This window comes from Pseudomonas putida (assembly GCA_029953615.1).
Taxonomy (GTDB): Bacteria; Pseudomonadota; Gammaproteobacteria; order Pseudomonadales; family Pseudomonadaceae; genus Aquipseudomonas.
This window is the reverse complement of record CP124529.1, coordinates 3656588-4117960: the sequence shown is the minus strand read 5'-3', so window position 1 is coordinate 4117960 and position 461373 is coordinate 3656588. Positions and strand designations below refer to the sequence as shown.

Here is a 461373-nt window from a genome sequence, read left to right as displayed (position 1 = left end):
TGACATTGGCGCTGGAGCGGCTTTTCACGGTCTCAGGGCGCGCCTGGACGATGTACAGCTTGCCGTCATCACCGTCCTTGGCCCATTCGATGTCCATAGGGCGCTGGTAGTGCTGCTCGATGATCATGGCCTGCTTGGCCAGCTCGCTGACCTCGGCATCGGTCAGGCAGAAGCGTGCGCGCTCGGCGCGGTCCACTTCGACGGTCTTGACCGAGCGGCCGGCCTTGGCTTCTTCACCGTAGACCATCTTGATCGCCTTGCTGCCCAGGTTGCGGCGCAGGATGGCCGGGCGGCCGGCCTGCAGGGTGTTCTTGTGCACGTAGAATTCGTCAGGGTTGACCGCACCCTGTACCACGGTTTCGCCCAGGCCGTAGGCGCCGGTGATGAACACCACGTCGCGGAAGCCCGACTCGGTGTCGAGGGTGAACATGACGCCGGCAGTGCCGGTTTCGGAACGGACCATGCGCTGCACGCCCGCGGACAGGGCTACCAGCTTGTGGTCAAAGCCCTGGTGTACGCGGTAGGCGATGGCGCGGTCGTTGAACAGCGAGGCGAACACTTCCTTGGCTGCGCGGATCACGTTGTCGACGCCGCGGATGTTGAGGAAGGTTTCCTGCTGGCCGGCGAACGAGGCGTCCGGCAAGTCTTCGGCGGTGGCAGAGGAACGCACGGCAACTGCCATATTGTCGTTGCCGTCAGCCATTGCGGCGAAGGCCGTACGGATTTCCGAATCCAGACGTGCCGGGAAGTCGGCTTCCATGACCCACTGGCGAATCTGCGCGCCGGTCTTGGTCAGGGCATTGATGTCATCCACGTCGAGTGCGTCGAGTGCGGCATGGATACGGTCGTTGAGACCACTCTGTTCGAGAAAATCGCGGTACGCCTGCGCCGTAGTGGCAAAGCCGCCCGGCACCGATACACCAGCACCTGCGAGGTTGCTGATCATCTCGCCCAGGGATGCGTTCTTGCCCCCCACATGCTCTACATCATGGACGCCGAGCTTATCGAGGGAAACTACGTACTCTACCAAGGTGATCTCTCCACTAACTGTATTGGAAAAGCTCAAGGGCGCCCGCCTGCCTTCATTGACTTGGCCGGACGCTTGTGGCCTGTACCTGGAAAATAAGTGAGAATGCCGACAGCCGCATTCGGCAAACCGAACTTATCATATCCAGAAAACGTCATCAGCTTAAGGCCCAGATCGCAAATGAAACGAACCGCGTTCTTCATCTCCGACGGCACCGGCATCACCGCCGAAACCCTGGGCCAGAGTCTGCTCGCTCAATTCGAGAGCATTCCCTTCAATAAATTCACCCGTCCCTACATCGATTCGCCGGAAAAGGCGCGAACCATGGTCCAGCAAATCAACGCTGCGGCCGAGCGCGATGGTGTACGTCCGATCATCTTCGACACCATCGTCAATCAGGACATCCGTGAGATCCTGGCGACCTCGAATGGCTTCATGATCGACATCTTTTCTTCGTTTTTATCCCCGCTTGAACAGGAATTGACCGCCCATTCGTCGTATTCCGTCGGCAAGTCGCACTCCATTGGCGGCAATTCCAACTACATGGAACGCATCGAGGCGGTGAATTTCGCCCTGGACAACGACGATGGCGCGCGCACCCACTACTACGACAAGGCCGACCTGATCCTGGTAGGCGTATCGCGCTGCGGCAAGACCCCCACCTGCCTGTACATGGCCATGCAATTCGGCATCCGCGCCGCCAACTACCCGCTGACCGAGGACGACATGGAGCGCCTGCAGCTGCCGGCGGTGCTGAAAAAGCACCACAACAAGCTGTTCGGCCTGACCATCGACCCCGACCGGCTGACCGCCATCCGCCATGAACGCAAGCCGAACAGCCGCTATTCCAGCTTTGCCCAGTGCGAGTTCGAAGTGCGCGAGGTGGAGAACCTGTTCCGCCGGGAGAACATTCCCAACATCAATTCCACGCATTTTTCGGTGGAAGAGATTTCGGCGAAGATCCTGGTGGAGAAAGGGGTGGAGCGCAGGTTCAAGTAAGCCTGCACCGGCCTCTTCGCGGGCGCGCCCGCTCCCACAGGGGACCTTACTGCACTCGAGCCTTGTGGTACTCCTGTGGGAGCGGGCAAGCCCGCGAAGAGGCCGACCCAGGAATACAAAAAAAAGCCCCGGTATCACTGCCGGGGCTTTTTTATTACTGCGTCACCAGACTCAGGACGGCACCACCGCCGCCTGCCCGCTAATGGCCAGGTCGACCAGCTCGCGGTTGGCCACCGCGTACATCGCATAGTCGGTGCCAGTGGCATTGCGCAGGTCGTCCAGCATGGCGCGCCAGCGCTCCACCATCACCCGGTGCTGCTCGGCCCACAGCGCCACGCGGGCGTCCATGTCTTCCGGCGCATCGGCCATCTGCAGTACCGAGATGGTGATCGCCCGCTGCTGCAGGTCGATGTCGTCGCGGAACGCCTCGCGGGCCAGCGCCTGCCAGTTGTTCTCCACCGGCAGGTTGCTGATTTCCTGCAGATACCAGGTCAGGTCCAGTGCGCTGCCCACGGCGAAGAACGCCTTGGCCACCTGCGCCGGGTCATGCCCGGTGACATCAGCCGCCTCGATGATCGGCAGCAGGGTATACAGATGGCTGGTGCCAGCCACCATGCGCGCCAGCAACTCCGGCACACCGGCCTCGACAAAGCCCTGGTAACGCACCATCCAGCGCTCGCGGGTCGGGCCTTCGAGCAACTCGTCGAGCTTGAGCCCCAGTTGCGCGATCTTCGGCCCGAAATGCGCGGTGTCACGCCCGGCGTCCTGCTCGTTGCGGCGGCTGCGCAGGAACCAGCGGGTGGCACGGCGGCCCAGGCGCATCAGCTCGTCCATCAGGATCAGCTGGATCTCCGCCGGCACCTGGTAGTCCAGTGCCTCGATCTGGCGGAACCAGTGCGGCAGGTGGAAGATGTCGCGCACGATCACGTAGGCACCGGCCACGTTGGCCGGGCTCATGCCTGTCGACTCCTTCAGGCGCTGGACGAAGGTGATACCCATGTTGTTGACCAGGTCGTTGGCGATCTGGGTGCTGACGATTTCGCGCTTCAGGCGGTGACGGCGCATGGACTCGGCGAACTTGCTGACCAGCGACGGCGGGAAGGCGGTTTCCATGTCGCGGGTCAGGTAGTCGTCGTCCGGCACCAGCGACTTGAGCAGCTGTTCCTTGAGGTCGATCTTGCTGTACGAGATCAGCACCGACAGCTCGGCGCGGGTCAGGCCCTGGCCGGCGGCCAGGCGCTCGGCCAACTGCTCTTCGGACGGCAGGAACTCGATGGCGCGGTCCAGCTTGCCACGGGCTTCCAGGTCAGCCATCAGGCGCTTGTACTCGGCAATCCGCTCGCGGGCGCGGCGGGCAGCCAGCGACAGCGCCTGGGTCTGCTTGTAGTTGTTGCCCAGCACCAGGCCGGCCACTTCGTCGGTCATGCTGCCCAGCAACTGGTTGCGCTGCTTCTCGGTCATGTCGCCACCCTGCACCACTTCGTTGAGCAGGATCTTGATGTTGACCTCGTGGTCGGAGCAGTCCACACCGCCGGCGTTGTCGATGAAGTCGGTGTTGGTGGCACCGCCGTGCAGGCCGAACTCGACCCGGCCAAGCTGGGTCATGCCCAGGTTGCCGCCCTCGCCCACCACCTTGCAGCGCAGTTCGTTGCCATTGACCCGCAGCGCGTCGTTGGCCTTGTCGCCGACATCGGCGTGGCTCTCGGTGCTGGCCTTGACGTAGGTACCGATGCCACCGTTCCATAGCAGGTCTACCGGTGCCTTGAGCAGTGCATTGAGCAGCTCGGTCGGGGTCAGGCGGTCGGCGTCGATGGCGAAGCGCTCTTTCATCTGCGGGCTGATGGCGATGCTCTTGGCACTGCGCGGGAAGATCCCGCCGCCTTCGGACATGATGCTGGTGTCGTAGTCGCTCCAGGCCGAACGTGGCAGGTCGAACAGGCGCTTGCGCTCGGCAAAGCTTGCGGCTGGCTCCGGGTTCGGGTCGATGAAGATGTGCAGGTGGTTGAACGCCGCCACCAGTTGCAGCTTGTCGGACATCAGCAGGCCGTTGCCGAACACGTCGCCGGCCATGTCGCCGACGCCAATGACGGTGATCGGGTCTTCCTGCACATTGATGCCGCGCTCGCGGAAGTGGCGCTGCACGCCCACCCAGGCGCCGCGCGCGGTAATGCCCATCTTCTTGTGGTCGTAACCGGCCGAGCCGCCCGAGGCGAAGGCATCGCCCAGCCAGAAGCCGTAGTCGATGGCAATGCCGTTGGCGATGTCGGAGAAGGTCGCGGTGCCCTTGTCGGCGGCCACCACCAGGTACGGGTCGTCATCGTCATGGCGCACCACGTTGGCCGGTGGCACCACACCACCGTCCTTGAGGTTGTCGGTGATGTCGAGCAGGCCGGAAATGAAGATGCGGTAGCACGCCACGCCTTCGGCAGCGATCTCGTCACGGCTGCCGCCCAGCGGCAGGCGGCGCGGCAGGAAGCCGCCCTTGGCGCCGACCGGCACGATGACCGAGTTCTTCACCTGCTGGGCTTTTACCAGGCCCAGCACCTCGGTGCGGAAGTCTTCCTCACGGTCGGACCAGCGCAGGCCGCCGCGGGCGACGTTGCCAAAGCGCAGGTGCACGCCCTCGACCCGTGGCGAGTAGACGAATATCTCGAACTTGGGCACCGGTTTAGGCAGTTCGGGGATCAGCTTGGGGTTGAACTTGAAGCTGAAGTACGACTTGTTCTGGCCGTTGGCGTCCGGTTGGTAGAAGTTGGTGCGCAGGGTGGCCTTGATCAGGTCCAGGTAGCGGCGCAGGATGCGGTCTTCGTTCAGCACCTGCACGTCATCCAGCGCGCTCAGGATGGCTTGCTCCAGGCGCAGCTGCTTGTCATCCAGGTCGTCCTGGGTGAGCTTGCGCGCCAGGTAGAAGCGGGTCTTGAACAACCGGGTCAGCTCACGGGCGATGTCGGTGTGGTTGTTCAGGGTGCTGGCGATGTAGCCCAGGTCGAAGCCCAGGCGGATCTGCTTCAGGTAGCGGGCATAGGCACGCAGCAGCGCCACGTCGCGCCATGGCAGGCCGGCGGTCAGCACCAGGCGGTTGAAGGCATCGTTCTCGGCATCGCCGCGAACAATGTGGATGAAGGCGTCCTGCAGCACATCGTTGAGCTGCTGGATGTCCAGGCTCAGGCCTTCGCTGTAGGTGAAGGCGAAGTCGTGGATCCAGTATTCGCGGCCACTGGCATGGCGCAGCCGGTACGGGAACTCGCCGAGCACGCGCAGGCCAAGGTTTTCCAGGATCGGCAGCACGTCGGACAGCGCCAGCGGCGTGTCGGCGTGGTAGAGCTTGCAGTGCAGGATGCGCTCGCCGACCTGGGTCAGCGGCTGGTAGAAGCTCATCGCCAGCGGCTTGCTTTCCGACAGGTTCAGCACGTGCTGCAGGTCGACTACCGCCGAGTGCGCGGCGAAGCGCTCGCGGTAGCCGGCCGGGAACCCTTTGGGGAAGTCGGCGAGGATGTTGGTGCCCTGGGCTTCGCCGAAGTTCTCGATCACCAGCGCCGAGTAGTCGTCATTCCACGAGCGGCAGGCCTGGATCACTTCGCGTTCCAGCTGCTGCGGGTCGATGTCGATGCGGTTTTTCGGGTCTACCCGCAGAATCAGTTGCACACGGGCCAGCACCGATTCGGAGAAGAAGGTCCAGAACTCGCAGTCGCTGGCCTTCAGGCGCTCCATCAGCACCTGCTGGATCTTCTGCCGCACTTCGGTGGAGTAGATTTCCCGTGGAACATAAGCCAGGCAGTAGCAGAAGCGGCCGTACGGGTCTTTGCGCAGGAACACGCGGATCTTGTTGCGCTCCTGGATTTGCACAATCGACATGACCGTGCTGAACAGCTCGTCGACCGGGGTCTGGAACAGGTCGTCGCGCGGCAGCACTTCCAATACCTGCGCCAGTTCCTTGCCCAGGTGGGCTTTGGGATCGAAGCCCGAGCGACGCTCTACTTCGGTGACCTTTTCACGGATATAAGGGATGGCATGCACGCTTTCGCCGTACACCGACGAGGTGTACAGGCCCATGAAGCGGTGCTCCTTGATCACCTTGCCGTCGGCATCCAGCTGGCGGATCGACACGTAGTCCGGGTAGGCGGGGCGGTGTACGCGGCTGGGCAGCGCGGCCTTGGCGAACGACAGCAGCAGCGGCTCGTTGAGGTAGGCCACGGCATAGTCTTCGATGCGCAGCTCGTCGCTGGTCAGGCCCACACGCAGGCGGCGCGGCAGGCCGAGGAACGACTGCTCGTCGTAGACCATCTGGCCGCCTTCGGCGCCGCCCTTGACGGTGAATTCTTCATAGCCCAGGAAGGTGAAGTGGTTGTCCAGCAGCCACTCGAGGAACGCCTTGACCTCGCCTTTTTCGTGGTGCGCCGGGCCAAAGGCGGTCTGTTCCACCTCCGCCACCACTTCACGCAGCTTGGCCTTCATCGGTTCGAAGTCGGCCACCACCACCCGCACCTCGGCCAGCACCTGCTCGATCTCGCGGGCCAGCACCGTCAGCTCGGCGGCGTTTGCGCAACGGTCGATCTCCAGGTACATCAGCGATTCATGGCGTACGCCCTCGCCCTGGGTGCCCTTGGGCAGCAGCTCCAGCAGCTCGCCCTTGGCGCCGCGGCGTACGCTGAGCACGGTGGTCTGCAGGGTGTGAATGCTGTAGCCGCGGCGGTTGAGCTCGGTACGTACCGAGTCGACCAGGAACGGCAGGTCGTGGTGCAGCACTTCGACCACGCTGTGGGTCGATTGCCAGCCATTGCGTTCGTAATCGGGGTTGTACACCCGTACTTGCGGGTATTCGGGGTCGAAACGCTCGATGATGCGCCAGGCTGACAGGGTGCAGCCGGCCAGGTCGGAAAGCCTGCGTTGGGTGAGTTCGTCCAGAGAGATGATGCCGAAGAACTGCTCGGCGAACAGCGCAACTTGTGGCAGGGACTGTTCGCTGATGTGCTGCGCCAGGGCCGCTTGCAGTTGATGCTGGAAGTCGGCTTTGCTGGCTGCGGTGAAGAACGCCATCTGTGGTACTCCGCTTGGGCTTTGTAATAGTTGAAGCGTCGCTGCGTGCGCCATGTACGGATCAACGATAGCCAACCCGTGGCAAAGCGGACGGTAAAACCAGGCGTTGAGCGTACACAGGCACGCCCAGGGCTCGCCGAAGCTTAACGACTGATCGGTCATCAAGGCTTGCAGCGCTGCGACAATTTCGGTCAAGGGGCGGTAACTTTACGTTTATGCCTGTCGGCAAGGCTGTCAGAATTGCCTTCCGTTTCCTTTGATCCGAGCCTTGTCCATGCAAATCAATACTGCCCTGCTGTTCGCCACCCCTTGCGATGACGAGGAAGACAACATGGCGACCCTGTGCTGCCACAGCGACAAGGGCCAGATGTTTCTGCTGACCCGCTATCCGGACGAAGACACCGTCGACCTGACCCTGGATGACGAGCCGTCGACGCTGGATGGGTTGAAAGTGACCCTGAGTGCCAAGCGCCTGCTGATCGAAGTGGCGGCCGGTGACCGCGATGCACTGAAGGGCGATGACGTGCTGGAGATCAACCTGACCAGCGAGTTGAGCGACATGGATGAAGTGAAGGAAACCCTGGAGAACATCCTGGCCGGGACCGGTACCTTCGTCTGCGAAATCTGAACACTTGCGCGGTCCCTGTGGGAGCGGGCGTGCCCGCGAAGCAGGCGACGCGGTGGCTGGCACCGGCTACGCCGGTGTTCGCGGCCACGGCCGCTCCCACAGGGACCGCATGAACCCGAAACCTGCGCGATCCCTGTGGGACCGGCTTTACCCGCGAAGCAGGCGACGCGGTGGCTCAGAGGGCTTCAGATCAGTGCCGCCTGCATCTCCCGGGCCTGCACCCGCAACGCCTCACAAAACGGCTCCACCGCCGCCGACGCCGGCCGGTGGTCCGGCCTGATCAGCATCACCTGGTATGGCACCGACACCCGCAACCGCCGGATCGGCAACCCGCCCTGCGCCGCCTCCAGTCCGCTCAGCGGGTTGATGATCGCCACCCCCAGGCCCTGCCTGACCATGGCACATACCGAGGCAGCACTGGTGGTCTCGATGACCGTGCGGCGGTTCACCCCCGCCGCACGGAAGTGCTGGTCCAGGCGCTGGCGGTAAGTGTCGAGGCTGGCCAGGTTGATGAAATCGACCTCGTGAAAATCGCTCAGCTCCAGCTCGGACCTGGCCTGCAACGGGTGCCCGTCAGGCAGCACGCATACCATGTTGGCGCTGAACAGCAATTCACCGTAGGCGCCACGCGGTATCTGCTCGACCTCGGTCAGGCCCAGGTCATGCTGCTGGGCCACCAGTGATTCTTCCAGCAACGGCGACTCCTGCGCCAGGATACTCACGCTCACCCCCCGGTGCTGCTGGTGAAAGCGCTGGCAAACCTTGGGCAGCAAGGTCTGGGAAAACAGCGGCAGGCAGGTAATGGCCAGCCGGCCCTGCTCGAAGTTGCGAATGGCCTGGGCAAAGCGGTCGATGCGCTCCAGTCCTACGTAGGCCCGCTCAACCTCCTCGATCAACAGCAGCGCCTGGGCCGTCGCCACCAGGCGGCCACCTTCGCGCTCGAACAGGTTCAGCCCGGTTACCTGCTCCAGCCGCGCCAGCTCACGGCTGACGGTGGGCTGCGAGGTAAACAGCAGGCGCGCCGCACCGGTAACGCTGCCAGCGGCCATGATGGCGCGGAACACTTCGATATGGCGGACGGACAGTTTCACGACAATACCTGGCAAGTCGGCGGATGTTCATATCAGATATGAATGGCTGACAGAAAAATAGCTATTTTTCTGAATTACTGCTTTGGCTCATTCTCGTGGCCTTCCTTATTATGAGTAACGCCACCATGACTGCACCCTTCCCGCTTCTGGCCGAGGCTGTCCGCCAGCACGGCTCGCCGCTGTGGGCCTACGACGCCGGCACCATCGCCGAGCGTGTCGAACAGCTGAAGGCATTCGACACCGTGCGCTTCGCCCAGAAGGCCAACCCCAACCTGCACGTGCTGCGCCTGATGCGCGCCCACGGCCTGGTGCTGGACGCGGTGTCGCTGGGCGAAATGGAACGGGCTTTTGCCGCGGGCGCAAGCGTGGATGGCGACCCTGCCGGCGTGGTGCTGACGTGCGATGCGCTGGATCGGCCTACCCTGGAGCGGGTAGTGGCCTCGAAGATCGAAGTCAACGCCGGCTCGATCGACATGCTGCGCCAGCTGGGCGAACGCTCGCCCGGCCACCGCGTGTGGATCCGCATCAACCCCGGCTTCGGCCACGGCCACAGCCGCAAGACCAACACCGGCGGCGAGAACAGCAAGCACGGTATCTGGCACGAAGAACTGGGCGAAGCGCTGACCTGCGTGAAAACCTACGGCCTGCACCTGGTGGGCGTGCACATGCACATCGGCTCCGGGGTGGATTACCAACATCTCGAGCAAGTGGCCCGCTCGATGATCGAGCTGATCGGCCGCCTGGGCGTGGACATCGAGGCGTTCTCCATTGGCGGCGGGCTTTCCACCCCGTACCGCAGCAGCGACACGCCGGTCGACCTGCAACGCTACGCCCGGACCTGGGCCGTGGCCCGCAAGGAAATCGAAGCGATGCTTGGCCACCCTGTGCGCATGGAGATAGAGCCAGGGCGCTTCCTGGTGGCGGAATCGGGCTACCTGGTGGCCGAGGTACGCGCCGTGAAGCAGGTCGGTCGCAATACCTTCGTCATGATCGACGCCGGCTTCAACGACCTGATGCGCCCGGCGATGTACGGCGCCTACCACCGCATGACCCTGCTCGACGCCAACGGCCAGCCGGTGGACCGCCCACGGCAGCCGACCGTGGTGGCCGGGCCGCTGTGCGAGTCGGGCGATGTATTTACCCAGGATGATCAGCAACTGGCCCCGCATGACCTGCCCCCAGGCGCAGGTGGGTGACCTGCTGGTGATCCACGACGCCGGGGCCTATGGCGCGTCGATGTCGTCGAACTACAACAGCCGGCCATTGCTGCCGGAGTTCCTGATCGAGGATGGCGCGCTGCGGATGATCCGCCGGCGGCAGACGGTGCAGGACCTGCTGAGCCTGGAGGCTGGCCTCTAAGCACGATCCACCCGGCACGGGCTTCGCCCGTGTTCGCGGGTAAACCCGCCCCCACAGGTACGACTCTGCCCTCCAGGCCGGCGCCGTACCTGTGGGAGCGGGTTTACCCGCGAAAGGGCCAGCCCAGGCAACGCATCAACTGATGCGCTACACACCATCCATTGCCCCACCCCACACAATCCGGGTACCCTTTTTCTTCCTCCCAGCCTTCCCGGCCATCCACCGCTCAGGCATGACCCCATGATCATTCGCCAAAGCATCGCTGCAGACCACCCGCAACTGCTCGATATCTGGCTGCGCGCCGTACGCGCCACACATCACTTTCTGCAAGCCTCCGACATCGACGCGCTGCTGCCGCAATTGCGCGACGTCTATTTTCAGGCCGTCGAACTCTGGGTTGCAGTTGACACCGAAGACCGCCCGCTGGGCTTTATCGGCTTCAATGGCGACCACGTGGAAATGCTCTTCGTCGACCCTGAGCGCCACGGCCAGGGCATAGGCCGCGCGCTGCTGGATTTCGGCCGCCAGTCGCGCAGCACGATGAGCGTCGATGTCAACGAGCAGAACCCGCAGGCAGTGGGCTTCTATCGGCATTACGGCTTCATCCAGACTGGCCGCTCACCGCTGGATGGCGAGGGGCGACCGTTCCCCTTGCTGCATATGAGCTTGCCCGCACAGGCTTGATTTCCGGGGCCGCTTTGCGCCCTGCCGCTGTTACACATTTGCGAGACAGACCAAAGGTATGAACCCGACGCGCTATTCCATCGTGGCAAAGGACCTGATGGAAGGCATCGCCAGCGGCCGCTACCCGGTGGGCAGCCTGCTGCCAACCGAGTTCGAGCTGTGCGAGCTGTACAATGTGAGCCGGCACACGGTGCGCGCAGCGATCAACCAGTTGCTCGACCAAGGGCTTGTATCGCGGCGCAAGCGCGTGGGCACCCGGGTCGAGGCCAGCACCCCGCGCGGTGGCTACTCGCAGTCATTGGCCAGCGTGGCGGAGCTGGCGCACCTGGCGCAAACCCAGCAACGGGAAATCCAGGACGTTCGCCACTTCGTCGCTGACCTGAACCAGGCGGCGCGGCTGGGGCTGGTACCGGGCGAGCATTACTTCTGCGTGTCCAGCATCCGCGTCGACCGCGCGCACAACGCAGCACCGCTGTGCTGGAGCGCTGTGTATGCGCAGCGCGATTATGCCGAAGTCATCGAGTTGGCCCGCGAGCACCCCGACCAGCTGATTGCCGGGCTGATCGAGCAGCGCTATGGCCGGTCGATCGCGGTGGTCGACCAGCAGGTGCGGGCAGTGTTGCTGAGCACGGAAATGGCCCGGGCGCTGAAGGCCGAGGCAGGCGCGCCGGGGCTGAAGATCATTCGCCATTACCGCGAGGAAAACGGCGACCTGATGGCGGTTGCCGAGACGGTGCACCCCGATGACCGCTTTACCCTGATTACCCAGATACGTCGGGATCGGTCGCCGTCCTGATCGGGCAATCGGGGCCGCTGTGCGGCCCATCGCCGGCAAGCCAGCTCCCACAAGGATCGCGCCAGCTTTTAGAAATTGAGCAAGACAGTTGCTCCCAGAAGTACTGCACAAGGCTTGAGGTCAATGCAGTCGAGGTGGGAGCTGGCTTGCCGGCGATGGGCTGCGCAGCAGCCCCAATGGCCCGGTTCCCCTTCACATACCCAGCACCCGCTCAGCCTCCGCCAACTGCTGCCCCCGCACCGTGGTCAGCCGATGGTCGCGCGCCAGCCAGGCATAGATCGTCGGCAGCACAAACAGGGTAAACAAGGTCCCCACCAGCATCCCGCACACGATCACCACGCCCAGGCCAAAGCGGCTGTTGGCCCCGGCGCCACTGGCGAACAGCAGCGGCAGCACGCCGAAAGTCATCGCCGCGGTGGTCATCAGCACCGGCCGCAGGCGTATCTGCGCGGCGCGAACAATGGCAGCGGCGCGGTCAAGGTTGTCACGCACCTGGATCTCGTTGGCAAACTCCACCATCAGGATGCCGTGCTTGCTGATCAGGCCGATCAGGGTCACCAGGCCGATCTGCGTATAGATATTCAGCGTGGCCCAGCCCAGCGCCAGCGGCAGCAGTGCACCACAGATCGAAAGCGGCACGGTCACCAGGATGATCAGCGGGTCCAGCAGGCTTTCGTACTGCGCGGCCAGCACCAGGTAGATCACCACCAGGGCGGCGAGAAACGCCCACATCAGGGCATAGCCCTCCTGTACGTACTGACGCGATTCCGATAGCCAGTCATGGCTGAAGCCAGGTGGCAGTTCAGCGGCAAGCTGTTCGAGAAATGCCACGGCATTGCCCATCGACACACCGGGCGCCGGGATCGCCTGCAGAGTACTGGCGTTCTGCTGGTCGAACTGCAGCAAGCGGTTGGGCGCCACTTCGATGTCCAGCTGCACCACTGTGGCCAGCGGCACCAGGCTGCCGTTTTCGGCGCGCACGTACTGGCGGTTCAGCGCCGCTGGCGTCAGGCGCTGGTCCTGGATGCTTTGCGGGATCACGTCGTAGGAGCGCCCGAACAGGGCGAAACGGTTGAGGTACTGCTCGCCCACCAGCACGCCCAGCGACTCGCCGATGGCCTGCATGCTGATGCCCAGGCTGGCCGCCTTGGCGCGATCGATGCGCACCTTGACCACCGGGTTGTTGTAGTCGAGGTCGCTGTCCACCACGCTGAACAGGCCGCTGTCGCGGGCGCGCTGCTTGATCATCTCCATGGTCTGGTACAGCTCGGGGTAGCCCTGTGCGCTGCGCAATACCATCTGCACCGGCAAGCCACCGCTGGAGCCCGGCAGCGAGGCTACCTGGAAGGCGAAGATGCTACTGCCCTCGATGTCCGCCACGGCCTGCTGCAACTGCGCCTGCACCTGCGCGGCGGAACGCTCGCGGGCCTGCCAGGCGCTGAGGTTGATGCCGCCGAAACTGGCGGACGGGCCGTCGGTGCCGTTGATGATCCAGGTGTCGGTGGTTTCGGCGAGGGACTTCATCACCTGGTCCAGCTTCAGGGCAAAGCGCTCCACATAATCCAGGCTGGCATGCTGCGGGGACTTGATGGCCGTCAGCACCGCCGCCTGGTCCTCGGGCGGGGCCAGCTCGCGCTGCGGCAGCAGGTACAGCCAAGGCAGGCTCAGGCACACCACAAGCGCCACACCACCACTGATCCAGCGATGCGACAGGGTGTAGGCGAGTATTCGCCCATAGGCCCCGGTCAGCATACCGAACAAGCGGTCCGCCATGTTGGCCATGGCACCATGCTGCTGGCCGGGTTGCAACAACAGCGAGCTCATTACCGGCGACAGGGTGAGCGCGACGATGCCGGACACGATCACCGCCCCCGCCAGGGTCAGGGCAAACTCACGGAACAGCGTGCCGGTCAGCCCGCCCATCAAGCCGATCGGCGCGTATACGGCGGCCAGGGTCAGGGTCATGGCGATCACCGGCCCGGCGATTTCCCGCGCCCCGGCCAGCGCCGCGGCAACCGGCGACTTGCCCTCTTCGATATGGCGGTGCACGTTCTCCACCACCACGATGGCATCGTCCACCACCAGGCCGATGGCCAGCACCATCGCCAGCAAGGTCAGCAGGTTCAGGCTGAAGCCGAACAGCAGCATCAGGCCCGCAGCCCCCAACATCGACAGCGGAATGGCCACCACCGCGATCACCACGCTGCGCAGCGAACCCAGGCACAGCCAGATGACCAGCACCACGATCAGCATGGCCTCCACCAGGGTGTGCAGCACCTCGTCGATCGAGGCGTCGATGAAGCGGGCGGTCTCGTAGGCCAGCGCCACCTCCACCCCGGGTGGCAGGGTCTGGCGGATCTGCGGCAGCAGCTGGCGAATACCCTCGACGATCACCAGCGGGTTGCCGGTAGGGGTGGGGAACAGCCCCAGGTGCACGGCGGGCTTGCCGTCCATGGTGGCGCTGGTCTGGGTGGCCGCCGCGCTCAGCTCGACGGTGCCGACATCGCGCAGGCGCACCAGGTCGGTGCCATCGTTGCGGATGATCAGCTCGCGGAAGTCCTCGACCCGGGTCAGGTCAGTGTCCACCTGGATGTCGGCCAGCACGTACTGCCCGCGCACCTGTCCCGGCGTTGCCTGGTAGTTGTTGGCACGCACCGCCTGTGCCACGTCGGCGGCTGTTACCCCACGCCCGGCCATCTGCTCGCTGTCCAGCCACAGGCGCATGGCCAGGCGCTGGCCGCCGAACGACTGCACCTTGGCCACACCATCGATGCCGGAGAACTGCGGCTCCACCACCCGCGACAGGTAATCGCTCAGCTCGGGTATCGACAAGGTTTCGCTGGCAAAGCCTACGTAGGCTACCGCGGTGGAGTCACCTGCCGATAGCTCCACTACCGGGTCGTAGGCCTTTTCCGGCAGGCGATAGCGCACCTGGTTGACCTTGGCCATGGTCTCGGCAAGTGCCTGGGTCGAGTCGCGGTTGAGCACCATGCGCAAGGTGATCAGGCTGCGCCCCTGCTGCGACGACGAGGACAGGTAGTCGATGCCCTCGACCGACGACACCGCCTGGGTGATCGGCTGGGTCACGAAGCCTTGCATCAGCTCGGCGGAGGCACCGGGGTACTCGGTGCTGATGCTGATGGTGGAGGTTTCCAGCAGCGGGTACTGGCGGATCGGCAGCTTGCCCAGGGCAAACAGCCCCAGCAGGATGATCAGGCTGCTGACTACCAGCGCCAGTACCGGGCGGCGGACAAAGAGGTCGGTGAACGTCACGATTGCCGCCCTCCCTGACTGGCCTGCAGGCTGTCCTGCGCCACGGGCTCGACCGGCATGCCGTCGCTCAGTTTCAACTGGCCGGAAACCACCACCTGGTCACCGGGCGCCAGGCCGGAAGTGATTTCCACCCGCCCCTGCCAGCGCTCACCGGTGGTCACCCGCACCCGGCTGACCCGGGTACCCTGTTGCGGGTCCCCGGTAGCGACGAACACCGTCTGCCCGTAGGCGGTATAGGTGATCGCGGTTTCCGGCACGGCCAGCACGCTTGACGGCTGCGCGGCATCCAGGCGCACGCCGGCGTACATGCCGGGCTGCAACTGCCCGTCCGGGTTCGGCAAGGCTGCCTGCACCTGCACCAGACGCGCCTTGCTGACCACCGGGTCCACCGCGACCACCCGGGCCTGGAAGTCCTGCCCGCGCACCGCATCCACCGTCAGCGCCAGCAGTTGCCCCACGTGCACTTCGGGGGCCGCTTGTTCGCCCAGGGAAAAATTGACGTGCAGCTGGCTGCTGTCGGCCAGGCTGGCGATGGTCTCACCGGCGCTCAGGTACTGGCCCTGATGCACCCGACGGATGCCGAGCCTGCCGGCAAACGGTGCGCGTATCGCCTTCTGCGCGATCAACGCCTCGACATGCTGCAGCTCGCCGCTGGCTACATCAACGGCGGTGGCGGCATTGTCGAGCAGCTCCTGTGACACGGCGTTAACCGCGCGCAGCTTGCGGCTGCGCTGCAGCACCACTTCGGCATTGCGCAGCCTGGCCCGCAACTGCACACGCTGGGCCTGCTCCGGGGCGTCGTTCAGTTGAACCAGCAACTGCCCTGCACTCACCAATTGCCCCGACTCGAAGGCGATGCGGGTGATGCGCCCCGCCGTCTCGGCCGCCACCTGCACCTGGTTGACCGCCTCCAGCTCTCCCGAGGCAAAATTCTGCCGTGCCAGCTGCACCTGCTCGGCCGTGGCCAGGGCCACCTTGGTCGCCGGCCATGCCGCCGCAGCCGGCGGCGCCGAACCGCTGCCGACCAATGCATAGGCAGCGGCCAGCGCACCTGCAACAGCGCCAGCACAGGCCAGTAACATCCTTTTGTTCATGCAGTGCTCCGATCATCAGGGAAAGCGGTTGCGGGGAAGACCGGACAGGACTATAAGAGCTCGACTTAACTTGAGGTCAACAGGCATGGCAGCGGACAACACACGGATGCTGACGGTAGGGGAAGTGGCCAAACGCAGCGGCGTGGCGGTGTCTGCGCTGCACTTCTACGAGACCAAGGGGCTGATCGCCAGTGTCCGTACGGCGGGTAACCAGCGTCGCTATCCTTCACTGGTGCTGCGCACGCTGGCCATCATCAAAGTGGCGCAGCGCACGGGTATTCCGCTTGAGGAGATCAGGCAGGCCTTCAGCCGCTATGCGCCCAACAGCAAGCTCACGGCAGCGCAGTGGGGCGAAATGTCGACCGCCTGGCGCGAAAACCTGAACGCCCGCATTCGCACCCTGGAAGCGTTGCGCGACAGCCTGGACAACTGCATTGGCTGCGGCTGCCTGTCGCTGGAGGACTGCCCGCTGCGCAACCCCGAGGATGTGCTGGGCAAGGAAGGTACCGGGCCGCGGATCCTGGAAAAGAAGGCCAGATAAGCCATGCACGGTCCTGTAGGAGCGGCCTTGTGTCGCGATGGGCTGCGAAGCGGCCCCAGGATTTCAGCAACAATGAACAAATTGCTGGGGCTGCTTCGCAGCCCATCGCGACACAAGGCCGCTCCTACAGAGACCGCGCACGAGCCGTCGTCAGTCGCCTTTGCCCAGCACATACCGGTCAAAATGCTCGATATGCTCGTCCAGGTTGTCCTCGAGCATCATCCGGTACTGCTCGCAGAAATACTTCAACAGCTCCTCCCGCGCGGCAGCCAGTTCCGCACCAGACTTGAAACTGCGGGCGCTCATCCAGGCATTGAAGCGTGAGGCGCCGAAGGTCAGTGAGGCGCTGACCTTGCCCAGGTCTTCGATTTTCTCGATCTGCTGGTTCGCCAGTTCGATATGCGCATCCGCGCGGTCATAAAAAGCCTGATCGGTAGTTTGGGGCATTGCGGTTTACCTTGTTGCTGCATTCAAGTTGAGTACCCGCGAAAAATTGTACCCCGTACACGTGAACCTGTATTGAGCCGCACAGTCTTAGGCGAGCCCTCAAATCGGCCTTGCCGTCGTTATCCACCAGAGCCATTCACCCCATGCGCCACGCAGTCCGTCGCTCCCCCTTCGTCTCGCTCTGCCTTATTCCTTTTTTCCACCTGTTCGCCAACCCCGCCCAAGCCAGCGGGGAAAGGCAACTGGTGGCAGCCATCAACGACTATCGCGCCCAGCCACAGCGCTGCGAGCGGCGCATTATCCGCGGCTCGACGCCGCTGGTGCTGAAGCCGAAACTGGCGTTGCCGGTCGGCTACGGCGGGGGGTTGCGGGAAGGATTGAAGGCTGCGGGTTATCAGGCGGTGAAGGTGCGCGCCATCCGCCTGGTCGGTGCACGAGATGCCGAGGAGGCCTTTGACATGCTCCGCAGCGACTACTGCACGGCCCTGCTCGATAGCCAATATGCCGATATCGGCGTAAGTCGCTCACGCAACGAGTGGCGGGTGCTGCTGGCTCGGCCCCTGCTCGATGCCCAGCTCGACGATAGGCGATCGGCAAGCAAAGCGTTGCTGGCACAGGTGAACGCCGCAAGGGCGAAACCACGCCTGTGTGGTCGCAAGCGCTTTGCCGCTGCACGCCCGCTGGCCTGGAACACCGCCCTGGGAACGGCGGCGCAGCGACACAGCCGCGCGATGGCCAACGATAATTTCTTCGCGCACCGCGACCTCGACGGTGATCTACCCGCGGATCGGGCATGGGATGCCGGCTACCGTGGGCGGCAGATCGGCGAGAACATTGCCGCAGGCCAAGGGTCACCGAGCAAGGCGATGGCAGGTTGGCTGGCCAGCCCCGGGCACTGCGCCAACCTGATGAACCCGATGTTTACCCAGGTGGGCGCGGCCTTTGCCGAGAACTCGCGTAGCGATAACGGCGTGTACTGGACGATGCTGTTCGGCGCGCCCTGACTGGCTCAGGCTGCAGCCAGCCGCCGAGGCCGGGGCTGGCCTGACGGATGCTCTACAGCACTTCGAACAGCCCTGCCGCGCCCATCCCGCCGCCAACGCACATGGTCACCACCACGTACTTCACCCCGCGCCGCCTGCCTTCCAGAAGCGCATGCCCGACCATCCGCGCCCCGCTCATGCCGTAGGGGTGGCCGATGGCAATGGCACCGCCATTGACGTTCAGTTTCGCAGGGTCTATCTGCAAACGCTGGGCACAGTACAGTACCTGGCAGGCGAACGCTTCGTTCAGCTCCCACAGACCGATGTCGTCCACCTTCAGGCCGTGCTGGTGCAGCAACCTGGGCACCGCCAGCACCGGGCCGATACCCATTTCTTCAGGAGCCAGGCCGGCCACGGCGATACCACGATACAGCCCCAGCGGGGCCTTGCCCGACCTTGCGGCCAGTGCGCCTTCCATCAGCACGCAGGCACTGGCGCCATCAGACAGCTGGCTGGCATTGCCGGCCGTCACGCAGCCGCCTTCGATAACGGGCTTCAGCCCTTGCAGGTCTGCCAGGGTGGTCGCCGGTCGGTTACCTTCGTCCTGGCTGAGGCAGACTTCCTCATGGCTCACCGCACCGGACAGCTTGTCGACCACCTTCCTGCGTGCCGAGACGGGCACGATTTCATCGGCAAACAACCCCGCCGCCTGCGCCGCTGCAGTGCGCTGCTGCGACTGCAAGGCGTAGGCGTCCTGCGCTTCCCGGCTGATGCCATAGCGGCGGGCGACAAACTCGGCGGTTTGCAGCATCGGCATGTAAGCATGTTCGCTCATCCGCAGCACAGCAGGGTCATAGGCCTCGCTGGCCAGCTGGTTGTGCACCTGCTGGACCAGGCTGATCTGCTCCTGGCCGGCGCCGATGGTCACCTGCATGCCATCGACAATGATCTGCTTGGCCGCTGTAGCGATGGCCATCAGGCCCGACGCACACTGGCGGGTCGAGGGTCTGCCCGCTGACCGATTGCGGCAAACCGGCGGCCAGCGCCGACAGTCGGCCAGGGTTGATCGCGGCAGTACCACTCTGCATGGCGGTACCCAGCACCAGATCCTCCACCTGCGCCGGCTCGATACCAGCCCGCTCGACGGCTGCCCGAATGGCGACGGCAGTCATGCTGGGGGTTTTCAGGTCGTTGAAGGCGCCACGCATGGCTTTGCCGATGGGTGTACGGGCAGTGGCTACGATCACGGCGTCTTTCATGGTCGAAATTCCTCAGGGGATAAAGGCTGCAGTTCGCTCAACACCTGCCGCAAGCGGGCAGGCACCGGGACCGGGCGTCGGCCCTCCCGGTCGACGAATACATGGACGAAGCGTCCGGTAGCGCAAGCCAGGGATTGGCCCTGGATGAATACGGCCAACTGGTACTGCACCGAGGTGTTGCCCAGCCGGCTTACCGCCAGGCCCACCTCGATGCCCTGCGGAAACGCTACAGGCGACTGGTAGTCGCAGGCCGAACTGACCACCAGCGCAATCGCCGCGCCATGGTGGATATCCAGTCCGCCCTGCTCGATCAGCAGGCGGTTCACGGCGCTGTCGAAAAAGCCGTAATAGACCACGTTGTTCACGTGCCCGTAGGCGTCATTGTCATGCCAACGGGTGGCGATTGGCGTGTAGTGCCGGTAGTAGTCACGTTGCCGATGCACACTCATCAGTAGGCAGCCTCGTAGATGGCCAGTGCATCGGCCTGGGTGACTTCACGCGGGTTGTTGATCAGCAGGCGCTGCTGTTGCATGGCATCTTCTGCCAGTTGCGGCAGGCGATGGCGCGGAACATCGGCATCACGCAGCCGCCCAGGCAAACCGCAGCGGGCGCCCAGCGCGGCCAGTTCCTCGACGAACTGATCAGCCTGCCGGTACAGGTCGCCAGGCTGCAACCGTGCGCCCAACAGGGGCACCGCCAGCTGGGCATAGTCCGTCACCGCCACGGGCAGGTTGAAACGCAGCACATGCGGCAACACCAATGCATTGGACAGGCCATGGGGAATGTGGAAGTGCCCACCCAATGGATATGCCAGCGCGTGCACGGCCGCCACCGGAGCATTGGCAAACGCCTGGCCGGCCAGGCAGGCGCCCAGCAGCATGGCCTGACGCGCGTCCAGATTGCCGCCGTTGTGCACGGCCTGATCCAGGTTTTCCGCCAGCAGCCGCAGGGCCTCGCGCGCCAGCAGGCTCGACAGCGGGTTGCGCTTGAGACGGCTGGTATAGGCTTCGATGGCATGCACCATGGCATCGATACCGGTTGCAGCGGTTACCGCCGGGGGCAGGCCGAGGGTGCACACGGCATCGAGTACCGCCAGGTCCGGCAGCAGCAGCGGCGAGACGATGCCCATCTTGCTGGTGGCGCCGGTGGTGACGATGGCGATCGGCGTCACCTCCGAACCGGTGCCGGCCGTGGTCGGCACCTGGATCAACGGCAGGCGTCGGCCCTTGGCCTTGTCCACGCCATAGAGCTCGGCAAGCGGCTGGTTGCAGTCGCGGTGGGCCAGCAGCGCGACCAGCTTGGCAACATCCATCGAACTGCCGCCGCCAAAACCTACCACCAGGTCGGCACCGATATGCCGGGCCCGCTGGGTGGCGGCCAGTACACAGGCTTCGCTGGGGTCGGCGGTAACCTCGCTGAAGATAGCCACGCCGACCTTGGCCGTCGTGAATCCCGGCAGCAGATCATCAAGCATACCCAGGCGGGCGATACCGGGGTCACTGACGATCAGCACGCGCCGTGCGCCGCGCTCGCGGCACAGAGTGGCAAGGCGCTGCACCGCGCCCGCTTCGCAGAGGATCTGCCCGGTAGTGGCAAAGCTGAAAGGCTGCATCTGGCTCTCCTTGTCGTCGTTGGCCCTGCGTCAGAAGGCAAAGTCGCTCGCTGGCAGTGCCATGAGGCAATCTGCACCGCCCAGCAGGGCTTCGCGGTGCGCGGTGGCGCGGGGCAGGACGCGTCGCCAGTAGAACTGCGCCGCGTGCAGCTTGGCCCGGTAGAAATCCGTTTCGGCACTGCCGCCAGCCAGCGCCGTCTCGGCGCGCACGGCCGCCTGCAGCCACAACGCGGCAAGCAGCACATAGGCCGAGTAGGCCAGGAAGTCCACCGAGACCGCGCCCATTTCCTGAGGGTCACGCTGGCAAGCCTCGACTACATGGCCTGCCAGCGCACGCCATTCCTCCAGGCGCTGCCCGACCGCTGTCGCCATGGCATGCAGACCACCTCCGACACCAGCCGCCTCGACATGCAGGGCCAGTTCATCGACCAGCAAGTTCAGCTCGGCCCCGCCGTCGCCCAGCAGCTTGCGGCGCACCAGGTCGAGAGCCTGGATGCCGTTGGTGCCTTCATAGAGCTGGGTGATACGGCTGTCGCGCATCAACTGCTCCATGCCCCACTCGCGGATATAGCCGTGTCCGCCATATAGCTGCACGCCAAGGCTGGCTACCTCCTGCCCGACATCGGTAAAAAACGCCTTGACGATCGGGATCAGCAGTGCTGCCCGCCGGGTTGCGCCCTCGCGCGCCTGATCGCTCGCCGCTGCGTGTTCCAGGTCGAGCTGCCGGGCGGTATAGATGGCCAGCATACGGCAGCCCTCGGTGAGGGTTTTCTGGGTCAGCAGCATGCGTCGCACATCCGGGTGGACAATGATCGGATCGGCCGGCTTGTTCGCTGCCGCCGGGCCGGTCAGAGCGCGCGATTGCAAGCGTTCGCGTGCATAGGCCAGGCCACCCTGGAAGGCCGCTTCGGCGATGCCCAGCCCCTGAAGGCCGACTTGGAAACGGGCGTCGTTCATCATGGTAAACATGCACGCCAGGCCTTGGTTGGCCTCGCCTACCAGCCATCCCTGGGCACCGTCGAAATTCATAACGCAAGTCGAGGCGCCCTTGATGCCCATCTTGTGCTCCAGCGCGCCACAGCCCAACGCGTTGCGTTCGCCGCCCGGCAGCAGCTTGGGCACCAGGAACAGGCTGATGCCCCGCACCCCGGCCGGCGCATCGGGCAGGCGTGCAAGTACCAGATGAACGATATTGTCGGTCAGGTCCTGTTCGCCGCCACTGATGAAGATCTTGCTGCCTGTGATGCGACAGGAACCGTCGACCTGCGGCTGGGCGCGGGTGCGCAGCAAGGCCAGGTCGGTGCCGGCCTGCGGCTCGGTGAGGCACATGGTGCCGGCCCACTCGCCACTGACCATGCGCGCCAGATAAGACTGCTGCAACGCCGGGCTTCCATGGCGATGCAGGGCCAGCACGGCACCCTCGGTGAGGCCGGAGTAGATGCGGAACGACAACGACGCGGCCATCAGCATCTCGTGGAAGCTGGCGGAGGCCATTTGCGGCAGCCCCTGCCCGCCGTAAGCCTGCGGCCCGGTCATGCTGGCCCAGCCATGGGCCACGTACTGCCGGTAGGCGTCGCGGAAACCATCGGGCGTGATGACCTCCCCCTCAACCAGCTGGCAGCCCTGCTCGTCACTGTTGCGGTTGAGCGGAGCGACTACCTCGCCGGTAAAGCGCGCGGCCTCTTCCAGTATGCCGTCGAGCGTGTCGCGGTCCAGTTCGATACCCAGCTGCTGACAATGGGCGGCAACGTCGAACAGCTCGTGCAGCACGAAGCGCATGTCGCGCAAGGGAGCCTGGTAGTTCATGCCTGAACCTCCGCCTGCTGCTCGAAACGCTTGCCGTTGGCCACCAGCGTGTAGAGCAGAGCGGCCGGGCGCCAGTGCTCGCCCAGTACACTTTGCAGGTATTCCAGCCGGGCCAGGACGAATGCTGCACCCTGGTCATCGGCCCAGCGCATCGGGCCGCCTTTGGCCGCAGGGAAGCCATAACCATTGAGCCACACCCGGTCGATGTCGGCGCTGCTGGCAGCGATGCCTTCCTGCAGAATCTTCGCGCCCTCGTTGACCAGCGCCAGCAGGCAGCGCTCGACGATTTCCTCGGCGCTGATGCCTCGGCGTCGGTAACCCAGGTCGTTGGAGATATTGAGCACCAGGGCGTCGACCTCGGGGTCATGCTCGGCCTGGCGGCTGCCAGGTGCATAACGGTAATAACCCTTCCCCGTCTTCTGACCCAGCCGGCCCAGATCACACAGCGCATTATCCACTTGCACCAGCGGATCGTGCATGCCCTGCCTGGCCAGCTGGCGGGCACGCCATTCCAGGTCGATGCCGACCACGTCGTACATGCGAAACGGGCCCATGGCAAAACCGAACTGTTGCAGCACCGCATCCACCTGGTGCGGCAGCGCGCCTTCGAGCAGCAACTTGCGCGCTTCGGCCACATAACTGCGCAGCATGCGATTGCCAATGAAACCGGGGCAGTTGCCGGCCACTACCGCCACCTTGCCCAGGCGCTCGCCCAGCGCCAGGGCGGTATGGAGCACAGCCTGGTCGGTGTGCGCGCCGCGCACTATTTCGAGCAGCTTCATGACATGCGCGGGGCTGAAGAAATGCAGGCCCAGAACGTGTGACGGTCGCCGGGTTACCGCCGCGATCGCGTCGATGTCCAGCGCCGAGGTATTACTGGCCAGGATCGCCTCCGGTTTGAGGTGCTGATCCAGGGCCCGGAAGATTTCCTGTTTGAGTTCAAGGCTTTCATACACTGCCTCGATCACCAGATCGGCCTGGGCCAGCGCGGCGTAGCCATCCACCGCCTGCACCCGCGCCTGGCAGGCTTCGGCCTCGGCCTGGGTGACACGCTGCTTCTCCACCTGCTGGGTCCAGGCCTGGCTGACCATGCTCAGGCCAGCGTCCAGGGCTGATGCGTTGCTGTCGAGCCACAGCACCGACAGCCCGGCACTGGCGAGGCTGATGACAATGCCGCGGCCCATCGTACCTGCGCCTATCACGGCCACCTGGTTGATCGGAAAGGGGGTATTCACGCGCAACGCTCCTGCTTGTTGTAGGTATGAGGACAGGCATCACCCTAAGCAGGCCGCAGGTATTTTTGAAATTTCAATTTCGTATGCCATATATTCTGCCCATGAATATTTCTAACTTCGATCTGAACCTGCTGCGGGTTTTCGACATGTTGCTGCGCGAGCAGAACGTCTCACGGGCGGCTGAACGCCTGGCCCTGACCCAGCCCACTGTCAGCAACGCCCTGGCGCGGCTGCGCGACCAGCTGGGCGACCCGCTGCTGGTTCGTGTGGGCCGGCGCATGCGCCCTACACCACGGGCGTTGGCACTGGAAGGGCCGATTCGAGCGGCGCTGCAACAAATCGAGCAGACCCTGGCCACTGGCGATGCCTTCGAGCCACAGCGCAGCCACCGTCAGCTGCGCATCGCCCTTACCGACTTCGTCGAACAGTTGTGCATGCCGCCGCTGCTAGGGCGCCTGCAGGTACTGGCCCCGCACTTGCGCATCGATGTGGTGCACCTGGCTCCCAACCTGCCGGCCGAAGCGCTGGACCGCGGCGACCTCGACCTGGTACTGGGGCGCTTCGATGAGGTACCGGCGCGCTTCAGCCGCCGCCCCTGGAGGCGTGAAACCCTGCAAGTCGCGTTGCGCCAGAAGCATCCGCAGCTGGCGCCGGACCAGGCACTGGATCTTCAGGCGTTTCTCGGTTTGCGGCACATCTGGGTACACGGTGGCCAGACCCGCGGCATGGTCGACCAATGGCTGGCAGAACAAGGCCTGACCCGGCAAATTGCCTACACCACCCCCAACTACCTTCAAGCAGCGCATCTGGCCGCCGCCACCGAAATGTGCGTGGTGCTGCCGCGGCAACTTGCGCAGCAGTTCGCGAAGTTGCTGCCCTTGGCGGTGCACGAACTGCCCTTCGCCCTGGAGCCCTTCGAGCTGGAACTGGTGCACCTGACCCATCGTCGGCACGACCCCGCCCTGGCCTGGCTGGTGGAGCAGATCCTGGAGCTTCCGTCTGCCTGAGGCCATCAGCAAATGCGATGGCAACCATGCCGCTCTGGTATTGGCTGGTGCCTGAACCCGTCCCCTACAGTGGTCCGCCACCATAACAACAAGGACACACCATGCGCTTCCCACTGTCGATGCTGGCGCTCGCCCTGCTGGCGCCCCTCCCGAGCCTGGCCACTACGGCGGCAAAGGACGCCACCCCGGCCACCCAGGCCAGCAACCAGCAATGGCTGCAACGCCTGCCTTTCGATGACCACGGGGATTTCGAAGCGGCCCGACGCGGGCTGCTCGAACGCTTCGACGGGCCGGTCGCGACGGCCGATGGCAAGACTGTGTGGGACCTGGGTCAGTATCGTTTTCTCGACCCGACGCAGGCCCCGGCCACGGTAAACCCCAGCCTGTGGCGCATCGCCCAGCTGAACACCATCGCCGGCCTGTTCAAGGTCACCGAAGGCATCTACCAGGTCCGCGGCCTGGACCTGGCCAACATGACCATCGTTGAAGGCCAGGACGGGCTGATCGTGCTCGATCCGCTGCTGGCCGTCGAAACCGCCAGGGCGGGCCTTGAACTGTATTTTCGGCACCGCCCGCGCATGTAGCCGGTGACCACGCTGATCTACACCCACCCGCACATCGACCATTTCGGCGGCGCGCGCGGGGTGATCGACGAGGCGGACGTAAAGGCCGGCAAGGTCCAGGTCATTGCACCCGAAGGCTTCTTCGAGCATGCCATCGGCGAAAACGTGCTGGCCGGCCCGGCCATGAAGCGCCGCGCCCAGTACATGTACGGCGCCCCCCTGCCCCGCGGGCCACGCGGCCAGGTGGATGCCGGTCTGGGCAAAGGGGTGCCGGCCAACGCCACCGTCAGCCTGATAGCGCCGACGCTGGAAATCAGCCAGCCGCTGCAACGCATGACCCTCAGCGGCGTGGAGGTAGAGTTCCAGTTGACCCCGGGCACCGAAGCGCCAGCGGAGATGAACATCTACTTCCCTGGGTTCAAGGCTCTGTGCATGGCCGAGAACGCCACCCACGTGCAGCACAATGTGCTGACCCTGCGCGGTGCGCTGGTACGCGACCCGAAAGTCTGGGCGCACTACCTGGACCAATCGCTGTTGCGTTACGGCGATCAGGCCGAGGTAGTGTTTGCCCAGCATCACTGGCCGACCTGGGGCGGGCCGTCAATCCGCGAGTACCTGGCCGACCAGCGCGACATGTATGCCTTCATCGATAGCCAGACCTTGCGCCTGATCAACCAGGGCCAGACACCAATGGAAATCGCCCAGAGCCTGGCCAACCTTCCGCCGCGCCTGGCCAGCAAGTGGTACAGCCGCGACTACTACGGCTCGCTTAGCCATAACGTACGTGCGGTCTACCAACGCTACATGGGCTTTTACGATGGCAACCCGGCCAACCTCGACCCACTACCGCCGCAAGCTGCCGGCAAGCGCTACGTGGCGGCAATGGGTGGCGCCGATCAGGTGCTGGCCCAGGCACGCCAAGCCTTTGCCGAAGGTGACTACCGCTGGGTCGCGCAGCTGGTGAACCATCTGGTATTCGCAGAACCGGGCAATACCGCAGCGCGCGAACTGCAGGCCGATGCGCTGGAACAGCTGGGTTACCAGAGCGAGAACGCTACCTGGCGCAACGCCTACCTTAGCGGCGCCCAGGAGCTGCGCGGTGGAGTAGCCGCCGCTACCGGCAGTGGCGGCAATGCCGACGACATGGTGCGGGCACTGACCCCAAGCCTGTTCTTCGATTACCTTGGGGTACGGGTGGATGCCTTCAAGGCGGCGGAGAGCGATCTGAGCATCAACTGGCGCTTCACCGACCTGGGCGAAGACTACGCCCTGACCCTGCGCAACGGCGTGCTCACCCATCGCGACCTGACTCGTCACGCCCAGGCCGATGTGCAGGTGAGCATGAGCAAACAGACGTTGGACCGCATTGCCCTGAAGCAGACCGGATTCCTCAAGGAAGCCACGCTGGGCGAGATCTCCATCGAAGGCGAGCGGGTGAAGTTCCTGCGTTTCATGGGCGGCCTGGAGAATGCCGATTCCCGTTTCAACATCGTGACCCCTTGAGCGCCGGCGTCTTCGCCGGCAAGCCCGCTCTCACAGGTACCGCAATCGCGTCTGGATTCACATCGTACCTGTGGGAGGGGTTTCAGCCCCCGTTCGCCAACCGGTACAACCCTGCCAGCGCCATCAGGCACACCGCGCTACCCAGCACCACTACCGGCAAAATCGCAGGCTGACCGCGCTCGGCCCGCAACATCGCCAGCCCCTCGCTGTAGCGCCGCCCCTGGCGGGCCAACAGCGTCAGCGTTGCGAAGCCGACCACTGCCGCCAGCGCCAGGTCGCCCTGTCGCAAAGCCAACCCCGCGACTGCCACCAGTGCCAGCCAGGTACGCCGCCAAGCCAGTTCGGTGCGTTCGGCCTGCAAGCCCGGATCAGACATGCCAGCGCGGCCACAACACGACAGCGGCCATCAACGCCGCGATCAGGCAACCCAGTGCCAACAGCGGCACCAGCGCCGGCAGCGGTAATGGCCGGCGCTGACGCAAGGCACGCTCCACACGCAGCCAGCGCAGGCAGGCGCCGGCGCTCAGCAACATGCTCAGCAACATCAGGCTGCCGACAAGCCAGAGCCGAAGCGGTGCCTGCAGGGCCTGGCCGGCAAAGGTCTCGATGGCAATGCCACCTCCCAGCAACGCCAGCGCGGTACGGATCCAGGCCAGGAAAGTGCGCTCGTTGGCCAAGGTGAAGCGAGGGTCGGGCGCTTCGCCCTGCCCCAGCAGACGCCGAGCCCAGCCCGGCCGTGGTTCAAACACGCCCATCAGCGCACGCCAAAGCTGCGCAGGGCGCCGGGAGAAAAATACGAAAGGCTGGTGCGAACATTGAAGTCGAACGGGCGACGCTGCTCGTTGATCAGCCCCGACGCATGGTAGCGGCCACTCTTGAGGTCATAGGTGACCTCCATTGCATTGACCGCCACCTCGCCGCTCGGGTGGTAGAAGCTGTGGGCCTGTGATGTACGCCACAGATGGCCGCCAGCATCGTAGCTGTCGGTTTCGAGAATGGCCCAGGTGTCTTCGTCCACATAGAAGCGTCGCTTGGCGTAGATGTGCTGGGCGCCGGGCTTCAGCGTCGCCTCCACCACCCACACCCGGTGAAGCTCGTAGCGTGTGGGCGCCGGATTGACATGACCAGGCCTGATCAGCTCGGCATAGCGCAGCTCGGGCGATGCCAGGCGGTAGCTGTTGTACGGCACGTGCAGGGCCTGCTTGCCCAGCAGCTTCCACTGGTAACGGTCGGGGGCGCCATTGAACATGTCGCGGCTGTCGGCAGTACGCAGGCCTGCGGTGCCTGGCCCCGTGGTGTCGTAGGCGATGTTCGGCGCGCGCCGCACACGCCGCTGACTGGCACTGTAGACCCAGGACAAGCGGGGCTCGGCTACCTGGTCAAGGGTTTCGTGAACCACCATGGCATCACCGGCAAGCCGTGATGGTGCCGTCATGCGGTAGGTGAAGTAATACAGCACATTGCTTGCACCCAGCCCGCCCAGGCCTTCCGGGCGGGCTACATCCTGGCGCGCGCTCATCAGCACGAAGCGGCCGTTCTTGAACGGTGTGACGCTGTCGGACATCTGAATGTAGCTGGCATTGCGGTGCCGGGTCAGATGGTTCCAGATCACTTCCAGGCCGTTGTCCGGCCGGGGAAACGCAATCACTCCATTGAACCTGCGCAGGCCGTTGCCCTGGTCATCCAGCTGTGCCTGCGCTGCGTTGCGGGCGACCGAGGCGGCGACGCCGGCAGGCACCGCGACACTGCGATGGGTGGGGTAGACCGGCAGTTCGAAGGTGTGCGGGAAGCGCTTGAGCAAGGCTACCTGGCCATCGGAAAGCTGGCCCTGGTAACGCTGATAATTGGCCGCCGTGATCCGGTAAAGCGGCTGCTCGGCGGCGTACGGATCCAGCGGCGTGCCGTTATCACCCAGACGCTGCTGGGCGACGCTCAACCCGCCTTGCCAGGCCGGGATACGGCCGTCCGGGCTGGCCGCGCGTTCGGCGCCCACAGGGGTCAGGTTGTCTGGCAGGCCTGTCGCAGCCAGCGCGCCGCTGGCCCAGAACAGGCCGATCATCACCATTCGCATATTCATCATCATGCCCTCAGAAGGTGACGCCCAGGCTCAGCGAGACAAAGTCCCGGTCACCACGGGTGCCGTAGTCGCCATCGATAAAGTCGGTGTACGAAAGGCTCAGGCTGTAGGTACTGGCAAGCGTCGCATCCAGCCCGACGCTCACGGCCTTGGAGCCTTCGCTGAAAGCCGAGCCTTCCACCGGGCCTGTACCGTGCACGTCGTGCGACCAGGACAGGTTCGGCCGCAGGTCGAAGCCGGCGATCACGTTGGGGTAGGTCAAAGTCGCGCGTAACCGGTAGCCCCAGGAGAACGGGGTCATGAAGCCTTGGTCGTTACAGTGCTCTGGCGTCTTGGAAATCGCCCGGCATACGCTGTTGTCTGCCAGCGCGCCACTGTTGAAGGTACCCGAGCGGCCGTAACGCGGGCCTCCGCCGCCCTCCAGCCCGCCGACGTAGGTGGCCCCGGCTTCGCCCACCAGTAGCATCTGGTTGGCCCCCAGTACCTGGCTGAAGGCATGTACGGCGGTCACCTGAAGCTGGGTCACCTCCTTGCGCCGGTAGCCGTCGAACAGGGTGCTGGCACTGTCTGGCCGCAGCCCGTCGCCCAGCAAAGGCGAACGCCCCTCGACGTTGAGCAGCGACTGGATGATGTCGGTACCGTTGAGTTGCATGGGCATATTCGGCCGGTAACTCAGCTCACCCTGCAGGGCCGTACCGCTGCGCAGGGTAGTGGCGAACGACAACCCGTACATGCGGATGTCCTCGGGGTACTGCACACGGTACTGGGAGGTACCCAGGCGCAATGCGCCGACCAGCGACTGACCGGCAGCGGAGCCGAGGAACCCGGCGCAGCCGGCCGGGCCGATGCCCAGGTTGGCGCACAACTGGGGGGCGAAGCGGCTGTTGTCGAAATAAGGGCTGCTGACCGTCCCCAGATAAGGCGTGCGGCTGTGATAGTTGGCTGCGTAGGCACCGAACTCGGTGTCCAGCGCCGCCACGTACCAGCGCAACGAAACACCCCACTGCCCGCCATCGCGGGCATCCTGGTCACTGCCCCGGGGTATGCGCACGCCTTCGCTGGTCAGGTTCACGCCAAAGGGTACAAGGCCGGCCACGGCAGCCGGGTTGCCAAGCAACCTGGCTCCCACGTCCAGGCCATCACAACCATCGGGCAGGAAGTCGTTGTTGGAGAAGAACGTGCCACAGTTGTCGAGCTGGGTCTGGTCCCAGTCCAACTGGTAGAAGCCATCGACCGACAACGCCTCGGTCAGGTTCTGCGTGAGATAGAACAGGTTCACCGGCACCAGCGCGTCCTTCACCTCGGAGCCTGGGCGGCGCAGCGCCGCCAGGTTGAAGGGATTGATGACGTTCAGCCCGCCCTGGATGAAGGTGCTCTCGCCCCAGTTCACTACCTGCTTGCCCAGCCTTGCCGAGCCTGGCTGGCCATCGATGTCGTAGAGGTAGTAGCCAAAGGCGTCGAGCAGCTGGGTACCTGCGGTCTTGGCCGAGCGCTTGCGGTTGTTGTCCTCGACCTGCTTGAAGCGCTGGTCATGGTCGCGCAGCGCCGTGTCGTACCAGTACGTGCCACGCAGGAACACACCCAGGTTGGCATGTTTGAGTTCCAGATCATGGGTACCTTTGAACACTGCCGAAAATACATCGCCCGAGGCAAAGTTCAGGCGGCCGTCATCACTGTTTGCACTATTGTGCAAAGCCGGGTCCGGGTTGGCAGTGGAAATGCTGGTACCCAATGAAAACGCTGAATCAAACTGTCCTTCTAACTCTCCCAGATTAAATTGAACAGCCAGGGCAGGTACAGAAAAAAGTACAGACGACGCAAGCAGCGACAACGGTCCCGAAAGACCAGAAGCACGAAATGCCATCACTCTTAACCTCTTATTGTGTTTATTCGAGAGTGAGTTGCGAGTTAGCGCAGAAACACGGCGCAAAGGCTTGTGTAAAAGGGGCTGGATAAATAAGTGAACGTTTCTGTTATCCTCGGTCCGGTGTTCCCCGATACTAAGTAGGCCACTAGAGCTGAACAAATAACGTCTCTCGATAGTTGCCATACCACTTCGGCATAGCCTGAGAATTGCCATGACTTTGAAACAGCTGCGTTACCTGATTGCCATTGTCGAAGCCGGCAGTTTCTCCAACGCCGCGCGGCACGCGTTCATTGCCCAGCCGGCATTGAGCCGTCAGATAGGACTGCTGGAAAGCGAACTGGAAATACAGTTGCTGGCGCGCCAGCATGACGGCATCGAGCTGACCGATGCAGGGCGCCAGCTGTACGAAGTGGCACGCTCGGTGATACAGAAGCTTGATTCGGTGAAGGACGAACTCAAGTCCAGCCGCGGCAACCCCAAGGGCCACGTGGCCATCTCGATTCCGGCCACGGCTTCGGCGCTGCTGTTGCCAGCCATCATCACCCAGGCGCAGGCGCGCTTTCCTGGTATCAAGCTCACCGTATGGGACGGCCTTAGCCGCGAAGGCGGCCAGGCGATCGAGCTGGGCAAGGTGGATTTCGGTGTGGTGCCCAATGCCGAGGAGCTGGCGAACGTTGTCGCCGAGCCCGTGTTCTCCGAAGACCTGTACTGGGTCGGCCTGCCTGCGCATGGTCCGGACGCTTCACCGATCACCCTGGCCGAGGCCGCGTCGAGCCGGCTGGTAATGCCGCCGCGCAGCCTGCACCTGCGCAGGCGCATCGAGCAGGCGGCCATGGAAACCGGCGTGGCCCTGGATTCAAGCTATGAACAGCAGTCTGCACCCGGCATAGCCAGCCTGGTGCGCGCCGGCCTGGCAGCGACTATCAGCAACTGGCCGCCATTGCTGGACCTGGCCGCCCCGGCCAGCGCGCGGCTGATCGTGGAACCGCGCATCACTCGTACCATTGCCCTGGCCCATTCGCAGCACAAGCCATTGTCGTTCGCCGCCGCCTGCATGCGCGACCTGGTGCGCGGGCTGCTCGTGGATGCGGTGCGCAGCGAGCGCTGGAAAGGCACCCTGATCGAGCGTGCCCCCCTCCCGTAGCAGAGCCTCTGAACGCAGCGCAGGTCAGGCCCGGGCCAGCGCAGCCGTGCCCACCTGCAGCAGCCGTTGGCGGGTTTTCTGAGGGTCCATCCATACCAACCCTGTCAACCCGGCAATGACCAGCACCGCCCCGCATACCAGGAAGCCCTGGCCATACCCCGCCGGGTGATCGGCTCCGGCGCCCTGCACCAGAAACCCCGTGACGATGGGTGCCGCCAGCCCGGCCAGCGAAGCGATACCATTGCCGATAGCAAGGATACCGCCACGCTGCCCGCTTGGCGTGAACTCCGCCAGCATGGCTGGCCCCACCGAGTACATGACCAGCGCCAGCCCGCCACTGAAAGTCAGGCTCATGATTCGCTCGACATTCCCCAGGCCCGGCAGGAACAATGCCGCCGACAGCAACCCGCTGGCAATCAGGCAGAGGGACACGAAGGCTCCGCGCGACCAGCGTGTCGCCACCCCGGCGCGCATCATGCGCTGCGACAGCCAGGCCATGAACAGGCTCAGCGGCGTGGTCACCACCACGAAAAGCACGAACACCCGACCGGTCATGATCGGGTCGATGCCCAACCCGGTCTCCAGATAACTTGGCACCCACGTCAAGGTCAGGGCCAGCGACCAATTGGCGGCGAAGTGGCACAGGTAATTGCCCAGCACGGTGCGGTCGCCGAGCAGACGGCGGTAGGCGATGTGCGCCTGTTCTTCCCTGGGCTGACCGGGGCGGCTGCGGTCAAGAGTACCCTCGCGCCCCAATACCCACCACAGCACGCACCACGCCGCACCGATCAAGGCCAGCACGATGAAGTTCATGCGCCAGCCATAGTGCACGCTGATCCATGGAATCATTGCGCCTGCCACCAGCAGCCCAAGTGCACTGCCGGTATGCAACAGCGCCACCGGCAAGTTGCGCCGGTCGTTGGGGAACCACTTGTACAAGGCATGGGTTGCCACCGGTGACGCCGGCCCTTCGCCGATGCCCAACAGCACCCGGCAAGCGACAATCGCCCACAGGGAGGTGACGAACAGCATGGGCAACTGGATCAGCGCCCAGAACGCACCCATGCCCAACAGCAGAGTGCGGGTCGGCCGGCGGTTGGCCATGAAGCCACCGACCACTGCAGAGATGGCGAAGAACCAGTGCAGCGCGCCGCCCACCAGGCCGAACTCGGCCGGGGACAAACCCAGTTCCCTGGACATGGGTACCGCTACAAGGCCGATGACCACCTTGTCCAGGAAGTTCACCAGCATAAGCAGTGCCAGCAGTACCGCAATCATCCAGGCCGTGCCTGCACGCGCGCGGGAGTCAGTATGAGTCATGTCGATCTCTCTTATTGTTCTTGTGGGAGAGCCCGGCCACTCGAGACCGGGCGTGCAGTTTCACTGCTCGGGCATGAGCACGCCCTTGGCAATGGTGTTGCGCTGGATTTCGCTGGTCCCGGTAAGAATGCGCATCATACGGGTCGCACGGAAGATCCACTCCACCGGGTTGCCCCGCAACAGCCCGGCCCCCCCATGAATCTGCACCGCGCGGTCGGCGATACGGAAGGCCGTTTCCGATACGAACAGCTTGCACATCGGCGCCTGGGTGCGGATATCGCCACCGGCGTCGTTCACCGCGGCAGTGGCATATACCATGCTGCGTGCCGCGTGCAGTTCGGTGGCCATGTCGGCGATCATGTGATTGATCGACTGGAACATCGCGATCGGCTGACCAAACTGCTTGCGTGTGCGGGCGTAGTCGACCGTCAGGTTCAGCGCCAGGCCCGCCAGGCCCAGCATGGTTGGGCAATGCAGCAGACGATTGAGAGTGATGCGCCCCATTGCCAGCTTGAAGCCCTGCCCCTCCTCGCCAATTCGGTTGGCCACCGGCACTCGCACCTCATCGAGAAGGATGTCGCCATGGGCGCCGCCACCGGACATGACCGAGTAATCGCTTTCCACCCGCACGCCCGGCGCATCCAGCTCGACAAAGAACGCCGAGATCCCCTGGGCGCCACGCCCGGGGCCGGTGACCGCGAGCAGTATTGCGATATCGGCATAAGGCGCCCCGGAAATGTAGCGCTTGGCCCCGCTCAGCACGTAATGCTCGCCGTCGCGCCGGGCGGTAGTCCTGATCGCCGTTGCATCGGACCCGGCTTCACTTTCGGTCAACGCGAAGCACACGGCCTTTTCGGCTCGGCACACCGGCTGCAGGAAAGCCTCGATCTGGCCCGGACTGGCCACCTTGAACAGGTGGCCGACTCGCGGCGGCCCGGAAAGCTCGCCGAGAATGTGCGGCGCCAGCATGGAGCCCGTCAGCACCGTGGCCTCCTTCACCGCACACAGGTCGGACACGCTCAAACCCGCACCGCCAATCGTTTCGGGCAGCATGATGTTGTAGAAGCCCTGCTCGCACGAGCGTTGCCACACCTGTTGCAGCACCTCACGCGGGTGCGGTTCGGCCCAGCTGAGGCCGGCGCGTTGTTCCAGGGGCAGGATTTCGTTGCGAACGAAGCCGCCGATGGCCTCGATGATCTGTTTGGCCTTTTCGCTTGGCTGATACATGGCAATTCCTCAGGTCAGATGCGGCGTTCGCTGTTTTGCCAGTAGGCGTCTCGAATCAGGCGGCGCACCACCTTGCCGTTGGGGTTCTTCGGCAGCTCGCTGACGAAATCCACCCCACGCGGTTTCTTGAACCCGGCAAGAGCCTGGGCGCAATGCTCGATCACCTCGTGCTCCTGTAACTGCATGCCAGGCTTGAGCACGATCACTGCCCGCACCGCTTCGCCCCACTGCTCGTCGGGCACGCCCACCACGGCAGCCTCGAACACTTGCGGCAGGCTGTAGAGCACCTGTTCGACTTCGCTGGGGTAGATGTTGAAGCCACCGGAAATGATCATTTCCTTCTTGCGGTCGACGATGAACACGTAACCCTGCTGGTCCACCGTGGCCAGGTCGCCGGTGAGGTAGTAGCCATCACGCATAACCTCGGCGGTGAGATGCGGTGCGCGCCAGTAGCCTTGCATGATGTCCGGTCCCTTGACCACGATCTCGCCCACCTCGCCTGGCTGGACATCGCGGAAATCGTCGTCCACTACACGCAGGTCGGTCTCGAAGTAGCATCGTCCGCACGAGGCCAGCCGGCGGTAGTCGCCGCCTTCGCACAGGTGGTCCTGCTCGGTCAGCACCGTCACCAGCGAGCAGGTTTCGCCAGCGCCGTAGCCCTGGGCCAGAATCGGCCCGAACACTTCGATAGCCCGCTTGACCAGCGCTGGCGCCATTGGCGCTGCGCCATACATCACCAAGCGCAGGCTGCTCAGGTCATAGCGCTCGACCCCGGGGAAATTGACCAGACGGTTGATCATGGCCGGCACCAGGAACAACCGGGTCACGCGCTCGCGCTGGATGGTCTCGAGCAGCAACTGGTCATCGTAGCGTTCCAGCAACAGACTGCAGGCACCCACCGCCAGCAGCGGCATCAGCTGCATGCCGCTGGCATGGGTGATGGGGCCGACGTGGGCCATGATGTCGCCTGGGCCGGCACGCCGGGTGGGGCTGGCGATGCTCTTGCGGATCAGCGCCTTGCGGTTGCCGACGCTGAGCATTGCTGCCTTGAGCACACCGGAGCTGCCCGAGGTGTAGTGCAATACAGCCAATGCATCGTCAGGCAGATCGCAACTGACCGGCTCGCTGCTGCCTTGGGCCAGCAACGCGCCGTAGCCAATGTCGCCGCCCTGCTCGCCGAGGGTAACGATCAGGCGTAGCGCAGGCACCTCCTGCCTGCGCGCCAGCAAAGCCTCGGCAGCTTGCGGGTCGGCGATCAGCGCGACGCTGCAGGCGTCGTTCAGTACCTGGATCACTTCATCCAGCGCCAGGCGTGCATTGACCGGGACCTTGACCAGGCCGGCCTTGTAGAAAGCCACCTCAGCCTCCACCAGCTCGACCCGGTTGGGAGCCAGGATCGCGACATGTTCGCCGCCGGCAATGCCATGGGCCAACAAGGCCGAGGCCAATTGATTGGTCCGCTGTTCAAGCTGGGCGAAGGTGAGGCGGGTGTGGCGGTCGATCACCGCCAAGCGCTCGGGCCAGTATCTTGCACTTCGACTGGTTAGGGTTGCGAGGTTCACGTTGTTGTTCTCGTCGCGGTTAAGACCCGGTCGATGCTAAACAGCGTGCGGTCCGAGCAAGTAATACCAGTTACGTATGCGGGCCATAACGGTTTGCACTGGACCACATCGCATGAACGGCAGTGGCGATGACACATCGCTTGCAAATGACACTTTGTGTCATTAATATCGATTTTGTGTCCTGATAGCGCTTCGCGCCAATCAGCCCGTATAGGCCCTTCATGCAGGTACAGCCCATGACGACCACCATGCAGACCCCCAAGGACCAGCTCGTCAAACTCGCCCAGCAGCAGATGCTGACGGCGCTGGCCGACAACACCTACACCCCTCGACAGAAACTCGCCCTCACCTGCCGCATTCTGTTCGACGGCGGCCACGATTCCGGCCTGGCCGGGCAGATCACCGCCCGCGCCGAGCAGCCTGGCACCTACTACACGCAACAACTTGGCCTGGGCTTCGACGAGATCGCCGCTTCCAACCTGCTGGTGGTCGACGAAGACCTCACCGTGCTGCAAGGCCGCGGCATGGCAAACCCGGCCAACCGCTTCCATAGCTGGCTGTACCGCGCACGCCCCGACGTCAATTGCATCATCCACACCCACCCACTGCACAGCGCCGCCCTGTCGATGCTGGAAGTGCCACTGGCAATCTCGCACATGGACCTTTGCCCACTGTTCGACGACTGCGCGTTCCTCAAGGAATGGCCTGGCGTACCTGTGGGCAACGAAGAAGGTGAAATCATCTCCAGGGCGATCGGCGACAAGCGCGCGATCCTGCTTTCCCACCACGGCTTGCTGATCGCCGGCCGCTCGATCGAGGAAGCCTGCGTCCTTGCCATGCTGTTCGAGCGCGCGGCAAAGATGCAGCTGCTGGCCATGGGCGCCGGTGAAATTCGCCCGATTCCGGATGCCCTGGGCAAGGAAGCCCACGACTGGATCTCCACCCCCAAACGTCATGGTGCCGCGTTCAGCTATTACGCGCGCCGTGCCTTGCGTGCCCATGGCGACTGCCTGGGCTGACTGAAGCTGTACTCTTTCCCCAACAACGGCAAAGGTGCCTGGTTATGTCTACACCTGTAATTCGCGGCGTTATCGGCTACACCATCACTCCCTTCACGGCAGACGGCGCGCTCGACCTGGATGCCCTGGGCCTGTCCATCGACCGCCTGATAGAAGACGGCGTGCACGCCATCGCACCGCTGGGCAGCACCGGCGAAGGCGCCTACCTGTCCGACAGCGAATGGGAAACCGTGGTGCGCTTCAGCCAGGCGCGCATTGCCGGCCGCGTGCCCAGCGTGGTCAGCGTCTCCGACCTGACCACCGCGCGCACCGTGCAACGCGCCCGCCTGGCACAGGCATGCGGTGCCACAGCGGTGATGGTGCTGCCCATCTCCTACTGGAAGCTCACCGAAGCCGAAGTGGTTGCCCATTACAAGGCGGTGGGTACGGCCATCGACATTCCGATCATGCTCTACAACAACCCGGGCACCAGCGGCACCGACCTCTCGGTGGAGCTGATCCTGCGCATCCTCGGCGAAGTGCCCAATGTGACCATGGTCAAGGAAAGCACCGGCGACATCCAGCGCATGCACCGTCTGTTCAAGGCCTCCGATGGCCAGGTGGCCTTCTACAACGGTTGCAATCCGCTCACACTGGAAGCCCTGGTAGCTGGCGCCACAGGCTGGTGCACCGCCGCGCCCAACCTGATCCCGGCGCTGAACCTGGGGCTGTGGGACGCAGTGCAGCAAGGCAACCTGGCCGAAGCCCGCGCGCTGTTCTACCGCCAGTACGAACTGCTGGAGTACATCACCCGCCGTGGCCTGCCCACCACCATCAAGGCCGGTTTGAACATGCTCGGCCACGCTGTCGGCGCTGCACGCCTGCCCCTGCAGCCGCTGGATGCGCAAGGCAGCGACCATCTGAAAAGCCTGCTGGTAGAACTGGCCAACTGACCGCGATAACTGCCCGGTGGCGTCCTGCTGCCGGGCCTCACCGCAACAGCCTTGCGCCGCCTTGGCTGGCCTCGACCTGGTGCAATACCTTCGCCAGTTTCGCCACGGCCAGCGCCAGCTCGCCCGGGGTATGCGCCGCAAACCCCATCAACACTCCCGCCTCCCCCCTCGACGACGCATACAGGGCACTGAGCCCCAACAGGTCGATGCCTGCTGCCTGCGCCGCCTTCACCACCTGTTCTTCAGGCATCGGCCTGGTGAATACACAGGGCATCTGCATGCCACCCGCCGGCACGCGGGCGACAACAAAGTCGGACAACTGCGCCTGCACCAGCGCCGCCAGGGCATCGCGGCGCTCGGCATAGATCGCCCGCATCAAACGCACATGGGCACCGAAGTGCCCACCTTCGATGAACCTGGCCAGGGTCAGTTGTGCCAACGATGCCGTATGCCCGTCCTGCAACGTCCGCGCTGCGGTCATCGGCCCGACCAGTTGCGGCGGCAGGACCATGTAGGCAATGCGCAAGCCGGCGAACAGCGACTTGGTGAACGTGCCGATGTAGACCGTCCGGTCGTGGGCATCCAGGCCTTGCACGCAGGCGGTGGGCTTGCCGGCATAGTGAAACTCGCTGTCGTAGTCGTCCTCGATGATCCAGGCGCGTTGTTGACGTGCCCACTCGATCACCGCCAGGCGCCGGTCCAGGGACAAGGTCACGCCGGTGGGGAACTGGTGCGAAGGGGTCAGGAAAACCGCCCTGGCATGGGCGGCCAAACGTGGGATCTGCGCCACCTGCATGCCATCCGGGTCCACGGCTATGGGGATGCACTGCAAGCCCGCAAGAGCTAGCGCCTTCCTGGCCCCGTGGTACGCCGGGTCTTCGATTACCACCTGGTCGCCGGCATCGGCCAGCACGTGGGCACACAGGCTGAACGCCTGTTGCGAACTGGTGAGGATGAGCACGCGATCGGCCGTGGCCTGTGCGCCACGCTCGAGATTGACGTAATCGGCAATCGCCCGCCGCAGTGGCTCGGTGCCTTGCGCGTTGCTGTGCAGCAGCGCCTGGGTGCCATGTTCCTTGAATACCTGCCGCTGCAGCTTTTCCCAGGTCTGCAAGGGGAAGTTGCGCGTTTCTGCCACACCCGGCGCAAACGGGCGCGGTGAGAAGAAGTTGCGCACCCCGCCATCCTGACACAGCGCCTGCCCCCGGCGGCTGAGCGCTGGCGGCTCGCCCAGGGCTTGTACCCGTCGGCTGCGGGCGCGCGCTGGCAGTTGCTGCGCACGGGGTGAAACGAAACTGCCGCTGCCTACCCGGCGCTCGATGAAGCCCTCGGCATGCAACTGGCCATAAGCGGCCTCCACCGTGTCGCGCGACACCGTCAGCGAGGTCGCCAACGCGCGCGAGGCAGGCAGGGCCTTCCCTACCGGCAACGCCCCTTCGAGAATCAGCTGGCGTATCGCCCGCTGGATCCGTACGTGCAAGGGCAGCGATCGGCGCGTCGGGTCGCTGATCCAGGCTTTCACTGATTCCAGCTGTGCATGCTTGAACATTGGTATGGCCAGATATGAAAAAGTGGCTGGGCTAATCCTCCATTCTAGCGCTATAAAAACCGGGCTTTCCAACCCTTGTGCCAGATCACCGGAGCCCCCCATGGACGCGCCTGCACATACCGCTTCAACCCCGCTACGGCTGACCGACATCCTTCACCCCGTGGTGGCGGGAATCGTTTCGGTCATTGTCAATTACGGCGGCACCTTCATCCTGGTGTTCCAGGCCGCCAGGCTGGCCGGGCTGAGCCCGGAACTGACCTCGTCATGGGTCTGGGCCGTGTCGATCGGCGTCGGCCTCAGTGGCCTGGCCCTGTCCTGGTACAGCCGCGAACCGGTGATCACCGCCTGGTCCACGCCGGCCGCGGCGTTCCTGGTCACGGCGTTGGCCAGCGTGCCCTACAGCGAGGCCATTGGTGCCTACCTGCTGTCGGCCGCCGGTTTCGTGATACTGGGGCTGACCGGTTGTTTCGAGCGTCTGGTGCGGGTCATTCCCGGCGGGATTGCCGCCGGATTGCTGGCAGGTATCCTGTTGCAGTTCGGTATCGGTGCATTCGGTGGCCTGTCGGTCGACCCCGCGCTGGCCGGGTTGCTGATTGCGGCCTATGTGGCGTTCAAACGTTTTACCGCCCGCTATGCCGTGCCAGGCATTCTGCTGCTGGGCCTGGGCTACCTGCTACTCCAGGGCCAGGTGGACCTGGCGACACTCAAGCTGGAATTCGCCTCGCCGGTGTTCACCGTGCCCACCTTCTCCGTAAACGCCGCCCTGAGTGTGGCCCTGCCATTGTTCCTGATCACCCTCACCGGCCAGTACATGCCCGGCATGCTGGTGCTGCGCAACGACGGTTTCAAGACCAGCGCCAACCCGATCGTGGCGGTCACCGGCCTGGGGTCTTTGCTGATGGCACCGTTCGGCTCCCACGCCTTCAACATCGCGGCCATCACCGCCGCCATCTGCACCGGCAAGGAAGCCCACGAAGACCCGGACAAACGCTGGGTCGCGGGTATCGCTGCCGGTGTCTGCTACATCCTCGTGGGGGTGTTCGGAGTCACCCTGGCCAGTGTGTTCATGGCCCTGCCGGCTACCTTCATCACCACGTTGGCCGGCCTTGCCCTGCTGGGCACCATCGGCACCAGCCTGGCCAGCGCAATGGTCGATGCCCGTTCGCGCGAAGCAGCACTGATCACTTTCCTGGCGGCGGCGGCCAACATCAGCCTGTTTGGCATAGGCGGGGCGTTCTGGGGGCTGGTCATAGGCTTGCTGGCCTATGCCGTACTGAACGGCCGATTCCCCGGTTTCAGCCACTCTCCCCGGTAAGCGGGGTTTCCCTTGCCCTGCCGTGCGCCAGGTGCGCACGCCCTGCAACAGGTATCGACATGCCCAAAGCTGGCCCCAAGCTTCTCACCCAGATTGCTGCCGTGCACTTCGTCAGCCATGTGCACATCATGCTGATCCCGGCGCTGCTACCCGTACTCCCCGGCTTGCTGGGGGTAGGGTTCGTCGAACTCGGCGTGGCCCTGGCCGTGTTCAACATCGTCTCCGCCCTGGTGCAGGCGCCGCTGGGCTATGCCGTCGACCACTACGGTGCGCGCAAGGTGCTCAAGGCAGGCTTGCTGCTAGGCAGCTTCAGCTTCCTGTTGGTTGCTGTCAGCCCCGGCTACACGCTGCTGTTGGTGGCGATGGCCCTGGCCGGCCTGGCCAATGGCGTGTACCACCCGGCCGACTATGCGCTGCTGGCCAACGGCATCGAACAAGGCCGCCTGGGGCGGTCGTTCTCGATCCATACTTTTGCCGGCTTCCTCGGCTCGGCGGTAACGCCAGCGGTGTTTCTCGGCATCGCCGCCGTATGCGGCACGCAGGCAGCCCTGGCTGCAGGCGCGGCAGTGGGGCTGGCCGCCTTGCTGTTGATATCGGTGCCAGGCAGTGGCGTCTATCAGGTCGCCAGGCCTGCAATCACAGCCAGCGCTGGCCCCGCAACAGCTCGTGTACGACTGTTCACCCCCATGCTCGGGGTACTGACGGTGCTGTTCATGTTGCTCAACCTGAGCACCAGTGCCATCGAGAAATTCTCCGTAGCCGCGCTCGTCCAGGGCCAAGGCCTGACCCTGGCCTGGGCCAACACGGCGCTCACGGCGTTTCTGCTCAGCAGTGCCGTGGGTGTGCTATGCGGCGGAGCACTGGCTGACCGGACCCGACGTCATGGCCTGGTGGCGGCATTGGCCTTTGCCCTGGCCGCGGCACTGACGGCGCTGGTGGCCCTGGGGCTACTTCGTGGCTGGGGGTTGGTGGTGGTTCTCGGTGCCATTGGCTTGCTGACCGGGATCATCGCCCCGTCGAGGGACATGCTGGTGAAGGCGGCGGCACCGAGCGGCGCCGAGGGCAAAGCGTTCGGGCTGGTCTCGACCGGCTTCAGCATCGGCGGTGCCCTCGGGCCAGTGGCGTTTGGCTGGATGCTCGACCAACGCCTGCCTCATGGCATCTTCATGGCATCGATCGTGTTCATGCTGCTGACGGTGCTGCTGACCTTGGCACAGGAAGCGTATTCGGCCAGGAAACGCCGATGCCCTGCATGAACCCTGGGCCCGGCGCAAATCCCTGTGGGAGCGGGCGCGCCCGCTCCCACAGGGAGAATTCGAGCAATCAAGACGCCGGGTTCGCATGCACCACCCGCCCACCTGCACCCGGCCGATTGACGAACAGCACATCCAGCACACTGCTGTGCAACCCTTTCAACGCATTCCAGTTCGCGGATGCATGCACGTACCTGTCCCGCAACAATCGCTGCTCATCCTCGGTCAGCCCGGGCTGTTCACATTCACCCAGGGCAAACGCATGCAACTTGCGGCTGATGCTCAGTAGTTCATCCGGCAGCCGATGCTCGGCCTGCCCGCCCAGTTGCGCAAACGGCACACCAGCACGCACCGCCAGCTCCCGCATGATGCTCAGGTACACCCGGGACAGCTGACCGGCCACTTCCCGTTCGCGGTATACCGCCGCATAGACCTGTTTTTGCGCCTCGCCAGGCAGGCCACCGGCAATCGGTACCTCCCAGGCCAGCACCCGCGGCCTGGGCGCGCCCATTTCACCAAACGACGACGCCAGCAACGCACTGACCGAGGCATGCACACGCGTATGCTCGGCGCGCATACCCACCGGCACCCGCTGAGACTGCGGTTTGCACAGTAGCACCTGCTCCTGCGTGATAGCTGGGTAACCACCACCGATGTTCGAGTGCACGCCCGGCAACACGATGTCATGGCCACTGCCAACCAGCGGGAAATTGTGCCGCTGCTCGTCGCCCGCCACCAGTTGCACCACTTGCCGGGCAATGCCCACGCCCAGTCCCAGGCGCAAGCCACCATGGCGGTCGTCGGCGGGGTCAAAATCGCCCTGCAGCGGCGCAATGATCGCCGCCACCGTGTCGAACAGGCCGATGAAGTTGATGCCAATGCCGCTGTGCACAGCCAAGCGCTCGCCGCCGCCATCGTGCAGGAGGTTGGCCAGATGCCGCACCGCCGCCGCGCCCCTGCTGAAACCGAACAGGTCGAACTCGACCCGCTCGAGCCTTGCCTGTGGGTGCGCCTGGCCCCACTCCCGCAGTTGCCCGGCAATCCCCGCCAAGGCCTCGTCGACCCGCGCCTCGGCCCCCCTGCGCCCACACCCGGTGGCCGAGGCATAGGCATGGTCCGCCTCCCCGGCCAGGGTGCCTACGCCCTCGACATAGCGCTTCAGAAAAGCCATGGTTCCGTCAGCATTGGCCCCCTGCGTCGGGTACAGCGCATGCAACAGGGCGACGTTGCTCAAGGCGTTGGCATAACTGGCCCCCTTGCTCCCCGGCGCATCCACCGGCATCACATTGTTCAGGTTGTTACCGGTGCCATCGAAGAACACGCCAAAACGCAGGGTGACCGGCGAGGTGCGTGCAGTGCTACAGCTGTTCAGGTCCATCCTCATGTCTCCTGCTTGTACAAAAAGCACAAGCAGGCGCCAGCACGCTGCTGCAGACCATCAGCCAATGGCCAGCCATATGCAGGACATTTCCGCAGCTGCATGGCCCCCGGCAAGGATAAATTTCCCTGCCGCCATTGGTCGCCACCCCCCCGGATGGATTAAAGTATCACCCCTTGCCAGGGCAGTTGCCTCCAGCCGCCTGCGGCCCCACACCAGGAAACCGTCACCGATGGAACACCGTGAAGCGCTGATCGCGCTGCGCACCTTTCTTTCTTCCCAGATCCTAGGCCAGGAGAAACTGGTCGAGCGGCTGTTGATCGTGCTCCTGGCCGACGGCCACATGCTGGTCGAAGGGGCGCCGGGCCTGGCCAAGACAAAAGCCATCAAAGAGCTCGCCGAGGGCATCGAGGCGCAGTTCCATCGCATCCAGTTCACCCCCGACCTGCTCCCGGCCGACATCACCGGCACCGAAATCTACCGCCCGGAAACCGGCAGCTTCGTGTTCCAGCAGGGGCCGATCTTCCACAACCTGGTGCTGGCAGACGAAATCAACCGCGCCCCGGCCAAGGTGCAGTCGGCGCTGCTCGAAGCCATGGCCGAACGCCAGGTCAGCGTGGGGCGCAGCACCTACGACCTGTCGCCGCTGTTCCTGGTCATGGCCACGCAGAACCCGATCGAGCAGGAAGGCACCTACCCGCTGCCCGAAGCCCAGCTCGACCGCTTCCTGATGCACGTGAAAATCGGTTTCCCCGACGCGGCGGTAGAGCGGCGCATCCTGTTGCAGGCCCGTGGCGAAGCGCTGGGCGGCGAGACCAAGCCCGAGCGCCGGGTCAGCCAGCAGGCCATCTTTGCTGCCCGCAAGGAAATCCTCGGCCTGTACATGGCCGACGCGGTGGAGGAATACCTGGTGCAACTGGTGATGGCCACCCGCACCCCGGCCAAGTTCGACGCCGAACTGGCCGACTGGATTGCCTATGGTGCCAGCCCGCGTGGTTCCATTTCGCTGGACCGTTGCGCGCGCGCCCACGCCTGGCTGGCGGGGCGCGATTTCGTCAGCCCCGAAGACATCCAGGCGGTGCTGTTCGACGTACTGCGCCACCGCATCATCCTCTCGTTCGAGGCCGAGGCGGCGGGGATCGACCAGGACCGCGTGGTCCAGCGCATCCTCGACGTCGTCGCCGTTGCCTGAGCCCATGCCCACTGCGTCGCTGGCCGAACCCGGCATCCGCATCGGCCTTGCCGAGCTGATCGACATGCGCCACCGAGTGCGCGAAATCCAGCTGTTTTCCCGGCCTGGCCAGCGCAGCCCGCTGGTGGGCCTGCACCACTCCAAGCTGCGCGGCCGCGGCGTGGATTTCGACCAGGTGCGCGTGTACCAGGCCGGCGACGATGTGCGCAACATCGACTGGCGGGTCACTGCGCGTACCCAGGAGCCGCACACCAAGCTGTTCCACGAAGAGCGCGAACGGCCCATCTTCATCCTCGTCGAGCAGAGCCAGCGGCTGTTCTTCGGCTCGGGGCTGATGTTCAAGTCGGTACTGGCGGCCCAGGCTGCGGCGCTGTTCGGCTGGGCCGCACTGGGCCACAACGACCGCATCGGCGGGTTGGTGTTCGGCGACAACGAACACCATGAAATCAAGCCCCGGCGCAGCAAGCAGAGCCTGCTGCAACTGCTCAACCGCCTGGCCAAGGTCAACCAGGCGCTGCACACCGAGGCCAACCCCGGCGCCGACAGCCTCGGCCTGGCCCTGCGCCGCGCCCGCGAAGTGCTGCGCCCTGGCAGCCTGGCCATCGTGATCTGCGATGAACGTTCGCTCAGCGCCCAGGTCGAGCAGCACCTGGCCATGCTCTCGCGCCATTGCGATTATGCTGCTGATGCCAGTGTCCGACCCACTCGACCACGCCCTGCCCGCCGCCGGCCTGCTGCGCTTCGCACAGCGCAGCGCGCAGCTGGAGCTCGACACCCTGGACGCCAACCTGCGCCAGGCCTACCGCCAGCAGGCCGAAGCGCGCATCGAGCGCTGGGAGCTGATGGCGCAAAAGCTGCGCGTGCTGCTGATGCCCCTGAGCACCCAAAGCGAAATGATCGAGCAACTGCGTGAATACCTGAACGCCCAGCGGCCACGGAGCGCGTCATGAAGAGCAGCGGCCAATGAACCCGCTTGATCAACTGCAGCCGCTGATTGCCCCCGCGCCGATCGGCCTGTGGCCACCGGCACCCGGCTGGTGGCTGCTGCTGGCCGTGCTGCCGCTGCTGGCCTGGGGCCTGTGGCGGGTGCGCCGCTGGCGCCCGGGCAAACGCCGCATCGTGCGTGCCGAACAACCCCTGGACCCGGTACGCGTAGAGGCGCTGGCCGAGCTGGCCCGCCTGCCGCGCCCCTACGACGGTGCCCCGGCCGGAGCCTGGCTGCAACAGATCAACGCCCTGCTCAAGCGCCTGTGCCGCAGCCACTACCCAGGCGCCAACAGCCATACCCTCAACGGTCGCCAGTGGCTGGCGTTTCTCGACAACCGCTGCCCGGCCGCCGGCCTGACCCGCTGGATGGTGCTGGTCGAAGGCGCCTACAAACCCGAGTGCAAGCTCGATGACAAGGCCATCGCCGGGCTCAGCCAGGCCGTCGAAACCTGGATCCGCAAGCATGTTTGAACTGGCCTGGCCGTGGGTATTCGCCCTGTTTCCGCTGCCGTGGCTGGCGCGCCTGGTACTGCCGGCCGCCGACAGCGGCGAACCGGTGCTCAAGGTGGGCTTCCTCGACGAGCTGGAGGGCCTGGCCGGCCGCCGCGCAAGGCTCAACCTGCCGACCTGGCGCCAGCAGGCGCCCTTTGTCGTCATCTGGCTGCTGCTGTTGTGCGCCGCCGCCCGCCCGCAATGGCTGGGCGAGCCGGTGCCAGTGGCCGCCAGCGGCCGCGACCTGCTGGTGGCGGTGGATGTGTCCGGGTCGATGGACTTCCCCGACATGCAGTGGCAGAACGAAGAGATCAGCCGCCTTGACCTGGTCAAAGCGTTGCTCGGCGACTTCCTGCAAGACCGCGAGGGCGACCGCGTGGGCCTGATCCTGTTCGGCAGCCAGGCCTACCTGCAGGCCCCGCTCACCTTCGACCGGCGTACCGTGCGTACCTTCCTCGACGAGGCGCAGATCGGCATCGCCGGCAAGAACACCGCCATCGGCGACGCCATTGGCCTGGCGGTCAAGCGCCTGCGCCAACGCCCGGCACAAAGCCGGGTGCTGGTGCTGATCACCGACGGCGCCAACAATGGCGGGCAGATCCACCCGCTGACCGCCGCCCGCCTGGCCGCCCAGGAAGGCGTGCGTATCTACACCATCGGCATCGGCGCCAACCCCGAAGCCAGCGGCACCCCTGGCCTGCTCGGCCTGAACCCGAGCCTGGACCTGGACGAAGCCTCGCTCAAGGAAATTGCCGAGATCACCCATGGCACCTACTTCCGCGCCCATGACGGCGCCGAACTGGACGCCATCGGCGACACCCTCGACCAGCTCGAACCCGTAGCCCAGCAACCGACCCAGGCGCGTACGGCCAAAGCCTTGTATGCCTGGCCCCTGGCCTTGGCCCTGCTGCTGAGCGTGCTGCTGGTGGTGGCCGTGCAATGGCCCGACAACCTGTTGCAGCGCCTGCTGCGCAAGCCGCGCTTCCTGCAACCGCACCCGGAGTGGCGCCAGCGCCTGAAGCGCTTGCGCCTGAGGAGGCGGCGATGATCGAACTGTGGCCCGAATGGTTGCGCCCGCTATGGCTGCTGGCCGTGCCCCTGCTTGGCTGGCTGCTGTACAAACTGTGGCACCGGCGCAAGCGCGCCGGGCGCTGGCAGATGATTCTGCCGCCAGCGTTCCATGGCGTACTGCTAGGCGGTGGCAGCGGCAGCACCAGTAAACTGCCGTGGGTGGCGCTGGGCCTGGCCTGGATGCTGGTGATCCTGGCCCTGCTCGGGCCCAGTTGGCAGCGCGTGGAAGAAAACCGCCAGCGCCCGGCCGACCCGCTGGTGATCCTGCTCGAACTGACCCCGCAGATGCTCGCCGAGGACAGCCCGCCCAACCGCCTGGAACAGGCGCGGCGCAAAATCCTCGACCTGCTGGAGCACCGCCGTGACAGCCAGACCGCGCTGGTGGTCTATGCCGGCTCCGCGCATACACTGGTGCCGCTGTCCGATGACCTGGCCACCACCCGCAACCTGCTCGAGGCGATCGATCCGTCGATCATGCCCAAACCTGGCCAGCGTGCCGACCTGGCCGTGCAAAAGGGCCTGGCCCTGCTGGCCCAGAGCGGCCTGGGCCAGGGCCGCCTGCTGCTGATCGGCTCGTCGCTCAGCGCCCCGGAGCGCCAAGGCATCGCCCAGGCCCTCGGCCGCCAGGGCCCGAGCCTGTTGATGCTGGGCATCGGCAGCCGCGAAGGCGCACCGGTGCGCCAGGCCAACGGCGAATACCTCAAGGACGACCAGGGCGGCATCCTGTTGCCGCGTCTGGACAGCGCCAGCCTCAAGAGCTTTATCAGCGGCACCGGCGGGCGCTACCGGCATGCCCGTATCGACGACCTTGACCTGCGCGGCCTGGGCCTGTTCGACAACCCGCGCGCCGGGCGCAGTGGCGGCCAGACCCTGCAACTGGACAGCTGGGCCGACCAAGGTTACTGGCTGCTGCTGCCGCTGTTGCTACTGGCCGCCTGTGCCGGCCGGCGCGGCTGGCTGTTCTGCCTGCCGCTGCTGCTGGCCCTGCCCCAGCCCAGCCAGGCCTTCGAATTCAACGACCTGTGGCTGCGCCCCGACCAGCAAGGTCAGCGCCTGCTGGAGCAAAACCGCCCGGCCAGTGCCGCGCGCCAGTTCCAGGACCCGCAATGGCGCGGCATGGCCCTGTACCAGGCGGGCGATTATTCTGGTGCCGCCGAAGCCTTTTCCCAAGGCGACACGGCCGCCGCCCACTACAATCGAGGCAATGCCCTGGCCCGCAGCGGTGACCTGGAAGCCGCGCTGGACGCCTACGAACAAGCCCTGGAGCGCCAGCCCGACCTGCAGGCGGCGCTGGACAACCAGGCGCTGGTGCAGCAACTGCTGCAACAGCGCGAGGCCAAGGCCGAGGAACAACCGGCCAGCAGCGATGCCCAAGGCACGCCCGGCAGCGAAACCGAAGGCAACAGCAGCTCGGCCAGCAGCCCGGCCCAAGGCACGGCCGGCGACGACGAACACGCCAACGCCGAACAGCCCGGCGAAGGCAGCAGCAACAGCCAGGCAGCACCCGGCAACCAGGCCGGCGCGGATGACAGCGTCATCCAGCCGCCGCAGCGCCCGGTATCGACCAGCCTCGATGCCGAACAGCGCCAGGCCCTGGAACAATGGCTGCGGGAGATCCCCGACAACCCGGCGGAGCTGCTGCGGCGCAAATTCTGGTATGAACAGCAATTGCATCAGGAAACCCCACGATGAGTCGCTTCGGCGTCTTTCTCCTCAGCCTGCTGTGGGCCGTGCTGGCCCAGGCCGAACCACTGCTGCAGGCCAGCGTTGACCGTACCCGCCTGGAAGCCGGCGAAAGCCTGGAGCTGACCCTGGAAAGCCAGGATGTCACCCAGTTCGGCAAGCCCGACCTGCGCGCGCTGGAGGGTGACTTCGAAGTGCGCGGCACGCGCCAGCTCAACAGCCTGCACAGCCTCGACGGCGAAACCCGCGCCAGCACCCGCTGGATCATTACCCTGCTGCCGCGGCGCAGCGGCAGCCTGCGCATCCCCGAGCTGCAACTGGGCCAGTCGCACAGTCAGGCCATCGAACTGCAAGTGCTGCAGGCCGACGCCAGCCGCCAGGACAGCGCCTCGCAGGTGTTCATCGAAGCCACGCTCGACAGCAACGAGGTCTACGTCCAGGCCCAGGCCGTGCTTACCCTGCGCATCTACCACTCGGTGGCGCTGTATGACGACAGCAACCTCAGCCCGCTGCAACTGGAGAACGCCAAAGTCGAACCGCTGGGTGAATCGCGCACCTATGAAAAGGAAATCAACGGCGTCCGCCATGGCGTGATCGAAACCCGCTATGCCGTGTATCCCCAGCAAAGCGGCACCCTCGACATCCCGCCGCTGGCCTTCACCGCCACCGCCGCCGCCAGCCCGGACGAAGCCCCGCAAGCCAACGGCACGGCCCGGACCGGCCGCCAGGTGCAGGTCAGCTCACTGCCATTGCGCCTGGCCGTACGGCCGATTCCGGCGGCCTGGCCGGCTGGTGTGCCGTGGCTACCTGCCCGCAGCCTGACCCTGGAAGAGCACTGGAACCCCGACCCTGGCAACCAGCAGGTGCAGATTGGCGACTCGCTGACCCGTAACATCACCTTGCGTGCCGAAGGCTTGTCCAGCACCCAGCTGCCACCGCTGCCAGCCACCGAAATCACCGGCCTGCGCCGCTACCCCGACCAGCCGTTGCTGCGCAACGAAATCAGCGACCGCGGCATGATCGCCAACCGCGAAGAGCGCGAAGCCCTGGTGCCGACCCACAGCGGCATGCTGGCCCTGCCGGTGCTGGAAGTGGCCTGGTGGAATACCCGCGAAGACCACCTGGAGCACAGCAGCCTGCCGGCGCGCACGCTGAACGTGCAGGACAACCCGGCGCTGAGCGCCGATACCCCGGTCGGCGACAACAGCAGTGCCAATAGCTTGCTGTGGCCCTGGCAGCTGGCCACTCTGGTGTTCGCCCTCACCACCGTGCTCGGCTTCGCCCTGTGGTGGCGAGCCCGTTCGCAACCGGCGGTGCTACGTGCCGCGCAGGCCGGGCCGAGCCCACGTACCCTGCTGGACGACCTCAAGCGCGCGTGCCAGGCCAACGACCCGCAGGCGACCCGCCAGGCGCTGGACGCCTGGGCCCGTCAGCAGCCGGAGACCCTGGCCGAGATGGCGGCGCGCTTTGTGCCACTGTCGGATGCGCTGGATGGCCTGAACGGGGCGTTGTACAGCGAGAGCGGGCAGTATTGGCAGGGTGAGGATTTGTGGCGGGCGATCGGTACGATTCCGCCGGCTGAGCAGGTACTGCTGCCGCCTGGCGAGAGCGGCAACCTGCCGCCGCTCTATCCCAAGTAATCGGCTGCCTGTGCGGGCCTTTTCGCGGGTTCACCCGCGAACACCGGCGCAGCCGGTGCCAGCCACCCCGGCAGACCGGCGATATCACCTGGCATTGAGATAAAGTCGACCGGCCTCATCGCCGGCAAGCCAGCTCCCACAGGCACTGCACAAAGCTCAAGGACAGTGCAGAACCTGTGCGAGCTGGCTTGCCGGCGATTGGGCCGCACAGCGGCCCCATGCTTGGGTTACCATACCGCCCTTTCCCCGCTTGCTCGACTCGACACCAACAGGTCATCCATGCGTCTGTTTCATACCTCCGACTGGCACCTGGGCCAAAGCCTGCACGGCCAGGAACGCGACTTCGAACACGCCTGCTTCCTCGACTGGCTGCTCGGCCAGCTGCGCCTGCGCCAGCCGGATGCGCTACTGATTGCCGGCGATATCTTCGACACGGTCAACCCGCCGGTCAAAGCCCAGGAACGCCTCTACGACTTCATCGTCCAGGCCCACGAGCAACAGCCCAAACTGGACATCGTGATGATCGCCGGCAACCACGACTCCGGCTCGCGCATCGAACTGCCGGCAGCGCTGATGCGTCGCCTGCGCACCCATGCCCTGGGCCGTGTGCACTGGCTGGACGAGGGCCAGCTGGACGCCGAGCGCCTGCTGATTCCGCTGACCAACGGCCGCGGGAAGGTCGCCGCCTGGTGCCTGGCCCTGCCCTTCCTGCGCCCGGCCGAAGTGACCGGCCCGCAACTGGGCGATGACTACCTGCAAGGCATCACCCAGGTACACCAGCAACTGATCGCCGCAGCGCAAAAGAAGCGCAAGAAGGACCAGGCGCTGATCGCCATCAGCCACGCGCACATGGCCGGTGGCGCAGTGTCGGAGGACTCCGAGCGCAGCCTGATCATTGGCAACGCCGAGGCGCTGCCGGCCAGGCTGTTCGACAAGGCCATCAGCTACGTCGCCCTGGGCCACCTGCACAAGCCGCAGAAGGTCAACCGCGAAGAACGCATCCGCTACAGCGGCTCGCCGATTCCGCTGTCGTTCGCCGAAATCAACTACCCGCACCAGGTACTGGAAGTGGAACTGGACGGCACCGGCCTGGTCAGCGTCGAACCACGCCCGGTTCCGCGCGCCGTCGCGCTGCAACGGGTCGGCCCGGCGCCATTGGGCGAACTGCTGGAACAACTGGCCGACCTGCCAGTGATCGACCTGCTCGAGGACCCCAACCGCCAGCCCTGGCTGGAAGTGCGGGTGATACTGGACGAACCGCAGCCCGACCTGCGCCAGCAGATCGAAACCGCCCTGCAAGGCAAGGCCGTGCGCTTGATCCGCATCAGCGCCGAATACGCCGGCCGCAACAACGCCGAAGACGATGACCTGGCCTTTGTCGAACTGGCTCAGATGACCCCGCAGGACCTGTTCAGCCGCGCCTGGGAGCAGGCCTATGGCAACCCCGCCGACGAGCAGGCGCTGGCCGACTTCGCCCTGCTGTTGCAGGACGTGCAGCAGGAAGAGGAGCAGCCATGAAGATTCTCGCCATCCGTCTGAAGAACCTGGCATCCCTGGCCGGCCCGGTCGATATCGATTTCACCGCCGAACCGCTGGCCAGCGCCGGTCTGTTCGCCATCACCGGACCTACCGGGGCGGGCAAAAGTACCCTGCTCGACGCCCTGTGCCTGGCGTTGTTCGGCACCGTGCCACGGCTGAACGACATTGGCCGCGAAGCCAAGGTGCCAGACGCCGACGGTGAAATCCCCACCTCCGACCCGCGCAACCTGCTGCGCCGCGGCACCGGCAGCGGCTTTGCCGAAGTCGATTTCGTCGGCATCGATGGCCGCCGCTACCGCGCCCGCTGGGAGGCCAACCGCGCCCGTGACAAAGCCAACGGCAAGCTGCAGCACAGCCGCCAGAGCTTCTACGACCTGGACAGCGAGCAGGTACTGGGCAGCGGCAAGAACGAATACAGACAACTGGTCGAAGCCCGCCTGGGCCTTAACTTCGAACAGTTCACCCGCGCGGTGATGCTGGCCCAGAGCGAATTTGGCGCCTTCCTCAAGGCCGACGACAAAGAACGCAGCGAGCTGCTGGAAAAGCTCACCAATACCGCCATCTACACCCGCCTGGGCCAGCGCGCCTTCAGCAAGGCTCGCGAAGCCGGCGAGGCCCACAATGCCCTGAAGGAGCGTGCCAGCCACCTGCTGCCAATGGCCGCCGAAGCCCGTGCCGAGCTCGACCAGCGCCTGGAGCAGGCGCAACAGCAGTTCAAGGCCGACCAGGCCAGTGAGCGCCAGCTGGAACAGCAACGCAACTGGCTGAACGAGCAGCGCCAGCTGCAAGCCCAGCACGCCGAAGCCGGCACCGCGCTGCGGGCTGCCGAACAGGACTGGCAACAACTGGCTGACCAGCGCCTGGACCTCGCGCGCCTGGAGCGCCTGGCCCCGCAGCGCCACCAGTTCCACCGCCAGCAGACACTGGCCGCGCAACTGGCACCGGTGGCAGCGAAGATCGCCGAGCAACAGCAGCAGCAAGCCGAACTGCACGTGCGCACCGGCGAGCTCGAACAGGCGCTGGACGCTGCGCGCCAGGCGCTTGCCGATAGCCAGGCGCAACACAGCGAGAACGCCCCTCGCCTGCGCCAGGCCTTTGCCGCCCAGGACAACCTGGCCCGCCTGGAGCAGGAGCTGGCAACACAGCGCAGCGCCAGCGAGCAGGCCGAGCAGCAGGTCGCCGAAGGCCAGCAGCACCTGCAGCAGCTGGAAGAGCACCAGCAGCGCAGCCTGCAGCAACTGGCGCAAATCGACGTCGCGCTTGCCGACAGCCAGCACCTTGCGGGCCTGGCCAATGCCTGGCAAGCCTACCTGCCGCAACTGAAGCAAGTGATGCTGATTGGTGGCCGCCTGGCCAAGGGCCGTGAGGAACTGCCCGGCCTGCAGGCCCAGGCCAGCCAGGCCAATGCGCACTTGCAGGCCGAGCGCGATGCATTCGAGCTGCTGTTCCGCGAAGCCAAGGCCGAACCCCAGGCCCTGGCAGAACAGATCGACCTGCTCGGTGGCATGCTGCAGGACAACCGCAAGCAGCAGCGCGCTGTAGAAGAACTGGCACGCCTGCATGGCCGAGAGCTGGAACTGCGCCAGCAGCTGGAGGCCGTGCGCGAGCGGCAGCAGCAAGCCATGCAGCAACGCCAGCAACTGATTGCCGAAGGCACCGCCGCCAAGGCCGAGCTGGAAAACGCCGAACAGGCACTCAACCTCACCCGCCAGTTGCTGGAACGCCAGCGCCTGGCACGCAATACCAGCGTCGAAGAGTTGCGTGGCCAATTGCGCGACGGCGAACCTTGCCCGGTGTGCGGCAGCGCCGAGCACCCGTTCCACCAGCCTGAAGCACTGCTGCAAAGCCTGGGTCGCCATGACCAGGCCGAGGAAGACGCCGCGCACAAGCAGGTCGAAACCCTGAACGGCAAGCTGGTGGAACTGCGCACCCAGCTGGGTGTGGTCAACGCCCAACTCAAGGACTACCAACAGCAACAGCAGCAACTCGGCGAGCAGTTGCAACCACTGGTGGCCCAGGTGCAAGCGCACAGCCTGTGGCCTGCCCTCGCCCCGCAGGACGACAGGGCCCGCAGTGCCTGGCTCGACAGCCAGCTGCGGCGCTTGGACGAAGAAATCAGCCAGGACGAGAAACGCCAGCGCGCCCTGCTCGCCTTGCAAAAAGATGCAGCCCGTCTCAACCAGCAACTGCAGGCCGCCGAGCAGGCGCAACAGCAGGCCCAGCGCCATCTGGAGCAACAACATCAGGCCCTGGCCAACGACCAGCAGCAGTTGCAGCAAGGCCTTGACGACTTGGCCAGCGTGTTGCCCCAAGAGGCCCTCAAGGCCTTGAACGACGACCCGGCCAATGCCTTCCTCGCCCTGGACCAGCAGATCGCCCAACGCCTGCAGCAACTGGAGCAGCGCAAGGACGAACAGCAGGAACAGCAAGCCCGCCAGGCCCAGCTGGACAAGCTGCGCGACCAGCAGCAGGCGCGCTTGCAGACCCAACAGCAACTGCAGCAGAAACTGGCCACCCTCGACGAGCAGCGCCAACAGGCCCAGGCTGCGCTCGGCGAACTGCTTGGCGGGCACGCCAGCGCCGAAGCCTGGCAACAGCACATGGACGCCGCGCTGGAGCAGGCCCGCGCCCTCGACGCCGAAACTGCCCAGCGCCTGCAGGACCTGCGTACCCAAGGCGTGCAACTGGCCAGCGAACTCAAGGCCAACACCCAGCAGCAACAAGCGCTGGACGCCGAGTGCCAGCAGCTGAAGGGCCAGATCGCCCAGTGGCGCGGTGAACACCCGGAGCTGGACGACGCCGGCCTGGATCGCCTGCTGGATATGGATGACGCGCAGGTCAATGAACTGCGCCAACGCCTGCAAGGCGCCGAAAAAGCCATCGAACAAGGCCGTGTGCTGTTGCAGGAACGTGAACAACGCCTGCAACAACATGCCGCGCAAATGACCGTGGACACCTCGGCCGATGCCTTGGAACAGGCCCTGACCGAACTGCGCGAGCGCCTGGCCGGCCATGAGCAGCAATGCGCCGAACTGCGTGCACAGCAGGCCGATGACCAGCGTCGCCAACAGGCGCACCAGGCGCTGGCGGCGGAAATCGAACAGGCCCACCAGCAGTGGCAACGCTGGGCTCGCCTGAACGCCCTGATCGGTTCGGCCTCGGGCGATGTGTTCCGCAAGATCGCCCAGGGCTACAACCTTGACCTGCTGTTGCACCACGCCAACACCCAACTGCGCCAGCTGGCCCGCCGTTACCGCCTCAAGCGCGGTGGCAGCGCCCTCGGCCTGCTGGTGCTGGACACCGAGATGGGTGACGAACTGCGTTCGGTACACTCGCTGTCCGGCGGGGAAACCTTCCTGGTGTCGCTTGCCCTGGCCCTGGGCCTGGCCTCGATGGCCTCCAGCACGCTGCGTATCGAATCGCTGTTCATCGACGAAGGCTTCGGCAGCCTCGACCCCGAGTCGCTGCAACTGGCCATGGATGCCCTCGACGGCTTGCAGGCTCAGGGCCGCAAGGTGGCGGTGATTTCCCACGTGCAGGAAATGCACGAACGCATCCCGGTGCAGATCCAGGTGCGCCGCCAAGGCAATGGCCTGAGTGACGTGGAGGTGTGCGGGTGATCCTCTACTCGTTCCGCCGCTGCCCCTGGGCCATGCGCGCTCGCCTGGCCCTGCGCTATGCGGGGTGCGAGGTGGAGATTCGCGAGGTAGCGATGAAAAACAAGCCGGCAGAACTGCTGGCCTTGTCACCCAAGGGCACCGTGCCGGTACTGGATACCGGCGCCGGGGTGCTCGAAGAAAGCCTGGACATCATGCGTTGGGCGCTGGCACAAAACGACCCGCAGGACTGGCGGCTGCAGGCCGACCCTGTGGCGGCGCAGCAGGCGCAAGCTCTGATTGCGCGCAACGACAGCACGTTCAAGGCGCAGGTCAACCTGTACAAGTATGCCGAGCGCTACCCCGAGCATACCCGCGAACATTACCGCCAGCAGGCCGAGACCTGGCTGGCGGAGCTTGAAGCCCTGCTGGCGGGCCGGCCCTACCTGCTGGCCGACCACCCAAGCATTGCCGATGCCGCGTTGCTGCCCCTGATGCGCCAGTTTGCCGGGGTCGAACCGCAGTGGTTCGCCGAGGCGGCTTATCCGCGGGTGCGGAGCTGGCTGGAGGGCTGGTTGGCTTCGGACCTGTTCAAGGCAGTGATGACCAAGTAAACAACTATAAGCACTACACGGCCCCCTGTGGGAGCGGGCGTGCCCGCGAAGCAGACAGCGCGGTGCATGGCACCGGCTTTGCCGGTGTTCGCGGGCACGCCCGCTCCCACAGGGTCCGTGTCAGGCTTGCGTCAGTGGTTGTGCTTGCCACTCAGGGCCGCATGGAAATTGGCACTCTGGCGCAGGTATTGCTCGGTATAACTATGCGTAGCGGACGCCTTGCCGCTGCTGTCGGCATGGGCATGGGTCGGCAACACGACCGAAGCGGAAATGGCGGATGCGGCAATGACCGGGAAGAGATTGAAGTTCATCTGGGCTGACCTCGACGGCGGTGGTTTGACATTGGCCCGTTCGGGCCTTGGGTCAAACTTACGCCGCCGAAGCCGCAGGCAAAAATTCATTGAGGCAGTATCGACTATCACGCCGATCGATATCACTCGATGAACTTCAGGTCCGACGGTGCCTCCTGCTTCAGCGTCTGCACCGTCTCCAGCAGCTTGCCGCTACGCGGATCGCGGCGTATCACCACGATCTGGTTGCTCTTCTGGTTGGCCACCAGCAGGAAGTTGTCACCTGGATCGAGGGCGAACTCGCGGGGGTGATCCCCCTCCACCGAGCGGCGCTGCAGGAATGCCAGCTGGCCATCCTGCTTGCCCACGCTGAACGCCACGATCTCGTTGGCCGTGCCGCGGTTGCTCACATACAGAAAGCGCCCGTCTGCCGACAGGTGCAAGCCACCTGCCGCTTTCGCCGCAGCTTCCTTGCTCTCGGTCAGGGGCAGGCGCTGGCGTTCGACCAGGTTGCCCTCCTGCACATCGAACATCACCACTTCGGCGCTCATCTCCAGGGTCAGGTAGGCATGTCGGCCCTTGGCGTCGAACAGCAGGTGGCGTGGCCCGCTGCCCGGCGGCAAATCCACTGACGCGGGGATCGCCGGCGTCAGCGGGTGGTCGGCGCTGGCACCGTCGTAACGGTAGATGAATACCTTGTCAGCCCCCAGGTCGCTGGCATACAGGTGCCGACCGTCCGGTGACAGCACCAGCGAATGCACGTGTGGCGCTGGCCTGGCGCTCGGGGTTGACCCCGCTCGCCTTGTGCCGGGCCTGCTGCACCACCGGCTTGAGCTTGCCGTCGCGGGCAACCGGCACCACCACCAGGCTGCCGCCGGGATCGGGCTTGACCGCGTAGTTGGCCACGAACAGATAACGCTGGTCCTGGCTGAGGCTGGCGTGGGTAGGCTCGTCACCTTGGCTGGGCACCTGGTTGAGTAGCTTGATCTCGCCTTTTGCACTGACGGCGAAACTGCTGACACCGCCCTTCGGCGTTTCGTTGACCGCAAAGAGCTGGCGTTGATCGGCCGACAGCACCAGCCATGAAGGGCTGACACTCTCCACCACCTGCTGCGGCGACGGGTCGATATGACCGGTCTTTTCGTCGAACCCGTAGCGGTAGATGCCCTGGCTGGCGCCATCGGTGTAACTGCCCACCAGCAAGGTGGCGGCGTGGGCGTGGAGTGTCAGGCTCATCAGGCTAGCGGTCAGCAGGCTCGTCCAGATCCGATTCATCTTCGTCATCATCCGGGGCGCGAAAGGCACTCATACAGACTAGCCGATGCGCGCCGTCGGCATCGTCGAGTTGCCACTCGTCACCCACGGCGATGGCAGCTGTGATCTGCTCGGGGGTGAAGGTCCAGCGGCGGAGCTGGCGGCCGTCCATGCATTCGATGGTGAGGCCGGATTCATCGGAGGTGAAGTCGAAGGCGTGCAGGCCGTCGATCAGGAGCATGTCGCAGGACTGCAGGGCGGTGGCGAGGGGGGACATGGGGGTACCTGTGAGGGATGTGGCGGTATTATAACCCTGGGGTTGCTTTGCAGCCCATCGCGACACAAGGCCGCTCCTACAGGGATCGCGTCAATCTGCGAATACGCGTTCCCTGTAGGAGCGGCCTTGTGTCGCGATGGGCCGCAAAGCGGCCCCCTGCAATTCAATGGGCGAAAATCGACCCACCCTCCTTGCCCACCATCTTTTCCGGCTTGATCAGGAACCGTGCCAACGCCGGCAACAACCACAGCGCCCCGAACATGTTCCACAACAGCATGAAGGTCAGCATCAGCCCCATGTCGGCCTGGAACTTGATCGCCGAGAAGATCCAGGTGCACACGCCGATGGCCAGGCACAACCCGGTGAACAGCACAGCCTTGCCGGTCGAGCGCAGGGTCTCGTAATACGCCTCCTGCAACGGCAACCCGGCACGCAGGAAGCTTTCCAGCCGGCTGTAGATGTAGATGCCGTAGTCCACACCAATACCCACGCCCAGCGCCACCACCGGCAAGGTCGCCACCTTGACCCCGATGCCCATGTAGGCCATCAGCGCGTTGCCCAGCACCGAGGTCAGCACCAGCGGCAGGACGATGCACAGGGTGGCGGCGAACGAGCGGAAGGTTATCAGGCACATCACCGCCACGCAGATATACACCAGGATCAGGATGGTCAGCTCGGCCGACTTGATTACCTCGTTGGTCGCTGCCTCGATCCCGGCGTTGCCCGCCGCCAGCAGGAACTGCAGGCCTTCCTTGTTGTGGCTGTCGGCAAACGCCTTGGCCACGGCAGTGACCCGTTCAAGGGTTTCGGCCTTGTGGTCGTTGAGGAACACCAGCACCGGCGCCAGCGAGCAGTCGCCGTTGTACAGGCCATCGGCGCGGGCGATCGAGTTGTTGAGGATGTCCGGGTTGCGCGACAGGGTTTCCCATTTCAGGCTGCCCTCGTTCATGCCCTTGATCACCTGCTTGGACACGGTCACGAGGGAAATGGCCGACTGCACGCCAGGGGTGTTCTGCATGGTCCACATCAGCTCGTCGATCGGCGCCATGGTCGAGTGGATCGAGCAGCTTTCCGGCGGGGTCTTGACCATGATCACCAGCACGTCGGAACTGGTCGAGTAGTTGCTGATGATGAAGTTGTTGTCCTGGTTGTAGCGCGAGTCGGGACGCAGCTCCGGCGCGCCCTGGTCGAGGTCGCCGATCTTCAGGTTCTGGCTGTACCACAGGCCACCGGCGAAGGCGACCAGCGCCAGCACCACCGACACCGGCGCCACCCTGGCACTGGCAAAGTTCGACAGCAGGCGCCAGAACGGGTGCTCGCGGGTAGCGTCCTGCTTGCTGCGCTCGACAGCCTTCTTGCTGATGCCGACGTAGGAGATGGCTACCGGCAGCAGGATGAGGTTGGTGAACACGATCACCGCCACACCGATGGAAGCACCGATGGCCAGTTCACGGATCACCCCGATATCGATGATCAGCAGGGTGATGAAGCCCACGGCGTCGGCGAGGATGGCGATCATCCCTGGCAGGAACAGCTGGCGGAACGTGCGCCGGGCGGCGGTCAGGGCGTTGTCGGCGTCACTCGACTGCAGGGCGATACCGTTGATCTTCTGGACTCCGTGGGAAATGCCGATGGCGAAGATCAGGAACGGCACCAGCATCGAGTACGGGTCCAGGCCAAAGCCCACCGCATGCATCAGGCCCAGCTGCCAGACCACAGCCACCAGGGTGGTGATGAGCACGGCGATGGTGCTGCGGATGCACCAGGTGAACCAGTACAACAACACCCAGGTGATGGCCAGGGCGACGCCGAAGAACATCGCCACCATCACCAGGCCGTCGATCAGGTCACCGACTTTCTTGGCGAAGCCGACGATGTGCACCTTCACGTTGGGGTTCTGCGCCTGGAACTTGTCGCGGATCTTCTCTTCCAGCTGGTGCGAAAACTGCTGGTAGTCCAGCTTTACCTGCTTGCCCGGGTCCTGCGGGTCGGGGTAGCTCTCCAGCAGTGGCACATCGACGATGCTGGACTTGAAGTTGTTGCCCACCAGGCGCCCTACCTGGCCTGACTTGAGCACGTTGTCGCGGAGTGTGTCGAGGCTGTCCTGCGAGCCATTGTAGGTGTTGGGGATCACCTCGCCACCAGAGAAGCCTTCTTCGGTGACCTCGCTCCAGCGCACGCTGGGGCTCCACAATGACTTCAGCCCGGCACGGTCGACGCCAGGGATGTAGAACACTTCGTCATGGACCTGCCGCAGGGTTTCCATGTAGTCCTTGTCGAAGATGTCGCCATTGACCGCCTCCACCGAGATGCGCACGGTGTTGCCGAGGTTGGCCAGGTCGTTGCGGTGCTCCATCATCTGCTCGATGAACGGGTGCTGCAGCGGGATCATCTTCTCGAAGCTGGTGGACGGGCGAATCTGCGTGGCCTGCCAGAACAGGAAGATGCTGACCAGCACGCACAGGGCGATAACCACGGGGCGGTTGTTGAAGATCAGGCGTTCGAGCAGCGTGGCCTTGTCCTGGTGATGCGGGTGCATGGTGATGCTCTCCCTGCTGGTCATGGACGCACCTCCTGGTCAGCACCCTGCGGGTCAGCCAGGTGCACGCCACCCTGCCCTACCAGCAGCAGGCCGCCATCGGCCCGGCCGCTGACGCCGGCCAGGGCGATGCGGTCGGCGCGGTTGTATACAGTGAAGGTCTGGCCATCATCGGTACTGCGCAGCACGCTGCCGCCATTGCCGACCAGCACCAGGCTACCGCCCTCGACAAGCGTAGCGCCTGCCAGGCCGAATTCGAGGGTGCCACGTGCGGCCTTGAGTTCGATCGGCTGCCAGCTGTCGCCGAAATCGGTCGAACGGAACAGGTTGCCGCGCAGGCCGTAGGCCAGCAGGGTGTGCGGCCGGGCAGTACCGATCACGCCGAACAGCGAACCCTCGTAGGGGCCCTGGACCTTGGTCCAGGTCTGGCCGTTGTCGGCGGAGCGGAACATGCCGCCTTGCTCGCCGACGATGAACAGGCCCGCGTCACGCACCTGGGCGATACCGTTCAGGTGCAGCTGGTCGGGGTTATCCAGGCGCTCGGCCACGTCCTGCCAGTGCTGGCCGCCATCGGTGGTTTCCAGCAAGGCGCCGTAGGCGCCTACGGCAAAGCCGTGCCGGGCGTCGAGGAAGGCGATATCGAGCAACGGCGCTTCACGGGCAAGGTCTTCGAACTGCTTGCTCCAGGTGGCACCGCCGTCGCTGCTGGTGAGGATCTGCGCATCATGGCCCACGGCCCAGCCGCGCTTGTCGTCGAGGAAGAAAACCGCGGTGAGCAGTTGCCGGGTGGGCACCCGCGCCTGGGTCCAGGTGCTGCCCTGGTCGTCCGAGAACAGGATATGACCGCGATCGCCCACCACTACCAGGCGCTTGCCGGCGTGGGTGGCGTCAATCAGCAGGCTCTGGCTGGCCTTGGCCGATTCGGTGGAGTATTCGTCGGCGGCAGCGGCTTGCACGCTGTCGGCCCATATGCCAAGTGCCAGTACCGCTGCGGCTGCCAATGGCCAGGCGAGGCGCCTGTTCTGTTCCCTCATGACTGTCCCCTGTTGTGTTCTTGTTAGGTGGGTCAAGGCATTGCAGGTCCTGCGAAAAGCCTGATCTAGAGGCCTGCAGTAGCTTGAAGGGATCGTAGCGGGGATGTTTGCGGGAATACAACGGGCGGGGTGTTATGTTTTGTTGTCGACTGGAAAAAGCCTGGGGCCGCTGTGCGGCCCATCGCGACACAAGGCCGCTCCTACAGGGGACCGCGAACGCCGGATTGACGCGGGTCCCTGTAGGAGCGGCCTTGTGTCGCGATGGGCTGCAAAGCAGCCCCTCTGGCCCTCAAGCCAGGCTCTTGCTCACAACCTCATACACATCACTGGACAGCTCGCCAGAAGCCAGAATCCGCTCCAGCTCGCCCTTCATCAGGGCCTGACGCGCAGCGTCATACTTGCGCCAGCGAGTCAGCGGTGCCAGCTGCCGCGAGGCGATCTGCGGGTTCAGCGCATTCAGCTCGATCACCAGGTCCGCCAGGAAGCGATACCCCGAGCCATCCGCCGCATGGAAGTTGACCAGGTTCTGCCCGGCAAAGGCGCCAATCAGCGCACGGACCTTGTTCGGGTTCTTCAGGGTGAACGCCGGGTGCTGCATCAGCGCCTTGACCCGCGCCAGCCCGCCCGGCAACGTGCTCGCCGCCTGCACGCTGAACCACTGGTCCATGACCAGCGGGTTGTCCTTGAAGTGCTCGGCAAAGGCCTCCAGGGCCTTGGCCCGTTCAGCCTCGAACGGCGAGTTGACCAGTACCGCCAGTGCGGTCAAACGCTCGGTCATGTTGTCGCACTGCTCGAACTGCTCCAGGGTCGCCTCTAGCACCTGCGGCTGGCCGCTCTGCATCAGATACGACAGCGCGATATTCTGCAGGCTGCGGCGGGCAAAGTGCTCGGCAGACGCCACATAGGCGGTGTTGCGCGACACTTCGCGGTTGGCCTGGTAGCGCGCCCACAGGGCGTCGAACAGCTGCTCGGCGATCTGCCGGCGGGCGAATTCGCGGGCGGCATGGATAGCGTCCACATCGGCCACCTGGCTGATTTCGGTAAGGTACGCCTCTCCTGGCAGCGAGAGCATTTCGGCAACCATGGCCGGGTCCAGCGACTCGTTGCCAAGTACAGTGCCAAGTGCGGTGATCAGACGCTGGTCCAGCTTCAGTGCTTCGCCGCGCTGATGCTGGCCGATCAGCTCCTGCAGCACCTGCACCGACAACTGCTGCCCCGCCTCCCAACGGTTGAAACCATCGCTGTCATGCTGCATCAGGAACATCAGCTGATCGCGGTCGTAGGGGAAGCTCAGCTTGACCGGTGCGCTGAAACCACGCAGCAGCGACGGCAGCGGCTTGGCCTGGATGCCCTGGAAGGTGAAGGTCTGCTCGGCTTCGGTCACCGACAGCACGCGGCTGGTGCCCTGCGCCGCAACTTCAGCGGCCAGTTGCAGCGGCAGGTCGTTGCCTGCGGCGTCCAGCAGGCCCAGTTCCACCGGGATCACGAACGGCAGTTTTTCGGCCTTGTCCGGGGTCTGCGGGCAGCTCTGGCGGAATGTCAGGCTGTAGGTCTGCGCGGCCGCATCATAGGCCTCGCTGACGTCCAGGCGCGGGGTGCCGGCCTGGTTGTACCAGCGCTTGAACTGGGTGAAGTCGACGCCGTTGGCGTCTTCCATGGCCTTGATGAAATCGTCGGTGGTCACCGCCTGGCCATCGTGGCGCTCGAAGTACAGGTCACTGCCCTTGCGGAAGCCATCGGCACCCAGCAAGGTACGCACCATGCGCACCACTTCGGCGCCCTTCTCGTACACGGTCAGGGTGTAGAAGTTGGAGATCTCGATGAAGCTGTCCGGGCGTACCGGGTGGGCCATCGGGCCTGCGTCTTCGGCAAACTGGTGGGTACGCAGGTAGGCCACATCCTCGATGCGCTTGACCGTGCGCGAGTTCATGTCGGCGCTGAACTCGGCGTCGCGGAACACCGTGAAGCCTTCCTTCAGCGACAGCTGGAACCAGTCACGGCAGGTGACCCGGTTGCCCGACCAGTTGTGGAAGTATTCGTGGGCGACCACGCCTTCGACGCGCTGGTGGGCGGCATCGGTAGCCGTTTCGGCACGGGCCAGCACGCAGCTGGAGTTGAAGATGTTCAGGCCCTTGTTTTCCATGGCGCCCATGTTGAAGTCGTTGACTGCGACGATCATGAAGATGTCCAGGTCGTACTCGCGGCCATAGACCTCTTCGTCCCAGCGCATGGACTTCTTCAGGCTGACCATGGCGTGGTCGCACTTGTCGATGTTCTCGGGCTCGACGTAGATGCGCAGGGTGACGTCGCGGCCGGACTGGCGGGTGAAGCTGTCTTCGACGCACCACAGGTCGCCGGCCACCAGCGCGAACAGGTAGGCCGGCTTCATGAACGGGTCTTCCCAGGTTGCCCAGTGGCGACCGTCTTCAGCAGGCCCGCTGCCGATCGGGTTGCCGTTGCTCAGCAATACCGGGTAGCGATGCTGCTCGGCGATGACCGTGGTGGTGAAGGTGCTCATCACGTCCGGGCGGTCGAGGTAGTAGGTGATCTTGCGGAAACCTTCGGCCTCGCACTGGGTGCAGAACATCTTGCCCGACTTGTACAGGCCTTCCAGTGCGGTGTTGCTCTCGGGGTGGATCTTCACGCTGGTATCGAGGGTGAAGCGCTCGGCCTTGGGCTGCACGGTCAGGCTGTCGGCGTCGAGCTGGTAGTCACCCGGCTGCAATTCCTGGTCATCCAGCGCGGCGCGCAGCAGCTCCAGCTGCTGGCCATCGAGTTCCAGTGGCGGCAGGCCGGCACCGCGTGCCGGGTTGCGGCGCATGACCAGTTGCGCGTGAACCAGGGTGTGGTCCTCGAACAGCTCGAAGGTCAGGTGCGTCTCGTCGATCAGGTACTCGGGCGCCTGGTAATCCTTGAGGTAGATCACTTGCGGTTGTTCGGTACGCATGTAGAGGTCCTTTTACTGGAGCACGGCCAGCTGGTAGGCCGTGTACTTGCGAATATTGATCACACCGGTGTCGAAGATCAGGTACTGGCCCTTGATGCCCAGCAGCGTGCCTTCCACTACCGGGTCCTTGTCGAGGTTGAAGCTGACGATCTTTTTCGGGTAGGCCTCGACCGGATATTTCATCTGGACCACTTCGGCGTCGCGCAGCGGCTGGATCGCCTGCAGGCCAAAGCGGCCTTGCAGTTCGCCCAGGCCAGCGGTGCAGGCATCGAAGACCTGTTCACGAATGGCAACCAGGTCGAGCTCCTCGGCGTCGCCCTTGAGCAGGGTGCGCCAGTTGGTGCGGTCCGGCACCTGGCTGCGCAGCAAGTCCTCGACCAGGCCGGATTGCTGGCGGGTGGCCACACGCAGGATCGGCAGGGCCTGGCTGGCGCCCTGGTCGAGCCAGCGGGTGGGCAGCTGGGTGGCGCGGGTAATACCGACCTTGATCCCCGACGAGTTGGCCAGGTAGACGACATGGTCGGTCATGCAGAACTGTTCACCCCACGACGGTTCGCGGCAGGTGCCGGCGTCGTAGTGGCACTTTTCCGGGGCCATGATGCAGACGTCGCACTGGGCCAGCCTGGTCATGCACGGGTAGCAATAACCCTGGCTGAAGCTGGTCTTGGTGCGCTTGCCACAATGGCTGCAGTGGATGGCGCCGAGGTATTCCAGGCGCAGGCGCTGGCCGATCAGCGGGTTGACCGGCACTTGCGTGTCATCCAGGCGGAAGCTGTACTGCACCACCGGCGCCTGCAGGCTGACCGCCATCTTGCTCAACGAGCCACGAGCGAGTTCGATCAATGTACCGAGTCCGACTTGAACAGAATGTTGGCGATCGGTGCAGACTTCGACGCGCACTCCTGCGGGCCCATGTAACCGGTGCGCTGGTCTTCGGGCAGGTTTTTCATTTCCCAGGCGATCACTGCCTGCAGCGACAGCTCTTTCTGTTCGGCGGTGAGCTTGCGGCCGTCCGACCATTTGCCGATTTCCACGGCCAGCTTCAGGCTCTGGTAGATTTCCGGGGTGATGTTTTCGATCATTTGCGCGAAAGTGGACATAGTGTCTCCTGATTCAAGCCGACAGTTTACGCCGCGCCAGCGCCCCACCCAAGAGCCCGGTCAGGCATCCGATGAGCAGCCCGCCGACGTGGGCGGCGTTGGCGATCTGGCCAAGGCCCAGGGTGTCGATCACGCCGCTCAGGCACACCACCAGCCAGATCAGCATCATCACCAGCACGCCCTTGGGCAGGTTGAAGTAACGGTTTGGCGCCAGCCACTGGAACAGCCAGATATGCCCGAGCAGGCCGTACAGCACACCGGACAGGCCACCGAACAGGCTCGGCCCGCTGCTGTAGTGCTGGGCCAGGTTGGACACCAGGCTGAACAGCAGGGTCAGGCCCAGCAGCGCCCACGGGCCCTGGCGCAGTTCGATGCGTTTGCCCAGCTCCCAGAACCACAGGCTGTTCATGGCCAGATGCAGCACGCCGAAGTGCAGCAGCATGGGCGATACCAGGCGCCACCACTGGCCTTCGTCCAGGCTTTGCGCCAGCGGGCTGAAGTACAGGTAGTCGCCCTGGACGCGGAAGTCGAGGAAGGTGAACCAGCTGATGGTGGTGAAGTTGTCGCCCAGGCCGGTGAGGCCGGCGACGATGAAGCACAGCAGCAGGGTCAGGGTGGTGATCTTGCAGGCTTTGGCCTGGTCTGCCAGGGAGGGCTGTGTGGGGGCATTCGCGGGCGCGCCCGCTCCCACAGGGGCCGCAGCGAGCTCAAGGTCGGCGTTGCCGTCGGGGTAGCGCTGGTAGAGTTCGCGGACGTCTTCGGCCAGGGTATCGGGGGCCCAGAGCACCTGGGCATCACCCTCCTCGCTGACCCGGTGCGGCACCTGCAGGCGCTGCAGCAGCTGGACGAAGCCACTGAGGTCGACCGACAGCGGCAGGCGCATCACTTCGATAACGTTCATTGGTTGGCCTGCGGGCGGTCGACGTCGACCCAGACGAACTTGTGCGGGTCGATGCGGGTTTCATCATCCAGCCGGTAGGCAGCCAGCTTGCCGTAGAGCACGGCGCTGTAGTCGAGGCAGGCCAGGTTGGCGCGGATCGGCGCCGGGCGGCCGCTGCGCCAGTAATGGCCGACGAACAGCATCGGCTCGTCTTCGGCATAGCGCAGCAAGGCGTTTTTCTGGCTATGGCTGAGCGGGGTGCTGGCCACTTCCGCGGGCAGGGCATCGGGCTGGAACACGATGTCGCCATAGGTTTGCGGGTCTTCTTCCCAGAACTTGGTGCGGAAAAAGGCGCGGGTCAGGCCGTCGCCGCCAGTCAGGGTCAGGCCGTCCGGCAGGCGCATGTCGGTGCCGCGCAGCAGGCGGTTGCACACGGTGGCGGCAAAACTGCCGGTCACCGCCGAGGCCTGGATGAAGTGCTCGTCGATGCGCCCGTCGGGGTACAGCTGGCGCAGCGGCTCGATCAGCCGTGGGTCCCAGCAGGCATGCACCAGGCGGAAGCGCCCGGCGTCGACGAACAATGGCAGTTCGTAGAACCAGTTGACGAAGTCGTGCCAGTCCGCGGGGTGGTGGGCGAACTGGGTCAGGGTTTCGTCGATCAGCCGGGCGTGACGCGGCGTGTGTTCACGTACAAAGGCCTTGCCGCTGCCGGGCAGTGCCGGAGTGACCCAGCCCAGGGCGTTGTACTCGTGGTTGCCCATGATGCAGAACGCCTGGCCGGCCTCGACCATGTCGTGGACGATGTGCAATGCCTCGCGAATGCGTGGCCCGCGGTCGACGATGTCGCCAAGGAACAGCGCCTGGCGCCGCGGGTGGCGCCAGACACCGGCCACACGCTTGTAACCGAGGGCGTCGAGCAGGCGTTCAAGGGTCAGCGCACAACCGTGCACGTCACCGATGATGTCGAAACTACGCGCCGGATCGAGCATCAGTCGTCCCTGCTTCCCAGACGGCTGCCCCAGCCGAGCTTGGTGCGGCAGACCTCGTAGTAATTGTGGTCCAGTGGGTGGATCAGGCGTAGCTTCTGCGGTTTCTTGCTCACCGTGATGGTGTCGCCGGGGGCGCAGGTGAAGTGGTTCTGGCCGTCACAGGACACTTGCGGGTAGATCTGCAGGTCCTTGGACACCACGATCTTCAGCTCGCTGTTGCCGTCGACCACGATTGGCCGGCCCGACAGGGTGTGCGGGTACATCGGCACGATGACGATAGCGTCGAGCTTGGGGTGCATGATCGGCCCCCCGGCCGACAGCGCGTAGGCGGTGGAGCCGGTGGGAGTGGCGACGATCAGGCCGTCGGCCTTCTGGCTGCAGACGAACTGGCCATCGATGTAGATCTCGAACTCGATCATGCGCGTGGACTTGCCCGGGTGCAGCACCACGTCGTTCAACGCATCACCCTGGCCAATGGCTTCGTTATGGCGGCGCACCTCGGCCTGCAGCAGGAAGCGGTTTTCCACCAGATAGTGGCCGTCGAGTACTTCGGCAACCTTCTCTTCCAGCTCGTCGGGGCGAATGTCGGTAAGGAAGCCCAGGTTGCCACGGTTGATGCCCAGCACCGGAATGTTGTGCCGGGCCAGGGCGCGGGCGGCGCCCAGCAGGCTACCGTCGCCGCCGACCACGATGACCAGATCACAGACCTCGCCCAGCAGCTTGCGGGTGGAGGTTTGCAGGCCATGGCCGGGCAGCACCTCGGCGATGGTGTCCTCGAGGATCACGTGCAGGTGGCGCTCGAGGAGGAATTTTTTCAGTCGGCGAATGGTGTCGAGCACCTGGGAGCTGCCAAGGCGGCCGATGATACCGATATTGCGAAATTGCTCCATGGGGCTCCTGCGAGGCTCTGCGGCGGGTGACTATGCCGCGATTATGGGCGAAACCACCGGGTAGCGGCAAACCGGCTATGCTCGCAGGATGATGCCATTCGCCCTGCTCCATCACCTGCCCCGGCAGCTACGCCGTCCCACCGTGCGCGACCTGGCCTGGGCCCTGCTGTCGCCCCCGTTGCTCAGCGCCCCGCCCTGCCCCCAGCGCCACCCGCTGGCGGGCAGCCTGTGGGCCGACCAGCCGCAGCACCTCGCAAACTGGCTGCAGGCGCTGGATGACGATGACCGGCCATTGCGCGACTGGCTGGCGCAACTGGGCAGTCGGCGGTTGGGGCATTACTACGAACGCCTGTGGCAATTCGCCCTGGGCCAGGCGCCGGGCATCGAACTGCTGGCGGCCAATCTGGCGATTCGCGACGGCGGGCGCACCTTGGGCGAGCTGGACGTGGTGCTGCGCGACCGCGACGGCGTGCACCACCTGGAGTTGGCGATCAAGCTGTACCTGGGCCCGGAGCACGCCGGGCACGACCCGCAAGCCTGGCTGGGGCCGGGCTGCCATGACCGCCTGGGTAGCAAACTGGCGCACCTGACGCGGCACCAGTTGCCCATGTCGGCGGGGGCGCACAGCCGCGAGGTGCTGGCGCAACTGGGTGTGGAGGAGGTGCAGGCGCATGTGTGGCTGGGTGGTTATCTGTTCTACCCGTGGCCTGGGCATGCGCAGCCACCGCAGGGCGCCAACCCGCAGCACTTGCGCGGGCGCTGGGTACGGCGGCGGGACTGGATCATGGGCGAGGGTGAGCGATGGCAACCGCTGCAACGGCATGCCTGGCTGGCGCCGGCGCGGGTCGAGGCGAACGACTGCTGGCCGATGGAGCAGTTTGCGGCGTGGCTGCATGTGCTGCAGCGGCAGGCTCCTGCGCAGTTGCTGGTGAGGTTGGAGCAAGAGGCTGATGGCGGCTGGCAGGAGGCCGAGCGGGTGTTTCTGGTGGCTGACACTTGGCCATTTACTCCCGAGGCATGATGCCAGCAGTTCCGGCCTCTTCGCGGGCTTGCCCGCTCCCACAGATACAGCACAGATTCTGAAGGCTGTGCAGTACCTGTGGGAGCGGGCAAGCCCGCGAAGAGGCCGGTGCAGACAACACAATTTTCACAGACCCAGAGCAAAAATCCGTTCCCCGATAGCCATTACAGTACTACCTGAGCGCCAGCAAGAGCGCCATTCCGACCTGATGACGAGGACCGATCATGGTTTCATCCACCCCCGCGACCCATTACGCGCGCCTTTCCATTGCCCTGCACTGGCTGATGCTGGTGCTGCTGGCCGCGGTGTACGCCCTTATCGAACTGCGTGGGCTGTTCCCCAAGGACAGCGTCGAACGCAACCTGATGAAAGATCTGCACTTCATGCTTGGGCTCAGCGTGTTCGTGCTGGTCTGGCTGCGCCTGGCCATCCGCCTGAGCCGCCCGACCCCGCCCATCGTGCCCAAGCCTGCGGCCTGGCAGACCGGCCTCGGGCACTTGATGCACCTGGCTTTGTACCTGCTGATGATCATCCTGCCGCTGGCCGGCTGGCTTATCCTCAGCGCCGCCGACAAACCGGTGCCGTTCTTCGGCCTGGAGCTGCCGCACCTGATCGGCCCGAACCCGGACCAGGCCAAGTTCATCAAAGGCTGGCATGAACGCATCGGCAGCTGGGGCTACTGGCTGATCGGCCTGCACGCGCTGGCCGGGCTGTATCATCACTATGTGCAGCGCGACAACACACTGCTGCGCATGCTGCCTTACAAGTAACCGCGTCGGCCCTGCAGGCCGCCGGTGTGCACCACGATCAGGCGGGAGCCAGGCGCGAACAGCCCGGCCCCGACCTGCTCACGCAAGGCCAGCAGAGCCTTGCCGGTGTACAGGGCTTCGAGTGGCACGCCGGTGTGCCGCTCGCAGTCGGCGATGAACGCCAGCAGCTCATCATCGAATTTGCCGAACCCGCCACGGCAGGCGTCGTGCAGCTGGTAGCCATGCGCGCCGGCCAGTGTCGCTACCGCTTCCGGTACACCATGGTCCCTGGGTACAGCCAATGCACCATGCACCACATGTGCGCCGGCCTCGGCCATTACCAGGCCGGCCAGGGTAGTTCCCGTTCCGCTGGCCAGCCACCAGGCGTCGTAGCCCGTCCAGCCCAGTGCCGCGACTTGCCCGCGCGCTTGCTGCACGATCAGCGCGCAGCCCCGTGCACCGGCGAGCCCGCCGCCCCCTTCGGGGATGCAGTGCCAACCCGGATAGCGTGCCTGCCAGGGCTCCCAGAAACCCGCTTCGTTTCGTGCCCGGTAGCCGCCATAGCCCAGCCAGTGAAGCTCCATGCCCAGCGCCTGCAGGTCCCGCACGGTTGGCGTGTCCTGGGCGTGACCGCGCAGCAGGCCGGCGGTAGCGAAGCCGAAGCGCTTGCCGGCTGCGGCCAAGGCGTGCAGGTGGTTGGAATGGTTGCCGCCGAGGCTGATCAGGCCCGGGGCGTTGCTGGCGCTGGCCTGTTGCAGGTGGTGGCGTAGCTTGAACCACTTGTTGCCGCTGATCAGCGGGTCGATCAGGTCCAGGCGCAGGATGGCGGCTTCGACCTTGGCCTGTTGCAGCCAGGGCAGGGTCAGGGGGTGCAGGGGAGCTTGGGGAAGGTCGAGGAGCATGCTGCGAGTTTACCAGCGAAATCCTGGGGCTGCTTTGCAGCCCTTCGCGGGCTTGCCCGCTTCCACAGTCCGAGGTGCGCTACCCCTGTGGGAGCGGGCAAGCCCGCGAAGGGCCGCAAAGCGGCCCCGGCAACTCAGAGCTCAGCCGCCAACCTCGAACCCTGGTTGATCGCCCGCTTGGCATCCAGTTCCGCCGCCACATCGGCCCCACCAATCAGGTGCACCGACTGCCCCGCCGCCACCAGCCCGTCCTGCAGTTCGCGCAGCGGCTCCTGCCCGGCACAGATCACCACATTGTCCACTGCCAACACTTGTGGCTCGCCGTCGGCCACGCGAACGTGCAGGCCGGCATCGTCGATGCCCAGGTACTCGACGCTGTTGAGCATCTGCACCCGCTTGTTCTTCAAGCCGGTACGGTGAATCCAGCCGGTAGTCTTGCCCAGGCCGTCACCCACCTTGGATTTCTTGCGCTGCAACAGGTACACCTGCCGCGCCGGGGCATGCGGCTCGGCCTTGATCCCGGCCACGCCACCGCGCGCCTGCAGATGGGTATCGATGCCCCACTCCTTCCAGAACGCCTCGCGGTCCTGGCTGGTGGCCACGCCTTGATGCACCAGGTACTCGGAAACGTCGAAACCGATGCCACCCGCACCAATCACCGCGACAGCCTTGCCCACCGGCTTGCGCTCAAGTAGCACGTCCAGGTAGCTGAGTACCTTGGCATGCTCGACACCGGGGATGGCCGGCGTGCGCGGGGCGATGCCGGTGGCCAGGATGATCTCGTCATAGCCACCGTCCACCAGCGCCTGCACATCGACCCGGGTGTTCAGGCGCAGGTCCACGCCCGTGCTTTTGACCTTGTTGCGGAAGTAACGCAGGGTTTCATGGAACTCTTCCTTGCCCGGTACCCGCTTGGCCACATTGAACTGCCCGCCGATCTCGCTTGCACCGTCGAACAGGGTCACCGTGTGGCCGCGCTCGGCCGCTACCGTGGCTGCCGCCAGGCCGGCCGGGCCAGCGCCGACCACGGCAATGCGCTTCACGGTGCGCACCGGCAGGTAGTTGAGCTCGGTCTCGTGGCAGGCACGCGGGTTGACCAGGCAGCTGGTCAGCTTGCCGCCAAAGGTATGGTCCAGGCAGGCCTGGTTGCAGCCGATGCAGGTGTTGATCTCGTCGCCGCGCGCCCGGCGGCGGCCTTGTTGACGAAATCCGGGTCGGCCAGGAATGGCCGGGCCATCGAGACCATGTCGGCATCACCCTCGGCCAGCACCGCCTCGGCCACTTCCGGGGTGTTGATGCGGTTGGTGGTGATCAGCGGAATGTTCACCACGCCACGCAGCTTGGCAGTGACCTTGCTGAATGCCGCGCGCGGCACCTTGGTGGCTATGGTCGGGATACGCGCTTCGTGCCACCCGATGCCGGTGTTGATCAGGGTTGCGCCGGCCTGCTCGATGGCCTTGGCCAGCAGTTCGATCTCGTCCCAGGTGCTGCCACCCTCCACCAGGTCGAGCATCGACAGGCGGAAGATGATGATGAAGTTCGGCCCTACCGCGCCACGCACCCGGCTGACGATTTCCACCGCCAGGCGCATGCGGTTTTCATAGCTACCGCCCCAGCGGTCGGTGCGGTGGTTGGTGTGGGCGGCGAGGAACTGGTTGATGAAGTAGCCTTCCGAACCCATGATCTCGACGCCGTCGTAACCGGCGCGCTGGGCCAGCACCGCGCACGTGACGAAGTCGGCAATCTGCTTCTCGATACCCGCCTCGTCCAGTTCCCTGGGCTTGAACGGGTTGATCGGCGCCTGGATCGCGCTGGGTGCGACCTGGCGCGGGCTGTAGGCATAGCGCCCGGCATGCAGGATCTGCAGGCAGATCTTGCCACCGGCAGCGTGCACCGCCTCGGTGACGATGCGGTGCTTGTCGGCCTCCTCCTCGGTGCTGAGCTTGGCCGCGCCGGAATACACCCCACCCTCATCGTTCGGCGCGATGCCGCCGGTCACCATCAGGCCGACGCCACCGCGAGCGCGCTCGGCAAAGTACGCGGCCATGCGCTCGAAGCCGCCCGGGCGCTCTTCGAGGCCCGTGTGCATCGACCCCATCAAGGTGCGGTTGCGCAAGGTGGTGAAGCCCAGGTCCAGCGGGGCGAGCAGGTGCGGGTAGCGGTCGGCGGCCATGGAAAGGTCCCCAGATGGCGTATTCACGGGATGCGGGGCCGCACCGGGCGGCGGGCCCCGTCGTTTGTCTGCCTGCGACATTAAACAGCCGTTTGAACGGGCTCAATGATCAAAACTGACAAGTTGATGATCCTGGTGCACAGGGTTTCACCGCGCTGCTCTTCGAGCACTGCACTTGACTCATGGCGGTTACCCTCCTAGCGTGCCGACGGCGGGAAGTCGATATCGGTCGTAGCGATGTTGTTCAGGTAGTTGGTCAGAGTCAGCAGCGTGACTTGCGCCACCACCTCCACGATCTTGCTATCGTCAAGACCGGCCTCTCGCGCTGCAGCGACCTGCTCGTCACTCAATTGGCCGCGGCTTGCGGTGATCTGCTGCGCCAGCGCTGCGACCGCGCTGAGGGTGCCGCTGCGAGCCTGGCTGATGGCTTCATCGCTCAAACCCGCCTTGGCGCCAAAGAAGGCGTGTGCGGCCAGGCAGTAATCGCAACCGTTGATTTCCGAGGTCGCCAGGGCCACAACCTCGCGTTCGGCGGCGCTCAGTGAGCTTTTACCCAGGGCCTGTGCGAGGCCCAGGTAACCGTTGAGTACGGCCGGGGAGTGGGCCAGGGTCTTGAATGCGTTGGGAATGAAGCCGAGACCTTTTTGAATGCCTTCGAGGGCAGCGCGCGAGCCAGCAGGGGCTTGGTCCAGCGAGAGAGCGGCGATACGAGTCATGGTAGTTCTCCAGTAGGTTGATTAACCGGCTTGTCGATCAAGCCTGGAGCCCATACTAGGAAGGCTACCTTTTCTTTCGGATTCAGATCGTCGAATTTATGCAACAGATCGTCTAAACATGAGCGAGCCATGGACCGATTATCGACGCTGCTCAAGCACTTCAACTTGCACGCTTCCACCTTTCACCAAGGTGGGCTTTGCGGAACAACCAGCCTTTATGGGCAGCACAGCGTCGGCCACGCCCATCTGTTGCGTTCGGGGCGCCTGGTCTTGAGGGACAAGCGCGGCCAGCTGATTGAATTGACGGAACCCAGCCTGATTCTGGCCGTACGCCCGCAGGAGCATCAGTTGTCGGCGAGCGAAGCCGATGAAGCAGAGTTGGTGTGTGCCACCTTGCAATTCGATGGCGGCGCCAACAATCCACTGACCCTGGCGTTGCCGGACTTCATCATCAAGCCGCTGCGTGAGTTGCAGGGCCTCGATAGCACCCTCGACTGGCTGTTTGAAGAGGCCTTCGGCGACGAATGCGGGCGGGACGTGATCCTCAATCGCCTGTTCGAGCTGATGGTGATTCAGCTGCTTCGCCATCTCATCGCCAGCCGCAGCATCGCCTCGGGGATGATGGCCGGGCTGGCCGACGCCCAGCTGTCCCGTGCGTTGGTGGCTATCCACAACGAGCCCCGGCAAAACTGGTCCGTGGCGGAGTTGGCGGATCGTGCCGGTATGTCACGCGCGAGCTTTGCTGCGCACTTTCGCGAGACCGTGGGCGCCACCCCTGCGGATTACCTGGCCAACTGGCGAATCAGCCTGACGCAGAAGCGCCTGCGCGAAGGCCGCCCCATAGCACTGATCGCCGATGAGGTGGGCTACGAAAGTCCGTCTGCGCTGGCCCGCACCTTTCGTCGCAAGGTGGGCGCAAGCCCGAGGGAATGGCTGCAGCAGAACACGGCATGATACCTGTCAGGTCTGCCCGTTATGCGCGCGGACCTGCGCCCCGCTTGGGAACAGCTACAAATGCTCCCGGAGAAAATCGACGAACGCCATCGTCCGAGCCGAGCGTCGTCGCTCGCGGCTGAACACGGCGCTGACTGGCAGCGCGGTGGTCTGGTAATCGTCGAGCACGCTGCGCACGATGCCCTGCTGGACGTCTGCTGCAAATAGCCATTCCGGAGAAAGGGAAACGCCCAGGCCGCCCAGGACCATCTCACGTATGGCCTCGCTGCTGTTGCTGGTGACGTTGCCCTTGATGGCGACATCGAGCGCTTGCGCACCGCGGGTGAAGTGCCAGCGATCGTAATGCTCCAGCAGGGTGAAGGCGATGCAGTTGTGGTTTGCCAGGTCGGCGGGCTCGCCTGGCAGGCCGTGGCGATCCAGATAGATGGGCGCGGCATAGACCCGCCGCTTGCTGGTGCCCAGAGAGACGGCCACCAGCCCCTCGCTCTTCACCACCCCGATGCGGATCGCCAAGTCGATGTTTTCCTTGAGCAGATCCTCGTTGTGATCGCTCAGGCGCAGGTCGATCCGCACAGCGGGATGGCGCTGCAGAAAGGCCCCAAGCAGCGGCGCTATGCACAACCTTCCGTAGGTGACCGGTGCGGCGATTCGCAGGGGACCGGCAATTTGCTCCTGGCCGCTGGCGAAGCTGCGGGTGGCGCTGTCGAGCTGGCCGAGAATCTCCTGGCATTGCCTGTAAAAGCTCTGCCCCTGGTCGGTCAGGGCCAAAAGCCGGGTGCTGCGGGCGAACACGGCCCCACCCAGATACTGCTCCAGCGCACGGATCTGCTTGCTCACCGCAGGCTGCCCCATGTTCAGTTCGCGCGCGACAGCCGAGAACGAGCCACGCTCCACGACGCGCACGAAGATGCGCATGCTGTCGAACAGATCCATCGATATTAGGCCTCTTTCAGGAATGAGTGATATGCAAATTTGGTTTCTTATCAGAATGGATAAGACGGAGCAACCTGTAAGCGTCCACTCATTCAGAGGTCCACGTCATGAACCAGACCATGCTTGCCGCTATCGCCGAGTCCGCCCAGGCCCCGCTGGCCGTCCGCCATATGGCTCGCCCTGCTCCCGGTAAGGGGCAGGTCTTGGTCAAGGTTCACGCCGCAGGGGTCAACCCGCTCGATACCAAGATCGCCACTGGCGCGGGAACACACGCCCGCCAGGCACTGCCGGCGGTGCTCGGTCTGGACCTGGCCGGCACGGTCGTAGAGCTGGGCGAGGCGGTCGAGGGCTTCGCGCCCGGCCAGGAGGTCTTCGGCATGGCCGGTGGGATCGGCGGTGCTCAGGGCACCATGGCCGAGTACATCGCCGTGGATGCCCGATTGATCGCGGCAAAGCCACATGCGCTCAGCATGCGTGAGGCCGCCGCTTTGCCTTTGGTCTTCATCACCGCCTGGGAAGGCTTGGTGGATCGCGCCAATGTCCATGCCGGACAGCGGGTGCTGATCCATGGCGGTGCGGGAGGGGTCGGCCAAGTCGCGGTGCAACTGGCCAAGGCGCGCGGTGCCGAAGTCTACGCCACCGGTTCGGCGGCGAGTCTCGACTTCATTCGCTCGCTGGGCGCCACGGCAATCGACTACCAGACGCAAAGCGTGGAGGCCTATGTCAAGCAGTACACGGCCGGCGAGGGGTTCGACATCGTTTATGACACCGTGGGTGGCAGCACGCTGGATGCCTCCTTCCAGGCAGTGAAGCCCTATACCGGACACGTACTGAGTTGCCTCGGCTGGGGCCAGCACAGCCTCGCGCCGCTATCGTTCAAAAGCGCCACCTACTCGGGCGTGTTCACCCCTGACGCCGTTGCTTACCGGCACGGGGCGCGACCACCATGGAGACATCCTGCGCGAGGCGGCTTTGCTGGCCAATGCCGGGCAACTGACCATTCGAGTCGATCAGCAGCACTTTGCGCTGGCAGAGGTCAACGAGGCATTTCGCCAGGTCGCAGGAGGTCGCAGCAAGGGCAAAACGGTCATTCAATTGGTGAATGAATAGGCCTTGGTGTTCCAGGGTTCCATCCGTACAAACTGTAGGTGCGTCCCCTTCTGGCCGATTGCTGCCCTTCGCGACTGTACTGATCATCACCGTCTAACAGGGATGCCCGGGAACGAATGTCATGGGCTGTCTTCCGACGCTGATCACCGATCGGCTGGTTCTCACGCCCCTCCAGCTGGAGGATTCACCCATCATTCAGGAGCTGTTCCCCTGCTGGGAGGTGGTTCGCTACCTGGATCGTCGTGTCCCATGGCCGTATCCAGAAGACCGGCGCTGGTCTATGTCCGAGATATCGCTCTGCCTGCCGTGGCAGCAGGTCGTGAAAGGCACTGGATGATCCGCATGTGCAACGATACTGGCTGCACCCTGGGTAGCATCAGTTTGTATGATCAGCCCGGAAACAACAGAGGTTTCTGGCTCGCACCAAGTGGTGGCAGCTCGACGTTGCGCTCTGCCTCGCGCTCAAGCCGGTGGCTGGACTGAATCCGATTGAGGTAGCCATAGATGTAGATTTTCAGCAGGACTGCTGGATGGTAGGCCGGACGACCCGTAGCAGCCGGATCGACACACTCGAATCCGAGCGCTCCGAGGTCGAGTTCATCGACGAAAACGTCAACCACCCGAACAGGGTTTTCTTCGGTGATGTAATCATCCAGGCACTCCGGCAGCAGCGTGACTTGCGTCCGGGCCTCACCCTCAATGAACCGCTTCATGATCGTCCCCGCCACGATCTCGACGATCAGAAGGTTATACAATCGCAGGTGTTTTCACACAGCCTGGACCCATAGCAGCCATTCACAGAGCCTGCCAGCGACCCAAAGCGCGCGCCCGAGGAAGGTTCTATCGCCCATCTCAGCATTTTCACCAAGAAGATCGAGTGAAATCCCTACCAGCGCAATCAGGGGCGCTGAGACCATTCGGGCAGAAGGTGATTCACTCAGCAGTACCCATTCCGTAATCGAGGCATCAAGTAGCTTAACGCTGGAAGGAATGTCGTGGCGATGCAGCTCTCATCAGATCAGCTTGGCCTGCATCGCCACATAGCTATACGGTGTCAATCCGCTTCAGAATTTGTAGTTGATGTAGGTCTCAAATAGGTGCGACGTGTTATCAGCGCCGAAAGTTTGCTTCGCTCCATCGCCCGGACGCGCTACCCCCACCAGCGCGCCCACCGTGAGCTTGGGTGTGGCCATCCAGTCCACATGCAGGTTCAACTCTTTCGCGAACTCGTCACTATCTACCCCTTCTGGCGTCTTGTAGTAGCTGAAGTCATACAGAATCGCGCCAATCATCAAAGTCTCAGTCGGGTATGCAGTCAGCTTGAGCATATCGACCTTCTGATTCACATTGAACAGCATCGATTCGCCAACGATCTCCCCGTGGAACCAGGTGCCCCAGTCGCCACCGTAGCCATACAAAAGCGAGTCGTAATCATCCGAGAATTCGGCATGGCGGTAGGTCAGGACAGGTGTCCATGGTGCATTCTGAAAGGTGTAGCTACCTTGCAGATACCATGCCTGGCTTTTCTTGTCGGCTTCCCCGCCTTGCTGCCATGCGTATTCCGCAGCGAGTGCCACCTGGGGTAATGCCGCTATCGGGCTACCCGACGCTCGAACGTCGTAAACGTTCATACCATCGCGCACTGGGTTGTCCGCATCGAGCACATGAAACGCGGTAGCTCCTAGCGTGCCATAGACCTCATCACGCCATTCCACGTTTCCGCCTCGAACGCGCACCTTTTCCTTGAGATCGGCTACGTCCAGATCCATCCTGGCTTGCAGGTCAAAGAGATCAACGTGCAGTTTCCCGGCATCGAGCTGTCCCAGGACGGTGCTATCGAATGCCTTGTATGGGCCGAGCCAGTAGCCTGCATCATGGCCCTGGTCCACATGGCCTTCGCCAATAAGAAATCCGTTACCGATCATGAATGCCTGACGACCGACGCTGAGCTTGATGGCATCCTCCCCAAGCGATGAGAACACCGATCCGCTCTTCCAACCCACATAGGCTTCGTCGATGTCTGAGGACTCAGGATCATCACGTGTGAACCCCGCACCGTCGGAGTCGCCCCGAGTGGCGCTGGCTACTGAGCTAACGCCTCCATAGAGTGAACCGAGCCCACCTAATGGGCCGTTAAATTCTAAGCCCGGTCGAGCGAAATACTCGAATCTGCTGCCATCGCGGTCAATGGGCAAACCGAAGTAACTGGTGTCTGACCCGAAAGCCTGATTGGAGTTATAAACAAATCCTGCACCTAGCTCTAATTTCGGCGTTATGCTGATTCCCGATATTTTTATTTCATCCAACGCGCTTGCGCCGGAGACGAGGGTGGTGTTGAGAAGAATCGAAAATACGACTTTTCTAAATTTCGGGGACATAACTGCTTCTCTGATTATTGTACTTATTTTTATCAGATGCAGCTTCTGTCGTGGGCAGCCGCTGCATCCTCAGGAGATATTAATTACAGGTGAAGTGATACGCGAATAGCTATCACTATTTGGCAATTACACCTGAGGTGTACATGTCAGCCACAAGGTTCCAGCGCTTGCCGTCGTTTTTCCAGACAAACAGACTTTTCATATTAAATGGTTTAGCGTCTTGGGCGACTGGTGTGATAGTCCAGGTAACCCAACTAACGACTACGTCTTTACTGACTTGCTGTGAGCTGTTCAGCTCCAGCTGAACATGCTTATTATCCTTGACCAGTCCTTTCACCAGTTCGGAAACGGCTTGCGTTCCGCTGTACAGTTGCTCAGTGCCCTCCCCGGCAATCTGAGTGCTAGGGACATAAATCCCTTTGAATGAGTTCGTCGGCCTTACCTGCGTTCCAGCTTTTTTCAATAAAGTCCAACCGATTGCGAATCTGCTCATCAGATGAGGTAGCCGCCACAGCAGGTAATGCCAGGAGCACAGCAGAAGTAAGGCAGATAACTTTCACAAGCTTATTCATGACGATGACACCTTCGTTATTGTTGAATTGGCTTCTGGTGTATAAGCAGACTGATCCTGCTCTCCAGTTTCATTTTTTACTGCTGACCTGAACCCTCTTATTGCCCCACCAAGATCGCTGCCCATACTTTTCAAGCGTTTTCCGCCAAACAGTGCCAGCGCGACCACAAGCAACACAGCCCAGTGTTTCCAGTCGAATACACCCATGGCATCACTCCAGAATTGGTGACGAATTGATCGTAGGTATAGGGACTGCAAATCAGTATCAGTACCGTGCCAAAATCATTGGGTGATGTGCCAAGGCGCTTTCTGGAGGGGAAAGATATTGCTTAATGTTTCAAAATATCGTATGGGTGCGGTGGGAGGCTTTGTCCTTGGCTTCCGTCCGGCTAGTGAGGCAGATCCATGACCATTCCCTCTTCATCGAGCGAGCATTTTGATTCTTGGCTTGAAGCCGTTTCCTCCGCATGCGGCAGGTACGACGCCACCCGTCTTAGTGAGGAGTCTCAAGGATCGATCTCCATGAGTCGTCGTGCGGCCCTTGAAGTGGCCACCATCGATGTGGCTCAGACACGGCTGAAGCGAACCGAGCGAGATGTGAGGGTTGATGATGGGAAGTTTTATTTCTTGGTCGCTCAGCTCGAAGGGCAATCTCAAATGGAGCAGGGCAGCAACAGAAACGTGCTGCTTCCCGGCGACCTTATGCTCCTTGACTCGTGCCGCCCCTCCGACTTCCAGTACGGCACATCGTCTCGCCAGCTGTCGTTGATCATTCCCAGGGAGTTTTTCAACGTCCATGCTTTTCGAGGTTCGATCAATTGCGGCGTGAAGATCCCTGCCAGCTCCAATACAGCGACGATGGCACGCATGTTGGTCAGCGAGGCCATCGGTCATTCGAGCCTAGGCGTGCAGGATAGCGAAGCTGTCCTGGCTGCCGTCGTGTGCTTGCTAGGGCCGCTGATCGGATCAAGATCAGAGGCCATAAGCACACAAGAAAAGGCCTTCAAGCGAGCCATGGCCTTCATCGAGCAGAATTTGCATCTTCCTGAACTTAGCCCTGTGTTGGTCGCGAAGGAGGTTGGGATCTCGCTGAGAGGTCTCTATCGGTGCTTTGCCGAGCATGACATTGTCGTAGCAAAACACATCCGTGACAGGCGTCTGGATATCTGCGCCGAGCTGATTCGGCGTAACGATGCCTCACCGATAGCGGACCTTGCACACACCTGGGGCTTCAATGAACCCAGCTATTTCTCCACAGCTTTCCGCCAGCGGTTCCAGATGTCTCCATCCGAGTATCGCAAGCGCTATTCCGGGACTTGATCTGTGTCCAGGTGCCTCGTTCCAACACGTGCCATTGGTCTGTCATAGAAACGAAGGCGGGTGACGTGCAGTTGTAAACAGGAAAAGCCTCGCAGGTGCTAATTATTGATGCACCGAAGCACCGTCTCGCTTCGTGATCCTACTAGCGCCCGAGAGAATAAGAATGAACAGTAGTGATGATCCCGTGAACAACATCCATCGCCGTAGCCTGATCAAAGGTGCGGGCAGTCTTGTGGCTGCGGGCGCTTTCGCCAGCGCCGTCGGCGTCTCGGCCAAAGCTTTCGCCGCCAAACCGTCACGACCGGCCAACGACTACGACGTAATCGTGATCGGTGGAGGTTTCGCTGGTGTGACAGCTGCGAGAGATCTCGCAGAAACCGGCCAACGCGTCCTAATCGTCGAGGCTCGCAATCGTCTCGGTGGCCGTACCTTCACCTCGCATCTGGATGATGAGCAGATCGAACTGGGCGGCACCTGGATTCACTGGGGCCAACCCCACGTCTGGGCAGAAATGAACCGCTACGGATTGACTCTCAAAGAATCCCCAGGCGCCACCCCCGAAACCGCCAGCTGGATCGTCGATGGGAAACTGAAAAACGGCACAGCCCTGGAAAGCTTCGAGATCCTCGGCAAAGCCTGGCAAAAGTACATCGATGTGGATGGGCAGATGGGCCGGACAGTGTTCCCGCGCCCATATGATCCGCTGTTCACCGACGCATGGAAGAAGTACGACGCGGTGTCACTGACAGATCGTGTCAAACAGGCCAATCTGACGCCCGAAGAGCGTGATGTCCTGAACTCCCTGCTGACAATCTGCTGCCACAACGACCCCGCCCAGGGCAGCTTCCTCGACATGCTGAAGTGGAACGCCAACGCTTACTATGACGTGGGCGTTATGTGGGACATGTGCGCCCGCTACAAGATCAAGGAAGGCACGCATGCTCTGATTCAAGCCATGGTTGATGAATCCAAGCCTGATGTGCTCCTCGCCTCTCCGGTACAGGGAGTGAAGCAGGACGGGAAAGGGGCTGAAGTCACGACAGTGGATGGCAAGGTATTCAAGGCGAAAGCGGTCGTCGTGGCCCTACCGTTGAACGTTCTGACTGATGTGTCCTTCTCTCCTGCACTGTCTCCAGTGAAGCTGGAGTCCTCCACTCAGCAACACACCGGCAAAGGTGCGAAATTCTACGTCAGGATCAAACAGAAAGTCGGCAAATGGTCGGGCTCGGCGCCGTTCCCAAACCCTATTGTTTCTGCCTGGACGGAGGAGGAGCGTGAGGACGGCACGACCATCGTCTGCTTTGGTCCGCCTGATGTGATCGACATCACTGACGACGAAGCCGTGAGCAAGGCGATCCGCACGCTGATCCCAGATGCCGAAGTGGTGGCCGCAACGGGTTATCAGTGGGAGCTTGACCCCTTCTCGAAGGGCACCTGGTGCTTCTACCACCCTAATCAGTTCGGTAAGTCCTTCAGGGAGCTGACCAGAGCCGAAAGCCGACTGTTCTTCGCCAGTGCGGACAGTGCGAACGGCTGGCGTGGCTTTATCGATGGCGCAATTGAATCCGGTGTTCGTGCTGCACGTGAAGTGAAGGTGTTTTTGAAATGATCTCCAAAAGAAACCGCGCCAGCGTTGTCGGCGCAGCCCTCTGCCTCGTGGCTTTGCAATCTGTGGCAGCATCTCCAGCGTGCTCGCCCGACCAGGATGAAGGCGGCCACAAACTGTTTCAAGCCAAATGCTCGGCGTGCCATACAGTCGAGAAAGGTGCCGCACACATGATGGGACCGAACCTGTCTGGTCTGTTCGGACGCAAGGCCGGCTCAGTAGAGGGATTCAACTTCTCAGCGGCGATGAAGAACAAAGGAGTCACATGGGATTCGGAGTCATTCGAAGCCTTCATCGCTAAGCCGCAGGCATTCGTTAGTGGCACCTACATGCCGTTTGCAGGGTTGAAATCTGAGGAAGAACGAAAAAGCCTGGACTGCTACATCGCTAAGCAGCACTAGCAATTGACTGGGTCCAGCTCCGAACATGTTCTGGAGCTGGTTTTTGGGGCTTATTCACCGGGGTGATCAGAGGCAAGTTCAACGGGCTTCGCGTCCTCGTTTGTGGCTTTCGTCCAGCTCCTGCCGCCGTCTTGCGATTCTAAAAAACAGCTATCTGTCGACAAAAATCGGTGCATCTTCGGACCCAGCCCGGCGTCCTATAATTTGTCGTCATCTGATTGGAAAGGCCGTGGTCGCCGAGCCGCTGGTGCTGCAGCACTACAGGTTATTGGATCAGTCAACGATGCGGAGACCTCAGGTTTGACAGGCCATGAGGTACCCAGGCGCCCCGTGATTCGATACATGAGGTCACAAATGAAGTACCTCGGGGCATATTTATCAATTTGCTCTGAATTCTTAAAGTTGCTCCATCAACTGCTCATCACCCAAATGCACACTTGATAGAGGAACTTCCCATGCCATTCATCAGCGTCCGCATCACTCGTGATGGTGTTACCCGAGAGCAAAAGGCCCAGGTAATAAAAGAAATCACTGAAACTATGGAGCGCGTGCTTCATAAAGATCCTAAGTTGACCCACATCGTGATCGAAGAAGTCGACACTGATAACTGGGGCTACTCCGGTATTACGACTACCGAGTACAGAAAGCAATTGTCGGAGTCAAAGCCATGAAGCACACAGTAACAATCGACTTCGTTTCTGATGTCGTCTGCCCTTGGTGTGCGCTGGGCTCGACTGCCTTGGACCAAGCCATCGCCAACGTAGCCGACGAAATCGACGTCAAGTTGACGTTTAAACCGTTTGAGCTCAATCCCGATATGCCTGCCGAAGGTGAGGACGCCATCCAGCACATGATTCGCAAGTACGGAAGAACTGCGGAGCAGGTGGCGGCACGTAATCAGATGATTGTTGAAAGAGGACGGGAGCTCGGCTTTGAGTTCAATCTCCAAAGGCGAACTCACTTTTTCAATACCCATGATGCACATCGCCTGCTGTTCTGGGCAGCGAATGAAGGGCTCCAAAGCGAGCTTCACCGAGCGCTGATTGAGGCTTACTTCGTGAACGGGCAAAACCCTAGCAGTCACCAGACGTTGGTGGCGTTGGCTCAGAAAGTCGGTTTGAACGCCCAGCAAGCGCAGGTAGTACTTGAAAGCGGGCAATTCACCGATGAAGTCCGAGCGCTCGAAAATTTCTACTTGGACCGCGGCATCAACTCTGTACCCGCAATGGTACTGAACAATCGGCAAGTCGTCGCAGGCTCACAGTCTGTTGAGTATTACGAGCAAGTGTTAAGGCAGGCGGCACAAGCCGCTTCGTCTAACTGAAAACTTAATCCATCGTAGAGAAAATATCATGAGCAATTCTCAAAAAGTCATCATCGTAACTGGCGCATCTCAAGGCATTGGTGCAGGTGTAGTGGAAGGGTTCCGGGCCCTCGGCCACAAAGTGGTAGCGACCTCGCGCTCCATTCAACCATCGACCGATCCAGATATCCTGACTGTTGCCGGTGATATTGCGGATCCGGCCACAGCGGAACGAGTTGTGCGCGAAGCCGTGGCCCGCTTCGGGCGCATTGATACGCTCGTCAACAACGCCGGGATTTTCGTCGCCAAACCATTCACCAGCTACACCAAAGAAGACTATGCGCAGGTCGTTGCGACCAATATGAGCGGCTTCTTCTATATCTCCCAGCTCGCCATCGCGGAAATGGAGAAGAATGGTAGCGGGCATGTGGTCAGCGTCACCACCAGCCTGGTTGACCACGCAATCGACGGCGTTCCGTCGGTAATGGCATCCCTCACCAAAGGTGGCATCAACGCTGCCACCAAATCGATCGCAATTGAGTATGCCAAACGAGGCATCCGCGCTAACGCCGTATCGCCTGGCATCATCAAGACCCCAATGCATGGCGCCGAAACTCACGATGCCCTGGGCAAGCTGCACCCCGTCGGTCACATGGGCGAGATCAACGACATCGTTCAAGCGATTCTCTACTTGGACAGCGCTTCGTTCGTCACCGGCGAGATCCTGCACGTCGACGGCGGTCAGAGCGCAGGTCATTGATTGACAGAATGCTCATCACCGGCACATTCCGGTGATGAGCAGTTTCCTGAGCGACCCAGCCCCCAACACGGAGGGCTGGCCTCTTTGAAAGCATCGAGCGTGCTTGGGCTATGGATTAAACGCTGGTATCAACAACGAGGCGCCCGCGAATCCTTCCGGCCAATAGGTCATCTGCAACAGGGATTACTTCTGAAAGCGGTACTTCGCTTGTTAACTGCTCCAGAATCGACAGATCCAGCTCCGCGTTCAGCCGAGCCCATGCCTCGACTCGTTCGGCATATGGACGTGTGACGCTGTTGATCCCCAAGAGGCTCACCCCCCGCAAAATGAAGGGCGCTACTGTAGCCGGGAAATCCATGCCCTGTGCCAGGCCACAAGCGGCAACCCAGCCGTCGGCTTTGGTCTGAGCACATACGTTCGCAAGGGTATGACTTCCTATCGAGTCAATCGCCGCTGTCCAGCGCTCTTTGCCCAATGGCTTACCCGGTGAAGATAACGTATTTCGATCAATCACTTCCGTCGCGCCCAGCCGGACCAAGTGGTCTGCCTCATCTAACCGGCCGGTCGAGGCGATGACCTCATACCCTCGGGCAGCCAGCAGCGCTACGGCAATGCTGCCGACGCCACCATTCGCCCCGGTTACCAAAACAGGTCCTGCATCAGGCCTTAGCCCGGCGCGCTCCAGGGCGATCAGACTAAGCATGGATGTGTAACCCGCGGTGCCTATCGCCATGGCGTTATGGGGTGTCATCCCCTGCGGAAGTGGAATCAGCCAATCCGCGCTCACTCGGGCCTTCTGGGATAGGCCGCCCCAATGACTTTCCCCAACACCCCAGCCGTTAAGTAATACAGAGTCGCCTTCGCGATAGCGGCTGTCGTCGCTGCGCTCCACCACCCCTACAAAATCAATCCCCGGAATCATAGGAAAATGTCGGGCGATCGGGCTCCGGCTTGTGATGCAAAGAGCATCTTTGTAGTTCAGCGTACTGTGAGACACCGCAACGGTGACACTGCCAGCTGGCAATTGGTCATCTGATAGCTCGCGGTAATGGGCCTGCTTAGCGCCTTCCTGGTTCTCCACAACGACTGCATTGAACATAGCGACTCCTTTTAGACCGGTTGTCTAGTAATCCGCGATAAAAACTCACCGGGCAATGCCGGCGAGAAATACTTTTACGAAGATCAACAGTGGGTGACCATTTTCGCAGAGACGTGCGCGCATGATTGCGCCCTCCCAGCCAATCCAGAAGAAAGCCGCCAGTTGTTCACATTCAACAGAGTGGGCTATCGATTGGTTGGCCTGCGCTTCCCGGAGGCATTGGCTGAGCAACGCCTCCCAGACTCGAAATATATTCTCTATCTGACCGCGAAAATCATCGGGCAACAAAGTCACTTCCTGGCCGAGATTGCCTACCAGGCAGCCGCGACGCCAGTTGTACTTTTCCATGCCAATGAGCGACTCGTGCAGCAGATCCTGGATACGCTCCAACGGCTCCCGATGGGGGTTGAGCAGGATCCGGCGCAGGCGGCGCTCAAAGAACTTTCCGTATTCAGCGAGGACCTCACGCCCGAAGGCATCCTTGCTGTCGAAATAGTGGTAGAAGGAGCCTTTCGGTACGGAGACCCGTTTGAGAACCTGTTCAATACCGGTAGTGTTGAATCCTTGCTCGGTCAGCAGCTCCACACCGCAGCGGATCAATGCACGCCGAGTATCGGGATCGCTACGCGAGTTTTTTGGAGGGCGCCCACGCCTGGGGGCTTTCATTGGAATGTCCATCCAAGGATAATTAGACCGAGCAGTCTAATTGTCAAGCAGCGCTCTCAGTTCGGTGTATCTGTCTACCGCAGTGTGCGACGCCCAGCCTCCTACCAGCCTCTGTACGGATAAATCCCATGAAGCGGCACTTTGACGATCTGCAGTTGGGAAGCATTGAGCTGTTTTGCCTGTCGGCGGAAGCGGGCAGCTTTACTGCCGCAGCTCAGCTCGCTGGCGTTACCCCGGCCGCAGTGAGCAGGTCGATCCTTCGTTTGGAAAAAAGGCTGGGCTCTCGGCTGTTCGCAAGGACAACCCGAAGCATTCGATTGACCGATGCGGGAAAGGATTTCTTCGAGCAATGCAGCCAGGCACTCACGCAACTGGTGGAGGCCCAGCAGGCCGTTATGGGCGCTCAAGCAACGCCTTCAGGCCGTCTTCGTATCAGCCTGCCCACGACTTATGGGCACCACCGCATCCTGCCGTTGCTGCCAAAATTTCGGGACCTGTATCCTGAAGTAACGGTTGATATCCACCTTGGTAATCGAAATATCGACTTCGTTGCAGAAGGGTACGATCTGGCGATTCGTGTACGAGCTCAGCCTGACTCCACGATGATTGCGAGGTTGCTGGAGGATGCCAAGCTGGTTGTCGTTGCGTCCCCGGCCTACCTGGAGAAAGCCGGGACACCGCAGACCTTGCAGGACTTGGAGCAGCATGAATGCATTCAGTTTGAGCTTCCGAGTAGCGGTAGGCGTATCTCGTGGCTGTTCCAAGAGGACGGTCGAGAGCGTGAGGTATTCACCGCTGGAAGCTATTCGTGTTCCGACGATGTGTTGGGCGGAGTGACACTCGCCAAGAACGCTGCCGGTTTATTTCAAACCTACAAATTCATCGTGGAACAAGAGCTGGCGGACGGACGACTCGTTGAAGTCTTGAAACCGTTTGGCGGGCGATCGAGGCCGTACACCTTGCTATACCCTCACGGTCGTCATGTCCCGCAGAGGGTGCGCGCTTTTGTGGATTTCCTGCTCCAGTATCGTGAAGAGTGGGCATCGCTCTAGCGCGAATGTCGTTCACCCGTTCGCAGTTCTGGTAGGGGCGAACGAAATACGGCGCAGGCCCCTCCCGGTCATGAGAGGTCCATCGGGAACCCAGCGGATTGGGTATCTCAATACCTGGGTGAGTGATAAGCCCGCCTGGTACTTGGACGCCAAACTACGGCATGGTCAAAAGCCTGAGCAAACCAGCAAAAGGTACGCTGTCGCGTCGTTTTTGAATCGCTCAAGGGCGAACCTCGCTCATCGTCGAGCTCGACTCACGGGGTGCAAGCACACTGATCGCCGTAGCTGCAAAAGACAGTAGGATGCCAACAGCAGCCAGGCCGATCCAGCCTGCCCGGTGCACGCCGTAATTCCCCAATGCGGCGCCGATCGCTCCCCCCAAAAAATACGACCCCATGAATACCGTATTGAGCCGGCTTCTGGCCTCGGTCCTCAGGGTGAATACGCGCGCCTGGTTGGCAACCAGCCCGGCACGATTGCCTATGTCGAGCAGCACCATGCCGAGGATCAGCCAGCCGAGATGTTGCCCGCTCGCTGCAATGCAGGTGAAACCCAGAACGAGGGTCATTGCGCCGGCGAGGACCATGGTGCGTGCGCCTAGGCGATCGGTCAGCGCGCCAATATGGGGGGACGCGACGATGCCCAACAGCGCGACCAGGCCAAGCAGACCAATGGTGGCGGAGTCTAGTCCGTAGGGGGGTTGTGCCAACAGCGCGGCAAGCGAGGCCCACAGTGCACTGAATGCGGCGAACATCAGCAAGCCGCTCGCCGCGCAGTAACGCAGCACGCCTTCCTGCCTGACCAGGCTGCCTAGCGAGCCCAGGAGCCGCCCGTAGCTGATCGTCTGCAGACTCGTGGTGGCGGGCAGGCGCTTGGCAACGATGAGCAGCAGCAGGACGTCGCTGAGCGAGGCCAGCACAAAGACGACTCTCCACCCCACATGTGCGCCGGCGATTCCCCCGAGCATGCGCGCCAGTAAAAGACCTGCCGAGAGGCCGCTGAGCAGGCTGCCGACGATACGACCTCGCTCAGCCGCAGTGGCCAACCCTGACAGACAGGGAATGATGAGCTGCGCAGTGATCGCCGTCACCCCGACCAGAAGGCTGCTCACGCACAGCATCGTGAAAGTCGGCGCTACCGCGCAAAGAAGCAAGGCAACGGCATTCCCCGCGATGGCCAGCAGCGCGAGTTGGCGTGGCTGTCGACAATCGGCGAGCGGCACGATGAACAGCAGCCCTAGCGCATAGCCAAGCTGCGTCAGCGTGGCGACCAGGCCGGCCTGTGTCGGCGCCAGGCCAAACGACGCTGCCATCTGCGGCAGAAGCGGTTGGTGATAGTAGATAGTCGAGACCGCCAGCGCGCAGCACAGGGCCATGAGCGTGACAAGGCGGCCGGTAACGACCATGGGCGATGTGCAAGAAGCAGACATGACGCAGCCCTTTCACTGCTGTTGCAACGTCTGCACGAGTCCACGGGTGTCGACGATGCTGTGCGCAAACGTCGGCCCGTTCAGCTCGTGCGCCGCGTGCATCATTTCCTTGCTGAAGGCGGCTGTAGCATCGCGTACCAGCGTGACGTGATAACCCAACTCCATGGCGAAGCGTGCGGTCGATTCGATGCAGGTGTTCGCCAGCAGGCCGACGACGATCACGTGTGTGATGCCTCGCTGCTTTAGCTGAAAGTCCAGGTCGGTATTAGCGAACCCGCTTTGTCCCCAGTGTTCCTGGATGATGATGTCGCCCTCCTGCGGCACGAAGTCGGGATGCCATTCGCCGCCCCAGGAACCCTTGGCAAAAGTGTGGCGTTGCTGGATCAGGCGTTGGGTCGGATTGGGATGATCCCAGTGGGTGTAGTCGCCGGGCTGCCAGCGCCGATGAGGCACGTAGTAGACCTGAATGGCTTGTCCTCGCGCGGCGGCAACAGTCATGCGCAGGTTGTCGAGCAGTTGAACCTCGTCCGCGACGCGTCTAAGCATGGGATAAAGCTTGCCGCCATCGGACAGGAAGTCGTTGTAGGGGTCGACCAGCAGCAAAGCGGTCCGCTGCGAGGCATACACAGGATGGGTCATGATGGTGCTCCAGGTGAACAGAGAGGCGTTCCGGGACGTTTGCCATAGCGGCAACTGCCCCACTGCTACAGCGTAAGCCGCACAGGCCTCATGTTAACTATGAAAATCATAGTGTCAACAAAAATGAGACTTCGAGGGTTGATCCATGGGACATCGTTATCCTCGCTGCGTTACTATGAAAACAATAGTTTCTACGGAGAAAACAGCGTGATGGCGATGCAGGACGAGACAAGCGATACGGTGTGCCCGGTGGCACGCTCGCTGGATTCGGTGGGCGACAAATGGACCATTTTGGTCCTGCGTGAGCTGTACATGGGCGCGACACGCTTCGAGGAAATGCAGATCCAGACCACCGCTACGCCCCAGATGCTGACTTCGCGCCTGAAAGCGCTGGAGGCGAAAGGCCTGGTCGAACGCCGGCCCTACAGCGAGAAGCCGCTGCGCTACGAATATCATCTGACCAATAAGGGCCGGGACTTCTATCCTGTGATCTACGCACTACGCGCCTGGGGCGAGAAGTGGTGCAAGAATCCGGATGAGGGGTTGGCCGTGCATTTCGTGCACCGCGCCTGCGGCCATGATGTGGGTGTGGCCAGCGTTTGTCCTCACTGCGGCGACCCTGTGGAACGCAAGGACTTGGAAGCGCTGATCAGCGATCGTTTCCTTCACGAACGCGAGTCTCGTCGTGAAGCCTTCAAGCGGAAGTAGCTGAGGCTAAGAGGCTTTCCTTTACTGACATGTTTGAACTGGAAGGGTCGACAGCGGCCATACGCGAACGGCTGCTATCAACCCTAAGCTGCCAGCTATGGATCGGCCCTCTGTGCATTGACCACGATTTCGACGCTTGGTCGTTATGTCGCAACGCCAGCGAACCAGGTGATATGGGCTACTGAAATGAATACACCGTAGGCAATTTGCATGGGCAAAGCTGTCTCGGGTCGAACTACATCTATGACACGCTAACGATGAAAATCGATGTTTTGGGATTCAGTGCATTTGTTAGAAACTGGTGCTTTAGGCATGCCTTGCAGCGTGCTTACAAGGGCAGCGAGTAAGTTCAATGAGGCTCCCGTGCAAAGGGCAAACTGAGGCGCAGAGTTGGCGGGAAGCAGGTTAAAGAGCAGTGTCATGATGACAGCACCAGCCATTTGCCCGAGTAGGCGAGCGGTACCCTGCATGCCCCCAGCCGCACCACTCTGCCGGTAATCAGTCCGCTTTTGGCCGATTGCTGTCCTCGGCAAAAGACCGCTATGGGTCCGATAGCGGCCACTGGCGACCAATCGCAATCCCCTGTACTAACCGTGCAACAAGGATTGCAAAACTGATGAACAGGGCCACACCCAGTCCTTGATTGCCTTGATGGACAATTCACTCCTTACTGAGCACTGAAGAAACCAAGCATCGGCGCCAGAACACTCGGTGTCTGCGCACCGAATACCACCGTACCGTTGATGCGCAAAGATGGGATCACGCGTCCCGCCCAAGCCGCAGCCGTGGCTTCGGCGGCCTGCAGTTCCTCACTGAACGTATCGCTGTGCATGAATTGAACGACTTCGCCCAGAGGTACTTGTTCCCGCTGCAGCAGCTGTTCCAGAACCGCCGGATCACCAATGTCCTGGCCATGGCAATACAAGGCCTCAAACGCACTTTCCACAAAGTGATGAGCGGGTTTCCCGCTACGCTGCAGCCACAGTACAGCGGCAAGCGCGGGGCGCGTGTCGGGCAGGCGAACGATCTGGCTGAACACCGGTTCAATGCCGAGCTGGCGCATCTGCGCAGCCACCAGGGATTGCTGGGTCAGCGACTGGGTGCCAAAGCGACGCTCGAGAAAGTCGTGGTAGGCCATGCCAGCAGCGGCACGGCTCAATGGCGAGCGGCAGGGTTGAAAGGTGACGTTCAGTGGTTGCCCTGCCTGGCTCATCGCGAGCGCAAGCCGGCGCAGCGCCACCCAGCTCCAAGGGTCAAGAAAGTCGAATGCCAGGAGCGGGGGAATGTGCATGGTCCAGGCCCTGAGTAAGGTAGTTCAGCCCAGAGTACGGCGTCAGTTGCACAGGCAGAAGCCACACAGTACGCAATAGAGCGTTGCGCAATGTCGCTAGGCAACACTGACCAACTCTTTCATGAAATGCGCAAAGGCCCTGATACGCGTCGAGGCGCGATTGATTGGCAGGTAGACGATATTGATCGAGGCATTGACTGACATCGGGTTCACTTCGTATTCAGGCAGCAAGCGGGTGAGCCGGCCCTGTTGCACATCCTCGGCAACCAGCCAGTCGGCCAGCAGCGCAATGCCCTGCCCGGCGACCGCTGCCTGCCTGAGAATGTCGGCATTGTTGCTCTGCATCCGGCCCTGCACCGCGACGGGCACCGTCTCGTCAGCCACCTCGAACAGCCAGTCGCGCATTGGCCCGCCGTAATCGAAGCGCATGCAGGAATGCCGGGTGAGTTCGCTCGGTTGCGTCGGCGCACCGTGCCGCTCCAGGTAGGCCGGGCTGGCCACCAGCCAGCGCTGGAAATGACCGATGGTGGTGCAGATCACATCTTCGCTGGAGACGGTCGACCCCAGGCGCACGGTCAGGTCGATTCGGTCCTTGTAAAGGTCCACCCGCTCGTCGCTGAGGTTGAGGCTGACCTCCAGCTCCGGATGGCTCGCCAGAAACCGCCCCAGGTGGGGAGAGATCAAGCGTCGGCCGAACTCCACCGGCACACTGACCCGCAGCTTGCCTTTCGCTTCGCTGCCCCTGTCGGTAACCATGCCATCGGCTGCAGCGAGCGCATCGAGAATGCCCACCGCGTTGTCGAAATAGGCTTGGCCCAGGTCGGTCAGGCGGTTCTGGCGTGTGCTGCGGGTAATCAGCGTGGTGCCCAGCTCCGCCTCCAGTGCTGCAACCTGACGCGCCACGGACGATGTTGCCACGCCAAGCTTGCGGGCGGCGGCGGAGTAGCCACCGCAACGTACCGTCTCTACGAACATGCTCAAGGCGAGAAACTTGTCCATTGACCGACCCCTGTCGAAGATATCCGTGAAGGAAGCTGGTGGCATCACCAGTCGAGGTTGCATCAGCCTGCAGCATAGCCACCTGCCCGGCCTCGAGATTGAACAGACGTGCTATCGAACACGCGCTGCCAGCCTTGCGTAATGAGCAAAGCTGCCTTGCGCGAGCGACCCATACCCGCACCAGCCGTGGTCCTTTAGGCTCGCCCTGAACTGATCGGCATCCGGCAATACCGGGAGTTGCTGGTTGCTAAAGGCGCAGAACGAGGTGGGTATCGATGTCGCACAGGAAGCGTTGGGCATTGGCAGCTATTGCGCTGGGCGTGGGCGGGGTAGCCGCAGCGTTCGGGTTGATGTGGCGACCGGCAATCGACCCTATCGAGCGGCCCATGGTATTCGAACCCGCACAGATTGCGCGCGGTGCCCAGGTCGTCACCGCCGGCGACTGCGCGGTCTGCCATACGCGCCCTGGCGGCAAGTACCTGGCGGGCGGCCTGCCACTGGTGACGCCGTTTGGCACGCTGTACAGCACCAACATCACGCCTGACGCGCAGACCGGTATCGGCAAGTGGCCACTCGAAGCGTTCCAGCGAGCCATGCGCGACGGGGTTTCCCGCGATGGGCACTTCCTCTACCCGGCCTTCCCGTACACGCATTACCGGTTACTCGACGATCAGGACCTGGCGGACGCCTACGCCTACCTGATGAGCGGGCCTCCGGTGCACCAGCCGGCAACCCCCAACCGCATGAAATTCCCGAGGAACCTTCGCCCGCTGGTTGCGGGCTGGAATCTGCTGTTCCTGCATTCAGCGCCGTTCGTGCCGACAGCGCAGGCGTCCCCACAGTGGAACCGTGGCCGCTATCTGGTCGAAGGCGCGGGCCACTGCGGCGGATGCCATACCCCTTTGAACCTGCTCGGTGCCGAGAAAACGGGCCAGGCGCTTGCCGGTGGAGTGGTTGACGGCTGGGAGGCCCCTTCCCTGCTCGGCCTGGCCAGGCGCGAAACGCCCTGGACCCAAGCCCAGCTGGTGGATTACCTGCAAGCCAAAGTCGTCGACGGCCATGGCACCGCCGCCGGCCCCATGCGCCCGGTCAGCCAGGAACTCGCGCGGCTGCCTCGGAGCGATGTCGAAGCCATGGCGGAATATCTGCTGAGTTTGCCGGCCTCCTCTCATCAACCAGCCACGCTCGAGACAAAAGCTGTGGCCTCGGCCGAATCGTCCAGCCTGGGCGGTGATCTGTTCCAGGCCGCATGCGCAGGCTGCCATGGTGCAGGCGCACCGATGCGCAGTATCGACGGCAGGCCAGCGCTGACGGTGACGTCCTCGGTGCAGGCCCCTGCGCCACGCAACTTCATCAAGACGGTACTGGAAGGCATCGCCCCCACACCCGGTGAGCCAGGCCCGGCGATGCCGCCGTTCGCGGCCAGCCTGAGCGACCAGCAGCTCGCCGCCCTGGCGGACTTCGTCCGTGGCCAAGCCGCCCCAGAACGGCCGTGGCCGGATTTGCATTCGACTATTCAGGCTCTGCGCGAGGAGACCCCATGAGCAACGTGAACCTTACAGTCAACGGCAAGCTGCACAGCCTGGATATCGATCCGGATATGCCGCTGCTCTATGCCTTGCGCAACCACCTGGAACTCAACGGCGCCAAGTATGGCTGCGGGCTGGGCCAGTGCGGTGCCTGTACCGTCATCGTCGACGACCAGCCGGTATTCTCCTGCGTGACCCCGTGTGCCGGCATGCAAGGCCGCAACGTGCGCACCGTCGAGAGCCTGGGCACGCCTGAACGGCCAGGCCCGCTGCAACAAGCCTTCATCGATACCCAGGCCGCGCAATGTGGCTACTGCATCGCCGGGATGATCATGCGCGCCCAGGCCCTGCTGGAGCACAATCCGCAGCCCGACGTAGCCACCATCCGCGCGCACATGGCCACCAACCTGTGTCGCTGCGGCACGCATCTGCGAATCATCGAAGCGATCACCCGCGTCGTCGAAAACGGTGGCCTGCATGTCGTTCACAACTGAGTTCGGTCGCCGCGCGTTCCTGCAGGGCGGCAGCCTGCTGATGGCATTCGCGCTGATGCCGGCCGCCCGCAAGGCGCTGGCCGATACCGAGGTGGATACCCTCGGTACTGTCGTGCTCGCCCCGGACCTGCCAGGCAGCCTGCGCACCAACCCGTACCTCGACGCGTGGATCAGGGTCGGCGTCGAAGGCGTTACCGTGTATACCGGCAAGGTGGAACTGGGCACCGGGGTAAAGACCGCGCTGTTGCAGATCGCCGCCGAGCGGCTGGACGTCTCGCCGGCAGCGGTCACTTTCCTCACGGCGGACACGGCGCTGACGCCGAACGAAGGCTACACGGCCGGCAGCCATACCATTTTCGACAGTGGCACGGCGCTGTTCAACGCCGCTGCGCAGGTGCGGCAGATGCTGATGGAATCAGCCGCCAGGCACTGGGGCGTGGAAGTGTCGTCGCTGCACACAGGCGATGCGATGATCACGGCCCCGTCCGGCGCCCGCATGAGCTATGCCGAGGCGGTGGCAGGCGTGGACTTGCATCAATATGCCAAGGCCAGCTCGCCGGACATTTCACCTGCGCAGTTCAAGCTCATCGGCCACGCCATCCCACGCCTGGATATTCCGGCCAAGGTCAGCGGTGGCGCGGCGTTCGTGCAGGACATGCGGCTGCCGGGCATGCTCCATGCCCGGGTGATCCGGCCACCAAGGCCGGGCTGCACGCTCATCGGCTTCGATAGCCAGGCAATTGAACGCCTGCCGGGCGTCGTCAAGGTGGTCGAGGATGGCAACTATCTCGCCGTGGTGGCCAAGGATGAATGGCAAGCGATCAAGGCAATGCGGGCGGGCTACGCGGCGGCGAGGTGGACCACTGGCGAGGTGATTCCGGACCAGGCCGTTATCCACCAACTGCTGCCCAAGTTGCAATCCAGGCGCTACCCCATCCAGCACGAAGGCCAGCCGACGCCTTCAAGTGGCAAGACCTATCGGGCGCGCGTCACCAAACAGTACCTGATGCACGGTTCCATCGGCCCCTCCTGTTCGCTGGCCTGGTTCACGGACGGTACGTTGACCGTCTGGACCCACACCCAGGGTGTGTTCCCGCTGCGTGCGGGCATCGCCGAAATGCTCGGCCTGCCGCTGAGTGCGGTACGCTGCATACATGCCGAAGGCTCCGGATGCTATGGCCACAACGGCGCCGATGATGCCGCAGCCGACGCGGCGCTCATCGCCATGCGCATGCCCGGTGTGCCGGTGCGCGTGCAGTGGATGCGTGAACAGGAAAACCTGTGGGAACCGTACAGCTCGGCCATGCTCAGCGAACTGGAGGCCAGCCTGGACAGCAGCGGACGCATCAACCACTGGCAGTACCAGCTGTGGACCACGCCGCATAACGAGCGCATCACCAACGCCGGCCGCCTGGTGCCCGCGCGCATGCTCGCCCGCCCGTTCATCTCGGCGCCATCGGTGCCGATTGCCCAGCCTGAAGGCGATGGCGACCGCAACGCGATCCCGCTGTACCAAACGGGCGCAAGCGACATCGACATGCACTTCATCAGCGAAATGCCGTTCCGCACTTCGGCAATGCGCTCGCTGGGTGCCCACATCAATGTGTTTGCCATCGAGGCCTGCCTGGACGAACTGGCGGCGCAGGCAGGCGTGGATGCCATCGAGTTCCGCCTGAGCCACCTCACCGACCCAAGGGCCCGCGCCGTGGTCGAACGGGCCCGCGATGAATTCGCCTGGCCACGGCGTTCGTCTGCACCGGGCACGGGCATCGGCCTGGGCTTCGCCCGCTACAAGAACATCATGGGCTACTGCGCGGTGGCAGTGGAAATCCAGGTGCATCCGCAAACCGGCGAGATCGAGATTCAGCGGGTGGTCACGGCGGTGGACGTCGGGCAGATCGTCAATCCCGATGGGCTGCGCAACCAGGTCGAGGGCGGCATCGTCCAGTCGAGCAGCTGGACGCTCTACGAGGCGGTCAGTTATGACCCCGGTGGGGTACGCAGCTATGACTGGAGTGGCTATCCGATCCTGCGCTTCCCGCAACTTCCGAAACACGTGGAAGTGCACCTGATCGACCAGCCTGGCCAACCCTTCCTGGGTGCAGCCGAAATCGTCCAGGGCCCGATGGCGGCAGCCCTGGGTAACGCAGTGGCGGATGCCACCGGCCAGCGCCGGCTGGCGCTGCCGCTGACCCGCAAGGCGTGAACCGGCGGCGCTTGAACCTGTGTTTTGCAAAGGTAACGGCAAATGCAACATCTTGATGTGACGGTCCTGGAGCAGGCGCTGGCCTGGGCTGACGAAGGACACAGCGTGTGGCTGTGCACGGTCCTTTCCACCTTCGGTTCGGCACCGCGCGCGCCTGGCGCAATGCTGGTGGCCATCCAGTCCGGTGCGCACAGTGGCTCGTTGTCTGGCGGCTGCGTCGAGGAGGCGTTTCTCGAGGCGCTCAGCCGTGGCGAGCATGCCGCACCGGCACAGGTCATCTGCTACGGCGCCAGTGCCGAACAGCGCAGACGCTTGCAACTGCCGTGTGGCGGTAGCCTGGACGTGCTGGTCGAGCACAGGCGCCCGAGCGCCGAATGGCGGGCCCACCTGGGCCAGTTGCTCGACGCACTGCGCGGTCAACGTCGCCTGACCCGGGTGATCGACCTGGAAAGCGGCCTGTTCAGCACCCGCAGCCGCACCGACGGCAGCGACACCGTAGTGCGCACGGGAAGTCGCCTGGAGATCGCCCTGGGTCCGGCACTGCGCTTGCTGCTGGCAGGCCTGTCACCAGTTGCCGAGGCCTGCGCACAGTTCGCCCGGGCCCTGGGCTTTGAAGTGATCGCTTGCGATCCGCGAGAAGAAGTGGCCGCGCTGTCGCTCGAAGGTGTGACGGTGATTCCGCTACTGCCCTCGATCTACATCGCCAACGGCGGTTGTCACGAAGCGACGGCGGTGGTTGCGCTGACCCATGATCCTAAAATCGACGACCTCGCACTGATGGAGGCCGTGCACACGCCTGCCTTCTACATCGGTGCCATGGGCTCGAAACGGACCTCGGAAAAACGCGCGGAGCGATTGCGCCGGATCGGCGGCTTGGCGCCTGCGGATGTCGATCGCCTGCACATGCCCATCGGCCTGGATATCGGCTCCAGGACCCCCGCCGAAATTGCATTGTCGGTGATGGCTGATGTGCTGCGGGTGTATCGAGGTAAAGCGCGAACGGCGCTTTGAGGTTGCCGGGTTTTGCGAGTTGCGCAATGCACTTGCCCCGGTTGTGCTGATTATCAGTCGGGGCGCCGGACATTAACCTGAATCCAGCAAACAGCCGCGCTATCGCTGCACTTGCCAACCGCATTCAAACCACTTGCAAAGGAACTGAGTAATGGCCCGTCATCTGTTCAATCCCATTCGCGTGGGCGCCTTGCAACTGCCGCACCGTATCGCCATGGCGCCACTGACCCGCTCCCGTGCAGGCCAACCCGGCGATATCCCGACGGCAATGGCGGCGGAATATTATGCCCAGCGCGCCAGCGCAGCCTTGATCATCACCGAAGCCACACAAATCCTCCCGGCAGGGGCAAGGTTATGCCTGGACACCTGGCATCTACACGGCCGAACAGATCGCAGCCTGGCAGCAGGTGAGCGACAAGGTGCACGCACAGGACGGGCGCATCTTCATGCAGCTGTGGCACGTCGGGCGCGTTTCGCACCCCAGTTTCCAGCCTGACCATGGCCTACCCGTTGCACCGAGTGCGATCGCCGCGCCCGGCAAGACGTTCATCGTCGACCACGACGGCAATGGCGTCTGGGGCGATGTACCGGTCCCGCGCGCCCTGGAAGTCGAAGAGATCGCGGCGATCATCGATGATTACCGTAATGCTGCGCTCAATGCCATGGCGGCGGGCATGGACGGCGTCGAGATCCACGCCGGCAACGGCTACCTGCTCGACCAGTTCATCAACAGCAACAGCAACCGGCGCAGCGACCCCTACGGCGGCTCGTACCAGAATCGGGCGCGCCTGCTGCTGGCGGTGGTCCAGGCCGTGGCGCAAGAGATCGGCGCAGATCGCGTCGGTGTGCGCCTCACCCCGATGGGGCGGTTCATGGGTATGGGTGATGACACCCCTTTCGAAACTTTCAGCTACATCGTCAAGTCACTGAACCGCTACGGCCTGGCCTACCTGCACCTGGTCGAGCCCGCGGTCGTCGGCACCGTCAAGGACGAAAACTTCGACCCGCGCTGGGACGAGATCATCTTGCAGCTGCGCGATGCCTGGGAAGGTGTCCTGGTGCTCGCAGGCGGCTACGACGCAGCTTCTGCTGAACAAGCGATTGCCGAAGGCCGTGCCGATGTGGTGGCTTTCGGCCGACCGTTCCTGGCCAACCCGGACTTGCCACGCCGCATTCGCGACGGCCTGCAACTCAACACTCCCGACCCTGCAACCTTCTTTGGTGGCGACGAGCGAGGCTACATCGACTACCCAGCCCACCCCTGACAGCGCCGTACAGTCTGGCTGGATCGCCCAGCCAGTCGGGCCCGGCGGTACGCAGTTTCAGCCGCGCCTTGGCGCGGTGCTCATGGCTGCGGGGCGCGAGCGAGAAGATGGCCGTAACCGGCGGCGCGGGTGAAATCGGCAAGATGCCAGAGGTTGCCGTTGGCGCCCCAGGTGCCATCGGCGACGTCGACCAGCTGTATTGACGTCATCAGCATGCGCCCGTCATCCTGCCCCACGCAGTGTTCGATGGCCTGGTGCAGGCCCTGCACATAATCCTTGCGCATCCGTGCATCGAGGACCCCGGTCGGCACCTTTACCGTGACGATGCAGGGAATGGCCTGGGCGTGCATGTTCACCCCGCCACACAGCCAGTCAGCGCCACGCACCTGCTCGATGAGCACCCAGCACAGGCTGCGCTGCGGTAGCGCGCCACCCGGCAGCTGATCCAGCGGGTGCAGTTGCACAAGGCCCGGGCGCTGCTCGAGTCTGGCGATTACTCCGTCGAAGCGGTCTCGGCGCAGGTCGGCTACCAGGACGCAACTGCGCTGCGGCGGCTGATGCGGCGCCTGCTCAATGCCACCCCGCGACAATTACGCCAGCGCTGACTCAGGGCTGGCTGCGCCATTCCCTCAAGGTGAGGTCACGACCACCACGTAACGGCCTTGGGTCAACGGCTTGCCGTGCTCATCGACCAGCCTGTAGGCCTGGTCCACGCTGTGCCCACGATCAATGCGTACCGCCTGCGCCGGCAGCGCCTGTTCATCCACCGCCTGGATGCCAATGACGCTGTCACGCGCCAGCGCCGGACAGTTATCCATGCGCCAACCGGCACTGCCCACCGTGGTGGTGCAGGATGGTTCGACGATGCTGCCACTGAATTGCAGCACTCCTGAGGCGACGCCGCCGCCTGCCTGGGCCTGGCCAACCAGGGCCAGGCAAATAGCCACACTCACTGCGAATCGCTTGCCGCTCATGATTTCCACTCCCCGATGCCCATGGTTGAGCCTATCGGATGAGCGTTGGCCGGCCTGGCTGCGCGCGTGAGGTCGTTCACAAACCAGCAAAATAAAATACGCGCGGTTTAAGAAACGTCTCAAAGCCGGCGGCGATGCAGCGGTCTAGGATAGCCAGGCCCCTCCCAGCCAACCTCACCGGAGACCCTTCCCCGACCATGTCGCGCCTGCTTCATACCCTCTCGCGCCCGGCCATGGCGGCACTCCTGCTGATGAGCCTGGCCTCCACTGCCTGGTGCCAGCTCAAGATCGAAGGCACGCGCCTGATCTACCAGGGCTCGGCCAAGGAAGCGAACATCAACGTGGTCAATCGCAGCGGCCTCGACACGGTCGTGCAGAGCTGGGTCAGCAGCCCCGACGAGGGCCGCGATACCCCCTTCGCGGTTGTCCCGCCGTTAGCCTTGATACCCGCCAACGGCCAGCAGCTGCTGCGGGTGCTGTACGCCGGCCAGGGCCTGCCCGAGGACAGGGAGTCACTGTTCTGGCTGAACATTCTCGAGATCCCGCGTAAACCCGAACAGGCCGACACCCTGCAGTTCGCCATCCGCCAGCGCCTGAAGCTGTTCTACCGCCCTGCCGGCCTGCCAGGCTCGGCCAGTGCGGCAGCCGATGGCCTGCAATGGCGCGCGCCCCAGCCCGGCCAGATCGAAGTGCGTAACCCGAGTGCCTTCCATGTCTCGCTGGTGGACCTGCGGCTCGACAACCCTGGGCAGTCGCAACAGCTAACGGACTATATCCTGCTGCGCCCGGGGGAATCGCTCACCCTCGAAGCACCTTCACCCTTGCCCGTGCAGAGCCACCTGACGTTCAGCGAACTCACCGATATCGGCCTGCAGAGGCACCACCGCATCGCGCTGCCGTGAACACACCCCTACAGGATAGCTACCCCATGACCCTGATCCGCAAACACTTGCTGGGCCTGTTATTCATCGTCGCCAGCTGCCCCGCCACCAGTTACGCACTGTCCTGCAAGCTGGACCCGTCCAAGGAGGCGGTACTCAAGGAGGCACTGGGCACCGCACTGGCGGTACCGGCCGACGCGCCCGACGGCACGATCATCTGGGAGTCGGCGCAACACTCGCTTCCGGTCATATGCGCCGACGACTATGAAACCGGTATAAGGGAAGACGTCTATTTCTACGTAAACCCGGCCAAGGCCAATATCGGCAAGGGCATACGGGTCGGGATTCGCTACGGCTCGCAGACCATTACCCAGAGTTCGGGCGCCGTCACCACGGGCTACAACTCGCTTCATGGTTGCACCTGGGCGAACTGTGCGGGCTGGGACAAGGCCCGCTTCACCCTGAACTTCACCGTGTTCATCGAAAAGTACGGCGCAACGCCAACCGATGGGCAAGCCAGCACGCTCGGCGAATACCGGGTATTCCAGCTGGACGGCAGAGGTGGCCTCAATCCCAAGCCCAACAGCAACCTCAACTATGTGGTCACCGGCATGAACAACATCCGCTTCGTGCCTTGCTCGCCTGAATTGACCATCCTGCCTTCGGTGGTCAATTTCCGCCGTGCCCTGGCCAGCTCGGCACAGGTCGGCCAAGTCGCCAGCTCGGCCGACTTCAGCCTCGACCTGGTGCGGTCCTGCGACACGCCCTACACCGTCAATGCTCGCTTCACCCCGGTCGTTGGCAGCGCCAGTGTCATCGACAAACTGCTGGTACCCAGCAACAACAGCTCGGTTGGCATCGCCCTGACCCAGCAGGACAGCAACCAACCGGTGCCCTTCGACAGCTGGTTCAAGCTGGCCGAACTGACCGCGCCGGGCGTGATCCGCAACGCGTTCCGCGCCGACCTGATCTGGCGCTCGGCGGCCATCCCCGGTCCGTTCGAAGCCATGGCGCTGGTGGATCTTTATTACAAGTAAGCCCACGGCCAGACGGCCTTTAAGGATCGTCTGATGTCCAGTTGCCAGCGGCCTGCCTACATTCGCCGCATGCGACTCAAAGCCTATCTGCAACAGATCAACCCCCTCCTCTCCGACCCCGAGGCAGCGCGCCGCCTGCTTCGGCTGCTGGCGATCGTGCTGTCGGCCGGCATTCTCGGCGCGGCCTACAATTTCCTGTCGTTCACCTTCAACACCGACATCGCCCGGCGCCACGGCGCCATGAGCAGCGCGATCGCCGAGGCGCACACTTTCTTCACCAACCGCGAGGCACTGCTGGAGAGCCTGAGCCTCGCGGCCGTGCGCCAGACGGAACCGGGCGCGGACTGGCTGCCCCTGGCCCCAGGCGAAGAAGTGCACCTGGAACTGGGCAGTCAGCCGGGCAAGCGCTGGAGCCTGTGGCTGACCCGGCGCATGTGCGCCTACCTCCAGGCCAGGCAGGTCAACCTGCTGTACGTCGACACGGCAGCCCAGGCCCCGATGCGCTGGCTGTACCACGCAGACGCCGAGGCCGCGCCGCCTTCGCCTGCGCTGCTGGAGCAGCTGCGTGCTGCAGGCGAACGATCCACCGCGCCCCAGGAACTGTGGCTGGCCGACCGAGACGCGCACCGCTCGCGCCTGTTCATCTTCCTGCGCCTGGACGAGCGCGACGCGGATTCGGGCTGGCTGGGCCTGGAAATCGACAGCCAGGCAGTGGCGCCGGCGCTCGCGGATGCAAGCGCGGGCGAATTCATGATGTTCAACGCTGACGACATGCTGGTGTTCACCAACAGCCCGGGGCCGACACTGGAGCGTTCGCTGCGCCAGCCCGTGGGTGACAACTTTTTCGGCTTCGCCGGCCAGGGCTTGCTGCCTGAGTACCTGGTCATCAGCAAGCCATTGATGTCCTCGGACTGGCAACTGGTCTACGCGATCGACCTGTCCGCCATCCTTGCCGGCCTGTGGCAGCAACTGCTAGGAGCCCTGCTGCTCTGCATCCTCAGCATCAGCTTGATACGAGTGCTGATCCAGCGTTTCGACCAGCGTTTCTTCACCCCCACCGTCGAACGCATCCGCGCACTGGTGGAAAGCGAGATGTTCAGCCGTGACGTCATTGAAACCGCGCCCGTCGCCCTGTGCGTGCTGCGTCGCAGTGATGGCCAGGTGGTGCTGGAGAACCACCTGGCCCAGCAGTGGCTGGGTCAGGACCAGGCCCGCAGCCTGCGCAGCGGACAATGGATCGAGCAGGCCTTCGAGCGGCCCGACGGCCAGTGCAGCGACTACTTCGAGAGCGCCGAAGGGCGCCACCTGTACCTGAGCTGCTCACCCACCCGCTACAAGGGCGAGCAGGTGCTGCTGTGCGCGTTCAGCGACATCAGCGCCCGCAAGCAGATCGAGGCCGCGTTGGAAGACGCCCGGCGCGCGGCCGACGCTGCCAACGAAGCGAAGACGCAGTTCCTGGCGACCATGAGTCACGAAATCCGCACGCCGTTATATGGTGTACTGGGCACCCTGGAACTGCTCTCGCGTACCACGCTCGACGTACAGCAACGCGATTACCTGAGGGCCATCGAAGGTTCCTCGTCGACCTTGCTGCAGTTGATCTGTGACGTGCTGGACGTGTCGAAGATCGAGGCCGGACAACTGGCCCTCGAACTCAGCGAGTTCAGTGCCCCGAATCTGGTCCGTGAAGTGATCCAGGGCTACAGTGCGGCTGCCACCAGCAAGGGCCTGCAATTCTACAGCTGCCTGGACCCGCGTCTGCCGGAACAGCTGATCGGCGACGTCAACCGGATCCGCCAGATCCTTAACAACCTGCTGAGCAATGCAGTCAAGTTCACCGATTGCGGCCGGGTGGTGCTGCGGGCCAGGTTGCTCAACCGCGACGGCGAAAGGTCCTGCCTGTTGTGGCAGGTTTCGGACACCGGCAAAGGCATCGCCGAACAGGACCAGCCGTTCATCTTCGACCCCTTCTACCAGACCGAAGGTTATACCCAGGCCATCCCCGGCACCGGGCTCGGGCTACCGATTTGCCAGCGCCTGACACAATTGATGAATGGCCATCTGCGCGTGGTCAGCGAATTGGGCCTGGGCAGCAGCTTCAGCCTGACCCTGCCGCTGGAAGTCGCATCTGGCCGTGCTGGTACCCCGTTCAACCTGCTGGCCGAACGCATTTACGTGCGTATCCCCGGTGCACGAACTGGCCGAAGCCATCAGTGGCTGGCTGTGCCGCTGGGGCGCACGGGCCCAGGTCGGCGCACCGGTGCCGGGCAGCGCTTTGGCTGGCGAACTGCTGGTCGAACTGCATCCCGGCAATGTCGAGCGCTGGCTGGTCACCGAATGGTCTGGCCCGCGCATCCTGGCCAGCTCCCAGGACTGCTGGGAGGGGCGGCACGAAGCCGGTCACTGGCAGGTCAACCTCAACGACCTGGCGGCCCTGCACCAGGCCGTCGGCCAGGCCCAGGGCCTGCGTCGCCCCCGGGACCAGGCCGTGCCGGCCCCCTCGACCGAGCCACTGGGGCTGCACGTGCTGGTGGCCGAGGACAACGTCATCAACCAGCTGATCCTGCGTGACCAGCTCGAACAGCTCGGCTGCAGCGTGGCCTTGGCCAGCGACGGCGAACAGGCCCTGCAAGCCTGGCAGCGCGAGCATTTCGACCTGCTGCTGACCGACGTCAACATGCCCGCCATGAACGGCTACGAACTGGCCCGGACCCTGCGCCGGCTGGGTTGCACCCGGCCCATAGTCGGCGCCACCGCCAATGCCCTGCGCGGCGAGGAAGAACTGTGCCTGGCCGCCGGCATGGATCGCTGCCTGATCAAGCCTTTCAACCTGCAAGCCCTGTTCAACTGCCTGGCCCCGTATCGAGGTAGCCGTCTTGAAGTCCTTTAACATCCTGATTGTCGAAGACCACCCGTTCCAGCATATGTACCTGCAACACCTGTTCAGCGAACTCGGCAGCTTCAACCTGGAAGCGGCCCGGGATGGTCAGGAAGCCCTGGAGCGCCTGCGCCAGCGTGACTTCGACCTGGTCCTGACCGACCTGCTGATGCCCGGCATGGATGGTGTGCAGTTCATCCAGCACCTCGCCGGGCTGCGCCACAAGCCAGGCCTGGCGATCATGAGCGCGGCCTCGCGGCGCATGCTGATGGCGGCCAGCCTAGTGGCCAAGAACCTCGGCGTGGACGTGCTCGGGCTGATCTCCAAGCCCGTCGAGCCCAGCGCGCTGCGCAGCCTGATCGACCAATTGCAGCTGCACCATCAGGCGCCGGCCCAGGCCACGGCGACCACCTCCGAATTCGACCGCCAGACCCTGGTCGACGCCTTGAACAACCGGGCCTTCCAGGCCTGGTTCCAACCCAAGAAGTCCTTGCACAATGGCCGCATCGTCGCAGCCGAGGCGCTGGTGCGCTGGATGCATCCGGAGCAAGGGGTGCTTTTGCCTGGCACCTTCCTGCCGGCGCTCAAAGCCTTCGGCCTGGAGGAACGGCTGCTGTGGGTGATGCTCAAGCAAGCCATGGATGCCCAGGCGCGCTGGCGGGAACGGGGCTATGACATCCCGGTCTCGATCAACCTGCCGACCCACCTGCTGAACAGCCATGACCTGGCCGACCGCCTGCTGGAGTTCGTCCTGCACCACCAGGGCGTGCCCGGCAAGCTCTGCTTCGAGTTGATGGAATGCTCCATTCCCGAACAGCTGAGCAACTTCTACGCGGGCGCCTGCCGTCTGCGGATGAAAGGTTTCGGCCTGTCCCAGGACGACTTCGGCAAAGGCTACAGCTCCTACATGAGCCTGGTCTCGACGCCCTTCACCGAGCTCAAGATCGACCGCGCGCTGGTGCAGCGTTGCGATGAAAGCGAGAGCCTGGCCTCGGCCCTGGCCAGCATCGTCGCCCTGGGCCGCAAACTCGGCCTCACGGTGGTGGCCGAAGGGGTCGAGACACCGGAGGAGCTCGAACTGCTGCGCAAGGTCGATTGCAACCAGGTACAGGGCTTTCTGATTTCCCATGCCGTGTCGGCGGAACAGTTCCAGCGCCTGCTGCACAGCGACGGCCCGCCCTCGGCCTACTGACTCGCTGTAACTCACAGCACCGGCCGGGCATCCAAGGTAATCTACATTGGCTATCGATGCCCCCACGGCCTTGCGGATCCTTGCATGAAACACTACAACGCCCTGCTGGAAAACCTGGCCCGCAGCTCTTTGCGCCTGAACAAAGGCATGACCGTGCTGCTGGGCCTGGCACTGCTGCTGGCCGGCTTCAGCCTGTGGTCGATCGAGCGCCTGGTCGATGAACACAGCGATACGGTCAGCATCCATTTCGCCCGCCTGATGGAAAATATCCAGGAGCAGGAAACCTTCCTCCAGTCCCTCGTACAACGCAGCGCCCAGGGGCAGCTGCTCGACTTCCCTCGTACGCTCGAACCCGTGCTGACGCCACTGCCCGAAGAAGGGCCGGACATTTACAAGGGCGAGGTTTTCCCGTTCTCCATGCCGTTCAGCCTCAAGCTCGACCGGCGCAATTTCGCTGACGGCGACGTGTCGGAGGTCTACACCCAGGGAGCGAACCTGGCCAGTTTCTACAGCATGTTCTGGTCAGCCTCGCCCTACCGCTCGCCGCAGGTATTCCTGTTCTCGCCGGATGCCCGTTACGACATCACGGTGCCCGCTGCAGGGCGTGGGCGCGGCAAGCCCGAGGAAGAACCATTCATCGACGTCATCCGCCAGGTCATGGCGCGCCAGCCACGCGCCGAGGACTGGCGCCCGGGAGGCGGGATCATCTGGCGCAGTTATGTCGAACAGCCGGACCAGGCCTCCCCGCCGCGCGTGCTGGCGTATGCCAATGTCATCCTGCACTCGGCCAACGCCGACAGCCAGCGCATGCAAGTGGCGTCGCTGGTGGACCTGGCGCAGATCGACGATTTTGAACGCATCATGGACTGGACGGTGTATGACCACTTCAACCTCATCGCCCCGTCCGGCGAAGTGCTCATCGGTACGCCTGCCACCCTGGAGGGCGTGCACGAGGGCCTCAACATCAAACCCGAGGGCCTCGTGTTCCGTCTCCACGAACAGGCCAACGGCGGCTGGAGCGCGGTCTACACCGTGACCTACCGGCACTTTTTCCGCTACGCGTTCTGGTCGCTGACCAGTATTGCCGTCACCTTCCTGGTGCTCATCGGGCTGGGCCGGGTAGCAATCCGCTGGTATCAGCGTCAGGTCATCCTGCCGGCACGCGCCGCCCATGAAACCATCGCCGAAAGCGAAGCCTTCAACCGGGTGGTCATCGATACCGCCCCGACCGGCCTGTGCGTGGTGCGTAACGGCGACCACGAAGTGCTGCTGGAGAACCAGCGGGCGCAGCAATGGCAGGGCACCCAGGAACTGGTCAACACCCTCGCCTCGACGGTGGGCGAGGCTAGCAGCGGCGAACATTACCTGCAGGTCGCAGGTCGCCATCTGCAGGTGGGTTTCGTGTCGACCCGCTACCACGGCGAAGACGTGCGCCTTTATGCATTCAACGACGTAACCCGCCACGTCGAGGACGCCCAGGCGCTGGACGAGGCGCGCCGCGCCGCCGATGCCGCCAACACCGCCAAGACCCTGTTCCTGGCGACCATGAGCCACGAGATCCGCACCCCGCTGTACGGCGTGCTGGGCACCCTCGAGCTGCTCGGCCTGACGCAGCTGGATGCTCGCCAACAAGGCTACCTGCACACCATCCAGCGCTCCTCGGCAACCCTGTTCCAGCTGATCAGCGACGTGCTCGACGTGACCAAGATCGAGTCCGGGCAAATGGCGCTCGAGCCGGTAACGTTCTGCCCGCTGGAACTGCTCGAGGACACCGTGCGCACCTATCGCGCCTTCGCCGAGCGCAAGGGCTTGCTGCTGTATGCCTGCCACGACGCCCGCCTGCCGGCCCAGGTGGTGGGCGACCCGATACGCATCCGCCAGATCCTCAACAACCTGCTGAGCAACGCCATCAAGTTCACTGACACCGGCCGGGTGGTGCTGCGTACCCGCGTGCTGACGCTCGACGCCAACCAGGTCAGCCTGCAATTCCAGGTTGCCGATACCGGCATCGGCATTTCCCAGGCGCAGCAGGCCAGGTTGTTCGAATTGTTCTACCAGGTCGCCGACGCCTCCAGCGAGAGCGGCGCAGGCCTGGGCCTGCCGATCTGCGGCTGGCTGGCCGAGATGATGGGCGGCCGGATCAAGGTGGTCAGCGAGCCGGGCCTGGGCAGCAGCTTCTCGCTCACCGTCAGCCTGCCGCTGGCCGAAGGGGCGCTGAGCGACTGCCCGAACCTGGTGCCCGACCCGACCCCGGTGTACGTGCGTGCGCCGATACCGGAACTTGCCCAGCATGGCGTCGACTGGCTGCAGCGCCTGGGCATCGCCGCAACCTTGACGATTCCCCCCCTGGAGCAGGACAACCCCCAGGCCTTGCTGGTCGACCTGCTCGACTGCCCGGATGCTGCCAGCTGGCATGGCCAGCGGATCTGCGCTTGCAGCGGCGGCCCGGCCCCCGGCGCATTCATCGACGGCTGCTGGCGGGTAGACCTGCATGACGTGCGCGCCATCGCCCAGGTCATCGCCCTGGTGCGCCAGGGCGGCGTGCCCGATAGTCACTATTGTGCGCAGCAGCAACGTGCCGCCCTGCGCCTGCATGTGCTGGTGGCCGAGGACAATCCGATCAACCAGGCGATCCTTCAGGAGCAACTCGAGGCGCTGGGCTGCACCACGGTCGTCGCGGCCAACGGCGAACAGGCCATGCAACGCTGGCAGCCAGGCCTGTTCGACCTGGTCTTGACCGATGTGAACATGCCGTTGATGAATGGCTACGAGCTGGCCAGAACCCTGCGCCAGCACGACGCCCGTCTGCCGATCATCGGCGTTACCGCCAATGCCCTGCGCGAAGAGGGCCAGCGCTGCCTCGAGGTGGGCATGAATGCCTGGATGGTCAAACCGTTGAGCCTGCAGGCCTTGCGCAGCCATCTGCTCCGTCTGTGCCGGCCGGTCCTGGCCGATGGGCCCAGCCATGCGCAAGCGGACACCCACGGCACCTCGCCCCTGCCTGCCACCGGCGACACTGTGCAAGTGCCCGCCAGCATGCGCGCGCTGTTCATCAGCACCATGCACGAGGACCTGCAGCAGTTGCGCCTGGCCCTCGTACAACGCGACCATCGGCGTCTTGGCGAGCGCCTGCACAGCGTCGCCGGGGCCCTGGGCGCGGTGCAGGCCAGAGCCCTGTCCGAGCAGTGCTGCTTACTTGAGGACGCGCTGGCCAACTCGCCGCTCGACGCTACCCTGACGGCCAGGATACGGGAGGTGCTGGACAAGCTGTCGGCAATGCTCGACAGCCTTGCATAGAATCAACTACAGCGCTGATAACGCATGGAAACCACCCACTCATCCGCACTGGCTAACGGGTCGTCATTTATGGAAAAACTGAAGGTCATCATCGCCGACGATCACCCCATCGTACTGCTCGGCGTCCGCGAACTGGTCGAACGCGACCCGCGCTTTTGCGTGGTCGGCGAAGCCGTCTGCTCGCAAGGGCTGATCGAACTGCTCGAACGCCAACCCGTGGACATGGTCATTTCCGACTACAACATGCCGGCAGACTCACCCTACGGTGACGGGTTGAAACTGATCGAGTATCTCAAGCGCCACTATCCCGCTGTTCGCATTCTCGTGCTGACCATGATTTCCAACCCACTGATATTCACGCGGCTGCAGGAGCTGGGCGTGGACGGTGTCATCCAGAAGAGCCAACTGCACGGTGAAATCGAGAAGGCCCTGAACGCGGTGGCTCGCAACCGCACCTACCGGGCGCCGGAACCGGCAAGGCATTCGGTGATAGCCTGTAATACCGCCATCGACCAACGGGTAGAAAACCTGTCGCCCAAGGAATTCGAAATACTGCGCCTGTTCGTGGCCGGCCAAAGTGTCAGCGAGATTGCCCGCAGCCAACACCGAAGTACCAAGACCATCAGTGCACAGAAAGTTTCCGCCATGCGTAAACTTGAAGTAAACAGCGATCAGGAGTTATTGGCCTATTGCTTGGCGAGGCATATCTTCAATTAACTAAGCGTCGTAGGCCAACCATTAAGATTCGTCTGATGGGCCAGGGAAACCACCTGACTTATTGTGAGCGTGCACTTAGTTGCAGCACTTACTCACTTTCATGTGGACATTAATATGAATAAATTCTCCCTGGCCGCACTGACCCTCTCGCTCATCACCGCTTCAGCCGGTGTACTGGCTGCCGAACCTTCCGGGCCAGTGAAAGGTGGCAGCGGCAAGATTTCCTTCACCGGCGTGATCAACAATGACGCCTGTTCGGTCGACGGCGCCAATGCCGACCGCGTAATCGCCGTGGACATGGGCAGCGTCTCGATCAAGGACATGGGCACCGCCGAGAACCCGAGCGCAGGCCGCGTATCCGGCAAGGACTTCAACCTCAACGTCAACTGCAACGTCGGCACCAAGGTGGCGATGGTCTTCGACGCCAACAGCGGCGGCTCGGGCCTGGTCACCGGCAAGAAGGTCCTGGCCCTGACCAAAGGCACCGGCACTGCTGCCAACGTCGGCATCGCCCTGCTTGACCCGAACGGCAACCTGATCGACCTGAGCTCGCCCGCCACCGCCAAGATCCAGAGCGAAGTACACGGCGCTGGCGCTGCCGGCGGCGATGCCACCCTGAGCTTCTCCGCAGCCTACGTGACCACCGGCACCGCCGGCACTGCCACCGCCGGTCGTGGTGACGCCACCCTGCCGTTCATCCTGCAGTACGAATAATCGATTCGCCGCTGTTCCCCTGCGCGAGGCTGAACAGCCTCGCCACTTCTTCGTCCCGCAAGGTACCCCAACCATGTTGCGTCGTTCTCTGTATCCCGTTTTCGGGTTGCTGGGCATGCTCGTCGCTGCCCAGGCAACCGCCAGCATTTCCCTGAGCGCTACGCGCGTCGTGTTCGACGGTGCTCACAAGGAAGCCAATGTCATCGTGCGCAATGGCAACCAGGAAGTCCTGGTGCAGTCCTGGGTGGATGCCGGCGACAGCGCGCAGGCGCCGTTTGCCATTACCCCTCCCTTGGCCCGAGTGATGCCCAAGCAGGAACAACTGCTGCGCATTCTCTATGAGGGCCAGGGCCTGCCGACCGACCGCGAATCGGTGGTCTGGCTGAATGTGCAGGAAATTCCGCAAGCCAGTACCCAGGCCAATACCCTGCAGTTGGCAGTGCGCCAACGCATCAAGATTTTCTTCCGCCCGGCCAACTTGCCCGGCAATGCCTTGCTGGCACCGGAGCAATTGGTCTGGCAAGTGACCCAGCACGCCGGCAAGGCAACGCTGACCGTGAACAACCCCAGCCTGTATCACGTGTCGATGGCCGACATCGAAGTCAAACGCGGCAAACAGGCCGTGTTCAGCGCCGACTCGAGCATGATCGCCCCCGGAGAACAAAAGACCTTCAGCTCGGCACTTTCGCAAGTGGACGGCCCACTGACGCTCACCTTCAAGAGCATCAACGATTATGGCGCCCAGCATGGCTATTCCGTGCTGCTGAGCCCTGCCCAGCCAGGTAGCGCCAAGCCTGCCGAACCCGCCATCAGCTTGTGATCGCATAACCCCACCTCGCACGCCCCGGTCGTGAGCGGCCTCCCCGTGCCCAGCCCGTGCCGGGACATGAAATAGGTTCCTCGTATGTCTTTGTCCATCGCCCCCCGCTCCGTAGACGGTGCCGATGCAGGCGCGCGCGCGCTCAATGGCAGCACGCCTCGTCCAGCCTGGAAGCTCAACGCCCTGTCATTGCTGCTGTGCAGCGCGCTGCCCGGCCTCGCGACGGCGCAGGACGATCCCCAGCTGCAGGGCTTCAACACCACCTTTTTGCAAGGTGTGCAATCGGCGGTCGACCTGCAGTTACTGCTATCGGCCAGCAGCGTGCTGCCGGGCAACTATCGGGTAGACCTGTACAGTAACGAGGTACTGGTGGGCCGGCGTGACATCGACTTCAACCGCAACCCCCACACCGGGCGCGTGGAACCGTGCCTGACCCTGGAGCTGCTCGAGCAGTTGGGCATCGACATGGACAAGCTCAGGGCCCAGGGGCGCCTGGATAGCGAAGCGGCCTGCCACGACCTGCCCACGCTGATCGACCAGGCCAGCCTGAACTATGATTCGTGGTCACCTGCGCCTGTCCGCCAGCATTCCGCAAGTCGCCATGAAGCGCGGCCTGCGCGGCTACGTCGACCCGCAACTGTGGGACGCGGGTGTGCCTGCGGCATTCATCAACTATCAGTTCAACACCAGCCGCAGCGCCGCTGATGCCGAGACCCGCATCAACAACAACCTGAGCCTGCGTAACGGCATCAACCTTGGCAGCTGGCGCTTGCGCAACGAGTCGAACTTCAGCAGTGGCACCGGGCGGCCGGACAGCTTCAAGAGCAACCGCAGCTACCTGCAGCACGACGTGACCGCGCTCAAGGGCCAGTTCAGCGCCGGCGACATCTTCAGCGACAGCGACCTGTTCGACAGCGTGCGTTACCGGGGCCTGAAGCTGGCTTCGGACGAAGGCATGCGCGCCGACAGCGAGCGCGGTTACGCACCTGTGGTGCGGGGCGTGGCGCAAACCAGCGCCAGGGTCGAGATCCGCCAGAACAGCTACCTGCTGTACACCGCCAACGTACCGCCCGGCCCGTTCGAGATCAGCGACATCTACCCCAGCGGCTCCAACGGCGACCTGGAAATCACCATCATCGAGACCGACGGTCGCCGGCGGGTCAGCACGCAGGCGTTCTCCAGCCTGCCGCTGATGGTCCGTGGCGGCCAGGTCAAGTACAGCCTGTCCGCCGGGCGCTACAACAGCAACAGCGAGGGCCTGGCCACGCCGCAGATGCTCAGCACGACGCTGGCCTACGGCCTGACCAACACCGTAACCGGCGTGGTTGGCCTGCAAGCCACCGACGACTACAAGGCACTGGCCGTCGGCAGTGGCCTGAACACACTGGTGGGCGCATTTTCGCTCGATGTCACCCATTCCTCGAGCAAGGCCCAGGGCCAGACCACCCAGGGCAACAGCCTGCGGGCGCTGTACGCCAAGACCTTCACCGGCACCGATACCAACTTCACCCTGGCCGCCTACCGCTACTCCACCGAGGGCTTCCGCACCCTCACCCAGCATAATCGAGGACCAGAGCAGCGACGCGATCAAGCGCAGCGGCAACTCCAAGACCCGCACCGACCTGACCATCAACCAGAGCCTGGGCCGCGACCGTGCACTCGGCAGCCTTTACCTGACGGCCAGCGACCAGCGCTACTGGAACCGCGGCGGTTCGCAGAGCCTGTCGGCCGGCTACAGCAACAACTGGGGCGATATCTCCTATAACCTCGACGTCAGTCGCACCAAGGAGCTGGAAACCTCAGGCCCTGCGGGGCAGGATACCCAGTTCAACCTGTCGCTATCGTTCCCGCTCGGCAGCCGCGCCCGCGCACCGCGAGCGTTCGTCACCAGCAGTACGCAGAAAGGCAACGAGACCACCCAGGCGGGCATCAACGGCTACCTGTCGGAAACCAGCGACACCTTCTACTCGATCCAGGGCGGTCACAGTCGCACCAGCGGCAGCTCGGCCTCGGCCAACCTGAACACCCGCACCTCGGTCGCCGACATCAGCCTGGGCTATAGCCAGGGGCGCGGCTACGATTCGCAGAACCTCAACGTCGCCGGCGCCGTGGTTGCCCACCAGGGCGGTATCAACCTCGGCCAGACGCTCGGCGAAACCTTCGCCTTGGCCGAAGTACCGGGTGTGCAGGGGGCAAAAATCAGCAACTACAGCGGCGTGGAAACCGGGCGCAACGGCTATGCGGTGATCCCCAGTGCCCAGCCCTATCGGGTCAACTGGATCAGCCTGGACACGCGCGACCTGGGCGGCGACATCGAGATCGACAACGCCACCCAGCAGTTGGTGCCACGCCGCGGCGCCGTAGTGCTTGCCCGCTACACCGGCAAGAGCGGGCGTCGGGTGCAGTTCGAGCTGTTCGACGAACGCGGCCAGTTGCTACCCTTCGGGGCATCGGTCGAGGACGCCGAGGGCCGCCAGCTGGCGATTTCCGACCCAAGCGGCAAGGCCTTGGTGCTGCTGGAGCAGGACCAGGGCAGCCTGACCATCAAATGGGGCGAACGCCAGTGCGCGGCCCACTACGACCTGCCGGAACGGGACGCGGCGGTCAACTACGAGCGCCAGCGCCTGATGTGCCAACCGTGACACCCGGTCTGTTGCGCAGCAGAGAATGCGCCTAAGTGCCCGGCAGCTTTGGTATGATCCAGTCGCGATACTGCAAACGCAGTGCAACAGGGACTCCAGAGCTGATGAATCAGGCTGCGTCATGTCCCTGATTTCTGCACGGCCGGCTCATTTTTAGGTGAAAGCTGAAGTTTGATGCGAAAACTCCTGGCAAGCACCCTGGCGCTGGTGATGGCCGCCGCACTCTGTGGCTACGGTTTCTGGACCCAGCAGCGCCCGGAAGGCCATTATCTGTCCGACCTGCGCATCGAACTGGCGCTGAACCATGGCGTACCCGGCGAGCACGGCAACCTGCTCGGCGTCGAGCCGCTGCTGTACCCGGGCGACTACCAGAACCTGCAACGCCTGCACCGCAAGCTCGCGGCCTACCTGGAGCAGGCCCGAGCCCAGGGCCTGGTCGGCCCGCGCACGGTAGTGGTGCTGCCCGAGCACATCGGTACCTGGCTGTGGGCGCGCGGCGAAAAGAACGAGCTGTACCAGGTCACGCAAAGCCGCGAAGCCCTGCAATGGCTGGAGCTGAGCAACCCGCTGCGCTATGGCCTGGCCATGCTCGGTGCTGACGGCGACGACCGGCGCGCCGACGCGCACCTGCGCATGAAGGCCGAGCAGATGGCCACGGATTACCAGCAACTGTTCGGTGGCCTGGCCAAGGAATTCAACGTGACCCTGGTAGCCGGCTCGATCGTGCTGCCCGCCCCCTATGTGAAGCAGGGCGTACTGCATGCCGGCAGCGGCCCGCTGTTCAACAGCAGCATGGTGTTCGCCGGTGACGGCTCGCTGCTGGGCCAGCCACAGCGTCAACAGTTCCCCGACAGCGAAATGCGCCGCTATGTCCACGATGGGCGCCAGCAGCCTTTGCAGGTCGTGCAAACCCCTGCCGGGCGCCTGGGGGTACTGGTGGGCAGCGACAGCTGGTACCCGGAAAACCACCAGCAACTGGCCCGCCAGGCAGTGGAACTGATCGCCAACCCGGTGTTCCTCAGCGGCAAGGGCAGCTGGCAGGCACCCTGGCGTGGCAATCGCCACCAGAACGCCAGCGCCAGGTTGCCCTTGCAGCGCGGCGAAGTCAGCGAACAGGCTGCCTGGCAGCACCTGACCAAGGCCGCCGGTGCCGATGTCAGCAGCATGAGCGTGTTCATGCGTGGGCAGTTCTGGGAACAGGGCAGCGACGGCCAAGGCTTTGCCCACCAGGCTGGCGAACTGCTGGCGGGAACGCCCAGCCCTGGCGCCCGCCTGCTGAACCTGTGGCTGTAGGCCGATGGCCCGCCCCCGTGTGCGCCTGGGCGACCTTTCGGTCGGCTTTGTCCAGCCGCTGAGCGAGGCCCTGCGCGAGCTTGGCCACGACCCGCAGCCACTGTTGCAGCGCTATGGCCTGAACGCGGCACGCCTGGGCGAGGCCAATGCCCGCTTGTCGATACCGCGCTACATGCACCTGGGGCATGCCGCCATCGAACTCTGCGGTGAGGCTGCGCTGGGCCTGCACATGGGGCGCCTGAGCCGTCTGGCGCAGGCCGGGCTGGCCGGGGTCACGGCGGCCCAGGCGCCCAGCGTGGGCGAGGCGGCACGCACCCTGTTGCGCTTCGAGCCGTTGTATGCAGCCAACTACCGTGGCCATTCCACGTTCCATGAAGATGCCCACGGCGCCTGGCTGCGCTTCTACTCGATCAGCCCCTACAACGCCTACAACCGCTTCGTCGTCGATTCCCTGCTCGCGGGCTGGTTGGCCCAGCTGAGCGACCTTGCCGGCACACCGGTGCAGGCCGAACGCCTGGAAATCGAATTTGCCACCCCTGCCTACGCCGAGCGTTACCAGCCGTTGTGCGGTACACCCGTGCGATTTGCCGCCGAAAGCAATCAGCTGCGCCTGAGCCGCGCCACGCTGGAGTTGGCCAACCCGCGGCATTGCCCAAGCACCTGGCAGCACCTGCTGCAGTTGTGCGAGGCGGAGATGCTGCAACGCACCCGCGTACGCAGCCTGGGTGAGCGCATCACCCACCTGCTGGGCCCGTTGCTCAATGGCGGTCGCGAACCGGACCTGGAAGAAGTGGCGCGGCACCTGCAGCTGCCGACCTGGACCTTGCGCCGCAAGCTGGCCGAGGAAGGCACGCGCTTTCGCGACCTGCTCAACGAAACACGGCGCGACCTGGCCGAGACCTATATCCGCGATACGGAACTGGCCTTTGGCGAGATCGCCTATCTGTTGGGGTTTGCGTCGGCCGAGGCCTTCCAGCGCGCTTTCAAGCGCTGGACGGGCCTTACGCCGGGGGAGTTCCGCCGCAGCCAGCGGCGGGTGGGCTAGAGCTCAGTGGCGTCGTCGGCCGGTTCCGGAGTGTCCAGTTCATAAGCCTGGTATTCGAGAAGTTCTTCCTGATATTCGTCCATCGACCTGCGTCCTCTTATCTCATGATCTTTATCGGTGTCGCCTTCAACCTAAGCAGGTGGAGTGAAGGAATGATGACAAGCTTATGAGTGGTAAACGTAGCAGGTGTTCAGAACATTATCACCGGGTGTCTGTAACAGGGGATGTGCATTGGCTGCACCGGCCCCTTCGCGGGTAAACCCGCTCCCACAGCTACTGCGCAGTTCTCAACGTCTGCGCAGTACCCGGACGGGGCCAGTACAGGCAAGCCATCAAAGTCCGGGGACCGCGGTCTCGGCGGCCTCGGCAGGCTGCGCTTGCTGCTGTACTTCAATAGGTGCCGACTCCGCCGGTGGCGCCACCGGCTGCGAGCCCTGGCTGTCATCCACCACCGGTGCCGCTACGGCCTCATCGGCTGGGGTAACGGTAGCCGGGGCTGGCGCCGCTTCCACCAAGGGTGCCGCTGCCGGGGCTGGTGCCACCGGTGCCGCCGCAGCCTGCTCCGGCAGCCCCAGGGCAGGCGCGGGCGCTTCGGCCTTCGGCGCGGGCTCCTCGACCTTGGCCTTGCTTTTCTGCTGCGGCTTGGGCTTGGGCAGGTAGCTCTCCACCAGGGCGAAATAACGGTCATAGAATTGCGCCGCCGTCACCGTCTCGCTGGCCACCTTGACCATCGAGTCGTCGCTGGAGCCAATCGGCATCGACACCGACCCCAGCACACCCACGCCCAGGCTGGCGGAGGTGTTGGACTTTTTCAGGGCGTAACGGTCCTGCAAGGCGTTGGCGAACATGGTCGAGCGCTGCTCGTCGCTCACATCGGGCGCACAGGTGACGTTGAAGCTGATTTGCAGGTGGTTCTCGCTGTTCTGCTGGAAGCTCTTGTTACCCACCACCTGGTTGGCGCCACTGCTGGTGATGATGTAGCCCTGGCTGAGCAAGGCACGCCGGGCGGCCTCGCAGGAGCCGGCATCGCTCACCGGGAAGCTGCGCGAGAAGGTACCCGAGTCGTCGAAGTTCTCATGCTCGTAGACGGCGGCTTTTTTCGAGGAACAACCGGTCACGCCCGCCAGCACCAGGGCCAGCCCGAGCGCACCAAAGACGGTAGATCTGGTCATTGCGTATTCCGGGTAAGTCAGAAAGGTGCCTATTGTGCAACACAGCAGGCAGGCACAGGAACCGTTGATCGGTGAAGAGTCTGTCAGGTTCGTGTAAATCTGGATCAAGGGCGGAATTGCCCAAGCGAAAAACGAAAAAAGCGACCCTAAGGTCGCTTTCTCGTTGCTTCGAGGCGTTCAAGGGGCCTCGAGGCGAAGATGGCGCAGCGGACGGGACTCGAACCCGCGACCCCCGGCGTGACAGGCCGGTATTCTAACCGACTGAACTACCGCTGCGTATCATTCAGGCTTTCGCCCGATTGAAACCTGGGTCTACCCTTCCGGCGCGATGGCCTCAGGGCAGGCACAAAAAAAGCGATAACGTGATCGCTTCTCTTGTGTTTGCTTCAAGGTGTTCAAGGGACCTTGAAACGAAGATGGCGCAGCGGACGGGACTCGAACCCGCGACCCCCGGCGTGACAGGCCGGTATTCTAACCGACTGAACTACCGCTGCGTATCGTTCAGGCTTGCGCCCGATTGAAACTGGGATCAGCCCAAGGCGTTTTGCCTTGTGGCTTCAGACTGGTGCCAAGCACCCGCCTGTTACTGAAAAATGGCGCAGCGGACGGGACTCGAACCCGCGACCCCCGGCGTGACAGGCCGGTATTCTAACCGACTGAACTACCGCTGCGCAGTGCGTTCCTCTCTGGCTATCGGCTTCTTGCGAAACCTGATGCACCAGGAACATCTCAGGAAGTGGTGGGTGATGACGGGATCGAACCGCCGACCCTCTGCTTGTAAGGCAGATGCTCTCCCGGCTGAGCTAATCACCCTCGCGATGTTGCTTGTTGCGTTTGCTTCGCTGAGGCCGCGAAATTTACGCAGGTGGCGAAGCTAAGTCAATAGCCCCATTGAATTTTTTTCAAAAAAGACAAATCGGGTTTGGGCATATGACCCTATCGCCGGCAAGCCAGCTCCCACAGGTTCGCGTCAGGTTTTGAAATCTGTGCAGTACCTGTGGGAGCGGGCGTGCCCGCGAAGAGGCCCGTACAGGATATGCAGAATGCTCAGGTGTAGATCATCTTGCGGGTCATGCCGCCATCGACCACGAACTCCTGGCCGGTGACGAACGCTGCCTGGCGCGACAGCAGCCAGGCCACCATGGCCGCCACATCTTCCACCGTCCCTACCCTGCCCGTCGGGTGCTGGGCATGGTCCGCCTCGGTCAACGGCTCGGCACGGCGCTGTGAAGGATCACGGGCATCGATCCAGCCCGGGCTAACCGCATTGACGCGGATCTCCGGGCCCAGGCTCATGGCCAGGGCGTGGGTCAAGGCCACCAGGCCGCCCTTGCTCGCCGCGTAGGCCTCGGTATCGGGCTCGGACTGCCGCGCCCGGGTGGAGGTGAGATTGACGATCGCCCCGTTGTGCGCACGCAGGTACGGCGCACAATGCTTGGCCAGCAACATCGGGCCGTTGAGGTTGACCGCCAGCACGCGGTTCCACTGCGCCAGGCTCAGGCTTTCCAGGGTCTGGTTATGCGGGTTGGCGATGGCTGCGTTGCACACCAACGCGTCCAGCCGGCCAAACTGCCCCAGCACCTCGGACACCCCGGCGCTGACCTGGGCTTCGTCGGCAACGTCCATGGTGATGAACCAGGCGTTGTCACCCAGGGCCTTGGCCACCTTGGCGCCGCGCCGGCGGTCGAGGTCGCTGAGTACGACCTGCCAGCCTTCGCAGATCAACCAGGCGGCAATGCCCAGACCGATGCCGCGCGCGGCACCGGTCACCAGGGCTACCCGGCCGTTGTGGCCGGGCGTACCGCCGCCGATTTCGATCACAGCGCCGCCAACCCGCGCGCCAGGTCGGCCTGCAGGTCGGCCACGTCTTCCAGGCCCACGGCAACACGGATCAGGCTGTCACGGATACCCGCGGCTTCACGCTCCTGCGGCGTCAGGCGGCCGTGGGAGGTGGTGGCCGGGTGGGCGATGGTGGTTTTGCTGTCACCCAGGTTGGTGGTGATGGAAATCACCCGGGTAGCGTCGATGAAGCGCCAGGCGCCCTCTTTGCCACCCTTGACCTCGAAGCTGACCACCGCACCAAAGCCACTCATCTGGCGCTTGGCCAGTTCATGCTGCGGGTGGCTTGGCAGGCCGGCGTAATGCACCTTCTCCACGCCCTCCTGCTGCTCCAGCCATTCGGCCAGTACCTGGGCGCTTTCGCAGTGCGCACGCATGCGCAGGCGCAAGGTTTCCAGGCCCTTGGTGAAGATCCAGGCGTTGAACGGGCTGAGAGTCGGCCCTGCGGTGCGCAAGAAGCCCACCACTTCTTTCATCTGCTCGGCACGGCCGGCAACCACGCCACCCATGCAGCGGCCCTGGCCGTCGATGAACTTGGTGGCCGAGTGGAACACGATGTCGGCCCCCAGCTTCAGCGGCTGCTGCAGCGCCGGGGTGCTGAAGCAGTTGTCCACCACCAGCATGGCACCGTGGGCATGGGCGATTTCGCTGAGCGCGGTGATATCGACCAATTCGGCCAGCGGGTTGGACGGCGATTCGACGATCAGCAGCTTGGTATTGGCCTTGATGGCCTTTTCCCAGCCGGCGAGGTCGACCAGTGGCACGTAGTCTACCTGCACGCCAAAGCGCTTGAAGTACTTCTCGAACAGGCTGATGGTCGAGCCGAACACGCTTTGCGAAACCAGCACATGGTCACCGGCACTGCACAGCGACATCACCACGGCGAGGATTGCTGCCATGCCGGTGGAGGTGCCCACGGCCTGCTCGGCACCTTCCATGGCTGCCAGGCGCTCCTCGAAGGCACGCACAGACGGGTTGGTGTAGCGCGAATAGACGTTGCCCGGCGTTTCGCCGGCAAAGCGTGCGGCCGCATCGGCCGCCGTGCGGAACACATAGCTAGAGGTCAGGAACAGCGCTTCGCTGTGCTCGGCCTCCGGTGTACGGTTTTGACCGGCGCGCACCGCCAGGGTGTCGAAGCCGACACCCTCGAGGTCACTGTCCAGTCGCCCGGCATCCCATTGATCCGTCATGCCGTCGCTCCCGAAATCAGTTGTTGTAGAGGTCGATGATCGCGCTGACCGCCTGGTTCTTGACCTTGGCCAGGTCGTTACGCGCCTGCTCGATGCGGTCGAGGTAGGCTTCGTCGATATCGCCGGTGACGTACTCACCGTTGAATACCGCGCAATCGAAGTGGTCGATCTTGATCTTGCCGCCACCGACCGAGTCGATCAGGTCCGGCAGGTCCTGGTAGACCAGCCAGTCGGCGCCAATCAACTCGGCCACTTGTTCGGTGGTACGGTTGTGGGCGATCAGTTCGTGAACACTCGGCATGTCGATGCCGTAGACGTTGGGGTAGCGTACCGCAGGGGCTGCGGAGCAGAAGTAGACGTTCTTGGCGCCAGCTTCGCGGGCCATCTGGATGATCTGCTTGCAGGTGGTGCCACGCACGATCGAGTCGTCCACCAGCATCACGTTCTTGCCGCGGAACTCCAGCTCGATGGCGTTGAGCTTCTGGCGTACCGATTTCTTGCGCGCGGCCTGGCCGGGCATGATGAAGGTACGGCCGATGTAGCGGTTCTTGACGAAACCTTCGCGGAACTTCACGCCCAGGCGGTTGGCCAGTTCCAGGGCCGCAGTGCGGCTGGTGTCCGGGATCGGGATGACCACGTCGATGTCGTGCTCAGGGCGCTCGCGCATGATCTTGTCGGCCAGTTTTTCACCCATGCGCAGACGGGCCTTGTACACCGAGACACCATCCATGATCGAGTCCGGACGGGCCAGGTAGACATGTTCGAAGATGCACGGTTGCAGCTTCGGTGCTTCGGCGCACTGCTTGGTGTACAGCTGACCTTCCTCGGTGATGTACACCGCTTCGCCCGGCGCCAGGTCGCGGATCAAGGTGAAGCCGAGCACGTCCAGCGCCACGCTTTCCGAGGCGATCATGTATTCCACGCCTTCGTCGGTATGACGCTGGCCGAACACCACCGGGCGGATGCCGTTGGGGTCACGGAAGCCGACGATGCCGTAGCCGGTGATCATCGCCACCACGGCGTAACCACCGACGCAACGGCTGTGCACGTGGGAAACCGCGGCGAACACGTCTTCTTCGGTCGGCTGCAGCTTGCCACGCACCGCCAGCTCGTGCGCGAACACGTTCAGCAGCACTTCCGAATCGGAGTTGGTGTTGACGTGGCGCAGGTCGGATTCGTAGATTTCCTTGGCCAGCTGCTCGACGTTGGTCAGGTTGCCGTTGTGTGCCAGGGTGATGCCGTACGGCGAGTTGACGTAGAACGGCTGCGCCTCGGCCGAGGTCGAGCTGCCCGCAGTCGGGTAGCGCACGTGGCCAATGCCGATGCTGCCGACCAGGCGCTGCATGTGGCGCTGCTGGAACACATCGCGCACCAGGCCATTATCCTTGCGCAGGAACAACCGGCCGTCATGGCTGGTCACGATACCGGCAGCGTCCTGGCCGCGGTGCTGGAGGACCGTAAGCGCGTCATACAGCGCCTGATTGACGTTCGACTTACCGACGATACCGACGATGCCACACATGCGACGCAACCCCTACTTTGACGAAACTTGAGTGAATAGCGCTCAGGGCTTTGCCGGCCCGAGCAACTGTTCCTTGAACGGAAGATCAGCCGGAGTGCCGATCAGCCCACTGGGCGTCCACTGGCCGGTAAAACCCAGGATCAGGTTTTTCGACCAGTCGGCGACCAAGAGAAATTGTGGTATCAGGCGTGATTCCTGCCACCAGGTGTCCTGTTGAACCGGCCCCAGGCTGATCAGCCCGATGGCCACTACCACCAGCAAGGCGCCACGGGCAGCGCCGAAGGCCATGCCCAGGAAACGATCGGTGCCGGACAGCCCGGTCACGCGGATCAGCTCGCCGATAAGGAAGTTGAGCATGGCCCCCACCAGCAAGGTGGCGACGAAAAGAATGGCGCAGCCGGCGATGACGCGCATCGACGGCGTCTGGATGTAGCTTTCAAGATACACCGAGAGCGAACCGCCGAACATCCAGGCAACCGCACCGGCAATGATCCAGATGAGCAAGGACAAGGCTTCCTTGACGAAGCCGCGCTTGAGACTGATCAGTGTGGAGACGGCGATGATCGCGATGATCGCCCAATCAACCAAGGTAAATGCCACGGTGCTGCCTGCAGACGTTTGAGGCGGCGCATTTTACCAGAGCGGCGGGGGGTTGGGTAAGCGGAATGTCAGGTGGATTGGCGCTGGATCATTCGCGGGTAAACCCGCTGCCACAGGTGATGTGCAAACCCTGCCATTGCGCGCTCCCTGTGGGAGCGGGTTCACCCGCGAATGGGCGGCAAAGCCGCCCCTGCCAGACTCAGCTACGTTCAGGCTGGAAGCGCACCACGAAGCCCTTGAGGCTGTTCTGGCGGTTGATTCGCGTCACGCACACGCTCGGCCTCGGCGCGCTCGATCAGCGGCCCCACGTATACCCGGTTCATGCCACTGGCCGAGCGGATATAGGCGTTGTAACCCTGGCTACGCAAGGTTTGTTGCAGTTTTTCGGCCCCGGCACGGTTGGACAGGCTGGCCAGCTGGATGGACCAACTGACCGGCAGGCCATTGACGTCGACCTTCGACGGCGCAGGCGGCTTGGCTGCCGGCTGAGGCTCGACCTTGGCCACGGGTGCCTGCGGCTTGGCAGGCTGGGGCTGCACCTGTGCCTGCACTTGTACCTGAGGCTGGGTCTGCGGCGACGGTGTAATCGGCTGGCTGGGCGCGCTCGCCGGCGCAGTGGACTCGTCCACCACCACCGGTGCCTGTTGCGGCTCTTCGGGAATGACCTGCGGCTCCGGCACGGCGACCGGCTCCACCTTCACTTCCGGCAGGCTTGGCATGGCCGGTGCCTGGGGGGCCTCGACATGCACCTGGCGCATCTCGTCCTCGCGGCTGAACAGCATCGGCAGGAAGATAACCGCCAGCGCCACCAGCACCAACGCACCCACCATGCGCTGTTTCATCCCTTTATCCAGCACTGCCATCTACTCCACCCTCCTGGGCGTGCCGCTCCAGCCATTCCAGTGCCTGGGCAACACAGAAAAACGAACCGAACAGCAAGACCTGGTCATCCGCCGTCGCCTGCGCGCACTGCCCTTCAAGGGCGGCGCCGACGCTGGCATAAGACTTCACCGCGGCGCCGACGTTCGTCAAGGCCGCGACCAGTTCCGCAGCCGGGCGGCTGCGCGGGGTATCCAGTGGCGCCACCGCCCAGTCGTCGACCAGGCCCTGCAGCGGCGCGACAACGCCGTCCAGGTCCTTGTCGGCGAGCAGGCCGAACACCGCCAGGCGGCGCCCCTTGAGCGGCCGGGCAGCCAGGCGACGGGCCAGGTACTCGGCGGCATGCGGGTTGTGCCCGACATCCAGCAACAGTTCCACCGGCTTGCCTTGCCAGCTCAGCAGGCGTCGATCGAGGCGGCCAGTGATGCGGGTAGCCAACAGCGCCTGGCGAATCTGCCCGGCGTCCCAGGGCAAGCCCATCAGCAGGTAGGCCTGCAAGGCCAGCGTGGCGTTTTCCATGGGCAGGTCGAGCAACGGCAGGTCGCGCAACTCTACCTGCGCGCCATCCGCTGCAGTACCACGCCAGCTCCAGCTGCCATCGGCGCTGGCCAGGTCGAAGTCACGCCCGCGCAGAAACAGTGGCGCGGCCAGTTCGGCAGCCTTGTCCAGCAACGGCTGCGGCGGATCGAGGTCACCGCACAGCGCCGGCTTGCCCTGCCGGAAGATGCCGGCCTTCTCGAAGGCTACCAGCTCGCGGGTATCACCCAGGTAATCGACATGATCGACGCCGATGCTGGTCACCAGGGCCAGGTCGGCATCCACCACGTTCACGGTGTCCAGGCGGCCACCAAGGCCCACTTCCAGGACCACGGCATCCAGTTGCGACTGGTAGAACAACCAGAACGCGGCCAGGGTGCCCATCTCGAAGTAGGTCAGGGAAATTTCGCCCCGTGCCGCCTCGACGGCGGCGAAGGCTTCGCACAGGCGCTCATCGCTGGCCTCTTGGCCATCGATGAGCACCCGCTCGTTGTAACGCAACAGGTGCGGCGAGCTGTATACGCCCACCTTGAGCCCCTGGGCACGCAGCAGCGAGGCCACGAACGCGCAGGTCGAGCCCTTGCCGTTGGTGCCGGTCACCGTCACCACGCGTGGCGCCAGCTTGCCCAGCGCCAACCGGGCAAGCACCTTCTGCGACCGCTCCAGGCCCATATCGATGGCCGAGGGGTGCAACTGCTCGAGGTAGGCGAGCCATTCGCCCAGGGATCGTTGTTTCATCACGCGACGGCAGCCGCCTCACGCGCTTGCTCCGGGGTGTCCTGACCGGTCATCTGCGCCAGCAGGCGGGCCAGACGCGGGCGCAGTTCGCCACGGGAGATGATCAGGTCGATGGCGCCGTGTTCCAGCAGGAACTCGCTGCGCTGGAAGCCTTCCGGCAGTTTCTCGCGCACGGTCTGCTCGATCACGCGCGGGCCGGCGAAGCCGATCAGTGCCTTCGGCTCGCCGACGATCACGTCACCGAGCATCGCCAGGCTGGCGGAAACACCACCGTACACCGGATCGGTCAGTACCGAGATGAACGGGATACCTTCTTCACGCAGGCGTGCCAGCACGGCCGAGGTCTTGGCCATCTGCATCAGCGAGATCAGCGCTTCCTGCATGCGCGCACCGCCCGAAGCGGAGAAGCACACCATCGGGCAGCGGTGCTCCAGAGCGTAGTTGGCCGCGCGCACGAAGCGCTCGCCGACGATGGCGCCCATGGAGCCGCCCATGAAGGAGAACTCGAAGGCGCTGACCACGATCGGCATGCCCATCAAGGTGCCGCTCATGGAGATCAGGGCGTCCTTCTCGCCGGTCTGCTTCTGCGCGGCAGTCAGGCGGTCCTTGTACTTCTTGCCATCACGGAATTTCAGGCGGTCGACCGGCTCCAGGTCGGCGCCCAGTTCGGCACGGCCATCGGCGTCGAGGAAGATATCGATGCGCGCACGTGCGCCGATGCGCATGTGGTGGTTGCACTTGGGGCAGACATCCAGGGTCTTTTCCAGCTCCGGACGATACAGCACGGCCTCACAGGCCGGGCACTTGTGCCACAGGCCTTCAGGCACCGAGCTCTTCTTCACCTCGGAACGCATGATCGAAGGGATCAGTTTGTCGACTAACCAGTTGCTCATGCTTTCTTTCTCCAGTATTGGCAGGCGGGGTCCGGTGTCGCCGGCCCTGCCCTGCCCTTGAGCTCAATAACTTTCATGAAACGATGGTGGACCGGCCGCAGGTACTTCCCGCGCGCCACCCCACCGTTAATGTGTTGTGTTGCCGCCACAGGCACAGGCGGCTGCCCTGAAGGGCTGCGAAAGCTATGGACGATGGCGCGCAGCCAGCCGTCACATCTGCCATCACGCCTGTTTCACCGCACGCATGAAGGCCTCGATCTTCGTCGCGTCCTTGATGCCCTTGGCTTGCTCCACGCCGCCACTGACATCCACCGCATACGGCTGCACCTGGGCGATGGCCTGACCGACATTGTCGGCAGACAGCCCGCCCGCCAGGATTATCGGCTTGCTCAGGCGCGCCGGCACCAGCGACCAGTCGAAGGCTTCACCGGTGCCTCCGGGTACGCCCGGCACATAGGTATCCAGCAGAATGCCGCGGGCACCGGCGTAAAGCTGGCAGGCCGCCTCCAGATCGTCGCCCGGGCGTACGCGCAGGGCCTTGATCCAGGGGCGGTGGTAGCCTTCGCAGTCCTGCGGGGTTTCGTCGCCGTGGAACTGTAGCAGGTCCAGCGGAACCACTTCGAGGATCTCGTTCAGCTCGCAGCGCGAAGCATTGACGAACAACCCTACCGTGGTCACGAACGGCGGCAGCTCGGCAATGATCGCCCGCGCCTGGCGCACATCCACGGCGCGCGGGCTCTTGGCATAGAAGACGAAGCCGATGGCATCGGCCCCCGCTTCGGCAGCGGCCAGTGCGTCTTCGGTGCGGGTAATCCCGCAGATCTTGCTGCGAACATTGCTCATGGACAGCGAACCCTGCTTGTTACGGTGAAAGGCCGGATGTTAGCAAATGACTTTTCGCCCGTCAGTCTGCCAATGCCTCGTAGCCGGTCAAAAAGTGTGGGCCGATGTAACGCTTGGGCAGCGCATACTCTTCGGGGTATTCCACCTGCACCAGGTAAAGCCCGTACGGGTGCGCCGTGACCCCGCCTTCGCGGCGGTTGCGGCCCTCGAGCACTTCGCGTGCCCAGTTGACCGGGCGCTCTCCGGCGCCAATGGTCATCAGCACACCGGCAATATTGCGCACCATGTGGTGCAGGAACGCCGTGGCGCGCACGTCCAGCACGATCATCTGGCCATGGCGGGTAACGCGCAGGTGGTAGATGTGCTTGATCGGCGACTTGGCCTGGCACTGGCTGGCGCGGAAGGCACTGAAGTCATGGGTGCCAAGCAGGTACTGCGCGGCTTCGGCCATGCGCTCGACATCCAGCGGGCGGTGGTTCCAGGTGACCTCCTCGGCCAGGTGCGCCGGGCGGATAGGGTCGTTGTAGATGACGTAGCGGTAACGCCGCGCGCAGGCCTTGAAGCGGGCATGAAAGTGGGCCGGCATCGGCCGCGACCAGACCACGCTGATGTCATGGGGCAGGTTGAAGTTGGTGCCCATGGTCCAGGCGCGCTCGTCGCGCACGGCGCGGGTGTCGAAGTGCACGATCTGCCCGCAGCCATGCACGCCGGCGTCGGTGCGCCCGGCGCAAATGACCGAGATCGGCTCGTTGGCCACCTTGGACAGCGCCTGCTCCAGGGCCTGCTGGACACTGGGCACACCACTGGCCTGGCGCTGCCAGCCACGGTAGCGCGCACCTTTGTATTCCACGCCCAGAGCGATGCGGGAGTAGCCTTCGGCCGCGGACTCGGCGGCGGCGGTGTCGATGATGTCCAAGAGCATGAAACCTGTGGGGGTGTACGGAATGGCGGGGATTATAACGACAACGGCAGCCGTGTAGGGCTGCCGCTGAATGTGTATCGCGCTTGAGGGCCTCTTCGCGGGCATGCCCGCTCCCACAAGTTACTCACAAGGCCTGAACCTGTGGGAAAACTGTGGGAGCGGGCGCGCCCGCGAAGAGGCCTGCGCAGGCAACCTCAGACCAACCGGGAAAGCATGTCCTCGGCTTCCTGGCGCTGGCTGTCGTCGCCATCCTTGACCACTTCATCAAGAATGTCGCGCGCGCCCTGGTTGTCGCCCATGTCGATATAGGCGCGGGCCAGGTCAAGCTTGGTGGCCACCTCGTCGCTGCCGGAGAAGAAGTCGAAGTCCAGGTCGTCCAGTGGCTGAGGCTCGGGCTGGGCAGCTGCGTCTTCGCTGGTAAAGTGCGGCTCCAGCGAAGGCGTTTCGAGGCTCTGCGACAGCTTGTCCAGTTCGGCGTTGACGTCGCTCAGCTCCGAAGCAAAGCTCTTGGCCGCCGGCGAATCGTCTTCCAGCGACAACGACAGGTCGAAATCGGATGGCAGGTCGAACTCGGAAAGCGGGTCGAATGCCGGCTCGCTGTCGAAGGCAGCCAGCTCGGCTGCGACATCCACCGGGGTTTCGTCGACCGTAGCCGGGGCGGCCGGGGCAACCGGTTCGTTGATATCGAGATCGAAATCGGACAGGTCAACAGCGGGCTGTGGTTCGGCCTGGGCCAGCATGGCTTCGAAATCGGCGTCGGCGTCGGCCTGCAGCTCGGCATCCAGGGCAAACGGCTGTTCTTCTGGCTGAGCAGCTTCCAGCACGGGCTCATCCAGTACCGGCTCTTCAAATGCAGGCTGTGGCGTCACCGGCTCGTCCAGCAGCGGCGCTGCCAGCGGGTCTTCCTCGGCCAGGTCGTCGCCCAGGCTCAGGTCGAAGGCACTGTCCAGGCCCTGCTCGTCCAGGCCCGACGCATCGAGGGTCGGCACTTCGTCGAAGGCATCCAGCTCAGCGTCCAACTCACCTTCGGGCTCGCGCTCTGGCGCAGGCTCCGCTTGCGCGACGGCTTGCGGGTCAACTGCCACCTCGGGCTCGGACGCCAGCACTTCCTCGGGCGCCACATCGGCAACCACTGGCGTTTCGGACTTATCCAGCAGCAGTTCCTGCACGTACTGCTCATCCATCTCGGCAGCCAGGGCCGCCGCGCCCAAGCCGGCAGCGGCCAGCCCGAGCATGGCCGGGTAGCGCTCTTTCAGCCCGGCAACCGCAGCACTGTTCTGCTCGCTGGCCGGCAGCTTGCGCTCCTGCTCGACGAACGCGCTCTGGTCACCCTGGCGGGCGTATATATCCATCAGTTCAAGGCGCAGGTCGTCACGCTGCGGCGCGGCGGCCACGGCAGGCTCCAGCAAATCGGTAGCGCGGTTCAGGCGGCCTTCGGCCACGCATTGCCCGACCTCTTCAAGCAGTGCAGCGTAGGGGTCGGCTTGCGGTTCAGGCTGTGCTTCGACGGTGGGTGCCGCCGGTTTCTCAGCAGCGGCTGCGGCGGCAGCCGAAGCGGCGACCACGGCCGGAGACAGGGTCACGCTCGGGGCCGAAACCTCGACGCCATCAAGGCTCGCGCTATCGCTGTCGAAGCCCGCGCCCTGCTCTTCTTCGAGCGCCCGCGCCATGCGCAGGTGCTTTTCAGCCTCCTGCTGCGCCTTGCGCTTGCGCGCCAGCAGCAACAGCAGAAGCAGCAGCACGAGGAAGGCACTACCGGCGATCAGCCCAAGCAGCAGGGGGTTGCCCATGATGTCGTCGACCACGCTGCCGGCAGGTGCAGCCTTGGCGGCTGGCATCGGTTTGGGTGCGGTATCGACGGCAGCAGGCGCAGGCTTGACCACCGGTTGCGCCGGGGCGGCCGCGCCTTGGGCTTCAAGCCGGGCCAGCTGGTTGTTCTTCAGCTCGATCAGACGCTGCAGCTTGTCCAGCTGGCTCTGCAGGTCGGCCATGCGGCTCTTGAGTTCTTCGTTGTCGCGACGGCTGGTGTCCAGGCTTTCCTGGGCCACCGCCAGCTTGTCGTTGAGGGCCTTGGCCTGGTTGGCACCGGCCTGGTTGCCCGGGCTGACCAGGCGCAGGTTGTCGCCCTGGGCGATACGCGCCGGCGCTGCCTCGGCGGCACCGCGACGGGTGGCGTCCAGCTGCCGTGCACGCGGCCCCAGGCGGCGGCCTTCACGCCAGGCGGCATACTGCTCGGCCACCTCGGCGGTCGCCTCGCCCTGCGGGATGTTCTGGATCTGCTGCTGGTCGGGCAGGCGCAGCACCTGGCCCACCTTCAGCTGGTTGATGTTGTTGCCGATGAAGGCGTCCGGGTTCAGCGCCTGGATCGCGATCATGGTCTGCTGGATCGAGCCCCCCTGGGTGTTGCGCGCGGCGATCTGCCACAAGGTGTCGCGGCGCTGGGTGGTAGTAGCTGCCAGCACCGGTTACCGCTGGAGCGACATTACCTGGCGCCGGCTTGTCACCCTGGGCCTTGGCCTGGTCGAGCAGCACACTGTAGTCACGCAGCAGGCGGCCCTGCGGCCACATCACCTGGACCAGGAACTTTACCACCGGCCCCGGCAGCGGCTGGCTGGAGGTAACCCGCAGCACGCTCTTGCCGTTGGGGTTGATCACCGGTGTGAAGGTGAGGTCTTCGAGGTAAGTCGGCAGCGCCACCCCGGCCTTGCTGAACTCTTCCGGCGGCGCCAGACTCGGCGCCACTTCGGCAGCGGTGAGGTCGCGCACGTCGAGCAGCTCGATCTCGGCGTCCAGCGGCTGATTCTGTGCCGACTTGAGCGTCAGCTCCCCCAGGCCCAGGGCATTCGCCATGCCCGACGACAGCGCCGATGCTGCAGCCATGGCCAGAACCAGTTTGCGAATTCGAAGCATGACCTCTTCCCTTGTATGAAGCGTCCTGAAACCTGCATGCAGAGCAGGACAAAATTGCTCGCCAGTATCTTTTACGGCATGTGTTTAATCAACAATTGCGCCACTTGCACGGCATTGAGCGCGGCGCCTTTGCGCACGTTGTCGGTGGTCAGCCAGAGGTTGAGCTGCTGGTCGTCATCAACACCGTGCCGTACACGACCAACATAGACCACGTCCTGGCCCACTGCGTCGCCAACCGGGGTCGGATAATCATCGCGCGCCACCAGCTCGACGCTGTCGGCCGCCTCGAGGGCCTGGCTGACCGCGTCCAGGTCCACCGGACGACGGCTCTGCACCGCCACACTGAAGCTATCGCCGAAAAACACCGGGACTTGAACGCAGCTAACGGAAATCTTCAGCTCAGGCAGGCCCAGCAGTACCCGCAGCTCACTGACCAGGCGGCGCTCCAGCGCCGTGTGGCCGTGCTCATCGGCAGCGCCGACCTGGGCCAACAGGTTGAATGCGACCTGGCGGTCGAAGAAGCGCGGCTCCAGCGGTCTGGGCATTGAGCAGCTCGGCGGTTTGCCGGGCCAGTTCGTTGACCGCTTCACGGCCTTGCGCGGATACCGCCAGCGCGGCCATTACCTGCACCCGCTCGATATCCAGCAGGCCCTTGAGCGGTGCCAGGGCAACGGCCAAGGCAACCGCAGCCGAGCACGGGCTGACGATGCGGGCGGGCAATGCCAGGCCAGCCAGGCGTTCGGCGTTGGCTTCGGGCACCAGGGCCAGGGCGTCGTCCAGGCCGGCGGACAGGTCGATGACCGTGCAGCCCGCCTGCAGCGCCTTGCCGGCAAAGCTGCGGCTGACTGCAGCGCCCGCAGCGAAGAAGGCCAGTTTGACCTGGGCGAAGTCGAAGCTATCCACTTCGCGCACTTTCAGCTTCTTTCCGGCGAACATCACGCTGCTGCCCGCCGATTCCATGCTGGCCAGCAGGTGCAGGGTGGCGACCGGGAAATCCAGTTCTTCGAGAATCTGCACCAGGGCTTCACCGACGCTGCCGGTGGCGCCGACGACGGCGATGTCCAAAGGGTGTGTCATGGAAGGGATCCTTTTGCTGAAAACGGCGGGGGCGGCACTTTACTCGGATTGTAGAGTTTTGTCTGTGCCGGCCCAAACCTGGAGCTGCGCTGCTCTTGATCTTGATCTTGATCTTGATCTTGATCTTGATCTTGATCTTCGCGACTTCAGGAGGCCGAGCAGAGGTCTTGCGGAGGGAGGTGACGGGCATGGATGCCCGTCAAGCGCTGAGGCCCCATGGATGGGGCCTGCAGCGCGTACTCCCGGGAGCAAGACCGGCGCGAGGGAACCCCGGAGCGCAGCGTAGGGGCCGGATGATGGGAGCGCAGCGTTTTTTGGTTACTTTTTGCCGCGTTTGGCAAAAAGTGACTCGCCGTAAGGGCGAAAAGGTGAGTATGCGTCGCCATCGTAAATGGACAATGCGCGATATCAAGACCAGTACTTTTCCGCTCTTCGCTCTTCGCTCTTCGCTCTTCGCTCTTCGCTCTTCGCTCTTCGCTTTCAAGCGTGGGCATCAACAACAAGGTCAACATTCATTTTCAAAGGTGGCGCTGACTCACCTTTCCGCCCTTACGGCGGGTCCCTTTTTGTCGTGGCAAAAAGGAACCAAAAACCGTCCGCTCCCATCATCCGGCCCCTGCGCTTCGCTCCGGGGTTCCCTCGCTACGGGCCTGCTCCCGGGAGTACGCGCTGCAGGCCCCATCCATGGGGCCTCAGCGCTTGACGGGCATCCATGCCCGTCACCTCCCTCCGCAGTCCCTTCGCTCGGCCTCCTGAAGTCGCAATCGGCGGCGCCTGAACTATCGCGCGCCTAGAAGCAAAAGCAAAAGCAAAAGCAAAAGCAAAAGCAAAAGCAGAGAAGAGCCTGGTCGGGCCGGCCGGGATGGATCGGATGTAAAAAACCCGCGCTGTCGCCAGCGCGGGTTTTCGGTCAGACCGGAACGATCAACGCTCCAGCAGAATCCGCAGCATGCGGCGCAGCGGTTCGGCCGCGCCCCACAGCAATTGGTCACCGACGGTGAACGCGCCCAGGTACTGCGAACCCATGTTCAGCTTGCGCAGGCGGCCAACCGGGATGTTCAGGGTACCGGTAACCTTGGTCGGGCTCAGCTCCTGCATGCTGATTTCACGCTGGTTAGGCACCAGCTTCACCCAAGGGTTGTGCTGGCTGATCATGCCTTCGATGTCGGCCAGCGGCACGTCCTTGTTCAGCTTGATGGTCAGCGCCTGGCTGTGGCAACGCATGGCGCCGATGCGCACGCAGATGCCGTCGACCGGGATCGGGCTCTTGAAGCGGCCGAGGATCTTGTTGGTCTCGGCCTGGGCTTTCCACTCTTCACGGCTCTGACCGTTCGGCAGCTCCTTGTCGATCCACGGGATCAGGCTGCCAGCCAGCGGCACGCCGAAGTTCTCGGTCGGGAACGCTTCGCTGCGCATGGTCTCGGCAACCTTGCGGTCGATGTCGAGAATGGCGCTGGCCGGGTTGGCCAGGTCATCGGCAACGGCAGCATGGGTAGCGCCCATCTGCTTGATCAGCTCGCGCATGTTCTGCGCGCCGGCACCCGAGGCGGCCTGGTAGGTCATGGCGCTCATCCACTCGACCAGGCCGGCTTCGAACAGGCCGCCCAGGCCCATCAGCATCAGGCTGACGGTGCAGTTGCCGCCGATGTAGTTCTTGGTACCCGCGTCCAGCTGCTGGTCGATGACCTTGCGGTTGACCGGGTCGAGGATGATCACCGCGTCATCCTGCATGCGCAAGGACGAGGCGGCATCGATCCAGTAACCCTGCCAGCCGGCTTCACGCAGCTTGGGGAAGACCTCGTTGGTGTAGTCGCCGCCCTGGCAGGTCAGGATCACGTCGAGGGTCTTGAGTTCTTCAATCGAATAAGCGTCCTTGAGCGGAGCTGTATCCTTGCCCACGTTCGGGCTCTGGCCGCCAACATTGGAGGTGGTGAAGAACACCGGCTCGATGAGGTCGAAATCCTGCTCCTCCAGCATCCGCTGCATGAGCACGGAACCGACCATACCGCGCCAACCGATCAGACCTACACGTTTCATCGCAACTACACCTTTGCTAAAAGTGGGCCGCCACCGGGAATTTTGGGTGGCGGGCCAGAGAGATTACAGATTCCGCAGCGCTGCGACTACTGCGTCGCCCATTTCCTGCGTACCAACTTTGCGGCAGCCTTCCGAGAAGATGTCGCCGGTGCGCAGGCCCTGGTCCAGGACCAGGCTCACGGCCTTCTCGATCGCCTCGGCGGCAGCCGACTGGTTGAAGCTGTAACGCAGCATCATCGACACCGACAGGATGGTCGCCAGCGGGTTGGCGATGCCAAGGCCTGCGATGTCCGGCGCCGAGCCGTGGCACGGCTCGTACATGCCCTTGTTGTCGGCATCCAGCGACGCCGAAGGCAGCATGCCGATGGAACCGGTCAACATGGAAGCTTCATCCGACAGAATGTCACCGAACATGTTGTCGGTCACCATCACATCGAACTGCTTGGGCGCGCGTACCAGCTGCATGGCGGCGTTGTCGACGTACATGTGGCTCAGTTCCACATCCGGATAATCCTTGGCCACGTCCTCGACCACTTCGCGCCACAGCTGGCTGGAAGCCAGGACGTTGGCCTTGTCCACCGAGCACAGCTTCTTGCCACGCACGCGGGCCATGTCAAAGCCGACACGGGCAATGCGGCGCACTTCGCTTTCGCTGTATGGCAGGGTGTCGTAGGCCTGACGCTCGCCACCTTGCAGCTCGCGCTGGCCGCGCGGGGCACCGAAGTAGATACCGCCGGTCAGCTCGCGGACGATAAGGATGTCCAGGCCGGAAACGATCTCTGGCTTGAGCGACGAGGCATCGGCCAGTTGCGGGTAGAGGATGGCCGGGCGCAGGTTGGCGAACAGGCCCAGTTGCGAACGGATCTTCAGCAGGCCGCGCTCGGGGCGGATGTCACGCTCGATCTTGTCCCACTTCGGCCCGCCCACGGCGCCCAGCAGCACGGCATCAGCCTTGCGCGCACGCTCCAGGGTCTCGTCGGCCAGCGGCACGCCGTGCTTGTCGATGGCGGCGCCACCGATCACATCGTGCTCCAGGCTGAAGCCGAGCTGGAACTTGTCGTTGGCCAGCGCCAGCACCTTGACCGCTTCGGCCATGATTTCCGGGCCGATACCGTCACCTGGGAGAATCAGAATCTGCTTGCTCATGCTTTCCTCTATCCATTCACGCGGTGCGGCCAAGCGGGCCCCACCGAAAAATTCTTAACGCTCGGCCCACAACACCAGCACATCGGTGCTGAACGAACCATCGGCCTCGATCTGGTAATACTGCCGCACTTCTTCGCCCATGGCTTGCTGCAATTGGCGGATGGCCACGCGCATCGGCTCGGGCGTGCGCATGCGCTCGACCCAGCTGGAAAACTCCAGGCGCAGCGGCTGGCGGGTGTGGCTGCGCACGTGCAGACCAGCCTCGCTGACCTGGCGCTGCCATTCGGCGGCGGAATAATCGCGCACATGGCTGGTGTCACGCAGTACTTCGACCGTTTGCAGGTAGGTGTCGAGCAGCGGGCTGCCCGGCGACATCACGTCGATGAACGCCGCCACGCCACCCGGCTTGAGCACCCGACGCACTTCGCGCAGGGCCAGGCCCAGGTCGCTCCAGTGGTGGGCCGAATAACGGCTGAAGACGAAGTCGAACGAGGCGTCGGCGAACGGCAGGCGTTCGGCGGCGCCGCGCTCGGTAGTGATATTGGCCAGGCCGCGCTCGGCGGCGGCACTGGCGACCACGTCGAGCATGGCTTGCGAGAGGTCGTAGGCGACCACTTCGGCGACCAGCGGGGCGACATGGAAGCTGACATGCCCGGCGCCACAGCCCAGGTCCAGCACGCGGGCAGCGCCCTGCCCTGCCAGTTCAGCCTGCAGCAGGGCAAACTCACTGCCCTGGGCGTGCACGGCGCTGCTGAGGTAGGCGCTGGCCTGTTCGCCGAACTGGCGTTGGACCACATCGGTGTGCTGGGTGCTGGTCATGTCTCATTCCTTTTGGTTTTTTGCTGCCTGCGCCGGCCTTTCGCGGGCATGCCCGCTCCCACAGGTACAGCGCTGCTCTCTGTGGGAGCGGGCGTGCCCGCGAAGAGGCCGGTACTGCCACCTACAAACAATCAGGCATCACGGAACAGCCAAGGCTGCGCTGCGCGGTGCTTGCCTTCGAAGGCCTTGATCGCGTCGCTGTCCTGCAGGGTCAGGCCGATGTCGTCCAGGCCGTTGAGCAGGCAGTGCTTGCGGAACGCATCGATCTCGAAATGCAGTACCTTGCCATCCGGGCGGGTCACCGCCTGCGCCTGCAAGTCGATGGTCAGCTGGTAACCCGGGTTGGCCTCCACCTGCCTGAACAGCTCGTCGACTTCCTCGTCACTGAGGATGATCGGCAGCAAACCGTTCTTGAAGCTGTTGTTGAAGAAGATGTCGGCGAAGCTCGGCGCGATCACGCTGCGGAAGCCGTATTCGTCCAGCGCCCACGGCGCGTGCTCACGGCTGGAGCCGCAACCGAAGTTCTCCCGCGCCAGCAACACGCTGGCCCCCTGGTAGCGTTCGTGGTTGAGCACGAACTCCTTGTTCAGCGGGCGCTTGCTGTTGTCCTGATAAGGCTGGCCCACGTCCAGGTAACGCCACTCGTCGAACAGGTTGGGGCCAAAGCCGGTGCGCTTGATCGACTTCAGAAACTGCTTGGGGATGATCTGGTCGGTATCGACGTTGGCACGGTCCAACGGCGCGACGAGGCCAGTGTGCTGGGTAAAGGCTTTCATGCTGCGCTCCCTTGGATCAACTCGCGGACATCGATGAAGTGGCCGGTCACCGCGGCGGCGGCGGCCATGGCCGGGCTGACCAGGTGCGTACGGCCACCGGCGCCCTGACGGCCTTCGAAGTTGCGGTTGGAGGTGGACGCGCAGTGCTCGCCGCTCTCCAGGCGGTCCGGGTTCATCGCCAGGCACATCGAGCAGCCTGGTTCACGCCATTCGAAACCGGCTTCGAGGAAGATCTTGTCCAGGCCTTCACGCTCGGCCTGGGCTTTGACCAGGCCCGAGCCCGGAACCACCAGTGCCTGCTTGACGTTGGCAGCGACCTTGCGCCCCTTGGCGATTGCGGCGGCAGCGCGCAGGTCTTCGATGCGCGAGTTGGTGCACGAACCGATGAATACGCGGTCAAGCTTGATATCGGTGATCGCCTGGTTGGCGGCCAGGCCCATGTACTTGAGGGCGCGCTCGATCGAGCCACGCTTGATCAGGTCTGGCTCGGCAGCCGGGTCCGGCACGCGCTGGTCGACGGCCAGGACCATTTCCGGCGAGGTGCCCCAGCTGACCTGCGGCTTGATTTGCGCAGCATCGAGCTCGACCACGCTGTCGAACACTGCGTCAGCGTCGGAAACCAGGCCTTTCCAGGCTGCGACCGCCTGTTTCCACTGCTCGCCCTTGGGCGCGTACGGGCGGCCTTCGACATAGGCAACCGTGGTGTCGTCCACCGCCACCAGGCCTACGCGGGCACCGGCTTCGATGGACATGTTGCAGATGGTCATGCGGCCTTCCATCGACAATTCGCGGATGGCACTGCCGGCAAACTCCATGGCGTGGCCGTTACCACCGGCGGTACCGATCTTGCCGATCACGGCCAGCACGATGTCCTTGGCGGTAACACCGGCAGGCAACTGGCCTTCCACGCGTACCAGCATGTTCTTCATCTTCTTGGCGACCAGGCACTGGGTAGCGAGCACATGCTCTACCTCGGAGGTGCCGATGCCATGGGCCAAGGCACCGAAGGCGCCGTGGGTGGAGGTGTGCGAGTCACCGCAGACCACGGTCATGCCAGGCAAGGTGGCACCCTGCTCCGGGCTGATGACGTGGACGATACCTTGACGCTCGTCATTCATCTTGAATTCGACGATGCCATATTCGTCACAGTTCTCGTCGAGGGTCTGCACCTGCAGGCGCGACACCTGGTCGACGATGGCCTCGATACCGCCCTTGCGCTCTGGCGTGGTCGGCACGTTGTGGTCCGGCGTGGCGATGTTGGCGTCGATGCGCCAGGGTTTGCGGTTGGCCAGGCGCAGGCCTTCGAAGGCCTGGGGCGACGTCACTTCGTGGATGATGTGGCGATCGATGTAGATCAAGGACGAGCCGTCATCACGGCGCTTGACCTCATGGGCTTCCCAGAGTTTGTCGTAGAGCGTTTTGCCAGCCATCAGACTGTTCCTCATCAGCGTCTTTCTATGCCAAAGACCCCTTGGCTTGTACGGACGATGCTATGGCGATAGATTGAATAACTCAAATTCATAATTTTCATGCTTTGCATAACCATCAGGAATTCAAGCAATGGACCTGGCCAACCTCAGTGCATTCATCGCCATCGCCGAAACCGGCAGCTTCTCTGGCGCCGGCGAGCGCCTGCACCTGACCCAGCCAGCCATCAGCAAGCGCATCGCCGGGCTGGAGCAGCAACTGGACGTGCGCCTGTTCGACCGCCTGGGCCGGGAGGTGACCCTGACCGAAGCCGGGCGCGCCTTGTTGCCGCGGGCCTACCAGATACTCAACGTGCTCGATGATACTCGCCGGGCGCTGACCAACCTGACCGGGGAAGTGAGTGGTCGCCTGACCCTGGCCACCAGCCACCACATCGGCCTGCACCGCTTGCCTCCGCTGCTGCGGGCCTTCACTCGTCAGTACCCGGCCGTGGCGCTGGATATCCAGTTCATGGATTCGGAACAGGCCTACGACGAAATTCTGCATGGCCGCGCCGAGATTGCGGTGATTACCCTGGCCCCCGAGCCGCATCACCTGGTCAAGGCGGTGCCCGTGTGGGACGACGCCCTGGACTTCGTCGCCGCCCCTGAACACCCACTGGCCAACAACCATGCGGTAAGCCTGGCCGATGTCGCTCGCCACCCGGCCGTATTCCCCGGCGGCAACACCTTCACCCACCATATTGTCCAGCGCCTGTTCGAGAGCCAGGGCCTGACGCCGAACATTGCCATGAGCACCAACTACCTGGAAACCATCAAAATGATGGTGTCGATCGGCCTGGCCTGGAGCGTGTTGCCACGAACCATGCTCGACGAACAGGTTGCACCCATCGCCTTGCCGGGCATACAGCTGTCGCGCCAGCTAGGCTACATTTTGCACACGGAGCGTACGCTATCGAACGCGGCCAGGGCATTCATGGCCCTGCTCGACAGCCACGCGGGGCCCGCCTGACCGGTTGTCAGCCCGGTATTGCCACCTCCAAGGACGCGTCATACGCCAAAGGTCTGGTACCGATGCCCAAATCAGCTAACCGCTTTTTGCGCCTGCCGCGGATACCTGCGGCCGACCCTCAGGAGTCGGAACAGGCCTGGCAGAACGCCCCGCAACTGCTGGCCGCGCTCAACGGCGCGCGACTGGGTGCCTGGCTGTGGGATATCGACAGCGGCCGGGTCAGCTGGTCACGGGGCACCCAGGCCCTGTTTGGCTTCGACCCGCAGCGCCCGCTACCCGCCGATATCGACTATTTAGACCTGCTGCCCGAGGAAGACCGCGCACGCACACGCCAGGTGTTCCAGGCGGTGTTCAATGGCGAACCGGTGGAACAGGCCATGCGTCACCGCATCCGCTGGCCGGATGGCAGCCTGCACTGGCTGGAAATCAACGGCAGCCTGACCCACGACATGCATGGCCGCCCGCAGATGATCGGGGTGATCCGCGAAATCACCCGTCAGCGCGAACGGGAAACGGCGCTGATCAATTCGGAAAAACGCTTCGCCACCCTGTTTCACCTCAGCCCCAACGCCATTTTACTCACCCGCCGCCTCGACGGCATGATCTTCGAGGTCAACCAGCACTTCGAAGACATGTTCGGCTGGCCCGGCAGCCAGGTGATCGGCAAGACCAGCCTGGAGCTGGGCTTGTGGGTCAACCCTGAACAGCGGCACCAGTTGCTGGAGTCGACCCGTACCAACAATGGCCCGCTGATCCTGGAAGTGCAGTTCCGCGCCATCAGCGGCAAGGTGCACGATGGCATCCTCTGCACCCAGGGAATCGAGCTGGAGGGTGTGACCTTCCTCCTCAGCACCTTTATCGACACCACCGAACGCAAACGCGCCGAGCAGGCCCTGAAGGACAGCCAGGAGCGCCTGGACCTGGCCCTGGATTCGGCACAGCTGGGTACCTGGGACTGGCATATTCCCAGCGGCATGCTCTACGGTTCGGCCCGCGCCGCGCAGTTGCACGGCCTGCCGCCCATCCCCTTTCATGAATCGTTCGACGCTTTTTTCGAAGGGGTCCCGGAACAAGAACGCAACTCGATGCGCCAGGCCTACCGCAGCCTGCGCGAAGGACCTGCCGGCAACTACCAGATCACCTACCGGGTGCAACTGGAAAACGGCATCTCGCGCTACATCGAAAGCCGCGCCCGGCTGTACCGCGACGAGCAGGGCAACCCACTGCGCATGGCTGGCACCTTGCTCGACATCACCGACCAGGTGGAGCGCGAACAGCGCCTGAGCGCCTCGGAAGAGAAGTTCGCCAGCCTGTTCCAGGTCAGCCCCGACCCGATCTGCGTCACCCGCCAGGACACTGGCCAGTTCATCGAGATCAACCCCGCGTTCACCCAGACCTTCGGCTGGGGCACCGACCAGGTGATCGGCCGCACCGCCGAGGAAATCGGCCTGTGGGCGGAGTCCATCGAGCGCGCACAGCGTATCGAGCGGGTAATCCGCGAGCAGGCCCTGAGCAACGTCGCCGTGGTGGTCAACCATCGTAATGGCGCACCACTGACCTGCGTGATTTCCAGCCGCCTCATCACTGTCGACGACCAGCCCTGCAGCGTCACCACCCTGCGCGACATCACCCAGCAGCAGCGCGCCGAAGCGGCGCTCAAGTCCAGCGAGGAGAAGTTCGCCAAGGCCTTCCACTCCAGTCCCGACGCCATCACCATCACCGAACGCCACAGCGGTCGTTACCTGGAAATCAACGATGGTTTCTGCCGCCTGACCGGCTACAACGCCGCCGACGTGATCGGCCGCACGGTGTATGAGGTCGGCATCTGGGCCGACGACAAGCAGCGTAGCGCCTTGCTGGCCGAATTGCGCGAGCGTGGCCGGGTGCACCACCGCGAGATGCTCGGACGCAACAAGCGTGGCGATATCCTTACCGTGGAGGTGTCGGTGGAGCCGATCACCCTCAACGAGGTGGACTGCCTGCTGCTGACCGCCCGCGATGTCAGCCAGCTGAAGAACGCCCAGGCACAGATTCGCCACCTGGCCTACCACGACCCGCTTACCAACCTGCCCAACCGCGCCCTGCTGATGGATCGCCTGAGCCAGCAGATCGCCCTGCTCAGACGCCACAATCTGCGCGGCGCCCTGCTGTTCCTCGACCTCGACCACTTCAAGCACATCAACGACTCACTGGGCCACCCGGTGGGCGACACGGTGCTGAAAATCATCACCGCGCGGCTGGAGGCCAGTGTGCGCCTGGAAGACACCGTGGCGCGCCTGGGTGGCGACGAATTCGTGGTATTGCTCAGCGGCCTGGAAGGCAGCCGCGAAATGGTCGAAGAAAAAGTCCGCGAGCTGGCCGACACCCTGCGCGAACTACTGGCCGAGCCGATGTCTCTGGACGGCCAGCGCCTGCAGGTAACACCCAGCATTGGCGTGGCGCTGATCCCTGACCACGGCGCCACACCGGCCGACCTGCTCAAGCGTGCCGATATCGCCCTGTACCGGGCCAAGGATTCCGGGCGCAATACCACTCAGCTGTTCCACACCACCATGCAAAAGGCCGCCAGCGAGCGCCTGCGCATGGAAAACGACCTGCGTCTGGCCCTGGCCCGCGGCGAACTGGCGCTGCACTTCCAGCCCCAGGTGGATGCTCGCGACAACCGCATTGTCGGCGCCGAGGTGCTGCTGCGTTGGCATCACCCACAACTGGGCCAGCAGCCGCCCGCACAATTCATTCAGGTACTGGAAGAAAGCGGGCTGATCCTGGAAGTTGGCAGCTGGATCCTCGATGAAGCTTGCGATGCCTGCGCGCGCATGCTTGGCGACCGGCTGATCGACGCCGATGATTTCAGCCTGTGCGTGAACATCAGCCCGCGGCAGTTCCGTCAGAACGACTTTGTCGGGCGGGTGCTGCGCAGCCTGGACGATTACCGCCTGCCACGGCAAATGCTGAAGCTGGAGATTACCGAAGGCATCGTCATCCAGAACCTGGAAGACACCATCAGCAAGATGCGCGAACTGAAGCGCTACGGGGTGAGCTTTGCCATGGATGACTTCGGCACCGGCTACTCCTCGCTGACCTACCTCAAGCGCCTGCCGGTGGATACGCTGAAGATTGACCAGACCTTCGTGCGCGACGCGCCGGAGGACCCGAACGACGCCGAAATCGTCCGCGCCATCGTCGCCATGGCCCGCAGCCTGGACCTGACGGTGATTGCCGAAGGGGTCGAGCTGACCGAACAACTGGAGTTCCTGGAGCGGCTGGGGTGCCACCTTTACCAGGGGTACTTGCACAGCCGGCCGCTGCCGTTGCCGGAGTTTCGACAGATGTTGCTGGAAGCGCCGGCGAATTACTGAAGCGCTCCCGCAAAGGAGCCCCTGAAGGGCCACTGACGGGCACAAAAAAGGGCACCCCCGAGGGTGCCCTTCTTCACATCTACACGATCAGTTCAGCGCTGGTTTGTCGCCGTTGATCGGAATGCGCTTGGCCTTGGCTTCTTCAGGCACGATGCGCAGCAGGTCGATGCTGAGCAGACCATTGGCCAGGCCGGCGGCCTTGACCTCGATATGGTCGGCCAGGCGGAACGACAGCTTGAAGGCGCGCTGGGCGATACCCTGATGCAGGTAGGTCACTTCAGCAGCGCTATTGTCGCGCTTGCCACCGGTCACGGTCAGAACACCTTTTTCAACCTGCAGGTCGAGGTCGTCTTCCTGGAAACCGGCTGCGGCAACCACGATGCGGTAGTGGTCATCGCCATGCTTTTCAACGTTGTAGGGCGGGTAGCTGCTACCGGCCTCGTTACGTGCCGCCGACTCGAACAGGTCGTTGAAACGGTCGAAACCAACGGAATGACGGAACAGTGGTGCGAGAGAGAAAGCGGTAGTCATGGTCATGAACTCCTGAGATTCAGCAAGTAAGTCATTACGCGACCCGACTTCGGCATCGCGTACTCAAGAGATAGGGCCTGAGGGAAAGCTTTCAAGGGGGGAGCAGAAAAAATCTGGATTTCTGCACTGGATTTGATGGCCTCTTCGCGGGTACGCCCGCTCCCACAGGTACTGCACAGGGTGGTCACTGTGGGAGCGGGCGTGCCCGCGAAAGGGCCGGTTCAGGCAACACAAGTTTCGAAGGAAGCCACCTCAACCCCCAGCAACCGGCTGATCCGCGTGCAATCATCTTCCCGCCGCAATTCGGCAAACAACACAACCGCTTCGGGATAACTGCGGGTCAGCATCGCCAGCCATTGCTTCATCCGCCCCGGTGCATAGCGTGGCGACAGCTTGGCCTGGGCCTGGCGCCAGAATTCACGCAGCAACGGCAGCAAATCGGCCCAGCTCAGCGGCTGGTACTCCCGCCCGTCACGCGCCGCGGCAATCTGCAGCCCCAGGTCGGGCCGAGAGACCAGCCCACGCCCCAGCATGATGTCTTCGGCGCCACTGACCTCTCGACAGCGCCGCCAGTCGTCCACGGTCCAGATCTCGCCATTGGCGAACACCGGCACCTTGACCACATCCTGCACCCGCGCCACCCACTCCCAGTGGGCCGGCGGCTTGTAGCCCTCGACCTTGGTCCGCGCATGCACCACCAGGTGTGCCGAGCCGCCTTCAGCCAGCGCCGTGGCACACTCCAGCGCGTCATCAGGGCTGTCGAAGCCCAGGCGCATCTTCGAAGTGACCGGAATATCCGTCGGCACGGCACGCCGCACCTCGCGCACGATGGCGTGCAGCAGCTCCGGCTCCTTGAGCAACACCGCGCCACCACGGGACTTGTTCACGGTCTTGGCCGGGCAACCGAAGTTCAGGTCGATCACCGGCGCCCCCAGCTCACAGGCCAGCGCGGCGTTTTCCGCCAGGCATACAGGGTCCGAGCCCAACAGCTGCACACGCATGGGTACCCCGGCGGCGGTCCGCGCGCCATTGCGCAACTCGGGCGCCAGCTTGTCGAACGAGGAAGGCGGCAGCAGGCGGTCGCACACGCGGATGAACTCGGTGACGCACCAGTCGATACCGCCCACGCGGGTCAGCACGTCGCGCAGGATGTTGTCGACCAGCCCCTCCATGGGGGCCAGGGCAATTTGCATGTCGGGGTCTCGGCGGAAAAAGCCGGCAGTCTAACAAAAATTGGCGGTGCTTCAGGCGCCGATCAGCGCCGGGCCATAACCGTCGAGGAATTCCGCCGGCATGCGCCTTGGCTTGCCGCTGGACAGCTCGATGCAGGCGAAAGTGGTCTGGGCGCGTATAGCAAGGTTACCCCGTCGCGCGGGCGCTTTAGCTGGAAGCGCCGGGTCATGCGCAGGCGCTGGTCCCAGTCGATGATCCAGGTGGCCAGTTGCAGCTCGTCATCCTCGTAAGCGGCGGCCAGGTAGTCGATTTCGTGGCGTACCACGGCCATGGCACGGTCCAGCCGGCGATATTCGGCCAGGTCCAGGCCCAGGCGCTGGGAGTGGCGCCAGGCGCATCGCTCCAGCCAGGTGACGTAGGCCGCATTATTGGCGTGGCCGAGGCCGTCGATGTCCTCGCTACCGACGCGCAGGTCGATCACAAAGGGTGTTGCCAGGTCCCAACTCATGTTCGCTTCCTTGGCACAAAAGTGGATTTAGCAGCGACCGACGGGGGAAAGTCCAGCCCTTCTGCACTTGCCTGCGGGGCTACACGCTCCCTGTAGGAGCGGCCTTGTGTCGCGATGGGCTGCGCAGCAGCCCCGGCAATCTGTGCCGGGGCTGAGATTCTGGGGCCGCTACCGCGCCCCATCGCGACACAAGGCCGCTCCTACAGGGACCGCGCCAGCCCGGGCCAGCAGCTCCAGCACCGCCTCACTCAGGCGAGGGTCGGACAGCACCCGCTGGTGGCCACCCGCCTCCAGCAACATCAGGCGGCTATCGAACCAGGCCTTGTGGATCACCTGGGCTTCATCAGCGGCCACCAAGGCATCATCGGCGGCATGCACCACCAACCCCGGCAACTCCAGCTGGTAACCCGTCACATCCAGCCGCGCAATCTGCATGCCCACATCCCGCTCCACCTGGCGAATGAACGCCGCACGCGCCCGCGCTGGCAGCCCCAGACGATGGGCAAAGCCACGCAGTACGCCCAACAGTCGCGCCGGGGCTGCAATGCTGACCGCTGCCTCTGTGCGCAGCCCCATCTGCAAGGCCAGCAAGACACTGGCACCGCCCATGGAATGGCCAATCACCGCGCGCAACGGCGGCAGTTCTGCGGCAGCCTCCAGCAGCGCACGGGCAAACAGCACCACATTGGCCTGCTCGCCGGGCGAGCGCCCATGCCCCGGTCCCTCCAGCGATACCACCGTGTGCCCGGCCTGGACCAAGGTTTCGATCAACGCGGCAAACTGGGTCGGCCGCCCTTCCCAGCCGTGCATCAGCAGCACGGTCGGCCCCTTGCCCCAGCGCAGGGCAGACAAGCCGAAGCGCAGGGTAATGCGCTCGGCGCTGGCCAGCATGGGCAACTCCCAATCCCGTGGCGGCAGGTTGCGCGGCGTCATGAAGGCACGGCGCATCTTGCCCGCGACGTGCTCGGGGGCCAGGCGGCCCAGGGTGCCATTGACACCACGAATCCAGCTCAGGGTAGTCATCGCCATGCTCCAGGGTTAAAGCACCGCCGATTTGGCGGCGCGCAGAATCCGATCAGACAGCTCGCTGGTGCCCAGCGCACGGGCCAGCGCCAGTCCGCCAACCATCAGGGCCAGGTCGGCCAAGGCCTTGTCGGCGTCCTCGGGGCGGTCCGACCATGGCGGCAGCCATCAGCTCGATATGTTCGGCCAGCACCTCGCGGAAGGCCTCCGGCAGGCGCTGCATCTCGGCCAAGGAGTTAGGCAGCGGGCAGGCGTGCACTTCGGCATCACGATGCTTGCGCGACAGGTAGAAGGCACTGGCCAGCGCCCGCCGCCCGGCGCCATCGAGGCTGGGGTCGACCTGGGAGAGCAAGGCGCGGCGCTCGGCCAGCAACTGGCGGAACGCTTCAAGCATCAACTCGTCCTTGCTGTCGAAGTGGGCATAGAAACCGCCGACGGTCAGGCCCGCCGCCCCCATGACCTGGCTGACGCTAGGTTCGGCCGGGCCATGCTGGATCAGCGCACTTCGCGCCGCTTCGAGAATGCGTTCACGGGTTCTGCTCTTCTTGTCACTCATCAGACCACTCGCCGAACAAAATATGATGCTCGAAATATTATTCACATAATATTTTTTGGCAAGCAGAAACTGTAGCCGTCTGTCGGTTGCGGAATGTTGGGGCAGGGAGAAAAACAAAAGGCCCATTCAATAATCGAATGAGCCTTCAAAGTCCCGCAAAACGCGGGTAAACGTGGCGTCCCCTAGGGGACTCGAACCCCTGTTACCGCCGTGAAAGGGCGGTGTCCTAGGCCACTAGACGAAGGGGACGTAACCTTCGTGCCGATCCGCTTGCGCGAACCGCGGCAGAAATGGTGGAGCTAAGCGGGATCGAACCGCTGACCTCCTGCATGCCATGCAGGCGCTCTCCCAGCTGAGCTATAGCCCCGAAACAAAAGGCTCATCAGTAATCGACGAGCCTTTAAAGCCCTGCAAAACGCAGGAAAAGTGGCGTCCCCTAGGGGACTCGAACCCCTGTTACCGCCGTGAAAGGGCGGTGTCCTAGGCCACTAGACGAAGGGGACGTAACCTTCGTGCCGATCCGTTTACACGAACCGCGGCAAATTGGTGGAGCTAAGCGGGATCGAACCGCTGACCTCCTGCATGCCATGCAGGCGCTCTCCCAGCTGAGCTATAGCCCCGGATTTTTAGCCTCTCGGCCCAGCGACATTCTGAAACATCGCTTGTGCGAAACTGGCGTCCCCTAGGGGACTCGAACCCCTGTTACCGCCGTGAAAGGGCGGTGTCCTAGGCCACTAGACGAAGGGGACGAACCTTCTTACCTTCAAGACCCGGTTGCTGGACCCGGTCTTGCCCGGCAGCCTTGGCTGCCAAGCGGAATTTGGTGGAGCTAAGCGGGATCGAACCGCTGACCTCCTGCATGCCATGCAGGCGCTCTCCCAGCTGAGCTATAGCCCCACAATGTCGCTTTGAACCGAAGCGCTGGCTGGGTGCCTGACGTTTCGTTTTCGTTCATCGCTGTGGACGGGGCGCATATTAAGATCGGATTGCAGGGCTGTCAAACTAATTTTTCAAAATATTCAAAAAAAATTTCACAGATAACAATCACTTACCGCCCTGCCCCGGTTTTTCTGGGTTCAGCTGGCCTGTGGGAGCGTGGCGCGCCCGCGAAAGCGGTGTTTGATCCACCATCGCATTCGCGGGCACGCCCGCTCCCACAGGTTAGGTGTAAAACTGAATCAGGCAATCGAGGCCAGCAGCTTTTCCCACTCTTTGTTTTCTTTCTTCGACACCCCACCCAGCAGGTCCAGGGCCTGGCGCAGGCGGTAGCGGGTCAGGTCCGGGCCGAGGATTTCCATGGCATCGAGCACCGACACCGAGCTGGCCTGGCCGGTGATGGCGGCGAACATCAGCGGCATGGCGTCACGCAGCTTCAGTTCCAGCGCCTCGACCACGGCCTGGATGCAACCGGTGATGCGCTCTTTTTCCCACTGACGCAGGCTTTCGAGCTTCCACAGGATCAGCTGGATCACCTGGCGCACCTGGTCGGCCGACAGTTTCTTGCTTTCGAACAGTTTGGCGTCGAGCTTCAGCGCACCCTCGAAGAAGAAGCCGCCCAGCGGGGCAACCTGGCTGAAGGTTTCCACCCGGCCTTGCACGTGCGGGGCAATCTTCATCATGTAGTCGCTGTTGAACGCCCACTTCTGCAGGCGCGCGGCAAACTCCTCGACCGGCAGTTCGCGCAGCCACTGGCCGTTCAGCCAGGACAGCTTCTCGATGTCGAAGATCGGGCCGCCCAGCGAGATACGCGACAGGTCGAAGTGCTCGACCATCTCGGCCAGCGAGAACTTCTCGCGCTCGTCCGGCATCGACCAGCCCATGCGGCCCAGGTAGTTGAGCATCGCCTCGGGCATGAAGCCCATGCGCTCGTAGAACGTCACCGAGGTCGGGTTCTTGCGCTTGGACAGCTTGGACTTGTCCGGGTTACGCAGCAGCGGCATGTAGCACAGCTTGGGCTGCTCCCAGCCGAAGTATTCGTAAAGTTTGATCAGCTTGGGGGCCGATGGCAGCCACTCTTCGCCGCGCAGCACGTGGGTGATGCCCATCAGGTGGTCATCGACCACGTTGGCCAGGAAGTACGTCGGCAGGCCGTCGTTCTTCATCAGCACCTGCATGTCCATGCGGTCCCACGGGATCTCGACATCACCACGCAGCATGTCCGGCACCACGCACACGCCTTCGCTCGGCACTTTCATGCGGATCACGTGCGGCTCGCCAGCGTCCAGACGGCGCTGCACTTCTTCGGCGCTCAGCAGCAGCGCGCGGCCATCGTAGCGCGGGGTTTCGCCGCGAGCTTGCTGCTCGGCGCGCATCTGCTCCAGCTCTTCGGCAGTGCAGAAGCAGTAGAAGGCATGGCCGGCGTCAACCAGCTCCTTGGCGTACCTGGCGTAGATCTCGCCACGCTCGCTCTGCCGGTACGGGCCGTGCGGGCCACCGACGTCCGGGCCTTCGTTCCATTCGATGCCGAGCCAGCGCAGGGCATCGAAGATCTGCTGCTCCGACTCGCGCGTGGAGCGCAACTGGTCGGTGTCTTCGATGCGCAGGATGAACTCACCGCCGTGCTGCTTGGCAAAGCAGTAGTTGAACAGGGCGATGTAGGCGGTGCCGACATGGGGGTCGCCGGTCGGCGATGGCGCGATACGCGTGCGTACGGTGGTCATGGAGAGTCTCGAACGAAAGATGAAACAAAGGCGGGATGTTAGCAGGAGGCAGGCACCGGGCTCCAGCAATGGCGCGAACGTCACTTGTCGGCAGGCCATGTACCGCTGTTAAATTTGTTTACATTTCTGGAACGATAGTCCCCATGCCTGCCCAACTCAAACGCCGCCTGCTGGTCTTCTTCACCCTGGTGGCCATCATCGCCCTCGCCTTTCTGGGCCACTGGTACTTCAAGGGTCGCTTCTACGAAAGCACCGACAACGCCTATGTACAGGGCGAGATCACGCGTATTTCCAGCCAGTTGAGCGCGCGCATCGACGAGGTCCGGGTCGAGGACAACCAGCACGTCAGCAAAGGCGACCTGCTGGTGCGCCTGGAGGCCGCCGACTTCGAACTGGCCATGCAGCGCGCCCGTGCCGCCCTGGCCACCCGCGAAGCCGAACACGTGCAGGCGCAAAGCCGCCTGACCCAGCAAGCCAGCCTGATCGCTGCCGGCCAGGCCCAGGTGGCGGCCAACCAGGCCACCTTCGACCGCTCACGCCTGGACCTGAACCGTGCCGAGAAGCTGCGCAAGCCAGGGTTCATATCGGAAGAACGGGTCACCACGCTGTCTGCGGACAGCCACGTCGCCGGCTCGCAGGTCGACAAGGCCCGTGCCGACCTGCAAAGCCAGCGCCAGCAGGTCAATGCACTGACCGCCGAGCTCAAACGCCTCGACGCGCAAATCAGCAACGCCCGCGCCGACCTGGCCCAGGCCGAACTGAACCTGACCCGCTGCGAAATCCGTGCACCGATCAGCGGCAGCATCGGCCAGCGCAACGCGCGCAATGGCCAGGTAGTACAGGCCGGTGCCTACCTGCTGTCGATCGTGCCGGATGAAGACATCTGGGTGCAGGCCAATTTCAAGGAAACCCAGATCGGCCGCATGCAGCCCGGCCAGCGTGCCGAACTGCTGTTCGACAGCTACCCCGACACGCCGATCGAAGGCCGGGTCGACAGCCTGTTCGCCGCCTCCGGCGCGCAGTTCAGCCTGCTGCCGCCCGATAACGCCACCGGCAATTTCACCAAGGTGGTACAGCGCATTCCGGTCAAGCTGACCTTCCGTGCCGACAACCCGCTGCACGGGCGCATCCGCCCCGGCATGTCGGTGACCGCCACCGTCGACCTGCGCAGCGAGAACGAAGGCCACAATGGCCGGTGACCAGCTGCTCAGGCCCACCGCGGAGCCAACCCGACAGGACTGGATAGCGGTAATGAGCGTGATGCTCGGCGCCTTCATGGCCGTGCTGGACATCCAGATCACCAACTCGTCGCTCAAGGATATCCAGGGCGCACTGTCGGCGACGCTGGAGGAAGGCTCGTGGATTTCCACCTCTTACCTGGTCGCGGAAATCATCATGATCCCGCTCACCGCCTGGCTGGTACAGCTGTTGTCGGCGCGGCGCCTGGCGGTGTGGGTTTCCGGCGGTTTCCTGCTGTCGTCGCTGTTGTGCTCGATGGCCTGGAACCTGGAGAGCATGATCCTGTTCCGCGCCCTGCAGGGTTTTACCGGCGGTGCACTGATCCCGCTGGCCTTCACCCTGACCCTGATCAAACTGCCCGAACACCACCGCGCCAAGGGCATGGCCATGTTCGCCATGACCGCCACCTTCGCGCCGTCCATCGGCCCGACCCTGGGCGGCTGGCTGACCGAGAACTGGGGCTGGGAATACATTTTCTACATCAATATCCCACCGGGCCTGGTGATGATCGCCGGCCTGCTGTACGGGCTGGAGAAGAAGGACGCGCATTGGGAGCTGCTTAAAAGTACCGATTACGCCGGCATCGTCACCCTGGGCCTGGGGCTGGGCTGCCTGCAGGTGTTTCTGGAAGAAGGCCACCGCAAGGACTGGCTGGAATCGCAGCTGATCGTCAGCCTGGGCAGCATCGCCCTGGTCAGCCTGATCACCTTCGTGATCCTGCAGTTTTCCAAGCCACACCCGCTGATCAACCTGCGCATCCTTGGTAACCGCAACTTTGGCCTGTCGAGCATCGCCAGCCTGGGCATGGGGGTGGGCTTGTACGGGTCGATCTACCTGTTGCCGCTGTACCTGGCGCAGGTGCAGGGCTACAACGCCTTGCAGATCGGCGAGGTGATCATGTGGATGGGCATCCCGCAGCTGTTCCTGATCCCGCTGGTGCCGCTACTGATGAAAGTGGTGTCGCCCAAGGTGTTGTGCGCCCTGGGCTTCTGCCTGTTCGGCGCCGCCAGTTTCGGCTCGGGGGTGCTCAACCCGGATTTTGCCGGGCCGCAGTTCAACCATATCCAGATCATCCGTGCCATTGGCCAGCCAATGATCATGGTGACAATCTCGCTGATCGCCACGGCGTATATTCAGCCGCAGGATGCGGGTTCGGCGTCGAGCCTGTTCAATATCCTGCGCAATCTGGGCGGTGCGATCGGCATTGCACTGCTGGCCACCCTGCTGGATGCACGGACCAAGGTGTATTTCGATTACCTGAGGGAGTCGGTGGTGCCGAGCAACCCGCAGGTGGCGGAGCGATTGGCGCAACTGGCGGAGCGGCTGGGCAATGACAATGCGGCGCTGGGCAAGTTGAGCGAGATCACTCACCAGCAGGCGTTGATAATGGCCTACAACGATGCGTTCCACTTTGTGGGAATCGGGTTGGCGGTGAGCATGGTGGCGGTGTTGTTGACCCGCAAGTTGCCAGAGGGGCTGAAAGCGGGAGAAGCACATTGAGACTATTTCAGACTGCACGCGATCCCTGTGGGAGCGGGCGCGCCCGCGAACACCGGCGCAGCCGGTGCCAGCTACCGCGTTGAATTCTTCGCGGGCACGCCCTCTCCCACAAGGCCTGCATCAGGCCTCAGCTGGTTATCAACCGCTCGCGCAGCTGGGCAATTTCGTCGCGCAACTGCGCCGCGGCCTCGAATTCCAGGTCGCGGGCGAACTGCATCATCTTCTCTTCCAGCTGCTTGATGCGCTTGGTGATCTCGCCCGGCGTACGCAGCTCGGCCTCGTAACGGGCGCTCTCCTCTGCGGCCTTGGCCATGCCCTTGCGCTTCTTGCTGCGCGCGCCAGGCACGGTGGCGCCTTCCATGATGTCGGTAATGTCCTTGACCACACCTTTGGGCACGATGCCATTGGCCTGGTTGAACGCAATCTGCTTCTCCCGACGGCGCTCGGTCTCGTCGATGGCGCGCTGCATGGAGCCGGTGATGTTGTCGGCATACAGGATGGCCCGGCCATTGAGGTTACGCGCCGCACGGCCGATGGTCTGGATCAGCGAGCGCTCGGAACGCAGGAAGCCTTCCTTGTCGGCATCGAGGATCGCCACCAGCGACACCTCCGGCATGTCCAGGCCCTCACGCAGCAGGTTGATACCCACCAGCACGTCGAAGGTGCCCAGGCGCAGGTCGCGGATGATCTCCACCCGCTCGACGGTATCGATATCCGAGTGCAGGTAGCGCACCCGCACATCGTGGTCCGCCAGGTAGTCGGTGAGGTCTTCGGCCATGCGCTTGGTCAGCGTGGTCGCCAGCACCCGCTCGCCCTGTGCCACGCGCTTGCGGATTTCCGACAGCAGATCGTCCACCTGGGTAAGTGCCGGGCGCACTTCTACCTGAGGGTCTACCAGCCCGGTCGGGCGCACTACCTGCTCCACCACGCGCCCGGCGTGCTCAGCCTCGTAGGGGCCCGGGGTGGCGGACACGAAGATGGTCTGCGGGCTGACATCTTCCCACTCGTCGAAACGCATCGGCCGGTTGTCCAGTGCCGAAGGCAGGCGGAAGCCATATTCGACCAGGGTTTCCTTGCGCGAGCGGTCGCCCTTGTACATGGCGCCGACCTGCGGAACGCTGACGTGCGATTCGTCGATCACCAGCAGCGCATCGGGCGGCAGGTAGTCGTACAGGGTGGGCGGCGGCGCCCCGGCCGGGCGCCCCGACAGGTAGCGCGAGTAGTTCTCGATGCCGTTGCAGTAGCCCAGCTCCAGGATCATCTCCAGATCGAAGCGGGTGCGTTGCTCCAGACGCTGGGCTTCGACCAGTTTGTTGGCCTTCTGCAGGTATTCCAGGCGGTCCTTGAGTTCCTCCTTGATGCCCTCCACCGCCTGCAGCAGGGTCTCCCGCGGGGTGACGTAGTGGCTCTTGGGGTAGAAGGTGAAACGCGGCAGCTTACGGAAGACCTCGCCGGTCAGCGGGTCGAAGGCGGCGATGTTCTCTACTTCATCATCGAACAGCTCGATGCGAATGGCCTCGAGGTCCGATTCGGCCGGGAATATGTCGATCACATCGCCGCGCACGCGGAAGGTGGCACGGGCGAAGTCCATCTCGTTGCGCGTGTATTGCAGGTCGGCCAGGCGGCGCAGCAGCGCGCGCTGGTCGAGCTGGTCGCCACGGTCCACGTGCAGGACCATTTTTTTTTTTTTTTCTTTCTCTCTCTCTCTCTCTCTCTCTCTCTCTCTCTCTCTCTCTCTCTCTCTCTCTCTCTCTCTCTCTCTCTCTCTCTCTCTTTTTTTCTTTTTTTTTTTTTTTTTTTTTTTTTTTTTTTTTTTCAGGTAGGTCTCGGGGCTACCCAGGCCGTAGATGCACGACACGGTGGTGACGATGATTGCATCGCGCCGCTCCAGCAGCGCCTTGGTCGCTGACAGGCGCATCTGCTCGATGTGGTCGTTGATCGAAGCGTCCTTCTCGATGAAGGTGTCGGACGACGGTACATAGGCTTCAGGCTGGTAGTAGTCGTAGTAGGAAACGAAGTACTCCACCGCATTGTTGGGGAAGAACGCCTTGAATTCACCATACAGCTGCGCGGCGAGGGTTTTGTTCGGCGCAAGCACCAGGGTCGGGCGCTGCACCTGCTGGATGACGTTGGCGATGCTGAAGGTCTTGCCCGAGCCGGTCACCCCGAGCAGTGTCTGGTGCGACAGCCCCGCCTCGATACCTTCGACCATCTGGCGGATGGCTTCGGGCTGGTCGCCGGCCGGCTGGAAACGGGTGACGAGCTGGAACTCGGACATGACGGACCTCGCGGTGCTGCAGAAACTGTAAATTTAGCCAGTAGTCTATACCCAAATGCGCCTGTCGGGTGGCGCTTTCAAGGCACGGCTGTGAGCGCTTGTTACGGTGGACCCGCCAATTAGACCAATGGTCGAAAAATATTTGCGCAAATAGCCGGAAAAGGCGCGTCAGAGTGTCGCCGTGACCGGTCGGTATCACTATACTGACTCCCCGTTTGTGCACCGCTTCAGTGCATTCGGCTGGAGCGTGTACGTCCTATCACTCTCCAATCAGAGCCGAAGTAACAATGAGCCTGTTTTCCGCTGTCGAGCTGGCACCCCGCGACCCTATCCTGGGCCTCAACGAAGCATTCAACGCCGACCCACGTACCGACAAGGTCAACCTGGGCGTGGGCGTGTACTGCAATGAGGAAGGCCGCATTCCGCTGCTGCGCGCCGTGATCGAAGCCGAGACCCAGCGTGCCGCCCAGCACGCCTCGCGCGGCTACTTGCCGATCGACGGCATCGCCACCTACGACCAGGCTGTGCAAAAGCTGCTGTTCGGTGCCGAGTCGCCACTGCTGGCCGCCGGCCGCGTGGTTACCGTGCAGGCCGTCGGCGGTACCGGCGCACTGAAGATCGGCGCCGACTTCCTCAAGCGCATTTCGCCGAACGCAGTGGTTGCGATCAGCGACCCGAGCTGGGAAAACCACCGCGCGCTGTTCGAATCGGCCGGCTTCCCGGTGCAGAACTACCGCTACTACGACGCGCCGACCAACGACGTCAACCGCGCCGGCATGCTCGAAGACCTGAACAACCTCCCGTCCGGCTCGATCGTGGTACTGCACGCCTGCTGCCACAACCCGACCGGCGTCGACCTGAGCCTGGATGACTGGAAAAACGTCCTGGAAGTGGTCAAGGCCAAGGGCCACGTGCCGTTCCTCGACATGGCCTACCAGGGCTTCGGTGACGGCATCGCCGAAGACGCCTTCGCCGTGCGCCTGTTCGCCGAGTCGGGCCTGGAGTTCTTCGTGTCCAGCTCGTTCTCCAAGTCGTTCTCGCTGTACGGCGAGCGCGTCGGTGCGCTGTCGATCGTCACCGCCTCCAAGGACGAGAGCACTCGCGTGCTGTCGCAGGTCAAGCGCGTGATCCGCACCACCTACTCCAACCCGCCGACCCACGGTGCAACCATCGTTGCCACCGTGCTGAACAGCGCCGAACTGCGCCAGATGTGGGAAACCGAGCTGGCCGAAATGCGCGAGCGCATCCACGGCATGCGCAAGCAGATGGTTTCGCTGCTGGCCGAATATGGCGCCAACCGCGATTTCAGCTTCGTTGGCCGCCAGGTCGGCATGTTCTCGTACTCGGGCCTGACCGTTGAACAGGTCGCCCGCCTGAAAAACGAGTTCGGCATCTATGCCCTGGACACCGGCCGCATCGCCGTGGCCGCGCTGAACCAGAGCAACATCCACGTAGTGACCAAAGCTATCGTGCAGGTGCTGTAACTCATTGTTTTGCCTAGGGGTGGCTTGACTTCCCCTGGGCAATCAGTAAGATACGCACAGATTCCGCGATAGCTCAGTCGGTAGAGCAAATGACTGTTAATCATTGGGTCCCTGGTTCGAGTCCAGGTCGCGGAGCCAAACACTGAAAAAGCCCCCGGGTGCGCAAGCGACCGGGGCTTTTTCGTTGCGTCGGGCTTATTGAGCCAGCGGCTCGGTCACCGGCTTGCCCTCGTCCACCAGGCTCCAGACCAGCAGCTTGGCCGGCCGGGCCTTGCTGGCGTTGCGTGACACGCTGTGTACGGTACCCGGCGCTTCGTACCAGTATTCGCCTGCCTTGTAGGTGTTTTCCTGCTCATCGTTGAGCTTCGATACCACTGCCCCTTCCAGTACGTAGGCCATTACCGCGCCTGGGTGCCGATGTGCGGGTGATGCCTGGACCGGGGGCATAGCTGACGGTGAGCATCACGGCGTTCTTGCCGGGGGCGTTCGAGAGTTGTTGCTGCTGCAGCACCTTGACCTGGTCGGGGGTGTCGCCGTGTGCCCAGGCGGGGGTTTGGGTGGCGAGCAGGGCGAAGAGGATGATGGCTAGGGGTTTCATGGGGGCTTCTCCTGAGGGCGGTTGCCGGCAGGTTAGGCCCTGACTGGCCGATGGCAAATGGCCAATTCGGGGGAAAAGCAGGGGGCCGATTTTGCCTGTGCCGGCTCTTTCGCGGGTAAACCCGCTCCCACAAGGAACAGCGCAGCCGTTGAAACCTGTGGAGATCCCTGTGGGAGCGGGTTCACCCGCGAAGAGGCCAGCACGGGCAACACAATTTCAGCTGCTACGCCCGATCGGGTAAAACTCACCGTGGCTCCACACCCCAAGCCACTCTTCCCCGTCGATCTCACGCGGCACCGCCAGCTCCACCAACTGGTAGAACACATTGCGATGAATCAGCGCCTCAAGGTTGCTGCGCACCAGCACATACGGCGATGGCTCCTGCGTGACCGGGTCGATCACCACGCGCAGCGGGTTGGCCGGCCCGGCCTCGACCTGGTCCTCGACATTGCTGGTGAAACGCAGCACCTGCTGCTCACCCTCCCCCACCACATCCAGTGTTACCGCAACGAACGGCGCATCGTCGACGCGGATGCCCACCTTCTCTATCGGGGTGATCAGGAAGTAGTCATCGCCATCGCGGCGGATGATGGTGGAAAACAGCCGCACCATCGGCTTGCGACCGATCGGGGTACCCAGGTAGTACCAAGTGCCATCACGGGCGATGCGCATGTCGATGTCACCGCAGAAGTCCGGGTTCCACAGATGCACCGGCGGCAGGCCCTTGGCCTTGGGGATCTGCGCCAGAAGATCACTGGCCTTGGCGGAATCGCTCATCACCCTTGCCTCATTCACTCATACCCAGAAGGCTACGAGCGTACTCGCGCATTGGCGCGCCAAGCAAATCCTCCGGGGTGTTATCGTGGAACGTCAACAAACCGCCACGGCTCTTGATACGCGCAGTGTCGATCAGGTAGCGGGTGCTGGTTTCGATGAGCATCATCTGTACTACGCCGGTGTCCCAGCCCAGGCGGTCGACTGCCTGTTCGTCATACCACTCGTCGCCATTGCCGATACGGTCGTCGGTGCGCGCGAAGCGGGTGTACAGCACGTAGTCGGCACCCACCGAACGCGCCTGGGCGATGGCCTCTTCGAGGCCTAGTGGCCCTTGGGCGCGGCGTACCAACGGGAAATACTCGACGAAGCTCTTGTAGGCCTGCTCGGCCACCGCGTTCTGCCGCGGCACCGGCCCCTTGCCCGGGGGCACGAATGCGCCCTGGCCGATGAAGATGAACGAATCAGGCTGCAGGCGGATCGACAGGGTGCGACGGGTATCGCTGTGGTCCAGCAGGCCAGCATCGCTCAGGTGATAACGAACGCCCTCGCCCATGTCGCTGACATTCATGCAACCGCCCAGCGCCATCAGCGCCAGCAGCAAAACCAGGCTACGCATCTTTCCTCCAGTGGCCGGCGACGAAAAACCGGCGAATAGCCGGCGGATGCAGCTTTTGCGCCAGCTTCAGCCGCCGATCACCTTCATCACCATCACATCGCCGGAAAACGCCATGTCCTGCTTGTCTGCCAAGGCCTTGACCAGCAAGCGCTGCAGGGCCGGCAGTGCCTGATGGCGCGGTTTTTCCAGCAGGTCGCCGACGAAATGGCGATTGCCCGACGACAGGCAGCCATGCAGCCAGCCCGTGGAAGACAGGCGCAGCCGCGAACAGGTGCGGCAGAACGGCGCGCTTTCGTTGGCGATCACGCCGAAGTGGCCTTTGCCGGGTACCTGATAACGCAAGGCGGTGGCGTCCAGCGGAGCATCGACCTGAACGTAGGCATACTTGCCAGCGATCAGTGCGAGCAGTTGGTCGAGGCCGACGAACTGCTGCAGGAAGGCGTTTTGGTCACGGGCAAGATGGCCCATGCGCATGAGTTCGATGAAGCGCAGTTCGAAGCCGCGCTCAAGGCAATAATCCAGCAGCGGCAGCACCTGATCCAGGTTGTGCCCGCGCATAGGCACCATGTTCACCTTGATCTGCATGCCCATGGCGCTGGCCTGCGCCATACCCTCCAGCACGCTGGCCAGGTCGCCGCCCCGGGCGATACGACGGAAGGCTTGTGAGTCGAGGGTGTCGAGGGAAACGTTCAATCGGCGGATACCTGCCATCTGCAACTGGGGCAACTTCCGCGCCAGCAGCTGACCATTGGTAGTCAGCGAGATATCGTCAAGGTCGAGCCTGGCCACGGCGGCCAGGAAGGCATCCAGGCGCGGACTGACCAATGGCTCACCGCCGGTGATGCGCAAGCGCTCGATGCCAGCGGCTTCGATCAGGTAGGCCACGCCACGAGCCAGGGCATCCGCTGGCAGTTCGTCCTGTGCTGCCACCAGGCGCTTGCCGTCTGGCACGCAATAGGTGCAGGCATAATTACAGGCAGCCGTCAGGCTGACGCGCAGGTTGCGAAAACGCCTGCCTTGACGATCGACGATCATGAATGACTCCGGCATGGATGATGGGGCTGGCAAAACCTGACTCATAAATCAGGTTTTTGCAAGCCCTGTACATCGCCGAGACAGGTAGGAGCAGCCTCGTGCTGCGAAAGGGCCGGTACAACCATGCAGACGTGTGCTGGCGGTACTGGCACTTTCGCAGCACAAGGCTGCTCCTACAGGTACTGCGTATTGCCTGAACGCGGATGCTTCAGTTCGAAGGTTCCGGGTCGCGCTTGCGCTTGTTGCCCATGCGCACGCCAATGTCCATCAGGAACTGGAAGAAGCCTTCCTGATCCTCCAGCACATTGCTCCAGAACGGCGAGTGGTACAGCGCCACGGCACCATGCACCAGCGCCCAGGCGGCGCAATAGTGGAAGTACGGCGGTACGTCTTCGAGCTTGCCTTCGCTGATACGGCCCTTGATCAGCTGGGTCAGGCGGTCGAAGTTGGAGGCACGGATACTGTGCAGCTGTTCGACCATTTCCGGTACCTGGTTGCCCTTGACCACCTTTTCTTCCAGGCGGTCGAACAGCCGGTAACGCTGCGGGTCGCGCATGCGGAACTCGAAGTAGGCTCGCGACAGGGCTTCCTTGTCGCGGTCGACGTCGGCCGAATGCAACAGCGCGTTCAAGTCACGCTCATAGTCGAGCATCAGGCGCAGGTAGATCTCCGCCTTGGACTTGAAGTGCTTGTAGATCGTGCCTTTGCCGATGCCCACGGCGTCAGCGATCATCTCGACGGTGACGCTGTCTTCACCCTGCTCGAGAAACAGTTTGAGCGCGGTGTCGAGGATTTCCTGTTCGCGGCGGCGAAACTCACGGACCTTACGAGGTTCTTTCTGCATAGGAAGGACTGGATGACAATCGAAGCGGTTTATTATGCCTAACTTGCGGGAAATTGCACGGATCATCCAAGCATGTCTGTGTTTCATGATGCTTACGGCCATGCGCTGCGGGAGGAATGAAACGTTGGCGTATTCCAAATCTGTTTAAAAAACGATCAATATGCACTGGCACTGCGCCAAACCTGACCAATACTTGAAGTGTTGGCGCGGCGCATCCCCCCCAAGTGGCGCGCCGATAAAGGTGCTCAGGGACCGCGTACCTTTGTTTTACTCCTAATGGTCTTAACCCGGATTCCCCCCCCAGAACCCGGGTTTTTTTTGTGGGTTTCGGAGGGCGAGGGCGCCGCATGGATTGTGGCAGGCACTGGTAGCCGTCACACAACCCCTACACTTTCGGACTCAGCCCACCCGCGCCAACGGGAACAAGCGCTTGAAGTTGGCAGTGGTCTGCTCAGCCAACTGCTCATAACTTGCCCCCCGCAACGAAGCCACATACTCCGCCACCTCGCGCACGTACTGCGGCAGATTCGGCTTGCCCCGGTAAGGAATCGGCGCCAGGTACGGCGAATCGGTCTCCACCAGCAAACGATCGACCGGCACCTGCCGCGCCACTTCACGCAGGGCATCGGCATTGCGGAAGGTAACGATGCCAGACAACGAAATGTAATACCCCAGATCCAGCGCCGCCTTGGCCATGTCCCAGTCTTCGGTGAAGCAGTGCAGCACGCCGGCCTGCGGCAGGTTGGCCTCGCGCAGCAGCGCCAGGGTATCGGCACGCGCCGCACGGGTGTGCACGATCACCGGCTTGCCGGTCTGCCGCGAGGCCTCCAGGTGCAGGCGGAACGAGGCTTGCTGTAACTCGGCTGCTTCCGGCTCATAGTGGTAATCCAGCCCGGTTTCACCAATCGCCACCACATGCGGGTGAGCCAGCTCGCGCAGCAGCCATTCCAGCGCCGGCGTTTCGCCCGGCGCCAGGTCCAGCGGGTGCACGCCCACCGAGCAATCAACATCGGCGTAGCGCTCGCTCAGCGCCTTCACCGCACCAGCGTTCTCGGCACTGACGCCAATACACAGGAAATGCCCGACCCCGCGCTCACGCGCCGCCTGCAAGGCAGCATCGAGTGAGCCCTGGTGGGCGTTCAGGTCCAGACGGTCGAGGTGGCAATGGGAATCTACGAGCATGGGATAACGGCACACATGAAAAAATGAAAATCAGCGGGCGCCCGGCAGTTGCAGCCAGTGGGCCAGCAACGATTCAAGCAGCAGGGCGCGGTTGAGGTTGGCCTTGCCCAGCACCTTCTGGCGCTGTTCCAGGATCCACGCCTGCACCTCCAGCACCTTGGCCTGACGACTCTTCTGCGCCAGGTACTGCACCACCTTGCGCATATCGGCCAAGCCTAGCCCCTCCTCGTCCTGGGTCAATTGATAGCGCAGGATCAGGTGCGCCCAATCGCAGAACCAGTCGAACAGCAGCAACAGCGGCACAGCGCTCCAGGCATCGGCCAGCTGGCTGGGCGATTGCTGCTGCTTGAGCAGCTTCTTCACCCCATCAGTGACCAGTGCGCGCTGCTCACGCACGCCTTGCGCCTGCAAGCTGAGCGCCATCAGCGGTGAACCGGCAGCCAGGGTCAGCAACTCGTCGCGCTCGGCCTCGTCGCTGTCGGGCAGCGCGCTGGCCAGCCAGGCCTGGCTCTGAGCCAGGCTGGGCTGCGGGCAGGCGACCTGCTGGCAGCGGCTCTTGATGGTCGGCAACAGGCGGCTGGGCTGGTGAGTGACCAGCAGCAACACGGTATCGCCGGAAGGCTCTTCGAGGCTCTTGAGCAGGGCGTTGGAGGCATTGACGTTCATCGCCTCCACCGGCTCGATCAGCACCACCTTGCGCCCACCCAGCTGCGCGGTTTGCACCACGAAAGTCACCAGCTCGCGCACCTGGTCGACCTTGATCGGCTTATCGGCTTCTTCGGGCTCGAGGACGAAGTTGTCCGGGTGGCTACCGGCCTTGAGCAGCAGGCAGGACTTGCACCCGCCACAGGCCTCCAGGCCTTGTGGGTGCTGGCACAGCAGGCGGGCCATCAGGCGCTCGGCCAGGGCCCGCTTGCCAATACCCTGCGGGCCATGCAGCAGGTAGGCGTGAGCGTGCTGGCTACGGCCGGCCAGTTGCTGCCAGAGGGCCTGCTGCCAAGGGTAGGCCTCAGCCACGGCAACGCTCCACAATGCCAGGCAGCAGCGTATCGATGGCGTGCTGCACAGCCTGCAGCGGCTGGGCGGCATCGAGCAGGGTATAGCGCTGTGGTTCGCGGCCGGCGCGCTGCAGGTAGGCTTGGCGCACCGCTTCGAAGAATGCCTGGCCTTCCTGCTCGAAACGGTCCAGACGGCCCCGGGCGGCGGCCCGGGCCAGGCCCACTTCAACCGGCAGGTCGAAGACCAGGGTCAGGTCCGGGCGCAGGTCGCCCTGGACGAATTGCTCAAGGGTAGCGATACGTTCGACCGGCAAACCGCGCCCACCGCCCTGGTAGGCGTATGTGGCATCGGTAAACCTGTCACACAACACAACGGCCCCGCGGGCCAGCGCCGGCCGGATCACCTGCGCCAGGTGCTGGGCACGCGCAGCGAACACCAGCAACAGCTCGGTGTCGGCCGCCATGCTTTCATCGCTGGGCGCCAGCAGCAGCTCACGCACCTTCTCGGCCAGCGGCGTACCGCCGGGCTCTCGGGTGAGCACCACGTCCAGCCCCTGCTCGCGCAGGCGCGCAGCCAGGTAATCGCGGTTGGTGCTCTTGCCCGCGCCTTCGGGGCCTTCCAAAGTAATAAACAAGCCGCTCACAGGCAGTCCTTAATGTTGTTCGTCAGGCATCGGCCGCTCGGCCGCTTGCGCGCCGCCGGCAGGGGCGTCCTGCACAGGTGGCTGGTCGGGCGCTGGCTGCGCAGTAGACTCATCGGCAGGCGCCTCGCGCTGCTCGGCCTCGTCGGCACCTGGTTGTGGCTGTGTCTCTGGCTGCGATTGCGGCGCGGGGCTGGAGCGGTAGTCCGCACGGCGCTTGAGCTGGAACTCTCGCACTGCAGAGTTGTGGTCGTCGAGGTCGTCGGAAAACACATGGCTGCCATCGCCACGGGCGACGAAATACAGGCTGGTGCCATCGGACGGGTTGAGCGCCGCGTGAATCGCCTCGCGGCCGACCATGGCAATCGGGGTCGGCGGCAGGCCGGTCATGGTGTAGGTGTTGTACGGCGTCGGTTCGCGCAGGTCGGCGCGGGTGATCCTGCCGTTGTAACGCTCACCCATGCCATAGATTACCGTCGGGTCGGTCTGCAGCATCATGCCCAGGCGCAGGCGCCTTACGAAAACGCCTGCAATCTGCCCGCGCTCCTGGGGAATGCCAGTCTCCTTCTCCACCAGCGAGGCCATGATCAACGCCTGGTACGGGTCACGGTAAGGCAGGTCGGTGGTGCGCTCGGCCCACTCCTTGGCCAGCACTTCATCCAGGCGCATATAGGCCTGCTGCAGCAACTCGACGTCGCTCATGCCGCGCACGAAGCGATAGGTGTCCGGGAAGAAGCGCCCTTCGGGGAACACTCCGGTATGGCCGAGCTTGTCCATCACTTCCGAATCGGACAGCCCGTCCAGGGTGTGCTTGATCTTTTCATGCTTGGCCACGGCCGCGCGCACCTGGCGGAAGGTCCAGCCTTCGACCAGGGTCAGGTTGTACTGCACCACATCGGCCCGACGCCAGGCATCGAACAGCTGCTCCACGGTCATGCCGGGGGTCAGGCGGTACTCGCCGGTGTGCAGGGGGGTGCCGGCCATGTTGAAGCGCCAGTAAAGGCGCAACCAGACGGCGTCGTCGAGCAGCCCTTCGCTCTGCATGCGATAGAACATGCGGTTGGGGGTAGTGCCATTGGGCACGTCGAGCAGGCGCTCCTGCGTCACGTGCAGGGGCTGCTCCAGGACCGAGTTGACCTTCCAGGCTGACCAGCCCACGGCAAGGCCGGCGAGGATCAAGCCCATTTCCAGCAGCAGCAGGAATTTACGTCTCACGAATTCAGGTTTCCAGTAGCGTACGGGCAACGGCCTGCAGTTTACGGGTGAGCGGGCCCGCCGACCAGTTTAGCGCGGCAACGCCACGCACGGGCCAGACACCGTAGACGCTGTTGCAGACAAATACTTCATCTGCTTGCTCCAGCGCGTCGAACGGCAGGTCGCCGACCCGCACCGGGATGCCCTGCAGCGCTGCCTGTTCCAGCAACGCAGCCCGCATCACGCCAGCGACGCCACAGCGGCTGAGGTCGGCCGTGAACAACACGCCATCGCGCACCAGGAACAGATTGCTGTACACCCCTTCGATCACCCTGCCCTGCCCGTCACGCATCAGGCCTTCGGCATGTTCGCTGTCCTGCCATTCGGCACGGGCCAGTACCTGCTCCAGGCGGTTGAGGTGTTTGAGGCCAGCCAACAGCGGTTGTTCCCCAAGCCGCGTCTGGCAAGGGAACAGACGTACACCGTGCTCGGCATGTTCGACAGGATAGCTGGGCAACGGGCTGCCCTGCAGGATACGCCGCGGCGCGGCACCGACAACCGGCGCGTAACCGCGCTGGCTGTCGCCACGGGTAATGATGAGTTTGGCTACGCCATCACCGAGCTGGCTGGCATAACGCAGGAGTTCGTCGCGCACCAGCGCCAGGTCGGCGCTGATCGCCAGGCGCTGGCACCCTAGCGCCAGGCGTGCGAGATGGCCGTCCAGCAGGCTGGGCCGGCCGCCGCGCACGGCGATGGTCTCGAACAGGCCATCGCCGTAGGCCAGCCCGCGGTTCTGCAGGTTGATTGCAGCCGTCGGCTGGCCATCGATCCAGCTGTGCATCAACCGGCGAACCGGCGGAATACCAGCGAACCGTTGGTGCCGCCAAAGCCGAACGAGTTGGACAGCACCACGTCGATCGGCATGCTGCGAGCCTGGTGCGGGACGAAGTCGAGGTCGCAGCCTTCGTCCGGCTCATCCAGGTTGATGGTGGGCGGCGCCATCTGGCTGTTGATCGCCAGCACGCTGAAGATCGCTTCCACGGCACCGGCAGCGCCCAGCAGGTGGCCAGTCATCGACTTGGTCGAGCTGACCGCCAGCTTGTAGGCATGCTCACCGAATACGCGCTTGATCGCGGCCACTTCGGCCACATCGCCCGCCGGGGTCGAGGTGCCGTGGGCGTTGATGTAGCTGACCTCTTCCGGCTGGATGCCGGCATCGCGCAAGGCGTTGGCCATGCAGCGGGCAGCGCCTTCGCCGGTGTCCGGTGGCGAGGTCATGTGATAGGCGTCACCGCTCATGCCGAAGCCGACCAGCTCGGCATAGATGGTTGCGCCGCGGGCCTTGGCATGCTCCAGCTCTTCGAGCACCAGGGCACCGGCACCGTCGGACAGCACGAAGCCGTCGCGGCCCTTGTCCCACGGGCGGCTGGCCCGGGTAGGCTCGTCGTTGCGGGTGGACAGGGCGCGAGAAGCACCGAAGCCGCCCATGCCCAGGCCGCAGGCGGCCATTTCAGCGCCGCCAGCGATCATCACATCGGCTTCACCGTAGGCGATGTTGCGCGCGGCCATGCCGATGCAGTGGGTACCCGTGGTGCAGGCAGTGGCGATGGCGTAGTTCGGCCCTTGCAGCCCCAGGTGGATCGACAGGAAGCCGGAGATCATGTTGATGATCGAGCCTGGCACGAAGAACGGCGAAATACGACGCGGCCCCGAATCGTGCAGGGTGCGGCTGGTTTCTTCGATGTTGGTCAGGCCACCGATACCCGAGCCCATGGCCACGCCAATACGCTGGCGGTTGGCGTCGGTAACTTCCAGGCCGGCATTACGCACTGCCTGGAAACCGGCCGCCAGGCCGTACTGGATGAACAGGTCGAGCTTGCGGGCCTCTTTGGCCGACAGGTATTGCTCGACCTCGAAGCCTTTCACCGAGCCGCCAAAACGGGTGGAGTAGGCAGACAGGTCCGTATGTTCGATCGGACCGATGCCACTGCGGCCAGCCAGAATGCCCTGCCAGGTGCTCGGTACATCGGTACCCAGTGGCGACAGCATACCCATACCGGTGACCACGACGCGTCTACGCGACACAGTACTCTCCTTTTTCTAATCACAGAGTTTCTTGCCATTGCATTACAAGCAATGGAATGAAATGGCAACAAGCTCTTGGAGCTCGGGTCAACGAGGCGCCTGCAAAACACAGGGCGCTCGCAAAGAAAAAACCGCACGCCGGCAAAGGCAGTGCGGTTTTTCCCGACAAGAAGCGTCGACTAAAGCGTCTTAGGCCTGGTGGGCTTTGACGTAGTCTACGGCAGCTTGAACGGTAGTGATCTTCTCGGCTTCTTCGTCAGGGATTTCGGTCTCGAATTCCTCTTCCAGAGCCATCACCAGCTCAACGGTGTCAAGCGAATCGGCACCCAGGTCATCGACGAAGGACTTCTCGAGAGTCACTTCCTCTTCCTTGACGCCCAGTTGCTCGGCGACGATTTTCTTGACGCGTTCTTCGATGTTGCTCATACCTAGGTTTACTCCTAATGGATATATGTCAGGCAGCTGGCCGGTGGCTAATTTTATAGAAAGACGTTCGCTTTTCAAGCTAAACGCACCTTCCCACCAGTCACCACACCCGCTGCCTGGAATCTGGTTGCAGCTTTATAACGGATTTTAGGCTCGCAGTATGACTCTTTTTTTACGAAATCCGTCACATTGAGTTGCAATGTTACATGTACATCCCGCCGTTGACCGGCACGGTGGCGCCGGTTACGTAGGCTGCGCCGTCGGATGCCAGGAACGAAACCACCTTGGCGATTTCGTCAGCCTGGCCCAGGCGGCCCAGCGGGATCTGGGTTTGCAGGGCTTCGCGCTGCGCTTCCGGCAGCTCACGGGTCATGTCGGTGTCGATGAAGCCCGGGGTCACCGAGTTGACGGTGATGCCACGCGAGCCAACTTCACGCGCCAGGGCGCGGCTGAAGCCTTCCAGGCCGGCCTTGGCGGCCGCGTAGTTGGCCTGGCCTGCGTTACCCATGGCGCCGACGACCGAGCCGATGCTGATGATACGACCCCAACGTGCCTTGGTCATGCCACGCAGCACGCCCTTGGACAGACGGTAGAGGCTGTTCAGATTGGTATCGATCACATCGAACCACTCGTCATCCTTCATGCGCAGCATGAGGTTGTCGCGGGTGATACCGGCGTTGTTGACCAGGATGGCCGGCGCGCCGAACTGCTCGCCGATGGCGGCCAGTACAGCTTCAACCGATTCGGCGCTGGTCACGTTCAGCTCCATGCCGGTGCCAGTGATGCCGTGTTCTTTCAGGGTTGCAGCAATGCGCTCGGCGCCGGAAGCCGAAGTGGCGGTGCCGATCACGGTCGCGCCCTGGCGGCCCAGTTCGAGGGCGATGGCCTGGCCAATGCCACGGCTGGCGCCGGTGACCAGTGCAACTTTACCTTGCAGGCTCATGCAAGCTTCTCCAAATCAGGCCAACGCCGCGCGGGTGGCGGCGACGGCGTCAGGGGTATTGAGGTTGTAGGTGGTCACGCCATCGGCGCAACGCTTGTTCAGGCCAGCCAGCACTTTGCCCGGGCCGCACTCGACCAGGTTGACGGCACCGTTGGCGGCCAGGGTCTGCACGCATTCGACCCAGCGCACAGGCTGGTACAGCTGCGCCAGCAAGTCGTGCTTGAGGGCATCGAGGCCAGCGGCAACGGCAGCGGTGACGTTCTGCACCACAGGAATTTGCGGGGCGTGCCATTCGATGGCATTGACCGACTCGGCAAAGCGCTCGGCAGCCGGCTTCATCAGCGCGCAGTGCGACGGCACACTGACCGCCAGCGGCAGGGCGCGCTTGGCACCCTTGGCCTTGCACAGCTCGATGGCGCGGTCTACCGCAGCCTTGTTGCCGGCGATGACCACCTGGCCAGGCGAGTTGAAATTGACGGCGCTGACCACCTGGTCTTCAGCCGCTTCGGCGCAAATCTCAACGACTACGGCGTCGTCCAGGCCGAGAATGGCAGCCATGGCGCCATGGCCTGCCGGGACCGCCTCCTGCATCAGCTGCCCGCGGCGCTCGACCAGGCGGACGGCGTCCTTCAGGCTGATGCTGCCGGCAGCGACCAGGGCGCTGTATTCGCCCAGGCTGTGACCGGACACGAAGGCCGGCGTGGCGCCACCCTCTTCCAGCCACAGGCGCCACAGCGCGATGGACGCGGTGAGGATGGCCGGCTGGGTCTTGTCGGTCTGGTTGAGTTGCTCTTCCGGGCCTTCCTGGACCAGCTTCCACAGGTCGTAACCGAGCGCCTCGGACGCTTCCTTGAAGGTTTCGATGATCACTGGCTTCTCGGCGCCGAGCTCGGCGAGCATGCCCAGCGACTGGGAACCTTGACCGGGAAAGACGAATGCGAGAGATGCAGACATTGAACAAGCCCTTATGATCTTGTCGTCGGATAGGGTGCGCCAGGCCCTGAGCCAGGCGCGGAATCTGAAAGCTTGGATGGAGACGGAACCTAAGCGGTCACATTTAAGCACTTCATCGGCGATATGCCTAAGGTCTTTGTATTACCTGTACCGGCCCTATCGCCGGCAAGCCAGCTCCCACAGAGACCCCACAGTCTTCAAGCCGGAGGTAATCCTGTGGGAGCTGGCTTGCCGGCGACAGGGCCAGAACAGGCTATAACAGCAGGTCTTCCAACCGCCCATGCAAACGCTGTGGCAAGTTCTCCTGAATCTCGATCAACGCCCGCTGGATGGCACTCTGGAAGCCCTGCACCCCCGCCGAGCCATGGCTTTTGATGACGATGCCCTGCAACCCCAGGAAGCTCGCACCATTGTGCCGCGCCGGCGCCAGGTCGGCCTGCAGGCGCTTGAGCAGCGGCATGGCCACGGCCCCGGCTACCCGCGACAACACGCCGCCCTTGAACAACTGCTCGATGCGCACGCCGATCATGGTCGCCAGCCCCTCGCTGGACTTGAGCAGGATGTTGCCGACGAACCCGTCGCACACCACCACATCGGCTTCGCCGCGATACAACCCGTCACCTTCGACGAAGCCTATGTAGTTGAGCCCGCGAGCGCTCTGCAACAGGCTGGCCGCCAGCTTGACCTGCTGGTTGCCCTTGATGTCTTCGGTACCGATATTCAACAGCGCCACACGCGGCCGCTGCACACCCAGAGCCTGAGCGGCCACCGACCCCATCACGGCGAACTGGTAGAGGTTCTCGGCGCCGCAGTCGACATTGGCACCCAGGTCGAGCAACTGGCAGTAGCCGGTCTGGGTCGGGATCGCCGCCACCATCGCCGGCCGGTCGATACCCGGCAGCGTCTTCAGCACGAAACGCGACAGCGCCATCAAGGCCCCGGTATTGCCGGCACTGACGCAGGCCTGGGCCTTGCCGTCGCGTACCAGTTCGAGGGCGATGCGCATCGACGAGTCCGGCTTGCCGCGCAGCGCCTGGGATGGCCGCTCGTCCATGCCGACCACCTCGCTGGCGGCCACGATTTGCAGGCGCGCGCGATCCGCGGCTGCAAGGCCACTGACCAGATCTTCAAGGAGGGAGGGTTGACCGACGAGGGTCAGGTGCAGCGAGGGGGTAGCCGAAAGGCAGGCAATGCTAGCCTGAACAATGCTGCGGGGACCGAAGTCCCCGCCCATTGCGTCGATCGCGATGATCTGAGCGGACAAGGATTACTCGTCAGCGCCCTTGTCGACCACTTTGCGACCACGGTATACGCCTTCTGGCGAAACGTGGTGGCGCAGGTGTACTTCACCGGTGGTTTTCTCTACCGACAGCGCGTTTTCCGACAGGGCGTCGTGCGAACGGCGCATGTCACGGGCAGAGCGGGATTTTTTGTTCTGCTGAACAGCCATAATTGATTAACTCCTAAACGTTTGGGTCACGCTTTAACTGCGCCAAAACACTGAACGGGTTGGACCGCGATACCTCGTCCTTGCTCGATTCGGGCTCGTCTGCGCCCGCCGGCTGCTGGCATTCTTCCGGATGGTGAGCAGGCACGATTGGCAAGGCGAGCAGAAGCTCCTCCTCGATCAATGCCTGCAGATCCAAAGGATCTTCGCCCAGTTCCAGCACGTCATAGCCTTTCGGCAACGACTGGGTATTCGCACCCTCCTTCACCACCGCGTATGTACATTCGCTGTGGATCGGCAGGGTGACCAGCTCAAGACAACGCTGGCAAACCATCTTGACCTCGACGTCCAGCTCGCTGTGGATAACCACCACGTGCTGTTCATCTCGTTCAAAATCGAACTTCGCCTGCACCGTACCGACATTGTCGGAAAGCGGGTCGCAGAGTCTTTCCAAATCAGCGAGTTGCAGCGAACCGTTAAGGGTTACGCCACGATCGGCTAATTTGCGCGGGTCAACGTGAGGTGGAATCGGGTCATTCAACATAGGCGCAGCATTCTAGGGATGCCCCCCGCCCCTGTCAAAGGAAATTGGCAGCATCGTGCGTGATAGAATTTGTTCAACTGATTCAGGAGTCTACCATGCTTCCTCTGTTACTGGCTTCCAGCTCTGCCTATCGCCGCGAACTGCTCGCGCGCCTGCGCCTGCCCTTCACCTGGGCAAGCCCCGACATAGACGAGCGGCGCCTGGATGACGAACCGGCGGTGGACCTGGTGCGCCGGCTGGCCAGGCAAAAAGCCGAGGCCCTGGCGGGCAGCCACGCCGGGCACCTGATTATCGGCTCGGACCAGGTTGCGGTACTGGGCGAGCAGATACTGGGCAAGCCTCACACCTTCGAGCGGGCCTGCGAGCAGCTGCTGGAGTGCAGCGGGCAGCAGGTGAGCTTCCTGACCGGGCTGGCATTGCTGAACAGCGCCACCGGGCAGTGCCAGGTGGACTGCGTGCCGTTTACCGTGACCTTGCGCGAGCTGGATCGGGAGCGAGTGGAGCGCTATGTGACGGCGGAACAGCCGCTGGACTGCGCCGGCAGCTTCAAGGCGGAGGGACTGGGGGTGAGTTTGTTCCAGAGCACGCATGGGTGCGATGCGACCAGCCTGATCGGGCTGCCGCTGATTAGACTGGTGGATATGTTGACTAAGGAAGGGGTGGTGATTCCGTGAGTTTTGGGACCGCGCAGCGGCCCTTCGCGGGCACGCCCGCTCCCACAGGGATTGCGAAAAACCTGCAGGTTGCGACACAACTGTGGGAGCGGGCGTGCCCACGAAGGGGCGCAAAGCGCCCCCGGCAATCCCGGATCAGCGCAACTGCGGCCCCTGGAAGCCCATCCACATCGCCAGACGCTCGGCCACGCTGGCCCCTACGCGCTTGGAGAAGCGATCCAGTGCCGACTCCTGCACGGTGAAGTCCACCAAGTCCTTCTCGCCCACAATTTCACGCGCCACGTAGCTGGCACTGCCCAACCCATCCACCAGGCCTAATTCCTTGGCCTGCTCACCCGACCACACCAGGCCACTGAACAGTTCCGGGTGCTCCTTGTCCTTCAGGCGCTCGCCCCGCCCCTGCTTGACCATGGCAATGAACTGCTGGTGCGTGGTATTCAGTACGCCCTGCCAGAACGCCGTCTCTTCCGGCTTCTGCGGCGAGAACGGATCGAGGAAGGCCTTGTGCTCGCCTGCAGTGTAGGTACGCCGCTCCACACCCAGCTTTTCCATGGTACCGACAAAGCCATAACCAGCCGCTGTCACGCCAATCGAGCCCACCAGGCTGGCCTTGTCGGCGTAGATCTCGTCCGCCGCACTGGCGATGTAATAGGCACCGGAAGCACCCAGGTCGGCAATCACCGCATACAGCTTGATCGCCGGGTATTCGGCGCGCAGGCGGCGGATTTCGTCATACACGTAACCCGACTGCACCGGGCTGCCACCCGGGCTGTTGATGCGCATCACCACAGCCTTGGTCTTGCTGTCCTTGAACGCCTCGCGCAAGCTCTTGATGATATTGTCGGCGCTGGCGGGCTCCTGGTCGGCAATCATCCCGCGCACCTCGACCAGTGCGGTATGGCTGACACTGCGCGATGCGGCCTTGTCCATGTCCATCAACGGTGTGAACAAGGCCAGGATGCCGAACAGGTAGACGAAGGTCAGCAACTTGAAGAAGATCCCCCAGCGCCGCGCCCGGCGCTGCTCCTGTACACCCGCCAGCAGGGTCTTTTCCAGCAGCTTCCAGCTTTTGCGCTCTTCGCGCTCCTCGGGTTCGGCCTCGGGGGCTTTCCATTCGTCTGCCATGCTTACCTACCTTGGAAATGGAATTGCGGAACCACCCAGCCACTCACGCAACTGGGAAAAATGATCGATGCACACCTGCGGACCAAATTCGGCCAACGCCTGTAGCGACATGGCACCATAGCCCACGGCCACCGAATGCATGCCGGCATTGCTGGCCATTTGCAAGTCGAATGCCGAATCGCCAACCATCAGCGCACGCCCTGGTTCGACACCGCAATGGCCGAGGATTTCCTCTAGCATCCGCGGGTGCGGCTTGCCGCGGGTCTCGTCAGCGGCGCGAGTGATGTCGAAGAACTGCTCCCAGCCATTGGCCTTGAGCACCCGGTCCAGCCCCCGACGCGCCTTGCCGGTTGGCCACCGCCAGGCGGTACCCCTCGGCACGGAACGCATCCAGCGACTCGACCACACCCTCGAACAACGGTGAGGGCTGCTGGTCCAGGGCCATATAGATATCGGCATAGTGCTGACGGAAGCTGTCGACCTGCGCAGGCGCCAGGTGCGGGTACAGGGTGTGGATCGCCTCGCCCAGGGCCAGGCCGATGATGCCCTTGATCGCATCCTCGCTGCTTTGCGCCTCACCGGCACGCTCGGCGGCGGCGTTCATGGCTTCGACGATACGCCCGATCGAGTCGGCCAAGGTGCCGTCCCAGTCGAAGATCAGTAGCTCATAGCCTTTTTTCATAGGTCAGGACGCACTCAGCCGTTCAACGGTTTTCGCCCACACTTCATCCACCGGCGCCTCGAGCTTCAGCTCGCCACCGTCCGGCAGCGGCACGGTAAGCGCGTAGGCATGCAGGAACAGGCGCTTGCCGCCCAGGTCGCGGATTTCGCGGCTGAAATCTTCGTCGCCATACTTGCTGTCGCCGGCAATCATGTGCCCGGCATGCAAGGTGTGCACGCGGATCTGGTGGGTGCGACCGGTGATCGGGCGCGCCTCGACAATGGTGGCGAACTCGCCAAAGCGGCGCAGCACGCGGAACAGGGTCAGCGCCTCCTTGCCCTCGTCATTCACCTCGACCATGCGCTCACCGGAGCGCAGGTTGCTCTTGAGCAACGGCGCGCTGACCTGCTTCTTCGAAGTCGGCCAGTGGCCGCGAACCAGCGCCATATAGCGCTTGTCGACACCATCACCGCGCAGCGCGGCGTGCAGGTGGCGCAGCATGCTGCGCTTCTTGGCGATCATCAGCAGGCCAGAGGTGTCACGGTCCAGGCGGTGCACCAGCTCCAGCTCCTTGGCGTCCGGGCGCAACTGGCGCAGCGCCTCGATCACGCCGAAGCTCAGGCCGCTGCCGCCATGCACGGCGATGCCGGCCGGCTTGTTCATCACGATCAGCGCCTTGTCTTCGTAGACGATGGCCGCTTCCAGACGCTGCAGCAGGCCCTGGGCCACCGGTGCCGGTTCGTCACGTTCCGGCAGACGAACGGGCGGTACCCGCACGATATCGCCGGCCTGGATCTTGTACTCTGGCTTGACGCGCCCCTTGTTGACCCGTACTTCACCCTTGCGCAGGATGCGGTAGACCAAGGTCTTGGGCACGCCCTTGAGGGCCGTGATAAGGAAATTGTCGATGCGTTGGCCGGCAAGCTCCGGCGCGACTTCGATCAGCTGAACGCCGGAAGTCGGAGGGGTATTGGTCGTCATGGCGGGATCATAACAATTTTTTATGGAATTGAAGCACTTAATCATTGCTGCTATAGTCGCGAACGCCGCCAAAAGCGGCAGGCCAGCGGCACCAGGCTCCTAGCCGGCCCCTGACCAACGCAATTCTCCAGGACGCGAGGCCGTCCTACGGGGTGTTCGCCAGTTTACCGAATTGCCTGGAATCGCCACCAGCGCCGTGTAGAGAAGACCGAAAAAAAACGACAAGTGCGGTGTTTCACCTGCTTACCCGATTCTTTTCGCTGCACCTCTGCCCGCCCCGTCGCTTCCACGCAACGCCCGGCGAATGCTTCGGAAATACCTGCCTTGGACATGAATGGCGCCAGCGCAGAACCTGCGCTGGCGAAAAATGCAACCCGTTGCGGATTCAGCGCGCGGCAGCACCCGAATTATCAGGGATACGTGCAGGGTGGAGATGCACAGCCCTCGGACCGTGTAGCACCGCGTCCGGCCCACCAGCCCACTGAACGGCTGGCGAGCGGATAAGGTCCTGAACAGATGCCCCCGGGCGTCCACGGCTGACGGTTGATTCCTCCTCCTGACTGAGTGCACAAGGCCCGCTTGGTTGATTCGGATTCCAATTCGAAGCCACCGGGGCCTTGTTGGCACCGCAGCAAACAGGACGCGTCGTCGCGACAACGGCAGGCTGGGCAACCGGCTGGTGCCGAACGTCGCTCGACACGGGGGTGGCCTGGCCACCCTTTGCGCACCTTGGCACCGACCATGAGACGTCGTGTGTGCCGAACGCCGTTTCCGGCAGCCCGGAAACCGACGGTACAACATGAAAAGAATGCTGATTAACGCGACTCAACCCGAAGAGTTGCGTGTAGCCCTGGTGGACGGCCAACGTCTCTACGACCTGGACATCGAGTCCGGCGCACGTGAGCAGAAAAAGGCCAACATCTACAAAGGCAAGATCACCCGCATCGAACCCAGCCTCGAAGCCGCCTTCGTCGACTTCGGTTCCGAACGTCACGGCTTTCTGCCGCTGAAAGAAATCTCCCGCGAATACTTCAAGAAAACCCCCGAAGGGCGGGTCAACATCAAGGAAGTGCTGAGCGAAGGCCAGGAAGTCATCGTCCAGGTCGAGAAGGAAGAGCGCGGCAACAAGGGCGCCGCCCTCACCACCTTCATCAGCCTGGCCGGCCGCTACCTGGTGCTGATGCCCAACAACCCGCGCGCCGGTGGCATCTCTCGCCGCATCGAAGGCGAAGAACGCAACGAACTGCGTGAAGCCCTGAACGGCCTGACCGTGCCAGGCGACATGGGCCTGATCGTGCGCACTGCCGGCCTGGGCCGCAGCAGCGAAGAAATGCAGTGGGACCTCGACTACCTGCTGCAACTGTGGACCGCCATCAAGGAAGCGTCCCAGGACCGCGCCGCGCCCTTCCTGATCTACCAGGAAAGCAACGTCATCATCCGTGCCATCCGCGACTACCTGCGCCAGGACATCGGCGAAGTGCTGATCGACAGCATCGATGCCCAGGAAGAAGCCCTGACCTTCATCCGCCAGGTGATGCCGCAGTACGCCAGCAAGGTCAAGCTGTACGAAGACAGCGTGCCGCTGTTCAACCGCTTCCAGATCGAAAGCCAGATCGAAACCGCCTTCCAGCGCGTGGTCGACCTGCCCTCCGGCGGCTCGATCGTGATCGACCCGACCGAAGCCCTGGTGTCCATCGACATCAACTCGGCGCGGGCCACCAAAGGCAGCGACATCGAAGAAACCGCCCTGCAGACCAACCTGGAAGCGGCCGAGGAAATCGCCCGCCAGCTGCGCCTGCGCGACATCGGTGGCCTGATCGTCATCGACTTCATCGACATGACCCCGGCAAAAAACCAGCGCGCCGTTGAAGAACGTGTTCGCGAGTGCCTGGAAGCCGACCGCGCCCGCGTTCAGGTCGGCCGCATCTCGCGCTTTGGCCTGCTGGAAATGTCCCGTCAGCGCCTGCGTCCGTCGCTGGGCGAAAGCAGCGGCATCGTTTGCCCACGCTGCTCCGGCACCGGCATCATCCGTGACGTCGAATCGCTGTCGCTGGCCATCCTGCGCCTGATCGAAGAAGAAGCCCTGAAGGACCGCACCGCCGAAGTTCGCGCCCAGGTGCCGATCCCGGTGGCTGCCTTCCTGCTCAACGAGAAGCGCAACTCGATCACCAAGATCGAACTGCGCACCCGTGCGCGCATCATCATCCTGCCGAACGATCACCTGGAAACCCCGCACTTCGAAGTCCAGCGCCTGCGCGACGACAACCCGGAAGTGCTGAACAACCAGTCCAGCTACGAGATCGCCGCCGCCGAAGCCGAAGAAGCGCCGCAGCCGACCGCCACCCGCACCCTGGTTCGCCAGGAAGCCGCGGTCAAGACCGCACCGGCCCGCGCCAACGCGCCAGTACCGGCCACTGCCGAAGAGCCACAGCCTGCCGCACCGGTCGCCCCTGCCCCGGTCGCTCCGGAACCAAGCCTGTTCAAGGGCCTGGTGAAGTCGCTGGTAAGCCTGTTCGCCGGCAAGGAAGAGCCTGCCGCAGCGCCAGTTGTCACTGCCACCGAGAAACCGGCCGCCGAGCGCAGCCCACGCAACGAAGAACGCCGCAACGGCCGCCAGCAGAGCCGCAACCGCAACGGCCGCCGCGACGAAGAACGCAAACCGCGTGAAGAGCGTGCCGAGCGCGCACCGCGTGAAGAACGCGCTCCACGTGAGGAACGTGCACCGCGCGAAGAGCGTGCGCCACGTGAAGAACGCGCCCCACGCGAAGAGCGCGCACCGCGTGAAGAACGCGCACCGCGCCAGCCACGCGAAGACCGCCGCGGCAACCGTGGCGAAGAGCGCGTGCGCGAACTGCGTGAGCCACTGGACGCTACCCCTGCCGAGCGTGAGGAACGCCAGCCGCGTGAAGAACGTGTCGCACGTGAAGAACGCGCTCCACGCGAAGAACGTACCCCGCGTGAAGAGCGCGCACCGCGCGAAGAACGTGCTCCGCGTGAAGAGCGCGCACCTCGTGAAGAACGTGCCCCGCGTGAGGAACGTGCTCCGCGCGAAGAACGTGCTCCGCGTGAAGAGCGCGCACCTCGCGAAGAACGTGCTCCTCGTGAAGAGCGTGCCCCACGCCCACCACGCGAAGAACGTCAGCCACGCGTAGCCGAGGAAGCCGCTGAGCAGGCAGCCGAACTGGCCGAAGAACAACTGCCGAACGAAGAGTTGCTGCAGGACGAGCAGGAAGGCACCGATGGCGAGCGTCCACGCCGCCGTTCTCGTGGCCAGCGTCGCCGCAGCAACCGTCGTGAGCGTCAGCGCAATGCCAACGGCGAGCTGATCGATGGCAGCGAGGAAGAAGGCAGCGAAGAGCAGCCACAACCGCACCAGGCCACCGAACTGGGTGCCGAACTGGCCGCTGGCCTGGCCGTGACTGCCGCTGTCGCCAGCAGCAACATCAGTGCCGACGCCGAAGCCCAGGCCAACCAGCAGGCCGAGCTTGCCACCGCGGAAGTCGCAGCTGTCGAAACCGACAACAGCGAAGTCGCCCAGCCGGTCGAGCAGGCTGAGAAGGCCGAGCAGGTCGAAGCTGCCGCCAAGGCTGAAGAAGTAGCCGTGGCCCCAGTCGTCGAGCAGCCGGTCAGCGAGCCTGTAGCCGTGGTCGAGGCAACTGCCGAGCCCGTGGTCGAAGTCGCCCCGCAGCCAGTGGTCGATGAAGCACCTGCCGCCGAACCGGTAGTGGTTGCCGAGGCACCGGTAGAAGCGCCTGCCGTCGAGGCTGGTGAAATCGAGCAGGCCCCGGCCGTGATCGAAACCGCTCCGGTTGCCGAGCAACCTGCCCCGGTTGTCGAAGCCCAACCAGAAGTGGTGGCCGAGCCAGCCCCAGTGGCCGTCGAGCCTGCACCGGTCGAAGCCCCTGCGGCGGTGGAACCTGCCACTGTCATGCTGGCCAACGGCCGTGCGCCGAACGACCCGCGTGAAGTTCGTCGCCGCAAGCGTGAGGCCGAGGCTGCCGCCAAAGCCGCGCAGGAAGCTGCTGCAGCCGCCGAGGAACCAGCCCTGGAAGCCACCGATGAGCAAAAGCCTCATCACGGTTGATAGCCAAGGCTGAATGAAAAAGCCCCGCCAGTGCGAACTGGCGGGGCTTTTTCTTGGTTGCTGTGAAATATTGGCAGCGCTGTTGCTCTTGTGGGAGCGGGCGTGTTCTGGTCAAGTTTTTCCGGACACCGATTACGGTGATCAAGCCGCCTGCTGCTCCATGGCTATTGGCGACAGATAGTTGTTGTAGCTGTGGAGCCGGATTCGGTTGTATCGCATGAAGAAGCTGGTCATATCCTGCCTGGCTTCTTCAATTTCCTGGTAGCCCTTGGGCGGAACCCACTCTGACTTAAGCGTCCCAAAGAAACGCTCTGTTGGCGCGTTGTCCCAGCATTGCCCCCTGCGGCTCATGCTCTGCGTTATCCCATGCTCAAGCAGCTCGGATTGGAAGCGCTGGCTGGTGTATTGGCAGCCTTGATCCGAATGAAACATCAAGCCTGGCTGCTTGCCCCGAACCCCTACCGCCATCCTCAATGCCTTACTAACCAGGTTGGCATCGTTGATCAGGGAAAACGCCCAACCAACGATCCGACGGGCGAACAAATCAATTACTACTGCCAGGTGATACCAACGTTTCCCGACCATCAAACTGGTCACATCACCGCACCAGACTTGGTTGATCGCAGTAGGCTCGAAGTTACGTTCGAGCAGGTTCTTAGCCACGAATGCCTCGACTCCTCTGGAGCGATACTGATGCCGACGGCGCTGTCTGCTGGCCAGATTTGCTTCCTGCATGAGTCTTCCGGCCAGATACCGACCTACCTTCAGTTGCTGGGCTTTCAAGTGCTCAGAGAGCATCCTTGCGCCTGCGCTTCCACGGCTTTCAGCGTGCAATTGCACGACCTTTTCCCTGAGCGCGTCACGCTTGGTATTAGGCGCTGAACGGCGGTGAAGCCAGTCATAAAATGCGCTACGGGATACATTCAGCACACGGCAAAGCAGGCTGGTCGGATACGCACCAGACTCTCTCAGCTCCTCGATCAGGAAAAACGATCGGGATCCGACATCAAGAGAGCTGTAGCCTTTTTTAAGATTTCAGCCTCGGCCTCCAGGCGCTTGATCTTGGCCCGCAGTTGTTGGAGTTCTCGCTGTTCGTCGCTGATCGCCTTGGTACCGGCTACTGGCTTGGCCTTTTTGACGCTCTTTGCGCACCTGATCAACCCACCGGCGCAGAGCCGTAGGGCCGACGTCCATTGAGGCGCAGACGTCGGGAATCGAGCAGTTGTCATCAAGAACCATGCTTGCAGCACGTTGCTTGAACTCGCGGGTGTAGGTCTTTCGTTCTTGCATGGAAACCTCCGGATTGGGCGAATCATATCGCCCTTAAGAGGTGTCCGGGGTCATTAGGCCAGTTCAGCGTGCCCGCGAACACCGGCGCAGCCGGTGCCAGCTACCGCGTTGGGTTCTTCGCGGGCACGCCCGCTCCCACAGGTACCGCATGAGCCTGATACCTGCGTACAGGCAATGAATCAGTAGAGGTTAGGCTCCATCTCCAGTGCCACCCCGAACCGCTCCAGGATATCGGCCTGGATCCGCCGCGCCAGCGCATGCATCTGCGCCCCGCTCGCCTGGCCGTAATTGACCAGCACCAACGACTGCAAACGATGCACCCCGGCATCCCCTTCGCGATGGCCCTTCCAGCCTGCCTGCTCGATCAACCAGCCTGCCGCCAGCTTCACCTGGCCGTCGGCCTGCGGATAAGCCACCACCCCCGGGTGCTGCGCACGGATACGCTCGACCTGCTCCGCCGAGACCACGGGGTTCTTGAAGAAACTCCCGGCGTTACCCAGCTCTGCCGGGTCTGGCAGCTTCTCGCGGCGAATGCTGCAGATTGCCTCGCTGATCGCCTGCGCAGTCGGCTCGGTCACGCCCTGCTCTGCCAGGCGCTGGCGCACCGGGCCATAGTCCAGGCGGGCCTGCAGCGTGCGGCTCAAGGCAAAGCGCACACGCAGGATCAACCAGCGCCCGGGGTTGCGCTTGAACAGGCTGTCGCGATACCCGAAGGCACATTCCGCCAGGCCAAAGTCATGCAACTCGCCAGTCTCGCGGTCCAGGGCGGTCAGGCCGACGAACACGTCCTTGATTTCCACGCCATAGGCGCCCACGTTCTGCATTGGCGCGGCGCCCACGGTCCCGGGGATCAGGCTGAGGTTCTCCAGGCCGCAATATCCCTGCGCCAGTGTCCACTGCACAAACGGGTGCCATGGCTCGCCGGCCTCGCCCTCGACCACGATACGTTCGCCATCGTCGCTGAGCACGCGCCGCCCACGGCTGGCCATATGCAGCACCAGCGCATCGATATCGCGGGTCAGCAGCAGGTTGCTGCCACCGCCGATCACTAGCACCGGTAAGCCGCCTTGCTGCGCCTGGGCCAGCGCCTGGCGCACCTCCTGGTCATTGTGTACCTGGGTGAAATACCGCGCCTTCACGTCGATGCCAAAGGTGTTGTAAGGCTTGAGCGATACCTGCTCCTGCCACTGCACTGTCATAGCCGCCCCTTGATTTCCACCACCAGCGCCTGGCACGCTGCTTCAACCAGATCAAGCACCTGCTCGAAGCCGTCGGCGCCACCGTAGTACGGGTCTGGCACTTCATCCAGCGCTGGGCCATAGCGGCGCAGGAACAGGTCGAGCTCCGCCACTGCCGTGTTCGGGCGCATCGCTCGCAAGTGGCCAAGGTTGCTCTCGTCCATGGCCAGGATCAGGTCATATTCGGCAAAGTGCGCCGCCTTGACCTGCTGGGCGCGTTGCTGCGACAGGTCATAGCCACGCGCCAGCGCTGCCTTGCAGGTACGGCTGTCAGGCGCCTTGCCGACGTGCCAGTCGCCGGTGCCGGCCGAGGCCACATGTACCCGGTCGGCAAGCCCTGCAGCCTGCAATTGATGGCGCAGCACGCCTTCGGCGGTGGGCGAGCGACAGATATTGCCAAGGCAGACGAACAGAACGCGCATCAAGCCTCCAGCAAGCGCCGTACGCGCGCCAGGTCTTCAGGGGTGTCCACGCCCACGGCAGGCGCCTCGATGGCGTCTTCGACGTGGATGCGTACGCCATGCCACAAGGCACGCAGCTGCTCCAGCGCCTCGGTCTGCTCGAGCCAGCACGGGCCCCAGCTGACGAAGTCCTGCAGGAAGCCGACGCGGTAGGCGTACATGCCGATGTGGCGGCGATACGGCACGCCTTCGGGCAACACGTTGCGGTCCTTGGCAAATGCATCGCGGGCCCAGGGCAGCGGCGCACGGCTGAAGGTCAGGGCCAGGCCGTTCTTGTCGCTGACCACCTTGACCGCATTGGGGTTGAACACGGTTTCCGGCGCATGGATCGGCTCTGCCAGGGTGGCGATGCCGGCTTCCGGATGCGCCGCCAGGTTGGCGGCCACCTGGTCGATGATCACCGGCGGGATCAGCGGTTCATCGCCCTGCACGTTGACCACGATGGCGTCGGCCGGCAGCCCCAAGTGCGCGGCCACTTCGGCCAGGCGGTCGGTGCCGGATTCATGGTCGGCACGGGTCAGCAGCACTTCGCCGCCGAAGGCCTGGCAGGCCTCGACAATGCTGGCGTCGTCGGTGGCGATGACCACACGGCTGGCGCCGCTCTTGCGGGCCTGTTCCCACACATGCTGGACCATCGGCTTGCCGGCGATCGGCAGCAATGGTTTGCCTGGCAGGCGCGTGGAGCGCAGCCGGGCGGGGATTACCACGGTGAAATCCAGGCTCATTTGTCCAGGCGCTCATCGTCAGTCAGGGTGCGCGCTTCGCTTTCCAGCATGACCGGGATGCCGTCGCGGATCGGGTAGGCCAAGCCAGCGCCCTTGCTGATCAGCTCGGTCTTGTCGGCACTGAGCTTGAGCGGGCCCTTGGTGATCGGGCAGGCCAGGATATCGAGCAGTTTGGTGTCCATTGGAGGCTTCCTTTAGGCCAGGTGGCCGGGAATTGAAAAAGGGCTCAGGGCTTGCGCAGCAAGCGGTTCAGCTGGTTGTCGAACCAGGCGCTGAAGGCCGGCGTGGGCTGCGCCTCGACGGCCAGGTACCACCAGTCGTCAGCGGCGAAGGCCCGGCATTTCACCGCATCCTTTTCGGTCATGACCAGCGGCAGCGGCGGGCTGAAGGCCAGGCTCCGGGCGTTGAACTGTGCATGGTCGGCAAAAGGATGCGGCACCGGCTGCCAGTTTAGCCCCAGCAGGGTGTTGAAGAAACGTTGCGGGTTGCCGATACCGGCCACCGCATGCAGGCGCTGGCCAGCGGGGAAATGCTCAAGCGCTCGGCGCTCGCCACTGCGCAAATTGACCAGGGCGGACGGCTGCAGGCGGAAGCCGAAGCCATCGGCGCGGTCTGCGCTGGCGCCGTTGTACAGCACCGCGTCAGCCTCGTACAGGCGCTCGGCCGGCTCACGCAGTGGCCCCGCCGGCAGGCAGCGGCCATTGCCCAGGCCGCGGGCGGCATCGATCAGCACCAGCTCCAGGTCACGTGCCAGGCGGTAGTGCTGCATGCCGTCGTCGCACAGGATCAGGTCGAGGGGTTCGCTGGCCAGCAGTGCCTGCACGGCGCGAGAGCGGTCGGGGTCGATCATCAGCGGCACGCCAGTGCGCTGCACGATCAGAAGCGGTTCGTCGCCGGCCTGCCCGGCAGCCTGGTCGGCCTGCACGCGCCAGGGTAGCTGCGGCGGCTTGGCGCCATAGCCACGGCTGACCACGCCCACCTTCAGCCCCTGCTGGCGGCAATGTTCGATCAGCCAGAGGATCATCGGCGTCTTGCCGGTACCACCCACGGTGATGTTACCCACCACGATGACCGGTACCGGGGCCCGGTAGCTGGCGCTTTCGCCACTGAGAAAACGCGCCCGCTTGCGCATGACCACGCGGCGGTACAACGCCTCCAGCGGGCGCAGCAGCGCCAGCGCCGGGTGCCCGGCGTACCAGGCGGCGAGCAAGCGGTCGGCGAAGGCCATCAAGGCGTGCCCTGGGCCGCCTCGACGGTGGTCATGCGCAACTGGCTGAAACCGAGCTTGCCGGCGGCATCCATTGCAGTGACCACAGCCTGGTGCGGGGTCTTGCCGTCGGCGCTGATGGCCAGCGGCAGCTTGTTGTCGCCGCCCGACTCACGCTCGATCGCTTCGCTCAGGGTGGCCAGGTCGCGCTCTTGGGCAGCAGGTGGTTGTTCACCGAGTACACGCCTTCGGCGCTGATGGTGATCTCCACCAGCTTGCCCTGGTCGGCCGGCGCCTGTTCGGCGCTGGCGGCCTCGGGTAGTTCCACACGCAGCTGGGTTTCGCGGGTGAAGGTGGTGGTAACCACGAAGAACAACAGCAGGACGAACACCACGTCGATCAGCGACGCCAGGTTGATGTCGACGTTCTCCCGCTGGCGATTGCGCCGGAACTTCACGCCTTGCCTCCGGCCACTTCCACTTCACGGTCGCCCTGCAGCACTTCCACCAGCTTGATTGCTTCCTGCTCCATGCCCACCACCAGCTCATCGATGCGGCGCAGCAGGAAACGGTGGAAGAACACCGCCGGAATACCGACCATCAGGCCGGCCGCCGTGGTAACCAGGGCCTTGGAGATACCACCGGCCAGCACTGCGGCGTTGGCGGTCATCTGCGAGCCCATGAAGGCGCTGAAGATGTCGATCATGCCCAGCACGGTACCCAGCAGGCCCAGCAGCGGGGCCATGGCGGCGATGGTGCCAAGGGTACTGATATAGCGCTCCAGCTCGTGGATGACGCGCGAGGCGGCCTCCTCGATGCATTCCTTCATGATTTCGCGGCCATGGCGCGAATTGGCCAGGCCGGCAGCGAGGATCTCGCCCAGTGGCGAATCGGCGCGCAGGGCCTTGAGCTTGTCACTGGTCAGTTGCTTATCCTTGATCCACATCCATACCTGGCCCAACAGGTGCGGCGGGGTCACGCGGCTGACGCGCAGGGTCCACAGGCGCTCGACAACGATAGCCATGGCAGCGATGGAACTCAGAATGATCGGCAGCATCATCCAACCACCGGACTTGACCAATTCCCACACAGTAAACGCCCCTTCGGAAAAAGGCCGCCACTCTACCATAGGCGCGCCGGGGGCTCATCTGCCGGAGGTCAGGGAATTGACCGGGCCAGTTTCCAGCTTGGGCTTTGGGGTGTCTGGGCTGGCCTCTTCGCGGGTATACCCGCTCCCAAAGTATTGCGCCGCTCTGTGGGAGCGGGTTTACCCGCGAAAAGGCCAGCTCAGCCACCCGCGACATCACGCCAGAACCTCCTCTGTCGGCGCACACTCTCAACCTCCCCGCCCCCACCCAGCACCAACCGCAACGCCCCTTCGACCGCCGTATCATGCATCACCACCCCATGCCGCCGATAACGCTCCACAACCTGCAAATGCGGGTGCCCGAAGCTGTTGTAGCGCCCCCTCGAAATCAACACCCCGCGCGGCGCCGTGGCGCGGATGAAAGCCTCGCTGGACGAGCTGCGGCTGCCATGGTGCGGCGCCTGCAACCAGTCGATACGCGGCGCCTCGGTGGCAGACAACCAGGCCCGCTCGGCACCGGCCTCTATGTCCCCCGCCAGCAACAATCGCTCACCCTGCGCCTCCACCAGCAACACACAAGAGCGGTCATTGCTGCTCTGTCCATCAGCCCAGCGCCACAGCGAAAAGCGCACGCCATCCCACACCCATTGCTCGCCACTGGCACAAGGTTGCAGTTGCACGTCATCCAGCACTTCGCCGCCGATCATCCGTTTGACCGGCAGACCACGCTGGATCGCTCCAGCGCCACCGGCATGGTCGGCATGGGCGTGGCTGATCAGCATCAGGTCCAGGCTGCTCACCCCCAGCTTGCGCAAGGTCGGCAACACCACCCGCTCGCCCAGGTCGCTCTCGCCCCTGGCCGGCCCGGCGTCGTACAGCATGTTGTGATGGCGGGTGCGCAACAGCACCGCCAATCCTTGGCCGACGTCCAGCTGCCAGACCTCGACCTGGCCGAACGGCACCGTCTCCCGGGGTATCCACAGCGCCAGAAGCATTACTCCACCCAACCCACGCAGCGGCACGCCACGGGGCAGCAACAGCAGCAAAGCTCCCAGGCAGACCAGCAACCAGGCCCATAACGGCAAGGCTGGCGGTACCCACGCCGGGCGCTGCTGCGCCACCCAGCGCCAACCCACGGAACAGCACGTCCAGCAGCCCACCCGCCAACCACAACAGCGCCTCACCTGCCCCGCCCAGCGGCAGCAGCAACGTGCCCAACAGCGCCAACGGCAGCACCGCCAGGCTGATCCAGGGCACCGCAACAAGGTTCGCCAGCGGCGCACTCAGGCTCACCGGCAGGCCGGTAGCCAGCAGCACCGGCAGCAAGCCGATGGCGATTACCCATTGCGCCCGCGTCCAGGCTTGCCAGGGCCGCCAGCCGCCCAGCCGGGCGCTGAAGCAATAAATGAGCGTGGCCACAGCGGCAAACGACAGCCAGAACCCGGGTAGCAGTGCCGCCAACGGTTCGACCAGCAATACGGCAACCAACGCCAGCAGCAACGGTAGAAAAGCCCCAAGATGGCGATAACGCAGGCGCCAGAGCAACACCACCGCCAGCATCAGGCAGGCCCGCTGCACCGGTACACCAGCACCGGCCAGCCAGCCATAAGCCAGCGCCGCCGCCATGGCCAGCCCACACGCCCATGGCAACCACGGTAGCCGCACGGGCCACACCCCCCAGCGCGCCAACCCGGCGACCAAGCCATACAACAAGCCGGCGACCAGGCCAATGTGCTGGCCAGAAATCACCAGCAGGTGCACCGTGCCGGTAGCCTGCAAGGTCTGCCAGTCCTCCCGGGCCAGGCCTGCCCCGTCACCAAGCACCAGAGCCACCAACGCTGCCTGCCGGTCATTGGCCTCGACGGCCAGCAGACGCTGGCGCAGCGTGTCGCGCCATCCACCGGCAACCGGCGCCAGCATCTGTCCGGCCTTGACTGTGCCGGTAGCGCCCACCCGCCGCGCCAGCAATTGCGCCTCACGATCCGGCCCGTGCGGGTTGAGCAGCCCGGCCGGGCGCTGCAAGGTCACCGCCAGCCGCCACTGCTCGCCCGCCCGCAGTGGTGGCCCGTCAAACCAGCTCAGTAGCAGACGTTGCGGCAGTTCGGCCCGCCGCGAGCGGGCGCCTTCCAGCTCGAAACGCACACCCTGCGCCGTGCGAGTCGGCAGTCCAACCACCCGGCCTTCCAGCCACACCGTGCGGCCATCCAGCGCAGGGGCCAGGCGATCATCCAGCGCCTGCTGCGCAGACCAGCAAGCCCAACACAGGCCCAGCAGAAACCAACCCAGCGGCCACACCCGGGCGAACAGGCCACAAACAGCAACTACAGCCAGCAGAATCAGCCATCCGACCGATGGCAATGCGGGGAGAAAAACCAGGCACAACAGCCCGAGCGCGAGCGCAAACATCCTTGTGCGCATGAGGTAGAGCTCCAGAAGGCGAATTACCTTCTGAGGCATAGCCCAATTGCCGGCAGCGCTTGCTCAACAATTGTCACAAACTCTAAACGAGGCTGAGCGGGAATCAGGGCATACTGCCGGGATCAACGCTCCGGGAGCCTACATGCCGCGCCGACTTTTCAAACGCTACATGCCGGACCCGACCAGTATTCGGGAACACAAGTCCTTACGCTTTTTCGGCAAGTTGCTGCATGACCCGAACCTCTGGCATCTGAATCGTCATTCGGTGGCGAGGGCCATGGGCGTCGGCCTGTTCGCGGCGCTTATCCCGATGCCGGCGCAGATGCTGCTGGCCGCCGCGCTGGCCATTCCGCTGCGCGGCAACCTGCCGATCGCGGTCAGCCTGGTATGGCTGACCAACCCACTGACCATGCCACCAGTGTTCTTCGTCACCTACATGACCGGCGCCTGGCTGATGCAAGTGCCGCCGCGTACCCTGCCCGACGAACTGACCTTCCAGTGGATCACCGACCAGCTGTCGACGCTGTGGCAACCCTTCCTGCTCGGCTCGGTGGTGTGCGGCGTGGTGCTGGGCCTTCTTGGCTACTTCGTCACCATGCTTTATTGGCGCTGGTGGGTGGGCCGGCAATGGCGTCGCCGCCAATGCCGGTGCAAGGCCTCAGGCGCGCATGCCGCGGCCACTGACCAGCAGCCGCACGCACACCAGGTAGAGCACCGCGGTGGCGACCAGCATGAAGGTGATCGCCGTGCCAATGCTGATATCCGACACCCCTAGGATGCCGTAGCGGAACGAGTTGACCATGTGCAGCACCGGATTGGCCAGCGACACGGTCTGCCAGAACGGCGGCAGCAGGTTGATCGAGTAGAACACCCCGCCCAGGTAGGTCAGTGGCGTCAGGACGAAGGTCGGAATGATCGAAATGTCGTCGAAGTTGCGCGCGAACACCGCATTGACGAAGCCCAGCAACGAGAAGATGGTGGCGGTCAGCAGCACGACCGCCACGGTCACGCCCAGGTGGTGCACCTGCAAGTGGGTGAAGAACAGCGACAGGAAAGTCACGATCACGCCCACCGCCAGGCCCCGCAGCACGCCGCCCAGCACATAGCCGACGAGGATTGTGTGCGGCGATACCGGCGACACCATCAGTTCCTCGATCGAACGCTGGAACTTGCTGCCGAAGAAGCTCGATACCACGTTGCCGTAGGAGTTGGTGATCACCGACATCATGATCAGCCCCGGCACGATGTATTCCATGTAGGTGAAGCCACCCATGTCGCCGATCTGCCGGCCGATCAGGTTACCGAAAATGACGAAGTACAGGACCATGGTGATCGCCGGCGGCAGCAGGGTCTGCGGCCAGATGCGCAGGAAGCGCCGCACTTCGCGGTAGACGATGGTGTTCAGGGCGACCCAGTTGGTGCGCAGTTCCACACTCATACGGCCACCTTCGACAGGTTTTTTTCCACCAGGGACACGAACAGCTCCTCGAGTCGGTTGGTCTTGTTGCGCAGGCTCTGCACCTCGATGTTCTGTAGCGCCAGCTGGCCAAACAGCGCGGTGATGCCGATGTCCTTCTCCACCTGAACTTCCAGGGTGTGCGGGGTCAGCAGCCGGCACGGGTAGCCCTGCAACACCGGTGCAGCGGCCAGGTCCTGCTTGATATCGAGGACAAAGGTTTCGACATGCAGCTTGCCCAGCAGCTGGCGCATGCTGGTGTTCTCGACGATGGTGCCGTGGTCGATGATGCCGATGTTGCGGCACAGCTGCTCAGCCTCTTCCAGGTAGTGGGTGGTGAGGATGATGGTGATGCCTTTCTGGTTCAGCTCGGTGAGAAAGCTCCACATCGAGCGGCGCAGTTCGATGTCCACACCTGCGGTGGGTTCGTCGAGGATCAGCAGGCGCGGCTCGTGGATCAGCGCGCGGGCAATCATCAAACGGCGCTTCATGCCGCCGGACAGCGATCGCGATTGCACGTCGCGCTTGTCCCACAGGCCCAGCTGGGTCAGGTACTGCTCGGCGCGTTCCTTGGCCAGCTTGGGTGGGATACCGTAGTAGCCGGCCTGGGTCACGACGATGTCGAAGGTTTTCTCGAACTGGTTGAAGTTGAATTCCTGCGGTACCACGCCCAGGCAGCGTTTGAGTGCCGAAGGCTCGCGGTCCAGGTCATGACCGAACACGTTCACCGTGCCGCTGGTCTTGTTCACCAGGGTAGAGAGGATGCCGATAGTGGTGGACTTGCCGGCGCCGTTGGGGCCGAGCAAGGCGAAGAAGTCGCCTTCGGCAACATCGAGGTCGATGCCCTTGAGGGCCTGGAAGCCGTTGCCGTAGGTTTTGGTCAGCTGTCGGATGGACAGGGCAGAACTCATAGCGGGTCACTTACCGAAGAATAAGGTGCAGGACACGCCAGATAACGTCACTGGCGCAGTGAGTGCGGCCAATGGTGCAAGGCCCGGCCGCACAAGTACAGTCATGTGTATTGATAGTGACTATCGAAACAGCCGTGGTGTTCGATCAGGTCAGCGCCGTCATCACTGCAGCCTGGTAGGCCGGGCGCGCCTTGAGGCGCTCGTACCAGGCTTCCAGGTGGTGCATGGCCGGGCGCTCGATGGGCATTTCGAACCAGGCATAGATGAAGCTACCCAGTGGGATGTCGCCCATGCCGATCTGGTCACCGGAAAGGTACGGTTGCCTGGCCAGGGTTTCGTCGGCGATGGCCAGCAACTGCGCGCACTGCTTGTGCGCAGCGTTGATCGCCACCCAGTCGCGCTGGTCTTCCGGGGTGCGCAGCAGGCCCCAGAACAGCGGGCGGAACGGTGCGGCGAAGGACGAGGTGGTCCAGTCCATCCACTTGTCGGCGAGGGCACGCTGGCGTGGGTCTTCCAGGTACCAGCCCTGCTCGGCGCCGTACTCGGCGCACAGGTAGCGGACGATGGTGTTGGATTCCCACAGGGTCAGGTCGCCGTCTTCGAGCATCGGTACCAGGCCGTTGGGGTTGCGGGCGCGGTAGTGCGGCTCGTTGACCACGCCAAAGGCGCCGCCGGCGTCGATGGCCTCGAAATCCAGGCCCAGTTCGTGGGCGACCCACAGCGCCTTGCGCACATTGCTCGAATTCTTGCGGCCCCAGATCTTCAGCATGTCGACATCCCTGAATGAACACGAAGGGAGAGTCTACCCCTACAGCTTCCAGGTTGCAGCCGAAACCGCGCGGCTACAACCGGGCACCGCCTACCTGACAAATCTGCCAGTAGTGAGGGTGCTGTACGTGTGTTGCACTTACCTCACTTATCTGCGCAGCGAGGCCTCACCATGGAACAGGATACTCAGGCCCCCATACAACCCGATCACGACATGCGCGGCTGGCGCATTCACGTCATATTCGACGCGGCCACAATCAATACCGCGCGCGAGCGACTGATCGGATCGAAGCCACCCGTGCTTCACGAGACCATTCAGTACGAGCGGCTCAGGAGCACAAACAGAGAGCAGGTCATCTGCGACCTTGCGACGCCATTTGTGCAGTATCTTCAGGACCGAGTGCGCGTCACCTCACGCATGATGTCCTATATCAACTTCATCTGGTCCGCACCGACATTTGGTGGCAAGCCCAGGGCAAGCCTCGACCGGGTGGTTGCGTTTACCAAGAACGAACCACAGTTCCTCTACCAGGAATTCCCTCTGGATGGTTTTGTGGGCCACTGTGCAGGGCCTGGCGCAAAGTTGACGCTGAAAGTGGATAGAGAAAAATCCAGCTTCTATATACAGGCCACGGGTTCGGAGCAGCCTGACGTAGAACTGGCAGATATTTTTCGCCAACGTTTCGATGGGTTATCAGACGAGCAACGCATCATTCAGCCCTACAACGTTGAAGCCGCTGCACAAAGCAGCTGGCTGTTGTCCCAGTTGCGTTTCTACCTGCGCAAGCACCCGACTTCAGGCGCTCACGTTCTGTACATCGTGAACGGGAGCAGCGACAAAGGGAGCTTCCCCGCGCAAGACAGCACGCCTTGGGATAAATTGGCGGTCTACATGCCCTATGCCGAAATGCCAGACCCGATTTACTACAACGACTTCACCGACCTGGCGCACCTCTTGCTACCGCCATCCTATGTGCTGTGTGACAAAATTGACGTAATTGAAAACCATGTTCACAAAATGTCGTACAGGTTCCTGTACGCCAATGCGCAACAGGCACAACCCCAGGCACCGCTAAGCTTCCATGCCGACCCACTGGTCGCAGCGGTCAGCGCCGGCAGCACTGCCCACAAGGTAGAGGTGAAGCCGCAAGGTACTGCTACTCCTCGCTGGGAACTGGATGGTGGCGGTCACGGCTCATTGAAACCCAATGGCTACACATGCGAATACTCAGCGCCAGCCAAACCGGAAGTTTGCCTGGCCGACAACAGCCTGACCCAAGAGCCAACAGCAACCAGAACATCATTTGAAGAGCCGGTGCGAATAGATCGGGTAATTACCGGTTTTGCCGTGTTACCCCTTATTTCAACCTTCGTGGTACTGAACACCGTCCCCAACTTTTTCTTCAAGACCGAACTGGTTCAGGGCCGATTGAAATTACGTTTCTGTTACATCGACTTTAAAACCGGGAAAGAAGCAGAAGCACCGGCCAGCATGACGGAATGGAAAGTACTGGCAGGGGACGGCAAAGTCGACCAGACCGGTATCTTTACACCCGGCCTGCTCAGCCGCTTCACCGTAATCCAGGCCGTGGTGGACGACCCGATCAACTGGTACTGGGCCTACATCATCGTGCCCGTGCCGTTGATGACCGCCGAAACCTTCGTGGCCCAATGGAACAAGGGTTGACTGCCCGGGGCCGGGCACCTTGCAGCGAACTCCTCCAGCCACACCTTGTCACTGTTCAGGTCAAGCCTTTGCCAAGCCGCCGTCTAAGCTCTTGGCAAAGGTTTCGAACACCGGTTCCATGGAGGAAAGACTATGTGGCTGTTGTGGTTGGTGGGTTTGGTGATTGGCGCGGCGTACCTGACGCATCAACGCCTGGCACCTTTGCAGATACTGGGCATGATGGCGGCCTATGTGCTGCTGATGGGCATATTCAGCCATGTACCCGGCTGGCTGCTGACGCTGATATGGGGGGTACTGGCGCTGAAAATCGCCCTGGTGGCGTTGCCTGACTGGCGGCGCAAGGTATTCACCGGCCCAGTGTTCAACTGGTTCCTTCGCACCTTTGCCACCCATGTCGCAAACCGAGCGCGAGGCAATCGATGCGGGCACGGTGTGGTGGGACGGTGAGCTGTTCAGCGGCCGGCCCGACTGGCGCACCTTGCTGGCCTACCCGGCAGCGACGCTGACCGAAGAAGAGCAGGCATTCATCGACGGCCCTACCGAAGAGCTATGCGCCATGGTCAGCGACTGGCAGATCGGCCAGGACATGGACCTGCCGCCCGAAGCCTGGGCGCATATCAAGCAAAATGGTTTCTTTGCCCTGATCATTCCCAAGCAATATGGCGGCAAGGGCTTCTCTGCCTACGCCCATTCCCAGGTAGCGATGAAGCTGGCCACCCGGAGTGGCGACCTGGCCTCCACAGTGATGGTGCCAAACTCACTTGGGCCAGCCGAACTGTTGCTGCACTACGGCACCGATGAACAACGTGACCACTACTTGCCACGCCTGGCCCGCGGCGAGGAAATCCCTTGTTTCGCACTTACTGGCCCACTGGCTGGCTCCGATGCGGGTGCCATGCCCGACACCGGCGTGGTGTGCAAGGGTCAGTGGCAAGGCGAGGAAGTCATCGGTCTGCGCCTGAACTGGGAAAAGCGCTACATCACCCTGGGCCCGGTCGCTACCCTGCTGGGCCTGGCATTCAAGGCCTACGACCCGGACCAGCTGCTGGGCGAGCAGGAAGAACTGGGCATCAGCCTGGCGCTGATCCCCACCGACACCCCCGGCGTGGACATCGGCAAGCGCCACCTGCCGCTGGGTGCAGCCTTCATGAATGGCCCCAACAGCGGCAAGGACGTATTCGTCCCGCTGAGTTTCCTCATCGGCGGCCAGGCCATGCTCGGCAAGGGCTGGATGATGCTGATGAACTGCCTGTCGGTGGGCCGCTCCATCTCCCTGCCTGCCGTGGGCACCGGCGCCGCCAAGTACACCAGCCTGGTCACCGGCCAGTACGCCAATATCCGCGAACAGTTCAATGTGCCGCTGGCGGCCTTCGAAGGCATCCAGCAGTCACTGGCGCGCATCGGCGGCAATGCCTGGCTGATGGACAGTGCCCGCCTGCTGACGGCCAAGGCCGTCGACCTGGGCGAGAAGCCTTCGGTGCTGTCGGCGATCCTCAAGTACCACCTCACGGAGCGCGGCCGCGAGTGCATCCAGCACGCCATGGATGTGCATGGCGGCAAGGGCATCATCATGGGCCCGAACAACTATTTGGGGCGTAATTGGCAGGGGGCGCCAATCTTCATCACGGTGGAAGGTGCCAATATCCTTACGCGCAACCTGATGATCTTCGGCCAGGGCGCCATTCGCTGCCACCCGTTCGTGCTCAAGGAAATGGCCCTGGCCGGTCGCGAGGACCGCGACCAGGCGCTGCGCGAGTTCGACGATCTGCTGATGAAGCACATCATGTTCGCCGCCGGCAACGCGGCCAGCACATTGGTATTCAACCTCGGGCTGGGCCACCTGGAAAGCGTGCCGGGCGATGCCCTGAGCCAAGGCTACTTCCGCGCCCTCAACCGCCAGGTCGCCGCCTTCGCCCTGCTGGCTGACCTGTCGATGATGCTGCTGGGTGGTGCGCTCAAGCGCCGCGAGCGCCTCAGCGCAAGGCTGGGGGATGTGCTGAGCTACCTGTACCTGGCCAGTGCCGCGCTGAAGCGCTACCACGATCTGGGTTCACCAGAGCACATGCAGCCCTTGCTGCGCTGGGCGATGGAAGAAAGCCTGGGTGAGGCGGAAAAGGCCCTGGACCAACTGCTCGACAACTTCCCCAACCGCTTTGTCGGGTGCGCATTGCGGGTGCTGGTATTCCCCTTCGGCCGCCGCCATAGCGGGCCAAGCGACGAACTCGATGCCGAGGTGGCGGGGCTTATCGGCCGCTGCAAGGGTGACCCGGCACTGGAAGAGCTGCTTGCCGGTTGCTTCAGGCCACAGGCTGACGGTGACCCGGTGGCGGCACTGCAGCGGGCCTGCGACCTGCTGAACGAGGCAGCGCCGCTGCACAAGGCCCTGCACCAGGCGATCAAGGAAGGCAAGGTGCAGCCGGCCCCCGGGCAGTCGGCCATTGCTGCGGCAATCGAAAGCGGTGTATTGCAGCCTGATGAAGGGCAACGGCTGCATGCCGCGGAACAAGCGCGTCGGGCAGTGATCGATGTAGATGCCTTCGACAAGGAACAGTTACTGCCTGAACAAGGCAAGGTGCGCTGATCCGCTGATTGCCATGCGCGACTTGGTGCTGCAGCGCAGGCCAGGAGTGTTCAGGGGTTCTGATCCGAGATCGCCGGGGCCGCTTCGCGGCCCATCGCAGGCAAGCCAGCTCCCATAGAACTTCACATAACTTGCTGATTTAGCAGGGCCCCTGTGGGAGCGGGCGTGCCTGCGAACAGGCCGGCACGGTGTATGGCACCACGTTCCCCAACCCGCCCCCAACCGGCGTATACTCCGCCCCTGTTCCAACCACCCCGAGGACCCCCCATGGCCACCCCCCACCTGCAATACCATCTGCAACTGCTGAACCACCTGCGCACCATCCTGGCAGCGCTGGGTGACGCCGAGCAGGTACCGGAGGAAAGCCACGCCCTGTTCCTCGAGCGCTTCGACGAGCTGCTGACCCTGCTGCCGCAAGACCCTCTGCAAAGCCAGTACCTGGGCCAGGACCTGATCTGCCAGGTAATCCAACGCTACCCGCAAATCGCCCACCTGGTGCCGCGCGACCTGCTGTGGTTCTTTGGCGGCGACTGCCTGCACTATATGCCTGACGAAGAACTGAACCTGTACCAGGCCCTGGAAGAGCGCCGCTACGAATGCGAACAGCGAGGCGAAGCCTTCGACTGGCTTGAGCAAAAGCAGCTGCTGGCTGCGGCAGCAGCCGATACCCGCCACTGACCCTCTTCCGCCCCGGGGAAATTGACTACACCACCCCTCGCCAGACCCGATTTCCCCGGCACGTGCAGCCTTCCCCTACATACCCCCTGTGTCGCCCTGCGTACTCTGCCACCGCGCTGAGATACATGAGTTCGCAGCGATCAACCACACAGGGATTATCCAATGAAAAAAACACTTTCCGTGCTTGCACTGGGCCTCTGCAGCAGCGCGGCAATGGCTTCCATCATCAACTTCGAAGGCACTGTCAGCGGGCCTGGCACCTGCCCTATCGACGTGGTTACCCCTGGCGGCCCAGGCATGCCACTGATCAACTTGGGTAACTACAACACGTTCAACTTCGACAAGGTCGGGCTAGAAACCTCTCCAAAGTACTTTGCATTGCGCGTACCTGCAACCTGCGTAACCGGCACGCAAAATGCGCATGCCACCTTCCAGGCAGGCCACGGCGCCGACCCGACCAATCCCGACCTCTACGCGTTGAGGGACGGCCTTGGCTACAGCACCGGCCTGGGCCTGGCGATCAACGACCTCGCGACCCGCCTCAAGCCCAATACCGAATCGATGGCCTATGAAGTGAAGGACACCGGCGACACCGACATGGTCTTCTCGGCGCGCCTGGTCACCACTTCGGCAACAGTGACCGAAGGCCAGATCGATACCAACATCTCCTTCAATGTCGATATCCGCTGATTCAAGCCCCCTGGCGCTGCTAGGGGGACTCATCCGTTTTGCTTCATCACGTCGGTCCCACCATGTCCATAACTACACTGCGCAAGTACGCCCTCAGCTTTGCCTGCCTGGCAACGCTTTCTTCAACCAGTGAGGCGGCCTTGACCATCAGCGCCACCCGCGTTGTCCACGCCAGTGACAAACACAGCAGCTCGGTGGTTGTCGCCAACCCCAGCCAGGCCCCATACGCGGTGCAGGCCTGGGTCAACACCGCAGCCGACGACACCACCAGCGCCGTGCCCTTTGCCGTATCCCCTACCCTGTTCCGGCTCGACCCCAAGCGCGAACAGCTGGTCAAGATAAACGCACTGCCGAACAACCTGCCTACTGACCGCGAATCGCTGTTCTACTTCAATGTCCAGGAAATCCCCCAGGTCGACAGCGGTCAGCAGAATGTGCTGAAAATCGCCCTGCGCACCCGCATCAAGCTGTTCTACAGGCCTAGCCAGGTAAAAGGCGTGCCCGAACAGCAGCTGGACAGCTTGCAGTGGTCGCTTACCAGCAGCAACGGCAAGGCCTACCTGCAGGTGTACAACCCCACGCCCTACCACTTCACCTTCGGCCGGCTGGAAGTGGGCAAGCCAGGCAGCATTGAAAAAATCGACACTGCCCTGATGGCGCTGCCGATGCAAAAGCAGACCTTCGAACTGCAGGCAACCCGTGCCACAGAAGGCTTGCAGGTAAGCTTCACCACGATCAACGACTATGGCGGCACCACACGCCTGGTAGAAAAAACGCTGCCCCTGTCGCCTAGGTGACGCAGCCCTTCAGTCGCGCAGGTTAAGGGTAATCCATGTATAGGTCGATGATGGCTCGGTGGGGCCCTGGTCGAAACTGACCCTAAACGTGAAGGTGACCGTGTCACGCTTTAGCGATTGCAAAAAAGCCTTGGTTGCGTTGGCTGCCAGACCATTTTCTACCTCCGATGAAGTCACGGCATGGTCTTTCAGTACCTCTTCAGCCACGCCCTTGCCATCCTGCAAGCTGAAACCACTGACGAGCAACGTGACCCTGTGATCGGTATGAATGAAGCGCCAGGGCTTGACGGTAATGACCAGGCCATCTGCCGGCACACTGGACAGGAACACCGTAAACACCGTGGCTGATGGAACGTCCGGTTTCGGAAAACCCTGCGTTAGCGCAAGGACGGTCACATTCAGCGGCTGCGACGGATGAACCTTGCCATTTTTATCCGTCACCTCAAAGGACACCTTCAACAGCTTGCCACTGTGCTGTGCAAGCCGGTCCAGCGGGATTTCGTACTCACCCGGATAGCCTGGTGCCTCTTCAGTCGCCAGGTAGCTACCGACACTGCCCGGCTCCCCCCAGAACACCGCTACCTGCTCCCCGGGATATACAGCCCCCGCAGGGACTGCAACCCTCATGTAGTTGATCTTGGGGTTAAGATCCAGAGTCACCTGTTGGCCGGTACCATTAGCGTAGCTGATGGCCGGCCAGCTCAAATCCCTGGGCAGCGGTTCTGCGTCCACCTCCAGCTGTACCACTTTCGGCTCTTCGGGCTCACTTTTGTTACCGGCATAGTCATTGAGCCGGTAATGCGTGAAACGCTGCCCCTTCCCTCGCTCTCGGATGGTTTTGCCCTTTATTTCCAGGGTCACCGGAAAGTCGCCCTTTTCGAGTACCTTCTCACCAACAAGATGGTCCTCGTACAGCTGCACATCCCAGTACCAGCGAATAAGGTCGCCAGGCACGAAGGTTTGATAATCCGGCACACGGGCGACAAGCACGTCGTCGTGATTGTCCAGGTAATCCGCCGTTACACCACCGGCGAGCACCTCGTCGTCGAACAGCAAGGCACCGCGATCCCCACCCAACCTGGGCCCGGTCAGGTCCACGGTGATGGTCAGTGGCCTCGAGCCCCCTTCGGCACCGTTGTAAGCCTTGACGCAGTAGGTCAATGCAGGCGTGCTGTCATCCTTCAGGTGCTGCAGAGGAATATCGACGTAGTAGTCGTCCGGGTCAATGGGCGCCACCCATTCCCTGGTTTCACCTACCTGCTCCCCGTCCCACATCAGCTTCAGGGTCTCTGGCGTGCCGGGAGCAGGGCTGGAGCCCGGCCAAGGGGTGACATACACCCGCAACGGCTTGTCCAGCAGGTGCAGAGGGATGACGTTCTGCGCGCCACCCTCCAGGTTGTCCCGCGAGCCTACCACCCATGGAGGAGGAAAAATTGGATCTTGTTCCACATTACCCATAGCCTACGCTCCAAAATGTCCGGTCGGATGCAATGAAAGGCTCGCAACGCCTTACCAGCTGTAATGCACGCCCAGGTTGACGCCCCAAGGCTGCTCCAGGGCCCTGCCGTTGCTGTAGTCGAAATCGGCATGCACCTGCAGGCGGTCCATCAGCGACACCGCCACCCCCATGCCCAGCTCGCCACGCGAACCGGACAGGTCATTGTCGAACCGGTGATTGTTGACCTTGACCTGATTGTTGTTGGCGAACTCGTGCACGTAGGCCAGCCGCACATAGGGTTGCACCGCCTGCCCACCTTCAAGTTTCAAGGTTCGGCCCGCCGTGGCGCCGGCCTTGCCCAGCACCGAGTGGGTGGTGTCACCGTCAGCCTTCAGGCCATTGTCCAAGTGATAATCCTTGCCCTGGATACCCACTACCGACAGTTGCCCGAACGGCTCGACGAAGTAGCCATCCGCCAAGCCCAAATGGCGGCCGAATTCTACCGACGCCCCCAGGCCGACATTGTCGTAGTCGCCCTCGGTGCGCTGGCCATCACTGAGGCTGACCTTGGCCTGGTTGTCGAAGCGGTTGAGCTTGACCACGCTGTCCAGGTAATAGCCGCTCTGGGCATCCAGCCAGGTGGCATACAGGCCCAGGTAGTAGCTTTTCACTTCACCCGAGGCGCCGCGAGTCAGGTTCAGGTCGGAACTGCTGTAACCGGCCATCACCCCGGCCAGCCATTGGCCGTCGCCCCACGGCAACGGGGTGTCGGCACCCAGCGAGAAGCCCTGCTGCACCTGGCTGTACGGCGTGCCGGTAGAAGCGGCAACGTTGTACTTGTTGCCATAGCTGCGTGCCCACAGGCCCGACTTGCGCTCGTCGAGGCGCAACTCGCCCATGCGGCTGCGCAAGGAGGATAACTCGCCATACCACACGGTTGGCGCGGTATTGAACAAGGCCATCGCCGCCTCGGTACTGGGGCTGACCACCTTGGTGGCGCCGTCCAGGTACCAGTCATTGCCGCGCTGCACCAGGCCGTACGAGAACGCCCCCAGGTCTACCGGCCCGTTTAGCAGGGAAAATTGCGCATCCCCCGCTGCGGCGTGAACCAGATGCAGGCTGTTTGCCTGGGTAGGTTCGCTACCGCTGCTCCCAACCAGCAGGCTGTGATTGCCGGTGGCCGTGCCGGTAATGTCGAGGAAGTCGGTTTCACCGGTGCTGAAATCAGCGTCCATGATGAAGGTACCATTGCCCGACAGGCTGCCCAGGGTAAGGCGCTGGTACTGCGTGGCCTCACCGAACCGTACCGAGCCGCCCGCCATGGCCAGCTGCCCGAGTTCGCTGTCCTCAACCATGTTCCAGCGCCCGCCATCATTCAGCGCCAGGCTCTCGACATTGGTCAGGCGCCCGGTGAGGCTGGCCTGGCTACCCAAGATCAGGTTGGCACGGGAGCCTGCCTCCACCCACACGTCCCCCACCAGGTCGCTGCCCTCGACCTGCAGCTTGGCATTGGAACTGTTCGCCACCTCCAGCAGGTTGCCATTGCTGCCAACAAGCGTAGTGCCACCGGTGACGGTGATCGTTGCATCACCCGGCGCCTGGTTTGGACTGCCCACGCGGATGGCGGCACCATTCTGGCCTTCCACGCGTGTGCCTTGCAGGTTGATTGTTGCCGCCTCGGTCGACAGGCTATCGCCAACCACGCGGATGCCATTCGTGGCACCGGTAAGCCGGCTGTTGGTGGCATCCAGCCGGGCATCGCCGAACAGCAAGGCAGCACCGGCCGCCCCGTTGCTCACAAGGGTACTGTCGGTGAGCGTCAGGTGAGAACTGCTGGCCACCCGGGCACCGCCGATCCCCCCTTCGATATGGCTACCATTCACCGACACGCTGGCGCCCTCTGTCGCACTGCGCAGCACATCAAGGCCGAACAGGTTGCTGGTCAGGCGCGAGCCATTGGCAATTGTTGCCGAAGCACCGCCGTTGACCATGACTGCAGCCACCCCCGTGGCGGTAACCGTGGAGCCACTCAGCTGTAAACCCCCGCCTGTACGCACGTCGATCTGCTGGGTAGTGGCGCCCTCGGCAACCAGGCGCCCACCATCAATGACCCTGTAGCTGTCCGCAGGGGTGCTGGCGCCGATGTGATGCTCGTTGTCAACCTCCGTCAAGGCAACTGCCGGGCCAACGAAGAGCACGGCCGAAGCCCCCATCAATAATTGCCCAATGGCTAACGCCAAGGGGGACAGAGTCGCATTGCGTTGTTTGATCATTGCACCTTTACCTCATCGATTTAGCCGCAGACGGGCAGCAGAAACGTGAGCAAGGCTATTAAGAAATCACCTCAAAAGGAGTAGGAAAAGTCCTACGATTGATGCGACTTTTCAACAAACCTCGCTCAACATGCTGTATCGCCGACGCTCAAGGGCGAACGAGAGGGCACTCAGCGCCAAAATTGTGCAGGGATACCACTGCTACGGCAGGCTCGGATGGGACAGGTTTGCCATTACGCTCAAATGTGTAAGTGAAGGTCGCCAGCCCGTCATACGTGGTTGCCTGATCGAATTCGTAAATAGGTTTCAGGCCATCGGCATAAGGAATTCGCCAAATGAAACCGGTCGGCGGGTTATCCTCATCCAACTCGATGGTTTGCTCATACTTGGCATCTGGTATATCAACTCCGCCAGGGGACGTACCTTGTGTCGCCGTCCAGGTCAGTGTCAATTTGCTACCTTCTGCCAACCACTCGCTCAGGTCAGGGATCTGGATACGGATATCTGGGGTAGTATCCTTTGGGTCCGCCGGGTCAAACAACGAAGTGCAACCCACCCACAGCCGCCCTCCGATGGTGAACCCGCCCTGGATCTGCGCCGCTTCAGGGTGTAGAACAATAGCCTCGACCACAATGGGTTGAGGTTTGGAAACAGCCTTGTTCGGTACGTCTTTACGGCTAACCACGTAGTGAGCAAAGCGGTTACCGTTGTCGTGTCGAAGAATGTATGCCCAGGGAATGGTCCGTTCAATTTCAACGCCGATGTCGGCCGCCTTGAGTCGGTAATCCGCCTCTGCGACATGCTCATCGGTGTAGTAGATCTCGACCAGATCATCTTCCTTGAATGCAGCGTCGATCGTTACTTTCAACACCGCGTCGGCCAGCTCGTCGTTCTCGGTCAGGCGGTTTTTCTGGTTGTCGTTACCACCATAAACATCCGGCAGGGCCATTACCGGGTTCACAGGCCCCGGCCATTCCGGGTCAGGGTCTGGCACGACCGGGCCAATGCGCTCCAGGTTGACGTCGAATGTGTCTTTTTCACCGCCCAACGGGTGGTCGCCACGCCGCACTTCATACGATACTTCGACCGGTTTGACCCCGGTAGAAGTTTTTCCGTAAATAGCCAGGATTACGCTGGCAGGAATGGCCAGCTTGACCGGGAACGTGCCAACCGTCCCTTCTTCGAAAGCATGTGTGCCCCAATGAATGGTAATCAGATCAGTCGCTTTGAAATGCTGGTAGGCGTCAATCTGCACTTCAATACCGTTGAACACGGCATCCTGATCCACCACACCGCCGTTCATGCCTAAAACCAGGGGTTTCTTGAAATCCTTCGCCTCAGGCAAATCCCCAAGTGCCACCACAATCCGCGTAGGCACCGACGGCGAACTCTTATTACCGGCCTTGTCCTGAAGGATGTAGGCAATATGAATACCGCCATCACCTTCACGCTCAATGACAGCCTTGGGCACCCCGATGGTCATGGGCAGCACAGTGACGGGCTGGGTGCCATCAGGCACAAAGTCGGCCGGATCAGCGGGCACTTCCTTGCGCCAGATCCAGCCCACTGCATCCTTGGCAGCCCAATCGGGATAGTCCGGCAAGGTCAGTTCGACCGTATCAAGGTTGGCATCCAGCACAGGGGCAATAGCCGGGAATGCCGTCGGCAGTTGATTGGGGTAAGGACGGACACGGTCGAAGATCAGGGTCAACGGAGGGAAATCTACAGGCAGAGGGCTGTTGTAAGGGATAACCCTGATAAAAAAGGCATGCTTGCCTTCACCCCATTTTTTTACCTTCTCTTTTTCCAGTGTTACCTGGAAGGGAAAATCACTGTCTCGATGATATTGACCGCTATGCAGTTCCTCTTCGACTCCACCGTCTGGCAGATGATACAGCCACATCTGGTCAAACTCCCCTTCACTGGGGTCACCTGCGGCATTCCAGTTCTGGACGGTCAACTCAATCGAAATTGAATCGTCGGTCAATACCTCACTGCACATCGTATTGTCGGTGGCGTCTGCCAACAGGTCCGGGTCTATTTCAGGCGCGACAGGCGCAAGAACAACATTATCGTCTTTCATTATCGCCTCAACGTTTTAGGGGCTATGGGACACAGGTACAGGGTTATTGAAATCCTCGCCCCCCTCCCGCACAACTGGCAGTTTTGTCAGTTGCCAACACGGCCTTTGTACAATCCGTATATTGCCTGAAACAATAAAAAGCCCGCGCTAGCGCGGGCTTTCAGCGGGTAACGCTACTACAAGCTCTGGGTTAACTTTGCCCACTCAAACGATCCAAGCCATCAAAATAATATTGTGAGGTTACCCCTGCCTTGACCACAGACCTCAGGCGGCCAGTGGGGTCATACTGCATCTGCATGCCCTCACCATCATCGTCGAGGTTGCCGTCGTCGTCGTAATGCAACCGCGCCTCGGCTGTATAACCTGGATAGCTGTTGGTTATCCTGCTGAGCTGCGCGGGGTCTCGATACTCGAAGAAGTACTCGGCCACATTCTCACCCGGTTGCTGTGTGACCTTATCCGTCAGTTCGGTGATGACCAAAATAATATTGTCCAACGGATCAAACTCAAATGCCTGGGTGCGAATTTCGTGCCCTTGCGGGTCGACCGGTGACAAGGTACCACTGCACTTGTAGTCATACAGGCGACCGCGACTGTCGTAAGCATAAACTTCGTTCCGGAGCCAGCCATTATGTTCCTTCAGCACCCCCTCCGCCCCCGAATTGAAGGGTTCATGTTGTGCATAGATGCGCTTTAAACGCTCATTGACGTCTGCCGATACGGCAGGCTGATACAGCTTGCCCCGCACACGATCAGCGTACAGGTCGGCCTGACGCAGGTCGTCTTCCTCCGGTTCCCCTGGCCACAGCGTTTTCACCGCGATGCGGTCACACTCATCATAACCCTGGATCAACGTCTGAACTTCACCCTTCATATCGAAACGGCGCAGCCTCTCACGGTCAAATTCGTCATACTCCAACGCGGTGATCAGGTAGTTCTCACCATCACGCGTTTCAATTTTCGAGGTTCTACCCAACTTGTCGTACTCAAACAGTGCTACCGTCGAACCCAGGCTGGTCATCTGCAAGCGCCCGGCAGCGTCATACTGATAATCCTGCCTCTGGTCCAATACATCTTTGTAGCTCAACATTCGTTCGCGATAGCTGAACTCATAAAACATTTTGAATCGCTGTTCATCCTCCGTACCCTCATGCTCGATACGTTCCTCCCACTTCATCTGCCCGGTACTGAAATACTCTCGCTCCAAGACTTGGCCATCTTCTACACAGCGCGTCATCCGGGCGTTTTCCGGGTCGTAGACATAATCGGCGGTGAACGGGCCGGATACCCGCTCCAACGGTTCTTCACCCAACACAGGGTTATACTTGTAACTGACCCATTGCTTGGCGGGCGTGAACACCTTCTCTGGCCGGTTCTGCCCAGGCTTGTAGTACAGGGTGCGCTTGCGCCCACCGGTGTCAGACAAGTAGAGCCGCTTGAGACCATCGAATGTTTGCGTGCCCAGTTCCGTGCCATTGACATCGATGTATTCAGGAAGGTCGCCACTGTCGAAGGCCGCATAACGTCGGTTTACCTGCGAACCGTCAGGGAGCGTCTGTTTCAGCAAGCGGCCAAAGGCGTCGTAGGTGTTGTACGTGGTGGCCTTGTCGGCAGCCACTTCCCGTACCACACGGCCCAGGCCATCGTGATGATAGGTATGCTCGCTGTACGCAACGGTATCTTGCGCGGTCTTGAAGCGCCTGACCCGGGTGGCCTCTTCGAAACGGTTGAGCCAGGTTTCGGTCACACCACTTTCAACAGAGCCATCGGCAGACACGCGCCAGCTTCGCTTGATAGGCATGCAGGCCGATGCTTCGTTGCCGACCGGGTCTGTTACCTCGTAATGGTAAATTTCGTCTGGCCCCTTTTGCCATGTCTGCTGGCCCCAGTCGTCGTAGCCATATGAGGTCTGCAGCACAAGGTCCACTGCACGGTGAATACCTTGGCCATCAACCGCATCCGCCATCCAGTCGTATTCGGTTTCTTCGACAAGCTGGCCATAAGCGTTGTAAGTAGCGGAGTAGCTCTTGCGATATTGCTGGCGTCGCCACACTTGAGCGCTGTCGGCATCCATGCGCTGCTCTTCGTACACGCGGCCCAGCCCATCGAGCATCGAGCGGGTGGTGACACCTTTGACATCGGTCGCGGTCTGCACAGCCGGCTCATCACGCACGGCCAGCCGGTAGCTGTAAGTGCGGGATGCCTTGTAAAGGGGATCGTTTGGCGCAACCGTTTCCTTGATCACACGGGCCAGGCGATCATAGGCATAAGCAATTTCCACATCGTTGTCATCCCGGTTGAGCAAGGGCTCCCCGATCAAAGCCGAGTGCTTCAGGGTGAACGTTTTCTGCACATCGCGTTCAGTTCCATCTTCGAGCTTATGTTTATGGTCGAAGCCCTGCACTACATGAGTGGTCACCAGGGCCCGATGACGCTCCACCACCTCCGTGGTGTAGCTGTACCAGGTGGCCGTATTCTTGCCGCCCATGGTGAAGGTGGTCTTGGCCGGCCGGCCATAACTCAGCAAGTCATCCATGGACTCATGGTACTGGGTAATGGTTTGGCTTAGCGGCAACCTGGCCTCACCCTCCAAAGCTACAAGATGCTCTTCAGTCGGCACGAGCCACGGCTTGACGATATATTCAGGTGTGTCAGGAGGCAGGGAAATCGGGTCAAGCGCCTTGTACAGATAGTCGGTATGGACGGTTGCAGCTGCGCCTTCGCCTTTTCTGGCCGGCTTGATGGTTTGGCTTTTACGCCAGCGTACAAAGCCCTGAGGGTCTTCCGGGCACTTGCCGGGTTCACCCTTGGCCGGGTAATACGTGTACACCGTCTCCACACCGGTGGCAGCCAATTCGCTGATCAAATTGCCAAACTCGTCGTACAGGGTGGTGTGTTCGCTCTTGCCAGACACCACACTGCCATCGAGTTGCCAGCGCCGGGTCGACACCCATGGCAGCTGGAAGTTCGCAGGCTGCTTGTCGAACGGGTCTGTCACTTCACCTGGGTAACTGGTAACCGTGGTAATCTCGCACCTGCCCTGAACCTGTTTTTCCTCGATACTGCGGTGGAAGCGGTCGTAAGTTCGCAAAACGCTGCGGTCTCGCTGCCCAGGGCAGCGTTCCTTGGTTTTACTCCAATAGGTATACTTAGGGTCGGTCACGTCGTAGAGGTTATCCCGGCCATTGTTGTTCCAGGTGATCGTGCTGCCATTGCCCACGAAGTTGGTCGAGGAATAGTCGTACTCGATCACCGTCTCGCTGTCGGCCTGGCCTGGCTTGGCAAAGATACGGTGGCGCTTGACCCGCGGCAGATACTGATCAACTTTTGGCAATTTGTGGCCAGGGTCGCCGTCTACACCATATTCAATATGCTCCAATGCGCCCGTCGGTGTACGTACACGGCTGACACAGATTTGCCCGTGCACCGGCTGATAATGGAATTCCCAATACGCCAGTTCATCGGTGGGCAGCAGTACACGTCTAAGCTCCCGTCCATTGAATTCAAGCATGTAACTGGCTTGTGCCGCAGGGTCGTCCGGGTGCAAGGTGATGATCATGTTGGCCGCGTACTCGATCAACAGCAGGCGACGCCGCTTCTGCATATCCACGCCGGATTCATACACTTCACTCAGGCAGGGGGTACCGGGTAAGTGCGGGCTATCCTGGTACTCAAATTCCAGCCACCGCCTGGAATCGGCATACAGCTTTACCGGCAGCGCCAGTTTCTGCGTACCAATTTTGCTGCGCTGCAGCACTTCAGTCAGTTGTGCGTCCTTGTGTTCGACCCGATACAGCCCTTCGCCATCCTTGTGGAAGTGGAACGTATCCAGTCTTTTCTCGAGGATATCGCCCACACTCTTTACCGTGAAACGTTCACCGGTATATAACGAAAGCGCACCGAGACCGTCAGGGTAAGCGTCCTCGATAAAACTGCTCAGGTTGATATCCCAACCGGCACCATAACCAAAGTCGCCCGCGCCCATCGAGCTGTAGGTGAGCCTCAACGGGAAATTCGCCCCCCCCAGATAATCACCGCGCAACACCGGCAACTCGATACTCAGGCCATACTGGCCGGTACGCGGATCGACACGATTACTGATGAAACTCAAGAAATTGAACGCACCGGAGTGCAATGCTGTTTTGCCAGACATGAAATGCCACCTGAAATAAAGTTAAAATTAGCGGACGTCAAGCGTCAGATTGGAGCGACCCGCTCCGCCCTCCGCGTCCGGCTTGAAAGAAACCTTCAGCTTATGCCAATTACCGTCTGTATCCATCACACTAAACAGCAAAGGCTCTTCCAGTATGGCTCGAAATTTTTGCTCTTCAGTGTGCTCACTGTCGTAATAAATCGGCAGGTTCGAAACTCGATGCAATGCAAAACACACTTCGCCCCGCTCAGGCTGTTTAGAAGTCACCAACTCGGTATCCAGATAGCTGTCACTGTCAGTCACTATTTTCACTAACGCTTGCAGCAAGCCATCATAGACCAGGAACTTCGCCGGATCTTCCGGATTGCCCGGGCTCTGTTCCGGCCCTTCGTATGGCTTGAAGGCAAAACTGGTAAAGCTGCAGTACTTTTCCTTGCGCTGGTTGGACTCCCAACGGATCATTGATACCGCGCTGCCTTCATCAAACCTCAGACGCAAGAACTTCCGTACCTTGAAGTCCTCACCTTTTGCTGACACCAACTTCCAGTAATCAGTGGTGTCATCTGCCCGGTCGAAATCGCCATCAGGAACACCTTCCCAACCTTTGACACCGACACGCCCAAACGTATAGGCATCGCCGTCAAATAATGTCGAGCGCTCAGACACCACCGATACAGTGTTGACACCGTCAGTATATTTGGTAGACGGATAAGGAACGTTGTCATCTCCTGTGAACGCGGCTGCAACAGTCAATTTTCCCCGGGTGGTGCTGTGCAGGTAGAAACGCTTGGTTCGGGTGCTATTGTTAGCGGCTGTTTCTTCCTGCCTCAATAAAGAACGCGGCCCAACAATGTTGGGCTCCTTGCCGACCCCCCAAGTTCCTTTTGTATAGTCTGTGACCGGCTCCAACCCCGCTAGATCGTCAATCAGGAACTCGAGTGGCTTGTTATTTTCTTCGTTGAACAGCCACAGGCTTGCCAGTTCTTTATCGCTGATCGGCGGCGCCTCGCCCGTGCCGTGCATCTTTGTCTCAATGGTTACCAGTACTACTATCTGCTGCATACCGTTGTCTGAACAAATGTTGGAACTGAGCAATTCGACATGGAACCTAAGAATATCATCCCAGGTATTGATCGCCGACTTCATCTGCACTACGGGCGGGTGCTCGATGATTGCGTAACCGCTGTTGAAGTCATTGATATCGGCCATGACAACCGTAACTGGCAATTTGGGTGCCTGGGGTGGCGTGTAAACGCCGCTCTGGTCTACTTTGCCCTCGCCAAACCAGTGCCAGGTCACACCCGCTGGGGTACCCTTGACGGTGAAAGGCTTTAATGTGTTCGGTTTGTAGTCCGCTACATGGAAGGGCTCGACCGACAACACTTGGGGCCAGGTCACGATAACCACGGTCGCCTCGGCAAACGCCTGGGTGCTTTCGTCCGTGGCGCGGATAACCTGGAACAGGATTTCCGGCTTGCCAGCTTCGATCTTTGCCGGGGTAAAGCTGGCCCGGCCATTGCCCAGGTCTTTCAATTCGCCCAGGTCCGACGCGTAAACACCTGCCAGGTCGTGCTTGCCGGGATTGACAGGCCGCTCAGGCCCCTGTGAAGCGCGCAGCGCTGCCGGTGTTTCAACCTTCTTCCAGGTTATTTTACCGCCACCCACGCTTGCCGCAGACAGCTGGATAGGTACCCCGTTGGCACCGGTGGCCATCACCCGGGGCGAGATCTGCACCGGGCTCACCTGCTCGACCACCAGCGCACCGCGTGACTGCTTGTCACCCGTACCATCGGTAAGCTCCGCAGTAACCAGCGAGACCTGGCTGTCGGCGACGAACCCGCCCGCGTTGCCTGACGTGAAGCTGCCCGCATCGGTGATGGTGCCACTGGCCGCCACCCGCCTCAGGTTGCTGGTCGACCAGCTATCGACAGCCACTTCACCTTGGGACGCGCCACCCTTGAGCTTGAACGACACGCGCCCGTCTGCCACGGTACTGGCTACATCCGGCTCTACCCGGAAGGTACCTTCAGAAGGCGAAATCTGGCCAAAGCCGACCACATCGGCCGGTACGAATTTGTCACTGGCATTGTGCGTATAGCGATGCGCGTTAGGCATGCTCACAGGCCTGAGTACCCGGGCCAATGGCTCGGCGGGTTTGTCCTGGTTGACCGGGTCCAGCAACAGCGTGCATGAATACTCGGCACCTGCAGCCGCCGTACCGGGAAGCAGATAAGGGAAATCGTCGCCCACCTGCGGCAACGTGCCCTGGAGCAGATGCGAGCGCAACTGCATCATCAAGACCACGGCGCCATCACCTTCGCTGGGGGCCTTGTCTTTGAAAGCCTTGTCGGTCCTGGCCCCCCACGGCGCCATCTGGGTCAACGCCTTGACGCTTCTGGGCGACAGCGAAGCGTAGTCTTCGCGATCGAACTCGGCCAAGGTGTAGGTCTGGCGGCTGCCGGGCTGCGCCAGCCAATGGCTGAACACCTCCTTGCCAATTTGTTTCGAGGCATAGGGTGTGGTGCCCAGATTGCTTTCCAGCGTATTGGTATGAGCATCGGAAAGCTCCAGCATCAGCCGGGTGTAACGCGCACCCTCACTCTGCTGCAACTTCAGCTCCACCTGCGCGCTGACCCCATAGCCCATGGCCTCATTCACACTCATGGACCGTAACAGGATGGGCGGGCTGCTCGGCAAATGGGCATGCTGGACATAATCAGCCGAGAGGAAAGACATACGCATGGTGGTGTTCGACGAAAGCAAGGTTGCATTTTCGAACGAGAGTTGTGGCGGGCCGAACATCACGTTGCGCAGCTCACCACGCAATTCACCGCCTTCATCCAGGTCGAACTGTTTGTTCATGGGTGCGATGAACGACTGCTCGGCAAGGCGTTGCAGCCACTGGTCACGCAACAGCCGGTTGATCTGATCGCGTCCCAGTACGGCGATAGCCGACCAGCCCCGCATTACCGTGCCGCCCGACAGGCGCTGGACGATTTGTTCTTTGGTAAGGTCTAACATGTTCAATACCTCGAAGTACTGGGCGTGTGCGGCCCTGTAAACAAACGTGAATAACGTTTAGTGACTGGCCATGTTTCCCCTGCTGCGTCAGCACCCATAGCCGATGGCATGCAGGTATGTTTCATCCTCATGCCTTCACCGTCAGACCTTGCCACGGGAACTCCCAGGGGGTGACGCCATCAAACTTGACACTGGCCCACACTTTGAATTTTTCATTCGGTTCCAGCTTTTTCAGCAGGTCATAACTCAGCATATCGACGACACCCTCCGTGACTTCCGCCTCTTTAACCGGCACGTCCTTTCGCACAAATTCGTCGGCTGGCTCAAGGCCTATCCCTGAAACGTGGATACTCAATAGTTGATCTTTTTTAATGAACGCCCACGGTTTCAAATTCAGCCTCGCCCCCTCAGGTTTCAGTTGCAGATTCCCCTGCAAATCCGCATCAGGGGAATCAATAATCGGGAAATTAGACTTCTCCAATGGCAGCACCAGCAGTTTTACCGGCTTGCTATCCCAATGCTGCGGCGTTTCACGGTCCACGATCCGATAAAACACGTCGAAACGTTTCGACGCCTCATTGCCCATATTGGCCCCGACGAATTCAGGCGGAACGTTAAATACCCGCGGGCCCTCCGCAGTTGGGTGGTAGATCACTGTACGGCCACCGTTCGGTTCACCTTGCCAGTGCACTTCAAAGTCTTCATTCGGGAGTAAATCGGCCTCTGCGGGAATGATGATATCGGCGCCATTTCTCCGGATGTCGAAGGCATAGATGTCATACTCGTTGCCCTCCAGCTGCTTGCTACCCCTCACTGTTGGCATGGGAGGCACGACACGGGGCGCCCTCACCACCAGTGACTGCACCTGTGAGGTCAACGAGGCACCTTCCCGGCCGTACTGGTAATACACCTGCACCGCGCCGATACTGGCAGACAACACAGCCTGTTCAATACGCAGGGTAAACTGTCCGGCCACAAGGCTACTTTCATCCAGGCGGGTAACTTGCACATGCGCCTCACCTGATGGCATAACCCAGGCCAGCAGCAGGTAATCACCCACCGCAGCGTTCGGATAACCCTTGATATGCACCTGCACACCGTCGGGGTAGCTGCCAGGGTCGATGGGGTCACTGCCATCGCCCACTTGCGGTGCAGGCAGTAGCGTGACCGGGGTCCGTCGGGCCGCTGATCACGAACTTTTGCACGCGTGATGGCGCAAGTTCGCCGCCGTCCTTGAGTGTGATGGTGTAGCTGATTTCAATCCGCCCACCGACGTCGACGGTGTTCAGGTCCGCCTTCGGAATCAGCCATTCCAGTGGCTCACCGTCGAACTTCTGATCACGAGGCAATTGCTTTTCAAGTTTTGACAACTCAGAACCAGTGCTCCTGAACCGTCGAACTGTCAGTTTAGCCTCAGCAACTTGCTGAATGGCCTGGCAAGCTGGCGTCACCACGTTGGCGTACTGCTGCAATTCATCCTTGTCAATGTTCAGGTCGTGAGATTGCAGTATCTGCACCACCGGCAATCTACTAGGCGCGCGCAAGCCAACATAGCAAAACTGCCGCAAGGACTCTTCCGCTGTAACAGAATTTACTTGATAAGACAAAAAAGCATAACCGTCCTTAGCATCAACTACGACATCATTATTTATGGTTACGACGACGTTATTTGGGTCGCTAACCAAGGTGAGCTCCCCTATGCAGTCAAAGGGTTCCCCCGCCGAATTCAACCCTCGCCAATTGGAATAAACCTTATCACCAGGCTGCAGCCCTGCGCCTTGGATTGTGGCCTTGAGGTCACCGTTGCCCAATGCCGCCAAGTCCACTTCCAGGTTCTGCGTCAAGCCTTCAATAACCGGCTTCGGGTTTCTTGAACTTGCGCCTCCCGTCCGCATGGCGACTGCGCGGCTCTGCGCATTTATATTCATTACGCTTACTCCTTATCAGGCTTGCCAGGGCCCAGTTTTACCCCTCTCGCTGCCACTCCACTACTGGCAAAAATACTAGGTACCGACCAGCGCCCCACCTGTTATTTCTGATAGGTGTCAGCCGGCAGCCATGTGTTTTAGCCTGAGCGTAACCAGCCCGACCTTGCGAAGGTTCGCGGGCTGCTCAGTAAACTTTCACACCTGAAGGAACTTGATCATGATCAATGTGACAAGGCGTAGCCCGCCTCGACCGGCTTCAGCGCAACTCCTTATTCCCGCCTTAACGCTTGTGCTGACGGGCTTGTTTAGTCCGTACGCCAGCGCAGGCACACTGACCCTGATTTCAGCGCCCATCGGCGATTACGGGCAGAGAGAATGCACCCTGAGTATCCCCGCTGCCGGGGCCGGCAAAACCGTGATGCTATCCCTGAGCGATAAAGGCGGTGCCGGTGTCGGTAACTGCTATGACATGCAACCCAGTGAAATAATCATGGAAGATATCCCCTCCGCTGCTGAGATTCTGCTGACGGATGACTGGTGGTGCAACACCACCATGGACAGCAATTCCTACAAGTACGATGACCCTGAAGACAACAAAAACTTCTACATAAAACTGGTAACCACACGCAATCCGTCAAAACTTCCAGAAATAGGCATAGATCGCTTGCTTAGATTTGATAAAGGCCAGACCATCTATTACGAGAACGGAGAAGGCAACAAACCGATCGGCTTCAAAATGGCCGACAAAGCATATAATGACTCAGATCGCGTCACGCGCAGGCTAAGCTGCGTAAAAGTAACCATTTCCGAGGGCGAGCACATACCTGAACTAAAAACCGTAGAACTTGGAGAAACCACCACGATCAATAGACCTAGCGAAGAAAAGAGCGATGTACTTTGTCCTCCAGGCAGCGCGATAACAGGCCGCCAGCATAAAGGCGATGAAAAAGAACCTACCGACACCCACTGCACCGTAATCAAAGGCAATGGCACTGATAATATCCTGATGCGACAAAGCTTCAAAAGCTCAAGCTTTCCCGAGTGTGGCAGGCGCAAACCTGACGAGGTGGACAAAGAGCCTCACGACAAAGACTGCCACGAAGCGGTCACCTACCACAAAGAAAAGGTCGACCCCATCTATTTCACTTGCCCAACAGACAGTATCCTGATCGGCCGAGATCACCAAGGCGATGAAAATGGCCTGACCAACTATACCTGCGCCGAGTTCTACATTAACGAAATAGATGAAGACAAAGTGAACAGGCTCATTGTAGAACCTGGCCCATGGGAAGTGTCGGTAAAAGAAAGTGACTCCAACTTCAAATGCGCTAGCGACGAAGTCATGATTGGCCGCGCGCACAAGTCCGATGAACACGGCGACACCGTATACCGTTGCGCCAAGTTGTACTACCCCACCCACACCAAAGCGCAGGTGACGCCATGAGCAGCAGCGCCGTATATTCCAACGCCGACAACTTCGCAGTCGAGAACCGTGTCGACCCACGTACCGGGCAATATGGGTTGAGCATACCGATCCCTGAGCTGGTCGCTGACAGCGGTGCCGGGCCGAATTTTTCGCTGAGCCTGGCCTACAACTCCATGGGCGGGGGCGATGTCGGCTACGGCGAAGGCTGGGACCTGAACCTGTCCCGTTTTGTCGAGCATGCCTACCCTGAAGGCGGCAGCGCCTTGTCGCTGTTTACCGGTGAACAGTTCACCGTCGATGGCATCGAAGGCATCAGCGAGAAAAAACTCGATACCTTCCATTTTCACAAGGATGGCGATGGCCGCTTCCGCGTAGTGCACCGCAGCGGTGTGGTCGAAATACTCGAAACCATGGGCGCCGGCACACAACGCGCGGCGTTGCCGACGCGCATCTACGCACCCACCGGGCAATGGATCGAGTTGAAGTATGCCAGCAACCCAAATATCCCGGGCTGGTTCTGCCTGACGGAAGTGCGCAATGGCCATGCCGAAGGTGAAGGCAAAGGGCACCGGCTGTTGGAGGTTAAATATGGCGGAGCTATCGAGTTCATCCGCTACCCGGACGCCGACGACGTACGCGCGAGCCATGTGTTGCAATTCATCGGGCGGGAATTGCGGTACGCCGTGATGCCCGACCAGACCCAGTGGGCATTCGAGTACCGCACCGTGCACAGGCAAACCTGTGTGACCAAGGTAATCTCACCCAGCGGGGCAGTGGAGAATATCGAGTATGGCGTGGACGGCGACCCCGGCCACGCGTTGCCGAACGTTACCAGGAAGCTGCCACGGGTCAAGCGCCACCGTGTCGACCCCGGGCATGGCCAACCGGAAATGTGCACCGACTATGACTACTCCGCTGAAAACTACATGGGCAATGGCAGCGGCATTACCTGGCGCAACAACGGCCAAGACAATTTGTACGAAGTGGTGAAACCGGAGTACAGCTACTGGAGCATGACCACCCAGCGCTGCGAGGGCCAGGCTGACCGCACCGTCAAAACCCACTACGACCGCTTCCACCGCACCACCTCGGAAGTTCGCAAGCAGGGCAAGGAAATTACCCGCACCACCATCGCCTATCATGGGAAGCTTACTGACCCCTTCAGCAAGCAGCCGCCGACTTTCCAGATGGCCAGAACGGTGACCACCGCCTGGGAGATGGAAGATGATGCCAATAAGAAACGCAGCGAGTTTGTCACCACCGAATACGACGACGACGGCAACCTTACCAAGGAAATCCGCACGGACGGCTCGTACACCGAGCTGAAATATTTCCCCGCCGAGGGCGAACCCGGCAGATGCCCTGCCGAACCCAACGGCTTCAAGAAACATGTTAAAAGCCAGACGGTCCACCCGAGCGACGCTGACAAAGTTGAAAAAGGGGCCATTCCATTGCGCACGGATTTCACCTATGCCGCGCGGGATATTGCATATGGCCGCCCAGACGTGCCGGAACGGGGCAAGATTGCCGCTACCTGGGTAGCCATGGTCACGGAGCATGTATTTGACGCCAGCGATGCCAAAACACCTCGCGAAATCACCACAGTCGAACGTTGCTATCTCGACACCCCCAGCAACACGCAATTGCACGGGCGTTTGAGCAAACGCGTCACCACCCTGATTGGCGAGCATGACGGCACTGAACTGGGCAAAGTACTGGCCAGCGCGCCCACCACCGTCGAGTGGAAGTACGGTCTGAACACCCACCCGGCATTGGGCGAAGTGTTCCAGACCACCCAGACCACCACCGGCTACGACCAGCACCAGAAGGTATCGAAACAAAGCAAGCATGCATTGACCGGCCAGGTGCTGGAAAACCTGGACATGCACAAGACGGTCACACGCTACAGCTACGACGCCAGCAATCGCCCAATCAGCGAAACCTCCGCCCCGGACGATATGGATCGGAAGGCAAAAATCGAGTACCGCTACAGGGTATCGGCTGACCGAAACTACCAGGAAACCGAGGACAACCTGGGCGTAATCAGCCGAATGCTGTTCGACGGGCTCAACCGCCCCATCAAGGAAGAGCGGGTATGCGAGGCGGTGGGTTCGCAAACCAGGGCAAAGCAGACGTATGAAGTGTGGTCAGCCAAGTACAACGCGTTCGGCCAGCTGGCCGAAGAAACCACCTACGACCACCTGCCCACTGGCGAACGCGCCTTGACCAGCACCCACCGATACGACAACTGGGGCAACCGCTGCGCGACCAAACGCCCGGACCGGGTGATCGAGTTCACCGACCGCTCTCCGTTCGGTACCGACGGCGATATCGTCACCACCTGGGAGCGGTACCCTGACCAACCCCGAATGCGCAAAAACCTGAGCATTACCACCTTCAACCGCTTCGACAAACCCGAGCAAGTGCAACTGCTGGACGAGCAAGGTACCGTAGAGTCCACGCGCGCCTACCGCTATGACGGCTTTGGCCGTAGCGTGGAGGAAACCCATACATTTGCCGTGCCGGCAAGTGGCAAGCGAACTGCGCGCATCAACGAGACCCGCACCACCACCTACCAGTACGATGTGTGGGGGCGCGTGCAGCGCACCGATCGCGCCGATGACTCGGCACTGAGCCGGACGTTTGCCCGCCACAGTACCGATGAACTGGCGACAAGCCTGCTGTTGCACCCTGCGCCAAACGCTAAAGGCATTCCAGTGTGCACGCGCGAGTTCGATGACATCGACCGCCTGGTCAGCATGACCGTTGGCCCGTATCAGGAAACGCGGGAATACCCTGATGAACAGATGCTGCCAGAAAAGCGGGTGATGAAATCTGGCCGCACCATGACCTATAAATACGACCTGGCGGTCGGCACTGCTCCAACGGATATTCTCGTGGGGAAAAACCAGAAGCCGTCGAAATTCAAATACAGCATGGCCTCGGCCGCGATCACCGAAGCGCAGAACGAGCAAGGTACCCACAGCTACGGCTACACCGACCAGGGCTACCTGCTGAGTGAAAGCTGGGCGGGCAAACAACCAGGCGACAACTACACGCGCACTTACCTTACCTCGCTGCAAGGGCTCTTGCTGGAAAGCAGCGACAGCGACAACTGTCGCAAAGTATATGAATACGATGAACTCGAGAGGCTGACCTCCATCAGCCAAGGCACGTTGCACGCGGTACTTACTTACAACAGTGCAGGCCTGTTGCACACCACATTGACCACCAGCAGCGCCAAGCCCGACAGCGTGCAGCAATTGCTGTGCACACACGCCTACGACCATCGCCGCCGGGAAACTTCGCGGGCCCTGAAGCTGACCCGGCTTGACGCCAACGGCAAAGAGCAAGTGCTCGATGAGCGCACAGTCGTACAAAAGTGGCGCGGCGACAACATGCTGGCCAGCCGCGAGCTGATCAAGGCCGGTCAGACCGTGCTGACGGAGACCTTCGATTACGATAACCGTGATCGCCTGTACAACCACAAGTGTGAAGGCAGCCTTTTGCCGACCAATAGCAAGGGCCGCGCGATCACTAACCAGATGTGGGAATTCGACGCATACGACAACATCCTGCTCTGCTTCACCGAATTCGCAGATGGCAAAACCGACGACGCGTTCTACGAATACCACACAGAGTCACCCTTCCAGTTGAAGAGCGTCAGTCACTCGCTGACTGACGATTACGACGCACTGGTAACTTTTAACCTGGACGACTACGACGCCGACGGCAACATGCTCAAGGACGAGCAGGGCAACCGCCTGGAGTACGACGAAGACACCGGCTACCTGGCCAAAGTCACCGCCCAGGATGGCACGGCCCTGGCCAGCTATCGCTACGACGGCCACGGCAAGCTGCTAGCCGTGCGCCATGGCACGGAAGCCGAAGAGCGACGCCATTACGAGGGCTATCGCGTCAGCAGCACCTTGCGCGATGGCCTGCTGACCCAGTACCTGTGCGCTGGCGAGTTGCCGCTGGGCCTGCAACAGTCGGGCACAAGCAACGAAACACGCCTGTACATGGCCAATAACAGCAACAGCGTGCTGGCCGAGTGCGCGAGCGACGATACCGTGCACGAAGCAAACTACAGTGCCTATGGCGAGGCGGTAGATAGCCAGTTGCTCGGCATGCTGGGCTTCAATGCCGAAGCCTGCGAGCGCGTGCTGGGCTGGTACCTGCTGGGGTGTGGCTACCGCGCCTACAACACGCGCCTCATGCGCTTCCAGAGCCCGGACAACGTAGACCCTGAAGTGGGCGGTATCAACCCGTACGTGTACTGCATGGACAACCCGGTGATGTTCCAGGACCCCACCGGGCATTACAGCCGCGGCTGGGGCTCGAACGAGGACCCGAAAAAAACGAAGGAAAAGCGCGGGGCTGAGTTCTGGTTGAACATTGGCATTATGGTGATGAACGTGGCATTGACCGTCGGCTTTGCCGTTGCCACAGCGGGTGCCGCCACCCCTCTGACCATGGCCATAATAGCTGTGGGTGTAACCGCAACAGTTGCAGCGGCGGCTACGCAGGTTGCTGCGGAGTTTACGAAAGACCCGAAGAAGAAAAAGAAACTTGTCATTGGCTCCTTGTCACTGTCGATCATCGGTTTGGCGTTTTTGTCAGCAGGGATGGCCAAAGGTGGGATCGATAAGGCCAAGGCTGCCAAGAAAGCCAGGCTTGCCGAGGCGAACGGGGCCGGGGCCGGGAATGGCGGTGGCGATGGCGATGGTGGGACATTACGGCGCCAAAGTTCGGCACCCGAGGCAGCAAGCACGCAGTCTGCCGGTGTCCAAACGGATAATGTGGATATCGGTGATATCAATAACTCTGAATCACGCCGAGCATCCAATAGCTTGTCCGAACCATACAGTGCCCCAATAACACCTCTCGATTCACCAAGCAACTCACGGCGCAACTCTCTTCAAGCACCTGAAAATGTCCAAAGCGTGAGTACCGATGCAACGCCGCTGCCTCCTGGCTATGAAATGTTTGATATGGGGGGGCTTGTTGAGATCCGTTCAAAAAACGGCCTACACAAGGCGGCATTTTCTCAAAGAGAAATTGCTGCTGGCCTCATGGATAGCTGGTTAGCCAGACCTGCTACCTAATTTTCTTAACAACGCCGATGATGTGGACTGCGCCTGTCTGCATCATCGGCTTCGCTATTGCTCGGTTTCCGGAGCTTACCCAATCGCCGACTTATCCCCCCGCCCCCCAGACTAACCCTACAGCCCTACCCCACACTGCTCCTTATCCTCCCTCCCCACCAAGCGACCGCCTCGCCCAAGCCAACTACGCCTCGCTTGCCACCGTCGGCACCACCTGACCGCCGCGCTCCAACGTCCAACCCAGGCATCCGTCATGCTCAAGCCCCACATACGCCGGCAGGCGCTGTCACGCCTGCGCTTTTTCCACCTCCCCGCGCTTGGCGCCAGCCTTTTGAACCTGCCAGCCCTGGCCGCCCCGCCCGACCTGCAGTTCGAGCCCGGCTTCATCCGCCAAAGCCCAGGGCAACCGGCCGATGCTGGCGCCCTCGCCTTGCGGGCCCTGGCCGAGCAGCGGCCGCTCGCCGCCGGCCGCTATGCACTGGAGCTGTACGTCAACCTCAGCCCGCAGGGCAAACACGAAATCAACCTCGACGAGAGCGGCGATGGCCAGACCCTGGAGCCTTGCCTGAGCGCCGGGCTGCTGGGCGAACTCGGCGTGCGGGAGCAAAACCTGACCGCCAGGCAAGCCGGCACCGCTGGCGGCTGCATCGACCTGGCCACGCAACTGCCCGGCGCCAGTGCCGACCTCGATACCGGCAAACTGCGCCTGCACCTGTCGATCCCGCAGTCGTACCTGCGCCGCGACAGCAGCGGCACCGTCGCCGAAAGCCTCTGGGACGACGGCATCAACGCCGCCTTCGTCAACTACCAGGCCTCCACCCAGCACAGCAACCGGCGCGGCAGCGGCAGCCGCAACAGCCAGGACCTGTACCTGAACAGCGGCGTCAACCTGTACGGCTGGCGCCTGCGCAGCCAGCAGGCGCTGCGCGAAAACCAGCAAGGCGATATGCGCTGGACGCGCAGCAATACCTACGCCCAGCGCGACCTGCCAGCGCGCTGGGGCACCCTCACCCTCGGCGAAACCTTCACCCAGGGCGAAATCTTCCGCAGCTTGCCATTCAAGGGGGTGAAGCTGGCCTCCGACAGCGAAATGCTGCCCGACGCCATGCAAAATTACGCCCCGGTGTTGCGCGGCGTGGCGCAAACCTACGCCAAACTGGAGGTGCTGCAGAACGGTTACCCACTGTACTCCACCTTCGTCGCACCCGGCCCCTACGAAATCGACGACCTGGCGGTAGGTGCCAGCAGCGGCGAGCTGGAAGTAGTGCTGACCGAAGCCGATGGCCAGGTGCGCCGCTTCATCCAGCCCTACTCTACCCTCAGCAACCTGATGCGCGCCGGCGTGTGGCGCTACGACCTGGCCGTGGGCCGCTACCACGGCGCCTACCAGGCCGACGCGCCGGCATTGTGGCAAGCCACCTTGGCCCGCGGCATCGGCTGGGACAGCACGCTGTACGCCGGTGTGCTAGGCGGTGACTACTACCGCGCCACCACTCTCGGCCTGGGGCGGGACTTTGGCGCGCTCGGCGCACTGTCGCTGGACATTACCCAGGCCACCAGCGACCTTGGCCCGGCCTTGGGCGAAGTGCAGGGCAACAGCTTCTCGGCCCGCTACGGCAAGGCCTTCGACAACGGCACCAGCCTGCGCTTTGCCGGCTATCGCTACTCCACCGTCGGTTACCGCGACTACGACGAAGCCGTGCAGCAGCGCAATGCTTCCGACCTGTACCTGGGCAACCGCCGCAGCCGCCTGGAAGCCTCGGTGTACCATCACCTGGGCAGCGCTGGCGCGCTCAGCCTGACCTTGTCGCAGGACGACTACTGGCACAGCAGCCTGCAACGGCGCCAGTACCAGTTGCAATACAACACGCAACTGCCGCACAACATCAGCCTCAACCTGTTTGCCTCGCAATCGCTCAGTTCGTCACGCGACAACGACCGCATCATCGGCCTGGGCATTACCTTGCCGCTGGACTTCGCCCACGCCTCCAGCGCCACCTTCGACCTGCAGCACAGCGCCGGCAAACACAGCGAACGCGCCAGCCTCAGCGGCCACTTCGACGAGCGTCGCCTGAATTACCGAGCCACGCTGGCCAACGACAGCCAGCGCAGCGGCAGCCTGTCGCTGGCCTACCAGGGCAACCAGGCCAACTACGGCATGGGCTACAGCGAAGCCGCCGACTACCGCAACCTGTCGCTGAGCGCCAGCGGTGCCTTGTTGGCACACCGCGGCGGCATGCTGCTGGCACCGTTCATGGGCGAAACCAACGCCGTGGTGCACGTGCCGGGCATCGCCGGGGTTGGCGTTGGCCAGGCACAACAGGGCAAAACCAACCACGCAGGCTATGCACTGGCACCGTACATGCGGCCCTATCGCGCCAACCAGCTGGTGCTGCAACTGGACCAGCTCGACCCGGAAATCGAAATCGACAACGGCGCCACCCAGGTGGTGCCACGCCGCGGTGCGGTGGTGCTGGCCGAATTCCCGGCGCGCCGGGTCAACCGCCTGGTGCTGACCCTGTTGCAAGCCGACGGCCACCCCTTGCCGTTTGGCGCGCAGGTCAGCGATGCCCAGGGCCAGGTACTGGCGGTTGTCGGCCAAGGGGGCCAGGCACTGGTGGCCACCGACCTTGAGCAGCAGCAACTGCAGGCCAGGTGGACCTCAGGCAGCGAGCAGCTGTGCCGCTTCATGATCACCCCCACCACCTTGCCACTTGAACAAGGCTACCGCCTGCAGACCTTGCACTGCCAAGCCACACCCGACTGGAAAAGCCAATGAACGCCTTCCCTCGCTGCCCCCTGTTGCCAACCTTGTTGCTGGCCAGCCTGCCACTCATTCACCTGCCGGCCGCCTACGCCGCGTCAGGCTGTAAAATCATCAATGGCCCTGGCCCCGCTACATTCACGGCAAATTTCAATGACGTGTGGGTCCCCAGGGATCTGCCGGTCGGCGAACCGATTAGCCACCTGCGGGTTCCCGTCGTGGACGACCCGGGCAATCGGGTCGTCGAGTGCCACAACAGCGCCGACCGCCTGCTGGAAGCCCACGCCGACTACACCGCCCCGTTCGCCCACGACGTGCCAGTGCGGCTCGGCAACGGGCGATTTGCCAACCGGGTCATCAGAACCCGCATACCGGGGGTTGGCGCCGTGGTCGAACTGGACCACCCGTTCAATGGCGGAGCGCCCAACACCTTCACGCCGAGCACGGTCAGCACCTTGCTACCTTACAGCGGCACCAACATGACCAGCATGGGCACACCGATCAAGATCGGCCCGATCAGCATGAGCGTCACACTGGTAAAGATTGGGTCAATCGCAGCCGGGCCGATCACGCTCGATGAAGAGGTGGCTCGCGGCAGCACCTCGGATGTAGCGGATGCCTTTCGCCTGCGCATCAGCGGCAACCTCAACCAGGCGCAGTGCATGCTGAAAAACGGTGCCGTCAGTCCCGCCCCTGTGGACTTGGGCAGCCACACCGTGGCGGATTTTCCAGGTAAAGGCACTACCTTGCCCAACCCCGGGGTACCATTCCACATTACCTTGAGCGAATGTCAAGACGATCCGATGTCGAGCACAGCCACCGCCTATATCTACCTGACAGGCACCGACGGTTCGGTCGCGCTCGACCCGAAACAGGGCCTGTTCAGCCTGGGCAATGGCTCGACAGCCAAAGGCATCGGCATCCAGATCACCGATGAATTGGGCAATCCTGTGCCGTTGGCGGAGCACGTTTCGACCAACAAGAAACTTGAGCTACCGAACACCCGCCTGTCGTATCGTGCGCATTTCTATCAAACGGACGACCGGGTCGGCCCTGGCGTGGCCAAAGGCGCACTCGACTTCACCATCAGTTATCGCTGAACGGCCTGCCCTGGCAGCGCGAATGCCGTATTCGTGCAGCCAGGAGCAGTAAACCAGGCACGCAAAAACGCAAAAAGGAACCCGAAGGTTCCTTTTTGCGTTACATGTTTGGAGCGGGAAACGAGACTCGAACTCGCGACCCCGACCTTGGCAAGGTCGTGCTCTACCAACTGAGCTATTCCCGCAATTTGAAGCTTTACCGCTAATCGGCGTGAAGCGCCTTGACGACCTTCACCACCACTGCACCGTGCGAACGCCACAGTATTTAAACTGGAGCGGGAAACGAGACTCGAACTCGCGACCCCGACCTTGGCAAGGTCGTGCTCTACCAACTGAGCTATTCCCGCAAATGGCGTCCCCTAGGGGACTCGAACCCCTGTTACCGCCGTGAAAGGGCGGTGTCCTAGGCCACTAGACGAAGGGGACACACAACACTTTTCAGTGCACCAGAACAGAACCTCACGATTCAGCCTGGATTTTCTTTTCCTGCCCCGCCGTTAAGCAGTGCCGGAGAAACTGGAGCGGGAAACGAGACTCGAACTCGCGACCCCGACCTTGGCAAGGTCGTGCTCTACCAACTGAGCTATTCCCGCAATGTGGCGTCCCCTAGGGGACTCGAACCCCTGTTACCGCCGTGAAAGGGCGGTGTCCTAGGCCACTAGACGAAGGGGACACGCTGCTGGCATTACTGCCTGCTTTCACTCCCTGCCGCGTTTCGCTGTGCGCTTTACGCTGCAAGTGGCGCGCATTCTATGGAGGGTTCGTACAGGCGTCAACCCCTTTGTAGAAATTTATTTAAATCAATGACTTCCGGCTGGGTTGGGGTGCAGATGCTGGCGGGGTTGTCGATATAGAGAGAGGGGAGCCTGAGGGCGATGCAGTACCGGTAGGAGCAGCCTTGTGCTACGAAAGGGCCAGCACAGGCATATAGCCGCTATTCGCCCCCAGGCAAACTCACTACACTCAAAGCTGTAATTCTTCTTCAATGAGGCATTAACGGTGACACCACTTCTGATCACCCTGCTCATCGTGGCGGGTATCGCGTTGCTGATCGTGATCGGCTACCTCAACAACGTGGTCGAGAACGGCAAGCTCGAGCGTGCCCGGATGAAGGTCGAACTGGCCGACCGCCTGCGCCGCTGTGGCGAAATCACCGAGACCTTCCCCGGCCAGTTCATGACCCCGGCGCTGAAGCTGCTGCTGACTCGCCTGGAGCTCAACCTCAATCAGCGCCAACTGGCGATGGACAAGCATAACGCCGAACTGAAGGCGCGCATTGCCGAACTGGAGGGGTTGATTGCCCAGGGCACGCAGATTCCGGTGAACAACCCGCCCAACCGCGATCCAGACCGAGATCAAGGCCAAGGATGTGCGCTTCCTGTTGGAGGCCCTGCACAATCAGGTGACCCGCGCCGCGCAAGAGGGCTTCCTGCCGACGCCCGAGGCCAAGCAATGGATCAAGGAAATCCGCCATATCCTGGTGCTGCTGCATATCGAGTTCTTCAACAACCTCGGCCAGCAGGCCCTGCAGAAGAACCAGCCAGGCCAGGCGCGCCTGGCCTTCGAGCGCGGCGTGCAGTACCTGCGCAAGCAGCCGGAGCCCAAGGTGTATGAAGAGCAGCTGACGTACCTGGAAAAACTGCTGGCCCGTGCCAACGCGCAGGTGCTGGACCGCATGGCCCCGGCGGACGATGAGCAGAACGAACTGACCCAGGGGCTCAAGACCGATGAGGACGAGACCTGGAAGAAGAAGGTGATGTACGACTGATGTTTGAACCTGTGCCGGCCTCTTCGCGGGCTTGCCCGCTCCCACAGGGATCGCACCAGGCCTGAGGGCGGTGCATTATCTGTGGAAGCGGGCAAGCCCGCGAAGTGGCAGGCACAGGCGCCACAGCACTCAGCAGTCAGTCAGCTCCAGAAAAATCGCCGCCAACCGCTCCAGCCCCACCTGATCGGCCTCGCTGAACCGGCCAAGCTTCGGGCTATCCAGGTCCAGCACACCAATCAACCTGCCCTCTTTCACCAACGGGATCACCAGCTCGCTGTTGGACGCGCTGTCACAGGCAATGTGCCCCGGGAACACATGCACATCCTCTACCCGCTGGGTCTGCCGGGTGGCTGCCGCCGCCCCGCACACGCCCTTGCTGAACGGAATGCGCACACACGCCACCTGGCCCTGGAACGGGCCCAGCACCAGCTCTTCGTTGCGGTTGAGGTAGAACCCCGCCCAGTTCAGGTCGTCCACCTGGTTATAGAGAAACGCCGAAAACTGCGCGGCATTGGCGATGAAGTCACGCTCGTCGGCAAATAGTGCCTGCACTTGCGCAGCCAGCAGGTTGTAGCCATCGAGGCCGGCGCCACTGGCATTGAGGTCGATCATTTACTTTTGCTCCAGCAATTGCAGCCCGACCCAGTAGCGGGCGAACTGATAGGCACAACGGCCATTACGGTTACCGCGGCCGGTGGCCCAGCGCACGGCGAGGATGTCGAGTGCTTCGCTGCGCTGCCAGGCAAGGCCCGCAGTTTGCGCGAGCTGGCCGATCCAGTGCTCGACCACGTTCAGGAAATGCTCCTGGGTGAAGGGGTAGAACGACAGCCACAGGCCAAAACGGTCGGACAGGGCAATCTTGTCCTCCACCGCTTCGCTGGGGTGCAGCTCGCCGTCCACCCGCTTCCAGTTTTCGTTGTCGCTCTCCTTCTCTGGCACCAGGTGTCGGCGGTTGGAGGTGGCGTACAGCAGCACATTGTCCGGTGCCTGCTCCAGCGAGCCGTCGAGCACGCTCTTGAGCACCCGGTAGTCGCCCTCCCCGGCTTCGAACGACAGGTCATCGCAAAACAGGATGAAGCGCTGCGGCAGCTTCTGCAGCTGCTCGACCACGCGTGGCAGGTCGGCCAGGTGGTCGCGTTCGATTTCGATCAGGCGCAGGCCTTTGCCTGCGTGCTCGGCCAGCAGGGCACGGACCAGCGACGATTTGCCGGTGCCGCGCGAGCCCCACAGCAGGGCGTGGTTGGCCGGCATGCCGTTGATGAACTGGTGGGTGTTGCGGCCCAACTGGTCACGCTGCTGGTCGACGCCGATCAGGTCGCTCAGGCGGATGTCCAGGCTGACGTCCAGCGGCAGCAGGTAGCCGCTGCGGCCATCGCGCTGCCAGCGCGCGGCCAGGGTGGTTGCCCAGTCGATGTCCGGGCGTTGCGCGGGCAACAGGGGTTCGAGGCGTGCCAGTACCGATTCGGCGCGGTCCAGGAAAGCAATCAAGCGAGCGTCCATGACGACTCCTACAAATTTCAGTTTTTTGGGGCCGCTGCGCGCCCCTTCGCGGGCTTGCCCGCTCCCACAGGGTCGCGTTCAGCCTGGGGCTACGCTGTATCCTGTGGGAGCGGGCAAGCCCGCGAAGGGGCGCCAAGCGGCCCCCGCTTGGCAATCAACTGAAATGAACAGACAGACCCACCAGCAGCCGGGGCTATTCGGCTATGCTTGCGCAGCGCAAGGAACGGGAAACCGGCTCGGGACACATGGATATCAAGTTCACCAATCGCCTGTCATACAAGCAAGCCCGGTTGACAGTCCTGGTCGGCTTCATCCTGGGAACATTGCTCAGTCTCATCCAGATCGGCATCGATTATGCCAGCGAAGACGCGTCCATCAACCGCGAAGTGCGCGCCTTGCTGCAAATCAGCCACAACCCGGCCTCGCGCATCGCCTACAACATCGACTCGGAACTGGCCCTGGAGCTGACTCGCGGCCTGCTGGAATCGCCAGCGGTGATTCGTGCGCGGCTGATCGACAACAACCAAACGGTGCTGGCCGACGTCGAGCGGCCGCGCCTGCAGGACCGCTACCGGCCACTCAGCGATTTCCTGTTTGGCGATCAGCGCCAGTTCAAGGAACGCCTGTACCTGACCCACATGCCCGAGGAATACCTCGGCACCCTGTACCTTGAAGTGGACACCTACGCCTTCGGCAGCCGCTTTCTCGACCGTGCCGGCGTCACCCTGCTCAACGGCTTTGCCCGCAGCCTGGTGCTGACCGGCATCCTCCTGGCGCTGTTCTACATGATGCTGACCAAGCCGCTGGTGACGGTGATCGGCGCGCTCAGCGGCAGCGACCCGCGCAAGCCCCGGCAAACCCGCCTGGCCTGCCCGCACGGCCACGAACATGACGAGATCGGCGTGCTGGTGAAGGTCGCCAACCAGCAGTTCGTCAGCATGGCCACCGAGATCGAACAACGGCGCACTGCGGAAAACCGCCTGACCCAGTATCTCAACGAGCTGGAAGACATCGTCTCGGCACGCACCAATGAACTCAAGGCCAGCAACAACAGCCTGAGCCTGTCCAACCAGGAGCTGGAGGAAGCCCGCCGCCGGGCGCTGGACATGGCCCAGGCGCGCGCCGCCTTCCTCGCCAACATGAGCCACGAAATCCGCACCCCGCTCAACGGCATGCTCGGCATGATCGCCCTGGCACTGGACAGCCCACTGCCCAGCGAGCAACGCCAGCAACTGGCGATCGCCCATGACTCCGGCAAGGTGCTGGTGGAGTTGCTCAACGATATCCTCGACCTGTCCAAGTTCGATGCTGGCCAACTGGAGCTGGAACGCATTCCGTTCGACATGGGCTCGATGGTCGAGGACACCGCCAACCTGCTGTCGCAAAACACCGCGCAAAGCGTGGAGCTGACCTGCCTGATCGCCCGCGACTTCCCCAGCAGCGTGCTCGGCGACCCCACGCGGGTACGGCAGATCGTCAGCAACCTGCTGTCCAATGCCCTCAAGTTCACCCGCTTCGGCCGCGTGGATGTGCGCCTGACGACCATGGTGGGCGGTGTACGTCTGGAGGTGCGCGATACCGGCATCGGCATCCCCGAGGAAGCCCAGGCACGGATCTTCCAGCCGTTCACCCAGGCCGGCGCCGGCATCACCCGCCAGTACGGCGGCACCGGCCTGGGCCTGACGCTGACGCACAACCTGTGCAAGGCCATGCAGGGCCGCCTGCATATCAAATCCGAGCCGGGCTTCGGCAGCCGCTTCAGCGCCGAGCTGCCACTGGCCGTGCACACCGAAGCCATCCCGCCGGCCCCCTTGCACGGGCGCGTGGCCGCACTGTGCACGGCCGGCAGCGGGCTTGACGAGCTGTTGCAGGACCAGCTGCCTGGCTGGGGCCTTGCCTACCAGCATCATGACAGCAGCGCGGGGCTGGACGCCTCGGCCATCGACCTGCTGATCACCGACCGTCTGGACCAGTTGTTCGAACTGCGCTGCGCACTGAAGACACCGATCCTGCTGGTAACCGCCTACGGCAACTTCCTGCCCAGCGAACAGTCGGTTGCCCTCGCCCCCCTGCACCAACTGGCCCGGCCGCTGGCGCGCAACGCCCTGTACCAGACCTTGCGCCGTACCTTGCAGGGCCATGAGCCCGAGCACCCGCTGGCCACCCCGGCCATTACCCGGGAACAAGGCCGCGCGCGCATCCTGCTGGTGGAGGACAACCCGGTGAACCAGCTGGTGGCAAAGGGCATGCTGGCCAAGCTCGGCTGCCAGGTGCAGCTGGCCACCCAGGGCGCCGAGGCCCTGGAGCTACTGGAACAGGACGAGTTCGACCTGGTGCTGATGGACTGCAACATGCCGGTGATGGACGGCTACGAGGCCAGCCGGCGTATCCGCCAGAGCGGCCGCTGGCCCGACCTGCCGATCGTCGCCCTCACCGCCAACGCCATGCCCGAGGAGCGCGAGCGCTGCCGGGCAGCGGGCATGAACGACTACCTGGCCAAGCCGTTCCGCCGCGAAGAGCTGCTGGCGCTGGTCGACCACTGGGTGCCCGTCAACGGCTGAGCAGGCGCTCGATGTCCGCTTCCAGGGCCTGCGGCTTGGTGGTGGGGGCATAGCGCGTTACCTGGCCGGTGGCCGGGTCGACCAGGAACTTGGTGAAATTCCACTTGATCTTCTGGCTGCCCAGAATGCCTGGCGCGCGCTGCTTGAGTTCGACGAACAACGGGTGGCTGCCGGGGCCGTTGACCTCGACCTTGCGGAACAGCGGGAAGCTCACGCCGAAATTGCGCTCGCAGAACTGGGCAATTTCCCGTGCATCGCCCGGCTCCTGCTTGCCGAACTGGTTGCAGGGGAAGCCCAGCACCACCAGACCGCGTCTGCGGTAGGCCTGCCACAGTTGCTCCAGGCCCTTGTATTGCGGGGTAAAGCCGCACTGGCTGGCGGTATTGACCACCAGCAACGCCTTACCGGGGAAGTCGCCGAGCTTCTTGTGCTCGCCACCCAAGGTCACGCAGGGGATGTCCAGTAGCGATCCAGCCATGGTCGGGCTCCGGTCAGTCGCGCGGGCGCAGGTCGATGCACACCGAGTTGATGCAGTAGCGCAGGCCGGTCGGTGGCGGGCCATCGGGGAACACGTGGCCCAGGTGCGCATCGCAACGGGCACAGGTGACTTCGGTGCGGATCATGCCGTGGGAGGTGTCGCGGATTTCGATCATCGCGCTTTCCTCGATCGGCGCGTAGAAGCTCGGCCAGCCGCAACCGGAATCGAACTTGGTCTGCGCATCGAACAGTGGCAGCCCGCAGCAGATGCAGTGGTAGATGCCGTCGCGGCGCTCGCTGTTGTACTTGCCGCTGAACGGCCGCTCGGTACCCTTCAGGCGGCAGACCTGGTACTGCTCGGGGTCGAGCATCGAGCGCCATTCGTCCAGGGTTTTTTCGATCTTTTTCATGCAGAAACCTCGGCAGGCTGAATTTCACTGCGCACCGTCTTTTCCGGGGCGCAGGTGGCACGTATATTAGTTGGCTTCGTGTGCCAGGCGTTCAGTCTGGCACCCGCTTCCTGCCCTTTCAAACCTTTCGGCGGGGCGTAGCGCGTTTTCTCAATCGGGATCCCATCATGCAGTTCAGCAAATCGAACAAGCTCGCCAATGTCTGCTACGACATTCGCGGCCCAGTGCTCAAGCACGCCAAGCGCCTGGAAGAGGAAGGCCACCGCATCCTCAAGCTGAACATCGGCAACCCGGCGCCGTTTGGCTTCGAGGCGCCTGACGAAATCCTCCAGGATGTGATCCGCAACCTGCCTACCGCGCAGGGCTACAGCGACTCCAAGGGCCTGTTCAGCGCGCGCAAGGCGGTAATGCAGTACTGCCAGCAGAAGGGCATCGAAGGCGTCACTATCGAAGACATCTACCTCGGCAATGGTGTGTCCGAGCTGATCGTCATGTCGATGCAGGCCCTGCTCAACAACGGCGACGAAGTGCTGATCCCGGCCCCCGACTACCCGTTGTGGACCGCCGCCGTGAGCCTGGCCGGCGGCAAGCCGGTGCACTACCTGTGCGACGAGCAGGCCGACTGGTTCCCCGACCTTGAGGACATCAAGGCCAAGATCACCCCGAACACCAAGGCGCTGGTGATCATCAACCCGAACAACCCGACCGGTGCGGTGTACTCCAGGGAGCTGCTGCTGGGCATGCTGGAGTTGGCCCGCCAGCACAACCTGGTGGTGTTCTCCGACGAGATCTACGACAAGATCCTGTACGACGAAGCCGTGCACATCAGCACCGCCTCGCTGGCGCCCGACCTGCTGTGCCTCACCTTCAACGGCCTGTCCAAGTCGTACCGGGTGGCGGGCTTCCGTTCCGGCTGGCTGATCATCTCCGGGCCCAAGCACCACGCGCAAAGCTACATCGAAGGCATCGACATGCTGGCCAACATGCGCCTGTGCGCCAACGTGCCGGCCCAGCATGCCATCCAGACCGCGCTGGGCGGTTACCAGAGCATCAACGACCTGGTACTGCCACCGGGCCGCCTGCTGGAACAGCGCAACCGCACCTACGAGCTGCTCAACGATATCCCGGGCGTGAGCTGCGTGAAGCCGATGGGTGCGCTTTATGCGTTTCCGCGGATCGACCCGAAGGTATGCCCGATCCTCAACGACGAGAAGTTCGCCCTCGACCTGCTGCTGTCGGAGAAGCTGCTGATCGTTCAGGGTACGGCATTCAACTGGCCATGGCCGGACCACTTCCGCGTGGTGACCTTGCCGCGGGTGGATGACCTGGAAGCGGCGATTGGCCGGATCGGGAATTTCCTGAAGGGTTATTCGCAGTAAGTACCGGCCTCATCGCCGGCAAGCCAGCTCCCACAGCGATCCCACAATCTTCAGGCCTGTGGTGATCCTGTGGGAGCTGGCTTGCCGGCGATGGGCTGCAAAGCAGCCCCAATATCCCCACGGCATCTTTCTTACATCCTGCAACGCTCTATCCCACAGCCCCCACGCCATCCTCTGCCATACTCCGCCGTACACAGTTTGAAATAGTCGCCCGATTGAATCGGCACGGCCGGCACCTTATATACCCCGCAGTAAGCGACAACTCATCCGTCAGGAGAACGTAACAACCATGATGCGCATTCTGTTGTTTGTAGCCACCAACCTCGCGGTGGTGCTGGTTGCAAGCATTACCCTGAGCCTGTTCGGTTTCAACGGGTTCATGGCCGCCAACGGGGTCGACCTGAACCTCAGCAGCCTGCTGGTGTTCTGCGCCGTGTTCGGCTTTGCCGGCTCCCTCGTCTCGCTGTTCATCTCCAAGTGGATGGCGAAGATGACCACCGGTACCCAGATCATCAGCCAGCCGCGCACCCGCCACGAGCAGTGGCTGCTGCAAACGGTCGAAGAGCTGTCCCGTGAAGCGGGCATCAAAATGCCCGAAGTGGGTATCTTCCCGGCATACGAGGCCAACGCCTTCGCCACCGGCTGGAACCGCAACGACGCGCTGGTAGCCGTGTCCCAGGGCCTGCTGGAGCGCTTCTCGCCCGATGAAGTGCGCGCGGTGCTGGCCCACGAGATCGGCCACGTCGGCCAACGGCGACATGGTCACCCTGGCGCTGGTGCAAGGCGTGGTGAACACCTTCGTGATGTTCTTCGCCCGTATCATCGGCAACTTCGTCGACAAGGTAATCTTCAAGAACGAAGAAGGCCAAGGCATTGCCTACTACGTGGCAACCATCGTTGCCGAGCTGATCCTGGGCATTCTGGCCAGCATGATCGTGATGTGGTTCTCGCGTCGCCGCGAATACCGCGCCGACGAGGCCGGTGCGCAACTGGCCGGTACCGCAGCGATGATCGGCGCCCTGCAACGCCTGCGCGTGGAGCAAGGCCTGCCGGTGCACATGCCCGACACCATGAAGGCGTTCGGCATCAATGGCGGCCTGAAGCACGGCCTGGCCGGGCTGCTGATGAGCCACCCGCCGCTGGAAGACCGTATCGAGGCCCTGCGCCGTCGCGGTTGATCCAACCGGTAAAAACAAAGGGCGACTTCGGTCGTCCTTTTTTGTACTGGCTGCACCGGCCTCTTCGCGGGCTCGCCCGCTCCCACCGGTACCCCACAGCTTTCAAGGCCTTTGGAGGACCTGTGGGAGCGGGCAAGCCCGCGAAAGGGCCAGTGCAGGCTACCTATCCGTCAGCGGCTGACTCGGTAAACCCGCTCCAACAAACTCGATACCCCGGCCTGCGAAAACTTCGGGCTTTCCTCAATCACCTCCATAACTTCAAGCTCATCCACCTGCCACCCGGCAAACCCCTGCCGCAGCTCTTCATCCCCTACCGAAAACGGCGGCCCGCCCAGCAAGGATTGGTCGTAATCCAGGGTCACCACCACCCCCTGGCACCCCGTCGGCAGCAAACCCGACAACAACTGCATGTACGCCCCACGCATATGCGGCGGCAAGGCAATCACCGCCGCCCGGTCATAAAACCCCGCGCAGTCGCCAATATCCCCTGCCTGCAAGGCAAAGAAATCGCCGCACCACAATTCCACGTCACCACTGCGCCAGACCTCGAAAGCCCCGCGCTGCTGCACCTCGGGCTGCAACCCATGCTCGCGAAAGAAGTCCTCCACCGCCCGCCGCGACAGCTCTACACCCGACACCCGATACCCCTGCCCTGCCAGCCAGGCCAGGTCCAGGCTCTTGCCGCACAACGGCACTAGCACGCGGCTGCCCGGCACCAGACCGAGGGCTGGCCAATACTTCTGCAGATAAGGGTTCACCTGCGCCTGGTGAAAGCCGATCTGGTTGTCGGCCCACCGCTGCTGCCAGAACGCTGGCTCCATGATCACTCCCGATTTTTAGATGGTTTGTCGGTAAAAACTGGTTTGGATTTCGATCTGTAGTTGATCGAAGATGAGTGCATCTTAACCGTCAGGACCCCGCCATGCTGCCCAGCCTGTTCATTTCCCATGGTTCCCCCATGCTTGCCCTGCAACCCGGCGCCAGCGGGCCAGCGCTGGCCGGGCTGGCCAACGCCCTGCCCCGGCCGAAAGCGATCGTGGTGGTGTCGGCGCACTGGGAAAGCCGCGAACTGCTGGTCACCGCCAGCGTGCAGCCGGAGACCTGGCATGACTTTTATGGCTTCCCACCTGCTTTGTATGCGGTGCAGTACCCGGCGCCGGGTGACCCGACCCTTGCCAGCCAGGTCAGCGAACTGTTGCAGGCTGCCGGGCTGTCAGCACGGCTGGACCCGCAGCGGCCACTCGACCACGGCGCCTGGGTACCGCTGTCGCTGATGTATCCGGATGCGAAAATTCCGGTGTTGCAGGTTTCACTGCCCAGCCACATGGGGCCGGCGCTGCAGGTCAAGGTGGGCCAGGCGCTGGCGGGGTTGCGTGCCGAGGGTGTGCTGCTGATTGGTTCGGGCAGCATTACCCACAACCTGGGTGAACTGGACTGGCATGCCGGGCCGGATGTGATCGAGCCTTGGGCACTGACGTTCAGGGATTGGGTGGTGGAAAAGCTTCGGGTGGATGACCAGCAAGCCTTGCTGGGTTATCGGCAGCAGGCGCCGTTTGCGGTGCGCAACCATCCCAGTGATGAGCATTTCCTGCCGCTGTTCTTTGCCCTTGGGGCTGGGGGCAAGTTTGGGGTTGTGCACCAAGGGTTCACTTTGGGGGCACTGGGGATGGACATTTATCGGTTCGGCTGAAAGGCCTCTTCGCGGGCTTGCCCGCTCCCACAGGTCCTCCACAGGCCTTGAGAGCTGCGATGTACCTGTGGGAGCGGGCAAGCCCGCGAAGAGGCCCTGACAGGCAAAAAAATCCCCGACCAAGGCCGGGGATTTTTTCATTGCGCCAGGATCAATCCTCGCGGTAGCGACGCAGCTTCAGCTGCTTGCCAGCCACGCGGGTGTCCTTGAGCTTGGACAGCAGCTTCTCAAGGCCATCTTCCGGCAGTTCGACCAGGCTGAAGCTGTCGCGCACCTGGATGCGGCCGATGGCGTCACGGGCCAGGCCACCTTCGTTGAGGATCGCGCCCAACAGGTTCTTGGCAGCGATACCGTCACGGGCACCCAGGGCAGTACGGCAACGCACGCGGCCTTCGGCCAGCGGCATCGGCGCACGGCGCTCGCGGTCACCACGGTCCGGACGCTCGCCACGCTCACCACGCTCGGTACGCTCACCACGCGGGGCAAAGCTTGGTACCAGCGGCTGCTCACGCTCTACCGCGGCCAGGTCCAGCGCCTGGCCATTGGTGGCCTTGCGCAGCAAGGCCGAGGCCAAGGCACGGGCGCTGCAACCCAGGTCGTTGGTGAGGCGGTCGAACAGCTCGCCATGGGTGGCTTCTGCTTCGGCTACCAGCGGCGCCAGGCTGTTGGTCAGCTTCTTGATGCGGGCGTCCAGCACGGCCTGGGCATTCGGCAGGCGGGCTTCGGCAACTTTCTGCCCGGTAACGCGCTCGATCACCTGCAGCATGCGGCGCTCACGCGGGGTAACCAGCAGCAACGCACGGCCATCGCGACCGGCACGGCCGGTACGACCGATACGGTGTACGTAGGACTCCGGGTCGTACGGCATGTCAACGTTGAACACGTGAGTGATGCGCGGTACGTCCAGGCCACGGGCAGCAACGTCGGTAGCAACGACGATGTCCAGGCGGCCATCCTTGAGCGAGTCGATCACGCGCTCACGCTGGTTCTGGGCGATGTCGCCGTTCAGCGCGGCAGCCTTATAACCCTTGGCTTCCAGCGCGGCGGCCAGGTCCAGGGTGGCTTGCTTGGTACGCACGAAGGCGATCAGCGCGTCGAACTCTTCCACTTCCAGCAGACGCAGCACAGCCGGGATCTTCTGGTCGGCGTGGACCATCAGGTGGGCCTGCTCGATCGCGGTAACGGTCTGGGTCTTGCTCTGGATCTTGACGTGCTTGGGCTCGCGCAGGTGGCGTTCGGCGATCGAGCGGATCGACGACGGCAGGGTGGCGGAGAACAGCACGGTCTGACGGCTGGCCGGGATGGCATCGAAGATCACTTCGAGGTCGTCCATGAAGCCCAGCTTGAGCATCTCGTCGGCTTCGTCCAGTACCAGGTACTGCACGGTCGACAGGACTTTTTCGTCACGACGCAGGTGGTCGCACAGGCGGCCCGGGGTGGCCACGACGATTTGCGCGCCGTTGCGGATCGCGCGCAGCTGTGGGCCCATCGGGGCACCACCGTAGACGGCGACCACATTCACGCCCGGCATCTGCTTGGCGTAGGTTTCGAAAGCGGTAGCAACTTGCAGCGCCAACTCACGGGTTGGCGCCAGGATCAGGGCTTGCGGTTCGCGCTTGCTCACATCGATCTTGTTGAGGATCGGCAGGGCGAAGGCAGCGGTCTTGCCGGTGCCAGTCTGCGCCTGGCCGATCATGTCGTGACCGGCGAGGATGATCGGGATCGATTGTTGCTGAATGGCGGACGGCTCTTCGTAGCCGGTCGCCAGAACGGCAGCAACAATATTCGCATTGAGATCGAGAGCGGCGAAGCCGCCGGTTTCCTGGGTCATGGGTCTGCCTCTAGGTGCATCCGCAAAGACCCATGCTCCAAAGCTGCACAAGCCATGAAAGACCGACAGGTCACCCAGGCAGCTTTGGCGGCGGGGATTTGCGAAAACGATTGAAAAAAAAACGTGGGAAAGTCCGCCTAGCGGACGTGCAGCCGAAGCTGGACTCGGAGGGTTTGCACCACCTGATTTTGCGGTCCGCTAAAAGACCGGCGCGTACTATACCCGAAATCGTGCGGGTACGTGAGGAATATTTTCAGGGTGCCGGGCCATTATCGGGCCATCAATGGCTAGGGGCTGAATCGATAATCCTTTACTGCCTGCACCGGCCTCATCGCCGGCAAGCCAGCTCCCACAGGGAATGCGCATGGCTTGAGGCCAACGCGGTCGGTGTGGGAGCTGGCTTGCCGGCGATAGGGCCAGCAGCCTCGCCACAGATTCATCAGGTAGCCGGGCGAATCTCGCGGATCAGCCCATCAAGGCTATACCCCAGGCGCGGCGCCAGCGCCTCGGCCCGGGCCCTCAGCCCATCCAGGTCCAGCGTCTGCTCCAGGTCCGCCGGCACCAGCAAGATCACATTGCCCTCCTTCACCGGCAGCTCCCAGTAATGCCGGTGATACAAGCCGCGCAGCAACGCCGCGCCCAGCGGCTTGCCATCGTCGGTGGCCCACTGGTTGATCACCAGCCAACCACCCGGGTTCAGCTGTTGCTGGCAGTTCTCCAGGAAATTCCAGGCCAGGTGGCCCACTCCCGGCCCATGGTCGGTGTACAGGTCGACGAACAGCAGGTCGGCCTTCTCGGCCGTGGGCAACAGCTCCAGGGCATCGCCGATGCGCACATACAGCCGCGGGTCGTCGTCCAAGCCCAGGTATTCCATGGCCAGGCGCGGCACATCCGGGCGCAGCTCGATGGCCTCGATGTCGTCCAGCGGCAGGAACTTCATGCAGGCCTGGGTCAGCGTGCCGGCCCCCAGGCCGAGAAACAGCGCGCTCTCCGGCTGCTCGTGGCACAGCGCCCCCACCAGCATGGCGCGGGTATAGTCGTACTCCAGCCAGCTGGGGTCGGCGGTGAACACGCAGCTCTGCTCGATCGCATCGCCGAATTCCAGAAAGCGGTAGTCGTCGACTTCATACACGCTGATGACGCCAAAGGCATCTTCCACCCGTGCCAGTAGCCGCTCTTCCCGTTCCGCCGCCATGCTCACCCCACCCGCGCAAAAACGCGCATTGTCCGCCAACACCCTCGCTGCAACAAGCGCAGCGCCAACTGTTACCATGGCCCATAGCCTACAACCGACAAGACCGAGCCCGAGATGAACCAACCGTGGAGCCCCGACAGCTGGCGCGCCCTGCCGATCCAGCAGCAACCGACCTACCCCGACGCCGCGCACCTGCTGAAGGTCGAGCAGACGCTGGCCAGCTACCCGCCGCTGGTGTTCGCGGGCGAGGCACGCGAGCTGCGCCGACAGTTCGCCGAGGTCACCGAAGGCCGCGCCTTCCTGCTGCAGGGTGGTGACTGCGCCGAGAGCTTCGCCGAATTTTCGGCGGCGAAAATCCGCGACACCTTCAAGGTGCTGCTGCAAATGGCCATTGTCATGACCTTCGCCGCCGGCTGCCCGGTGGTCAAGGTCGGGCGCATGGCCGGGCAGTTCGCCAAGCCGCGCTCATCGGGCGATGAAACCATCGGCGACATCACCCTGCCCGCCTACCGTGGCGACATCGTCAACGGCATCGGCTTCGACGCGAAAAGCCGCATTCCCGACCCGGAGCGCCTGCTGCAGGCCTACCACCAGGCCACCGCCAGCCTCAACCTGTTGCGGGCCTTTGCCCAGGGAGGGTTTGCCGACCTGCACCAGGTGCACAAGTGGAACCTGGACTTCATCGCCAACTCGGCGTTGGCCGACAAGTACCACCAACTGGCCAACCGCATCGACGAAACCCTGGCATTCATGCGCGCCTGCGGCCTGGACAGCGCGCCGCAGCTGCGCGAAACCAGTTTCTTCACTGCCCACGAAGCGCTGCTGCTGAACTATGAAGAAGCCTTCGTGCGCCAGGACAGCCTGACCGGCGATTACTACGACTGCTCGGCGCACATGCTGTGGATCGGCGACCGTACCCGCCAGCTGGACGGTGCCCATGTGGAGTTCCTGCGTGGCGTGCACAACCCGATCGGGGTCAAGGTTGGCCCGAGCATGAACCCTGAAGAGCTGATCCGCCTGATCGACACGCTGAACCCGGCCAACGACCCCGGGCGCCTGAACCTGATCGTGCGCATGGGTGCCGGCAAGGTCGGCGACCACCTGCCGGGGCTGATCCGCAGCGTCGAGCGCGAAGGGCGCAAGGTGCTGTGGAGCTCTGACCCGATGCACGGCAACACCATCAAGGCCAGCAGCGGCTACAAGACCCGCGATTTTGCGCAGATCCTGGATGAGGTGAAGCAGTTCTTCCAGGTGCACCAGGCCGAGGGCAGCCATGCCGGCGGCATTCACATCGAGATGACCGGGCAGAACGTGACCGAATGCATCGGCGGCGCCCGGCCGATCACCGAGTGGATGCACTGTCCGACCGCTATCACACCCACTGCGACCCGCGCATGAACGCCGACCAGTCGCTGGAGCTGGCCTTCCTGATCGCCGAAACCCTCAAGCAGGTGCGGCGCTGAGCGCTTTTCGCTTTTCGCTTTTCGCTTTTCGCTTTTCGCTTTTGATCTTGCTTCTAAGCGCGCGATAGTTCAGGCGCTGCCGATTGCGACTTCAGGAGGCCGAGCGAAGGGCCTGCGGAGGGAGGTGACGGGCATGGATGCCCGTCAAGCGCTGAGGCCCCATGGATGGGGCCTGCAGCGCGTACTCCCGGGAGCAGGCCCGTAGCGAGGGGACCCCGGAGCGCAGCGTAGGGGCCGGATGATGGGAGCCGACGGTTTTTGGTTCCTTTTTGCCACGACAAAAAGGGACCCGCCGTAAGGGCGGAAGGGTGAGCCAGCGTCGCCATCGCAAACGGACTGTTCGCCCTATCAAAACCGCTACTTAAGCTTTTTGCTTTTTGCTTTTTGCTTTTTGCTTTTGGATGTGGGCATTCACATCGAGCAGACATTCATTCGCGATGGTGGCGCGAACTCACCTTTCCGCCCTTACGGCGGGTCCCTTTTTGTCGTGGCAAAAAGGAACCAAAAACCGTCCGCTCCCATCATCCGGCCCCTCCGCTTCGCTACGGGGTCCCCTCGCTACGGGCTTGCTCCCGGGAGTACGCGCTGCAGGCCCCATCCATGGGGCCTCAGCGCTTGACGGGCATCCATGCCCGTCACCTCCCTCCGCAAGCCCTTCGCTCGGCCTCCTGAAGTCGCAATCGGCATCGCCTGGACTACCGCGCGCTTAGAAGCAAAAGCAAGAGCAAGAGCAAGAGCAAGAGCAAGAGCAAGAGCAAGAGCAAGAGCAAGAGCAAGAGCAAGAGCAAGAGCAAGAGCAAGAGCAAGAGCAAGAGCAAGAGCAAGAGCGGCTGCCACGCTTGGCGTCACTTACGCAGCGGGTCATCCCAGAAATGCCGCTCGGCCTCTTGCTGGATGTCCGCCCGGCTCAACCCCAGATCGTGCAAGGTTGCATCACTGAGGCTGGCCAGTTGCTGGCGTTGGCGGTACAGCTGCAGCCAGCGCGCCGGACGCTGCAGAGCTGCATGCCACAGGTGGTTCAGGGAAAAGGCAGTTTGCTGGATGCTGCTGACATGACCTTTCATCGTGAAGCCCTCCGTGTTGATGGCTCCAGTCTCCCGCCAGGCATAAGATCAATCCAACGAATGTTTCTGATGCCATGCATCTCGGAGATTGATGCAATGTCCCAGTACCAGAGCCTCGACGCGGACGTACTGCGCACCTTCGTCGCCATCGCCGAACAAGGCGGCTTCACCCGCGCCGGCGAGGTGGTAAACCGCACCCAGTCGGCAGTAAGCATGCAGATGAAACGCCTGGAGGAGGACATCCTGCAGCGCCAGCTGTTCGAGCGCGACGGCCGCCAGGTGCGGTTGACCGCCGAGGGCCAGGTGTTGCTGGGCTATGCCCGGCGCATCCTCAAGCTGCATGGGGAAGTGTTCAATACCCTGCGCATGCCACACATGGTCGGGGTCGTACGCATCGGCACGCCGGATGACTATGCCATGCGCTTCCTGCCGACCATCCTGTCGAGCTTTGCCCAGGCCTACCCGCTGGTGCAGGTTGAAGTGCATTGCGACTCGTCCAAGCAACTGATGCTGCGCCAGGACCTGGACCTGACCATCGTCACCCGTGAACCGGGCAACGAGATTGGCCAGCTGCTGCGCCAGGAACGCCTGGTATGGGCCGCTGCCGAAGGCTTTTGCCCGCAGGAGCAACGCCCCATGCCGGTGGCCTTGTTCAACACCGACTGTTTTTGCCGGGCCTGGACCTGCAATGCCCTGGAGGCCCAGGGCATCGACTACCGCATCGCCTATACCAGCCCGAGCCTGGCGGCGATCTTTGCCATTGTCACCGCAGGGTTGGCGGTGACCGCGCAGTTGCAGAGCCTGATTGGCGGGAACATTCGTATTCTGGGCGAGAGCGAAGGGTTGCCACAGTTGCCCGTGGCCAATGTGATGCTGGTGCGCAGTACCCAGAACCCTTCACCGATTACCGATTGCATGGCCGACTACATTGTCGACGGGTTCAAGTAACCTGGGGCCGCTTTGCGGCCCCAAAAATCTCAAAGCTCAAACCCGAGCATCACCGCACACACCACCAAAAACACGCAGAACATCGTCCGCAACACCTTCTCCGGCAACGCATGGGCCAACTTCACGCCCCAGCTGATGCTGAGCAAGCCCCCCAGCGCCAACGGAATCCCCACCCCCCAGTCAACACTGTGGTGCACTCCGTAGGTAACCAAGGTCACCAAGGTACTCGGCGCCGCCAGCGCCAGCGACAGCCCCTGCGCCACCACCTGGGTGGTACCGAACACGCTGGTCAGGATCGGCGTGGCCACCACGGCCCCTCCCACCCCGAACAAGCCGCCCATGGTCCCGGCAAAGCTGCCCAGCACACCCAGCCACCGGCCAGGCATAGCGCAACTCGGCGCTGGGCGGTGTAACCTTCATGAACATCCGCGCCACGTTCCACACTGCAAGAGCTACCAGGAAGCCGACAAAGCCCAGGCGCATGGAATGCGCATCCAGCCCCACCGCCCAGATCGATCCCAGCCAGGCGAACACGAAGCTACACAGCGACAACGGCAGCGCATGGCGCAACTCGATGCGGTTGCGCTGGTGGTAACGCCACAGCGCCAGCAGCACGTTGGGAACCACCATCACCAGCGCCGTGCCTTGCGCCAGTTGCTGGTCCAGGCCGAACAGCACACCCAGCGCCGGAATCGCGATCAGGCCACCGCCAATACCGAACAGGCCACCCATGGTCCCCAGGGCCGCGCCCAGCACGATATACAACAACCACTCGATCATCAGGGCTTCATCCGTTTATGCACATAATGCGAGCATGCTAACGATTGCAGGCTGGCGGGGAAACGCACAGCAGCGCACAATGGCTGTGCGTTTTTCGCAAAAGCAAGGCAGCCATGAGCCCCGATACCCTGACCGACCAGCTAAGCCTGTTCCTCGATGTGCTGGAAACCGGCAGCTTTTCTGCCGCCGCACGCCGCCACCCGCTGACCCCGTCCGCCGTGGCCCGGCGCATCGACAACCTGGAAAATGCCGTGGGCAGCCGCCTGTTCACCCGCAGCACCCACGCCGTGCGCGCCACACCTGCAGGCAATGCCTTTGCCGAACGGGCCAGGCGCATCATCGAGGAACTGCGCCTGGCTCGCGCCGAGGCGGTGTCACTGAGCAATGCCCCCGAAGGCCTGATCCGCATCGACGCCCCCGCCGCGTTCGGCCGCCGCCACCTGGCCCCGGCCATCGCCGATTTCCTGGTGGCTTACCCAGGCCTGGATGTGCAACTGCGCCTGATCGACAGCTTCGTCGACCTGCATGGTAGCCACTTGGGCGAGGTCGACCTGGTGCTGCGTGCCGGCCCCCTGGCCGACACCCGGCTGGTCGCCACGCCACTGGCTTACATGGTGCGCGTCGCCTGTGCCAGCCCGGCTTATCTGGCCAGCCGCGGCATGCCCACCTGCCCCAGCGAACTGCCCGGGCACGATGGCCTGGACTGGGATGGCCTGGCGCCGCCATTCGCCTGGCGCTTCAACGTGGCCGGGCAAACCCGTCTCTATCGCCCATCGCGCATGCGTATGGCCGCCAACAACGCCGAAACCCTGCTGTTCGGCGCCCTCGCTGGCTTGGGCATCGCCCACCTGCCCACCTGGCTGATCAGCGAATACCTGCTGCGCGGCGAACTGATACCGTTGTTTTGCGATGGAGGCTTGCCCAAAGCCGAAACCAGCGGTATTTACGCGCTACGCCTGGAACATGAAACGAACTCTCGCAGCCGTTTGCTGCTCGAATTCCTCAAGAGCCGCTTCAGCCCGATTCCACCCTGGGACCTGGCCTTGCGCAGTGAAATGCACGAGTAACGCGCGCTAATGATAAGCGCGCCAGACTTTCCACTGATTATCTTCAAGGACCTGCATGAACGCCGACACCCAAGCCTCCTGTGACGAGCTGCTGCTGGACAACCAGGTCTGTTTCGCCCTGCACTCCACCTCGTTGCTGATGACCAAGGTTTACAAACCGCTGCTGCAGGCCTTGGGCCTGACCTACCCGCAGTATCTGGCCATGCTCGTGCTGTGGGAGCATGACGGCCTGACCGTAGGCGAGATCAGCCAGCACCTGCTCACCGACCCTGGCTCGCTGACGCCGCTGCTCAAGCGCCTGGAAAGCGAGGGCCTGCTGCAGCGCAACCGTAGCCGCGAGGACGAACGGGTAGTGCTGGTGCAACTGACCGACAAGGGCCGCACCTTGCAGCAGCAGGCCAGGGAAGTGCCGCAGTGCATTCTCAAGGCCAGTGGCCGCAGCCTGGAACAGCTGCAACAGTTGCAGGCCGACCTGCTGGCGCTGCGCGAGAACCTGCAGAACAACCTCTGACAGCTAAGCTGTGCAATGGCCGTTCGGATGAACGGTGAAGATTTATCTTGCGCACTAACTAATTGCGCGCTAATTTAAATCCCACACCAACCCGTGCCCTCCTCCAGACAGGGAGCGCACAGCACATTAGCGAGGCTCAAGATGCAAAAGGTCACTCCGCTGTATATCGCAGAAGCTACCTCCACCGGTGGGCGCGACGGCAAATCCCGCTCCAGTGACGGCAAACTGGCGGTCAGCCTGAGCACCCCCAAGGAACTGGGCGGCGCAGGCGGTGACGGCACCAACCCCGAGCAGATGTTCGCCGCTGGTTACTCGGCATGCTTCATCGGTGCCCTGAAATTTGTGGCCGGGCAAGAGAAAAAAGCCCTGCCGGCGGACGCCTCGATCACCGCGAAGGTGGGCATCGGCCAGATCCCGGGTGGTTTCGGCCTGGACATCGACCTGCACATCAACCTGCCGGGCCTGGCCCAGGCCGATGCCGAAGGGCTGGTGGAAAAGGCACACAAGGTGTGCCCGTACTCCAACGCCACCCGCGGCAATGTGGATGTGCGCCTTCACGTTACTGTGTAAAGCTCACGCGGTCCCTGTAGGAGCGGCCTTGTGTCGCGATGGGCCGCAAAGCGGCCCCAGGATTGGCTTGCAAAAGCAAGTATTCCTGTGAGATTGCCGGGGCCGCTTCGCGCCCCATCGCGACACAAGGCCGCTCCTACAAGGGAAGCGTGCCGCAGCCTGGAAGTTTGCAAGCACAAAAAAAACCCGGCCAAGGCCGGGTTTTTTGCGTTTCACAAGAAGGATTACTTCTTGGAGCGGCCTTTGAAGCTGTTGTCGCGAGTGTCGATATCGATCCACTCGTCGATCTGGATGAAGTCGGCAACCGAGATCTCGGTACCGTTCTTCAGCTTGGCAGGCTTCATGACCTTGCCCGAGGTGTCGCCGCGTGCAGCGTTCTCGGTGTAGACAACCTGGCGGCTGATGGTGGTCGGCAGTTCAACCGATACCAGACGGCCCTCGAAGAATACGGCTTCGCAGACGTCTTCCATGCCTTCTTCGATATACGGCAGAACGGCTTCGATGTCCTCGGCGTTCAGTTCGTACATGGTGTAGTCGGTGGTGTCCATGAAGGTGTATTCGTCACCGTTGATGAACGACAGGGTCGCTTCTTTGCGATCCAGGATCACGTCGTCCAGCTTGTCGTCTGCACCGTAGACGGTTTCGGTCTTGTAGCCGGTCAGCAGGTTCTTCAGCTTGGTCTTCATGATCGCGCTGTTACGACCCGACTTGGTGAACTCAGCTTTTTGAACCAGCCACGGGTCGTTGTCGATCCGCAGGACGGTACCGGGTTTCAGCTCTTTACCAGTTTTCATTACGAAGTATCCGAATCTGGATGGATTTATAAAAATCGAGGCCGCGTATCATAGCGAATTTCGGTAAAAGTGTACTAGCGCTGTGGCAAGGTCCGGCTGAGCGGCCTGTCGCGCGGCCCAAAGCCGGGCATGCTGCTGCAGCTCCGGCCAGTGCCGGCGGGCCGCCTGCCAGGCCTGGCCCATGTCACGGTCCATGTTCCAGGCACGCCACAGGCCAAGCAGGGCGGCATCGGCATCGTCTGACAATCCGTGACGATAATGCGCCAAAAACGCTTCAAGCTTTTCCCAATGGGCATTCTCGTCCTGCACGTAGATATGCCACAGCATCGGCTGACCGGCCCACTGCGCGCGCACGAACGAGTCCTCGCCGCGCACGGCGTTGAAATCGCAGCTCCACAGCAACCGGTCGTAGTCGTCCTGGCTGACGAAAGGCAGTACCTGTACGGTCAGCACTCCTCGCTTGCGCACGCAGCCCACGGGCAGAGCCGCCTCGCCAAGCCACTGGCTGAGCCCCGCGACAACGCGGCCTTGCGGTACCAGCAGGTGACAGGGTTGCTCGCCTGAGGCCAAGGCATCAAGCCAGTTGCCCAGTTGCGGGTTTTCGTAGGCGAACAGGGAGACCAGCAACGTTCCCGCTTCAGGGTTTACGCCAAGCCCCTGCAAAAATGCCTGCCGTTTGCCCTGCTGGAACGCATCACGCCGAGCCAGCAGCGAGCGCTCGCGCAGCAGGCCACCGGTTTTTTCGGTAAAGCCGGGAAAGAAAAACACCTTGCGCAAGCCATTGGGCTGCGGCGAAGGCAAGCCATGGCAGCCCTCCACCCAGTCCTCGGCACTGAGGTATTCGAGGTTCAGCCACAGCGGCGGCGTGGCGCGAGCACGCATCGCCTCTACATAAGCTACTGGCAACTGGCAGGCGAAGGCACCGATTACCACATCGGCCGGCGCCACCGGTAACCAGGTTACCGGCCACTGGCGCACCTCCACACCGTGCTGCCACTGCTGCGGGGCACTGGCATCGGCACCCGGGCACATGGGCGTGAACGCATTGAGGTCATCCACCCACAGGCGTACAGCCAGGCCGTGCTCGGCCACCAGCTGCCGGGCCAGGCGCCAGGTCACGCCTATATCGCCGTAGTTGTCGACGACACTGCAGAAGATGTCCCAGGTGGCTTTCATGTGCCCTGCCCTCGCCCGGCGGAAAAACCGCGCATTCTGCGCATAAATTGTCGCTGACAAAAGCACCTGCGCGGAAAAATACCCGGGCGCATGCGACAATGCCTCCCGACCACCCTGCCAGGAGGCTGCCATGCCGCGCCACCGAGAACTGAAGATCACCCTCAAGCCGTTGCCGTTGATCCTGTGCGTTGCCTTTGGCCTGTGGCTGGGCGCCGTGGCGATCGCCGCCAGCCTGTGGCTGGCCCTGCAACTGTGGCCGCAGCAGGTACAGCCACTGGCCCAGGCCGTGGTCCCCAGTGCTTACCGGCCTGCCACGCCGCCGGCGCCAGCCCCTGCAGCGGATGCCCAGGCGGAAATGTTCGAGCGCTACAAGGACATCCTGCACAAGCAGGAACTGCAACAGGCGGCCGAGGCCGCGCAAGGCAACCCGCGCAACCTCAACAGCCCCAAGTGCCAGTTCTGGCTGCAGCAGAACCGCACCGCGCCCACCGATAAAAGCCAGGCCAACGTGCTGGAGTTCTGTTACTGACCATGGACAAGCCCCGCCTGCTGGCGCAGATCGTCGCCACCCTCGAGCATGACCTGGATGTGCTGACCCGCGCAGCGCAAACCGCGTATGAAGCCGCCACAGCCGAAGAGAACATCGCCGAGAACAAGTACGACACCCTGGGCCTGGAAGCCTCGTACCTGGCCACCGGCCAGGCCCGCCGCAGCGCCGAGATCCGCAAGGCGCTGCTGACCTACCAGCAACTGCTGTTGCGTGATTATGATCCGGCGCGCGGGGTGCAGGTGAGCAACCTGGTGACGCTGGAGGACGAGGATGGCGGGCAGCGCCGGCTGTTCCTCGGGCCCGAGGCGGCGGGGTTGAAGATTGGCGAGGGGGACGGGCTGGTGACGGTGATTACCCCGCGCTCGCCGCTGGGGCAGCAGTTGATCGGCAAGAGGGTTGATGACGAGCTGAGCCTGGGGCCGCAGGCATTGTTCATTGTCGACGTTGTCTGACCGGGCCTCTTCGCGGGCACGCCCGCTCCCACAGGGATATCACAGCACTTGAGATCTGTGGTGTACCTGTGGGAGCGGGCGTGCCCGCGAAGAGGCCGGTACAGGCAATACACAGCTAAAGGGTTTGCAAGGCATCGAACCGCCGCGCCAACCCCTGTTCGGCGAACTGCTCCACCACAAAGTCGATAAACGCCCGGGTCTTGCCCGGTAGCAGCTTGTGCTCGGCGAAATACAGGCTGATATGCCCATCGTCCACATACCAGTCCGGTAGCACCCGCCGCAGGCGTCCACCTTCCAGGTACGGCACGGCAAACGGCAGGCTCACCAGGGCAATCCCCAACCCCTGCTCGGCCACCGCGCAAGCTGCATCCGAATCGCTCATGGTCATCGTCTGGCGCAACTGCAAGGGTTGCTGTACCTGCCAGCGGCTGGTCAACGGCCATGAGCGCACTCGCCCGGTCTGCGGCGAGCGGATCAGGATACCGTCATGCCGTTGTAGTACCTGCGGGTCGTCAATCGGCGCGTGTCGCCCCAAGTACGCCGGCGCCGCCACCAGCACCCGGTGCGCCGGGGTCAGCTTGCGCGCCACCACCCCAGGCGGCAGATCGAAGCCACCACCAATCGCCGCATCGAAGCCCTGGCCGATCAGGTCGACCTGGCGATTGTCGAAATGCCAGTCCGGGGTGATGGCCGGGTAGCGACGCAGAAACTCACACAGCAATGGCAACACATACAAGCGCCCGAACACCGTGCCCATGCTCACCCGCAACAACCCGGCCGGCTGGCCTTCGCTGCTGGCCAGGTTAGCCACGGCATACTGGATGGTGCGGAAGCTGTCACTGACTTCGCCCAGAAATCGCTGCCCCGCCTCGGTCAGGGTCAGCTTGCGGGTACTACGCTGGAACAACCGCACCCCCAGGCGCGCTTCCAGCTGGGCCACGTGCTTGCCTACGGCAGCCGGGGTAATGCTGAGGCGCCTGGCGGCCTCGGCAAAGCTGCCAACCTCGGCACTGCGGATGAAGCACTCCAACGCGTTGAACGATTCCACGGCCATGATTGGCAACCCAAGGTTTACTCTGCTGATAGTGATTGCCATCTTATCAGCAGGTAATCAAACGCCGATACTGCGCCCATCCAAGGCATTCCGGCCTGGCTTCCAGCAGGAGATCAGCATGTCCAAGCAATATACCCTCGAAGGCAAAGTAGCCCTGGTACAGGGCGGTTCCCGCGGCATCGGCGCAGCCATCGTGCGACGCCTGGCCCGCGAAGGCGCACAGGTGGCCTTCACCTATGTGAGTTCCGCCGGCCCGGCGCAGGCGCTGGCGCAGGAAATTACCGAAAACGGCGGCAAGGCCTTGGCCCTGAGGGCCGACAGTGCAGACGCGGCGGCCGTGCAACTGGCCGTGGATGACACCGTGAAGGCCTTCGGCCGGCTGGATATCCTGGTCAACAACGCCGGTGTACTGGCGGTAGCGCCGGTGAGCGAATTCGACCTGGCCGACTTCGATCACATGCTGGCGGTGAACGTGCGCAGCGTGTTCGTCGCCAGCCAGGCAGCGGCACGCTACATGGGCCAAGGGGGGCGCATCATCAACATTGGCAGCACCAACGCCGAGCGCATGCCGTTTGCCGGTGGCGCCCCCTATGCCATGAGCAAGTCGGCGCTGGTCGGCCTGACCCGCGGCATGGCCCGCGACCTGGGGCCGAAAGGCATTACCGTGAACAACGTGCAGCCAGGGCCGGTGGACACCGACATGAACCCGGCCAGCGGCGAGTTCGCTGACAGCCTGATCCCGCTGATGGCGGTCGGGCGGTATGGCGAGGCGGATGAAATTGCCAGCTTCGTGGCTTACCTGGCAGGGCCCGAAGCGGGGTACATTACCGGGGCCAGCCTGACGGTCGATGGCGGGTTTGCTGCCTGATTGAAGGGTTGCCTGTTCCGGCCTCTTCGCGGGCACGCCCGCTCCCACAGGTATCCCACCGGTATCGAACCCTGTGATAATTCTGTGGGAGCGGGCAAGCCCGCGAAAGGGGCGGCACAGGTTGAACCCGCTCCTACCTTCCGTCTGCCACGAGAACTGCATGCATACCCCCACGCTCAGCCGTGCCCTGATCCTGCTGATGGCCACCGCCACCGGCCTGGCCGTCGCCAGTAACTACTACGCGCAACCGTTGCTGCACAGCATCGCCCAGCAGTTCGGCCTGAGCACCGCCAGTGCCGGCAGCATCGTCATTGCCGCGCAGCTCAGCTATGGCGCCGGCCTGCTGCTGCTGGCGCCGCTGGGCGACCTGTTCGAGCAGCGCCGGCTGATCACGGTAATGACCGCCATTTCCACCCTGGGCCTGGTCATCAGTGCCTGCGCACCGAGCCTGCCCTGGCTGATCCTTGGCACGGCGCTGACCGGGCTGTTCTCGGTGGTGGCGCAAATCCTCGTGCCCATGGCCGCGACCCTCAGCGAGCCACACCAGCGCGGTAGCGCGCGGTCGGCACATTGATGAGCGGCCTGCTGCTGGGCATCCTGCTGGCGCGTACCGCCGCCGGCTTCATGGCCGAGCTGGGTGGCTGGCGCAGCATCTACGTACTTGCCGCGGCGCTGATGGCCATCACCGCCGTGGCGCTGTACCGCAGCCTGCCGCAACACCACAGCCATGCCGGGCTGAAGTATCCGGCGCTGATCGGCTCGGTGTTCCGCCTGTTCCTCGAAGAACCGGTGCTGCGCCTGCGCTCGCTGCTCGGTCTGCTGGCGTTCAGCCTGTTCGCCTTGTTCTGGACGCCACTGGCATTCCTGCTGGCGCAAGGCCCGTACCACTATTCGGACGCCGTGATAGGCCTGTTTGGCCTGGCCGGTGCAGCAGGTGCGCTGTCGGCCAACTGGGCCGGGCGCCTGGCCGACCGTGGCCAGGGCTCGCTGGGTACTACCGTGGGGTTGGTGGTACTGCTGCTGTCGTGGGTGCCTCTGGGCTTTGCCGAACAGTCGTTGCCGGCCTTGCTGCTGGGCGTGCTGATGCTCGACCTGGCAGTGCAACTGGTGCACGTGAGCAACCAGAATGCGGTGATTGCGTTGCGGCCCGAGGCGCGTACGCGGCTGAATGCCGGGTATATAACCTGCTACTTCATTGGCGGGGCACTGGGATCGCTGCTGGGCACGCAGTTGTTCCAGTACCAAGGCTGGATGGGGATTGTGGTGGCGGGATTGGTGATTGGCGGGCTGGCGTTGCTGGCGTGGGGGTTGGCCGAGCGCAACAACGCTTTGCAGGCAGCTCCGCACGACCCTCCGTCGCATGGCCGTTGACTTGCCCGCCCGGGCAGCGCTGAGTAGGCGCTGGTCAATGCCCTTTCCCTGACAGGACGACGTTATGACAAGACTCACGGTGCAATCCGGCGATTTCTTGCAAGGTGAAGGCGAGTATCGCAACGGATCGCTCACGCTCAAGACCCCGCGCAGCCCCTCCCCGGGCGAGCGGATTTCCCTGGCACGCATCAGCGACCTGCGGCTGGCCAGCCTGGAATCAAGCCGTAGCCTGGGCAGCGCCCTGGGCTGGGGCGTGGCCGGGGCCCTGGTGGCCGGGCCGGTGGGGTTGCTGGCCGGGCTGTGGCTGGGTGGCAAGGAAGAAGAAGCTACCTTCCTGGCTACCTTCAAGGACGGGCGCAAGCTCATGGCCATTACCGATGGCAAGACCTGGTCGAAGATCGATGACAACTGGCGGCAACACAGGCGGCCGGCCAATAAAGGCTGACTGGATATCGCAGGGCCCGGATCGTTTTATGTTGAAGGCGGCGGTAAGATGCCGCCTTTTTTCATGGCCTGTACTGGCCTCTTCGCGGGCTCGCCCGCTCCCACAGGAACAGCGCTGCGCTTAAGTTGGCGCAGTCCCTGTGGGAGCGGGCGAGCCCGCGAAGAGGCCGGCACAGGTGTCGCGCATCCAGGAGCCCCACCGCATGCCCCCGCGTCACCCTCGCCTGCCCCTGAGCCTGCTCAGCCTGGGCCTGGCCCTGCATTGCCCCCATGTGCTTGCCGAAGACAGCGTGTTACTGGCCCCGCTGCAGGTGTCTGACACCTACGCCAATGACGGCTACCAGGCACGCCAGGCAGCGGTAGGTGGCTTCCAGTCCGCCCCCTTGCTCGACACCCCTGCTTCGATCAGCGTGTTCAGCCAGCAACTGCTGGAAGACCGCCAGGTGCGCCAGCTCAGCGAAGTGCTGCAAAGCGACGCCTCGGTGGGCGAAAGCTACGCCCCCATCGGCTACTACGAAAACTTCAATGTGCGCGGCTTCGAGCTGAATGCCGCCAGCAGCTACCGCATCAATGGCCAGACCATCGCCGGCGAGCACAACGTGGCCCTGGAGAACAAGCAGCAGGTGGAGCTGCTCAAGGGCCTGTCCGGGCTGCAGAGCGGTGTTTCGGAGCCGGGCGGCCTGGTCAACTATGTGACCAAGCGCGCCGAAGACGTGCGCAGCGTCACGCTGTCGACCAACGAACAAGGCGAACGCTACCTGGCCACCGACCTCGGCGGCTGGTTCGGCAGCGAACGGCAGTTCGGCCTGCGTGCCAACCTGGCCCATGAAGACATCCGCTCCTACGTCGACCACGCCGACGGCAAGCGCGACTTCGCCTCGCTGGCCTTCGACTGGCAGATCAACCCGGATGCCACCCTGCAACTGGATGCCGAATACCAGCACCGTGAACAGCGCTCGGTACCCGGTTACCAGTTGCTCGGTGGCAGCGAAGTGCCCCACGGCATCGACCCGGACGACCGCCTGGCCTACCAGCACTGGGCCAAGCCGGTGCAGAACGATGCGCTGAACCTGGGCGGGCGCTTCGAATACCGTTTCAACGAAGCCTGGACAGGAACCTTGAGTGCCTCGCGCAGCAAGGTGGTGATCGATGACTACAGCTCGTTTGCCTGGGGCTCGAGCGAAGGTGCGTTCTTCGGCGGCAACGGCGACTACGACATTTACGACTTCCGCAGCCCCGACGACACCCGCCGCACCGACGAGGCGCAGGCCATGCTCAACGGGCGCTTCGATGCGCTGGGCGTAGGGCATGAGCTGACTGTGGGCACCAGCGCGCAGCGGCGCACGCTGGATCAGCGCCCCAGCTATATGGAATGGGTAGGTACAGGCAACATCCACACCGGTGCGCCCGCCTTTGATCCATCCGACAAATCCGTCAGGTCTGGCGAACGTCGCCTGGACAGCCGCCAGTACGGGCTGTTCGTTAGTGATCGCATCAGCTTCAACGAGCAATGGCAGACCGTACTGGGTGCCCGTGAAGTACGCCTGGACGAGAAAACCTGGAATGAGGACGGCATATCCGGCCGCCATACCCGGCAGTACGAATTGCTGCCTGACGCTGCGCTTATCTACAAGCCCCAGCCGGATACCACGGTGTACGCCAGCTACGCCAAGGGCCTGTCAGCAGGCGGTACCGCACCGTGGTTCACCGAGAACAAATTCGAAATCCTCGCACCGACGACCTCGCACCAGCTGGAACTGGGCCTCAAGCACGACTGGCAAGGCCTGAGTTTCAGCGCCGCGCTGTTCCAGATCCGCCAGGCATACCAGTACGCCCGCCCGGACGGCGCCGGCCACTTCACCTACGTGCAGCAGGGCCGGCAGAAGAATACTGGTCTGGAGCTGGGGGCAAGTGGCTGGGTGACCTCGAACCTGCAACTGCAGGCCAGCGCCGCGGCCATTCGGGCGCGGCTGCAGAACAGTGGTACCGATGATTATGAAGGCCACCAGGCGATCAACGTACCCAGGTTCCGCGCGGCGCTGCAGGCAGAGTACAGCCTGCCGGTACCGGGGCTGGCACTGCTGGGCGGGGCACGTTACAGCGCCAGCAAGTATGCGAGCCAGGCGGGAAATGTGAAAGTTGGTGGGTATACGGTGTTCGATGTGGGTAGCCGCTACCGCACGCGCATCGGCGGGTATGACACGGTGCTGCGGCTGAGTGTGGATAACGTGCTCGACAAGCGTTATTGGCGCGATGTGGGGGATTACCTGGGGGATAACTACCTGTTCCAGGGGGCACCGCGGACGGCTCGGCTGTCGGCTTCGGTCAGCTTCTAGATTTTTGGGGCTGCCTTGCAGCCCATTCGCAGCACAAGTCTGCTCCTACAGGTACGCACCTCATCCTGTAGGAACAGCCTTGTGCTGCGAATGGGTCGCAAAGCGGCCCAAAAACAAAAAGCCCCCGGCTTTTCAGCTCGGGGGCTCTTCGTAGAATGTGGCGGTGAAGAAGGGATTTGAACCCTTGATACGATTTCTCGTATACACACTTTCCAGGCGTGCTCCTTCGACCACTCGGACACTTCACCGTTTCTCTTCAAGCCTTGCAGCCTGTCGAGGTGCGCTAATTTAGTGAAAGAGCTTCTCTTTGGCAAGCATTTTTTTCAATTTTTTCATGCATTTGCATTTGAGCCTGAGCGAACGCTGACCGACCGGTCAGCCTTACTGCTTTACCTCGCCCCTGGCGCTGGGTAACGTCGTCGCCACGCCAACAAAAGGACTCTGCCATGAGCGAGCTGATTACCTACCACGCCGAAGACGGCATCGCCACCCTGACCCTGAACAACGGCAAGGTCAACGCCATCTCGCCGGATGTCATCACCGCCTTCAACGCCGCGCTCGACCGCGCCACCGAAGAGCGTGCGGTGGTGATCATCACCGGGCAGCCGGGCATTCTGTCTGGCGGTTACGACCTGAAGGTGATGACCAGCGGCCCGAAAGAGGCAATCAGCCTGGTTACCGCCGGCTCCACTCTCGCCCGCCGCCTGCTGTCGCACCCGTTCCCGGTAGTGGTTGCCTGCCCGGGCAATGCCGTGGCCAAGGGCGCCTTCCTGCTGCTGTCGGGCGACTACCGCATTGGCGTCGACGGGCCCTACAAGGTATGCCTGAACGAAGTGCAGATCGGCATGACCATGCACCATGCCGGCATCGAGCTGGCCCGCGACCGCCTGCGCCGCTCGGCCATTTCACCGCTCGGTGATCAATGCCGAAGTGTTTGACCCGCAGGGCGCAGTGGACGCCGGCTTCCTCGACAAGGTGGTGCCGGCCGAGCAGTTGCAGGATGCCGCACTGGCAGCGGCGCGGGAATTGAAGAAGCTGAACATGCTGGCCCACAAGAACACCAAGCTGAAGGTGCGCAAAGGGCTGCTGGAAGCGTTGGACAAGGCGATCGAGCTGGACCAGCAGCATATGGGCTAACCGGGCGGGCCTCTTCGCGGGCATGCCCGCTCCCACAGGGACAGCGCCAGAGCCGAGGGCAGCGCAGTACCTGTGGGAGCGGGCAAGCCCGCGAAGAGGCCCCAACAGGCTCGCACCAGGGTTTGCCCCAACCAGTGCACATCCGTACACTGCCCGGCGACTGTCTGGTGTGAGTCGTACCATGCTTTATTCATTGCGCATGTTCCTGCTGGCGCTGCATTTCCTTATGGTTGGCACCCTGGGCCTGATCATTGGCCTGTGCCGCCCCTTCAACCCCGACAACAGCCGCGTGTTCGCCCGCCTGTACAGCCTGCCGGCTACCTGGCTGATGCGCATCAGGGTCAAGGCCGAAGTCGGCCCGCTGTGGGACCAGCCGCCCGGCTGCGTGATCGTCGCCAACCACCAGTCCAACTTCGACCTGTTCGTGCTGGGCCAGGTAGTGCCCCGGCGCACCGTCGCCATCGGCAAGAAAAGCCTGGGCTGGATCCCGCTGTTCGGCCAGCTGTTCTGGCTGGGTGGCAACGTGCTGGTCGACCGCAAGAACGCCTACCAGGCACGCAAGGCCATGCAGAAGACCACCCGGGTACTGCAGGACGACACCTCGATCTGGATTTTCCCCGAAGGCACGCGCAATCCCGGCGAGCACCTGCTGGCCTTCAAGAAGGGCGCGTTTCACATGGCCATCGAAGCCGGTGTGCCGATCGTGCCGGTATGCGTCAGCCGCTATGCCAGGCGCCTGAGCCTGAACAGCTGGCGCCGGCGCACGGTGATCGTGCGTTCGCTGCCACCTATCGACACGGCCGGCATGACCCTGCAGGACCTGCCGGCGCTGATCGATCAGTGCCGGGGGCAGATGCAGCAATGCATCGACCGCATGGAAAGGGAACTGGCCAAGCGCTAGGTTGCTCTTGTGCCCACTACGGCCCAAGCTGTAACCCGTGTCCAACCGGAATAAGCGAACAACCATGGGTCGAGTCGTGGCATCGGCGGTGTACAGCGCCGGCAGAAAGGTCACCAACATCAGCATCGATGAAGGCAGCGAGTGGGCGCGCAAGCCGGGGCACTTTGTGTGGATCGGCCTGGAGGAGCCCAACGCCGAGGAACTGGCCAACCTGCAGTGCCAGTTCAACCTGCACGAACTGGCCATCGAAGATGCCCTGGAAAAGCACAGCCGGCCCAAACTTGAAACTTTCGGCGATGCCCTGTTCATCGTCACCTACTCACCGGTGCGCCACGAAGGCAAGCTGGAGTTCATCGAAACCCACATCTTTGCCGGCAACGGCTACATCATCACCTGCCGCAACGGCCACTCCAAATCCTACGCCCTGGTTCGCCAACGCTGCGAGGCGCGGCCGTTGCTGCTGGAGCACGGCGAAGACTTCGTGCTGTACGCCCTGCTCGACTTCGTCACCGAGAATTACCAGCCGGTCAGCGAGGCCATTCACGGCGAGATCGAAGAGCTGGAGCAGAGCGTGCTTGGCGGCTCGCTGCAGGAGGACGACATCCGCCGCCTGCACAGCCTGCGCCGCGACATCCTGCGCCTGCGCCGCTACGTGGCGCCGATGGTTGAGGTGAGCGAGGAGCTGCAACGCCTGAGCTTCCCGTTCATCGACAAGAACATGCGCCCGTACTTCCGTGATGTGCAGATCCACGTAACGCGGCAGATGGAAGACCTGGCCGGTATCCGTGACATCGCCAGCCAGACCATCGAGATCGGCATGCTGCTGGAATCGTCACGGCAGAGCATCGTGCAGCGCAAGTTCGCGGCCTGGGCGGCGATCCTGGCATTCCCCACGGCAATTGCCGGGGTTTACGGGATGAACTTCCAGAACATGCCGGAGCTGGGGTGGCACTATGGGTATTTCGGGGTGTTGGGGGTGATCGGGCTGGGCTGCACCGCTTTGTATGCCAGCTTCAAGAAATCGGGCTGGCTTTGAGATTGTCGGGGCCGCTTTGCGGCCCATCGCGACACAAGGCCGCTCCTACAGGGGATCGCGTCAATCAGGTTTATGCGATCCCTGTAGATACTCTGTTGGCGGTCAAGCTTTTCTGAGGTGTTCAGAGCTGAAAAGCTTGGCCGTATCAAATGGCTCATCCCCGCGCATACATGCCCAGATGCCTGTCAGGTACTTGCGCATGACAGCAGCGATAGCCTGCATTTTCTTCTTGCCCCTGTTGACCAACGACTCGTAAAAAGCCTTCGCATAAGGGTCGCAGCGCACTGCGGTCAAGGCAGGCATGTACATGGCTGCCCGTAGATAAGCATTCCCACTTTTGCCGAGTCTGCCGGGCTTATCAATGCTCGTTCCCGATTGGGTCTGTCGAACATCGAGACCCGCGTGGCGAGCTACCTGCGAGGACTTGAGCATTTGAGGAAGGATGGTCAGTTCAGCCAATGCCGCAAGTGCAGAGACTTCTCCCATCCCAGGCCCTGCGAGCAGCTGCTTGTACTGCCGAGTAAGCGTCGGACACTGGGCGACCAGCTCGCGGCCCGCCTTACGAAAGCGCTCAATTCGATTATCCAGTGAAGCAATCGCTTCCTCCTGATCCTCGATCAGCATCGACACGGTTGTAGCGGTCGCCTGCAATGCATGCAGTTCGTTCTTCGCCCTTGTACGATGCCCCACCAAACGATTGATGTGTCGCCCCAGAGCCCTCAGTTCAAGCTGCACAAGGCTTGGAGGTGTCCACAAGCGCGGTGTCATACGCTCGCCGTACTCGGACAGCAGTTGAGCATCTATTGCATCGGTCTTGCTGTTCACCAGCATCAGTTTGGCGAAATTGTGGAAGCTCTTGGGGTTGATCACGGATACAGGGAGGTCAGCCGCATGTAGCTCAAGGGCCAAGTCCAGGTAATAGATTCCGGTCGCCTCCATCACGATCGACTTGGGTTTGAGTGCCAGCAGCTTTTTCACCGCAGCCTTACGGCCTGCAGGGGTTTGAGCGATATCCCACTGTCCGGCCGGACGCCCATCTTTACGCACCCCAACGACCGAAGTACGTGAGCCGATATCGACGCCAACCCAGACACTCATTCCTTCCCTCTCCCAAGCGAGTTAGGTAACAATGGCCTCCGGTTCCCCGACCTCGAACTTCATGCTGCTGCAACCTTGTAATGCGAAGTCCGACTTGTCGGCTTCTCGATACTCTTCGCAGTGGGCAATGAGGCGGGGGCCTCTCTACATACAAGGTCAGGGGCAATACCTGCCTTCAGGAGCGATCGGCCTCCCCGGAAGTGCTTCTTCAGCCCGACGAGAATAACCTCTCCCGCTAGGCCAGACACAACATACAAGGAGCGGCCTTGTGTCGCGATGGGCTGCACAGCAGCCCCCAGCCATCACGCTGCGGTATCCTTGCTCACCGGCTGCTGGATAAACCGCAACATCCACTCCCCCACCAGGTCGCCCTGGTGCTCGGTGGCCAGGCTGGCCACGGCTTTGTGGTACACCTCATCACCCAGATACGCCTGGCGCGCATCGAGCAGGGCACGGGAGTAGTCGTGCACGAACTCGGGGTGCCCCTGGAAACACAGCACCTGGTCACGAATGTGGTACGCCGCGTTCGGGCAAAAATCGCTGGAGGCGATCACCGTGGCGCCTTCCGGCAGCTCGGTCACCTGGTCCTGGTGGCTGATCAGCAAGGTCAGCTCCGACACCTCCGGGTCCATCCACGGCGCATGGGCCGCCAGCGAATAGCGATGGATACCTACGCCCCAGCCCTGTTCGGCACGCTCGGCCTTGCCGCCCAGGGTCAACGCCAGTAACTGGTGGCCGAAACACACACCCAGTAGCTTCTCGCCACGCTCGTACAGTTTCAGCAGGTAGGCCTTCAGGGTCTGGATCCACGGGTCGGCACCAAACGAGTCGGCTTTGCTGCCTGTCACCAGGTAGGCATCGAACCTTTCGTTGTCGGCGGGGTAATCGCCGTTCATCACGTTGTACACACGAAATTCGGCGGCGATCGGCTGACGCGAGAAGAGCTGCTCGAACATCCTGCCGTAGCCCTGGTACTGCGCGGTCAACTCCGGTCGCAGGACATCGGTTTCAAGGATGCAGATGCGTAACGACATAGGGATAGTCCTGAACGACATGGGTGGGAATCTGCTGTAGAGACTGACGCGAAAGGCACGTACAAGCAAGTAGGCGGCCTGACGAACGGTCATATTCAGCCACTGCCCTGCTGGCACTTGCGCCACTGTCTAGCGAGAGCATGCCAGCCGGCTGGCACTTGGCCTCATAGCCAGACGAGATCAACCAATCACATCGTTAGAACAAAGGGTTCTCAAACATGGATGACGCACACCCTACTGTTGGTTGTATATCCACTTTCAAGAGGCAGGCAGTTCAGGCGTCACGCAACGCCACTGCGATCGACCCGAAGCGCGACAGGGAAGCCAACGGGTATTCAGGAATAACAACAAGAAGGCGGTCCGCCATGTTCAGACAATCGAAAATTCGCCAAGCTGGGCTCATTCTCTTCGCCACGACTTTGCTGCTGATCCTGCCGAACCTGACACGGTTGTTCGGCTGAATGCGGCTGTGGCGCCAACAGGCAACGCACAGGTAACCTGCTGGCCTTGATGGTCGGAGATTACCCATGCGCCAATGCCTCGCACTGTTAGTGTTGATCCTGAGCCTGCCGCTGTCGGCGGCGCAACTGCACCTTGAACTGGGCGCCACGGCGCGCCAGTGGAGCAGTGCCGAACTGCTGGACCACCCGCAGGCACGGGACATCAGCATCGACCAGGACGTTTCCTACAAGCGGCCCATGCACTATCGCGCAGTGCCGCTGGCTGCGCTGCTGGACGGCGTGAGCGCCAGCGACCACCTGCAGGCGGTGGCACTGGACGGCTTTGCTGCGGAAATGCCCGCAGCGCCACTGTTGCAGCCAGGCCCGGCACAGGCCTGGCTGGCCGTGGAGGATCCGGGCCGGCCATGGCCACCACTGGGCCAGGGCCAGCCGAGTGCAGGGCCGTTCTACCTGGTGTGGACTACACCGCAGGCCAGCGGTATCCGCCCGGAGCAGTGGCCGTTCCAGATTTCCACGATTCGCAGGCTGGCTTCTGTCGAAGCGCGTTTCCCGGCGCTGCTGCCCGACCCGAAGCTGCCAGCCGACAGCCCGGTGCGCCGGGGCTTTGCCTTGTTCCAGCAGAACTGCCTGGCGTGTCACCGGCTGAACGGCGCGGGGGATGCGCAGGTGGGGCCGGACCTGAATGTGCCGCATAACCCGACCGAGTATTTTCGCCCTGAATATCTACGCCAGCTGATTCGTGACCCGCAGAGCCTGCGGCAGTGGCCGCAGGCGAAGATGCCGGGGTTTGCCGAAAGTGTCTTGAGTGAAGCGGAGCTGGATGAATTGCTGGCTTATTTGAGGCATATGGCTGGGCGCAGGCCTTGAGAACCTAGGGGCGCTTTGCGCCCCTTTCGCGACACAAGGCCGCTCCTACAAGGGAACGCGCACGCCTGTAGGAGCGGCCTTGTGTCGCGATGGGCCGCAAAGCGGCCCCGAATTCCCAAAGTCTCAGGCTATGGGCCGCTCCTGCTTGACCCCCCACCCTTCCACCTCACCCCCATAAGGTGTCACCAGCTGCTCGAAGGCCTCTTCGAAGTCGCCAATCCCGCCATGGGTGGCATACATGACCTTGCTCAGTTCCAGATGCCAGGCGCCATCGTCCAGTTCCTTCACCTGGGCATTGAGTGACTCACCGCGAAACTGCGTGGCCGCGCGGCGGGCTCCTGCTTCGTCTGGGAATATGGCGTAGAACTCGATGGGGTGGATCTGGGTGAAGTCGAAACCGCCTGCCTTCATCTGGCGCAGGACGTTGCTGCTGATATCGTCGTTCTGGCTGCTCATGAAACGTCCTCCTGAATAATGCGATGGATAGACTTTCCGTGCACTACGCACCTGCCGGCAGCGACCGGGCAGTTCGAGCTGATGCAAGACGCGAAGGGATGCGGTGCCAACCCGCAGAACAGGCTGGCACCTTCATGCAGCGTAGTGCCTGCCAGGGCGCCACGCAAACCTGCGATTCAGGGCGCTTCGTGGATGCTGGTGATGGTCACGCCGCTCTGTTCCTTGAGCCAGCGAGCGGTGGGGGAAACGGCGCGGTCCTGGAAGTCGTTGAGGTCCAGCTCGTCCATCACCGGGAACAGGTGCGAACGGATGGCCCGCGCGGCGTCCTCCTCACTGGGGCACTGCTCGCCACGCAACGTCAGGGTGGTGAGCACGCCTTTCTGATCGGCAAAGATGACTTCCCACTCTTTCATCGAACGACCCCTCTCAGTCAACGAAAACCAGGTGTGTGATGCCTGAACAAGTGACCTTGGGGTGGGGAGAATGTTCAGTCCGGGGATTTGTGTTGGGCCCATTCGCGGGCACGCCCGCTCCCACAGGACCTGTGCTGTACCTGTGGGAGCGGGCGTGCCCGCGAATGGGCCGCAAAGCGGCCCCGATTTATTTCGGCGTGCCGTGCACCACACCGGCAGTGTTATCCAGCAGGCTCTTGGTCGCCGTCTGGATAAACGCTTCCAGCTTCTTCAGCATTTCCGGCTGGTCCGGGCTTTCGATCAGCTCGGCCTTGAACTCGCTGCCCAGCTGGTAGCGGTACATGCGTGGGGTCATGTCCTTGGACTCGATCAGGATGCGGTCGCCCTGCACCAGGCCGACGATCTGCTCGCTGCCCGATGGCTTGATCATGCCCACGCCCTGGTCGCCTTCAGGCAGGTTGAGGAGGTCACGGCCCCAGCACTGGTGACGGGCCTGGCCACCCAGGCGGCCCATGATGGTCGGCACGATGTCGACCTGGGTGCCCACGGTGTGGTTGACCGCACCGAACTTCTCCTGGATGCCCGGGGCAATCAGCAGCAGCGGTACGTTGAAGCGGCCCAGGTCCAGCTCGGTGACCTGCTGGTGGTTGCCAAAGCCATGGTCGCCAACGATGACGAACAGGGTTTCCTTGAAGTACGGCTCCTTGCGCGCCTTCTCGAAGAACTGGCCCAGCGCCCAGTCCGAATAACGCATGGCGGTCAGGTGCTCGTCCAGGCGACCCTGGCCGGTGACCTTCTCGACCGGCAGGTCCTTGGGCAGCGCATACGGGGTGTGGTTGGACAAGGTCTGCAGCAGCGCGTAGATCGGCTTCTTGCCATCGTGCCTGGCCAGTTCTTCGTTGCCACGGTCGAACATGTCCTGGTCGGAAACGCCCCAGGTCGGGTCGGAGAACACCGGGTTGACGAAGTCGTTACGGCCAATGAAGGTGGTCATGCCCTGGTTGCCGAAGAACCCGGACTGGTTGTCCCAGGCAAAGTCGCCGTTGTAGACGTACACGTCGTCGTAATCGCGGGCGCTGAGCAAGGCCGGCAGACCGGACAGCTTGTGGCCGCCTTCCGGGGTCTGCATCAGGTATTCGAAGCCTGGCAGGTTGGGGAAGCAGGCCATGGTGGCGAACATGCCCTGGTGGGTATGGGTACCATTGGAGAAGAAGCGGTCGAACAGCAGGCCCTCTTTGGCCAGCTTGTCGAAATACGGGGTGATGTTGTTGGGGCTGCCCAGCGCGCCCACCGAGTGGCCGGCGAAGCTTTCCATCAGGATCACCACCACGTTCTTGATCGGCAGGGTGCGCTCGGCCGGCGGCACGAAGTCGCGGCGGATGGCAGCCTCGTCGGCATCGACCAGGGTGTCGTTGGCGGTCAGCAGCTGCTCGCGCACGCTCTGCGTGGCCACGTCCTGCTCCAGCACCGGTTTCCAGATATTGGCCCGGTCCTCGCCGAAACGGCTCTTGGCAGCATCGATCAAGGTCAGGGTGCCGTTCAAGCCCAGCTGGTTGACGAAGTTGGAGTCGGTGGTGAAGGCATCACCCCAGCGCATCGGCGGGCCCTGACGCAGAGTGCCACGGGCAGCGACCACGGCTACCAGCAGGATCACCATGAACACCGCCAGGCGGTTGTACCACGGCGCCGCGCGGCGCTGCAGGGTGACTTCGTCGGCGCCATTGCCACGGGTCATGCGGTCGATGCCCTTGAACAGCAGGCTCAGCAGCCAGGTGCCGAACAGCCAGGCCAGCAGGTAGCGCACCACAGGGAAGCCGTACCAGAGCATGCTCAGCACGGTTTTCGGGTCTTCCTTGATGTACTGGAACACCAGGCCGTTGAGGCGCTGGTGGAACTCGCGATAGAAGTCCAGCTCCATCAGGCCGAGGAACATCACCACGCTCGAGGTGATGGTCAGCCAGAAACGGAACAGGCCACGCCGGGCCATGGCCCAAGGGCTGAGAATGGCCAGCAGCAGCGGAATACTGATGTACACCACCACCCGCAGGTCGAAGCGCAAGCCGTTGAGGAAGCCTTCGGCGACGGTCGCGCCGGGGGTATCGCCAATCATGTCGCTGTTGTAGACCAGCAGCGCCAGGCGCACGAGGCTGAGCATCAGCATGATCACCAGGGCGCTGAGCAGCGTGTAGGCCAGGTGGGATTTCAGGGTGGGCGAGAACGACGCTCGCGCGCCCCGTTGCTTCAAGGCGTCCGGGTTAGCCATGAATGGGAAGGTCCTAGGATTGCGGGTTTGCGGAGATGGCGCAGGTGTATACCAACGCAGCATTGTGCGGGTGCGGATTCTGTTTAAACCAATGTGAAAATTTTGTCACGGGGGTGTTGCGGGTTTTGTCTGTTTCGGCCTCTTCGCGGGCATGCCCGCTCACAGGGACTGTGGGAGCGGGCGTGCCCGCGAAGAGGCCAGTACAGGCATTCAGATTTGCACATTCCCCCGCGGCCCGGCAATCGCCCAGATCACCAGGCCAACCACCGGCAGCAAGGCGATCAGCAGGATCCACAACACCTTGATGCCCACTTCGCTGCCACTCTTGATCACATTGAGGATGGCCCAGATATCCAGCGCCAGGATGATCAGCCCGACCAGGCTGTTGAACGTCGAACCCATGCCTAAACTCCTGTCCAGAGGCTTTGCCACAGCATAGCCAGCTATCACGTCGATAGAAGGGAATCCTTGGCCGTTTGCACGTGTCACTGCTTAAACTGCTCCATCCACCGATTTCGAGGTTGCCATGCCCGCACACACCCACAGCGTAGCCCTGCCTTCGCCCGTCAGCGCCTGGCGCCAACAGATGCACGACAACCCCTGGATCGGCGCCGGCCTGGCCCTGAGCCTGCTGGTGGTACTGGTACTGCTGGGGGCGAGCCTGTGGAACGCGGTGAACGGCGACCACGCCGACAATCTTCACCTGGCCGCACTGGGCGGGCTGTCCGGCTTTGGCGCGACGGCGCTGGGCGCGGTACTGGCGGTGGTGCTGCGCGATATCCGGGCACGCACCCAGGACGTGATGTTGGGTTTTGCCGCCGGCATGATGCTGGCGGCCAGTTCGTTCTCGCTGATTCTGCCGGGCCTGGATGCCGCCCGTGAAATTACCGGCAACGGCCCGGCCGCGGCCTTTACCGTGGTGCTGGGCATGGGCCTGGGCGTGCTGCTGATGCTGGGCCTGGACCGCTTCACCCCGCACGAACACGAAAGCACCGGCCCGTGCGGCCCGGAAGCCGAGCGCATCAGCCGGGTGTGGTTGTTCGTGCTGGCGATTACCCTGCACAACCTGCCTGAAGGCATGGCGATTGGCGTGAGCTTCGCCAATGGCGACATGAACATCGGCCTGCCGCTGACCAGCGCCATCGCTATCCAGGACATCCCCGAAGGGCTGGCCGTGGCGCTGGCCTTGCGCGCTACCGGGTTGTCGAGCCTGAAGGCCGCGCTGGTGGCGATCGGGTCGGGGCTGATGGAGCCGCTGGGTGCCGTGATCGGCCTGGGGATCTCGACCGGCTTTGCCGTGGCCTACCCGGTGAGCATGGGCTTGGCGGCGGGGGCGATGATCTTTGTGGTGAGCCACGAGGTGATTCCCGAAACCCACCGCAATGGGCACCAGACGGCGGCGACCCTGGGGCTGATGGGTGGGTTTGCGGTGATGATGTTCCTGGATACTGCGCTGGGCTGAAGCTTGAAGCTGCCTGTGCCGGCCTCTTCGCGGGCTCGCCCGCTCCCACAGATACTCCACTGCCCTCAGGCCCAGTGAAAATCCTGTGGGAGCGGGCATGCCCGCGAAGAAGCAAACACTGAAATCAGACGTGTACGGCGACCTTCAGAGCTTCCAGGGCAGGCTCGACCCTGATCCCCACCTCTGCCCCCAGCTCCAGCACCCGTGCCAGGTCGTTCTGCCCCACCATCACCATCTGCAGCTCGTCATCCAGCAACTGGCTGAAGTTGAGCAGCACATAACCACCCGCCTCTTTGTTCAGCGCCCCCATCTGCACCTGAATGCGGTTGAGTGCCGTCAGCGGCTCGGTGCGGGCCAGTTGTTTGGGCTTGAGGGTGAACGGCACGCTCTGGTCGAACGAGTCGCTGATCTGCTGGAACAGCGCCTGGTAACTGTCGGCCTGGAACACCACGGTGTCCGGCAGGCTTCCCAGTACCACCCATTCGCCCAGCGGGATGGGGAAGCTGTCATCGTAGTTGACGTCGGGGTTGGCGGCCAGGAAGGCGGCGGGGTCGGCGTAAGCCTGGGCGGCCTCGTCGGCAATGCGCTCGATGTCTTCCTCGCGCATGCAGCCAGCGCCAATGAGGCTGATGAATTCGAGCAACTGAGTTTTCATGAAAGGGGGCCTGCGACGGGTGAAAAGTCGCCAAGGATAGCCGCAAATGCCCCCTTGCGGTTAGCCGGCCAGCACTTGCAGGCGCGCGGCGGCGTCCACCGCCCCCATGGTTTGCGCTGCCATCAGCGCGGTGGCCCCGCGGGCATCCTGTCGGGCCGGGTCGGCACCCTGGGCCAGCAGGTACTCGATAATTTCGCTGCGGTTGAACATGGCCGCCAGCATCAACGCGGTGCGGCCATCCTGTGCGGCTGCGTCCACCGGCACGCCGTGCTCCAGCAACAGGCGGATCATGGCCAGGTCGCCCTTGAACGCGGCTCCGGCGATGGGCAGCTGGCCGTTATCGTTGGCAATCAGCGGGTCGGCGCCGTGCGCCAGCAATACACGCACCGCGTCGTGGTGGCCGTGGTAACTGGCCAGCATCAGCAGGGTGTCGCCCTTGTGGTTGCGCAAGTTGGCCGGCAGGCCGCTGGCCAACAGGCGCCCGAGCATCTCGGCATCGCCTTGGCGGGCACGTTCGAATACCTGCTCGGCGAAGGCAGCGGTTTCGTCGGCGGTCATGGTGGCGGGCGTGGGTTGGCTGGACATCTGGAACCTCCTGGCAGAAATCGTTGCCCAAGTCTTTGTCAGGCAAGGCTGCCGGGTCAAAGGTTCAGATTCTATCGGGCCGATAGCTGGCGCCAGGTCGTGCAATATGCACTGTGCAAAATGCACGACCGTGCAGGTTGCACGACAACGCCTTTGGAAAACACACTTAACCAACTGTATTTAAAGGATTTTTTCGAAAAATGCATTCTGGCACGGTCACTGCAAACATCAACTCATGTCTGCCACGCAACAGCCAGGAGTTGATATGGACCTCATCCAGGAAAAGTTCGTTTCGGTATTTTCGGCCTATCAGGTGAATACCCAGGCCCGCCCCGACGGCGGTGTCATGCTGACCCTGCGCGCCGCTGACGGCAAGGTCACCCGCCGGGTGCTGACCTATGCGCAACTGCACAGTGCCGAGCAGCTTTCGTGGGCGATCAGTGCGATTCGCCGGGACTTGGCCGAACAGGCCAGTGAATTGCCGGTGATTTCGATGCTGCAGAGCCAGCAGCGGTTTGCCTTGCCGACTTATCGCTGAGTTCTGTGTTGGCTGATCTGGCCTCTTCGCAGCGCAAGGCTGCTCCTACAGGTACCGGCTGACAAGGGCCCTGTAGGAGCAGCCTTGCGCTGCGAAGAGGCCGGCAAAGCCATTACAGCTCATCAACGCCCAGGAACGCCCGCGCAGTCACGTCTCCGGTAAACCTCGGCTGCATGCCCTGCTCGCTGCCATACAACCGCAACGCCAGGCAGAACGGCACATCGCCCAGCTCAACCCAGCGCCGGGTACCCGCCGGCACCACCAACTGGTCACCCTTCTCGCACAGCACCGAATACACCCACTCCCCCACCCGCAGGCCAACTTGCGCCCGCCCGCTGACCACGGCGAACACCTCATCGGTGTCATGCACATGCTCATCGCGCACATTCACCTGCGCCGGGGCCTCACCGTCACGGTTGAGCACCACGAACGCCTTGCTGCCATGCGCCGTCATCAACTGGTCCAGGTACCCGCGGCAGGCCTCCAGCACCTCGTCCTGAGCCGTGCCCGGGCGCACCCGCAGGCCATGCTCGGCATGGGCAAAGTGCACGCCCTGCTCGGCCAGGGTAGCGGCGATGTCGTCGTTGTGGGTCAGCACCTTGTTCGGCAGTTCCGGGCTGGAGAAATGGAAAACACTGAGAATGCTCATCAGGGGCGGGTCCTGGTCGGTTGCGAACAAAGGGCAATGATAACGGCTGCAGCCACGGCTGCGGCACTGGCCATACCAAAGGTGAAGGTGGGCCCCAACAGTTTCCAGCTGTAGCCCGAATACAATGCCCCCAACGCACCGCCGGTGCCCGATAGCGCCGCATACAGCGCCTGGCCCTGACCCTGCTGACGGGCACCGAAGCTGGCCTGGACGAATGCGATGCTGGCGGCATGGAAGCAGCCGAAGGTGGCCGCGTGCAGTACCTGGGCGAACACCAGTACCGCCGGCTCGCCGGCCAGGTTGCCCAGCAACAGCCAGCGCAGAGCCGCCAGCACGAAGCTGGCCAGCAGTACCCGCTGCACGGAAAAGCGCGCGAAGATGCGGCTCATGGCCATGAACACCAACACTTCGGCTACCACCCCGAGTGCCCACAGCAAGCCGATGGCACCCCGGGCATAGCCCAGGTGTTCCAGGTGCAGGGTGAGGAAGGTGTAGTACGGCCCGTGGCTGAGCTGCATCAGCGCCACGCAGGCGTAGAACGCGATCACCCCCGGTGCCCGCAGCTGCTGCAGGAAGCCGCCCGCGCCGCTGCGCTCGCCCTGCTCCACCGGCTGGGCATTGGGCACGAACAGGCTGGCGGCGACGATGCCGGCCATGATCGTGACCAGCGCCACCGGGTAGATATCCAGGCTCAGCCACTCGAACAGCCGGCCCAGGCCGACCACGGTGAGGATGAAGCCGATCGAGCCCCACAGGCGCACCTGGCTGTAGCGTGCAGTCTGCCCGTGCAGGTGGGCCAGGGTGATGACCTCGAACTGTGGCAGCACCGCATGCCAGAAGAAGGCATGCAAGGCCATGACCAGCGCCAGCCAGGCGTAGCTTTTGCCCAGGAAGATCAGGGCGAAGGTGGCCAGGGTAGATAGCGCGCCCAGGCGCACGATCAACAGGCGCTGGCCGGTGCGGTCACCCAGCCAGCCCCACAGGTTGGGGGCGATGCAGCGCATGAGCATGGGGATGGCCACCAGCTCGCCGATGCGCGCCGAGGAGAAGCCCAGATGGTCGAAGTACAGCGCCAGGAACGGGGCGGTGGAACCGAGCAGGGCGAAGTAGAACAGGTAGAAGCTGGACAGGCGCCAGTAGGGGATTGGTTGCATGGGGGTGGCCTTGTGGGGACCTGTGCCGGCCTCTTCGCGGGCGCGCCCGCTCCCACAGGGAACCCACAGATTCTGACAGCGGTGATGAACCTGTGGGAGCGGGCATGCCCGCGAAGAGGCCGGTACTGGCGAATCAGAGCTGGCCCAGCACCGGGGTATTCACCTTCACATCGGCATTCTGCGCGCGGTGGCGCAGCAGGTGGTCCATCAGCACGATGGCCATCATCGCCTCGGCGATCGGCGTGGCGCGGATGCCCACGCACGGGTCGTGGCGGCCTTTGGTGATGACATCCACCGGGTTGCCGTCGATGTCGATGGAGCGGCCCGGGGTGGTGATGCTGGAGGTCGGCTTCAGTGCCAGGTGGGCAACGATCGGCTGGCCCGAAGAAATACCGCCGAGGATGCCGCCAGCGTTGTTGCTGAGGAAGCCTTCCGGGGTCAGTTCGTCACGGTGCTCAGTGCCGCGCTGGGCCACGCTGGCGAAGCCGGCGCCAATTTCCACTCCCTTGACCGCGTTGATGCTCATCAGCGCGTGGGCAAGTTCGGCGTCGAGGCGATCGAAGATCGGCTCGCCCAGGCCCGGCATCACGCCTTCGGCGACCACTGTAATCCTGGCACCCACCGAGTCCTGGTCACGGCGCAGCTGGTCCATGTAGGCCTCCAGCTCCGGCACTTTGCTTGGGTCAGGGCTGAAGAAAGCGTTCTGCTCCACCGACTCCCAGGTCTTGAACGGGATCTCGATCGGGCCCAGCTGGCTCATGTAGCCGCGCACGGTGATGCCCTGGGTGGCCAGGTACTTCTTGGCGATGGCGCCAGCGGCCACGCGCATGGCGGTTTCGCGGGCCGAACTGCGGCCACCGCCGCGGTAGTCGCGGATGCCGTACTTGTGGTGGTAGGTATAGTCGGCGTGGGCCGGGCGGAACAGGTCCTTGATCGCCGAGTAGTCCTTGGACTTCTGGTCGGTGTTGCGGATCAGCAGGCCGATCGAGCAGCCGGTGGTGCGGCCTTCGAACACGCCGGAGAGGATTTCCACCTCGTCGGCTTCCTGGCGCTGGGTAGTGTGTCGGCTGGTGCCGGGTTTGCGCCGGTCGAGGTCGTGCTGCAGGTCGGCGAGGGAAATTTCCAGGCCCGGTGGGCATCCATCGACAATGGCGACCAACGCCGGGCCATGGCTCTCGCCAGCGGTGGTGACAGTGAACAGCTTGCCGTAGGTATTGCCGGACATGGACGCTCCGCGAGATCTGCCTGAAGTGAACGAAAGCGGCAGTATACAGATGGTTGGGTTGCCTGTGCTGGCCTCTTCGCGGGTAAACCCGCTTGTATGGTAGGACTTGAAGGGAGGAGGAGGGTCATAACTCGCTTCTGACTGTTCGCAGCAGTACAGACCGTGGGAGAAATCACCCCTCCTCCTTTCAGCACCCAAGCGCCGATAAGGAATGCCTCGTTTGCAAACGACGATAGATGCAAGCCTGCGCCAGGGTGTGCCCTTCAAGTCACACTACGCTACAAGGAGCAGCTATCCATGGCAATGTCCGCAACCCCAATCGAAGCTGGCGTGGACACCGCCAAAGATGAACTGGTGATTCAAAGCGCTCCGAGCACCAAACCCTTCGCCATTCCCAACACCCCGAAAGCAATCAAAGCCTGGCTTAAGACGCTGCCTAAAGGCTCAGCGCTGGCCATCGAAGCGACCAGCACTTATCACATGGAAATGGTGGAGCAGGCCCACGCTGCGGGCTTTGCGGTCTATGTTATCGACGGCTTGAGGTTGAGCAAATACCGGGAAAGCGTTGCTGTGCGGGCGAAAACTGATGCCCACGATGCCGCTTTGCTCGCCCGTTTCCTTAGCAACGAGCGAGGTTCCTTGAAGGCCTGGGTTCCGCCACCTGCGGGGCATCGTGAGATCCAGATGCTGCTGCGTCGCCGCGCCAAACTGGTAGCCGTGCGCGGCATGCTGCGGATGAGTTTGTCGGGCGACAAGATGTTTGCCTCAGCGCTCAAGAGCATTGAAGAAACGGTCAAGCGCGTAGAGCTTATGCTTGAAAAACAGCTGCGTACGGTGATCAAGACGGCGGGGCTTTCCGATCAGTTGCGTCGCGTCCAGAAGCTTCCCGGTGTTGGCTTTTTAACGGCTGCCGGCTTAGTGATGTCCTTCATGCGCGGCGAATTCAAGAACAGTGATGCCTTTGTCGCTTACCTGGGCATGGATGTAACGGTTGCCCAATCTGGTAAATGGGCAGGCAGAGGGAAGTTGAGCAAGCGTGGGGACTCGGAGGTTCGCAGGCTGTTGTACAACGCCTCGATGAGCGGCAGCCGAACCAAGACTTGGTCGCAGTTTTACGCCCATCATCAAGCACGCGGGAAGAAGACCACACAAGCCTTGGTAATCCTTGCACGTCGCTTGGCTCGTCTGGCCTTCGGTCTGATGAGGCATCAGGCCGACTGGAAGCCCGAGATATATACCGGAGGTGCCAAACCAGCCAGCTGAGGCTGGAGCTGCTGCGCAGCCCAACGAAACTGACGGATAGCACCCAACGCCCGAAGAGAAACTCTCTGGCGCGCTGACTTGTGCCTGGAGATTGCTGAACGAGGCCGAAGACGGTTCTACTGAGAAATTGCCTTCGGCCATAGAATCTCCCACAGGATCACCACAGGCCTGGGCAATTTGCGGTACCTGTGGGAGCGGGTTCACCCGCGAAGGGGCTGAACCTGCTATACAAAGCCCGAGAACCTTCCCGCAAACACTGGGTCAAACCGTCATCTCCCCATGTAGTACCGCATGATGTCGCGCCTCGTCGCCCTCTTCTTCCTGCTGTGCACCGGCCTGGCCCAGGCCGCCGCCCCCACCGTGCTGCAACGCCCGATCGACCTCGACACCGGCCAGGGCGTGCTGCATGGCAGCCTGCTGCTGCCGCAACAGGCCACCCCGCCACCGGTAGTGCTGATCATCGCAGGCTCCGGCCCCACCGACCGTGACGGCAACAACCCGGCGTCAGGCCGGGTCGACAACCTCAAACGCCTGGCCCTGCTGCTGGCCAACGCGCACATCGCCAGCGTGCGCTACGACAAGCGCGGGGTGGCCGCCAGCCAGCCGGCCACGCCCGACGAGCGTGACCTCAGCGTGGAGCGTTACGTGGACGACGTGGTCGCCTGGAGCCACAAGCTCAAGGCCGACCCACGCTTCGGCCCGTTGATCCTGGTCGGCCACAGCGAAGGCGCGCTGATCGCCAGCCTGGCCGCCGAGCAGGCCGGCGCCAGTGCGGTGATCACCCTGGCCGGCAGCGGCCGGCCATTGGCCGAGGTGCTGCGCGAACAGCTGGCCCAGCGCCTGCCGCCGGCACAACTGGCGGGTGGCAGCGCCCTGCTCGACCGCCTGCAGGCCGGGCAGACCAGCCTGGAAGTGCCGGCACCGCTGCGCCAGGTATTCCGCCCCAGCGTACAGCCCTACCTGATTTCACTGTTCCGGCAGAACCCGGCGGCGGCCTTTGCCCGCCTGCCCATGCCCGCGTTGATCGTGCAAGGGCGCAACGACGTGCAAGTGGGCGTGATCGACGCCGAACGGCTGAAGGCGGCCAAGCCGGATGCGCAGCTGGTGCTGATCGATGGCATGAACCACATGCTGCGTATCAGCCCCAAGGCGATGAGCCAGCAGCGCGACAGCTACCTGAACCCGGAACTGCCGCTGGCAAGGGAGCTTGGCGAGCAGATTGTGACGTTTATCCAGCATTTGCCTTCTGCCTGAGCCTCAGGTCTTGGCCGGTACGGCCGATAATTTCGGTAATAGCGGAACATTGGGGCCGCTGGCGCGCCCCATCGCCGGCAAGCCAGCTCCCACAGGAATACCACAGGCCTGAATGCCGTGCGGTCCCTGTGGGAGCTGGCTTGCCGGCGATGGGCTGCGCAGCAGCCCCTGCCGCATGCCCGAACCCAAGGACAAGCCCTGATGACAACCGCCCCCGCCGCCGTAGAGCCGGCCGAAGAGCCCGAGGAAAGCACCGCCCTGCCCTGGGCCGAGCTGGCCGCCGAACATTTCCAGCTGTTGCGCCTGGCCGCCCTGCCGACTGACCGTAGCACCGGCGCACGGCCGCTGCGCTTTGTGCAGTTCGGCTATGCCGAGCGTCACGACAAGGCGCACAGCCTGCTGCGCATGGAAATCCAGCTGCCCGGGCAGAAGGTGCACAAGGAACAGAACCGCCTGGACATTCGCGTCGACCACTCCGCGCGCCTGGTGCGCATCGGCAATGAACATGGCCTGCAACTGGAGCCGCTGAACCGTGGCATCGGCCGCTTCCTGCTGGCTCAGGCCGCGCAGTGGCTGCAGCGCAAGTGGTCGCACTACCGGATCGAGGGCATGGCGCTGCCGAGCAAGGATGCGCTGAACGAAGACTCACGCCTGCGTCGTGACCACTGCCTGCGCGGGATGGGTATCGAGGTGGAGTACGAGGACAGCCAGCATCTGAAGGGCCGTACCGTGGAAATGACGGTGGGCGAGCTCAAGGGGGCGTGGAACAGCGAGCGCTTGCAGCGAGTGGGGATACTGGATGCTGCCGGCCTGCTGCAGCAGGCTGACCAGCAGTTGCAGGAGAAGGAAGGGCAACTGCGTGAGCGCGATGAACGGGTTGCCAAGTACCAGCGTGAAGACAGCGGGTTGCGCTTTACCATTACCTGCCTGGTGGCATTTGCGGTGTTCCAGGCGGGGTTGCTGATCTGGATTGCCACGCGCTGACACCGCGTTGCCTGCTTCGCGGGCGCGCCCGCTCCCACAGGTATTGCGCAAAGCCTGAGGACGGCGCTGTACCTGTGGGAGCGGGCAAGCCCGCGAAGAGGCCCTGGAGTCAGACGCGGGCCTTGAACAGTTCCTGATGCTGGCGGCACTGCTCGGCAGTCAGCATGAATACCCCATGCCCGCCGCGCTCGAACTCCAGCCAGGCAAAGTCCACCTCGGGGTACAGCGCCTCGACATGCACCTGGCTGTTGCCCACCTCGACAATCAGCAAGCCCTTGTCGGTCAGGTGGTCCGCCGCTTCGGCCAGCATCCGCCGCACCAGGTCCAGGCCATCGTTGCCACAGGCAAGGCCCAGCTCGGGCTCATGGTGGTACTCGGCCGGCATGTCGTCGAAGTCCTCTGCGTCGACATACGGCGGGTTGGACAATATCAGATCGAAACGCTGCCCCGGCAAGCCGCCAAAACCGTCGCCCTGCACGGTGTACACGCGCCCGTCCAGGCCGTGGCGTTCGATGTTCTGGTTGGCCACTTCGAGCGCTTCGAACGACAGGTCGGCCAGCACCACCTCGGCCTCGGGGAACACGTCGGCGGCAACGATGCCGATGCAGCCGGAACCGGTGCACAGGTCGAGAATGCGCGCCGGTTCGCTCGCCAGCCACGGCTCGAAGCGCTTCTCGATCAGCTCGCCAATCGGCGAGCGCGGCACCAGCACGCGCTCGTCGACGATGAACGACATGCCGCAGAACCAGGCTTCGCCCAACAGGTAGGCGGCCGGCACGCGTTCTTCGATACGGCGCTTGAGCAGGTGCTGCAGGCGTACCCGCTCGTCGTCCTCAAGCATGCAGTCCAGGTAGCTGTCGGCCACCTCCCACGGCAGGTGCACCGCCCCCAGCACCAGCAGGCGGGCCTCATCCCAGGCATTGTCGGCACCGTGGCCGAAGAACAGGTCGTGCTCGTGGAAGCGGCTGACCGCCCAGCGAATGTAGTCGCGCAGCGTGCGCAGGCGGGATGTGATCACGGGGTACTCCTAATTCAGACCGGACAAAAGTCTAACAGCCCCACTCGCACATTTGTTCCTTTGCATTGCCCAATGGCTAGCCACAGGCCAGTAACCATGCCGCTTACGTTGTCAACCATTCCCATTGGCGCCAAGGCAGGGGACAATAGGTATACAAAAGCCCTATCCAAGGAGCCCTTGATGTCCGTTCCAACCACGATGTTCCGCCTCACTGGCCGCGACTACCCGCCGGCCAAGCTGAGCCACGCCAGCCTGATCATCATCGATGCGCAAAAGGAGTACCTCAGCGGGCCCCTGGCGCTGTCGGGCATGGACGAGGCCGTGGCCAACATCGCCAGGTTGCTCGACGCTGCGCGCAAGAGCGGCCGTCCGATCATCCACGTTCGCCACCTGGGCACTGTCGGTGGCCGCTTCGACCCACAAGGGCCGGCTGGCCAGTTCATTCCGGGGCTGGAGCCGCTGGAAGGCGAAATCGTCATCGAAAAACGCATGCCCAACGCGTTCAAGAACACCAAACTGCACGAGACACTCCAGGAACTGGGCCACCTGGACCTGATCGTCTGCGGTTTCATGAGCCACTCCAGCGTCAGCACCACGGTACGCCGCGCCAAGGACTATGGTTACCGCTGCACCCTGGTGGAAGACGCTTCGGCGACCCGCGACCTGGCATTCAAGGATGGGGTGATCCCGGCCGCGCAGATCCACCAGTGTGAAATGGCCGTGATGGCCGACAACTTCGCTTGCGTGGCGCCCACCGCCAGCCTGATCTGAGCGGCCAGGTAACCGCCCGGCAGCCGGGCGGAACCCGATGGGCGGCCCCTGGTCGAATTCCGGATATCCACAGAGGAAAGCGGAATGAAGCTCAAAGGCAGTTTCGACGCCAAGCGCCTGCGCCCGCGCCAACCGCGTAACTGGGGCGCCCGCCTGGCGGCCGGCCTGTCGGCCCTGCTGGCCACCTTGGGCGTACTGCTGGCGATGGCCGGCGTCGCCGGCCTGCTGGGCAATTACCCTGCCCTGGCGGAACTCAATGCCAACAAACCGCTAGCCGGTATCCTCACCGTAGCCGGCTTGCTGCTGCTGTGGCTGGGCGTGCGCTTCTGGCGGCGCAGCCGCATTCGCCTGCGCCGCGGGCGCGAGCTGAACCTGTCGCCGCACCTGATGAAGAAGCATGATTGACAGGGCTGTGTTGCCTGTAGCGGCCTCTTCGCGGGCATGCCCGCTCCCACAGGTACCGCGCAGCCCTCAGTCCCTGTGATATCCCTGTGGGAGCGGGCGTGCCCGCGAAAGAGCCCGCACAGGCTGCATACCGCCCCACAGTCGCGTAAACTACGCCGCCCACGTGGAGGCATCATGCAAGACGACGATTTTTCCCTGTTCAAGGCCGAAGTGCGCGGTGTCAAACCGATCAGTCACGACCGCGCCGAAGTCGGCAAGCCCAAGGCCGACCGCCAGAAGCTGGCCGGCCTGCGCCAGGCGGCGACCGTGCGCAGTGACAAGGCGCTGGTGATCGACGGCATGTCCGACCAGTTCGTCATCGACGTTGGCGCCGAAGACGAGCTGCTGTGGCGCCGTGATGGCGTGCAGGAAGGCCAGCTGCGCAAGCTGAAGCTGGGGCAGATCCCGTTCGAGGGCAGCCTGGACCTGCACGGCATGACCGTGGAAAAAGCCCGCGAAACCCTGTGGGACTTCATCGCCGAAGCCACCAGACTGGAAGTGCGCTGCGTGCGGGTTACCCACGGCAAGGCCGCGCGCCTGGACGGCAAGCGCCCGATGATCAAGAGCCACGTCAACACCTGGCTGCGCCAGCACCCGCAGGTGCTCGGTTTTGCCTCGTGCAACGCCCGCCACGGCGGCACCGGCGCGGTATATGTGATGCTCAAGCGAACCATGCTCGAAGGCCGCGACGAGTAACGCCGCGCTTGCAGCGCCGCCCTCACCGCCGTACCCTTCGTTTTTGCGATTTTTTCCCACAGGTAGATCCATGTCCCTGGAACAGAACTACACCGAGATCCTCAGCCAGATTGGCGAGGACGTCTCCCGTGAGGGCCTGCTCGACACGCCCAAGCGGGCTGCAAAGGCGATGAAGTACCTTTGCCGCGGTTATGAGCAAACACTGGAAGAAGTCACCAACAATGCGCTGTTCAGCTCTGATAACAGCGAAATGGTGCTGGTCCGGGACATCGAGCTGTATTCGATGTGCGAACACCACATGCTGCCGTTCATCGGCAAGGCGCACGTGGCTTACCTGCCCAAGGGCAAGGTACTGGGCCTGTCGAAGGTGGCGCGCATCGTCGACATGTACGCCCGCCGCCTGCAGATCCAGGAAAACCTCAGCCGCCAGGTTGCCGAGGCCGTGCAGCAGGTAACCGGTGCCGCCGGCGTTGCCGTTGTCATCGAAGCCAAGCACATGTGCATGATGATGCGCGGTGTCGAAAAGCAGAACTCGACCATGATCACCTCGGTGATGCTGGGTGAGTTCCGCGAAAACGCCGCCACCCGCAGCGAGTTCCTCAGCCTGATCAAGTGATTGGCTGCTGACCCCGAGCCGACCCTGCCGGGTCGGCTTTTGCATTTCAGGAGTTGCCCATGATCGTCAAAGCCCTGCGGGTTGGCCTCGGCCAGCTCATCGTGTTCGGCGACTGGATCAGCCGCCCGGCGAAGCGCAAGCGCGACGCCGCCGCCCAGGCTCGCGTCGAGCAAGCGGCCAAGGGCCTGGCGCTGTACCAGTTCCACGCCTGCCCGTTCTGCGTCAAGACCCGCCGCACCCTGCACCGTTTGAACGTGCCGGTGGCGCTGCGCGATGCCAAGAACGACCCGCTGCACCGCCAGGCCCTGCAGGAAGGTGGCGGCCGGGTGAAAGTGCCGTGCCTGCGCATTGAAGAAGCGGGCAAGGTGACCTGGATGTATGAGTCCAAGGCGATCATTGCCTACCTGGATGAGCGGTTCGCTTCGGCCTGACAGTTTGCAGGTTTCCTGTACCGGCCCTATCGCCGGCAAGCCAGCTCCCACAGGGACCCCACAATATTCAGCCCTGTGGTGAGCCTGTGGGAGCTGGCTTGCCGGCGATAGGGCCGGTACAGGCTAAAGATCAACCCACCATTGGCACATGCCGCGGGTGGCTGCTGACGCGCTCCAGCCAGGCCCGCACCGCCGGGTAATCGGCCAGGTCGAACCCACCCTGATGCGCCACGTGGGTATAGGCATACAACGCCACATCGGCAATCGAATACTGCTCGCCGACCAGGTAAGGTGTCATCTGCAACTGCCGCTCCATCACCCTCAGTGCCTTGTAACCACCCTTGTGCAGCTTGCGGTACTCCTCCACGCGCTCGTCCGGCAACCCCAGGTAGAACTGGATGAAACGCGCCACGGCAATGTACGGCTCATGGCTGTACTGCTCGAAGAACTGCCACTGCAGCACCTGGGTGCGCAGGCGTGGCTCGGTGGGCAGGAACTCGCTGCCATCGGCCAGGAAGTTGAGAATGGCATTGGATTCCCACAGGTAGCTGCCGTCCTCCAGCCCCAGCACCGGGACCTTGCCGTTGGGGTTCATCGCCAGGAACTCGGGCGTTTCAGTCTCGCCCTTGAGTATGTCCACCGGGTGCCATTCATATGGCCGGCCCAGCAGGCTCAACATCAGCTTTACCTTGTAACAGTTGCCCGACTGGTAGTCGCCATAGACCTTGTACATCGCCCTTCCACTCCCAAGCAGTTCTGCATTTGCGCCCAATAGTTGGCGACTGTACGGCTAAAAGCAATGGCCGCTGTATGGCAAGGATCAACCTTGCTCGCTGTAGTCTGAAAAAACTGCTTACACCTTTACAAGGATTTTGTTCATGACCGATGCCACTTCGGCACGCCTGCGGCCCCTGGCAGACAGCTCCCCCTCGGCGGTTGTCGCCGGCTTTATCGCCATGCTCACCGGCTATACCAGCTCGCTGGTACTGATGTTCCAGGCCGGGCAGGCCGCCGGGCTGACCAGCGCGCAGATTTCATCATGGATCTGGGCACTGTCGATCGGCATGGCGGTTTGCAGCATCGGCCTGTCGCTGCGTTACCGCACACCGATCACCGTGGCCTGGTCCACCCCCGGCGCCGCCTTGCTGATCACCAGCCTGGGCGGGGTCAGCTATGGCGAAGCGATCGGCGCCTACATCACCTGTGCCTTGCTGGTGCTGGTCTGTGGCCTGACCGGCAGCTTCGAGCGCCTGGTCAGGCGCATCCCGGCTTCGCTGGCCTCGGCGCTGCTGGCGGGCATTCTGTTCAAGATCGGCAGCGAAATCTTCGTTGCCGCCCAGCACCGCACCTTACTGGTACTGGGCATGTTCTTCAGCTACCTGCTGGTCAAGCGCCTGTCGCCGCGTTACTGCGTACTGGCCGCCCTGCTGGTGGGCACGGCGCTGTCTGGCGCCCTGGGCCTGCTGGACTTCAGCGGCTTTCGCCTGGAAGCGGCCACGCCGGTGTGGACCACACCAAGCTTCTCGCTGGGGGCGACCATCAGCATCGGCATTCCGCTGTTCGTGGTGGCGATGACCTCGCAGAACATGCCGGGTGTGGCCGTGCTGCGAGCGGACGGCTACCAGGTGCCGGCTTCGCCGCTGATCTCGGCCACCGGTTTTGCCTCGCTGCTGCTGGCGCCGTTTGGCTCGCACGGGGTCAACCTGGCGGCGATCAGCGCAGCGATCTGCACCGGGCCGCACGCCCATGAAGACCCCGCCAAGCGTTACACCGCGGCGGTGTGGTGCGGGATTTTCTATGGCATTGCCGGGGTGTTCGGCGCGACTTTGGCGGCGCTGTTTGCGGCCCTGCCGAAGGAACTGGTGCTGTCGATTGCGGCGCTGGCGCTGTTCGGCTCGATCATGAACGGGCTGACCGTGGCCATGAGCGAAGCGCGTGAGCGGGAGGCGGCGGTGATTACCTTCATGGTTACCGCTTCGGGGCTGACCCTGTTTTCGATCGGCTCGGCGTTCTGGGGGATTGTGGCGGGGGTGCTGGCCTTGATGATCCTCAACCCGCGCAGGGCCTGAAGGTATTTGTTGCCTGTATCGGCCTGTTCGCGGGCACGCCCGCTCCCACAGGGAACACACAATATTCAGCATTGTGGTATCCCTGTGGGAGCGGGCGTGCCCGCGAAGAGGCCGTTACATGCAGCACAACGCCCCGGGGCTGGCTCACAACCTGAAATGCCCCACCATCCCCTTCAGGTCGGTGCCCAACTGCGCCAGCTCAATACTCGACCGGGCATTATCCTGCATCGCCAACGCCGCCTGATCGGCACTGCCGCGGATCTGCGTGACGCTGCGGCTGATCTCTTCCGCCACCGAGCTCTGCTGCTCGGCCGCCGCGGCAATCTGCTGGTTCATCTGCTGGATCAATGACACCGCCGCCGCAATGCTGCCCAGCGCGCTTTCGGTGTGCAGCGCATCGGCTACCGCAAGGCGCACCAGCTCGGTGCTGCCGCGAATCTGCGCCACCGACTGCTGGGCATTACCGCGCAGGCTGGCGACCAAGGTCTCGATCTGCTCGGTAGACTGCCGGGTGCGCCGCGCCAGGGCACGCACCTCATCAGCGACCACGGCAAAGCCACGCCCTTGCTCACCCGCCCGAGCCGCTTCGATAGCGGCATTCAGCGCCAGCAGGTTGGTCTGCTCGGCCACGCTCTTGATCACTTCCAGCACGTCGCCAATGGTGTGGATCTCGGCACTGAGGCTGTCGATACCGGCGCTGGCCGTCTCCGCCGCCGCCGCCAGCTGCTCGATGCGCTGCATGCTCTGGCGCACCACCTGCTGCCCGGAATCCACCTTCTCATCCGCAGCCTGGGCCGCCTGCGCCGCCTCTTCGGCATTGCGCGCCACATCGTGCACCGTGGCGGTCATCTGCTGCATGGCCGTGGCCACCTGCTCGGTCTCTTCCTTCTGGCTGCCCACCTCGCGGTTGGTCTGCTCGGTCACCGCCGACAGCGCCTGCGCACTGCCGGCCAGCTGCTCGATACCCTGCTGCAAACCGCTGACAATGCCCGACAGGCCCTCCGCCATCTGCTGCATGGCCTGCATCAGTTGCCCTACCTCGTCACGGCGCGGCGCCTGGGCGTCAAAGCCCAGCTCGCCAGCGGCAATGCGCTGGGCGCGGGCGATCACATGCTTGAGCGGCCCGACTACGGCGCGGGTGATCAGCCAGGCCGCCAGCACACCCACCAGCAGCGCCAATGCCGTGGCCAGGCCGATGGCCACGGCATTGCGTTGCAGTTCGCCCTGCAGGGCCTGTTCCTGCCCCAGGTAGGCCTGGTCAACCCGACTGGTGACTTGCTCGGCACTGGCCTGCAGCTGCGCCTTCAAGCCCTGCTCGCGGGCCAGCTGGTCGGTGTATTCGTTGAGTTTTTCCGAGAAGCTGCCAATGTGCCCGGCCACTTCGCCCAGCACACTCTGGTAACCGGCATCGCTGACGGCGCCCTGCAACTGGCTGACCAGGCTGGCGGCCTCGACAGTCTGGGCAATACGTTCCTGGCTGACGCCCTCTTCGCCCTTGCGGCTTTTTTCCAGGCGTACTCGCGCTTCGTCCATGGCCTGCAGCATCAGCCGCGATACCTGCGCCACCTGCGCGGCCTGCTCAAGGAACGCGCCGCCCTGCTGGCCCTGGGACTGCTTGAGGGTATACACGCCGTCATCGGCAAGGCCGGCCTGCAGCACGTCGAGGTTGTTGGCCACGCTGGACACCGACCAGCTGGCCATATCCAGCGCCAGCTCCTTGGCCTGCACCGCCTCGACAAAGGCTTCGAATGCCTTGCCATAGGCCGCCAGGTCGGTTTCCGCCGCCGCCAGCGACGGCAGGCCACGGGCACGTTCGGCCAGGCCCTGCAGGCCGCTGCGCAAGGCCTCGGCCTGCTGCAGGTCGGAGCGCAGGGCAAAGGCCTGCTCGTGCTGGCGCAAGCGCAGCAGGTCGGTATTGAACTGGGCCAGCTGGCGCAGGCTGTCGAAGCGTTGGCCAACACTGTGCAGCGCGGCAATGCCGATGGCCGCCACCGCCAAGGTCAGCACCAACACCAGGGCGAAGCCCAGGCCGAGTTTGCGGGCCATGCCCAGGTTGGCCAGCACACCGTGCTTGCTCGCGCCCATGCCGATTCCCCTTCTGCGTGCGAGGTTATACCGAAGGCCAAGGGTGGCAACGATGCCAGCCGATGAACAAGGGCCTGACGTCAGAATAGTGTCAAATAGCTATGAGCGTGTCGCTATCAGCTTGGCAGAGGTCGCCCTGCGTGCTGAAGGAAGGCCTGGGCGCGAGCGTCCTGCCCATAAGCGACATTGATGCGCAGCCAGTCGTTGGTCGCACCCTGGTAATCGAAGGCGCTGCCGGGGGTGAGCAGCACATCGTGTTCCAGCGCCAGGCGCTCCAGGCTGGCGAAATCCCGGCCTGGCACGCGGGCCCAGACGAACATGCCGCCGTAGGGCTCGCAGAACACCTGCCAGCCCGCCTGTTCCAGCTGGCCGAGCAGCCGGGCCATGTGCTGCCCCAAGCGCACGCGCAGGCGCTGCACGCTCTTGCGGTAACTACCGTTGGCCAGCATCTGCCCCACCACCTGCTCGGCAAAGCGCGAGGTGCCGATGCCGCTGACCATCTTCAACTCGGCCAGGCGCGCCAGCAACGCCGGCTCGGCGACCAGGTAGCCGACCCGCAGCGAGCTGCTGAGGGTTTTCGAGAAGCTGGCCATGTAGATCACCCGTTGCTCACTGTCGAGAGTAGCCAGGCGGGTGGCCGAGCCCTCCTGGAAGTCGGCGTAGATATCGTCCTCGATAATGCGCAGGTCATGCTCGCGGGCCAGCTCCAGCAGGCGGTAGGCCACCTTGGGCGTCAGGCTGGTGCCGGTGGGGTTGTGGTACAGGCTGTTGATGAACAGGCAGCGCGGCTTGTGCGCGGCCAGCAGGGCTTCGAGGGCGGGCAGGTCCGGGCCGTCGGCGGTACGCGGTACCGGCAGCATGTGCACCTGGTGCTGGCGCAGCAGGTTGAACAGGTTGTAGTAGCCGGGGTTTTCCACCAGCACCGTGTCGCCCGGGCGCAGCAGGGTGCGCACCAGCAGGTCGAGGCCGTGGCTGGCGCCGTGGGTGGTGAGGATGCGTTCGGGGCCGGCGGCGATGCCCAGTTGCGCCAGGCGTTTGTGCAGCTGTTGGCGCAGGCTGGCCAGGCCCAGTGGCGGGCAATAGTCGAACAGGTCCTGCGGGTTGCCGCGGCTGACCTGGCGTACTGCCTGGGCCAGTTCGGTGGCGGCGCGCCAACTGCTGGGCAACCAACCACAGCCCAGCTTGAGCAATTCGTCATGGCCTTCGCGGAACTGCCGCCAGCTGCCGTCGCCGGCCTCGCCCCAGGGTTGGGCGTCTTCCACGGCCAGGCCGGGTTTGCGCTCGGCGACGAAAAAACCGGTGCCGTGGCGGGCCTCCAGCCAGCCGCAGGCGACCAGGCGGTCGTACGCCTCGATCACACACGACGCACTGACCGCCTGGCTGCGTGCCAAGGCCCGGATCGACGGCAGGCGCGCGCCGGGGCGCAGGCGTTGTTGGTCGATCCAGGTTTGCAGGTGGTCGGTGAGTTGCTGCACCAAGGGGGTGGGGCTGGAGCGGTCTAGGGGCAGATGCATGGGGCAAGTGTTCGCTGGTTTTGAGCAAACAGTTAAGCATAAAAGGGTTGTAGGTGTGTCTGGTGAGGGGAATGGGCCGGCATCAGAGTAGGCAGGCCCGGCCTTTTCGCGGGCATGCCCGCTCCCACAGGTACTGCGTTCTGCGCGATCCCTGTGGGAGCGGGCGTGCCCGCGAAGAGGCCGGAACAGCCACCAGAAAACCAGGACCCCTACCATGCCCACTGCCCCGGCCCGCCTGGCCTTCGCCCTCTGCCTGATCACCCTGGCCGTCAACCTGCAGGCCCCGCTGTACATCACCTACGCCGACCTTTCCGGCCAACGGCGCCGCCGCCACCGCAGTGGCCTTCTCCGGCTATGTGCTCGGCGTGCTACCCGTGCTGCTGGCCCAGGGCGGGCTGGCCGACCGTGTCGGGCGCCGGCCACTGGTGCTTGCCGCACTGGCCTTGTCGATGGTCGCCACCGTGCTGATGCTGCTGGCCCCCAGCCTGCAAACCCTCGGCCTGGCGCGCCTGTTCCTCGGCCTGGGCACCGGCCTGGCCTCGGCCACGGCCACCGCCTACATGGGTGAGCTGATGGGTGGCACGGACAATGCCCGCGCCGCCAACTGGGTTACCGCCAGTACCTCGCTGGGCTTTGGCCTGGGCGCGGCGCTGACCAGCCTGTTTCTGCTCAGCGGCCCCAGCCTGACCCCAGGCAGCTTCCACCTGCAATTGCTGCTGGCGGTGCTGGCCATGTTGCTGGTGTGGCGCCTGCCCGACACCCGCCCGGCACAACGCAACCCCATGCTGCGCCTGCCCTGCTACCCGCGTGGCAGCGTAGCCTATGGCTTGGCCATTTTGCTGGCGTGGGCCTGCGTGGGGCTGGTGATCGCCCTGCTGCCCGGCATCCTGCGCCAGCATGGGCTCAGCGCCTGGTCGGGGTTCTCGACCTTTTGCGTGATCAGCTGCGGGTTGTTGTTCCAGCCCATGGCCCGGCGCCTCAGCAGCCGTAGGGCCACCTTGCTGGGGCTGGTGATATTGCCGTGCAGCTATGCCGTGCTGGCCTGGGGAGCAGACAGCGGCCGGCTGGGCGCAGTGTTGCTGGGGACGGTGGCGGCCAGCAGCGCGTGCTACGGGTTTATCTACCTGGGCGGGCTGGCGGCGGTGAACCAGCTGGCTGGAAGCGAAAAGACACGGGCCAGTGCCGGGTTCTTCCTGCTGGCGTACCTGGGGTTCAGCCTGCCGGTGATCTTCACCGGATTGCTGAGTGACCGGCTGGGGTCGCGGTTGGCGTTGCTGGTGTTTGGTGGGGTGTTGATGGTGGGATGTGTGGTTGTAGGGCTGGCATTGTGGTGGTCTGCCAGGGCCTCTTCGCGGGCTTGCCCGCTCCCACAGGGATATCACCAGCCCTGAGGCCAGCGGGGCACCTGTGGGAGCGGGCATGCCCGCGAAGAAGCCGACGCGGTTTCGGCTCAGATCGCCGTAGCCCCACCATCCACCGTCAGGCAATGCCCGGTAGTAAACGCCGCACCGTCGCTGCACAGGTACAGCACGGCGCTGGCAATTTCCTCGACCTTGCCAATGCGCCCCACCGGGTGCATGGCAGCGGCAAACTCCGCCTTGCGCGGGTCGGCCTCATAGGCGCGGCGGAACATGTCGGTGTCGATCACCGCCGGGCACACCGCATTAACCCGAATGCCTTTCTTGGCGTACTCGATGGCCGCCGACTTGGTCAGCCCGATCACCGCGTGCTTGGAAGCACTGTAGATGCTCATCTTCGGCGCCGCGCCCAGGCCCGCCACCGAAGCGGTATTGACGATCGCCCCTCCGCCCTGGGCCAGCAGCAACGGCAGCTGGTACTTCATGCACAGCCACACACCCTTCACGTTGACGCCCATGATGGCATCGAATTCCGCCTCGCTACCCTCGGCCAGGCGGCCCTGCTCGATCTCGATACCGGCATTGTTATAGGCATAGTCCAACTGGCCATAGGCGGCGATCAGGCGCTCGTGCAGTTGGCGCACCTCGGCCTCGCGGGTAACGTCACAGGCAATGAACAGCGCCTCGCCACCCGCAGCGTGAATCGACGCCACAGTAGCCTCGCCACCGGCCGGGTCGAGGTCGGCCACCACCACCTTCAGGCCCTCCTGGGCGAAAGCCAGGGCGGTTGCCCGGCCGATGCCGGCGGCACCGCCGGTGACCAGGGCTACCTGGCCGGAAAAGGTCATGCTCATAGCGTGCTCCGAAGCGTGCTTGGTGGGGTTCAGAGCATAGTCAGCCATCACCCGGCCGGGCAGCATCATCACCCCACCGGTTGGGCTACCATGCTTGTCAGTGATGTTAAGGACCTGCCTACATCAACAAGGTAGATTTAATGCCTCCCCCCTCCACTGCTCACAAGGACTCGCCATGACCCATACCAACCGCCGCTTCCTGCTCGCCAAACGCCCGGTCGGCGCCGTGCGCCGTGACGACTTCAGCTTCGAGACCGTGCCCGCCGAACAACCCGGCGAAGGCCAGGTACTGGTACGCAACCTGTACCTGTCGCTGGACCCGGCCATGCGCGGCTGGATGAACGAAGGCAAGTCCTACATCCCGCCCGTGGCCCTGGGCCAGGTGATGCGCGCACTGGGTGTTGGCGAAGTGGTTGCCTCCAACCACCCGGGTTTCAAACCAGGTGACCACGTTAGCGGTGCGCTGGGTGTGCAGGACTATTTCACTGGCGAACCCCAGGGCCTGCACAAGATCGATCCCAACCTGGCGCCGCTGCCGCGCTACCTGTCGGCGCTGGGCATGACCGGCATGACCGCCTACTTCGCCCTGCTGGAGGTAGGCCAGCCCAAGGCTGGTGAAACCGTGGTCATTTCCGGCGCGGCCGGCGCGGTGGGCAGCATTGTCGGGCAAATTGCCAAGATCAAAGGCTGCCGCGTGATCGGCATTGCCGGCGGCGCCGAGAAGTGCCAGTACCTGAAGGACGAACTGGGCTTTGACGGGGTGATCGACTACAAGGCCGAAGACGTGCTGGCCGGCCTGAAGCGCGAGTGCCCCAAAGGCGTGGACGTATACTTCGACAACGTCGGCGGCGACATCCTCGACGCCGTGCTGACCCGCATCAACTTCAAGGCTCGCATCGTGATTTGCGGCGCAATCAGCCAGTACAACAACAAGGAAGCGGTGAAAGGCCCGGCCAATTACTTGTCGCTGCTGGTGAACCGCGCGCGCATGGAAGGCTTTGTGGTGATGGATTACGCCAAGGACTATGGCAAGGCCGCGCTGGAGATTGCCGGGTGGCTGGCCAGCGGGCAGGTGAAGAGCAAGGAGGATGTGGTGGAAGGGCTGGAGACCTTCCCCGAGACATTGCTGAAGCTGTTCAGTGGTGAGAATTTTGGCAAGTTGGTGTTGAAGGTGTGAGATTGAGGTAGCCAACACTGGCTTGCCGGCGATTGGGCCGCACAGCGGCCCCGGCAATATCTGCATCAACGCTGAAACCCTGGGGCTGCGTTGCGGCCCTATCACGACACAAGGCCGCGTCTACAGGACGGGGTATGCCTTGAGATCTCGCCATAAACCCGTGTTGTGGCACATTCGCCGCTTGCAGTTTCCCTCGCCAGACTTAAATTCAGGCATCCACAAGCACCCATTGCGCAAGGCAGCGAAAAGGTGGGCAACCGATGCAGCAACGCTTGAATACCGGGCTGGACTTTTGCAGGATCGTCGCCTGCTTCATGGTGGTAGTTCTTCACATCGCTTCGGCCGGGGCAACCCAACTGGATGACAACTGGATGTCCTCCAATATCTACAACTCGCTGGTCCGGTCTTGCGTACCGCTTTTCCTGATGCTGTCCGGCGCCCTGCTATTGAACCGCTCGGAAGGTGCCGTCAGGTTCTATCAGAAGCGTTTCGTGCGCATACTGCCGCCGCTGCTGTTCTGGTCTGTGTTCTACGCACTGTGGCGGGCTGAAATGGGCGTCGGGCATGGCAGTGTGTGGCAAGCCGCACTGGCCATGCTCCAAGGCCCCGTCTACTACCACCTCTGGTACTTGTACGCGATCATCGGCATCTACTTGTTCATGCCGTTCATGGCCAAGGTCTACCAGCATTCCGGCCCACAGGAAAAGCGGGTTTTCCTGGGCCTGTGGCTAGCGGTCAGTTGCCTGCTCCCCACCTTCGCGCAGTTCGCTCCAGCGCTGGCCAACCTGACCGTTACCTATGAATTGTTTTCGTTCATGGGGTTTGCGGGTTACGCATTCCTGGGGGCTTATGTATTCGAACACATTCGGCTGCATGGCCCTGGCAACGCCTGGGTAAACCTTGGCGGGTTCTTCGTCAGCGGTGCCCTGACCGCCGCCGCCACCCACGCCCTGTCGGTGCTGCAAGGCGTGCCCAGCCAGGTCTTCTATTCCTACATGTCGCCGCTGGTGGTGCTGGCCGCCATCTGCGCCTTCCGCCTGCTTATTGCACTGGGTGGCCAGCTGGTATGGCATAGCAAGCTGCTAGCCGAGCTGTCTGCCTGCACGCTGGGGCTTTACTGCTTGCACGTGTTCATCATGAACAGGGCCAGCATCGTCTATGGCCCGCTGATCGAAGGGCATTCACTGGCGTGGCTGATACCGCTGCTGGCGGTGGCGGTATTCGTGTTGACGCTGATACCGATCTACCTGATCAGGCTGATCAAGCCCGTGCGCGTCGTGATCTGACCGTCGAAGCCACACCTGCTCCCCAGGTATCGCACTCGCTCCAAAGGTTGTGTTCTTCTGTGCCAGGCAGCCGGAAACAAAAAAGGCCAGCACTTTCGTACTGGCCCTTTTCAATGATACGGCTACTTACCCGCGAATCTCCGCCACCACCGCAGCCAGCGCCTGTGCCGGGTCGGCGGCCTGGCTGATCGGGCGGCCGATTACCAGGTAATCCGAACCCGCATCCAGTGCCTGGCGCGGGGTGAGGATACGGCGCTGGTCGTCCTGCGCACTGCCCGCCGGGCGAATACCCGGGGTCACGAGTTGCAGCGACGGATGCGCCGCCTTCAGCGCCGGGGCCTCCAGCGCCGAGCACACCAGGCCGTCCATGCCGGCCTTCTGGGCCAGCGCCGCCAGGCGCAGCACCTGCTCTTGCGGGTCGACATCCAGGCCGATGCCGGCCAGGTCTTCACGCTCCATGCTGGTCAGCACGGTCACGCCAATCAGCAGCGGCTGCGCGCCGCTGCGCTTGGCCAGCTCTTCACGGCAAGCCGCCATCATGCGCAGGCCACCGGAGCAATGCACGTTGACCATCCACACCCCCATCTCGGCCGCAGCCTTCACCGCCATGGCGGTAGTGTTGGGGATGTCGTGGAACTTGAGGTCCAGGAACACTTCGAAGCCCTTGTCGCACAGGGTTTCGACAATGCCCGAAGCGCTGCTGGTGAACAGCTCCTTGCCAACCTTGACCCGGCACAGCGCAGGGTCAAGCTGGTCAGCCAGCTTCAGGGCGGCCTCACGGGTAGGGAAATCCAGGGCGACGATCAGGGGCGTCTGGCAGGCGGACATGGGCAGGGTCTCTTGGCAAGTCGAAAACGGCGCGCATTGTAAACGAAGTGGCGCAGGCTTTGGGGCCCGCGGGTCACGGAATTGGCCCGGCAGTGGCTGGCCCCTATAATTGAACCAACGGAACGGGCAATTGCTCAATATTCGTACAAGCGCTGCCCATCACCAGCAAAGGAGAACGACAATGCCCTGGTATGCCTGGCTGATCCTCATCATAGCCCTCGGCTCGATCGTTGGCGGGCTGATGCTGCTGCGCGATACGGCAAAAAAACTGCCACTGACCGAAGAACAGCTACGCAAGGTCCATGAGCGCAATGCCGAAGCGGATGCCAAGGACGCGCAAGACCGCTGAAAGGTCAAAGCAAAGGGCTTATTGGCCATTTATTCAGAGCAGTATTTTGACGGCAGGCAAAGCAAAGAATTAACTTACTGTTTTATTTGATATTTATTGGGCGCACTTTGCGCCACCTTTAGCGACACAAGGCCGCGCCTACAAAGGATTGCATACCGATAGAAATCCCATGTCGGCCTGTATCCGCGTATCCCCTGCAGGAGCGGTCTTGTATCGCGATGGGCTGCAAAGCAGCCCTGGTTTCAGAAGGCAACCCCAAACCGCCAGGCTCACCCTCCCCCTACTTACTCCACCATCACCTTGTCCCGGTTACGCTCCAGCAACGCATTGCCAATGCCCTTGATCTCCAGCAACTCATCCACCGAAGCAAACGGCCCATTGGCCTCCCGGTAGGCCACGATGGCCTCGGCCTTGGCCTTCCCTATGCCGTTCAACTCCTTCTGCAAAGTCAGCGCATCAGCCGTATTAAGGTCCAGCCGCTGCGGCTGCTGGGCCTGCTGCTGGCTTACCACCGGTACCGGCTCGGGCAGCGCCGTGACGTTGGCCGGGGCCGCGCTAAGGGAAAAGGACAGGCTGGCGAACAGCGGCAGCAGCAGGTACGACAGAACGTTGTTACGCATGGTGAACACTCCTTGGGTTGGTCATTTACCAGCAGCCGTTTTCCTTCGGCTGCGCAATCAACCCTAGCGGCTCTGCCATTTTGCAAACAGGCACTTGGCCCAGTTAATCGTTACCGAATCCGACATAAAAAAAAGCAACTTCGCCTACCCAAAAATGATGGCGTTACGCCATGTTTCAGGTTAACTTCATGAAACAAAGGCGATAGCAAATCGCCGCTAGGTAAATTCCCGTTTAACCTAGGTTTCATTCAGACCAATCGCTGTTGTTTTTCCCACAAGCCTTGCCGGACAAGGCCCCCATCCTTTCGTCGTATGCATCAGTCAAATTTACGTTATTGGCATGATGCCTGAATAACATCAAACAATCGTTTTTTCTGATGCAACTTCCGAAAATAGGATCCAATCAGTCGATAGATATAGCCGAATTCCCACGTTCAGGGGAAAAAAACGTGCCAGACGGGATGTCATATTGATGACGAAGTGATAAATTTGCGTTCATTGGACAACCGCTACGCTTGAAGGATCCGAGCCAACATGAATTTTTCTTCACCCCCGCCCCCCCCCGCTCGCTTTTTCGTGCGTAGCGTTTCTCAGGCCAACCCCCCCGGCCGATTTGCATGACCCCCGCGTTTCGCACCCGTAGCACCTGATTCAACCGCCTTCACTCACCCAAAGAAGACCGTCGCCGTGCCCCTCAAGACCCTCACTGTATTTGGCACCCGCCCAGAGGCCATCAAAATGGCCCCCCTGGCCCTCAACCTTGCCCAGGACGACCGTTTCGAGTCGCGCGTTTGCGTAACTGGCCAGCACCGCCAGATGCTCGACCAGGTACTGGAGCTGTTCGAGATCACGCCCGACTACGACTTGAACATCATGAAGCCCGGCCAGGACCTGACCGACGTAACCACGGCCATCCTGCAGGGTCTGAAGCCTGTGCTGGCCGAGTTCAAGCCCGACGTGGTGCTGGTGCACGGGGACACCGCGACAACCCTGGCTACCAGCCTGGCGGCGTACTACCAGCAGATTCCGATTGCCCACGTGGAGGCCGGCCTGCGTACTGGCAACCTGTATTCGCCATGGCCTGAAGAAGGCAACCGCCGCCTGACCGGCGCATTGGCCGCCCTGCACTTCGCGCCGACCTCTACTTCGCAGGACAACCTGCTGCGCGAAGGCACCGACGCCGCGACCATCTACACCACTGGCAACACTGTGATCGACGCGCTGCTGGAAGTGGTCCGCAAGCTGGAAAGCCCCGCGCTGAAAAGCCAGTTCGAAACCCGGTTCAGCTTCCTGAACCCCGAGCGCCGCATGGTGCTGGTCACCGGCCACCGCCGGGAAAACTTTGGTGGCGGCTTCGAGCGCATCTGCCAGGCGCTGGTACAAACCGCGCGCCAATTTCCTGACGTGGATATCGTGTACCCGGTGCACCTCAACCCGAATGTGCGCGAACCGGTCAACCGCCTGCTGGCCGACGTCAACAACATTCACCTGATCGAGCCGCTGGACTACCTGCCGTTCGTCTACCTGATGACCCGTTCCTACCTGATCCTGACCGACTCCGGCGGCATCCAGGAAGAAGCCCCTGCCCTGGGCAAACCGGTACTGGTCATGCGTGACACCACCGAGCGCCCGGAAGCCGTGGCCGCCGGTACCGTCAAGCTGGTGGGTACCGATGTGGAATCGATCACCGAACACCTGGCGAAACTGCTCACCGACGAAACGACCTATCGCGAGATGAGCTTTGCCCACAACCCCTACGGCGATGGAAAAGCGTGCGCGCGAATCCTCGACGCACTCTCCGCCTTCTCTAACTCCAAGGACGCAGCATGAGCTTCAATAAAATTTCCGTCGTAGGCCTGGGCTATATCGGCCTGCCAACCGCCGCCGTTTTCGCCGCCCGCAAAAAGCACGTGATCGGTATCGATGTAAACCAGCACGCTGTCGACACCATCAACCGTGGCGAAATCCACATTGTCGAGCCTGAGCTGGACATGGTGGTACACGCTGCGGTAACCGAAGGCTTCCTGCGTGCCTCCACCGTTCCGGAAGCTGCCGACGCCTTCCTGATCGCCGTACCAACCCCGTTCATGGATGACCACCAGCCGGACCTGAGCTACATCGAGTCCGCCAGCAAGGCCATCGCGCCCGTGCTGAAAAAGGGTGACCTGGTCATCCTAGAGTCCACCTCCCCGGTCGGTGCCACCGAGCAGATGGCCTTCTGGCTGGCCCAGGCCCGCCCGGACCTGAGCTTCCCGCAAACCCACGGTGAAGACTCCGACATCCGCGTTGCCCACTGCCCTGAGCGCGTACTGCCAGGCCACGTCCTGCGCGAGCTGGTGGAAAACGACCGCATCATCGGCGGCATGACCAGCAAGTGCTCCGAAGCGGCCGTACGCCTGTACCGCACCTTCGTTGAAGGCGAGTGCATCGTCACCAACGCTCGCACCGCGGAAATGTGCAAGCTGACCGAAAACAGCTTCCGTGACGTGAACATCGCCTTCGCCAACGAACTGTCGATCATTTGCGACAAGCTGGACATCGATGTGTGGGAGCTGATTCGCCTGGCCAACCACCACCCGCGCGTCAACATCCTGCAGCCTGGCCCAGGCGTGGGCGGCCACTGCATCGCCGTCGACCCATGGTTCATCGTCAGCCAGACCCCAGAGCAGGCGCGCCTGATCCGCACCGCCCGCGTGGTCAACGACAGCAAGCCTGAGTGGGTGATCGACAAGGTCAAGATGGCCTTGGCCAACTTCCTGATCAAGAACCCGGGCAAGTCGGCCCAGCAAGTGAAGATCGCCTGCTACGGCCTGGCCTTCAAGGCCGACATCGACGACCTGCGCGAAAGCCCGGCCCTGAGCATCGCCGAGCGCCTGGGCAACGAGCTGGAAGCCACCCTGCAACTGGTGGAACCGAACATCGAAGCCCTGCCGCAGCGCCTGGCGCGCCACGAGCACGTGGAATTCGACTACGCGCAGGATAGCGCCGACATCCACGTACTGCTGGTGAAGCACCGCGAATTCCGCGGCACATTCAATGTGCGTGAAGCAGCATTCGTGATCGACGCCGCAGGCGTTACCCAGGCTTGATGGACCCCACCGCATGAACAACCCCACGCTTGAGAAACCTACCGTGAACACAGAGCTGCCTTCACCTTTGGCCGATATTCATGACCGCGTGATGGAAGCCTATTACGGCAAGCTGGGGGATCAGTTCATGCGGGAAACGCAGTCCCGCATCCACTGGATCTGCGCCCAGGTCAAAGGGCGCCGGATCCTGGATGTTGGCTGCTCGCAGGGTATCGTGCCCCTGCTGCTGGCACGTGAAGGCTGCCTGGTCACCGGCGTGGACACCAGCCCGCAGGCCATCGAAGAGGCCAAGGGCTACCTGTCTACCGAACCGGCCCACATCCAGCAGAACGTCACGTATATCAATTCAGACTTCCTCGCGCTGGACACGCTCGAGGCTGAACCGGACACCGTTGTCATCAGCGAAGTGCTCGAGCACCTGGTACGCCCGGAGCTGTTCGTCGAAAAGGCCCACGACCTGCTAAAGCAGGGTGGCCGACTGGTGATTACCGTACCGTTCGGGGTCAATGACTTCATTGACCACAAGCACACGTTCTACCTGATGGAACCGTTCCGGCTGCTGGCCGAGTACTTGCAGATCATCGACGTGAAGATGCTCGGCAAATGGCTGGGCATCGTTGCCGTGAAGAACGAAACGCACAAGCCGGGTGCTATCGACTCGCTGGCCATTGAACGGGTTCGCGAGCTGGAAAGGGCGTTCGAATCGGTCGAACGCAGCTTGCGTGAGAATATCGCTGCGATGAACAAGCGCCTGGAAGAGGCGAACAAGAAATACCGCACTGCTACTGAGCAAATCACGCTGCTCAGGCCAGAAGCGCAAAAAGTTGAAGCGCTTTCCAGGCAGTTGCAAACGCGCGAAGCAGATATCGTAACGCTGCAAAAAACCAACCGGGAGCTCCTCGAAGCCAAGGCACAGCATGCCCAGGAGTTTGAAGAGACGATGCAGCGGTTGGTAGAAGCCAACAAGAAGTATCGTGTTGCGACTGAGCAGTATGGCCAACTGGAACAGCAGTTAGCTGCGGTTGAAAAGGCTCGCGCAGAAGACTTGGTTGGCACGCAACAGCAATTCGATGACTTGCAGAATCAGCACGCGAAAACGCAAAAGCAATTGACAGAGGCGATTGAGGAGCTGCGTGGTTCGGCAGAAAAGCAACAGACTCAGGACGAGCAGCTCAAGGCGGTTACGAAGCAGCTATCCCAGGTACGGCAAACCAACGATAGCCACGTCGCGACGATCACCGACCTGCGTGCCTATCAAGCAGCATTGAAGGCCGAACAGGAAAGCCAGCTGCAACAAGCGGCCGACCTGCTGCTCGATGCACGACAGAACAATGCAGAGCATATCGACGCGATCACCGCGTTACGTGCACAACAGGCGGCATTGCAGGCCGAACTGGCAAGCCAGGTGCAGGCAATGAGCGACTATCAAGCTCAGGCTCAACGCGCAGAGGCAACCTATCTGCAGAATATCGCAGAGTTGCAGGCACAGAAAACGGCAGTGGAATCCGACCTCGATCAACACTTGCAGGCAACCAGCGAGCTTCAGGCACAGGCTGACCAAGCCAACGCAGCCCATATGGAAACCATCGCAGGATTGCATGAGCAGCTGGCTGCGATGGGTGTCGAGCTGCAAGACCAGATTGAGGCAACGACCCGTCTGCAATCCCAAAGCAAGCAGGATATTGCTGAGAAAGACAACACGATTACTACGCTGCGCATGCGCCAAGCGGAACTGGAAGCCGAACTTGAAAGCGAGTTGGAGTATATGAACGAATTGCAGGCCCAAACCCAACGGGCCGACGCTGCTCAGGCAGAGACCATTGCCCTGTTGAAGGCACGTCAAGCTGAACTGGAGGCTGAGCTGACCAAGCAGCGGCAAGCCATGAGCGAACTGCAGCTGCAAAGCCAGCTGGCCAATGCAGCTCAAGCTGACACGGTCGCAGTGCTGCAAAGTCGGCAGGCTGAATTGGAAGTTCAGCTGCAATTGATGAATGACGTTCAGGCACAAAGCCAGCGTGAGCATGCCGCCCAGGCGAGCTCCATCAATGCCTTGGTTGAACAGCGAACCCAGCTGGAAGGCCAGCTACAAAAGCTGACCTCTGCCAATACTGAATCTGAAGAAGCGCGGAAGGCCCTGACAGAGACCATTGCGTCGCTCAACCAGGCTAAAAACATGCTGGAAGAGCAACTGATGCTTGAAAGCGCCAGCCGTCACGCTGCTGAAGCCAGCCTCGCTGCCACCAATAAGGAATGGCAACGGTTTACGCCAGCAACTTGAAACCGAGCTCAACTCGTCCAAGGCAGGCCTGGGTGCGGCAAACATGAAGTACCGCGCCCTGACCGGCGAACAGATCCCACAGTTGAAGGCCAGCCTAAGTCAGTTGCTTGAGCGCAGTGCCGCTCAGCAGCGCAAGATCGACGAGCTCAATGAAAACCTCGAGCGCGCCAATACCCAGCGCCACCTGGCAGAGCAGCGCCTGGTCAAAACCCGTGCGAGCATGACCTATCAGCTTGGCTACCAGATCAAGAACAGCGCCACCTCGCTGGGCGGCCTGGTCAAGCTGCCAGTACGCCTGCTGCGCCTTTACCGCAAAGCCAGCCAGCAACGCCAGCAGAACGAGCAGAAGTTGCTGGCCAGCGAACCGCGCAAGGCGCTGCTGCCGCCGGCACCTGTGCAAGATGAAAACTACCTGAAGCTACCGGCAGCCCTGCCGACCAGCGAGCAGAGCCGCACCACCCTGCTGCGTCAGGCGGACCAGCCTGTCAGCCGCCTGAAAGTGGCGTGCGTGATGGATGAGTTCACCTTCGGCTCCTATCGTTTTGAATGTGACCTGATGCCGCTCACCCCAACCAACTGGAAAGCGGAAATCGAAGGCTTTGGCCCGGAATTGCTGTTCATCGAGTCTGCATGGCGCGGCAAGGATGATCTATGGGGCAGCAAAGTGGGCCACAACGGCCAGGAACTGCAGGACATTCTGGCCTGGTGCCGTCAGAACAAGGTTCCGACCGTATTCTGGAACAAGGAAGACCCGGTTCACTTCGAGACCTTCCTGACTACCGCCAAGCACTTCGACCACGTATTCACCACCGATATCGACTGTATTCACCGCTACAAAGGAGCACTCGGTCACGACCGCGTCTACCTGCTGCCGTTCGCCTGCCAGCCTGCCCTGCACAACCCGGTCGAGCTGTACGAACGCAAGGACGCCTTCTGCTTTGCCGGCGCTTACTATGTTCGTTACCCCGAACGTACTCGCGACCTGGGCAACTTCGTCTGCGAGCTGCCGAAATTCCGTCCGCTGGAAATCTTCGACCGCAATTTCGGCAAGAATGATGCAAACTACCAGTTCCCCGAGGAATACCAGCCCTATATCGTCGGTACCCTGCCCTTCGAGAAGATCGACACGGCCTACAAGGGCTACCGCTATGCGATCAACCTGAACTCGATCAAGCAATCGCAATCGATGTTTGCCCGTCGCGTCTTCGAATTGCTTGGCTGCAACACCCTGACCGTGAGCAACTTCTCGCGCGGCGTACGCCTGCTGTTCGGCGATCTGGTAGTTACCACCGACAACGGCGAGGAAATGCTGCGCCGACTGCAATTGTTGGCCGAAGACCCACTGAACAGTGACAAGCTGCGGCTGGCGGCCCTGCGCAAAGTGATGCAGGAGCACACCTACACCCAGCGCCTGGAATACGTGATGAGCAAGGTCACCGGTACCCCGAGGGCGCAGCGCCTCCCGGAAATCGTAGTGATCGGTGAAGCCCAGGACCGCGAACAGTTCGACACGTTGCGCGCCCACCTGAACCGCCAGACCTATAGCCAAGTGCGTATGGTCATCATCAGCGATGCCTACCAGAGCAGTATCGTCAGCGATGATCCACGCATCCTGGTGCTCAAGCCAGCGCAGCTGAAAAAGACCTCGTTGGGCGAGCTGGTTGGCAATACACCATGGGTCGCGGCCTTTGTGCCTGGCGACTATTATGGCCCGAACTATCTGCTCGACCTGGCGCTGGCCACTCGCTACAGCCGCGCCCAGGTAGTAGGTAAAGCGGCCCACTTCACCTGCAAGGGCCACAATGCGGAACTGCAGTGGAACGAACAGGCCTATCGGCCGACCCAGACCCTGAGCGCTCGTCGCTCGCTGGTTGCTACCGAAATCGTTGCCGGACAGCCGCTGCGCAATTGGCTTAAGAACCTGCCGTCACTGCAGTACACCCATGCCCAAGGCCTGGCCATCGACCCGTTCAACTATTGCGAGAACGGCGCTGCACAACATGAAAACATTAGCGCCAAGGTCGACGACCTCGAGCTGAACCTCGGCATGACCATCGACCAGTTGCAAGCACGCGCGGAGTCCATTGCCCCGCTGCAGATCAGCCACGACGCACCGGAGATCACCGGGCGCGGTTTGGCCGATATGTTTGGCGTCATCCGCAACAAGTTCGTTGACCTGGCCGTCGACGGCGATACCTGGCGCGTGCACTCCAAGCTGGCCGATGGCAAGCATGAATACATCTATGCCCAGCAGGAAGTCCGTGTGGATGAGTTGGGCTGCGACGATGGCCGTCTTAAGCTGTTCGTTGACTGCACCCCTGGCCTGAACCTGCAGCTGGTCGTGCTGTTCCTGGATGCCGACAAGCAGCGTATCAGCCATGTGATGCAGTATGCCAATCGCAACCAGACTGCCGACATTCCACCGGAAGCCGTCTACATTCGCTTCGGTCTGCGCGCCTATGCTGCAGGCAGTACCGAACTGAAGGCGCTGGTCTTGGGGCACCGCAACCTGCAGCCATCTGAAATGATGGGCCGCGGTGAGCACCTGCTACTGACCAACCACTACCCGACCTACTCCGACCTATACCGCAACAAGTTCGTGCACACTCGGGTCACGGCCTATCAGGAGCGCGGGGTCAACGTAGACGTATTCCGGCTGCGACCGAACGAAACGGTCAGCTACCACGAGTTCCAGAACGTCGACGTGGTTACCGGCTGCACTTCAACCTTGACAAAGATGCTCGAGAAAAATCGCTACAAGTCGATCCTCGTGCACTTTCTTGACGAGCAGATGTGGAACGCACTACGTCCGTTCTTGAATAGCACGCGCATCACTGTCTGGGTACATGGCGCAGATATCCAGCCTTGGTGGCGTCGTGAGTTCAACTTCACCTCTGATGAGCAACTTCGCCTGGGCAAGCTCGCCAGCGAAAAACGCATGACGTTCTGGCGCGAACTGCTGCAACCGATGCACCCGAACCTGAAACTGGTGTTCGTATCGCGCTACTTCGCGGAAGAAGTGATGGAAGACCTTGGATTCCGCCTACCGGAAGGTCAGTTCGAAATCATTCATAACCCGATCAACACCGAGTTGTTCGATCACCACGAGAAGTCGGTCGAGCAACGCAAGAAAGTGCTGTCCATTCGTCCGTATACTTCGAAGACCTATGCCAACGACCTGACCGTAAAAGCGATCCAGAGCCTGGCGGGCAAATCCTGGTTCAACGACATGGAGTTCTGCCTGATCGGCGACGGCCCACTGTTTGAGGAAACCCTGGAACCGCTGCGCAAGTTCGGCAACGTCAAAATCCAGCAGGGCTTCCTCAACCACACGGAAATTGCCGATACGCACAAGAACTACGGCATCTTCCTTTGCCCGAGCCGCATGGACACCCAAGGAGTATCCCGCGACGAAGCCATGTCGTCAGGTCTGGTGCCGGTCACCACAGCTGTAGCCGCTGTTCCCGAGTTTGTCGACAACACCTCCGGCTACGTGGTCGAACCAGAAAACTACGAGCAATTGGCCAAGGCGATCGAAGATATGTACCTCAATGGCAATACCTTCGTAGAAAAATCCAGGGCTGCGGCCAATCGAGTTCGCGGGCAAAGCGCCAGCAACAAGATGGCGGAGCGGGAAATCGCCGTGATTCAGAACCATTGAAGATATGTTGACGTCCGCTTTGAAGCACTTTGTTTTCACCAATTTTGGTATCGGCATCAAGGATGAACTGTGGCTGTCCTACAGGCTGGAGATCTTTGCCAACACCGTTCTCCCATCCTTGGCTAACCAAAGTAATCAAGGCTTCGAGTGGATCATCTTCATTGATGAAGCATTACCGGTCCTGCACCGCACGCGCCTTGAGCAGTTGCTGCGCGACACCGACCTGAATGCTCGCACGCTTCAGGTCAGCGACTACAGCATGGTCAGCCGCGAAGTCATGCTTCTGCTCAAGGGGGTCAATGCGGCGACATTGGTCACGGTCACGCATTGACGACGATGACTGTATCCATGAAAGCGTCATCGACCTGATTCAGTCCGAGGCCACCTCCGAGCACAATATCTCGGAGGTGTTATTGATCTCGCTGAAGAATGGCCTGGAATTTCTGCCTTCGGACCAATGCTATCGCCCAGTGGATTACGACACGCTGGCTCTGGCGCTGACGATGGTCGACAAAACCAGTGGCCCCAAGACACATGCTATTACCCAGTATGCGCATCATCTTGTCGTCACCACCCTGGAGCAGCAGCAGATCTCTGCCGAGCACATTCACCTCACACGTGGAGAGCCGCTGTACCTCTATACCAAGCATCCACTTAGCGATTCCTATTTCTTTGGCGCTCGGGCGCGCATACTTGGCGCCCCCGAAAGCGTCAAAGGTTTCGACCCAGCCCTGTTTGCACGGTTTGGCCTGCAACAACCACGGCTCGACTACCTGAGTCAACTACTCAGGCAATCGCCGCTGGGCATGCCTCACAAGTACCTAGAGAAACTCAACAACGTACGCCAACAGCTCAAGACTGAGCAAAAGAACATTGACGGCCCCGATACAGAGGTGGTGAACAGCCTCTTGTCACAGAAGGCCAGGCTTGAAAAAAACGCATCGCGGCCGAACCCCGTCAAAACGGGGTCTGGCAAAATACGCGTCGCAATTCTTGGCTCAAGCGCTTCCCATAATCTGTTCAAGTTCCAGAAAAAGACGCTGGAGCGCTTTGAGGTGTGTTTCTACATGTCTCAATCGTCGGTGATTTCGTACATGGCGCCGCCATGTCTCGATGCACGGTTCAGCGTTGAAGCAGAAGGCGCAGAGGCCAAGCGCGTTGAGTGGGATGCTTCGAAAGAGCATTGGCAACAACTCGAACAATCTCGCCCCGACATCGTCATTGTGGATTTCTTTGACGAGAGCATTGGTATTGCCACATTTGGCACTTCGATCGTGACGGCCAGCCCGTTGATGCTCAAGACGCTGGCTAAATGCGGTATCGAATACACCGTGCAGGCCCCTTGGAGTGAACAGGCAAAGCAGCTGCGCGCCTGGGCCCTGCCCATGTTCCTGGATCGCGTGGCCAGCCTGTGCCCGAACATCTTTGTGCATCAGGCCAACTGGGCGAGCCAGTACAAGAGCAAAGAAGTCGTTGCCAGTTTCGCTGGCAGCACATTCCAGGGCCTGATCGATCTGAACAACGCAATCATCGACCCGATGCTGGACAGCCTGGAAGACTCGATAGTCCCGGTAGAAAGAATTGGTGGCAAGGATGCCGGGCTGATAGCCGGTGGCACCCCGCGTTGGGCCTATTGCCCCTATCACTATGACAGTTCGTATTACAGAACCATTGCCAAACAAGCCTTAGCGAAGATGGTGCAATACGTATCGAAAAACGAGCACAAGTGGGCATTCTGCCCCTACTACTACCATGGCACCTACTACAGCACCGTTGCCAGGCAGTTGCTGGCACGGATCATCAATTGAAGTGACCACACCATGAAGCCATACGTTTTCATTATCGTGCTGCTGGCAATACTGACCGGTTGCGAACAGCCACCTGCAGCCGATGTAATTACAGATGTAAAGCCTGCCAATGCCCTGCATCTGAGTGACTCCACTTACGTGCTACTCAGAGGGACGCATCAGAAATCGCACAGGAAACCCAACAATGCGGGGTTCCTGAGCATGCATGAATTCGTTTACTCCGGCGTGGATAAAATTGCCGAAAATGACGTGTACGCGGTACTGAAAGCCAATGGCTACACCCGCAAGATCATCGTCAATGACTCCAATCAGTTCAAGGTACAGTATTACAAAAAGTCTGTACCTCCGATTGGCGCAATTTTTACCACACATAACAATGACGACGGTTACGAAACTCTCGCCAGTATTTATTGGCAGGAAAAGTGATGGAAACAAGCACGAAATTTGCACATACGCTTGCGGTTTGATATGAAACTTCAACAGCAGATCAAAGCGACTACCGGTTGGTGCATTTCCCTGGGCGTAAAATTCGTCCGGGTTGTACCCATTATTACGCTTTTGGTCCAAATCAGCACTTTAGCGAGCCAGATATTTCTTCTCTTGGCGTTTTTCCTGCCACTCAAAGTCATCATTCTGCTGGGCTCGGAAAAAATACCTGCCTATTTCCCGTCCATTTTGCATACGCTTGAAAAAGATCATCTGATATATTCACTGACCGCAGCGGCAGCGCTTTGCTACGTCGCCTACCTGTTATCAGAACTGGCCAGCGCGCTGCTTTGTCGCAACGGCACGCAAAAGCTTCTGGCACGCACTTCGAAGCTGAACCTGTTCGAGAACCAGGACAAGATTGCCACCAACGCTTACTCGCGCTTCAATCGTGCCATGGCCGGCGCAGCTTTCTTCAGCCTGAGCGCGCTCGCATTATTGTATGTGTACCCAAGCTTGCTGCTGGCGATTCTTGTTTACCTGGTCATTGCCAGCAGCGTTAGCGTCCTGGCCTACAACCACATCAGAAGAGTCCGCGAGAGCTTTCATCATCATTACGGCCCGATTCTCAACGCCCTGGCCGCAACTGGCTTTCTCCTGAGCTTTTTCTTCCTGGTTACCGACTTCCTGTATTACCAGCACAGCAAGATTTTCAATGCAGTGATTGCCGTGCTGATTATGCGCCAAGGGCTGCAGAGGCTGTCCAGCATGATCCTGGACGTGATCGGCCTGCGTATTCAGCATCGACAAGTCAACGCATTGTTCTATCAATCCCAGCCTCTTATCGAGCTTCGACCACAGAGTAACGGCCTGGAATACATTCTGGATGCCGAGAACAGGGAAAAGTGGGTCAAGGCACTGCTAGATAAGCTAGGCCTGGAAGCAGCCGACGGCTACAAGATGCATTGGCACCAGGTCGGCTTTGCCGATATTTATGCGTTCACCCTGCAACTGGAACAGCAGGACGACACCGGTACATTGCTGGTCAAAGTATTTGGAAGCAACATTTCATCTTCCGCCTTGCAGGAGCGCACGCTGCTGTCTACGCAACATGGTCTTCCAGACCTGCCATTCGTTGGTCACTATCGGGTGAACGATATTGACTGCCATGTCTACAAGTTTGACGGCGCTGAAAAGCTGATCGGCGGTCGGAAGATTGGCGAAGGCATTCTTGCGATCGCACGAAAACTGCTGCTGCTCGAACCCTCTGCAGAGCTGATCACGCAGTTTACGCGTACACGCCTGTACCTTGAGCAGCGCCTCGATGAAACCACAATCAACGCGTTGCGCCTGGCCTGCATCAACGAGGATGACACGAGTAACGTCGATAATATCATCGACAACTTGTCTGCCATTAACGGCTATCTCGCCACGCTTCCCCGCCAGATCGTACCGCTGGATATCACCAACAACACGCTTCTGGCTTCGCCTGGTTCCGGCTTTGTGCTCAGCCACTGGAGCAATTGGCGAATCGAAGCAATTGGCTGCAGCTGGCCAGTTGCCCAGAAGGACGCACTGTTTGAAACACTGCGCAGCGCAGATCAACGCCAGGTGCTGGCGTCGATCGACCCTCATAAAGTGTGGTTGGCCGCACTGATGTACATGCTGGAAAGACATATCGTGCGAAAAGACTATTCGGCGGCCCTTGCATTGACACCCGACATCGTTAATTGCATTGAGATTTTTGATACACCTGCAGCTGCAGAGGTGGTGACGCAATGACAAAAGTCTCGATGATCGTCTGGAATGAGTTCCTGAATGATGCGCGCGTAATGAAGGAAGCGCAAACGCTGCAACGTGCTGGCTACAAGGTGAGGGTGTTTGCGCTACATACGCCAGGCGTTACCCAGGAGCACACTGTACTGCAGGACGGCATTGAAGTCGTGCGCGTAGCCCGGTCCCCCCTGTGGAAACTGCGAAAGAAAAATATACCGGTTACCGCCAAGGCCACTGTCGAGGCAGCCAAACCCGCCTCGATCAAACCCAGCCTTAAGATGCTGATATTCAGAGCCATCGCGCGCGGCTGGACCCACTTTGCCCTGCTACTCAAGATGCTTGAGTACCGTGCTCCGGTGGTTCATTCACATGATGTAAATACCCTGCCGACTGCCTGGCTGGCTGCAAAGCTGTCGCAAGCCAAGCTGGTATATGACGCACATGAAATCAGTACCAGCCGCGAAGGTTACAAGAGCTTGAGAAAAGTGGTGGGGTTCGTCGAAAAACGGCTGATGCCGTGTGCCAATGGCACCATCACCACCACCGACGCACGCGCCAAATACTTCGCCAGAGCCTATGGCGTGCAGCGGCCACTGGTACTGCAAAACCGCCCGAGACTTGTCGAGAGTCCGCGTTCCAACAAGATCAGGGATGAACTGGGGCTGCTTGAACCATGGCCGATCGTGGTGTACCAGGGCGGCTTGCAACAAGGGCGCGGCCTGGAAAAGCTGATCCGCTGCGCACAGCATGTGCCTGATTGCTTCTTCGTGCTGATAGGCGGGGGCCGGCTGGCTCAGCCACTCATGGCGTTGGCACATGAATTGAATATTCAACATAAAGTCCACTTCATTCCGACAGTGGCATTGGCAGAATTACCGGCCTATACAGCATCCGCCGACATTGGTGTACAGCCAATCGAGAACACATGCCTCAATCATTACACGACGGATTCAAACAAACTCTTCGAGTATGTGATCGCCGGGTTGCCGGTGGTGGCCACGGATTTTCCAGAGATCCGCAAAATTGTCAGAGCCAACGAAATCGGCTTGCTGGTGCCAGAAAATGACGAGCAGGCGTTAAGCAACACGCTTGTGAAGTTGCTTGGCGATCACGAGCTTCGCGAACGCTTTGCCCGCAATGCGAGAATTACCGCACGGAATCTGAACTGGGAAACACAGGAAAAGAGCCTAGTCGATCTATATGAACGGGTGTTGTTTGCCCCGGCTCAAGCCAGGTAACCGACCGTGAAAACTCGCATTCTCTTTTTGAGCTTTTACTATCCACCGGACCTGTCGGCAGGGTCTTTCCGTGCGGAAGCCCTGGTAAACGCGCTTCTGGATAATGTCAGCGACCACGTGGAAATCGATGTCATCACCACCCAGCCCAATCGGTATCATACCTTCAAGGCTACCGCGCCCAGCTATGAGCGGTTTTCCAATCTCACTGTACGGCGTCTTGCCGTGCCTTCACACAAAAGTGGTTTTGTTGACCAGGCTTTTTCTTTCGGCAGTTTTGCCATGCAAGTGTGCAAGGCAGCCAGAAACAAGCAATACGATTTGATCTTTGCCACCTCGTCACGCCTGATGACCGCTTCGCTAGGGGCCTATATCTCCAAAAGAACTGGGACCAAGCTATACCTGGACATCAGGGACATTTTTGTCGACACCTTGCAAGGGGTGCTCCCTCCTGCACTTGGAAGAATAACCTCTGCAATCTTTTCATCGGTAGAGGCTACCACCATCCGGCAAGCCACCAAAGTGAATCTTATTTCACCAGGGTTCACCTCATATTTTAAAAAACGCTATCCGGAAAAAGCCTTTACCTTCTATACGAACGGAATCGATGAGCTGTTCCTGACACCACTCCCGGCAACAGTTGCAGTGCAAAGCCTCCCAGCACTACCACGCAAACTAAAAATTGTATATGCAGGGAACATAGGTGCAGGCCAAGGTTTACATCTAATTGTGCCGCAACTGGCCAAACGCCTGGAAAAGGAAGTGGATTTCCACATCATTGGATCTGGCGGTGCTGCTGACCGGCTTAAAAAAGCGCTTGAAAGCGAAAAGGTGAGCAACGTTTACCTGACTCCGCCAATGAAGCGTGATGCCCTACTTAATCTCTATCGTGAAGCTGATGTTCTGTTTTTGCACCTGAATGACATGAAGGCTTTCCGTCGCGTGCTGCCATCAAAGCTGTTCGAGTACGCAGCCACTGAAAAACCGATACTAGCCGGCCTATCGGGCTACCCAGGCCGTTTTGCCAGCAACCGAATTCAGAATGCAGCCGTTTTCAATCCATGCGATATCGAGGACGCAATAAGATCCTTCAGAAGCCTGGAATTTCGCCAGACTGCTCGAAATGATTTTATACAAAAGTATTCAAGAAAAGCTATCAAAAGGAGGATGGCCTTCGACTTGCTCAAAACCTCACCCAAGCATGCGGAGTTCAAGCAAACGGAATAGCAACCCGCTGCCAAGCTTGGTAAAATTTGAAATTACGTCTCCACACTAACAACCCTAGGTTTACAGTTCAAAATGAAAAAAATCACCTGCGTTGCCGTTTTGTCCTGCCTGCTCGCTTTGGGCGGCTGCAATGAGGAAAAAGGCGTTGATATTCAACTCCCTACGGGCGAGAAACTGACCCTTGAGGGCAGCATCACCAAGAACACCAGCAAGCCTATTGAGAACGGCACCTTTAAAAGTATCGATGTACAATACAATCTGGCTCAAGATGCTGCCAAGGCTAAAGTGGATGAGCGCTTCCGTGCGTTGGGCTACGTAGCCTCTGAGCAGCCAAATTCTGCTTCCTCACTGAAGGTTCACTATCTCAAAAAGAATTCGCCTACCATCGGGGTATTGATCAACGACAAAAACCCATCCTTGGTCAGCATCTATTGGCAAGAGAAGCAACTATAGTTTCTTAGCCAGCAATAACATACCATTTATAACTTGACCTGATATTCCCATTATTCACCAAATAATGGGAATATTCTAAAATACCCTAAGAAGTAAGTCCACCTACTACAACCCGCATTACGCCGATCACAGTATCTAAGCACTATGCTCAGCGCTTTACTTCTCTCCCGAAGAACTCCAAGTCCGTCTCAAGAAGCGATTCCTCATTTCGGATTCGCTGCCTACCCCTCATCCTCCTCCACCCAAAACCATTAAGCGTGCAAAAGCCAGTGCTTGCTGCGCTTATCAATTATCCAGACCATTGACAATAGATGTACTTTTAAGTACAACATATCGCACTATATCATAACGCCACCATTCATCACGCAGCGTTAGACTTCGCTCCTATCATCAATAACTGAAAATACTTAAACCAGCACGGGAGTCCTCCGATTGTTCGCACTTGAAGCAAAAATTATAGATTCTACGATTTACTGCACGATTCAGACAGCCAAACAACCTGATGATCAATTCTACTTTTATCTAATGAGAGACGGAGTTACTGTTCATCGAAGCGGCTGGACAAGCGAGCCTAGCTTCTCAAAGACTCTTGAGGAACCTGGAAGTTATTATATACAGGCGCACCTAAAGCGTGACGACACTAACACCCTCAAACGCTCAGGCAGCATATTTTTTTATACCCCTTCATGCTCATCAGAATTGAGAGCACGCTGGAGCGAAGAAACATCCCTCGAAATAAATGAGCCTAATCTATATACATTGACAGAGCCATTCTCGAGCTTTCTTATACATTACACTGACTCGATGCACCCGAGCCCTCCCATTCTTTCCACAGAGATAGACCCAAATCTCAAGAAGACCCAGAATCTCGAACTAGCAAACGGCTCCTTGAAGCTATATCAGTTCGCAGAACCTCTCAACTCCAACAGCATCATGCTGTTTTCCGGGACTGCAATCAGCAAGTCACGATTCATATTTGGTGAGGCCGATATAAGCGATGACCTAGCGGCGGAAGACTTTAATAGCTCGGTAGGCAACTTCACCATGATCAGTCAGCGTGGAGAGCGCGTCTCGATACATACTGACTATTTCGGCTTCTCAAAGATTTATTACTACAAGCAAGGGAACAATACATTATTAAGCAATAGCTACCACCTACTTTTAAAAGCCTTGAAAGCAGCAAAAATCAAACTTCAAATAGATTATGACATCGCACTATCCAAACTAAATTTTATTGGCCTTCAACCTTTCTACCAGAACTTTTCACGCCATATGGACGTGAAAGATGTCATATGCCTACCCATCGACAAATACATCTATTTCGACAATGAAGGGATGCATGTTACCGACAAGTCCATTGCCTCAACACTGTATGATGGAAGAGATGTCTCTAATTGAAGAGTACCTCGCGCTTCTCGAAAGGGCCAGGAAGGAGATAATTCTAAATTTAGATTTAGTCGCACAAAACCCAAAATTTGAGAAGATAATTGTAGACGTGTCAGGCGGCATGGATTCCAGACTGGTATTCAGTGCTGTTACGAACCTACCTGAACATCGAGATAGAATAGTTATAAACAGCCAAGATACTCGTGGCGCGCCCGATGAATTAAATGTAGCACTAGCTATAAACTCCAAGTACGGCTATAAATACGATGAAACAATCGAAACCATCTACATGCCCCCACCAAAAACCCTATACGAAAATATCTCGAGCTACTACTTAGGCACATACTACTCATTCAATTACTCAAACCTGAAAACAGAAAGACCTGGCACCATACGAATCACCGGTTTCGGCGGAGAAATTGTGGCGCGCCCATACTTCGCACGCCTCCACTTTAATAGCGAACTGGATACAGCGCATGTAAATAGCTTTGCAGACCGCTATTTCGAAAAATTCGGCTACCTCTCTCTTTTTGGTGCCAACTCTGAAATCCACGAATCAAACAAGAAAGTATTTTCAGATGAACTGAAATTACTGCCTGGCTTCAGTGCACTAGAAAAATTCGACCTACATTATCTCTACTACCGCAACGGCCTTCACTGCAGCGACAGCCTGAGGGCTGATATTTCTGGTCCGGAATTTGCGATATTACAATCAAAGTCAGCATTCGAATTAAAGAAACGTTGTTTTTCAAATCACAAAAGCGTAAAACTGCAACTTGACCTTATGAATGCTCTCAATCCGTTCCTCGCCCAGTACCCCTACGAAAGCGACATGGACAATGAGGCAAAACACAAACTATCCGGCAAGTTGGAAAATACCCCTCCCTACCTCAGCCATATTAAATTGGAAATCAATACAGGCAGAGAAGACTGGGAAAACACACAACAACGGAAACGCGATCTTCGAACCGTTCGCTGCGATAACTACGATCTATACAGACGTCAATTCTCAACCATACTTGACTCAAGACTCGACTATATTGTCGAGGCACTCAAAATCATCTGTCAAAGCAATGAAGACCTTATAGATAAATTTGCCGTTCCCGTTTTCTACTTTGCAAAAAACAACTTCAAAGGGCAGAGCAGTGGAACTCACTTCCAAAATCTGTACACCAAGATAATTTCTCTGGCCCATCAAATTCGCATCATCGAATAGTCTAGTATGCGCCTCATTTAACTTGAGGCGCGCTCTAACGACCAGCCTGTTTACAGCGCCACACCCTAGAACCTGCTTCCACTCTTCGATATATTACAGAAGCCAGCACTTGCTATAACCTTTCCGTCCCAACACACCTTCTTGCCCGTCCATCGAATACCATGGTCTCCGTCTATTCAAGGTGTAACACCATTCCGCCCCATCAAGCGGATTCTTGGTGTGCTCTCGGCACGTGCCTTCCTCAAGTCCTCCAAAACCTAGGTCAATTAGAGCGTTCGGAACCTAGCGCTTCTTTTTCCGGATAGGCCTCCTTGTAACCTCAACGTCAGCCTAGTCTACAAGTGGGTCTTGGTGCACTTGCAGTAGCCATCGCTCTCCTGCAGGCATCGTCCTAGCACTCCCTGTGCGCTATACATCTGCAAGCGAGAAAAGTTCCTGATTTGAACAATTATTTGGATCCATTTCGCGCTTGTTCATGACAATGGCTGGGCGAGGGAGCCAAGAATGCTGCACGTTGCAATCCTGAACCCGTCTATGGATAATGATTTTTCCAGTTGCGCTGGCAACCGAGGCTCCGTCTGTAGCCTGGGCGCCTAGCGGTCTGGATCCAAGGAGCGGCCTGACGGAGCGGGTTCCATTCCCACTTATGTAAATCACAAATATAGAAGGCTGAAGTAAACTGTGACCAAGAACTTAATGATTTACGGTAGCTGTGTATCTAGAGATATATTCAACCTAGAGGAAAGCCGGACCTTTAAGTTATCGGATTACTTCGCACGCTCGTCAATGGCCTCGCTGTGTAGCCCGCCTTACCAGAATGAAGAAGCGCTCAATCGCATACCTTCAGCCTTTAGACGGCGCATGGTCGCGTATGATTTTTCCAAGCAATTGCTCACCGAGACGGAAAAACTAAACGATGCCGATGTAATACTAATAGATTTGATCGATGAAAGATTCGACCTAGTCGTCCTACCGTCTGGCCATATCATCACGAATTCTAGCGAGCTCACCGAGAGCGGTTTGCTTGCGGACAGTTGCGTCGATGGTTACGAATTGATCAAGCACGGATCCAAGAAACGCCGTGAGTTATGGCTTCAAGGAATGCAAAAACTCCTGGACCTGCTGGAGTCACATGGCAAGCTAGATGCTGTCATCATTAATAAGGTCTATTGGGCAAGCCACTTTGAACACCCGACTGATGCACAGTTCCCGGTTTCTTTCGCTGCCACCGAAAAAGCCAACCAGGAACTAGACTGGATGTACAATGAGCTTGAGAAAAGGCTCGAAAAGCATCAGTTCCTGCAATTTTCGCCCGATATTATGACAGCAGACGAAAAACATCGCTGGGGTATATCTCCCTTCCATTATAGCGAGCGTTACTACAAAGAAGCTTTAGCTTTACTGAACACTGTAGTGACCTCCGACAACTACGTAGAATCGTTGCCAATTACTTTGCCGCTAGTTTCAAAAGGTGCAAAAATCACTGTTGCCGCCTACAAAACCCAGAGTGAGGTCTTCGCTCATTGCTCACTTGTATTGGATGGAAAAATACACGAAAGTGGCAATTTTGCTTTTTATCTGCTCATTGACGGCGATCGTCATGCTGCTCGCTGGTATGAAGCTACACAGTCCGCAAGATTCCCGATTCCCGAAACCTCTGGAGAAATATCCATTGTGGCTTTTTATCAAGACCCCAAAGAAGAAAAAATCTCCTCTCAATGCATCGCAAAAGTTCTAGAAGATCCTGAGCAATAGCCAAAATCAAGCCGATCATATCACAGCATTTTGATCGGCTTAAGTCTTCACACAGGCAATGTCCCTAGGCAATTTGCCAAGAATTCTGTCCTTGGGATTTTCAGTTGAGCAGCACCGCAACCGCGACCTACAAGGGGCAATGCGTTTGTTGCCCGCTTCTTTCGTAACAATTTTTGCGACCAAAATCGCCGCAAAATTCTTACTGCCACCACGCAACACCCCAATAGTTAAGGCTTCCAGTCACAACTCTGAACCCCAGCCTAGACAGCCAGAATTAACGACACGTAGCCTTTTGCATGGCTGGGCCATGCAAAAGGCAATTACCATTGACGTTCCAACTGCAAGGCTACGAAGGCCTGGCACGGTGAGGATGCACACTCCGTTGCATATTAAGCGTTCCATCAATCACTAACTTGCAGAGATTTAACGGAGTGCATCCCTACTCAGGGCGTCTGCATAAGACTCAATAAACCCTATCCCCCACCAAACGCTTCAAATACTGCCCATACCCATTCTTGGCCAACGGCTCAGCCAGCTTCAGCAGCTGCTCCGCCCCAATCCACCCCTGCCGGTACGCCACCTCTTCGGGGCAAGCCACCTTCAACCCCTGCCGGCGTTCAATGGTCGCAATATACCCGCTAGCCTCCAGCAACGAATCATGCGTCCCGGTATCCAGCCAGGCATACCCGCGCCCCATGATCTCCACCGACAAGCGGTTCTGCTCCAAGTACACCCGGTTCAAGTCGGTGATCTCCAACTCGCCCCGTGCCGACGGCTTGATGCCTTTGGCAATCTCGACCACGTCCTTGTCATAGAAATACAACCCGGTCACGGCATAGCTGGACTTCGGCTTGGCCGGTTTTTCTTCCAGGCTGATCGCCTTGCCCTGGTCATCGAACTCCACCACGCCATAACGCTCGGGGTCGTGCACGTGGTAGGCGAACACGCTGGCACCTTCGCCGCGGTCCATGGCATTGCGCAGCAATTGCTGGAAGTCGTGGCCGTAATAGATGTTGTCGCCCAGCACCAGCGCCGACAGATCGTTGCCAATGAAGTCTTCACCAATCAGGAATGCCTGTGCCAGGCCGTCTGGCGAGGCCTGCACGGCGTAGCTGATGTTGATGCCCCACTGGTGGCCGTCACCCAGCAATTGCTCGAAGCGCGGGGTGTCTTGCGGGGTGGAGATGATCAGAATGTCCTGGATACCCGCCAGCATCAGGGTGGTCAGCGGGTAATAGATCATCGGTTTGTCGTACACCGGCAGCAGTTGCTTGGAAATTGCCAAGGTGGCCGGATGCAGGCGGGTACCCGACCCGCCCGCCAGAATGATGCCTTTACGCTTCATAGTGGTCATTTCTCGTGTATTTCCGTAAGCATGCGAGCCACACCCAGGCGCCAGTCTGGCAGGGTCAGGGCAAAGGCTTTCTGCAGTTTATGGGTGTCCAGACGCGAATTGGCCGGCCGCTTGGCCGGGGTCGGGTAGGCATCGGTGGTCAACGGGTTGACCTGTTCGGCATGGGCTTTCAAGGGCACACCCAGGGCTTCTGCCTGCTCCAGCACATAACGGGCGTAGCCGCACCAGGTGGTTTCGCCGGCTGCCGCCAGGTGGTACAGGCCGGCCAGGGTCGGGTCGTGGTGGGTGGCGGTGATGGCGTGGGCGGTGATATCGGCGATCAGTTCGGCACCGGTCGGGGCGCCGTGCTGGTCGTCGATCACACCCAGGCTTTCGCGTTCCGCAGCCAGGCGCAGCATGGTTTTGGCGAAGTTGTTGCCGCGTGCGGCATATACCCAGCAGGTGCGGAAGATCAGGTGCCGGCAACCGGCAGCCTGGATGGCCTGTTCGCCAGCCAGCTTGCTTTCGCCATAGGCATTCAGCGGGCCAACGGCGTCGTCTTCGCGCCAGGCCTGGGTGCCCTGCCCCGGGAACACGTAGTCGGTGGAATAATGCACCAGCAGTGCGCCGCAATCGGCAGCAGCACGGGCCAGCACGCCAACGGCGTCGGCGTTTACCTTGAAGGCTTGCTCGCGCTCGCTTTCCGCCTTGTCCACGGCGGTGTAGGCGGCGGCGTTGACGATGACATCAGGGGCATAGGCACGCACGGTTTCGGCCAGGCCCGGCAGGTTGGCCAGGTCACCGCAGTGTGCCCGGCTGCGGGCATTGAGCGCCAGCACCTGGCCCAGCGGGGCCAGGCTGCGTTGCAATTCCCAGCCTACCTGGCCGTCCTTGCCCAGTAGCAGAATCTTCATGCCGAGCGCCCTGCGTAATTTTTTTCGACCCAGTCGCGGTAGCTGCCAGACTGTACGTTCTGCACCCATTCCTGGTTGTCGAGGTACCAGGCCACGGTCTTGCGAATGCCGGTTTCGAAGGTTTCGGCAGGCTTCCAGCCCAGTTCGCGCTCGAGCTTGCGGGCGTCGATGGCGTAGCGGCGGTCATGGCCGGGGCGGTCGGTCACGTAGGTGATCTGTTCGGCGTAGGGCTTGCCGTCGGCGCGGGGGCGCAGTTCGTCCAGCAAGGCACACACGCGGTTGACGATCTCCAGGTTGGGCTTTTCGTTCCAGCCGCCCACGTTGTAAACCTCGCCGGTTTTACCGGCTTCCAGCACGCGGCGGATAGCGCTGCAGTGATCCTTTACATACAGCCAGTCACGGATCTGCTGGCCGTCGCCGTACACCGGCAGCGGCTTGCCGGCCAGGGCGTTGACGATCATCAGCGGGATGAGTTTTTCCGGAAAGTGGTACGGGCCGTAGTTGTTCGAGCAGTTGGTGGTCAGCACCGGCAGGCCGTAGGTATGGTGATACGAGCGCACCAGATGGTCGCTGGCGGCCTTGCTGGCCGAGTACGGGCTGTTGGGCTGGTACTGGTGGGTTTCGGTGAAGGCCGGTTCGTCGGCTGCCAGCGAGCCGTACACTTCGTCGGTGGACACATGCAGGAAGCGGAACGCCTGGCGCGCCTGTGCGTCCAGGCCGCCCCAGTAGGCGCGCACGGCTTCCAGCAGGCGGAAGGTGCCGACGATGTTGGTTTCGATGAAATCTTCCGGGCCGTGGATCGAGCGGTCCACATGGGACTCGGCAGCAAAGTTGACGATGGCACGCGGCTGGTGCTGCTCGAGCAGGCGGGCAACCAGTTCGGAATCGCCGATATCGCCGTGCACGAAGATATGGCGCTTGTCGTCCTGCAGGCTGCTCAGGGTTTGCAGGTTGCCTGCGTAGGTGAGTTTGTCGAGGTTGACCACGGGTTCGTCATTGCCGGCCAGCCAGTCCAGGACGAAGTTCGCGCCAATGAAACCCGCACCACCAGTTACCAGAATAGTCATCGTTCAGTTCTTCCCAATTCCCGCGTTCAAACTCTATAACGCTTGAAGTTCATGTGGGCGTTGCGCCGCCGGCAACGCCTGTTCTTGTCGGTGCAGCGTTCAGGGCTCCATGCGCCGGCGCTGGTACAGCCAATCCACAATTTCCCCACCTGGTACGTAGCCGCTGACGGTGTCACGCAGCAGTTGGCGTACGGTGGCAAAGTCATCCTCTGCAGTCGCCACGCGCAGGGCGTCAAGGCGCTGCTTAAGCACATCCCAGGGCAGGTAGTCCTCATGGGCGCTCATGATCATGGGGTGGCGGGTGGCAATCACGTTGTCGCCGATCAGCAGCTCTTCGTACAACTTCTCGCCCGGGCGCAGGCCGGTGAAATTGATGGCGATGTCGCCCAGCGGGTTGCGCTCGGAGCGGATGCTGAAGCCGGACAGGTGAATCATCTTTTCCGCCAGCTCCACAATCTTCACGGGTTCGCCCATGTCCAGCACGAACACATCACCGCCCTGCCCCATCGAGCCAGCCTGGATCACCAGCTGTGCGGCCTCGGGGATGGTCATGAAGTAGCGGGTGATTTTCGGGTGGGTCACGGTCAGCGGCCCACCGGCCTTGATCTGCTTGTGGAATAGCGGAATGACCGAGCCCGACGAGCCCAGCACGTTGCCGAAGCGCACCATGGTGAAGCGGGTCTTGTTTACCTGCGAGACGTTGCTGGCGTCCCCCATCAGTACCGGCGCCACTTCGCGGCTAAGGGCCTGCAGCACCATTTCGGCCAGGCGCTTGGTACTGCCCATCACATTGGTCGGGCGCACGGCCTTGTCGGTGGAAATCAGCACGAAGTTGGCAACGCCGGCCTGCAGCGCCGCCTGGGCGGTGTACAGGGTGCCGAACACGTTATTCGACAGGCCTTCGGCAATGTTGTGCTCGACAATGGGCACGTGCTTGTAGGCTGCGGCGTGGTACACGGTATCCACCTGCCAGGCGCGCATCACATCGAGCATCTTGGCCTGGTCGCGTACCGAGCCCAGGATGGGGATCAACTGCACGGCCAGGCCTTCGCGAATGATGCGCTGTTCCAGTTCGCCGGCAATGGTGTACAGGTTGAATTCACTGTGTTCGAACAACAGCAGGGTGCGCGGCGCCTGCCCGAGGATCTGGCGGCACAGTTCGGAACCAATCGAGCCGCCGGCACCGGTCACCATCACCGTCTGGTCGATGATGCAGTGTTGCAGCAGGTCGCCTTGCGCAGGTACCGCGTCGCGGCCCAGCAGGTCGGCAATGTCCACTTCCTGGATGTCGTCCACCTTGACCCGGCCGCTGGCCAGGTCCATGAAGCCAGGCACACTGCGCACGTGCAGCGGGTAGCCTTCCAGCAAGTTGAGGATTTCGCGGCGGCGGCTGCGGCTGACCGAGGGCAACGCCAGCAGGATTTCTTCGGCGCCAGTGTCGTCGATCATGCGTTGCAGCTGTTCCGGCTGGTACACCTGCAGGCCGGCAATCACCCGGTCGGTGATGCTGGCATCGTCGTCGATGAAGGCGACCGGGCGCATGGCCTTGCCCATGCGCAGGGCCGCCACCAGCTGGTTACCGGCCGAGCCGGCACCATAGATGGCCACCCGTGGCAGGCCATCGTCACGGTTGGCAAAGGGCACGTGCTGCACTGCAGTGGCAAACCAGTCACCGAGGAAGTACTGGCGCATGGCCAGGCGCAGGCCGCCGACCATGATCAGGCTCAGCCACCAGTAGTTGAAAGTGATCGAGCGCGGCACCACGTTCTGGTGGTTACTGGCCCAGTAGATTATGAAGCCAAGGATCAGCGCAGACAGGGTCACAGCCTTGATGATGGCGATCAGTGCGTCATTACCGAAATAGCGCATCACCGCCCGGTACAGGCCAAAGCGGATGAACAGCGGGATCGAGATGATCGGTGCTGTGATGAACAGCCAGGTGTGATCACGGACAGGATTGGCCAGGTCATCGATACCCAGGCGCACGACAAACGCCAGCCACAGCGCAAACCAGACCAGAATGACATCAGTCGCTACCTGGATCGCCCGCTTGTGGCGTCGAGGTAGTCCAAGCAGTCTTGAGCGCAGCTTATCCATAGAACCTCTGAGAGCTTTACAAAGTGACATGTCTAGCGTCTTCTTTCTATCACTCTAGCTAGTGTTCGAGTTCGCCGGCGCGCCAGCGCACGGCCAGAAATGCCAACGGCAGGTAGGCGATGATCACACCCCACACGCCGTCCAGGCCCAGCAACAGCACGCACAGGGCTATCGGCAGTAGCCAGAACAGGTTGAGCGCGCCCACCGCCAGGGTCACCGGCAGGTGCTTGCCGTAGTGCCGCGAGGCGAACTGGTAGGCGTGGCTGCGGTGCGCTTCGTACACCTTGTCACCGCGCAACAGGCGACGGATCAGGGTGAAAGTGGCGTCGACCACGAACACGCCCAGCAGAATCAACCAGCACCAGAACAGCTGTGGCGCGGCCCAGGCCGCCTGCAGCGACAGGCCCGCCAGCACAATGCCAAGAAAGCCGCTGCCGGCATCACCCATGAAGATCCTGGCCGGCGGGAAGTTCCAACAGAGGAAGCCAAACGTGGCAGCGGCCAGCAACAGTGGCAGCGCCATCAGTTGCGGCGCCCCGGCCAAGGCCGAAAGCAGCACCATGCCCAGGCAGGCGGTCACCGCTTCGACGCTGGCGATGCCGTCGATGCCGTCCATGAAGTTATACAGGTTGAGCATCCACACGCTGTAGAAAGCGGCCACTATGTAGCCGAACCACTGCAGGTCCAGGGTAAAACCGAACACCTGCAGCGGCGCCAGGCCGCCCAGCCAGTACAGCATCCAGGCGGCTGCGGTGAAGTGCCCGAGCAGGCGCCAGCGGGCGGCGATGTGGCCGTGGTCGTCCATGAAGCCGATTACCGCGATCAGTGCCCCTGCCCCGCCGATGGCGAGCAGCGCCGATAACGGTACCGCACCGGTCAGGCCCAGCAGCGGCAGGCAGCCCAGAAAGCTCAGCACAATGGCCACTCCGCCGCCCCGTGGAGTAGGCACTGTGTGCGAACTGCGCGCGTTGGGCACGTCGATGATCTGCTTGTTCAGGGCGTAGCGCCGCAGCGCTGCAGTCAAAAGCAGGGATGCCCCCGCGACCAGGGGAATAAGCCACCATGCGGTCATTTGTCTTGCTCTTTCAAAAAGTTGAGTGCCGTGGCCTGCAGTGCCTGGTCAACATCCAGCGGCGGCTGCCAGCCCAGCAGTTCACGGGTTTTGCCAATGTCTACCTGCAGTGAGCCGCACAGGCGCTGGGCCAGCCCGCCCTTGCCTGCCAAGATGGCCGCGCCCTTCAACCAGGCCGCGGGCACAGGCAGCAACCTGGCTGGCTTGCCCAGCGCCCGGCCCAGCCGTTGCAGCAGTTCGGTGGTGGACAGGTCGTAGCCATCGCTGGCCAGAAAGGTCTGGTTGGCGGCGGCCGGGTGGTCGATGCACGTCACCAGCAGGTCCACCAGGTTGTCCAGCGCCACCAGGCTGCGTTTGTTGTGGATGGCGCCAAACGGCAGCGGCACGCCTTTGCTCAGCCAGTTCATCATGCTGCGGAAGTTGGCTTTCACACCCGGGCCATACACCAGCACCGGGCGCACGATCACCACTTCCAGCCCGGTTTCAGCCGCCAGTTGGCGCAGGCCGTCTTCGGCTTCGCGCTTGGAGATGCCGTAGGGGTCCGAAGGCGCGGGGGCCTCGTCGGCGGTAAAAGGCCGACGGCCGTCGGTGGTTTCGCCGTTCACCTTCACCGAGCTTGCAAAAATGAAGCGCCGCACGCCGGCCTGGGCGGCAGCCCGGGCCAGGCTCAGGGTGCCGTCCACGTTTACCCGGCGGAACTCGGCCAGCGGGTCGGCTGCGGTTTCCTGCATTACATGCACGCGTGAGGCCAGGTGGATCACGGTGTCGACCTGCTCGAAATACCCGGACGCCACCTCAACCGCCGCCAGCTCGCTGAAGGGCCGGTAATCGACGCCCGCCAGCCGCTGGCTGGGCAGTTGCCGCACCAGTGCGCGCGGTGCCCAGCGAGTGTCAGCAGCAAGCCGCTGCAGCAACACCTTGCCGACAAAACCGCTACCGCCAGTAACCAGGATACCCGGCCGTTGCACGTTGCCTTGCCCGGCCATCAGCCTCTCCCCGCCCGACCCAGCAGGCGGGTGAACACGCTGCGGTACTGGTCTGCCACCACCGACCAGCGGTAACGGCGATTGGCAATTTCGTGCAGGCGCGCAGACAGTTGCGCACGGGCCCCTTCATCGGCAAACAGTGCCTGGGCGTGGTTGCGCAGCGAGGTACTGTCGGCAAAGTACAGCGCCTGGTCTTCGGTGGTGGCGCGGTTGAACGACACGTCGAAGGCTACCACCGGCAGGCCCAGCCACATGGCTTCGACCAGCGACGGGTTGGTACCGCCGGCACTGTGGCCATGCAGGTACACCGTGGCATTGCTGCGCAGCGGGCTCAGTTGCTCCACGTCGTAGATCGGGTCCAGCAGGTGAATGTTGCTTACCCCTTCGTATTGCTTGCGCAGTTGCACGCCATATTCGCTGTGGTTCCAGTTGCCGATGATCGCCAGCGGCATGCCAGAGCCGGCGAAGGCTTCGAGAATGACATGGATGTTGTTCTCCGGCTCGATGCGGCACACCGTAAAGGCATAGGGCGCACCCAGGAACGGGTATGCCTGGCGGGCTTGCTGGCCAGGCTCACCGGCCCGGGCCTGATCGCCACCATAGGCAATCAGTTCGCTGGGCTTGTTGTATTCGGCGGTCACGTATTCCTGCAGCACTTTGTTGTCGGTTATGACCGCATGGGCAAAACGCACGGCCACCGCTTCGGACAGCTTCAGGAACCAGCGGGCGAAGTTGGACCACTTGGCGCGCTTCCATTCATAGCCGTCGATGTTCACCACGATCGGCTTGCGGGTCAGCAGGCGCATGAATGGCAGGGCTATGCATCCGGAAACCCCCAGAATCAGCATCAAGTCATGCTTGCGGTAGGCGTGCAGCATGCTCAGCACATCGTACGGGATGCTCTGCACGCCATTGGCCTTCAGGTTCAGGTAGACCAGGCGGGCACGCTCGAAAAACTTCGGCCGCTGAGGGTAATGGGGCGCACTGCAATAAACGGTGAGTTCGCAGTCACCCGGCAGGTTGCGCACCAATTGTTCGGTCAGTGTTTCCCAACCACCGTATTGAGCGGGTAAACCTACCGTACCGATCACTGCAATCTTATAGGTCATCAAACACCATCACGATATTTTTCTGGAAGTTGGCAGTGGAAAACTCACTCGCTTTCCTGCGTGCGCGCTCGGACAACTCCTGGCACGCCTGTGAGTCCTGCGACAGGCGCGAAACGGTGCGCGCCAGTTGTTCATGGTTCTTCGAATCGATCTGATAGCCCTCTACCCCGTCGCTGACCAGTTCGACCGGGCCGCCTACCGGGGGCACGATGGTCGGGATGCCGAAAGCCATCGCCTCGAGAATGGTCAGGCCAAAGGTTTCGACCCAGCCATCCACATGGGACAGGTTCAGCACCAGGCTGGCATTGCGGTAGAACTTCGCCACCTCGGCACTGGCCGGGCTGAGCATCAGGTTTTGCGGCAGCGCCTTGCCGGCGAAGTAGGCGTCCACTTCCTGCGGGCTGGCATTGAGCACCAAGGTAAATTTCAGCACAGGGTCCGCGGCCAGTGCCGTGGCCAGGGCAACGAATTCGTCCACCCCCTTGTAGCCCTTCAACGACGCCAGCATCAGCACATTGAAGCGGCCGTCGTGCAGGTGCTGGTATGGCGTGGCCATCGCCTGCTGCTGGAAGCCCTCGGCCAGGCCGTTGTACACGGTTACCGCCGGCACGCCGGCCACCCCCTCTTGTACCTGCAGGTACTTCGACACGTAGACCACCTTGCTGGCACAACCTGCAATCACCCGACGCAGAAACGCCTTTAGCAACGCAGGCCGGATGGAGGTTTCGTGCACGTGGTAAACCACCTTGGCACCGCGCAAGCGGGCGGCCAGGGCGGCACCGAAGGGCAGCATGGTGTTCACCAGCACGACCGACCCCGGCCGCACCTGACGCAACAGGCTGAAGAACAGCGCCACCTGCGACCCGGCATACGCCAGCAAGGTCAACCAGCGGTTATCGAAGCGCTTGTAGGCAAACTTGCAGGTGCGTACCTGCAGTTCGTCTAGCACGCCGTGGCCGCTGCTGCCCACATGCAGGGTGCAATCGGCGCCACTTTGCTGCAGCGCGGTGATGGTCTGGTTCAATACCCGGGGGCTACCGCTGTAGTCATTCAGCAGATGGACAAAATGCAACGTTCTCATGCCACCCCTTCTTCCGCTACGCGCGCCTTGATGTACCTGGCCGGCACGCCGCCATAAATCGAATTCTTGCGGTACACCCCCGCGGCCACCACCGCCCCTGCGGCGAACACGCAGCCGTCTTCGATCACCGCGCCATCAAGCACGGTCACCTTGGCGCCGATCCAGCAGTTGCGGCCCACCTTGATGCCCTGGCGGGTCACGCCCTGCAGGCGGATGGGCTGCAACGGGTCTTCGAAGTTGTGGTTTTCCGAATGGAAGCTGACGAAATTGCCGATGATGGTGTCGCTGCCAATCTCGATGCCGCCGGCGCACCCCAGGAAGCAGCCGGCACCCAGGCCGACGTTGTCGCCAACCACCAGGCCCTTGCCGATGTTGGCCAGGCTGCCGGTACATTCGATGATGATGTGCTTGTTCAGCGACACCGCGGTGCCAAAACGGATGCCGTCATTGGACAAGGCATCGACGAAGCAGCCCTGGTCAATGACCAGCCCCGGGCCATACTCGATCTTGCCCACTTCCTTCAGGGTTACCCCCGAGCCGATGAATGCCAGGCGCCGCCGGCGTAGGCGAATCACGCCGCGGCAGGCCATCAGCAGCTTGGTCACGAACAGCCCCAGCAGATAACCCGACGAGATGCGCCGGTCGACCACCAATGGGCGCTTTTTAGCTAGCAACACCAGCTTTTCGAGCAAGGCATGCATCATTTCACGGCCCTCACCTGGGTAAACAAGGCCTTGATGAAGGCCGGACGGCGGTAAGCCAGCGCTTTGCGAATGGCTGCATAGACCAGATACAGGTCAAGCAGGCCACGCTCCAGCAGACCATGGGAACGGAAGCTGATACGCAGCCCGTGGATCATTTCCTCGAAGCGGAACAAGGCACGCTCGGGGGTATCGGCGCTGTGCTCGGACAGGTCGTGGGCAATCTCCACATCCAGCACGCAGGCCTTGGGGAAATACCCCTCGTAGCGGATGAAAAAGTCGGTATCGGTGGCATAGAAACGCAGCCGCTCGTCATAGAACGGCGTCATGCGCTGGAAGCACTCACGAGTGAAGATCAGGCCGCTGTTGATGCCCAGCAGGTTTTTCGAGTCCACCAGCCCGGCGGCCACGTCAGGCGTGAGGCGGCCCATGAACAGCCAGCGCTTGCCGGGGCTGACCAGTTGCCCATGACTGACCAGCCGGGGCATGAATACGCCCACCTGGTCGCCCCCCGGCGCCCGGCGTACCTGGCCGATCTGCGCCAGGCAGCTGGACAGGCGGATGTTCGAGTAGTTGGTGTCGTCGTCCGAAATCATGAACAGGTCGACCCCGGCGGCAAACGCCTGTTCGGCAACCTGGTTGTAAACCACCGAAAGCCGCTGATTGTCCGCCTCGTACCAGCGCACGCCCGGGCACGGCTGCGCCACGCCGGGGGAGTTGTTCCAGACGTACAGTTGCAGGTCGATACCCTCGTCATTCAGCAGCGCCTGCTGCGCGAGCAACGACTGCAGGGCAATCGAGTCCTGGCTAGTTTTCCGATACAGAACGATCAGGACTGCCAGGCGCAACTTTTGTTCTTCTGTTTTCACCAATGATCACCATCACCACGATCGCGAATATGTAAAGGACAACACTGTTCGTATAGGACTGGAAAAAGAACGAACTCAGGAAGAACGGGTAGCTGGCAATCACGAAGTTGCCCAGGCCGTTTTTCCAGGCGCTGGCATGGGCCCTGTCCCGGACGATGATCGTCACCAGCTTGTGGTACCAAAGGATCAACCCGGCCATGATCAGCAGGCCGACCAAACCGCAGGTGGCCAGCAGGTTGAGCCAGAACGAATCGAACCAGTGTGGCTGGCCCGGGCCAACCGCGCCAAAGCCATAGCCCATGGGATGCCGCGCTCAGCACCTCATACATGTGCAGCCACTGGCGCTCGCGGTCCAGTGCCGACAAATCCTGGGTATAGCCCATCGACAGGTAGGCGAAAATCGCCACGGTCAAGCCAATGAACTGCACGTAGCCCAACAGCGAGATCAGCCAGGCCGTGCGCAGCATCCGGGCCGCCACCAGCATCGAGCAGATGCACACCAGGCCGATCATGGCCGTGCGCACCGAACCGATCGCGATCAGCCCGCACAACAACAGGAAGGCGGCACTCAGCAGCAGGCGCCGGATCAAGGACCAATTGCGCCCGCTGAGCAACACGGCCAGGGTCATGGCGGCGGTATTGAGGATGACTGCAGAAAACTCCAGCGTGCCGGTAAAGAAACCGGACACCCGCGGCAGCCCGTCACGCATCGAGTTGTAGGGTTGCAGTTCATAGCCTTTGGCGGTAAGCAGCGGCCAATACCAGAACTGCTCGGCCGAAGCGATGGTCAGGTACTGATACAACGCATACACGCCAGTGAGTACGCTCATTGCCAGCACTGACCAGTACACATGGCGCAGCTTCTTCTCGGTCGACACCGCCTGGGCCCAGATGGCCACCGCCATGCCAATGAACACCGGCACGGCCAGTGCGCGGAACATGCGCGCCGACGACGCGCTCAGGTCGCCGAACAGCAGGTACAGGAAGGCAAAGAACAGCACGACCAGCAACCACCGCCCGACTTCGAGGTTGAGCCTGCCACGCGCCGTAACGCTGGCCAGCGCCCGCAGCAGCAGCCACATGATCATCAGCAGGCTGAGCATTTCTCGCCAACCGGCAAACACACTGCCCAGCCCCAGCGTCAACACGACGAAGTCGCTGAAGAACAGCAGGCAGAACAGCACGCCGATAAAGATCCTGATCACACTCACCCTCGCGCTCTGGTCAGCCTAGCCAGCCGGAACAGGGTGACCTTGATCAAGAGCTTGATTCTCGGCACCCAGGCATACGCAAGCAGCGTTCGCAACGCCAGCTTCGTGTCTATGCGGCACAGGGCATCGAAGACATCCGCAGGGATCATGCTAGTGACCTTACCTGTCGGTTTCATGAAATCGAGGTTGCCCGTCCACGGCAGCATGGCTGCCAGTTCGTTCTCGCTGAGTTCGCCGCGCTCGATGCAAGCGAGGTAGCGCGCTTTCACCGCCTCCACCGAGTTGACCCGCTGCACCGCCTCCACCACCGGGGCACTGGGCCGGGGCTGGGCAATGCTGGCCAGCAGCTGGTCCACGCTGGCCACCTTCAGGCTGTCCGCGGGTGAGTAGCCCTGGATCGGCGCCACCAGGCCCACGCAACGCCGGCCTTTGAGCAACTGCTCGGCGAACGCCGTGCCACCGGGTATCGGGTAGCTGTCCAGGTAGAAGTCGGCTTTTTCCGCAAAGGCCAGGTAGGCTTTGTACGGCAGATGGCGGCGGATGAAGAAACGCCTGGGGTAGCGCAACTTCACTGTCCACCACCAGGTGTTGGTCAGGGGATTGGCACCGATGATCCAGCACTCGGCATTGGGGAAGCGCTGGAGAATCGCCGTGATCGACGGGCGCATGTCCAGGCCGCCGTGGGGCTTGTACTTGGCCGCCGAGGCAGCGCTGAACACCTTGATGCGCTGGTGAGTGGGCACGGCATCCGTCACTTTGGCGCCGCTGGTCTCGATCGGGATAGCCAGGAAGCTCTTCTGGCAGGTGAGGTGCTTTTTCTTGTCCAGGTGGTGCCCGTAGGCGCTGATCTCGAAATACACATCGGCCACCGACGCGCCAAAGCTGAACACGTGGTCGGCGTGATTGACGAAGTACACCGTCAGCGCGGCACCACGCTGCTGCTTCAGCAGGCCACAGGCTACGGTGGTGATGATGTCGTCCGGATGAATGTGCAGCACCACCTTGTCGTACTGCGACAGGGTGTCGACGATGGACTGCAGGCGGGCGCACGGGTCATCGCCGCGCGCCACCTCGATATGGGCGAAATAGCCTGCCAGGCGTTCGAGCACCTGGGGCTTGGCGCTGCGCGCGACCAGCAGGTCGACAGGCCCCTCGTGCATGTGCGCCAGGCGCTCCATCAACCGGGTGTGCCCTCCTTGCATATAAGGTTCGCTGACCACATGCAGGCAGCCGCGCGATACCCCGCAGGCAGCCGGCAGCGTGACCTGGTTGGCGCAGCGAGCCACCAGCTGGCGCTCCAGGGCAGCGGCGTCGTAGATACCCAGGTCCACCGCCCAGAGCAATGCCCCATAAACCTGTGCCTGCACCAATGCCTGCGCAGCTTCAGCGCCAAGGATGCGTCCATGTAACTGTTCGATGACGTCCTTCATCTTTACTCAGCTCCGCGCCGTATCGCCAACAATAATGTGCAAACGACGGAATACCGAGAAATACATGACGATTCCGTACAACAGGTAGTTTGCCGCGTAAGCAAGGGTAACTTTTTCATACCCCCACAGCTGGGTGAAATACACAGTCAGTGCATACAGCGAAAGTGTCGAGAGAATCTCGGTGACCAGATACAAGCGGGTAAGCGCCTTACCGAGCATCAGGTAGGCCATCAGCCAACTGACTACTTTCAGGCTGTCTCCGACCATCTGCCATGCGAACAGTTCACGCATGGGCAGAAATGACTCCGAGAACAGCACATGGATGATGAAGTCCCTGAGCAGGTAGATAACCAGGCCGGCAGCAACAGTCAGGGGCAGGATGAGCTTGTACCCTTGGAGGATTTCCCGACGCAATTCACCTGCATCGGAAAGCTCCGAGAGCCTGGGCAGGTAATAGACCGCAAGTGTCGTGGTGATCAACATGAGATAGGCCGTGCTCAAACGCCACATGGCCTCCCAGTAACCTGCATGATCCCAGCCGAACTCCGTTCCCAGGTAGTCCCGGATGAACACATGACATACGGGCAGCGAGCACGCCGTCACCACGGCCATGAGGGCAAACTTTGCAAGCCGGGACAGGGACTGCCTGTCCAGCGCGCCGATAAAACCGGTAAGGCTGAACCACTGCGTGCGCATGCAGATGACCAGGGTCGCCACGAAGCTCAACGACTGGTACACAGCCAGCGAAACCAGCGCACCGTACAAACCCAGCGTGATGGTCAAGGCACAAGTCACCACCAGCGATATCAGGCTGCCGAGAATGTTGGCAAGCACATAGCGCCGAACATCCTTCTTGCCGTTCAGAATGCCCAGCAGCAACGAGTTGAAAGCAAAAAACACCAGGGTAGAGGCAAACCACACCAATACCGGCGCAAGTGTTTCATCATTGAAAAACCAGCTGGCCAATGGTGCTCGCAGGACCACGATCAGCACGGCCAGCACACACGAAACCAGCAGTGACAACGTCCCGGCAGTTCGCCAGATCCTGTATTGCTCATCTGGACGATCAGCAAACTCCGCCGTGTACTTGGTTACCCCTGTGCTGACAGCGCCGCTGGCCAGTGTGGTGAACATGGTCACGGCGTTCTGCAACTGCCCGATCGCCGCGTAACCCGATGGCCCTACATAAAGGGCCAGCACCTTGTTGAGCCCCAGCAATGTCGCCATCTTTACAACAACAGCAATAGCATTCAGCAGACTGGTCTTGATCAACGTCATGAATTATTGCCCGGACACAGTAAAACTGTTGCAGGCATCGATGACCGTCTGGATGTCCGTGTCGCTCATGGTTGGGTCCACAGGCAGGCTGAGCACCTCATCATGAATCTTCTCAGTCAGCGGCAGGCTCAAACCGTTGTACTGGCGGTAGGCCTGTTGCTTGTGAGGCGGGATCGGGTAGTGAACCAGCGTCTGTACACCCCGCTCGCGAAGGTGTTGCTGCAGTTCGTTTCTGTGGGCCGTCCGTACCACATACAGATGCCACACATGCTGCTCGGCAGCGCTATTCTGCGGCAGGGCGATATGAGTATTGTGAATGCCTGCGCGGTAGCACGTGGTGATATGCCGGCGCCGGCTGATTTCGTCATCGAGATACTTGAGCTTCACGTCCAGCATTGCCGCCTGGATCTCGTCCAGGCGGCTGTTCACACCAACGTACAAGTTCTTGTATTTCTCATGGGAACCATAGTTTCTGAGGGCCCGCAGCACTTCCGCCAACTCGGCGTCCGAGGTGGTGATTGCCCCGGCATCGCCGAGCGCGCCCAGGTTCTTGCCTGGATAGAAACTGAAGCCCGAAGCATTCCCCCAGTTGCCTGCCCGCTTGCCATCGATAGAGGCGCCATGGGCCTGGGCCGAGTCTTCGAGCACCAGCAAATCATATTCGGTGGCAATCTCGTTGATCGCCTTCATGTCTGCAATCTGCCCATACAAGTGCACGGGCAGGATGACCCGGGTCTTGTCGGTGATCGCCTGGCGAATGAGGGAGATATCGATATTGAACGTTGCAGGGTCCGGCTCGACGAGCACCGGCTCCAGTCCGCTGGCGGTAATTGCCAGGATGCTCGCAATGTAGGTATTGGCTGGAACGATGACTTCATCACCCTGCTTCACTCGCCCCAGTTGCTTCCAGGCGGTCAAGGTCAAGGTCAGCGCATCCAGGCCGTTTGCCACGCCAACGCAATGAGCGGTACCGCAATAAGCGGCAAAGTTGCTTTCAAAGCGGGCCAGAGCGCTACCGCCGATGTACCAGCCGGAGTCGATCACATCGGCGCACGCCTGCAACAGTTCTTCGCGATACTGTTTATTGACGGCCTTCAGATTCAGAAAATCAACCATGCTCTAGCTCCCTTATTATTTTTGCCGGATTACCCACTACCACGCAGTAATCAGGTACATCCTTGGTCACGACAGCACCGGCACCTACCATGGCATGTCGGCCAATCGTCACGCCCGGGAGCAATGTCGCATTCGCACCGATGCTGCAGCCTTCCTTCAGCACAGTGACTTCGTAAGCTTCGGGGTAGCATTTGGAGCGCGGTACCCTGTCGTTGGTGAATGTAGCATTGGGGCCAATGAAGACATTGTCCTCGATCACCAGCCCTTCCCAGAGATACACACCGCTTTTCACGGTGACGTTGTCCCCGACTACAACCCCTCCCTCGATCAGGGTGTGGGCGCAAATGTTGCAGTTACTGCCAATTCGCGCACCTTTGAGGATGACCGCATATTGCCAGATCCTGGTTTTCTCACCGATGGCATCGGTTTGTACATCGGCCAGGGCATGAATACTAGGCATGGGCGATCAGCCTCTTGAAGTCATCATAACTGCGAATGTAATCGCGTTCATCGTAGGTTTCACTGGCGATGACCATGAGTACACAGTCCTCGCTGAAATCATGCATTTCACGCCAGACCATATTCTTGATCAGCAGGGCTTTCTGTGGTGCGTCAAGCACATGGTCAACCCGACCGGTGCCGTCATCCAGGGTCATGCGGCAACTGCCGGCCAGGCAGATGATCAGTTGCTGGAGATCCCGGTGAGCATGGAAACCGCGGCTGACGCCGGCCTTGGTACCGAAAATGTAGTAGACACGGCGGATGGCGAACGGGATGTTCAGTGCCTTTTCAATGCTGATCAGGCTTCCGCGATCATCACCGATGATAGGAAGGACAAGGTCCTCCGCCTGCCCTTTCAGAATCAAGGGTGGCAGATCAGCTTCGGCAAGGCTTGGCGCTACCGCATCCTTGTCACTGATCAGCAGCCCCTCGACCTGTGGCCACTCGATGGCCAGGTCCGGGTCATCCCAGGCAATGCTGCGTTCATGCTCTTTGGAATAGACATCGGTGGTGCGGTACTGGAACACCGTATCTTCTTCCAGCGCGATGAAACCGTGGGCGAAGCCTTCCGGCACCCACATCATCTTGCGGTTAGCCGCCGATAGCTCCCTGCCTACCCACTGCCCAAAGGTAGGGGAGCCTTTGCGGATATCCACCGCCACATCGAACACCGCACCCTGAACCACACTTACCAACTTGCCCTGGGCAAACGGATAAAGTTGATAGTGCAAGCCGCGCATGACACCCTTTTTGGATAAAGAGCAGTTTTCCTGAACAAAAGAAGGTGGAAGGGTAATACCTTGCGCACTGAGCAGAGCATGGAATTTAGGCTCGCTATAAGACTCATAGAACCAGCCCCTGTCGTCCTCGAAGACGGTTGGTTCAAAAACGACTACGTCCGAGATATTTGTTTCTATGAGCTTCACGCAACCAGCCTCTTGTTAAAATTCATCACTATCGATTCGACTCTTCCGCAGCATGCAGGCTCGGGGAGTGGTAGCTCAGGCGCGCCCCACACGGCGCTCCCTTTCAGCAGAAACCAAATGGGTAAGTGCGGCCAGGAGTACGCCGAGAATCAACCCCGCGAACACGCCCCCTGCGACAATGAGCAATTTGCGAAGCCGGACCGGGCTATCAGGCACCTCGATGGCACCATCCTGCTGAAATACCTCGATCACCGCCGGGTTCAGCTGCAGGTTGCGGTAGAAGTCGAGCTTCTCCTGAACCTCCCGCAAATCAGCGACGAAGGGGTCGTCGGATTCCCGACCGCGAAGGTTTGCAAGCTCTGCCTCAAGGGCCTGGCTGCCCCGCATGTAGGTCAATGCCCCCCGCATATCGCCGGACACTTCAGCATTCATGCCACTGGCAATGATGGGGGGCTTGCTCAGCTTCACTGCCTTGGCAACTTTCAGCGCCTCTTCCAGGCGGGCGATTTGATCTTCACGCTGCTTGTGCGCCGCCTCCCGTGCGCTGCGGATCTGCTGCTCCAGGTTCTTGACCAGCACCTTGACTTCAGTATCAGCGTCTTCGACCAGTGCCTTTTTAGCAGTGTCACTGGCCATTTCCGAAAAGCGCGTTACCCACTTCACACTCATCTTGGGGTCGTCGCTCAGCGCCCTGATTAAAAAGCGCTCGGCACTATCCCCCGCCACCGGACCAACAGTCAATACCTTGCCAAATTGGTCATAAAGTGCATCTTGAGAGCCTTGGCGAGCGGCCTCTGGCAAATTAGGCAAATAGACCGTGCGAAAGAACTGGCGCCGCAGAGACTCAGACTGCAGGGCGCGCAGGTAAATCGCGTAAACATCCTTGGATGTGAACACTTCGAGGCCACTGCCTTCGGTGCGACCATAGTTCAATTGGGCAATATCATTTTTGGTCGGCGGCAGGATAAAAGACTTGGCTTCGTACATCGGGGTCTTGAGCGAGATATAAACAAGCGCAGCTGCAGTAACTAAAACAATGCAGGAGAGGATGAGCAGTTTGCGACTCCACAATACATGCCAAAGTTCGAGAACATCAACTTCGTCATTTTCGACTCCGGGGCTACGTTCATTTCGCATTTGCTCTTGTTTTCCTTAGATCCGACCATTTGCATGAGCCCTATGCCAGCGAGGCCAAGCCTTGTCTGCAGCTGATCCGACGTAGAGACCAGCTGAACCTTAGCGTAGCGGCATTTTGCCCATCCGCCGTAGACCGCACGAAACGTGCCTACAGCTTTAGCACTTATCCAATCTAAGAGGAAGGTACCGCCAACAAAGTTCCACAGCAGCCCGGCTAGCCGACGGCCTGCGGTCCGCTACAGGGCAACCGTGACGTCGACGTCCTTACCGCCGCGCTTGCGTAGCGCTTGGGCCAACGATGCTTTCGCCCGGGACTCTCCGTGCACCAGCACAATCGCCCTGGCGGCTTTTGCACCACCCAGCGCGAAGCTCACCAACCCCTCCTGGTCCGCATGGCCAGAGTAACCCGGCAAGGTTACGACTTTTGCGCGCACCTCATACATACATCCATCCAGGTCAATCTGCACAAACCCTTCCGCCCCTTCACTGGCCTGTATCACCGCACCCGGCGTGCCCTTGGCCTGATAACCTACAAACATCACCTCATGCCGCGGGTCCTCCAGCATGGCCTTCAGGTAATTGACGATGCGCCCACCCGAGCACATACCGTTACCGGCAATCACGATCGCCGGCCGCCCGGTGCTTTTCAGGTAATTGACCACCTGCTGGTGACGGGCATGGGTGTCCACGCTGATCAACTGGCTGAAACCCAGTGGGTCACGCCCCTCGGCAAGGCGCGCCCTGGCTTCGGCATTCCAGTAATGGTGCAGTTCCCGGTACACGCTGGTGATGCGCTGGGCCAGGGGCGAGTCGAGGATGATAGGCAACTGCGACCAGTCGAGCGGGTCGCCAGCGAGGGCCGGGCCGGCTTTGTTCAGCAAGGCCTTGCGGTGGAGAATGCCTTCGAGCTCATACAGCAACTCCTGGGTGCGGCCGAGACTGAAGGCTGGAATGAGCAGCGTGCCCTGGTCGGCCAGGGCGCGGTCGATGGCCGCTTCCAGCCGCTGCTGGCGGTCGCCGGCAGGCGGGTGTAGACGGTCGCCGTAGGTGCTTTCCAACACGAGGACATCGGCCCGTTCCGGAGGCTGCACGGGGCGCAGCAAGGGGTTGCCACAAGCACCGAGGTCACCGGAGAACACGTAGCGGGTGTTGGCTTGTTCGTACTGCACGTCGCATTCGACATAGGCCGAACCCAGCAGATGGCCGGCGCGCTGCAGGCGAACGCGACAGTTGAGACCGGGGTGCTCGACCAGGGTGTGCCATTGCTCGAAAGGCAGGGGCACGATCAGGTCGCGGATGAATTTGAGGTACCTCGCCACATGGGCGGGCTGGCTACTGATGCTCAGCTTGTAAGCGTCTTCCAGCACCAGTGGCAGCAGCCGGGCAGACGGCTCGCTGCACAGGATGGGGCCACGATAGCCTGCCGCCAGCAGCGCCGGGATGCGACCAACGTGGTCGAGATGCACATGGGTGATGACCAGGGCCTGAATGCCCTGCACGTCGAAGCCCAGTGGCGCCGACGCTGCGCCTGGCGCCGCCTCGGCGCCCTGCTCCAGGCCGCAGTCGATCAGCAGGCTGCTGGACGGGCCGAGGTGCAGTTGATGGCAGGAGCCGGTGACGCCGCGGGTACCACCGTGATGGGAAAGGACGGGAAAATCCATGCTGCGCACACTCGCCTGGGCCGAAAATGAAGTGCGTTATTACTCCATGACGGCCGGCACAGGCATAGGTGAAACTTTCCCAAGCAGGTGTAGGAAATGTCCTTAGTTATCGCTCAGTGCTGCCTGACGGGCAGAAGCCCTGATCTTGCGCTTGCTCCGCTGCACGCCGTAGGCGCCCAGCAGCGGGCCGACTGCCAGGCCAATGACCAGCGCGGCCAGGACCAGCACCGCGACCGGCATGGCCGGGGCTGCCCAACCGAACAGGACCAACGAGACGGTTTGCTGGTTCTCCAGCACGAAGAACAGCACCACAGCCGCCAACAGCAGCACGAACACCGCCGCCAGGGCGCGCTTGAGGTTACGCATCAGATTGCTCCTTGTGGAATCAGGTGTGGGCCTCATGCTCTTCTTCATTGACCCGGTCGCGCAGTTCTTTGCCGGGCTTGAAGTGCGGCACGAACTTGCCTTCGAGGCTGACCGACTGGCCGGTCTTCGGGTTACGACCTACGCGAGGGGCGCGATAGTGCAGCGAGAAGCTGCCAAAACCGCGGATCTCGATACGATCGCCAGTGGCAAGGCATTGTGACATCTGCTCAAGCATGGTCTTGATGGCCAGCTCCACGTCCTTGGACGAGAGCAGCCCCTGATGGGTGACAATACGTTCGATCAGCTCCGACTTCGTCATATTTTTCCCTTCGTTATCAAGCAGCTAGATCATTGCTTAACCAGTTTGTAGCACGCTGGGAGGGATTTGAACAGGGTGGTTCTTGACTTAATAAAAAAATTCAAGATTGAAGTTTTGCAGGAATGGTCTAGCTGGCGAGATTGGCAGGCCCGGCCTCATCGCCGGCAAGCCAGCTCCCACAGGTACAGCGCAGGGCTCAAGAGTTGCGCTGTACCTGTGGGAGCTGGCTTGCCGGCGATGGGCCGCAAGGCGGCCCCAAATAGCTTAACTGACAGGCATTAGGGCTTGCCCGCGAACACGGGCGAAGCCCTTGCCATCCACTACCCTCCCCTGGGCTCAGGCCAACTGCTGCTGGGTACTCGCCTGGGAAAAGCGCTTGCGCATCGCCAAGGCAGGCTTCTCTACCAACTGCCACGAGACATACCCCGCCAACCAGGACGCCGGCACGGCAGCCAACATCAGCCAGTAAGGCCCGGCCCATGGCATCGCGGCAGCCAACACTTGCTGGAGCGGAAATGCATACAGGTAGATACCGTACGAGTAATCCTGCACAAACGGAGGCAGTTTCACCTGCGGGCAGTAAGCAAAGTACAACGTGCCGTAAAGGGTCAGGATGGCAAAGGTGAACACCTCAAAGCGCCCCCCCTTGCTCAGCAAGAACAGCCCGGCACAGGCAAGCAGCAGCCACCACCCATGCGGAATAACCGCCCGACACGAATAGAACGCCGAACCCGCCAGGAAACATACCACCAACTTGAACGGGTACTCCCCATAAGCCGGATGCAGGGTATGCAGCCCCAGCGCAATCACCAGCGCCGCCAGTGTCAGCCCTGCCATTGGCCTGCGACAAACCTTGGCCACCAAGCACCAACACCCCCAGCACCAGGTACATGCGCATTTCCAGCGGAATGGTCCACAAACTGCCATTGACCGAAACCCCATGGAAGCGCGGGGTAAAGTTCACCCCAGGCAGCACGAACTGGGCATCCTTGAATATCAGCAGCGGGCTATAAACGTACTTGTAAACCTGGCCTTTCGCGAAATACTCGGCCAGCGGCAACGAGGTAACCACAGGCCCCAGCACAAAGGCCATGAGCAACAGGCACACCAGCAAACCCGGCAAGATCCTCAGTGCACGCGCCAGGTAGAAATCCCGAGCACTATTCCTCTCACCACTGGCAGCGATCAAAAACCCGCTAACCATGAAGAACACTTCAACGCCCAAGCTGTGTACCGGCACCGGCATACCCAGCAGCAGCGCCGGGTCGGTACACCCCAGGCACTCCAGGTAGGACAATGCAAAGGAATGCCCAACCACCACAGCGGTTGCCGCCAGCAACCTGATAATCAGGAAATTGTTATCACGCCCGCGACCTGTCATTACGTCGCCAAACACCAACATCATCCCCCTCCCCCGGTATGGTCCATTTCCGGCATAAAAAAAGGCGACCCAAGGGTCGCCTTTTTTACCGATCAAACAGAACTCAGTTCTGCTTGGCCATTGCTTCGCGCAGCAGCGCAGCCATGGTGGTATCGGCAGCCGCTTCCGGAGCGTTTTTCAGGCTCTGGATGGCTTCGCGCTCTTCAGCATCGTCCTTCGACTTGATGGACAGGCTGATAACGCGGGACTTGCGGTCAACACTGATGATCTTGGCTTCGATCTCTTCGCCTTCCTTCAGGACGTTACGCGCGTCTTCAACGCGGTCACGGCTGATTTCGGAAGCTTTCAGAGTAGCTTCGATGTCGTCGGCCAGGGTGACGATGGCGCCTTTGGCGTCAACTTCTTTCACGATGCCCTTGACGATAGCGCCCTTGTCATTGACAGCAACGAAGTTGGAGAACGGATCGTCTTCCAGCTGCTTGATGCCCAGGGAGATGCGCTCGCGCTCTGGGTCGACCGACAGGATGACGGTTTCCAGCTCGTCGCCCTTCTTGAAACGACGTACGGCTTCTTCGCCGGTTTCGTTCCAGGAGATGTCGGACAGGTGAACCAGGCCGTCGATGCCGCCGTCCAGGCCGATGAAGATACCGAAGTCGGTGATCGACTTGATGGTACCGGTGATCTTGTCACCCTTGTTGAACTGGCCGGAGAAGTCTTCCCATGGGTTGGACTTGCACTGCTTGATGCCCAGGGAGATACGACGACGCTCTTCGTCGATGTCCAGAACCATGACTTCCACTTCGTCGCCAACCTGAACGACTTTCGACGGGTGGATGTTCTTGTTGGTCCAGTCCATTTCGGAAACGTGTACCAGACCTTCAACGCCTTCTTCCAGCTCAGCGAAGCAGCCGTAGTCGGTCAGGTTGGTAACGCGAGCCTGTACGCGAGTACCTTCTGGGTAACGGGCAGTGATAGCTACCCACGGATCTTCGCCCATCTGCTTCAGACCCAGCGAAACGCGGTTGCGCTCGCGGTCGAACTTCAGAACGCGTACGTCGACTTCGTCGCCAACGTTAACGATTTCCGATGGGTGCTTGATGCGCTTCCAGGCCATGTCGGTGATGTGCAGCAGGCCGTCGATACCGCCCAGGTCCACGAAGGCGCCGTAGTCGGTGAGGTTCTTGACGATACCCTTGACCTGTTGGCCTTCCTGCAGGGTTTCCAGCAGGGCTTCGCGCTCGGCGCTGTTCTCGGCTTCCAGCACGCTGCGACGGGAAACGACAACGTTGTTGCGCTTCTGGTCCAGCTTGATGACCTTGAACTCCAGCTCTTTGCCTTCCAGGTGGGTGGTGTCGCGCACAGGGCGGACATCAACCAGGGAGCCCGGCAGGAACGCACGGATGCCGTTAACGTCGACAGTGAAGCCGCCCTTAACCTTACCGTTGATAACGCCCTTGACCACTTCTTCGGCGGCGAAAGCTGCTTCCAGAACAATCCAGCACTCGGCGCGCTTGGCTTTTTCACGGGACAGCTTGGTTTCGCCAAAGCCGTCTTCGACCGCGTCCAGCGCAACGTGAACTTCGTCACCGACCTTGATGGTCAGCTCGCCAGCTTCGTTGTAGAACTGCTCGAGCGGGATGACGCCCTCGGACTTCAGGCCAGCGTGTACGGTAACCCAGTCGCCGTCGATGTCGACAACGATACCGGTGATGATGGCACCCGGCTGAAGATTGAGGGTTTTCAGGCTTTCTTCAAAGAGTTCTGCAAAGCTTTCGCTCATTTTAATTCCTGTAGATTCGGGCGAAACAGACGCCCATCGCCACATTCCAGACAATGTGGGTTTGTTTTAAGTAAAGGAAAGCCGGCAGGACGTTGACTGGTGCCCCTGCCTGCTCTCCTGGCTATCAGAGAAGGTCGCGCAGCGCGATCTCGCTCCTGATACGTTGCAACACCTGCTCGATGGACAACTCGGTAGAGTCCAACTGAATGGCATCGTCCGCTGGCTTCAGCGGGGCCACTGCACGTTGGGTGTCGCGCTCATCGCGCGCACGAATCTCATCCAGCAGACTCGACAGACTAACATCTTCACCCTTGCCCTTCAACTGCAGGTAGCGGCGACGTGCCCGCTCCTCCGCGCTGGCGGTGAGGAAGATTTTCAACGGCGCATCCGGGAACACCACTGTGCCCATGTCGCGGCCGTCGGCGATCAGGCCCGGCGCCTCGCGGAATTCGCGCTGGCGCACCAGCAGCGCATCCCGCACCGCCGGCAGCGAAGCAACCATCGAGGCACCGGCACCGACGGTTTCGGTGCGGATGACATTGCTGACGTCCTCACCCTCGAGGATGATCTGTTGCAGCTTACCGGGCTCGGCGGCGACAAACTGCACATCCAGATGGGCGGCAAGCTTGGTCAGCAGCTCTTCGTTGGTCAGGTCGACGCCGTGGTTGCTGGCGTTGAACGCCAGCAAGCGGTACAGCGCGCCGGAGTCCAGCAACCTCCAGCCCAGCTCGCGAGCCAGCAGCCCGGCGACCGTGCCCTTGCCCGAACCGCTTGGCCCGTCGATGGTGATGACCGGCGCCAGGGCACTCACGACTTGCCCTCTTCCGCCACGCGGATGCCCACTTCGGCGCACAGCGCCAGGAAGTTGGGGAACGAGGTGGCGACGTTGGCGCAGTCGTGGATGCGGATCGGCGCGCTGGCACGCAGCGAGGCAACACTGAAGGCCATGGCGATACGGTGGTCACCGTGGCCGTGCACTTCGCCGCCGCCGAGCTGGCCGCCGTCGATGATGATGCCGTCCGGGGTCGGCTCGCACTTGATGCCCAGGGTGATCAGGCCGTCGGCCATGACCTGGATGCGGTCGGATTCCTTCACCCGCAGCTCTTCGGCACCACGCAGCACGGTACGCCCTTCGGCGCAGGCAGCGGCAACGAACAGTACCGGGAACTCGTCGATGGCCAGTGGCACCAGCTCTTCAGGAATGTCGATACCCTTCAGCCTGGCACCGCGCACACGCAGGTCGGCCACCGGCTCGCCGCCGACTTCCCGCTGGTTTTCCAGGGTGATGTCGCCGCCCATCAGGCGCAGGATGTCGATTACGCCGGTGCGGGTCGGGTTGATGCCAACGTGTTCCAGCACCAGCTCGGAGCCTTCGGCAATGGACGCCGCCACCAGGAAGAACGCCGCCGAGGAGATGTCGGCCGGCACTTCGATACGGGTGGCAGTGAGCTTGCCGCCGGACTGCAGCGAGGCTACTGGGCCATTGCTCTCGACACTGTAGCCGAAGCCGCGCAGCATGCGCTCGGTGTGGTCACGGGTGGGTGCAGGCTCGGTGACGGTGGTCTTGCCTTCGGCGTACAGACCGGCCAGCAGCAGGCAGGATTTGACCTGGGCACTGGCCATCGGCAGCGTGTAGGTCAGCGCCTTGAGCTTGTGGCCACCGCGGATGGTCAACGGCGGGCGGCCTTCAGGGCCGGTCTCGACCACGGCACCCATTTCGCGCAGCGGGTTGGCCACACGGTTCATCGGGCGCTTGGACAGCGAAGCGTCGCCGGTCATGGTCACGTCGAACGGCTGGCCGGCCAGCAGGCCCGACAGCAGGCGCATCGAGGTACCCGAGTTACCCACGTACAGCGGCCCGGGCGGCGGCTTGAGGCCGTGCAGGCCAACGCCGTGAATGGTCACGCGGCCGTGGTTGGGGCCTTCGATGACCACCCCCATGTCACGGAATGCCTGCAAGGTCGCCAGTGCGTCCTCACCTTCGAGGAAGCCTTCGACCTCGGTGATGCCTTCGGCCAGCGAGCCGAGCATGATCGAGCGGTGGGAAATCGACTTGTCGCCCGGTACGCGGATTCGCCCGGACAGGCGGCCACCGGGTTGGGCCAGGAAAATCAGATCGTTGGCGTTCATAGCGTCCACATAGGCCCGGCGGGCCAGGATTTTACTGAAATGCTCGCGGGCAACGCGTGCGCGGGTGAATACACCCAGCAGCTGGTGCCCGTCCCCTTCTGCGATCGCGTCGCGCAAGGCGTCGAGATCGCTGCGATATGTATCAAGCGTGCGCAGGACAGCGTCGCGGTTGGCGAGAAAAATGTCGTGCCACATGGTCGGGTCGCTGCCAGCGATTCTCGTGAAATCGCGGAAGCCTCCCGCAGCGTACCGGAAGATCTCGAGGTTTTCATTGCGCTTGGCCAGCGAGTCGACCAGGCCGAACGCCAGCAGGTGCGGCAGGTGGCTGGTGGCGGCAAGCACTTCGTCGTGGCGTTCGACCGACATGTGTTCCACATCGGCGTCCAGTGCCCGCCACAGGCGGTCGACCAAGGCCAGGGCGGCCGGGTCGGTTTCGGCCAGCGGGGTGAGAATGACCTTGTGCCGGCGGAACAGGGTAGCGTTGGAGGCCTCTACCCCGCTCTGCTCGGAGCCGGCGATGGGGTGGCCGGGGACGAAGCGCGGCAGGCAGGCACCGAAGACGGCTCGCGCCTCACGGACGACGTTGCCCTTGGCACTGCCGACGTCGGTAATGATGGCAGTACCGAGGTCGAGCCCGGCCAGGCGGGCCAGCACTTTTTCCATGGCCAGGATCGGCACGGCCAACTGGATGACATCGGCACCGACACAGGCGGCGGCAAGATCTTCTTCGCAGCGATCGACCACGCCCAGGGCCACGGCCTGCTTGCGCGAGGGGGCGTCCAGGTCGACACCGACCACTTCGCGGCACAGGCCGCTTTCACGCAGGCCCTTGGCGAACGAGCCACCGATCAGGCCGAGGCCGACTACGACCAGGCGGTTGATGATTGGCGCGGGTTTGGTTGTTACTGCTTTTACCACTGGTGCGAACCCTGTTCAGAAATCTAGACAGCCTGCGAGGCCCATTGGGGCCGCTGTGCGGCCCTTCGCGGGCACGCCCGCTCCCACAGAGTTCGACATCACGCTGTCACTGTGGGAGCGGGCGTGCCCGCGAAGGGCTGCAAAGCAGCCCCAAAGGCCTTGAATCAAAGCACCGCCTTCGGATACGACCCCAGCACCTTCAGCGCCACAGCCTCCTGGCTGATCTGCTCGAGCACCGCCTTGATAAGCGGGTCGCGGTGGTGGCCGACAAAGTCGATGAAGAACACGTAGGTCCACTTGCCGCTGCGCGACGGGCGGGTCTCGATGCGGGTCAGGTCGATGCCGTTCTGGTGGAACGGTACCAGCAGTTCGTGCAAGGCACCCGGTTTGTTGCTCATCGAAACGATGATCGAGGTCTTGTCGTCGCCGGTCGGCGGCACTTCCTGGTTGCCGATCATCAGGAAGCGCGTGGAGTTGTCCGGGCGGTCTTCGATCTTCTCGGCCAGGCGGGTCAGACCGTACAGGTTGGCCGCCATGTCGCCGGCGATCGCCGCCGAGTTCCACTCGCCCTTGACCCGCTTGGCCGCCTCGGCATTGCTCGACACGGCCACGCGCTCCACGTTCGGGTAGTGCGCGTCCAGCCACTTGCGGCACTGGGCCAGCGACTGGGCGTGGGAATAGATGCGGGTGATGCTGTCGGTCTTGGTGTTCTCGCCCACCAGCAGATGGTGGTGGATACGCAGCTCGACCTCGCCGCAAATCACCATGTCGTGCTCAAGGAAGCTGTCCAGGGTATGGCTGACCGCGCCTTCGGTTGAGTTTTCCACCGGCACCACGCCGAAGTTGACGGCACCAGCCGCCACTTCGCGGAACACTTCGTCGATGGCCGCCATCGGCCGACTGATCACCGCATGGCCGAAGTGCTTCATGGCCGCCGCCTGGGTGAAGGTACCTTCAGGGCCGAGGTAGGCGATTTTCAGCGGCTCTTCCAGGGCCAGGCACGACGACATGATTTCGCGGAACAACCGCGCCATCTCTTCGTTGTCCAGCGGGCCCTTGTTGCGTTCCATCACACGCTTGAGCACGGCAGCTTCACGCTCGGGGCGGTAGAACACCGGCTTTTCGCCTTCCGCCAGCGAGGCGGTCTTGACCTTGGCCACTTCCTGGGCGCAACGGGCGCGCTCGCTGATCAGCTCGAGGATCTTCTCGTCGAGGCTGTCGATGCGAACGCGCAGCGCCTTCAGCTCGTGCTCGGACATCAGCCGTGCTCCTTCTCGAATTCGGCCATGTAGGCCACCAGGGCTTCGACTGCTTCAAGGCCCAGGGCGTTGTAGATGGAGGCGCGCATGCCGCCTACCGAACGGTGGCCCTTGAGGTTGAGCAGGCCACGGGCATCGGCACCGGCGAGGAAGGCCTTGTCCAGGCGCTCGTCAGCCAGGCGGAACGGCACGTTCATCCACGAACGGGCGTTGTGGCTGATCGGGTTGGTGTAGAACTCGCTGCTGTCGATGAAACCGTACAGGCGGTCTTTCTTGGCGCGGTTGCGTTGCTCCATGGCATCGACGCCACCCTGCTCTTTCAACCACTCGAACACCAGGCCCGAGAGGTACCAGGAGTAGGTGGCCGGGGTGTTGTACATCGAGCCGTTGTCGGCCGAGACCTTGTAGTCGAGCATGGTCGGGCAGCAGCTGCGGGCGCGGCCCAGCAGGTCTTCGCGCACGATCACCACTACCAGGCCGCTTGGGCCGATGTTCTTCTGCGCCCCGGCATAGATCAGGCCGTACTGCGACACGTCGATCGGGCGCGAGAGGATGTCGGAGGACATGTCGACCACCAGTGGTACGTCACCGGTTTCCGGCACCCAGTCGAACTGCAGACCACCAATGGTCTCGTTGGATGCATAGTGCACGTAGGCCGCGTTGCTGGTCAGCTTCCACTCGTTCTGGCCCGGGATGGCCAGGTAGTCGTAGGGCTTGGCGCTGGCGGCGACGTTGACGTTGCCGAAGCGGCGCGCTTCCTCGATGGCCTTTTTCGACCAGATGCCGGTTTCGATGTAGTCGGCGGTGCCGTTTTCCGGCAGCAGGTTCAGCGGGATTTCGGCGAACTGCTGGCTGGCGCCGCCCTGCAGGAACAGCACCTTGTAGTTGGAGGGGACGGACAGCAGGTCACGCAGGTCCTGCTCGGCCTTTTCGGCGATGGCCACGTAATCGTCGCTGCGATGGCTCATTTCCATCACCGACAAGCCCTTGCCACGCCAATCCAGCATTTCGGCCTGTGCGCGCTGCAGCACTGCGTCAGGAAGCGCGGCAGGGCCTGCGCAGAAGTTAAAGGCTCGTTTGCTCACATCCACTCTCGCTCTAATAGATCTAAAAAGCTAGTTCTGCGGGAACCCTGTGGGAGCGGGCTTGCCCGCGAACACCGGCGAAGCCGGCGCCATGCATCGCGGCGCCTGATTCGCGGGCTTGCCCGCTCCCACAGGGCCAGGCATTGCCCGGCCTGATCAGTCAAACGGGGCGACCTTGGTCGCCCCGTTCGGGTTTTACGCTTACTCCTGCGGGGCCTCTTCGGCGCCGGCAGCGTCTTCGTTGTCCGGTGCTTCAGCCTCGACGCCCTCTTCGTCCGTCTCGATCACATCATCGAGTTCGTCCTCGGAAGGCTCCTGGATACGCTCCAGGCCCACCAGTGTCTCGTCGCTAGCCAGCTTGATCAAGGTCACACCCTGGGTGTTACGGCCCAGGCTGGACACTTCGCCAACGCGGGTACGCACCAGCGTGCCCTGGTCGGAGATCAGCATGATCTCTTCGCCTTCCTGCACCTGGATGGCGCCGATCAGCAGACCGTTGCGCCCCTTGGTGCCCATGGCGATCACGCCCTGACCACCACGGCCGCGACGCGGGAACTTGGACAGCGGGGTGCGTTTGCCAAAGCCACGCTCGGAAGCGGTGAGGATCTGCGCGCCGGATTCCGGGATCAGCATGGAGATGATCTGCTGGCCCTTGCCCAGCTTCATGCCGCGCACGCCACGGGCGTTACGGCCCATCTCGCGCACCACGCTTTCAGCAAAGCGGATCACCTTGCCGGCGTCGGAGAACATCATCACTTCCTTGGCACCGTCGGTGATGGCCGCGGCGATCAGGGTGTCACCTTCCTTCAGCTTCAGGGCGATCAGGCCGTTGGAGCGCGGACGGGCGAACTGCACCAGCGGGGTCTTCTTCACGGTACCCGAAGCGGTGGCCATGAAGATGTAGGCGCCGGTCGGCTCGGCCACCCACTCAGGGGTGTCGCCGTCTTCCTCGTCCACTTCCTCGGCCTCGACCACTTCACCTTCGAGCACGGTGTCTTCCGCATCCTCCAGCTCTTCGTCGGCGTCAGCGTTCTGCTGCAGGGCCTCGAGGTCGATCTGCAGCATGGCGGTGATGCGCTCACCTTCTTCCAGCGGCAACAGGTTGACCAGCGGGCGGCCGCGGGCGGCGCGGGACGCTTCGGGGATGTCGTAGGTCTTCAGCCAGTACACCTTGCCCTTGCTGGAGAACAGCAGCAGGGTGGCGTGGCTGTTGGCGACCAGCAGGTGCTCGACGTAGTCCTCGTCCTTCACCCCGGTAGCCGACTTGCCTTTGCCGCCACGGCGCTGGGCCTGGTAGGCGGACAGCGGCTGGGTCTTGGCGTAGCCGCCGTGGGAAATGGTCACCACGCGCTCTTCTTCCGGGATCATGTCGCCGTAGTTGAGGTCGTGGCGCGCATCGAGGATTTCGGTACGGCGGGCATCGCCATATTCGGCGCGAATGGCTTCCAGTTCTTCGCGGATCACTTCCATCAGGCGCTCGGCGCTGCTGAGGATGCGGATCAGTTCGCCGATCTGCTCGAGGATTTCCTGGTACTCGGCCAGCAGCTTCTCGTGCTCCAGGCCGGTCAGGCGGTGCAGGCGCAGGTCGAGAATGGCCTGGGCCTGTTCCGGCGACAGGTAGTACTTGCCCTCACGCAGGCCGTACTGCTCCGGCAGGTCCTCGGGGCGGCAGGAATCGGCGCCGGCGCGCTCGACCATGACCTGCACGGCACTGGATTCCCACGCAGTGGAGACCAGCGCCTCCTTGGCTTCGGACGGGGTCGGCGAGGCCTTGATCAGGGCAATGACCGGGTCGATGTTGGACAGCGCGACCGCCTGGCCTTCGAGGATATGGCCGCGTTCGCGGGCCTTGCGCAGCTCGAACACGGTACGGCGGGTCACCACTTCACGGCGGTGACGGACGAACGCTTCGAGCAGGTCCTTGAGGTTGAGCAGGCGCGGACGACCGTCTACCAGGGCGACGACGTTGATGCCGAATACGCTCTGCAGCTGGGTCTGCGAATACAGGTTGTTGAGCACCACCTCCGGCACCTCGCCGCGACGCAGCTCGATGACGATGCGCATACCGTCCTTGTCGGACTCGTCGCGCAGCTCGGTGATGCCTTCGATCTTCTTCTCTTTGACCAGCTCGGCGATCTTCTCGATCAGGCGCGCCTTGTTCAGCTGGTACGGCAGTTCGGTGACCACGATCTGCTGGCGGCCGCCAACCTTGTCGATGTCTTCGATCTCGGAGCGGGCGCGCATGTAGATGCGACCACGGCCGGTGCGATAGGCCTCGATGATGCCCTGGCGGCCGTTGATCAGGCCGGCAGTCGGGAAGTCCGGGCCGGGGATGTGCTGCATCAGCTCATCGATGGTGACTTCGGGGTTGTCGATGAGTGCCAGGCAGCCATCGATGACCTCGCCGAGGTTGTGCGGCGGGATGTTGGTCGCCATGCCCACGGCGATACCGCTGGAACCGTTGACCAGCAGGTTGGGAATACGGGTCGGCATGACCGCCGGGATTTGCTCGGTGCCGTCATAGTTGGGCACCCAGTCGACGGTCTCCTTGTGCAGGTCGGCCAGCAGCTCGTGGGCCAGCTTGGCCATGCGCACTTCGGTGTATCGCATGGCTGCGGCGTTGTCGCCGTCCACCGAACCGAAGTTGCCCTGGCCGTCGACCAGCAGGTAGCGCAGCGAGAACGGCTGGGCCATACGCACGATGGTGTCGTAGACCGCGGTGTCGCCGTGCGGGTGGTACTTACCGATCACGTCACCGACCACACGGGCGGATTTCTTGTACGGCTTGTTCCAGTCGTTGCCCAGTTCGCTCATCGCATAGAGAACGCGGCGATGCACGGGCTTCAAGCCGTCACGCGCATCGGGCAGCGCTCGCCCGACAATCACGCTCATCGCGTAGTCGAGGTAAGACTGTCTCAGTTCGTCTTCGATATTGACCGGGAGGATTTCTTTGGCCAGTTCGCCCATGAGAAGCCTGATTCCTTTTTCTGGTGAAACTTCGCAGCTCCATCAAGGGCCGAACGAAGCTCGCCGCCGCAGCGCATAAGGGTGCGACGACTTACGACAAATCAATGAGTTGTGCCATGGATCTGCGCAATGAAGGCCGCCGTGATGGGCGGTCTTGGAAACTGCCGGATGTTATCACAAAGGCATGGGAGGTGGGGAGATGTGGCAGGTGGCCTTACACGCGGTTGAATCTGAGGATTTTCACTGGCCACTTCGCGGGCACGCCCGCTCCCACAGGGATATCGCAACACTCGAGAGTGGTGGTGTCACTGTGGGAGCGGGCGCGCCCGCGAAGTGGCCAGCAAGGTTGCCGGTCAGTGCAGGCGCTTGCGGCAAATCAACTGTGCCAGCTTGGCGGTATCAGGCCGTTCGACGATGCCGCGCTCGGTCACGATCACGTCGATCAGGTCGGCCGGGGTCACGTCGAACACCGGGTTGAACACCTCGACATCCGGCGCCACGCGAGTGCCGCCAATGTCCAGCAACTCGTCGGCAGCGCGCTCTTCCAGCGGGATGTCCTCGCCCGTGGCCAGGTTCAGGTCAATGCTGGTGCTCGGCGCCACCACCATGAAACGCACGCCGTGGTGCATGGCGCTGACTGCCAGCTGATACGTGCCGATCTTGCTGGCCACGTCGCCGTTGGCGGCGATGCAGTCCGCGCCCACCACCACCCAGGTGATGCCCTTGCTTTTCATCAGGTGGGCCAGCGCCGAATCGGCGCACAGGGTGACCGGGATGCCCTCGTTGGCCAGCTCCCACGCGGTCAGGCGCGAGCCATGCAGCCAGGGGCGGGTCTCACCGGCATACACCCGCTCGACCATGCCCTCCAGATAGCCGGCGCGGATAACCCCCAACGCAGTGCCGATGCCACCACAGGCCAGGGCGCCGGCATTGCCGTAGGTGAGCAGGGCCTGGGCATTGCCCTGGTGGCGGCGAATCAGCTCGATTCCCTGCTGGGCCATGGTCAGGTTGGCTTCGCGGTCACTTTCGTGAATGGCCACCGCTTCGGCCTCCAGCGCCGCCAGCACGCCCTCATCCGGACGCAGGCGCTGCAGGCGCTCGCGCATGCGGTTCAGCGCCCAGAACAGGTTGGCGGCGGTAGGGCGTGCTTCGGCCAGGGTGAGAAAGTCTTCTTCCAGATCCATTTCCCAGTCGCCACCCTCGGCCAGCCGCTCTTCCAGCGCCAGCACCAGGCCATAGGCCGCGGCAATGCCGATGGCCGACGCGCCGCGCACGACCATGTCGCGGATCGCCGCTGCCACCTGCGCGACATTGTCGCAGGCCTGCCAGCGTTCTTCCGACGGCAGCAGGCGCTGGTCGAGCAGGTGCAAGACGCCGCCCTGCCAGCGGATCGCGGTCACCTTCTCCGCCGCCAAAAGTCGCTCGCGCATCGCCTCTCCCCGTCGTTCGGATATCAAAAGCCGGCGATTATAGCGACCCTCGGGGCCGAGCGCTCGGGTATACTCCGGCGCAATTTTGCGAAGTTTCAGAGGACTGTTCTAATGAGCAACGTCGACCGCGCCGAAATCGCCAAGTTCGAAGCGCTGGCCCACCGCTGGTGGGACCGCGAAAGCGAGTTCAAGCCGCTGCACGAAATCAACCCGCTGCGCGTCAACTGGATCGACGAGCGCGCCAGCCTGGCCGGCAAGAAAGTGCTGGACGTGGGTTGCGGTGGCGGCATCCTCAGCGAAGCCATGGCCCTGCGCGGCGCCACGGTCACCGGCATCGACATGGGCGAAGCGCCGCTGGCCGTGGCCCAGCTGCACCAGCTGGAGTCGGGCGTGCAGGTGGAATACCGGCAGATCACTGCCGAAGCCCTGGCCGAGGAAATGCCCGAACAGTTCGACGTGGTCACCTGCCTGGAAATGCTCGAGCACGTGCCCGACCCGTCTTCGGTCATCCGCGCCTGCTACCGCATGGTCAAGCCTGGCGGCCAGGTGTTCTTCTCCACCATCAACCGCAACCCCAAGGCCTACCTGCTGGCCATCGTCGGTGCCGAGTACATCCTGAAGATGCTGCCGCGCGGCACCCACGACTTCAAGAAGTTCATCCGCCCGTCCGAGCTGGGCGCCTGGAGCCGCGTTGCCGGCCTGCAGGTGAAAGACATCATCGGCCTGACCTACAACCCGCTGACCAAGCACTACAAGCTCAGCAGCGACGTCGACGTCAACTACATGATCCAGACCCTGCGCGAGGAATGAGCATGCGTTTGCAAGCAGTACTCTTCGACATGGACGGCACATTGCTCGACACGGCGCCGGACTTCATCGCCATCTGCCAGGCCATGCTCGTCGAGCGCGGCCTGCCGGCGGTCGATGACAAGCTGATCCGCGACGTGATCTCCGGCGGCGCCCGGGCGATGGTCGCCGCGACCTTCGCCATAAGCCCGGAGGCCGAAGGCTTCGAGGCCCTGCGCCTGGAATTCCTCGAGCGTTACCAGCGCGACTGCGCGGTGCACAGCAAGCTGTTCGACGGCATGGCCGAGCTGCTGGCCGACATCGAGAAAGGCAACCTGCTGTGGGGCGTGGTCACCAACAAGCCGGTACGCTTCGCCGAACCGATCATGCAACAGCTGGGCCTGGCCGAGCGTTCGGCGCTGCTGATCTGCCCGGACCACGTGAAAAACAGCAAACCCGACCCCGAGCCGCTGATCCTCGCCTGCAAGACTCTGAACCTGGACCCTGCCAGCGTGCTGTTCGTCGGCGACGACCTGCGCGACATCGAGTCTGGCCGCGACGCCGGCACTCGCACGGCGGCGGTGCGCTACGGCTATATTCATCCAGAGGACAACCCCAACAACTGGGGTGCCGACGTAGTAGTGGACCACCCGCTGGAACTGCGCAAGGTTATCGACAGCGCGCTGTGCGGCTGCTGAGTTGCAACGGCTGACGACCGCCCCTGTGGGAGCGGGCATGCCCGCGAAGCAGTCACCGCGGTGGATGGCACCGGCTTTGCCGGTGTTCGCGGGCATGCCCGCTCCCACAGGGATCGGCGCGGCCCAATGAACAAGGGAAGAAACTGATGTTCGACTACACCGCCCGCCCCGACCTGCTGCAAGGTCGGGTCATCCTGGTTACCGGTGCCGGCCGCGGCATCGGCGCTGCTGCCGCCAAGGCCTACGCTGCGCTGGGTGCCACCGTGCTGCTGCTGGGCAAGACCGAAGCCAACCTCAACGAGGTCTACGACCAGATCGAAGCCGCCGGGCACCCGCAACCGGTGGTGATCCCGTTCAACCTGGAAACCGCCCTGCCCCACCAGTACGACGAACTGGCGGTGATGATCGAGGAGCAGTTCGGCCGCCTCGACGGCCTGCTGAACAATGCTTCGATCATCGGCCCGCGCACGCCGCTGGAGCAGCTGTCGGGCGACAACTTCATGCGCGTGATGCACATCAACGTCAATGCCACCTTCATGCTCACCAGCACCCTGCTACCGCTGCTGAAGCTGTCGGAAGACGCTTCGGTGGTGTTCACCAGCAGCAGCGTCGGGCGCAAAGGCCGGGCCTACTGGGGCGCCTATGGCGTGTCCAAGTTCGCCACCGAGGGCCTGATGCAAACCCTGGCCGATGAACTGGAAGGCGTGGCACCGGTGCGCTCCAACAGCATCAACCCGGGCGCCACGCGCACGGCGATGCGGGCACAGGCCTACCCCAGCGAAAACCCGCAGAACAACCCGCTGCCGGAAGAAATCATGCCGGTGTACCTGTACCTGATGGGGCCGGACAGCAAAGGGGTGAACGGGCAGGCGTTCAACGCCCAGTAAGCCTGCACTGGCCTCTTCGCGGGCACGCCCGCTCCCACAGGTTATGGCGCAGTCCTCAAGGGCTGAGGTGATCCTGTGGGAGCGGGTTCACCCGCGAAGAGGCCGGGACAGGCGAACGATCAGCCCGCAGCCAACGCCGGTCGCATGCGCCCCTGCTGGCGCCCTTCCAGCTGCATGCACCGTTCCAGGAACAGGTACATGCAGTCATAGCTCTTGCAAATCGCCTTGCGCAGTTCATTGCGCAGCCCCAGGGTCGGGTTCTCGCCGGCCAGGGTGCAGATGATCTCCAGCGCCTCCCACGGGTGCGCGTCATCATACTGGGCATGCATCTTCAGCCACTTCATCGCCCGCTTGCGCTGGTCCTCCGGGAAGCCCAGGGCATAGGTGTCGGTGGAGCACACCACCGCCGACCATTCACCGGTCGCACCTTCGATGGCGTAGTTGGTCGCCGCCATGGAAATGGCCAGGTTCTCGGTAGCGCACACGCGCCAGCACCAGTCGTTCAAACCGTTCAGCTCTGGCGGCACATCCTGGGCCTGTAGTTCGTGCAGGTGCACGCCATGCGCCTGACACCAGTTCACCCAGTAGTCGGCGTGGTTGAGCTCGACACGGATGTTGCGCATCAGCCAGCGCCGCGCCATGTCTTCGCCCTGATGTCGGCCGTAGCGGGTCTTGGTCAGGTTGTGGGCCATGTACAGCGAGAACTGCTCCACCACCGGCCAGCCACCGATCAGGTACTGGCGAATGGTCGATTGCTTCAGCTGGCCATCGCGCAGACGCGCGTAAAACTCGTGCTCGACTACCCGGCGCTTGCTCTCGCGGCAGTCTTCAATCAGTTGCTGGGCCCATTGGGGGTAGCTGGCGGGATCCATCAAAGGCCCGATACGAACGAATGCGTCAATCACTTTCAGCTCCTTGATCCTTGTGATTTCTAGCTAGCGAAACGTGCCAGGTGCCCGCTGCAACAGAGGCCGGGCGGCGATCCGTTGGCGCTGCAGACTGTCACAGGTGAACACCTGAGGGCGTTCGATGAGATAGCCCTGGGCGTAATCCACGCCAATTTCCTGCAAGGCCTGCTCGATCAAGGGTGTTTCGACGAATTCGGCAATGGTGCGCTTGCCCATTACGTGACCGATGTGGTTGATGACCTCGACCATGGCCCGGTTGACCGGGTCGTCGAGCATGTCCTTGACGAAACTCCCGTCGATCTTCAGGTAATCCACGGGCAAATGCTTGAGGTAGGCGAACGATGACATGCCGGCGCAGAAGTCATCGAGCGAGAAGCGACAACCCAGCCCCTTCAACTCGTTGATGAAGCGGATGGCGCTGCCAAGGTTGGCTATGGCGCTGGTTTCGGTGATTTCGAAACAGATCATCCGCGGCGGAATGGCGTAGTCGACGAACAGGCGTTGCAGGTATTCGAGGAACTTGTCGTCGCCAATACTCGACCCCGACAGATTGATCGCGCAGATCGACAGCGGCCCCTCGCGCCCTTCGTCCAAGCACTGGCGGATGACCTGGAACACATTGCGCACTACCCAGCGGTCCAGCGCGGTCATAAGGCCGTAGCGCTCGGCCGCCGGGATGAAGCTGCTAGGCAGGATGGTACGCCCGCTTTCGTCGTGCAGGCGCAGCAGGATCTCGATATGGCCAGGGCCTTCGAAGGTTTTCAGCGGGGCAATTTCCTGGGCGTACAGGCAGAAGCGGTTTTCCTCCAGGGCCACGTGCAAGCGCTGGATCCAGGCCATTTCGCCAAACCGCATGGACAGCTCGCTGTCGTCGGCATGGTACACCTGCACGCGGTTGCGGCCCTTTTCCTTGGCCATGTAGCAGGCCATGTCGGCGGCGCGCAGCGAGGTTTCAAGCGTGCCGGGGGCCTGCGCCATGTGCACCAGGCCGACGCTGACAGTGGTGACGAACGGCCGCCCCTTCCACACGAAATGCAGGCTTTGCACCAGCTGACGCAGCTGCTCGGCAATACGCTCGGCCTGGTCGGGCGGGCAGCTTTCCAGCAGCACGCCGAATTCGTCCCCCCCCAGCCGGGCCAGGGTATCGCCTTCGCGCAGGCCCGACTGCAGCACGGCGCAGATGTGCCGCAGCAGTTCGTCGCCGGCAGCATGCCCGCAGGTATCGTTGACCAGCTTGAACTGGTCGAGGTCGAGGAACATCAGCGAATGCCGCCCAGGCTGGCGCGCCAGGTCGTTAAGCGCCTGCTCCAGGCGGTATTCGAACTCGCGGCGGTTGGCCAGCCCGGTAAGGGCGTCGTGGGTCGCCTGCCAGGACAAGTTCGCGATGTACTGGCGCTCCTGGGTCATGTCGTGCAGCACCAGTACGATACCGCTGACCTGGCCGTCACTGACAATCGGCGAACCGACCAGGTTGACCGACACGGTGCTACCGTCCAGGCGCTGAATCAGCCGGGCATGCTCGGCGCCGCCCTTCAAGCTACCGCTGAGCACCTGCTCGACCAGGCTGCGGCCGTCTTCCTCGGCCTGCTCGTCCACCAGGCTGAACAGCGCCGACAGCGGCAGGCCCTGGGCCTGGCCGGACTGCCAGTGGGTCAGTTGCTCGGCGGCCGGGTTCATGTAGCCGATACTGCCTTCCACGTCCGCGGTAATCACCGCATCGCCAATGGCCTGCAGGGTGATCTGCGCCCGCTCCTTTTCTTCCTGCAGGGCGCTGGCAAAGGCCTGACGTTGGGCAAGCAGCTTGCTGGAGCGGCGCCAGGCTATGGCAATCAGGAACATCGCGGTCAGCAGGTTGGTGATCAGCAGCACCCGCAGCAGCATGCGCGAGCCTTCGCCCAAGGCATCGCTGAACGCCCTGGCGGCCGGGGTTACCCCTTCGTTGATGGTGACGATACGCGCCTTCCAGTCGCTGACCGTGCGGGCATCGACCGGGCCAGCGGCGAAGCTGCTGCGCATTTCCATGGCCAGCATATCCAGCTTGCCCAGGTAATCATCGCCGATGTCCCAGTAGTCGATGGCCGTCTGCATGTAGCTGACGTTGCGAAAGTTGCGGTAGAACCAGATGATCCGCTCGACATCGTCGGGGTGGTTGCCACCTTGCAGCACAGCCTGGCGCGCGGCGTCCAGGTCGGGGTTGGGCTGGTCGAGCACCTCGCGCAGCTGGTGGTCGCCCTGGGGCACGGTAATAGCCTGGCGATAGCGCTGGTAGGTGATGTCGTCGCGGGTTTCGGCGTACAGGTTGAGGTAGTAGATGGCGTCTTTCTGCGCCTTGGACCACAGGCTTTCGCCCGCCACATAGGCACGCACGGCCGAGAGCGTATAAAGGCTGAGGCTGCCCAAGGCGACCTGGAAGACCACGACGGCGATGAAGGGCCAGGTGATGCCGAGCAGCTTTGGCGCTTCTAGAGTGCGATGTCCCTTCATGGAGTCCCTGTCACAGAGCAGATAAGGCGCAAATCAACCCAGACAAGCACAGCGTAGGCCATTTGCCATCCCGGCGGTTGGGTTTTTTATGGCAGGAAACCGGGGGATTTTTGCATGGCCTTCCCGGCCCTATCGCCGGCAAGCCAGCTCCCCACAGGATTACCACAGGCCTGAGCATTGTGTGATACCTGTGGGAGCTGGCTTGCCGGCGATAGGGCCCGCACAGGCTGCCAAAAAATTCAGCTCTGCTGCAGGTGCCCATATAGCTTGGCATACAACCCACCCTCGGCAATCAGCTGCTGATGGTCGCCGTCCTCGGCCACATGCCCGCCGTCGAACACCAGCACCCGGTCGGCCTGTTTCACCGCCGACAGGCGGTGGGCAATGATCAGTGTGGTGCGGCCGCTGAGAAAGCGCGCCAGGGCCTGGTGCAGGTTGTATTCGGTGGCGGCATCCAGGGCCGAGGTGGCTTCGTCGAGGATCACCACCTTGGGCTCGGCCAGCACCATGCGGGCAATGGCCAGGCGCTGGCGCTGCCCACCGGACAAGCGCACGCCGGAACGCCCCACCACACTGTCCAGGCCCTGCGGCAAGGCGGCGATTGTGGCATCCAGCTGGGCGATACCCAGCGCCTGCCAGCAGGCCTCGTCGCTGCTGTCCCGGCCCATGGTCAGGTTGGCGCGCACGGTGTCGTTGAACAACGACGGGTGCTGCAACACTACCGCCACGTTTTCGCGCAGGGTTTCCAGGCCGATTTCCTGCAGGCTGGCACCGCCAAAGCGGATGGTGCCGGCCTGGGCGCTATACAGGCCCAGCAACAGCTGCACCAGGGTGCTCTTGCCACCACCGCTGGCGCCGACGATTGCCACCTTCTCGCCCGGAGCAATGGACAGGTCGAGGTGCTCGAGCACCGGCTCGTCGCCATAGGCAAAGCGCAGGTCGCGCACGTCGATACCGACTGTCTCGCGGCCGGCGAACGGGTCGCTGGCGGCCGGGTACTGCGGCTCGTCGGCGCGTGCCAGCAGTTCGTTGAGGCGGCTCAACGCGCCACCGGCGGCGTAGTAGGCGTATTGCAGGTTGAGCAACTGCTCCACCGGGCCGATCATGAACCACAGGTAGCTGAACACCGCCAGCATCTGGCCGATCGACAAGTCGGAGAACAGCACGGTGAGCATGGCCGCGGCGCGGAAAATATCGATACCGAACTGAAACAGCAGGCCACTGGCACGGCCACTGGCATCGCTCTTCCATTGCGAGTCGACGGCGTAGTCACGCACTTCGCGCGCGCGCAGGCCGAGGCGACCAAGGAAGTAGCCCTGACGGTTGCTGGCGCGGATTTCCTGGATGGCATCGAGGGTTTCTGCCAGCGCCTGGGTAAACCGCGCGGTGCTGTCGTTCTCGAGTTTTTTCAAGTGCTTGACGCGCTTGCCCAACTGCACGGTGAAGTAGATGACCAGGGGGTTGAACAGCAATATCAGCAAAGCCAGCTGCCAGTGCATCCAGATCAGGATGGCCGCCGTGCCGGTCAGGGTCAGCATGGCCACCAGGAAGCGGCTGAGGGTTTCGCCGACGAATTTGTCGAGGGTATCCAGGTCGGTGACCAGATGGGTGGTCACCGTGCCGCTGCCCAGGCTCTCGTATTCCTTCAGCGAGATGCGCTTGAGCCGCTCGATCAGGCGAATGCGCAGGCGGTAGACGATGTCCTTGGCCAGGCCGGCGAACAGCCTGGCCTGGATCACGTTGAACGCCAGCGCGGCCAGGCGCAGGCACAGGGTCAGCAGCAACATCAGGCCTATGTAGCCCGCCGCCACCTGCCAGCCGGACGGCAGCAGGTGGTTCATCCACTTCAGCGCGGCGTCGCCATGGCCCAGCAGCACTTCGTCCACCAGCAACGGCAGCAGCAGCGGGATGGGCACGCTGCAGCAAGCCGCCAATACGGCGATCAGGTTGGCGGACCAGAGGTTTTTCTTGTGATGCAGGGCCAGGCGGCGGATTTCCGCCCAGCTCAGTCGATCGGCCGCAGTGTGAGGCTTGCCCGGCACCGGGTCGGGTGACCCAGGCACATCAAGCACAGGCGGCCTGCTGCAGCCAGCGGCCGAGCAAAGGTTGCAGGCGTTCCAGCGGCTGGTAGCCGTTGGTCAGCAGGGCCAGCTGGCCATTGCGTTCGGCCAGCAGGGTCGGGAAACCGGCAATGCCCAGGTCCTGGGCCCAACTGAAATCGGCTGCAGTGGCGGCGCGGGTGTCGGCACGGGCGAAGGCCTCGGCGAACACGGCACGATCGAAGCCTGCCTGCTCGGCCAGATCGACCAGATGCGGCGCAACGGTCACGTCCACGCCCTGCTCGTAGAACGAACGCTGGATCAGCGCCAGCAGCGGCCAGACGCGCTCGGCGTTCAGCTCGCGGGCAGTGACCAGCGCACGGCAGGCCGGCTCGGTGTCGTAGACGAAGCCGTCGGGCATGGCCCCCTCGAAGCGGAACGGCTGGCCGGTGGCATCGGCCACCGCCTGCCAGTGTTCGAGGATGTACTTGCGGGTAGAGCTGTCCAGGGGACTGCCGCCGGTACGCAGCCCGCCAGGCACCAGGTGGGTCGGCACGCCTGCCTCACGCGCCTGGGCGATCAGGGCCGCGGCCACGGGTGCAAAACCCCAGCACCAGGAGCACATCGGGTCCATCACATAGATCAGGCGTGCAGACATGCATCAAGCCTCGGCTTTGTAGTTGTAACCGATCGGGTGCGGCAGGTTGCGGGCCTTGGCCAGCTCGATCTGCTTCTGCCGGTCGATGGCGCTACGCCGGGTCTTCTCGCTCAGGGTGTCCCAGCAATGCGGGCAGCTGACCCCTGGCGAATAGTGCTCGGACGCGCGCTCCTCTGCATTGATCGGGTGGCGGCAGGCGTGGCACTGGTCGTACTCGCCTTCACTCAGGTCATGGCGCACCGTGACGCGGTTGTCGAAGACGAAGCAGTCGCCGTCCCACAGGCTTTCTTCCTGAGGCACTTCCTCGAAGTATTTCAGGATGCCGCCCTTAAGATGATAGACCGCCTCGAAGCCTTCACCGAGCATGTAGCTGGAGGCTTTTTCGCAACGGATACCGCCGGTGCAGAACATGGCAACCTTCTTGTGCTTGCTGGGGTCGAAGTTGGCCTTGGATGTAGTCGGGAAACTCGCGGAAGGTTTCGGTCTTCGGGTCGATGGCGCCCTTGAAGGTGCCGATTGCCACTTCGTAGTCGTTACGGGTGTCGATCAGCAGCACTTCCGGGTCGCTGATCAGCGCGTTCCAGTCCTTGGGCTCGACGTAGGTGCCGACCGCCTGGTTCGGGTCCACGCCCGGTACGCCGAGGGTGACGATCTCTTTCTTGAGCTTGACCTTGGTGCGGTAGAACGGCTGTTCGTCGCAGTACGATTCCTTGTGGTCGACATCGGCCAGGCGCGGGTCGTTGCGCAGCCAGGCCAGCAGGCCATCGATGCCTTCGCGGGTGGCCGACACGGTGCCGTTGATGCCCTCGTGAGCCAGCAGCAGGGTGCCCTTGACGTTGTTGTCGAGCATGGCCTTGAGCAGCGGTTCGCGCAGCTCGACGTAGTCTTCCAGGGTGACGAACTTGTACAGCGCCGCGACGACGATGGGTTGGGACATGAAGCAGGTTCTCCAGGTGGTTGCCCTCGTAAGGGGCGGACCGGGTTTGACAGGTGTAAAAAAGCTTGGGGGCGCTTTGCGCCCCTTTCGCGACACAAGGCCGCTCCTACAGGGGAATGCACAACCCGATGGCTGTTGCGGTCCCCTGTAGGAGCGGCCTTGTGTCGCGAAAGGGCCGCAAAGCGGCCCCCGGATTTTGCAGGATTCTACCAGAACAACAGCAAGGTTTCAGTGCCCGCCGCCCGCACACACCGGCGAGGCCGGTGCAACGCCGACCTTGGCCCACTCGTCGGCGGTGTAGGTGTGAATGGCCAGGGCATGGATCTCGCCCATCAGCTCACCCATGGTGGCGTACACCTTCTGGTGGCGCTTCACGCTATTCAAGCCGGCAAACTGCTCGCTGACGATCACTGCCTTGTAGTGGGTCTCCTGACCACGACTGTGCATGTGGCTTTCATTGAGCACTTGCAGGTGTTGCGGCGCCAGGGTGGCCAGCTGCTGTTCGATACGCTGTTGCATGGTCATTGCGGCGTACTCACTTCTTCGCCGGGGCGGCGGCCTTGCCAGCGTTCGGGTCCAGCTCCTTGGTCATGTCGTCCAGCAGCTTGTTCACCACCGGTACCGCTGGCTCCAGGCTCTGCTGGGTCAGCTGGGCCGACTGCTGGGTGACCTTGGGCATTTCGCGCAGCACTTTCTTGCCCAGCGGCGATTCATAGAACTTGACCAGGTCCTTGAGCTCCTGCTCGGTGAAGGTCTGGGTGTACAGGTCGACCATCTTCGGCTTCAGCTTGTTCCAGCCGATAGCGTTGTCCAGCGCGGCGTTGGCCTTGGCCTGGTAGCTTTCCAGTACCGGCTGCTTGCTGGCCGGGGCCTTGGTCTGGGCGAAACGCTGGGCAAACATCTGCTGGACCTGCATGTACACCGGGGTGCCCAACTTGTCAGCGTTGGCCAGGGTCAGGAATTTCTCGGCAGCAGCATTGTGGCTGGCGGTGGCAGCGAGTACCTGGCCGCTGGCGCAAGCCAGGGCAACGGCGGCACAAAGGACACGGAGACGGGTCATTGCATTTCCTTCGGAAGAGAGGGAGGCGGGTACCTCAGAGTAGAGCATTCTGCGCCGTGGTGGCGATGTGCTCAAGTGGCACGACGAGCGACTGAACCGCCCGGTCGAATCAGGGCCTAAACTGCGATTTCGAACTACACAGGAGTGAGTACAGAATGAGCCGTATCGAGACAGACAGCCTGGGCCCGGTCGAAGTTCCTGAGGACGCCTACTGGGGTGCGCAGACCCAGCGTTCGCTGATCAACTTCGCCATTGGCAAGGAACGCATGCCCATCGCGGTGCTGCACGCCCTGGCGCTGATCAAGAAGGCCGCGGCACGCGTCAACGACCGTAATGGCGACTTGCCGGCCGACATCGCCCGGCTGATCGAACAGGCCGCCGACGAAGTGCTGGGCGGCCAGCATGACGACCAGTTCCCGCTGGTGGTCTGGCAGACCGGCAGCGGCACCCAGAGCAACATGAACGTCAACGAAGTGATCGCCGGGCGGGCCAACGAACTGGCCGGCAAGGGCCGTGGCGGCAAGGCGCCCGTGCACCCCAACGACCACGTCAACCGCTCGCAGAGTTCCAACGACTGCTTCCCCACCGCCATGCACATCGCTGCGGCGCACGCGGTACACGACAAGTTGCTGCCAGCCATTGCCGAGCTGTCCTCGGGGCTGGCCGAACTGTCGGCACGCCATCACAAGCTGGTGAAAACCGGCCGCACGCACATGATGGACGCCACGCCGATCACCTTCGGCCAGGAGGTGTCGGCCTTCGTCGCCCAGCTCGACTACGCCCAGCGCGCCATTCGCGCCACCCTGCCGGCGGTGTGCGAACTGGCCCAGGGCGGTACCGCCGTGGGTACCGGGCTCAACGCCCCGCATGGTTTTGCCGAAGCCATCGCCGCCGAACTGGCGGCGCTGTCTGGCCTGCCGTTCGTCACTGCGCCGAACAAGTTCGCGGCCCTGGCCGGCCACGAGCCGCTGACCAGCCTGGCTGGCGCCCTGAAAACCCTGGCCGTGGCCCTGATGAAAATCGCCAACGACCTGCGCCTGCTGGGTTCCGGCCCGCGCGCCGGGCTGGCCGAAGTACGCCTGCCGGCCAACGAGCCGGGCAGCTCGATCATGCCAGGCAAGGTCAACCCGACCCAGTGCGAAGCGTTGTCGATGCTGGCCTGTCAGGTGCTGGGCAACGACGCGGCGATCGGCTTTGCCGCCAGCCAGGGGCATTTGCAGCTGAACGTGTTCAAGCCGGTGATCATTCATAACCTGCTGCAGTCGATCGAATTGCTGGCTGACGGTTGCCGCAATTTCCAGCAGCACTGCGTGGCGGGCATCGAGCCGGATGCCGAGCAGATGGCGGCGCACCTGGAACGGGGGCTGATGTTGGTAACGGCACTGAACCCGCATATTGGCTATGACAAGGCGGCGGAAATTGCCAAGAAGGCCTATGGCGAAGGCAAGACCTTGCGCGAGGCGGCACTGGAGTTGAAGTACCTGACCAATGAGCAGTTCGACCAGTGGGTGAGGCCGGAGAACATGCTGGCTCCGGGTGGCAAGGGCTGAGTTCTTCATTGCCTTTACTGGCCCTATCGCCGGCAAGCCAGCTCCCACAGGATTACCACAGGCCTGAGCATTATGGTTAACCTGTGGGAGCTGGCTTGCCGGCGATAGGGCCGGTACAGGCGATCAATGAACCTGGGCCAACCGCGCCCTGCGCGCCCGCCACCCGGCCACCAGCGACGGCCCCAGCGCCACCACCGCCGAGCCCAGCACCACGGTCACCGCTCCCACATAGCCCAGAGCATTGATGTCCTCGGCCTGCACATACTCAGGCCACACCACTGCCGCCAGCGCCACCGCGACAAAGGTCACCAGCGGCGTAAGCGCCAGCGTGGCACTCACCCGCGATGCCTCCCAGTGGGCCAGCGCTTCGGCGAACGCACCGTAGGCCACCAGGGTATTCAGGCAACAGGCCAGCAACAGCCAGCCTTGCACCGGGGTCAGCTGCAACGCCTCCAACGGGTGGGCCCAGGGCGTCAACAGCGCGGCGCAGCTGAGGTAGATCACCATCATTACCTGCTGCGAATTCCACACGGTCAGCAGCTGCTTCTGGCTAAGCGCATAGAACACCCAGATGCTGGTAGCCAGCAGGATGGTCAGCACCCCGGTGGTGTAGGTGCCGAGCGAGGTCAGCAGCTCTTCCAGGCGCTGGTTGAAAAACAGCCCGAACCCCGCCAGCAGGATCAGCAGGCCCACGCCCTGCCCAAGGCTGAAACGCTCGCGGAACACGAACACGCTGGCCACCAGCAACAGCACCGGGCCGAGCTGCACGACCAGTTGCGCGGTGCCCGGGCTGAGCAAATTGAGGCCGATCAGGTACAGCACGTAGTTGCCCATCAGGCCGAGCACGGCCACTGCCACCAGGCCCTTGCCCTTGGGCGCCAGTTTGCCGAAGGAAGGCAACCTGCGCTTGGCGGCCAGCCAGGCGAACAGCAGGCCACCGGAGACCAGCAGGCGGTACCAGGTGACGGTGACCGGGTCGACCACTTGCAGCACCTGCTTGAGCTTGATCGGCAGGATGCCCCAGAGCAACGCGGTCAGAAGTGCCAGGAACAGGCCATAGCCCCAGCGGCCGGAAGTGGTATGCATAAAATCCTCGATCAAGCCCGTGGTGGGGGTAGTTGAATTCTACGGGCTTGGAGGGCGGAGACGGTGGCGAGTGCCGGGAAAATAATTCATCAGGTCATTCTTTCGGGGCATGGCTTGGCAGGTGTGCTGCCTGTTCTGGCCCTTTCGCGGGCACGCCCGCTCCCACAGATTCGCACACTGTGGGAGCGAGCGTGCCCGCGAAGAGGCCAGAACAGGCAACCAACAAGCTTGGCTATTTCTTGTCCGTGGCAAACGCCGCCTCGAGCGCCTGGTTGATCGTGCGCAACACCTTCACCCGCGCCCAGCGCTTGTCGTTGGCCTCCACCAGCGTCCACGGCGCGATCTCGGTGCTGGTGCGGTCGACCATGTCCCCCACCGCCTGGACATAGTCGTCCCACTTGTCGCGGTTGCGCCAGTCATCTTCGGTGATCTTGTAGCGCTTGAACGGGATCTGCTCGCGCTCTTCGAAACGCTCCAGCTGGGTCTGCTGGTCGATCGCCAGCCAGAACTTGACCACCACCGTGCCGGCATTGACCAACTGCTCTTCAAAATCGTTGATCTCGCTGTAGGCGCGCATCCAGTCGGCCGGGCTGCAGAAGCCTTCCACCCGCTCCACCAGCACCCGGCCATACCAGGAGCGGTCGAAGATGGTGAACTTGCCGCGCGCCGGAATGTGCCGCCAGAACCGCCACAGGTAGGGTTGTGCGCGCTCTTCTTCAGTGGGTGCGGCAATCGGCACGATACGATACTGGCGCGGGTCCAGCGCGGCGGCCACGCGGCGGATGGCACCGCCCTTGCCGGCAGCGTCGTTGCCTTCGAACACCGCCACCAAGGCATGCCGGCGCATACGCTTGTCGCGCAGCAGGCCGGCCAGGCGGGCCTGCTCGGTGACCAGTTGCTCCTGGTAGTCGGACTTGTCCAGGCGCAGGGTCATGTCCAGCGCGCCGAGCAGGCTGCGCTGGTCGATGCTGCGGCCCAGCGGGGCGACGTTGCCCTGGTGCTTGCCTTTGGGGTTGTTGGCCAATGCTGCCTGCAGGCTTTCCAGCAGGATGCGCCCTACCGCCAGGCTGCGGTAGTTCGGGTCGACGCCCTCGATGATATGCCACGGCGCATAATCGCGGCTGGTGCGGCGCAGCACGCGCTCGCCAAAGCGCACGAAACGGTCGTAGGTTTCCGACTGCTGCCAGTCCAGCGGGCTGATCTTCCAGCTGTGCAGCGGGTCGTCCTTGAGCGACTTCAGCCGCGCCTTCATCTGCTTCTTGGACAGGTGGAACCAGAACTTGATGATCAGCGCCCCTTCGTCGCACAGCATCTCCTCGAGCCGTTCGGCGCCGGTGATGGCCTGGTCGAGCACGGCATCCTTGAACACCCCGTGTACCCGCCCCTGCAGCATCTGGCTGTACCAGTTGCCGAAGAACACGCCCATCCGCCCCTTCGGGGGCAGGGCCCGCCAGTAACGCCAGGCCGGCGGGCGGGCCAGCTCTTCGTCGGTCTGCTGGTCGAAGGTGAGTACATCGATCATGCGCGGGTCCATCCACTCGTTGAGCAGCTTGACCGTCTCGCCCTTGCCCGCGCCTTCGATGCCGTTGATCAGCACGATCACCGGGAAGCGCGCCTGCTGCTTGAGTTCGTACTGGGCTTCGAGCAGGGCCTCGCGCAAAGCGGGTACCTCGGCGTCGTAAGTCTCCTTGTCGATGCTGTGGCCGATTTCGGCGGATTCGAACATGCACTGGCTCCTTCAATGGATAAGCAAGACTAGCGGATTTGAAGGCTTGTGCAGTACCTGTGAGAGCGGGCGTGCCCGCGAAGAGGCCGGCACAGCCTGCGCAAACCTTCCGGATGGCATAAAATCCGCCCATCCGCTGCAACCGAGCCAACCATGTCCACCCTCCTCCAGCACGCCCAGATCGACTGGGACGACCAGGGCCGCCCCCACTCGCGGCAATACGACGACGTCTATTTCGCGGTCAACGAAGGCATCGAAGAAACCAGGCACGTGTTTCTTGGGCAAACCCGCCTGGCCGAGCGCTTTGCCGACCTCGCCCCGCACGCCTGCATGGTGATCGGCGAAACCGGTTTCGGCACCGGCATGAACTTCTACTGTGCCTGGCAACTGTTCGAGCAACACGCCCACGCCAAGGCTCGCCTGCATTTCATCAGTGTCGAAAAGTACCCCCTCGGTCGCGACGATCTGGCCCGCGCCATACGCTTGTGGCCGGAACTGGCAGCCTACAGCCAGCCCCTGCTGGAGCAGTACGTGGCCGTGCACCCGGGCTTTCAGCAGTTCACCTTCAATGATGGCCGGGTCACCCTCACCCTGCTGATCGGCGACGTACTGGAACAGCTGCCGCAACTCGATGCGCAGATCGATGTGTGGTTCCTCGACGGCTTCGCCCCGGCCAAGAACCCCGACATGTGGACCCCGGAGCTGTTCGCGCAACTGGCGCGGCTGTCACACCCAGGCACGGTGCTGGGCACGTTCACCACCACCGGCTGGGTACGCCGCAGCCTGGTCGATGCTGGCTTCGCGATGAAGAAGGTGCCAGGCATCGGCAAGAAATGGGAAGTGATGAGCGGCGCCTATGTCGGCCCCGTGCCCAACCCTGGCGCGCCGTGGTACGCACGCCCGGCTGCCGCAGCCGGGCCGCGCGAAGCACTGGTGGTCGGTGCCGGGCTAGCCGGCAGCACCACCGCCGCCAGCCTGGCCCGGCGAGGCTGGCAGGTGACCGTACTGGAACGCCACGATGCCCCGGCACGGGAAGCTTCGGGTAACCCGCAAGGGGTGCTGTACCTCAAACTGTCCGCCCATGGCACGGCGTTATCGCAGATGATCCTGGCCGGTTTCGGCTACACCCGGCGCCAGTTGCAGCGGCTGCAGCGTGGCCGCGACTGGGATGCCTGTGGCGTGCTGCAACTGGCCTTCGACAGCAAGGAAGCCGAACGCCAGGGCAAACTGGCCGCCGCCTTCGAACATGGCCTGCTGCACTCGCTGGAACGTGCAGAGGCCGAAGCCATCGCCGGGGTGGCCTTGCCGGCGGGTGGGCTGTTCTATCCCGAAGGTGGCTGGGTGCATCCACCGGCGCTGTGCCAGCAGCAGTTGCAGCACCCGGGTATTCGCCTGGTCACGCACCAGGAAGTGCTCGAGTTGCGCAAGGTCGACAGGCAGTGGCAAGCCTGGGCGGGGGAACGCCTGCTGGCCAGCGCGCCGGTGGTGGTGCTGGCTGGTGCCGCCGACGTGCAGCGCTTCGAGCCGTGCGCGCAGCTGCCGCTCAAGCGCATCCGCGGGCAGATCACCCGCCTGCCGGCCACCGCCAGCAGCCGCGCGCTGCGCACCGTGGTGTGTGCGGAAGGCTATGTGGCGCCGCCGCGCGCAGATGAACATACCTTGGGCGCGAGTTTCGACTTCCATAGCACAGACCTGGCGCCGACTGTGGCCGAGCACCAGGGCAACCTGGCATTGCTGGACGAAATTTCGCTCGACCTGGCCCGGCGCCTGGGCACCGCCGAGCTGGACCCTGGGCAATTGCAGGGGCGTGCGGCGTTCCGTTGCACCAGCCCGGATTACCTGCCGATCGTCGGGCCGGTGGCAGATGCACAGGCGTTTGCCGAGGCTTACGCGGTGCTGGGCCGGGACGCGCGGCAGGTGCCGGATGAGGCCTGCCCTTGGCTGGATGGGTTGTATGTGAACAGCGGGCATGGCTCGCGCGGGTTGATCACGGCGCCGTTGAGCGGCGAACTGGTGGCGGCGTGGGTGTGCGGGGAACCGCTGCCATTGCCACGGGCAGTGGCGGAGGCGTGCCACCCGAACCGGTTTGCCTTGCGCAGGTTGATTCGAGGCAAGTGATCGGGCCGGGGGCTGCTGCGCAGCCCAATCGCCGGCAAGCCAGCTCCCACAGGGACCGCGCAAGCCCCTAGGCCTGCGGTGAACCTGTGGGAGCGGGCGAGCCCGCGAAGGGCTTCGCAGCAGCCCATATAACAGATCGATCTAAAACTCTCGCAAACCACATGGGTCAGTTCCTTAAGGTGCCCTAATCCGGGGCACCCCCTCCCCAACGGAACAACCGGTAAGGATCTATGTGCGGATTAGCAGGAGAGTTGCGTTTCACCCCCATCGACCAAGCCCCTCGCCCAGCCGACCTGGCTGCGGTAGAGCGCATCACCCACCACCTGGCGCCCCGCGGGCCGGATGCCTGGGGCTTCCATAGCCAAGGCCCGATCGCCCTCGGCCACCGGCGCCTGAAAATCATGGACCTGTCCGACGGCTCGGCGCAGCCGATGGTGGACAACACCCTGGGCCTGTCGTTGGCCTTCAACGGTGCCATCTACAACTTCCCCGAGCTGCGCCAGGAATTGCAGGCGCTGGGCTACAGCTTCTGGTCCGACGGCGACACCGAGGTGCTGCTCAAGGGCTATCACGCCTGGGGCGCGGCTTTGCTGCCCAAGCTCAATGGCATGTTCGCCCTGGCCATCTGGGAGCGCGACAACCAGCGCCTGTTCCTGGCCCGCGACCGCTTGGGCGTAAAACCGTTGTACCTGTCGCGCAACGGCGAGCGCCTGCGTTTCGCCTCGACCCTGCCGGCGCTGCTCAAGGGTGGTGATATCGACCCGATGCTCGACCCGGTGGCTCTCAACCACTATCTGAATTTCCACGCCGTGGTGCCGGCGCCACGCACCCTGCTGGCCAACGTGCAAAAGCTGGAGCCCGGTACCTGGATGCGTATCGACCGCCATGGCGAAGTGGAACGCCAGACCTGGTGGCAGTTGCACTACGGCGCCAACCCTGACGAACGTGAATTGGACCTGGAAGGCTGGACCACCCGCGTGCTCGACGCCACCCGCGACGCCGTGGCCATTCGTCAACGGGCAGCGGTGGACGTGGGTGTGCTGCTGTCAGGCGGGGTCGACTCCAGCCTGCTGGTCGGCCTGCTGCGCGAAGTGGGCGTGGACGATCTGTCGACCTTCTCCATCGGTTTCGAGGATGCCGGCGGCGAACGCGGCGACGAATTCCAGTACTCCGACCTGATCGCCAGGCACTACGGCACCCGTCACCACCAACTGCGCATCGCCGAACACGAGATCATCGACCAGCTGCCAGCCGCCTTCCGCGCCATGAGCGAGCCGATGGTCAGCCACGACTGCATCGCCTTCTACCTGCTGTCGCGCGAAGTGGCCAAGCACTGCAAGGGCGTGCAAAGCGGCCAGGGCGCCGACGAACTGTTCGCCGGCTACCACTGGTACCCGCAGGTGGACGGCGCCGAGGATGCCTTTGCCGCCTACCGCGATGCCTTCTTCGATCGCAGCCACGCCGAGTACCGCGACACCGTGCAGGCCCCCTGGCTGCTGGAAACCGACGCGGCCGGCGACTTCGTCCGTGAACACTTCGCCCGGCCCGGCGCCCCTGACGCGGTAGACAAGGCGCTGCGCCTGGACAGCACGGTAATGCTGGTCGACGACCCGGTCAAACGGGTCGACAACATGACCATGGCCTGGGGCCTGGAGGCGCGCACGCCGTTCCTCGACTACCGCCTGGTGGAGCTGTCGGCGCGCATTCCGGCACGCTTCAAGCTGCCAGACGGCGGCAAGCACGTGCTCAAGCAGGCCGCGCGGCGGGTGATCCCGCACGAGGTGATCGACCGCAAGAAGGGCTACTTCCCGGTGCCGGGCCTGAAGCACCTGGAAGGCGCCACCCTCGGCTGGGTACGTGAACTGCTGACCGACCCCAGCCAGGACCGCGGGCTGTTCAACCCGGCCATGCTTGACCGCTTGCTGAACAACCCGCACGGCCAGTTGACGCCGCTGCGCGGCTCCAAGCTGTGGCAGCTGGCGGCACTGAACCTGTGGCTGAGCGAACAAGGAATCTGACCGATGAAAGCTCACGAAACTGCTTACGGTCAGCGCCTGCTGCGCGGCCAGGCGCCGTCCTACGAGCGCTTGCAGGCGCGCCTGGCCGGCGATGGCAGCCAGCCCCACGACCAGCCGCGGGCCGTGCATTGCGGCTGGGGCCGACTGCTGATCGGCCACACCTACCCCAACCCGGCCGAGCTGGCCGCCGACCTGCTGGAAGAGCGCCCCGGCGAGCGCGACATCGCCCTGTACGTGGCCGCGCCACAGCAGCTGCTGGCCCAGGCCCCGCAGCAGTTGTTCCTCGACCCGTCCGACACCCTGCGCCTGTGGTTCACCGACTACCGCCCGGCGCAAAAGGTGTTCCGCGGCTTCCGCGTGCGCCGGGCGCAGAACCCGGGCGACTGGCAGGCAATCAACACCCTGTACCAGGCGCGCGGCATGCTACCGGTCGACGCCGAACTGCTCACGCCCCTGCACCTGGGCGGCCCGGTGTACTGGCTGGCCGAGGACGAAGACAGCGGCGCGGTGATCGGCAGCGTCATGGGCCTGAACCACGCCAAGGCGTTCGACGACCCCGAACACGGCAGTAGCCTGTGGTGCCTGGCGGTCGACCCGCATTGCACCCGCCCGGGCGTGGGTGAAGTGCTGGTGCGCCACCTGATCGAACACTTCATGAGCCGCGGCCTGGCCTACCTGGACCTGTCAGTGCTGCACGACAACCGCCAGGCCAAGCGCCTGTACCAGAAGCTGGGTTTTCGCAACCTGCCAACCTTCGCGGTCAAGCGCAAGAACGGCATCAACGAGCAGCTGTTTCTCGGGCCTGGGCCGCAAGCCGATCTCAACCCGTACGCACGCATCATTGTCGACGAAGCGCTGCGTCGAGGCATCGAGGTACAGGTGGACGATGCCGCCGGCGGCCTGTTCACCCTCAGCCTGGGCGGGCGCCGCATTCGCTGCCGTGAGTCGCTCAGCGACCTGACCAGCGCCGTGACCATGACCCTGTGCCAGGACAAGCGCCTGACCCGGCATGCCCTGCACAACGCCGGGCTGCAGGTGCCCGCGCAACAGTTGGCTGGCAATGCCGACGACAACATGGCGTTTCTTGACGAGCATGGCGCGGTGGTGGTCAAGCCGGTCGATGGCGAGCAAGGCCAGGGAGTGGCGGTGAACCTCACCTGCATCGACGACATCACCCAGGCCGTGGCGCATGCCCGCCAGTTCGACAGCCGCGTATTGCTGGAAAGCTTCCATGCCGGGCATGACCTGCGCATCGTGGTGATCGGCTACGAAGTGGTGGCCGCCGCCATCCGTCACCCGGCGCAAGTGCTGGGCGATGGCACGCACAGTATCCGCCAGCTGATCGAGGCCCAGAGCCGTCGGCGCCAGGCCGCAACCAGTGGCGAAAGCCGCATTCCGCTGGACGACGAAACCGAGCGCACCCTGCGCGCGGCGGGCTTTGCTTATGACGATGTGTTGCCCGCCGGCCAGCGCCTGGCCGTACGGCGCACCGCCAACCTGCATACCGGCGGCACCCTGGAAGACGTGACCGAACGCCTGCACCCGGTGCTGGCCGACGCCGCCGTGCGCGCTGCACGGGCGCTGGAGATTCCGGTGGTAGGGCTGGACTTCATGGTGCCTGATGCCGAGCAACCGGAGTACGTGATCATCGAGGCCAACGAGCGTGCCGGGTTGGCCAACCATGAACCGCAGCCGACCGCCGAGCGTTTTATCGACCTGCTGTTTCCGCATAGCCGGCCTTTGGCGTAAAGGCTGATGGCCTCTTCGCGGGCTCGCCCGCTCCCACAGGTCCACGACAGCTCGTGAAGTCCCTGTGGGAGCGGGCATGCCCGCGAAGAGGCCGGCACAGGAGTAAAGGAGTCCCCAACCATGTCCGACCGACATCCCGAACCCGATCTCGACTACCTCAAACGCGTGCTGCTGGAGATGCTCGCTATCCCCAGCCCCACCGGTTTCACCGACACCATCGTGCGCTACGTGGCCGAACGCCTGGACGAGCTGGGCGTGCCCTTCGAGCTGACCCGCCGCGGCACCATCCGCGCCACCCTCAAAGGCCGGCAGACCTCACCCGACCGTGCCGTGTCCGCCCACCTGGACACCATCGGCGCCACCGTGCGCCAGTTGCAAGACAACGGCCGCCTGGCCCTGGCAGCGGTCGGCTGCTGGTCCAGCCGCTTCGCCGAAGGCAGCCGGGTCAGCGTATTCACCGATACTGGCGTTTACCGTGGCAGCGTGCTGCCGCTGATGGCCAGCGGGCATGCCTTCAATACCGCCATCGACCAGATGCCGATCAGCTGGGAACATGTGGAGGTACGCCTGGACGCCTACTGCGCCACCCGTGCCGACTGCGAGGCACTGGGTGTGAGCATCGGTGATTTCGTAGCCTTCGACCCACTGCCCGAATTCACCGAAAGCGGCCACATCAGCGCCCGCCACCTGGACGACAAGGCCGGTGTGGCAGCGCTGCTGACGGCGCTGAAGGCTGTGGTGGAAAGCGGTCGCCAACCGCTGATCGACTGCCATCCATTGTTCACCATCACCGAGGAGACCGGCTCGGGGGCGGCTGGCGCCCTGCCCTGGGATGTCAGCGAGTTCGTCGGCATCGACATTGCTCCGGTGGCACCCGGGCAGGCCTCCAGCGAGCATGCGGTGAGCGTGGCCATGCAGGATTCGTCGGGGCCTTACGACTACCACCTGTCCCGGCACCTGCTGAAGCTGGCCGGTGACCACGACCTGCCGGTGCGGCGCGATATGTTTCGCTACTACTTCAGCGATGCCCATTCGGCAGTGACCGCGGGGCACGATATTCGTACCGCGCTTGTGGCCTTTGGATGCGATGCTACCCATGGGTACGAGCGCACACACATCGACAGCCTGGCGGCGTTGAGCCGGTTGTTGTCTGCATACCTGCTGAGCCCGCCAGTGTTTGCCAGTGATTCGCAGCCGGCCAATGCGTCGTTGGAGCGCTTCAGCCACCAGCTGGAACATGATGCGCAGATGGAGAGCGATACGCGGGTGCCGGCGGTGGATAGCCTGGTTGGCAACAAGGGCTGAGGGCCCTGGGGGCCGCGTTGCGGCCCCAAAATGCCAGATATTTCGCGTAGCATGCCCCCACCAACACCCTAGGCAACGCCCACCATGCTGATCCCTTACGACCAACTGCAAGCCGAAACCCTGACCCGCCTGATCGAGGACTTCGTCACCCGCGACGGTACCGACAATGGCGACGACACCCCGCTGGAAACCCGTGTGCTGCGGGTGCGCCAGGCATTGGCCAAGGGCCAGGCGTTCATCCTGTTCGACCCGGAAAGCCAGCAGTGCCAGTTGCTGGCCAAGCATGATGTGCCCCGGGAGCTACTCGACTAGCAGGTCTGGCCTCGTCGCCGGCAAGCCTGGCTCCCACAGGGGAGCCAAGGCCTGAACCTTGCGCGGTCCCTGTGGGCGCGGGCGAGCCCGCGAAACGGCCGGCACAGGCAACATCAGATTCCACGGGCTTTATCTTTCTGCCCTTCCTTGATGCGCTTGTACACCTCGGCCCGATGCACCGGCACCTGCCGCGGTGCATCCACACCAAAACGCACCACCCCGTCCCGCGTTTCCACGACCATGATCCGAATGTCATCACCAATCATGATGACCTCCCCTACTTCGCGCCCTATTACCAGCATGCTCCGATCCTCCAGCGAAAGGGAAAACCGGAGCCTGCCTTGATGGCATTCGGCTACTCAATAGCTCCGCTGGGAATCAGAAGCCCCCTACATCTTGAGGTAATTTGCCTTACAGACGAGTCATCGCGACCGAGCCTTGGCCCGCATTTTCACCGCCATCTCGGCCATCTCGTCATACAGCCGCTCGGGGGCCTGGCGCTTCAGTTGCCAGGCCTGGCGCCCGGCCTCGTGGGGCAGAATCAGGAATTCACCCGCGCCAACCTGCTGGTAGATGTAGTCGGCGATTTCCGCCGCATTGATCGGTGAGCCTTCCAGCAGTTTGCCAACCTGCGCTTTCATGGCCGGGTTCGGCCCGCGGAACGAGTCCAGCAGGTTGGTCTGGAAGAACGACGGGCACACCACGTGCACCGCCACCTCCAGCTGGCGCAGCTCCACCAGCAGGCTTTCCGACAGGGCCAGCACGCCGGCCTTGGCCACGTTGTAGTTGCTCATGCCCGGCCCCTGCATCAGCGCGGCCATCGAGGCGATATTGATGATCCGCCCCTTGCTGCGCTCCAGCAGCGGCAGGAAGGCTTTGCAGCCCTTGACCACGCCCATAAGGTTGACCGCGATCTGCCAGTCCCAGTCCTCCAGCGACAGTTCGGCGAAGAACCCGCCCGAGGCGACGCCGGCATTGTTGACGATCACATCGATACCGCCGAACTGCTCGGTGCAGGCCTGGGCCAGGGCGGTGAGCTGGCTGTAGTCGCGCACGTCACAGCGCTGGACGAAACCCTCACCGCCGGCCGCGCGGACCAGCGCCAGGGTTTCGTGCAGGCCGGCTTCGTTGACATCGGCCAACGCCAGACGCCAGCCCTCACGTGCCCAGCTCAGGGCGATCTCGCGACCGAGGCCGGACCCGGCGCCGGTGATCATGATGCGGTTTTGCATGGTGGCTGGCCTTGTTCTGATGACTGGTGAAAGGAGTCTAAACAAGGGCCTGGGTAGCAGCAGGGTTAATCAGGGTAGTGAATGGGAGGGCATGACCATCTGGTTAGCCTGCACTGGCCTCTTCGCGGGCTTGCCCGCTCCCACAGGTAGGGCGCTGCCCTCAGGCCTGTGGTGATCCTGTGGGAGCGGGCAAGCCCGCGAAGAGGCCAGTACAGGTGCACACAAATGGAATCTTTCACAAACTCCGGCAGTCCTTATTTACAAGAGGCCAGCAGTCCGAGGCCCTTGACCCTCAACCACGCAAGGACTCCGTCATGACCACGATCCTCATCATCATCCTGATCCTTCTGCTGATTGGCGGCTTACCGGTCTTCCCGCACTCGCGCAGCTGGGGCTATGGCCCGTCCGGCATCATCGGCGTGGTGCTGGTGATCCTGTTGGTGTTGTTGCTACTAGGCATGATCTAGCGGCAAAAATAAAAAAACCGCGCCGAAGCGCGGTTTTTTTTATTGCCGGAAGGATCAGTGCGAAACAGCCCCCGATGCCCCCAGGCCAGTCTGCGAACGCACGAACTGCGGGAAGAACAGCGCCCGCTCGTCTTCAGCAGCCTTGGACTTGTCGGTGACCGAGAAGAACCAGATGCTGACGAAGGCAATGGCCATGGAGAACAGTGCCGGGTACTCGTACGGGTAGATCGGCTTCTCGTGACCGAGGATCTGTACCCAGATGGTCGGGCCGAGGATCATCAGCGTCACCGCGCTCACCAGGCCCAGCCAGCCGCCGATCATGGCGCCGCGGGTGGTCAGCTTCTTCCAGTACATCGAAAGCAGCAGTACCGGGAAGTTGCAGCTGGCGGCGATGGAGAACGCCAGGCCGACCATGAAGGCGATGTTTTGCTTCTCGAACAGGATGCCCAGGCCGATCGCCAGTACGCCCAGGGCGACGGTGGTGATCTTCGACACGCGGATCTCGTCCTTGTCGTTGGCCTTGCCCTTGCGCCATACACTGGCGTACAGGTCATGGGACACCGCCGAGGCACCGGCCAGGGTCAGGCCGGCAACCACCGCCAGGATGGTGGCGAAGGCAACAGCCGAGATGAAGCCGAGGAACACACTGCCACCCACGGCATTGGCAAGGTGCACCGCCGCCATGTTGTTACCGCCCAGCAAGGCGCCAGCGGCGTCCTTGAAGTCCGGGTTGGTGCTGACCAGCAGGATGGCGCCAAAACCGATGATGAAGGTGAGGATGTAGAAGTAGCCGATGAAGCCGGTGGCGTACAGCACGCTCTTGCGCGCTTCCTTGGCATCACTGACGGTGAAGAAGCGCATCAGGATGTGCGGCAGGCCGGCGGTACCGAACATCAGCGCCAGGCCCAGCGAGAACGCCGAGATCGGGTCCTTGACCAGGCCACCCGGGCTCATGATCGCCTCGCCCTTGGCATGCACCTTGATCGCTTCGGAGAACAGGGTGTTGAAGTCGAAGCCTACGTGCTTCATCACCATCAGCGCCATGAAGCTGGCACCGGACAGCAACAGTACGGCCTTGATGATCTGTACCCAGGTGGTGGCCAGCATGCCGCCGAACAGTACGTACAGGCACATCAGGATACCGACCAGGATCACCGCCACATGGTAGTCCAGGCCGAACAGCAGCTCGATCAGCTTGCCGGCACCGACCATCTGGGCGATCAGGTAGAAGGCCACAACCACCAGCGAGCCGGAGGCCGACAGGGTGCGGATCTCCTTCTGCCCGAGGCGGTACGAGGCCACGTCGGCGAAGGTGTATTTGCCCAGGTTGCGCAAGCGTTCGGCGATCAGGAAGAGGATGATCGGCCAGCCGACCAGGAAGCCGATCGAGTAGATCAGGCCGTCGTAGCCGGAGGTGAACACGAGCGCGGAAATACCCAGGAACGAGGCAGCCGACATGTAGTCACCGGCAATCGCCAGGCCGTTCTGGAAGCCGGTGATCTTGCCACCGGCGGCGTAGTAGTCCGACGCCGACTTGTTGCGCTTGGAGGCCCAGTAGGTGATGCCGAGGGTGAAGGCGACGAAGGCCACGAACATGGCGATCGCGGAAACGTTCAGCGGTTGCTTCTGCACCTCGCCGGTCAGGGCATCGGCGGCCCACACGGCGGGTGCGAAGGCTCCGCAGGCCAGTACGGCCAGGGCTTTGGCGTGGCGAATCATTGTTGCGCCTCCTTCAGGATGGCCTTGTTCAGCTCATCGAATTCGCCGTTTGCGCGGCGTACGTAGATGGCGGTCAGGACGAATGCCGAGACGATCAGGCCGACGCCCAGGGGAATGCCCCAGGTAATCGATGACCCAGGGCTGAGCTTGGCGCCCAGAATCTGAGGACCGTAGGCGATCAGGAGGATGAATGCGCAGTACAGGCCGAGCATGATCGCCGAGAGAATCCAGGCGAACCGTTCGCGTTTGGTGACCAGCTCCTTGAAGCGGGGGCTGTTTTGTATCGAGAGGTAAATGCTGTCGTTCATTGTTTTTGTCCTAGCAGCACAGATAGGGGTGGAACCCACGACCCTTACTTTATGCGGCTATCAGACGCCAACCAGACGACCTTAGTCTTAGATGCAACAGTGTTTTACCCGTTGCGTAACAAAGTGAAGGCCCATTCGCGGGCACGCTGTTCTGGTCAAGTTTTTCCGGACACCGATTACGGTGATCAAGCCGCCTGCTGCTCCATGGCTATTGGCGACAGATAGTTGTTGTAGCTGTGGAGCCGGATTCGGTTGTATCGCATGAAGAAGCTGGTCATATCCTGCCTGGCTTCTTCAATTTCCTGGTAGCCCTTGGGCGGAACCCACTCTGACTTAAGCGTCCCAAAGAAACGCTCTGTTGGCGCGTTGTCCCAGCATTGCCCCCTGCGGCTCATGCTCTGCGTTATCCCATGCTCAAGCAGCTCGGATTGGAAGCGCTGGCTGGTGTATTGGCAGCCTTGATCCGAATGAAACATCAAGCCTGGCTGCTTGCCCCGAACCCCTACCGCCATCCTCAATGCCTTACTAACCAGGTTGGCATCGTTGATCAGGGAAAACGCCCAACCAACGATCCGACGGGCGAACAAATCAATTACTACCTGCCAGGTGATACCAACGTTTCCCGACCATCAAACTGGTCACATCACCGCACCAGACTTGGTTGATCGCAGTAGGCTCGAAGTTACGTTCGAGCAGGTTCTTAGCCACGAATGCCTCGACTCCTCTGGAGCGATACTGATGCCGACGGCGCTGTCTGCTGGCCAGATTTGCTTCCTGCATGAGTCTTCCGGCCAGATACCGACCTACCTTCAGTTGCTGGGCTTTCAAGTGCTCAGAGAGCATCCTTGCGCCTGCGCTTCCACGGCTTTCAGCGTGCAATTGCACGACCTTTTCCCTGAGCGCGTCACGCTTGGTATTAGGCGCTGAACGGCGGTGAAGCCAGTCATAAAATGCGCTACGGGATACATTCAGCACACGGCAAAGCAGGCTGGTCGGATACGCACCAGACTCTCTCAGCTCCTCGATCAGGAAAAACGATCGGGATCCGACATCAAGAGAGCTGTAGCCTTTTTTAAGATTTCAGCCTCGGCCTCCAGGCGCTTGATCTTGGCCCGCAGTTGTTGGAGTTCTCGCTGTTCGTCGCTGATCGCCTTGGTACCGGCTACTGGCTGGCCTTTTTGACGCTCTTTGCGCACCTGATCAACCCACCGGCGCAGAGCCGTAGGGCCGACGTCCATTGAGGCGCAGACGTCGGGAATCGAGCAGTTGTCATCAAGAACCATGCTTGCAGCACGTTGCTTGAACTCGCGGGTGTAGGTCTTTCGTTCTTGCATGGAAACCTCCGGATTGGGCGAATCATATCGCCCTTAAGAGGTGTCCGGGGTCATTAGGCCAGTTCACGCCCGCTCCCACAGGATTTTCGCTGCCCTTGAAGTCGGTGCAGTTCCTGTGGGAGCGGGCGCGCCCGCGAAGCAGCAAAATTGGACGTAACTGGTTGTTACTTGCCGGTCCACTCCTTCACGCGCTCAGGATGCTTGGCCACCCAGTCCTTGGCCGCCGCTTCAGGCTTGGCACCTTCCTGAATCGCCAGCATCACCTCGCCAATCTCGTCCTTCGACTGCCAGTTGAACTTCTTCAGGAACTCCGCCACTTCCGGCGCCTTGGTCGCCAGTTCCTTGCTACCGATGCTGTTCACGGTTTCCGCGGCGCCATACACGCCTTTCGGGTCTTCGAGGAACTTCAGCTTCCACTTGGCGAACATCCAGTGCGGCACCCAGCCGGTCACCGCGATCGACTGCTGCTTGTTATAGGCACGGCCCAGTTCTGCCGTCATCGCCGCACCGGAGCTGGCTTGCAGCTTGTAACCGGTCAGGTCGTAGTCCTTGATGGCCTGCTCGGTTTTCAGCATCACGCCGGAGCCGGCGTCGATGCCGACGATCTTCTGCTTGAAGGTGTCATCGGTCTTGAGGTCGGCGATGCTCACCGCCTTGACGTACTCGGGGACGATCAGGCCGATCTTGGCGTCCTTGAAGTTCGGGCCGTAGTCGACCACGTTGTCCTTGTTCTTGGCCCAGTACTCGCCATGGGTCACCGGCAGCCAGGCCGACAACATGGCATCGAGCTTGCCGGTTGCCACGCCCTGCCACATGATCCCGGTGGCGACGGCCTGCAACTTCACGTCGTAACCGAGTTTCTGCTTGATCACTTCGGCGGCCACGTTGGTGGTCGCCACGCTATCAGCCCAACCATCCACGTAACCAATGCTGACTTCTTTGGCCATTGCCTGTGCCGCACTCATGGCCAGTACCATGGCGGTGCCCACACCCAGGAAACGTCGCATTTTTGTAATAGCAGCCATCAAAGCATCCCCTCGTCAGGTCTCGGAATTTGCATCATCGTCCTGCAACGATAGTCGACCTGCTCCAGCTACGACCTGTATGCGCCCCATATGCGACAGCACTATGCCATTAGCGCCATCGCCCTGCGCCGACCTGCGCGATCCTTGCATGCCAAAGGTTTGGCGCCGGGCTACTATCTATCCTTTTGCGCCTGACGATGGACCGCCCGATGCCCAGTTCTGCCCGCCTGCTGCTACCGTTGTACCTGCTTGCCTGCCTGCTTGCCCTGCTCGGGCTCGGAGGGCTCTGGTACGGGCTTGGCAAGCCGGTGCAGCTGCCGGACGCGGCCAGCCCGACGCACAAGCTGCAATGCGCTTCGTATACCCCGTTCGACAAGGACCAGTCGCCCTACGACCAGCCGTTCCGCCTGCGCCCGGCACGCATGGATGCCGATCTGGCCTTGCTGGCTGCGCGTTTCCAGTGCATTCGCACCTACTCCATGACCGGTCTCGAGGCGATCCCGGCGCTGGCGCGCAAGCATGGCCTGAAGGTGATGCTCGGCGCCTGGGTCAACGCCCACCCGGCCGACACCGACCGGGAGATCGACCTGCTGATCGCCGCCGCCAACGCCAACCCAGACGTGGTCAGTGCGGTGATCGTTGGCAACGAGACGTTGCTGCGCAAGGAGATGACCGGCGCGCACCTGGCCACGCTGATCGCCCGGGTGAAAAGCCAGGTCAAGGTGCCGGTGACCTACGCCGATGTGTGGGAATTCTGGTTGCAGCACCCGCAGGTGGCGCCTGCGGTGGACTTCCTGACCATTCACCTGCTGCCCTACTGGGAAGACGACCCGCGCGGCATCGACGAGGCGCTGGCTCACGTTGCCGATGTGCGCCAGGTGTTCGGCACGCGCTTCGCGCCCAAGGACATCCTGATCGGAGAAACCGGCTGGCCCAGCGAAGGCCGCCAGCGCGAGACCGCCACGCCCAGCCGGGTCAACGAGGCGCGTTTCATTCGTGGCTTTGTCACCCTGGCCGAGCACAACGGCTGGCGCTACAACCTGATCGAGGCGTTCGATCAGCCATGGAAGCGCGCCAACGAGGGGGCGGTCGGCGGTTACTGGGGGCTTTACGATGCCGACCGGCAGGACAAGGGCGTTCTTGAAGGGCCGGTAAGCAACCTGCCTGACTGGCTGCAGTGGCTGCTGGCCAGTGCCGTGCTGATGCTACTGATGCTGATGCTTGCCGGGCGCCCCGCCACCCCGACAACGGCCATATGGTTGCCGTTGCTGGCGGCGTTTGGCGCCGGTTGCCTGGGGCTTTGGGGCGAGCTGATGCGCACCCACGCACGCTTTGCCGGCGAGTGGCTGTGGGCGCTGCTGCTGGCGGGTTTGAACCTGCTGGTGCTGGCCCATGCCGTACTGGCCCTGGCGCGGCGCACGGGCTGGCGCGAGCGGCTGTTCGCCTGGCTGCAGGCGCGAGCCGGCTGGCTGTTGCTGGCGGCGGGTTTTGCCGCAGCGGTGAGCATGCTGGCGATGGTGTTCGACCCACGCTATCGCAGCTTCCCCAGCGCAGCACTGGCGTTGCCGGCGCTGGTGTTCGCACTGTGGCCGGTGCGGGCGCGACGGGCGGAGGTGGCGCTGCTGGCGTTCATCGTCGGTGCCGGGGTGGCGCCGCAGTTGTTTGTGGAGGGTTTGGAGAACCAACAGGCCTGGGGGTGGGCAGTAGTCAGTGTGCTGATGACCGCGGCCTTGTGGCGGAGCTTGCGCCTGCGACCGGCTTGATGTCCCCGGGGCCGCTACGCGCCCCATCGCCGGCAAGCCAGCTCCCACACCGACCGCATCAGCTCCGAGTTTTGGGCAGTACCTGTGGGGGCCAATGTCTTTGCTCAAGTTCTGAAAGGCAGCGCGGTCAATGTGGGAGCTGGCTTGCCGGCGATGGGGCGCGCAGCGGCCCCTGCCAGCTTCACTGCGGTTGCCTGACCAGCCGCAACCCCGCCAGCACCAGCGCGAACACGGCAATGCTGGCGGTATACAGCACCAGCGCCGGCACCGCGAACACCAGTGCCACCACCGCCAGCCACCAGCCGCTGCGGCCGGCAACTACCTGCGCCAGCAGTGCCAGCCCGAGCCCGCCCCAGGCCAGCACCTGATGATGAATGCCCAGCCCCAGCAACGAGCGCACCTCACATTGCCAGTACGCAGCCGGCACCGTGCACAGCCCCACCCACTGCCCATCCTCCATCAGCCCGTAGCGCACGCCATAACTGGCAGCAAGCCAAAGCCCCAGGAACAGCACAAGCAGTGCAGCCGGCAGCGAACGAGACATCCGGTTCTCCAATAGCGGTAATCGAAAGCATCCATGATCGCTTATGCCCGGTTGTAAGGCAAAATCACAACCCTGCAGCTATGTTGCAGATAACAAGCACACCAAAGACCACCGCACCTGGCAACTTTGCCCGGCCCGCTGTGGTCCTAGCTGCACACGGCTCGACCTTGCGTTCTTTTGGGGGATTACATGCTTCGATCTTTGCGCCTCGCTGCCTTGCTCGGCAGCCTGCTCATGGCTGTGGCCGCTTCGGCGCGGGATATCGACGCCGCAAGCTATGGCTACCCCTTGACCAACCCGTTCGAGGCCACCATCGCCACCACGCCGCCGGAGCAGCGCCCCACCTTGCCGGACGACGACGAAATCAGTCAGTCCGACTACAGCCTCAACCTGCGCCCGGACCGTGAGTTCACCTTGCCCGACAACTTCTGGGCAGTGAAAAAACTCAAGTACCGCCTGGCCCGCCAGGACCACGAGGCACCGCTGATCTTCATCATCGCCGGTACCGGTGCGCCCTATACCAGCAGCATTAATGAATACCTGAAAAAGCTGTTCTACCAGGCCGGCTTCCACGTGGTGCAGCTGTCCTCGCCCACCAGCTACGACTTCATGAGCGCCGCCTCGCGCTTCGCCACCCCAGGCGTCAGCCAGGAGGATGCCGAAGACATGTACCGGGTGATGCAGGCCGTGCGCGCCCAGCACCCGCGCCTGCCGATCAGCGAGTTCTACCTCACTGGCTACAGCCTGGGCGCACTCGACGCGGCGTTCGTCAGCCACCTGGACGAAACCCGCCGCAGCTTCAACTTCAAGCGCGTGCTGCTGCTGAACCCACCGGTCAACCTGTACACCTCTATCAACAACCTCGACAAGCTGGTGCAGACCCAGGTCAAGGGCATCGACCGCAGCACCACCTTCTACGAGCTGATGCTGGCCAAGCTGACCCGCTACTTCCAGGAAAAGGGCTACATCGACCTCAATGAAGCGCTGCTGTACGACTTCCAGCAGTCGCGCCAGCACCTGTCCAACGAGCAGATGGCCATGCTGATCGGCACCTCGTTCCGCTTCTCGGCGGCCGATATCGCCTTCACCTCCGACCTGATCAACCGCCGCGGCCTGATCATTCCGCCGAAGTTCCCGATCACCGAGGGCAGCAGCCTCACGCCGTTCTTCAAGCGTGCCCTGCAGTGCGATTTCGACTGCTACATGACCGAACAGGTCATCCCGATGTGGCGCGCCCGCACCGACGGCAACAGCATCCTGCAACTGGTCAACCAGGTCAGCCTGTATGCGCTGGAAGACTACCTCAGCCGCAGCGACAAGATCGCCGTGATGCACAACGCCGATGACGTCATCCTCGGCCCCGGCGACATCGGATTCCTGCGCAAGGTGTTTGGGGAGCGCCTGACGCTCTACCCTCACGGCGGCCATTGCGGCAACCTCAATTACCGCGTCAACAGTGACGCCATGCTGGAGTTCTTCCGTGGTTAACAAACTCCTCTTCGCCACTGCATTGTTCGCCGCCGGCCAGGCCCTGGCCGCCGAAACCGCCCCCCGGGCCAGCGTGATCGAGGCCGACCCGCAAGTCACCGAAGCGCCACTGGCACCCGAGGCGGATGGTTTCGTCGACCCGCTGCGCGAACTGAAATTCAACCCGGGGCTCGACCAACGCGAGTTCGAGCGCTCTACCCTGCAGGCGCTGAACGTGTACGACCCGCTGGAATCGATCAACCGGCGCGTCTATCACTTCAACTACCGCCTGGACCAATGGGTGCTGCTGCCGCTGGTAAGCGGCTACCAGTACGTCACCCCGCGCTTCGTGCGCACAGGGGTAACCAACTTCTTCAACAACCTGGGCGACGTGCCGAACCTGTTCAACAGCGTGTTGCAGTTGAAGGCCAAGCGCTCGGCGGAGATCACCGCGCGGCTGATGTTCAATACCATCATCGGCGTGGGCGGGCTGTGGGACCCGGCGACCATGATGGGCCTGCCGCGGCAAAGTGAAGACTTCGGCCAGACCTTGGGCTTCTATGGCGTACCGGACGGACCATACCTGATGCTGCCGGTGCTGGGGCCGTCGAACCTGCGCGATACCACCGGGCTGGTGGTGGACTATGCAGGCGAACAGGCGATCAACTACCTGAACGTGGCCGAAGCCAGCAGCGACCACCCGGAAATCTCCGTGTTGCGTGTGGTGGACAAGCGCTACAGCACCAAATTCCGCTATGGCCAGCTCAACTCGCCGTTCGAGTACGAGAAGGTGCGGTATGTGTATACCCAGGCGCGCAAACTGCAAATAGCCGAGTAAACCTGTTCCGGCCTATTCGCGGGCTTGCCCGCTCCCACTGGTCCTGTGATGACCCTGTTGGAGCGTGCGTGCCCGCGAAAGGGCCGGCACAGGCAACCTCAAATCCCCAGGAACTGGCACAGCTCGCGTTTCTTGGCCAAGGCGTCCTTTCGCCCCAGTTCAATCAGCTCGCTGCAATAACTGGCCTCGAACAGCAAATAGCTCAACACCCCCGCCCCGCTGGTACGCGTCGCCCCCGGCCCGCGCAGGAACACACGCAACGCCGTCGGCAACTCGCGCCGGTGCCGCGCGGCAATCTCGTCCAGCGGCTGGCTGGGCGCTACCACCAACACGTCGATTGGCGCCAGGCCCAGGCGCCGGGCATCCAGGTGCGCCGGCAACAGGTGGCTCAGGTGGTTCAGGCGTTGCAGCAGCTCGATGTCGTCTTCCAGGCTGTCAATGAAGGTGCTGTTGAGCATGTGCCCGCCGATCTGCGCCAGGCTCGGCTGCTGCCCGCTGAACACCCGCTGGGGCGGCAACGGTGGCGCCGGCCGCTGCGGGTTGCCGCTGACCCCGACCACCAGTACCCGGCTGGCGCCCAGGTGCAGGGCCGGGCTGATCGGCGCCGACTGGCGTACCGCGCCATCGCCGAAATATTCGTCGCCCAGCCGCACCGGGGCGAACAGCAGCGGGATGGCCGCGCTGGCCAGCAAATGGTCTATGGTCAACGACGTGGGCATGCCGATGCGGCGGTGGCGCAACCAGGCCTCGATGGTGCCGCGCCCCTGGTAGAAGGTCACCGCCTGGCCGGACTCGTAGCCAAAGGCGGTCACCGCGACGGCGCGCAGTTGTTCGGCGGCCAGGGAGTGGCCGATACCCTCCAGGTTCAGGTGCGCCTGCAGCAAGCCGCGCAACGGGCTGCTGTCCAGCAGTGCCACTGGCGCCGGGCCACCCACGCCCAGCAGGTTATGGGCGACAAAGCGGCTAGCCTGGCGGACCACACCGGGCCAGTCGCTGCGAATGACCAGATGGCTGCGGAAGTTCTGCCAGAAGGCGGTGAGCCGCTGTACGGCATCGCTGAAATGGGTGGCGCCGCTGGCCAGGGTGACGGCGTTGATGGCGCCGGCGGAGGTGCCGACAATGACCGGGAACGGGTTATGCGCCCCTGCGGGCAGCAGCTCGGCAATGCCGGCCAGCACACCGACCTGATAGGCGGCACGGGCGCCGCCGCCAGAAAGGATAAGACCGGTTACCGGGGGTGGGGCCATGGGTTCCTTCCTGGATCAGCTGTTTTCATGCCCGGCCTCTTCGCGGGCTCGCCCGCTCCCACAGGATCATCACAGGACTCGGGGCCCGCGCAGTACCTGTGGGAGCGGGCAAGCCCGCGAAGAGGCCGGCACTGGTAACACAAAAAATCAGCGCTTCTTCTTGTCGTACAGCCGCGGCGCCCCTTCGGGCCGTGACTTGAACCGGCGATGCGCCCACAGGTACTGCTCGGGGCATTCGCGCAACACGCTTTCCACCCACTGGTTGATGCGCAGGCAGTCAGCCTCTTCGCTCTCCCCAGGGAAGTCCGCCAACGGCGGGTGGATCACCAGACGATAGCCGCTGCCATCCTCCAGGCGCTTCTGGGTGAACGGAATCACCTGCGCCTTGCCCAAGCGGGCAAACTTGGTGGTGGCCGTCACCGTCGCCGCCGGGATGCCGAACAGCGGCACGAACAGGCTCTGCTTGGCGCCGTAGTCCTGGTCGGGGGCGTACCAGATCGCCCGGCCCGAACGCAGCAGCTTGAGCATGCCGCGCACATCCTCGCGCTCCACCGCCAGCGAGTCGAGGTTATGCCGCTCGCGGCCGCTGCGCTGGATGAAGTCGAACAACGGGTTGCCGTGCTCGCGGTACATGCCGTCGATGGTGTGCTGCTGCCCCAGCAGCGCGGCGCCAATTTCCAGGGTGGTGAAGTGCACCGCCATCAGGATGGCCCCCTGCCCGGCCTGCTGGGCGGCCTGCAAGTGCTCCAGCCCCTCGACATGGGCCAGGCGCGCCAGCCGGGCCTTGGGCCACCACCAGCTCATGGCCATTTCAAAGAAAGCAATACCGGTGGAGGCGAAATTGGCCTTGAGCAGGCGCTGCCGTTCGTCGACCGACAGCTCCGGGAAGCACAGCTCCAGGTTGCGCGCGGCAATGCGCCGCCGCTCACCGGCAAAGCGGTACATCACCGCTCCCAGCGCGGCACCGACCTTCAACAGAACCCGGTACGGCAACTGGACCACCAGCCACAGCAGGCCCAGGCCCAGCCACAGGCCCCAGAAACGTGGGTGAAGGAAATAGGGACGAAAACGCGGGCGTTCCATTGATGCTTCCGGAAAGACAAAGGCCGCGCATTCTACAACGGATCAGCGCATGTTGCGGGCAACCGGTCTTATCGTTATAAGTCAGGGCACTTTTTTCGCAACAAGCCGTCTATGCAGACCATGAGCCCAAACCACACACCCGACACCGCCTCCGTGTTCCAGCTCAAGGGCAGCATGCTCGCCATTACCGTGCTGGAACTGGCGCGCAATGACCTTGAGGCCCTCGACCGCCAACTGGCGGCCAAAGTCGCCCAGGCACCGAACTTCTTCAGCAACACGCCGCTGGTGCTGGCGCTGGACAAGCTGCCGGCCGGCGAGGGCGCAATCGACCTGCCGGGCTTGATGCGGATCTGCCGCCACCACGGCCTGCGTACCTTGGCGATCCGCGCCAACCGCATCGAGGACATCGCCGCCGCCATCGCCATCGACCTGCCGGTGCTGCCGCCATCCGGCGCCCGCGAACGGCCGCTGGAGCCCGAGCCGGAGGTGAAGAAACCCGAGCCGGCTCCGGTCCCGCCACCGATTCTTGAACCCGAGGTGCGCCCAACCCGCATCATCACTTCGCCAGTACGTGGCGGCCAGCAGATCTACGCCCAGGGCGGCGACCTGGTCGTGACCGGTTCGGTCAGCCCGGGCGCGGAACTTCTGGCCGATGGCAACATCCATGTGTACGGCGCCATGCGCGGCCGCGCCCTGGCCGGCATCAAAGGCAATACCAAGGCACGTATCTTCTGCCAGCAGATGACCGCCGAAATGGTCTCCATCGCCGGCCAGTACAAGGTCTGCGAAGACCTGCGCCGCGACCCGCTGTGGGGCACCGGCGTGCAAGTCAGCCTGTCTGGCGACGTGTTGAACATCACCCGTCTTTAACGGATACTTGCCAGCATTTTTAGTGCAACTTTTCTTGACGTTGCCATTTGTTTGTATTTTTGCAGGGACTTGTGTCCCGATTATTTTAGGGGTGAAACACCTTGGCCAAGATTATCGTGGTTACTTCCGGCAAGGGGGGTGTGGGCAAGACCACCACCAGCGCCGCCATTGGTACCGGCCTCGCACATGCGTGGCCACAAGACCGTCATCGTCGACTTCGACGTGGGCCTGCGTAACCTCGACCTGATCATGGGCTGCGAACGCCGTGTGGTGTACGACTTCGTCAACGTGGTAAACGGCGAAGCCAACCTGCAACAGGCCCTGATCAAGGACAAGCGCCTCGAGAACCTGTACGTGCTGGCCGCCAGCCAGACCCGTGACAAGGACGCGCTGACCCAGGAAGGCGTGGAAAAAGTGCTGATGGAGCTGAAGAAAGACTTCGACTTCGTCATCTGCGACTCGCCGGCCGGTATCGAGAAAGGCGCACACCTGGCCATGTACTTCGCCGACGAAGCCGTCGTGGTGACCAACCCCGAGGTTTCCTCGGTACGTGACTCCGACCGCATGCTGGGCATCCTGTCGAGCAAGTCGCGCCGCTCGGAGAACGGCGAAGAACCGATCAAGGAGCACCTGCTGATCACCCGCTACCACCCGGAGCGCGTGGAAAAGGGCGAAATGCTGAGCATCGCCGACGTCGAAGAGATCCTGGCGATCAAGCTCAAGGGTGTGATCCCCGAAAGCCAGGCAGTGCTCAAGGCTTCCAACCAGGGTATCCCGGTCATCCTCGACGACCAGAGCGACGCCGGCCAGGCCTATAGCGATACCGTCGACCGTCTGCTGGGCAAAGAAAAGCCCCTTCGGTTCATCGAAGTGCCGAAGCAAGGATTCTTCGCGCGCCTGTTTGGAGGCAAGTAAACCATGAACCTTTTTGACTTCTTTCGTGGCAGACAGAAACAGACCAGCGCGTCGGTAGCGAAAGAGCGTCTACAGATCATCGTGGCGCACGAGCGCGGCCAACGCAGCGAACCGGACTACCTGCCCGCACTGCAGAAAGAACTGCTTGAAGTGATCCGCAAGTATGTGAACATCGGCAACGATGACGTGCATATCGAGCTGGAAAACCAGGGTAGCTGCTCGATTCTGGAGCTGAACATCACCTTGCCGGATCGCTGATTTCGCGACCAGGCCTGAATCATTGGGGCTGCTTTGCAGCCCATCGCCGGCAAGCCAGCTCCCACAGGGTCCGCGCTATACCTGTGGGAGCTGGCTTGCCGGCGATGGGCCGCAAAGCGGCCCCAGTGTTTTCCCCGATATAACCGAGACCAAGCAATGCCGCTGTCCAATATCCAGATCCTGCACGAAGACGCCGCCATCCTGGTGATCAACAAACCGACCCTGTTGCTGTCGGTACCCGGCCGCGCCGAGGACAACAAGGACTGCCTGATCACCCGCCTGCAGGAAAACGGCTACCCCGACGCGTTGATCGTGCACCGCCTGGACTGGGAAACTTCCGGCATCATCCTGCTGGCCCGGGATGCCGACAGCCACCGCGAGCTGTCACGCCAGTTCCATGACCGCGAAACCGAAAAGGCCTACACCGCGCTGTGCTGGGGCCAGCCGACACTGGACAGCGGCAGCATCGACCTGCCGCTGCGCTACGACCCGCCAACCAAGCCACGGCATGTGGGTGGACCACGAGCAGGGCAAGCATGCGTTGACCTTCTGGCGTATCGTCGAGCGCTGCGGTGACTACTGCCGGGTAGAGCTGACACCGATTACCGGGCGTTCGCACCAGTTGCGCGTGCACATGCTGTCGATCGGCCACCCGCTGCTGGGCGACCGGCTGTATGCCAACCCCGAGGCACTGGCGGCCCATGAGCGGCTGTGCCTGCATGCGTCGATGCTGAGCTTTACCCACCCGATGACCGGGGAGCGATTGAAGTTCGAGTGCCCTGCTCCTTTCTGAGGGCCGCGAAGAGGCAGACACAATTTGTCGACCCAATACGCTAAACTCGCGCCACTGCTGTCTGGAGTGAGCTATGCGCGACGCACTGAATTCTGGCCTTATCGACTTTCTCAAGGCCTCCCCAACGCCCTTCCACGCCACCGCCAGCCTGGCCCAGCGCCTGGAAGCTGCCGGCTACCAGCGCCTGGACGAGCGCGACAGCTGGGCCACGGTGCCTGGCGGCCGCTATTACGTCACCCGTAACGACTCGTCGATCATCGCCATCAAGCTGGGCAAGCAAGCCCCGCTGCTAAACGGTATCCGCATGGTCGGCGCCCATACCGACAGCCCGTGCCTGCGGGTCAAGCCGCAGCCAGAACTGCAGCGCCAAGGCTTCCTGCAACTGGGCGTCGAAGTGTATGGCGGCGCCCTGCTGGCGCCCTGGTTCGACCGCGACCTGTCGCTGGCCGGCCGGGTAACCTACCGCCGTGACGGCAAGGTCGAAAGCCAGCTGATCGACTTCAAGCTGCCAATCGCGGTCATCCCCAACCTGGCCATCCATCTCAACCGCACCGCCAACGAAGGCTGGGCGATCAACCCGCAGCACGAGCTGCCGCCAATCCTGGCCCAGGTGGCGGGTGATGAGCGCATCGACTTCCGCGCCCTGCTCACCGAACAACTGGCCCGCGAGCACGAGCTGATCGCCGATGTGGTGCTGGATTACGAGCTGAGCTTCTACGACACCCAGGACGCCGCGCTGGTCGGCCTGAACGGCGACTTCATCGCCGGTGCCCGCCTGGACAACCTGCTGTCGTGCTATGCCGGCCTGCAGGCCCTGCTGGCCGCCGACAGCGATGAAACCTGTGTGTTGGTGTGCAACGACCACGAAGAAGTCGGCAGCTGCTCGGCCTGTGGCGCCGACGGCCCGATGCTGGAGCAGACCCTGCAGCGCCTGCTGCCGGATGGCGATGCCTATGTGCGCACCATTCAGCGTTCGCTGATGGTGTCGGCCGACAACGCCCACGGCGTGCACCCCAACTACGCCGACAAGCACGACGGCAACCACGGGCCCAAGCTTAACGCCGGGCCGGTCATCAAGGTGAACAACAACCAGCGTTACGCCACCAACAGCGAAACCGCCGGGTTCTTCCGCCACCTGTGCATGGCCGAGGAAGTGCCAGTGCAGAGCTTCGTGGTGCGCAGCGACATGGGCTGTGGTTCGACTATCGGGCCGATTGCGGCCAGCCACCTGGGTGTGCGTACGGTGGACATCGGCTTGCCGACCTTTGCCATGCATTCCATTCGCGAGCTGTGCGGCAGCCATGACCTGGCGCACCTGGTGAAAGTGCTGAGCGCCTTCTACCGTTGCCGCGAGCTGCCTTGATGCTTTGATGCAGGCAGGCCTGGCCTCTTCGCGGGCTTGCCCGCTCCCACAGGGTCTCCACAGGCCCGGGCATTGTAGGGACCTGTGGGAGCGGGCATGCCCGCGAAGAGGCCAGACCTGCCCAAGGTCAATCCCGCTTCGCTCGCTACCCGCTATGCTTGTTACACCGCCCCACTGCAAAAGGATTGCTGTTCATGTCCCCGTTCCTCTCCCTGTTTGTGCCTGTGTTTCTGTTCCTGTTGTTGCTGACCGTCGGCTTCAGCCTGCGCGAGCGCAACATTGGCGTGGTCATGATGTGGGTCGGCACGCTGGGTATCTTCGGCCTCACCTGCTGGAAAATCCTGGAGCAACTGCCGTCATGAACCTCTACACTCGGTCAATCGTTTGACCTGAGGTAGTTTTGCCAGTGCCTGCCCTTCTGCGTTGCCTGTTCCTGCTGCTATTCCTGTTTGTCACCCCGGTACAGGCGGCGGGCCTGCCCGGCCTGCTTGGTGGCAGTGCGCCCGCACAGCCGGAAGCGACCGAACCGCTGGGCAAGTCGCTGGACGAGGTGATCAAGAACCTGGAAAACGACCAGCAGCGAGCCAAGCTGCTGGCCGACCTGAAAAAGCTGCGCGACGCCACCAGACAGTCGCAACCCACCGTCGAACAGGGCGTGCTAGGCCTGATCGGCGGTGCCCTGCATGACTTCGAGAAACAGTTCAGCGGCGAGGCCAGCCCGTTCCATCGCTGGGCTGCCGAGATCGAACAGGCCCAGGTCGAACTGAGCGAATTGATAGTACCGGTGCACCAGTGGCCGGCCATCCTGTTCGGCTTTGCCGCCGTCATCGCCGTCTGGAGCGTGCTGGCCTATGCCTTCAACTGGGTCGGGCACCGAGTGCGCCTGCGTTTTGGCCTGAGCGAAGAGCTGCCGCAGCACCCGCGTACCTGGGACCTGGTGCGCTTTGCCCTGCGCAAGCTGGGCCCGTGGCTGGTGGCGCTGGTATTCACCGTGTACCTGAGCGTCGTGCTGCCGCCGTCACTGGGCAAGTCGCTGGCCATGGTGCTGGCCTACGCGCTGGTGGTCGGCACCTGCTTCTCGGCCATCTGCGTGATCGCCTTCTCGCTGCTCGACGGCCCCCACCGCCACCGCGCCCTGCACATCCTGCGCCACCAGGCGTTCCGCCCGCTTTGGCTGATCGGCAGCTTCGCCGCGTTTGGCGAGGCGATGAGCGACCCCCGCCTGACAGTCGCCCTGGGCACCCACCTGGCCCATGCTCTGGCTACCCTCGCCAATGTAATTGCGGCGCTGTGCACCGGGTTGTTCATCCTGCGCTTCCGCCGCCCGATCGCCCACCTGATCCGCAACCAGCCCCTGTCACGGCGCCTGACCCGGCGCACCCTCAGCGACACCATCGAGATCCTCGGCAGCTTCTGGTTCGTGCCGGCATTGATCCTGGTGGCGATTTCGCTGTTCGCTACCTTCATCTCGGCCGGTGACACCAGCACTGCCCTGCGCCAGTCGCTGATGTGCACGGTGCTGGTGGTGGTGTGCATGGTGCTCAACGGCCTGGTGCGCCGCCACGCCGCCAACCCCAAGCGCGCCAACAAGCGCCAGGCGGTGTACGCGGAGCGCTTGCGCAACTTCGGCTACCTGCTGGTGCACCTGTTCATCTGGCTGGTGTTCATCGAACTGGGGCTGCGCGTGTGGGGCCTGTCGATGATCAGCTTCGCCGAGGGCGACGGCCACGACATAAGCGTGCGCCTGCTGGGCCTGGCCGGCACGCTGATCGTCGCCTGGCTGGTGTGGATCCTGGCCGACACCGCCGTGCACCACGCCCTGGTGCGTTCGCGCCGGGGCCTGGCAAACGCCCGCGCGCAAACCATGATGCCGTTGATCCGCAACGTGATGTTCGTGGTCATCTTCATCATCGCAGTGATCGTTGCCCTGGCCAACATGGGCATGAACGTCACCCCGTTGCTGGCCGGTGCCGGTGTGATCGGCCTGGCCATCGGCTTTGGTGCGCAGTCGCTGGTGGCCGACCTGATAACCGGGTTGTTCATCATCATCGAGGACTCGCTGGCCATTGACGACTACGTGGACGTGGGCGGGCACCTGGGCACGGTGGAGGGGCTTACCATCCGTACCGTGCGCCTGCGTGATATCGACGGCATCGTGCATACCATCCCGTTCAGCGAAATCAAGAGCATCAAGAACTACTCCCGCGAGTTCGGCTACGCGATTTTCCGCGTGGCGATCCCGCACAGCATGAACATCGACCAGGCGATCACGCTGATTCGCGAAGTGGGGCAGAAGCTGCGCAACGACCCGCTGATGCGCCGCAACATCTGGTCGCCGCTGGAGCTGCAGGGGGTGGAGAGCTTCGAGTCGGGGTCGGCGATCTTGCGGGCGCGGTTCAAGACCGCGCCGATCAAGCAGTGGGAGGTTTCGCGGGCGTTCAATCTGGCGTTGAAACGGCAGCTGGATGAGGCGGGGCTGGACCTGGCGACGCCGCGGTTGTCGGTGCAGGTGGTGACAGCCGGGGGTGGCGGGATGGCGCAAACCGGTTCCGCCAGTTAGGGCCTGTTCGCGGGCTTGCCCGCTCCCACAGGATGACGACAGGTCAGATGCAGTGGCGTCCCTGTGGGAGCGGGCGGGCCCGCGAAGAAGCCAGCACCTCAACCCGCCTGGGCACGAATGCGGATGGCATCATGCCGCCAATACTCCAGGTCACAGTCGATCAGGTGCCCATGCTGGTCACTGTTGACCCGGGTGATATGCAACCCAGGGCTTCCCGCCGACACCTTCAGGGCACTGGCCGCCTCCACCGGCAACGCCGTCGGCAAGATCTCGAAGCACACCTGCCCGTACTGGATGCCATACACCCGCCCATAAATCTCGGTCAGCGACTGGGCCAGGTCCTGTTCGAGAATCTCCGGGAAGTACCGGGGGTTGAGGTAGTGCTCGGCATAAAGCACTGCGCGCCCGTCGATCCGCCGCAACCGGCAGATGCGTACCACGCTGGACAACGCCGGCAGCTGCAAGCGCGCACAGATAGCCGCCGAGGCCGGCTGCAGCCGCGCCGACAACAATTCGGTAGCGGGCTCCCGCCCCTGCTCGCGGACCATGGCATGGAAGTGGCTGCGTTCGATCAGGTCGTAGGTCAGCCGTTCAGGTGCGACGAACCAGCCGCGACGCTCTTCGCGGTAGATCAGCCCCTGGGCTTCCAGTTGCACCAGCGCCTCGCGCAGGGTAATGCGCGTGGTGTCGAACACTTCACTGAGCCTGCGCTCGGCTGGCAGCTTGCCGCCCGGCGCCAGCAGGCCGTGCTCGATCTGCTCCTGCAGGGCATGGCAAATGGCTGTTACCGCACGCGGTGGCATCGACTGCATCAAATGTTACCTATCTGGAATAGTCCAGCCCCATGACAGGGCACTTGGAGAATAGAGCAAGCCTAGGCAGGGCTGATGAACATCCTGTGACACAGGCTTTGGCCAGATACTGCCAGAAACGCGCCAAGCCAGCAGAACCGGGGCGGTTCCGTGGTCTACGCTGTAGCTTCAGGGCCTTCGCCGGCCCTTGCCTACATCAAACTGTCACGCAAGCAGCCTACCTTGGCTCGAGGTTTGCTGACCTAGACCAACGGTCACCAGACAACGGCTTCACTCATAACAACATCACTAAAGGCACCCACCCAAGGAGCTTCGGATGAAAAAGTTGTTCATGGCGTCACTGCTCGGCTCGGCTATTGCCCTGTGCACCTCGGCCATGGCCGCCGGCCCCGACCTCAAGGCCCTGGAAGACGCCGCCCGCAAGGAAGGTAACATCAACAGCGTCGGCATGCCTGATGCCTGGGCCAACTGGAAAGGCACCTGGGAAGACCTGGCCAGCAAGTACGGCCTCAAGCACAGCGACACCGACATGAGTTCGGCCCAGGAAATCGCCAAGTTCGAAGCCGAGAAGGACAACGCCAGTGCCGACATCGGCGACGTGGGCGCTGCCTTTGGCCCGATCGCCGTGAGCAAGGGTGTGAGCCAGCCTTACAAGCCGAGCACCTGGGACCAGGTACCGGAGTGGGCCAAGGACAAGGACGGCCACTGGGCGCTGGCCTATACCGGCACCATCGCCTTCATCATCAACAAGGACCTTGTCAAGGAAGACGAGCGGCCAACAACCTGGCACGACCTGGAGAAAGGCAAGTACAAGGTCGCCATCGGTGACGTCGGCACCGCGGCCCAGGCCGCCAACGGCGTGCTGGCTGCAGCGATCGCCTACAAGGGCGACGAGACCAACCTGGCACCGGGCCTGCAACTGTTCACCAAGCTGGCCCAGCAGAAGCGCCTGTCGCTGGCCAACCCGACCATCCAGACCCTGGAGAAGGGTGAGGTGGAAGTCGGCGTGGTATGGGACTTCAACGGCCTGAGCTACCGTGAGCAGATCGACCCCAAGCGTTTCGAAGTGCTGATCCCGTCGGACGGGTCGGTGATCTCCGGCTATACCACCGTCATCAACAAGTACGCCAAGCACCCGAACGCGGCCAAGCTGACGCGTGAATACATCTTCAGCGATGCCGGGCAGATCAACCTGGCCAAAGGGCATGCGCGGCCGATCCGTGCCGAGCACCTGAAGCTGCCGGACGACGTGCAGGCCAAGCTGCTGCCCAACGAACAGTACAAGGCTGCGCAGCCGATCAAGAATGCCGAAGCCTGGGAAACGACTTCGAAGAAGCTGCCGCAGATGTGGCAGGAGCAGGTGATCATCGAGATGGAGTAAGGGGCTAGCTTAGCTAGCGCCTGGACGGGCCTCTTCGCGGGCTCGCCCGCTCCCACAGGTACCGCGCGCACCTCGAGGCTGGCGCACGACCCTGTGGGAGCGGGCGAGCCCGCGAAGAAGCCAACGCAGTTCATGACTGGAGCCACCATGCAACACAACGTCATCCTGGTCCTGCTCGACGGCCTCAACTACCAGGTCGCCCACCACGCCATGGGCCACCTGCACGCCTACGTCGAAGCCGACCGCGCCGCGCTGTACCGCGTGGAATGCGAACTACCGTCGCTGTCGCGGCCGCTGTACGAGTGCATCCTCACCGGTGTAGCGCCGATCGACAGCGGTATCGTGCACAACAACGTCAACCGCCTGTCCAACCAGCGCAGCGTGTTCCACTACGCCCGCGAGGCCAACCTTGGCACTGCCGCGGCGGCCTATCACTGGATGAGCGAGCTGTACAACCGCTCGCCCTTCGACCCGCAGCGCGACCGCCATACCCACGCACCGAAACTGCCGATCCAGCATGGGCTGTTCTACTGGGACGACCGCTACCCCGATTCGCACCTGCTGGCCGACGGCGAATACCTGCGCCGCCGCCACGCCCCCAACTTCCTGCTGGTGCACCCGATGAGTATCGACGATGTCGGCCACCACCACGGCCTGGACAGCAGCCAGTACCGCAACGCCGCGCGCAGCGCCGACATCCTGCTGGCCGACTACCTGCCGGGCTGGCTCGAAGAGGGTTACCAGGTATTGGTCACCGCCGACCACGGCATGAACAACGACCGCTCGCACAATGGCCTGCTGACCGAGGAGCGCGAAGTGCCGCTGTTCGTCTTCGGTGATGCGTTCAGCCTCGACCCTGCGGCCAAACCGCTGCAGACCGAGCTGTGCGGGACTATCTGCGAGCTGCTCGGCGCGCCGCATGACAAGAGCGTCTGCCGGGAGCTGCTGAAGTGACCGCCCCCAAGAGCAGCAGCGCCCGTGGCCGCTACCTGGCCCTGCTCTGCCTGTTACCGTTCGCCGTGTGCTTCGTCATCTTCCAGATCGCCCCGCTGGCCTGGGTGGCGATCAACAGCCTGCAATCGGAAGCGGGCTGGGGCGTGGACAACTTCAGCAAGGTATTCGCCTCGAAGTTCTACCTGCAGGCCCTGCAACGCAGCCTGGAGATCAGCTTCTGGTCGAGCCTGTTCGGCATCGTCATCGCCACCCTCGGCGCCTACTCGCTGCGCCAGGTGGACTCGAAGCTGCGCGACTTCGTCAGCGCCTTCGCCAATATGACCAGCAACTTCGCCGGGGTGCCGCTGGCCTTCGCCTTCATTATCCTGCTCGGCTTCAACGGCGCGCTGACCCTGTTGCTGAAGCAGGTCGGCCTGCTGGAGGACTTCAGCATCTATTCCAAGAGCGGGCTGATCCTGGTGTACACCTACTTCCAGATCCCGCTTGGCGTGTTGCTGCTGTACCCCGCATTCGACGCCCTGCGCGAAGACTGGCGCGAGTCGGCCGCGCTGCTGGGCGCCAGCCACTGGCAATTCTGGCGGCACATCGGCTTGCCGGTGCTGGCCCCGGCACTGCTGGGCACCTTCGTCATCCTGCTGGCCAACGCCCTCGGTGCCTATGCCACTGTCTACGCGCTGACCACCGGCAACTTCAACGTACTGCCGATCCGCATCGCCGGCCTGGTGGCCGGTGACATCAGCCTCGACCCCAACCTGGCCAGCGCCCTGGCAATGGTCCTGGTGGGGCTGATGACGCTGGTCACGGTGGTGCATCAATGGCTGCTGAAACGGAGCTACCATGCACGCTGACGCCCGTTCCGGAGGCTGGTACCACCGCGCCGTGGTCTACCTGCTGTTCCTCATACTGCTGCTGCCGCTGGCCGGCACCCTGCTCTACTCGCTAGCCACCAGCTGGTCGGCCAGCCTGCTGCCCAGCGGCCTGACCTTCAAATGGTACATCGCACTGTGGAGCGAGCCGCGGTTCCTGGCGGCCTTCGGCCAGTCGCTGCTGGTGTGCGTGGGCTCCCTGATCCTGTCGGTGGTGCTGATCCTGCCGCTGCTGTTCGTGGTGCACTACCACTTCCCCAGGCTCGATGCACTGATGAACATTCTCATCCTGCTGCCGTTCGCGGTGCCGCCGGTGGTGTCGTCGGTGGGGCTGCTGCAGCTGTACGGCAGCGGGCCCATGGCCATGGTCGGCACACCATGGATCCTGATCGGCTGCTACTTCACCATCGCCCTGCCGTTCATGTACCGGGCCATCACCAACAACCTGCAGGCGATCAACCTGCGCGACCTGATGGACGCCGCCCAGCTGCTCGGCGCCAACACCTGGCAGGCGGCGCTGCTGGTGGTGCTGCCGAACCTGCGCAAGGGCCTGATGGTGGCACTGCTGCTGTCGTTCTCGTTCCTGTTCGGCGAGTTCGTGTTCGCCAACCTGCTGGTCGGCACCCGCTACGAGACCCTGCAGGTGTACCTGAACAACATGCGCAACAGCAGCGGCCACTTCAACAGCGCACTGGTAATCTCGTACTTCGCCTTCGTGCTGGTACTGACCTGGGTCGCCAACCGCCTGAACAAGGACAAGACCTGACATGAGCTTCGTCAGCGTACAGAAACTGCACAAAAGCTACGCCGGCAGCCCGGTGTTCGAGAACATCGACTGCCGTATCGAGCGTGGCGAGTTCGTTACCCTGCTTGGCCCGTCCGGTTGCGGCAAGTCCACGCTGCTGCGCTGCATCGCCGGGCTGACCCCGGTGGACAGCGGGCAGATCCTGCTCGATGGCCATGACATCGTGCCGCTGAGCCCGCAAAAGCGTGGCATCGGCATGGTGTTCCAGAGCTACGCCCTGTTCCCCAACATGACCGTGGAGCAGAACGTCGCCTTCGGCCTGCGCATGCAGAAGGTCAAGACCGACGAAAGCCAGGCCCGGGTGCGCGAAGCGCTGGAGCTGGTGGAGCTGGGCAACTTCGCCGGGCGCTACCCGCACCAGTTGTCTGGCGGCCAGTGCCAGCGCGTGGCCCTGGCCCGCTCGCTGGTTACCCGCCCGCGCCTGCTGCTGCTCGACGAGCCGCTGTCGGCGCTGGATGCACGTATCCGCAAGCACCTGCGCGAGCAGATCCGCGCCATCCAGCGCGAGCTGGGGCTGACCACCATCTTCGTCACCCACGACCAGGAAGAGGCGCTGACCCTGTCCGACCGCATCTTCCTGATGAACCAGGGGCGCATTGTCCAGAGCGGCGATGCCGAAACCCTCTACACCGCGCCGGTGGACCTGTTTGCCGCCGGCTTCATCGGCAACTACAACCTGCTCGACGCCGACAGCGCCAGCCGCCTGCTGCAGCGCCCGGTCACCAGCCGCCTGGCGATCCGCCCCGAGTCGATCACCCTGGGTATCAACGGCGAACTGGACGCCGAGGTGCGCAGCCACAGCCTGCTGGGCAACGTGATCCGCTACCGGGTGCAGGTGCGCGACGTGGAACTGGTGGTCGACGTGCTCAACCGCTCACCGGCCGACCTGCATGCGGACGGGCAACGGGTAAGCGTGTCGATCGACCCCACGGCGCTACGGGAAGTGGCCTAAGGAGAATCAACAGCATGGCACTGGCAATTTTCGATCTGGACGAAACCCTGATACACGGCGACTGCGCGTCGCTGTGGAGCGAGCAGATGGCCCGCCTGGGCTGGGTCGACGGCAAGGAATTCCTGCGCCGCGACCATGAATTGATGGAAGCCTACGGCAGAGGCCACCTGCAGATGGAGGACTACATGGCCTTCAGCCTGGAGCCGATTGCCGGGCGTACCCTGGAAGAGGTCGAGCACCTGGTGCAGCCGTGGGTCGAAGATGTGATCGAGCCGATCATCTACGGCGACGCGTGCCGCTGCATTGCCGAGCACCGCAAGCGTGGCGATCGCATCCTGATCATTTCGGCGTCGGGTACGCACCTGGTCGGGCCGATAGCGGCGCGGCTGGGAGTGGACGAGTACCTGGCGATCGAACTGGAGGCGGTGAACGGGGTGTATACCGGCAAGACCCATGGGGTGCTGACGTATCGCGAAGGCAAGATCACGCGGTTGCTGGAATGGCTGGACCAGGAGCAGGAGAATCTGGAGGGGGCTAGTTTCTATTCCGACTCGCGCAATGACCTGCCGTTGTTGCTGAAGGTGGATCATCCGCACGTGGTGAACCCGGATGCGGTGTTGCGCGAGCATGCCGAGATCAATGGCTGGCCGATTCTGAGCTGGAGCTGAAGATTTGTGTGGGCCTCTTCGCGGGCACGCCCGCTCCCACAGGAGTCACCACAAACTTGAATGTTGTGCGGTCCCTGTGGGAGCGGGCGTGCCCGCGAAAAAGGGCCAGGCCTGCTTACACCAGGCTCGGGTCGATCACCATCACCAGCTTGCCGGACACCTGGTTGGTCTCAAGCTCGGCATATGCCGCCTGGGCAAACTCCACCGGGTAGGTATCCACCAGCTGCGGCGACAGGCGCCCTTCGGCAAACAGCGGCCACACCTGCTGCTGCAACTCGCTCAGCAACTCGGCCTTGAAACCGTCATCGCGGTTGCGCAGCGTGGAACCGGTAATCTCCAGACGCTTGCCCAGTACCTGTGCCAGGTCCAGCTCGAACTTGCGCCCGCCCATCAGGCCGATGATCACCCAGCGCCCGTCACGGGCCAGCAGCTTGAGGTTGAGCTCGCCGTAGCTGGCGCCCACCGGGTCGAGAATCACGTCGAACGGGCCGACACCCTCCAGCGCCTCGAGGTTCTCGTTACGTACCACGCCACCGGCGGCACCCAGCGCCTCGCAGTAGGCCAGGCGGTCCTGCGAACCGACACTGACCCACACCGGGCTGCCGAACGCCTTGCACAGCTGGATGGCGGCCGAGCCAACGCCGCTGGCGCCAGCGTGCACCAGCACCTTCTCGCCAGCTTTCACGCTACCCAGCTGGAAGATGTTCAGCCAGGCAGTGGCATACACCTCCGGCAACGCCGCCGCTTCGTGCAGGCTCAGCCCCTCAGGCACGGGCAGCACGTGGCGGGCATCGACCACCACTTCCTCGGCCATGGCACCGCTGGCCAGCAGTGCGCACACCCTGTCCCCCACCCGCCAGTCGGCACCGGCACCCACTTCCTCGATCACTCCGGCGCACTCCAGGCCCATGTACGGGCTGGCACCGGGTGGTGGCGGGTACAAACCTTTCATCTGCAGCAGATCGGCGCGGTTCAACCCCGCTGCGGCCACGCGGATACGTACCTGGCCAGCGTCGCAGGCCGGGCGTTCGGCCTCGACCCAGGCCACATGTCCGTCAACGCCTTGCAATGCCTTCACAGTGCCTCCATAGTTGAATCATATGACCGAGCCTGGGATCGCTATGTCCCAGGCTTTTTGCAGTATGCGCCCGGCTCCCATGGAACCGGCGAACGGAAAAGACGGCCTACTATGCGTGATCAATTGCCTCCACGTCGAATCAGCATGAAGCATTTCCTCCCAAGCACCGCCCTGGCCCTGATGATCGGCCTGGGCAGCCTCACGCTCGGCGGCAATGCGGCGGCCGCCAACAAGTGGGACAGCCTGCAGCCGGACCGCGACGAGATCGTCGCCAGCCTCAACGTGGTGGAATTGCTCAAGCGCCACCACTACAGCAAGCCGCCGCTGGATGACGCCCGTTCGGTCATCATCTATGACAGCTACATCAAGCTGCTGGACCCGGCACGCAGCTACTTCACCGCTGCCGACATTGCCGAATTCGACAAATGGAAAACGCAATTCGACGATTTCCTCAAGAGCGGTAACCTCGACCCGGGCTTCACCATCTACAAGCGCTACCTGGACCGCGTCAAGCAACGCCTGGACTTCGCCCTGGCCGAGCTGAACAAAGGCGTGGACAAGATCGACTTCAACGCCAAGGAAACCTTGCTGATCGACCGCAAGGATGCCCCGTGGATGAAGGACCAGGCCGAGCTCGACGATTTGTGGCGCAAACGCGTCAAAGACGAAGTGCTGCGCCAGAAGATCGCCGGCAAGGAACCCAAGCAGATCCAGGAAACCCTGACCAAGCGCTACAAGAACCAGCTGGCGCGCCTGGACCAGACCCGTGCCGAGGACATCTTCCAGGCCTACATCAACACCTTCGCCCAGTCCTACGACCCGCACACCAACTACCTGTCGCCGGACAACGCCGAGAACTTCGACATCAACATGAGCCTTTCGCTCGAAGGCATTGGTGCGGTGCTGCAAAGCGACAATGACCAGGTCAAGATCGTGCGTCTGGTGCCGGCAGGCCCGGCGGCCAAGACCAAGCAGGTGGCGCCGGCGGACAAGATCATTGGTGTGGCCCAGGGCAACAAGGAAATGGTCGACGTGGTCGGCTGGCGCCTGGACGAAGTGGTCAAGCTGATCCGCGGCCCGAAAGGCTCGGTGGTGCGCCTGGAGATCATCCCGGCCAGCAACGCGCCTAGCGACCAGACCAGCAAGATCGTGTCCATAACCCGTGAAGCGGTGAAACTCGAAGAGCAGGCGGCGAAAAAGTCGGTGCTCAAGCTCAAGCAGGACGGGCGCGACTACAAGCTGGGTATCATCGAGATCCCGGCCTTCTACCTGGACTTCAAGGCCTACCGCGCCGGTGATCCGGAGTACAAGAGCACGACGCGTGACGTGAAGAAACTGCTCACCGAGCTGCAAAAGGAAAAAGTCGACGGCGTGGTCATCGACCTGCGCAACAACGGCGGCGGCTCGCTGCAGGAAGCCACCGAACTGACCAGCCTGTTCATCGAAAAAGGCCCGACCGTGCTGGTACGCAACAGCGACGGCCGCGTCGACGTGCTGGAAGACGAAAACCCTGGTGCCTTCTACAAGGGCCCGCTGGCGTTGCTGGTCAACCGCCTGTCGGCCTCGGCTTCGGAGATCTTCGCCGGTGCCATGCAGGACTACCACCGGGCGCTGATCATCGGTGGCCAGACCTTCGGCAAAGGCACCGTACAGACCATCCAGCCACTCAACCATGGCGAGCTGAAGCTGACCCTGGCCAAGTTCTACCGGGTATCCGGGCAGAGCACCCAGCACCAGGGCGTGCTGCCGGACATCGATTACCCGTCGATCATCGACACCAAGGAAATTGGCGAGAGCGCCTTGCCCGAGGCCATGCCGTGGGACACCATCCGCCCGGTGGTCAAGCCGGCGGCCGACCCGTTCAAACCGTTCCTGGCCCAGCTGAAAGCCCAGCATGAAGCCCGCAGCGACAAGGACGCGGAGTTCACCTACATCCGCGACCGCCTGGCCCTGACCCAGAAGCTGATGAACGAGAAGACCGTCAGCCTCAACGAGCAGGACCGCCGTGCACGCCACGATGAGATCGAGGCCAAGCAATTGGCGCTGGAGAACATCCGCCGCAAGGCCAAGGGTGAAGAACCGCTGAAAGAGCTGAAAAAAGAGGACGAGGACGCGCTGCCGACCGAGGATGAAAACACCAAGCCGGAAGACGATGCCTACCTGTCTGAAACCGGGCGCATCCTGATCGACTACCTGAGTGCGAGCACCAAGGTGGCCAAGAAGTAAGGCGTTGCGCCAATGATGGCAAGTTAATGTGACTTGTCATCAAACAGTCTTTGCACTGTCGTGAAACAGAGGGGCCGGGCGTGGAAACGCTCGGCCCTTTCATTTTCAGGAATACGCCATCACCGTCGTGGTCGGAGCTGCGCTCCGAATACGTGACGGCGTGCCCGCTCCCACAGGTTCACACAGCTCTTGAGCCTTGTGTTGTACCTGTGGGCGCGAATCAAGCTGTTTCGGGGTAGCTGTATTCGAACACCCGGACGACTTCGGAGGCATGCCACGATGCCGCCTCCATGCCGTCTACCGGCCCGGAGAAGCGCCCCAGCCGCTCTACGCACTCGAAAAAGCCGGTACGCGGCAAACGGCTGGCGCCCTGACTGATCACCAGTGAGCTGCGCAAGGGCTGCTCGGCGCGGGCATCCAGCACTGCCAGGTATTCCAGCGCGGCAGTGAGTGTCTGCATGGCCGGGCTGGGCAACTGCAAGCGCTCGATCAGCGCTCGGTACGTCAGCAAGTGACGTTGACGACGGGCCAGGTCAAGCTCGCCCAGCAGGTTATCCCAGTGCTGACGGCTGATCCTGACCTGGCTCATGATGGCTCGCTCCAGCCAGCCACCCCCAGATGCCAGGCCAGGGCTCGGCGGATGGCAGCATCCGGCTGGCGTTCGCCCGATTCGATCATGGCCAGATAAGCCGGGCTTACCCCGACATTGCGCGCCAGTTGCTCAGGGGCAATGCCCTTGGCCTGGCGAATTTGCGCAACTTCGCTGAATGCTGGCAATGGCGCACTGGCAGCGGCGCTACCCGCCTCACTGGCAACCACCTCGACAGGCGCCTGCCCGGCAGCCTTGAGCAGTGCCTGGTACTGCTCCCAGGGAACGACGGCGTACTCGGGCTGACCGTCCCGGCTGATTACCTGAATACCCATTACAAACCCCTTTAAAAAGGATTACAGCATGTAATCCGTAGGCATAACCCTTATGCCAATTATATTACCAACTCCGGGGTCTGTGCAGTTGAGGTGTCGCTCAGGCGGGTTTCACTGCGTGTTGCGCTCCAGACGCAGCGCTTCGGGGGTGGCTGGCAGGCGCTCGACCACGCGCAGCCGCTCGGGGGCCTGGCTGTCGCGCCAGGCCTTGAAGCGCGCCAGTTCATCAGCCACAGTCTTCAGCACCCACCCCAGCACCGCGATGTCGTCGAGGAAACCCACACCCAGCAACCAGTCGGGGATGGCGTCGATGGGGCTGACGAAATACAGCAGGCCGGCGACGATGGTGACCAGAGCCTTGGGGCTGATGGCGCGGTACTCGCCACGCCACCAGGCCAGGCACAGCGACTGCAGTACTTTCACGTCTTCACGCAGCTGGCCAATCCGCGGGCCTTTGCGAGCTACCGCAAACAGCAAGGCGGGCAACCGGCCACGGCTGAGCAGGCGCTCGGCCAAGGGCAGGAAACGGGCGAAATTCCAAGGTGCGCTCATGTAGCCTCCAAGTGGAAAGGTTATCCACATTTATTGTGGATAACCTTGTGAACAGGGCGACGTTTGTGACCCCGGGTGCCTGTCAGGCAAGGGCCCCGGTCAGATCGGGCGTTTTTTACACAGTCGTTTCACACCGTGGCTGCGTCCGCCGCAAACGAATTGCGTCAGAAGCATCTTGCTTCTTTACGCTGCATTTCCTCGGACAGTATCAGTAGTTGCAGGTTCGTCCAACTATCCGGCACAAACGAAAACGCCCCGTCAGGACGGGGCGTTTTGCGTGGGCCAGCCAGTGTTACTTGGCAGGCGCTTCGGCCGGGGCCTCAGCAGGTGCTTCCGCTTCCGGCTCGGCGCCTTGCAGCTGGGCAGGATCCTTGATGGCGATCAGTTCCAGGTCGAATACCAGTACCGAGTTGGCCGGGATCAGCGGGCTTGGGCTTTGTGCACCGTAGGCCAGTTCAGCCGGGATGAACAGCTTGTACTTCTCGCCGACGTGCATCAGCTGCAGGCCTTCGACCCAACCCGGGATCACGCCACTGACCGGCAGGTCGATCGGGCTGCCGCGCTCGACGGAGCTGTCGAACACCTTGCCATCGATCAGCTTGCCTTCGTAGTGGACGGTGACCACGTCGGTCGGCTTGGGCTGCGGGCCGTCGGCCTTCTTGACCACTTCGTACTGCAGGCCCGAGGCAGTGGTGACCACGCCTGGCTTCTTGGCGTTTTCCTCGAGGAATTTCTTGCCGGCCGAGGCGGCTTCTTCGCTGGCCTTGGCCAGGCGCTCTTCGGCACGTTTCTGCAGCGCAGTGAAGGCCTCTACCAGCTCTTCGTCCTTGATGCGCTGTTCCTTCTTGCCAACGGCGTCTTCGATGCCGAGGGCTACTGCTTTCGAATCAAGGTCTTCCATGCCTTCCTGAGCCAGGCTCTTGCCCATGTTCAGGCCGATACCGTAGGAGGCTTTCTGTGCCGGAGTCTTCAGCTCGGGGCTGCTGGTCTGTTGATCACAGCCAGCCAGTACCAGGCCTACCAGGGCAACCGCAGCCGCCAAACGATGCTGTTTCATGCTATTTCCTTGTTCATGCGCCAAAAGGGCAATCAGGGTAAAGCCGCGAGCTTAGCAGGCGGCCATGACCAATGGCTACCGGCATAGGAGCGGGTTTTGGTAAGGAAGTTCAGTAGTTAAAAGGTTATTCATCAAAGGATGTGAAGCCATTGGCCAGTATTGACCGGTTGTACCGCTTTCGCGCAGTTTTGCGGGATATTTATTTTTGCTGAATGCTGAGAAGCCTGCACTGGCCCTATCGCCGGCAAGCCAGCTCCCACAGGTTGGCCACAGGCCCGAAGCAGGTGCTAATCCTGTGGGAGCTGGCTTGCCGGCGATAGGGCCGAACCTGCGCTCAGGGGTAATTGCCCTCACGGTACTGCCCTGCCACCTCGCGCAGCACTTCGCACACCCACTGCCCCGCCAGGCTCTGCGGCGAGGCGGCATTGCGACAGATGCCGACCGAACCGCCCGGCTCGCGCACACCCAGGTCGAGCTCAACCAGCTCACCCCGGCGCAGGTCGAGCAGCACCGCATCGCGCGGCGCCACCCACACTGCATCGCTGCCCAGCAAGTAGCGCCGGCTTAGCGCCAGCGACAGGGTTTCCAGGCGCTGGGCCGGCATCTGGATGCCACATTGTACGAACAGGCTGTCGGCATGCTGGCGGATGGTGGTGCCTGCAGGCGGCAATACCAACGGGTAACGCCCCACCTGCGATCGCTCCACCGGCGTGCCGGCCAGCAACGGGTGGCCGGGCCGCACCACCAGGCTCATCGACTCGCTGTAAAGATGCTCGAACGACAAGCCCTGGATCTGCGGGCTGTCAGTCATGCGACCGACCACCAGTTCCAGTTCGCCCAGGCGCAACTGGCCGAGCAGCTGCGCGCTGACCCCGGTGACCACACTGACTACCAGCGCGTCATGCCGCTGGTGCAGGCGGCACAGCACCTCGGGCATGAGCAGGCCCTCGACCGTGGACAGCACGCCGATGCGCACTTGCGACGGCGCCTTCGCCTCGCCACGCAGGCTGCTGACGCCATCGCGCAGGGCCTGCACGCTGGGCCCGGCATAACGCATGAAACGCGCCCCGGCCGGGGTCAGCTCGACGCCCTGGCGGCTGCGCGCGAACAGCCGCGTTTGCAGCAGGTCTTCGAGTTCCTTGAGGGTCTTGGAGATGGCCGGCTGGCTGATTGCCAGGATGTCGGCAGCCCTGGCCAGGCTACCCTGCCGGGCAATCTCCAGGAAGCACAGCAGATGGCGGTACTTGATGCGGGTGTCGAGGTTCATGGGCTCAAGCTTACCGCATTGTCGGGGCTGATTATGCAGGTGGCCTGCACCGGCCCTTTCGCGGGCACGCCCGCTCCCACAGGGATCTGCACGGTTCTCAAGACATGTGCAGTACCTGTGGGAGCGGGCGTGCCCGCGAAGAGGCCGGTACAAACGGCAGATGGATATCAGGCCACAGCCAGCTCCACCGCCTCCCCGTTCAAGCGTACCGGCCACACCCGCAGTCGCTGCCCGCTATCCTCCAGGCATTCCCCACTCTGCAGGCTGAAGTGCTGCTTGTACAACGGCGCCGCCACCACCAGTTCGCCCTGCACACTGCCCACCAGCCCGCGGCCGATTATGTTGGCGCCGGAGCGCGGGTCGCGGTTGTCCACCGCGTATAGCGGTTGCGCCTGCCCCGGCAGGTAGAACAGCGCCACCTGGGCACCGTCGAACCACACCACCACCCCGGAATCCGCCACCAGGTCATCCGCCTGGCACACGGCCTGCCAGTTCTCGTGGGTTTTCACAGCAGCATTGGACAGGTTCATCAGACAGCCTCCTCGACGGTTGGGATCAGGTGCAGCGGCGCAGCAGGCCGGCGCTGTTCGCGTTCGCGCACGAAGTGCACGTCCGGGTCGGCGCGGCGGTCGTTGACGAAAGTACGGAAGCGCTTGAGCTTCTCGGGGTCGCCGAGGGCGTTGGCCCATTCGCATTCATACTGGTCGACCACATGCTGCATCTGCGCTTCCAGCTCGCTGGCCAGGCCCAGGCTGTCATCGATGACCACCTGCTTCAGGTAGTCCAGCCCGCCTTCCAGGTTCTCGCGCCACACCGAGGTGCGCTGCAGCTTGTCGGCGGTGCGGATGTAGAACATCAGCACGCGGTCGATCAGGCGCACCAGGGTTTCGTCGTCCAGGTCGGTGGCAAACAGTTCGGCGTGCCGCGGGCGCATGCCGCCGTTGCCACACACGTACAGGTTCCAGCCCTTGTCGGTAGCGATCACGCCGATGTCCTTGCTCTGTGCCTCGGCACATTCGCGGGTGCAGCCAGACACGGCGAACTTGAGCTTGTGCGGGCTGCGCAGGCCTTTGTAGCGGTCTTCCAGGCGCAGGGCCATGCCGACGCTGTCCTGCACTCCGTATCGGCACCAGGTACTGCCGACGCATGATTTGACCGTGCGGGTCGACTTGCCGTAGGCATGGCCGGTTTCGAAGCCGGCCTCGATCAGCTCGCCCCAGATCAGCGGCAGCTCGTGCAACTGGGCGCCGAACAGGTCGATGCGCTGGCCCCCGGTGATCTTGGTGTACAGGTCGTACTTTTTCGCAACCTGGCCTATCACGATGAGCTTGTCGGGGGTGATTTCACCACCGGGGATGCGCGGCACCACCGAGTAGGTGCCGTTCTTCTGCATGTTGGCCATGAAGGTGTCGTTGGTGTCCTGCAGCGGCACCAGCGCCGGGTCCATGATCGGCTGGTTCCAGCACGAGGCGAGGATACTGCCCACCGCCGGCTTGCAGATGTCGCAGCCAACGTGGCCCTTGCCGTGGCGTTCGAGCAGTTCATTGAAGGTGCGGATACCCTCCACCCGCACCAGCCCGTACAGCTCTTGGCGGGTGTAGGCGAAGTGCTCGCACAGGCGCTTGTCCACCGCCACGCCACGGGCGGTCAGTTCGTGCTCGAACACCTGCTTGAGCAGGGCCGCGCAGCCACCACAACCGGTGGCCGCCTTGGTGCAGCCCTTGACTGCGGCAAGGTCGCCGCAGCCGCTGTCGATGGCGGCGCAGACCGCACCCTTGCTGACGTTGTGGCACGAGCAGATGGTCGCGCTGTCGGGCAGCGCATCAGCACCCAGGGCCGGTGCCCCGCCGCCTTGCGGCAGGATAAGTGCCGCCGGGTCGGCCGGCAGGGCAATGCCGTTCTGGGCGTATTGCAGCAGGGTGTCGTAGTAGCTGTTGTCGCCAACCAGCACCGCACCGAGCACGCGCTTGCCGCTGGCGTCCACCACCAGCCGGCGGTAGGCGCTGTTGGCTTCGTCGATGAAGCGGTAGCTGCGTGCGCCCGGGGTGGCGCCATGGGCATCGCCGATGGAGCCGACATCCACACCCAGCAACTTGAGCTTGGTCGACATGTCGGCACCGGTGAATTCGCCAGCGGTTTCACCCATCAGCAATGCTGCCAGGTTGCGCGCCATGCTGTAGCCTGGGGCGACCAGGCCGAACACACTGCCGTTCCACGAGGCACACTCGCCGATGGCGAAGATGCGTGGGTCGCTGCTGCGGCAGTGGTTGTCGATCACCACGCCGCCACGCGCGGCGATGTCCAGGCCACAGGCACGGCCCAGGGCATCCTGCGGGCGAATACCCGCAGAGAACACGATCAGGTCGGTTTCCAGGTGCTCGCCGCCATCGAAGTTCATGCGGTAGCGGTAGTCTTCACCCTCACTGATCGACTGGGTGGCGCGCGACAGATGCACGCCAACACCCAGCGCTTCGATCTGTGCCTTGAGCGCGGCACCGCCCTCGCCGTCCAGCTGCACCGGCATCAGCCGTGGGGCGAATTCCACCACGTGGGCTTCCAGGCCCAGCGACTTGAGCGCGTTGGCCGCTTCCAGGCCGAGCAGGCCACCGCCCACGACCACACCACGGCGGGCACTGGCTGCGGCAGCGCGGATGGCATCGAGGTCGTCGAGGGTGCGGTAGACCAGGCGGGCATTGCCGCTGGAGCCTTCGATCGGTGGCACGAAGGGGTAGGAACCTGTGGCCAGCACCAGTTGGTCGTAACCGTAGCGCCCCTCGGCAGTGACCACTTCAAAGCGCTCACGGTCGATTTCCAGCACCGCTTCACCGAGGTGCAGGTGCACACCGTTGGCGCCGTAGAAGTCCTGCCCGCACAGGGCCAGGGTTTCGGCACAGCTGCCGCCGAAGTACTCGGACAGGTGCACGCGGTCGTAGGCACGCTGGCGCTCTTCGCCGAACACATGCACTTCGAAGCGCTGCAAGGCGCCGCGGCTGACCAGTTGTTCGACGCAATGGTGGCCGACCATGCCGTTGCCGACGATGACCAGTCGCTCTCGTTGCCCGCTGCTCGCTGTTGCCTTCATAAGCCGATCCTCGATCAAAAAAAAAGCGCCTGGAGCCGAAGCTCCAGGCGCCTTTGCCTGTATTCATCACGGTAGGGGGCCCGGGTTGATCGCCGTTGATCAGTGGGCTTTGTTGTAGCTGGGGTAAAGCAGGGAGTGTGCCAACCCTGTTTCCTGTGCCGGCCTCTTCGCGGGCACGCCCGCTCCCACAGGGTTCTCCACGTTTATTCAGGCCTGTGCAGTACCTGTGGGAGCGGGCATGCCCGCGAAGAGGCCAGCACAGCAAATGCACATTCCAAGTGCATCACTCCCCGTCCTGGTGCACATCAATACACATCCCGCCGATAGCGCCTGGCCTTGCCCAGCGCTTCGACATAAGCCGCAGCCGCCGCTGCATCCATGCCGCCATGCTCGGCGACGATGGCCCGCAACGCCGCATCCACATCCTTGGCCATGCGCTGCGCATCGCCACACACATAGAAGTACGCGCCCGCCTCCAGCCACTGCCACAACTGCGCGCCGTGATCGAGCATGCGCTGCTGCACGTAGACCTTCTCGGCCTGGTCGCGCGAGAACGCTGTGTCCAGGCGCAAGTGTCCTGTCGCCTGCCAGGCCTGCAGTTGCTCCCGGTAATAGAAATCGGTGGCCGCGTACTGCTCGCCAAAGAACAGCCAGTTATCCCCTTTCGCTCCACGTGCCTCTCGCTCTTCAAGGAAGGCCCTGAACGGCGCGATGCCGGTGCCGGGGCCGACCATGATCACCGGCACGCTATCGTCCTCGGGCAGGCGGAAGTGCTTCGACGCCTGCGGGAAGATGGCCACCTTCAGTGGCTGCGCACGGTCGGCAAGAAAGCTCGAACACACCCCTTTGCGCGCGCCATAGCGCACCGTGGAAACGGTCAGGTGCACCTGCTGCGGGTGCGCCAGCGGGCTGGAGCTGATCGAATACAGGCGCGGCTGCAATGGCTTGAGCAGCTCCAGCCAGCTGGCCAGCGGCAGTTGCTGGGGGAATGCGCACAGCACATCGGCCAGTTGCCGGCCCCACAACCAGTCCTGCAGCTCGACCTTGCACTCGGGCTGCAGCAGGCGCTGCAGGTCCGGGGCATTGACGGCGAAAGCCTGCAACTGCTGTGTGGTGACCTTGGCGATCTCCAGGTGCGCTTGCAGGGCTTCGGTCAGCGGCATGGCCGGCAGCCCTTTCAGTTCGACCAGGGTCTGGCCATCAAGCTGCATCAGCGCCAGCAGTTCGTCGACCAGGGCCGGACAGTTACGCGGCCACACGCCCAGGGCATCACCTGCGGCATAGGTGAAGCCGCTGCCGCTCAGGTCGAATACCAGTTGACGGGTTTCCTTGCTGGCACCCGGTCCGTTGAGCAAGCGGTTCTCCAGCAGCGTTGCGGCCCAGGGTTGTTGCTTGCCGTAGGCCGCCACTGGCAATGGCTCGGTGACCGGTTGCCGTGCCGCGGCGCTGCCTAGCGTGGGCAGCAGCGCATCCAGCCAGGCGGCGAAGGCGTCGTCGAAGTCCGGTTCGCAGTCCACCCGCTGCAGCAGGCGCCTCCCCCCCAGCTCGGCCAGGCGCTGGTCGAGTTTTCGGCCAAAGCCGCAGAACTGGTCGTAACTGGAGTCGCCCAGGGCCAGCACGGCAAAAGGCAGTTCGGCGCAGTGGGCTCCCTCCTCGCCCTGCAAGGCCTGCCAGAACGCCGCCGCGCTGTCGGGCGCGTCGCCATCGCCAAAGGTGCTGGCGATCAGCACCACGCTGGCGGCGCCCTGCAACTGACGGGGGCTGACCGCGTCCATACAACTGAGCCGTACATCGAGGCCAGCGCCCCGCAGGTGCTCGGCACAGCGTTCGGCCAGCAGCTCGCCGTTGCCGGTCTGCGAGGCCCACAGAACCTGGTGCCGTGGCGCCGCCAGTGCCGGATCAGGCAGTACCGCCGGCTGGGCGAACAGCCCGGCCAGCAAGCCATCGACGAACAGCCGGCGGTTGGCAGCCAACGGCGCACTGGCCGGCAGGCAGGGCACGCCCTCGGCGCGGGCCTGGTCCAGCCCCAGCAGGAAACCTTGCAGGTAATGGCGCTCTTCCTCAGCCAGTACCGGGGCTGGCAAGGTGTCCAGGCCAAGCAGACGGGACAGGGTGGCGGTGGGCATGCGGGTTGGCTCCGGAAGGGCAGTGTTCAGATCAACGGCTTCGATACGCTCGCCTGCAACCCTCTCAAGGGCCACGGCACAGTGCTTGAACGCCGGCTGCAGCGACAGCGGGTCGACCGCATCGCAGGTCACGGCGTTGATCGCCAGTTGCTCGCCGATCAGGTCGTTCCAGTGGAACGGGGCAAAGCAGTTGCCCGGCTTTACCCGGTCACTGATGCGCGCGGGCAGCACGGCCTGCCCGCGGCGCGAGCGAATGGCAACCTGGTCCTTTTCAGCGATGCCCAGGCGGGCAGCATCGTCGCGGTGGATTTCCACGAAGGGGCCAGGCTCGAGCTTGTTCAGCGCCGGCACCTTGCCGGTCTTGGTCAGGGTGTGCCACTGGTGCTGTACGCGTCCGGTATTCAGCACCAGGGGGTAATCGGCATCCGGCATCTCCGCTGCCGGCAACCAGGGCCGGGCGAAGAAGCGGGCCTTGCCGCTGGCGGTCGGGAAGGCTAACGCCGGGCATTCGCCCTGGGCGTCGTACAACAGCGCCTGGCTACTGCCGTCGTTGCGGTAGCGCAGCGGGCTGCGCGGGTTTTCGCGGCCCGGGGCGCAGGGCCACTGGCGCGGCTGCTCGCGCAGTTCGGCATAGCCGATACCCCGCAGGTCGTAGCCAGTGGCCGGGTTATGGAAACGGCGAATCTCCTCGTATACCGCTTCGGCATCGGGGTAGTCGAAGGCGTCGGCGTAGCCCATGGCGCAGGCGACCCGGGCGATGATCTGCCAGTCAGGCAGGCTCTGCCCTGGCGCTTCGACGGCGCGCGGCATCAGGGTGAGGTTGCGCTCGCTGTTGATCATCACGCCCTCGCCTTCGGCCCACAGTGCGGCCGGCAAGAGGATGTCGGCGTAACGGTTGGTTTCGGTGTCGAGGAAGGCATCCTGGGTAATCACCAGTTCGGCCTGGCGCAGGCCGTCAATCACCTGCTGGCGGTTGGCGACACTGGCCACCGGGTTGCTGCAGATGACCCAGCAGGCCTTGACCGCACCGCTTTTCATCTGCTCGAACAGCGCCACCGTGCCCTCGCCGCCTTCGCTGCGCAGGCTGCCTGGCGCCAATTGCCACTGCTGCTCGACGAAGGCGCGGTCTTGCGCCACCAGCGCCGAGCGCTGGCCTGGCAGGCCGGGGCCCATGTAGCCCATCTCGCGACCGCCCATGGCATTGGGCTGGCCGGTCAGCGAGAACGGCCCGCTGCCGGGGCGGCAGATGGCGCCCGTGGCCAGGTGCAGGTTGCAGACTGCATTGGTGTGCCAGGTGCCATGGATGCTCTGGTTCAGGCCCATGGTCCAGCAGCTCATCCAGTTGCTGGCGCTGCCGATCCATTCGGCAGCCCTGATGAGGTCGGCCTCGGCCAGCCCGGTGATAGCGGCCACGCGGTCAGGGGTGTAAGCATCGAGAAAGGCCGGCAGTTCGTCCCAGCCTTCGGTGTGGCGGGCGATGAAGCCGGGGTCGGTGTGGCCGTTACGCAGCAGCAGGTGCAGCAGGCCGTTGAGCAGGGCCAGGTCGCTGCCGGGGCGCACCTGCAGGAACAGGTCGGCCTTGTCGGCGGTAGCACTGCGCCGCGGGTCAACGACGATCAGCTTGGCCCCCGCCTTGACCCGGTCGAGCAGCCGCAGGAACAGGATCGGGTGGCAGTCGGCCATGTTGGCGCCGATCACCAGAAATACATCGGCGTGCTCGAAGTCCTGGTAGCTGCCGGGCGGGCCGTCGGCGCCGAGCGACAATTTGTAGCCGCTGCCGGCACTGGCCATGCACAGGCGCGAGTTGGACTCGATGTGGCGGGTGCGGATAAAACCCTTGGCCAGCTTGTTGGCCAGGTACTGTGCCTCCAGCGACATCTGCCCGGACACGTACAGTGCCACGGCGTCGGGGCCGTGCTGGTCGATGATGCCGCGCAGGCGCGCAGCGGCGGCGGCGATGGCCTGGTCGATGCCGGTTCGCGCTGGCTGCTGGCTGCGCTGCTGGCGCACATAGGCATCTTCCATGCGCCCGGCGGCGGTCAGCGGCAGGTGTGCGGTGAGACCTTTTGTGCACAGGCGGCCGAAGTTGCTGGGGTGCTGCTTGTCGCCGCTGATCTTGCCGACCTTGCCATCGGCAACGCTCATGACGATGCCGCAACCGACGCCGCAGTAGGGGCAGACGCTGCGCACTTCGCTATTGACCATGGGCGGGCTCCTGTAGGGAACGCAAAAAGGCGCCGGCTGCCCCTGCTTGCTGGGCAAGCGGGGCAACACGGCGCCTTTGTCGTGAGGTTTTTGTGGGCTGTCGACGTTGATAGCCCTGGGTAGCGGTAGATCAGCAATTAATGGGCCAGCTGTGCCGGCCCTTTCGCGGGCATGCCCGCTCCCACAGGGATATCGCAAGGCCTGAGGGCAGTGCTGTACCTGTGGGAGCGGGCGTGCCCGCGAAGTGGCCGGTACAGGCTGTGCACCATGCGATGGCAACCCCACACCCCATGGCGCTATGCTGGGGCACATTCCAGCACGAGCCACTGCACTCCCCCATGTCCCAGGTGATTATCAAGACCCCCGCCCAACTCGACCTGATGCGCCGCGCCGGCCAGCTGCTGGCCCAGGTGTTCGCGGACCTCGACAGCTTCATCCGCCCTGGCGTGACCACCATGCAGATCAACGACCGCGCCGAGGCGTTCATCATCGGCACGCTCAAGGCCCGCCCGGCGAGCAAGGGCCAGTACGGGTTCCCCTATTCGCTCAACACCTCGGTGGACCATGTGGTGTGCCATGGCATGCCCAAGGTCGATGAAGTGCTGAAGGAAGGCTCGATCATCAACGTCGACATCACCCTGGAACAGAACGGCTATATCGCCGACTCGTCGAAGATGTATAGCGTCGGGCCGATCAGCAATGAGGCGCAGCGCCTGGTCGACACCACCTATGACGCGCTATGGAAAGGCATCGAACAGGTACGCCCCGGGGCAACGCTGGGCGATGTCGGCCATGCCATCCAGACCCATGCAGAAGCGGCCGGCTACAGCGTCGTGCGTGAGTATTGCGGGCATGGCATTGGCCAGCAGATGCATGAAGGGCCGGAGGTACTGCACATTGGCCAGCGCGGGATGGGCCTGAAGTTGCAGCCGGGGATGGTGTTCACCATCGAACCGATGATCAACCAGGGCGGGCGCGGGACGCGCACCTTGAAAGATGGTTGGACAGTGATAACCCGTGACCACAGCTTGTCGGCTCAGTGGGAGCATACGGTGGCGGTGACCGAGGATGGGTTTGAAGTGCTGACGTTGCGGGAAGAAGAGCATCGCCGCTGAGATTGCCGGGGCTGCTTTGCAGCCCATTCGCCGGCAAGCCAGCTCCCACAGGGATAGCGCATGGCTTGAGATCAACGCGGTCGAGGTGGGAGCTGGCTTGCCGGCGATGAGGCCCTGACAGGCAATAGAAGATAGTTTTTTGCTCAATGCAGAAACAAAAAAAGCGACCCTAAGGTCGCTTTCTCTGTGACTTCCGGGTGTTCAGTAGGCCCTGGAAGCGGAAATATGGCGCAGCGGACGGGACTCGAACCCGCGACCCCCGGCGTGACAGGCCGGTATTCTAACCGACTGAACTACCGCTGCGCTAAACATCGAGTGGTGGGTGATGACGGGATCGAACCGCCGACCCTCTGCTTGTAAGGCAGATGCTCTCCCGGCTGAGCTAATCACCCATGTCTCTCGGTGTGGCGCGCATTCTACGGGCGACTTGGCGCTCTGGCAAGCTCTTATCGAACTTTTTGCAAATTTCGCTGAAACACCAAATCGCAGGCACAAAAAAAGCGACCATGAGGTCGCTTTCTCTGTTACTCCCGGGTGTTCAGTAGGCCCTGGAAGTGAAATATGGCGCAGCGGACGGGACTCGAACCCGCGACCCCCGGCGTGACAGGCCGGTATTCTAACCGACTGAACTACCGCTGCGCTAAACATCGAGTGGTGGGTGATGACGGGATCGAACCGCCGACCCTCTGCTTGTAAGGCAGATGCTCTCCCGGCTGAGCTAATTCACCCTTCGTCTCGGTGTGGCGCGCATTCTACGGACGGCTCCGTACACTGGCAAGCACTTTTTCAACTTTTTTCAAAAAAAAACTCAGGCCTTTCAAAGACCTAGCGTTCCCTCGTGCATCTTTGCATCCAACAACGGCTACTGGCACTCCGACAGGGTTGGCCTGAGACCGCCGCTCGGAGAATAATGCGCGCCTTATGCATTAAGGAGAGATTGCCCCTCATGTGGTTCAAGAACCTGCTGACCTACCGCCTGACCCAGGATGTCCCGTTCGAGCCTGAAGCGCTGGAAGCGGCCCTGGCCAGCAAGCCGGCCCGCCCCTGCGCCAGCCAGGAGCTGACCACCTATGGTTTCGTCGCGCCGTTCGGCAAAGGCGAAGACGCTCCCCTGGTGCATGTCAGCGGCGAGTACCTGCTGATTGCCGCGCGCAAGGAAGAACGCATCCTGCCAAGCAGCGTGGTCAATGACGCGGTGAAGGAAAAGGTCGAAGAGATCGAGACCGAGCAGATGCGCAAGGTCTATAAAAAGGAACGCGACCAGATCAAGGACGAGATCATCCAGGCCTTCCTGCCGCGCGCGTTCATCCGCCGCTCGATGATCTTCGCCGCCATCGCCCCGCGCCTGGGCATGGTCCTGGTCAATTCCGCCAGCGCCAAGCGTGCCGAAGACCTGCTGTCGACCCTGCGTGAAGTGATGGGCTCGCTGCCGGTGCGCCCGGCCACCGTGAAAATCGCACCGGTCGCTACCATGACCGAGTGGGTCAAGTCGCAGCAAGCTGCCGAAGGCTTCTATGTGCTGGACGAATGCGAACTGCGCGACACCGCCGAAGACGGCGGCATCGTGCGCTGCAAGCGCCAGGACCTGACCGGCGAGGAAATCCAGCTGCACCTGAGCACTGGCAAGGTGGTCACCCAGTTGGCCCTTGCCTGGCAGGACAAGCTGTCGTTCATTCTGGATGACAAGATGGTGATCAAGCGCCTGAAGTTCGAAGAACTGCTGCAGGAGCAGGCCGAACAGGACGGTGGCGATGAGGCTGCCCAGCAGTTCGATGCCAGCTTCCAGTTGATGATGATGACCTTTGCCGAATTCCTGCCGGTGCTGTTCGAGGCGCTGGGCGGGGAAGAGATCCCGCAGGGGGTTTGAGTGGTCTGAAATGCCGGTGCTGGCCTGAAAATCATTTTTCGCCTGCACCGGCCCTTTCGCGGGTGAACCCGCTCCCACAGGTACCGCACAGGTCTGAAAATTGTGGAGATCCCTGTGGGAGCGGGTTTACCCGCGAAGCCGCCCGCACAGGCTTGCCCAGAGGGCTGCATATGTGCACCATGGCATTCCACTGTGAGGACGACCTCACGACGCACCGCGTGACCATTCCGGGGACGGCCCCATCCTTCACAACGATGGAGACGCACCATGTCCTGGATCATCCTGTTCTTCGCCGGCCTGTTCGAGGTCGGCTGGGCCGTCGGCCTGAAATACACCGACGGCTTCAGCAAGCCACTGCCCACCGTCCTCACCGTCGCCGCCATGGCCATCAGCCTGGGCCTGCTGGGCCTGGCCATGAAAGAGCTGCCGCTGGGCACCGCCTATGCCATCTGGACCGGCGTCGGCGCCGTCGGCACGGTGATCGCCGGCATCATCCTGTTCGGCGAGTCCATGGCCTTGGTACGCCTGGTCAGCGTGGCGCTGATCATTACAGGCCTGGTCGGCCTGAAAGTCAGCGCCAGCTAACCCCTTCCCACTAGCGCAGGTTACCGCGCAGGCGGCTGACCTGCTCACGCAACGCTTCTGGCTGCGCCGCCTCCACCGGGATGGCGGCGCCTGCCACGATGGTCACCCGCGACCACAGGCGCTTGAAAAAGCCCTTGGCCGGGTCACGGCTGAAGAAGCTGCCCCATAGCCCCTGCAAGGCCAGCGGAATGACCGGCACCGGGGTTTCTTCGAGGATGCGGTTGACGCCGCCCTTGAACACATCGATTTCGCCGTCCCCGGTCAGCTTGCCCTCCGGGAAGATGCATACCAGCTCGCCATCGGCCAGGTATTCGGCAATGCGCGCGAAAGCACGTTCATAGATGGCCAGGTCTTCGTTGCGCCCGGCAATCGGGATGGCGCCTGCGGTGCGGAACACGAAATTGAGCACCGGCAGGTTATAGATCTTGTAATACATGACAAAGCGTATCGGCCGCCGGATCGCCCCGCCCAGCAGCAGCGCATCGACGAACGACACGTGGTTGCACACCAGTAGCGCCGCGCCTTCGTCGGGAATGCGCTCAAGGTCGCGGTGCTGCACGCGGTACATCGAATGGCTGAGCAGCCAGATCAGGAAGCGCATGGTGAACTCGGGCACGATCCTGAAGATATAGGCGTTGACCGCGATATTGAGCAGCGACACCACCAGGAACAGCTGCGGGATGCTCAAATCGGCCAGGCCCAGCAGGATAATGGTGAGCACTGCCGACACCACCATGAACAGGGCATTGAGGATGTTGTTGGCAGCAATCACCCGTGCGCGCTGGTCTTCGGCCGTGCGGGCCTGGATCAGTGCATACAGCGGTACGATGTAGAAGCCGCCGAAAACCCCAAGACCGACGATTGACAGCAGGATCCACCAGGCCTGGCCCATGCCCAGCAGCGCCAGCCAATCGTGCGGCGCCGCCGCAGCGGGTACATCGCCGGAGTGCCACCACCACAGCAGGCCGAACAGGCTCAGGCCGAACGAGCCGAACGGCACCAGGCCGATTTCCACCTTGCGCCCGCTCAGCCGCTCGCATAGCAGCGAACCCAGGGCAATCCCCACCGAAAACAAGGTCAGTACCAGGGTCACCACCGTGCCATCACCGTGCAGCCAGTCCTTGGCGTAGGCCGGGATCTGCGTGAGGTAGATGGCGCCGACGAACCAGAACCACGAGTTGCCGACGATCGAGCGCGACACTGCCGGGGGCTGCCCCAGGCCCATGCGCAGGATCGCCCACGACTGCTTGAAGATGTTCCAGTCCAGCGGCATTTGCGGTGACGCAGCAGCGGCCCGCGGGATCCAGCGGCTGGCCAGGTAGCCGAGCACGGCAGTGCCGACCACGCCACCGGCCACCACGGCGGCATAACTTTCGCTGGACATCATCACTCCTGCGCCGATAGTGCCGGCGAGGATCGCCAGGAAGGTACCGGTTTCAACCAGCCCGTTGCCGCCGACCAGTTCTTCTTCGCGCAGGGCCTGCGGCAGGATCGAGTACTTCACCGGGCCGAACAGCGCCGAGTGGGTTCCCATGCCGAACAGCGCCACCAGCATCAGCGCCAGGTGATTGGTGATGAAGCCGAGCGCGCCTACCGCCATGATCGCGATCTCGGCCAGCTTTATCGCCCGGATCAGCGCATCTTTGGCGAACTTTTCGCCAAACTGCCCGCCCAACGCCGAAAACAGGAAGAACGGCAGGATGAACAGCAAGGCGCACAGGTTGACCCAGATCGAACGATCACCGTCGCCCAGGCTGAGTTTGAACAGGATCGCCAGAATCAGCGACTGCTTGAACAGGTTGTCGTTGAAGGCACCCAGCGACTGGGTGATGAAAAACGGCAGGAAACGCCGCTTGCCGAGCAAGGTGAATTGCGAGGAGTGACTCATCGTCCTTGGTCCTGAGGGCTTTTCGATTGGAGGCGCGCCGGGCGCAACAAGCCACAAATCTGCATGGGAAATGCGCTGGCTGGCAAGCGCTCAAGGACTTCGCAGGGCTGTACCGGCCCTTTCGCGGGCACGCCCACTCCCACTGGGATATCACATGCCTTGAGGGCATGTGGGAGCGGGCGTGCCCGCGAAAGGCCTGCGCAGCAGGCCTCTGTTGGCATATGCTGGCCCCCGGCAAAACAGAACAACAAGGATGTGGCAATGCTCGCCGCCATAAAACGCTACCCGCACACCGTACGCCTGCTGCTTACCACCACCTTTACCCTCACCGTCGCCCGTGCCCTTACCCTGCCCTACCTGGTGGTGTACCTGGCCGACAACTTTCAGCTGCCGATCAGCCAGATCGGTCTGCTGATCGGTGGCGCGCTGATCATCGCCTCGCTGCTGAGCCTGTATGGCGGCCACCTGGTGGATACCTTGCGCAACCACACACTGGTCAGCGCCAGCACCCTGCTGTTTGCCCTGGCCTTCGTCGGCGCAGTCGCCAGCCACTCGGCGCTGCTGTTCTTTCTCTGCCTGGTGCTGATCAATCTGGCACTGGCAGTGGTCGACATCGCCGCCAAGGCGGGCTTCTGCGCGTTGCTCCCGGTGGAGGAACGGGCCGAAGTGTTCGCCATCAAGTACACCCTCAGCAACGTCGGCTACGCCGCCGGCCCGCTGCTTGGCGTGGCCATGCTGGAGCTGGATGAGCATATGCCGTTCATCGCCTCCGCCCTGCTCGGCCTGGGTATGTGCCTGGCCTACTGGCGCCTGGGTGACCGCAGCCTGCAGGCCAGTGTGCCGGACAAGCCCGGGGTCGGCTTTGGCCAGGTGGCATTAAGGCTGGCCCGTGACCGGCGGCTGGTATGCTTCACCTTGGGCGGGGTGCTGAGCGCGGTGGTGTTCGGCCAGTTCACCGCCTACCTTTCGCAGTACCTGGTGGTGACCAGCAGCCCGGCCGAGGCGGCGCGCCTGATCGGTTACCTGGTGACCACCAACGCAGTGACGGTGATTGCCTTGCAATACCTGATCGGCCGCCGTATCAGCCGCCAGCGCCTGATGCCCTGGCTGCTGGCCGGCATGGGCCTGTTCATCGCCGGGCTGCTGGGCTTTGCCCTGGCCGGCTCGGCGCTGGCCTGGTGCCTGGCGATGCTGGTGTTCACCCTGGGCGAGATCATCGTGATCCCGGCCGAGTACATGTTCATTGACCTGATCGCGCCGGAGCACTTGCGTGGGGTGTATTACGGTGCACAGAACCTGTCCAACCTCGGCGCGGCGCTGGGGCCGGTGATGGTGGGGTTTGCCCTGGTGCACCTGTGGCCGGGGGCGATCTTCTACCTGCTGGTGTTGTCGGTGATACTGGCAGGGGTGTTTTATTGGCTGGGTACCCGCACTAATTGATGTTGGCTGTACCGGCCTCTTCGCGGGCATGCCCGCTCCCACAGGGATATCACATGCCTTGAGGGCAGCGCCGTACCTGTGGGAGCGGGCGCGCCCGCGAAGAGGCCAGTACAGGATGCCCCCTGCGACCACCTGCCACTGCGACCATCGTCTGCGCTGACGAAGCGGCACCTGCGTGCCAGACTGATTGATCGGGACCGCGTTATCTTTTTGCTTCGGAGTTTTCATGTCGTTGTCCAGCGGGCTGATCGCCGTGGTCGCCCTGGCCTATATGGCCATCATGTTCGCCATCGCCTTCTATGGCGACCGCCGCAGCACGCCGTTGCCGCCGAAGCTGCGTGCCTGGGTGTACAGCCTGTCGCTGGCCGTGTACTGCACCAGCTGGACCTTCTTCGGCGCGGTCGGCCAGGCCGCCGAACAGCTCTGGGCCTTCCTGCCGATCTACCTGGGCCCGGTGCTGCTGCTGATCTTCGCGCCCTGGGTGCTGCAGAAGATGGTGCTGATCAGCAAACAACAGAACATCACCTCGATTGCCGACTTCATCGCCGCGCGCTACGGCAAGTCGCAGTCCCTGGCGGTGGTCGTGGCGCTGATCTGCCTGGTCGGCGTGCTGCCGTATATCGCCTTGCAGCTCAAGGGCATCGTGCTCGGCGTCAACTTGCTGATCGGCGCCAATGCCGACGCCACTGGCACCCGCGTACAGGACACCGCGCTGGTTGTTTCACTGGTGCTGGCACTGTTTGCCATCGTCTTCGGTACCCGCAGCCTGGACGTGACCGAACACCACCGCGGCATGGTCCTGGCGATTGCCTTCGAATCGCTGATCAAGCTGCTGGCCTTCCTGGCCGTGGGCATATTCGTTGTCTTCAATCTGTATGACGGCTTCGACGACCTGTTCAGCCAGGCCCGCCAGTCGATCCACCTGCAGGACTATTGGCAGGAAACCATCAACTGGCCGTCGATGGTGGTACAGACCGCCGTGGCGATGATGGCAATCATCTGCCTGCCGCGGCAGTTCCACGTCACCGTGGTGGAGAACATCGAGCCCCAGGACATGCGCCTGGCACGCTGGGTTTTCCCGATGTACCTGGCGCTGGCCGCGCTGTTCGTGGTGCCGATCGCCCTGGCCGGGCAGATGCTGCTGCCGGGCACAGTGATTTCCGACTCGTTCGTCATCAGCCTGCCGCTGGCCGAGGCCCACCCGAGCCTGGCCTTGCTGGCATTCATCGGTGGCGCCTCGGCGGCCACCGGCATGGTCATCGTCGAGGCCGTGGCGCTGTCGACCATGGTCTCCAACGACATGCTGCTGCCCTGGCTGCTGCGCCGGACCAACGCCGAGCGGCCGTTCGAAGCGTTTCGCCACTGGATGCTCTCGGTACGCCGGGTGACCATCGTGGTGATCCTGCTGCTGGCCTATGTCAGCTACCGCCTGCTGGGCTCCACCGCCAGCCTGGCGACCATCGGCCAGATCGCCTTCGCCGCCGTGACCCAGCTGACACCGGCCATGCTCGGGGCGCTGTACTGGAAGCAGGCCAACCGCCGTGGTGTGTTCGCCGGCCTGGCCGCAGGTATTTTCCTGTGGTTCTACACCCTGGTGCTGCCGATTGCCGCGCACAGCGTGGGCTGGCCGCTGCAGTTGTTCCCAGGGCTTGCGTGGCTGCACGGCAACCCGCTGAACCTGCCGATCAGCCCGCTGACCCAGGGGGTGGTGCTATCACTGGCGGGCAACTTCACCCTGTTCGCCTGGGTTTCGGTGCTGTCGCGCACGCGGGTTTCCGAGCATTGGCAGGCCGGCCGCTTCATCGGCCAGCAGACCAGCGCCAGGCCCAGCAGCAAGCCGCTGCTGGCGGTGCAGATCGACGACCTGCTGACCCTGGCCTCGCGTTTCGTCGGTGAAGAACGCGCCAGGCAAAGCTTCATCCGCTTCGCCTACCGCCAGGGCAAGGGCTTCAACCCCAACCAGAACGCCGACGGCGACTGGATCGAACATACCGAACGCCTGCTGGCCGGGGTGCTCGGCACCTCGTCGACCCGCGCCGTGGTCAAGGCCGCCATCGAAGGCCGCGACATGCAGCTGGAAGACGTGGTGCGTATCGCCGACGAAGCCAGCGAGGTACTGCAGTTCAACCGCGCCCTGCTGCAAGGGGCCATCGAGAATATCAACCAGGGCATCAGCGTGGTCGACCAGAACCTGCACCTGGTGGCCTGGAACCGCCGTTACCTGGAACTGTTCAACTACCCCGACGGGCTGATCAGCGTGGGTCGACCGATCGCCGACATCATCCGCTACAACGCCGAGCGCGGCCTGTGCGGCCCGGGCGAGGCGCAGGTGCATGTAGCGCGGCGCCTGCACTGGATGCGCCAGGGCCGTGCGCACTCCTCCGAACGCCTGTTCCCCAATGGCCGGGTAATCGAACTGATCGGCAACCCGATGCCCGGCGGCGGTTTCGTCATGAGCTTCACCGACATCACGCCGTTCCGCGAGGCCGAACAGGCCCTGCGCGATGCCAACGAAGGCCTGGAGCAACGGGTGGCGGAGCGCACTCAAGAGCTGTCGCAACTGAACCAGGCGTTGTCCGAAGCAAAAAGCCGTGCCGAAGCGGTGAGCCAGTCCAAGACCCGCTTCCTGGCCGCAGTCAGCCACGACCTGATGCAGCCGCTGAACGCCGCCCGGCTGTTCTCCGCCGCGTTGTCGCAGCAGGCCGAGGGCATGAATGAAGAAGCCCGGCAGTTGGTGCAGCACATGGACAGCTCGCTGCGCTCGGCCGAAGAGTTGATCAGCGACCTGCTGGACATCTCGCGCCTGGAAAACGGCAAGATCACCCCGGATGCCAAGCCCTTCGCCCTCAACGAACTGTTCGACACCCTGGGCGCCGAATTCAAGGTGCTGGCCGCCGAAAAAGGCCTGGAGTTCCGCCTGCGCGGCAGCCGCCTGCGGGTGGACAGCGACATGAAGCTGCTGCGCCGGGTGCTGCAGAACTTCCTGACCAACGCCCTGCGCTATGGCAAGAGCCCGATCCTGCTGGGCGCACGGCGCCAGGGCGAACAGTTGTGGCTTGAAGTGTGGGACCGCGGCCCAGGCATCGCCGACGACAAGCTGCAGGAGATATTCCAGGAGTTCAAGCGCCTGGACAGCCACCAGACCCGTGCCGAGAAGGGCCTGGGCCTGGGCCTGGCGATCGCCGACGGCCTGTGCAGGGTGCTAGGGCACAAGCTGGAAGTGCGCTCGTGGCCTGGCAAGGGCACGGTGTTCCGCGTCAGCGTACCGATTGCCCGCCAGGCCGCCCCGGCGCCCAGCGCCCCGGTGGAACAGGGCGGCCAGCCACTGGCCGGGTTGCAGGTTCTGTGCGTGGACAACGAAGACAGCATCCTGATCGGCATGAACAGCCTGCTCAGCCGCTGGGGCTGCCAGGTGTGGACCGCGCGCAACCGCGTCGAATGCGAGGCCCTGCTGGCCGAGGGCATGCGCCCGCATCTGGCACTGGTGGACTACCACCTGGACGACGGCGAGACCGGTACCGGGCTGATGGGCTGGCTACGCGCGCGCCTGGGTGAGCCGGTACCAGGCGTGGTGATCAGCGCCGACGGCAGCAAGGAAACCATCGCCATGGTGCATGCCACTGGCCTGGACTACCTGGCCAAGCCGGTCAAGCCGGCGGCCCTGCGCGCCATGCTCAATCGCCATCTGAGCCTGGTTCAGTAAGCGCTTCATCCGCCAACGCCTCGTCGGACAGCGCCCGCTCCAGCAGGTCGGCCGACAGGCTCTTGCTGGCGCGGGCGCCCAGCAGCTTCAGCTGTTCGCTGCGGCTGACCAGGTTGCCGCGCCCTTCGCACAGCTTGTTGCGCGCGGCGGCATAGGCCTTGTCCACCTGCTGCAGGCGATTGCCCAGCTCGTCGAGGTCCTGGATGAACAGCACGAACTTGTCGTACAGCCAGCCGGCACGCTCGGCGATCTCACGGGCGTTCTGGCCCTGGCGTTCCTGCTTCCACAGGCTGTCGATGACCCGCAGGGTGGCCAGCAATGTAGTCGGGCTGACGATCACGATCTGCCGGTCGAAAGCCTCCTGGAACAGGTTCGGCTCGGCCTGCAAGGCTGCCGAGAAGGCTGCCTCGATCGGCACGAACAGCAGCACGAAATCCAGGCTGTGCAGGCCTTCGAGGCGGTTGTAGTCCTTGCTGGAGAGGCCTTTGACATGGCTGCGCAGCGACTGCACGTGCTGCTTGAGCGCGGCCTCGTCATTACCGGCGACAAACTGCTGGTAGGCGGTGAGGCTGACCTTGGCATCCACCACCACCTGCTTGTCACCGGGCAGCATGATCAGCACATCAGGCTGGAAGCGCTCGCCGTCGGCGCTTTTCAGGCTGACCTGGGTCTGGTATTCGCGACCCTTTTCCAGGCCGGCATGCTCCAATACCCGCTCGAGGATCAGCTCACCCCAGTTGCCCTGGGTTTTCTGGCCTTTCAGCGCCTGGGTCAGGTTGGTGGCTTCGTCGGACAGGCGCAGGTTGAGCTGCTGCAGGCGCTCCAGTTCCTTGCCCAGCGAGAAGCGTTCGCGGGCTTCCTGCTGGTAGCTTTCCTCCACGCGTTTTTCGAAGGCCTGGATACGCTCCTTGAGCGGGTCGAGCAACTGGCCGAGATGCTGCTGACTGGTCTGGGCGAAGCGCTGCTCGCGCTCGTCGAAGATCTTGGTGGCCATGTCGGCGAACTGGGCGCGCAGGGTGTCGCGGGCTTCCTGCAGGTCTTCCAGGCGCTGCTGGTGGTTTTCCTGCTGCTCGCGCAGTTCGGCCTCCAGCCGCGCGGACTGGGCCTCCAGCCGACGCAACTCGGCTTCGCGGCTGGCCCGCTCGATGCTCCAGGCATGGGCGGCATCACGGGCATTGTCGCGGTCGATCTGCAGCAGTTCCAGCTCACGGCCCTGGGCGGCCAGCTGGGTCTGCTTGAGGGTATTGGCTTCGCTGAGGTCGCTGACCTCGTCGCGGCTGGCGTCCAGTTGCGCCTGCAGGCCGGCCTGGGCCAGCAGGGCAGCATTGAGGCGTTCTTCGAGCAAGGCCTGCTCGCCCTGCCGCACGCCCTGGCGGCGCTGCACCTGCATGACCCAACCCAGGCAAGGCAATGCACCTGCCACCAAGCCCAGCAGAATGCTGGCCAGATCCACTGTCATGCTTACCCCGAATGATCCTGATGATTGCGGTGCAGCTTATCAGCCAAAGCGACGTGTTGCCTGTGCCCGCGAAAGGGCCCGTACAGGCAACATACTCAGGCAGGAAACCACTGCCTCAGAAGCCGCCGTGCCTCCTGCGACCCCTGCCCCGCCGCTAGCTCCAGCCAGTACCGCGCCTGCTCCGGCGCGTTGTGCTGGCATAGCCGCGCATACTCCAGCTGCGCTCGCCGATCACCGGCGCGGGCGGCCTGGCGCAGCAGTTCATGGCCAATGCGCCGGTCACGGGCATTGCCGCAATCGCGGCACAACATCTGGCCCAGGCGGCTTTGCGCCACGACCACGCCCTGGCGCGCCGGCTGCTTCAACAGGTGCCCGGCCAGGTGCTTGACCTGCGGCTTGTCACCGAGGCGCGGGTTGTCGAGCAGCCACAAGGCCACTTTCAGGGAGAAACGTTCGGGGGGAGGCGCAGGCGTCGATGCAGTGGGGCTGGCGAGGTGTTTACCGCGAAACTTCATGGGCAACAGGTTTGGCAACTCGAAAGGCGCGCCACTCTACCCTTTTTTTAGCGCCCTGGCCTTTCGATTTCTGGCGGATTGAAAAAATTTTCAACGATCTTTTCTTGACGTTTTCAGGTGGATGACCAACCGGTCTCTCCGAGCATGTCGATTGTCGGACAGTTCGCCGTATTGCTGGCACGCCCGTCCTAGAGCAAGCGCACGGGACAATCCACAGTTCCTGTGGATAACTCGGTGGACAACCCCCTCTCATACCCCGCAAACCCGCCGTGAATTGGGGCTTTCGGTCAAACTGACGATTTTTTCACCAGCTGAAAATAGTGTTTTTTTTCATTGACTTAACCGCCCAGTCAAGGCATTGGCGAGGCTGCCGGGGCGTGTTGCCGAGCAGTTACAAGCGCTGCCCGAAATGTGAACAAGTGCACCCTGAACCTTCATTTGAGTGCACTGAATCGGTACATAAGGCCGGTTGCGGCCCTTTCCACCCCTCTTCCCAGTCGGGCAAATACGCGCCATACTGTTCGGCTGATCTGAACAACATCAAAGGCTTGCCAAGCGCCTTTTTTTCCGGTAAGGTGCGCCTCGTTAGTACCAAGCTGAAAGTCAATTCTGGCCTCAAGCGTCCTTGCAGTCCCTCCTCCCAAGAGTGGTGCTGCTGGAACCAGGACCGGCCTATTCGATGATTCACTCGCCAGCCTTGCGCTGTTCAAGCACGAATCACGTGACAGATTGATCAGGATCCCACCCCGACGGCCTAGAACCTTGGCCCCCGATGTGCTGCCTGCCTTCTGAAGTACCTACCAGTCAGCCCACGCGCCCACCTTTGATTGCGCTCCCTCTGGCTGCCCTGTTCCAGTCAGGTTCGTTCGTCCCTTAATAAAGGCGTCACTGGAACGTTTCTATCATGCACGGATCATAACCCCCGTGTTTAAAGCAGGAACCTCCAACAATATGCAAACCCATCATCAGATTCAGGCTGCCATTGGCACCCTCTCCCAGGCCTTCTCGCCGCTGAAGTGCCTTATCGTTGCCCCTCGCAAGGGGAGCTTCAGTTTCACCCTGGTAGACGAACACGGCGTCGCCTGCCACAGCGAGCGCCTGTACCCCGAACAGTACAGCCGCAGCGAACCGTTGCAGGCGGTCATCGCCCGCACCCGCCAGTCGCTCACTGCGTGAGCGGCGAATACCGCGGTATTCAAGCGCTGAATCATCCCATCGCAAGTCTGCCTGAACGTTCCGTGCGTAATTGCCTTAAGGCATATAGCCCGGCACCTCAGGCAGTAATCGATTTAAAAACAGCCCTTTACACCACGATTATCACACTACACTTCAACTCGAGCGGTGCTTACCGCTTCCGGCGGGCCTGATCATTCACCAGCTGCCAAGCTCCAGCGCCCGTCCGGCCCTTACCTGCTCGAGGGCATCATGGGTATCGCGGCGAATGAATTGTGTCAGTATGTGATACGACCCACCCTGGTCTACCTGAACCGTCACTGCGCCAGCGCCGAAGCCTTGTTGCTGGGCATCGCCGCCAGCCAGTCGGCCTTGGGGTCGGCCCTGCACGACCGCCGAGGGCATGGCCTGTACCGCATCGGCGAACACCGCCACCAGGCGATCTGGGACGACTACCTCGCCCGTGATCCCGACCTGGCCAGCCTGGTCCGCGGCCTGGCCAGCCAACACGCCTTCCTGGGCGGGCCTCATCTGGAACTCGCCGTCAACCTGCGCTACTCCACAGCCATCGCCTGGATGCTCGTCGAAGAGCAGGCCACGCCATTGCCTGCTGCTGACGATCTGCTCGCGCTGGCACGGATCTGGCGGCAGATTTTCAACCCCCAGGGTCGCCTGCGCGACTTCACCCACGCCTGGCATACCTGCATAGATCAGAGATTGCCGCAGGCATCTTAAGACGTGCCCTACAAAGTACCCGGAAAAAAGGGAATTTTGGTCGGATTGTCCTACAAAACCGCTCTATCTCCGGCGATTGCGGCTATAGCGCGGCGCGTGAATTGTTGGTAGCTTTTCGCCCCGGAGATCCCAAGGAGTTTCTAATAATGAAAAAAGTAATGCTCAAAGCCTCCCTCGGCGTAGCCGTTGCACTTGCTTCCAGCCAACTGCTTGCCAGCGGCTTCGCGCTGAACGAACAGAGCATCAGCAGCATGGGGACAGGTTTCGCGGGACGTTCTTCCTCTGCCGAAGATGCCAGCACCGTCTTTGGCAACCCGGCCGGCATGTCCCGCCTCAAGCGCGAACAGTTCACCGTGGGCGGCGCAGCCGTCATCGCCAAGACCGACATCTCGGGCCCGGGCAGCAATCTCGGGGGGGAAACCGATGGTGACATGGTGCCTGTAGTTGGCGTACCCATGGGTTATTACGTCAAGCCGATCGACGACCACTGGAGCGTCGGCTTCGGTGTCTATGTACCTTTCGGCCTGGTAACCGACTACGGCAGCGATGACGCCGCACGTTACTGGGGCAAAAAGAGCCACGTACAGGTTGTGACGTTCCAGCCGACTGTCAGCTATGCCTTCAACGACAAGGTTTCGATCGGTTTTGGTCCGACCATCAACCGCATCGAAGGGGAACTGGGTTCGAACCTGATCAACCCGTTCACCCCAGGCCGCAATGACGGCGAAGTGAAGATCAAGGGTGACGATACCGCCGTTGGTTACAACATCGGTATCTTGGTGCAGGCGACCGACCGTACCCGTGTCGGCCTGACCTACCACTCGATGGTCGACTACAAGCTCGAGGGCAAGACCCGCGTCAGCACGCCGCTGATCGGGCCGTTCAACGGCAACAAGTTCGATGCCACGCTGAAAATCAAGACGCCGGAATCGGTAGACCTCTCGGTCACGCACGAGCTGGACGACCAGTGGACCCTGTACGCAGGCAGTACCTGGACGCGCTGGAGCCGCCTGGAAAATATCACCGTGCAAAACGATGTTCCGGCGCCACTGGCAGGTTCGGCGTTCCAGACCATTACCGAAGAGCAGAACTGGCATGACACCTGGGCTCACGCCATTGGTGCATCGTACAAGGTCAACAAGGAGTGGGTGCTGCGTACAGGTTTCACTGTCGACCAGTCGCCAACCAACAACCATGACCGCTCGCCGCGTATCCCGACCGGCGACCGCCGGATTTTCAGCCTGGGTGCAGGCTGGAGCCCGAACGACGACATGACCATCGACGTCGCTTACTCCTACCTGTGGGAAGAAGACGTCAAGGTCAATCTGGCCAGCGCTACCAAAGGCACCTACCAGACCAAGTACGAGAACAGCGCTCACGGTATCGGTGCATCCCTCACCTACCGTTTCTGAGACGTACGCGTTACCTGAAAAACCGCCCTCGTGGCGGTTTTTTCAGGCCTGTACCTGCCAGCTGTCGCCCAGGCATTCGCGCAGGTAGTCCATGAACACACGCACTTTAGCGGTCATGGCGAAGCGGTCGGCCAGGCACAGGTAGATATCCATCGGTTCGGTCTGGGCATAGGCCTGGCCGTCATCGCTGTATTCGAACAACGGTACCAGCGCTCCAGCGGCCAGGTGCGGCCGCACGATGAACTCGGCCAGGCGGGTGATGCCGCCATCGTGCAGTGCCATCTGGGTCAGGGCATCGATGTCGTCGCTGATCAGGACACTGCCGAACTCTGCCTCGAACCGCAGCCCGTCGCGCACGAACCCCCAACGCAGGAAGCGCCCATCCACCGGGTAGCGGAACACCAGGCAACGGTGGTCACGCAAGGCTTCGGGCGTGGCCGGTACGCCGGCGCTTTGCAGGTAACCGGGCGAAGCACAGCAAATGAACGGGATACGGGCGATGTGCCGGGCCAGCAATTGGTCTTCCAGTTGCGGGGTAATGCGCAGGCTCACATCCACATCTTCCCGCGCATGGTTGACTCGGCGATCAGTCGTTACCAACTCTATCGAAAGCAGTGGGTAGCGAGCACTGAAGGCGGGTATCAAGGGTGCCAGGACGTGGCGACCGAAGGCGGACGTCGAGGCAATGCACAGCCGCCCCTGGGGTTCACTGTCGGGTGTGGTGACGGCCTGTTCGGCCAGGGCCAGGTCGCGCTCGATGTGCCTGACGCGTTCGTAATACTGGGTACCGGCGGGTGTCAGCGCCATACTGCGGGTAGTGCGGCTGAGCAGGCGAACCTGCAAGTGGCCTTCCAGGCGTGCCAGGTTCTGGCTGACAGCGGCCGGGCTCAGGCCCAGGTTGCGGGCACCGGCGGCGATGCTGCCGGCTTCGACTACCTTGATGAAACTGCGAATGGCATTGAGCAGGTCCATGCCGAGCCCTTGGATTCGTAAGAATCTCTTTATAAAGAACTCAGTACGGCTGGTCTACAGCTACTGCCCGGTGCGTTGCTAACCTGCGCCTTTACTCACCTTCCAGGAGTTCGCATGAGCAACTTGTCCCAGGCGCGCAGCCGACGGAAATTGCACCCGGGGGCCACGCCCTACGTTTTTGCTTTCTACATGTCGTCGATCATGGCGCTGTTGATGTGTTTCGTGATCACGGCAGCGAATGCGGGGGTCAACCCCGAATATCTCGGTAATGTGCTGAAGGCGTACCAGTTGGCGATGCCTGTGGCGTTCGTATGTGTGTTGATGGTCAGGCCGGTTGTAGTGCGGTTGGTGGCGATTACGGTGCATGCAAAGTGAAGTAACCCGAAACCCAGGCAAGTCCCCCGCTTTGGCTCTTGATCTTGATCTTGACCTTGACCTTGATCTTGATCTTGATCTTGATCTTGATCTTGATCTTGATCTTGATCTTGATCTTGATCTTGATCTTGATCTTGATCTTGATCTTCGCGACTTCAGGAGGCCGAGCAGAGGTCTTGCGGAGGGAGGTGACGGGCATGGATGCCCGTCAAGCGCTGAGGCCCCATGGATGGGGCCTGCAGCGCGTACTCCCGGGAGCAAGACCGGCGCGAGGGAACCCCGGAGCGCAGCGTAGGGGCCGGATGATGGGAGCGCAGCGTTTTTTGGTGGGCCTGCCCCGTGACAACGGACGCCAAGAAGCGATACTTACATCGCTATCTTGGAGGTTGCCATGTACCCAACCACTCGCCGCAACTACACCGATGAGTTCAAGATTCAGGCCGTTGCGCTCGCCGAAACGCTCGGCAGGACGGAAGCTGCTCGCCAGCTGGAAATGTCTGTGAAAACGTTGGACAACTGGGTCAACGCTTCTCGCAGTGGTCTACCGCTGAGCTCTCCTGACCGTCGAGCCATTACCAAAGAAGACAGCGAGTTAGCGCGATTGCGAGCCGAGAACGCTGAGCTGAAACTGGAGCGTGAAATCCTAAAAAAGGCGGCGGTATTCTTTGCCAAAGAGTCCAGGTGAGATACGCCTTCGTCGCTGAAGAACGGGCTCAGTTCCCGGTGCGTCTGTTGTGCCGGGTAATGGGGGTTTCGGTTTCAGGATTTTACGATTATCAGCACCGCCAGGGGCGCCCGGATCCGGATGCGCAGATCCGCATCGATCTGCACAAGGCTTATGCGGCTAGCCGCAAGACCTACGGTCGACCGCGGCTGGTCGAGGCGCTACGGCAACAGGCCCACGCTGTAGGCCATAAGCGCATTGACCGGCTGATGCATGAAGAACACATACAGGGCCGATCCAAGGGCGGTTTCAGACCGTGCACCACCGACAGTCACCATGCGCTGCCAGTGGCGAGCAATTTATTGGATCGTCAGTTCTCCGTTCAAAACCCCGCCCTAGCCTGGGTCAGCGATATCACTTACATCGCTACGAAAGAGGGTTGGCTTTATCTGGCAGTCGTACTGAGCATCCAAACGCGCCAGGTGCTGGGTTATAGCCTGGCGGACAGGATGCCTGACGACTTGGTCGAGCGCGCTTTCGTGAACGCCTGGAACGCCTGTTTGGGCGTCTGCGGAGCGATTTTCCATTCCGACCAAGGGCGCCAGTACGCGAGCAGTAAATTTCGTTTCAAGGTGGCGCTTAATCACCTTTCCGCCCTTACGGCGGGTCCCTTTTTGTCGTGGCAAAAAGGAACCAAAAACCATCGGCTCCCATCATCCGGCCCCTACGCTGCGCTCCGGGGTCCCCTCGCTACGGGCCTGCTCCCGGGAGTACGCGCTGCAGGCCCCATCCATGGGGCCTCAGCGCTTGACGGGCATCCATGCCCGTCACCTCCCTCCGCAGTCCCTTCGCTCGGCCTCCTGAAGTCGCAATCGGCGGCGCCTGAACTATCGCGCGCTTAGAAGCAAAAGCCGAAGCAAGAGCAAGAGCAAGAGCAGCCAGGTTATGGCTGGGAGGCAATGGCCTTTTCGATGGCTGCCCGGAACGCTGGATCATCCGGCTTGGTCAGGCTGGAGAAGTTGCCAATCACCTTGCCCTTGCGGTCTACCACATACTTGTAGAAATTCCACTTCGGCGCACTGCTCTGGCTGGCCAGTTCTGCGAATAGCGGAATCGCATCCGCGCCCCGAACCGCCTGTGTCTTGGTCATGGTGAAAGTGACACCATAGTTGGCATAACAGACCTTGGCCGTCTTCTCGCTGTCGGCATCCTCCTGTTTGAAGTCATTGGACGGCACACCAAGCATTTCCAGGCCTTGCTCGTGATATTCCTTGTATGTCGCCTCAAGCCCCTCGAACTGGGGCGCGAAACCGCAGTAACTGGCCGTGTTGACCACCACCAGCGGCTTGCCGGCAAAGCGCTCGCACAGGTCAACCTGCCCCTTGCCACGCAGCTCCGGCAGGCTACCCTGCAACAACGCCGGGCAATCGGCAGCCCAGCTCGAGGCGCTGGCAAGCAGGGCCAGCACCGGCATCGTCAACCAATGTGCACGCATGACTCGTTTCTCCCGCAAGACAATCCTTGAACTTGCAGGGTAGCGCCTAACAAACACTCATGCCCAGTTGCATCAACGCCATCCCGCCCCTGTGCCAGCCCCACCACGCCAGCGCCAGCAGCAATAGGGCAACGACGACCAGTAGCCCCCGAGCCAGGTAGCGGTTCATGCCGCCTGGGCCTGCAGGCGGGCAACCGGGCGTTCGCGCACGGGCCAGTTGAGGGCGGCGGCCAGCAGACTCAGCAGGATGGAAACCTGCCAGATCAGGTCGTAGCTGCCGGTGCGGTCATACACTACCCCGCCCAACCAGCCGCCCAGGAAAGCGCCCAGCTGGTGGAACAGGAAGACGATACCGCCAAGCATGGACAAGTTGCGCACACCGAACACCGTAGCCACGGTGCCATTGGTCAGTGGCACCGTGGACAGCCAGAGCAGGCCCATGGCGATACCGAACAGATAAGCACTGAATTCGGTCACCGGCGCCCAGAGGAACAGCACGATCACTACCGCACGCAACAGGTACAACCCAGTCAGCAGTCGCGGCTTGGACATGCGTCCGCCCAGCCAGCCGGCGGTGAAGGTACCGACGATATTGAACAGGCCGACCAGCGCCAGCACCGTGGTGCCGGTGGTCGCGGCCAGGTGCTGGTCGACCAGGTAGGCCGGCAGGTGCACGCCAATGAACACCACCTGGAAACCACAAACGAAGAAGCCCAGCGCCAACAACCAGAAACCGGAGTGCGAGCACGCCTCACGCAGGGCCTGGCCCAAGGTCTGTTCAGCACCATGTGTGGGCAGCGGGCGGTCGCGCAGCAGGCCGACGAAGGGCACGATCAGCGCCACCATCAGACCCAGCACCAGCAATGCCGCGGACCAGCCTAGCCACTGGATCAGGCCGAGGGTGCCCGGCAACATGGCGAACTGGCCGAAAGAACCGGCAGCGCTGGCAATGCCCATGGCCATGCTGCGTTTCTCCGCCGGCACCGCACGCCCGACCACGCCGAGGATGACCGAGAAAGAGGTGCCGGACAGACCGATGCCAATCAGCAAGCCGGCGCTCAGCGACAATGACCAGGCCGAGTCGGCCATGCCCATCAGCACCAACCCGGCAGCGTAGAGAATGCCGCCAATGATCACAACCCGTGCCGCGCCCAGGCGGTCGGCCAGGGCGCCGGCGAACGGTTGCGCCAGCCCCCAGATCAGGTTCTGCAAGGCAATGGCGAAAGCGAATACCTCACGCCCCCAGCCGAAGTCGGCGCTCATCGGAGCCAGGAACAGGCCGAAGCCATGCCGCACACCCAAGGATAGCGCCAGAATCAACGCTGCCCCCATCAACACCCACCCGCTGGTTCGCCACACCGAAGTCATTGTCGTTATCTCCAGCACATCGCAAGGTTTACGGGTATATACCCGCTTATAGTCGTATCAATTCAAGCCAGTTGGTTCAGCAAACGCACCAGTTCATCCCGCTGCCCTGCCCCCAGCCGCTCCACCAGCTCGGCCTGTGCCTGTTCCCAGGCCGGGTGGGCCGCACGCAACAGCTGGGTACCGGCCTCGGTCAGCAGCACCACGCGGTTACGCTGGTCATCGCCATCGACCAAGGCCACCAGCCCTTCAGACTCCAGCACCCGCAGGTTGCGGCCCAGGGTACTGCGTTCCAGGCCCATGGCCTCTGCCAGGGTAGTGATACTGGGCCGGTCGAGCCGTTGCAGATGACGCAACAGGGAAAACTGGGCGACATTGACCCCAAAGCCGGCAAGGGCCTCGTCGTAATGCCGGCTCACCCCACGGGCGGCACGACGCAGATGGGTGCAGATACATTCACTGGTCAGCATGGATACGTGTATATACCCGCGTCAGTCATGTTGCAAGAGAAAGCGTTCAGGGGCCGCTTTGCGGCCCCCAGTTACTGAACTGACAGGCACTACCGTCTAACCCGGGTTCAAGCGCCTGCGAATCGGTTCGAACTCTGCTGTAGCCTTGCGCGCCAGCGGGTCTGGAGCGCCCTGCTCGATTGCCTGCCAATAGCGCCACGGCACCTTGGCCGAACCCAGCTCGTAGTCCATGCCGTCCCAGTTATCTTCACGGAAGCTGTAGAAGGCCCAGTGCAACCGGTGGTGATCCAGCACGCTGAGCACGTCTTCCAGATATTGCCGGCAGCCCGGCAATCTACGCATGCAGCCGAACTCGCCCACCACCAGGCGTGAGCGGGGCACTTTCATGGCCTCGGCCCAGTCCAGCGGCTGGCGCAGGTACTGCGCCACACGCTGGCCATCCCACTGCTGCGTTTGCCCCGCGAACGGTGCCGGGCCGGGATAGGCAATGGGTCGCTTGCGCGCCATGTTCGGTGCACTGGTGACCACATAGGGCTCGTACATGTGCACGCTGTAAAGCACCCACTGGTCCTCCAGAGGTGCCGGCCAGTAACCGAAGGCGTCGGCAGCGGCGAACCAGCCGGCATCGAGCATGACCGGCGTGTCCGCGTCCTCCTCGCGAATGGCCGCTATCAACTGCCGATACAGGGCAGGCAGATCACGCGTACTGCCCTGCTGCCGTGCATACCACTGCTGCATTTGCCTAGGGTCGGCATGCTCGGCCAGGCCACCTTGCTTCTCCGGGGCGGGTTCGTTGACCAGGTTGTAGGCAGCGATGGCCGGGTGGCCTTTCAGCTCACGGGCCAGATCCCGCCAGAACGCCGCAGCCTGCGACCAGTAGCGTTTATCCTGCCAGAGTCGGTCGTCGAACTGGCCCTGATTGTTTTGCGACCAGCGCATGCCGGGTAACGAAAGCGGTGCGATCACCACCTTGAGGCCGGCCTGATGGGCGCGGTCAAGGGTGGCTCGCAGTGTTGCCAGGTCGGTGGCAGGCAGGCCTTGGTAGGCATCGGCATCGCCAAGGAGGAAGTCGCGTTCTGCCGGCTGCCATTTGTCGTAGGACAGCCGCACCCAGGTCGCGCCATAACCGCTCAAGGCGTCGAAGTAGGCTTGATCAGGTGGCAGCCTGTTGAAGCTGTTGCCACCGTGGCGGGGGGTGTTCCAGAAAGCCATGAGATCGGCTGCCACGGCAGCAGGCCCCAAAGCCAACAGAAACGCAGCGAGAATGACATGACGCATGGTGCCGACACTCTTCGAAAGTTAGCAGTAGGGCAAGCATACGCCGATGAAAAAATGCCGGTTATCGTTGAGTTTTTCAGGAATTTACCGGCACGTTAGACTCAGAAATAACCTAAAGAAACATCCTGCTTGCGCGGTCATTTGTAGGAGCGGCCTTGTGTCGCGAAAGGGCTGCAAAGCAGCCCCGGCAATTTATGCACTGACGCTGAAATCGTGGGGCTGCTTTGCAGCCCTTTCGCGACACAAGGCCGCTCCTACAGGGTCCAGAGCAAGGTTCAGAGGCCCAACGCCAATCCCAGCACCACGGCCAGTTCGAGCAACTCCAGCATCGCACCAGCGGTATCGCCGGTAGTCCCGCCCAGGCGCCGGAACATCAGTTGTCGCAACCAGGCAAACACCGCCAACGACAGCACCACGGTCCATCCACCCAGGACCAGGCAGAAAAGCATACAGCCCAACAACACCCACCCGGCCGCACGCCGGGGCAGGTGCTCGGCCAGCGCCTGCCCCAAACCGCCCTGTCGCACATAAGGCGTACTCAGGAACAGCCCGAGCATCGCCGCCCGCCCGATCAGCGGTGCCAACAGCAACTGCACGCCAATGCCCTGCTCGACCAGCACCCACAAGGCGCAAAACTTCAGCAACAGCACCAGCACCAGGGTGACCACGGCAATCGGCCCGCTACGCGGGTCTTTCATGATCAGCAGGGTGCGTTCGCGGTCACCGAAACCGCCCAGCCAAGCGTCGGCGCTATCCGCCAGGCCATCCAGGTGCAAGGCGCCACTGAGCAACACCCACAACGTCAGCAGCAGGGCCGCGTGCAGCGGCGCCGGCGTGCCCTGCAGGAAATGGCTGGCCAGCCACAGCAGCAGGCCGAACAACAACCCGACCAGTGGGTACCACAGCAGCGAACGCCCCACCTCGCGCGGCGCCGGCATGCCCGGCAGACTCACCGGCAGGCTGCTGAGAAACTGCAAGGCGATCCACAACGGCAACATCTCAGCGCCCCTCCACCCACTGGCCGTCGTCACCCGGCAGCAGTCGCATCAACGCGGCGTGGCCGACTTCGACCTGCAGCAACTGCGCCCTCGGCAAGCCACGGGCACGCGCCAGCAACAGACGCATCACGCCACCATGGGTGATCAGCAGCACCCGCTTGCCAGCATGCTGACGGCTCAGGCGCTCGACAGCGGCCAGCACACGCCCGGCGAACGCCTCGACCGGTTCGCCATTGGGCGGTGTAAACGCGTATGGGTCCGCCCAGAAACGCCCCAGCGCGTCCGCCTGGTCCTCCATGATCTGCGCCGCAGTACGGCCCTCCCAGTCGCCAAAATGCAGCTCCTGCAATGCCGCTTCACGCTGTACGGGCAGCCTTAGCTGCTTACCCAGTTCCTCGGCAAAAAGCGCACAGCGCTGCAACGGCGAACTGACCAGCACCTCCCACGGGCCGGCCACGGCCACGGCGTCACGCATCTGCGCCCAGCCTTTGTCGGTCAGGGCATCATCAAGGCTGCCACGCAGGCCGCCCTGCTCCGTTTCACCATGGCGCAGCAGGTCGAGGATCATGCCGGGCGGTCCGCTACTGCTGCCTCGGCGAAGGTCGCCATCTGCCCGTGCAGCGCACAGGCCAGGCGCAACAGCGGCACGGCCAGGGCAGCCCCACTGCCCTCGCCCAGGCGCAGCCCCAGTGCCAGCAATGGCTCGGCCTGCAACGCGTCGAGCAGGGCTTTGTGCCCAGGCTCTGCGCCTTGATGGGCGAACAGCAGCCAGGCCCGGCACTGTGGGTTGAGGCGCACCGCCAGCAGCGCGGCGACGCTGCAGATGAAGCCGTCCACCAGCACCGCGATACCTGCTTGCGCGCAGCCAACGTAGGCACCGGCCAGGGCCGCGATTTCGAAACCACCGACACAGCCCAGCGCCTGCAAGGGTTCCTTGTCGCCGAGGCCATGCAGGCTCAGCGCCCGCTCGATGACCTCGGCCTTGTGCCGCACCCCTGCATGGTCCAGACCGGTACCCGGGCCACTCAACTCAGCCGGCGGGCAGCCCAGCAAGACGCTGGCCAGTGCGGCGGCGGCCGTGGTGTTACCAATCCCCATCTCGCCACCGATGAACAGCTGCGCGCCCTGTTCGGCGGCGCGCAGGGCACTCTCGCGACCGGCCTGCAGGGCAGCCTGCAGCTGGCCTTCAGTCATCGCCGGCTGGCGGGCGAAGTTGGCGGTACCGGCGCCAAGGCGCAGATGGCGAACGCCAGGCAATTCCAGGTGCGGGTCGACGGTACCCAGGTCGACCACTTCCAGGCTCGCCCCCAGCTGGCGCGCCAGCACGCTGATCGCCGCGCCACCGCCGACGAAGTTGCGCAGCATCTGCCCGGTCACCGCTTGCGGGTAGGCCGAGATGCCTTCCTCGACCACACCGTGGTCACCGGCAAAAATGCTGATTGCGGCGTGATCCAGCATTGGCCGCTCACGCCCCTGCAGGCCAGCCAGCTGAATGGCCAGGCCTTCCAGCTGGCCGAGCGAACCGGCAGGTTTGGTCAGCTGCTGCTGACGGGCGCGGGCCTGATCCATGGCGGCGTTGTCGAGGGGTTGGCAGGCGTCACGCCACCAGGCTTGGTTCATATTGCAGGTCCTTTGAGCATTAGGGGCAGGCCGGCCACGGTCAGCACCACGCGCTGACAGCGTTCGGCCACGGCCTGGTGCAGCCAGCCAGCCAGGTCGACATAGCGCCGGGTCAGTTCGCCCATGGGCACCACGCCCAGGCCGGTTTCGTTACTGACCAGGATGACCGTGCCCGGCAGCTGTTCCAGGCAGGCCAGCAGCGCATCACGCTCCTCGGCCAGGCGCTGGTCGTCTTCGAGCATCAGCAGGTTGGTCAGCCACAGGGTCAGGCAATCCACCAGCAGGCAGCGCCCTTCGGCCGCTTCAGCGCGCAATACCGCGGCCAGGGCCAGGGGTTCTTCGATCAATCCCCAGTCATCAGGGCGCCGCTGGCGGTGCAGCAGCACGCGTTCGTTCATTTCACCATCCAGCGGCTGGCTGGTGGCGATATAGGTCACCGGCAGGCCACTGTCGCTGGCCAGCTGTTCGGCCAGGCGGCTCTTGCCGGAGCGGGCGCCGCCGAGGATCAGGTTGCGCATGTCAGGCCACCCCACAGAGCTGGCGCAGGCGCGCGGTGTCCAGGTGCTTTTCCACCAGGTCGGCCAGGCGCTCTATGTCGCGCTCACGCAGGGCCTCGTAATCAATCACCTGCACATCCTCCAGGCCAGCCCAGCGCAGCAGTGCCGCGCACGACTGGCTGCCTTCGAACAGGCCGTGCAGGTAGGTGGCAAGTATCTGGCCATCGGCACTGACAGCACCATCGCAACGGCCATCGGCAAGTTGCACGGCAGGCTGTTCCAGGGCAGGCCCCGTGGTGACGCCGGCATGAATTTCGTAACCGGCAACCGACACTGCTTCAAGGTTCAGGGTGCCGGCAACGTTGCGCAGTTGCTTCTCGGCTTCGAGCACCGTGGCGTAATCGAACAGGCCAAGCCCCGGGCTGGAGCCTGCGGCCCCTTCGAGACCAAGCGGGTCACGCACTTCGCGGCCCAGCATCTGCAGCCCACCGCAGATACCGATCAGCTTGCCGCCATAACGCAGGTGCCGGTCGATGGCCTTGTCCCAACCGCGCTCTCGCAGTTGTGCCAGATCGCCGCGCACACTCTTGGAGCCCGGCAGGATGATCAGGTCGGCAGCCGGGATCGGCTGGCCCGGGCCGATGAACTGCAGGTCCACCTGCGGGTGCAGGCGCAGTGGGTCGAAGTCGGTGTGGTTGCTGATGCGCGGCAGCACCGGGACGATCACCTTGAGCACGCGTTCGGTCTTCGCCCCCTGGCGCATATCGATGCCGTCTTCGGCTTCCAGATGCAGGTCGGTGACATACGGCAGCACACCCAGCACTGGCTTGCCGGTGCGCTGCTCCAGCCAGTCCAGCCCCGGCTGGAGCAAGGCGATATCGCCGCGGAAGCGGTTGATGACAAAGCCCTTCACCCGCGCCTGTTCACTGGGCGACAGCAGCTCCAGGGTGCCTACCAAGTGGGCGAACACGCCACCTCGATTGATGTCGGCAACCAGGATCACCGGGCAGTCCACCGCTTCGGCAAAACCCATGTTGGCGATATCACCGGCACGCAGGTTGATCTCCGCCGGCGAGCCCGCGCCTTCGACCATGACCACCGGCCACCCGGCGCTCAGGCGTTGGTGCGAGGCCAGCACGGCCTGCATGGCGATGGCCTTGTAGTCGTGGTAGGCCACCGCGTTCATGCTGGTGACCGCACGGCCATGGATGATTACCTGGGCGCCGGTGTCGCTGTTGGGCTTGAGCAGCACAGGGTTCATGTCGGTGTGCGGTTGCAGCCGGCAGGCCTGGGCCTGCACCGCCTGGGCACGGCCGATTTCACCGCCGTCAGCGGTCACCGCGCTGTTCAGCGCCATGTTCTGCGGCTTGAACGGCACCACGCCGACGCCCTGGCGCAACAGCCAGCGGCACAGTGCGGTCACCAGCGTGCTCTTGCCGGCGTCGGAGGTGGTGCCTTGCACCATGAGGGTGGTCATGCCGTTTCCTTCTGATAGGCCACCAGAGCCTGGGCCAGGCGCTGTTCGTCCGCCGCACAGGTTGGCAACCCCAGGCGTACCGCCGATGGCTGCTCGAACAGCCGCACCAGGATGCCTCGGCGGGCGAGAAAGTCATGTAATAGCGCAGCGTGCTCGCTGCGCACGTACTGGAACAGATCACAACCGCCGCTGGGCGCCAGGCCGACGCTACGCAACAGCAACTCCAACCGCTGGCTGGCAGCGGCGCAGCGTTCTGCCTGCACACGCTGGGCAGCGTGGTCGGCCAGGCTGGCCTGGGCCAGCACCCGGGTCGGGCCGTTGACGGTCCAGGGGCCAAGCAACTCGGCCAGGCGCAGCAACAGGCTGCGTTCGGCGGCGACGAACCCCAGGCGCACGCCGGCCAGGCCGAAGAACTTGCCGAACGAGCGCAGCACGATCAGCCCCGGGCGCTCGGCACAATCGACCACGCCATCCGCCGGGGTGTTGTCCATGAACGCTTCGTCGACCACCAGCCAGCCACCACGGGCGGCCAGGCGGGCGTGCCAATCCAGCAGGCGTTCACGCGGCACCCGGCGGCCGGTGGGGTTGTTGGGGTTGACCAGCACCAGCACGTCGAGGCTGTCCAGCGTCGCCTCGACCTGCGTTTCGTCCAGCTCCAGCAACTGATGCCCCGCCCGTTGCCAGGCGTATGGGTGCTCGGCATAGCACGGCGTCAGCACCCCTACCCGGCCGGCTGCGCGCAACAGCGGCAACGCCTGGATCGCAGCCTGGGAACCGGCCACCGGCAGCAATTGGCGAGCGCCGTAATACGTGCGCGCGGCGTCCTCCAGGCCATCCTCCGTCTCCGGCAGGCGCGCCCAAGCCTCCATGGGAATCGGTGGAATCGGGAAAGGCCATGGCGCAATGCCGCTGGACAGATCGAGCCATTGCTCGCGGGCGATGCCGTATTGCCGTACCGCCCGCAGCAGGCGGCCTCCGTGTTCAAGCATTGATGTAGGTCCCCAGGCAGATCACCAGCAGCCACAGCCATACGCCGCGCTGCACCAGGCCCCAGCCGCGCTCGATGGCATCGGCGTCGGCCATTGGCCCGTCACCCAGGCGCGGCCGCTCATGCAACTCGCCGTGGTATACCGCCGGCCCCCCGAGCTCCACCCCTAACGCACCAGCACCGGCGGCCATCACCGGCCCGGCATTGGGGCTGTCCCACAGCGGGCCCTGCTTGCGCCAGCAGGCCAGGGCCAGGCGGGTCTTGCCCAGTAACGCGTAAGTCAATGCCACCAGCCTGGCGGGAATATAGTTGAGCACATCGTCGACGCGCGCCGCGCACCAGCCAAAGCGTTCGAAACGTTCGTTGCGGTAGCCCCACATGGCGTCCAGGGTGTTGCTCAGGCGGTACAGCACCACGCCTGGCGCGCCGGCCACCACGAACCAGAACAGCGCGGCGAATACCGCATCGCTGCCATTCTCCAGCACCGATTCGGTGGCCGCCCGGGCCACGGCCGGTTCGTCCAGCTCGCGGGTTTCGCGGCTGACCAGGTAGCCCACACGGCGCCGTGCTTCTTGCAGGTCGCCCTGGCGCAAGGCACTGGCCACCGGCAACACGTGTTCGCCCAGACTGCGCAGCCCGACGGCACAATACAGTGCCAGCACGTCGACCAGCCAGCCGATGTACGGCAGCCAGGACAGGATCAGCGCCACCAGGGTAAGCGGCACCACGGCCAGGAACCACGCGCTCACGCCCGTGACTGCGCCAGCCGCGCCCGCCGGCGTTCAGGCGGCGCTCGAGGTTACTGGCCATGTTGCCGAAGGCCACCAGCGGGTGGCGCCGCTGCGGTTCACCCAGCAAGGCATCCAGGGCCACGCCGGCCACGGTCAGCAAAGCCACGCTCATTGGCGCTCTCCCCATTGGTTCTCAAAGAGCATTTCGCTCAAGGGCCGTTCCTCGGCCCAGTTTTCCAGCACCAGCATCGGGGCCGGGTAGAACTCCGTCACCGGCCCCAGGCACAACACCGCGACCGGCTTGGCCCCGGTCGGCATGCCCAGCAGGGCCGCCAGCGCCTGCGGGTCGAACAGCGACACCCAGCCCATGCCCAGGCCTTCGCCACGGGCCGCCAGCCACAGGTTCTGGATGGCGCAGGCCAGCGAGGCCAGGTCCATTTCCGGCAGTGTGCGGCGGCCGAAGATATGCGGCTCGCGGTTGTCCATCAGCGCGGCCACCAGCAGTTCGGCGCAGTCGTTGATGCCTTCCACCTTCAGTTTCATGAAGGCGTCGGAGCGTTCGCCCAAGGCTTCGGCGGTGCGCACCCGCTCTGCTTCCACCAAGGCCTGGATGCGCGTGCGCAGGTCGCGTTGGGTGATACGGATAAAACGCCAGGGCTGCATCAGCCCGACGCTCGGTGCCTGGTGTGCGGCGGCCAGCAGGCGGCCCAGCACTTCCGGGGCCACTTCGCCACCGGCGAAATGGCGCATGTCACGGCGCTCGCCGATGGCCCGGTAGATCGCGGCGCGCTCGGCGTCGCTGTAGGCGTGTTCACTCATGGTCGCAAGAGCGCCGCCGCCGCATCCGGGTTGGAGGGGAAGTAAAAGTGCACATAGGAAGCCGTCAGCCGACCCAGGCGGTACACCGCTTCGTTGCCACGCCCGCCGTTGGGGCTCAGGCCTCGGGCGATCGGCTCCAGTGCAGTACTGGTCAGCGAATGGTGATAGGTGTGCCCGCGCAGGGTGCCTTCCGGCAGTTCCACCGCCTGCAGCGCCAAGGCTGCCAGACGCTTCTGCATGGTTGCTTCGCCGGGCAGCAGGCCGAGCAGTTCGGCACGCTCGCCGGCCACATCGGTCAGGGCATCGAGCAGGTACAGCATACCTCCGCACTCTGCCAGCAACGGTTTGCCCTGGGCGTGATGGGCACGTATCGCCTCGGTCATGGGCGCGTTGGCGGCCAGGGCGTGGTGGTGCAGCTCGGGATAACCGCCCGGCAGGTACAGGCTGTCCACGGCAGGCAATTCGTGGTCATGCAGCGGCGAGAAAAACTCAAGCTGCGCGCCCAGGTTGCGCAGCAGGTCGAGGTTGGCGCCATAGGTGAAGGCAAAGGCCTCGTCCCGCGCCACGCCGATGCGCACACCGGTCAACGAGGCAGCACTGGCTTGCGGTTCGGGTTCGGCAAAGTTCACTGGCGGCGGCAAAGCAGCATCGCAACTGGCGCCAAGCGCCTCGGCAGCGGCATCCAGGCGCGCGTCCAGGTCGTTCAGTTCGCTGGCCTGGACCAGCCCCAGGTGGCGGCTAGGCAGCTCGATACCACGCTCGCGGGACAAACCGCCATACCAGCGCAGACCTTCGGTCAGGCTGCCTTCCAGCAATTGCGCGTGGCGCAGGCTGCCTACCCGGTTGGCCAGCACACCGGCAAACGGCAGGTCCGCCTGGTAGCGTGCCAGGCCCAAGGCCAGCGCGCCGAAGGTCTGGGCCATGGCCGTGCCGTCGATCACCGCCAGTACCGGCACGCCGAAGTGGCGCGCCAGATCGGCGCTGGACGGCGTGCCATCGAACAGCCCCATCACCCCTTCGATCAGTATCAGGTCGGCCTCGCCGGCTGCTTCCCACAGCAGGCGGCGGCTTTCCCCGGCGCCGATCATCCACAGGTCGAGCTGGTACACCGGCGCGCCGCTGGCCCGCTCGAGGATCATCGGGTCGAGAAAGTCGGGCCCGCACTTGAACACCCGTACCTTGCGCCCGAGGTTGCGGTGCAGCCGGGCCAGAGCGGCGGTTACGGTGGTCTTGCCCTGGCCAGAGGCGGGTGCCGCGATCAGTACGGCAGGGCAATGACGGGGCTGGCTCACAGTTCCACGCCCTTCTGTGCACGGATGCCGGCCTGGAAGGCGTGCTTGAGCATGCCCATCTCGGTCACGGTGTCGGCCAGCTCGATCATCTCGGGTTTCGCGGCACGGCCAGTGACGATCACATGCTGCATCGGCGGCCGGGCCTGGATATCGGACAGCACCTGATCAAGGTCAAGGTAGCCGTGCTTGAGGGCGATGTTCAGTTCATCGAGCACCACGAAATGCACGCTCGGGTCTTGCAGCAACTGGCGCGACACGACCCAGGCCGCTTCGGCGGCGGCGATATCGCGCTGGCGGTCCTGGGTTTCCCAGGTAAAGCCCTCGCCCATCACGTGGTAGCGCACCTGCTCGGGGAAGCGGCGGAAGAACAGCTCTTCGCCGGTGCTGTTGCGGCCCTTGATGAACTGCACCACACCGCACTGCATGCCATGGCCCAGTGCGCGCGCGAGCATGCCGAAGGCCGAGCTGCTCTTGCCCTTGCCATTGCCTGTCAGCACCAGCAGCAAGCCGCACTCGTTGGGGGAATTGGCGATGCGTTCGTCGATGATCGCCTTTTTGCGCTGCATGCGCGCCAGGTGGCGTTCGTCGCGTTCGGTGGGTTCGCTCATCAGGGTTCTCCGCTGGCTGGCGCCACGGCAAGGCGCGGCGACAGGTAATAGGCGGGCAAACGGAGAACGCGCAGGGGCCGTGGCCGGACGCCACAGTGCACCGCGCATCACCCTCCGTGATGCCGTTGGCAGTATCAGGCCGGTCTCCGGGCTTGTGAGCGGGCCTTGGCCCAGGCCTGCGCGCCTTCCCGGGCATACACCCAGTGGCCCTGCGCGGCCGCGACTCACCTACCGTTGCGGGGGCAGCGCCGGAATCGCGCCATGCTGGCGCCCACCGGCTTCCCAGTTTCACCCTGCCCAGACGGGGCTGGCAGGGCACCTGAAACACGCGCGAAGGTTAGAGGGTTGCACCGGGAGCGTCAATCAAAGCGGGGCGCTTTGCAGTCGAACAGGCATTGCCCGGGTAATGGCCAATTCACCGGGTTGTGTCACACTGGATCCAGTGATATCACATAGCCATCACTTTCAGCTGAACGCGATCACAACGACAACAGGAGAGCGCAGCATGCGAGGCCAGATCATCAACAACCCGCGCCTTGAGTTTCTCGCCCCGGTGCTGGAGCGCTGGGGTGACTGCATCGACCGGTTCAACCAGTTTGCCGGCGATGCCGAAGCACCGTACTGGCATGGGGCAGCCGCCAATACCGGGTTGCTTGCCGCGGCGGCCTGGCAGGCGGAGCTGGCGGCACTGCAGCAGTTTGCCGGCAAGAAGCAGCGCGATGAAGGTGAATACGAAGGGCGCTGCGACCTGTCGATCAATAGTGCCGATGAAGCGCTGTACCTCAGTGTCAGTCAGCGCTGGCCGAAAATCGCCCGACTGGACATGGCCGACGCCCTGCAGCAGACCGCTGCCCTCGCCCGCCAGGTAGCCTACCCCAGCCAGTTGAAGGCCGGAGCGCTGTTCATCAGCCCGTGGAAGGCCGGCCAGCACGCCAGCCCCGAGGAACTGCAGGACCTGGTAGAGGACTTGCAGAAACATACCGCCTGCGCCATCGCCTGGTACTTCCCCTATGCCTATCGCAAGTTGCACAACGAGCTGGGGCAATATTTCCCGGGGGTGGCGTTGCTGCTCAAGCAGGCTTGAATCAACTCCGGCGCAGGCCGGAACTGGAACCCGTTTCGCAAGCGCGACGTGCCTCTGTGGGAGCGGGCGTGCCCGCGAAGAATTCAACGCGGTGGCTGGCACCGGCTGCGCCGGTGTTCGCGGGCGCGCCCGCTCCCACAGAGCCCCTGCCAAACCTTTCAGTTATATGCGGCTCCATGGGAGCGCGGCCGATGCCGCGATTGGTCTGCGCGCCTTTCAGGCCTTAACGCATCATGCCGAGTTCGGCATCATCCAGCAGCGCTTTGCCCAAGGCGCAAAGGTAGTGCGCGGCCCAGATCAGCTTTGGCTTGTCTTCCATCAGGCCGTCGATGGTCAGGTCCCGTGCATAGCCAATCAATTCCGAGGCTTGTTCGCGGGCGTTCTGGCATGAGATGCCGGGTTCGATGCGGAACAGGGGGTGGGTCTGGTTTTCACCTTGAAAGAATATGGTTTTGCCGACTGTGCATTTCGTGTCTTCGGTGGTCAGTTAAGGCTCCTGTCGTAGTGAAGCGACCACCAACAGCGGCTAAACAGTATGGTGGCAGCTGTACGTGGGTTAGCCGACCGGGACGTCAGGCACCCGGCGCACCCGCAGGTGCCCCACGCACAGCCGCCATAAGGCGCCAATGCCGATTACTCGGTATTGCACGGCTGCGGTGTCTGACGATTTCGGGCGGCTAACCCGGTCATTGAAGGTCAACGACATGCCGAGACTAGAGACCGCATTCGGCGCGCGCAACAGTGAATAGGCGTTGGGAGTATCTTTGGGAAACGGCCTACAAGAAAGGTATTAAATCTGATTCTTGGGCTCGCCTCCACGCCACCTTTGCAACAGCAGCGGCGCATATCACTGGCACATTGAGTCACCACCAGACCTGCTTGCTCTTGCTCTTGATCTTGCTCTTGATCTTGCTCTTGATCTTGATCTTGATCTTGATCTTGATCTTGATCTTGATCTTGATCTTGATCTTGATCTTGATCTTGATCTTGATCTTGATCTTGATCTTGATCTTGATCTTCGCGACTTCAGGAGGCCGAGCAGAGGTCTTGCGGAGGGAGGTGACGGGCATGGATGCCCGTCAAGCGCTGAGGCCCCATGGATGGGGCCTGCAGCGCGTACTCCCGGGAGCAAGACCGGCGCGAGGGAACCCCGGAGCGTAGCGTAGGGGCCGGATGATGGGAGCGCAGCGTTTTTTGGTGGGCCTGCCCCGTGACAACGGACGCCAAGAAGCGATACTTACATCGCTATCTTGGAGGTTGCCATGTACCCAACCACTCGCCGCAACTACACCGATGAGTTCAAGATTCAGGCCGTTGCGCTCGCCGAAACGCTCGGCAGGACGGAAGCTGCTCGCCAGCTGGAAATGTCTGTGAAAACGTTGGACAACTGGGTCAACGCTTCTCGCAGTGGTCTACCGCTGAGCTCTCCTGACCGTCGAGCCATTACCAAAGAAGACAGCGAGTTAGCGCGATTGCGAGCCGAGAACGCTGAGCTGAAACTGGAGCGTGAAATCCTAAAAAAGGCGGCGGTATTCTTTGCCAAAGAGTCCAGGTGAGATACGCCTTCGTCGCTGAAGAACGGGCTCAGTTCCCGGTGCGTCTGTTGTGCCGGGTAATGGGGGTTTCGGTTTCAGGATTTTACGATTATCAGCACCGCCAGGGGCGCCCGATCCGGATGCGCAGATCCGCATCGATCTGCACAAGGCTTATGCGGCTAGCCGCAAGACCTACGGTCGACCGCGGCTGGTCGAGGCGCTACGGCAACAGGCCCACGCTGTAGGCCATAAGCGCATTGACCGGCTGATGCATGAAGAACACATACAGGGCCGATCCAAGGGCGGTTTCAGACCGTGCACCACCGACAGTCACCATGCGCTGCCAGTGGCGAGCAATTTATTGGATCGTCAGTTCTCCGTTCAAAACCCCGCCCTAGCCTGGGTCAGCGATATCACTTACATCGCTACGAAAGAGGGTTGGCTTTATCTGGCAGTCGTACTGAGCATCCAAACGCGCCAGGTGCTGGGTTATAGCCTGGCGGACAGGATGCCTGACGACTTGGTCGAGCGCGCTTTCGTGAACGCCTGGAACGCCTGTTTGGGCGTCTGCGGAGCGATTTTCCATTCCGACCAAGGGCGCCAGTACGCGAGCAGTAAATTTCGTTTCGCTTTAGCCAAGAAGGGCTTCGTGCAGAGCATGAGCCGGAGAGGAAACTGATTGGGATAACGCCGTAGCTGAAAGCTTCTTCGCTACATTGAAGAGAGAGGAAGCCTGCACGGTCTACCCCACCAAGAAACACGCCCACCTGGCAATTGCTAGCTATATCCATGGGTTTTACAACAGCAGTCGGCTGCATTCGGCACTGGGCTATCGTTCACCGAACGAATATGCAAAAGGCTTGAGGCAGTTGGCTCATTAGCCAGCTTCTTGGCGTCCGCTGCCATGGGACAAGCCCATGGTTACTTTTTGCCGCGTTTGGCAAAAAGTGACTCGCCGTAAGGGCGAAAAGGTGAGTATGCGTCGCCATCGTAAATGGACTATGCGCGATATCAAGACCAGTACTTTTCCGCTCTTCGCTCTTCGCTCTTCGCTCTTCGCTCTTCGCTCTTCGCTCTTCGCTTTCAAGCGTGGGCATCAACAACAAGGTCAACATTCATTTTCGAAGGTGGCGCTTAATCACCTTTCCGCCCTTACGGCGGGTCCCTTTTTGTCGTGGCAAAAAGGAACCAAAAACCGTCGGCTCCCATCATCCGGCCCCTGCGCTTCGCTCCGGGGTCCCCTCGCTACGGGCCTGCTCCCGGGAGTACGCGCTGCAGGCCCCATCCATGGGGCCTCAGCGCTTGACGGGCATCCATGCCCGTCACCTCCCTCCGCAGTCCCTTCGCTCGGCCTCCTGAAGTCGCAATCGGCAGCGCCTGAACTACCGCGCGCTTAAAAGCAAAAGCAAAAACAAAAGCAACGGCAACGGCAACGGCAACGGCAACGGCAACGGCAACGGCAACGGCAACGGCAACGGCAACGGCAACGGCAACGGCAGTTAGATGGTTCCTGGGAACCCGGCGAACGTCGCCGACCTCTCAGTTCCATAGACCTTCTTAGGAGGACGCCGCCCATGAAACACCTGACGCCTTGGTTATTGGCCGCCAGCCTGACTGCCTGCGGCGAAACCGCCCTGCTGAATGTACTCGACGGCAGTGGCCCAACGCCCCAGCTGCCCGCTCCGGTCAAGACCACCCTCCCCACCGTGAATATCGCTCCGGCAGTGGGCTGGCCCAAGGACGTCAAGCCCGAAGCAGCACCTGGCACCCAGGTGAAAGCGTTCGCCAGCGGACTGGACCACCCTCGCTGGCTGTACCTGTTGCCCAACGGCGACGTTCTGGTAGCCGAAACCAACGCCCCGCCAAAGCCAGAAGATGGCAAGGGCCTGCGCGGCTGGGTGATGAAGAAGGTGATGAAGCGGGCAGGTGCAGGCGTGCCCAGCGCCAACCGTATCACCCTGCTGCGTGACGCCGACCACGACGGCGTGGCAGAAATCCGCACAACCTTCATCGAGGAGCTCAACTCGCCGTTCGGCATGGTCCTGGTCGGTAAGGACCTCTACGTAGCCAACACCGACAGGCTGCTGCGCTTTCACTATGAGCCCGGTGCCATGCAAATTCGCAATGAAGGCCAACCGGTGGTCGAGTTACCAGGCGGGCCGCTCAATCACCACTGGACCAAGAACGTGATCGCCAGCCCTGACGGTAAAAAGCTTTTCGTGACAGTCGGCTCCAACAGCAACGTCGGCGAAAACGGCCTGGACAAGGAACAGGGGCGCGCCGCGATCTGGGAAGTGGACCCAGCCAACGGCCAGCACCGCCTGTTCGCCACCGGCCTGCGCAACCCTAACGGCCTGGCCTGGGAGCCACACAGCGGTGCGTTGTGGACGGCAGTCAACGAGCGTGACGAGATTGGCAGCGATCTGGTACCGGACTACATCACTTCCGTTAAGGACGGCGGTTTCTATGGCTGGCCATACAGCTACTATGGCAAGCACGTGGACGAGCGCGTGCAACCGCCAGCGCCTGAAAAAGTGAACCAGGCGCTGGTGCCCGACTATGCCGTAGGCCCACACACGGCATCGCTGGGGCTGGCATTCGCCGAACCCAATGGGTTACCACCGCCCTTCGACCAAGGGGCATTCGTGGGCCAGCACGGGTCGTGGAACCGCAAGCCGCACAGTGGCTACAAGGTCATTTTCGTGCCGTTCGACCCGTCAGGAAAACCCTCGGGCAAGCCGGTGGACCTGCTTACCGGGTTTCTTGATGAGCATGGCAAGGCCCAAGGGCGCCCGGTCGGCGTAATCACCGACGGGCGTGGCGGCGTGCTGGTAGCCGATGATGTCGGCAATGTGGTCTGGCGGGTAAGCAAAGCCCCGCCTGTCCTCAGGGGTTCTGCGCCAGATGCCCTTGCGGAATGACGCGCTTGGCCTGCAGGTAAGCCTTGGCCCAGTAGCTGTTTGACAAGTAGTCCAGGCGCACCGTACCACCGCTCGATGGGGCATGCACGAAGCGCCCTTCCCCTACATAAATGCCAGCGTGGCTGACCTGCGAGCCGCCACTGGTGGCAAAGAACACCAGGTCACCGGACTGCAGCGACTTGGCATCCACGGTCGGCGCGCGCATGACGATCATCTCACGCGTGGAACGCGGCAGGCTTATGCCGGCAGCATCACGGTAGACGTACTTGATCAGGCCACTGCAATCGAAACCGGAGTCCGGGGTGTTGCCGCCCCAGCGATAAGGCGTGCCCACCAGGCCGATAGCGCGCATCAGTACGTCATCGGCAATGGGCGAAGGGCTGGGCTGGCTATAGGTAACCTGCGGCTGTACCACAGGGGCCGGCGCAGGCGCACGGCTGGAGCAGGCAGCCAGCAAGGCTGCCAGGGAGAGAAATGCGAAGCGCGCCATCTTTACCATGGCCAGAACATCCTGTCTGAGACCGCTGGGCCGCAGCCGAAAAGAGTTGAGAATTTAGATTAGACGCTTTCTATAAATGCGCACGGCGGCGAGCTTTTTACAAAGCATCGCCGCCGCGGCAGGATATATCATTTTGCTATCAGTTGCGCGCGATATTGGTGGTCGGCGCCATGGCCAAGGCACGCTTGGCCTCGATAAAGGTCTTGCTCCAGTAACGGTCACCGAGGCTGTCGATGCGCACGCCACCGCTACGGCGGCTGCTGGAGTGGATGAACTGGTTGTCACCCAGGTAGATGCCGGCATGGCTGACGCGGCCGCGGCCGTTGGTGCTGAAGAACAGCAGGTCACCTGGCTTGAGCTTGTTGCGGGCCACTTTCGGGGCATCGACGTTGATCATTTCACGCGTGGAGCGCGGCAAGGTCACGCCCGCCTCTTCACGGAACAGGTAGCCGATGAAGCCACTGCAGTCAAAGCCGGACTTCTCCGAGGTACCACCGAAGCGGTAGCGGGTGCCGATCAACGACATGCCGCGCTCGAGAATGCTGTCAGCCAGCGCTGGCAACTGGTAAGGCTTGCTGCTGGAGAAGGCCTCCAGGTCATCTTCGGTAGCCAGCTCTTCCGGCTCGCCGAATACCGACGAGGACGAGGCTTTGGCATTGAACGCCGAATGTGCGGCGATCGGGGTGTGATCCTGGAGCTGCTGCTCTGAATGAGAAGCCGGGCCTTGGGCCGCGCAGCCAAAAAGCAGGGTCACGAGTGCGCGAGTGGCACGAGGGGTGCGAAGCGCTTGAGCATGGGCACGACCGTGTCTGTAATCCTTTAGAAGGGTGAAACTATGCCCTCTATCATGGCCATTTGCAAATTTTATCGAAAAAGATGTGACTTTTTTGTTTTGCCGCTCTGGCCCAGCGTTTTCAGGGCTACCAGCCCAGGGTTTCCTTGAGGAAAGGGATGGTGAGCTTGCGTTGTGCCTGCAATGAGGCCTGGTCGAGGCGTTCGAGCAGGTCGAACAACGCACTCATGCTGCGTGCGCCGCGGGTGAGGATGAAGTGGCCGACTTCGTCGGTAAGGTGCAGGCCACGGCGCGAAGCGCGCAGTTGCAGGGCGCGCAGCTTGTCTTCGTCGGACAGGCCACGCATCTGGAACACCAGGGCCAGGGTCAGCCGCGACTTCAGGTCCGGCAGCTTGATCGGCAGTTCGCGCGGCGATGCCGAGGCAGCCAGCAGCAGGCGCCGGCCGCTATCACGCAGGCGGTTGAACAGGTGGAACATGGCCTCTTCCCAGTCTGCCTTGCCGGCGATCACGTGCAGGTCGTCGATGCACACCAGCTCATACTGGGCCAGGTAGTCGAGCAGCTCTACGCCACGATCGAGCAATTGTGCCAGCGGCAGGTAGACGGCTGGTTCGCCGCGTTGCTGGAAGCGGTGGGTGGCGGCCTGCAGCAGGTGGCTACGGCCAACACCCTGCTTGCCCCACAGGTAGATAAGGCTCTCGGTCCAGCCGGCGTCGGCTTCGCATAGCCGCTCGACGTAGCCCAATGCCGCAGCATTGGCGCCCGGATAGTAGTTGATGAAGGTGGCGTCATCGCGCAGGCGCACACCCAGGGGCAACTGGATCGGTGGTTTCATGCTCGCGGGCGGTCGACAGGACCGCAGGGGGCCTTTGGTGAACAATTTGCAAAGTCTATACCCGCAGCGCGGGGCACACAATCACGGCAGCGGATAGCACAAGTAAAATCAACAGGTTGCGCCATTATGGGGGCTGCGTTGCAGCCCATCGCCGGCAAGCCAGCTCCCACAGGATTGCACAAACCTCGAAGGTTGCTCGGTACCTGTGGGAGCTGGCTTGCCGGCGATGGGCCGCAAAGCGGCCCCCAGGATCACAACTCCGGGTCAATATCCCCGGCATACATGTCCGATTCCTTGTACAGGTCATGCACATGCCGCAGCAGCACCATGATCACCGCCGCCACCGGCAGCGCCAGCAATACCCCGGTGAAGCCGAACAGCTCACCGCCGGCCAGGATCGCGAAAATCACCGCCACCGGGTGCAGGCCGATGCGGTCGCCCACCAGCAGCGGGGTCAGCACCATGCCTTCCAGCGCCTGCCCGACCATGAACACCGCGACGATGCCCAGCATCGGATACAGGTCGCCGCCAAACTGGAACAGGCCAGCCACCAAGGCTGCGCCAATGCCAATGATGAAGCCCATGTACGGCACGATGGCAGCCAGCCCGGCGAGCATGCCGATCAGCAGCCCCAGCTCCAGCCCCACCAGCATCAGCCCGGCCGAATAGATGAAGCCCAGCGCCACCATCACCATCAATTGCCCGCGCACGAACGCCCCCAGCACCTCATGGCATTCGCCCGCCAGGCCCATGACTTGCGGCTCGCGCTGGCGCGGCAGCAGCCCCCGCAGCTTGGCCATCATCAGGTCCCAGTCGCGCAGCAGATAAAAACCCACCACCGGGATCAGCACCATGTTGGCCAGCCAGGCCATCAGCGCCAGGCCCGAGGCGGTGGCATGGGACAGCAGCACACCGACGATATCGGTGGTCTGGCCCATGTGTGTGCCAATGGCAGCCTTGATCTTGTCGAACTTCCAGAAGCCGTCAGCCAGCCCCAGGCGGCTCTGCACCCAGGGCAATGCCACGTGTTCGAGCCAGTCGAGCATCTGCGGCGCCAGCTCGTACAGGCGCACCAGCTGCTTGGCCAGCAGCGGCACCAGCACCAGCAGCAAGGCCAGCAACAGCAAGGTGAAGAGGCCGAACACCACCACCACGCCCCAGGTGCGCGAAAGCCCAAGGCGTTCCAGGCGGTCGACCAGCGGGTCGGCCAGGTAAGCCAGCAGGATGCCGACCAGGAACGGGGTAAGAATGTTGTGCAGGCTATAAAGAAGCACAGCGACCAGCAGGGCAACACCCAGCCAGATCCAGCGACGCACGTCAGTCACGGTGTGCTCCCCTTACCAGCGAAAACGCAAACCGTCGAACGGCTTGGGGGCAGGCTGGGCCGGCACTGCTTGCCCGCCCCCGGCAGCGTCTGCCGGCGCTGGCGTGGCCGGCACCACAGGCGCCTGCTCTACCGGTACTTCCTGCAGCTTGGCCAGGCCGAGCTGGGCACGCAGTTGCTCGCGGTTGGCGGTGACGCCATAGGTCAGGGTGCTGCCTTCGGCCATTTGCAGGCGCGGGCCAAAGGGTTCGAGCACGCGGGCCAGTTCAGCGTAGCGCTGCAGGTTCATCCCCTGCACTTGCACCTGCAACTGGCTGCTGGCACCCGGACGGGTGACGTAACGCGGCGCCAGGCGGTTGCTCAGCGCCAGCATCACGGCGTCGGCCAACGCTGCCGGGTCGGCACCCTCGGCAGTGCCTTGCTCACGCTGGTCGCCCAGCCACAGCTGCCACTTGCCCTGCCATTTGCCATCGGTTTCCCGGGCATGCACGGCCAGCAAGGCATCGGCACCATAGCGCTCGGAGGCTTCGCGCAACGGGGCCGGGTCGCTGCCTTCGATGTGCTCGGCATTGGCCACCAGTTGCTCCTGCAGATCGGCCAGCGGCAGGCGCAACGGCAGGCCACGGTGCTGGGCGGCACGGCGCAGGGGTTGGGCACTGGCCTGGCCATCACCGACCAGGCTGCTGCCTTCGGCACTGTCGTTCAGCCACCAGCCGAGGATCGAGGGGCGGTTGCTGCCCCACAGGGCCAGGCCGGCCTTGCGCAAAGCCTGTTCGGTACTGCCAGGGTCGAACTCGACCAGCACCGACTCGGGTGGCCCGGCTTCGCTGGCAACCTGGTTGATGATTTGCTGCGGGTCCTTGCGCAGCGCGGCCAATGCCGGGCTTTGCGCTGCCTTGGGGTCGCCGGTCAGGCGCGTTACCAGGGTATCGAGTGCCTGGACGGTAGCCGCTGCACGGGCTTCGGCGCCCTGCCCGGTGACCGGTTCGCGCACCTGGTAAAGGCCGGAAACATTTTCAGCCTGGGCAGCGGCCGAGATCAGGGCCAGGCAACCGACTGCCAGAATATTGAAGAGACGCATGGAGGATTCCTGTCCATTTACCGCAATGCCTATACCTTATACACGGGGGCGCAAGGTAACCAGTCGCGAGGGGTGAAAGATTGGTTGCGGGGGAGATGTGTCGGGTCTGACAGGCGTTCGCCTTGAGAGGTTCAGCGGCTGGGAGATCGAGCGCCGCCCGCACGGCGCTCGATCTCCCAGACACCGAAACAATCAAAGGCGGACACTTCCCACTTTTTAACCATTTTCCCATGCCCTGCCCGTCGGCCTGAGGATGGCCGCTGCCCGGCAACCCTGATAAAATCGCGCGCCTTCACAGACCACTGACGTTTCAGGCAGCCGCCACTTACCAGCCGGCCTTGGCCGTCATGGTCGTTTTTAAGAATCCCTCCCTCCTAAAGGCCTGGATCAATGAGCAAGCAACCCTCCCTGAGCTACAAGGACGCCGGTGTAGACATCGACGCCGGCGAAGCACTGGTCGAACGCATCAAGGGCGTGGCAAAACGCACCGCACGCCCTGAAGTCATGGGTGGCCTGGGCGGCTTCGGCGCCCTTTGCGAGATCCCGGCCGGCTACAAGCAGCCGGTGCTGGTCTCCGGCACCGACGGCGTTGGCACCAAACTGCGCCTGGCACTGAACCTGAACAAGCACGACAGCATCGGCCAGGACCTGGTCGCCATGTGCGTCAACGACCTGGTCGTGTGCGGTGCCGAGCCGCTGTTCTTCCTCGACTACTATGCCACCGGCAAACTGAACGTCGACGTGGCCGCCACCGTGGTTACCGGCATCGGTGCCGGTTGCGAACTGGCCGGCTGCTCGCTGGTCGGTGGTGAAACCGCCGAAATGCCCGGCATGTACGAAGGCGAAGACTACGACCTGGCCGGTTTCTGCGTCGGCGTGGTGGAAAAGGCCGAAATCATCGACGGTTCCAAGGTTGCCACCGGCGACGCACTGATCGCCCTGCCGTCCTCGGGCCCGCACTCCAACGGCTACTCGCTGATCCGCAAGATCCTCGAAGTGTCCGGCACCGACATCGAGAACACCCAGCTGGGCGGCAAACCGCTGGCCGACCTGCTGATGGCGCCTACCCGCATCTACGTCAAGCCACTGCTGCAGCTGATCAAGAACACCGGCGCGGTCAAGGCCATGGCCCACATCACCGGTGGCGGCCTGCTGGACAACATCCCGCGCGTATTGCCGGCCAACGCCCAGGCGGTCATCGACGTGGCCAGCTGGCAGCGCCCGGCAGTGTTCGACTTCCTGCAGGAAAAAGGCAACGTCGACGAGCATGAGATGCACCGCGTGCTGAACTGTGGCGTCGGCATGGTCATCTGCGTGGCCCAGGATCAGGTAGAAGCTGCCCTGAACGAACTGCGCGCCGCTGGCGAGCAGCCATGGGTGATCGGCCACATCGCCGAAGCCGCCGAGGGCGCTGCCCAGGTCGAGCTGCAGAACCTCAAGGCACACTGATGCCAAGCAAGACCTGCAATGTAGTGGTACTGCTGTCGGGTTCCGGCAGCAACCTGCAAGCCCTGATCGACAGTTGCCAAGGCCAGGACAGCCCGGTGCGCATCCGTGCGGTGGTTTCCAACCGCGCCGATGCCTACGGGCTGCAGCGCGCCGCGGCGGCCGGTATCGACAGCGTCGTGCTCGAGCACACCCAGTTCGACGGCCGGGAAGCCTTCGATGCCGCACTGATGGCGCGCATCGACGCTTTCGCCCCGGACCTGGTGGTGCTGGCCGGTTTCATGCGCATTCTAAGTGGCGACTTCGTACGCCACTATCAGGGCCGCCTGCTCAACATCCACCCGTCGCTGCTGCCCAGGTACAAGGGCCTGCATACCCACCGCCGGGCACTGGAGGCAGGCGACGCCGAGCATGGCTGCAGCGTACACTTCGTGACTGAGGAACTCGATGGCGGCCCATTGGTCGTACAGGCTGTGGTACCGGTGGTGTCAGACGACACCGTCGAAAGCCTGGCACAGCGGGTACACCGCCAGGAGCACCTGATTTACCCGCTGGCGGTGCGCTGGTTCGCTGAAGGGCGCTTGCGTCTTGGCGAACAGGGTGCATTACTGGACGGCCAGCCCCTGGCGGCCAGCGGTCACTTGATTCGATCCTAGGAGAATTTATGCGTCGCGCCCTGCTCTTGGCTCTCGCCGTGCTCGCCCTGCCCCTCCAGGCAGCTGATCTGAAGCCTTTCTCGGCCAGCTATACCGCCGACTGGAAGCAACTGCCCATGAGCGGCACCGCCGAGCGCAGCCTGGTCAAGAATGCCAACGGTACCTGGGACCTTAACTTCAAGGCTTCCATGATGATCGCCAGCCTGACCGAGCAAAGCACCCTGCGCATGGACAACGACACCCTGCTGCCGCAGAAGTACCACTTCGAGCGTGGCGGCCTGGGCAAGGCCAAGAAGGTCGACCTGGCCTTCGACTGGAACAGCAAGAAGGTCACCGGCAGTGACCGTGGCGACGCCGTCAGCCTGCCGCTGAACCGTGGCGTGCTGGACAAGTCGTCCTACCAGTTGGCCCTGCAGCATGACGTGGCCGCCGGCAAGAAGAGCATGACCTACCAGGTAGTCGACGGTGACGAGATCGACACCTACGACTTCCGCGTGCTGGGCACCGAAAAGGTCACCACCAAGACCGGCCAGGTCGATGCGGTGAAGGTCGAGCGCGTGCGCGACCCAAGCCAGAGCAAGCGCATCACCGAGCTGTGGTTCGCCAAGAACTGGGACTACCTGCTGGTGCAACTGCGCCAGGTCGAGACCGATGGCAAGGAATACGTGATCGTGCTGCAGGATGGCACGGTCGATGGCAAGCCGGTGAAGGGCAACTGAGCCAGCGCTGCCAGCAGCACCAAAGCCCCGCCATGTGCGGGGCTTTTTTCTGCCTGGGGTTTCTGGATTGTCTGTACCGGCCCTATCGCCGGCAAGCCAGCTCCCACAGAGACCTCACACAGCCTGAGCCCAGCGCAGTACCTGTGGGAGCTGGCTCGCCGGCGATAGGGCCAGCCCAGGCAACACAACTTCAGCATCATGAAACTTGTTTCATCCCGGTTTTATTTACTTAGCCTGCTAACAAACTCTATAAAGAGGGTGTGCGACACAGTGTCGCAACCAACTCAAGCAGTGGAGTTTGACGATGACAGTCCAAGTAACCGAACGCGACGAATCGAAAATGTCCCACGAAGGCCTGGCCGCTGGTGTGCGGATCTGGGATGTGCACCAACAAGGCCAGCTGGTGGGGATGTTCCACAACGAACATGAAGCGCACCAGTACCGTACGGAGCTGGAAAACCTGGAAAACCAGCGCGCCACGCAATGACCCCATCTTCAAATGAAAAACCCCGCCAAGGCGGGGTTTTTCGTGTTTACCACATCAGATCATCAGGGATCTTGTAGGCCGCGTACGGGTCGTCCTCGTTCGCTTCCTCGACATGGGTGTTGAGCAGCAGGATACGGCTAGGGTCGCGCTCCTGGATCTTCACTGCCGCTTCACGGGGGATGACCTCGTAACCGCCGGCATGGGCCACCACGGCCAGCGCACCGTTGCTCAGCTTGGTCCGCATCAGGGCATTGACGGCAATGCGCTTGACCTTCTTGTCGTCGACAAAGTTGTAGTAGTCCTCGGTGCTCAGCTTCGGCAGGCGAGTCGCTTCGATCAACTGCTTGATCTGCGCGGCACGGGCTTTCTGCTCGGCTTTTTCCTGCTGCTGGCGGTTCAGTTCCTGGTCACGCCTGGCTTTCTCGGCCATGGCTTCCTTGGCCATGCGCTGCTGGCTGTCGTCCACCTCGACCTGGCCTTTGTGCTCCAGGCGTTTCTGTTTCTTCTCGGCCTTGGTGGCCTGGGAAACCTGTTTCTGGTTGACCAGACCGGCTTTGAGCAGTTGGTCGCGAAGGGAAAGGCTCATGAATGTTCACTCACTTATGCAACAGCTCAGCCGCAGCTGGGCAGGTTCTTTTCCTGACGTTTGGCTTCACCCCAAAGGGCATCCAGTTCGTCAAGGTTACAATCTTCGATCGGGCGGCCACTGTCACGCAATGCCTGTTCGATGAAGCGGAAACGCCGCTCGAACTTGCGATTGGCGCGGCGCAGGGCATGCTCCGGGTCATGCTTGAGGTGACGGGCCAGGTTGACGGTGGCGAACAGCAGGTCGCCGATTTCATCCTCGAGCGCATCGGCATCGCCGTCGGCCATGGCCTGCAGCACTTCGTCCAGCTCTTCGCGGACCTTGTCCAGCACCGGCAATGCCGCAGGCCAGTCGAAACCGACCGTGGCCGCGCGCTTTTGCAGTTTGGCTGCCCGCGACAACGCCGGCAATGCCGCCGGTACGTCGTCGAGCAGCGACAATTGTTCGGGCTGGCTCTTTTCCGCGCGCTCTTCAGCCTTGATTTCTTCCCAGCGTGACTTGACCTGGGCCTCGCTCAGGCTGGGGGCGTCCACCGGCGCGTACAGCTCGCCGGTGGGGAACACATGCGGGTGACGACGAATGAGCTTGCGGGTGATGCTGTCGACCACGCCGTCGAACTCGAAACGCCCCTCCTCGCGGGCGAGCTGGCTGTAGTAGACCACCTGGAACAGCAGGTCGCCCAACTCCCCCTGCAAGTGCTCGAAATCGCCGCGCTCGATGGTGTCGGCAACCTCGTAGGCCTCTTCGATGGTGTGCGGGACGATGCTCGCGTAGTTCTGCTTCAGGTCCCACGGGCAGCCGTACTGCGGGTCGCGCAGGCGGGCCATGAGGTGCAGCAGGTCTTCGAGGGTGTAGGTCATGGTCAGCTATTCCTCAGCGGGGGCTTTGCCCCCGATCGCCGGCAAGCCAGCTCCCACAGGTTTTGCACAGAACTTGAGGCCTGCGGAGTACCTGTGGGAGCTGGCTTGCCGGCGATGGGCCGCACAGCGGCCCCAATCCTGATTATCAAGGGGTACGATTACGCCGCGTCTCGATGATGTTCGGCAACTGCGAGATCCGCCCCAGCAAGCGCCCCAGCGCATCCAGGCCCGGAATCTCGATGGTCAGCGACATCAACGCAGTGTTGTCTTCCTTGTTCGAGCGGGTGTTCACCGCCAGCACGTTGATCTTCTCGTTCAGCAGCACTTGCGACACATCGCGCAGCAAGCCCGGGCGGTCGTAGGCACGGATGACGATGTCGACCGGGTAGGTCTGCACCGGGATCGGCCCCCAGCTGACCTGAATCATGCGCTCCGGCTCCTTGCCCGCCAACTGCAGCACCGAGGCGCAGTCCTGACGGTGGATGCTCACGCCGCGGCCCTGGGTGATGTAGCCGACGATGGCGTCGCCCGGCAGCGGCTGGCAGCAGCCGGCCATCTGCGTCAGCAGGTTGCCGACACCCTGGATCTGGATGTCACCGCGCTTGCCGGTACGCGGCCCGGTAGGCTTGCGTGGTACCAGTTCGATCTGCTCGATGCGCTCGGGCTCCAGCAACTGCTGGGCGGCGTTGACCAGGTGTGCCAGGCGCAGGTCGCCGGCACCGAGCGAGGCGAACATGTCCTCGGCGGTCTTGACGTTGGTCTTCTCTGCCAGTCGCTCGAAATCCACCTGCGGCAGGCCCAGGCGGCTAAGCTCGCGTTCAAGCAAGGTCTTGCCGGCGGCGACGTTCTGGTCGCGTGCCTGCAGCTTGAACCAGTGCACAATCTTGGCCCGCGCTCGCGAGGTGGTGACGTAACCCAGGTTGGAGTTCAACCAGTCACGGCTGGGGTTGCCGTGCTTGCTGGTGATGATCTCGACCTGCTCGCCGGTCTGCAGGCTGTAGTTGAGCGGCACGATGCGCCCGTTGATCTTGGCACCGCGGCAGTTGTGGCCGATTTCGGTGTGCACGCGGTAGGCGAAGTCCAGCGGCGTGGCCCCCTTGGGCAAGTCGATGGCGTGGCCGTCCGGAGTGAACACGTAGACCCGGTCCGGTTCGATGTCGACCCGCAGCTGCTCGGCCAGGCCACCGATGTCGCCCAGCTCTTCGTGCCACTCAAGCACCTGGCGCAGCCAGGAGATCTTCTCTTCGTAATGGTTGGAGCTGGACTTGACGTCGGTGCCCTTGTAGCGCCAGTGGGCGCAAACCCCAAGCTCGGCTTCCTCGTGCATGCCGTGGGTACGGATCTGCACTTCCAGCACCTTGCCCTCGGGGCCGATCACCGCGGTGTGCAGCGAGCGATAGCCGTTCTCCTTGGGGTTGGCGATGTAGTCGTCGAACTCCTTGGGGATGTGCCGCCACAGGGTGTGCACGATACCCAGCGCGGTGTAGCAGTCGCGGATTTCCGGGACCAGCACCCGTACCGCGCGCACGTCGTAGATCTGGCTGAATTCCAGGCCTTTGCGCTGCATCTTGCGCCAGATCGAATAGATATGTTTCGCCCGGCCGCTGATGTCGGCCTTGACGCCAGTGGCCAGCAGCTCGTTCTGCAGCTGGTTCATCACATCGCTGATGAAGCGCTCGCGGTCCAGCCGCCGCTCGTGCAGCAACTTGGCGATCTGTTTGTACTGGTCGGGTTCGAGATAGCGGAAGGACAGGTCTTCCAGCTCCCACTTGATGTGGCCGATACCCAGACGGTGCGCCAGCGGCGCATAGATGTCGAACACCTCGCGCGCAACACGCAGGCGTTTCTCGTCGTCGGCGGCCTTGACCGCACGGATCGCGCAGGTGCGCTCGGCGAGCTTGATCAACGCCACGCGCACATCATCGACCATGGCCACGAGCATCTTGCGCAGGTTCTCGACCTGCGCCTGCGAGCCCAGCACCAGCGATTGCCGCGGGCTGAGGCTGGCGCTGATGGCGGCCATGCGCAGCACGCCGTCGATCAGCTTGGACACCACCGGGCCAAAGCGCTGACTGACTTCGGCCAGGGTCACCTTGCCCTCGCGCACCGAGCGGTAGATGACCGCCGCCACCAGGGAATCCTGGTCGAGCTTGAGGTCGGCGAGGATTTCGGCGATCTCCAGGCCTGCCTGGAAACTGGACGTGCCGTCCGCCCAGGAATGCTTGGCCGGGTTGCCCTTTTTCTCGACCTCATGGGCAAACTCGCAGGCCTCTTTCAGCGCTGCGCGATCCAGTGCCGAATCGACGCTTACCACATGGTCCAACCATGCTTCGAGATTGATACTGCCGTCAGTGTTGACCGGCTGGTGCACTCTCACCTGTACCATCTTTGTTTTACCTTTCCATACAGCACACCACGCAGGTGCGCTGGCGATCACCGTGCGGCCAACATTCCGTGCAAGCCGCACCAAGGGGCCAGTCAGCTAGCCCGCTTCGAATAACGCCATGGCCTCGACATGCGCCGTCTGAGGAAACATGTCGAGAATCCCGGCCCTTTTTAACCGGTACCCCTGGCCGACCAGCACCTGGGCGTCTCGCGCCAGCGTGGCCGGGTTGCACGATACATAGACCAGCCTTCTGGCCTTGAGGCGGGCGATGCCTTGCACCACCTCGAAAGCACCGTCGCGCGGTGGATCCAAGAGTACCGCAGAAAAGCCCTCGGCGGCCCATCCGGCACCCGCCAAAGGCTGCGATAAATCGGCCTGAAAAAACCGTGCGTTATGCACATTGTTGTTCCGGGCGTTGGCCGCGGCCCGCTCGACCATGGCCTGCACACCTTCCACGGCAACCACTTCGCGCGCCTGGCGAGCCAGCGGCAGGGCAAAGTTGCCCAGGCCGCAGAACAGGTCCAGCACGCGCTCGTCGGCCTGCGGTGCGAGCCAGGCCAGGGCCTGCTCGATCATCGCCGTGTTGACCTGGGCATTCACCTGCACGAAGTCACCTGGGCGCCAGGCCAGTTCCAGCTGCCACGGCGCCAGGGCAAAGCCCAGTTGCGCAGCCGGATCCACTGGCGCCGGCTCCCCTTCACCCTGCAGCCACAGCTGGGCATTGGCCTGCTCGCAGAACGCCTGCAGCCTGGCCAGGTCTTCGGCGGGCAGCGGCGCGACATGGCGCACCAACAGCGCCTCGGCGGTGCCGCTGAACAGTTCCACATGGCCCAGCGCCTGCGGCTTGCTCAGCGAGCGCAGCACGGTCGGCAAGTGGCGCAGAATCGACTGCAAGGGCTGTACCAGCACCGCGCAATCGTCAATGGCAATAATGTCCTGGCTGGCTTCGGCGCGGAAGCCGACCTCCAGCTGGCGGGCCTTGATGTCCCAGCGCACGGCCACGCGGGCGCGGCGTCGGTAACCGAATTCCGGCCCGCTCAGCGGTGCGGCCCACTCGTCGGGCTGCACGCCGGCCACGCGCTGCAACTGCTCGGCAAGGGTGCGCTGCTTGAGCGCCAGCTGCGCTTCGTGCGGCAGGTGCTGCAGGTTGCAGCCGCCGCAGCGCTCGTAATAGCGGCACGGTGCCTGACGGCGCTCGGGGCTGGCCTGCAGCAGGCGCTCCAGGCGGGCCTCGACCACTTTGCCACGGGCATTGAGCACCCGCGCCTCCACGGCCTCACCGGCCAGGGCGCCACTGACGAACCAGGTGCGCCCCTCGTGGAAGGCGATACCCCGGCCGTCACCGGCAAGGCGCTCGATTTCCAGGCGCTGCTTCTTGCCCACCGGGACCTGGGGGCTGCGGTTGCCACCGGCTGGCTGGAAGCGCAGGCCGCTGTTGCTTTTTTTCTTGGACATTTAGCTCGGATCGAACAGGCCGGTGGACAGGTAACGGTCGCCGCGGTCGCAGATGATCGCGACCATCGTGGCATTTTCCACCTCGCGGGACAGGCGCAGCATGGCGGCGACTGCACCACCAGAAGACACGCCGCAGAAAATGCCCTCTTCACGGGCAAGGCGGCGGGTGGTTTCCTCGGCTTCCTGCTGCGACATGTCGACCACGCGGTCGACGCGGCTGGCGTCGAAGATTTTCGGCAGGTATTCCTCGGGCCAGCGGCGGATGCCCGGGATGGCCGAGCCTTCCATTGGTTGCAGGCCGATGATCTGTACCGCCGGGTTCTGTTCCTTGAGGTACTGCGAGCAGCCCATGATCGTACCGGTGGTACCCATGGAGCTGATGAAATGGGTGATTGTGCCCTGGGTCTGCTGCCAGATCTCGGGGCCAGTGCTGTTGTAGTGGGCGATGGGGTTGTCGCCGTTGGCGAACTGGTCCAGCACCAGGCCACGGCCTTCGGCCTGCAGCTTCTCGGCCAGGTCACGGGCGCCTTCCATGCCCTCTTCCTTGGTCACCAGGATCAGCTCGGCGCCGTAGGCGGTCATGGCCGCCTTGCGTTCGGCGGTGGAGTTGTCGGGCATGATCAGGATCATCTTGTAACCCTTTATCGCAGCAGCCATCGCCAGGGCGATGCCGGTGTTGCCGGAGGTGGCTTCGATCAGGGTGTCGCCGGGCTTGATCTGGCCGCGCAGTTCGGCGCGGGTGATCATCGACAGTGCCGGGCGGTCCTTTACCGAGCCGGCGGGATTGTTACCTTCGAGCTTGAGCAGGAGGGTGTTGCTGGTTTCGCCAGCAATGCGCTGCAGGCGAACCAGGGGCGTATTGCCGACGCAATCGGCGATGGTTGGGTACTGCAAGGTCATGGCGTATTTCACAATCCGGTCGGCAGGGGTGCCTATCATACCGGCAAACCCTTCTCGGCCATATCACGCAATCTGTGGTGAATATAGCTACAAGCTATATCGATAACCTGTACCGGCCTCTTCGCGGGCACGCCCGCTCCCACAGGGATTGCGCTGCATTCAAGATAAATGCTGAACCTGAGGGAGCGGGCATGCCCGTGAAGGGGCCGGCACATGTAACGGCAATCTCATGCACAACCGCAGCCCATGCTTGCCATTCTGCGCCCACAAGGTGCCGCCCTGGCGCTGGATGGCACTACGGGCGATGCTCAGCCCCAGGCCGAAACCGCCATCGCCGGGCCGCGAACCGTCCAGCCGCGAGAACGGTGCAAAGATCCGCTCCAGGTCTTCTTCAGCAACGCCACCGCCCTCGTCTTCCAGCCACAACCTCCAGTACCCGCCTTCACGCTGCCCACCGAGGCGCACCACTCCCTCGGCCGGCGAATGACGAATGGCATTGCGCAACAGGTTCTCCAGCGCCTGGGCCAGATGATTGAGGTTGCCCTGCACCCAACAGTCGGCCGGCACTTCGCATCGCAGCCGCGCCAGTGCCCAGCCGCTTTCATAGCTGGCATTCTCGGCCAGCAGCTCCCACAGCGCCTGTACCTCGATCGGCTCCAGATTCATCGGCGCACGTTCAGCGTCCTGCCAGGCCAGTTGCAGCGTGTCCTCGACCAGTTGCTGCATGCAGTCCACTTCCCGCGTCAGGCGGTCACGCAGGCGCTGCAGGTCGGTTTCGCCATCGCAAGCCACCCGCAGCCGGCTGAGTGGCGTGCGCATTTCATGGGACAGGTCACGGAGCAACTGCTGCTGCATGGCTACCGTGCCCTGCAGGCGCTCGGCCATCTGGTCGAAGGCTCGAGCCAGTTCGCCCAGCTCGTCATGCCGGGCGATGGTGCGTGGGTCGAGGCGCGCCGACAACTGGTCGGCGCGCCAGGCATTGGCCTGCTCGCGCAACTGGTTCAACGGCACGATCAGCATGCGGTAAAGGCCCACGCACAACAGCAAGGTGAACAGGCCAGGGATGATGCCGTTGGTGACGATGCGCCACAGCATGCGGTATTGGCCGGGGTTGAAGCGCTGCGGCAGTTCGATCACCAACATGCCCTGTTCCGGCGCCCCCGGGAACGGTATGCGCAGCCACGGCTGCTCGACGCTGCGCCGGCTCATCGGCCAGTCGACACCGCGCAGGCGGGTCAGCCGCTGCATGATCCGGGGGTCGAGAGTGGCGCTATCCAGCGGCTGCAGGTTGAAGTCGAGCACGCCAACCCAGCCGCGTTCGCGCTGGTGCATCGCCGCCACCCACCTGTCCAGCCCGGCCCGCCCGCCACTGCGCCAGGCCTGCTCGGCCTCGGCAGCATAACCACGCAAGGCCTGCCGCGCCGGCTCCGAGAGGAAGGCGTTCCGGGTTTCCATGTGCCGGCCCCAGGTGTAGCTGAGGCCGATCATCAGCAGGCAGAAGCCCACCAACAGGATCGCCAGCTTCCAGAACAGCGAATGGCGGTCGAGCATGTGTCACTCCACCTCGCCGACGCTGAGCACGTAGCCCTTGCCCCACACGGTGCGGATCTGCCGTTCGTGATAGCCGATGTCCTTGAGTTTGCGACGGATCTGGCTGACGTGCATGTCCAGGCTGCGATCGTGCCGCGAATAGCCTCGCTGCAGTACTTGCTGGTAGAGGAACGGCTTGCTCAGCACTTCGTCGAGGTTGCGGTTGAGGATGTCGAGCAGGCGGAACTCGCTGGGGGTCAGGCCGGCCAGGCGACCCTCCAGGCGCACGTCGCACAGCGCCTCGTCATAGTGCAAGTCGCCACTGGCGGCCTGCACCTGCGGGGCCTGATGGCGCCGCTCGAGGGCCACGCGCCGCAGGATAGCCTCGATGCGCACCTGCAGCTCGGCCATGCTGAATGGCTTGGGCAGGTAGTCGTCGGCACCGCGCTGGAAACCGCTGATGCGGTCGGCCTCGGCGCCCAGCGCCGACATCAGGATCACCGGCGTGGCGCTGCGCTTGCGCAACTGCGCCAGGGCATCCAGACCGTTGAGCCCGGGCAGCAGGATGTCCATGAGCACCACATCGAACGCCTGGCGCCCTGCCGTTTCCAGGCCCTCCAGGCCGTTGCGGCACCAGGTCACCTGGAAACCGCCGCGCTGCAATTCTTCGTGCAGGTAGGCACCGAGGACCGGGTCATCCTCGATGGCGAGGATATTGGAGCTGTGAATAGACACAGGATTCATTAGCAACTGCCATGCATTCTCAATTACACGATTATTGAGCATCCCGCGCCTGCCAGGCAACCGCCCTGCGACCAAGGCCCCTGCAACGGTGCAAAACACCGACTAAAAAGGTGCAATAGCGCAACAGGCGGAGTAACTTCCCGGCTTGGCCGTCAGCGCTTGACGGCGTCCAGGCACGTGACAGGAGGCGAGTGTGCTCGATCGCTTGGGAATTCGCAGTCGGGTCCTGCTGCTGGCCCTGCTGCCAGCCGGCCTTATGGCCGTGGTGCTGGGTAGTTACTTCACCTGGCTGCAGCAGAACGACCTGCGCACCCAACTGCTGCAGCGCGGCAAGATGATCGCCGAGCAACTGGCACCACTGGCCGCGCCCGCCATGGCCAGGCTGGCACCGGCGCAACTGGAGCGCATTGCCGCGCAGACCCTGGAGCAGGCCGATGTGCGTGCCGTCGCCTTCCTGGCCCCGGACCGCACGCGCCTGGCCCACGCCGGCCCGAGCATGCTCAATCAGCCGCCCAGCGGCGGCACCGGCACCCAGCTGCTGCAACGCAGCGGCAATGATGCCACGCGCTACCTGATGCCGGTATTCGGCCACCACCGCGACCTGGCCACCGATGCCGTACCGGCCGAAGCCGAACGCCTGCTGGGCTGGGTCGAGATCGAGCTGTCCCACGACGGCACCCTGCTGCGCGGCTACCGCAACCTGTTCACCAGCCTGTTGCTGATCCTCGCCTGCCTGGTGCTCAGCGGCCTGCTGGCATTGCGCATGAGCCGCACCATCAACGACCCCATCAAGCGTATCAAGCACGCAGTCAACCAGCTCAAGGACGGCCACCTCGAGGAACGCCTGCCGGCCATGGGCAGCCATGAGCTGGATGAACTGGCGCGCGGCATCAACCGCATGGCCGAAACCCTGCACAATGCCCACGAAGAGCTGCAGCACAGCATCGACCAGGCCACCGAGGACGTGCGCCAGAACCTTGAAACCATCGAGATCCAGAACATCGAGCTGGACATGGCGCGCAAGGAAGCCCTGGAGGCCAGCCGTATCAAGTCGGAATTCCTGGCCAACATGAGCCACGAAATCCGCACCCCGCTCAACGGTATCCTCGGCTTCACCCACCTGCTGCAGAAAAGTGAGCTGACACCGCGCCAGCTGGACTATCTGAGCACCATCGAGAAATCCGCCGACAACCTGCTGGGGATCATCAACGAGATCCTCGATTTCTCCAAGATCGAGGCCGGCAAACTGGTGCTCGACAGCATCCCGTTCAACCTGCGCGACCTGATCCAGGACACCCTGACCATCCTCGCCCCGGCCGCCCACGCCAAGCAGCTGGAGCTGCTCAGCCTGATCTACCGCGATACCCCGTCGTCGCTGATTGGCGACCCGTTGCGGCTCAAGCAGATCCTTACCAACCTGGTCAGCAACGCCATCAAGTTCACCCGCGAAGGCACCATCGTCGTGCGCGCCATGCTCGAAGACGAGCACGAAGACAGCGCGCAGCTGCGCATCAGCGTGCAGGACACCGGCATCGGCCTGTCGCCGCAGGATGTGCGTACGTTGTTCCAGGCTTTCAGCCAGGCCGACAACTCGCTGGCCCGCCAGCCCGGCGGCACCGGCCTGGGGCTGGTGATTTCCAAGCGCCTGATCGAGCAGATGGGCGGCGAAATCGGCGTCGACAGCACCCCGGGCGAGGGTTCGCAGTTCTGGATCAGCCTCAACCTGCCCAAGGCCCACGACGGTGTCGAGGAGATGCCGCTGCAACCGCTGCTGGGCCGCCGCGCGGCCATCGTCGATGGCCACGAACTGGCGCGCCAGGCACTGGAACACCAACTGCAAGACTGCGGCCTCAGCGTTAGCCTGTTCGCCTCCTACGACCAGTTGCTGCAGGGCGTGCAGGCCGCCAGCCAAGCCGCTCTGCCGTTCGACTTCGCCGTGCTCGGGGCCAACCTGGGCAGCCTGTCGCCGGAGCAACTGGGCCGTTACCACCAGCAGCTCGAACGCTACCATTGCCAGTGTGTAGTGCTGTGCCCGACCACCGAGCAGGCGCTTTACCATCCGTACCTGCCCAACGGCCATGGCCAATTGCTGTCCAAGCCGACCTGCACGCGCAAACTGCGCCGCCTGTTGCTGGAACTGGTGCAGCCGCGCCGCCCGCAGGGCGAGGTGACCAGCATCAACGGCCAGCGCCAGCCGAAGATCCTCTGCGTCGACGACAATGCCGCCAACCTGCTGCTGGTGCAGACCCTGCTCGAAGACCTGGGTGCCGAAGTGCTGGCCGTCGACAACGGCTATGCGGCGGTGCAGGCGGTGCAGGACGAGCCGTTCGACCTGGTGTTGATGGACGTGCAGATGCCCGGCATGGACGGCCGCGCCTGCACCGAGCAGATCCGTCTGTGGGAAAACACCCAAAGCGGCAATCCGTTGCCAATCGTCGCCCTTACCGCCCACGCCATGGCCAACGAGAAACGCGCATTGCTGCACGGTGGCATGGACGACTACCTGACCAAGCCGATCAGCGAACGGCAACTGGTCCAGGTGGTAATGAAATGGACCGGCCTGAGCCTGGGCACACCGCAGCAAGCACACGCCGAGCAGCTGGCCAACAACGACGAACTGAAGGTACTCGACCCCGACGAAGGCCTGCGCCTGGCGGCAGGCAAGCCAGACCTGGCCGCCGACATGTTGAGCATGCTGCTGGCCTCACTGGATGCCGACCGCGAAGCCATACGCGCCGCGCGCGAGGCTGACGACCGCACCGGGCTTATCGAACAGGTGCACCGCCTGAACGGCGCCTCGCGCTATTGCGGCGTGCCGCAGTTGCGTGCAGCTTGTCAGCGTAGCGAGACCTTGCTCAAGCAGGACAACCCGCAGGCGCAGCAGGCGCTGGATGAACTGGATGCGGCTATCGACCGGCTGGCTGCCCAGGCCAGATTGAGCGCCTGACCTCACCGGCCCCTTTCAACCCGCTGGCTACAATCCCCAAACCACTGCAAAGGAAGCCCCACCATGCGCGCCCTGTTGTTCAGCAGCCAGCATTACGACCAGGAAAGCTTCACCCGGGCCGCCAGCGGCACAACCCTGGACCTGCATTTCCAGCCCACCCGACTGACCCTCGACACCGCCGCCCTGGCCGATGGCTACGAAGTCGTCTGCGCCTTCATCAATGACGAACTCGACGCCGCAGTCCTGCAACGCCTGGCTGCCGGTGGCACGCGCCTTATCGCCCTGCGTTCGGCCGGCTACAACCACGTCGACCTGGCCGCCGCGAAACGCCTGGGCCTGGCCGTGGTGCGTGTACCGGCCTACTCGCCACATGCCGTGGCTGAACACGCCGTGGCGCTGATCCTGGCTCTCAACCGGCGCCTGCACCGGGCCTACAACCGCACCCGCGAGGGTGACTTCACTCTGCACGGGCTCACCGGCTTCGACCTGCACGGCAAGACCGTCGGCGTGGTCGGTACCGGCCAGATCGGCGCCGCCTTCGCTCGCATCATGGCCGGTTTCGGCTGCCAGTTGCTTGCCTGTGACCCCTACCCCAACCCCGAACTGCTGGCCTTGGGCGCGCGCTACCTGCCATTGCCCGAGTTGCTGCGCGAAGCCCGCATCATCAGCCTGCATTGCCCGCTGACCGAACACACCCGGCACCTGATCAATGCGCAAAGCCTGGCCCAGTTGCAGCCCGGCGCCATGCTGATCAACACCGGCCGCGGCGCGCTGGTCGACACCCCGGCGCTGATCGACGCGCTGAAGAGCGGCCAGCTCGGCTACCTGGGCCTGGACGTCTATGAAGAAGAAGCCCAGCTGTTCTTCGAGGACCGTTCCGACCTGCCACTGCAGGACGACGTACTGGCCCGCCTGCTGACCTTCCCCAACGTGATCATCACCGCCCACCAGGCTTTCCTTACCCGCGAGGCACTGGATGCCATCGCCGCGACCACGCTGGACAACATCAACCGCTGGGCGGCAGGCAATCCACAGAATCTGGTAATGGGTTAATGCTAGGATACGCGGCATTTCTGGAGGACCCATGGTCGAGCACGATTTCCGCTACACCCTTTTCAACCCGCAACACACCCTGATCGAGTGCCGTGCACTGGTGCCGGGCCGTTACCAGGTCACTGGCAATGGCGGTTCGATGCATAAAGGCGACACCCTGCTGGTTACCCTCAAGGGCAGCAAAGACCTGTCCATGCGCCTGACAGTGGAGAGCGTGCGTCACCTGATCAACCCGCGCGGCCAGTGGGTTGCAGTGGCCAGCGGCCCGGTATTCAACGAGCTGGAAATCCTCACCTGGCAGGTCGCCTGCGACAGCTGCGACGCCGTGCTGGACTTCGAGTTCGCCGTGGACGCCAAGCTGGGCAAGAAAGCCCGCCAGCCTGCC

The 461373-nt window shown here is 62.6% G+C and carries 365 protein-coding genes, 21 tRNA genes, 38 pseudogenes and 1 riboswitch (2 of these 425 only partly in view); of the genes and pseudogenes, 170 read left to right on the top strand and 254 right to left on the bottom strand.

Annotated features, from left to right (window positions below; all coding sequences use genetic code 11):
• Positions 1-1030 carry the 5' end (the start) of a phosphoenolpyruvate synthase gene (gene ppsA, locus QIY50_18915; protein ID WGV19420.1) on the bottom strand. Its footprint begins 1346 nt before the window's first position, so 1030 of the gene's 2376 nt are visible here — the first part of the coding sequence; its start codon is at positions 1028-1030; its stop codon lies off the left edge, out of view.
• A 177-nt stretch (positions 1031-1207) separates the two neighbouring features.
• On the opposite strand from ppsA, the gene QIY50_18910 reads away from it, so the two are divergent.
• The gene (locus QIY50_18910; GenBank protein ID WGV19419.1) at positions 1208-2026 is read left to right on the top strand and encodes a pyruvate, water dikinase regulatory protein; all 819 of its coding nucleotides are present in this window, start codon (positions 1208-1210) and stop codon (positions 2024-2026) included.
• A gap of 171 nt (positions 2027-2197) precedes the next feature.
• Here QIY50_18910 and QIY50_18905 read toward each other — a convergent pair whose 3' ends face one another.
• Positions 2198-7063, bottom strand: coding sequence for an NAD-glutamate dehydrogenase (locus tag QIY50_18905; GenBank protein ID WGV19418.1), 4866 nt, complete (start codon positions 7061-7063; stop codon positions 2198-2200).
• 274 nt (positions 7064-7337) lie between these two features.
• On the opposite strand from QIY50_18905, the gene QIY50_18900 reads away from it, so the two are divergent.
• The gene (locus QIY50_18900) at positions 7338-7691 is read left to right on the top strand and encodes a hypothetical protein (GenBank protein ID WGV19417.1); all 354 of its coding nucleotides are present in this window, start codon (positions 7338-7340) and stop codon (positions 7689-7691) included.
• 185 nt (positions 7692-7876) lie between these two features.
• Here the strand turns inward: QIY50_18900 and QIY50_18895 are convergent, their stop codons facing one another.
• Positions 7877-8782: a LysR family transcriptional regulator gene (locus QIY50_18895; GenBank protein WGV19416.1), complete on the bottom strand. Its 906-nt coding sequence runs from the start codon at positions 8780-8782 to the stop codon at positions 7877-7879.
• A 125-nt stretch (positions 8783-8907) separates the two neighbouring features.
• On the opposite strand from QIY50_18895, the pseudogene lysA reads away from it, so the two are divergent.
• The 3 genes and pseudogenes from lysA (at position 8908) to QIY50_18880 (ending at position 11621) form a co-directional block, all read left to right on the top strand.
• Positions 8908-10141: pseudogene (gene lysA, locus QIY50_18890) on the top strand (diaminopimelate decarboxylase).
• Positions 10142-10381: 240 nt separating this feature from the next.
• Positions 10382-10825, top strand: a complete 444-nt coding sequence (locus QIY50_18885; protein ID WGV19415.1) for an acetyltransferase — start codon at positions 10382-10384, stop codon at positions 10823-10825.
• Positions 10826-10883: 58 nt separating this feature from the next.
• On the top strand, positions 10884-11621 hold the full coding sequence (locus tag QIY50_18880; protein ID WGV19414.1) for a GntR family transcriptional regulator: 738 nt from the start codon (positions 10884-10886) through the stop codon (positions 11619-11621).
• Between the two features lie 192 nt (positions 11622-11813).
• Here the strand turns inward: QIY50_18880 and QIY50_18875 are convergent, their stop codons facing one another.
• Both QIY50_18875 and QIY50_18870 read right to left on the bottom strand, forming a co-directional pair.
• Positions 11814-14894 carry a MexW/MexI family multidrug efflux RND transporter permease subunit gene (locus QIY50_18875; protein WGV19413.1) on the bottom strand — a complete coding sequence of 1027 codons (3081 nt, stop codon included), beginning with the start codon at positions 14892-14894 and terminating at the stop codon, positions 11814-11816.
• Positions 14891-15988, bottom strand: a complete 1098-nt coding sequence (locus tag QIY50_18870; protein WGV19412.1) for an efflux RND transporter periplasmic adaptor subunit — start codon at positions 15986-15988, stop codon at positions 14891-14893. The genes QIY50_18875 and QIY50_18870 overlap by 4 nt, the downstream gene beginning before the upstream one ends.
• 85 nt (positions 15989-16073) lie before the next feature.
• On the opposite strand from QIY50_18870, the gene soxR reads away from it, so the two are divergent.
• Positions 16074-16529, top strand: coding sequence for a redox-sensitive transcriptional activator SoxR (gene soxR / locus QIY50_18865; protein ID WGV19411.1), 456 nt, complete (start codon positions 16074-16076; stop codon positions 16527-16529).
• 150 nt (positions 16530-16679) lie between these two features.
• Here soxR and QIY50_18860 read toward each other — a convergent pair whose 3' ends face one another.
• On the bottom strand, positions 16680-16976 hold the full coding sequence (locus QIY50_18860; GenBank protein WGV19410.1) for a DUF3144 domain-containing protein: 297 nt from the start codon (positions 16974-16976) through the stop codon (positions 16680-16682).
• A gap of 143 nt (positions 16977-17119) precedes the next feature.
• On the opposite strand from QIY50_18860, the gene QIY50_18855 reads away from it, so the two are divergent.
• Positions 17120-17980: a CAP domain-containing protein gene (locus QIY50_18855; GenBank protein ID WGV23091.1), complete on the top strand. Its 861-nt coding sequence runs from the start codon at positions 17120-17122 to the stop codon at positions 17978-17980.
• Between the two features lie 52 nt (positions 17981-18032).
• Here the strand turns inward: QIY50_18855 and QIY50_18850 are convergent.
• From QIY50_18850 to QIY50_18830, 5 genes and pseudogenes are all read right to left on the bottom strand, one after another.
• A pseudogene (locus QIY50_18850) lies at positions 18033-19218 on the bottom strand (acetyl-CoA C-acyltransferase).
• Entirely contained in the window at positions 19215-19667 is a 453-nt protein-coding gene (locus tag QIY50_18845) for a thioesterase family protein (GenBank protein WGV19409.1), read from the bottom strand. Before QIY50_18845 ends, QIY50_18850 begins: the two are co-directional and overlap by 4 nt.
• Complete coding sequence (locus QIY50_18840; GenBank protein WGV19408.1) at positions 19667-20830, bottom strand: iron-containing alcohol dehydrogenase; 1164 nt, start codon at positions 20828-20830, stop codon at positions 19667-19669. Before QIY50_18840 ends, QIY50_18845 begins: the two co-directional genes overlap by 1 nt.
• A 30-nt stretch (positions 20831-20860) precedes the next feature.
• Positions 20861-22636 carry an acyl-CoA dehydrogenase C-terminal domain-containing protein gene (locus tag QIY50_18835; protein ID WGV19407.1) on the bottom strand — a complete coding sequence of 592 codons (1776 nt, stop codon included), beginning with the start codon at positions 22634-22636 and terminating at the stop codon, positions 20861-20863.
• Positions 22633-23871 (bottom strand): 3-hydroxyacyl-CoA dehydrogenase NAD-binding domain-containing protein, encoded by a 1239-nt coding sequence (locus QIY50_18830; GenBank protein WGV19406.1) that lies wholly within the window; start codon positions 23869-23871, stop codon positions 22633-22635. Before QIY50_18830 ends, QIY50_18835 begins: the two co-directional genes overlap by 4 nt.
• 83 nt (positions 23872-23954) lie before the next feature.
• Between QIY50_18830 and QIY50_18825 the strand changes: the two genes are divergently transcribed.
• Positions 23955-24878 (top strand): LysR family transcriptional regulator, encoded by a 924-nt coding sequence (locus tag QIY50_18825; protein ID WGV19405.1) that lies wholly within the window; start codon positions 23955-23957, stop codon positions 24876-24878.
• Between the two features lie 101 nt (positions 24879-24979).
• Positions 24980-26944 (top strand): annotated as a pseudogene (locus QIY50_18820) (alkyl sulfatase dimerization domain-containing protein).
• An 82-nt stretch (positions 26945-27026) separates the two neighbouring features.
• On the opposite strand, the gene QIY50_18815 reads toward QIY50_18820, so the two are convergent.
• From QIY50_18815 to QIY50_18800, 4 genes are read right to left on the bottom strand one after another with little or no spacing between them, the layout of a single operon-like run.
• Positions 27027-27320 (bottom strand): DUF202 domain-containing protein, encoded by a 294-nt coding sequence (locus tag QIY50_18815; GenBank protein WGV19404.1) that lies wholly within the window; start codon positions 27318-27320, stop codon positions 27027-27029.
• On the bottom strand, positions 27313-27699 hold the full coding sequence (locus tag QIY50_18810; GenBank protein ID WGV19403.1) for a DUF202 domain-containing protein: 387 nt from the start codon (positions 27697-27699) through the stop codon (positions 27313-27315). Before QIY50_18810 ends, QIY50_18815 begins: the two co-directional genes overlap by 8 nt.
• Positions 27699-29009, bottom strand: a complete 1311-nt coding sequence (locus QIY50_18805; protein WGV23090.1) for a DUF1329 domain-containing protein — start codon at positions 29007-29009, stop codon at positions 27699-27701. The genes QIY50_18810 and QIY50_18805 overlap by 1 nt, the downstream gene beginning before the upstream one ends.
• Before the next feature lie 22 nt (positions 29010-29031).
• Entirely contained in the window at positions 29032-30885 is a 1854-nt protein-coding gene (locus QIY50_18800) for a DUF1302 domain-containing protein (protein ID WGV19402.1), read from the bottom strand.
• A gap of 214 nt (positions 30886-31099) precedes the next feature.
• Here QIY50_18800 and QIY50_18795 point away from each other — a divergent pair, with 214 nt between their 5' ends.
• Positions 31100-32032: a LysR family transcriptional regulator gene (locus QIY50_18795; GenBank protein ID WGV19401.1), complete on the top strand. Its 933-nt coding sequence runs from the start codon at positions 31100-31102 to the stop codon at positions 32030-32032.
• A 24-nt stretch (positions 32033-32056) separates the two neighbouring features.
• Here the strand turns inward: QIY50_18795 and QIY50_18790 are convergent, their stop codons facing one another.
• The 3 genes from QIY50_18790 to QIY50_18780 form a co-directional block, all read right to left on the bottom strand.
• Complete coding sequence (locus QIY50_18790) at positions 32057-33310, bottom strand: MFS transporter (GenBank protein WGV23089.1); 1254 nt, start codon at positions 33308-33310, stop codon at positions 32057-32059.
• Positions 33311-33412: 102 nt separating this feature from the next.
• A complete protein-coding gene (locus QIY50_18785) occupies positions 33413-34579 on the bottom strand; it encodes an acyl-CoA dehydrogenase family protein (protein WGV19400.1) in 1167 nt (388 codons plus the stop codon).
• Positions 34580-34593: 14 nt separating this feature from the next.
• Positions 34594-36141, bottom strand: a complete 1548-nt coding sequence (locus QIY50_18780; GenBank protein ID WGV19399.1) for an AMP-binding protein — start codon at positions 36139-36141, stop codon at positions 34594-34596.
• A gap of 236 nt (positions 36142-36377) precedes the next feature.
• Here QIY50_18780 and QIY50_18775 point away from each other — a divergent pair, with 236 nt between their 5' ends.
• Positions 36378-37160 carry an aldolase gene (locus tag QIY50_18775; protein ID WGV19398.1) on the top strand — a complete coding sequence of 261 codons (783 nt, stop codon included), beginning with the start codon at positions 36378-36380 and terminating at the stop codon, positions 37158-37160.
• Positions 37161-37204: 44 nt separating this feature from the next.
• Complete coding sequence (locus QIY50_18770; GenBank protein ID WGV19397.1) at positions 37205-38092, top strand: dihydrodipicolinate synthase family protein; 888 nt, start codon at positions 37205-37207, stop codon at positions 38090-38092.
• A gap of 37 nt (positions 38093-38129) precedes the next feature.
• Here QIY50_18770 and QIY50_18765 read toward each other — a convergent pair whose 3' ends face one another.
• Complete coding sequence (locus QIY50_18765; GenBank protein ID WGV19396.1) at positions 38130-39641, bottom strand: PLP-dependent aminotransferase family protein; 1512 nt, start codon at positions 39639-39641, stop codon at positions 38130-38132.
• Between the two features lie 100 nt (positions 39642-39741).
• On the opposite strand from QIY50_18765, the gene QIY50_18760 reads away from it, so the two are divergent.
• On the top strand, positions 39742-40956 hold the full coding sequence (locus tag QIY50_18760; GenBank protein WGV19395.1) for a benzoate/H(+) symporter BenE family transporter: 1215 nt from the start codon (positions 39742-39744) through the stop codon (positions 40954-40956).
• Between the two features lie 59 nt (positions 40957-41015).
• Positions 41016-42212 (top strand): MFS transporter, encoded by a 1197-nt coding sequence (locus tag QIY50_18755; protein ID WGV19394.1) that lies wholly within the window; start codon positions 41016-41018, stop codon positions 42210-42212.
• Between the two features lie 67 nt (positions 42213-42279).
• Here the strand turns inward: QIY50_18755 and QIY50_18750 are convergent, their stop codons facing one another.
• Positions 42280-43587: a DUF2235 domain-containing protein gene (locus tag QIY50_18750; GenBank protein ID WGV19393.1), complete on the bottom strand. Its 1308-nt coding sequence runs from the start codon at positions 43585-43587 to the stop codon at positions 42280-42282.
• 232 nt (positions 43588-43819) lie between these two features.
• On the opposite strand from QIY50_18750, the gene QIY50_18745 reads away from it, so the two are divergent.
• From QIY50_18745 to QIY50_18705, 9 genes and pseudogenes are all read left to right on the top strand, one after another.
• Entirely contained in the window at positions 43820-44779 is a 960-nt protein-coding gene (locus QIY50_18745) for a MoxR family ATPase (protein ID WGV19392.1), read from the top strand.
• Positions 44780-44783: 4 nt separating this feature from the next.
• Positions 44784-45729: pseudogene (locus tag QIY50_18740) on the top strand (DUF58 domain-containing protein).
• 13 nt (positions 45730-45742) lie between these two features.
• Positions 45743-46237, top strand: a complete 495-nt coding sequence (locus QIY50_18735) for a DUF4381 domain-containing protein (GenBank protein WGV19391.1) — start codon at positions 45743-45745, stop codon at positions 46235-46237.
• A complete protein-coding gene (locus tag QIY50_18730; protein ID WGV19390.1) occupies positions 46230-47306 on the top strand; it encodes a VWA domain-containing protein in 1077 nt (358 codons plus the stop codon). The genes QIY50_18735 and QIY50_18730 overlap by 8 nt, the downstream gene beginning before the upstream one ends.
• Positions 47303-49021: a VWA domain-containing protein gene (locus QIY50_18725; GenBank protein ID WGV19389.1), complete on the top strand. Its 1719-nt coding sequence runs from the start codon at positions 47303-47305 to the stop codon at positions 49019-49021. Before QIY50_18730 ends, QIY50_18725 begins: the two co-directional genes overlap by 4 nt.
• The gene (locus QIY50_18720; GenBank protein WGV19388.1) at positions 49018-50652 is read left to right on the top strand and encodes a BatD family protein; all 1635 of its coding nucleotides are present in this window, start codon (positions 49018-49020) and stop codon (positions 50650-50652) included. Before QIY50_18725 ends, QIY50_18720 begins: the two co-directional genes overlap by 4 nt.
• Before the next feature lie 279 nt (positions 50653-50931).
• Positions 50932-52170 (top strand): exonuclease SbcCD subunit D C-terminal domain-containing protein, encoded by a 1239-nt coding sequence (locus QIY50_18715; protein WGV19387.1) that lies wholly within the window; start codon positions 50932-50934, stop codon positions 52168-52170.
• Complete coding sequence (locus QIY50_18710) at positions 52167-55811, top strand: AAA family ATPase (GenBank protein WGV19386.1); 3645 nt, start codon at positions 52167-52169, stop codon at positions 55809-55811. The genes QIY50_18715 and QIY50_18710 overlap by 4 nt, the downstream gene beginning before the upstream one ends.
• Positions 55808-56401 (top strand): glutathione S-transferase, encoded by a 594-nt coding sequence (locus QIY50_18705; GenBank protein ID WGV19385.1) that lies wholly within the window; start codon positions 55808-55810, stop codon positions 56399-56401. The genes QIY50_18710 and QIY50_18705 overlap by 4 nt, the downstream gene beginning before the upstream one ends.
• 131 nt (positions 56402-56532) lie before the next feature.
• Here the strand turns inward: QIY50_18705 and QIY50_18700 are convergent, their stop codons facing one another.
• The 11 genes and pseudogenes from QIY50_18700 to QIY50_18650 all read right to left on the bottom strand — a co-directional run bounded on the left by QIY50_18700 (position 56533) and on the right by QIY50_18650 (position 68601).
• On the bottom strand, positions 56533-56712 hold the full coding sequence (locus tag QIY50_18700; GenBank protein WGV19384.1) for a hypothetical protein: 180 nt from the start codon (positions 56710-56712) through the stop codon (positions 56533-56535).
• A 122-nt stretch (positions 56713-56834) separates the two neighbouring features.
• A pseudogene (locus tag QIY50_18695) lies at positions 56835-57978 on the bottom strand (lactonase family protein).
• Positions 57932-58222: a DUF5629 family protein gene (locus tag QIY50_18690; GenBank protein ID WGV19383.1), complete on the bottom strand. Its 291-nt coding sequence runs from the start codon at positions 58220-58222 to the stop codon at positions 57932-57934. The pseudogene QIY50_18695 and the gene QIY50_18690 overlap by 47 nt, the downstream one beginning before the upstream one ends.
• 163 nt (positions 58223-58385) lie before the next feature.
• On the bottom strand, positions 58386-60761 hold the full coding sequence (locus tag QIY50_18685; GenBank protein ID WGV23088.1) for an RND family transporter: 2376 nt from the start codon (positions 60759-60761) through the stop codon (positions 58386-58388).
• Between the two features lie 20 nt (positions 60762-60781).
• Positions 60782-61795, bottom strand: a complete 1014-nt coding sequence (locus QIY50_18680) for a YCF48-related protein (GenBank protein ID WGV19382.1) — start codon at positions 61793-61795, stop codon at positions 60782-60784.
• A 289-nt stretch (positions 61796-62084) separates the two neighbouring features.
• Positions 62085-64742, bottom strand: a complete 2658-nt coding sequence (pepN, locus tag QIY50_18675) for an aminopeptidase N (protein WGV19381.1) — start codon at positions 64740-64742, stop codon at positions 62085-62087.
• A gap of 12 nt (positions 64743-64754) precedes the next feature.
• Complete coding sequence (locus tag QIY50_18670) at positions 64755-65585, bottom strand: DUF2797 domain-containing protein (GenBank protein ID WGV19380.1); 831 nt, start codon at positions 65583-65585, stop codon at positions 64755-64757.
• Positions 65582-65842, bottom strand: a complete 261-nt coding sequence (locus tag QIY50_18665) for a DUF1315 family protein (protein ID WGV19379.1) — start codon at positions 65840-65842, stop codon at positions 65582-65584. The genes QIY50_18670 and QIY50_18665 overlap by 4 nt, the downstream gene beginning before the upstream one ends.
• Positions 65843-65855: 13 nt before the next feature.
• A complete protein-coding gene (locus QIY50_18660) occupies positions 65856-66743 on the bottom strand; it encodes a rhomboid family intramembrane serine protease (protein WGV19378.1) in 888 nt (295 codons plus the stop codon).
• Positions 66740-67711: a metallophosphoesterase gene (locus QIY50_18655; protein ID WGV19377.1), complete on the bottom strand. Its 972-nt coding sequence runs from the start codon at positions 67709-67711 to the stop codon at positions 66740-66742. Before QIY50_18655 ends, QIY50_18660 begins: the two co-directional genes overlap by 4 nt.
• The gene (locus QIY50_18650) at positions 67711-68601 is read right to left on the bottom strand and encodes an NAD(+) kinase (protein ID WGV19376.1); all 891 of its coding nucleotides are present in this window, start codon (positions 68599-68601) and stop codon (positions 67711-67713) included. The genes QIY50_18655 and QIY50_18650 overlap by 1 nt, the downstream gene beginning before the upstream one ends.
• Before the next feature lie 88 nt (positions 68602-68689).
• Between QIY50_18650 and QIY50_18645 the strand changes: the two genes are divergently transcribed.
• Together QIY50_18645 and QIY50_18640 are read left to right on the top strand one after the other, a co-directional pair.
• Entirely contained in the window at positions 68690-69622 is a 933-nt protein-coding gene (locus QIY50_18645; protein WGV19375.1) for a DUF1853 family protein, read from the top strand.
• A gap of 224 nt (positions 69623-69846) precedes the next feature.
• Positions 69847-70392: a cytochrome b gene (locus QIY50_18640; protein WGV19374.1), complete on the top strand. Its 546-nt coding sequence runs from the start codon at positions 69847-69849 to the stop codon at positions 70390-70392.
• Here the strand turns inward: QIY50_18640 and QIY50_18635 are convergent.
• The 3 genes and pseudogenes from QIY50_18635 to QIY50_18625 form a co-directional block, all read right to left on the bottom strand.
• Positions 70383-71273 carry a 1-aminocyclopropane-1-carboxylate deaminase gene (locus QIY50_18635; protein WGV19373.1) on the bottom strand — a complete coding sequence of 297 codons (891 nt, stop codon included), beginning with the start codon at positions 71271-71273 and terminating at the stop codon, positions 70383-70385. The two genes, QIY50_18640 and QIY50_18635, sit on opposite strands and share 10 nt — an antisense overlap.
• Positions 71274-71407: 134 nt before the next feature.
• Positions 71408-73446, bottom strand: a pseudogene (locus QIY50_18630) (NADPH-dependent 2,4-dienoyl-CoA reductase).
• A gap of 197 nt (positions 73447-73643) precedes the next feature.
• On the bottom strand, positions 73644-74162 hold the full coding sequence (locus tag QIY50_18625) for a peroxidase-related enzyme (GenBank protein WGV19372.1): 519 nt from the start codon (positions 74160-74162) through the stop codon (positions 73644-73646).
• Between the two features lie 129 nt (positions 74163-74291).
• On the opposite strand from QIY50_18625, the gene QIY50_18620 reads away from it, so the two are divergent.
• On the top strand, positions 74292-75116 hold the full coding sequence (locus QIY50_18620; GenBank protein WGV19371.1) for an AraC family transcriptional regulator: 825 nt from the start codon (positions 74292-74294) through the stop codon (positions 75114-75116).
• A 54-nt stretch (positions 75117-75170) separates the two neighbouring features.
• On the opposite strand, the gene QIY50_18615 is transcribed toward QIY50_18620, so the two are convergent.
• Positions 75171-76049, bottom strand: coding sequence for a LysR family transcriptional regulator (locus QIY50_18615; GenBank protein WGV19370.1), 879 nt, complete (start codon positions 76047-76049; stop codon positions 75171-75173).
• Between the two features lie 107 nt (positions 76050-76156).
• On the opposite strand from QIY50_18615, the pseudogene QIY50_18610 reads away from it, so the two are divergent.
• A pseudogene (locus tag QIY50_18610) lies at positions 76157-77159 on the top strand (zinc-dependent alcohol dehydrogenase family protein).
• Positions 77160-77280: 121 nt separating this feature from the next.
• Positions 77281-77585 (top strand): annotated as a pseudogene (locus QIY50_18605) (GNAT family N-acetyltransferase).
• 8 nt (positions 77586-77593) lie between these two features.
• Here QIY50_18605 and QIY50_18600 read toward each other — a convergent pair.
• The 4 genes and pseudogenes from QIY50_18600 to tatA form a co-directional block, all read right to left on the bottom strand.
• Positions 77594-77872 (bottom strand): annotated as a pseudogene (locus QIY50_18600) (transposase).
• A gap of 351 nt (positions 77873-78223) precedes the next feature.
• The gene (locus QIY50_18595; protein ID WGV19369.1) at positions 78224-79537 is read right to left on the bottom strand and encodes an alginate export family protein; all 1314 of its coding nucleotides are present in this window, start codon (positions 79535-79537) and stop codon (positions 78224-78226) included.
• Positions 79538-79652: 115 nt separating this feature from the next.
• Entirely contained in the window at positions 79653-80030 is a 378-nt protein-coding gene (locus tag QIY50_18590; GenBank protein WGV19368.1) for a hypothetical protein, read from the bottom strand.
• A 138-nt stretch (positions 80031-80168) separates the two neighbouring features.
• Positions 80169-80315 (bottom strand): annotated as a pseudogene (gene tatA / locus QIY50_18585) (twin-arginine translocase TatA/TatE family subunit).
• A 198-nt stretch (positions 80316-80513) separates the two neighbouring features.
• On the opposite strand from tatA, the gene feaR reads away from it, so the two are divergent.
• The 6 genes from feaR (at position 80514) to QIY50_18555 (ending at position 85498) form a co-directional block, all read left to right on the top strand.
• Positions 80514-81428, top strand: a complete 915-nt coding sequence (gene feaR, locus QIY50_18580; protein ID WGV19367.1) for a transcriptional regulator FeaR — start codon at positions 80514-80516, stop codon at positions 81426-81428.
• Positions 81429-81591: 163 nt separating this feature from the next.
• A complete protein-coding gene (locus QIY50_18575; GenBank protein WGV19366.1) occupies positions 81592-83037 on the top strand; it encodes an FAD-dependent oxidoreductase in 1446 nt (481 codons plus the stop codon).
• The gene (locus QIY50_18570; GenBank protein WGV19365.1) at positions 83034-83435 is read left to right on the top strand and encodes a c-type cytochrome; all 402 of its coding nucleotides are present in this window, start codon (positions 83034-83036) and stop codon (positions 83433-83435) included. Before QIY50_18575 ends, QIY50_18570 begins: the two co-directional genes overlap by 4 nt.
• A 455-nt stretch (positions 83436-83890) precedes the next feature.
• The gene (locus QIY50_18565; protein WGV19364.1) at positions 83891-84106 is read left to right on the top strand and encodes a 4-oxalocrotonate tautomerase family protein; all 216 of its coding nucleotides are present in this window, start codon (positions 83891-83893) and stop codon (positions 84104-84106) included.
• Entirely contained in the window at positions 84103-84759 is a 657-nt protein-coding gene (locus tag QIY50_18560; GenBank protein ID WGV19363.1) for a DsbA family oxidoreductase, read from the top strand. The genes QIY50_18565 and QIY50_18560 overlap by 4 nt, the downstream gene beginning before the upstream one ends.
• A 28-nt stretch (positions 84760-84787) precedes the next feature.
• The gene (locus QIY50_18555) at positions 84788-85498 is read left to right on the top strand and encodes an SDR family NAD(P)-dependent oxidoreductase (GenBank protein ID WGV19362.1); all 711 of its coding nucleotides are present in this window, start codon (positions 84788-84790) and stop codon (positions 85496-85498) included.
• A 115-nt stretch (positions 85499-85613) separates the two neighbouring features.
• Here QIY50_18555 and QIY50_18550 read toward each other — a convergent pair whose 3' ends face one another.
• Together QIY50_18550 and QIY50_18545 are read right to left on the bottom strand one after the other, a co-directional pair.
• A complete protein-coding gene (locus QIY50_18550; protein WGV19361.1) occupies positions 85614-86597 on the bottom strand; it encodes an MDR family oxidoreductase in 984 nt (327 codons plus the stop codon).
• A 45-nt stretch (positions 86598-86642) separates the two neighbouring features.
• Positions 86643-87263: a TetR family transcriptional regulator C-terminal domain-containing protein gene (locus QIY50_18545; protein WGV19360.1), complete on the bottom strand. Its 621-nt coding sequence runs from the start codon at positions 87261-87263 to the stop codon at positions 86643-86645.
• A 128-nt stretch (positions 87264-87391) separates the two neighbouring features.
• On the opposite strand from QIY50_18545, the gene QIY50_18540 reads away from it, so the two are divergent.
• Positions 87392-88315, top strand: coding sequence for a LysR family transcriptional regulator (locus tag QIY50_18540; protein ID WGV19359.1), 924 nt, complete (start codon positions 87392-87394; stop codon positions 88313-88315).
• A 220-nt stretch (positions 88316-88535) separates the two neighbouring features.
• Here the strand turns inward: QIY50_18540 and QIY50_18535 are convergent, their stop codons facing one another.
• Together QIY50_18535 and QIY50_18530 are read right to left on the bottom strand one after the other, a co-directional pair.
• A complete protein-coding gene (locus tag QIY50_18535; GenBank protein WGV19358.1) occupies positions 88536-89720 on the bottom strand; it encodes an MFS transporter in 1185 nt (394 codons plus the stop codon).
• 36 nt (positions 89721-89756) lie between these two features.
• Complete coding sequence (locus tag QIY50_18530) at positions 89757-90383, bottom strand: isochorismatase family cysteine hydrolase (protein WGV19357.1); 627 nt, start codon at positions 90381-90383, stop codon at positions 89757-89759.
• Between the two features lie 210 nt (positions 90384-90593).
• On the opposite strand from QIY50_18530, the gene QIY50_18525 reads away from it, so the two are divergent.
• Positions 90594-91091, top strand: coding sequence for a winged helix-turn-helix transcriptional regulator (locus QIY50_18525; GenBank protein ID WGV19356.1), 498 nt, complete (start codon positions 90594-90596; stop codon positions 91089-91091).
• Positions 91092-91758: 667 nt separating this feature from the next.
• Here QIY50_18525 and QIY50_18520 read toward each other — a convergent pair.
• Both QIY50_18520 and QIY50_18515 read right to left on the bottom strand, forming a co-directional pair.
• Positions 91759-92382, bottom strand: a complete 624-nt coding sequence (locus tag QIY50_18520) for a DsbA family protein (GenBank protein ID WGV19355.1) — start codon at positions 92380-92382, stop codon at positions 91759-91761.
• Between the two features lie 96 nt (positions 92383-92478).
• Positions 92479-93381: a LysR family transcriptional regulator gene (locus QIY50_18515; protein ID WGV19354.1), complete on the bottom strand. Its 903-nt coding sequence runs from the start codon at positions 93379-93381 to the stop codon at positions 92479-92481.
• 275 nt (positions 93382-93656) lie between these two features.
• Between QIY50_18515 and QIY50_18510 the strand changes: the two genes are divergently transcribed.
• The 5 genes and pseudogenes from QIY50_18510 to QIY50_18490 all read left to right on the top strand — a co-directional run bounded on the left by QIY50_18510 (position 93657) and on the right by QIY50_18490 (position 99886).
• Positions 93657-94925 carry a cytochrome c gene (locus QIY50_18510; GenBank protein WGV19353.1) on the top strand — a complete coding sequence of 423 codons (1269 nt, stop codon included), beginning with the start codon at positions 93657-93659 and terminating at the stop codon, positions 94923-94925.
• A complete protein-coding gene (locus QIY50_18505; GenBank protein ID WGV19352.1) occupies positions 94922-95404 on the top strand; it encodes a (2Fe-2S)-binding protein in 483 nt (160 codons plus the stop codon). The genes QIY50_18510 and QIY50_18505 overlap by 4 nt, the downstream gene beginning before the upstream one ends.
• On the top strand, positions 95388-97610 hold the full coding sequence (locus tag QIY50_18500) for a molybdopterin-dependent oxidoreductase (GenBank protein WGV19351.1): 2223 nt from the start codon (positions 95388-95390) through the stop codon (positions 97608-97610). Before QIY50_18505 ends, QIY50_18500 begins: the two co-directional genes overlap by 17 nt.
• A 42-nt stretch (positions 97611-97652) precedes the next feature.
• Positions 97653-98621, top strand: a complete 969-nt coding sequence (locus tag QIY50_18495) for an XdhC family protein (GenBank protein ID WGV19350.1) — start codon at positions 97653-97655, stop codon at positions 98619-98621.
• A 151-nt stretch (positions 98622-98772) separates the two neighbouring features.
• Positions 98773-99886: pseudogene (locus QIY50_18490) on the top strand (alkene reductase).
• An 80-nt stretch (positions 99887-99966) separates the two neighbouring features.
• Here QIY50_18490 and QIY50_18485 read toward each other — a convergent pair.
• Positions 99967-100350 (bottom strand): tautomerase, encoded by a 384-nt coding sequence (locus QIY50_18485; protein ID WGV19349.1) that lies wholly within the window; start codon positions 100348-100350, stop codon positions 99967-99969.
• On the opposite strand from QIY50_18485, the gene QIY50_18480 reads away from it, so the two are divergent.
• The gene (locus QIY50_18480) at positions 100339-100491 is read left to right on the top strand and encodes a helix-turn-helix domain-containing protein (protein WGV19348.1); all 153 of its coding nucleotides are present in this window, start codon (positions 100339-100341) and stop codon (positions 100489-100491) included. The two genes, QIY50_18485 and QIY50_18480, sit on opposite strands and share 12 nt — an antisense overlap.
• 24 nt (positions 100492-100515) lie before the next feature.
• Here the strand turns inward: QIY50_18480 and QIY50_18475 are convergent, their stop codons facing one another.
• A complete protein-coding gene (locus QIY50_18475) occupies positions 100516-100860 on the bottom strand; it encodes a hypothetical protein (GenBank protein WGV19347.1) in 345 nt (114 codons plus the stop codon).
• 197 nt (positions 100861-101057) lie between these two features.
• On the opposite strand from QIY50_18475, the gene QIY50_18470 reads away from it, so the two are divergent.
• From QIY50_18470 to QIY50_18420, 11 genes and pseudogenes are all read left to right on the top strand, one after another.
• Positions 101058-101762, top strand: a complete 705-nt coding sequence (locus tag QIY50_18470; protein WGV19346.1) for a molecular chaperone — start codon at positions 101058-101060, stop codon at positions 101760-101762.
• A 26-nt stretch (positions 101763-101788) separates the two neighbouring features.
• Positions 101789-102778, top strand: a complete 990-nt coding sequence (locus tag QIY50_18465; protein WGV19345.1) for a fimbrial protein — start codon at positions 101789-101791, stop codon at positions 102776-102778.
• A 69-nt stretch (positions 102779-102847) separates the two neighbouring features.
• A pseudogene (locus tag QIY50_18460) lies at positions 102848-105668 on the top strand (ATP-binding protein).
• Positions 105655-106848, top strand: coding sequence for an EAL domain-containing protein (locus QIY50_18455; GenBank protein WGV19344.1), 1194 nt, complete (start codon positions 105655-105657; stop codon positions 106846-106848). Before QIY50_18460 ends, QIY50_18455 begins: the two are co-directional and overlap by 14 nt.
• 84 nt (positions 106849-106932) lie before the next feature.
• Positions 106933-110145, top strand: coding sequence for a response regulator (locus tag QIY50_18450; GenBank protein WGV19343.1), 3213 nt, complete (start codon positions 106933-106935; stop codon positions 110143-110145).
• 69 nt (positions 110146-110214) lie between these two features.
• A complete protein-coding gene (locus QIY50_18445) occupies positions 110215-110862 on the top strand; it encodes a response regulator (GenBank protein ID WGV23087.1) in 648 nt (215 codons plus the stop codon).
• A 114-nt stretch (positions 110863-110976) separates the two neighbouring features.
• Positions 110977-111576, top strand: a complete 600-nt coding sequence (locus QIY50_18440) for a fimbrial protein (GenBank protein ID WGV19342.1) — start codon at positions 110977-110979, stop codon at positions 111574-111576.
• Between the two features lie 73 nt (positions 111577-111649).
• A complete protein-coding gene (locus tag QIY50_18435; GenBank protein WGV19341.1) occupies positions 111650-112396 on the top strand; it encodes a molecular chaperone in 747 nt (248 codons plus the stop codon).
• An 84-nt stretch (positions 112397-112480) separates the two neighbouring features.
• A pseudogene (locus QIY50_18430) lies at positions 112481-115038 on the top strand (fimbria/pilus outer membrane usher protein).
• Between the two features lie 174 nt (positions 115039-115212).
• Entirely contained in the window at positions 115213-116331 is a 1119-nt protein-coding gene (locus QIY50_18425; protein WGV19340.1) for a nitrilase-related carbon-nitrogen hydrolase, read from the top strand.
• A 4-nt stretch (positions 116332-116335) separates the two neighbouring features.
• Positions 116336-117376 carry an AraC family transcriptional regulator gene (locus QIY50_18420; protein WGV19339.1) on the top strand — a complete coding sequence of 347 codons (1041 nt, stop codon included), beginning with the start codon at positions 116336-116338 and terminating at the stop codon, positions 117374-117376.
• A 332-nt stretch (positions 117377-117708) separates the two neighbouring features.
• On the opposite strand, the gene QIY50_18415 is transcribed toward QIY50_18420, so the two are convergent.
• The 21 genes and pseudogenes from QIY50_18415 to leuC all read right to left on the bottom strand — a co-directional run bounded on the left by QIY50_18415 (position 117709) and on the right by leuC (position 138706).
• A complete protein-coding gene (locus QIY50_18415) occupies positions 117709-118548 on the bottom strand; it encodes a DUF2242 domain-containing protein (protein WGV19338.1) in 840 nt (279 codons plus the stop codon).
• Between the two features lie 199 nt (positions 118549-118747).
• Positions 118748-118824 (bottom strand) — tRNA-Asp (locus tag QIY50_18410).
• 141 nt (positions 118825-118965) lie between these two features.
• Positions 118966-119042: transfer RNA gene (locus QIY50_18405), tRNA-Asp, on the bottom strand.
• A 100-nt stretch (positions 119043-119142) separates the two neighbouring features.
• A tRNA-Asp gene (locus QIY50_18400) sits at positions 119143-119219 on the bottom strand.
• A 66-nt stretch (positions 119220-119285) separates the two neighbouring features.
• Positions 119286-119361, bottom strand: a tRNA-Val gene (locus QIY50_18395).
• 234 nt (positions 119362-119595) lie between these two features.
• A complete protein-coding gene (locus QIY50_18390) occupies positions 119596-120369 on the bottom strand; it encodes an SDR family oxidoreductase (protein ID WGV19337.1) in 774 nt (257 codons plus the stop codon).
• Positions 120366-121577, bottom strand: coding sequence for an O-succinylhomoserine sulfhydrylase (locus QIY50_18385; GenBank protein ID WGV19336.1), 1212 nt, complete (start codon positions 121575-121577; stop codon positions 120366-120368). Before QIY50_18385 ends, QIY50_18390 begins: the two co-directional genes overlap by 4 nt.
• Before the next feature lie 16 nt (positions 121578-121593).
• Entirely contained in the window at positions 121594-123099 is a 1506-nt protein-coding gene (gene purF, locus QIY50_18380) for an amidophosphoribosyltransferase (GenBank protein ID WGV19335.1), read from the bottom strand.
• A 42-nt stretch (positions 123100-123141) separates the two neighbouring features.
• Positions 123142-123699: a CvpA family protein gene (locus QIY50_18375; protein ID WGV19334.1), complete on the bottom strand. Its 558-nt coding sequence runs from the start codon at positions 123697-123699 to the stop codon at positions 123142-123144.
• 199 nt (positions 123700-123898) lie between these two features.
• Positions 123899-124562: pseudogene (locus QIY50_18370) on the bottom strand (SPOR domain-containing protein).
• Positions 124546-125853: a bifunctional tetrahydrofolate synthase/dihydrofolate synthase gene (folC, locus tag QIY50_18365; GenBank protein WGV19333.1), complete on the bottom strand. Its 1308-nt coding sequence runs from the start codon at positions 125851-125853 to the stop codon at positions 124546-124548. Before folC ends, QIY50_18370 begins: the two are co-directional and overlap by 17 nt.
• Positions 125853-126746 carry an acetyl-CoA carboxylase, carboxyltransferase subunit beta gene (gene accD, locus QIY50_18360; GenBank protein WGV19332.1) on the bottom strand — a complete coding sequence of 298 codons (894 nt, stop codon included), beginning with the start codon at positions 126744-126746 and terminating at the stop codon, positions 125853-125855. The genes folC and accD overlap by 1 nt, the downstream gene beginning before the upstream one ends.
• 222 nt (positions 126747-126968) lie before the next feature.
• Positions 126969-127589, bottom strand: a complete 621-nt coding sequence (locus QIY50_18355) for a phosphoribosylanthranilate isomerase (GenBank protein WGV19331.1) — start codon at positions 127587-127589, stop codon at positions 126969-126971.
• A gap of 61 nt (positions 127590-127650) precedes the next feature.
• Positions 127651-128511 carry a tRNA pseudouridine(38-40) synthase TruA gene (gene truA / locus QIY50_18350; protein WGV19330.1) on the bottom strand — a complete coding sequence of 287 codons (861 nt, stop codon included), beginning with the start codon at positions 128509-128511 and terminating at the stop codon, positions 127651-127653.
• A 194-nt stretch (positions 128512-128705) separates the two neighbouring features.
• Positions 128706-131421, bottom strand: a pseudogene (locus tag QIY50_18345) (FimV/HubP family polar landmark protein).
• A gap of 71 nt (positions 131422-131492) precedes the next feature.
• Positions 131493-132498 (bottom strand): annotated as a pseudogene (locus tag QIY50_18340) (aspartate-semialdehyde dehydrogenase).
• A gap of 924 nt (positions 132499-133422) precedes the next feature.
• Positions 133423-134535 (bottom strand): aspartate-semialdehyde dehydrogenase, encoded by a 1113-nt coding sequence (asd, locus tag QIY50_18335; GenBank protein ID WGV19329.1) that lies wholly within the window; start codon positions 134533-134535, stop codon positions 133423-133425.
• Positions 134536-134598: 63 nt separating this feature from the next.
• Entirely contained in the window at positions 134599-135681 is a 1083-nt protein-coding gene (gene leuB / locus QIY50_18330; protein ID WGV19328.1) for a 3-isopropylmalate dehydrogenase, read from the bottom strand.
• A gap of 54 nt (positions 135682-135735) precedes the next feature.
• On the bottom strand, positions 135736-136500 hold the full coding sequence (locus QIY50_18325; GenBank protein WGV19327.1) for a methyltransferase domain-containing protein: 765 nt from the start codon (positions 136498-136500) through the stop codon (positions 135736-135738).
• 131 nt (positions 136501-136631) lie between these two features.
• Complete coding sequence (leuD, locus tag QIY50_18320; GenBank protein WGV19326.1) at positions 136632-137276, bottom strand: 3-isopropylmalate dehydratase small subunit; 645 nt, start codon at positions 137274-137276, stop codon at positions 136632-136634.
• Positions 137273-138706 (bottom strand): 3-isopropylmalate dehydratase large subunit, encoded by a 1434-nt coding sequence (gene leuC / locus QIY50_18315; GenBank protein ID WGV19325.1) that lies wholly within the window; start codon positions 138704-138706, stop codon positions 137273-137275. Before leuC ends, leuD begins: the two co-directional genes overlap by 4 nt.
• A gap of 130 nt (positions 138707-138836) precedes the next feature.
• On the opposite strand from leuC, the gene QIY50_18310 reads away from it, so the two are divergent.
• Positions 138837-139715, top strand: a complete 879-nt coding sequence (locus QIY50_18310; protein ID WGV19324.1) for a LysR family transcriptional regulator — start codon at positions 138837-138839, stop codon at positions 139713-139715.
• A 62-nt stretch (positions 139716-139777) separates the two neighbouring features.
• A complete protein-coding gene (locus tag QIY50_18305; protein ID WGV19323.1) occupies positions 139778-143074 on the top strand; it encodes a PAS domain S-box protein in 3297 nt (1098 codons plus the stop codon).
• A gap of 87 nt (positions 143075-143161) precedes the next feature.
• Here QIY50_18305 and QIY50_18300 read toward each other — a convergent pair whose 3' ends face one another.
• From QIY50_18300 to gltX, 12 genes and pseudogenes are all read right to left on the bottom strand, one after another.
• Complete coding sequence (locus QIY50_18300) at positions 143162-143605, bottom strand: Hsp20 family protein (protein ID WGV19322.1); 444 nt, start codon at positions 143603-143605, stop codon at positions 143162-143164.
• A gap of 221 nt (positions 143606-143826) precedes the next feature.
• Complete coding sequence (locus tag QIY50_18295) at positions 143827-144798, bottom strand: tRNA-dihydrouridine synthase (protein WGV19321.1); 972 nt, start codon at positions 144796-144798, stop codon at positions 143827-143829.
• Positions 144799-144849: 51 nt separating this feature from the next.
• Positions 144850-145286: pseudogene (locus QIY50_18290) on the bottom strand (thioesterase family protein).
• Positions 145287-145454: 168 nt separating this feature from the next.
• The gene (locus QIY50_18285) at positions 145455-146309 is read right to left on the bottom strand and encodes an alpha/beta fold hydrolase (GenBank protein WGV19320.1); all 855 of its coding nucleotides are present in this window, start codon (positions 146307-146309) and stop codon (positions 145455-145457) included.
• A 15-nt stretch (positions 146310-146324) separates the two neighbouring features.
• Positions 146325-146865, bottom strand: a pseudogene (locus tag QIY50_18280) (TetR/AcrR family transcriptional regulator).
• A gap of 173 nt (positions 146866-147038) precedes the next feature.
• Positions 147039-147114 (bottom strand) — tRNA-Glu (locus QIY50_18275).
• 42 nt (positions 147115-147156) lie between these two features.
• Positions 147157-147232, bottom strand: a tRNA-Ala gene (locus tag QIY50_18270).
• A gap of 60 nt (positions 147233-147292) precedes the next feature.
• Positions 147293-147368: transfer RNA gene (locus tag QIY50_18265), tRNA-Glu, on the bottom strand.
• Positions 147369-147409: 41 nt separating this feature from the next.
• Positions 147410-147485: transfer RNA gene (locus QIY50_18260), tRNA-Ala, on the bottom strand.
• A 53-nt stretch (positions 147486-147538) separates the two neighbouring features.
• A tRNA-Glu gene (locus tag QIY50_18255) sits at positions 147539-147614 on the bottom strand.
• A gap of 72 nt (positions 147615-147686) precedes the next feature.
• Positions 147687-147762: transfer RNA gene (locus tag QIY50_18250), tRNA-Ala, on the bottom strand.
• A gap of 281 nt (positions 147763-148043) precedes the next feature.
• The gene (gene gltX, locus QIY50_18245) at positions 148044-149525 is read right to left on the bottom strand and encodes a glutamate--tRNA ligase (protein WGV19319.1); all 1482 of its coding nucleotides are present in this window, start codon (positions 149523-149525) and stop codon (positions 148044-148046) included.
• Positions 149526-149668: 143 nt separating this feature from the next.
• Here gltX and QIY50_18240 point away from each other — a divergent pair, with 143 nt between their 5' ends.
• Both QIY50_18240 and QIY50_18235 read left to right on the top strand, forming a co-directional pair.
• Positions 149669-150724 carry an HlyD family secretion protein gene (locus tag QIY50_18240; protein WGV19318.1) on the top strand — a complete coding sequence of 352 codons (1056 nt, stop codon included), beginning with the start codon at positions 149669-149671 and terminating at the stop codon, positions 150722-150724.
• Complete coding sequence (locus QIY50_18235) at positions 150714-152264, top strand: MDR family MFS transporter (protein WGV19317.1); 1551 nt, start codon at positions 150714-150716, stop codon at positions 152262-152264. The genes QIY50_18240 and QIY50_18235 overlap by 11 nt, the downstream gene beginning before the upstream one ends.
• Before the next feature lie 127 nt (positions 152265-152391).
• Here the strand turns inward: QIY50_18235 and uvrB are convergent, their stop codons facing one another.
• Positions 152392-154542: an excinuclease ABC subunit UvrB gene (gene uvrB / locus QIY50_18230; protein WGV19316.1), complete on the bottom strand. Its 2151-nt coding sequence runs from the start codon at positions 154540-154542 to the stop codon at positions 152392-152394.
• 287 nt (positions 154543-154829) lie between these two features.
• Here uvrB and QIY50_18225 point away from each other — a divergent pair, with 287 nt between their 5' ends.
• Positions 154830-156026: an amino acid aminotransferase gene (locus QIY50_18225; GenBank protein WGV19315.1), complete on the top strand. Its 1197-nt coding sequence runs from the start codon at positions 154830-154832 to the stop codon at positions 156024-156026.
• 62 nt (positions 156027-156088) lie between these two features.
• A tRNA-Asn gene (locus QIY50_18220) sits at positions 156089-156164 on the top strand.
• 57 nt (positions 156165-156221) lie between these two features.
• On the opposite strand, the pseudogene QIY50_18215 reads toward QIY50_18220, so the two are convergent.
• From QIY50_18215 to QIY50_18135, 17 genes and pseudogenes are all read right to left on the bottom strand, one after another.
• Positions 156222-156624: pseudogene (locus QIY50_18215) on the bottom strand (cupin domain-containing protein).
• A gap of 216 nt (positions 156625-156840) precedes the next feature.
• Positions 156841-157401, bottom strand: a complete 561-nt coding sequence (locus tag QIY50_18210) for a DUF1285 domain-containing protein (protein ID WGV19314.1) — start codon at positions 157399-157401, stop codon at positions 156841-156843.
• A 10-nt stretch (positions 157402-157411) separates the two neighbouring features.
• A complete protein-coding gene (locus QIY50_18205) occupies positions 157412-158017 on the bottom strand; it encodes a DUF4823 domain-containing protein (GenBank protein ID WGV19313.1) in 606 nt (201 codons plus the stop codon).
• Positions 158018-158083: 66 nt separating this feature from the next.
• On the bottom strand, positions 158084-159052 hold the full coding sequence (locus QIY50_18200) for a radical SAM protein (GenBank protein WGV19312.1): 969 nt from the start codon (positions 159050-159052) through the stop codon (positions 158084-158086).
• Between the two features lie 208 nt (positions 159053-159260).
• Positions 159261-159896: a TetR/AcrR family transcriptional regulator gene (locus QIY50_18195; GenBank protein WGV19311.1), complete on the bottom strand. Its 636-nt coding sequence runs from the start codon at positions 159894-159896 to the stop codon at positions 159261-159263.
• A 399-nt stretch (positions 159897-160295) separates the two neighbouring features.
• On the bottom strand, positions 160296-161078 hold the full coding sequence (locus QIY50_18190) for a TatD family hydrolase (protein WGV19310.1): 783 nt from the start codon (positions 161076-161078) through the stop codon (positions 160296-160298).
• 30 nt (positions 161079-161108) lie between these two features.
• Entirely contained in the window at positions 161109-162095 is a 987-nt protein-coding gene (locus tag QIY50_18185; protein WGV19309.1) for a DNA polymerase III subunit delta', read from the bottom strand.
• Positions 162088-162720 carry a dTMP kinase gene (tmk, locus tag QIY50_18180; protein ID WGV19308.1) on the bottom strand — a complete coding sequence of 211 codons (633 nt, stop codon included), beginning with the start codon at positions 162718-162720 and terminating at the stop codon, positions 162088-162090. Before tmk ends, QIY50_18185 begins: the two co-directional genes overlap by 8 nt.
• Positions 162721-162729: 9 nt before the next feature.
• Positions 162730-163932: an endolytic transglycosylase MltG gene (mltG, locus tag QIY50_18175; protein WGV19307.1), complete on the bottom strand. Its 1203-nt coding sequence runs from the start codon at positions 163930-163932 to the stop codon at positions 162730-162732.
• 4 nt (positions 163933-163936) lie between these two features.
• Positions 163937-164752, bottom strand: a complete 816-nt coding sequence (gene pabC, locus QIY50_18170; GenBank protein ID WGV19306.1) for an aminodeoxychorismate lyase — start codon at positions 164750-164752, stop codon at positions 163937-163939.
• Positions 164752-165996 carry a beta-ketoacyl-ACP synthase II gene (gene fabF, locus QIY50_18165; protein ID WGV19305.1) on the bottom strand — a complete coding sequence of 415 codons (1245 nt, stop codon included), beginning with the start codon at positions 165994-165996 and terminating at the stop codon, positions 164752-164754. The genes pabC and fabF overlap by 1 nt, the downstream gene beginning before the upstream one ends.
• Positions 165997-166185: 189 nt before the next feature.
• The gene (gene acpP, locus QIY50_18160; protein WGV19304.1) at positions 166186-166422 is read right to left on the bottom strand and encodes an acyl carrier protein; all 237 of its coding nucleotides are present in this window, start codon (positions 166420-166422) and stop codon (positions 166186-166188) included.
• A 202-nt stretch (positions 166423-166624) separates the two neighbouring features.
• A complete protein-coding gene (gene fabG, locus QIY50_18155) occupies positions 166625-167365 on the bottom strand; it encodes a 3-oxoacyl-ACP reductase FabG (GenBank protein ID WGV19303.1) in 741 nt (246 codons plus the stop codon).
• A 15-nt stretch (positions 167366-167380) separates the two neighbouring features.
• Positions 167381-168319, bottom strand: coding sequence for an ACP S-malonyltransferase (gene fabD, locus QIY50_18150; GenBank protein WGV19302.1), 939 nt, complete (start codon positions 168317-168319; stop codon positions 167381-167383).
• Between the two features lie 253 nt (positions 168320-168572).
• Positions 168573-169553 (bottom strand): phosphate acyltransferase PlsX, encoded by a 981-nt coding sequence (gene plsX, locus QIY50_18145; protein WGV23086.1) that lies wholly within the window; start codon positions 169551-169553, stop codon positions 168573-168575.
• Positions 169554-169586: 33 nt separating this feature from the next.
• A complete protein-coding gene (gene rpmF, locus QIY50_18140) occupies positions 169587-169769 on the bottom strand; it encodes a 50S ribosomal protein L32 (GenBank protein WGV19301.1) in 183 nt (60 codons plus the stop codon).
• Between the two features lie 13 nt (positions 169770-169782).
• A complete protein-coding gene (locus tag QIY50_18135; protein WGV19300.1) occupies positions 169783-170310 on the bottom strand; it encodes a YceD family protein in 528 nt (175 codons plus the stop codon).
• 95 nt (positions 170311-170405) lie between these two features.
• Between QIY50_18135 and QIY50_18130 the strand changes: the two genes are divergently transcribed.
• Positions 170406-170984, top strand: coding sequence for a nucleoside triphosphate pyrophosphatase (locus QIY50_18130; GenBank protein WGV19299.1), 579 nt, complete (start codon positions 170406-170408; stop codon positions 170982-170984).
• Positions 170985-171119: 135 nt separating this feature from the next.
• On the opposite strand, the gene sppA is transcribed toward QIY50_18130, so the two are convergent.
• The 3 genes and pseudogenes from sppA to rluC form a co-directional block, all read right to left on the bottom strand.
• Positions 171120-172109 (bottom strand): signal peptide peptidase SppA, encoded by a 990-nt coding sequence (gene sppA / locus QIY50_18125; protein ID WGV19298.1) that lies wholly within the window; start codon positions 172107-172109, stop codon positions 171120-171122.
• Between the two features lie 6 nt (positions 172110-172115).
• Positions 172116-172791, bottom strand: a pseudogene (locus QIY50_18120) (HAD family hydrolase).
• A gap of 3 nt (positions 172792-172794) precedes the next feature.
• Positions 172795-173751, bottom strand: coding sequence for a 23S rRNA pseudouridine(955/2504/2580) synthase RluC (rluC, locus tag QIY50_18115; protein ID WGV19297.1), 957 nt, complete (start codon positions 173749-173751; stop codon positions 172795-172797).
• A gap of 799 nt (positions 173752-174550) precedes the next feature.
• Between rluC and rne the strand changes: the two genes are divergently transcribed.
• Positions 174551-177835 (top strand): ribonuclease E, encoded by a 3285-nt coding sequence (rne, locus tag QIY50_18110; protein WGV19296.1) that lies wholly within the window; start codon positions 174551-174553, stop codon positions 177833-177835.
• A 141-nt stretch (positions 177836-177976) separates the two neighbouring features.
• Here the strand turns inward: rne and QIY50_18105 are convergent, their stop codons facing one another.
• The 10 genes and pseudogenes from QIY50_18105 to QIY50_18060 form a co-directional block, all read right to left on the bottom strand.
• A complete protein-coding gene (locus QIY50_18105) occupies positions 177977-178777 on the bottom strand; it encodes an IS3 family transposase (protein ID WGV23085.1) in 801 nt (266 codons plus the stop codon).
• A gap of 93 nt (positions 178778-178870) precedes the next feature.
• The gene (locus QIY50_18100) at positions 178871-179074 is read right to left on the bottom strand and encodes a hypothetical protein (protein ID WGV23084.1); all 204 of its coding nucleotides are present in this window, start codon (positions 179072-179074) and stop codon (positions 178871-178873) included.
• A gap of 230 nt (positions 179075-179304) precedes the next feature.
• A complete protein-coding gene (gene murB, locus QIY50_18095) occupies positions 179305-180324 on the bottom strand; it encodes a UDP-N-acetylmuramate dehydrogenase (GenBank protein WGV19295.1) in 1020 nt (339 codons plus the stop codon).
• Positions 180321-180785, bottom strand: a complete 465-nt coding sequence (locus QIY50_18090) for a low molecular weight protein-tyrosine-phosphatase (protein WGV19294.1) — start codon at positions 180783-180785, stop codon at positions 180321-180323. Before QIY50_18090 ends, murB begins: the two co-directional genes overlap by 4 nt.
• The gene (kdsB, locus tag QIY50_18085; GenBank protein ID WGV19293.1) at positions 180785-181549 is read right to left on the bottom strand and encodes a 3-deoxy-manno-octulosonate cytidylyltransferase; all 765 of its coding nucleotides are present in this window, start codon (positions 181547-181549) and stop codon (positions 180785-180787) included. The genes QIY50_18090 and kdsB overlap by 1 nt, the downstream gene beginning before the upstream one ends.
• A complete protein-coding gene (locus QIY50_18080) occupies positions 181546-181731 on the bottom strand; it encodes a Trm112 family protein (GenBank protein WGV19292.1) in 186 nt (61 codons plus the stop codon). The genes kdsB and QIY50_18080 overlap by 4 nt, the downstream gene beginning before the upstream one ends.
• A gap of 44 nt (positions 181732-181775) precedes the next feature.
• Entirely contained in the window at positions 181776-182777 is a 1002-nt protein-coding gene (gene lpxK, locus QIY50_18075) for a tetraacyldisaccharide 4'-kinase (protein WGV19291.1), read from the bottom strand.
• A pseudogene (locus QIY50_18070) lies at positions 182777-183213 on the bottom strand (biopolymer transporter ExbD). Before QIY50_18070 ends, lpxK begins: the two are co-directional and overlap by 1 nt.
• Positions 183210-183845, bottom strand: a complete 636-nt coding sequence (locus tag QIY50_18065; protein ID WGV19290.1) for a MotA/TolQ/ExbB proton channel family protein — start codon at positions 183843-183845, stop codon at positions 183210-183212. Before QIY50_18065 ends, QIY50_18070 begins: the two are co-directional and overlap by 4 nt.
• A gap of 197 nt (positions 183846-184042) precedes the next feature.
• Positions 184043-186260: pseudogene (locus tag QIY50_18060) on the bottom strand (DNA internalization-related competence protein ComEC/Rec2).
• A gap of 142 nt (positions 186261-186402) precedes the next feature.
• On the opposite strand from QIY50_18060, the pseudogene QIY50_18055 reads away from it, so the two are divergent.
• A pseudogene (locus QIY50_18055) lies at positions 186403-186915 on the top strand (DUF2062 domain-containing protein).
• A gap of 3 nt (positions 186916-186918) precedes the next feature.
• Here QIY50_18055 and QIY50_18050 read toward each other — a convergent pair.
• The 3 genes from QIY50_18050 to QIY50_18040 all read right to left on the bottom strand — a co-directional run bounded on the left by QIY50_18050 (position 186919) and on the right by QIY50_18040 (position 189396).
• Positions 186919-187698: an ABC transporter permease gene (locus QIY50_18050; GenBank protein ID WGV19289.1), complete on the bottom strand. Its 780-nt coding sequence runs from the start codon at positions 187696-187698 to the stop codon at positions 186919-186921.
• Positions 187695-188627: an ABC transporter ATP-binding protein gene (locus tag QIY50_18045; GenBank protein ID WGV19288.1), complete on the bottom strand. Its 933-nt coding sequence runs from the start codon at positions 188625-188627 to the stop codon at positions 187695-187697. The genes QIY50_18050 and QIY50_18045 overlap by 4 nt, the downstream gene beginning before the upstream one ends.
• 145 nt (positions 188628-188772) lie before the next feature.
• Positions 188773-189396, bottom strand: a complete 624-nt coding sequence (locus QIY50_18040; protein WGV19287.1) for a glutathione S-transferase — start codon at positions 189394-189396, stop codon at positions 188773-188775.
• A gap of 171 nt (positions 189397-189567) precedes the next feature.
• Here QIY50_18040 and QIY50_18035 point away from each other — a divergent pair, with 171 nt between their 5' ends.
• The 5 genes and pseudogenes from QIY50_18035 to QIY50_18015 all read left to right on the top strand — a co-directional run bounded on the left by QIY50_18035 (position 189568) and on the right by QIY50_18015 (position 195828).
• Positions 189568-191082: a hypothetical protein gene (locus tag QIY50_18035; protein ID WGV19286.1), complete on the top strand. Its 1515-nt coding sequence runs from the start codon at positions 189568-189570 to the stop codon at positions 191080-191082.
• A 132-nt stretch (positions 191083-191214) separates the two neighbouring features.
• Positions 191215-193663 (top strand): annotated as a pseudogene (locus QIY50_18030) (acyl-CoA dehydrogenase).
• Between the two features lie 267 nt (positions 193664-193930).
• On the top strand, positions 193931-194341 hold the full coding sequence (locus tag QIY50_18025) for a PA2817 family protein (protein ID WGV19285.1): 411 nt from the start codon (positions 193931-193933) through the stop codon (positions 194339-194341).
• A 213-nt stretch (positions 194342-194554) separates the two neighbouring features.
• Positions 194555-195031, top strand: coding sequence for a fimbrial protein (locus QIY50_18020; GenBank protein WGV19284.1), 477 nt, complete (start codon positions 194555-194557; stop codon positions 195029-195031).
• Between the two features lie 62 nt (positions 195032-195093).
• On the top strand, positions 195094-195828 hold the full coding sequence (locus tag QIY50_18015) for a molecular chaperone (protein ID WGV19283.1): 735 nt from the start codon (positions 195094-195096) through the stop codon (positions 195826-195828).
• Positions 195829-195837: 9 nt separating this feature from the next.
• On the opposite strand, the gene QIY50_18010 is transcribed toward QIY50_18015, so the two are convergent.
• The 7 genes from QIY50_18010 to QIY50_17980 all read right to left on the bottom strand — a co-directional run bounded on the left by QIY50_18010 (position 195838) and on the right by QIY50_17980 (position 210724).
• Positions 195838-197286 carry a hypothetical protein gene (locus QIY50_18010; protein ID WGV19282.1) on the bottom strand — a complete coding sequence of 483 codons (1449 nt, stop codon included), beginning with the start codon at positions 197284-197286 and terminating at the stop codon, positions 195838-195840.
• Between the two features lie 51 nt (positions 197287-197337).
• Positions 197338-199437 (bottom strand): autotransporter outer membrane beta-barrel domain-containing protein, encoded by a 2100-nt coding sequence (locus QIY50_18005; GenBank protein WGV19281.1) that lies wholly within the window; start codon positions 199435-199437, stop codon positions 197338-197340.
• Positions 199438-199687: 250 nt separating this feature from the next.
• Entirely contained in the window at positions 199688-201622 is a 1935-nt protein-coding gene (locus QIY50_18000) for a hypothetical protein (GenBank protein ID WGV19280.1), read from the bottom strand.
• A gap of 190 nt (positions 201623-201812) precedes the next feature.
• Positions 201813-205775 carry an RHS repeat protein gene (locus QIY50_17995; protein WGV19279.1) on the bottom strand — a complete coding sequence of 1321 codons (3963 nt, stop codon included), beginning with the start codon at positions 205773-205775 and terminating at the stop codon, positions 201813-201815.
• A 27-nt stretch (positions 205776-205802) separates the two neighbouring features.
• Positions 205803-208796, bottom strand: coding sequence for a hypothetical protein (locus QIY50_17990; protein ID WGV19278.1), 2994 nt, complete (start codon positions 208794-208796; stop codon positions 205803-205805).
• A 127-nt stretch (positions 208797-208923) separates the two neighbouring features.
• A complete protein-coding gene (locus QIY50_17985) occupies positions 208924-209940 on the bottom strand; it encodes a hypothetical protein (GenBank protein ID WGV19277.1) in 1017 nt (338 codons plus the stop codon).
• Positions 209924-210724, bottom strand: coding sequence for a hypothetical protein (locus QIY50_17980; protein WGV19276.1), 801 nt, complete (start codon positions 210722-210724; stop codon positions 209924-209926). Before QIY50_17980 ends, QIY50_17985 begins: the two co-directional genes overlap by 17 nt.
• A gap of 217 nt (positions 210725-210941) precedes the next feature.
• Here QIY50_17980 and QIY50_17975 point away from each other — a divergent pair, with 217 nt between their 5' ends.
• The 4 genes from QIY50_17975 to QIY50_17960 all read left to right on the top strand — a co-directional run bounded on the left by QIY50_17975 (position 210942) and on the right by QIY50_17960 (position 221122).
• Positions 210942-212168, top strand: coding sequence for a hypothetical protein (locus QIY50_17975; protein ID WGV19275.1), 1227 nt, complete (start codon positions 210942-210944; stop codon positions 212166-212168).
• A gap of 155 nt (positions 212169-212323) precedes the next feature.
• Positions 212324-217258 carry an RHS repeat-associated core domain-containing protein gene (locus QIY50_17970; GenBank protein ID WGV19274.1) on the top strand — a complete coding sequence of 1645 codons (4935 nt, stop codon included), beginning with the start codon at positions 212324-212326 and terminating at the stop codon, positions 217256-217258.
• A gap of 253 nt (positions 217259-217511) precedes the next feature.
• On the top strand, positions 217512-220037 hold the full coding sequence (locus tag QIY50_17965) for a fimbria/pilus outer membrane usher protein (protein WGV19273.1): 2526 nt from the start codon (positions 217512-217514) through the stop codon (positions 220035-220037).
• Positions 220034-221122 carry a fimbrial protein gene (locus QIY50_17960; protein ID WGV19272.1) on the top strand — a complete coding sequence of 363 codons (1089 nt, stop codon included), beginning with the start codon at positions 220034-220036 and terminating at the stop codon, positions 221120-221122. Before QIY50_17965 ends, QIY50_17960 begins: the two co-directional genes overlap by 4 nt.
• Positions 221123-221231: 109 nt before the next feature.
• Here QIY50_17960 and QIY50_17955 read toward each other — a convergent pair.
• The 5 genes from QIY50_17955 to QIY50_17935 all read right to left on the bottom strand — a co-directional run bounded on the left by QIY50_17955 (position 221232) and on the right by QIY50_17935 (position 221795).
• A tRNA-Gly gene (locus QIY50_17955) sits at positions 221232-221307 on the bottom strand.
• 86 nt (positions 221308-221393) lie between these two features.
• Positions 221394-221469: transfer RNA gene (locus QIY50_17950), tRNA-Gly, on the bottom strand.
• Positions 221470-221472: 3 nt separating this feature from the next.
• Positions 221473-221548 (bottom strand) — tRNA-Glu (locus QIY50_17945).
• A 91-nt stretch (positions 221549-221639) separates the two neighbouring features.
• Positions 221640-221715, bottom strand: a tRNA-Gly gene (locus QIY50_17940).
• 4 nt (positions 221716-221719) lie between these two features.
• Positions 221720-221795: transfer RNA gene (locus tag QIY50_17935), tRNA-Glu, on the bottom strand.
• 326 nt (positions 221796-222121) lie between these two features.
• Here QIY50_17935 and QIY50_17930 point away from each other — a divergent pair.
• Positions 222122-222890 (top strand): annotated as a pseudogene (locus QIY50_17930) (hypothetical protein).
• A gap of 129 nt (positions 222891-223019) precedes the next feature.
• Here the strand turns inward: QIY50_17930 and QIY50_17925 are convergent.
• Positions 223020-223502 carry a GAF domain-containing protein gene (locus tag QIY50_17925; protein WGV19271.1) on the bottom strand — a complete coding sequence of 161 codons (483 nt, stop codon included), beginning with the start codon at positions 223500-223502 and terminating at the stop codon, positions 223020-223022.
• On the bottom strand, positions 223503-224390 hold the full coding sequence (locus QIY50_17920) for an ATP-binding protein (protein ID WGV19270.1): 888 nt from the start codon (positions 224388-224390) through the stop codon (positions 223503-223505). It lies immediately after the preceding gene.
• Positions 224391-224593: 203 nt separating this feature from the next.
• Between QIY50_17920 and QIY50_17915 the strand changes: the two genes are divergently transcribed.
• Entirely contained in the window at positions 224594-226951 is a 2358-nt protein-coding gene (locus QIY50_17915) for a response regulator (GenBank protein ID WGV19269.1), read from the top strand.
• Here the strand turns inward: QIY50_17915 and QIY50_17910 are convergent.
• Both QIY50_17910 and msrB read right to left on the bottom strand, forming a co-directional pair.
• Positions 226941-227429, bottom strand: coding sequence for a glutathione peroxidase (locus QIY50_17910; GenBank protein WGV19268.1), 489 nt, complete (start codon positions 227427-227429; stop codon positions 226941-226943). The two genes, QIY50_17915 and QIY50_17910, sit on opposite strands and share 11 nt — an antisense overlap.
• A 13-nt stretch (positions 227430-227442) precedes the next feature.
• Positions 227443-227838, bottom strand: a complete 396-nt coding sequence (msrB, locus tag QIY50_17905) for a peptide-methionine (R)-S-oxide reductase MsrB (protein WGV19267.1) — start codon at positions 227836-227838, stop codon at positions 227443-227445.
• A 167-nt stretch (positions 227839-228005) separates the two neighbouring features.
• Between msrB and QIY50_17900 the strand changes: the two genes are divergently transcribed.
• Complete coding sequence (locus tag QIY50_17900; GenBank protein ID WGV19266.1) at positions 228006-229217, top strand: pyridoxal phosphate-dependent aminotransferase; 1212 nt, start codon at positions 228006-228008, stop codon at positions 229215-229217.
• A gap of 289 nt (positions 229218-229506) precedes the next feature.
• A pseudogene (htpX, locus tag QIY50_17895) lies at positions 229507-230395 on the top strand (protease HtpX).
• A gap of 170 nt (positions 230396-230565) precedes the next feature.
• Here htpX and QIY50_17890 read toward each other — a convergent pair.
• On the bottom strand, positions 230566-231216 hold the full coding sequence (locus QIY50_17890; protein ID WGV19265.1) for a thiopurine S-methyltransferase: 651 nt from the start codon (positions 231214-231216) through the stop codon (positions 230566-230568).
• A 101-nt stretch (positions 231217-231317) separates the two neighbouring features.
• On the opposite strand from QIY50_17890, the gene QIY50_17885 reads away from it, so the two are divergent.
• Complete coding sequence (locus QIY50_17885; protein WGV19264.1) at positions 231318-232085, top strand: class III extradiol ring-cleavage dioxygenase; 768 nt, start codon at positions 231318-231320, stop codon at positions 232083-232085.
• Between the two features lie 151 nt (positions 232086-232236).
• Here QIY50_17885 and QIY50_17880 read toward each other — a convergent pair.
• Positions 232237-233950, bottom strand: a pseudogene (locus tag QIY50_17880) (DEAD/DEAH box helicase).
• Between the two features lie 405 nt (positions 233951-234355).
• Complete coding sequence (locus tag QIY50_17875; GenBank protein ID WGV19263.1) at positions 234356-235111, bottom strand: spermidine synthase; 756 nt, start codon at positions 235109-235111, stop codon at positions 234356-234358.
• Positions 235112-235225: 114 nt separating this feature from the next.
• On the opposite strand from QIY50_17875, the pseudogene QIY50_17870 reads away from it, so the two are divergent.
• Positions 235226-236574: pseudogene (locus QIY50_17870) on the top strand (3-deoxy-7-phosphoheptulonate synthase class II).
• An 845-nt stretch (positions 236575-237419) separates the two neighbouring features.
• Here the strand turns inward: QIY50_17870 and QIY50_17865 are convergent.
• Entirely contained in the window at positions 237420-237638 is a 219-nt protein-coding gene (locus QIY50_17865; protein WGV19262.1) for a DUF1127 domain-containing protein, read from the bottom strand.
• A 96-nt stretch (positions 237639-237734) separates the two neighbouring features.
• Here QIY50_17865 and QIY50_17860 point away from each other — a divergent pair, with 96 nt between their 5' ends.
• On the top strand, positions 237735-238586 hold the full coding sequence (locus QIY50_17860) for a LysR substrate-binding domain-containing protein (GenBank protein WGV19261.1): 852 nt from the start codon (positions 237735-237737) through the stop codon (positions 238584-238586).
• A 29-nt stretch (positions 238587-238615) separates the two neighbouring features.
• Here QIY50_17860 and QIY50_17855 read toward each other — a convergent pair.
• A pseudogene (locus QIY50_17855) lies at positions 238616-239366 on the bottom strand (sulfite exporter TauE/SafE family protein).
• 113 nt (positions 239367-239479) lie between these two features.
• Here QIY50_17855 and QIY50_17850 point away from each other — a divergent pair.
• From QIY50_17850 to QIY50_17840, 3 genes are all read left to right on the top strand, one after another.
• Positions 239480-240433: a LysR family transcriptional regulator gene (locus tag QIY50_17850; protein ID WGV19260.1), complete on the top strand. Its 954-nt coding sequence runs from the start codon at positions 239480-239482 to the stop codon at positions 240431-240433.
• Between the two features lie 55 nt (positions 240434-240488).
• Positions 240489-240944, top strand: coding sequence for a MarR family transcriptional regulator (locus QIY50_17845; protein ID WGV19259.1), 456 nt, complete (start codon positions 240489-240491; stop codon positions 240942-240944).
• Positions 240945-241085: 141 nt separating this feature from the next.
• Positions 241086-241514 (top strand): organic hydroperoxide resistance protein, encoded by a 429-nt coding sequence (locus QIY50_17840; protein ID WGV19258.1) that lies wholly within the window; start codon positions 241086-241088, stop codon positions 241512-241514.
• 224 nt (positions 241515-241738) lie between these two features.
• Here QIY50_17840 and efp read toward each other — a convergent pair whose 3' ends face one another.
• Both efp and earP read right to left on the bottom strand, forming a co-directional pair.
• Positions 241739-242308, bottom strand: coding sequence for an elongation factor P (efp, locus tag QIY50_17835; GenBank protein WGV19257.1), 570 nt, complete (start codon positions 242306-242308; stop codon positions 241739-241741).
• 48 nt (positions 242309-242356) lie between these two features.
• Positions 242357-243484: an elongation factor P maturation arginine rhamnosyltransferase EarP gene (gene earP / locus QIY50_17830; GenBank protein ID WGV19256.1), complete on the bottom strand. Its 1128-nt coding sequence runs from the start codon at positions 243482-243484 to the stop codon at positions 242357-242359.
• Positions 243485-243614: 130 nt separating this feature from the next.
• Here earP and QIY50_17825 point away from each other — a divergent pair, with 130 nt between their 5' ends.
• Positions 243615-244013, top strand: a complete 399-nt coding sequence (locus QIY50_17825; GenBank protein WGV19255.1) for a hypothetical protein — start codon at positions 243615-243617, stop codon at positions 244011-244013.
• Positions 244014-244015: 2 nt separating this feature from the next.
• Positions 244016-244486 carry a transcription elongation factor GreAB gene (locus QIY50_17820; GenBank protein WGV19254.1) on the top strand — a complete coding sequence of 157 codons (471 nt, stop codon included), beginning with the start codon at positions 244016-244018 and terminating at the stop codon, positions 244484-244486.
• Positions 244487-244601: 115 nt separating this feature from the next.
• Here the strand turns inward: QIY50_17820 and QIY50_17815 are convergent, their stop codons facing one another.
• The gene (locus QIY50_17815; GenBank protein WGV19253.1) at positions 244602-245540 is read right to left on the bottom strand and encodes a LysR family transcriptional regulator; all 939 of its coding nucleotides are present in this window, start codon (positions 245538-245540) and stop codon (positions 244602-244604) included.
• A 118-nt stretch (positions 245541-245658) separates the two neighbouring features.
• On the opposite strand from QIY50_17815, the gene QIY50_17810 reads away from it, so the two are divergent.
• From QIY50_17810 to QIY50_17795, 4 genes and pseudogenes are all read left to right on the top strand, one after another.
• Complete coding sequence (locus QIY50_17810) at positions 245659-246408, top strand: 3-oxoacyl-ACP reductase family protein (GenBank protein ID WGV19252.1); 750 nt, start codon at positions 245659-245661, stop codon at positions 246406-246408.
• Positions 246409-246568: 160 nt separating this feature from the next.
• Positions 246569-247779, top strand: a pseudogene (locus QIY50_17805) (MFS transporter).
• 64 nt (positions 247780-247843) lie between these two features.
• Positions 247844-248224, top strand: a complete 381-nt coding sequence (locus QIY50_17800) for a hypothetical protein (protein ID WGV19251.1) — start codon at positions 247844-247846, stop codon at positions 248222-248224.
• A 202-nt stretch (positions 248225-248426) separates the two neighbouring features.
• Positions 248427-250559, top strand: a complete 2133-nt coding sequence (locus QIY50_17795; GenBank protein WGV19250.1) for a TonB-dependent siderophore receptor — start codon at positions 248427-248429, stop codon at positions 250557-250559.
• 158 nt (positions 250560-250717) lie between these two features.
• Here QIY50_17795 and QIY50_17790 read toward each other — a convergent pair.
• Positions 250718-250807: transfer RNA gene (locus tag QIY50_17790), tRNA-Ser, on the bottom strand.
• A 198-nt stretch (positions 250808-251005) separates the two neighbouring features.
• On the opposite strand from QIY50_17790, the pseudogene QIY50_17785 reads away from it, so the two are divergent.
• From QIY50_17785 to QIY50_17775, 3 genes and pseudogenes are all read left to right on the top strand, one after another.
• Positions 251006-251696, top strand: a pseudogene (locus tag QIY50_17785) (crotonase/enoyl-CoA hydratase family protein).
• Between the two features lie 181 nt (positions 251697-251877).
• The gene (locus QIY50_17780; protein ID WGV19249.1) at positions 251878-252597 is read left to right on the top strand and encodes a 1-acylglycerol-3-phosphate O-acyltransferase; all 720 of its coding nucleotides are present in this window, start codon (positions 251878-251880) and stop codon (positions 252595-252597) included.
• A 64-nt stretch (positions 252598-252661) separates the two neighbouring features.
• Positions 252662-253633 carry a magnesium and cobalt transport protein CorA gene (locus QIY50_17775; GenBank protein ID WGV19248.1) on the top strand — a complete coding sequence of 324 codons (972 nt, stop codon included), beginning with the start codon at positions 252662-252664 and terminating at the stop codon, positions 253631-253633.
• Between the two features lie 102 nt (positions 253634-253735).
• Here QIY50_17775 and QIY50_17770 read toward each other — a convergent pair whose 3' ends face one another.
• A complete protein-coding gene (locus QIY50_17770; protein WGV19247.1) occupies positions 253736-254731 on the bottom strand; it encodes an IS110 family transposase in 996 nt (331 codons plus the stop codon).
• A 302-nt stretch (positions 254732-255033) separates the two neighbouring features.
• Positions 255034-255765 carry an amidotransferase gene (locus QIY50_17765; protein WGV19246.1) on the bottom strand — a complete coding sequence of 244 codons (732 nt, stop codon included), beginning with the start codon at positions 255763-255765 and terminating at the stop codon, positions 255034-255036.
• Between the two features lie 218 nt (positions 255766-255983).
• Between QIY50_17765 and QIY50_17760 the strand changes: the two genes are divergently transcribed.
• Together QIY50_17760 and QIY50_17755 are read left to right on the top strand one after the other, a co-directional pair.
• On the top strand, positions 255984-256226 hold the full coding sequence (locus QIY50_17760) for a hypothetical protein (GenBank protein WGV23147.1): 243 nt from the start codon (positions 255984-255986) through the stop codon (positions 256224-256226).
• A gap of 66 nt (positions 256227-256292) precedes the next feature.
• Positions 256293-257093, top strand: coding sequence for a cytochrome c (locus QIY50_17755; GenBank protein ID WGV19245.1), 801 nt, complete (start codon positions 256293-256295; stop codon positions 257091-257093).
• Between the two features lie 123 nt (positions 257094-257216).
• Here the strand turns inward: QIY50_17755 and QIY50_17750 are convergent, their stop codons facing one another.
• From QIY50_17750 to QIY50_17735, 4 genes are all read right to left on the bottom strand, one after another.
• Positions 257217-257549, bottom strand: coding sequence for a ribonuclease E inhibitor RraB (locus QIY50_17750; protein ID WGV19244.1), 333 nt, complete (start codon positions 257547-257549; stop codon positions 257217-257219).
• Positions 257550-257725: 176 nt separating this feature from the next.
• The gene (locus QIY50_17745) at positions 257726-257962 is read right to left on the bottom strand and encodes a hypothetical protein (GenBank protein WGV19243.1); all 237 of its coding nucleotides are present in this window, start codon (positions 257960-257962) and stop codon (positions 257726-257728) included.
• A gap of 187 nt (positions 257963-258149) precedes the next feature.
• Positions 258150-260225, bottom strand: coding sequence for an LTA synthase family protein (locus QIY50_17740; protein WGV19242.1), 2076 nt, complete (start codon positions 260223-260225; stop codon positions 258150-258152).
• 210 nt (positions 260226-260435) lie between these two features.
• On the bottom strand, positions 260436-260627 hold the full coding sequence (locus QIY50_17735) for a PLD nuclease N-terminal domain-containing protein (protein WGV19241.1): 192 nt from the start codon (positions 260625-260627) through the stop codon (positions 260436-260438).
• Positions 260628-260811: 184 nt separating this feature from the next.
• Here QIY50_17735 and QIY50_17730 point away from each other — a divergent pair, with 184 nt between their 5' ends.
• Complete coding sequence (locus QIY50_17730) at positions 260812-261687, top strand: ZIP family metal transporter (GenBank protein ID WGV23083.1); 876 nt, start codon at positions 260812-260814, stop codon at positions 261685-261687.
• Between the two features lie 124 nt (positions 261688-261811).
• Here the strand turns inward: QIY50_17730 and QIY50_17725 are convergent, their stop codons facing one another.
• Together QIY50_17725 and QIY50_17720 are read right to left on the bottom strand one after the other, a co-directional pair.
• Positions 261812-262342 carry a hypothetical protein gene (locus QIY50_17725; GenBank protein ID WGV19240.1) on the bottom strand — a complete coding sequence of 177 codons (531 nt, stop codon included), beginning with the start codon at positions 262340-262342 and terminating at the stop codon, positions 261812-261814.
• A 60-nt stretch (positions 262343-262402) separates the two neighbouring features.
• On the bottom strand, positions 262403-262927 hold the full coding sequence (locus QIY50_17720; GenBank protein WGV19239.1) for an ankyrin repeat domain-containing protein: 525 nt from the start codon (positions 262925-262927) through the stop codon (positions 262403-262405).
• 265 nt (positions 262928-263192) lie between these two features.
• On the opposite strand from QIY50_17720, the gene QIY50_17715 reads away from it, so the two are divergent.
• On the top strand, positions 263193-263465 hold the full coding sequence (locus QIY50_17715; GenBank protein ID WGV19238.1) for a DUF3509 domain-containing protein: 273 nt from the start codon (positions 263193-263195) through the stop codon (positions 263463-263465).
• 112 nt (positions 263466-263577) lie between these two features.
• Here the strand turns inward: QIY50_17715 and QIY50_17710 are convergent, their stop codons facing one another.
• From QIY50_17710 to aroC, 3 genes are all read right to left on the bottom strand, one after another.
• Positions 263578-264114 (bottom strand): oxidase, encoded by a 537-nt coding sequence (locus tag QIY50_17710; protein ID WGV19237.1) that lies wholly within the window; start codon positions 264112-264114, stop codon positions 263578-263580.
• Positions 264114-265268 (bottom strand): MFS transporter, encoded by a 1155-nt coding sequence (locus tag QIY50_17705; protein WGV19236.1) that lies wholly within the window; start codon positions 265266-265268, stop codon positions 264114-264116. The genes QIY50_17710 and QIY50_17705 overlap by 1 nt, the downstream gene beginning before the upstream one ends.
• Positions 265269-265401: 133 nt before the next feature.
• Entirely contained in the window at positions 265402-266493 is a 1092-nt protein-coding gene (gene aroC, locus QIY50_17700) for a chorismate synthase (protein WGV19235.1), read from the bottom strand.
• 297 nt (positions 266494-266790) lie between these two features.
• On the opposite strand from aroC, the gene QIY50_17695 reads away from it, so the two are divergent.
• The 3 genes from QIY50_17695 to QIY50_17685 all read left to right on the top strand — a co-directional run bounded on the left by QIY50_17695 (position 266791) and on the right by QIY50_17685 (position 269994).
• Positions 266791-267756 carry a transposase gene (locus tag QIY50_17695; GenBank protein ID WGV19234.1) on the top strand — a complete coding sequence of 322 codons (966 nt, stop codon included), beginning with the start codon at positions 266791-266793 and terminating at the stop codon, positions 267754-267756.
• 291 nt (positions 267757-268047) lie between these two features.
• Positions 268048-269010, top strand: a complete 963-nt coding sequence (locus QIY50_17690; protein ID WGV19233.1) for an alpha/beta fold hydrolase — start codon at positions 268048-268050, stop codon at positions 269008-269010.
• Positions 269011-269211: 201 nt separating this feature from the next.
• Positions 269212-269994 carry a hypothetical protein gene (locus tag QIY50_17685; protein WGV19232.1) on the top strand — a complete coding sequence of 261 codons (783 nt, stop codon included), beginning with the start codon at positions 269212-269214 and terminating at the stop codon, positions 269992-269994.
• Positions 269995-270103: 109 nt separating this feature from the next.
• On the opposite strand, the gene prmB is transcribed toward QIY50_17685, so the two are convergent.
• Positions 270104-271012, bottom strand: a complete 909-nt coding sequence (gene prmB, locus QIY50_17680) for a 50S ribosomal protein L3 N(5)-glutamine methyltransferase (GenBank protein ID WGV19231.1) — start codon at positions 271010-271012, stop codon at positions 270104-270106.
• Between the two features lie 180 nt (positions 271013-271192).
• On the opposite strand from prmB, the gene QIY50_17675 reads away from it, so the two are divergent.
• The 5 genes from QIY50_17675 to QIY50_17655 all read left to right on the top strand — a co-directional run bounded on the left by QIY50_17675 (position 271193) and on the right by QIY50_17655 (position 273970).
• Positions 271193-271783 carry a cysteine hydrolase family protein gene (locus QIY50_17675; GenBank protein WGV19230.1) on the top strand — a complete coding sequence of 197 codons (591 nt, stop codon included), beginning with the start codon at positions 271193-271195 and terminating at the stop codon, positions 271781-271783.
• An 84-nt stretch (positions 271784-271867) separates the two neighbouring features.
• A complete protein-coding gene (locus tag QIY50_17670; protein ID WGV19229.1) occupies positions 271868-272188 on the top strand; it encodes a hypothetical protein in 321 nt (106 codons plus the stop codon).
• Positions 272189-272362: 174 nt separating this feature from the next.
• Positions 272363-272923, top strand: coding sequence for a Smr/MutS family protein (locus QIY50_17665; GenBank protein ID WGV19228.1), 561 nt, complete (start codon positions 272363-272365; stop codon positions 272921-272923).
• Positions 272924-272993: 70 nt separating this feature from the next.
• Complete coding sequence (gene folE / locus QIY50_17660; GenBank protein ID WGV19227.1) at positions 272994-273539, top strand: GTP cyclohydrolase I FolE; 546 nt, start codon at positions 272994-272996, stop codon at positions 273537-273539.
• A 59-nt stretch (positions 273540-273598) separates the two neighbouring features.
• Positions 273599-273970 carry a glutaredoxin gene (locus QIY50_17655; GenBank protein WGV19226.1) on the top strand — a complete coding sequence of 124 codons (372 nt, stop codon included), beginning with the start codon at positions 273599-273601 and terminating at the stop codon, positions 273968-273970.
• Positions 273971-274100: 130 nt separating this feature from the next.
• On the opposite strand, the gene QIY50_17650 is transcribed toward QIY50_17655, so the two are convergent.
• On the bottom strand, positions 274101-274703 hold the full coding sequence (locus QIY50_17650) for a glutathione S-transferase family protein (protein ID WGV19225.1): 603 nt from the start codon (positions 274701-274703) through the stop codon (positions 274101-274103).
• Between the two features lie 145 nt (positions 274704-274848).
• On the opposite strand from QIY50_17650, the gene QIY50_17645 reads away from it, so the two are divergent.
• Entirely contained in the window at positions 274849-276039 is a 1191-nt protein-coding gene (locus QIY50_17645; GenBank protein ID WGV19224.1) for a benzoate/H(+) symporter BenE family transporter, read from the top strand.
• Positions 276040-276183: 144 nt separating this feature from the next.
• On the opposite strand, the gene QIY50_17640 is transcribed toward QIY50_17645, so the two are convergent.
• Together QIY50_17640 and QIY50_17635 are read right to left on the bottom strand one after the other, a co-directional pair.
• A complete protein-coding gene (locus QIY50_17640) occupies positions 276184-278124 on the bottom strand; it encodes a methyl-accepting chemotaxis protein (GenBank protein WGV19223.1) in 1941 nt (646 codons plus the stop codon).
• Positions 278125-278240: 116 nt separating this feature from the next.
• Complete coding sequence (locus tag QIY50_17635; protein WGV19222.1) at positions 278241-279638, bottom strand: PLP-dependent aminotransferase family protein; 1398 nt, start codon at positions 279636-279638, stop codon at positions 278241-278243.
• A 214-nt stretch (positions 279639-279852) separates the two neighbouring features.
• On the opposite strand from QIY50_17635, the pseudogene QIY50_17630 reads away from it, so the two are divergent.
• Positions 279853-281029, top strand: a pseudogene (locus QIY50_17630) (MFS transporter).
• A 59-nt stretch (positions 281030-281088) separates the two neighbouring features.
• On the opposite strand, the gene QIY50_17625 reads toward QIY50_17630, so the two are convergent.
• Positions 281089-281850, bottom strand: coding sequence for an SDR family oxidoreductase (locus tag QIY50_17625; GenBank protein WGV19221.1), 762 nt, complete (start codon positions 281848-281850; stop codon positions 281089-281091).
• A gap of 175 nt (positions 281851-282025) precedes the next feature.
• On the opposite strand from QIY50_17625, the gene QIY50_17620 reads away from it, so the two are divergent.
• Both QIY50_17620 and QIY50_17615 read left to right on the top strand, forming a co-directional pair.
• A complete protein-coding gene (locus tag QIY50_17620) occupies positions 282026-283027 on the top strand; it encodes an NADP-dependent oxidoreductase (protein WGV19220.1) in 1002 nt (333 codons plus the stop codon).
• Between the two features lie 260 nt (positions 283028-283287).
• The gene (locus QIY50_17615) at positions 283288-284313 is read left to right on the top strand and encodes an acyltransferase family protein (protein WGV19219.1); all 1026 of its coding nucleotides are present in this window, start codon (positions 283288-283290) and stop codon (positions 284311-284313) included.
• 126 nt (positions 284314-284439) lie between these two features.
• Here QIY50_17615 and pyrF read toward each other — a convergent pair whose 3' ends face one another.
• Positions 284440-285141: an orotidine-5'-phosphate decarboxylase gene (gene pyrF, locus QIY50_17610; protein WGV19218.1), complete on the bottom strand. Its 702-nt coding sequence runs from the start codon at positions 285139-285141 to the stop codon at positions 284440-284442.
• A 181-nt stretch (positions 285142-285322) separates the two neighbouring features.
• On the opposite strand from pyrF, the gene QIY50_17605 reads away from it, so the two are divergent.
• Entirely contained in the window at positions 285323-285490 is a 168-nt protein-coding gene (locus QIY50_17605; GenBank protein WGV19217.1) for a DUF2897 family protein, read from the top strand.
• 284 nt (positions 285491-285774) lie between these two features.
• Here the strand turns inward: QIY50_17605 and QIY50_17600 are convergent, their stop codons facing one another.
• On the bottom strand, positions 285775-286110 hold the full coding sequence (locus tag QIY50_17600) for a helix-hairpin-helix domain-containing protein (protein ID WGV19216.1): 336 nt from the start codon (positions 286108-286110) through the stop codon (positions 285775-285777).
• Positions 286111-286797: 687 nt separating this feature from the next.
• Between QIY50_17600 and wecB the strand changes: the two genes are divergently transcribed.
• The 14 genes from wecB (at position 286798) to QIY50_17530 (ending at position 306420) form a co-directional block, all read left to right on the top strand.
• Positions 286798-287940: a UDP-N-acetylglucosamine 2-epimerase (non-hydrolyzing) gene (wecB, locus tag QIY50_17595; GenBank protein ID WGV19215.1), complete on the top strand. Its 1143-nt coding sequence runs from the start codon at positions 286798-286800 to the stop codon at positions 287938-287940.
• Positions 287937-289199: a UDP-N-acetyl-D-mannosamine dehydrogenase gene (wecC, locus tag QIY50_17590; protein WGV19214.1), complete on the top strand. Its 1263-nt coding sequence runs from the start codon at positions 287937-287939 to the stop codon at positions 289197-289199. Before wecB ends, wecC begins: the two co-directional genes overlap by 4 nt.
• A gap of 13 nt (positions 289200-289212) precedes the next feature.
• Positions 289213-291477 carry a methyltransferase domain-containing protein gene (locus tag QIY50_17585; protein ID WGV19213.1) on the top strand — a complete coding sequence of 755 codons (2265 nt, stop codon included), beginning with the start codon at positions 289213-289215 and terminating at the stop codon, positions 291475-291477.
• 43 nt (positions 291478-291520) lie between these two features.
• Positions 291521-295138 (top strand): glycosyltransferase, encoded by a 3618-nt coding sequence (locus QIY50_17580; GenBank protein WGV19212.1) that lies wholly within the window; start codon positions 291521-291523, stop codon positions 295136-295138.
• Positions 295139-295142: 4 nt separating this feature from the next.
• Positions 295143-295469: a glycosyltransferase gene (locus QIY50_17575; GenBank protein ID WGV19211.1), complete on the top strand. Its 327-nt coding sequence runs from the start codon at positions 295143-295145 to the stop codon at positions 295467-295469.
• 82 nt (positions 295470-295551) lie between these two features.
• The gene (locus QIY50_17570; protein ID WGV19210.1) at positions 295552-296946 is read left to right on the top strand and encodes a DUF6270 domain-containing protein; all 1395 of its coding nucleotides are present in this window, start codon (positions 295552-295554) and stop codon (positions 296944-296946) included.
• 12 nt (positions 296947-296958) lie between these two features.
• On the top strand, positions 296959-297372 hold the full coding sequence (locus tag QIY50_17565; protein WGV19209.1) for a hypothetical protein: 414 nt from the start codon (positions 296959-296961) through the stop codon (positions 297370-297372).
• A gap of 42 nt (positions 297373-297414) precedes the next feature.
• Entirely contained in the window at positions 297415-299154 is a 1740-nt protein-coding gene (locus tag QIY50_17560) for a hypothetical protein (protein WGV19208.1), read from the top strand.
• Complete coding sequence (locus QIY50_17555) at positions 299151-300386, top strand: glycosyltransferase family 4 protein (GenBank protein ID WGV19207.1); 1236 nt, start codon at positions 299151-299153, stop codon at positions 300384-300386. The genes QIY50_17560 and QIY50_17555 overlap by 4 nt, the downstream gene beginning before the upstream one ends.
• A 6-nt stretch (positions 300387-300392) precedes the next feature.
• Positions 300393-301610 carry a glycosyltransferase family 4 protein gene (locus QIY50_17550; protein WGV19206.1) on the top strand — a complete coding sequence of 406 codons (1218 nt, stop codon included), beginning with the start codon at positions 300393-300395 and terminating at the stop codon, positions 301608-301610.
• A gap of 72 nt (positions 301611-301682) precedes the next feature.
• The gene (locus QIY50_17545; GenBank protein WGV19205.1) at positions 301683-302063 is read left to right on the top strand and encodes a hypothetical protein; all 381 of its coding nucleotides are present in this window, start codon (positions 301683-301685) and stop codon (positions 302061-302063) included.
• A gap of 432 nt (positions 302064-302495) precedes the next feature.
• Positions 302496-303461: a hypothetical protein gene (locus QIY50_17540; GenBank protein ID WGV19204.1), complete on the top strand. Its 966-nt coding sequence runs from the start codon at positions 302496-302498 to the stop codon at positions 303459-303461.
• Positions 303448-304665 (top strand): hypothetical protein, encoded by a 1218-nt coding sequence (locus tag QIY50_17535; protein WGV19203.1) that lies wholly within the window; start codon positions 303448-303450, stop codon positions 304663-304665. The genes QIY50_17540 and QIY50_17535 overlap by 14 nt, the downstream gene beginning before the upstream one ends.
• Before the next feature lie 681 nt (positions 304666-305346).
• Positions 305347-306420, top strand: coding sequence for a DUF6270 domain-containing protein (locus tag QIY50_17530; GenBank protein WGV19202.1), 1074 nt, complete (start codon positions 305347-305349; stop codon positions 306418-306420).
• A 463-nt stretch (positions 306421-306883) separates the two neighbouring features.
• On the opposite strand, the gene rfbA is transcribed toward QIY50_17530, so the two are convergent.
• The 30 genes and pseudogenes from rfbA to mtnA form a co-directional block, all read right to left on the bottom strand.
• The gene (gene rfbA, locus QIY50_17525; protein ID WGV23082.1) at positions 306884-307765 is read right to left on the bottom strand and encodes a glucose-1-phosphate thymidylyltransferase RfbA; all 882 of its coding nucleotides are present in this window, start codon (positions 307763-307765) and stop codon (positions 306884-306886) included.
• Positions 307766-307770: 5 nt separating this feature from the next.
• Entirely contained in the window at positions 307771-308667 is an 897-nt protein-coding gene (rfbD, locus tag QIY50_17520) for a dTDP-4-dehydrorhamnose reductase (GenBank protein ID WGV19201.1), read from the bottom strand.
• Positions 308664-309734, bottom strand: coding sequence for a dTDP-glucose 4,6-dehydratase (rfbB, locus tag QIY50_17515; GenBank protein ID WGV19200.1), 1071 nt, complete (start codon positions 309732-309734; stop codon positions 308664-308666). Before rfbB ends, rfbD begins: the two co-directional genes overlap by 4 nt.
• A 99-nt stretch (positions 309735-309833) precedes the next feature.
• Positions 309834-311831: a nucleoside-diphosphate sugar epimerase/dehydratase gene (locus QIY50_17510; GenBank protein ID WGV19199.1), complete on the bottom strand. Its 1998-nt coding sequence runs from the start codon at positions 311829-311831 to the stop codon at positions 309834-309836.
• A 58-nt stretch (positions 311832-311889) separates the two neighbouring features.
• Positions 311890-312903: a glycosyltransferase family 4 protein gene (locus tag QIY50_17505; GenBank protein WGV19198.1), complete on the bottom strand. Its 1014-nt coding sequence runs from the start codon at positions 312901-312903 to the stop codon at positions 311890-311892.
• Positions 312900-313889, bottom strand: a complete 990-nt coding sequence (locus QIY50_17500; GenBank protein WGV19197.1) for an SDR family oxidoreductase — start codon at positions 313887-313889, stop codon at positions 312900-312902. The genes QIY50_17505 and QIY50_17500 overlap by 4 nt, the downstream gene beginning before the upstream one ends.
• Positions 313889-314998, bottom strand: a complete 1110-nt coding sequence (locus QIY50_17495) for a DUF1972 domain-containing protein (protein ID WGV19196.1) — start codon at positions 314996-314998, stop codon at positions 313889-313891. Before QIY50_17495 ends, QIY50_17500 begins: the two co-directional genes overlap by 1 nt.
• Positions 314988-316079 carry a glycosyltransferase family 4 protein gene (locus tag QIY50_17490; GenBank protein ID WGV19195.1) on the bottom strand — a complete coding sequence of 364 codons (1092 nt, stop codon included), beginning with the start codon at positions 316077-316079 and terminating at the stop codon, positions 314988-314990. Before QIY50_17490 ends, QIY50_17495 begins: the two co-directional genes overlap by 11 nt.
• Positions 316076-316783: an acyltransferase gene (locus QIY50_17485; protein WGV19194.1), complete on the bottom strand. Its 708-nt coding sequence runs from the start codon at positions 316781-316783 to the stop codon at positions 316076-316078. Before QIY50_17485 ends, QIY50_17490 begins: the two co-directional genes overlap by 4 nt.
• Complete coding sequence (locus QIY50_17480) at positions 316780-317649, bottom strand: hypothetical protein (protein ID WGV19193.1); 870 nt, start codon at positions 317647-317649, stop codon at positions 316780-316782. The genes QIY50_17485 and QIY50_17480 overlap by 4 nt, the downstream gene beginning before the upstream one ends.
• On the bottom strand, positions 317646-318854 hold the full coding sequence (locus tag QIY50_17475; protein ID WGV19192.1) for a hypothetical protein: 1209 nt from the start codon (positions 318852-318854) through the stop codon (positions 317646-317648). The genes QIY50_17480 and QIY50_17475 overlap by 4 nt, the downstream gene beginning before the upstream one ends.
• A 2-nt stretch (positions 318855-318856) precedes the next feature.
• Complete coding sequence (locus tag QIY50_17470) at positions 318857-320290, bottom strand: hypothetical protein (GenBank protein WGV19191.1); 1434 nt, start codon at positions 320288-320290, stop codon at positions 318857-318859.
• Positions 320291-320296: 6 nt separating this feature from the next.
• Complete coding sequence (locus tag QIY50_17465; protein ID WGV19190.1) at positions 320297-321568, bottom strand: O-antigen translocase; 1272 nt, start codon at positions 321566-321568, stop codon at positions 320297-320299.
• 3 nt (positions 321569-321571) lie between these two features.
• Positions 321572-322684, bottom strand: a complete 1113-nt coding sequence (locus QIY50_17460; protein ID WGV19189.1) for a DegT/DnrJ/EryC1/StrS family aminotransferase — start codon at positions 322682-322684, stop codon at positions 321572-321574.
• Positions 322677-323144, bottom strand: coding sequence for an acyltransferase (locus QIY50_17455; protein ID WGV19188.1), 468 nt, complete (start codon positions 323142-323144; stop codon positions 322677-322679). The genes QIY50_17460 and QIY50_17455 overlap by 8 nt, the downstream gene beginning before the upstream one ends.
• A complete protein-coding gene (locus tag QIY50_17450) occupies positions 323137-323550 on the bottom strand; it encodes an FdtA/QdtA family cupin domain-containing protein (protein WGV23081.1) in 414 nt (137 codons plus the stop codon). Before QIY50_17450 ends, QIY50_17455 begins: the two co-directional genes overlap by 8 nt.
• Positions 323551-323571: 21 nt before the next feature.
• Positions 323572-324111 (bottom strand): annotated as a pseudogene (rfbC, locus tag QIY50_17445) (dTDP-4-dehydrorhamnose 3,5-epimerase).
• A 75-nt stretch (positions 324112-324186) separates the two neighbouring features.
• Positions 324187-325248 carry a Wzz/FepE/Etk N-terminal domain-containing protein gene (locus QIY50_17440; protein ID WGV19187.1) on the bottom strand — a complete coding sequence of 354 codons (1062 nt, stop codon included), beginning with the start codon at positions 325246-325248 and terminating at the stop codon, positions 324187-324189.
• A 236-nt stretch (positions 325249-325484) separates the two neighbouring features.
• A complete protein-coding gene (locus QIY50_17435) occupies positions 325485-326909 on the bottom strand; it encodes an MBL fold metallo-hydrolase (protein WGV19186.1) in 1425 nt (474 codons plus the stop codon).
• Between the two features lie 102 nt (positions 326910-327011).
• On the bottom strand, positions 327012-327275 hold the full coding sequence (locus QIY50_17430; protein WGV19185.1) for a lipopolysaccharide assembly protein LapA domain-containing protein: 264 nt from the start codon (positions 327273-327275) through the stop codon (positions 327012-327014).
• 19 nt (positions 327276-327294) lie between these two features.
• The gene (ihfB, locus tag QIY50_17425) at positions 327295-327594 is read right to left on the bottom strand and encodes an integration host factor subunit beta (GenBank protein ID WGV19184.1); all 300 of its coding nucleotides are present in this window, start codon (positions 327592-327594) and stop codon (positions 327295-327297) included.
• A gap of 336 nt (positions 327595-327930) precedes the next feature.
• Positions 327931-328224, bottom strand: a complete 294-nt coding sequence (locus tag QIY50_17420; GenBank protein WGV19183.1) for a hypothetical protein — start codon at positions 328222-328224, stop codon at positions 327931-327933.
• 1 nt (position 328225) lies between these two features.
• Positions 328226-329071, bottom strand: coding sequence for an acyltransferase family protein (locus QIY50_17415; GenBank protein ID WGV19182.1), 846 nt, complete (start codon positions 329069-329071; stop codon positions 328226-328228).
• A gap of 7 nt (positions 329072-329078) precedes the next feature.
• Positions 329079-330755 (bottom strand): 30S ribosomal protein S1, encoded by a 1677-nt coding sequence (gene rpsA / locus QIY50_17410; protein ID WGV19181.1) that lies wholly within the window; start codon positions 330753-330755, stop codon positions 329079-329081.
• A gap of 124 nt (positions 330756-330879) precedes the next feature.
• Positions 330880-331566 carry a (d)CMP kinase gene (cmk, locus tag QIY50_17405; protein ID WGV19180.1) on the bottom strand — a complete coding sequence of 229 codons (687 nt, stop codon included), beginning with the start codon at positions 331564-331566 and terminating at the stop codon, positions 330880-330882.
• Positions 331563-333770 carry a bifunctional prephenate dehydrogenase/3-phosphoshikimate 1-carboxyvinyltransferase gene (locus QIY50_17400; protein WGV23080.1) on the bottom strand — a complete coding sequence of 736 codons (2208 nt, stop codon included), beginning with the start codon at positions 333768-333770 and terminating at the stop codon, positions 331563-331565. The genes cmk and QIY50_17400 overlap by 4 nt, the downstream gene beginning before the upstream one ends.
• Before the next feature lie 197 nt (positions 333771-333967).
• Complete coding sequence (pheA, locus tag QIY50_17395) at positions 333968-335062, bottom strand: prephenate dehydratase (GenBank protein WGV19179.1); 1095 nt, start codon at positions 335060-335062, stop codon at positions 333968-333970.
• Entirely contained in the window at positions 335062-336147 is a 1086-nt protein-coding gene (gene serC / locus QIY50_17390; protein WGV19178.1) for a 3-phosphoserine/phosphohydroxythreonine transaminase, read from the bottom strand. Before serC ends, pheA begins: the two co-directional genes overlap by 1 nt.
• Before the next feature lie 201 nt (positions 336148-336348).
• Positions 336349-339114: a DNA gyrase subunit A gene (gene gyrA, locus QIY50_17385; protein WGV19177.1), complete on the bottom strand. Its 2766-nt coding sequence runs from the start codon at positions 339112-339114 to the stop codon at positions 336349-336351.
• A gap of 353 nt (positions 339115-339467) precedes the next feature.
• Positions 339468-340544 (bottom strand): S-methyl-5-thioribose-1-phosphate isomerase, encoded by a 1077-nt coding sequence (mtnA, locus tag QIY50_17380; GenBank protein WGV19176.1) that lies wholly within the window; start codon positions 340542-340544, stop codon positions 339468-339470.
• Positions 340545-340655: 111 nt separating this feature from the next.
• Here mtnA and ubiG point away from each other — a divergent pair, with 111 nt between their 5' ends.
• From ubiG to QIY50_17365, 3 genes are all read left to right on the top strand, one after another.
• Positions 340656-341354, top strand: coding sequence for a bifunctional 2-polyprenyl-6-hydroxyphenol methylase/3-demethylubiquinol 3-O-methyltransferase UbiG (ubiG, locus tag QIY50_17375; protein ID WGV19175.1), 699 nt, complete (start codon positions 340656-340658; stop codon positions 341352-341354).
• Between the two features lie 2 nt (positions 341355-341356).
• A complete protein-coding gene (gene mupP, locus QIY50_17370; protein ID WGV19174.1) occupies positions 341357-342028 on the top strand; it encodes an N-acetylmuramic acid 6-phosphate phosphatase MupP in 672 nt (223 codons plus the stop codon).
• 146 nt (positions 342029-342174) lie between these two features.
• Complete coding sequence (locus QIY50_17365) at positions 342175-342915, top strand: YciK family oxidoreductase (GenBank protein ID WGV19173.1); 741 nt, start codon at positions 342175-342177, stop codon at positions 342913-342915.
• Between the two features lie 119 nt (positions 342916-343034).
• Here the strand turns inward: QIY50_17365 and QIY50_17360 are convergent, their stop codons facing one another.
• The 7 genes and pseudogenes from QIY50_17360 to QIY50_17330 form a co-directional block, all read right to left on the bottom strand.
• Positions 343035-343820, bottom strand: coding sequence for an iron-containing redox enzyme family protein (locus tag QIY50_17360; GenBank protein ID WGV19172.1), 786 nt, complete (start codon positions 343818-343820; stop codon positions 343035-343037).
• A gap of 30 nt (positions 343821-343850) precedes the next feature.
• Positions 343851-346307 carry an EAL domain-containing protein gene (locus tag QIY50_17355; protein ID WGV19171.1) on the bottom strand — a complete coding sequence of 819 codons (2457 nt, stop codon included), beginning with the start codon at positions 346305-346307 and terminating at the stop codon, positions 343851-343853.
• Positions 346308-346546: 239 nt separating this feature from the next.
• On the bottom strand, positions 346547-348379 hold the full coding sequence (locus QIY50_17350; protein ID WGV19170.1) for an ABC transporter ATP-binding protein: 1833 nt from the start codon (positions 348377-348379) through the stop codon (positions 346547-346549).
• Positions 348372-349004: a DsbA family protein gene (locus QIY50_17345; protein ID WGV19169.1), complete on the bottom strand. Its 633-nt coding sequence runs from the start codon at positions 349002-349004 to the stop codon at positions 348372-348374. Before QIY50_17345 ends, QIY50_17350 begins: the two co-directional genes overlap by 8 nt.
• Before the next feature lie 3 nt (positions 349005-349007).
• Positions 349008-349941 (bottom strand): annotated as a pseudogene (locus tag QIY50_17340) (rhodanese-related sulfurtransferase).
• 228 nt (positions 349942-350169) lie between these two features.
• Positions 350170-350466 carry a BolA family protein gene (locus QIY50_17335; protein ID WGV19168.1) on the bottom strand — a complete coding sequence of 99 codons (297 nt, stop codon included), beginning with the start codon at positions 350464-350466 and terminating at the stop codon, positions 350170-350172.
• A 10-nt stretch (positions 350467-350476) separates the two neighbouring features.
• Positions 350477-351001 carry a DUF2059 domain-containing protein gene (locus tag QIY50_17330; protein WGV19167.1) on the bottom strand — a complete coding sequence of 175 codons (525 nt, stop codon included), beginning with the start codon at positions 350999-351001 and terminating at the stop codon, positions 350477-350479.
• 155 nt (positions 351002-351156) lie between these two features.
• Here QIY50_17330 and QIY50_17325 point away from each other — a divergent pair, with 155 nt between their 5' ends.
• Positions 351157-352551: a class II fumarate hydratase gene (locus QIY50_17325; protein ID WGV19166.1), complete on the top strand. Its 1395-nt coding sequence runs from the start codon at positions 351157-351159 to the stop codon at positions 352549-352551.
• Between the two features lie 123 nt (positions 352552-352674).
• Here QIY50_17325 and QIY50_17320 read toward each other — a convergent pair whose 3' ends face one another.
• Both QIY50_17320 and pap read right to left on the bottom strand, forming a co-directional pair.
• Complete coding sequence (locus QIY50_17320) at positions 352675-353637, bottom strand: DMT family transporter (protein ID WGV19165.1); 963 nt, start codon at positions 353635-353637, stop codon at positions 352675-352677.
• Positions 353638-353869: 232 nt separating this feature from the next.
• Entirely contained in the window at positions 353870-355363 is a 1494-nt protein-coding gene (pap, locus tag QIY50_17315; GenBank protein ID WGV19164.1) for a polyphosphate:AMP phosphotransferase, read from the bottom strand.
• 153 nt (positions 355364-355516) lie between these two features.
• Here pap and mnmC point away from each other — a divergent pair, with 153 nt between their 5' ends.
• The 5 genes from mnmC to QIY50_17290 all read left to right on the top strand — a co-directional run bounded on the left by mnmC (position 355517) and on the right by QIY50_17290 (position 362865).
• Positions 355517-357481 carry a bifunctional tRNA (5-methylaminomethyl-2-thiouridine)(34)-methyltransferase MnmD/FAD-dependent 5-carboxymethylaminomethyl-2-thiouridine(34) oxidoreductase MnmC gene (mnmC, locus tag QIY50_17310; protein ID WGV19163.1) on the top strand — a complete coding sequence of 655 codons (1965 nt, stop codon included), beginning with the start codon at positions 355517-355519 and terminating at the stop codon, positions 357479-357481.
• A gap of 230 nt (positions 357482-357711) precedes the next feature.
• On the top strand, positions 357712-359499 hold the full coding sequence (locus QIY50_17305) for an N-acetylglutaminylglutamine amidotransferase (protein ID WGV19162.1): 1788 nt from the start codon (positions 357712-357714) through the stop codon (positions 359497-359499).
• 3 nt (positions 359500-359502) lie between these two features.
• Positions 359503-361248: an N-acetylglutaminylglutamine synthetase gene (gene ngg, locus QIY50_17300; GenBank protein WGV19161.1), complete on the top strand. Its 1746-nt coding sequence runs from the start codon at positions 359503-359505 to the stop codon at positions 361246-361248.
• Positions 361249-361368: 120 nt separating this feature from the next.
• The gene (locus QIY50_17295) at positions 361369-362553 is read left to right on the top strand and encodes an osmoprotectant NAGGN system M42 family peptidase (protein WGV19160.1); all 1185 of its coding nucleotides are present in this window, start codon (positions 361369-361371) and stop codon (positions 362551-362553) included.
• A gap of 84 nt (positions 362554-362637) precedes the next feature.
• Entirely contained in the window at positions 362638-362865 is a 228-nt protein-coding gene (locus tag QIY50_17290; GenBank protein ID WGV19159.1) for a YheU family protein, read from the top strand.
• A gap of 113 nt (positions 362866-362978) precedes the next feature.
• On the opposite strand, the gene csrA is transcribed toward QIY50_17290, so the two are convergent.
• Positions 362979-363167: a carbon storage regulator CsrA gene (gene csrA / locus QIY50_17285; protein WGV19158.1), complete on the bottom strand. Its 189-nt coding sequence runs from the start codon at positions 363165-363167 to the stop codon at positions 362979-362981.
• Positions 363168-363287: 120 nt separating this feature from the next.
• The gene (locus QIY50_17280; protein ID WGV19157.1) at positions 363288-364097 is read right to left on the bottom strand and encodes an SDR family oxidoreductase; all 810 of its coding nucleotides are present in this window, start codon (positions 364095-364097) and stop codon (positions 363288-363290) included.
• 314 nt (positions 364098-364411) lie between these two features.
• On the opposite strand from QIY50_17280, the gene QIY50_17275 reads away from it, so the two are divergent.
• Positions 364412-364564 carry a DUF3309 family protein gene (locus QIY50_17275; GenBank protein WGV19156.1) on the top strand — a complete coding sequence of 51 codons (153 nt, stop codon included), beginning with the start codon at positions 364412-364414 and terminating at the stop codon, positions 364562-364564.
• A gap of 54 nt (positions 364565-364618) precedes the next feature.
• Here QIY50_17275 and QIY50_17270 read toward each other — a convergent pair whose 3' ends face one another.
• From QIY50_17270 to QIY50_17245, 6 genes are all read right to left on the bottom strand, one after another.
• Positions 364619-366283, bottom strand: a complete 1665-nt coding sequence (locus QIY50_17270; GenBank protein WGV19155.1) for a cation acetate symporter — start codon at positions 366281-366283, stop codon at positions 364619-364621.
• On the bottom strand, positions 366280-366591 hold the full coding sequence (locus tag QIY50_17265; protein ID WGV19154.1) for a DUF485 domain-containing protein: 312 nt from the start codon (positions 366589-366591) through the stop codon (positions 366280-366282). Before QIY50_17265 ends, QIY50_17270 begins: the two co-directional genes overlap by 4 nt.
• Positions 366592-366776: 185 nt before the next feature.
• Entirely contained in the window at positions 366777-367178 is a 402-nt protein-coding gene (locus tag QIY50_17260) for an IS3 family transposase (protein ID WGV19153.1), read from the bottom strand.
• A gap of 1 nt (position 367179) precedes the next feature.
• Entirely contained in the window at positions 367180-367476 is a 297-nt protein-coding gene (locus QIY50_17255) for an IS3 family transposase (GenBank protein ID WGV19152.1), read from the bottom strand.
• Positions 367477-367616: 140 nt separating this feature from the next.
• Complete coding sequence (locus QIY50_17250; GenBank protein ID WGV19151.1) at positions 367617-367925, bottom strand: transposase; 309 nt, start codon at positions 367923-367925, stop codon at positions 367617-367619.
• A gap of 164 nt (positions 367926-368089) precedes the next feature.
• A complete protein-coding gene (locus tag QIY50_17245; GenBank protein ID WGV19150.1) occupies positions 368090-368950 on the bottom strand; it encodes a glycine betaine ABC transporter substrate-binding protein in 861 nt (286 codons plus the stop codon).
• 197 nt (positions 368951-369147) lie between these two features.
• On the opposite strand from QIY50_17245, the gene QIY50_17240 reads away from it, so the two are divergent.
• Positions 369148-370713, top strand: coding sequence for a beta (1-6) glucans synthase (locus QIY50_17240; GenBank protein ID WGV19149.1), 1566 nt, complete (start codon positions 369148-369150; stop codon positions 370711-370713).
• 181 nt (positions 370714-370894) lie between these two features.
• Here the strand turns inward: QIY50_17240 and QIY50_17235 are convergent, their stop codons facing one another.
• A complete protein-coding gene (locus QIY50_17235; protein ID WGV19148.1) occupies positions 370895-371257 on the bottom strand; it encodes a hypothetical protein in 363 nt (120 codons plus the stop codon).
• A gap of 189 nt (positions 371258-371446) precedes the next feature.
• On the opposite strand from QIY50_17235, the gene QIY50_17230 reads away from it, so the two are divergent.
• Positions 371447-372745: a serine/threonine protein kinase gene (locus tag QIY50_17230; protein WGV19147.1), complete on the top strand. Its 1299-nt coding sequence runs from the start codon at positions 371447-371449 to the stop codon at positions 372743-372745.
• Complete coding sequence (locus QIY50_17225) at positions 372738-373562, top strand: VacJ family lipoprotein (GenBank protein WGV19146.1); 825 nt, start codon at positions 372738-372740, stop codon at positions 373560-373562. Before QIY50_17230 ends, QIY50_17225 begins: the two co-directional genes overlap by 8 nt.
• A 98-nt stretch (positions 373563-373660) precedes the next feature.
• Here QIY50_17225 and QIY50_17220 read toward each other — a convergent pair whose 3' ends face one another.
• Both QIY50_17220 and QIY50_17215 read right to left on the bottom strand, forming a co-directional pair.
• Positions 373661-374809 (bottom strand): patatin-like phospholipase family protein, encoded by a 1149-nt coding sequence (locus tag QIY50_17220; protein ID WGV19145.1) that lies wholly within the window; start codon positions 374807-374809, stop codon positions 373661-373663.
• A gap of 147 nt (positions 374810-374956) precedes the next feature.
• Entirely contained in the window at positions 374957-375892 is a 936-nt protein-coding gene (locus tag QIY50_17215; protein ID WGV19144.1) for a lipid A biosynthesis lauroyl acyltransferase, read from the bottom strand.
• Between the two features lie 111 nt (positions 375893-376003).
• Between QIY50_17215 and minC the strand changes: the two genes are divergently transcribed.
• From minC to QIY50_17180, 7 genes and pseudogenes are all read left to right on the top strand, one after another.
• Positions 376004-376762 carry a septum site-determining protein MinC gene (gene minC, locus QIY50_17210; GenBank protein ID WGV19143.1) on the top strand — a complete coding sequence of 253 codons (759 nt, stop codon included), beginning with the start codon at positions 376004-376006 and terminating at the stop codon, positions 376760-376762.
• 101 nt (positions 376763-376863) lie between these two features.
• A pseudogene (gene minD, locus QIY50_17205) lies at positions 376864-377677 on the top strand (septum site-determining protein MinD).
• A 3-nt stretch (positions 377678-377680) separates the two neighbouring features.
• Positions 377681-377935 (top strand): cell division topological specificity factor MinE, encoded by a 255-nt coding sequence (minE, locus tag QIY50_17200; protein WGV19142.1) that lies wholly within the window; start codon positions 377681-377683, stop codon positions 377933-377935.
• Between the two features lie 156 nt (positions 377936-378091).
• Positions 378092-378728 (top strand): annotated as a pseudogene (locus QIY50_17195) (RluA family pseudouridine synthase).
• A 73-nt stretch (positions 378729-378801) separates the two neighbouring features.
• Positions 378802-380091, top strand: a complete 1290-nt coding sequence (locus QIY50_17190; GenBank protein WGV19141.1) for a M18 family aminopeptidase — start codon at positions 378802-378804, stop codon at positions 380089-380091.
• A gap of 194 nt (positions 380092-380285) precedes the next feature.
• A complete protein-coding gene (locus QIY50_17185; GenBank protein ID WGV19140.1) occupies positions 380286-380453 on the top strand; it encodes a hypothetical protein in 168 nt (55 codons plus the stop codon).
• Between the two features lie 44 nt (positions 380454-380497).
• Positions 380498-382651 (top strand): mechanosensitive ion channel family protein, encoded by a 2154-nt coding sequence (locus tag QIY50_17180; protein WGV19139.1) that lies wholly within the window; start codon positions 380498-380500, stop codon positions 382649-382651.
• Between the two features lie 98 nt (positions 382652-382749).
• Here QIY50_17180 and phnR read toward each other — a convergent pair whose 3' ends face one another.
• Positions 382750-383463: a phosphonate utilization transcriptional regulator PhnR gene (gene phnR / locus QIY50_17175; protein WGV19138.1), complete on the bottom strand. Its 714-nt coding sequence runs from the start codon at positions 383461-383463 to the stop codon at positions 382750-382752.
• Positions 383464-383779: 316 nt separating this feature from the next.
• On the opposite strand from phnR, the gene QIY50_17170 reads away from it, so the two are divergent.
• The 6 genes from QIY50_17170 (at position 383780) to QIY50_17145 (ending at position 389089) form a co-directional block, all read left to right on the top strand.
• Positions 383780-384844 carry an extracellular solute-binding protein gene (locus tag QIY50_17170; protein ID WGV19137.1) on the top strand — a complete coding sequence of 355 codons (1065 nt, stop codon included), beginning with the start codon at positions 383780-383782 and terminating at the stop codon, positions 384842-384844.
• Between the two features lie 147 nt (positions 384845-384991).
• Positions 384992-385798 (top strand): alkaline phosphatase family protein, encoded by an 807-nt coding sequence (locus QIY50_17165; protein ID WGV19136.1) that lies wholly within the window; start codon positions 384992-384994, stop codon positions 385796-385798.
• Complete coding sequence (locus tag QIY50_17160; protein WGV19135.1) at positions 385795-386646, top strand: ABC transporter permease subunit; 852 nt, start codon at positions 385795-385797, stop codon at positions 386644-386646. Before QIY50_17165 ends, QIY50_17160 begins: the two co-directional genes overlap by 4 nt.
• Positions 386636-387430 (top strand): ABC transporter permease, encoded by a 795-nt coding sequence (locus QIY50_17155; protein WGV19134.1) that lies wholly within the window; start codon positions 386636-386638, stop codon positions 387428-387430. The genes QIY50_17160 and QIY50_17155 overlap by 11 nt, the downstream gene beginning before the upstream one ends.
• A 1-nt stretch (position 387431) precedes the next feature.
• Positions 387432-388421, top strand: a complete 990-nt coding sequence (locus QIY50_17150) for an ABC transporter ATP-binding protein (GenBank protein ID WGV19133.1) — start codon at positions 387432-387434, stop codon at positions 388419-388421.
• A 14-nt stretch (positions 388422-388435) separates the two neighbouring features.
• A complete protein-coding gene (locus QIY50_17145; GenBank protein WGV19132.1) occupies positions 388436-389089 on the top strand; it encodes an HAD family hydrolase in 654 nt (217 codons plus the stop codon).
• A 115-nt stretch (positions 389090-389204) separates the two neighbouring features.
• Here QIY50_17145 and QIY50_17140 read toward each other — a convergent pair whose 3' ends face one another.
• On the bottom strand, positions 389205-390167 hold the full coding sequence (locus QIY50_17140; GenBank protein WGV19131.1) for an NAD(P)H-quinone oxidoreductase: 963 nt from the start codon (positions 390165-390167) through the stop codon (positions 389205-389207).
• A 144-nt stretch (positions 390168-390311) separates the two neighbouring features.
• On the opposite strand from QIY50_17140, the gene QIY50_17135 reads away from it, so the two are divergent.
• A complete protein-coding gene (locus QIY50_17135) occupies positions 390312-392393 on the top strand; it encodes a carboxy terminal-processing peptidase (protein WGV19130.1) in 2082 nt (693 codons plus the stop codon).
• A gap of 220 nt (positions 392394-392613) precedes the next feature.
• On the opposite strand, the gene QIY50_17130 is transcribed toward QIY50_17135, so the two are convergent.
• The 8 genes from QIY50_17130 to QIY50_17095 all read right to left on the bottom strand — a co-directional run bounded on the left by QIY50_17130 (position 392614) and on the right by QIY50_17095 (position 403606).
• Positions 392614-392982 carry a hypothetical protein gene (locus QIY50_17130; GenBank protein WGV19129.1) on the bottom strand — a complete coding sequence of 123 codons (369 nt, stop codon included), beginning with the start codon at positions 392980-392982 and terminating at the stop codon, positions 392614-392616.
• A complete protein-coding gene (locus QIY50_17125; GenBank protein ID WGV19128.1) occupies positions 392979-393317 on the bottom strand; it encodes a helix-turn-helix transcriptional regulator in 339 nt (112 codons plus the stop codon). Before QIY50_17125 ends, QIY50_17130 begins: the two co-directional genes overlap by 4 nt.
• A 111-nt stretch (positions 393318-393428) precedes the next feature.
• The gene (locus QIY50_17120; GenBank protein ID WGV19127.1) at positions 393429-393869 is read right to left on the bottom strand and encodes a YkvA family protein; all 441 of its coding nucleotides are present in this window, start codon (positions 393867-393869) and stop codon (positions 393429-393431) included.
• A gap of 292 nt (positions 393870-394161) precedes the next feature.
• Positions 394162-394926 (bottom strand): FKBP-type peptidyl-prolyl cis-trans isomerase, encoded by a 765-nt coding sequence (locus QIY50_17115; protein ID WGV19126.1) that lies wholly within the window; start codon positions 394924-394926, stop codon positions 394162-394164.
• Positions 394927-395260: 334 nt separating this feature from the next.
• Positions 395261-396193 (bottom strand): pca operon transcription factor PcaQ, encoded by a 933-nt coding sequence (pcaQ, locus tag QIY50_17110; protein WGV19125.1) that lies wholly within the window; start codon positions 396191-396193, stop codon positions 395261-395263.
• A gap of 167 nt (positions 396194-396360) precedes the next feature.
• Positions 396361-396723: a nitrite reductase small subunit NirD gene (gene nirD / locus QIY50_17105; GenBank protein WGV19124.1), complete on the bottom strand. Its 363-nt coding sequence runs from the start codon at positions 396721-396723 to the stop codon at positions 396361-396363.
• Positions 396723-399275 (bottom strand): nitrite reductase large subunit NirB, encoded by a 2553-nt coding sequence (gene nirB / locus QIY50_17100; protein WGV19123.1) that lies wholly within the window; start codon positions 399273-399275, stop codon positions 396723-396725. Before nirB ends, nirD begins: the two co-directional genes overlap by 1 nt.
• A 305-nt stretch (positions 399276-399580) precedes the next feature.
• Complete coding sequence (locus tag QIY50_17095) at positions 399581-403606, bottom strand: bifunctional nitrate reductase/sulfite reductase flavoprotein subunit alpha (protein ID WGV19122.1); 4026 nt, start codon at positions 403604-403606, stop codon at positions 399581-399583.
• Between the two features lie 338 nt (positions 403607-403944).
• On the opposite strand from QIY50_17095, the gene map reads away from it, so the two are divergent.
• Positions 403945-404721, top strand: coding sequence for a type I methionyl aminopeptidase (gene map, locus QIY50_17090; protein WGV19121.1), 777 nt, complete (start codon positions 403945-403947; stop codon positions 404719-404721).
• A gap of 226 nt (positions 404722-404947) precedes the next feature.
• Here the strand turns inward: map and QIY50_17085 are convergent.
• The 4 genes from QIY50_17085 to QIY50_17070 all read right to left on the bottom strand — a co-directional run bounded on the left by QIY50_17085 (position 404948) and on the right by QIY50_17070 (position 405450).
• Positions 404948-405024: transfer RNA gene (locus QIY50_17085), tRNA-Asp, on the bottom strand.
• Positions 405025-405037: 13 nt separating this feature from the next.
• Positions 405038-405113 (bottom strand) — tRNA-Val (locus QIY50_17080).
• A 170-nt stretch (positions 405114-405283) separates the two neighbouring features.
• Positions 405284-405360: transfer RNA gene (locus QIY50_17075), tRNA-Asp, on the bottom strand.
• Positions 405361-405373: 13 nt separating this feature from the next.
• Positions 405374-405450: transfer RNA gene (locus tag QIY50_17070), tRNA-Val, on the bottom strand.
• Positions 405451-405667: 217 nt separating this feature from the next.
• Here QIY50_17070 and rdgC point away from each other — a divergent pair.
• Positions 405668-406588, top strand: coding sequence for a recombination-associated protein RdgC (gene rdgC, locus QIY50_17065; GenBank protein WGV19120.1), 921 nt, complete (start codon positions 405668-405670; stop codon positions 406586-406588).
• Between the two features lie 267 nt (positions 406589-406855).
• Positions 406856-407173, top strand: a complete 318-nt coding sequence (gene sugE / locus QIY50_17060) for a quaternary ammonium compound efflux SMR transporter SugE (GenBank protein ID WGV19119.1) — start codon at positions 406856-406858, stop codon at positions 407171-407173.
• Between the two features lie 10 nt (positions 407174-407183).
• On the opposite strand, the gene QIY50_17055 is transcribed toward sugE, so the two are convergent.
• Positions 407184-409061: an MFS transporter gene (locus QIY50_17055; protein WGV19118.1), complete on the bottom strand. Its 1878-nt coding sequence runs from the start codon at positions 409059-409061 to the stop codon at positions 407184-407186.
• A 261-nt stretch (positions 409062-409322) separates the two neighbouring features.
• Between QIY50_17055 and QIY50_17050 the strand changes: the two genes are divergently transcribed.
• Positions 409323-410501, top strand: a complete 1179-nt coding sequence (locus tag QIY50_17050) for an MFS transporter (protein WGV19117.1) — start codon at positions 409323-409325, stop codon at positions 410499-410501.
• 226 nt (positions 410502-410727) lie between these two features.
• On the top strand, positions 410728-414204 hold the full coding sequence (locus QIY50_17045) for a PAS-domain containing protein (protein WGV19116.1): 3477 nt from the start codon (positions 410728-410730) through the stop codon (positions 414202-414204).
• Here the strand turns inward: QIY50_17045 and rmuC are convergent.
• Positions 414176-415549 (bottom strand): DNA recombination protein RmuC, encoded by a 1374-nt coding sequence (gene rmuC, locus QIY50_17040; GenBank protein WGV23079.1) that lies wholly within the window; start codon positions 415547-415549, stop codon positions 414176-414178. The genes QIY50_17045 and rmuC overlap by 29 nt on opposite strands.
• A gap of 209 nt (positions 415550-415758) precedes the next feature.
• Positions 415759-416178 carry an SEL1-like repeat protein gene (locus tag QIY50_17035; GenBank protein WGV19115.1) on the bottom strand — a complete coding sequence of 140 codons (420 nt, stop codon included), beginning with the start codon at positions 416176-416178 and terminating at the stop codon, positions 415759-415761.
• A 951-nt stretch (positions 416179-417129) separates the two neighbouring features.
• Here QIY50_17035 and QIY50_17030 point away from each other — a divergent pair.
• The 3 genes from QIY50_17030 (at position 417130) to QIY50_17020 (ending at position 419498) form a co-directional block, all read left to right on the top strand.
• The gene (locus QIY50_17030) at positions 417130-417354 is read left to right on the top strand and encodes a hypothetical protein (GenBank protein WGV19114.1); all 225 of its coding nucleotides are present in this window, start codon (positions 417130-417132) and stop codon (positions 417352-417354) included.
• Positions 417355-417603: 249 nt separating this feature from the next.
• Positions 417604-418086: a hypothetical protein gene (locus QIY50_17025; GenBank protein ID WGV19113.1), complete on the top strand. Its 483-nt coding sequence runs from the start codon at positions 417604-417606 to the stop codon at positions 418084-418086.
• A gap of 146 nt (positions 418087-418232) precedes the next feature.
• Entirely contained in the window at positions 418233-419498 is a 1266-nt protein-coding gene (locus QIY50_17020; protein WGV19112.1) for an outer membrane protein transport protein, read from the top strand.
• Positions 419499-419540: 42 nt separating this feature from the next.
• Here QIY50_17020 and QIY50_17015 read toward each other — a convergent pair whose 3' ends face one another.
• Complete coding sequence (locus QIY50_17015) at positions 419541-420470, bottom strand: LysR family transcriptional regulator (protein WGV19111.1); 930 nt, start codon at positions 420468-420470, stop codon at positions 419541-419543.
• 114 nt (positions 420471-420584) lie between these two features.
• On the opposite strand from QIY50_17015, the gene QIY50_17010 reads away from it, so the two are divergent.
• Positions 420585-420845: a DUF2798 domain-containing protein gene (locus QIY50_17010; protein WGV19110.1), complete on the top strand. Its 261-nt coding sequence runs from the start codon at positions 420585-420587 to the stop codon at positions 420843-420845.
• On the opposite strand, the gene QIY50_17005 is transcribed toward QIY50_17010, so the two are convergent.
• Positions 420826-421044: a hypothetical protein gene (locus QIY50_17005; GenBank protein WGV19109.1), complete on the bottom strand. Its 219-nt coding sequence runs from the start codon at positions 421042-421044 to the stop codon at positions 420826-420828. The genes QIY50_17010 and QIY50_17005 overlap by 20 nt on opposite strands.
• 192 nt (positions 421045-421236) lie before the next feature.
• On the opposite strand from QIY50_17005, the gene QIY50_17000 reads away from it, so the two are divergent.
• Together QIY50_17000 and QIY50_16995 are read left to right on the top strand one after the other, a co-directional pair.
• Complete coding sequence (locus QIY50_17000; protein WGV19108.1) at positions 421237-421530, top strand: transposase; 294 nt, start codon at positions 421237-421239, stop codon at positions 421528-421530.
• Entirely contained in the window at positions 421527-422411 is an 885-nt protein-coding gene (locus tag QIY50_16995) for an IS3 family transposase (protein WGV19107.1), read from the top strand. Before QIY50_17000 ends, QIY50_16995 begins: the two co-directional genes overlap by 4 nt.
• A 41-nt stretch (positions 422412-422452) precedes the next feature.
• Here QIY50_16995 and QIY50_16990 read toward each other — a convergent pair whose 3' ends face one another.
• The 14 genes and pseudogenes from QIY50_16990 to cobO all read right to left on the bottom strand — a co-directional run bounded on the left by QIY50_16990 (position 422453) and on the right by cobO (position 435147).
• Complete coding sequence (locus tag QIY50_16990; protein ID WGV19106.1) at positions 422453-423004, bottom strand: glutathione peroxidase; 552 nt, start codon at positions 423002-423004, stop codon at positions 422453-422455.
• 165 nt (positions 423005-423169) lie between these two features.
• Positions 423170-424363, bottom strand: a complete 1194-nt coding sequence (locus tag QIY50_16985) for an MFS transporter (GenBank protein ID WGV23078.1) — start codon at positions 424361-424363, stop codon at positions 423170-423172.
• Positions 424364-424434: 71 nt separating this feature from the next.
• Positions 424435-424839: a MarR family winged helix-turn-helix transcriptional regulator gene (locus QIY50_16980; protein WGV19105.1), complete on the bottom strand. Its 405-nt coding sequence runs from the start codon at positions 424837-424839 to the stop codon at positions 424435-424437.
• Between the two features lie 96 nt (positions 424840-424935).
• On the bottom strand, positions 424936-426051 hold the full coding sequence (locus tag QIY50_16975) for a cellulase family glycosylhydrolase (protein ID WGV23077.1): 1116 nt from the start codon (positions 426049-426051) through the stop codon (positions 424936-424938).
• A 341-nt stretch (positions 426052-426392) separates the two neighbouring features.
• Positions 426393-427115 (bottom strand): adenosylcobinamide-GDP ribazoletransferase, encoded by a 723-nt coding sequence (locus tag QIY50_16970; GenBank protein WGV19104.1) that lies wholly within the window; start codon positions 427113-427115, stop codon positions 426393-426395.
• Between the two features lies 1 nt (position 427116).
• The gene (gene cobC, locus QIY50_16965) at positions 427117-427683 is read right to left on the bottom strand and encodes an alpha-ribazole phosphatase family protein (protein WGV19103.1); all 567 of its coding nucleotides are present in this window, start codon (positions 427681-427683) and stop codon (positions 427117-427119) included.
• Positions 427680-428735, bottom strand: a complete 1056-nt coding sequence (gene cobT / locus QIY50_16960; protein ID WGV19102.1) for a nicotinate-nucleotide--dimethylbenzimidazole phosphoribosyltransferase — start codon at positions 428733-428735, stop codon at positions 427680-427682. Before cobT ends, cobC begins: the two co-directional genes overlap by 4 nt.
• Positions 428732-429253 carry a bifunctional adenosylcobinamide kinase/adenosylcobinamide-phosphate guanylyltransferase gene (gene cobU / locus QIY50_16955; GenBank protein WGV19101.1) on the bottom strand — a complete coding sequence of 174 codons (522 nt, stop codon included), beginning with the start codon at positions 429251-429253 and terminating at the stop codon, positions 428732-428734. The genes cobT and cobU overlap by 4 nt, the downstream gene beginning before the upstream one ends.
• Position 429254: 1 nt before the next feature.
• Complete coding sequence (locus tag QIY50_16950; GenBank protein WGV19100.1) at positions 429255-430709, bottom strand: cobyric acid synthase; 1455 nt, start codon at positions 430707-430709, stop codon at positions 429255-429257.
• The gene (gene cobD, locus QIY50_16945) at positions 430706-431698 is read right to left on the bottom strand and encodes a threonine-phosphate decarboxylase CobD (protein WGV19099.1); all 993 of its coding nucleotides are present in this window, start codon (positions 431696-431698) and stop codon (positions 430706-430708) included. Before cobD ends, QIY50_16950 begins: the two co-directional genes overlap by 4 nt.
• Positions 431691-432600 (bottom strand): annotated as a pseudogene (gene cbiB / locus QIY50_16940) (adenosylcobinamide-phosphate synthase CbiB). The gene cobD and the pseudogene cbiB overlap by 8 nt, the downstream one beginning before the upstream one ends.
• A complete protein-coding gene (gene bluB / locus QIY50_16935) occupies positions 432597-433247 on the bottom strand; it encodes a 5,6-dimethylbenzimidazole synthase (protein ID WGV19098.1) in 651 nt (216 codons plus the stop codon). Before bluB ends, cbiB begins: the two are co-directional and overlap by 4 nt.
• The gene (locus tag QIY50_16930; GenBank protein WGV19097.1) at positions 433244-434539 is read right to left on the bottom strand and encodes a cobyrinate a,c-diamide synthase; all 1296 of its coding nucleotides are present in this window, start codon (positions 434537-434539) and stop codon (positions 433244-433246) included. The genes bluB and QIY50_16930 overlap by 4 nt, the downstream gene beginning before the upstream one ends.
• Complete coding sequence (gene cobO / locus QIY50_16925; GenBank protein WGV19096.1) at positions 434536-435147, bottom strand: cob(I)yrinic acid a,c-diamide adenosyltransferase; 612 nt, start codon at positions 435145-435147, stop codon at positions 434536-434538. Before cobO ends, QIY50_16930 begins: the two co-directional genes overlap by 4 nt.
• A gap of 119 nt (positions 435148-435266) precedes the next feature.
• A riboswitch (cobalamin riboswitch) is annotated at positions 435267-435485 on the bottom strand.
• A gap of 167 nt (positions 435486-435652) precedes the next feature.
• Here cobO and QIY50_16920 point away from each other — a divergent pair.
• The gene (locus QIY50_16920) at positions 435653-436231 is read left to right on the top strand and encodes a hypothetical protein (protein ID WGV19095.1); all 579 of its coding nucleotides are present in this window, start codon (positions 435653-435655) and stop codon (positions 436229-436231) included.
• A 223-nt stretch (positions 436232-436454) separates the two neighbouring features.
• On the opposite strand, the gene QIY50_16915 is transcribed toward QIY50_16920, so the two are convergent.
• Together QIY50_16915 and QIY50_16910 are read right to left on the bottom strand one after the other, a co-directional pair.
• Entirely contained in the window at positions 436455-436718 is a 264-nt protein-coding gene (locus QIY50_16915; GenBank protein ID WGV23076.1) for a DUF3077 domain-containing protein, read from the bottom strand.
• Positions 436719-437094: 376 nt separating this feature from the next.
• Positions 437095-437301, bottom strand: coding sequence for a hypothetical protein (locus QIY50_16910; GenBank protein ID WGV19094.1), 207 nt, complete (start codon positions 437299-437301; stop codon positions 437095-437097).
• Positions 437302-437493: 192 nt separating this feature from the next.
• Between QIY50_16910 and QIY50_16905 the strand changes: the two genes are divergently transcribed.
• From QIY50_16905 to QIY50_16895, 3 genes are all read left to right on the top strand, one after another.
• Complete coding sequence (locus QIY50_16905; protein ID WGV19093.1) at positions 437494-437787, top strand: transposase; 294 nt, start codon at positions 437494-437496, stop codon at positions 437785-437787.
• A gap of 49 nt (positions 437788-437836) precedes the next feature.
• Positions 437837-438445: an IS3 family transposase gene (locus QIY50_16900; GenBank protein WGV19092.1), complete on the top strand. Its 609-nt coding sequence runs from the start codon at positions 437837-437839 to the stop codon at positions 438443-438445.
• An 895-nt stretch (positions 438446-439340) separates the two neighbouring features.
• Positions 439341-440687: a sorbosone dehydrogenase family protein gene (locus QIY50_16895; GenBank protein ID WGV19091.1), complete on the top strand. Its 1347-nt coding sequence runs from the start codon at positions 439341-439343 to the stop codon at positions 440685-440687.
• Here QIY50_16895 and QIY50_16890 read toward each other — a convergent pair.
• The 5 genes and pseudogenes from QIY50_16890 to QIY50_16870 all read right to left on the bottom strand — a co-directional run bounded on the left by QIY50_16890 (position 440653) and on the right by QIY50_16870 (position 445219).
• A complete protein-coding gene (locus tag QIY50_16890; protein WGV19090.1) occupies positions 440653-441186 on the bottom strand; it encodes a C40 family peptidase in 534 nt (177 codons plus the stop codon). The genes QIY50_16895 and QIY50_16890 overlap by 35 nt on opposite strands.
• A 139-nt stretch (positions 441187-441325) precedes the next feature.
• Positions 441326-441981: pseudogene (locus tag QIY50_16885) on the bottom strand (C40 family peptidase).
• 125 nt (positions 441982-442106) lie between these two features.
• Positions 442107-442814: a DnaA regulatory inactivator Hda gene (gene hda, locus QIY50_16880; GenBank protein WGV19089.1), complete on the bottom strand. Its 708-nt coding sequence runs from the start codon at positions 442812-442814 to the stop codon at positions 442107-442109.
• Positions 442815-443065: 251 nt separating this feature from the next.
• Positions 443066-444139: an AI-2E family transporter gene (locus tag QIY50_16875; protein WGV19088.1), complete on the bottom strand. Its 1074-nt coding sequence runs from the start codon at positions 444137-444139 to the stop codon at positions 443066-443068.
• A 12-nt stretch (positions 444140-444151) separates the two neighbouring features.
• Positions 444152-445219, bottom strand: a complete 1068-nt coding sequence (locus tag QIY50_16870) for a DUF2066 domain-containing protein (GenBank protein WGV19087.1) — start codon at positions 445217-445219, stop codon at positions 444152-444154.
• 390 nt (positions 445220-445609) lie between these two features.
• On the opposite strand from QIY50_16870, the gene purM reads away from it, so the two are divergent.
• From purM to QIY50_16850, 4 genes are all read left to right on the top strand, one after another.
• Positions 445610-446668 (top strand): phosphoribosylformylglycinamidine cyclo-ligase, encoded by a 1059-nt coding sequence (purM, locus tag QIY50_16865; protein WGV19086.1) that lies wholly within the window; start codon positions 445610-445612, stop codon positions 446666-446668.
• The gene (gene purN, locus QIY50_16860) at positions 446668-447321 is read left to right on the top strand and encodes a phosphoribosylglycinamide formyltransferase (GenBank protein WGV19085.1); all 654 of its coding nucleotides are present in this window, start codon (positions 446668-446670) and stop codon (positions 447319-447321) included. The genes purM and purN overlap by 1 nt, the downstream gene beginning before the upstream one ends.
• 8 nt (positions 447322-447329) lie before the next feature.
• The gene (locus tag QIY50_16855; GenBank protein ID WGV19084.1) at positions 447330-448040 is read left to right on the top strand and encodes a DUF3108 domain-containing protein; all 711 of its coding nucleotides are present in this window, start codon (positions 447330-447332) and stop codon (positions 448038-448040) included.
• Between the two features lie 304 nt (positions 448041-448344).
• Entirely contained in the window at positions 448345-448527 is a 183-nt protein-coding gene (locus QIY50_16850) for a hypothetical protein (protein ID WGV19083.1), read from the top strand.
• Between the two features lie 46 nt (positions 448528-448573).
• Here QIY50_16850 and QIY50_16845 read toward each other — a convergent pair whose 3' ends face one another.
• The 7 genes from QIY50_16845 to QIY50_16815 all read right to left on the bottom strand — a co-directional run bounded on the left by QIY50_16845 (position 448574) and on the right by QIY50_16815 (position 456988).
• Positions 448574-449113, bottom strand: coding sequence for a DUF2058 domain-containing protein (locus QIY50_16845; GenBank protein WGV19082.1), 540 nt, complete (start codon positions 449111-449113; stop codon positions 448574-448576).
• Between the two features lie 26 nt (positions 449114-449139).
• Positions 449140-449973, bottom strand: a complete 834-nt coding sequence (gene mazG, locus QIY50_16840) for a nucleoside triphosphate pyrophosphohydrolase (protein WGV19081.1) — start codon at positions 449971-449973, stop codon at positions 449140-449142.
• A 145-nt stretch (positions 449974-450118) separates the two neighbouring features.
• On the bottom strand, positions 450119-452359 hold the full coding sequence (relA, locus tag QIY50_16835; protein ID WGV19080.1) for a GTP diphosphokinase: 2241 nt from the start codon (positions 452357-452359) through the stop codon (positions 450119-450121).
• Between the two features lie 96 nt (positions 452360-452455).
• Positions 452456-453814, bottom strand: coding sequence for a 23S rRNA (uracil(1939)-C(5))-methyltransferase RlmD (rlmD, locus tag QIY50_16830; protein ID WGV19079.1), 1359 nt, complete (start codon positions 453812-453814; stop codon positions 452456-452458).
• Positions 453815-454714, bottom strand: a complete 900-nt coding sequence (gene cysM / locus QIY50_16825) for a cysteine synthase CysM (protein ID WGV19078.1) — start codon at positions 454712-454714, stop codon at positions 453815-453817.
• 159 nt (positions 454715-454873) lie between these two features.
• A complete protein-coding gene (locus tag QIY50_16820; protein WGV19077.1) occupies positions 454874-456265 on the bottom strand; it encodes a sensor histidine kinase in 1392 nt (463 codons plus the stop codon).
• Between the two features lie 3 nt (positions 456266-456268).
• Positions 456269-456988, bottom strand: a complete 720-nt coding sequence (locus QIY50_16815; GenBank protein WGV19076.1) for a response regulator transcription factor — start codon at positions 456986-456988, stop codon at positions 456269-456271.
• 193 nt (positions 456989-457181) lie between these two features.
• On the opposite strand from QIY50_16815, the gene QIY50_16810 reads away from it, so the two are divergent.
• The 3 genes from QIY50_16810 to QIY50_16800 form a co-directional block, all read left to right on the top strand.
• Positions 457182-459935, top strand: a complete 2754-nt coding sequence (locus QIY50_16810) for a response regulator (protein WGV19075.1) — start codon at positions 457182-457184, stop codon at positions 459933-459935.
• A gap of 63 nt (positions 459936-459998) precedes the next feature.
• On the top strand, positions 459999-460988 hold the full coding sequence (locus tag QIY50_16805) for a 2-hydroxyacid dehydrogenase (GenBank protein ID WGV19074.1): 990 nt from the start codon (positions 459999-460001) through the stop codon (positions 460986-460988).
• A 31-nt stretch (positions 460989-461019) separates the two neighbouring features.
• Positions 461020-461373, top strand: partial view of a hypothetical protein gene (locus QIY50_16800; protein WGV19073.1) — the 5' portion only. 84 nt of this gene lie beyond the right edge of the window; the window shows 354 of its 438 coding nt (coding positions 1-354); it begins with the start codon at positions 461020-461022; its stop codon lies beyond the right edge, outside the window.

What these genes read in the sequence shown, in the direction of transcription:
- QIY50_18910 (WGV19419.1), top strand. Translation starts at nt 1,208, where the DNA reads ATGAAACGAACCGCGTTCTTCATCTCCGACGGCACCGGCATCACCGCC.
- QIY50_18905 (WGV19418.1), bottom strand. Translation starts at nt 7,063, where the DNA reads ATGGCGTTCTTCACCGCAGCCAGCAAAGCCGACTTCCAGCATCAACTG.
- QIY50_18900 (WGV19417.1), top strand. Translation starts at nt 7,338, where the DNA reads ATGCAAATCAATACTGCCCTGCTGTTCGCCACCCCTTGCGATGACGAG.
- QIY50_18885 (WGV19415.1), top strand. Translation starts at nt 10,382, where the DNA reads ATGATCATTCGCCAAAGCATCGCTGCAGACCACCCGCAACTGCTCGAT.
- QIY50_18880 (WGV19414.1), top strand. Translation starts at nt 10,884, where the DNA reads ATGAACCCGACGCGCTATTCCATCGTGGCAAAGGACCTGATGGAAGGC.
- QIY50_18870 (WGV19412.1), bottom strand. Translation starts at nt 15,988, where the DNA reads ATGAACAAAAGGATGTTACTGGCCTGTGCTGGCGCTGTTGCAGGTGCG.
- soxR (WGV19411.1), top strand. Translation starts at nt 16,074, where the DNA reads ATGGCAGCGGACAACACACGGATGCTGACGGTAGGGGAAGTGGCCAAA.
- QIY50_18860 (WGV19410.1), bottom strand. Translation starts at nt 16,976, where the DNA reads ATGCCCCAAACTACCGATCAGGCTTTTTATGACCGCGCGGATGCGCAT.
- QIY50_18855 (WGV23091.1), top strand. Translation starts at nt 17,120, where the DNA reads ATGCGCCACGCAGTCCGTCGCTCCCCCTTCGTCTCGCTCTGCCTTATT.
- QIY50_18845 (WGV19409.1), bottom strand. Translation starts at nt 19,667, where the DNA reads ATGAGTGTGCATCGGCAACGTGACTACTACCGGCACTACACGCCAATC.
- QIY50_18840 (WGV19408.1), bottom strand. Translation starts at nt 20,830, where the DNA reads ATGCAGCCTTTCAGCTTTGCCACTACCGGGCAGATCCTCTGCGAAGCG.
- QIY50_18835 (WGV19407.1), bottom strand. Translation starts at nt 22,636, where the DNA reads ATGAACTACCAGGCTCCCTTGCGCGACATGCGCTTCGTGCTGCACGAG.
- QIY50_18825 (WGV19405.1), top strand. Translation starts at nt 23,955, where the DNA reads ATGCCATATATTCTGCCCATGAATATTTCTAACTTCGATCTGAACCTG.
- QIY50_18815 (WGV19404.1), bottom strand. Translation starts at nt 27,320, where the DNA reads ATGTCTGATCCGGGCTTGCAGGCCGAACGCACCGAACTGGCTTGGCGG.
- QIY50_18810 (WGV19403.1), bottom strand. Translation starts at nt 27,699, where the DNA reads ATGGGCGTGTTTGAACCACGGCCGGGCTGGGCTCGGCGTCTGCTGGGG.
- QIY50_18805 (WGV23090.1), bottom strand. Translation starts at nt 29,009, where the DNA reads ATGGTGATGATCGGCCTGTTCTGGGCCAGCGGCGCGCTGGCTGCGACA.
- QIY50_18800 (WGV19402.1), bottom strand. Translation starts at nt 30,885, where the DNA reads ATGGCATTTCGTGCTTCTGGTCTTTCGGGACCGTTGTCGCTGCTTGCG.
- QIY50_18795 (WGV19401.1), top strand. Translation starts at nt 31,100, where the DNA reads ATGACTTTGAAACAGCTGCGTTACCTGATTGCCATTGTCGAAGCCGGC.
- QIY50_18790 (WGV23089.1), bottom strand. Translation starts at nt 33,310, where the DNA reads ATGATTGCGGTACTGCTGGCACTGCTTATGCTGGTGAACTTCCTGGAC.
- QIY50_18785 (WGV19400.1), bottom strand. Translation starts at nt 34,579, where the DNA reads ATGTATCAGCCAAGCGAAAAGGCCAAACAGATCATCGAGGCCATCGGC.
- QIY50_18775 (WGV19398.1), top strand. Translation starts at nt 36,378, where the DNA reads ATGACGACCACCATGCAGACCCCCAAGGACCAGCTCGTCAAACTCGCC.
- QIY50_18770 (WGV19397.1), top strand. Translation starts at nt 37,205, where the DNA reads ATGTCTACACCTGTAATTCGCGGCGTTATCGGCTACACCATCACTCCC.
- QIY50_18765 (WGV19396.1), bottom strand. Translation starts at nt 39,641, where the DNA reads ATGTTCAAGCATGCACAGCTGGAATCAGTGAAAGCCTGGATCAGCGAC.
- QIY50_18760 (WGV19395.1), top strand. Translation starts at nt 39,742, where the DNA reads ATGGACGCGCCTGCACATACCGCTTCAACCCCGCTACGGCTGACCGAC.
- QIY50_18755 (WGV19394.1), top strand. Translation starts at nt 41,016, where the DNA reads ATGCCCAAAGCTGGCCCCAAGCTTCTCACCCAGATTGCTGCCGTGCAC.
- QIY50_18750 (WGV19393.1), bottom strand. Translation starts at nt 43,587, where the DNA reads ATGGACCTGAACAGCTGTAGCACTGCACGCACCTCGCCGGTCACCCTG.
- QIY50_18745 (WGV19392.1), top strand. Translation starts at nt 43,820, where the DNA reads ATGGAACACCGTGAAGCGCTGATCGCGCTGCGCACCTTTCTTTCTTCC.
- QIY50_18735 (WGV19391.1), top strand. Translation starts at nt 45,743, where the DNA reads ATGAACCCGCTTGATCAACTGCAGCCGCTGATTGCCCCCGCGCCGATC.
- QIY50_18730 (WGV19390.1), top strand. Translation starts at nt 46,230, where the DNA reads ATGTTTGAACTGGCCTGGCCGTGGGTATTCGCCCTGTTTCCGCTGCCG.
- QIY50_18725 (WGV19389.1), top strand. Translation starts at nt 47,303, where the DNA reads ATGATCGAACTGTGGCCCGAATGGTTGCGCCCGCTATGGCTGCTGGCC.
- QIY50_18720 (WGV19388.1), top strand. Translation starts at nt 49,018, where the DNA reads ATGAGTCGCTTCGGCGTCTTTCTCCTCAGCCTGCTGTGGGCCGTGCTG.
- QIY50_18715 (WGV19387.1), top strand. Translation starts at nt 50,932, where the DNA reads ATGCGTCTGTTTCATACCTCCGACTGGCACCTGGGCCAAAGCCTGCAC.
- QIY50_18710 (WGV19386.1), top strand. Translation starts at nt 52,167, where the DNA reads ATGAAGATTCTCGCCATCCGTCTGAAGAACCTGGCATCCCTGGCCGGC.
- QIY50_18700 (WGV19384.1), bottom strand. Translation starts at nt 56,712, where the DNA reads ATGAACTTCAATCTCTTCCCGGTCATTGCCGCATCCGCCATTTCCGCT.
- QIY50_18690 (WGV19383.1), bottom strand. Translation starts at nt 58,222, where the DNA reads ATGTCCCCCCTCGCCACCGCCCTGCAGTCCTGCGACATGCTCCTGATC.
- QIY50_18685 (WGV23088.1), bottom strand. Translation starts at nt 60,761, where the DNA reads ATGCACCCGCATCACCAGGACAAGGCCACGCTGCTCGAACGCCTGATC.
- QIY50_18680 (WGV19382.1), bottom strand. Translation starts at nt 61,795, where the DNA reads ATGAGGGAACAGAACAGGCGCCTCGCCTGGCCATTGGCAGCCGCAGCG.
- pepN (WGV19381.1), bottom strand. Translation starts at nt 64,742, where the DNA reads ATGCGTACCGAACAACCGCAAGTGATCTACCTCAAGGATTACCAGGCG.
- QIY50_18665 (WGV19379.1), bottom strand. Translation starts at nt 65,842, where the DNA reads ATGTCCACTTTCGCGCAAATGATCGAAAACATCACCCCGGAAATCTAC.
- QIY50_18660 (WGV19378.1), bottom strand. Translation starts at nt 66,743, where the DNA reads ATGAACGTTATCGAAGTGATGCGCCTGCCGCTGTCGGTCGACCTCAGT.
- QIY50_18655 (WGV19377.1), bottom strand. Translation starts at nt 67,711, where the DNA reads ATGCTCGATCCGGCGCGTAGTTTCGACATCATCGGTGACGTGCACGGT.
- QIY50_18650 (WGV19376.1), bottom strand. Translation starts at nt 68,601, where the DNA reads ATGGAGCAATTTCGCAATATCGGTATCATCGGCCGCCTTGGCAGCTCC.
- QIY50_18645 (WGV19375.1), top strand. Translation starts at nt 68,690, where the DNA reads ATGATGCCATTCGCCCTGCTCCATCACCTGCCCCGGCAGCTACGCCGT.
- QIY50_18640 (WGV19374.1), top strand. Translation starts at nt 69,847, where the DNA reads ATGGTTTCATCCACCCCCGCGACCCATTACGCGCGCCTTTCCATTGCC.
- QIY50_18635 (WGV19373.1), bottom strand. Translation starts at nt 71,273, where the DNA reads ATGCTCCTCGACCTTCCCCAAGCTCCCCTGCACCCCCTGACCCTGCCC.
- QIY50_18625 (WGV19372.1), bottom strand. Translation starts at nt 74,162, where the DNA reads ATGACTCGTATCGCCGCTCTCTCGCTGGACCAAGCCCCTGCTGGCTCG.
- QIY50_18620 (WGV19371.1), top strand. Translation starts at nt 74,292, where the DNA reads ATGGACCGATTATCGACGCTGCTCAAGCACTTCAACTTGCACGCTTCC.
- QIY50_18615 (WGV19370.1), bottom strand. Translation starts at nt 76,049, where the DNA reads ATGGATCTGTTCGACAGCATGCGCATCTTCGTGCGCGTCGTGGAGCGT.
- QIY50_18595 (WGV19369.1), bottom strand. Translation starts at nt 79,537, where the DNA reads ATGTCCCCGAAATTTAGAAAAGTCGTATTTTCGATTCTTCTCAACACC.
- QIY50_18590 (WGV19368.1), bottom strand. Translation starts at nt 80,030, where the DNA reads ATGAGCAGATTCGCAATCGGTTGGACTTTATTGAAAAAAGCTGGAACG.
- feaR (WGV19367.1), top strand. Translation starts at nt 80,514, where the DNA reads ATGACCATTCCCTCTTCATCGAGCGAGCATTTTGATTCTTGGCTTGAA.
- QIY50_18575 (WGV19366.1), top strand. Translation starts at nt 81,592, where the DNA reads ATGAACAGTAGTGATGATCCCGTGAACAACATCCATCGCCGTAGCCTG.
- QIY50_18570 (WGV19365.1), top strand. Translation starts at nt 83,034, where the DNA reads ATGATCTCCAAAAGAAACCGCGCCAGCGTTGTCGGCGCAGCCCTCTGC.
- QIY50_18565 (WGV19364.1), top strand. Translation starts at nt 83,891, where the DNA reads ATGCCATTCATCAGCGTCCGCATCACTCGTGATGGTGTTACCCGAGAG.
- QIY50_18560 (WGV19363.1), top strand. Translation starts at nt 84,103, where the DNA reads ATGAAGCACACAGTAACAATCGACTTCGTTTCTGATGTCGTCTGCCCT.
- QIY50_18555 (WGV19362.1), top strand. Translation starts at nt 84,788, where the DNA reads ATGAGCAATTCTCAAAAAGTCATCATCGTAACTGGCGCATCTCAAGGC.
- QIY50_18550 (WGV19361.1), bottom strand. Translation starts at nt 86,597, where the DNA reads ATGTTCAATGCAGTCGTTGTGGAGAACCAGGAAGGCGCTAAGCAGGCC.
- QIY50_18545 (WGV19360.1), bottom strand. Translation starts at nt 87,263, where the DNA reads ATGAAAGCCCCCAGGCGTGGGCGCCCTCCAAAAAACTCGCGTAGCGAT.
- QIY50_18540 (WGV19359.1), top strand. Translation starts at nt 87,392, where the DNA reads ATGAAGCGGCACTTTGACGATCTGCAGTTGGGAAGCATTGAGCTGTTT.
- QIY50_18535 (WGV19358.1), bottom strand. Translation starts at nt 89,720, where the DNA reads ATGGTCGTTACCGGCCGCCTTGTCACGCTCATGGCCCTGTGCTGCGCG.
- QIY50_18530 (WGV19357.1), bottom strand. Translation starts at nt 90,383, where the DNA reads ATGACCCATCCTGTGTATGCCTCGCAGCGGACCGCTTTGCTGCTGGTC.
- QIY50_18525 (WGV19356.1), top strand. Translation starts at nt 90,594, where the DNA reads ATGGCGATGCAGGACGAGACAAGCGATACGGTGTGCCCGGTGGCACGC.
- QIY50_18520 (WGV19355.1), bottom strand. Translation starts at nt 92,382, where the DNA reads ATGCACATTCCCCCGCTCCTGGCATTCGACTTTCTTGACCCTTGGAGC.
- QIY50_18515 (WGV19354.1), bottom strand. Translation starts at nt 93,381, where the DNA reads ATGGACAAGTTTCTCGCCTTGAGCATGTTCGTAGAGACGGTACGTTGC.
- QIY50_18510 (WGV19353.1), top strand. Translation starts at nt 93,657, where the DNA reads ATGTCGCACAGGAAGCGTTGGGCATTGGCAGCTATTGCGCTGGGCGTG.
- QIY50_18505 (WGV19352.1), top strand. Translation starts at nt 94,922, where the DNA reads ATGAGCAACGTGAACCTTACAGTCAACGGCAAGCTGCACAGCCTGGAT.
- QIY50_18500 (WGV19351.1), top strand. Translation starts at nt 95,388, where the DNA reads ATGTCGTTCACAACTGAGTTCGGTCGCCGCGCGTTCCTGCAGGGCGGC.
- QIY50_18495 (WGV19350.1), top strand. Translation starts at nt 97,653, where the DNA reads ATGCAACATCTTGATGTGACGGTCCTGGAGCAGGCGCTGGCCTGGGCT.
- QIY50_18475 (WGV19347.1), bottom strand. Translation starts at nt 100,860, where the DNA reads ATGAGCGGCAAGCGATTCGCAGTGAGTGTGGCTATTTGCCTGGCCCTG.
- QIY50_18470 (WGV19346.1), top strand. Translation starts at nt 101,058, where the DNA reads ATGTCGCGCCTGCTTCATACCCTCTCGCGCCCGGCCATGGCGGCACTC.
- QIY50_18465 (WGV19345.1), top strand. Translation starts at nt 101,789, where the DNA reads ATGACCCTGATCCGCAAACACTTGCTGGGCCTGTTATTCATCGTCGCC.
- QIY50_18450 (WGV19343.1), top strand. Translation starts at nt 106,933, where the DNA reads ATGAAACACTACAACGCCCTGCTGGAAAACCTGGCCCGCAGCTCTTTG.
- QIY50_18445 (WGV23087.1), top strand. Translation starts at nt 110,215, where the DNA reads ATGGAAAAACTGAAGGTCATCATCGCCGACGATCACCCCATCGTACTG.
- QIY50_18440 (WGV19342.1), top strand. Translation starts at nt 110,977, where the DNA reads ATGAATAAATTCTCCCTGGCCGCACTGACCCTCTCGCTCATCACCGCT.
- QIY50_18435 (WGV19341.1), top strand. Translation starts at nt 111,650, where the DNA reads ATGTTGCGTCGTTCTCTGTATCCCGTTTTCGGGTTGCTGGGCATGCTC.
- QIY50_18425 (WGV19340.1), top strand. Translation starts at nt 115,213, where the DNA reads ATGCGAAAACTCCTGGCAAGCACCCTGGCGCTGGTGATGGCCGCCGCA.
- QIY50_18420 (WGV19339.1), top strand. Translation starts at nt 116,336, where the DNA reads ATGGCCCGCCCCCGTGTGCGCCTGGGCGACCTTTCGGTCGGCTTTGTC.
- QIY50_18415 (WGV19338.1), bottom strand. Translation starts at nt 118,548, where the DNA reads ATGACCAGATCTACCGTCTTTGGTGCGCTCGGGCTGGCCCTGGTGCTG.
- QIY50_18385 (WGV19336.1), bottom strand. Translation starts at nt 121,577, where the DNA reads ATGACGGATCAATGGGATGCCGGGCGACTGGACAGTGACCTCGAGGGT.
- purF (WGV19335.1), bottom strand. Translation starts at nt 123,099, where the DNA reads ATGTGTGGCATCGTCGGTATCGTCGGTAAGTCGAACGTCAATCAGGCG.
- folC (WGV19333.1), bottom strand. Translation starts at nt 125,853, where the DNA reads ATGAAACAACGATCCCTGGGCGAATGGCTCGCCTACCTCGAGCAGTTG.
- accD (WGV19332.1), bottom strand. Translation starts at nt 126,746, where the DNA reads ATGAGCAACTGGTTAGTCGACAAACTGATCCCTTCGATCATGCGTTCC.
- QIY50_18355 (WGV19331.1), bottom strand. Translation starts at nt 127,589, where the DNA reads ATGAGCAATGTTCGCAGCAAGATCTGCGGGATTACCCGCACCGAAGAC.
- truA (WGV19330.1), bottom strand. Translation starts at nt 128,511, where the DNA reads ATGCTCTTGGACATCATCGACACCGCCGCCGCCGAGTCCGCGGCCGAA.
- asd (WGV19329.1), bottom strand. Translation starts at nt 134,535, where the DNA reads ATGAAACGTGTAGGTCTGATCGGTTGGCGCGGTATGGTCGGTTCCGTG.
- leuB (WGV19328.1), bottom strand. Translation starts at nt 135,681, where the DNA reads ATGAGCAAGCAGATTCTGATTCTCCCAGGTGACGGTATCGGCCCGGAA.
- QIY50_18325 (WGV19327.1), bottom strand. Translation starts at nt 136,500, where the DNA reads ATGACCAGCACCCAGCACACCGATGTGGTCCAACGCCAGTTCGGCGAA.
- leuD (WGV19326.1), bottom strand. Translation starts at nt 137,276, where the DNA reads ATGAAAGCCTTTACCCAGCACACTGGCCTCGTCGCGCCGTTGGACCGT.
- leuC (WGV19325.1), bottom strand. Translation starts at nt 138,706, where the DNA reads ATGGCTGGCAAAACGCTCTACGACAAACTCTGGGAAGCCCATGAGGTC.
- QIY50_18310 (WGV19324.1), top strand. Translation starts at nt 138,837, where the DNA reads ATGGACCTGGCCAACCTCAGTGCATTCATCGCCATCGCCGAAACCGGC.
- QIY50_18305 (WGV19323.1), top strand. Translation starts at nt 139,778, where the DNA reads ATGCCCAAATCAGCTAACCGCTTTTTGCGCCTGCCGCGGATACCTGCG.
- QIY50_18300 (WGV19322.1), bottom strand. Translation starts at nt 143,605, where the DNA reads ATGACTACCGCTTTCTCTCTCGCACCACTGTTCCGTCATTCCGTTGGT.
- QIY50_18295 (WGV19321.1), bottom strand. Translation starts at nt 144,798, where the DNA reads ATGCAAATTGCCCTGGCCCCCATGGAGGGGCTGGTCGACAACATCCTG.
- QIY50_18285 (WGV19320.1), bottom strand. Translation starts at nt 146,309, where the DNA reads ATGACTACCCTGAGCTGGATTCGTGGTGTCAATGGCACCCTGGGCCGC.
- gltX (WGV19319.1), bottom strand. Translation starts at nt 149,525, where the DNA reads ATGACCACCGTACGCACGCGTATCGCGCCATCGCCGACCGGCGACCCC.
- QIY50_18240 (WGV19318.1), top strand. Translation starts at nt 149,669, where the DNA reads ATGCCTGCCCAACTCAAACGCCGCCTGCTGGTCTTCTTCACCCTGGTG.
- QIY50_18235 (WGV19317.1), top strand. Translation starts at nt 150,714, where the DNA reads ATGGCCGGTGACCAGCTGCTCAGGCCCACCGCGGAGCCAACCCGACAG.
- uvrB (WGV19316.1), bottom strand. Translation starts at nt 154,542, where the DNA reads ATGTCCGAGTTCCAGCTCGTCACCCGTTTCCAGCCGGCCGGCGACCAG.
- QIY50_18225 (WGV19315.1), top strand. Translation starts at nt 154,830, where the DNA reads ATGAGCCTGTTTTCCGCTGTCGAGCTGGCACCCCGCGACCCTATCCTG.
- QIY50_18210 (WGV19314.1), bottom strand. Translation starts at nt 157,401, where the DNA reads ATGAGCGATTCCGCCAAGGCCAGTGATCTTCTGGCGCAGATCCCCAAG.
- QIY50_18205 (WGV19313.1), bottom strand. Translation starts at nt 158,017, where the DNA reads ATGCGTAGCCTGGTTTTGCTGCTGGCGCTGATGGCGCTGGGCGGTTGC.
- QIY50_18200 (WGV19312.1), bottom strand. Translation starts at nt 159,052, where the DNA reads ATGATCGTCGATCGTCAAGGCAGGCGTTTTCGCAACCTGCGCGTCAGC.
- QIY50_18195 (WGV19311.1), bottom strand. Translation starts at nt 159,896, where the DNA reads ATGCAGAAAGAACCTCGTAAGGTCCGTGAGTTTCGCCGCCGCGAACAG.
- QIY50_18190 (WGV19310.1), bottom strand. Translation starts at nt 161,078, where the DNA reads ATGCTCGTAGATTCCCATTGCCACCTCGACCGTCTGGACCTGAACGCC.
- pabC (WGV19306.1), bottom strand. Translation starts at nt 164,752, where the DNA reads ATGCACAGCTGGATCGATGGCCAGCCGACGGCTGCAATCAACCTGCAG.
- acpP (WGV19304.1), bottom strand. Translation starts at nt 166,422, where the DNA reads ATGAGCAACATCGAAGAACGCGTCAAGAAAATCGTCGCCGAGCAACTG.
- fabG (WGV19303.1), bottom strand. Translation starts at nt 167,365, where the DNA reads ATGAGCCTGCAAGGTAAAGTTGCACTGGTCACCGGCGCCAGCCGTGGC.
- fabD (WGV19302.1), bottom strand. Translation starts at nt 168,319, where the DNA reads ATGTCTGCATCTCTCGCATTCGTCTTTCCCGGTCAAGGTTCCCAGTCG.
- plsX (WGV23086.1), bottom strand. Translation starts at nt 169,553, where the DNA reads ATGGGCGGGGACTTCGGTCCCCGCAGCATTGTTCAGGCTAGCATTGCC.
- rpmF (WGV19301.1), bottom strand. Translation starts at nt 169,769, where the DNA reads ATGGCTGTTCAGCAGAACAAAAAATCCCGCTCTGCCCGTGACATGCGC.
- QIY50_18135 (WGV19300.1), bottom strand. Translation starts at nt 170,310, where the DNA reads ATGTTGAATGACCCGATTCCACCTCACGTTGACCCGCGCAAATTAGCC.
- QIY50_18130 (WGV19299.1), top strand. Translation starts at nt 170,406, where the DNA reads ATGCTTCCTCTGTTACTGGCTTCCAGCTCTGCCTATCGCCGCGAACTG.
- sppA (WGV19298.1), bottom strand. Translation starts at nt 172,109, where the DNA reads ATGGCAGACGAATGGAAAGCCCCCGAGGCCGAACCCGAGGAGCGCGAA.
- rluC (WGV19297.1), bottom strand. Translation starts at nt 173,751, where the DNA reads ATGACGACCAATACCCCTCCGACTTCCGGCGTTCAGCTGATCGAAGTC.
- rne (WGV19296.1), top strand. Translation starts at nt 174,551, where the DNA reads ATGAAAAGAATGCTGATTAACGCGACTCAACCCGAAGAGTTGCGTGTA.
- QIY50_18100 (WGV23084.1), bottom strand. Translation starts at nt 179,074, where the DNA reads ATGGTTCTTGATGACAACTGCTCGATTCCCGACGTCTGCGCCTCAATG.
- murB (WGV19295.1), bottom strand. Translation starts at nt 180,324, where the DNA reads ATGACAGTGCAGTGGCAGGAGCAGGTATCGCTCAAGCCTTACAACACC.
- QIY50_18090 (WGV19294.1), bottom strand. Translation starts at nt 180,785, where the DNA reads ATGCGCGTTCTGTTCGTCTGCCTTGGCAATATCTGTCGCTCGCCCACC.
- kdsB (WGV19293.1), bottom strand. Translation starts at nt 181,549, where the DNA reads ATGAGCCTGGATTTCACCGTGGTAATCCCCGCCCGGCTGCGCTCCACG.
- QIY50_18080 (WGV19292.1), bottom strand. Translation starts at nt 181,731, where the DNA reads ATGGACACCAAACTGCTCGATATCCTGGCCTGCCCGATCACCAAGGGC.
- lpxK (WGV19291.1), bottom strand. Translation starts at nt 182,777, where the DNA reads ATGGCCTTCGCCGACCGCTTGCTCGCCGCCTGGTACGCCGGGCACCCG.
- QIY50_18050 (WGV19289.1), bottom strand. Translation starts at nt 187,698, where the DNA reads ATGAGTGTGGAACTGCGCACCAACTGGGTCGCCCTGAACACCATCGTC.
- QIY50_18045 (WGV19288.1), bottom strand. Translation starts at nt 188,627, where the DNA reads ATGAGTTCTGCCCTGTCCATCCGACAGCTGACCAAAACCTACGGCAAC.
- QIY50_18040 (WGV19287.1), bottom strand. Translation starts at nt 189,396, where the DNA reads ATGCTGAAGATCTGGGGCCGCAAGAATTCGAGCAATGTGCGCAAGGCG.
- QIY50_18035 (WGV19286.1), top strand. Translation starts at nt 189,568, where the DNA reads ATGGAACAGGATACTCAGGCCCCCATACAACCCGATCACGACATGCGC.
- QIY50_18025 (WGV19285.1), top strand. Translation starts at nt 193,931, where the DNA reads ATGGCCACCCCCCACCTGCAATACCATCTGCAACTGCTGAACCACCTG.
- QIY50_18020 (WGV19284.1), top strand. Translation starts at nt 194,555, where the DNA reads ATGGCTTCCATCATCAACTTCGAAGGCACTGTCAGCGGGCCTGGCACC.
- QIY50_18015 (WGV19283.1), top strand. Translation starts at nt 195,094, where the DNA reads ATGTCCATAACTACACTGCGCAAGTACGCCCTCAGCTTTGCCTGCCTG.
- QIY50_18010 (WGV19282.1), bottom strand. Translation starts at nt 197,286, where the DNA reads ATGGGTAATGTGGAACAAGATCCAATTTTTCCTCCTCCATGGGTGGTA.
- QIY50_18000 (WGV19280.1), bottom strand. Translation starts at nt 201,622, where the DNA reads ATGAAAGACGATAATGTTGTTCTTGCGCCTGTCGCGCCTGAAATAGAC.
- QIY50_17995 (WGV19279.1), bottom strand. Translation starts at nt 205,775, where the DNA reads ATGTCTGGCAAAACAGCATTGCACTCCGGTGCGTTCAATTTCTTGAGT.
- QIY50_17990 (WGV19278.1), bottom strand. Translation starts at nt 208,796, where the DNA reads ATGTTAGACCTTACCAAAGAACAAATCGTCCAGCGCCTGTCGGGCGGC.
- QIY50_17980 (WGV19276.1), bottom strand. Translation starts at nt 210,724, where the DNA reads ATGAATATAAATGCGCAGAGCCGCGCAGTCGCCATGCGGACGGGAGGC.
- QIY50_17975 (WGV19275.1), top strand. Translation starts at nt 210,942, where the DNA reads ATGATCAATGTGACAAGGCGTAGCCCGCCTCGACCGGCTTCAGCGCAA.
- QIY50_17970 (WGV19274.1), top strand. Translation starts at nt 212,324, where the DNA reads ATGGGCGGGGGCGATGTCGGCTACGGCGAAGGCTGGGACCTGAACCTG.
- QIY50_17965 (WGV19273.1), top strand. Translation starts at nt 217,512, where the DNA reads ATGCTCAAGCCCCACATACGCCGGCAGGCGCTGTCACGCCTGCGCTTT.
- QIY50_17960 (WGV19272.1), top strand. Translation starts at nt 220,034, where the DNA reads ATGAACGCCTTCCCTCGCTGCCCCCTGTTGCCAACCTTGTTGCTGGCC.
- QIY50_17925 (WGV19271.1), bottom strand. Translation starts at nt 223,502, where the DNA reads ATGATCGACCTCAATGCCAGTGGCGCCGGCCTCGATGGCTACAACCTG.
- QIY50_17920 (WGV19270.1), bottom strand. Translation starts at nt 224,390, where the DNA reads ATGGACGCTCGCTTGATTGCTTTCCTGGACCGCGCCGAATCGGTACTG.
- QIY50_17915 (WGV19269.1), top strand. Translation starts at nt 224,594, where the DNA reads ATGCTTGCGCAGCGCAAGGAACGGGAAACCGGCTCGGGACACATGGAT.
- QIY50_17910 (WGV19268.1), bottom strand. Translation starts at nt 227,429, where the DNA reads ATGGCTGGATCGCTACTGGACATCCCCTGCGTGACCTTGGGTGGCGAG.
- msrB (WGV19267.1), bottom strand. Translation starts at nt 227,838, where the DNA reads ATGAAAAAGATCGAAAAAACCCTGGACGAATGGCGCTCGATGCTCGAC.
- QIY50_17900 (WGV19266.1), top strand. Translation starts at nt 228,006, where the DNA reads ATGCAGTTCAGCAAATCGAACAAGCTCGCCAATGTCTGCTACGACATT.
- QIY50_17890 (WGV19265.1), bottom strand. Translation starts at nt 231,216, where the DNA reads ATGGAGCCAGCGTTCTGGCAGCAGCGGTGGGCCGACAACCAGATCGGC.
- QIY50_17885 (WGV19264.1), top strand. Translation starts at nt 231,318, where the DNA reads ATGCTGCCCAGCCTGTTCATTTCCCATGGTTCCCCCATGCTTGCCCTG.
- QIY50_17875 (WGV19263.1), bottom strand. Translation starts at nt 235,111, where the DNA reads ATGGCGGCGGAACGGGAAGAGCGGCTACTGGCACGGGTGGAAGATGCC.
- QIY50_17865 (WGV19262.1), bottom strand. Translation starts at nt 237,638, where the DNA reads ATGAAAGGTCATGTCAGCAGCATCCAGCAAACTGCCTTTTCCCTGAAC.
- QIY50_17860 (WGV19261.1), top strand. Translation starts at nt 237,735, where the DNA reads ATGTCCCAGTACCAGAGCCTCGACGCGGACGTACTGCGCACCTTCGTC.
- QIY50_17850 (WGV19260.1), top strand. Translation starts at nt 239,480, where the DNA reads ATGAGCCCCGATACCCTGACCGACCAGCTAAGCCTGTTCCTCGATGTG.
- QIY50_17845 (WGV19259.1), top strand. Translation starts at nt 240,489, where the DNA reads ATGAACGCCGACACCCAAGCCTCCTGTGACGAGCTGCTGCTGGACAAC.
- QIY50_17840 (WGV19258.1), top strand. Translation starts at nt 241,086, where the DNA reads ATGCAAAAGGTCACTCCGCTGTATATCGCAGAAGCTACCTCCACCGGT.
- efp (WGV19257.1), bottom strand. Translation starts at nt 242,308, where the DNA reads ATGAAAACTGGTAAAGAGCTGAAACCCGGTACCGTCCTGCGGATCGAC.
- earP (WGV19256.1), bottom strand. Translation starts at nt 243,484, where the DNA reads ATGAAAGCCACCTGGGACATCTTCTGCAGTGTCGTCGACAACTACGGC.
- QIY50_17825 (WGV19255.1), top strand. Translation starts at nt 243,615, where the DNA reads ATGCCGCGCCACCGAGAACTGAAGATCACCCTCAAGCCGTTGCCGTTG.
- QIY50_17820 (WGV19254.1), top strand. Translation starts at nt 244,016, where the DNA reads ATGGACAAGCCCCGCCTGCTGGCGCAGATCGTCGCCACCCTCGAGCAT.
- QIY50_17815 (WGV19253.1), bottom strand. Translation starts at nt 245,540, where the DNA reads ATGGCCGTGGAATCGTTCAACGCGTTGGAGTGCTTCATCCGCAGTGCC.
- QIY50_17810 (WGV19252.1), top strand. Translation starts at nt 245,659, where the DNA reads ATGTCCAAGCAATATACCCTCGAAGGCAAAGTAGCCCTGGTACAGGGC.
- QIY50_17800 (WGV19251.1), top strand. Translation starts at nt 247,844, where the DNA reads ATGACAAGACTCACGGTGCAATCCGGCGATTTCTTGCAAGGTGAAGGC.
- QIY50_17795 (WGV19250.1), top strand. Translation starts at nt 248,427, where the DNA reads ATGCCCCCGCGTCACCCTCGCCTGCCCCTGAGCCTGCTCAGCCTGGGC.
- QIY50_17780 (WGV19249.1), top strand. Translation starts at nt 251,878, where the DNA reads ATGCTTTATTCATTGCGCATGTTCCTGCTGGCGCTGCATTTCCTTATG.
- QIY50_17775 (WGV19248.1), top strand. Translation starts at nt 252,662, where the DNA reads ATGGGTCGAGTCGTGGCATCGGCGGTGTACAGCGCCGGCAGAAAGGTC.
- QIY50_17770 (WGV19247.1), bottom strand. Translation starts at nt 254,731, where the DNA reads ATGAGTGTCTGGGTTGGCGTCGATATCGGCTCACGTACTTCGGTCGTT.
- QIY50_17765 (WGV19246.1), bottom strand. Translation starts at nt 255,765, where the DNA reads ATGTCGTTACGCATCTGCATCCTTGAAACCGATGTCCTGCGACCGGAG.
- QIY50_17760 (WGV23147.1), top strand. Translation starts at nt 255,984, where the DNA reads ATGGATGACGCACACCCTACTGTTGGTTGTATATCCACTTTCAAGAGG.
- QIY50_17755 (WGV19245.1), top strand. Translation starts at nt 256,293, where the DNA reads ATGCGCCAATGCCTCGCACTGTTAGTGTTGATCCTGAGCCTGCCGCTG.
- QIY50_17750 (WGV19244.1), bottom strand. Translation starts at nt 257,549, where the DNA reads ATGAGCAGCCAGAACGACGATATCAGCAGCAACGTCCTGCGCCAGATG.
- QIY50_17745 (WGV19243.1), bottom strand. Translation starts at nt 257,962, where the DNA reads ATGAAAGAGTGGGAAGTCATCTTTGCCGATCAGAAAGGCGTGCTCACC.
- QIY50_17740 (WGV19242.1), bottom strand. Translation starts at nt 260,225, where the DNA reads ATGGCTAACCCGGACGCCTTGAAGCAACGGGGCGCGCGAGCGTCGTTC.
- QIY50_17735 (WGV19241.1), bottom strand. Translation starts at nt 260,627, where the DNA reads ATGGGTTCGACGTTCAACAGCCTGGTCGGGCTGATCATCCTGGCGCTG.
- QIY50_17730 (WGV23083.1), top strand. Translation starts at nt 260,812, where the DNA reads ATGCACGACAACCCCTGGATCGGCGCCGGCCTGGCCCTGAGCCTGCTG.
- QIY50_17725 (WGV19240.1), bottom strand. Translation starts at nt 262,342, where the DNA reads ATGAAAACTCAGTTGCTCGAATTCATCAGCCTCATTGGCGCTGGCTGC.
- QIY50_17720 (WGV19239.1), bottom strand. Translation starts at nt 262,927, where the DNA reads ATGTCCAGCCAACCCACGCCCGCCACCATGACCGCCGACGAAACCGCT.
- QIY50_17715 (WGV19238.1), top strand. Translation starts at nt 263,193, where the DNA reads ATGGACCTCATCCAGGAAAAGTTCGTTTCGGTATTTTCGGCCTATCAG.
- QIY50_17710 (WGV19237.1), bottom strand. Translation starts at nt 264,114, where the DNA reads ATGAGCATTCTCAGTGTTTTCCATTTCTCCAGCCCGGAACTGCCGAAC.
- QIY50_17705 (WGV19236.1), bottom strand. Translation starts at nt 265,268, where the DNA reads ATGCAACCAATCCCCTACTGGCGCCTGTCCAGCTTCTACCTGTTCTAC.
- aroC (WGV19235.1), bottom strand. Translation starts at nt 266,493, where the DNA reads ATGTCCGGCAATACCTACGGCAAGCTGTTCACTGTCACCACCGCTGGC.
- QIY50_17695 (WGV19234.1), top strand. Translation starts at nt 266,791, where the DNA reads ATGGCAATGTCCGCAACCCCAATCGAAGCTGGCGTGGACACCGCCAAA.
- QIY50_17690 (WGV19233.1), top strand. Translation starts at nt 268,048, where the DNA reads ATGATGTCGCGCCTCGTCGCCCTCTTCTTCCTGCTGTGCACCGGCCTG.
- QIY50_17685 (WGV19232.1), top strand. Translation starts at nt 269,212, where the DNA reads ATGACAACCGCCCCCGCCGCCGTAGAGCCGGCCGAAGAGCCCGAGGAA.
- QIY50_17675 (WGV19230.1), top strand. Translation starts at nt 271,193, where the DNA reads ATGTCCGTTCCAACCACGATGTTCCGCCTCACTGGCCGCGACTACCCG.
- QIY50_17670 (WGV19229.1), top strand. Translation starts at nt 271,868, where the DNA reads ATGAAGCTCAAAGGCAGTTTCGACGCCAAGCGCCTGCGCCCGCGCCAA.
- QIY50_17665 (WGV19228.1), top strand. Translation starts at nt 272,363, where the DNA reads ATGCAAGACGACGATTTTTCCCTGTTCAAGGCCGAAGTGCGCGGTGTC.
- folE (WGV19227.1), top strand. Translation starts at nt 272,994, where the DNA reads ATGTCCCTGGAACAGAACTACACCGAGATCCTCAGCCAGATTGGCGAG.
- QIY50_17655 (WGV19226.1), top strand. Translation starts at nt 273,599, where the DNA reads ATGATCGTCAAAGCCCTGCGGGTTGGCCTCGGCCAGCTCATCGTGTTC.
- QIY50_17650 (WGV19225.1), bottom strand. Translation starts at nt 274,703, where the DNA reads ATGTACAAGGTCTATGGCGACTACCAGTCGGGCAACTGTTACAAGGTA.
- QIY50_17645 (WGV19224.1), top strand. Translation starts at nt 274,849, where the DNA reads ATGACCGATGCCACTTCGGCACGCCTGCGGCCCCTGGCAGACAGCTCC.
- QIY50_17640 (WGV19223.1), bottom strand. Translation starts at nt 278,124, where the DNA reads ATGGGCGCGAGCAAGCACGGTGTGCTGGCCAACCTGGGCATGGCCCGC.
- QIY50_17635 (WGV19222.1), bottom strand. Translation starts at nt 279,638, where the DNA reads ATGCATCTGCCCCTAGACCGCTCCAGCCCCACCCCCTTGGTGCAGCAA.
- QIY50_17625 (WGV19221.1), bottom strand. Translation starts at nt 281,850, where the DNA reads ATGAGCATGACCTTTTCCGGCCAGGTAGCCCTGGTCACCGGCGGTGCC.
- QIY50_17620 (WGV19220.1), top strand. Translation starts at nt 282,026, where the DNA reads ATGACCCATACCAACCGCCGCTTCCTGCTCGCCAAACGCCCGGTCGGC.
- QIY50_17615 (WGV19219.1), top strand. Translation starts at nt 283,288, where the DNA reads ATGCAGCAACGCTTGAATACCGGGCTGGACTTTTGCAGGATCGTCGCC.
- pyrF (WGV19218.1), bottom strand. Translation starts at nt 285,141, where the DNA reads ATGTCCGCCTGCCAGACGCCCCTGATCGTCGCCCTGGATTTCCCTACC.
- QIY50_17605 (WGV19217.1), top strand. Translation starts at nt 285,323, where the DNA reads ATGCCCTGGTATGCCTGGCTGATCCTCATCATAGCCCTCGGCTCGATC.
- QIY50_17600 (WGV19216.1), bottom strand. Translation starts at nt 286,110, where the DNA reads ATGCGTAACAACGTTCTGTCGTACCTGCTGCTGCCGCTGTTCGCCAGC.
- wecC (WGV19214.1), top strand. Translation starts at nt 287,937, where the DNA reads ATGAGCTTCAATAAAATTTCCGTCGTAGGCCTGGGCTATATCGGCCTG.
- QIY50_17585 (WGV19213.1), top strand. Translation starts at nt 289,213, where the DNA reads ATGAACAACCCCACGCTTGAGAAACCTACCGTGAACACAGAGCTGCCT.
- QIY50_17580 (WGV19212.1), top strand. Translation starts at nt 291,521, where the DNA reads ATGAAGTACCGCGCCCTGACCGGCGAACAGATCCCACAGTTGAAGGCC.
- QIY50_17575 (WGV19211.1), top strand. Translation starts at nt 295,143, where the DNA reads ATGTTGACGTCCGCTTTGAAGCACTTTGTTTTCACCAATTTTGGTATC.
- QIY50_17565 (WGV19209.1), top strand. Translation starts at nt 296,959, where the DNA reads ATGAAGCCATACGTTTTCATTATCGTGCTGCTGGCAATACTGACCGGT.
- QIY50_17560 (WGV19208.1), top strand. Translation starts at nt 297,415, where the DNA reads ATGAAACTTCAACAGCAGATCAAAGCGACTACCGGTTGGTGCATTTCC.
- QIY50_17555 (WGV19207.1), top strand. Translation starts at nt 299,151, where the DNA reads ATGACAAAAGTCTCGATGATCGTCTGGAATGAGTTCCTGAATGATGCG.
- QIY50_17545 (WGV19205.1), top strand. Translation starts at nt 301,683, where the DNA reads ATGAAAAAAATCACCTGCGTTGCCGTTTTGTCCTGCCTGCTCGCTTTG.
- QIY50_17535 (WGV19203.1), top strand. Translation starts at nt 303,448, where the DNA reads ATGTCTCTAATTGAAGAGTACCTCGCGCTTCTCGAAAGGGCCAGGAAG.
- rfbA (WGV23082.1), bottom strand. Translation starts at nt 307,765, where the DNA reads ATGAAGCGTAAAGGCATCATTCTGGCGGGCGGGTCGGGTACCCGCCTG.
- rfbD (WGV19201.1), bottom strand. Translation starts at nt 308,667, where the DNA reads ATGAAGATTCTGCTACTGGGCAAGGACGGCCAGGTAGGCTGGGAATTG.
- rfbB (WGV19200.1), bottom strand. Translation starts at nt 309,734, where the DNA reads ATGACTATTCTGGTAACTGGTGGTGCGGGTTTCATTGGCGCGAACTTC.
- QIY50_17510 (WGV19199.1), bottom strand. Translation starts at nt 311,831, where the DNA reads ATGGATAAGCTGCGCTCAAGACTGCTTGGACTACCTCGACGCCACAAG.
- QIY50_17505 (WGV19198.1), bottom strand. Translation starts at nt 312,903, where the DNA reads ATGACCGCATGGTGGCTTATTCCCCTGGTCGCGGGGGCATCCCTGCTT.
- QIY50_17500 (WGV19197.1), bottom strand. Translation starts at nt 313,889, where the DNA reads ATGGCCGGGCAAGGCAACGTGCAACGGCCGGGTATCCTGGTTACTGGC.
- QIY50_17495 (WGV19196.1), bottom strand. Translation starts at nt 314,998, where the DNA reads ATGACCTATAAGATTGCAGTGATCGGTACGGTAGGTTTACCCGCTCAA.
- QIY50_17490 (WGV19195.1), bottom strand. Translation starts at nt 316,079, where the DNA reads ATGAGAACGTTGCATTTTGTCCATCTGCTGAATGACTACAGCGGTAGC.
- QIY50_17485 (WGV19194.1), bottom strand. Translation starts at nt 316,783, where the DNA reads ATGATGCATGCCTTGCTCGAAAAGCTGGTGTTGCTAGCTAAAAAGCGC.
- QIY50_17470 (WGV19191.1), bottom strand. Translation starts at nt 320,290, where the DNA reads ATGAAGGACGTCATCGAACAGTTACATGGACGCATCCTTGGCGCTGAA.
- QIY50_17465 (WGV19190.1), bottom strand. Translation starts at nt 321,568, where the DNA reads ATGACGTTGATCAAGACCAGTCTGCTGAATGCTATTGCTGTTGTTGTA.
- QIY50_17460 (WGV19189.1), bottom strand. Translation starts at nt 322,684, where the DNA reads ATGGTTGATTTTCTGAATCTGAAGGCCGTCAATAAACAGTATCGCGAA.
- QIY50_17455 (WGV19188.1), bottom strand. Translation starts at nt 323,144, where the DNA reads ATGCCTAGTATTCATGCCCTGGCCGATGTACAAACCGATGCCATCGGT.
- QIY50_17440 (WGV19187.1), bottom strand. Translation starts at nt 325,248, where the DNA reads ATGCGAAATGAACGTAGCCCCGGAGTCGAAAATGACGAAGTTGATGTT.
- QIY50_17435 (WGV19186.1), bottom strand. Translation starts at nt 326,909, where the DNA reads ATGGATTTTCCCGTCCTTTCCCATCACGGTGGTACCCGCGGCGTCACC.
- QIY50_17430 (WGV19185.1), bottom strand. Translation starts at nt 327,275, where the DNA reads ATGCGTAACCTCAAGCGCGCCCTGGCGGCGGTGTTCGTGCTGCTGTTG.
- ihfB (WGV19184.1), bottom strand. Translation starts at nt 327,594, where the DNA reads ATGACGAAGTCGGAGCTGATCGAACGTATTGTCACCCATCAGGGGCTG.
- rpsA (WGV19181.1), bottom strand. Translation starts at nt 330,755, where the DNA reads ATGAGCGAAAGCTTTGCAGAACTCTTTGAAGAAAGCCTGAAAACCCTC.
- pheA (WGV19179.1), bottom strand. Translation starts at nt 335,062, where the DNA reads ATGTCCGAGCACGAGCTGAAGGCGCTGCGCGTTCGCATCGACAGCCTC.
- gyrA (WGV19177.1), bottom strand. Translation starts at nt 339,114, where the DNA reads ATGGGCGAACTGGCCAAAGAAATCCTCCCGGTCAATATCGAAGACGAA.
- mtnA (WGV19176.1), bottom strand. Translation starts at nt 340,544, where the DNA reads ATGCGCGAGCGACTTTTGGCGGCGGAGAAGGTGACCGCGATCCGCTGG.
- ubiG (WGV19175.1), top strand. Translation starts at nt 340,656, where the DNA reads ATGAGCAACGTCGACCGCGCCGAAATCGCCAAGTTCGAAGCGCTGGCC.
- mupP (WGV19174.1), top strand. Translation starts at nt 341,357, where the DNA reads ATGCGTTTGCAAGCAGTACTCTTCGACATGGACGGCACATTGCTCGAC.
- QIY50_17365 (WGV19173.1), top strand. Translation starts at nt 342,175, where the DNA reads ATGTTCGACTACACCGCCCGCCCCGACCTGCTGCAAGGTCGGGTCATC.
- QIY50_17355 (WGV19171.1), bottom strand. Translation starts at nt 346,307, where the DNA reads ATGAAGGGACATCGCACTCTAGAAGCGCCAAAGCTGCTCGGCATCACC.
- QIY50_17345 (WGV19169.1), bottom strand. Translation starts at nt 349,004, where the DNA reads ATGTCTGCACGCCTGATCTATGTGATGGACCCGATGTGCTCCTGGTGC.
- QIY50_17335 (WGV19168.1), bottom strand. Translation starts at nt 350,466, where the DNA reads ATGACCATGCAACAGCGTATCGAACAGCAGCTGGCCACCCTGGCGCCG.
- QIY50_17330 (WGV19167.1), bottom strand. Translation starts at nt 351,001, where the DNA reads ATGACCCGTCTCCGTGTCCTTTGTGCCGCCGTTGCCCTGGCTTGCGCC.
- QIY50_17325 (WGV19166.1), top strand. Translation starts at nt 351,157, where the DNA reads ATGAGCCGTATCGAGACAGACAGCCTGGGCCCGGTCGAAGTTCCTGAG.
- QIY50_17320 (WGV19165.1), bottom strand. Translation starts at nt 353,637, where the DNA reads ATGCATACCACTTCCGGCCGCTGGGGCTATGGCCTGTTCCTGGCACTT.
- pap (WGV19164.1), bottom strand. Translation starts at nt 355,363, where the DNA reads ATGTTCGAATCCGCCGAAATCGGCCACAGCATCGACAAGGAGACTTAC.
- mnmC (WGV19163.1), top strand. Translation starts at nt 355,517, where the DNA reads ATGTCCACCCTCCTCCAGCACGCCCAGATCGACTGGGACGACCAGGGC.
- QIY50_17305 (WGV19162.1), top strand. Translation starts at nt 357,712, where the DNA reads ATGTGCGGATTAGCAGGAGAGTTGCGTTTCACCCCCATCGACCAAGCC.
- ngg (WGV19161.1), top strand. Translation starts at nt 359,503, where the DNA reads ATGAAAGCTCACGAAACTGCTTACGGTCAGCGCCTGCTGCGCGGCCAG.
- QIY50_17295 (WGV19160.1), top strand. Translation starts at nt 361,369, where the DNA reads ATGTCCGACCGACATCCCGAACCCGATCTCGACTACCTCAAACGCGTG.
- QIY50_17290 (WGV19159.1), top strand. Translation starts at nt 362,638, where the DNA reads ATGCTGATCCCTTACGACCAACTGCAAGCCGAAACCCTGACCCGCCTG.
- csrA (WGV19158.1), bottom strand. Translation starts at nt 363,167, where the DNA reads ATGCTGGTAATAGGGCGCGAAGTAGGGGAGGTCATCATGATTGGTGAT.
- QIY50_17280 (WGV19157.1), bottom strand. Translation starts at nt 364,097, where the DNA reads ATGCAAAACCGCATCATGATCACCGGCGCCGGGTCCGGCCTCGGTCGC.
- QIY50_17275 (WGV19156.1), top strand. Translation starts at nt 364,412, where the DNA reads ATGACCACGATCCTCATCATCATCCTGATCCTTCTGCTGATTGGCGGC.
- QIY50_17270 (WGV19155.1), bottom strand. Translation starts at nt 366,283, where the DNA reads ATGATTCGCCACGCCAAAGCCCTGGCCGTACTGGCCTGCGGAGCCTTC.
- QIY50_17265 (WGV19154.1), bottom strand. Translation starts at nt 366,591, where the DNA reads ATGAACGACAGCATTTACCTCTCGATACAAAACAGCCCCCGCTTCAAG.
- QIY50_17250 (WGV19151.1), bottom strand. Translation starts at nt 367,925, where the DNA reads ATGCAAGAACGAAAGACCTACACCCGCGAGTTCAAGCAACGTGCTGCA.
- QIY50_17245 (WGV19150.1), bottom strand. Translation starts at nt 368,950, where the DNA reads ATGGCTGCTATTACAAAAATGCGACGTTTCCTGGGTGTGGGCACCGCC.
- QIY50_17240 (WGV19149.1), top strand. Translation starts at nt 369,148, where the DNA reads ATGGACCGCCCGATGCCCAGTTCTGCCCGCCTGCTGCTACCGTTGTAC.
- QIY50_17235 (WGV19148.1), bottom strand. Translation starts at nt 371,257, where the DNA reads ATGTCTCGTTCGCTGCCGGCTGCACTGCTTGTGCTGTTCCTGGGGCTT.
- QIY50_17230 (WGV19147.1), top strand. Translation starts at nt 371,447, where the DNA reads ATGCTTCGATCTTTGCGCCTCGCTGCCTTGCTCGGCAGCCTGCTCATG.
- QIY50_17220 (WGV19145.1), bottom strand. Translation starts at nt 374,809, where the DNA reads ATGGCCCCACCCCCGGTAACCGGTCTTATCCTTTCTGGCGGCGGCGCC.
- QIY50_17215 (WGV19144.1), bottom strand. Translation starts at nt 375,892, where the DNA reads ATGGAACGCCCGCGTTTTCGTCCCTATTTCCTTCACCCACGTTTCTGG.
- minC (WGV19143.1), top strand. Translation starts at nt 376,004, where the DNA reads ATGCAGACCATGAGCCCAAACCACACACCCGACACCGCCTCCGTGTTC.
- minE (WGV19142.1), top strand. Translation starts at nt 377,681, where the DNA reads ATGAACCTTTTTGACTTCTTTCGTGGCAGACAGAAACAGACCAGCGCG.
- QIY50_17190 (WGV19141.1), top strand. Translation starts at nt 378,802, where the DNA reads ATGCGCGACGCACTGAATTCTGGCCTTATCGACTTTCTCAAGGCCTCC.
- QIY50_17185 (WGV19140.1), top strand. Translation starts at nt 380,286, where the DNA reads ATGTCCCCGTTCCTCTCCCTGTTTGTGCCTGTGTTTCTGTTCCTGTTG.
- phnR (WGV19138.1), bottom strand. Translation starts at nt 383,463, where the DNA reads ATGCAGTCGATGCCACCGCGTGCGGTAACAGCCATTTGCCATGCCCTG.
- QIY50_17170 (WGV19137.1), top strand. Translation starts at nt 383,780, where the DNA reads ATGAAAAAGTTGTTCATGGCGTCACTGCTCGGCTCGGCTATTGCCCTG.
- QIY50_17165 (WGV19136.1), top strand. Translation starts at nt 384,992, where the DNA reads ATGCAACACAACGTCATCCTGGTCCTGCTCGACGGCCTCAACTACCAG.
- QIY50_17155 (WGV19134.1), top strand. Translation starts at nt 386,636, where the DNA reads ATGCACGCTGACGCCCGTTCCGGAGGCTGGTACCACCGCGCCGTGGTC.
- QIY50_17150 (WGV19133.1), top strand. Translation starts at nt 387,432, where the DNA reads ATGAGCTTCGTCAGCGTACAGAAACTGCACAAAAGCTACGCCGGCAGC.
- QIY50_17145 (WGV19132.1), top strand. Translation starts at nt 388,436, where the DNA reads ATGGCACTGGCAATTTTCGATCTGGACGAAACCCTGATACACGGCGAC.
- QIY50_17135 (WGV19130.1), top strand. Translation starts at nt 390,312, where the DNA reads ATGAAGCATTTCCTCCCAAGCACCGCCCTGGCCCTGATGATCGGCCTG.
- QIY50_17130 (WGV19129.1), bottom strand. Translation starts at nt 392,982, where the DNA reads ATGAGCCAGGTCAGGATCAGCCGTCAGCACTGGGATAACCTGCTGGGC.
- QIY50_17125 (WGV19128.1), bottom strand. Translation starts at nt 393,317, where the DNA reads ATGGGTATTCAGGTAATCAGCCGGGACGGTCAGCCCGAGTACGCCGTC.
- QIY50_17120 (WGV19127.1), bottom strand. Translation starts at nt 393,869, where the DNA reads ATGAGCGCACCTTGGAATTTCGCCCGTTTCCTGCCCTTGGCCGAGCGC.
- QIY50_17115 (WGV19126.1), bottom strand. Translation starts at nt 394,926, where the DNA reads ATGAAACAGCATCGTTTGGCGGCTGCGGTTGCCCTGGTAGGCCTGGTA.
- pcaQ (WGV19125.1), bottom strand. Translation starts at nt 396,193, where the DNA reads ATGAACCTCGACACCCGCATCAAGTACCGCCATCTGCTGTGCTTCCTG.
- nirD (WGV19124.1), bottom strand. Translation starts at nt 396,723, where the DNA reads ATGAACCTGTCCAATGCTGCTGTGAAAACCCACGAGAACTGGCAGGCC.
- nirB (WGV19123.1), bottom strand. Translation starts at nt 399,275, where the DNA reads ATGAAGGCAACAGCGAGCAGCGGGCAACGAGAGCGACTGGTCATCGTC.
- QIY50_17095 (WGV19122.1), bottom strand. Translation starts at nt 403,606, where the DNA reads ATGGTCAATAGCGAAGTGCGCAGCGTCTGCCCCTACTGCGGCGTCGGT.
- map (WGV19121.1), top strand. Translation starts at nt 403,945, where the DNA reads ATGTCCCAGGTGATTATCAAGACCCCCGCCCAACTCGACCTGATGCGC.
- rdgC (WGV19120.1), top strand. Translation starts at nt 405,668, where the DNA reads ATGTGGTTCAAGAACCTGCTGACCTACCGCCTGACCCAGGATGTCCCG.
- sugE (WGV19119.1), top strand. Translation starts at nt 406,856, where the DNA reads ATGTCCTGGATCATCCTGTTCTTCGCCGGCCTGTTCGAGGTCGGCTGG.
- QIY50_17055 (WGV19118.1), bottom strand. Translation starts at nt 409,061, where the DNA reads ATGAGTCACTCCTCGCAATTCACCTTGCTCGGCAAGCGGCGTTTCCTG.
- QIY50_17050 (WGV19117.1), top strand. Translation starts at nt 409,323, where the DNA reads ATGCTCGCCGCCATAAAACGCTACCCGCACACCGTACGCCTGCTGCTT.
- QIY50_17045 (WGV19116.1), top strand. Translation starts at nt 410,728, where the DNA reads ATGTCGTTGTCCAGCGGGCTGATCGCCGTGGTCGCCCTGGCCTATATG.
- QIY50_17035 (WGV19115.1), bottom strand. Translation starts at nt 416,178, where the DNA reads ATGAAGTTTCGCGGTAAACACCTCGCCAGCCCCACTGCATCGACGCCT.
- QIY50_17030 (WGV19114.1), top strand. Translation starts at nt 417,130, where the DNA reads ATGCAAACCCATCATCAGATTCAGGCTGCCATTGGCACCCTCTCCCAG.
- QIY50_17025 (WGV19113.1), top strand. Translation starts at nt 417,604, where the DNA reads ATGGGTATCGCGGCGAATGAATTGTGTCAGTATGTGATACGACCCACC.
- QIY50_17020 (WGV19112.1), top strand. Translation starts at nt 418,233, where the DNA reads ATGAAAAAAGTAATGCTCAAAGCCTCCCTCGGCGTAGCCGTTGCACTT.
- QIY50_17015 (WGV19111.1), bottom strand. Translation starts at nt 420,470, where the DNA reads ATGGACCTGCTCAATGCCATTCGCAGTTTCATCAAGGTAGTCGAAGCC.
- QIY50_17010 (WGV19110.1), top strand. Translation starts at nt 420,585, where the DNA reads ATGAGCAACTTGTCCCAGGCGCGCAGCCGACGGAAATTGCACCCGGGG.
- QIY50_17005 (WGV19109.1), bottom strand. Translation starts at nt 421,044, where the DNA reads ATGCCCGTCACCTCCCTCCGCAAGACCTCTGCTCGGCCTCCTGAAGTC.
- QIY50_17000 (WGV19108.1), top strand. Translation starts at nt 421,237, where the DNA reads ATGTACCCAACCACTCGCCGCAACTACACCGATGAGTTCAAGATTCAG.
- QIY50_16990 (WGV19106.1), bottom strand. Translation starts at nt 423,004, where the DNA reads ATGCGTGCACATTGGTTGACGATGCCGGTGCTGGCCCTGCTTGCCAGC.
- QIY50_16980 (WGV19105.1), bottom strand. Translation starts at nt 424,839, where the DNA reads ATGCTGACCAGTGAATGTATCTGCACCCATCTGCGTCGTGCCGCCCGT.
- QIY50_16975 (WGV23077.1), bottom strand. Translation starts at nt 426,051, where the DNA reads ATGGCTTTCTGGAACACCCCCCGCCACGGTGGCAACAGCTTCAACAGG.
- QIY50_16970 (WGV19104.1), bottom strand. Translation starts at nt 427,115, where the DNA reads ATGTTGCCGTTGTGGATCGCCTTGCAGTTTCTCAGCAGCCTGCCGGTG.
- cobC (WGV19103.1), bottom strand. Translation starts at nt 427,683, where the DNA reads ATGATCCTCGACCTGCTGCGCCATGGTGAAACGGAGCAGGGCGGCCTG.
- cobT (WGV19102.1), bottom strand. Translation starts at nt 428,735, where the DNA reads ATGAACCAAGCCTGGTGGCGTGACGCCTGCCAACCCCTCGACAACGCC.
- cobU (WGV19101.1), bottom strand. Translation starts at nt 429,253, where the DNA reads ATGCGCAACCTGATCCTCGGCGGCGCCCGCTCCGGCAAGAGCCGCCTG.
- QIY50_16950 (WGV19100.1), bottom strand. Translation starts at nt 430,709, where the DNA reads ATGACCACCCTCATGGTGCAAGGCACCACCTCCGACGCCGGCAAGAGC.
- cobD (WGV19099.1), bottom strand. Translation starts at nt 431,698, where the DNA reads ATGCTTGAACACGGAGGCCGCCTGCTGCGGGCGGTACGGCAATACGGC.
- bluB (WGV19098.1), bottom strand. Translation starts at nt 433,247, where the DNA reads ATGAGTGAACACGCCTACAGCGACGCCGAGCGCGCCGCGATCTACCGG.
- cobO (WGV19096.1), bottom strand. Translation starts at nt 435,147, where the DNA reads ATGAGCGAACCCACCGAACGCGACGAACGCCACCTGGCGCGCATGCAG.
- QIY50_16920 (WGV19095.1), top strand. Translation starts at nt 435,653, where the DNA reads ATGCGAGGCCAGATCATCAACAACCCGCGCCTTGAGTTTCTCGCCCCG.
- QIY50_16910 (WGV19094.1), bottom strand. Translation starts at nt 437,301, where the DNA reads ATGCCCGTCACCTCCCTCCGCAAGACCTCTGCTCGGCCTCCTGAAGTC.
- QIY50_16905 (WGV19093.1), top strand. Translation starts at nt 437,494, where the DNA reads ATGTACCCAACCACTCGCCGCAACTACACCGATGAGTTCAAGATTCAG.
- QIY50_16895 (WGV19091.1), top strand. Translation starts at nt 439,341, where the DNA reads ATGAAACACCTGACGCCTTGGTTATTGGCCGCCAGCCTGACTGCCTGC.
- QIY50_16890 (WGV19090.1), bottom strand. Translation starts at nt 441,186, where the DNA reads ATGGTAAAGATGGCGCGCTTCGCATTTCTCTCCCTGGCAGCCTTGCTG.
- hda (WGV19089.1), bottom strand. Translation starts at nt 442,814, where the DNA reads ATGAAACCACCGATCCAGTTGCCCCTGGGTGTGCGCCTGCGCGATGAC.
- QIY50_16870 (WGV19087.1), bottom strand. Translation starts at nt 445,219, where the DNA reads ATGCGTCTCTTCAATATTCTGGCAGTCGGTTGCCTGGCCCTGATCTCG.
- purM (WGV19086.1), top strand. Translation starts at nt 445,610, where the DNA reads ATGAGCAAGCAACCCTCCCTGAGCTACAAGGACGCCGGTGTAGACATC.
- purN (WGV19085.1), top strand. Translation starts at nt 446,668, where the DNA reads ATGCCAAGCAAGACCTGCAATGTAGTGGTACTGCTGTCGGGTTCCGGC.
- QIY50_16855 (WGV19084.1), top strand. Translation starts at nt 447,330, where the DNA reads ATGCGTCGCGCCCTGCTCTTGGCTCTCGCCGTGCTCGCCCTGCCCCTC.
- QIY50_16850 (WGV19083.1), top strand. Translation starts at nt 448,345, where the DNA reads ATGACAGTCCAAGTAACCGAACGCGACGAATCGAAAATGTCCCACGAA.
- QIY50_16845 (WGV19082.1), bottom strand. Translation starts at nt 449,113, where the DNA reads ATGAGCCTTTCCCTTCGCGACCAACTGCTCAAAGCCGGTCTGGTCAAC.
- mazG (WGV19081.1), bottom strand. Translation starts at nt 449,973, where the DNA reads ATGACCTACACCCTCGAAGACCTGCTGCACCTCATGGCCCGCCTGCGC.
- relA (WGV19080.1), bottom strand. Translation starts at nt 452,359, where the DNA reads ATGGTACAGGTGAGAGTGCACCAGCCGGTCAACACTGACGGCAGTATC.
- rlmD (WGV19079.1), bottom strand. Translation starts at nt 453,814, where the DNA reads ATGTCCAAGAAAAAAAGCAACAGCGGCCTGCGCTTCCAGCCAGCCGGT.
- cysM (WGV19078.1), bottom strand. Translation starts at nt 454,714, where the DNA reads ATGACCTTGCAGTACCCAACCATCGCCGATTGCGTCGGCAATACGCCC.
- QIY50_16820 (WGV19077.1), bottom strand. Translation starts at nt 456,265, where the DNA reads ATGCTCGACCGCCATTCGCTGTTCTGGAAGCTGGCGATCCTGTTGGTG.
- QIY50_16815 (WGV19076.1), bottom strand. Translation starts at nt 456,988, where the DNA reads ATGAATCCTGTGTCTATTCACAGCTCCAATATCCTCGCCATCGAGGAT.
- QIY50_16805 (WGV19074.1), top strand. Translation starts at nt 459,999, where the DNA reads ATGCGCGCCCTGTTGTTCAGCAGCCAGCATTACGACCAGGAAAGCTTC.